Origin of the sequence: Streptomyces sp. WMMC940 (assembly GCF_027460265.1) — a bacterium.
GTDB lineage: Bacteria > Actinomycetota > Actinomycetes > Streptomycetales > Streptomycetaceae > Streptomyces.
Map to the genome: position 1 here is coordinate 4,630,001 of NZ_JAPZBC010000001.1, position 461,373 is coordinate 5,091,373.

367 protein-coding genes, 8 tRNA genes, 2 rRNA genes, 1 other RNA gene, 13 pseudogenes and 1 riboswitch (2 of these 392 only partly in view) are annotated in these 461,373 nt (G+C 71.9%); of the genes and pseudogenes, 217 read left to right on the forward strand and 174 right to left on the reverse strand.

Features of this window, described 5'->3' with window-relative positions; genetic code table 11:
* Window positions 1–2,037: ribosomal RNA gene (locus O7595_RS20370) — 23S ribosomal RNA — on the forward strand (it extends 1,086 nt beyond the left edge of the window).
* Between the two features lie 89 nt (window positions 2,038–2,126).
* Window positions 2,127–2,243: ribosomal RNA gene (gene rrf / locus O7595_RS20375) — 5S ribosomal RNA — on the forward strand.
* Between the two features lie 457 nt (window positions 2,244–2,700).
* Here rrf and O7595_RS20380 read toward each other — a convergent pair.
* Genes O7595_RS20380 through O7595_RS20400 form a run of 5 tightly spaced genes read right to left on the reverse strand, consistent with a single transcriptional unit; the run spans window position 2,701 to window position 8,122 of the window.
* On the reverse strand, window positions 2,701–4,011 hold the full coding sequence (locus tag O7595_RS20380) for a DUF58 domain-containing protein (RefSeq protein ID WP_269730087.1): 1,311 nt from the start codon (window positions 4,009–4,011) through the stop codon (window positions 2,701–2,703).
* A gap of 11 nt (window positions 4,012–4,022) precedes the next feature.
* A complete protein-coding gene (locus O7595_RS20385) occupies window positions 4,023–5,006 on the reverse strand; it encodes an AAA family ATPase (protein WP_269730088.1) in 984 nt (327 codons plus the stop codon).
* Window positions 5,003–6,217, reverse strand: a complete 1,215-nt coding sequence (locus tag O7595_RS20390) for a DUF4350 domain-containing protein (protein ID WP_269730089.1) — start codon at window positions 6,215–6,217, stop codon at window positions 5,003–5,005. The genes O7595_RS20385 and O7595_RS20390 overlap by 4 nt, the downstream gene beginning before the upstream one ends.
* Window positions 6,214–6,903 (reverse strand): DUF4129 domain-containing protein, encoded by a 690-nt coding sequence (locus O7595_RS20395; RefSeq protein ID WP_269730090.1) that lies wholly within the window; start codon window positions 6,901–6,903, stop codon window positions 6,214–6,216. Before O7595_RS20395 ends, O7595_RS20390 begins: the two co-directional genes overlap by 4 nt.
* Before the next feature lie 4 nt (window positions 6,904–6,907).
* Window positions 6,908–8,122, reverse strand: a complete 1,215-nt coding sequence (locus O7595_RS20400) for a DUF7544 domain-containing protein (RefSeq protein WP_269730091.1) — start codon at window positions 8,120–8,122, stop codon at window positions 6,908–6,910.
* A 182-nt stretch (window positions 8,123–8,304) separates the two neighbouring features.
* On the opposite strand from O7595_RS20400, the gene mtnA reads away from it, so the two are divergent.
* The 7 genes from mtnA to O7595_RS20435 all read left to right on the forward strand — a co-directional run bounded on the left by mtnA (window position 8,305) and on the right by O7595_RS20435 (window position 17,053).
* Window positions 8,305–9,489: an S-methyl-5-thioribose-1-phosphate isomerase gene (mtnA, locus tag O7595_RS20405; protein WP_269730092.1), complete on the forward strand. Its 1,185-nt coding sequence runs from the start codon at window positions 8,305–8,307 to the stop codon at window positions 9,487–9,489.
* Between the two features lie 4 nt (window positions 9,490–9,493).
* Complete coding sequence (mtrA, locus tag O7595_RS20410) at window positions 9,494–10,183, forward strand: two-component system response regulator MtrA (RefSeq protein WP_269730093.1); 690 nt, start codon at window positions 9,494–9,496, stop codon at window positions 10,181–10,183.
* 1 nt (window position 10,184) lies between these two features.
* On the forward strand, window positions 10,185–12,227 hold the full coding sequence (gene mtrB / locus O7595_RS20415; protein WP_269730094.1) for an MtrAB system histidine kinase MtrB: 2,043 nt from the start codon (window positions 10,185–10,187) through the stop codon (window positions 12,225–12,227).
* Window positions 12,217–14,055, forward strand: coding sequence for an LpqB family beta-propeller domain-containing protein (locus O7595_RS20420; protein WP_269730095.1), 1,839 nt, complete (start codon window positions 12,217–12,219; stop codon window positions 14,053–14,055). Before mtrB ends, O7595_RS20420 begins: the two co-directional genes overlap by 11 nt.
* A 310-nt stretch (window positions 14,056–14,365) precedes the next feature.
* On the forward strand, window positions 14,366–15,127 hold the full coding sequence (locus tag O7595_RS20425; RefSeq protein ID WP_269730096.1) for a ComF family protein: 762 nt from the start codon (window positions 14,366–14,368) through the stop codon (window positions 15,125–15,127).
* Between the two features lie 304 nt (window positions 15,128–15,431).
* Complete coding sequence (gene hpf / locus O7595_RS20430) at window positions 15,432–16,121, forward strand: ribosome hibernation-promoting factor, HPF/YfiA family (protein WP_332328204.1); 690 nt, start codon at window positions 15,432–15,434, stop codon at window positions 16,119–16,121.
* Between the two features lie 185 nt (window positions 16,122–16,306).
* Window positions 16,307–17,053, forward strand: a complete 747-nt coding sequence (locus O7595_RS20435; RefSeq protein ID WP_138054922.1) for a response regulator — start codon at window positions 16,307–16,309, stop codon at window positions 17,051–17,053.
* A gap of 32 nt (window positions 17,054–17,085) precedes the next feature.
* On the opposite strand, the gene O7595_RS20440 is transcribed toward O7595_RS20435, so the two are convergent.
* Both O7595_RS20440 and O7595_RS20445 read right to left on the reverse strand, forming a co-directional pair.
* Entirely contained in the window at window positions 17,086–18,249 is a 1,164-nt protein-coding gene (locus O7595_RS20440) for a winged helix-turn-helix domain-containing protein (protein ID WP_269730097.1), read from the reverse strand.
* Between the two features lie 127 nt (window positions 18,250–18,376).
* Complete coding sequence (locus tag O7595_RS20445; RefSeq protein WP_269730098.1) at window positions 18,377–18,949, reverse strand: GNAT family N-acetyltransferase; 573 nt, start codon at window positions 18,947–18,949, stop codon at window positions 18,377–18,379.
* A 238-nt stretch (window positions 18,950–19,187) separates the two neighbouring features.
* Here O7595_RS20445 and secA point away from each other — a divergent pair, with 238 nt between their 5' ends.
* Window positions 19,188–22,004 carry a preprotein translocase subunit SecA gene (gene secA / locus O7595_RS20450; protein ID WP_269730099.1) on the forward strand — a complete coding sequence of 939 codons (2,817 nt, stop codon included), beginning with the start codon at window positions 19,188–19,190 and terminating at the stop codon, window positions 22,002–22,004.
* 162 nt (window positions 22,005–22,166) lie between these two features.
* Here secA and O7595_RS20455 read toward each other — a convergent pair whose 3' ends face one another.
* Window positions 22,167–22,655, reverse strand: a complete 489-nt coding sequence (locus O7595_RS20455; RefSeq protein ID WP_443071849.1) for an Rv3235 family protein — start codon at window positions 22,653–22,655, stop codon at window positions 22,167–22,169.
* Window positions 22,656–22,925: 270 nt separating this feature from the next.
* On the opposite strand from O7595_RS20455, the gene O7595_RS20460 reads away from it, so the two are divergent.
* Together O7595_RS20460 and O7595_RS20465 are read left to right on the forward strand one after the other, a co-directional pair.
* Window positions 22,926–23,432, forward strand: a complete 507-nt coding sequence (locus O7595_RS20460) for a DUF6912 family protein (RefSeq protein WP_269730101.1) — start codon at window positions 22,926–22,928, stop codon at window positions 23,430–23,432.
* Between the two features lie 172 nt (window positions 23,433–23,604).
* Complete coding sequence (locus O7595_RS20465) at window positions 23,605–24,267, forward strand: HAD family hydrolase (RefSeq protein ID WP_269730102.1); 663 nt, start codon at window positions 23,605–23,607, stop codon at window positions 24,265–24,267.
* A gap of 299 nt (window positions 24,268–24,566) precedes the next feature.
* On the opposite strand, the gene O7595_RS20470 is transcribed toward O7595_RS20465, so the two are convergent.
* A complete protein-coding gene (locus O7595_RS20470) occupies window positions 24,567–25,133 on the reverse strand; it encodes a DJ-1/PfpI family protein (protein WP_269730103.1) in 567 nt (188 codons plus the stop codon).
* Window positions 25,134–25,613: 480 nt separating this feature from the next.
* Between O7595_RS20470 and O7595_RS20475 the strand changes: the two genes are divergently transcribed.
* Together O7595_RS20475 and O7595_RS20480 are read left to right on the forward strand one after the other, a co-directional pair.
* Window positions 25,614–30,557, forward strand: a complete 4,944-nt coding sequence (locus O7595_RS20475) for an NAD-glutamate dehydrogenase (RefSeq protein WP_269730104.1) — start codon at window positions 25,614–25,616, stop codon at window positions 30,555–30,557.
* Window positions 30,558–30,574: 17 nt separating this feature from the next.
* Window positions 30,575–30,871, forward strand: coding sequence for a hypothetical protein (locus O7595_RS20480; RefSeq protein WP_269730105.1), 297 nt, complete (start codon window positions 30,575–30,577; stop codon window positions 30,869–30,871).
* On the opposite strand, the gene O7595_RS20485 is transcribed toward O7595_RS20480, so the two are convergent.
* Both O7595_RS20485 and O7595_RS20490 read right to left on the reverse strand, forming a co-directional pair.
* Window positions 30,855–31,673 (reverse strand): ABC transporter ATP-binding protein, encoded by an 819-nt coding sequence (locus O7595_RS20485; RefSeq protein WP_443071850.1) that lies wholly within the window; start codon window positions 31,671–31,673, stop codon window positions 30,855–30,857. The genes O7595_RS20480 and O7595_RS20485 overlap by 17 nt on opposite strands.
* 7 nt (window positions 31,674–31,680) lie before the next feature.
* Window positions 31,681–32,595 (reverse strand): ABC transporter permease, encoded by a 915-nt coding sequence (locus O7595_RS20490; RefSeq protein WP_443071676.1) that lies wholly within the window; start codon window positions 32,593–32,595, stop codon window positions 31,681–31,683.
* A gap of 150 nt (window positions 32,596–32,745) precedes the next feature.
* On the opposite strand from O7595_RS20490, the gene O7595_RS20495 reads away from it, so the two are divergent.
* A complete protein-coding gene (locus O7595_RS20495; protein WP_269730106.1) occupies window positions 32,746–33,351 on the forward strand; it encodes a TetR/AcrR family transcriptional regulator in 606 nt (201 codons plus the stop codon).
* Between the two features lie 525 nt (window positions 33,352–33,876).
* Window positions 33,877–35,595, forward strand: coding sequence for a glycosyltransferase (locus O7595_RS20500; RefSeq protein WP_269730107.1), 1,719 nt, complete (start codon window positions 33,877–33,879; stop codon window positions 35,593–35,595).
* Between the two features lie 231 nt (window positions 35,596–35,826).
* Here the strand turns inward: O7595_RS20500 and O7595_RS20505 are convergent, their stop codons facing one another.
* The 5 genes from O7595_RS20505 to O7595_RS20525 all read right to left on the reverse strand — a co-directional run bounded on the left by O7595_RS20505 (window position 35,827) and on the right by O7595_RS20525 (window position 44,681).
* Complete coding sequence (locus O7595_RS20505) at window positions 35,827–36,807, reverse strand: class I SAM-dependent methyltransferase (RefSeq protein WP_269730108.1); 981 nt, start codon at window positions 36,805–36,807, stop codon at window positions 35,827–35,829.
* A gap of 266 nt (window positions 36,808–37,073) precedes the next feature.
* Window positions 37,074–38,006 carry a carbohydrate ABC transporter permease gene (locus tag O7595_RS20510; protein ID WP_269730109.1) on the reverse strand — a complete coding sequence of 311 codons (933 nt, stop codon included), beginning with the start codon at window positions 38,004–38,006 and terminating at the stop codon, window positions 37,074–37,076.
* Window positions 38,003–39,370: a carbohydrate ABC transporter permease gene (locus O7595_RS20515; RefSeq protein ID WP_269730110.1), complete on the reverse strand. Its 1,368-nt coding sequence runs from the start codon at window positions 39,368–39,370 to the stop codon at window positions 38,003–38,005. The genes O7595_RS20510 and O7595_RS20515 overlap by 4 nt, the downstream gene beginning before the upstream one ends.
* Before the next feature lie 7 nt (window positions 39,371–39,377).
* Window positions 39,378–40,760 carry an ABC transporter substrate-binding protein gene (locus O7595_RS20520; protein WP_269730111.1) on the reverse strand — a complete coding sequence of 461 codons (1,383 nt, stop codon included), beginning with the start codon at window positions 40,758–40,760 and terminating at the stop codon, window positions 39,378–39,380.
* Window positions 40,761–40,961: 201 nt separating this feature from the next.
* On the reverse strand, window positions 40,962–44,681 hold the full coding sequence (locus tag O7595_RS20525; RefSeq protein WP_269730112.1) for an FHA domain-containing protein: 3,720 nt from the start codon (window positions 44,679–44,681) through the stop codon (window positions 40,962–40,964).
* Window positions 44,682–45,093: 412 nt separating this feature from the next.
* Between O7595_RS20525 and O7595_RS20530 the strand changes: the two genes are divergently transcribed.
* From O7595_RS20530 to O7595_RS20615, 18 genes are all read left to right on the forward strand, one after another.
* Complete coding sequence (locus O7595_RS20530; RefSeq protein WP_269730113.1) at window positions 45,094–46,806, forward strand: serine/threonine-protein kinase; 1,713 nt, start codon at window positions 45,094–45,096, stop codon at window positions 46,804–46,806.
* 147 nt (window positions 46,807–46,953) lie between these two features.
* The gene (locus O7595_RS20535; RefSeq protein WP_269730114.1) at window positions 46,954–48,189 is read left to right on the forward strand and encodes a serine/threonine-protein kinase; all 1,236 of its coding nucleotides are present in this window, start codon (window positions 46,954–46,956) and stop codon (window positions 48,187–48,189) included.
* A gap of 357 nt (window positions 48,190–48,546) precedes the next feature.
* Window positions 48,547–49,653: a peptide chain release factor 2 gene (gene prfB, locus O7595_RS20540; protein WP_269730115.1), complete on the forward strand. Its 1,107-nt coding sequence runs from the start codon at window positions 48,547–48,549 to the stop codon at window positions 49,651–49,653.
* 1,285 nt (window positions 49,654–50,938) lie between these two features.
* Window positions 50,939–52,396, forward strand: a complete 1,458-nt coding sequence (locus tag O7595_RS20545; protein WP_332328205.1) for a helix-turn-helix transcriptional regulator — start codon at window positions 50,939–50,941, stop codon at window positions 52,394–52,396.
* 200 nt (window positions 52,397–52,596) lie between these two features.
* Complete coding sequence (locus O7595_RS20550) at window positions 52,597–53,961, forward strand: YcaO-like family protein (RefSeq protein WP_269730117.1); 1,365 nt, start codon at window positions 52,597–52,599, stop codon at window positions 53,959–53,961.
* Between the two features lie 12 nt (window positions 53,962–53,973).
* Window positions 53,974–54,633 (forward strand): TOMM precursor leader peptide-binding protein, encoded by a 660-nt coding sequence (locus tag O7595_RS20555; protein ID WP_269730118.1) that lies wholly within the window; start codon window positions 53,974–53,976, stop codon window positions 54,631–54,633.
* Window positions 54,630–56,390 carry a hypothetical protein gene (locus tag O7595_RS20560; RefSeq protein ID WP_269730119.1) on the forward strand — a complete coding sequence of 587 codons (1,761 nt, stop codon included), beginning with the start codon at window positions 54,630–54,632 and terminating at the stop codon, window positions 56,388–56,390. The genes O7595_RS20555 and O7595_RS20560 overlap by 4 nt, the downstream gene beginning before the upstream one ends.
* Window positions 56,381–57,073: a nitroreductase family protein gene (locus O7595_RS20565; RefSeq protein WP_269730120.1), complete on the forward strand. Its 693-nt coding sequence runs from the start codon at window positions 56,381–56,383 to the stop codon at window positions 57,071–57,073. Before O7595_RS20560 ends, O7595_RS20565 begins: the two co-directional genes overlap by 10 nt.
* Entirely contained in the window at window positions 57,073–58,212 is a 1,140-nt protein-coding gene (locus tag O7595_RS20570; protein WP_269730121.1) for a PqqD family protein, read from the forward strand. Before O7595_RS20565 ends, O7595_RS20570 begins: the two co-directional genes overlap by 1 nt.
* On the forward strand, window positions 58,212–60,716 hold the full coding sequence (locus O7595_RS20575; protein WP_269730122.1) for a hypothetical protein: 2,505 nt from the start codon (window positions 58,212–58,214) through the stop codon (window positions 60,714–60,716). The genes O7595_RS20570 and O7595_RS20575 overlap by 1 nt, the downstream gene beginning before the upstream one ends.
* Window positions 60,706–61,686 (forward strand): thiopeptide-type bacteriocin biosynthesis protein, encoded by a 981-nt coding sequence (locus O7595_RS20580; RefSeq protein WP_269730123.1) that lies wholly within the window; start codon window positions 60,706–60,708, stop codon window positions 61,684–61,686. The genes O7595_RS20575 and O7595_RS20580 overlap by 11 nt, the downstream gene beginning before the upstream one ends.
* 85 nt (window positions 61,687–61,771) lie before the next feature.
* Window positions 61,772–61,936 carry a thiocillin family RiPP gene (locus O7595_RS20585; protein WP_269730124.1) on the forward strand — a complete coding sequence of 55 codons (165 nt, stop codon included), beginning with the start codon at window positions 61,772–61,774 and terminating at the stop codon, window positions 61,934–61,936.
* 89 nt (window positions 61,937–62,025) lie between these two features.
* The gene (locus tag O7595_RS20590; protein ID WP_138054946.1) at window positions 62,026–62,184 is read left to right on the forward strand and encodes a thiocillin family RiPP; all 159 of its coding nucleotides are present in this window, start codon (window positions 62,026–62,028) and stop codon (window positions 62,182–62,184) included.
* Window positions 62,185–62,284: 100 nt separating this feature from the next.
* Window positions 62,285–62,464, forward strand: a complete 180-nt coding sequence (locus O7595_RS20595) for a thiocillin family RiPP (protein ID WP_138054947.1) — start codon at window positions 62,285–62,287, stop codon at window positions 62,462–62,464.
* A gap of 127 nt (window positions 62,465–62,591) precedes the next feature.
* Window positions 62,592–62,777, forward strand: a complete 186-nt coding sequence (locus O7595_RS20600) for a thiocillin family RiPP (protein WP_269730125.1) — start codon at window positions 62,592–62,594, stop codon at window positions 62,775–62,777.
* Window positions 62,778–62,992: 215 nt separating this feature from the next.
* A complete protein-coding gene (locus tag O7595_RS20605; protein WP_269730126.1) occupies window positions 62,993–63,169 on the forward strand; it encodes a Scr1 family TA system antitoxin-like transcriptional regulator in 177 nt (58 codons plus the stop codon).
* Window positions 63,156–63,380: a DUF397 domain-containing protein gene (locus O7595_RS20610; RefSeq protein WP_269730127.1), complete on the forward strand. Its 225-nt coding sequence runs from the start codon at window positions 63,156–63,158 to the stop codon at window positions 63,378–63,380. Before O7595_RS20605 ends, O7595_RS20610 begins: the two co-directional genes overlap by 14 nt.
* Window positions 63,381–63,700: 320 nt before the next feature.
* A complete protein-coding gene (locus O7595_RS20615; protein WP_269730128.1) occupies window positions 63,701–64,588 on the forward strand; it encodes a hypothetical protein in 888 nt (295 codons plus the stop codon).
* Window positions 64,589–64,747: 159 nt separating this feature from the next.
* On the opposite strand, the gene O7595_RS20620 is transcribed toward O7595_RS20615, so the two are convergent.
* Window positions 64,748–64,936 carry a hypothetical protein gene (locus tag O7595_RS20620; RefSeq protein WP_269730129.1) on the reverse strand — a complete coding sequence of 63 codons (189 nt, stop codon included), beginning with the start codon at window positions 64,934–64,936 and terminating at the stop codon, window positions 64,748–64,750.
* A 305-nt stretch (window positions 64,937–65,241) separates the two neighbouring features.
* On the opposite strand from O7595_RS20620, the gene ftsE reads away from it, so the two are divergent.
* The 5 genes from ftsE to ssrA all read left to right on the forward strand — a co-directional run bounded on the left by ftsE (window position 65,242) and on the right by ssrA (window position 69,089).
* A complete protein-coding gene (gene ftsE, locus O7595_RS20625; RefSeq protein WP_093660379.1) occupies window positions 65,242–65,931 on the forward strand; it encodes a cell division ATP-binding protein FtsE in 690 nt (229 codons plus the stop codon).
* 41 nt (window positions 65,932–65,972) lie between these two features.
* Entirely contained in the window at window positions 65,973–66,890 is a 918-nt protein-coding gene (gene ftsX, locus O7595_RS20630; protein ID WP_269730130.1) for a permease-like cell division protein FtsX, read from the forward strand.
* 68 nt (window positions 66,891–66,958) lie between these two features.
* Complete coding sequence (locus O7595_RS20635; protein WP_269730132.1) at window positions 66,959–68,128, forward strand: S41 family peptidase; 1,170 nt, start codon at window positions 66,959–66,961, stop codon at window positions 68,126–68,128.
* Between the two features lie 18 nt (window positions 68,129–68,146).
* Window positions 68,147–68,626 carry an SsrA-binding protein SmpB gene (smpB, locus tag O7595_RS20640; RefSeq protein ID WP_269730133.1) on the forward strand — a complete coding sequence of 160 codons (480 nt, stop codon included), beginning with the start codon at window positions 68,147–68,149 and terminating at the stop codon, window positions 68,624–68,626.
* 93 nt (window positions 68,627–68,719) lie between these two features.
* Window positions 68,720–69,089: a transfer-messenger RNA gene (ssrA, locus tag O7595_RS20645) on the forward strand.
* Window positions 69,090–69,148: 59 nt separating this feature from the next.
* Here ssrA and O7595_RS20650 read toward each other — a convergent pair.
* Window positions 69,149–70,408, reverse strand: coding sequence for an MFS transporter (locus O7595_RS20650; protein ID WP_443071677.1), 1,260 nt, complete (start codon window positions 70,406–70,408; stop codon window positions 69,149–69,151).
* Between the two features lie 83 nt (window positions 70,409–70,491).
* On the opposite strand from O7595_RS20650, the gene O7595_RS20655 reads away from it, so the two are divergent.
* The 12 genes from O7595_RS20655 (at window position 70,492) to O7595_RS20710 (ending at window position 85,843) form a co-directional block, all read left to right on the forward strand.
* Window positions 70,492–71,457, forward strand: a complete 966-nt coding sequence (locus O7595_RS20655; protein WP_269730134.1) for a LysR family transcriptional regulator — start codon at window positions 70,492–70,494, stop codon at window positions 71,455–71,457.
* A 235-nt stretch (window positions 71,458–71,692) separates the two neighbouring features.
* Window positions 71,693–72,337, forward strand: a complete 645-nt coding sequence (locus tag O7595_RS20660) for a hypothetical protein (RefSeq protein WP_269730135.1) — start codon at window positions 71,693–71,695, stop codon at window positions 72,335–72,337.
* 75 nt (window positions 72,338–72,412) lie between these two features.
* The gene (locus O7595_RS20665) at window positions 72,413–74,536 is read left to right on the forward strand and encodes a bifunctional polysaccharide deacetylase/glycosyltransferase family 2 protein (RefSeq protein ID WP_269732561.1); all 2,124 of its coding nucleotides are present in this window, start codon (window positions 72,413–72,415) and stop codon (window positions 74,534–74,536) included.
* Window positions 74,533–75,807: an acyltransferase family protein gene (locus O7595_RS20670; RefSeq protein ID WP_269730136.1), complete on the forward strand. Its 1,275-nt coding sequence runs from the start codon at window positions 74,533–74,535 to the stop codon at window positions 75,805–75,807. The genes O7595_RS20665 and O7595_RS20670 overlap by 4 nt, the downstream gene beginning before the upstream one ends.
* Before the next feature lie 107 nt (window positions 75,808–75,914).
* Window positions 75,915–77,267, forward strand: a complete 1,353-nt coding sequence (locus O7595_RS20675; protein ID WP_269730137.1) for a nitrate/nitrite transporter — start codon at window positions 75,915–75,917, stop codon at window positions 77,265–77,267.
* Between the two features lie 75 nt (window positions 77,268–77,342).
* Window positions 77,343–78,497 carry a uroporphyrinogen-III synthase gene (locus tag O7595_RS20680; protein WP_269730138.1) on the forward strand — a complete coding sequence of 385 codons (1,155 nt, stop codon included), beginning with the start codon at window positions 77,343–77,345 and terminating at the stop codon, window positions 78,495–78,497.
* 214 nt (window positions 78,498–78,711) lie between these two features.
* Complete coding sequence (locus O7595_RS20685; RefSeq protein ID WP_269730139.1) at window positions 78,712–79,305, forward strand: CGNR zinc finger domain-containing protein; 594 nt, start codon at window positions 78,712–78,714, stop codon at window positions 79,303–79,305.
* A gap of 184 nt (window positions 79,306–79,489) precedes the next feature.
* Window positions 79,490–80,077, forward strand: coding sequence for a sigma-70 family RNA polymerase sigma factor (locus tag O7595_RS20690; RefSeq protein WP_026165301.1), 588 nt, complete (start codon window positions 79,490–79,492; stop codon window positions 80,075–80,077).
* On the forward strand, window positions 80,074–80,925 hold the full coding sequence (locus tag O7595_RS20695) for an anti-sigma factor family protein (protein ID WP_269730140.1): 852 nt from the start codon (window positions 80,074–80,076) through the stop codon (window positions 80,923–80,925). The genes O7595_RS20690 and O7595_RS20695 overlap by 4 nt, the downstream gene beginning before the upstream one ends.
* A 102-nt stretch (window positions 80,926–81,027) precedes the next feature.
* Window positions 81,028–83,313: a HelD family protein gene (locus O7595_RS20700; RefSeq protein WP_269730141.1), complete on the forward strand. Its 2,286-nt coding sequence runs from the start codon at window positions 81,028–81,030 to the stop codon at window positions 83,311–83,313.
* Between the two features lie 460 nt (window positions 83,314–83,773).
* Window positions 83,774–85,207: an NAD-dependent malic enzyme gene (locus O7595_RS20705; protein WP_269730142.1), complete on the forward strand. Its 1,434-nt coding sequence runs from the start codon at window positions 83,774–83,776 to the stop codon at window positions 85,205–85,207.
* Between the two features lie 354 nt (window positions 85,208–85,561).
* Complete coding sequence (locus O7595_RS20710) at window positions 85,562–85,843, forward strand: HU family DNA-binding protein (RefSeq protein WP_017947975.1); 282 nt, start codon at window positions 85,562–85,564, stop codon at window positions 85,841–85,843.
* Between the two features lie 472 nt (window positions 85,844–86,315).
* Here the strand turns inward: O7595_RS20710 and murA are convergent, their stop codons facing one another.
* Window positions 86,316–87,656 (reverse strand): UDP-N-acetylglucosamine 1-carboxyvinyltransferase, encoded by a 1,341-nt coding sequence (gene murA, locus O7595_RS20715; RefSeq protein WP_269730143.1) that lies wholly within the window; start codon window positions 87,654–87,656, stop codon window positions 86,316–86,318.
* Window positions 87,657–87,943: 287 nt separating this feature from the next.
* Between murA and O7595_RS20720 the strand changes: the two genes are divergently transcribed.
* The 7 genes from O7595_RS20720 (at window position 87,944) to O7595_RS20750 (ending at window position 96,684) form a co-directional block, all read left to right on the forward strand.
* Complete coding sequence (locus O7595_RS20720; protein ID WP_269730144.1) at window positions 87,944–88,504, forward strand: YqgE/AlgH family protein; 561 nt, start codon at window positions 87,944–87,946, stop codon at window positions 88,502–88,504.
* A gap of 30 nt (window positions 88,505–88,534) precedes the next feature.
* Window positions 88,535–88,822 (forward strand): DUF3039 domain-containing protein, encoded by a 288-nt coding sequence (locus tag O7595_RS20725; protein ID WP_138054965.1) that lies wholly within the window; start codon window positions 88,535–88,537, stop codon window positions 88,820–88,822.
* A 402-nt stretch (window positions 88,823–89,224) separates the two neighbouring features.
* Window positions 89,225–89,479, forward strand: a complete 255-nt coding sequence (locus O7595_RS33925; RefSeq protein ID WP_443071678.1) for a hypothetical protein — start codon at window positions 89,225–89,227, stop codon at window positions 89,477–89,479.
* A 105-nt stretch (window positions 89,480–89,584) separates the two neighbouring features.
* Window positions 89,585–91,282, forward strand: a complete 1,698-nt coding sequence (locus O7595_RS20735; protein ID WP_269730145.1) for a beta-N-acetylhexosaminidase — start codon at window positions 89,585–89,587, stop codon at window positions 91,280–91,282.
* Between the two features lie 286 nt (window positions 91,283–91,568).
* A complete protein-coding gene (locus O7595_RS20740; RefSeq protein WP_269730146.1) occupies window positions 91,569–92,447 on the forward strand; it encodes an FAD binding domain-containing protein in 879 nt (292 codons plus the stop codon).
* Complete coding sequence (locus O7595_RS20745) at window positions 92,444–94,384, forward strand: 2Fe-2S iron-sulfur cluster-binding protein (protein WP_269730147.1); 1,941 nt, start codon at window positions 92,444–92,446, stop codon at window positions 94,382–94,384. The genes O7595_RS20740 and O7595_RS20745 overlap by 4 nt, the downstream gene beginning before the upstream one ends.
* On the forward strand, window positions 94,381–96,684 hold the full coding sequence (locus O7595_RS20750; protein ID WP_269730148.1) for a xanthine dehydrogenase family protein molybdopterin-binding subunit: 2,304 nt from the start codon (window positions 94,381–94,383) through the stop codon (window positions 96,682–96,684). Before O7595_RS20745 ends, O7595_RS20750 begins: the two co-directional genes overlap by 4 nt.
* Window positions 96,685–96,825: 141 nt before the next feature.
* Here O7595_RS20750 and O7595_RS20755 read toward each other — a convergent pair whose 3' ends face one another.
* Window positions 96,826–97,209, reverse strand: a complete 384-nt coding sequence (locus tag O7595_RS20755; protein ID WP_269730149.1) for a VOC family protein — start codon at window positions 97,207–97,209, stop codon at window positions 96,826–96,828.
* Window positions 97,210–97,332: 123 nt separating this feature from the next.
* On the opposite strand from O7595_RS20755, the gene O7595_RS20760 reads away from it, so the two are divergent.
* From O7595_RS20760 to O7595_RS20785, 6 genes are all read left to right on the forward strand, one after another.
* Window positions 97,333–98,844: an MFS transporter gene (locus O7595_RS20760; protein WP_269730150.1), complete on the forward strand. Its 1,512-nt coding sequence runs from the start codon at window positions 97,333–97,335 to the stop codon at window positions 98,842–98,844.
* Between the two features lie 272 nt (window positions 98,845–99,116).
* The gene (locus O7595_RS20765) at window positions 99,117–99,317 is read left to right on the forward strand and encodes a hypothetical protein (RefSeq protein ID WP_269730151.1); all 201 of its coding nucleotides are present in this window, start codon (window positions 99,117–99,119) and stop codon (window positions 99,315–99,317) included.
* Window positions 99,314–99,709 (forward strand): type II toxin-antitoxin system death-on-curing family toxin, encoded by a 396-nt coding sequence (locus O7595_RS20770; RefSeq protein ID WP_269730152.1) that lies wholly within the window; start codon window positions 99,314–99,316, stop codon window positions 99,707–99,709. The genes O7595_RS20765 and O7595_RS20770 overlap by 4 nt, the downstream gene beginning before the upstream one ends.
* Before the next feature lie 163 nt (window positions 99,710–99,872).
* On the forward strand, window positions 99,873–101,657 hold the full coding sequence (locus tag O7595_RS20775) for a DEAD/DEAH box helicase (protein ID WP_269730153.1): 1,785 nt from the start codon (window positions 99,873–99,875) through the stop codon (window positions 101,655–101,657).
* A gap of 380 nt (window positions 101,658–102,037) precedes the next feature.
* Window positions 102,038–102,679: an IclR family transcriptional regulator gene (locus O7595_RS20780; protein WP_138054972.1), complete on the forward strand. Its 642-nt coding sequence runs from the start codon at window positions 102,038–102,040 to the stop codon at window positions 102,677–102,679.
* A 130-nt stretch (window positions 102,680–102,809) separates the two neighbouring features.
* Window positions 102,810–103,607 carry a S16 family serine protease gene (locus O7595_RS20785; protein WP_269730154.1) on the forward strand — a complete coding sequence of 266 codons (798 nt, stop codon included), beginning with the start codon at window positions 102,810–102,812 and terminating at the stop codon, window positions 103,605–103,607.
* A gap of 144 nt (window positions 103,608–103,751) precedes the next feature.
* Here O7595_RS20785 and O7595_RS20790 read toward each other — a convergent pair whose 3' ends face one another.
* Window positions 103,752–104,225, reverse strand: a complete 474-nt coding sequence (locus tag O7595_RS20790) for an Lrp/AsnC family transcriptional regulator (protein ID WP_093660443.1) — start codon at window positions 104,223–104,225, stop codon at window positions 103,752–103,754.
* Window positions 104,226–104,347: 122 nt separating this feature from the next.
* Here O7595_RS20790 and hppD point away from each other — a divergent pair, with 122 nt between their 5' ends.
* Window positions 104,348–105,493, forward strand: coding sequence for a 4-hydroxyphenylpyruvate dioxygenase (gene hppD / locus O7595_RS20795; protein WP_269730155.1), 1,146 nt, complete (start codon window positions 104,348–104,350; stop codon window positions 105,491–105,493).
* A gap of 288 nt (window positions 105,494–105,781) precedes the next feature.
* On the opposite strand, the gene O7595_RS20800 is transcribed toward hppD, so the two are convergent.
* Entirely contained in the window at window positions 105,782–107,407 is a 1,626-nt protein-coding gene (locus O7595_RS20800; RefSeq protein WP_269730156.1) for a tetratricopeptide repeat protein, read from the reverse strand.
* A 109-nt stretch (window positions 107,408–107,516) separates the two neighbouring features.
* Between O7595_RS20800 and O7595_RS20805 the strand changes: the two genes are divergently transcribed.
* Window positions 107,517–108,884 (forward strand): FAD-binding oxidoreductase, encoded by a 1,368-nt coding sequence (locus O7595_RS20805; RefSeq protein WP_269730157.1) that lies wholly within the window; start codon window positions 107,517–107,519, stop codon window positions 108,882–108,884.
* Between the two features lie 126 nt (window positions 108,885–109,010).
* Window positions 109,011–109,391 carry a VOC family protein gene (locus O7595_RS20810; protein WP_269730158.1) on the forward strand — a complete coding sequence of 127 codons (381 nt, stop codon included), beginning with the start codon at window positions 109,011–109,013 and terminating at the stop codon, window positions 109,389–109,391.
* A gap of 95 nt (window positions 109,392–109,486) precedes the next feature.
* Here O7595_RS20810 and O7595_RS20815 read toward each other — a convergent pair whose 3' ends face one another.
* A complete protein-coding gene (locus tag O7595_RS20815) occupies window positions 109,487–109,990 on the reverse strand; it encodes an SsgA family sporulation/cell division regulator (protein ID WP_269730159.1) in 504 nt (167 codons plus the stop codon).
* Between the two features lie 274 nt (window positions 109,991–110,264).
* On the opposite strand from O7595_RS20815, the gene O7595_RS20820 reads away from it, so the two are divergent.
* Both O7595_RS20820 and O7595_RS20825 read left to right on the forward strand, forming a co-directional pair.
* Window positions 110,265–111,800 carry an RDD family protein gene (locus tag O7595_RS20820; protein ID WP_269730160.1) on the forward strand — a complete coding sequence of 512 codons (1,536 nt, stop codon included), beginning with the start codon at window positions 110,265–110,267 and terminating at the stop codon, window positions 111,798–111,800.
* A gap of 86 nt (window positions 111,801–111,886) precedes the next feature.
* Window positions 111,887–112,681: an RDD family protein gene (locus O7595_RS20825; RefSeq protein ID WP_269730161.1), complete on the forward strand. Its 795-nt coding sequence runs from the start codon at window positions 111,887–111,889 to the stop codon at window positions 112,679–112,681.
* Here the strand turns inward: O7595_RS20825 and O7595_RS20830 are convergent.
* Window positions 112,667–112,981, reverse strand: coding sequence for a hypothetical protein (locus tag O7595_RS20830; RefSeq protein WP_269730162.1), 315 nt, complete (start codon window positions 112,979–112,981; stop codon window positions 112,667–112,669). The genes O7595_RS20825 and O7595_RS20830 overlap by 15 nt on opposite strands.
* 425 nt (window positions 112,982–113,406) lie before the next feature.
* Between O7595_RS20830 and O7595_RS20835 the strand changes: the two genes are divergently transcribed.
* A complete protein-coding gene (locus O7595_RS20835; protein WP_269730163.1) occupies window positions 113,407–115,839 on the forward strand; it encodes an immune inhibitor A domain-containing protein in 2,433 nt (810 codons plus the stop codon).
* 413 nt (window positions 115,840–116,252) lie between these two features.
* Window positions 116,253–116,567, forward strand: a complete 315-nt coding sequence (locus O7595_RS20840; protein WP_269730164.1) for a hypothetical protein — start codon at window positions 116,253–116,255, stop codon at window positions 116,565–116,567.
* 175 nt (window positions 116,568–116,742) lie between these two features.
* On the opposite strand, the gene O7595_RS20845 is transcribed toward O7595_RS20840, so the two are convergent.
* Window positions 116,743–117,327, reverse strand: coding sequence for an isochorismatase family protein (locus O7595_RS20845; protein WP_269730165.1), 585 nt, complete (start codon window positions 117,325–117,327; stop codon window positions 116,743–116,745).
* Between the two features lie 168 nt (window positions 117,328–117,495).
* A complete protein-coding gene (locus O7595_RS20850) occupies window positions 117,496–118,827 on the reverse strand; it encodes a nicotinate phosphoribosyltransferase (protein ID WP_269730166.1) in 1,332 nt (443 codons plus the stop codon).
* A gap of 92 nt (window positions 118,828–118,919) precedes the next feature.
* Here O7595_RS20850 and clpS point away from each other — a divergent pair, with 92 nt between their 5' ends.
* From clpS to proY, 3 genes and pseudogenes are all read left to right on the forward strand, one after another.
* Window positions 118,920–119,231 (forward strand): ATP-dependent Clp protease adapter ClpS, encoded by a 312-nt coding sequence (gene clpS, locus O7595_RS20855; RefSeq protein WP_026165308.1) that lies wholly within the window; start codon window positions 118,920–118,922, stop codon window positions 119,229–119,231.
* Entirely contained in the window at window positions 119,231–119,827 is a 597-nt protein-coding gene (locus O7595_RS20860; RefSeq protein ID WP_269730167.1) for a DUF2017 domain-containing protein, read from the forward strand. The genes clpS and O7595_RS20860 overlap by 1 nt, the downstream gene beginning before the upstream one ends.
* Window positions 119,828–119,837: 10 nt before the next feature.
* A pseudogene (gene proY, locus O7595_RS20865) lies at window positions 119,838–120,282 on the forward strand (proline-specific permease ProY); the annotation flags it as partial.
* Window positions 120,283–120,439: 157 nt separating this feature from the next.
* On the opposite strand, the gene O7595_RS20870 reads toward proY, so the two are convergent.
* Together O7595_RS20870 and O7595_RS20875 are read right to left on the reverse strand one after the other, a co-directional pair.
* Window positions 120,440–121,129, reverse strand: coding sequence for an LmeA family phospholipid-binding protein (locus O7595_RS20870; protein WP_269730168.1), 690 nt, complete (start codon window positions 121,127–121,129; stop codon window positions 120,440–120,442).
* On the reverse strand, window positions 121,126–123,528 hold the full coding sequence (locus O7595_RS20875) for an MMPL family transporter (RefSeq protein WP_269730169.1): 2,403 nt from the start codon (window positions 123,526–123,528) through the stop codon (window positions 121,126–121,128). Before O7595_RS20875 ends, O7595_RS20870 begins: the two co-directional genes overlap by 4 nt.
* 226 nt (window positions 123,529–123,754) lie before the next feature.
* Here O7595_RS20875 and O7595_RS20880 point away from each other — a divergent pair, with 226 nt between their 5' ends.
* From O7595_RS20880 to O7595_RS20900, 5 genes are all read left to right on the forward strand, one after another.
* A complete protein-coding gene (locus O7595_RS20880) occupies window positions 123,755–124,465 on the forward strand; it encodes a TetR/AcrR family transcriptional regulator (RefSeq protein WP_269730170.1) in 711 nt (236 codons plus the stop codon).
* Window positions 124,466–124,523: 58 nt separating this feature from the next.
* Complete coding sequence (locus O7595_RS20885) at window positions 124,524–124,946, forward strand: M67 family metallopeptidase (protein ID WP_269730171.1); 423 nt, start codon at window positions 124,524–124,526, stop codon at window positions 124,944–124,946.
* 87 nt (window positions 124,947–125,033) lie between these two features.
* A complete protein-coding gene (locus tag O7595_RS20890) occupies window positions 125,034–125,159 on the forward strand; it encodes a putative leader peptide (RefSeq protein WP_269730172.1) in 126 nt (41 codons plus the stop codon).
* Between the two features lie 109 nt (window positions 125,160–125,268).
* Window positions 125,269–125,556, forward strand: a complete 288-nt coding sequence (locus O7595_RS20895) for a MoaD/ThiS family protein (RefSeq protein WP_269730173.1) — start codon at window positions 125,269–125,271, stop codon at window positions 125,554–125,556.
* Between the two features lie 16 nt (window positions 125,557–125,572).
* On the forward strand, window positions 125,573–126,523 hold the full coding sequence (locus O7595_RS20900; protein WP_269730174.1) for a PLP-dependent cysteine synthase family protein: 951 nt from the start codon (window positions 125,573–125,575) through the stop codon (window positions 126,521–126,523).
* 158 nt (window positions 126,524–126,681) lie between these two features.
* Here the strand turns inward: O7595_RS20900 and O7595_RS20905 are convergent, their stop codons facing one another.
* Complete coding sequence (locus O7595_RS20905) at window positions 126,682–127,188, reverse strand: type II toxin-antitoxin system PemK/MazF family toxin (RefSeq protein ID WP_269730175.1); 507 nt, start codon at window positions 127,186–127,188, stop codon at window positions 126,682–126,684.
* 243 nt (window positions 127,189–127,431) lie between these two features.
* On the opposite strand from O7595_RS20905, the gene O7595_RS20910 reads away from it, so the two are divergent.
* The 3 genes from O7595_RS20910 to O7595_RS20920 all read left to right on the forward strand — a co-directional run bounded on the left by O7595_RS20910 (window position 127,432) and on the right by O7595_RS20920 (window position 130,326).
* A complete protein-coding gene (locus O7595_RS20910) occupies window positions 127,432–128,184 on the forward strand; it encodes an MBL fold metallo-hydrolase (protein ID WP_269730176.1) in 753 nt (250 codons plus the stop codon).
* Window positions 128,185–128,312: 128 nt separating this feature from the next.
* Window positions 128,313–129,905 carry an APC family permease gene (locus O7595_RS20915; protein WP_269730177.1) on the forward strand — a complete coding sequence of 531 codons (1,593 nt, stop codon included), beginning with the start codon at window positions 128,313–128,315 and terminating at the stop codon, window positions 129,903–129,905.
* A 1-nt stretch (window position 129,906) separates the two neighbouring features.
* On the forward strand, window positions 129,907–130,326 hold the full coding sequence (locus O7595_RS20920) for a universal stress protein (RefSeq protein WP_269730178.1): 420 nt from the start codon (window positions 129,907–129,909) through the stop codon (window positions 130,324–130,326).
* A gap of 221 nt (window positions 130,327–130,547) precedes the next feature.
* Here the strand turns inward: O7595_RS20920 and O7595_RS20925 are convergent, their stop codons facing one another.
* Window positions 130,548–131,822, reverse strand: a complete 1,275-nt coding sequence (locus tag O7595_RS20925) for a PTS transporter subunit EIIC (RefSeq protein ID WP_269730179.1) — start codon at window positions 131,820–131,822, stop codon at window positions 130,548–130,550.
* Window positions 131,823–132,065: 243 nt separating this feature from the next.
* Window positions 132,066–133,361 carry a PTS transporter subunit EIIC gene (locus O7595_RS20930; protein ID WP_269730180.1) on the reverse strand — a complete coding sequence of 432 codons (1,296 nt, stop codon included), beginning with the start codon at window positions 133,359–133,361 and terminating at the stop codon, window positions 132,066–132,068.
* Between the two features lie 273 nt (window positions 133,362–133,634).
* Here O7595_RS20930 and O7595_RS20935 point away from each other — a divergent pair, with 273 nt between their 5' ends.
* The 4 genes from O7595_RS20935 to rdgB all read left to right on the forward strand — a co-directional run bounded on the left by O7595_RS20935 (window position 133,635) and on the right by rdgB (window position 136,119).
* Entirely contained in the window at window positions 133,635–133,868 is a 234-nt protein-coding gene (locus tag O7595_RS20935; RefSeq protein WP_123187908.1) for a glucose PTS transporter subunit EIIB, read from the forward strand.
* A gap of 220 nt (window positions 133,869–134,088) precedes the next feature.
* The gene (rph, locus tag O7595_RS20940) at window positions 134,089–134,826 is read left to right on the forward strand and encodes a ribonuclease PH (RefSeq protein WP_269730181.1); all 738 of its coding nucleotides are present in this window, start codon (window positions 134,089–134,091) and stop codon (window positions 134,824–134,826) included.
* 239 nt (window positions 134,827–135,065) lie between these two features.
* Complete coding sequence (locus O7595_RS20945) at window positions 135,066–135,443, forward strand: hypothetical protein (RefSeq protein ID WP_269730183.1); 378 nt, start codon at window positions 135,066–135,068, stop codon at window positions 135,441–135,443.
* A 73-nt stretch (window positions 135,444–135,516) separates the two neighbouring features.
* Window positions 135,517–136,119 (forward strand): RdgB/HAM1 family non-canonical purine NTP pyrophosphatase, encoded by a 603-nt coding sequence (rdgB, locus tag O7595_RS20950; RefSeq protein WP_269730184.1) that lies wholly within the window; start codon window positions 135,517–135,519, stop codon window positions 136,117–136,119.
* Between the two features lie 52 nt (window positions 136,120–136,171).
* Here rdgB and O7595_RS20955 read toward each other — a convergent pair.
* The 7 genes from O7595_RS20955 to O7595_RS20985 all read right to left on the reverse strand — a co-directional run bounded on the left by O7595_RS20955 (window position 136,172) and on the right by O7595_RS20985 (window position 141,048).
* Window positions 136,172–136,247 (reverse strand) — tRNA-Leu (locus tag O7595_RS20955).
* A 55-nt stretch (window positions 136,248–136,302) separates the two neighbouring features.
* Window positions 136,303–136,812, reverse strand: coding sequence for an HNH endonuclease signature motif containing protein (locus O7595_RS20960; RefSeq protein ID WP_443071852.1), 510 nt, complete (start codon window positions 136,810–136,812; stop codon window positions 136,303–136,305).
* Between the two features lie 23 nt (window positions 136,813–136,835).
* Complete coding sequence (locus O7595_RS20965; protein WP_269730186.1) at window positions 136,836–137,480, reverse strand: HNH endonuclease; 645 nt, start codon at window positions 137,478–137,480, stop codon at window positions 136,836–136,838.
* 169 nt (window positions 137,481–137,649) lie between these two features.
* On the reverse strand, window positions 137,650–138,357 hold the full coding sequence (locus O7595_RS20970; protein WP_269730187.1) for a DUF1707 SHOCT-like domain-containing protein: 708 nt from the start codon (window positions 138,355–138,357) through the stop codon (window positions 137,650–137,652).
* 26 nt (window positions 138,358–138,383) lie between these two features.
* The gene (locus tag O7595_RS20975; protein WP_269730188.1) at window positions 138,384–139,388 is read right to left on the reverse strand and encodes an ABC transporter ATP-binding protein; all 1,005 of its coding nucleotides are present in this window, start codon (window positions 139,386–139,388) and stop codon (window positions 138,384–138,386) included.
* A 3-nt stretch (window positions 139,389–139,391) separates the two neighbouring features.
* Window positions 139,392–140,195: an ABC transporter permease gene (locus O7595_RS20980; RefSeq protein ID WP_269732562.1), complete on the reverse strand. Its 804-nt coding sequence runs from the start codon at window positions 140,193–140,195 to the stop codon at window positions 139,392–139,394.
* Between the two features lie 52 nt (window positions 140,196–140,247).
* Window positions 140,248–141,048 carry an ABC transporter permease gene (locus O7595_RS20985; RefSeq protein ID WP_269730189.1) on the reverse strand — a complete coding sequence of 267 codons (801 nt, stop codon included), beginning with the start codon at window positions 141,046–141,048 and terminating at the stop codon, window positions 140,248–140,250.
* A gap of 231 nt (window positions 141,049–141,279) precedes the next feature.
* Between O7595_RS20985 and O7595_RS20990 the strand changes: the two genes are divergently transcribed.
* Complete coding sequence (locus O7595_RS20990) at window positions 141,280–143,811, forward strand: transglycosylase domain-containing protein (RefSeq protein ID WP_269730190.1); 2,532 nt, start codon at window positions 141,280–141,282, stop codon at window positions 143,809–143,811.
* A gap of 95 nt (window positions 143,812–143,906) precedes the next feature.
* Here the strand turns inward: O7595_RS20990 and O7595_RS20995 are convergent, their stop codons facing one another.
* The 3 genes from O7595_RS20995 to O7595_RS21005 form a co-directional block, all read right to left on the reverse strand.
* On the reverse strand, window positions 143,907–144,227 hold the full coding sequence (locus tag O7595_RS20995) for a DMT family transporter (protein WP_269730191.1): 321 nt from the start codon (window positions 144,225–144,227) through the stop codon (window positions 143,907–143,909).
* 33 nt (window positions 144,228–144,260) lie between these two features.
* A riboswitch (guanidine-III (ykkC-III) riboswitch) is annotated at window positions 144,261–144,331 on the reverse strand.
* Between the two features lie 133 nt (window positions 144,332–144,464).
* Complete coding sequence (locus O7595_RS21000) at window positions 144,465–144,812, reverse strand: GroES family chaperonin (RefSeq protein WP_017948036.1); 348 nt, start codon at window positions 144,810–144,812, stop codon at window positions 144,465–144,467.
* A gap of 55 nt (window positions 144,813–144,867) precedes the next feature.
* Window positions 144,868–145,188 (reverse strand): DUF3618 domain-containing protein, encoded by a 321-nt coding sequence (locus O7595_RS21005; protein ID WP_269730192.1) that lies wholly within the window; start codon window positions 145,186–145,188, stop codon window positions 144,868–144,870.
* A gap of 127 nt (window positions 145,189–145,315) precedes the next feature.
* Here O7595_RS21005 and bcp point away from each other — a divergent pair, with 127 nt between their 5' ends.
* Window positions 145,316–145,783: a thioredoxin-dependent thiol peroxidase gene (bcp, locus tag O7595_RS21010; protein ID WP_269730193.1), complete on the forward strand. Its 468-nt coding sequence runs from the start codon at window positions 145,316–145,318 to the stop codon at window positions 145,781–145,783.
* Window positions 145,784–146,122: 339 nt separating this feature from the next.
* On the opposite strand, the gene O7595_RS21015 is transcribed toward bcp, so the two are convergent.
* Entirely contained in the window at window positions 146,123–147,427 is a 1,305-nt protein-coding gene (locus O7595_RS21015) for an SGNH/GDSL hydrolase family protein (protein WP_269730194.1), read from the reverse strand.
* Window positions 147,428–147,544: 117 nt separating this feature from the next.
* On the opposite strand from O7595_RS21015, the gene O7595_RS21020 reads away from it, so the two are divergent.
* The 3 genes from O7595_RS21020 to O7595_RS21030 all read left to right on the forward strand — a co-directional run bounded on the left by O7595_RS21020 (window position 147,545) and on the right by O7595_RS21030 (window position 150,549).
* Window positions 147,545–149,218 (forward strand): DUF445 domain-containing protein, encoded by a 1,674-nt coding sequence (locus O7595_RS21020; protein WP_443071681.1) that lies wholly within the window; start codon window positions 147,545–147,547, stop codon window positions 149,216–149,218.
* 560 nt (window positions 149,219–149,778) lie between these two features.
* Window positions 149,779–150,222, forward strand: a complete 444-nt coding sequence (locus O7595_RS21025) for an SRPBCC family protein (RefSeq protein ID WP_269730196.1) — start codon at window positions 149,779–149,781, stop codon at window positions 150,220–150,222.
* 60 nt (window positions 150,223–150,282) lie between these two features.
* A complete protein-coding gene (locus O7595_RS21030) occupies window positions 150,283–150,549 on the forward strand; it encodes a DUF1876 domain-containing protein (protein WP_269730197.1) in 267 nt (88 codons plus the stop codon).
* A gap of 216 nt (window positions 150,550–150,765) precedes the next feature.
* On the opposite strand, the gene O7595_RS21035 is transcribed toward O7595_RS21030, so the two are convergent.
* The 4 genes from O7595_RS21035 to O7595_RS21050 all read right to left on the reverse strand — a co-directional run bounded on the left by O7595_RS21035 (window position 150,766) and on the right by O7595_RS21050 (window position 156,124).
* A complete protein-coding gene (locus O7595_RS21035; RefSeq protein ID WP_269730198.1) occupies window positions 150,766–151,053 on the reverse strand; it encodes an acylphosphatase in 288 nt (95 codons plus the stop codon).
* 112 nt (window positions 151,054–151,165) lie between these two features.
* Window positions 151,166–151,618 (reverse strand): hypothetical protein, encoded by a 453-nt coding sequence (locus O7595_RS21040; protein ID WP_332328208.1) that lies wholly within the window; start codon window positions 151,616–151,618, stop codon window positions 151,166–151,168.
* 304 nt (window positions 151,619–151,922) lie between these two features.
* On the reverse strand, window positions 151,923–155,063 hold the full coding sequence (locus O7595_RS21045) for a DUF3427 domain-containing protein (RefSeq protein ID WP_269730199.1): 3,141 nt from the start codon (window positions 155,061–155,063) through the stop codon (window positions 151,923–151,925).
* A gap of 56 nt (window positions 155,064–155,119) precedes the next feature.
* On the reverse strand, window positions 155,120–156,124 hold the full coding sequence (locus tag O7595_RS21050; RefSeq protein ID WP_269730200.1) for a hypothetical protein: 1,005 nt from the start codon (window positions 156,122–156,124) through the stop codon (window positions 155,120–155,122).
* 117 nt (window positions 156,125–156,241) lie between these two features.
* Here O7595_RS21050 and O7595_RS21055 point away from each other — a divergent pair, with 117 nt between their 5' ends.
* The 4 genes from O7595_RS21055 (at window position 156,242) to O7595_RS21070 (ending at window position 159,462) form a co-directional block, all read left to right on the forward strand.
* Complete coding sequence (locus O7595_RS21055) at window positions 156,242–157,033, forward strand: class E sortase (protein ID WP_269730201.1); 792 nt, start codon at window positions 156,242–156,244, stop codon at window positions 157,031–157,033.
* 232 nt (window positions 157,034–157,265) lie between these two features.
* Complete coding sequence (locus O7595_RS21060; protein ID WP_269730202.1) at window positions 157,266–157,577, forward strand: DUF6412 domain-containing protein; 312 nt, start codon at window positions 157,266–157,268, stop codon at window positions 157,575–157,577.
* A 118-nt stretch (window positions 157,578–157,695) separates the two neighbouring features.
* The gene (locus O7595_RS21065) at window positions 157,696–158,451 is read left to right on the forward strand and encodes a YidC/Oxa1 family membrane protein insertase (protein ID WP_269730203.1); all 756 of its coding nucleotides are present in this window, start codon (window positions 157,696–157,698) and stop codon (window positions 158,449–158,451) included.
* Window positions 158,452–158,601: 150 nt separating this feature from the next.
* Window positions 158,602–159,462 (forward strand): fumarylacetoacetate hydrolase family protein, encoded by an 861-nt coding sequence (locus O7595_RS21070; RefSeq protein ID WP_269730204.1) that lies wholly within the window; start codon window positions 158,602–158,604, stop codon window positions 159,460–159,462.
* A 124-nt stretch (window positions 159,463–159,586) separates the two neighbouring features.
* Here O7595_RS21070 and O7595_RS21075 read toward each other — a convergent pair whose 3' ends face one another.
* Window positions 159,587–160,072 carry a heme-degrading domain-containing protein gene (locus tag O7595_RS21075; protein WP_269730205.1) on the reverse strand — a complete coding sequence of 162 codons (486 nt, stop codon included), beginning with the start codon at window positions 160,070–160,072 and terminating at the stop codon, window positions 159,587–159,589.
* Window positions 160,069–161,193 (reverse strand): Gfo/Idh/MocA family protein, encoded by a 1,125-nt coding sequence (locus O7595_RS21080; RefSeq protein WP_269730206.1) that lies wholly within the window; start codon window positions 161,191–161,193, stop codon window positions 160,069–160,071. The genes O7595_RS21075 and O7595_RS21080 overlap by 4 nt, the downstream gene beginning before the upstream one ends.
* Before the next feature lie 56 nt (window positions 161,194–161,249).
* Between O7595_RS21080 and O7595_RS21085 the strand changes: the two genes are divergently transcribed.
* From O7595_RS21085 to O7595_RS21125, 9 genes and pseudogenes are all read left to right on the forward strand, one after another.
* Complete coding sequence (locus O7595_RS21085) at window positions 161,250–162,446, forward strand: ROK family transcriptional regulator (protein WP_269730207.1); 1,197 nt, start codon at window positions 161,250–161,252, stop codon at window positions 162,444–162,446.
* 550 nt (window positions 162,447–162,996) lie between these two features.
* Complete coding sequence (locus O7595_RS21090; protein WP_269730208.1) at window positions 162,997–163,743, forward strand: hypothetical protein; 747 nt, start codon at window positions 162,997–162,999, stop codon at window positions 163,741–163,743.
* 236 nt (window positions 163,744–163,979) lie between these two features.
* Window positions 163,980–164,060: pseudogene (locus O7595_RS21095) on the forward strand (hypothetical protein); the annotation flags it as partial.
* Between the two features lie 193 nt (window positions 164,061–164,253).
* Window positions 164,254–164,469, forward strand: a pseudogene (locus tag O7595_RS21100) (2-aminoethylphosphonate ABC transporter permease subunit); the annotation flags it as partial.
* 160 nt (window positions 164,470–164,629) lie between these two features.
* Window positions 164,630–166,168, forward strand: a complete 1,539-nt coding sequence (locus tag O7595_RS21105) for an alkaline phosphatase family protein (protein WP_269730209.1) — start codon at window positions 164,630–164,632, stop codon at window positions 166,166–166,168.
* Window positions 166,169–166,256: 88 nt separating this feature from the next.
* On the forward strand, window positions 166,257–167,036 hold the full coding sequence (locus O7595_RS21110) for an HAD-IIA family hydrolase (RefSeq protein ID WP_269730210.1): 780 nt from the start codon (window positions 166,257–166,259) through the stop codon (window positions 167,034–167,036).
* Window positions 167,037–167,141: 105 nt separating this feature from the next.
* The gene (locus tag O7595_RS21115; protein WP_269730211.1) at window positions 167,142–167,888 is read left to right on the forward strand and encodes a hypothetical protein; all 747 of its coding nucleotides are present in this window, start codon (window positions 167,142–167,144) and stop codon (window positions 167,886–167,888) included.
* 6 nt (window positions 167,889–167,894) lie between these two features.
* Window positions 167,895–168,566, forward strand: a complete 672-nt coding sequence (locus O7595_RS21120) for a class F sortase (RefSeq protein WP_269730212.1) — start codon at window positions 167,895–167,897, stop codon at window positions 168,564–168,566.
* Between the two features lie 240 nt (window positions 168,567–168,806).
* Window positions 168,807–169,808 (forward strand): glycoside hydrolase family 6 protein, encoded by a 1,002-nt coding sequence (locus O7595_RS21125; protein WP_269730213.1) that lies wholly within the window; start codon window positions 168,807–168,809, stop codon window positions 169,806–169,808.
* A gap of 74 nt (window positions 169,809–169,882) precedes the next feature.
* On the opposite strand, the gene O7595_RS21130 is transcribed toward O7595_RS21125, so the two are convergent.
* Window positions 169,883–171,835, reverse strand: coding sequence for a kelch motif-containing protein (locus tag O7595_RS21130; RefSeq protein ID WP_269730214.1), 1,953 nt, complete (start codon window positions 171,833–171,835; stop codon window positions 169,883–169,885).
* Complete coding sequence (locus O7595_RS21135) at window positions 171,832–173,772, reverse strand: glycosyltransferase family 2 protein (protein ID WP_269730215.1); 1,941 nt, start codon at window positions 173,770–173,772, stop codon at window positions 171,832–171,834. Before O7595_RS21135 ends, O7595_RS21130 begins: the two co-directional genes overlap by 4 nt.
* A 523-nt stretch (window positions 173,773–174,295) precedes the next feature.
* Here O7595_RS21135 and O7595_RS21140 point away from each other — a divergent pair.
* Complete coding sequence (locus tag O7595_RS21140) at window positions 174,296–174,835, forward strand: helix-turn-helix domain-containing protein (RefSeq protein WP_269730216.1); 540 nt, start codon at window positions 174,296–174,298, stop codon at window positions 174,833–174,835.
* 259 nt (window positions 174,836–175,094) lie between these two features.
* The gene (locus tag O7595_RS21145) at window positions 175,095–175,355 is read left to right on the forward strand and encodes a hypothetical protein (RefSeq protein WP_269730217.1); all 261 of its coding nucleotides are present in this window, start codon (window positions 175,095–175,097) and stop codon (window positions 175,353–175,355) included.
* An 85-nt stretch (window positions 175,356–175,440) separates the two neighbouring features.
* On the opposite strand, the gene O7595_RS21150 is transcribed toward O7595_RS21145, so the two are convergent.
* Both O7595_RS21150 and O7595_RS21155 read right to left on the reverse strand, forming a co-directional pair.
* Window positions 175,441–175,758: a hypothetical protein gene (locus tag O7595_RS21150; protein WP_269730218.1), complete on the reverse strand. Its 318-nt coding sequence runs from the start codon at window positions 175,756–175,758 to the stop codon at window positions 175,441–175,443.
* Window positions 175,759–176,154: 396 nt separating this feature from the next.
* The gene (locus tag O7595_RS21155; RefSeq protein ID WP_269730219.1) at window positions 176,155–176,415 is read right to left on the reverse strand and encodes a hypothetical protein; all 261 of its coding nucleotides are present in this window, start codon (window positions 176,413–176,415) and stop codon (window positions 176,155–176,157) included.
* 353 nt (window positions 176,416–176,768) lie between these two features.
* Between O7595_RS21155 and O7595_RS21160 the strand changes: the two genes are divergently transcribed.
* The 8 genes from O7595_RS21160 to O7595_RS21195 all read left to right on the forward strand — a co-directional run bounded on the left by O7595_RS21160 (window position 176,769) and on the right by O7595_RS21195 (window position 181,171).
* Window positions 176,769–176,978 carry a hypothetical protein gene (locus O7595_RS21160; protein ID WP_269732564.1) on the forward strand — a complete coding sequence of 70 codons (210 nt, stop codon included), beginning with the start codon at window positions 176,769–176,771 and terminating at the stop codon, window positions 176,976–176,978.
* Between the two features lie 30 nt (window positions 176,979–177,008).
* The gene (locus O7595_RS21165) at window positions 177,009–177,224 is read left to right on the forward strand and encodes a hypothetical protein (RefSeq protein ID WP_138055028.1); all 216 of its coding nucleotides are present in this window, start codon (window positions 177,009–177,011) and stop codon (window positions 177,222–177,224) included.
* A 31-nt stretch (window positions 177,225–177,255) separates the two neighbouring features.
* Window positions 177,256–177,471 (forward strand): hypothetical protein, encoded by a 216-nt coding sequence (locus O7595_RS21170; RefSeq protein ID WP_269730220.1) that lies wholly within the window; start codon window positions 177,256–177,258, stop codon window positions 177,469–177,471.
* Window positions 177,472–177,537: 66 nt separating this feature from the next.
* Complete coding sequence (locus tag O7595_RS21175) at window positions 177,538–179,373, forward strand: M50 family metallopeptidase (protein ID WP_269730221.1); 1,836 nt, start codon at window positions 177,538–177,540, stop codon at window positions 179,371–179,373.
* A gap of 79 nt (window positions 179,374–179,452) precedes the next feature.
* The gene (locus O7595_RS21180) at window positions 179,453–180,139 is read left to right on the forward strand and encodes a hypothetical protein (RefSeq protein ID WP_269730222.1); all 687 of its coding nucleotides are present in this window, start codon (window positions 179,453–179,455) and stop codon (window positions 180,137–180,139) included.
* A gap of 150 nt (window positions 180,140–180,289) precedes the next feature.
* On the forward strand, window positions 180,290–180,583 hold the full coding sequence (locus O7595_RS21185) for a transposase (protein WP_269730223.1): 294 nt from the start codon (window positions 180,290–180,292) through the stop codon (window positions 180,581–180,583).
* Window positions 180,583–180,903, forward strand: a complete 321-nt coding sequence (locus O7595_RS21190; RefSeq protein WP_269730224.1) for an IS3 family transposase — start codon at window positions 180,583–180,585, stop codon at window positions 180,901–180,903. Before O7595_RS21185 ends, O7595_RS21190 begins: the two co-directional genes overlap by 1 nt.
* A gap of 19 nt (window positions 180,904–180,922) precedes the next feature.
* The gene (locus O7595_RS21195) at window positions 180,923–181,171 is read left to right on the forward strand and encodes a hypothetical protein (protein ID WP_269730225.1); all 249 of its coding nucleotides are present in this window, start codon (window positions 180,923–180,925) and stop codon (window positions 181,169–181,171) included.
* 31 nt (window positions 181,172–181,202) lie between these two features.
* On the opposite strand, the gene O7595_RS21200 is transcribed toward O7595_RS21195, so the two are convergent.
* Window positions 181,203–181,736, reverse strand: coding sequence for a helix-turn-helix domain-containing protein (locus O7595_RS21200; protein WP_269730226.1), 534 nt, complete (start codon window positions 181,734–181,736; stop codon window positions 181,203–181,205).
* 198 nt (window positions 181,737–181,934) lie between these two features.
* Window positions 181,935–182,011: transfer RNA gene (locus O7595_RS21205), tRNA-Lys, on the reverse strand.
* A gap of 486 nt (window positions 182,012–182,497) precedes the next feature.
* On the opposite strand from O7595_RS21205, the pseudogene O7595_RS33930 reads away from it, so the two are divergent.
* The 5 genes and pseudogenes from O7595_RS33930 to O7595_RS21225 all read left to right on the forward strand — a co-directional run.
* Window positions 182,498–183,538, forward strand: a pseudogene (locus O7595_RS33930) (peptidoglycan-binding protein); the annotation flags it as partial.
* Between the two features lie 318 nt (window positions 183,539–183,856).
* A pseudogene (locus O7595_RS33935) lies at window positions 183,857–184,141 on the forward strand (peptidoglycan-binding protein); the annotation flags it as partial.
* A gap of 44 nt (window positions 184,142–184,185) precedes the next feature.
* Complete coding sequence (locus tag O7595_RS21215; protein WP_443071682.1) at window positions 184,186–186,051, forward strand: SPFH domain-containing protein; 1,866 nt, start codon at window positions 184,186–184,188, stop codon at window positions 186,049–186,051.
* A gap of 129 nt (window positions 186,052–186,180) precedes the next feature.
* Window positions 186,181–186,768, forward strand: coding sequence for a lytic polysaccharide monooxygenase auxiliary activity family 9 protein (locus tag O7595_RS21220; RefSeq protein ID WP_269730228.1), 588 nt, complete (start codon window positions 186,181–186,183; stop codon window positions 186,766–186,768).
* 25 nt (window positions 186,769–186,793) lie between these two features.
* Window positions 186,794–188,479, forward strand: coding sequence for an AMP-binding protein (locus O7595_RS21225; RefSeq protein WP_269730229.1), 1,686 nt, complete (start codon window positions 186,794–186,796; stop codon window positions 188,477–188,479).
* Window positions 188,480–188,773: 294 nt separating this feature from the next.
* On the opposite strand, the pseudogene O7595_RS21230 reads toward O7595_RS21225, so the two are convergent.
* The 7 genes and pseudogenes from O7595_RS21230 to ehuB form a co-directional block, all read right to left on the reverse strand.
* Window positions 188,774–188,869 (reverse strand): annotated as a pseudogene (locus O7595_RS21230) (DUF4031 domain-containing protein); the annotation flags it as partial.
* Between the two features lie 241 nt (window positions 188,870–189,110).
* A tRNA-Lys gene (locus tag O7595_RS21235) sits at window positions 189,111–189,184 on the reverse strand.
* 144 nt (window positions 189,185–189,328) lie between these two features.
* A complete protein-coding gene (locus O7595_RS21240; protein ID WP_269730230.1) occupies window positions 189,329–190,087 on the reverse strand; it encodes an IclR family transcriptional regulator in 759 nt (252 codons plus the stop codon).
* Window positions 190,088–190,254: 167 nt separating this feature from the next.
* Window positions 190,255–191,022, reverse strand: a complete 768-nt coding sequence (gene ehuA / locus O7595_RS21245; RefSeq protein ID WP_269730231.1) for an ectoine/hydroxyectoine ABC transporter ATP-binding protein EhuA — start codon at window positions 191,020–191,022, stop codon at window positions 190,255–190,257.
* Window positions 191,012–191,662 (reverse strand): ectoine/hydroxyectoine ABC transporter permease subunit EhuD, encoded by a 651-nt coding sequence (gene ehuD / locus O7595_RS21250; RefSeq protein WP_269730232.1) that lies wholly within the window; start codon window positions 191,660–191,662, stop codon window positions 191,012–191,014. The genes ehuA and ehuD overlap by 11 nt, the downstream gene beginning before the upstream one ends.
* Window positions 191,659–192,318 carry an ectoine/hydroxyectoine ABC transporter permease subunit EhuC gene (gene ehuC, locus O7595_RS21255; protein ID WP_269730233.1) on the reverse strand — a complete coding sequence of 220 codons (660 nt, stop codon included), beginning with the start codon at window positions 192,316–192,318 and terminating at the stop codon, window positions 191,659–191,661. Before ehuC ends, ehuD begins: the two co-directional genes overlap by 4 nt.
* Window positions 192,315–193,196, reverse strand: coding sequence for an ectoine/hydroxyectoine ABC transporter substrate-binding protein EhuB (gene ehuB / locus O7595_RS21260; protein WP_269730234.1), 882 nt, complete (start codon window positions 193,194–193,196; stop codon window positions 192,315–192,317). The genes ehuC and ehuB overlap by 4 nt, the downstream gene beginning before the upstream one ends.
* Before the next feature lie 42 nt (window positions 193,197–193,238).
* On the opposite strand from ehuB, the gene O7595_RS21265 reads away from it, so the two are divergent.
* Window positions 193,239–193,730 (forward strand): DUF3830 family protein, encoded by a 492-nt coding sequence (locus tag O7595_RS21265; RefSeq protein ID WP_269730235.1) that lies wholly within the window; start codon window positions 193,239–193,241, stop codon window positions 193,728–193,730.
* A gap of 137 nt (window positions 193,731–193,867) precedes the next feature.
* Here the strand turns inward: O7595_RS21265 and O7595_RS21270 are convergent, their stop codons facing one another.
* Complete coding sequence (locus O7595_RS21270; protein ID WP_269730236.1) at window positions 193,868–195,286, reverse strand: amidase; 1,419 nt, start codon at window positions 195,284–195,286, stop codon at window positions 193,868–193,870.
* Complete coding sequence (locus O7595_RS21275; RefSeq protein ID WP_269730237.1) at window positions 195,276–196,229, reverse strand: D-2-hydroxyacid dehydrogenase; 954 nt, start codon at window positions 196,227–196,229, stop codon at window positions 195,276–195,278. The genes O7595_RS21270 and O7595_RS21275 overlap by 11 nt, the downstream gene beginning before the upstream one ends.
* Window positions 196,230–196,328: 99 nt before the next feature.
* On the opposite strand from O7595_RS21275, the gene O7595_RS21280 reads away from it, so the two are divergent.
* The 3 genes from O7595_RS21280 (at window position 196,329) to O7595_RS21290 (ending at window position 199,118) form a co-directional block, all read left to right on the forward strand.
* Entirely contained in the window at window positions 196,329–197,171 is an 843-nt protein-coding gene (locus O7595_RS21280; RefSeq protein ID WP_269730238.1) for a maleate cis-trans isomerase family protein, read from the forward strand.
* The gene (locus O7595_RS21285) at window positions 197,168–197,905 is read left to right on the forward strand and encodes a maleate cis-trans isomerase family protein (RefSeq protein ID WP_269732566.1); all 738 of its coding nucleotides are present in this window, start codon (window positions 197,168–197,170) and stop codon (window positions 197,903–197,905) included. The genes O7595_RS21280 and O7595_RS21285 overlap by 4 nt, the downstream gene beginning before the upstream one ends.
* A gap of 64 nt (window positions 197,906–197,969) precedes the next feature.
* Window positions 197,970–199,118 carry an LLM class flavin-dependent oxidoreductase gene (locus O7595_RS21290; protein WP_269730239.1) on the forward strand — a complete coding sequence of 383 codons (1,149 nt, stop codon included), beginning with the start codon at window positions 197,970–197,972 and terminating at the stop codon, window positions 199,116–199,118.
* Window positions 199,119–199,320: 202 nt separating this feature from the next.
* Here the strand turns inward: O7595_RS21290 and O7595_RS21295 are convergent, their stop codons facing one another.
* Window positions 199,321–201,093, reverse strand: a complete 1,773-nt coding sequence (locus tag O7595_RS21295) for a putative bifunctional diguanylate cyclase/phosphodiesterase (RefSeq protein ID WP_269730240.1) — start codon at window positions 201,091–201,093, stop codon at window positions 199,321–199,323.
* Between the two features lie 372 nt (window positions 201,094–201,465).
* On the opposite strand from O7595_RS21295, the gene O7595_RS21300 reads away from it, so the two are divergent.
* Entirely contained in the window at window positions 201,466–202,752 is a 1,287-nt protein-coding gene (locus tag O7595_RS21300; protein ID WP_269730241.1) for a M6 family metalloprotease domain-containing protein, read from the forward strand.
* Between the two features lie 111 nt (window positions 202,753–202,863).
* Here O7595_RS21300 and O7595_RS21305 read toward each other — a convergent pair.
* The 6 genes from O7595_RS21305 to O7595_RS21330 form a co-directional block, all read right to left on the reverse strand.
* Window positions 202,864–202,937: transfer RNA gene (locus O7595_RS21305), tRNA-Lys, on the reverse strand.
* Entirely contained in the window at window positions 202,928–203,596 is a 669-nt protein-coding gene (locus tag O7595_RS21310; protein ID WP_269730242.1) for a bifunctional DNA primase/polymerase, read from the reverse strand. Before O7595_RS21310 ends, O7595_RS21305 begins: the two co-directional genes overlap by 10 nt.
* A gap of 208 nt (window positions 203,597–203,804) precedes the next feature.
* Window positions 203,805–204,164, reverse strand: coding sequence for a hypothetical protein (locus O7595_RS21315; RefSeq protein WP_269730243.1), 360 nt, complete (start codon window positions 204,162–204,164; stop codon window positions 203,805–203,807).
* Window positions 204,165–204,351: 187 nt separating this feature from the next.
* Complete coding sequence (locus O7595_RS21320) at window positions 204,352–205,686, reverse strand: AAA family ATPase (RefSeq protein ID WP_269732567.1); 1,335 nt, start codon at window positions 205,684–205,686, stop codon at window positions 204,352–204,354.
* A gap of 8 nt (window positions 205,687–205,694) precedes the next feature.
* Window positions 205,695–207,284, reverse strand: coding sequence for a hypothetical protein (locus O7595_RS21325; protein WP_269730244.1), 1,590 nt, complete (start codon window positions 207,282–207,284; stop codon window positions 205,695–205,697).
* 127 nt (window positions 207,285–207,411) lie between these two features.
* Window positions 207,412–208,584 carry a hypothetical protein gene (locus O7595_RS21330; protein ID WP_269730245.1) on the reverse strand — a complete coding sequence of 391 codons (1,173 nt, stop codon included), beginning with the start codon at window positions 208,582–208,584 and terminating at the stop codon, window positions 207,412–207,414.
* Between the two features lie 374 nt (window positions 208,585–208,958).
* Here O7595_RS21330 and O7595_RS21335 point away from each other — a divergent pair, with 374 nt between their 5' ends.
* The gene (locus O7595_RS21335; protein ID WP_269730246.1) at window positions 208,959–209,579 is read left to right on the forward strand and encodes a histidine phosphatase family protein; all 621 of its coding nucleotides are present in this window, start codon (window positions 208,959–208,961) and stop codon (window positions 209,577–209,579) included.
* A 7-nt stretch (window positions 209,580–209,586) separates the two neighbouring features.
* Here O7595_RS21335 and O7595_RS21340 read toward each other — a convergent pair whose 3' ends face one another.
* On the reverse strand, window positions 209,587–210,966 hold the full coding sequence (locus O7595_RS21340; protein WP_269730247.1) for a tetratricopeptide repeat protein: 1,380 nt from the start codon (window positions 210,964–210,966) through the stop codon (window positions 209,587–209,589).
* Between the two features lie 273 nt (window positions 210,967–211,239).
* Here O7595_RS21340 and O7595_RS21345 point away from each other — a divergent pair, with 273 nt between their 5' ends.
* Complete coding sequence (locus O7595_RS21345; protein WP_269732568.1) at window positions 211,240–211,722, forward strand: hypothetical protein; 483 nt, start codon at window positions 211,240–211,242, stop codon at window positions 211,720–211,722.
* A gap of 47 nt (window positions 211,723–211,769) precedes the next feature.
* Here O7595_RS21345 and O7595_RS21350 read toward each other — a convergent pair whose 3' ends face one another.
* Window positions 211,770–212,369, reverse strand: a complete 600-nt coding sequence (locus O7595_RS21350) for an SMI1/KNR4 family protein (RefSeq protein ID WP_269730248.1) — start codon at window positions 212,367–212,369, stop codon at window positions 211,770–211,772.
* Between the two features lie 332 nt (window positions 212,370–212,701).
* Here O7595_RS21350 and O7595_RS21355 point away from each other — a divergent pair, with 332 nt between their 5' ends.
* Window positions 212,702–212,899 (forward strand): helix-turn-helix domain-containing protein, encoded by a 198-nt coding sequence (locus tag O7595_RS21355; RefSeq protein ID WP_269730249.1) that lies wholly within the window; start codon window positions 212,702–212,704, stop codon window positions 212,897–212,899.
* Between the two features lie 68 nt (window positions 212,900–212,967).
* Here O7595_RS21355 and O7595_RS21360 read toward each other — a convergent pair whose 3' ends face one another.
* The 5 genes from O7595_RS21360 to O7595_RS21380 form a co-directional block, all read right to left on the reverse strand.
* Window positions 212,968–213,210, reverse strand: coding sequence for a hypothetical protein (locus O7595_RS21360; protein WP_269730250.1), 243 nt, complete (start codon window positions 213,208–213,210; stop codon window positions 212,968–212,970).
* On the reverse strand, window positions 213,207–214,160 hold the full coding sequence (locus O7595_RS21365; RefSeq protein WP_269730251.1) for a hypothetical protein: 954 nt from the start codon (window positions 214,158–214,160) through the stop codon (window positions 213,207–213,209). Before O7595_RS21365 ends, O7595_RS21360 begins: the two co-directional genes overlap by 4 nt.
* Before the next feature lie 68 nt (window positions 214,161–214,228).
* Window positions 214,229–214,717 carry a hypothetical protein gene (locus O7595_RS21370; protein ID WP_269730252.1) on the reverse strand — a complete coding sequence of 163 codons (489 nt, stop codon included), beginning with the start codon at window positions 214,715–214,717 and terminating at the stop codon, window positions 214,229–214,231.
* Window positions 214,718–214,829: 112 nt separating this feature from the next.
* Window positions 214,830–215,237, reverse strand: coding sequence for a molybdopterin cofactor-binding domain-containing protein (locus tag O7595_RS21375; RefSeq protein ID WP_269730253.1), 408 nt, complete (start codon window positions 215,235–215,237; stop codon window positions 214,830–214,832).
* A gap of 40 nt (window positions 215,238–215,277) precedes the next feature.
* A complete protein-coding gene (locus O7595_RS21380) occupies window positions 215,278–215,436 on the reverse strand; it encodes a hypothetical protein (RefSeq protein WP_269730254.1) in 159 nt (52 codons plus the stop codon).
* Between the two features lie 361 nt (window positions 215,437–215,797).
* Between O7595_RS21380 and O7595_RS21385 the strand changes: the two genes are divergently transcribed.
* On the forward strand, window positions 215,798–216,250 hold the full coding sequence (locus O7595_RS21385; RefSeq protein ID WP_269730255.1) for a hypothetical protein: 453 nt from the start codon (window positions 215,798–215,800) through the stop codon (window positions 216,248–216,250).
* A 433-nt stretch (window positions 216,251–216,683) separates the two neighbouring features.
* Window positions 216,684–217,550: a spermidine synthase gene (locus O7595_RS21390; RefSeq protein WP_269730256.1), complete on the forward strand. Its 867-nt coding sequence runs from the start codon at window positions 216,684–216,686 to the stop codon at window positions 217,548–217,550.
* A gap of 87 nt (window positions 217,551–217,637) precedes the next feature.
* Here the strand turns inward: O7595_RS21390 and O7595_RS21395 are convergent, their stop codons facing one another.
* The gene (locus O7595_RS21395) at window positions 217,638–218,192 is read right to left on the reverse strand and encodes a hypothetical protein (protein ID WP_269732569.1); all 555 of its coding nucleotides are present in this window, start codon (window positions 218,190–218,192) and stop codon (window positions 217,638–217,640) included.
* Window positions 218,193–218,260: 68 nt separating this feature from the next.
* On the opposite strand from O7595_RS21395, the gene O7595_RS21400 reads away from it, so the two are divergent.
* From O7595_RS21400 to O7595_RS21410, 3 genes are all read left to right on the forward strand, one after another.
* Window positions 218,261–218,950 carry a response regulator transcription factor gene (locus O7595_RS21400; protein ID WP_269730257.1) on the forward strand — a complete coding sequence of 230 codons (690 nt, stop codon included), beginning with the start codon at window positions 218,261–218,263 and terminating at the stop codon, window positions 218,948–218,950.
* The gene (locus tag O7595_RS21405; RefSeq protein WP_269730258.1) at window positions 218,947–220,356 is read left to right on the forward strand and encodes a sensor histidine kinase; all 1,410 of its coding nucleotides are present in this window, start codon (window positions 218,947–218,949) and stop codon (window positions 220,354–220,356) included. Before O7595_RS21400 ends, O7595_RS21405 begins: the two co-directional genes overlap by 4 nt.
* A 192-nt stretch (window positions 220,357–220,548) precedes the next feature.
* Window positions 220,549–222,039, forward strand: coding sequence for a glycoside hydrolase family 18 protein (locus tag O7595_RS21410; RefSeq protein WP_269730259.1), 1,491 nt, complete (start codon window positions 220,549–220,551; stop codon window positions 222,037–222,039).
* 137 nt (window positions 222,040–222,176) lie between these two features.
* Here the strand turns inward: O7595_RS21410 and O7595_RS21415 are convergent, their stop codons facing one another.
* From O7595_RS21415 to O7595_RS21430, 4 genes are read right to left on the reverse strand one after another with little or no spacing between them, the layout of a single operon-like run.
* Window positions 222,177–223,583: a glycoside hydrolase family 1 protein gene (locus O7595_RS21415; RefSeq protein ID WP_269730260.1), complete on the reverse strand. Its 1,407-nt coding sequence runs from the start codon at window positions 223,581–223,583 to the stop codon at window positions 222,177–222,179.
* Window positions 223,584–223,626: 43 nt separating this feature from the next.
* A complete protein-coding gene (locus O7595_RS21420) occupies window positions 223,627–224,523 on the reverse strand; it encodes a carbohydrate ABC transporter permease (protein WP_443071685.1) in 897 nt (298 codons plus the stop codon).
* Window positions 224,524–224,532: 9 nt separating this feature from the next.
* A complete protein-coding gene (locus tag O7595_RS21425) occupies window positions 224,533–225,552 on the reverse strand; it encodes a carbohydrate ABC transporter permease (protein ID WP_269730261.1) in 1,020 nt (339 codons plus the stop codon).
* A 17-nt stretch (window positions 225,553–225,569) separates the two neighbouring features.
* Complete coding sequence (locus O7595_RS21430; RefSeq protein WP_269730262.1) at window positions 225,570–226,883, reverse strand: ABC transporter substrate-binding protein; 1,314 nt, start codon at window positions 226,881–226,883, stop codon at window positions 225,570–225,572.
* A gap of 220 nt (window positions 226,884–227,103) precedes the next feature.
* On the opposite strand from O7595_RS21430, the gene O7595_RS21435 reads away from it, so the two are divergent.
* Window positions 227,104–228,201 carry a LacI family DNA-binding transcriptional regulator gene (locus O7595_RS21435; protein WP_269730263.1) on the forward strand — a complete coding sequence of 366 codons (1,098 nt, stop codon included), beginning with the start codon at window positions 227,104–227,106 and terminating at the stop codon, window positions 228,199–228,201.
* 419 nt (window positions 228,202–228,620) lie between these two features.
* On the opposite strand, the gene O7595_RS21440 is transcribed toward O7595_RS21435, so the two are convergent.
* The 5 genes and pseudogenes from O7595_RS21440 to O7595_RS21460 form a co-directional block, all read right to left on the reverse strand.
* Entirely contained in the window at window positions 228,621–228,755 is a 135-nt protein-coding gene (locus tag O7595_RS21440; protein WP_269730264.1) for a hypothetical protein, read from the reverse strand.
* A gap of 606 nt (window positions 228,756–229,361) precedes the next feature.
* Window positions 229,362–229,643: a hypothetical protein gene (locus O7595_RS21445; RefSeq protein WP_269732571.1), complete on the reverse strand. Its 282-nt coding sequence runs from the start codon at window positions 229,641–229,643 to the stop codon at window positions 229,362–229,364.
* Window positions 229,644–229,834: 191 nt separating this feature from the next.
* A complete protein-coding gene (locus tag O7595_RS21450; RefSeq protein ID WP_269730265.1) occupies window positions 229,835–230,029 on the reverse strand; it encodes a hypothetical protein in 195 nt (64 codons plus the stop codon).
* A gap of 77 nt (window positions 230,030–230,106) precedes the next feature.
* A pseudogene (locus O7595_RS21455) lies at window positions 230,107–230,950 on the reverse strand (helix-turn-helix domain-containing protein).
* Window positions 230,947–231,270, reverse strand: a complete 324-nt coding sequence (locus O7595_RS21460; RefSeq protein ID WP_269730266.1) for a DUF6879 family protein — start codon at window positions 231,268–231,270, stop codon at window positions 230,947–230,949. Before O7595_RS21460 ends, O7595_RS21455 begins: the two are co-directional and overlap by 4 nt.
* Before the next feature lie 784 nt (window positions 231,271–232,054).
* Here O7595_RS21460 and O7595_RS21465 point away from each other — a divergent pair.
* Window positions 232,055–233,440 (forward strand): hypothetical protein, encoded by a 1,386-nt coding sequence (locus O7595_RS21465; RefSeq protein ID WP_269730267.1) that lies wholly within the window; start codon window positions 232,055–232,057, stop codon window positions 233,438–233,440.
* 52 nt (window positions 233,441–233,492) lie between these two features.
* Here the strand turns inward: O7595_RS21465 and O7595_RS21470 are convergent, their stop codons facing one another.
* The 5 genes from O7595_RS21470 to O7595_RS21490 form a co-directional block, all read right to left on the reverse strand.
* On the reverse strand, window positions 233,493–234,251 hold the full coding sequence (locus O7595_RS21470; protein WP_269730268.1) for a phage portal protein: 759 nt from the start codon (window positions 234,249–234,251) through the stop codon (window positions 233,493–233,495).
* Window positions 234,139–234,771 (reverse strand): hypothetical protein, encoded by a 633-nt coding sequence (locus tag O7595_RS21475; RefSeq protein ID WP_269730269.1) that lies wholly within the window; start codon window positions 234,769–234,771, stop codon window positions 234,139–234,141. The genes O7595_RS21470 and O7595_RS21475 overlap by 113 nt, the downstream gene beginning before the upstream one ends.
* Window positions 234,772–234,882: 111 nt before the next feature.
* Window positions 234,883–234,955 (reverse strand) — tRNA-His (locus O7595_RS21480).
* 397 nt (window positions 234,956–235,352) lie between these two features.
* On the reverse strand, window positions 235,353–235,958 hold the full coding sequence (gene orn / locus O7595_RS21485; RefSeq protein ID WP_269730270.1) for an oligoribonuclease: 606 nt from the start codon (window positions 235,956–235,958) through the stop codon (window positions 235,353–235,355).
* A gap of 10 nt (window positions 235,959–235,968) precedes the next feature.
* Window positions 235,969–237,165: a helix-turn-helix domain-containing protein gene (locus tag O7595_RS21490; protein ID WP_269730271.1), complete on the reverse strand. Its 1,197-nt coding sequence runs from the start codon at window positions 237,163–237,165 to the stop codon at window positions 235,969–235,971.
* A 1,291-nt stretch (window positions 237,166–238,456) separates the two neighbouring features.
* On the opposite strand from O7595_RS21490, the gene O7595_RS21500 reads away from it, so the two are divergent.
* Both O7595_RS21500 and O7595_RS21505 read left to right on the forward strand, forming a co-directional pair.
* On the forward strand, window positions 238,457–238,978 hold the full coding sequence (locus tag O7595_RS21500) for a universal stress protein (protein WP_269730273.1): 522 nt from the start codon (window positions 238,457–238,459) through the stop codon (window positions 238,976–238,978).
* 177 nt (window positions 238,979–239,155) lie between these two features.
* Complete coding sequence (locus tag O7595_RS21505) at window positions 239,156–239,725, forward strand: GPR1/FUN34/YaaH family transporter (RefSeq protein WP_269730274.1); 570 nt, start codon at window positions 239,156–239,158, stop codon at window positions 239,723–239,725.
* 116 nt (window positions 239,726–239,841) lie between these two features.
* Here O7595_RS21505 and glmS read toward each other — a convergent pair whose 3' ends face one another.
* From glmS to O7595_RS21570, 13 genes are all read right to left on the reverse strand, one after another.
* Window positions 239,842–241,659, reverse strand: a complete 1,818-nt coding sequence (glmS, locus tag O7595_RS21510; RefSeq protein WP_269730275.1) for a glutamine--fructose-6-phosphate transaminase (isomerizing) — start codon at window positions 241,657–241,659, stop codon at window positions 239,842–239,844.
* An 85-nt stretch (window positions 241,660–241,744) separates the two neighbouring features.
* Entirely contained in the window at window positions 241,745–242,020 is a 276-nt protein-coding gene (locus O7595_RS21515; protein ID WP_138055133.1) for a hypothetical protein, read from the reverse strand.
* A gap of 126 nt (window positions 242,021–242,146) precedes the next feature.
* Entirely contained in the window at window positions 242,147–243,010 is an 864-nt protein-coding gene (locus O7595_RS21520) for a DUF4429 domain-containing protein (RefSeq protein ID WP_269730276.1), read from the reverse strand.
* A 148-nt stretch (window positions 243,011–243,158) separates the two neighbouring features.
* Complete coding sequence (locus tag O7595_RS21525) at window positions 243,159–244,940, reverse strand: IucA/IucC family protein (RefSeq protein ID WP_269730277.1); 1,782 nt, start codon at window positions 244,938–244,940, stop codon at window positions 243,159–243,161.
* Window positions 244,937–245,524: a GNAT family N-acetyltransferase gene (locus O7595_RS21530; RefSeq protein ID WP_269730278.1), complete on the reverse strand. Its 588-nt coding sequence runs from the start codon at window positions 245,522–245,524 to the stop codon at window positions 244,937–244,939. The genes O7595_RS21525 and O7595_RS21530 overlap by 4 nt, the downstream gene beginning before the upstream one ends.
* Entirely contained in the window at window positions 245,521–246,801 is a 1,281-nt protein-coding gene (locus O7595_RS21535) for a lysine N(6)-hydroxylase/L-ornithine N(5)-oxygenase family protein (protein ID WP_269730279.1), read from the reverse strand. The genes O7595_RS21530 and O7595_RS21535 overlap by 4 nt, the downstream gene beginning before the upstream one ends.
* Window positions 246,785–248,260, reverse strand: a complete 1,476-nt coding sequence (locus tag O7595_RS21540) for a pyridoxal phosphate-dependent decarboxylase family protein (RefSeq protein ID WP_269730280.1) — start codon at window positions 248,258–248,260, stop codon at window positions 246,785–246,787. The genes O7595_RS21535 and O7595_RS21540 overlap by 17 nt, the downstream gene beginning before the upstream one ends.
* A 248-nt stretch (window positions 248,261–248,508) precedes the next feature.
* On the reverse strand, window positions 248,509–249,357 hold the full coding sequence (locus O7595_RS21545; RefSeq protein WP_269730281.1) for a siderophore-interacting protein: 849 nt from the start codon (window positions 249,355–249,357) through the stop codon (window positions 248,509–248,511).
* A 3-nt stretch (window positions 249,358–249,360) separates the two neighbouring features.
* Entirely contained in the window at window positions 249,361–250,401 is a 1,041-nt protein-coding gene (locus tag O7595_RS21550) for an ABC transporter substrate-binding protein (protein ID WP_269730282.1), read from the reverse strand.
* A gap of 170 nt (window positions 250,402–250,571) precedes the next feature.
* Window positions 250,572–251,738 (reverse strand): acyl-CoA dehydrogenase family protein, encoded by a 1,167-nt coding sequence (locus tag O7595_RS21555; RefSeq protein ID WP_269730283.1) that lies wholly within the window; start codon window positions 251,736–251,738, stop codon window positions 250,572–250,574.
* 2 nt (window positions 251,739–251,740) lie between these two features.
* Window positions 251,741–252,694 (reverse strand): hydroxymethylglutaryl-CoA lyase, encoded by a 954-nt coding sequence (locus O7595_RS21560; RefSeq protein ID WP_269730284.1) that lies wholly within the window; start codon window positions 252,692–252,694, stop codon window positions 251,741–251,743.
* On the reverse strand, window positions 252,691–254,706 hold the full coding sequence (locus O7595_RS21565) for an acetyl-CoA carboxylase biotin carboxylase subunit (RefSeq protein ID WP_269730285.1): 2,016 nt from the start codon (window positions 254,704–254,706) through the stop codon (window positions 252,691–252,693). The genes O7595_RS21560 and O7595_RS21565 overlap by 4 nt, the downstream gene beginning before the upstream one ends.
* A gap of 29 nt (window positions 254,707–254,735) precedes the next feature.
* Window positions 254,736–256,367 (reverse strand): carboxyl transferase domain-containing protein, encoded by a 1,632-nt coding sequence (locus O7595_RS21570; protein WP_269730286.1) that lies wholly within the window; start codon window positions 256,365–256,367, stop codon window positions 254,736–254,738.
* A 99-nt stretch (window positions 256,368–256,466) separates the two neighbouring features.
* Here O7595_RS21570 and O7595_RS21575 point away from each other — a divergent pair, with 99 nt between their 5' ends.
* Window positions 256,467–257,057 carry an SACE_7040 family transcriptional regulator gene (locus O7595_RS21575; RefSeq protein ID WP_269730287.1) on the forward strand — a complete coding sequence of 197 codons (591 nt, stop codon included), beginning with the start codon at window positions 256,467–256,469 and terminating at the stop codon, window positions 257,055–257,057.
* An 89-nt stretch (window positions 257,058–257,146) separates the two neighbouring features.
* A complete protein-coding gene (locus tag O7595_RS21580; RefSeq protein ID WP_269730288.1) occupies window positions 257,147–257,926 on the forward strand; it encodes a phosphatase in 780 nt (259 codons plus the stop codon).
* On the opposite strand, the gene O7595_RS21585 is transcribed toward O7595_RS21580, so the two are convergent.
* Complete coding sequence (locus O7595_RS21585) at window positions 257,862–258,977, reverse strand: cation diffusion facilitator family transporter (protein ID WP_269730289.1); 1,116 nt, start codon at window positions 258,975–258,977, stop codon at window positions 257,862–257,864. The genes O7595_RS21580 and O7595_RS21585 overlap by 65 nt on opposite strands.
* Window positions 258,978–259,250: 273 nt before the next feature.
* On the opposite strand from O7595_RS21585, the gene O7595_RS21590 reads away from it, so the two are divergent.
* Entirely contained in the window at window positions 259,251–259,973 is a 723-nt protein-coding gene (locus O7595_RS21590; RefSeq protein ID WP_269730290.1) for an alpha/beta fold hydrolase, read from the forward strand.
* A 44-nt stretch (window positions 259,974–260,017) separates the two neighbouring features.
* On the opposite strand, the gene tesB is transcribed toward O7595_RS21590, so the two are convergent.
* Both tesB and O7595_RS21600 read right to left on the reverse strand, forming a co-directional pair.
* Window positions 260,018–260,893 (reverse strand): acyl-CoA thioesterase II, encoded by an 876-nt coding sequence (gene tesB / locus O7595_RS21595; RefSeq protein WP_269730291.1) that lies wholly within the window; start codon window positions 260,891–260,893, stop codon window positions 260,018–260,020.
* A gap of 4 nt (window positions 260,894–260,897) precedes the next feature.
* Window positions 260,898–262,055, reverse strand: coding sequence for an acyl-CoA dehydrogenase family protein (locus O7595_RS21600; protein WP_269730292.1), 1,158 nt, complete (start codon window positions 262,053–262,055; stop codon window positions 260,898–260,900).
* A gap of 281 nt (window positions 262,056–262,336) precedes the next feature.
* Between O7595_RS21600 and O7595_RS21605 the strand changes: the two genes are divergently transcribed.
* From O7595_RS21605 to O7595_RS21615, 3 genes are all read left to right on the forward strand, one after another.
* Entirely contained in the window at window positions 262,337–263,602 is a 1,266-nt protein-coding gene (locus O7595_RS21605; RefSeq protein ID WP_269730293.1) for an AAA family ATPase, read from the forward strand.
* On the forward strand, window positions 263,602–264,261 hold the full coding sequence (locus O7595_RS21610; RefSeq protein ID WP_269730294.1) for an RloB family protein: 660 nt from the start codon (window positions 263,602–263,604) through the stop codon (window positions 264,259–264,261). Before O7595_RS21605 ends, O7595_RS21610 begins: the two co-directional genes overlap by 1 nt.
* A 93-nt stretch (window positions 264,262–264,354) precedes the next feature.
* On the forward strand, window positions 264,355–267,723 hold the full coding sequence (locus tag O7595_RS21615; RefSeq protein WP_269730295.1) for an N-6 DNA methylase: 3,369 nt from the start codon (window positions 264,355–264,357) through the stop codon (window positions 267,721–267,723).
* A gap of 14 nt (window positions 267,724–267,737) precedes the next feature.
* On the opposite strand, the gene O7595_RS21620 is transcribed toward O7595_RS21615, so the two are convergent.
* Window positions 267,738–267,959, reverse strand: a complete 222-nt coding sequence (locus O7595_RS21620; RefSeq protein ID WP_269730296.1) for a DUF397 domain-containing protein — start codon at window positions 267,957–267,959, stop codon at window positions 267,738–267,740.
* On the reverse strand, window positions 267,952–268,743 hold the full coding sequence (locus tag O7595_RS21625) for a helix-turn-helix domain-containing protein (protein WP_269730297.1): 792 nt from the start codon (window positions 268,741–268,743) through the stop codon (window positions 267,952–267,954). The genes O7595_RS21620 and O7595_RS21625 overlap by 8 nt, the downstream gene beginning before the upstream one ends.
* Before the next feature lie 482 nt (window positions 268,744–269,225).
* Between O7595_RS21625 and O7595_RS21630 the strand changes: the two genes are divergently transcribed.
* Window positions 269,226–269,537: a hypothetical protein gene (locus tag O7595_RS21630; protein WP_269730298.1), complete on the forward strand. Its 312-nt coding sequence runs from the start codon at window positions 269,226–269,228 to the stop codon at window positions 269,535–269,537.
* Window positions 269,538–269,898: 361 nt separating this feature from the next.
* On the opposite strand, the gene O7595_RS21635 is transcribed toward O7595_RS21630, so the two are convergent.
* The 4 genes from O7595_RS21635 to O7595_RS21650 form a co-directional block, all read right to left on the reverse strand.
* On the reverse strand, window positions 269,899–270,108 hold the full coding sequence (locus O7595_RS21635) for a DUF5988 family protein (protein ID WP_269730299.1): 210 nt from the start codon (window positions 270,106–270,108) through the stop codon (window positions 269,899–269,901).
* 109 nt (window positions 270,109–270,217) lie between these two features.
* The gene (locus tag O7595_RS21640) at window positions 270,218–276,643 is read right to left on the reverse strand and encodes a type I polyketide synthase (RefSeq protein ID WP_269730300.1); all 6,426 of its coding nucleotides are present in this window, start codon (window positions 276,641–276,643) and stop codon (window positions 270,218–270,220) included.
* 69 nt (window positions 276,644–276,712) lie between these two features.
* Window positions 276,713–278,059, reverse strand: a complete 1,347-nt coding sequence (locus O7595_RS21645; RefSeq protein WP_269730301.1) for a beta-ketoacyl synthase N-terminal-like domain-containing protein — start codon at window positions 278,057–278,059, stop codon at window positions 276,713–276,715.
* A gap of 474 nt (window positions 278,060–278,533) precedes the next feature.
* Entirely contained in the window at window positions 278,534–280,093 is a 1,560-nt protein-coding gene (locus O7595_RS21650; RefSeq protein ID WP_269730302.1) for a PucR family transcriptional regulator, read from the reverse strand.
* Window positions 280,094–280,298: 205 nt separating this feature from the next.
* Here O7595_RS21650 and O7595_RS21655 point away from each other — a divergent pair, with 205 nt between their 5' ends.
* From O7595_RS21655 to O7595_RS21685, 7 genes are all read left to right on the forward strand, one after another.
* Window positions 280,299–281,777: a sodium:solute symporter gene (locus O7595_RS21655; RefSeq protein WP_269730303.1), complete on the forward strand. Its 1,479-nt coding sequence runs from the start codon at window positions 280,299–280,301 to the stop codon at window positions 281,775–281,777.
* Between the two features lie 69 nt (window positions 281,778–281,846).
* Window positions 281,847–282,818, forward strand: coding sequence for an agmatinase (speB, locus tag O7595_RS21660; protein ID WP_269730304.1), 972 nt, complete (start codon window positions 281,847–281,849; stop codon window positions 282,816–282,818).
* Window positions 282,815–284,497, forward strand: a complete 1,683-nt coding sequence (locus O7595_RS21665; protein ID WP_269730305.1) for a thiamine pyrophosphate-binding protein — start codon at window positions 282,815–282,817, stop codon at window positions 284,495–284,497. Before speB ends, O7595_RS21665 begins: the two co-directional genes overlap by 4 nt.
* 230 nt (window positions 284,498–284,727) lie before the next feature.
* Window positions 284,728–285,702, forward strand: a complete 975-nt coding sequence (locus O7595_RS21670) for a serine hydrolase (protein ID WP_443071687.1) — start codon at window positions 284,728–284,730, stop codon at window positions 285,700–285,702.
* Window positions 285,703–285,874: 172 nt separating this feature from the next.
* A complete protein-coding gene (locus O7595_RS21675) occupies window positions 285,875–289,699 on the forward strand; it encodes an ABC transporter ATP-binding protein (protein WP_443071688.1) in 3,825 nt (1,274 codons plus the stop codon).
* A gap of 168 nt (window positions 289,700–289,867) precedes the next feature.
* The gene (locus O7595_RS21680; RefSeq protein WP_269730307.1) at window positions 289,868–290,248 is read left to right on the forward strand and encodes a hypothetical protein; all 381 of its coding nucleotides are present in this window, start codon (window positions 289,868–289,870) and stop codon (window positions 290,246–290,248) included.
* 97 nt (window positions 290,249–290,345) lie between these two features.
* Window positions 290,346–291,800 carry a S28 family serine protease gene (locus O7595_RS21685; protein ID WP_269730308.1) on the forward strand — a complete coding sequence of 485 codons (1,455 nt, stop codon included), beginning with the start codon at window positions 290,346–290,348 and terminating at the stop codon, window positions 291,798–291,800.
* 214 nt (window positions 291,801–292,014) lie between these two features.
* On the opposite strand, the gene O7595_RS21690 is transcribed toward O7595_RS21685, so the two are convergent.
* The 6 genes from O7595_RS21690 to O7595_RS21715 all read right to left on the reverse strand — a co-directional run bounded on the left by O7595_RS21690 (window position 292,015) and on the right by O7595_RS21715 (window position 299,011).
* A complete protein-coding gene (locus O7595_RS21690) occupies window positions 292,015–292,626 on the reverse strand; it encodes an LppU/SCO3897 family protein (protein WP_269730309.1) in 612 nt (203 codons plus the stop codon).
* Window positions 292,627–292,741: 115 nt separating this feature from the next.
* Window positions 292,742–294,577: a glycoside hydrolase family 3 protein gene (locus O7595_RS21695; protein ID WP_269730310.1), complete on the reverse strand. Its 1,836-nt coding sequence runs from the start codon at window positions 294,575–294,577 to the stop codon at window positions 292,742–292,744.
* Between the two features lie 482 nt (window positions 294,578–295,059).
* Window positions 295,060–295,521, reverse strand: a complete 462-nt coding sequence (locus O7595_RS21700; RefSeq protein ID WP_269730311.1) for a hypothetical protein — start codon at window positions 295,519–295,521, stop codon at window positions 295,060–295,062.
* A 478-nt stretch (window positions 295,522–295,999) separates the two neighbouring features.
* The gene (locus O7595_RS21705; protein WP_269730312.1) at window positions 296,000–296,782 is read right to left on the reverse strand and encodes a sugar phosphate isomerase/epimerase family protein; all 783 of its coding nucleotides are present in this window, start codon (window positions 296,780–296,782) and stop codon (window positions 296,000–296,002) included.
* Window positions 296,779–297,723 carry a bifunctional helix-turn-helix transcriptional regulator/GNAT family N-acetyltransferase gene (locus O7595_RS21710; protein ID WP_269730313.1) on the reverse strand — a complete coding sequence of 315 codons (945 nt, stop codon included), beginning with the start codon at window positions 297,721–297,723 and terminating at the stop codon, window positions 296,779–296,781. The genes O7595_RS21705 and O7595_RS21710 overlap by 4 nt, the downstream gene beginning before the upstream one ends.
* A gap of 193 nt (window positions 297,724–297,916) precedes the next feature.
* A complete protein-coding gene (locus tag O7595_RS21715) occupies window positions 297,917–299,011 on the reverse strand; it encodes a LacI family DNA-binding transcriptional regulator (protein WP_269730314.1) in 1,095 nt (364 codons plus the stop codon).
* Window positions 299,012–299,149: 138 nt separating this feature from the next.
* Here O7595_RS21715 and O7595_RS21720 point away from each other — a divergent pair, with 138 nt between their 5' ends.
* Together O7595_RS21720 and O7595_RS21725 are read left to right on the forward strand one after the other, a co-directional pair.
* Complete coding sequence (locus tag O7595_RS21720) at window positions 299,150–300,301, forward strand: Gfo/Idh/MocA family protein (RefSeq protein ID WP_269730315.1); 1,152 nt, start codon at window positions 299,150–299,152, stop codon at window positions 300,299–300,301.
* Window positions 300,302–300,311: 10 nt separating this feature from the next.
* Window positions 300,312–300,869 (forward strand): annotated as a pseudogene (locus O7595_RS21725) (sugar phosphate isomerase/epimerase family protein); the annotation flags it as partial.
* A gap of 384 nt (window positions 300,870–301,253) precedes the next feature.
* Here O7595_RS21725 and O7595_RS33675 read toward each other — a convergent pair.
* A pseudogene (locus O7595_RS33675) lies at window positions 301,254–301,745 on the reverse strand (hypothetical protein); the annotation flags it as partial.
* Here O7595_RS33675 and recD2 point away from each other — a divergent pair.
* On the forward strand, window positions 301,744–303,972 hold the full coding sequence (recD2, locus tag O7595_RS21735) for an SF1B family DNA helicase RecD2 (protein WP_269730316.1): 2,229 nt from the start codon (window positions 301,744–301,746) through the stop codon (window positions 303,970–303,972). The pseudogene O7595_RS33675 and the gene recD2 sit on opposite strands and share 2 nt — an antisense overlap.
* A 168-nt stretch (window positions 303,973–304,140) precedes the next feature.
* On the forward strand, window positions 304,141–305,430 hold the full coding sequence (locus tag O7595_RS21740) for a citrate synthase (protein WP_269730317.1): 1,290 nt from the start codon (window positions 304,141–304,143) through the stop codon (window positions 305,428–305,430).
* Window positions 305,431–306,157: 727 nt separating this feature from the next.
* Here O7595_RS21740 and O7595_RS21745 read toward each other — a convergent pair.
* Together O7595_RS21745 and O7595_RS21750 are read right to left on the reverse strand one after the other, a co-directional pair.
* Window positions 306,158–306,469, reverse strand: a complete 312-nt coding sequence (locus O7595_RS21745) for a heavy-metal-associated domain-containing protein (protein WP_269730318.1) — start codon at window positions 306,467–306,469, stop codon at window positions 306,158–306,160.
* 116 nt (window positions 306,470–306,585) lie between these two features.
* The gene (locus O7595_RS21750) at window positions 306,586–307,263 is read right to left on the reverse strand and encodes a TetR/AcrR family transcriptional regulator (protein WP_269730319.1); all 678 of its coding nucleotides are present in this window, start codon (window positions 307,261–307,263) and stop codon (window positions 306,586–306,588) included.
* 165 nt (window positions 307,264–307,428) lie between these two features.
* Here O7595_RS21750 and O7595_RS21755 point away from each other — a divergent pair, with 165 nt between their 5' ends.
* Window positions 307,429–309,771: an MMPL family transporter gene (locus tag O7595_RS21755; protein ID WP_269730320.1), complete on the forward strand. Its 2,343-nt coding sequence runs from the start codon at window positions 307,429–307,431 to the stop codon at window positions 309,769–309,771.
* A gap of 237 nt (window positions 309,772–310,008) precedes the next feature.
* Here the strand turns inward: O7595_RS21755 and O7595_RS21760 are convergent, their stop codons facing one another.
* On the reverse strand, window positions 310,009–310,206 hold the full coding sequence (locus O7595_RS21760; protein ID WP_269730321.1) for a helix-turn-helix transcriptional regulator: 198 nt from the start codon (window positions 310,204–310,206) through the stop codon (window positions 310,009–310,011).
* 229 nt (window positions 310,207–310,435) lie between these two features.
* The gene (locus tag O7595_RS21765) at window positions 310,436–311,347 is read right to left on the reverse strand and encodes a sugar phosphate isomerase/epimerase family protein (protein WP_269730322.1); all 912 of its coding nucleotides are present in this window, start codon (window positions 311,345–311,347) and stop codon (window positions 310,436–310,438) included.
* Between the two features lie 130 nt (window positions 311,348–311,477).
* Here O7595_RS21765 and iolC point away from each other — a divergent pair, with 130 nt between their 5' ends.
* Genes iolC through O7595_RS21790 form a run of 5 tightly spaced genes read left to right on the forward strand, consistent with a single transcriptional unit; the run spans window position 311,478 to window position 317,718 of the window.
* A complete protein-coding gene (iolC, locus tag O7595_RS21770; protein WP_269730323.1) occupies window positions 311,478–312,560 on the forward strand; it encodes a 5-dehydro-2-deoxygluconokinase in 1,083 nt (360 codons plus the stop codon).
* Window positions 312,557–313,447: a Cgl0159 family (beta/alpha)8-fold protein gene (locus O7595_RS21775; protein WP_269730324.1), complete on the forward strand. Its 891-nt coding sequence runs from the start codon at window positions 312,557–312,559 to the stop codon at window positions 313,445–313,447. Before iolC ends, O7595_RS21775 begins: the two co-directional genes overlap by 4 nt.
* Before the next feature lie 16 nt (window positions 313,448–313,463).
* Window positions 313,464–314,288: a 5-deoxy-glucuronate isomerase gene (gene iolB / locus O7595_RS21780; protein WP_269730325.1), complete on the forward strand. Its 825-nt coding sequence runs from the start codon at window positions 313,464–313,466 to the stop codon at window positions 314,286–314,288.
* The gene (gene iolD / locus O7595_RS21785; RefSeq protein WP_269730326.1) at window positions 314,285–316,192 is read left to right on the forward strand and encodes a 3D-(3,5/4)-trihydroxycyclohexane-1,2-dione acylhydrolase (decyclizing); all 1,908 of its coding nucleotides are present in this window, start codon (window positions 314,285–314,287) and stop codon (window positions 316,190–316,192) included. The genes iolB and iolD overlap by 4 nt, the downstream gene beginning before the upstream one ends.
* A 23-nt stretch (window positions 316,193–316,215) precedes the next feature.
* Window positions 316,216–317,718, forward strand: a complete 1,503-nt coding sequence (locus tag O7595_RS21790; protein WP_269730327.1) for a CoA-acylating methylmalonate-semialdehyde dehydrogenase — start codon at window positions 316,216–316,218, stop codon at window positions 317,716–317,718.
* A gap of 523 nt (window positions 317,719–318,241) precedes the next feature.
* Here the strand turns inward: O7595_RS21790 and O7595_RS21795 are convergent.
* Both O7595_RS21795 and O7595_RS21800 read right to left on the reverse strand, forming a co-directional pair.
* The gene (locus O7595_RS21795; RefSeq protein WP_269730328.1) at window positions 318,242–319,711 is read right to left on the reverse strand and encodes an MFS transporter; all 1,470 of its coding nucleotides are present in this window, start codon (window positions 319,709–319,711) and stop codon (window positions 318,242–318,244) included.
* Window positions 319,712–320,293: 582 nt separating this feature from the next.
* Window positions 320,294–321,463 (reverse strand): S8 family peptidase, encoded by a 1,170-nt coding sequence (locus O7595_RS21800; protein WP_269732573.1) that lies wholly within the window; start codon window positions 321,461–321,463, stop codon window positions 320,294–320,296.
* 536 nt (window positions 321,464–321,999) lie between these two features.
* On the opposite strand from O7595_RS21800, the gene O7595_RS21805 reads away from it, so the two are divergent.
* The 4 genes from O7595_RS21805 (at window position 322,000) to O7595_RS21820 (ending at window position 328,093) form a co-directional block, all read left to right on the forward strand.
* A complete protein-coding gene (locus O7595_RS21805) occupies window positions 322,000–324,828 on the forward strand; it encodes an alpha/beta fold hydrolase (protein WP_269730329.1) in 2,829 nt (942 codons plus the stop codon).
* Window positions 324,825–325,718 (forward strand): ABC transporter permease, encoded by an 894-nt coding sequence (locus O7595_RS21810; RefSeq protein ID WP_269730330.1) that lies wholly within the window; start codon window positions 324,825–324,827, stop codon window positions 325,716–325,718. Before O7595_RS21805 ends, O7595_RS21810 begins: the two co-directional genes overlap by 4 nt.
* A 175-nt stretch (window positions 325,719–325,893) precedes the next feature.
* Entirely contained in the window at window positions 325,894–327,501 is a 1,608-nt protein-coding gene (locus O7595_RS21815) for a vWA domain-containing protein (protein ID WP_269730331.1), read from the forward strand.
* 130 nt (window positions 327,502–327,631) lie between these two features.
* Complete coding sequence (locus tag O7595_RS21820) at window positions 327,632–328,093, forward strand: anthrone oxygenase family protein (RefSeq protein ID WP_269732574.1); 462 nt, start codon at window positions 327,632–327,634, stop codon at window positions 328,091–328,093.
* Between the two features lie 55 nt (window positions 328,094–328,148).
* Here the strand turns inward: O7595_RS21820 and O7595_RS21825 are convergent, their stop codons facing one another.
* Complete coding sequence (locus O7595_RS21825; protein ID WP_269730332.1) at window positions 328,149–328,637, reverse strand: hypothetical protein; 489 nt, start codon at window positions 328,635–328,637, stop codon at window positions 328,149–328,151.
* A 496-nt stretch (window positions 328,638–329,133) separates the two neighbouring features.
* On the opposite strand from O7595_RS21825, the gene O7595_RS21830 reads away from it, so the two are divergent.
* The 3 genes from O7595_RS21830 (at window position 329,134) to O7595_RS21840 (ending at window position 332,175) form a co-directional block, all read left to right on the forward strand.
* Window positions 329,134–330,045 carry an alpha/beta hydrolase gene (locus O7595_RS21830; RefSeq protein WP_269730333.1) on the forward strand — a complete coding sequence of 304 codons (912 nt, stop codon included), beginning with the start codon at window positions 329,134–329,136 and terminating at the stop codon, window positions 330,043–330,045.
* 3 nt (window positions 330,046–330,048) lie between these two features.
* On the forward strand, window positions 330,049–331,362 hold the full coding sequence (locus tag O7595_RS21835; RefSeq protein ID WP_269730334.1) for an MFS transporter: 1,314 nt from the start codon (window positions 330,049–330,051) through the stop codon (window positions 331,360–331,362).
* Window positions 331,363–331,662: 300 nt separating this feature from the next.
* Window positions 331,663–332,175 (forward strand): flavoprotein, encoded by a 513-nt coding sequence (locus tag O7595_RS21840; protein ID WP_269732575.1) that lies wholly within the window; start codon window positions 331,663–331,665, stop codon window positions 332,173–332,175.
* 188 nt (window positions 332,176–332,363) lie between these two features.
* On the opposite strand, the gene O7595_RS21845 is transcribed toward O7595_RS21840, so the two are convergent.
* Window positions 332,364–332,436, reverse strand: a tRNA-Arg gene (locus O7595_RS21845).
* 314 nt (window positions 332,437–332,750) lie between these two features.
* Here O7595_RS21845 and O7595_RS21850 point away from each other — a divergent pair.
* From O7595_RS21850 to O7595_RS21880, 7 genes and pseudogenes are all read left to right on the forward strand, one after another.
* On the forward strand, window positions 332,751–334,370 hold the full coding sequence (locus O7595_RS21850; protein WP_269732576.1) for a dynamin family protein: 1,620 nt from the start codon (window positions 332,751–332,753) through the stop codon (window positions 334,368–334,370).
* Window positions 334,367–336,364 (forward strand): GTPase, encoded by a 1,998-nt coding sequence (locus O7595_RS21855; RefSeq protein ID WP_269730335.1) that lies wholly within the window; start codon window positions 334,367–334,369, stop codon window positions 336,362–336,364. The genes O7595_RS21850 and O7595_RS21855 overlap by 4 nt, the downstream gene beginning before the upstream one ends.
* Before the next feature lie 322 nt (window positions 336,365–336,686).
* Window positions 336,687–337,103: pseudogene (locus O7595_RS21860) on the forward strand (single-stranded DNA-binding protein); the annotation flags it as partial.
* 585 nt (window positions 337,104–337,688) lie between these two features.
* On the forward strand, window positions 337,689–339,089 hold the full coding sequence (locus tag O7595_RS21865; protein WP_269730336.1) for a Cys-Gln thioester bond-forming surface protein: 1,401 nt from the start codon (window positions 337,689–337,691) through the stop codon (window positions 339,087–339,089).
* Window positions 339,090–339,686: 597 nt separating this feature from the next.
* The gene (gene ettA / locus O7595_RS21870; RefSeq protein WP_269730337.1) at window positions 339,687–341,351 is read left to right on the forward strand and encodes an energy-dependent translational throttle protein EttA; all 1,665 of its coding nucleotides are present in this window, start codon (window positions 339,687–339,689) and stop codon (window positions 341,349–341,351) included.
* A 12-nt stretch (window positions 341,352–341,363) separates the two neighbouring features.
* A complete protein-coding gene (locus O7595_RS21875) occupies window positions 341,364–341,795 on the forward strand; it encodes an acyl-CoA thioesterase (protein ID WP_269730338.1) in 432 nt (143 codons plus the stop codon).
* Window positions 341,792–342,460, forward strand: coding sequence for a hypothetical protein (locus tag O7595_RS21880; protein WP_269730339.1), 669 nt, complete (start codon window positions 341,792–341,794; stop codon window positions 342,458–342,460). Before O7595_RS21875 ends, O7595_RS21880 begins: the two co-directional genes overlap by 4 nt.
* A 519-nt stretch (window positions 342,461–342,979) precedes the next feature.
* Here O7595_RS21880 and O7595_RS21885 read toward each other — a convergent pair.
* From O7595_RS21885 to O7595_RS21900, 4 genes are all read right to left on the reverse strand, one after another.
* Window positions 342,980–345,181 carry a hypothetical protein gene (locus O7595_RS21885; RefSeq protein ID WP_269730340.1) on the reverse strand — a complete coding sequence of 734 codons (2,202 nt, stop codon included), beginning with the start codon at window positions 345,179–345,181 and terminating at the stop codon, window positions 342,980–342,982.
* Window positions 345,178–345,885 (reverse strand): ABC transporter ATP-binding protein, encoded by a 708-nt coding sequence (locus tag O7595_RS21890; RefSeq protein ID WP_269730341.1) that lies wholly within the window; start codon window positions 345,883–345,885, stop codon window positions 345,178–345,180. Before O7595_RS21890 ends, O7595_RS21885 begins: the two co-directional genes overlap by 4 nt.
* Window positions 345,886–345,887: 2 nt before the next feature.
* Window positions 345,888–346,214: a hypothetical protein gene (locus tag O7595_RS21895; RefSeq protein WP_269730342.1), complete on the reverse strand. Its 327-nt coding sequence runs from the start codon at window positions 346,212–346,214 to the stop codon at window positions 345,888–345,890.
* A gap of 215 nt (window positions 346,215–346,429) precedes the next feature.
* Window positions 346,430–346,834 (reverse strand): globin, encoded by a 405-nt coding sequence (locus O7595_RS21900; protein ID WP_269730343.1) that lies wholly within the window; start codon window positions 346,832–346,834, stop codon window positions 346,430–346,432.
* 129 nt (window positions 346,835–346,963) lie between these two features.
* Here O7595_RS21900 and O7595_RS21905 point away from each other — a divergent pair, with 129 nt between their 5' ends.
* Window positions 346,964–347,971 carry a methyltransferase domain-containing protein gene (locus O7595_RS21905; RefSeq protein WP_269730344.1) on the forward strand — a complete coding sequence of 336 codons (1,008 nt, stop codon included), beginning with the start codon at window positions 346,964–346,966 and terminating at the stop codon, window positions 347,969–347,971.
* An 18-nt stretch (window positions 347,972–347,989) separates the two neighbouring features.
* Here the strand turns inward: O7595_RS21905 and O7595_RS21910 are convergent, their stop codons facing one another.
* The 14 genes and pseudogenes from O7595_RS21910 to O7595_RS21975 all read right to left on the reverse strand — a co-directional run bounded on the left by O7595_RS21910 (window position 347,990) and on the right by O7595_RS21975 (window position 367,702).
* Window positions 347,990–349,219 (reverse strand): FHA domain-containing protein, encoded by a 1,230-nt coding sequence (locus O7595_RS21910; protein ID WP_269730345.1) that lies wholly within the window; start codon window positions 349,217–349,219, stop codon window positions 347,990–347,992.
* 101 nt (window positions 349,220–349,320) lie between these two features.
* A complete protein-coding gene (locus O7595_RS21915; RefSeq protein ID WP_269730346.1) occupies window positions 349,321–350,679 on the reverse strand; it encodes a vWA domain-containing protein in 1,359 nt (452 codons plus the stop codon).
* Window positions 350,680–350,767: 88 nt separating this feature from the next.
* Window positions 350,768–352,225 carry a protein phosphatase 2C domain-containing protein gene (locus O7595_RS21920; RefSeq protein WP_269730347.1) on the reverse strand — a complete coding sequence of 486 codons (1,458 nt, stop codon included), beginning with the start codon at window positions 352,223–352,225 and terminating at the stop codon, window positions 350,768–350,770.
* A gap of 85 nt (window positions 352,226–352,310) precedes the next feature.
* Window positions 352,311–355,193: a tetratricopeptide repeat protein gene (locus O7595_RS21925; RefSeq protein ID WP_443071692.1), complete on the reverse strand. Its 2,883-nt coding sequence runs from the start codon at window positions 355,191–355,193 to the stop codon at window positions 352,311–352,313.
* A 79-nt stretch (window positions 355,194–355,272) separates the two neighbouring features.
* The gene (locus tag O7595_RS21930) at window positions 355,273–356,559 is read right to left on the reverse strand and encodes a hypothetical protein (protein ID WP_269730348.1); all 1,287 of its coding nucleotides are present in this window, start codon (window positions 356,557–356,559) and stop codon (window positions 355,273–355,275) included.
* A gap of 134 nt (window positions 356,560–356,693) precedes the next feature.
* Complete coding sequence (locus tag O7595_RS21935; protein ID WP_269730349.1) at window positions 356,694–357,782, reverse strand: glutamate ABC transporter substrate-binding protein; 1,089 nt, start codon at window positions 357,780–357,782, stop codon at window positions 356,694–356,696.
* Window positions 357,783–357,793: 11 nt separating this feature from the next.
* Window positions 357,794–359,239 carry a hypothetical protein gene (locus O7595_RS21940; RefSeq protein WP_269732578.1) on the reverse strand — a complete coding sequence of 482 codons (1,446 nt, stop codon included), beginning with the start codon at window positions 359,237–359,239 and terminating at the stop codon, window positions 357,794–357,796.
* Window positions 359,240–359,600: 361 nt separating this feature from the next.
* Window positions 359,601–360,596 (reverse strand): annotated as a pseudogene (locus O7595_RS21945) (N-acetylglucosamine kinase); the annotation flags it as partial.
* A 41-nt stretch (window positions 360,597–360,637) separates the two neighbouring features.
* Window positions 360,638–361,945 carry a 6-phospho-beta-glucosidase gene (locus O7595_RS21950; RefSeq protein ID WP_269730350.1) on the reverse strand — a complete coding sequence of 436 codons (1,308 nt, stop codon included), beginning with the start codon at window positions 361,943–361,945 and terminating at the stop codon, window positions 360,638–360,640.
* A gap of 5 nt (window positions 361,946–361,950) precedes the next feature.
* Window positions 361,951–362,239 (reverse strand): annotated as a pseudogene (locus tag O7595_RS21955) (carbohydrate ABC transporter permease); the annotation flags it as partial.
* 156 nt (window positions 362,240–362,395) lie between these two features.
* Window positions 362,396–363,598 carry an ROK family transcriptional regulator gene (locus O7595_RS21960; RefSeq protein ID WP_269730351.1) on the reverse strand — a complete coding sequence of 401 codons (1,203 nt, stop codon included), beginning with the start codon at window positions 363,596–363,598 and terminating at the stop codon, window positions 362,396–362,398.
* 345 nt (window positions 363,599–363,943) lie between these two features.
* Window positions 363,944–365,548 carry a ricin-type beta-trefoil lectin domain protein gene (locus tag O7595_RS21965; RefSeq protein WP_269730352.1) on the reverse strand — a complete coding sequence of 535 codons (1,605 nt, stop codon included), beginning with the start codon at window positions 365,546–365,548 and terminating at the stop codon, window positions 363,944–363,946.
* Window positions 365,549–366,178: 630 nt separating this feature from the next.
* Window positions 366,179–366,460 (reverse strand): hypothetical protein, encoded by a 282-nt coding sequence (locus O7595_RS21970; protein ID WP_269730353.1) that lies wholly within the window; start codon window positions 366,458–366,460, stop codon window positions 366,179–366,181.
* 189 nt (window positions 366,461–366,649) lie between these two features.
* Entirely contained in the window at window positions 366,650–367,702 is a 1,053-nt protein-coding gene (locus tag O7595_RS21975) for a mechanosensitive ion channel family protein (RefSeq protein WP_269730354.1), read from the reverse strand.
* A 245-nt stretch (window positions 367,703–367,947) separates the two neighbouring features.
* Here O7595_RS21975 and O7595_RS21980 point away from each other — a divergent pair, with 245 nt between their 5' ends.
* Entirely contained in the window at window positions 367,948–368,484 is a 537-nt protein-coding gene (locus O7595_RS21980) for an HNH endonuclease (protein ID WP_138055207.1), read from the forward strand.
* 84 nt (window positions 368,485–368,568) lie between these two features.
* Here O7595_RS21980 and O7595_RS21985 read toward each other — a convergent pair whose 3' ends face one another.
* Entirely contained in the window at window positions 368,569–371,493 is a 2,925-nt protein-coding gene (locus tag O7595_RS21985) for a beta-N-acetylglucosaminidase domain-containing protein (protein WP_269730355.1), read from the reverse strand.
* A 265-nt stretch (window positions 371,494–371,758) separates the two neighbouring features.
* Between O7595_RS21985 and O7595_RS21990 the strand changes: the two genes are divergently transcribed.
* From O7595_RS21990 to O7595_RS22005, 4 genes are all read left to right on the forward strand, one after another.
* Window positions 371,759–372,019: a hypothetical protein gene (locus tag O7595_RS21990; RefSeq protein ID WP_269730356.1), complete on the forward strand. Its 261-nt coding sequence runs from the start codon at window positions 371,759–371,761 to the stop codon at window positions 372,017–372,019.
* On the forward strand, window positions 372,020–374,191 hold the full coding sequence (gene malQ / locus O7595_RS21995) for a 4-alpha-glucanotransferase (protein WP_269730357.1): 2,172 nt from the start codon (window positions 372,020–372,022) through the stop codon (window positions 374,189–374,191). It begins immediately after the preceding gene.
* A gap of 20 nt (window positions 374,192–374,211) precedes the next feature.
* The gene (locus O7595_RS22000) at window positions 374,212–374,454 is read left to right on the forward strand and encodes a hypothetical protein (protein ID WP_269730358.1); all 243 of its coding nucleotides are present in this window, start codon (window positions 374,212–374,214) and stop codon (window positions 374,452–374,454) included.
* A gap of 184 nt (window positions 374,455–374,638) precedes the next feature.
* A complete protein-coding gene (locus O7595_RS22005) occupies window positions 374,639–375,370 on the forward strand; it encodes an alpha/beta fold hydrolase (RefSeq protein WP_269730359.1) in 732 nt (243 codons plus the stop codon).
* A 136-nt stretch (window positions 375,371–375,506) separates the two neighbouring features.
* On the opposite strand, the gene O7595_RS22010 is transcribed toward O7595_RS22005, so the two are convergent.
* A complete protein-coding gene (locus O7595_RS22010) occupies window positions 375,507–376,736 on the reverse strand; it encodes a S8 family peptidase (RefSeq protein WP_269730360.1) in 1,230 nt (409 codons plus the stop codon).
* A gap of 684 nt (window positions 376,737–377,420) precedes the next feature.
* Between O7595_RS22010 and O7595_RS22015 the strand changes: the two genes are divergently transcribed.
* Entirely contained in the window at window positions 377,421–378,023 is a 603-nt protein-coding gene (locus tag O7595_RS22015) for a hypothetical protein (RefSeq protein WP_269730361.1), read from the forward strand.
* A gap of 320 nt (window positions 378,024–378,343) precedes the next feature.
* Here O7595_RS22015 and O7595_RS22020 read toward each other — a convergent pair whose 3' ends face one another.
* The 10 genes from O7595_RS22020 to pepN (O7595_RS22065) form a co-directional block, all read right to left on the reverse strand.
* Entirely contained in the window at window positions 378,344–379,156 is an 813-nt protein-coding gene (locus O7595_RS22020) for an alpha/beta fold hydrolase (protein ID WP_269730362.1), read from the reverse strand.
* A 372-nt stretch (window positions 379,157–379,528) separates the two neighbouring features.
* Window positions 379,529–380,158, reverse strand: a complete 630-nt coding sequence (locus O7595_RS22025) for a GTP-binding protein (protein ID WP_269730363.1) — start codon at window positions 380,156–380,158, stop codon at window positions 379,529–379,531.
* Window positions 380,139–380,501 (reverse strand): DUF742 domain-containing protein, encoded by a 363-nt coding sequence (locus O7595_RS22030; RefSeq protein WP_269730364.1) that lies wholly within the window; start codon window positions 380,499–380,501, stop codon window positions 380,139–380,141. Before O7595_RS22030 ends, O7595_RS22025 begins: the two co-directional genes overlap by 20 nt.
* Window positions 380,498–380,905 carry a roadblock/LC7 domain-containing protein gene (locus O7595_RS22035; protein WP_269730365.1) on the reverse strand — a complete coding sequence of 136 codons (408 nt, stop codon included), beginning with the start codon at window positions 380,903–380,905 and terminating at the stop codon, window positions 380,498–380,500. Before O7595_RS22035 ends, O7595_RS22030 begins: the two co-directional genes overlap by 4 nt.
* Window positions 380,902–382,416 carry a sensor histidine kinase gene (locus O7595_RS22040; RefSeq protein WP_269730366.1) on the reverse strand — a complete coding sequence of 505 codons (1,515 nt, stop codon included), beginning with the start codon at window positions 382,414–382,416 and terminating at the stop codon, window positions 380,902–380,904. Before O7595_RS22040 ends, O7595_RS22035 begins: the two co-directional genes overlap by 4 nt.
* Window positions 382,417–382,620: 204 nt before the next feature.
* The gene (gene pepN, locus O7595_RS22045; RefSeq protein ID WP_269730367.1) at window positions 382,621–385,191 is read right to left on the reverse strand and encodes an aminopeptidase N; all 2,571 of its coding nucleotides are present in this window, start codon (window positions 385,189–385,191) and stop codon (window positions 382,621–382,623) included.
* A gap of 211 nt (window positions 385,192–385,402) precedes the next feature.
* Window positions 385,403–386,431: an aspartate-semialdehyde dehydrogenase gene (locus tag O7595_RS22050; RefSeq protein ID WP_269730368.1), complete on the reverse strand. Its 1,029-nt coding sequence runs from the start codon at window positions 386,429–386,431 to the stop codon at window positions 385,403–385,405.
* Window positions 386,432–386,622: 191 nt separating this feature from the next.
* Complete coding sequence (locus O7595_RS22055) at window positions 386,623–389,949, reverse strand: S8 family serine peptidase (RefSeq protein ID WP_269730369.1); 3,327 nt, start codon at window positions 389,947–389,949, stop codon at window positions 386,623–386,625.
* 447 nt (window positions 389,950–390,396) lie between these two features.
* Window positions 390,397–391,404, reverse strand: coding sequence for a hypothetical protein (locus O7595_RS22060; protein ID WP_269730370.1), 1,008 nt, complete (start codon window positions 391,402–391,404; stop codon window positions 390,397–390,399).
* A gap of 170 nt (window positions 391,405–391,574) precedes the next feature.
* Complete coding sequence (gene pepN, locus O7595_RS22065; RefSeq protein WP_269730371.1) at window positions 391,575–394,166, reverse strand: aminopeptidase N; 2,592 nt, start codon at window positions 394,164–394,166, stop codon at window positions 391,575–391,577.
* Window positions 394,167–394,302: 136 nt separating this feature from the next.
* On the opposite strand from pepN (O7595_RS22065), the gene O7595_RS22070 reads away from it, so the two are divergent.
* Window positions 394,303–394,935 (forward strand): DsbA family oxidoreductase, encoded by a 633-nt coding sequence (locus O7595_RS22070; RefSeq protein WP_269730372.1) that lies wholly within the window; start codon window positions 394,303–394,305, stop codon window positions 394,933–394,935.
* Window positions 394,936–395,100: 165 nt separating this feature from the next.
* Here O7595_RS22070 and O7595_RS22075 read toward each other — a convergent pair whose 3' ends face one another.
* The 3 genes from O7595_RS22075 to O7595_RS22085 all read right to left on the reverse strand — a co-directional run bounded on the left by O7595_RS22075 (window position 395,101) and on the right by O7595_RS22085 (window position 399,137).
* The gene (locus tag O7595_RS22075) at window positions 395,101–395,745 is read right to left on the reverse strand and encodes a superoxide dismutase (protein WP_269730373.1); all 645 of its coding nucleotides are present in this window, start codon (window positions 395,743–395,745) and stop codon (window positions 395,101–395,103) included.
* A 401-nt stretch (window positions 395,746–396,146) separates the two neighbouring features.
* Window positions 396,147–397,631, reverse strand: coding sequence for an amino acid permease (locus tag O7595_RS22080; RefSeq protein WP_269730374.1), 1,485 nt, complete (start codon window positions 397,629–397,631; stop codon window positions 396,147–396,149).
* A 111-nt stretch (window positions 397,632–397,742) separates the two neighbouring features.
* Entirely contained in the window at window positions 397,743–399,137 is a 1,395-nt protein-coding gene (locus O7595_RS22085) for an amino acid permease (RefSeq protein ID WP_269730375.1), read from the reverse strand.
* 277 nt (window positions 399,138–399,414) lie between these two features.
* On the opposite strand from O7595_RS22085, the gene O7595_RS22090 reads away from it, so the two are divergent.
* Complete coding sequence (locus O7595_RS22090) at window positions 399,415–400,011, forward strand: biotin transporter BioY (protein ID WP_269730376.1); 597 nt, start codon at window positions 399,415–399,417, stop codon at window positions 400,009–400,011.
* A gap of 188 nt (window positions 400,012–400,199) precedes the next feature.
* Here the strand turns inward: O7595_RS22090 and O7595_RS22095 are convergent, their stop codons facing one another.
* Window positions 400,200–401,675 carry a right-handed parallel beta-helix repeat-containing protein gene (locus tag O7595_RS22095; protein ID WP_269730377.1) on the reverse strand — a complete coding sequence of 492 codons (1,476 nt, stop codon included), beginning with the start codon at window positions 401,673–401,675 and terminating at the stop codon, window positions 400,200–400,202.
* A 1,085-nt stretch (window positions 401,676–402,760) separates the two neighbouring features.
* On the opposite strand from O7595_RS22095, the gene O7595_RS22100 reads away from it, so the two are divergent.
* On the forward strand, window positions 402,761–403,255 hold the full coding sequence (locus O7595_RS22100) for a ribose-5-phosphate isomerase (RefSeq protein WP_269730378.1): 495 nt from the start codon (window positions 402,761–402,763) through the stop codon (window positions 403,253–403,255).
* Complete coding sequence (locus O7595_RS22105; RefSeq protein ID WP_269730379.1) at window positions 403,255–404,073, forward strand: Fpg/Nei family DNA glycosylase; 819 nt, start codon at window positions 403,255–403,257, stop codon at window positions 404,071–404,073. Before O7595_RS22100 ends, O7595_RS22105 begins: the two co-directional genes overlap by 1 nt.
* Window positions 404,074–404,125: 52 nt before the next feature.
* On the opposite strand, the gene O7595_RS22110 is transcribed toward O7595_RS22105, so the two are convergent.
* Complete coding sequence (locus O7595_RS22110; protein WP_269730380.1) at window positions 404,126–405,355, reverse strand: GNAT family N-acetyltransferase; 1,230 nt, start codon at window positions 405,353–405,355, stop codon at window positions 404,126–404,128.
* Between the two features lie 106 nt (window positions 405,356–405,461).
* On the opposite strand from O7595_RS22110, the gene O7595_RS22115 reads away from it, so the two are divergent.
* Complete coding sequence (locus O7595_RS22115) at window positions 405,462–406,604, forward strand: PP2C family protein-serine/threonine phosphatase (RefSeq protein ID WP_269730381.1); 1,143 nt, start codon at window positions 405,462–405,464, stop codon at window positions 406,602–406,604.
* 36 nt (window positions 406,605–406,640) lie between these two features.
* Window positions 406,641–407,090 carry an HD domain-containing protein gene (locus O7595_RS22120; protein ID WP_269730382.1) on the forward strand — a complete coding sequence of 150 codons (450 nt, stop codon included), beginning with the start codon at window positions 406,641–406,643 and terminating at the stop codon, window positions 407,088–407,090.
* On the opposite strand, the gene O7595_RS22125 is transcribed toward O7595_RS22120, so the two are convergent.
* On the reverse strand, window positions 407,038–408,237 hold the full coding sequence (locus O7595_RS22125) for an acyltransferase family protein (protein ID WP_269730383.1): 1,200 nt from the start codon (window positions 408,235–408,237) through the stop codon (window positions 407,038–407,040). The genes O7595_RS22120 and O7595_RS22125 overlap by 53 nt on opposite strands.
* A gap of 403 nt (window positions 408,238–408,640) precedes the next feature.
* Here O7595_RS22125 and O7595_RS22130 point away from each other — a divergent pair, with 403 nt between their 5' ends.
* Window positions 408,641–408,835 carry a hypothetical protein gene (locus O7595_RS22130; protein WP_269730384.1) on the forward strand — a complete coding sequence of 65 codons (195 nt, stop codon included), beginning with the start codon at window positions 408,641–408,643 and terminating at the stop codon, window positions 408,833–408,835.
* 385 nt (window positions 408,836–409,220) lie between these two features.
* Here O7595_RS22130 and O7595_RS22135 read toward each other — a convergent pair.
* Window positions 409,221–409,294 (reverse strand) — tRNA-Gly (locus tag O7595_RS22135).
* A gap of 188 nt (window positions 409,295–409,482) precedes the next feature.
* On the opposite strand from O7595_RS22135, the gene O7595_RS22140 reads away from it, so the two are divergent.
* The 5 genes from O7595_RS22140 (at window position 409,483) to clpX (ending at window position 414,329) form a co-directional block, all read left to right on the forward strand.
* Window positions 409,483–409,559: transfer RNA gene (locus O7595_RS22140), tRNA-Pro, on the forward strand.
* A 193-nt stretch (window positions 409,560–409,752) separates the two neighbouring features.
* Entirely contained in the window at window positions 409,753–411,135 is a 1,383-nt protein-coding gene (gene tig, locus O7595_RS22145; protein ID WP_269730385.1) for a trigger factor, read from the forward strand.
* A gap of 398 nt (window positions 411,136–411,533) precedes the next feature.
* Window positions 411,534–412,139: an ATP-dependent Clp protease proteolytic subunit gene (locus O7595_RS22150; RefSeq protein WP_269732579.1), complete on the forward strand. Its 606-nt coding sequence runs from the start codon at window positions 411,534–411,536 to the stop codon at window positions 412,137–412,139.
* Window positions 412,140–412,224: 85 nt separating this feature from the next.
* Complete coding sequence (locus tag O7595_RS22155) at window positions 412,225–412,908, forward strand: ATP-dependent Clp protease proteolytic subunit (RefSeq protein ID WP_017944895.1); 684 nt, start codon at window positions 412,225–412,227, stop codon at window positions 412,906–412,908.
* A 143-nt stretch (window positions 412,909–413,051) separates the two neighbouring features.
* Window positions 413,052–414,329 carry an ATP-dependent Clp protease ATP-binding subunit ClpX gene (gene clpX / locus O7595_RS22160; RefSeq protein ID WP_017944896.1) on the forward strand — a complete coding sequence of 426 codons (1,278 nt, stop codon included), beginning with the start codon at window positions 413,052–413,054 and terminating at the stop codon, window positions 414,327–414,329.
* A gap of 80 nt (window positions 414,330–414,409) precedes the next feature.
* On the opposite strand, the gene O7595_RS22165 is transcribed toward clpX, so the two are convergent.
* Complete coding sequence (locus tag O7595_RS22165) at window positions 414,410–415,414, reverse strand: hypothetical protein (protein ID WP_269730386.1); 1,005 nt, start codon at window positions 415,412–415,414, stop codon at window positions 414,410–414,412.
* A 138-nt stretch (window positions 415,415–415,552) separates the two neighbouring features.
* On the opposite strand from O7595_RS22165, the gene O7595_RS22170 reads away from it, so the two are divergent.
* The 18 genes and pseudogenes from O7595_RS22170 (at window position 415,553) to galE (ending at window position 443,371) form a co-directional block, all read left to right on the forward strand.
* Entirely contained in the window at window positions 415,553–418,201 is a 2,649-nt protein-coding gene (locus tag O7595_RS22170; RefSeq protein ID WP_269730387.1) for a valine--tRNA ligase, read from the forward strand.
* Between the two features lie 359 nt (window positions 418,202–418,560).
* A pseudogene (gene folC, locus O7595_RS22175) lies at window positions 418,561–420,076 on the forward strand (bifunctional tetrahydrofolate synthase/dihydrofolate synthase).
* A 4-nt stretch (window positions 420,077–420,080) separates the two neighbouring features.
* Window positions 420,081–420,446 carry a DUF4233 domain-containing protein gene (locus O7595_RS22180; RefSeq protein WP_269730388.1) on the forward strand — a complete coding sequence of 122 codons (366 nt, stop codon included), beginning with the start codon at window positions 420,081–420,083 and terminating at the stop codon, window positions 420,444–420,446.
* Window positions 420,447–420,552: 106 nt separating this feature from the next.
* A complete protein-coding gene (gene ndk / locus O7595_RS22185) occupies window positions 420,553–420,963 on the forward strand; it encodes a nucleoside-diphosphate kinase (RefSeq protein ID WP_269730389.1) in 411 nt (136 codons plus the stop codon).
* A 317-nt stretch (window positions 420,964–421,280) separates the two neighbouring features.
* On the forward strand, window positions 421,281–422,300 hold the full coding sequence (locus O7595_RS22190; RefSeq protein WP_017944902.1) for a rod shape-determining protein: 1,020 nt from the start codon (window positions 421,281–421,283) through the stop codon (window positions 422,298–422,300).
* Between the two features lie 141 nt (window positions 422,301–422,441).
* Complete coding sequence (gene mreC / locus O7595_RS22195) at window positions 422,442–423,458, forward strand: rod shape-determining protein MreC (protein ID WP_269730390.1); 1,017 nt, start codon at window positions 422,442–422,444, stop codon at window positions 423,456–423,458.
* A gap of 18 nt (window positions 423,459–423,476) precedes the next feature.
* Complete coding sequence (gene mreD / locus O7595_RS22200) at window positions 423,477–424,142, forward strand: rod shape-determining protein MreD (protein WP_269730391.1); 666 nt, start codon at window positions 423,477–423,479, stop codon at window positions 424,140–424,142.
* Between the two features lie 19 nt (window positions 424,143–424,161).
* Window positions 424,162–426,339 (forward strand): penicillin-binding protein 2, encoded by a 2,178-nt coding sequence (gene mrdA, locus O7595_RS22205; protein WP_269730392.1) that lies wholly within the window; start codon window positions 424,162–424,164, stop codon window positions 426,337–426,339.
* Window positions 426,340–426,342: 3 nt separating this feature from the next.
* On the forward strand, window positions 426,343–427,542 hold the full coding sequence (gene rodA / locus O7595_RS22210) for a rod shape-determining protein RodA (protein WP_269730393.1): 1,200 nt from the start codon (window positions 426,343–426,345) through the stop codon (window positions 427,540–427,542).
* 108 nt (window positions 427,543–427,650) lie between these two features.
* Window positions 427,651–429,351 (forward strand): CYTH and CHAD domain-containing protein, encoded by a 1,701-nt coding sequence (locus O7595_RS22215; RefSeq protein ID WP_269730394.1) that lies wholly within the window; start codon window positions 427,651–427,653, stop codon window positions 429,349–429,351.
* Between the two features lie 80 nt (window positions 429,352–429,431).
* Window positions 429,432–431,357: a TIGR03960 family B12-binding radical SAM protein gene (locus O7595_RS22220; RefSeq protein ID WP_269730395.1), complete on the forward strand. Its 1,926-nt coding sequence runs from the start codon at window positions 429,432–429,434 to the stop codon at window positions 431,355–431,357.
* Between the two features lie 486 nt (window positions 431,358–431,843).
* Window positions 431,844–432,632 carry a TIGR03936 family radical SAM-associated protein gene (locus O7595_RS22225; RefSeq protein ID WP_269730396.1) on the forward strand — a complete coding sequence of 263 codons (789 nt, stop codon included), beginning with the start codon at window positions 431,844–431,846 and terminating at the stop codon, window positions 432,630–432,632.
* 235 nt (window positions 432,633–432,867) lie between these two features.
* Window positions 432,868–436,950 carry an Rne/Rng family ribonuclease gene (locus tag O7595_RS22230; protein ID WP_269730397.1) on the forward strand — a complete coding sequence of 1,361 codons (4,083 nt, stop codon included), beginning with the start codon at window positions 432,868–432,870 and terminating at the stop codon, window positions 436,948–436,950.
* A 333-nt stretch (window positions 436,951–437,283) separates the two neighbouring features.
* Window positions 437,284–438,402, forward strand: coding sequence for a DegT/DnrJ/EryC1/StrS family aminotransferase (locus tag O7595_RS22235; RefSeq protein ID WP_269730398.1), 1,119 nt, complete (start codon window positions 437,284–437,286; stop codon window positions 438,400–438,402).
* Complete coding sequence (locus tag O7595_RS22240; protein WP_269730399.1) at window positions 438,399–439,412, forward strand: Gfo/Idh/MocA family protein; 1,014 nt, start codon at window positions 438,399–438,401, stop codon at window positions 439,410–439,412. Before O7595_RS22235 ends, O7595_RS22240 begins: the two co-directional genes overlap by 4 nt.
* Window positions 439,409–441,040 carry a glycosyltransferase family 2 protein gene (locus O7595_RS22245; RefSeq protein WP_269730400.1) on the forward strand — a complete coding sequence of 544 codons (1,632 nt, stop codon included), beginning with the start codon at window positions 439,409–439,411 and terminating at the stop codon, window positions 441,038–441,040. Before O7595_RS22240 ends, O7595_RS22245 begins: the two co-directional genes overlap by 4 nt.
* Window positions 441,037–442,320: a nucleotide sugar dehydrogenase gene (locus O7595_RS22250; RefSeq protein ID WP_269730401.1), complete on the forward strand. Its 1,284-nt coding sequence runs from the start codon at window positions 441,037–441,039 to the stop codon at window positions 442,318–442,320. Before O7595_RS22245 ends, O7595_RS22250 begins: the two co-directional genes overlap by 4 nt.
* Before the next feature lie 82 nt (window positions 442,321–442,402).
* Window positions 442,403–443,371: a UDP-glucose 4-epimerase GalE gene (gene galE / locus O7595_RS22255; protein ID WP_269730402.1), complete on the forward strand. Its 969-nt coding sequence runs from the start codon at window positions 442,403–442,405 to the stop codon at window positions 443,369–443,371.
* A gap of 120 nt (window positions 443,372–443,491) precedes the next feature.
* Here the strand turns inward: galE and O7595_RS22260 are convergent, their stop codons facing one another.
* The 7 genes from O7595_RS22260 to O7595_RS22290 all read right to left on the reverse strand — a co-directional run bounded on the left by O7595_RS22260 (window position 443,492) and on the right by O7595_RS22290 (window position 454,599).
* Entirely contained in the window at window positions 443,492–445,627 is a 2,136-nt protein-coding gene (locus O7595_RS22260) for a glycosyltransferase family 1 protein (RefSeq protein WP_269730403.1), read from the reverse strand.
* Entirely contained in the window at window positions 445,624–447,042 is a 1,419-nt protein-coding gene (locus O7595_RS22265) for a glycosyltransferase (RefSeq protein WP_269732580.1), read from the reverse strand. Before O7595_RS22265 ends, O7595_RS22260 begins: the two co-directional genes overlap by 4 nt.
* Before the next feature lie 145 nt (window positions 447,043–447,187).
* Window positions 447,188–448,291: a non-hydrolyzing UDP-N-acetylglucosamine 2-epimerase gene (gene wecB, locus O7595_RS22270; protein ID WP_269730404.1), complete on the reverse strand. Its 1,104-nt coding sequence runs from the start codon at window positions 448,289–448,291 to the stop codon at window positions 447,188–447,190.
* 271 nt (window positions 448,292–448,562) lie between these two features.
* Window positions 448,563–450,305 carry a D-glucuronyl C5-epimerase family protein gene (locus O7595_RS22275; protein WP_269730405.1) on the reverse strand — a complete coding sequence of 581 codons (1,743 nt, stop codon included), beginning with the start codon at window positions 450,303–450,305 and terminating at the stop codon, window positions 448,563–448,565.
* Between the two features lie 214 nt (window positions 450,306–450,519).
* Window positions 450,520–451,116: an acyltransferase gene (locus tag O7595_RS22280; protein ID WP_269730406.1), complete on the reverse strand. Its 597-nt coding sequence runs from the start codon at window positions 451,114–451,116 to the stop codon at window positions 450,520–450,522.
* Window positions 451,117–451,251: 135 nt separating this feature from the next.
* Entirely contained in the window at window positions 451,252–452,643 is a 1,392-nt protein-coding gene (locus tag O7595_RS22285; RefSeq protein WP_269730407.1) for a D-glucuronyl C5-epimerase family protein, read from the reverse strand.
* Between the two features lie 84 nt (window positions 452,644–452,727).
* Window positions 452,728–454,599 carry a hypothetical protein gene (locus O7595_RS22290; RefSeq protein WP_269730408.1) on the reverse strand — a complete coding sequence of 624 codons (1,872 nt, stop codon included), beginning with the start codon at window positions 454,597–454,599 and terminating at the stop codon, window positions 452,728–452,730.
* 439 nt (window positions 454,600–455,038) lie between these two features.
* Here O7595_RS22290 and rplU point away from each other — a divergent pair, with 439 nt between their 5' ends.
* The 6 genes from rplU to O7595_RS22320 form a co-directional block, all read left to right on the forward strand.
* Window positions 455,039–455,359: a 50S ribosomal protein L21 gene (gene rplU / locus O7595_RS22295; protein WP_017944922.1), complete on the forward strand. Its 321-nt coding sequence runs from the start codon at window positions 455,039–455,041 to the stop codon at window positions 455,357–455,359.
* A gap of 14 nt (window positions 455,360–455,373) precedes the next feature.
* The gene (gene rpmA, locus O7595_RS22300; RefSeq protein WP_109293632.1) at window positions 455,374–455,628 is read left to right on the forward strand and encodes a 50S ribosomal protein L27; all 255 of its coding nucleotides are present in this window, start codon (window positions 455,374–455,376) and stop codon (window positions 455,626–455,628) included.
* 134 nt (window positions 455,629–455,762) lie between these two features.
* Window positions 455,763–457,199 carry a GTPase ObgE gene (gene obgE / locus O7595_RS22305; RefSeq protein ID WP_269730409.1) on the forward strand — a complete coding sequence of 479 codons (1,437 nt, stop codon included), beginning with the start codon at window positions 455,763–455,765 and terminating at the stop codon, window positions 457,197–457,199.
* Window positions 457,200–457,654: 455 nt separating this feature from the next.
* Window positions 457,655–459,373: a glycosyltransferase family 4 protein gene (locus O7595_RS22310; protein ID WP_269730410.1), complete on the forward strand. Its 1,719-nt coding sequence runs from the start codon at window positions 457,655–457,657 to the stop codon at window positions 459,371–459,373.
* Window positions 459,336–459,722, forward strand: a complete 387-nt coding sequence (locus O7595_RS22315; protein ID WP_269730411.1) for a hypothetical protein — start codon at window positions 459,336–459,338, stop codon at window positions 459,720–459,722. The genes O7595_RS22310 and O7595_RS22315 overlap by 38 nt, the downstream gene beginning before the upstream one ends.
* 193 nt (window positions 459,723–459,915) lie before the next feature.
* Window positions 459,916–461,373: the 5' portion of a bifunctional cytidylyltransferase/SDR family oxidoreductase gene (locus tag O7595_RS22320; protein ID WP_269730412.1), read on the forward strand. It continues 42 nt past the right edge of the window; only the first 1,458 of its 1,500 coding nucleotides appear in the window; the start codon lies at window positions 459,916–459,918; its stop codon lies off the right edge, out of view.

Sequence of the window (461,373 nt, forward strand, 5' to 3'; positions counted from 1 at the left end):
CCCAGAGCATCGACTAAGGCCCCTAAGCGTACGCTAAGTGGGAAAGGATGTGGAGTCGCAGAGACAACCAGGAGGTTGGCTTAGAAGCAGCCACCCTTGAAAGAGTGCGTAATAGCTCACTGGTCAAGTGATTCCGCGCCGACAATGTAGCGGGGCTCAAGCGTACCGCCGAAGTCGTGTCATTGCGATATGTACCCCCAACGGGGATCGTGATGGGTAGGGGAGCGTCGTGTGCCGGGTGAAGCAGCCGTGGAAGCGAGTTGTGGACGGTTCACGAGTGAGAATGCAGGCATGAGTAGCGATACACACGTGGGAAACGTGTGCGCCGATTGACTAAGGGTTCCTGGGTCAAGCTGATCTGCCCAGGGTAAGTCGGGACCTAAGGCGAGGCCGACAGGCGTAGTCGATGGACAACCGGTTGATATTCCGGTACCCGCTTTGAAACGCCCAGTATCGAGCCCATTAATGCTAAGGCCGTGAAGCCGTCGGCTGAGTCTTCGGACGAGGTCGGAGTGGTGGAGCCGCTGACCCAAGGTGGTAGTAGGTAAGTGATGGGGTGACGCAGGAAGGTAGTCCAGCCCGGGCGGTGGTTGTCCCGGGGTAAGGGTGTAGGACGTCGCGTAGGCAAATCCGCGTGACATGTGTCTGAGACCTGATGCCGAGCCGATTGTGGTGAAGTGGATGATCCTATGCTGTCGAGAAAAGCCTCTAGCGAGTTTCATGGCGGCCCGTACCCTAAACCGACTCAGGTGGTCAGGTAGAGAATACCGAGGCGTTCGGGTGAACTATGGTTAAGGAACTCGGCAAAATGCCCCCGTAACTTCGGGAGAAGGGGGGCCACGTCTGGTGATCACTCTTGCAGTGTGAGCTGGGTGTGGCCGCAGAGACCAGCGAGAAGCGACTGTTTACTAAAAACACAGGTCCGTGCGAAGCCGTAAGGCGATGTATACGGACTGACGCCTGCCCGGTGCTGGAACGTTAAGGGGACCGGTTAGCTCCATTTCGGTGGGGCGAAGCTGAGAACTTAAGCGCCAGTAAACGGCGGTGGTAACTATAACCATCCTAAGGTAGCGAAATTCCTTGTCGGGTAAGTTCCGACCTGCACGAATGGCGTAACGACTTCTCGACTGTCTCAACCATAGGCCCGGTGAAATTGCACTACGAGTAAAGATGCTCGTTTCGCGCAGCAGGACGGAAAGACCCCGGGACCTTTACTACAGTTTGATATTGGTGTTCGGTTCGGCTTGTGTAGGATAGGTGGGAGACTGTGAAGCTTGGACGCCAGTTCAGGTGGAGTCGTCGTTGAAATACCACTCTGGTCGTGCTGGATGTCTAACCTGGGTCCGTGATCCGGATCAGGGACAGTGTCTGATGGGTAGTTTAACTGGGGCGGTTGCCTCCCAAAGGGTAACGGAGGCGCCCAAAGGTTCCCTCAGCCTGGTTGGCAATCAGGTGTTGAGTGTAAGTGCACAAGGGAGCTTGACTGTGAGACCGACGGGTCGAGCAGGGACGAAAGTCGGGACTAGTGATCCGGCGGTGGCTTGTGGAAGCGCCGTCGCTCAACGGATAAAAGGTACCCCGGGGATAACAGGCTGATCTTCCCCAAGAGTCCATATCGACGGGATGGTTTGGCACCTCGATGTCGGCTCGTCGCATCCTGGGGCTGGAGTCGGTCCCAAGGGTTGGGCTGTTCGCCCATTAAAGCGGTACGCGAGCTGGGTTTAGAACGTCGTGAGACAGTTCGGTCCCTATCCGCTGTGCGCGTAGGAGTCTTGAGAAGGGCTGTCCCTAGTACGAGAGGACCGGGACGGACGAACCTCTGGTGTGCCAGTTGTCCTGCCAAGGGCATGGCTGGTTGGCTACGTTCGGGAGGGATAACCGCTGAAAGCATCTAAGCGGGAAGCCTGCTTCGAGATGAGGACTCCCACCCACTTGATGGGGTAAGGCTCCCAGTAGACGACTGGGTTGATAGGCCGGATATGGAAGCCAGGTGACTGGTGGAGTTGACCGGTACTAATAGGCCGAGGGCTTGTCCTCAGTTGCTCGCGTCCACTGTGTCAGTTCTGAAGTAACGAACATGCCGGGACCATGTGGATGGTCGGTCGGGTTCGACATCTTCATAGAGTTTCGGTGGTCATAGCGTCAGGGAAACGCCCGGTTACATTCCGAACCCGGAAGCTAAGCCTTTCAGCGCCGATGGTACTGCAGGGGGGACCCTGTGGGAGAGTAGGACACCGCCGAACAAATCTTGAAGCCTCAACCCCCGGGTGAAAACCCGGGGGTTGAGGCTTTTTCGCGTTCCGGGGCTGATCCCGCCTCCGCGGTCCCGGCTCCTTCGAGGACCGGGACAGCGACGTCAACGGAATTTGAACAGGTGATGTCGGTCCAGTTCATGACGCCGCCGCGCGAGGACCCGGGGTCGCAGAGGCTCTTCGATGGTGTCCGGCGTCGGCGTGCACCAGCTGCGCGATCACCGGCACCCGGTGCCCGTCGGCCGAGGCCGGCGGGCACCGGGTGCCGGTAGCGCACCGAGCCGGAGTCCCTGCGACGCACGATGCTGGAACCTCTGCCCCCTCCCGGTCGGTCAGCCTGCGCACACGGACAAGGCCCCAGCCACCGCGCCTTCCGGGATCGGGTCGGACATCACAGCACACTCAACCGCCGCGACCGCGGATCCTGCGCACCTGCGCGGTCAGACCACTAGAGACGTCCCGCTGCCTTGAGCGCCAGGTAGGCGTCGGCCAGAGCCGGTGCGAGGTTCTCCGGAGTGGTGTCGACCACGGTCACGCCGTGGCGCTGGAGTTGTTCCGCCGTGCGGCGGCGCTGCTGCTGGGCCTGGGTGCCGGCGACGGCCTCGTACACCGCGTCCAGGTTGCCGCGCCCGCCCGACATTTTCTCGATGTGCGGATCCGCGACCGAGGCGACCATCACCGTGTGGCGCTGCGTGAGCTGCGGCAGCACCGGCAGGAGGCCCTCTTCGACGGGGGCGGCGTCCAGGCTGGTCAGCAGTACGACGAGAGAGCGCCGGGGGGCGTGCCTGAGTGTCGCCGCGCTGAGGCCACGGGCGTCCGTCTCCACCAACTCAGGTTCCAGGGGTGCCATGGCGTCGACCATGGCCGGCAGGATTTCCCCGGCTGATCTGCCCTGTACCTGGGCGCGGACGCGGCGGTCGTAGGCCAGCAGGTCCACACGGTCACCCGCGCGGGTGGCGAGCGCGGTGAGGAGGAGAGCGGAGTCCATGGCCGCGTCCAGACGAGGGACGTTGCCCACCCTTCCGGCCGCGGTCCGGCCCGTGTCCAGCACGATCAGGATGTGCCGATCCCGTTCCGGCCGCCAGGTGCGGACGGCGACCGTCCTCTGCCGTGCGGTGGCGCGCCAGTCGATGGAGCGGGTGTCGTCCCCCGGGACGTACTCGCGGAGGCTGTCGAACTCGGTGCCCTCCCCGCGGATCAGCACGCTGGTCCGACCGTCGAGTTCGCGGAGGCGGGCCAGTCGGGACGGCAGGTGTTTGCGGCTCGAGAAGGGCGGCAGGACGCGGACCGTCCAGGGCACCCGGTGGTTCGCCTGGCGGGCGGCGAGGCCGAGCGGTCCATAGGAACGGACCGTGACGAGCTCGGCGTGGTGGTCACCGCGGCGGGTGGGGCGGAGGACCGTCGCGAGACGGCGGCGCTCGCCGGCCGGTACGGTCACCGTGTGTCGTGAGGCGGCATGTTCGGTTCCTGGGAGCCAGCTGCTCGGTGGCCAGGCGTCGCGCAGGCGGGCCCGCAGCCGCCGGGAGGAGTCGTTGGTTACCGTGAGCTGCACTTCCGCGCTCTTGCCGAGTCGAACTGACGAATCACCGGTTCGGGTGAACTGGACGGTTCGGACTGGTGCGGCCAAGGCGTAGTCGCACAGAATTGCTACTGAGAGTGGTGCGTTTACGGCCAGCATCCCCGTCCAGCTGGGTTCGAGGAGCCCGACAGGGATGGAGCCGAGAGCGGCGAGGAGTGCCGCTCGTCCGGTGAGGACCATGGCGCACCGCCTCAGCGGGGGACGGGGACGTGGGCGAGGATGGCGGTGATGACCGAGTCCGCCGTGACGCCTTCCATCTCGGCTTCCGGCCGGAGCTGGATGCGATGACGGAGGGTGGGCAGGGCGAGGGCCTTCACGTCGTCGGGGATGACGTAGTCGCGGCCGGTGAGCCAGGCCCAGGCCCGCGCTGTGGAGAGCAGGGCGGTGGCGCCTCGGGGAGAGACGCCGAGGGTGAGTGAGGGGGAGTCTCGGGTGGCACGGCAGATATCGACGACATAGCCCGCGATCTCGGCGGAGACCGAGGTCTTGGCGACGGCCGTTCGGGCGGCTTCCAGGTCGGCGGGGGTGGCGACGGGGCGGAGTCCGGCGGCCTGCAGATCGCGCGGGTTGAAGCCCTCGGCGTGCCTGGCCAGGACGTTGATCTCGTCGTCGCGTGACGGCAGCGGCACGGTCAGCTTCAGCAGAAAGCGGTCGAGCTGTGCTTCGGGCAGGGGGTATGTGCCCTCGTACTCGACCGGGTTCTGAGTCGCGGCCACCAGGAACGGCTCAGGGAGAGGGCGGGGCGTGCCGTCGACGGTGACCTGGCGCTCCTCCATGGCTTCCAGAAGTGATGACTGGGTCTTCGGTGGTGTCCTGTTGATCTCGTCGGCGAGCAGGAGGTTGGTGAAGACCGGACCCGGCTGGAAGGAGAACTCCGCGGTCCGCGTGTCATAGATCAGGGAGCCGGTGACATCACTGGGCATGAGGTCCGGAGTGAACTGGACCCGCTTGGTGTCCAGTTCGAGCGAAGCGGCCAGAGCCCGCACGAGGAGGGTCTTGGCGACGCCGGGCACTCCCTCGAGGAGGACATGGCCACGGCAGAGCAGGGCCACGACCAGTCCGGTGACCGCGGAGTCCTGGCCGACCACGGCCTTCGCGATCTCGGTGCGCAGAGCCTCCAGCGAGGCGCGTGCGTCGTCCGAGTGCTCGGCGGTCTCGGGGGGCGGGGCGCTCATGAAGTGCGTACCTCTCGTTCGAGGGAGTCCAGTTGGTCAGCCAGGCGGATGAGTCCGGCGTCGTCGGCAGGGGCCGGTCCGAAGAGCAGAGTCCGGAGCTCGCGGTCGCTGTCGCGCAGATGTGTCGAGACAGCCGGGAGGAGGAGGTCGGGTGAATGGGCGTCCGCGAGGGTGACGCCCAGGAGGGGGGCGAGCCGGGTCCGGGTGGCCTGGCGGAGGGTGGAGGCGGCGCGGTCGCGGGCGTTCGCCTTGCGGTAGAGACGGGCACGGCCCTCGGTGGACTCGGAGGCACGGACGGCCACGGGCAGCCGTTCGCTGACGAGCGGCCCGAGCCGGCGAGCACGCCAAACGGCGGCGAGCGCGGCGGCGACGGCGAGCTGAAGGGTGGCCCAGAGCCATCCGGAAGGGATGAGCCGGCCGATGCCGGTTTCGCCCTCCCCGCGCCCGTCGCGGGTGCCGTCGTCTCCGGCGGCCGATCCATCGGAGAGGGAAGGGAGGTACCAGACCAGATGAGGGCGGGAACCGAGCAGTTGGAGGGCGAGCGAGGCGTTGCCCTCCTTGCCGAGGCGTTCGTTGTAGAGGATGTCGGGGGCGCCGAGGAGGATGGTGTCGCCGGTTCCGGGAGCGTCGGTCCGGAGCAGCGTCGGCAGTCCGTCGACGAGGTAGCAGGAGTCGCTGCCGAGGGTGTTGTCGGTCGAGTAGCGCTCGCCGCCGAGGTCGGCGCTCCCGGCTCGCCGGGCTGCCGGGAAGGTGCACCGCGGCTCACGCGCGGCGACCGGGGCGGGTGTGTCGGCCGAGGCGCCGGGGGCGAGGGTGCCGACGGAGACGGGGCCGGGGGCGACGAGGACGGAACGGCCGCCGGAGGAGGCCATCGCCATGCGCAGGATGTCCTGTTGACTGCCGCTCAGCAGGTCGGGTCCGGCGACCAGCAGGGTGGTGTCGGGGCCCGTCGCGGCGGTGGCTTCGGCCAGGGTGGTGACCACGCGAGTGGTGACGCCTCGGTCCTTGAGCAGTTCGGCGACGGCGCGGCTGCCGGAGGGGTCGGTGGAGCGCGGGTCGAGGCGGCCGTGGCCGCCGTCGGAGCGGATGACCGCGATGACGAAACCGGCCACGATGAGGACCACGAGCGCGAGCAGGATTCCCCGGCTGCGGATCCAGATCTGGTGGGTGGTCGGGGACACCGCGGTGGTGCCGGTCGTGGCCCCGGTCATCCGGTGCCCCCCCGGACCGTGGCCGTCAGATCCGGCTTGGTGCGCCCCAGTTCGGTGTCGAGGTCCCGCAGACGTGTGTACGCCTGCTGGTCGGCGGTGCGTCCGCCGTATGTGACGTCGTCGAAGGTACGGGACGCCGAGCGCAGCGCGTCGGTGTGGCCGGGCAGAGTGCGTCCGGCTTCCGCGGCGGCCTCGTCGGCGGTACGGCCGGGGCGGGGCTCGAGCAGAGCGCGTTCCTCGAGGGAGCGGACGATGGCGCGCATCCGTTCCTGGACCGCCTGGTTCCAGCGTCCCGCGGCGGCGTGCGTCTCGGCGGTCGCCCGGTGCTCGGCGGCGCTGCGGGGGCGGTCGTCGAAGAGCGCGTCCCCGGTGGTGAGGGTGCGGTGCGGGGTGCCCAGCCGCCACCACAGCGCGGCGATCAGGGCGGCGACGAGAAGGGCGATGACGGCGAGTCCGAGCGGGCCGCCGGGTGAGGCTCCCGCCGCGGTGTCGAGCACGTCGGCGAGCCACTCCCAGAAGCGGTTGAGGGCGCGCTCGACCAGGTTGGGGTCGTTCTCGTGGTACATCGGCTCGGACAGCTCGCGTTCGGCCGCCTCCCTCGCGGGGACGCGAGGGAGCTCCACGGGCACGTCGTCGTCGGCGTGGACCCGAAGCCACGTCCTGGTCGTTCCCCCCGTGACGGACACGGCGTCAGCTCCTGGGGGTGTCGTCGCCCGGTGCAGAGCCGTGGTCGTTGACGCCCGCTGCCCTGGCCAGTTCGAGGTCGAGAGCCTCGCGGCGGATGCGCTGGTCCACGTAGAGGAGCACGGTGACGCCCGCCGAGATCGGATAGGTGATGGACGAGGCGATCACCGCGCCGATGCCGGTGATGATCAGGAAGGGCCAGCCGAACTCCGGTGTACTGCCCGAGAACAGTCCGCTGAGTCCCTCGCCGTCGACGGCGTAGGCGATCAGGCCGAACGGGATGGCGATGATCAAGGACACCAGGAAGGTCAGCAGCATCGTGAGCATCAGGATGCCGAAGACCCGCCACCATGCCCCGCGCACCAGCTTCGCCGAGCGGCGCATCGACTGGACGACCCCCTGCCGTTCCAGCATGAGGGCGGGCGAGGCGAGTGCGAACCGGACCATCAGCCAGACGGCGACGACCGCGCCGGCGATCCCGCCGAGTGCGGCGAGGACGGCGCCGCCCTCGGAGCCGAGGAGCAGGCCCGGCAGCAGTCCCAGGCCGAGCACAGCGGCGGCGATCAGCGGCAGCAGCAGGGTGAGACCGAGGAGTTGGGGCAGTCGCGGTCGCGCCTCGCGCCACGCGTCGGACAGCGTGACGTCGCGGCCCAGCACCGAGCGGCTGATGACCACGGTCAGCAGGGCGGTGGTGAAGAGCGTGGCGATCAGAGTGATCGCCATGACCGGTGCCGTGCCCACGAGCGTCGCGTTGAGCTGGTCCCCCAGCTGGCTCAGGGCTTCCTCCGGAGTGGCGTTCGGATCCACCGCGGGCGGCTGCGGGACGAGATAGCGCTGGACGAGGATGTCGCAGATCTGAGTGATGACGGAGACCGTGATCGTGATGCCCAGGACCGTGCGCCAGTGGGCGCGCAGCGTGGACACCGCGCCGTCGAGGATCTCGCCGACTCCGAGCGGGCGCAGCGGGATCACTCCGGGCTTCGCGGCCGGCGGCTGCCCCCAGCCGCCTCGCTGCGGTGCGCCGCCCCAGCCCGGTCCGCCGGTCTGCGGGGGCACGGGTCCGCCGCCGGGTCCGGTCGGCGGGGCCCACTGGCCCTCGGGCGGCTGCTCCTTGGACCACTTCGAGGAGACGTCGGGAGCGGAGGCGGGGGCGGGCGCTCCGGCACCCCGGTCGTCGGACGGGGAGGATCCGGGCGAGGCCCAGCCCGGAGTGTCGTTCACGGTCGTCCACCTCGTGGATGTGTCGCGGGGCCGGCTCGGCGAGCCGGCTGGGTCACGGCGCCTGCCCGCACGTCTGGGCGGGAGGCTGGCAGCCATCGTGCCACGCACCGGCCGCGGGTGGGCCGGGCAGTGGATCTCGTTCTCTCCTTCATTGTGCGTGCGTCAGCGGGCAGACTGGGCGGATGGCTGATCAGTACGTACAAACCCTCGACGGCGAACAGCCCCCCGGGCTCGACTCGCTGCGTTGGGACGAGCGCCCGGAAGGCCCGGTGCTGGTTCTGCTGGACCAGCGCAGATTGCCGGCCGAAGAGGCCGAGTTGGTGTGCACCGACGTCCCGGCCCTGGTGGAGGCGATCCGGACGCTGGCCGTGCGCGGTGCGCCGCTGCTGGGGATCGCCGGGGCCTACGGGGTCGCGCTGGCCGCGACACGGGGCTATGACGTGGCGGAGGCGGCAGCGCTGCTGGAGGCGGCGCGGCCCACCGCCGTGAACCTCGGCTACGGGGTGCGGCGGGCCGCTGGTGCGTACGAGACGGCGGTCGGCAGGGGCGCGGACGTGGAGCGGGCGGCCGCCGTCGTGCTGGCCGAGGCGCGGCAGCTGCACCGCGAGGACGCCGAGGCGAGCGAGCGGATGGCGCGGCACGGGCTCGCGCTGCTGGACGAGCTGCTGCCCGGCGGCAGCCATCGGATCCTGACCCACTGCAACACCGGGCGGCTGGTCTCCGGCGGTGAGGGCACGGCGTTCGCGGTGGCGCTCGCCGCGCACCGGGCGGGCCGGCTGCGCAGACTGTGGGTGGACGAGACCCGGCCGCTGCTGCAGGGCGCGCGACTGACCGCGTACGAGGCGGCCCGGAACGGCATGGCGTACACCTTGCTCACGGACAACGCGGCCGGATCGCTGTTCGCGGCGGGAGAGGTCGACGCCGTGCTGGTCGGTGCCGACCGGATCGCCGCGGACGGCTCCGTGGCCAACAAGGTGGGCAGCTATCCGCTCGCCGTCCTCGCCCGGTACCACCATGTGCCGTTCATCGTGGTGGCGCCGACCACGACCGTGGATCCGGCGACGCCCGACGGCGCGTCGATCGAGGTGGAGCAGCGGCCCGGGCAGGAGGTGTCGGAGCTGCCCGTGCCGCCCGAGAGGGTGACCGGTGTCACAGGCGTACCCGTGCCGCGCATATCGGAGGCGTCCTCCGGTGCCCTTGGGGTACCGGTCGCACCGGTGGGGACCCAGGCGTACAACCCCGCGTTCGATGTGACGCCGCCGGAACTCATGACCGCGATCGTCACGGAGGAAGGGGTTGTCTCCCCGGTCACCGGGGCCGGGATCGCCGAGCTGTGTTCCAGGTCACGCCAGGTAACGATTAGCTAATGGGATGATGTCGAATATGAAGGGACGCGTCCTTGTCGTCGACGACGACACCGCACTGGCCGAGATGCTCGGCATCGTGCTGCGTGGTGAAGGGTTCGAGCCGTCGTTCGTAGCGGACGGCGACAAGGCACTCGCCGCTTTCCGGGAGACCAAGCCGGACCTCGTGCTGCTCGATCTCATGCTGCCGGGCCGGGACGGCATCGAGGTGTGCCGGCTCATCCGGGCGGAGTCGGGTGTGCCGATCGTCATGCTCACGGCCAAGAGTGACACCGTCGACGTGGTGGTCGGGCTGGAGTCCGGTGCCGACGACTACATCGTCAAGCCGTTCAAGCCGAAGGAGCTGGTGGCCCGTATCCGGGCCAGGCTGCGGAGGTCCGAGGAGCCCGCGCCCGAGCAGCTCGCGATCGGCGACCTGGTCATCGATGTGGCCGGGCACTCCGTGAAGCGCGACGGTCAGTCGATCGCGCTCACCCCGCTCGAGTTCGATCTGCTCGTGGCGCTCGCCCGCAAGCCGTGGCAGGTGTTCACGCGCGAGGTGCTGCTCGAGCAGGTGTGGGGCTACCGTCACGCGGCGGACACCCGTCTGGTGAATGTGCATGTGCAGCGGCTGCGCTCCAAGGTCGAGAAGGACCCGGAGCGGCCGGAGATCGTCGTGACCGTCCGTGGCGTCGGCTACAAGGCCGGACCGAGCTGACATGTCCGTGGGCAGCGCTGCTCCGAAGCCCGGGGGGCCGGGAGTCCGTACGGGGCGGGCTGCCGGGCCCGGGCACGGGTCTTCACGTCTCGGCCGTCTCTTCCCCGGTGGGCGGCTGCTGCCGGACGGGGCACCGGGCGGGCCGGTGCTCCGGCTCGTCGTGCGCTGGATCAGGCGTCCGCTGCTGCCGGCCGTCCGGCTGTGGCGCCGGAACATCCAGCTCCGCGTGGTCGCGGGCACTCTGCTGATGTCGCTGGGCGTCGTGCTGCTGCTCGGCCTCGTCGTCATCGGCCAGGTCCGCAACGGACTCCTGGACGCCAAGGAACAGGCCGCCCTGAGTCAGGCCGCGGGTGGTTTCGCGGCCGCGCAGGAGAAGGCGAGCGGGGCCTCGGCGCTCGACGGCCAGGACGGTGACGCGACCGACGGCAGGCCCAGCCGCAGCTCCGTGAACTGGCGGTCCGAGCTGGTGAAGCAGCTGGCCAGTGGCGGTCAGGGCGCGTACCACGTGGTGGCGCTGAGTCCGGACTCGGACGACGCCGGGACGAGCCGGGCGCCGAGGGCGTCCGGGGACGTGGACGTGACGAGCGTTCCCCAGGCCCTGCGCAACTCGGTCGCGCAGGGGGCGGGCACGTTCCAGACCTACGTCAAGATCAAGTACTCGGTTCCGAAGGAACCCGAGGCCGGCCTGGTCGTCGGCAAGCGGCTCAACGACGTCGCGGGCTATTCGTACGAGCTGTACTACCTCTTCCCGCTCACGCAGGAGGAGGAGTCGCTGAGCCTGGTCAAGGGCACGCTGGCGACCGCGGGGCTGTTCGTGGTGGTCCTGCTCGGGGCGATCGCGTGGCTGGTGGTGCGGCAGGTCGTCACACCCGTCCGGATGGCCGCGGGCATCGCCGAGCGCCTGTCCGCCGGACGGCTCCAGGAGCGTATGAAGGTCACCGGCGAGGACGACATCGCCCGGCTCGGTGAGGCGTTCAACAAGATGGCGCAGAACCTGCAGCACAAGATCCAGCAGTTGGAGGAGCTGTCGCGGATGCAGCGCCGCTTCGTCTCGGACGTGTCGCACGAGCTGCGTACGCCGCTGACGACGGTGCGGATGGCCGCGGACCTCATCCACGAGGCGCGAAGCGACTTCGATCCGGCGACGGCGCGCTCCGCCGAACTGCTGGCCGACCAGCTGGACCGGTTCGAGTCGCTGCTGGCAGACCTGCTGGAGATCAGCAGGTTCGACGCGGGCGCGGCGGCCCTCGAGGCCGAGGCGATAGACCTGCGTGAGGTGGTCCACCGGGTGATCGGCGGCGCCGAGCCGCTGGCGGAGCGCAAGGGCAGCCGGATCCGGATCGTCGGGGACGATCAGCCGGTGGTTGCGGAGGCCGACGCCCGGCGCATCGAGCGTGTGCTGCGCAACCTCGTCGTCAACGCCGTCGAGCACGGCGAGGGCCGCGACGTGGTCGTGCGGATGGCGTCCGCCGGCGGCGCGGTCGCCGTGGCCGTGAGGGACTACGGGGTGGGACTCAAGCCCGGCGAGGCGACCCGGGTGTTCAACCGCTTCTGGCGGGCCGATCCGGCACGGGCGCGCACCACGGGCGGAACCGGCCTGGGTCTGTCCATCGCCGTGGAGGACGCGCGGCTGCACGGCGGCTGGCTGCAGGCATGGGGCGAGCCGGGCGGTGGCTCGCAGTTCAGGCTGACCCTGCCGCGTACGGCGGACGAGCCGCTGCGGGGGTCGCCGATACCGCTGGAGCCCGAGGACTCCCGGCGCGCCCGTGAGCGCGCCGCCGCCGACGCGGCGAACGACCGGGCGCTGCGGCTGTCGACGGTGCCGTCGCAGGCCGGTGGGCACCGTCCGGGCCTGGCGATACCGGGCCGGCCCGCGGTGCCGCCGCACACTCCGCCGTCGGCGGCGGTGGACCCGGCGGCGTTGCCCGGCAGCGGCGCTCGGGTGGTGGCCCGCCCGGCGCCGGAGCGGACGGGTGACGGAGGGACGGCGGAAGCGGTCCCGGGACAGGTTTCCGAGCGGGAGGACACCACTCGTGGGCGCTGAGGGGCGTCGGTACGGCCACGGACGCGCCACACGAGGCACGGCGCTGCTCGTCTGCGCCGGATTCGTGCTGGCCGGTTGCGCGTCGATGCCGGACAGCGGCGACGTGGAGCAGGTGAGGGCCACCCAGGGGCCGGACTCGCAGGTGCGCGTGTACGCCGTCCCGCCCCGCGACGGCGCCAGGCCCCAGGAGATCGTCGACGGCTTCCTGGAGGCCATGACCAGTGACGATCCGAGCTACGCGACGGCCCGGAAGTACCTCACCAAGCGGTGGACCAAGAAGTGGCGGCCCGAGTCGCTCACGACCGTGCTGACCGAGGCCCCCGAGTCGGCGGCCCCGCCCGGCCGTGACGAGGGCGAGGAGCTGACCTACGCGCTGTCGGGCGAGCTGATCGCGACGGTCGACCACCACGAGTACAAGTCGGTCGTGCCCACGCAGTACGGGGGAGCGCTGCGGCTGGTGCGGCAGAACACCCCGGACGGCAAGGGCAAGGAGTGGCGCATCGACGCCGCTCCCCAGGGCCTCGTGCTCGGGGAGAGCGACTTCCTGCGCAATCACCTGTCGGTGAACAAGTACTACTGGGTGTCGGGGCAGAACACGGTGGTCGCGGACCCGGTGTACATCCGCCAGCGGCAGGATCCGGTGACCCGGATGGATCCGGTGACCCAGACGATCTCGGCGCTGTTCGAGGGCCCCGCGCCCTGGCTGGTGCCGGTCGTGGACTCGCCGTTCCCCACGGGCGCGGGTCTGAAGAAGGGCGTCACTTCCCTGACCCCCGACGACCAGGACGAGCTGAAGGTGCCGCTCAACGACAAGGCGTCGAACGTCGGCGGAACGGTGTGCAAGCGGATGGCGACACAGATGCTGCTCACCTTGAGGGAGCTGGCGGCACCCCGCGTCGAGCAGGTGCAGCTCCAGCGGGCCGACGGCTCCCCGCTGTGCGTACTGACGGCCGACCAGGCGGACGCGTACGCCCTGGAGAGGCTCTCGCCCAGCCCCAACGTGTACTTCGTCGACAGCGACCACCGGATGGCCGTGGTGGGGACCAAGCCGAAGAACATAGACAAGACCATGGTCCGAGGGCCGTTCGGCGACGGTCAGCTGAAGATCGGCACGGTCGCCGTGGCACGCAGTCTCCACCGGGCGGCGGCGGTCTCGCAGGACGGCAAGTCCCTGTACGCGGCGTCGATCGTCTCGGACGAGGCCCTGGCAGCTCCGCTGGCCCAGAGCGCCGCTCCCCGGGCCGCGGACCGGCTCTCGGCGCCCAGCTGGGACCGCAACGACCTGTGGGTCGCCGATCGGGACCCCGCCGACCCGCGGCTGCTGCGCTTCGCCGGCGGCAAGGGTCCGGCGCAGAAGGTCACGGTCGACGGACTCGACGGCGCGCGGATCGAGTCGCTGCGGGTGTCGGCCGACGGTGTGCGCATGGCGCTCCTCCTGTCCAAGGACGGCAGGAGCACCCTGGAGATCGGTCGGATCGAGCGGAACACGGACGCAGCGGGAACGACCACGGTGTCCGTGGTGGCGCTGCGGGCGGCGGCGCCGCGGCTGGAGTCGGTGACCGCCCTGTCCTGGGCCGGGCCGAGTCGTCTCGTGGTGGTCGGCAAGGAGGCCGGCGGTGTGCAGCAGGTGCGCTACATCCAGACGGACGGCTCCCTCACACCGGCGGGCGGTCTTCCGGGCCTCAACAAGGTGTCGGCGGTGGCGGCCACGGAGGACGAGGAGCAACTCCTGGTGGCGGTCTCTGACGACGGGCTGGTGCGGCTGATGCCGAACGCCAACTGGCAGACGATGGTCGAGAAGGGGACGTGGCCGGTCTACCCGGGCTGAGCGCCTGAGCTCGTCGGCCTCCTGCGGCGACCGGGCGCGGGCCCCGGCTTCGTCAGGCTGTCCGGCGTGGGCGTGGGTGGGGGCCGGGCCGTGGTCACCGGCCGGTCGCCCGGGCCGTACGGGGCCGGGCCCGTACGGCCCGGAGCGGCGGGCCCCCTGGCCTCGTCGTGGTTCGGCGGGATCGGATTCCCCGCCCTCCCCGTCCCCGGTGGGCCGGTCCCTCCCACTCGGCGCGCCGGTTCTCCACAGGTCGGCCCGGTTGTCCACAGCCCTGGCCCGCCCTTGCCCGCGGCAGGGCACAGTGGAGGCCATGAGGTGGTGGTGGCGCGAGATCTCGGGGCTGGTGCTGCCCGCGGTGTGCGCGGGCTGCGGACATGCCCGTACGGCCCTGTGCGAGGAGTGCGCGGAGCGGCTGGCGGGGCCGCCGGCGCGGGCGCGGCCGTGCCCGGAGCCCTCGGGACTGCCGGTGGTGTTCGCCGCGGCGCGGTACGAGGGCGCGGTGCGGTCCGTGCTGCTGGCCCACAAGGAGCGGGGCGCGCTGGCTCTGGCCCGTCCGCTCGGTGCCGCGCTCGCGAGGGCCGTCCGCGCCGCGTCGCCGCGCGGCGGAGGTGCGCGGGGGCCGCTGCTGCTGGTACCGGTGCCGTCGGCCCGCCGGACGGTGCGGGCACGTGGGCACGACCCGGCACGGCGGATCGCCGTGGCGGCGGCCGTGGCACTGCGGCGCGCGGGGACGTACGCCCGGGCCCTCCCGGCGCTGCGCCAGAGCCGGCGGGTGTCCGACCAGTCGGGTCTCACGGCCCCGGAGCGCCTCGAGAACATCACCGGGGCGCTGGAGGTGGCCCCGTGGGCCGGGCGGGTTCTCGAGGCGCGTGGAGCGGTACTGGTGGACGATGTGATGACCACCGGAGCCTCGCTGGCCGAAGCGGCGCGGGCACTGCGTGCCGCGTTCTCCGGAGACCTTTCCGAATACACCCGAATGAGTGCCGCAGTCATCGCCGCTCCGCCTCTGTCACTCGAAACGAGCCGGCGAAACGAGCCGGAACCGACAGGGGGCTTGCAACGTTGCAGGTAGCGAGAGCAGGAACGGCCACGAATGGACGTACGCGCTGGTAGCGGGTGCCGACAGGGGGCCCGGCGAGCTATGTTCGGTGGTGAGGCACGGTGAGCGCTCTCCTTCAGCGAATACATGGCCGAGTTGCGGTCAGGTGTTCTTGAAGTAACCCAGATCTTTGACATCGGTGGGGTGGCGATCTTGCCCATGGGGGAGGAGGAGGTGAAAGTCGCCAAGTCCGAGGCTCCGGTGCTCACCGGAGCCTGGTGCAAAAGGGAGATGCTCCGCAATTGAACAGCGGAGTGATCCGGGAACGGAGTTCTGCGTGGACATCGTCGTCAAGGGCCGCAAGACCGAGGTGCCCGAGCGGTTCCGCAAGCACGTGGCCGAGAAGCTGAAGCTGGACAAGATCCAGAAGCTCGACGGCAAGGTGATCAGCCTCGACGTCGAGGTGTCCAAGGAGCACAACCCGCGGCAGGCCGACCGTTCCGACCGCGTGGAGATCACACTTCTTTCACGCGGCCCGGTGATCCGGGCGGAAGCAGCGGCAGGCGACCCGTACGCAGCGCTCGACCTGGCCACGGCGAAGCTGGAGGCTCGGCTGCGCAAGCAGCACGACAAGCGCCACACACGCAGGGGCAACGGGCGGCTGTCGGCAGCGGAGGTCGCCGACGTCGTTCCGGGCGTGGCCCAGTTGAACGGGAGCGGCGAACCCGTGACCGCGGAATCGCCGGAAGCCATTCCCACCACCCGGATGGGCTCGCTCGAGGTGCAGGGCGAAGGACCCCTGGTGGTCCGGGAGAAGAACCACGTCGCTGCCCCGATGACGCTCGACCAGGCGCTCTACGAAATGGAGTTGGTCGGGCACGACTTCTATCTCTTCGTCGACTCCGAGACCAAGGAGCCCAGTGTCGTCTACCGGCGGCACGCCTACGACTACGGCGTCATCCACCTGAGGACCGACCCCCTCGCCGGAAGCGAGTCGAGCGGCGCCGGTGGTGCGCTCGGCGGCTGATCCCGTCATGTGACGGTGCCCCTGGGAGCGCCCTGTGCGCCCCCAGGGGCATCCTTGTGCCACCGAGGGATCGCCACACCGGCGCACGGGCATGGAATCATGGCGACCCGAGCCAACCGGTGCGCTGTGGACTGCGGTTGGCGGAACGCAGACCAACGCAGGCCACGGCCTCAGGGGGAGGAACGATGGCGGACAGCTTCGGCCCGGTGCACCAGGCGGGGGACGCCGGTGCCACGGGCGGCGCGGACGGCACACAGGACGTGTCCCGTAAGGAGCCGATCCGGGTGCTCGTCGTGGACGACCACGCCCTCTTCCGCCGGGGACTGGAGATCGTCCTCGCCCAGGAGGAGGACATCCAGGTGGTCGGGGAGGCCGGGGACGGCGCGGAGGCCGTCGACAAGGCCGCCGATCTGCTGCCCGACATCGTCCTCATGGACGTACGGATGCCGAAGCGCGGTGGCATCGAGGCCTGCACCTCCATCAAGGAGGTCGCCCCCAGCGCGAAGATCATCATGCTGACGATCAGCGACGAGGAGGCCGACCTCTATGAGGCGATCAAGGCCGGTGCGACCGGCTACCTCCTCAAGGAGATCTCCACCGACGAGGTGGCCACGGCGATCCGCGCGGTGGCCGACGGGCAGTCGCAGATCAGCCCGTCCATGGCGTCCAAGCTGCTCACCGAGTTCAAGTCGATGATCCAGCGCACCGACGAGCGCCGCCTGGTGCCCGCCCCCCGGCTGACCGACCGGGAGCTGGAGGTCCTCAAGCTGGTGGCGACGGGCATGAACAACCGCGACATCGCCAAGGAGTTGTTCATCTCCGAGAACACGGTGAAGAACCACGTCCGCAACATCCTGGAGAAGCTCCAGCTGCACTCCAGGATGGAAGCGGTGGTCTACGCCATGCGCGAGAAGATCCTCGAGATCCGCTAGAGCGGCCCTCGGAATCCGCAGGCAGCGCCGGCTCAGCCGAGGGCGGCGGCCAGGGGCGCCGCCAACTCCGGGCGGTCGACCCGCTCCACACGGACCGTGTCGCAGCCGACCCACTGAGCCGCCTCCAGCAGCGCCTGAGCCATCGGCCGGACCGCTTTCGGCGTCTCCAGCGAGACCTGCCTGGCGACCAGAGTCGTCCCCTCACGCGCGGGGTCGACCCGCCCCAGCAGCCGCCCGCCGGACAGCAGCGGCATCGCGAAGTAGCCGTGCACCCGCTTCTGCCTCGGGACGTACGCCTCCAGGCGATGGGTGAAGCCGAAGATCCGCTCGGTGCGCGCCCGCTCCCAGATCAGCGAGTCGAACGGCGACAGCAGCGTCGTGCGGTGGCGGCCTCGCGGTTCCGTCGCGAGTGCCTCCGGGTCGGCCCACGCCGGCTTGTCCCAGCCCTCGACACGGACCGGCACGAGTCCGGAGTCCTCGACCACCGCGTCGAACTGCTCGCCCTTCAGCCGGTGGTAGTCGGCGATGTCCGCGCGGGTGCCCACCCCCAGCGACCGTCCCGCCAGCAGCACCAGCCGGCGCAGGCACTCCCGGTCGTCCAGATCGTCGTGGAGGACGGCATCGGGCACGGCCCGCTCGGCGAGGTCGTACACCCGCTTCCAGCCGCGCCGCTCCGTGCACACCACCTCCCCGTACATCAGCGCCCGCTCGACGGCGACCTTGGCCTCCGACCAGTCCCACCACGGGCCGCCGTTCTTCGCTCCGCCCAGTTCGGTGGCGGTCAACGGGCCCTCGTCGCGCAGCTGGTCGACCACCCGCTCGTACGCCCCGTCCGGCAGTTCGTGGTACCACTGCGGACGGGCGCGGTAGGCGCGGCGGCGGAACGCGAAGTGGGGCCACTCCTCGACGGGGAGTATGCAGGCCGCGTGCGACCAGTACTCGAAGGCGTGGCCGTCGGTCCAGTAGGCACGCTCGACGGTCTTGCGGCCGACGGCGCCCAGCCGGGCGTACGGAATCAGCTCGTGCGAGCGCGCCAGCACGGAGATGGTGTCGAGCTGCACGGCGCCCAGGTGGCGCAGGACGCCCCGCACACCGCTCCTGCGGTCGGGGGCGCCGAGGAACCCCTGGGCCCGCAGCGCGATACGGCGGGCCTCATCGGCGGACAGCTCGGCAACTGCGGGCGGCGCGGTGTTCATGCCCCGCACCTTAGAGGGCGCCACCGACAGTCGCCGTGCTCCGCCGGATTCCGGCCAGGCCCCCGCGGAGGCCGACCGGGGCGGCGTCCTGCGCGTCTCAGTGTTTGCGGGCACCCGGTGTCGTACCTCACGCCCTCGCCGGCAGATAGGGGACGGGGCACGGCAGCCCCAGGTCCGAGGGGAGCAGCGAGGCGACCCAGCAGTCCCGCAGGGTGCCGCGGCCGTGGGATCCCGCGCGCTGGACGCCCTCGACGGTGAACCCGGCCTTCTCGGCGACGGCGCGCGAGCCCGTGTTGCCCACCTCGGCGCGCCACTCCAGCCGGGTGCAGTCCAGCCGTGCGAAGGCCCAGCGGGCCATGGCGAGCGTCACCTCGGTCGCGTAGCCACGGCCGCGGTGCTCCTTGGCCGTCCAGAAGCCGATCTCCCAGGAGCCCGAGCGCGGGTGGTGCAGGCTGGTGGAGGCGATCAGGGCGCCGCCTTCGCGTGGACGCACGGACAGGGTGTACTCGCTGTCGTCGCGCCAGCCCGCGGGCACGGTGACCTGGATGAACTCCTCGGCGTGCCGCAGTTCGTACGGCGAGGGGACCGGGATCCAGCGCTGGATGTCGGGGTCCTGACATGCGGCGCGGACCTCTTCGGCGTCACCCGGGGTGAAGGGGCTCAGCCGCAGCCGGTCGGTGGTGAGGGTGATGGGCTCCATGACCAAAATTCTGGTCACTCTCCGTCGGTCGTGCGAACACTTTTCGAGATCAGCGGCACTTTCCGGGTCCCCCGCACGTTCTCCAGACACGCGGCAGCCGTCCCCGGGGCACTGCGGCTCTCCCGGCGTGGCACCGTCCTCGCTTACGATGGCCGATGCGGTGGGGACCACCTGCCGTGCCCGTGCCAGTGTCCATACGACCCAGTGCCAGGCCCGACCGGCAAGGAGACCAACCTCAGTGTCCGTCTTCAACAAGCTCATGCGTGCAGGCGAAGGCAAGATCCTGCGCAAACTGCACCGCATCGCGGACCAGGTCAACTCCATCGAGGAAGACTTCGTCAACCTCTCCGACGCCGAGTTGCGGGCCCTCACCGACGAGTACAAGGAGCGCTTCGCCGACGGCGAGAGCCTGGACGACCTGCTGCCCGAGGCGTTCGCCACCGTCCGTGAGGCCGCCAAGCGCGTTCTCGGCCAGCGTCACTACGACGTCCAGCTGATGGGTGGCGCCGCGCTCCACCTGGGCTACGTCGCGGAGATGAAGACCGGTGAGGGCAAGACCCTCGTCGGTACGCTCCCGGCGTATCTGAACGCGCTGTCCGGCAAGGGCGTGCACCTGATCACGGTCAACGACTACCTGGCCGAGCGCGACTCCGAGATGATGGGCCGCGTGCACCGGTTCCTCGGTCTGAGCGTCGGCTGCATCCTCGCCAACATGACGCCCGCGCAGCGCCGCGAGCAGTACGGGTGCGACATCACGTACGGCACGAACAACGAGTTCGGCTTCGACTACCTCCGCGACAACATGGCCTGGTCCAAGGAGGAGCTCGTCCAGCGCGGACACAACTTCGCGATCGTCGACGAGGTCGACTCCATCCTCGTCGACGAGGCCCGTACGCCGCTGATCATCTCCGGCCCCGCCGACCAGGCCACCAAGTGGTACGGCGACTTCGCCAAGCTGGTGAAGCGCCTGAACCGCGGTGAGCCGGGCAACCCGCTGAAGGGCATCGAGGAGACCGGCGACTACGAGGTCGACGAGAAGAAGCGGACCGTCGGCATCCATGAGTCCGGCGTCTCGAAGGTCGAGGACTGGCTGGGCATCGACAACCTCTACGAGTCGGTGAACACCCCGCTGGTCGGTTACCTGAACAACGCCATCAAGGCCAAGGAACTGTTCAAGAAGGACAAGGACTACGTCGTCATCGACGGCGAAGTCATGATCGTCGACGAGCACACCGGCCGTATCCTCGCCGGCCGCCGCTACAACGAGGGCATGCACCAGGCGATCGAGGCGAAGGAAGGGGTGGACATCAAGGACGAGAACCAGACGCTCGCCACGATCACCCTGCAGAACTTCTTCCTCCTCTACAACAAGCTCTCCGGCATGACCGGTACGGCCATGACCGAGGCAGCCGAGTTCCACCAGATCTACAAGCTGGGCGTCGTGCCGATCCCGACGAACCGGCCCATGGTCCGCAAGGACCAGTCGGACCTGATCTACCGCACCGAGGTGGCCAAGTTCGCCGCCGTGGTGGACGACATCGAGGAGAAGCACCGCAAGGGGCAGCCGATCCTCGTCGGCACCACCTCCGTCGAGAAGTCGGAGTACCTCTCGCAGCAGCTGCTCAAGCGCGGCATCCAGCACGAGGTCCTCAACGCCAAGCACCACGAGCGCGAGGCCGTGATCGTGGCCCAGGCCGGCCGCAAGGGCGCCGTGACGGTCGCCACGAACATGGCCGGCCGCGGTACGGACATCAAGCTCGGCGGCAACCCCGACGATCTCGCCGAGGCGGAGCTGCGCGGGCAGGGCCTGGACCCGGTGGAGCACGTCGAGGAGTGGGCCGCGGCGCTCCCGTCCGCGCTGGAGAAGGCCGAGCTCGAGGTCAAGGAGGAGTTCGAGGAGGTCAAGTCCCTCGGCGGGCTGTACGTCCTCGGCACCGAGCGGCACGAGTCGCGGCGTATCGACAATCAGCTGCGCGGTCGGTCCGGCCGTCAGGGAGACCCGGGCGAGTCCCGCTTCTACCTCTCCCTCGGTGACGACCTGATGCGCCTGTTCAAGGCGCAGATGGTCGAGCGCGTCATGGCCATGGCCAACGTTCCGGACGACGTCCCGATCGAGAACAAGATGGTGACGCGCGCGATCGCGTCCGCCCAGTCCCAGGTCGAGCAGCAGAACTTCGAGACGCGGAAGAACGTCCTGAAGTACGACGACGTGCTCAACCGGCAGCGCAAGGTCATCTACGCCGAGCGCCGCCGCGTGCTGGAGGGCGAGGACCTGCACGAGCAGATCCGCCACTTCATGGACGACACGATCGACGCGTACATCCAGGCCGAGACCGTCGAGGGCTTCGCGGAGGAGTGGGACCTGGACCGGCTGTGGGGCGCCTTCAAGCAGCTCTACCCGGTGAAGGTGACCGTCGAGGAGCTCGAGGACGCCGCGGGCGACCGGGCCGGTGTCACCGCCGAGTTCATCGGCGAGACGATCAAGGACGACATCCACGAGCAGTACGACGAGCGCGAGAAGCAGCTCGGCTCGGACATCATGCGCGAGCTGGAGCGGCGCGTGGTGCTGTCCGTCCTGGACCGCAAGTGGCGCGAGCACCTCTACGAGATGGACTACCTCCAGGAGGGCATCGGCCTGCGCGCGATGGCGCAGAAGGACCCGCTCGTGGAGTACCAGCGCGAGGGCTTCGACATGTTCACCGCGATGATGGACGGCATCAAGGAGGAGTCCGTCGGCTACCTGTTCAACCTGGAGGTCCAGGTCGAGCAGCAGGTCGAGGAGATCCCCGTCCAGGACTCCGCCGAGAGGACCGCGCCGGCGAAGGAGGACGCGGTGCCCGCCGGCGCCGGCCGTCCCGAGATCCGGGCGAAGGGCCTGGACGCCCCGCAGCGTCCGGACCGGCTGCACTTCTCGGCGCCGACGGTCGACGGAGAGGGCGGCATCGTCGAGGGCGACTTCACCAACGGCGACGCGGCCCGTTCCGAGTCGGACGGCATGACGCGCGCGGAGCGCCGCAAGGCGCAGAAGAGCGCGGGACGCCGCCGCAAGAAGTGACACCGCGGGAGTGAAGCCGTGGGGCCGGGCACCGGAGGGTGTCCGGCCCCACGGGCGTTGCCGGGCGTTGTGCCCTGCGGGCGTGGCCCGGCGTCCGGCTTCGGGCGGGCACGGACCGGTGTCCGGGCCTCGCGCGAAGACCGACCAGGAACCCGCCGGCGGTCAGACCCCGGCGGTGAGGCGTTCGCCGCCGAGTTCCACGGCGGCGCAGCGCCAGCGGAGGTCGGGTCCCTGTTCGAGGCGGAAGGCCATGGCACGCACCCGGTCGCCCGTGGTGATCCTGGCGAAGGCCTCGATGACGCCCGGCCGCGGGACGTACTCGTCGCAGTGGCGCAGCACGGGCCGCAGTCCGTTGGTGCTGAGCGGAGCGGCGGGGGCGAGCCGGACGAGCTGTTCGTAGGCGCGGCCGATCGTGTGGCCGAGCATCCAGTGGACGGGCCGGTGGCCGCTGAGGACCGCGAGCAGCCGTTCCGCGAACCAGTAGCGGGGAAGGCGGGAACGGCCACCCGTGGAGGGCCGCGGCCCGGGTGACGCGGGTCGTCGCGGTGCGCGGCGGCCGGGCGCGCGGCTGTCGTGGCGGTTCCCGGGCCTCGTCCCCGTGCCCGTCCTCGTCCCCGGCGTCCCCGGCGTCCCCGGCGAGGTGTGCTGCATGGTGGTCGCCCCTTCGATACTCACAAGTAACTTCTCGGTGGGGATCTTGTACGGGGTGACGGTCGGCGGCCGCAACGACCTCAGCGTCCCCGGGGCGGGCTGCCGAGATTCACCTATCAGGGTGATGGGCGGGTTCCGGGGCCCGGAACGGTGCGGTTCGGAAGTCCTCCCGGTCATCCGAGGTCGACGTCCGGGAGGGGGCGCAGGGCAGCCCGAAGGGGTACTCCGCACGTATCCTTGGGTGCTCACCCGACGACGAAAGCGGCCACCATGCGCGTCTACGTTCCCCTGACCCTCCCCGGTCTCGCACAGGCGCACAAGGCGGGCGAGATCGGGCCCGGGCCGGTGACCGCCTACGCGGTGACGCCCGCCCTGCGCGAGTGGTACGTCTCCGACGACATCGAGGAGTTGGAGTACGCCGCGCTGAACCGTGCCGCGGCGGCGTCGCTGCGATCGCTGGCGGGCGACCCCGGGACGCCGCGCCGCCGGGTGGTCGTGGCCGTCGACGTCCCGGACAACGCCGCGGTCGCGGACCCGGCGGCGGGGCTCGGGTCGGCCTCGCTGGGCGAAGTGCGCATCGCGACCGCGGTGCCGCTGGCGAAGGCGGCGTCGGTGCACGTCGACTCCCAGGACGCGGAGCGGGACGTGGCCGCCGCGGCGGACGCGCTGGGGGCGGCGGACCACGGCGACGACGACGCTCAGTTCATCGTGGACGGAGCGGAGGACCATGAGCTGCTCTGGTACGGGGTGCAGGAGATTCCCGGCCTCGTCCACTGAGGCCGGGCGCGCTCCCGGCGGGGAAGCCGCCGGGACCGTCCCCTGCGTACCGGGCGCCCCCGGTTCGTCCGGCCGTCCTGCCGCGGTACTCGCGGCCGCCTCCGGCGCTTGGGTCCCTCCCGTGCCCGCGCTCGTCGATGGCTGTCGGACCCAGCCGGTACCGTTGCCTGCCATGGGGAAGCACAGCGCGCACGTGGTCTGGGACTGGAACGGCACACTCCTCGACGACATCCACACGGTCATCGAGGCGACGAACGCGTCGTTCGCCGAGATAGGGCTCGGCCCGATCACGCTCGAGCGCTACCGAGAGCTGTACTGCGTGCCGGTGCCCCGGTTCTACGAGCGGCTGATGGGCCGCCTGCCCACGGACGAGGAGTGGGCGGCCATGGACGCGGTCTTCCACAGGCACTACTGGCGGCTGGCCGAGACCTGCCTGCTCACCGTCGGGGCGGCGGAACTGCTCGCCGCCCGCCAGGCGTCGGGTCGTACGCAGTCGCTGCTGTCGCTGGCCCCGCACGAGCACCTGATACCGATCGTGCGGCGCCACGGGATCGAGGAGCACTTCGTGCGGGTCGACGGCCGCGTGGGCGCCTCCCACGCGGGCAAGGCGGAGCACATGGTGAGGCACCTGGCAGCGATGGAGCACGTGCCACCGGAGCGGATCGTGGTCGTCGGCGACGCGGCGGACGACGCGCTCGCGGCGGCGCACGTGGGGGCGAAGGCGGTGCTCTACACCGGGGGCTCGCACAGCAGGGCGAGCCTGCGGGCGGCGGGCGTGCCGGTCGTCGACAGCCTCGCGGAGGCGGTCGAGGTCGCCGAGGAACTGGTGGGGTAGCCGCGGGGTCCTCGGGCCCCCCTCCGGCCGTCCACGCGGCCGCCCCGTACGGCAACCGCACCGGCCCGTAGCGCGGTACCGCATGCGCCGCCGTCCGCGCACCGGCCCGTAGCGCGGTACCGCATGCGCCGCCGTCCGCGCACCGGCCCGTAGCGCGGTACCCCTTGCGCCGTCCCGCGCGCCGCCTCACGCACGCTCCCCGCCCGGAGCCCGCGTCCGCCCCGAGGCGGCACCACCGGGCAGCCGCGGGACCGGGGAGGTTCCGGCACCGTAACCACTGCCCGGTGCCGCGCCGGCCCTCAGCCCAGGGGTGCCTTCGCCCGCAGCACCTGGAGGAACTCGCGCATCCAGGCCGGGTGGTCGGGCCAGGCCCGGGAGGAGACCAGGGTGCCGTCCACGACCGCTTCGGTGTCCTGGAAGGAGGCGCCGGCGGCCTGCATGTCGAGTTCCAGTGCCGGGTAGGCCGTCACCCTGCGGCCCGTGAGGCTGCCCGTGGCCGCCGTCAGCAGCGGGCCGTGGCAGATCTGCGCCACGGGCTTGTCCGCGTCGAAGAAGGACTTGAGGATCTTGCGGAGCTCCGGGTCGTTGCGGAGGTACTCGGGAGCCCGCCCGCCGGGAATGACGATCGCGGCGTAGTCTCCCGGGTCGACCTCCGAGAACGCCAGGTCGGCCGGCCAGGTGTAGCCCGGCTTCTCGGTGTACGTGTCGAAACCGGGTTCGAAGTCGTGGACGACGAACTGGAGCTTCTTGCGTGCCGGGGCCGCGACGTGGACCTCGTACCCCTCCTCGCGCAGTCGCTGGTACGGGTAGAGGACCTCCAGGGACTCGGCTGCGTCGCCGGTGACGATCAGGATCTTCACGCTCATGGCTCATGCTCCCTGTATGGATTTGTCGGCCTTGGGCCCTTCAAGGGTCAACCTGCCCCGCGCGCGGCAGTTTGCCAAGAGGCCGCGTGTCGCTGTCCAGAGTGTCAAACTTCCGGCCCCGCTTTTGTACACATACGGCTCATGACGGGTCGGGGGTGCGGGGCGATAGCCTTGGACGCGTGATCAGCGCGATACGCCGAGGGGGCAGCGAAGCCCCCTGGAGGCACCACCCAGCGGAAGCTGGGGGACCGCGCCCGGTGCGCCACAGCGGCCGGGTGCGAGCTGATCTTCCCCGCGGACCCGAGTTCGTTCGGGACCCGCGTGGTCATCTCCCGGGCCCGACGCCCACATCGGCCGATCACGGTCCGGACATCTCTCATCCCGGCACAGCGCCGACACCGAGCGGAGACCCCGCGTCGTGGCGTCGTGTCATCTTTTCCACCTACGTCACGCAACGGCGCGCGACAGGAGCCAGAGGACATGCAGACCAAGCTGGACGAAGCCAAGGCCGAGCTGCTCGAGAGGGCGGCCCGGGTAGCTGAGCACAGCCCGGGCGGGGGGCAACTTCCGACTGGGTCCGACAGCGGGGAGCGCCCTGACCGGGACCACATCCTCGCGTTCCTCCAGCGCTACTACCTGCACACCGCACCCGAGGACCTCACCGACCGCGACCCCGTCGACGTCTTCGGAGCAGCCGTCTCGCACTACCGCCTCGCGGAGAACCGTCCGCAGGGCACCGCCAACGTCCGGGTGCACACCCCGACCGTCGAGGAGAACGGCTGGACCTCCAGCCACTCGGTCGTCGAGGTCGTCACCGACGACATGCCCTTCCTCGTCGACTCGGTCACCAACGAGCTGTCCCGCCAGGGCCGCGGTATCCATGTGGTGATCCACCCGCAGATCGTGGTCCGCCGCGACGTCACCGGGAAGATGATCGAGGTCCTCAGCGGCGAGCCGACCGGCGCCGCACTGCCGCACGACGCCCTCGTCGAGTCCTGGATCCACGTCGAGATCGACCGGGAGACGGACCGGGCCGACCTGAAGCAGATCACCGCCGACCTGCTGCGCGTCCTGTCCGACGTCCGCGAGGCCGTCGAGGACTGGGAGAAGATGCGGGAGGCGGCGCTGCGGATCTCCGAGGAGCTGCCGCAGGAGCCCATTCCGGGCGATCTGCGCGAGGAGGAGGTCGACGAGGCCCGCGAACTGCTGCGCTGGCTCTCCGACGACCACTTCACGTTCCTCGGCTACCGCGAGTACAACCTGGTGGACGGCGACGCGCTGTCCGCCGTCCCGGGCACCGGCCTCGGCATCCTGCGCTCCGACCCGCACCACACCGGCGACGACGCCCACGGCCACCCCGTGAGTCCTTCGTTCAACCGGCTGCCCGCCGACGCCCGGGCCAAGGCCCGCGAGCACAAGCTGCTGATCCTGACCAAGGCCAACAGCCGGGCCACCGTGCACCGCCCCAGCTACCTCGACTACGTCGGCGTGAAGAAGTTCGACGCCGAGGGCAACGTCATCGGCGAGCGCCGCTTCCTCGGACTGTTCTCGTCGGCCGCGTACACCGAGTCCGTGCGCCGCGTCCCGGTCATCCGCCGCAAGGTGACCGAGGTCCTCGACGGCGCAGGCTTCTCCCCGCACAGCCACGACGGCCGCGACCTGCTGCAGATCCTGGAGACGTACCCGCGCGACGAGCTGTTCCAGACGCCCGTCGACGAGCTGCGCTCCATCGTGACCTCCGTCCTGTACCTGCAGGAGCGCCGCCGGCTGCGGCTCTACCTGCGCCAGGAGGAGTACGGCCGCTACTACTCGGCCCTGGTCTACCTGCCGCGCGACCGTTTCAACACCACCGTCCGCGAGCGGCTGACCGGGATCCTGAAGGAGGATCTCGGCGGCACCAGCGTCGACTTCACCCTCATGAGCACCGAGTCGGTGCTCACCCGGCTCCACTTCGTCGTCCGTGTCCCGTCCGGCACCGAGCTGACCCACCTCACCGACGTCGACAAGGAGCGACTGGAGGCCCGGCTGGCCGAGGCCGCCCGCTCCTGGGCCGACGGCTTCGCCGAGGCGCTCAACGCCGAACTGGGCGAGGAGCGCGCCGCCGAGCTGGCGCGCAAGTACGCCAGCGCCTTCCCCGAGGGCTACAAGGCCGACCACTCGCCGCGCGCCGCCGTCGCCGACCTCGTGCACCTGGAGCAGCTCACCCGGTCCGGCAAGGACTTCTCGCTGTCCCTCTACGAGCCGGTCGGGGCCGCGCCCGGGGAGCGTCGCTTCAAGATCTACCGCTTCGGCGAGCAGGTCTCGCTCTCGTCGGTGCTGCCGGTCCTCAACCGCCTCGGCGTCGAGGTCATCGACGAGCGCCCGTACGAGCTGCGCTGTGCGGACCGCACCCACGGCTGGGTCTACGACTTCGGTCTGCGGATGCCGACCGCGCCGGGCAACGGCGGGGAGTACCTGGGCGACGACGCCCGCGAGCGGTTCCAGGACGCGTTCTCGGCGGTGTGGACCGGTGCCGCCGAGAACGACACGTTCAACTCGCTGGTGCTGCGTGCCGGGCTCACCTGGCGCGAGGCGATGGTGCTGCGCGCATACGCCAAGTACCTGCGCCAGGCCGGGTCCACCTTCAGCCAGGACTACATGGAGGACACGCTCCTCAACAACGTCCACACCACGCGGCTGCTGATCAACCTGTTCGAGGCCCGGATGGCCCCGGACCGCCAGCGGGCCGGCACCGAGCTGACGGACGCCCTGCTGGAGGAGCTGGACGCCGCGCTGGACCAGGTCGCCTCGCTCGACGAGGACCGGATCCTGCGTTCCTTCCTCACCCTGATCAAGGCCACGCTGCGCACCAACTTCTTCCAGGAGGCGGGCGGCGGCACCTGGCACAGCTACGTGTCGATGAAGTTCGACCCGCAGGCCATTCCGGACCTGCCGGCGCCGCGCCCGGCGTACGAGATCTGGGTGTACTCACCGCGCGTCGAGGGCGTGCACCTGCGCTACGGGAAGGTCGCCCGCGGCGGTCTGCGCTGGTCCGACCGGCGTGAGGACTTCCGCACCGAGATCCTCGGCCTGGTCAAGGCGCAGATGGTGAAGAACACCGTCATCGTGCCGGTGGGCGCCAAGGGCGGCTTCGTCGCCAAGCAGCTCCCGGACCCGTCCGTGGACCGCGAGGCGTGGCTGGCGGAGGGCATCGCCTCCTACCGCACGTTCATCTCGGCGCTGCTCGACATCACCGACAACATGGTGGGCGGCGAGGTCGTGCCGCCGCCCGACGTGGTGCGCCACGACGGCGACGACACATATCTGGTCGTCGCGGCCGACAAGGGCACGGCGACGTTCTCCGACATCGCCAACGAGGTCGCGATCGCCTACAACTTCTGGCTCGGCGACGCCTTCGCCTCCGGTGGTTCGGCCGGTTACGACCACAAAGGCATGGGCATCACGGCCCGCGGTGCGTGGGAGTCGGTCAAGCGGCACTTCCGCGAGCTCGGGCACGACACCCAGACCGAGGACTTCACCGTGGTCGGCGTCGGCGACATGTCGGGTGACGTGTTCGGCAACGGCATGCTCCTCTCGGAGCACATCCGGCTGGTCGCGGCCTTCGACCACCGCCACATCTTCATCGACCCCGACCCGGACGCGGCCGTCTCGTACGCCGAGCGCCGCCGGCTGTTCGAGCTGCCCCGCTCCTCGTGGGCGGACTACGACACCGGGCTGCTGTCGCCGGGCGGCGGCATCCACCCCAGGACCGCCAAGTCGATCCCGGTCAACGCGCAGGTCCGCGAGGCCCTCGGTATCGAGCCCGGGGTCACGAAGCTGACGCCGGCCGAGCTGATGAAGGCGATCCTGCAGGCGCCGGTGGACCTGCTGTGGAACGGCGGCATCGGCACGTACGTCAAGGCGTCGGGCGAGTCCAACGCCGACGTCGGCGACAAGGCGAACGACGCCATCCGCGTCAACGGCGAGGACCTGCGGGTCAAGGTCGTCGGCGAGGGCGGCAACCTGGGCCTGACCCAGCTGGGCCGCATCGAGTTCGCACGCGGCGGCGGCCGGGTCAACACCGACGCCATCGACAACAGCGCCGGCGTGGACACCTCCGACCACGAGGTGAACATCAAGATCCTGCTCAACGGCCTCGTCGCCGAGGGCGACATGACCGTGAAGCAGCGCAACAAGCTGCTCGCCGAGATGACCGACGAGGTCGGCGGGCTGGTCCTGCGCAACAACTACGCGCAGAACGTGGCCCTGGCGAACGCCGTCGCCCAGTCGCCGAGCCTGCTCCACGCCCACCAGCGCTTCATGCGCCGGCTGGGCCGGGAGGGCGCGCTGGACCGGGCGCTGGAGTTCCTGCCGAACGACCGGCAGATCCGCGAGCTGCTCAACAACCGGCACGGCCTGTCGCAGCCCGAGCTCGCCGTCCTGCTCGCCTACACCAAGATCACGGTGGCGGAGGAGCTGATCGGCACCTCGCTGCCGGACGACCCGTATCTGCGGGGCCTGCTGCACGCGTACTTCCCCAAGCCGCTGCGGGAGCAGTTCCCCGAGGCGGTCGACGGCCACGCGCTGCGCCGCGAGATCGTCACGACGGTCCTGGTCAACGACACGGTGAACACGGGTGGTTCGACCTTCCTGCACCGGCTGCGCGAGGAGACCGGGGCGTCGGTCGAGGAGATCGTCCGGGCGCAGACCGCGGCCCGCGCGATCTTCGGCCTCGGAGAGGTGTGGGACGCCGTGGAGGCGCTGGACACCAAGGTCGCCGCCGACGTCCAGACCCGGATGCGACTGCACTCGCGCCGTCTCGTCGAGCGCGGCACCCGCTGGCTGCTCGGCAACCGGCCGCAGCCGCTGGAGCTGACGGAGACGATCGACTTCTTCGCGTCGCGCGTCGAGCAGGTCTGGGCCGAGCTGCCGAAGATGCTCAGCGGTGCCGACCTGGAGTGGTACGAGGGGCTGCTGGAGGAGTTCACGGCCGCCGGTGTCCCGGAGGAGCTGGCCACGCGGGTCGCCGGATTCTCCTCCGCCTTCCCGACGCTCGACATCGTGGCCATCGCGGACCGCACGGGCAAGGACCCGCTCGCCGTCGCCGAGGTCTACTACGACCTGGCCGACCGGCTGCGGATCACCGAGCTGATGGACCGGATCATCGAGCTGCCGCGGGCCGACCGCTGGCAGTCCATGGCCCGTGCCTCCATCCGCGAGGACCTGTACGCCGCGCACGCCGCGCTCACCGCGGACGTGCTCGCCGTGGGCAACGGGGCCTCGACGCCGGAGCAGCGCTTCAAGGCGTGGGAGGGGAAGAACGCGTCGATCCTGGGCCGTGCCCGGATGACGCTGGAGGAGATCCAGGGATCGGACACCTTCGACCTGGCGAACCTCTCGGTCGCCATGCGCACGATGCGGCAGCTGCTTCGCACGCCGAGCTGACCGGCTTCGCCGAACGGGTGAAGGGGGCGTCCACCGTCGTGGTGGGCGCCCTCGTCCACGTCACACCGTGGCCGTCCACGGCCTGCGGCGGAGAGCTCCGCGGCGGCGAGGAGCAGGACGTTGCCGGCGAGGACGATCCCGCTGCCGACCGGGGTGACGTCGACGACGTCCTGGTACGGCACCGGGTACGCGAGCGTGCTCGGCGCGGTCGCCGGCAGCAGCAGGAGCGCGACGGGCCGCTGGCCGGTGTGCCGGGAGGCGAGGCAGACCGCGGCCGGGCCGAGCCGGGACTCCTCGCTACTTCTTCCTGGTGAAGGCCTCGTACGCCGCGACGACCTCCTTCGCCGGGCCGTCCATCCGCAACGTCCCGGACTCCAGCCACAGCGCCCGGTCGCAGGTGGTGGTGATCGCGGAGTTGCTGTGGCTGACGAGGAACACCGTGCCGGCCTCCTCGCGCAGCTCGTCGATCCGCTCTCGGCTCCGTCGCTGGAATCCGGCGTCGCCCGTGGCCAGCGCCTCGTCGATCAGCAGTACGTCATGGCTCTTGGCGGCGGCGATGGAGAAGCGCAGCCGGGCGCCCATGCCGGAGGAGTACGTCCGCATCGGCAGCGAGATGAAGTCGCCCTTGTCGTTGATCCCCGAGAAGTCCACGATCTCGTCGTAGCGGGCGTGGACCTCGTCGCGCGTCATGCCCATCGCGAGGCCGCCGAGGACGACGTTGCGCTCACCGGTCAGATCGCCCATCAGGGCCGCGTTGACCCCGAGCAGCGACGGCTGGCCATGGGTGTAGATCCGGCCCCGGGCCGTGGGCAGCAGACCGGCGATCGCCTTGAGCAGGGTGGACTTGCCCGAGCCGTTGGAGCCGATCAGCCCGATCGCCTCGCCCTGGTAGGCGGCGAAGCTGACGCCCTTGACGGCGTGGACCTCACGGCCGCCGTCCCGGCGGGGGCGGCGGGAGAGGATGCGGCTCAGCGCGGCGGTGGCGGCACCGCGGCCGGTCCTCGCGCCGTTGACCCCGTACGTGATGTGGACGTCGTCCACGACGACGGTCGGGGTTCTGCCGGCCCCGGTACCCCCGGCCGGGGTGGTGTCCGCCGGTCCCGCCGGGCGGTCGATCGCTGCCTCAGCCACGGCCGTACTGCTCCTCCGCTTTCCAGAAGTACACGAAGCCGCCCACTCCGAGGAGCACGGCCCAGCCGAGGGCGAGTGCCCAGACGTGCGGCGGCAACTGGGCCTTGGTGTAGCTGTCGATGAGCGCGAAGCGCACGAGGTCGATGTAGACGGCCACGGGGTTGCACCGCAGGGCCAGGACCACCGCCCCGGGCAACTCCATGTGCTTGAGGACGATCGGAATGCTCCACATCACGCCGGACACGTACATCCAGGTGCGCAACAGGAACGGCATCAACTGGGCGATGTCCGGGGTGCGGGCGGCGAGGCGGGCGACGACCATCGCGATACCGGTGCTGAAGACGGCCTGGAGCGCGAGGGCGGGCACGGCCAGCAGCCAGGAGAACGTCGGGAACTCGCCGAAGCACATCAGGATCACGGCCAGGGCGCCCATGGAGAACATCAGCTGCTGGAGCTGTTGCAGGGCGAGCCCGATGGGGAGTGCGGCGCGGGGGAAGTGCAGGGCCCGGACGATGCCGATGTTGCCGGAGATCGCGCGGGTGCCGGCGGTGACGGAGTTGGCCGTGAAGGTCCAGATGAACACGCCCGTCACCAGGAACGGCACGAAGTCCGGGACGTGCTTCGCGGTGTCCATGAGGACGCCGAAGACGAAGTAGTAGACGGTCGCGTTGAGCAGCGGGGTCATCAGCTGCCAGACCTGGCCGAGTCGCGCCTGGCTGTACTGGGCGGTGAGCCGCGCGGTGGCGAAGGCGGTGATGAAGTGTCGCCGGGACCAGAGCTGCGCGATGTACCTGCCGAGCGGCGGCCGGGCGCCGCTCACGGTCAGCCCGTGCCGGGCGGCGAGTTCGCCGAGGGTGGGGGATTCCGCCGGTGGCGCCTGCGGCGGGGTGATCGTCTGGCTGCTCACGCTGGTCACTCGCTCGCTTTCGCCGGGGTCGGAGGCAGGGCACGGCCGAAACGTCAGCGTTGGGACGGACCCGTATCGTCGCTACGGGCGAGACTAGGACGATCGACGTCGCAACGCAACCGTCTCGTCGTCACGGGTATGCTCCTGGGCATGACCACGGACCCCCGCACCCGACGTGCCCCCGCGGGAGCCGCAGTGCTCCGGGAGGACGTGACCGAGGCGATCCGCGCCGCCGTCTTCGAGGAACTGGCCACGGTCGGCTTCGCCCGGATGTCGATCGAGGGCATCGCCCGCCGGGCGGGCGTCGGCAAGACCGCCGTCTACCGGCGCTGGAAGTCCAAGCTCTCCCTCGTCCTCGACCTGGTCTCGGCCTTCGCCGCGCAGGGCCTCCCCGCCCCGGCCACCGGCTCGCTGTACGGGGACGTCCGCGCCCTGCTCGAGGTGGCCTCGCACGCGCTGCGCCACCCCGTCGCCTCCCAGGTCATCCCCGACCTGCTGGTCGAGGCGGCCCGCAACCCGGAGATCGCCGACACCATCAGGGCCGCCCTGTTCGACGGGCGGCAGGGCGTCGCCGCGGTCGTCGTCCGGGACGCGGTGGCCAGGGGCGAGCTCCCGGAGACGGCCGACACCGACCGCGCCTTGGACCTGATCCTCGGCCCGCTGTACTGGCGGCTCGTGGTCGTGCGCGGCGATCTGCCCGAGGGGTACCTGGACGATCTGGCCGCATCGGTGGTCGCGGCTCTCACCCGCGACTGACGCGCGGGGGCGGGTTCGGCGCCCGAGGAGTCGGCCGGGTCCGGCGTATCGGGTACGGCCGGCCGCTGTGGCCGGTCCGGCGCACCGGTGGTGTGTACGCCGCCCGACGGAACGTCCGGCCGCCCGGGGGTCCGTTCCCCGCGCCCGCCGTACCCCGTCCCCGCGCCGTGCCCCGCGTGGCGGGTAGGGCGTCCATCACGAGCGGCCGTGCGCTGATGTCTCCTCCGGCCTGCACGCCGCCCGAGCGCGTCCGGCCGCCGGGGGTCCGTTCGGCGCGCCGTCCTCCGCGTGGCGGGTACGGTGCCTATCACGAGCGGCCGTGCGCTGATGTCTCCTCCTGCCTGCACGCCGCCCGAGCGCGTCCGGCTCGGCGCCTGCGGGGAGCTCGCGTACCTCACCCCGCCGCGCGCCGGAGCACGCGCTCCACCGGGTGGGTGATCGACCCCGCGACGCGTAGCCCCCGCCGGGAGAGGGTCGTTGCTGTGGCGGCGGGCGCGGAGTGCCCGCGGGTGTGGAGGACGCGCCATGAGCTCATCGAGCAACGCAGGCATCCCGGCCGTTCCCGAGGACCCGGACGGTAGGGATGCACCCGAGGTCACCGTCGTCGTCGCGGTCCGGGAGGAAGGCCGTCGGGGTATCGGCCGGTGTCTGGATTCCCTCGCGGGCCAGACCATCGGTGCGACCCGGATCGAGGTACTGGTCGCGGACGGGGCCGAGCGCCCCCCGGACGGTGGGGCACCGCCGTCGCAGGGTGAGCACCCGTTGCCGGCGGGCGGTGTGCACCGGTTGCCGGCGGCGCAGCCGCTGCCGGACGCACCTGCGGCTCCGCCCTCGTCGTGGCCGCCCTCGTCATGGCCGTCGGCGTCGCCGTACGACGTAGGACCGACGTCGTCGAGCGGTCGGCTCCGGGCACCCTCCGATGCCACCCGGTCCCGGTTGCGGACGGAACCCCTCACCGTCGAGCGCACCGGCACCCTCAATCAGGCCCTGGCACGCGCACGCGGGCGCTATCTGTTCTTCCTCGACGCGGGCGACCTCCTCGGCCGGGAAGCCCTCTCCCGGCTGGTCGACGCGGCGGACCGCCACCGATCCGACGTCGTCTGCGCCAGGACCGCGGCCTCGGGCGCGGGCGTGTTCGCCCGTACCCGTCACCGCGTCCCCCTCGACGAGCCCGGGCTGCCGTGGGAGCTGTCCGCCGCCAAGTTGTTCCGCCGCGAGCCGCTGCTGCGCCACGGGCTGCGGTTCGCCGAGGACGTGCCGGCCGGTCTGGCCGAGCAGGCCTTCACCCTCGAAGCGCTCTTCCGGTCGCGCGGTGTCGCCGTGCTGGCCGACTACGACTTCCGCTTCGCCGGTCTCCCGGGTCCGCGCCCCGGTCGCCGCCCCGGCCCCGAGGGACGCCATTCCCGGGCGGCTCTGACCGCCGCCGCCGGGGAGCCGGGCGGCCTGGAGGACCTGCTGCGCGGGACCGCCGCGGCGATGGCCGTCACGGCGCGCTTCACCGGGCCCGGGCCCCTCGGCGAAGGCTTCCACCTGCGGCACTTCGCCCACGAGGGCGACGTGCTGACCGGTCCCGCCTTTCTCAGGGCGCCGGAACCGGTGCGCCGCCGGGTGTTCGCCGGGGTCCGCAGGCTGGTCGCCGACCATCTCGGGGACGCCGTACTGGCCGGACTGCGGCCGGGGCTCAGGCTACGGCTCTCGTACGTGCGCGCCGGTGACGAGGCCGGGCTGGTCTCGGTGCTCCGCTACGAGGCCTCGCACGGCGTACCACCCCTGCGCACCGACCTCGTCTCCGCGGACTGGCGGCGCGCCGGCACCGCCCGTCACACGCTCGTCGTCACCGCCCGTACCCCGCTGCCGCACCTCGGGGCCCTCGGCGTGCGCCCGGTCCGGCTCACCGGCAGCCCGGATGCCGGCCGCGTCCTGCTGCGGCCGGCATCCGACGGAGCCGGTACGGAGATCGAGGTGCGGATCCCCGCCGAGGCATTCCCCCCGGGCCGCACCCGGATCGGGCTGAGCACGGTGCTGCCGGGGACCGGGCACACGGCCGCCGTGGCACCCGGCACCGTGGCCCGGCAGGTCCACGGTCTGCGGGGGATGCGTCCGTACCGGCTGGATGTGTGCCCCGACGGCGCCGACGGACTCGTGGTCGCCGTGGCCCCCGTCGGGCCGCGCCGCGCCGGGCGCTCCCGGGAGTCGCCCTTCCGCCTCGTCGGCCGCTCTCCCGGGCCCGCGCGGTACTCCTGACGCCTCAGGGCGCGGTCGCTCCGCCGTGCCCGCCGTTCCCGTTCGGACGCCTGGACGCCTGGACGCCTGGACGCCTGGACGCCTGGACGCCTGGACGCCTGGACGCCTGGATGCCTGGACGTCCGGGCGCCCGGACACCCAGGAGCGCTCCGTGGACTCGCGGGAGGCGGCGCGGTCGCTCGCTCGGGCCGTCCGGCGCCGGCCGCGGCACGCCCCTGCCCCCGTCCCCGGCTACCCGCTTCGGCGGAGGGTCCGCACCAGCGCGCGGGTCAGCAGCGGGGGCAGCAGGTCGCGGACGAGCCTGCGGACGCGCGACGGTCCGGTCCGGGGGCGTGGCGAGGCGGGAGCCGGGCTCGCAGCCGGTGCGGGCGCCGACCGGTCGGCCCCCGCAGCGTCGGTGACCGACTCCGCCCGGTGGCGCGAGCGCGGATGCTCCGGGGCCTCGGCCCTGCGGCCGTCGATGCGGACCAGCGGAGCGCTGGCGACCTCCTCGACCCCGTGCCAGAGGTCCGTACGGGTCTCCAGCCAGCCGAGCAGTTCCGCGCGTACCTGACCGGGGTCTCCCCAGGTGCCGTACAGCTTGGTCCCGGTGATGCACAGCGGTGTGAGCCCGGCGGTCGCCACCGCACCCCAGACGGCGGCGGCGACCCCGGGGCAGTGCTCGGCCCGGAAGTCGTCGAAGACGACGACGCCCTCGGAGGTGAGGAGCCGTTCGGCGGCCAGGATGTCGCCGTGGACGTGCTCGTACAGGTGTGAGGCGTCGATGTGGACGAAGCGGCAGCTGGCGGCGCGGACCCGGGAGGTGATCACCGAGGTCGGTGCCTGGACGAGGTGCGGCAGCTCGTCGTGGAAGGACAGGTAGTTGGCCTCGAAGGCGCGACGGGTGAGCGTGGCGTACGAGCGGTCCATCTCGGCGCTGTTGGACGCGTCCGGCGCCGGCGAGTCCCAGAGGTCGCAGACCGTGAACTCCTCGCCGGGCCGCAGGTACGAGCCCATGAAGATCGCGCTCTTGCCCAGGTAGGCCCCGAGCTCCAGCAGATCGCCCGCGTGCCCGCGGTCCCGCTGATGGCTCAGGAACCAGTCGAACAGCAGCTGGTCGACCGGCCGGAACCACCCCTTCACATCGTCGAGCCGGGCCGGCCGGGGCAGTTCGTCCCCGGTGGGCGTCGTGGACCGGTCGGGGAACTGCACCTGTGCGCTCGTCTGGGACATGAACGTCTTCTCTCTCGGAACGACGAAGGCTGCCACCCCGGTCCTAGTGCCCGAAGGTGTCGGGGCGTTGGCCGGCAGATGTGGGGCGGGTGGGGCGCGGATGTGGTGCGGGCGGCTCGCGCACCAGCCCGCACACCCGGCCGATACGGCGACCGTGCGTGCGGGCCCGTGGCGGCGGATCCCGTTGTGCACCGTTCCGTGCCACCCGGTGCCACCGGTGCCACCGGTGCCACCGGTGCGGTGCAGTGCGGTGCAGTGCCGTGCGGTCACTTCACCGCGCCCGCCATCACCCCCGAGACGAACTGGCGCTGGAAGGCGAAGAACACCGCGAGTGGAATGAGCATCGACACGAACGCCCCCGGTGCCAGGACGTCGATGTTGTTGCCGAACTGGCGTACCTGCTGCTGGAGCGCCACCGTGATCGGCGGCGACTCGGAGTCGGCGAAGATCAGCGCGACCAGCATGTCGTTCCACACCCAGAGGAACTGGAAGATGCCCAGTGACGCGATGGCCGGCCCGCCGAGCGGTAGGACGACCCGGGTGAACAGCCGGATCTCGCCGGCACCGTCCAGCCGCGCCGCCTCCAGCAGTTCCCTGGGGATCTCGGCGAAGAAGTTCCTCAGCAGGAAGATCGCGAACGGGAGTCCGAAGGCTACGTGGAAGAGCACCACACCCGTCGTCGTCTCGAAGATGCCGATCGTGCCGAACAGCTTCGACACGGGCACGAGCGCCACCTGCACGGGGACGACGAGGAGCCCGACCACGGCGAGGAACCACCAGTCGCGGCCCGGGAAGTCCATCCAGGCGAACGCGTACCCGGCGAGTGACCCGATCACCACCACCAGCACCGTCGCGGGCACGGTGATCGTGATCGTGGAGAGCAGCGAGTCGGTGATCGTCTCGTTCCGCAGCAGCCGCGCGTAGTTCTCGGTGGTCAGTTGCGCCGGCTCCGTGAACACCTCCCACCAGCCGCTCGCGCTGATGTCGGCGGGCGAACGCAACGAGGAGAGCAGCAGTCCCACGGTCGGGAGCAGCCAGAACAGACCCACCAGGACCAGGACGACCCGCAGCACCCCGCCGCCCGTGCGGGCCGCGATGCGGGAGGCGAGCGACGGCCCGGCCCGGACGGGGCCGGTAGGGGCGGCGGGGCCCGCGGAGGGACCGGCGGTTGCGGAGGTGCCCGCGCTGTCGGTGCTCATCGGCGCGACTCCCTTCGGATCCGGCGGATGTTGAAGGCCATCACCGGGATCACCAGCAGCAGGAGCAGTACGGCGATGGCGCTGCCGACGCCCAGGTGCGCGTCCGTGCCGAACGACGAGCGGTACAGCTGGAGCGCCAGTACGTTGGCGTCGTCCTGTGCCGAGCCTGGCGCGATGATGAACACCAGGTCGAAGATCTTCAACACGTTGATCATCAGGGTGACCAGGACGACGGCCAGGACCGGTGCGAGCAGCGGGACGGTCACCCGCCGGAAGACCTGCCACTCGTTGGCACCGTCCACCCGTGCCGCCTCCAGGAGTTCGCGCGGCACCGCCGCCAGCCCCGCGGCGATCAGCACCATGGCGAAGCCAGCCCACATCCAGAGGTAGCTGCCGATGATGGCCGGGGTGACGAGGGAGGGGCCCAGCCAGTCCACGCCGTCGTACGGCTCCCGGAAGTTGCTCCCGGGCAGCCGGAGGACCGCGCCGTCAGCCTCCTTCGGCAGCGAGAACGTACCGTCGGCCGCCGCGTTGGCCGTGGCGACGACCCTGCCGTGCTTGACCGCCTCGATCGCGATGCCCTTCAGGCCCGGTTCCCCGGCGTCGACGGCGTTCACCGTGCCGCCGCCGCCCCGGGTGAAGTCGAGCCAGGCGGTGCCGGTGATCCGGCCGTCGGCCGCGGCCGGTGCCGTCCTCGCGGGCCGGGCGTCGGACGGCAGCCTGTCGGCCGGGACGCCGACCAGCGGCAGCCGCACCGGACTGCCCGCGCGGACCGGCTGCTCGGTGACGAACGCCCCGCCCCCGGCGGGCCTCAGCGGATGGCCGGGTCTCGGGCGGGCCTTGGGGAAGCTCGCCGACTCGGAGAAGGTGTCGTGCACGCCCACCCACACCGCGTTGGCGACACCGCGCTCCGGGTCCTGCTCGTACACCAGCCGGAAGATGATGCCCGCGGCGAGCATCGAGATCGCCATCGGCATGAAGACGACCAGTTTGAACGCCGTGCCCCAGCGGACCCGTTCGGTCAGCACCGCGAACATCAGACCGAGGGCCGTCGCCACGGTCGGCGCCACGACCACCCAGATCGCGTTGTTCTTGACGGCGGTGAGGATGGTGTCGTCGGTGAAGATCTCGACGTAGTTGCCGAGACCGGCGAAGCCGCCGCCGGACCGGTCGAAGAAGGACCGGTACACCGAGTACCCGATCGGGTAGACCACGAGCGCGCCGAGCAGCACCAGCGCGGGCAGCAGGAAGCCGGCCGCGACGAGACCCCTGGTGCCGGTCACGCTCCTGCGCACGCCGCCCCCGGCGGCGGAGGGCGCGGCGGAGCCCTCCGCCTCGCCGGCGGACGTCTCGGGGGACGTCATCGCGGCGTCAGTTCCCGTACGCCTTGGCGGCGTCGGCCTCAAGCCGCGCCTGCGTGCCGGTGACGTCCTTGGGGTTCTTCAGGAAGTCCTGGAGAGCCTTCCACTCGCCCTTGCCGGGCGTTCCGCCGAAGGACTGCGGCATCTGGTCCGACATGTCGAAACGGAAGTCGTCGCCCGCGGCGATGAGCGCCTTGGCGATGTCCCGCTGCACGTCGTTCGGGTACGCCGCCACGTCCAGGGACTTGTTCGGCGAGATGAAGCCGCCGGACCCGGCCCAGATCCTCGCCGCGTCGGGTGAGGCGAGGAACGTCAGCAGCGCCTGGGCGCCCTCGGTGTCCTTCAGCGCCACCGCCGCGTCCCCGCCCGTCACCACCGGGGCCCGGTCGCCGACCGCCGGGAACGGGAACACCTTGGCGTCCGTACCGATCTTCGCGTCGGTCTGCGCGATGTTGACGGTCACGAAGTCACCCTCGAAGACCATCGCGCCCTTGGGCTGGTCGCCGCCGGTGAAGGTCTGGGTGACCGACTTGGGGAACTCCGTCTGCAGCGCGCCGCTCGCCCCGCCCGCGATCAGCTCCGGCTTGCCGAACAGCTGGCCGAGGGTCGTCAGTGCCCGAGCGACGGACGGGTCGGTCCACTTGATCTCGTGCCTGGCCAGCTGGTCGTACTTCTCCGGTCCGGCCTGGGAGAGATAGACGTTCTCGAACCAGTCGGTGAGCGTCCAGCCGTCCGCACCGCCCACCGAGACCGGGGTGACGCCGGACGCGTAGATCGTCTCGGCTGTCTTCAGGAAGTCCTTCCAGGTCTTCGGCACGGAGGCGCCCGCGTTCTCGAAGACCGCGTTGTTGTACCAGACCAGCGACTTGTTGGCGGCCTTGAAGTACACGCCGTACGGAGTGCCGTCCACGGAACCGAGGTCCTGCCAGCCCTTGGCGTAGTTCCTGGCCAGCTCGGCCTTGGCCGCCGGGCCCAGGGGCTTGGCCCACTTCTGGTCCACGGCCTGCTTGACGGCGCCGACCTGGGGCAGCATCGCGACGTCCGGCGGGCTGCCACCGGCGATCTTCGTACCGAGGAAGTTCACGATCGGGTCCTGCGCGGGCACGAAGGTGACCGTCGCCCCGGTGCGTTTCTCGAACTCGTCGAGGACTTTCCTGAAGTTCTCCTGCTCCGGCCCCGTCCAGACCGCCGCCACCTCGATCTTCTGGCCGTCCAGCCTCGGCAGCTCGACGGTCGCCGAGGACTCGGAGCCCGGGGTCGCGTCCGCGCCTCCGTCGCCGTCCGCGCCGCCACCGCCGCAACCGGCCAGGGTGAGCGCGCCCAGTGCGGCCAGGGCCACCACGGCGGAGCTGCGAGTCGTCCGAGCCGTACGAGCTGTGCGAGTTGTGCGCATCACTGCCCCGTCTCTCCCGCGCCTGCGAAGGGGCGCAGCTGTGACGCAGGCCACGCCCGATCCGTCCGTGCGCTCAGGTCTACGCCCGGGGGAGGGGTGAGGCAATACCGCCTCCGCCGTCAACTGGGTGATCGTGATGGGCTCGTGACGTGCTGTCAGGGCTCCTGTGAGGCCCGTGCCCCGCCCGCCGCGGTTCCGGTGTCAGGGGCGGGCGGGTGTCAGCGGCGGGACCGGGGAGGCTTCGACGGAGCGGGCCGCACGGTCCAGGGCGCTGGCGAGCAGGGCCAGGTCCGTGGGCCCGTTGCCCAGTTCGCGCACGGGCCTGCGGGCCGGCGGGTCGCCCATCCGCTCCCAGGCCAGCTCCACGACCGTGGGCCGCAGGGTCGCCGTCCGCGGGATACGGCCCGTCACACGACCGCTCTGGAACGGCGTCACCCCTCCGTCCGGGTGTCCGAGCCTGCCGCGCCCGGGTGCGGGGTCCTCCGGGCCGGGCGCCGCGGGCGGCGTGTCCAGCACCACCCTCAGCCGGGTGCTGCGGGCGAGCTCCGTGTCCGCCGTGCGGTCGGGGCGGGCGGACGTCGCGACCAGATGGACGCCGAGGTGCTGCCCGTCGCGGGCCACCGCTTCCAGCGCCCTGACGACGGAGCCCGCCGCGGGGCGGCCAGGACTGCCGAGAGCGGGGGCGACGAGGGCGTCGTAGTCGTCGACGAGGACGACGAGGCGGGGCAGCGGCCGGGGCGCCCCCGTGCCCGGGGCGTCCGTCCTCGCCCGGCCGCCGGCCGGGCGGAGTCTGAGCGTGCCGCTGGGCGGCGGGTCCAGATCGCCGTGCGCGTCGGCCCCGGGCCCGGACCGGCTCTCCGGGCGGGACTCCGCGGCGCTGGGCGGGCGCTGGCCGACCAGCCGCTCGGAGACCTCGTGGCGCGTGTGCCACTCCTCGAACGCCTCCCGGCCCAGCAGCTCCGCCCGACGCTTGAGCTCCGCGCCGAGCGCCTGGGCGAACTCACGCATCCGCAGGGGGTCGGAGGCGACCAGGTGCTCGGTGACGTGGGGGAGGTCGGTCAGAGCCGCCAGGCCCTCACCGCGCTCGCCTCCCGCGCCGTCCACGAGCAGCAGCCCGAGCCGGTCCGGACGGCCGCCGGCCGCCAGCGAGGCCGCGATCGCGCGGAGCAGTTCCGTACGGCCGCTGCCCGCGGGGCCCTCGATGATCAGGTGCGGGTCCTCCGAGGTGAGGTCGACGGCGACCGGTCCCCCGGGGCCGGCGCCCAGCACGGCCGTACCGGGAGTGGCCGACGCCCAGCGGGCCATCAGCGACGCCGGGGTGGCCCGGGCCAGGCCCAGCTCGTCCAGCAGCCGCGCCGACTGCGGCAGCGGGGCCGCCACCGCCCGGCCGTGCGCCGGGGCCTCCCCCTCGGCCAGCAGCGGCGCCAGGGCACGGCCGAACCGCTCGGCCCATGCCGCCGAGACCGCGTCCACCGTCGCGACCGTGCCGTGGCCCGCGGGATGCCCCCCGGCCGTACGCAGCAGCCGCAGCGCCGTCGCCACATCGCCGCTGAGCAGTCCGACGGCGCCGCACTCCCGGAAGGCCGGCGACGCGGCGCAGGCCTCCTCGTACGTCGCCGCCACCGGGGACAGCGGGGAGGCGGGCGGGGTCTCGGCGAGGCAGACGAGATGGATGCCGGCGGCCGGGCCGCCCCCGGCGAGGCGTGCCGTGGTCTCACGCAGTGCGGCGGAACCGGGGTCGCCGTCGAGCACGACGAGGGTGCGCGGTCCCGTGTGGCGGGTCGCCGCCCGCTCGACCGCCCTGCGGTCCGCGCTCGGCCAGCCGGGACCGAGCGGCCCGCCGTCCAGCCGCCGGGTCAGCTCGGCGGTCCTGGCGTTGGCCTGGTCGCGGTCGTAGGCGAGGAGCAGTCGGCAGTCCTGGCCGTGGCCCGGCCGCAGATGCGGCAGCCAGCCGAGCCAGCCCCACGCCTTTCTGCGCTCCTCCAGCGGTCTGGCGCGGTCGGTGCTGATCAGCACGATCTCCAGCTCGGCGGGCGAGTGGAGGGCGGCGGCCTGGGCGACGACGGAACGGGCGAGCCCCATGAGCCGGGCCCGCGGCCCGGCGAGCCCCAGGGATCCCGCCTCGCGCAGGCCGACGGTGACGGGCACGGCGGGGGTGTCCGCGCGGTCGGCGGTGCCGAGGCGGACGACGAGGGTCTCGGGGTGGCCCGCGTCGCGCTCCCACAGGCGCGGTCCCGGGCCGAGGGCGGTCAGCAGCACGGCGGCGGGATCGGGCCAGATCTCGGCGGTGGGCTCCGCGGCGGGGGACGGGCTCCCGCCACCGCCCGCCTCCCGGGAACCGGGCTCGTCCCGGGCTCCGGCGAGCCGTCGGGCCCAGGCGCCTATCCCGCGTCTGCGCCGCCCGCCGCGCTCGGCGTCCCGGCCCTCGGTGCGGCCCCCGGTGGTCCCGAGGCCGTCCGCGACTCCCGTGCCGTGGGTGGTGGCGCCGTCGGCGGCGGGGGGCCGGCCGGAGGCGTCCTCCGCGCCGTACGGGGCCCGGCCGCGGGGAGCGTCCGTGTGCCGGGGGTCGTGCGTCGGGTCCGTGCCGGGTGCCGTGCGGTGTGCGGGGTCTGTCGCGGCGGTGCCCCGGGTGTCTGTGGGGTGTCCGTCGTGTCCCGTCGGGTCAGCGCCGTGCGGGTCCGGGCCGAACCCGTCCTCCGCGCCGTACGGGGCCCGGCCGCCGACGCCGAAGCCGCCGCTCCCGGCATCGGCCCCGTCGTCCGTGGCCGGACGCCCGCCGTACGGGGAAGTGCCGGCGCGCCCGGGGCCGCGGGCGCCTGCGCCGTCGGCGCCCGGGGCCGCGTGGCCCCGGGCTCCGGTACGGTCCCGCCCGGCGTCCCCGCTGTCCGGGCCGTCCGGACGGGTGACGCCGCTCGCGTACGCGGTGGGCGGGACGCCCGTGGGACGGCGTCCGCCCGGCGCGGTACCGCGCGGGTCCGGGATCGGTGGTCGCCCTCCGGCATCGCCGTGATCGCCCCTGACTCCGGCCGTGGATGCCGGCCCCCGCCCGTGGTCCGGGGCGTCGTCGTCCCGGAGGGAGGCCGGTGCCGAGGCCGTGCCGGGAGCCGCCGCCCGCTGCTCGCGTGCCCGGGCCCAGGACGGGACCCGGTCCGCACGGTCGGCGTCCGGGGCGGGACCCGGTACGGGGCGCCGCACCCGCAGGTGGCCCTCGCCGTCTGGTGCCGTGACGGGACGACGGACTTCGTGGGCCGGGGAGCCCGGGGCCGACGGGCCGGAACCGGAACCCGGGGAAGCCTGCGCCACGGAACCCGTGGAGGCCCGCGCGGCCGCCAGCCGGAGCGTGGACTCGCCGATGCGCAGCAGTGCCCCGGGCCCCAGCCGGACCGGCCGCCGTCCGACCTCCGTGCCGTCCAGCGTCGTGCCGTTCGTGGAGCCGAGGTCCGCGACCGTGACGCCGCCGTCCTCCGTGACCGTGACCTCGCAGTGCAACCGCGAGACGTCCGGGTCGTCCAGCGGTACGTCCGCCTCCGCGGCGCGCCCGATCCGGATGCGCCCCTCGTGCAGCAGATGGACCCCGCCCGCGTCCGGCCCCGCGATCACATGGAGCTGCGTCCGCGCCGCCGCGCCCTCGTGGTCGGCCGCCTCGTCCTCGGCGGGCGCCTGGAGGGACAGCACCGCCCCGTCGACGAGCGGCGGCTCGCCGAGTGCGCACCGCTGGGCGTCGAGGCGTTCCCGGCCCGCATAGAGCACGACCGTCCCGGACGACGGCGCCTCCGGCCCCGACACGGTCGCGGCCAGCGCCGAGGCGACCGCCGCCAGTGCCGTGCCCGCCGGGGCCGTGACGAGCACGTCGCACGCGCGCGCGCCGCCCTGCGAGGACTGGCCGCTGCGCGGCGCGAGGACGGTCAGCCGGATCTGCATCGCCGTCAGCGGTCCCTTCTGCGCGGGGTGCCCGGCAGGGGAGCCGCCCTGTGATTCCCCCCACCCGGCAGGTCGGCACGGACGGGGGCTCTCCCGACCCCACGGCCCCGTGCTGGAGGCATCCTCGCATCCGTCACGGACAACGCGCCCGGGGCCCAACCGTAAGTGATCTTGATTGGTCGGCTCTGGGCCCAAAAGTGCCTGGTTGGGATCGTCTCTGCCGTCCGGCGCACGGCCGTTCGGCAACCATCGGGGCGTTCCGGACGTCTTAACCGCCGATCCGCTGATCACTCCGGTGACCCGATCGGCGGCACTACAGTGGGTCGGACACCCGGACGAAGCCAACCATGGACCGGGGAAGCGGAACCACGAGGAACGACGTTCCACCGACGATCAGCAGGGAGCGCATGACGTGCGGCCGGTAGGGAGCAAATACCTGCTCGAGGAGCCGCTCGGCCGCGGCGCCACGGGCACCGTCTGGCGAGCCCGCCAGCGAGAGACCGCGGGCGCCGAGGCGGCCGTGCCCGGCCAGCCCGGCGAGACCGTCGCGATCAAGGTCCTCAAGGAGGAGCTCGCGAACGACGCCGACGTCGTGATGCGCTTCCTGCGTGAGCGGTCCGTCCTGCTCCGGCTGACGCACCCGAACATCGTGCGCACCCGCGACCTGGTCGTGGAGGGCGACGTCCTGGCCCTGGTCATGGATCTCGTCGACGGTCCGGACCTGCACCGCTACATCCGCGACAACGGGCCGTTCAGCCCGGTCGCGGCCGCCCTGCTCACCGCCCAGATCGCGGACGCGCTCGCCGCCAGCCACGACGACGGCGTGGTCCACCGCGACCTCAAGCCGGCCAACGTGCTGCTGGCGGAACGCAACGGCGAGATGCACCCGATGCTCACCGACTTCGGCATCGCGCGCCTCGCCGACTCCCCGGGCCTGACCCGTACGCACGAGTTCGTCGGCACTCCCGCGTACGTCGCGCCCGAGTCCGCCGAGGGGCGCCCGCAGACCTCCGCCGTGGACGTCTACGGCGCCGGGATCATGCTGTACGAGCTGGTCACCGGCCGTCCGCCGTTCGCCGGCGGCACCGCGCTCGAGGTGCTCCACCGCCACCTCAGCGAGGAGCCCCGGCGCCCCTCCACCGTCCCCGGCCCGCTGTGGACGGTCATCGAGCGCTGTCTGCGCAAGGAGCCGGGCGAGCGGCCGAGCGCCGAGAACCTGGCCCGGGGCCTGCGGGTCGTCGCCGCCGGTATCGGAGTGCACTCCACTCCCGCTCAGATCGAGGCTGCGGAGGGCGTCGGCGCCCTGCTCGCGCCGGACCCGTCGCCGGCCACCGTCCCCGGGATGCCGGGCGCGGCCGACCCCACCCAGGTGCTGCCGAGCAACGCCGCCTCCTACAACCAGGGAGGCGACGGCTCGTACGACCCGAACGCCGCGACCAGCGTGTTCCCGCAGTCGGGCCCCGCCGGTGCCGCGGATCCGACCAGCGTGCTGCCGCGTGGCGCGGCGGGGGACCCGACGGCGATGATGCCGCCCGTGCCCCCGCGCCCCGACGGTCCGCCGCAGTCCGACGGACCGCACCCCTGGCAGTCCCAGCTGCAGGCCGCCCGGGACCGCAACGAGCAGACCCAGGTCCAGTACCTCGACCCGAGCCAGGACCCCCTGCGCCGCCGCCCGCAGCGCCGCCCGGCGCCGCAGCGGCAACAGCCTCAGCCGTACCGGCAGCAGGGCCGGCGGCAGCCGCAGCCACAGCCGTACGCCCCGCCGCAGCAGCAGTACGCGCCGCAGCCCCAGCGCAGGAGCGCGCCGCCGCAGCAGCCACCCCGTCAGGCCCCCCAGCGCCCGCCGCGCGAGCCGCGCCCGCCCCGGCAGCGGAGCGCCAACCCGATGCGCATCCCGGGCCTCGGCTGCCTCAAGGGCTGCCTGTTCACCCTGGTCCTGTTCTTCGTGGCGGGCTGGCTGATCTGGGAGCTGACGCCGCTCCAGGACTGGATCGCCCAGGGCAAGAGCTACTGGCAGGCCATCGGTGACGCCGTGTCGAGCGTTTCGGACTGGATCTCGGAGCTCGGCGGCGGCACGTCCGACCCCGGAACCGGAACCGGAACGGGCGCCGGCGCGGGCCAGTAGGACCGCTGCGCACGATCACTCTGTCGTTATGTCGACTTCTGCGGGGGAAAAAGTCCCGCAGAAGCGACGGTTGGCGCCATCCGGGGCACGAGGCACCCCGACATCCGCGTAGTTTGATGGGCAACGCCAGCCGCTGAGGGAGCAGTCTTGGCACGGAATATCGGCAGCCGGTACACGGCCCATCAGATCCTGGGCCGGGGCAGTGCGGGCACGGTGTGGCTCGGCGAGGGACCCGAGGGCCCCGTCGCCGTCAAGCTGTTGCGCGAGGACCTCGCCTCCGACCAGGAGCTGGTCGGGCGTTTCGTCAGGGAGCGCACGGCACTCCTGGGACTCGACCACCCCCGCGTCGTCGGCGTGCGCGACCTCGTCGTGGACGGCAACGACCTGGCCCTCGTCATGGACCTGGTCCGGGGCACCGACCTGAGGACCAGGCTCGACCGGGAGCGCCGGCTCGCCCCGGCGGCCGCCGTCGCGATCGTCGCGGACGTCGCCGAGGCGCTGGCCGCCGCCCATGCCGCCGGCGTGGTCCACCGCGACGTCAAGCCGGAGAACATCCTGCTGGACATGGAGGGCCGGCTCGGTCCCGGCGGAGCCCACCCCGCCCTGCTCACCGACTTCGGCGTCGCCAAGCTGATCGACACACCGCGCCGCACCAGGGCCACCAAGATCATCGGTACGCCGGACTACCTCGCACCGGAGATCGTCGAGGGCCTTCCGCCACGTGCCGCCGTGGACATCTACGCCCTCGCGACCGTGCTGTACGAGCTGCTCGCCGGCTTCACCCCGTTCGGCGGCGGGCACCCGGGCGCCGTGCTGCGCCGCCACGTCACGGAGACCGTCGTCCCGCTCCCCGGCATTCCGGACGAGCTGTGGCGGCTGATCGTCCAGTGCCTGGCCAAGGCGCCCGCCTCCCGGCTGCGCGCCTCCGAGCTGGCGACGCGGCTGCACGACCTGCTGCCGCTGCTCGCGGGGATGCCCCCGCTCGACGTGGACGAGCCGGACGCCGAGCCCGCGGAACCGTACGAGAACGCCGAGTACGCGGCGCAGCCGGCCGAACCGCGGCGCCGCGGGGCCGTTCCGCTGGTCCGCGGCTCGGCCACCGACTCCAACCGGGACACCCACACCTCCATGCGCGTCCCCGGACCCGACGAGCTGGCGGGGGGTGCCCGCGGCACGGCGCGCGCCCCGCGTACTCCCGGCCAGCGCCGCCCCGGCTCCGCCCGGCACAAGGCGGACGCCGTCCGCAGACGCCGGATCACACTGGGCGTGGCCGGCCTGGTGCTGGCCGCGGCGGCCGGTGTCGGCGGCTGGCTCGCGACGAGCGGGGACGACGCCTCCGCACCCCCCGAGGACTCGAAGCAGTCGGCCCCGACCCTGCCCTAGGTGTTCTGAAAGTCCCGTCTGGGCGGGGGCGGACGACGCTGCATTCGAAACACGCCCCAGGCGTGTGGCGAAGGCCCTCCCGGCCCGCGCGCCCGGCACGCACTCGCCCGTAGCCCTTCGGGCACGGGAGGTGCCCCCACGCTGCGTTGTCGGTGTCGCCCGAGTACGTCCGGAACGAGGATCGTCCTCCGCCTTGCGATCGCACGCACCGGACGCCGCAGGCCCCGTCCCGCGGGCGGACGGAGTCACCTTCGAGGCCCTCGAAGCCCCTCCCCCCGGGGCCGGGGACCGCCGCCGGACCACTGGACGTCCACAGGCGCGACGGGCGTGTCGCGCGATGCCGTTACCCTTGGACGCGTGGCAGTCGTCGATGTATCCGAAGAGCTGAAGTCCCTCTCCTCGACCATGGGGTCGATCGAGGCCGTCCTGGACCTCGACAGGATGAGGGCAGACGTCGCCGTGCTCGAGGAGCAGGCGGCGGCGCCGTCCCTCTGGGACGACCCCGAGGCGGCGCAGAAGATCACCAGCAAGCTCTCGCACCTGCAGGCCGAGGTCCGCAAGGCGGAGGCGCTCCGCGGACGGATCGACGACCTCGAAGTGCTCTTCGAGCTCGCCGAGGCCGAGGACGACCCGGACACCCGGGCGGAGGCCGAGACCGAGCTGGAGGCCGTCCGCAAGGCGCTGGACGAGATGGAGGTCCGCACGCTCCTCTCCGGCGAGTACGACGAGCGTGAGGCGCTGGTCAACATCCGGGCCGAGGCCGGCGGCGTGGACGCCGCCGACTTCGCCGAGCAGCTCCAGCGCATGTACTTGCGCTGGGCCGAGCGCCACGGCTACGGCACGGAGGTCTACGAGACCTCGTACGCGGAGGAGGCCGGCATCAAGTCGACCACCTTCGTCGTGAAGGCGCCGTACGCCTACGGCACGCTGTCGGTGGAGCAGGGCACGCACCGCCTGGTCCGCATCTCCCCGTTCGACAACCAGGGGCGGCGCCAGACGTCCTTCGCGGGCGTCGAGGTCCTGCCGGTCGTCGAGCAGTCGGACCACGTGGAGATCGACGAGTCCGAGCTGCGCGTGGACGTCTACCGCGCCTCCGGTCCCGGTGGCCAGGGAGTCAACACGACCGACTCCGCGGTCCGCATCACCCACATCCCGACCGGCATCGTGGTCTCCTGCCAGAACGAGCGCTCCCAGATCCAGAACAAGGCGAGCGCGATGAACGTCCTCCAGGCGAAGCTCCTCGAGCGCCGCCGGCAGGAGGAGCAGGCCAAGATGGACGCCCTCAAGGGCGACGGCGGCAACTCCTGGGGCAACCAGATGCGGTCGTACGTCCTCCACCCGTACCAGATGGTCAAGGACCTGCGGACGGAGTTCGAGGTCGGCAACCCGCAGTCGGTGCTCGACGGCGAGATCGACGGCTTCCTCGAGGCGGGCATCCGCTGGCGCAAGCAGCAGGAGAAGTAGCGGCCCGGCCGTACACGACGGCCGCGTCCCCACGGGGGCGCGGCCGTTCGCCTTTCCCGTGCCGTCCGGGGCGGGGCGCGCCGGTCGGACGGTTCCCAAAGGCCCCGGAGCGGCGACCGGACGTGGATCTGCCCCAGGCGCGGCAGCCTTCCGGCCACCGGGCGCCTTCGTCGGGAGTTCGTCCTCGGAGCCGGTGGTGACGGCGCCGTCCACTCCGGTCCCACGGGTCCGCGAGATCCGCGCCGGGGCCCGCCCCGGCGGAGCCGCCGCGGCCCATACCGGTGGGCCGCTTGCGCAGGCTCAATTTCTCCTCAAGAAGACGGTGTTCGGCATGCGCCGCCGAACGGTCACGGATAGATTCTCGAATCCGGGCGGAGACTGATTGCGCGACCGCGGGTCCACCGCGCCGGGGCTGCGCGTCCGCTCCCCTCACGCGGATTCACGCGGATTCACGCGGATTCACGCGGAGGTGCTCGGGGCGACCGGCGTCCCCGTGTGGTTCCGCCGGGAGCCGGTGGGGTGTGCGGGCTTCCGCTCCCTTATCCGCCCCGGGTACTCGCCATCACTTATGCGCACTGCAACTGGCCTTTGCCGTACCGCGGTGCGAGTTTCCGCGACGCGCAATGAAAGCCGGATTCGCTCCGGAAGGTCCCCTGGGGCCGCCTGACCTGGTCTGGCAAGCCGTCACATATGGTACCCCATAAGGAATTTGCTGATGCGATCGCCGGAGGGGGGACGGCCCGGTGAACCGAACGGCGCGGTCGCCGACCGGGATCCTGTCGCCCCGGTTGGGGGCCGGATGGTATTGCGCATGCGTCCGAGCGTCCGAGGAATTGATGGATTCACAGGGAATCCATAGCGGTGCCCGTCCATTCAGGGTGAATCGGGCCGCCAGCCGTCCCATGTGGTACACCGCGCTTCCGGCCGGACACGTTCTGTAGTGCATCCGGTCCGGGCCCAAACCGGTTCCAGGGGCGTGGGTGGACGGGAATGCCGTTTACCCCTCGGTTCCATCGGCACAAGAAATAGATGAAACCTAAACCGGTGGAGTGGTTCCTTAAGTGAAGTCTCTCGGCCTGACAAAGAGAAGTTCAGGAAAGGCCGCCGCGGCAGGCGGTTTTGCCTATTCTCGGTACGGCAGCAGCGTCATCGGCAGTCATGCACCTACGGGCGGCCGGAAGCAGCTGACGACGGACGTTCCGCCAAGCACTGCCACTATTTCGCGGGAGAAGCAAGGATGGTCGGGCACAGCGGCAGCGGGCCCTCCGAACAAGGCGCCCATTCCGTGCTCTACACGCGACTCATACCGCCTTTGCTCGGGCCTCTTCTGGACCGCCCCAGACTGTTCCGGACGCTGGACACGGGAGTGACGAGACGGCTCACCCTCGTGGTCGGTCCGCCAGGGGCCGGCAAGAGCGCGCTGCTGGCCTCCTGGGCCAGATCGCTGCCCCTGGGAGAGCCCGCGTGGCTCACTCTCGACGCCGACGACAACCACGCTCCCCGGCTCCTCACCCACCTCGCCGCGGCCCTGGCCCGCGCCGCCGCCACCCGGGGCGGCGAGGGGGAGGGGACGCTCCGCTTCCGCGACGGGGTGGGCGTGCCGACCCTGCTCCACGAGGTCGGTAGGCTCCCGGATCCGCTCGTGCTGGTCGTCGACGCCTTCCACGAGCTGCGGCCCGGGCCGGCGCGCAGCGCCCTGCTGCAGTTCGCTCGCTACGCACCGGGCGGGCTGAGGGTGGTGCTCGCCACCCGGAGGGAGCCGGACCTGCCGCTCCACAAGCTCCGTGCGGGCGGCGAGCTCACCGAGATCAGAGGCGCCGATCTCGCGTTCACCCACGCGGAGACGGCGGAGTTGTTCCGGGCGCAGGGAGCGGAGCCCGGTGGCGACCAGGTCGCCGCCGTGGTCCGCTGCTCGGGCGGCTGGGCCCTGGCGGTCCGCTACGCCTCGGCCAACCCGGTCCGGGGCGACGATCCCGGCTCCTGCCTGGAGGGGTGGTCCCAGGCCATCCGCCACTGCTCCGACTTCCTGCTGTCGGAGCTGCTCGACCCGATGCCCGCGGACGACCAGGACGTGCTGCTGCGCACCAGTCTGCTCGGCGAGTTCAGCGCGTCCCTGGTGCGCGCCCTGACAGGCCGCGCCGACCTCAACCGGGTGCTGCGCCGGCTGTCCACCGAGCACGACCTGTTGGTGCGGGACGACGAGTGGACCTACCGGCTGCCCAATCCGCTGATGCGTGGGGTGCTTTCGCGGGAGCTCACCGAGCGGTACGGCTGGCCCGAGGTGAGCCGGCTGCTGGGCAGGGCGGCCCGCTGGTACGAGGACCTGGGCGCGGCCTCCACGGCCCGGAGGTACGCGGCGGCCGCGCAAGCCTACGGGGCGGGGCCCGCGCCGGCGGGCGGCCTCCTCCTCCCGCCGGGGCCGGGTCGCACCGGTGGGGGAGTGTCCCTCCGGGTGCCCGCGGGTGACGCGGCCCCGTCACCCGCTCCGTCATCCCCCGGGGAGCCGGCGGCACCGGGCCACCGGCCGGCCACCGCAGCCGACTCTCTGACGCGCAGTGAACTCGACGTCCTGAGGCTGCTGCCGCTGGGTCTGACGCTGGACGAGATCGCCGCCCGCCGGCATGTGTCCCTCAACACCGTCAAGACGCAGGTACAGGCCATCTACCGCAAGCTGCAGGTCGGCCGCAGGCGCGACGCGGTCCGGGTCGCCGCGGAGTGCGGTCTGATCGGTCCTCGCGGCTGAGCCGGTACGCCCGCCGTCGCGGCGGGAACCACGCGCCCCGGACCGCCGCGGGCGGTGCCCGGCACGGGGGGTGATACACCGTCACCCTCCCGCCGTCCGGACCGGGAACGCGTTTCACCCCCGGCGCGTGATGCCTCTTCCACCTGTCCACCGGTTGGCTTCAGCCGATCGCTGCGCACGCAGAGGACAGGAGGCAGCCAGTGCTGGATGCACGTGCGAGTGGTGACCGGACCGCCGCTGCGGACCGGGGGGACGGCGCGACGGAGGACGACCTCGCCGGGCTCCGGCGGCTGGAGGCCGTCGTCGGGCCGGCCGGGCGGCCGGTGCGGGGTTCCCAGCTCCTCCCCACCCTGCCGGGCGAGCCCCCCTACTCGGTCTTCGTCTCGTCCATCGGCGACCCCACCGCTCTCTGGTCCGACACCCCCGCCCAGCCCCAGGGCCTGGACGGCGCCGGAGGCGGCACCGACGCCGAGAGGGCCCGGCTGATCAGTGTGGCCGAGGCGCTGGAGCGCTACACCAATTCCTTCTACCAGCCGCATCTGGTGCGCTGGGCGACCGCGGACGAGCTCGGGGACGAGGCGGTCGACCTCGACGCACTCCCACGCTGCTCGGACGCGGAGCTGTCCGACGAGTCGAACTGGCTGATCCGCCCCGACGGGTCGCTGCCGCAGCGCTGGGTGCGCGGCTGGTCGCTCACCCGGAGCCGACCGGTCTGGATCCCCGCGTCCTACGTCTGGCTGTTCACCACGCACGAGGCGATCGGGGAGCGGATCGCCAATCCCATCTCGACCGGCTGCGCGATCCACTCGGATCTGCACCAGGCCTTGGTGAACGGGATCTGCGAAGCGGTCGAACGCGACGCGATCGCCCTGGTGTGGCTTCAGCGCCTCGAGCTGCCGGAGATCGACGTCGCGGACGAGCCGTCCCTGCGGGAACAGCATCGGCGGGCCAGGGACGGCTTCGTGGAGTACCGCTTCTACGACGCCACCACGGACGTGGGCGTGGCCACGGTCTACGCGGTCGTGCTCAGCGACCACAACGACACGCTGGGCCAGCTCGTGATGTGCGCGACCGGGACCGACCCCGCTGAGGTCATCCGCAAGATCTACCGGGAGGCGGCCTCCTCGCGCATCGCCCTTCAGGCCCCGCACTCCGTTCCCGAGGATCCGCGCGACTTCACCAGCGTGCTGCACGGCGCCCTCCACATGGGCCGCCCGGAGCGGCGGGACGCCTTCGGGTTCCTGCTGCGACGGCCGTGCCCCACCCGGGTGCCCGCGGATCTGCCTCGGGCACCGGACGGCCCTCCCGCGCGGCGGCTCGCCTGGCTGGTGGAGCGGCTGGCCGCGGTGGACGCCGAGGTGATCGCCGTGGAGCTGACGACGGAGGAGGCCCGACGGGCCGGACTCCGCTCGGTACGGGTCGTCGTGCCCCAGCTGATGCCGCTGTCCTTCGTGCACCGCAACCGGTACCTGGCCCACCCCCGGCTCTACCGGGCACCGGTCGCGATGGGGCTCACCAGCCACCGGGAGCACGAACTCAACCCCCACCCCCAGCCCTTCGCCTAGGAGAGAACCGCCGTGCCGTTCACCACCGCACCCGCACACGTCCTGTGGACCGGGACGTTCGGCAGGAGGGTCGCCGACCACCTGGCCTCCCTGACCGACTGGCCCTCCGCCACCGCCGACGCCCTGGGGAGCCGGTCCGCCGAGTGGCCCCACACCGCGCTCCGCGTGCTCGCCCTCTGGCGGGACGAACCCCGCCTCCTGGCGGACGTCTCCCGGCTGCACAGCGTGTGCCGCACCACCTGGCTCCCCGTCGTCCAGGAGTTCCCCCTCATCCGGATCGGGCCCCTGATCGTGCCGGGCCAGGGCCCTTGCCACTCCTGCTACACACGACGGCGGGCCCAGCACGACAGGGGACGCGAGGTGTCCAGGGCCCTGCAGGAGTCGCGGGAGGCCGACCCCGGGCACGGGATCGCCGGGTTCACCGACGCTCAGGCCATGATCGCGGCCGGCCTCGCCGTGGATCTCCTCACCCGGTACCGCACCGGGGACGGCGTGGTACCGGGGCAGGTGACCTTCTACAACGTGCTGAGCCGGTCCCTGTTCTCCGACACGGTCATCGGCGTCCACGGCTGTGAGGAGTGCGGGCCGCCGACGGACCCGGACGACGGCTGGCGGCGGCTGGCCGCCGAACTGCCGCTCACCACGGGCACCGTGGCGGGAGGCGGACGGTGAGCACCCTCGTCAGCGTGCCGGGACAGCGCGGTGTCCCCGCAGCCGCCGTCGCCGAGGCCGTGCGCCACGATCCCCAGTTCCGGCTTCCCGTCCGCCCGCAGCTCTGCCGGGGGCTCCACGTGGTCGACACGCCGGACGGCGTGGTCATCGACGGAGGCGCCGAACGCCAGCATCTGCGCGGCTCCTCGGCCGCGGCCCTCCGGCGGAGCCTGCTTCCTCTCCTGGACGGCAGCAGGGATCTCGCCGCGCTGGCCCACGCGACCGGGTGGAGCGACTCGGCCGTCCACCAGGCCGTGGCCACCCTGTACTTCGCCGGGGTGCTGGAGGACGCGGCACAGGCCGTACGGACACCGGAGGGTGACGGGCCGTCGGAGCCGGCCGCGGTCTGGACGTCGCGGACGCTGGACTGCGCCCGTGTGCACCCCCACTCCAGCCGTGCGGCGCTCGCCGCGGCACGGGCCCGGGTGCGGCTGAGCGTACGGGCGTCCTGGCAGCGCCCCCTGCGGGCCGCGCTGGCCGACCTCGGGATCACCGATGTGCTCCCGCTCGCCCCCGGCGAGGGACCACCGGAGGACGCACTGGTCGTCGCCGACCTCGCGGCGCCCCGCGCGACGGTCGACCGGATCGTCGACGAGAGCGCCCGGCGCGGCATCCGGCTGCTGCTGGCGGACGAGCGGGACGGACGCGTCGCCGTGGGCCCGCTGGTGGACCCCTCGGCGACCGCCTGCGCACACTGCGCCCGCACGGCAGTCGAGCTCCGGCCCGGTCCACCCGAGTGGTTCCGCGAGGCGGTCCCCACCCCGGGTGCGGCAACCGCGGCCGGACTGATCGCCGAGGAGCTCCGCGCCCTGCTGCTGCGGGGGGAGCCGGTCCAGTCCCTCGGAGGGCAGCTCGTCGTGGACCTCGCGGACAGGTCCACCACCGCGTACAAACTGACCCCCGAGGCCGGCTGCCGCGCCTGCTACCCGTCCGCCGCGGGCCGTACCGGCCCCCTGCCGGAGGAAGGGCCGTTGCACTACGAGCACGCCGTGGCCTTCCCTCCCCGGCATCTGGTCAACCCCAAGGCACACCAGCACCACTTCCGCCCGGAGAACGTCGAGCTCCAGTTCGAGCGACTGAGGTACCCCAACAATCCGCGGTATCCGCTGCCCGAGGCGTCCCCGGCGGACCTGGAGAAGCTCGCCGCCGGCACGCAGCCACCACCGTGGCCGGACGCACTGGCGGCCGTGATGCGCTTCACCGCGGGGCTGCGCGGCCCCGGCGACGAAGGGGGGCCCGGCGAACCCGGGCGGGTGAACCGATGGGCGCCGACCGGCGGAAACCTGGGCTCGCCCCATGTCTACGCGCTGCTGCGGGGCGTCCCCGGCCTCCCCGACGGCGTCCACTACTACGACGCCGCCGACCATGCGCTCACCGCCATGCACCCCCACACCGACCACCTGGGCACGCTCCTCACGGCACTGGGCGGGGACGCCGCCGACGGCGGGGAGCGGCCCGGCGTGCACCTGGTCCTGGCCTCGGACATCGGCCGCGTCGCCCGGAAGTACGGTCCGTTCGCCTACCGCGTGGGGAACCTCGACACCGGATGCGCACTGGCCCAGCTCGCTCTCACGGCCCGGGCGATCGGGCTGGCACACGGCCTGCTGGACCCCCACCCCCTGCAACGGCACCGGGAGTTCCTCGTGGGTGCCGGCGGTCCCGCGCTCATCACCGCCGCAGTGCGGCTCCAGGACGAAGGGAGCGGCTCGTGCCGCTGATCGACACGGCCGGCCTGACCGAGCAACTGCTGGCCGCACCGCCCACCGCATCCGCATCCTCCGACGTCCGGCCCGGAGCGGCTCCCCCGCTGCCCGGTGACCCGGTCCGTGCGCTGCGCCGCCGCAGAGCACAACGGCACTGGGCGCCCGAACCGCTGGACGGGGACGTCCTCGTCAAGGCCCTCGCGTACGCCTTCGAGCAGGACGGGCGGCTGTGGCGGCCGGCCTTCCCCACGCTGCCGACGCCGGCCGCGACCGTACTGGTGCAGAGACTCCTCGACGTTCCGGAGGGCTGCCACCGCTACGAGCCCGAGGGGCGACGGCTGGTGCCCGAGCCACGTGCCCTGCCGCCGCTCGCGGACCTGGTGCTGCAACTGGAGTTCGCCGAGGCACCGGCCCTGGTGGTGGTGCACGGCGATCTGGCGGCGACACTCGAACGGCATGGTGCGGGGGGCCACCGGCTGCTGTTGGCACGCGGCGCGGCGCTGGCCCATTCCGCATGGCTCGCAGCCCTCTCCCTCGGAGCCGTCGGCTCCGTGTTCGCCGGTGTGCTCGGTGCGGCGGGACGCACCCATCTGGGCCTCGACGGGTCCGGCCGGGCACAGCTCATCGGCCTGGCACTCGGCTCCCCCCGCCGGGTCCGGCCTGCCCCGGCGCCGGGCGACCGGACCGGGGAGTGGTGATGGCCGGCTCATCCGTCCATGTGGCCTCCGGCAGCGCCCGGCCGTCCTGGCTGGACACCGAGCGCCCGGCCATGCGCCCCGACGTCGAGATCACCGAGGGGCTGAACCGGGAACCGCTCGCCTACGACCCGGTCAGCGGCCACTACACCCGGCTGTCCAGGAGCGGGGCCGCGATCCTCACGGCCCTCGACGGTTCCATGACCGGACGGGAGTTCGCCGCCCGGGCCGCGGGCACGGGACGCGGTGACGGCTCCACCGAGCGGGTGGTGCTGGACTTCCTCGGGGAACTGCGCGCCGCCGGACTGCTGACCGTGCCCCCGGCCGGTGGCCGGGAAGCCTCGGCCGTGCGCTTCGCACGCCGCGGCCACATGCCGCGTCTGCCGCTGGTGGGCGCCGGGGTGCGCGTCGTGCTGGACCCGCCCGCCTCGCTGCTCCGCCGCGCACCGCGGCCGTTCGGCGCGCTGTGGATCGCCGCGGCGGTCCTCGCGGTGTGGGGGGCGGGGTCGGTGCTCGCCGCTCCCCTCGCGGCCGGCGGTCCCGAGCTGACCCTCCCGGTGCGGGGCTGGGCGGTCGTCGTCTGCGGCATGCTGCTGCAGACCACCCTGCACGAGCTGGCCCACGGACTGGCCTGCCGCTACTACGGCGTCCCCGTCCGGGAGATCGGCGTCGGCCTCCTCTTCTACCTGGTCCCCGTGGCCTATGTGGACCGCACCGACGCCCACCGGCTCCCCGGACGCGGGCCCCGGGTGGTCATCGCCCTGGCCGGAGTGGCCCAGGACGTGCTGTGGCTGGGCGGCTGGTCGGCGCTGTCGCTGTACGCCGAGGGGCAGTTCGGACAGCTCTGCCTGCTGATGGTCTGGCTGCAGATCGGCCTGCTGCTGGCGAACCTGAACCCGCTGCTCCCCACCGACGGGTACCACGCGCTGGAGTCGGCCATGGGCACACTGAACCTGCGCTCGCGCGCCTTCACCGCACTGCGGTGCCGGGTGCTGCGGCAGCCACCGCCGAGCTGGCTCGCCGTCCGGAGCCGCTCCCGGCAGCTGCACTACCAGGTGTTCGGGCTCGTCTGCCTCGCCTACGCGCTGCTCGTCGCGGTCTTCTGCGTACGCTCGCTGCTCCTGCTGTTCGGGGGCGCGTGATGACGACCTCGACCGGGAGGCAGCCCTCGACCGCGACGCGGTCCCCGTCCTCGGCTCAGCCCCCGACCGCGACGCGAGCCGTGGACGGGCCCGCCGCCGGACATCCCCTGGCCGTGGGCCCGGCCCTGAGCAGGGTCGCCGGACTCCCGGCAGCCGCCGTGGCACCGCTGGCGGCCGAGGAGGTCGCCGAGGTCCTGGACCGGATCGCCGCGGCCCGCCGGGAACTGGCCGCCCTGGCACCGGCGGTGACCGGTCTGCTGCACGACGCCGTGCCGCTGATGCCGACCACCGGCGCACGCCGGTCGGTGCTGCGCTGGCGGAGGGCGGCCCACGCCGGGCGGCCGGACCTGGTGCCGCCGGAACTGCTCGCGCAGGTCCGCGAGGCACTCGCGACGAGGGAGGCGAGGGAGGTCTCGGCACTGGAGCGCTGGGTGGAACGGGCCGGGTCCCTGGCCGAGCTGCGGCAGCTGCTGGGCCGGCGTGCCGGGGCCGCGGAGGCCGCCGAGGAGCGGACCCTGCGCCACCTCATGGGACTGCCCGCCGTGTCGGGCGCGCTGGCACTGGTCTCGCCCGTGTTCTCCCGTCGTGTACGGCAGCCGGGCGGGCGGCCGCTGGACCGGGGGGAGCGCCTGACCGCGTACGGGTACGCCGTACGGTCCGCACTGAAGGCCAGCCCGCTGTCCTCGCTCACCCATGTCTCGGTCCCGGGAGCGGACCACGGCGCCCGGGTCCGGGTCGTCCTGCACCCCCTGGTCGGCCGGGTACTGCTGCGGGCTGCGGCCGTCCGTCACGGGGTGCGCGACCTGGTCCGCTGGCGGGTCAACGGCTCCCTCCGCGTGGCGGACCCCCTCGCCCGGATGAGCGAGCCACGGCAGTCGGTGACCGACGGTTGGGCCTGGTCGGACGACGAGGTCCTCGACGCCACCGGGAGGGAGGACCTGTTCGCCGCCCTCCGGGATCCGGGGAGGCTGCCCGCCGTCCGGCTGGCCCGTTACCTGGAGGCCGGTCTGCTGGACATCGACGACCCCTGCCCGCAGGACGGGCTCCTGGACTGGCTCGCCACGGCACTGGCCGCATCCCGTGACCCGTCGGACCTCCGGGCGGCCGGGCGACTGCGGACCGCCGCGGGCGAGCTGGCGGTCATCGCCGGCGGCGGCCCGGCGGCCCGGGCCGACGCCCTGGTGCGGCTGCGCGAAGCGCTGGAGGACGCCCTCGGGGCGCTCGGCGCCGCCGACGACTGGCCGCTGGACGACGTCACCCTGGTCTACGAGGACCGGGCCGGCACCCTGCCGGCCCGCCCGCTGGACGACGAGCGGGCCGCGTTACTGCGGCGCCATGCCGGGGCCGTGTGCGACAGCCTGCGGGTGTCCCCCGAGTACCAGGCGCTCACCGACGCGTTCGTGGCGCGGTTCGGCCCGGGCGGTGTCTGCGACGACGTGTTCGGCTTCTTCCAGGAGCTGGCCGCGTTCGGAATCCCCGGAGCCCCCGGAGCCCCTTTCGGCCCCGCCCCGGGCACGGCTCGCCCCGCCCGTCCGGGGCGGTCGAGTTGCCTGCCCTCGGTCGCCGTCGTCTTCCAGGACTGCGACGCGGACGGCGACGGCCCGCTCCTCGTCGTCAACCAGGTCTCGTCGGGCGCAGGAGGGCTGGTCGCCCGTTTCCACCGGCTGTACGACTCCGTCGGCGACGCGCCCGGGGCGGGCTTCGCCGAACGGCTCCGCGCCTGGGTGCGCACGCTGCATCCGGACGCCGAGTGCCTGGAGTTCGTCCCGGCCCGCGAGGTCAACCCCCTGCAGGGGGACAGCTGCGGCGTCCTTCCCGCGTCGCTGCACTGGCCCACCGTGCCGCGCCGGTTCGGCCCGGGCGTACCGGTGGAGGAGCTGGTACTGGTGCACGACGGCAGGCGGAACGCCCTGGAACTGCGCCGCCGGAGCGGCACACCGGTGGCCCCCGTCTACCTCGGTACCGTCCCGCGCCATCTGGTGGGCGGAGCGGCCCGGTTCCTGCTCGTCCTCGCGGACCCCTGGTGGCTGCCCCCGGGTCTCGCCGACGGCACGCGCCCCGACGGCCAGCCGGGGGCGGGACGCGGTGCGTCGGCACGGCACGTCGTGGCGGGCGCGGCGGTCCGGCGGGCGCACTGGCGGTGGGAGACGTCCGAGGTACCGCGCCGGGAACCGGGCGAGGAACCGGCGGTCTTCCTGGAACGGGTGGACGCCTGGCGACGCGCCCACGGCATGCCCGCCGAGGTGTACGTCAGGGGTGGGAGCGGCTCCCCGCGGCGCGGGGACAGGGCCCGCAAACCCCTGTGGCTGTCCTTCGCCTCCCCCACGGGTCTGGACCTGCTGGACCGCCTGACCGAACGGCCCGGAACGGTGCTGGTGTTCGCCGAGTGCCTTCCGCGACGCCCCGTCGGGGAGGGACCCGACGCCCATGTGGTCGAGCACTGCGTGCACTTCGCCCGCCCGGTGCGGGACACGGAACCGGAGCGGTGCCGAGATGGCCGCTGAGGAATGGCTCTACGCCCGTGTCCACCACACCGGACACCAGGACGGCGAACTCCTGCTGACCGACCTGGTCCCGAGCTGGGTCGAGGCAGCCGAGCACGCGGGCGTCCGGCGGTGGTTCTTCCTCCGCTACGCCGATGCGAGCGGCCCGCATCTGCGGGTGCGCTTCCGCGGCACTCCCGACGCGCTCGACGGCTGCTGGGAGGCCGGCCGCGCCCTGTGGAGGGAGCACGTCCGTCCGCCTGACCGGGGGGAGGTCCACCGGCTGCACCCGCTGGCGGAGGAGGGGCTGCCCGGTAGCGGCAGCCGCCGGCTCAGCCTGGGCCTCTACGGCCGGGAGCACCACTACTACGGATCACCTCCGGCCGTCGACATCGCCGAGGAGGTCTTCCAGGCCAGCAGCGAGCTGTGCCTGGACGCGGTCCGGGCGACCGGGGCGGACCGTACGGCCAGGGCGCATCTCGCGGTGCGGGTGATGCGGTCCTGCCTGGGCTCGCTGGGGCGGCGCCAGCGCGAGCGGGTCTGGCGGCTGCACTGGGGCCACTGGACCGGCGTCCTCGCCGGGGACCCGGCCTCGCTCCGGGAGACGGAGCGGATCGCCGAACGATGGCCGGCGGATCCACGACCGCCCGCCGGTGCCGGGCCCGCCTCCGCCAGGGCCGCCGCCGGTGCCGCCGTCGCGTTGCCGGTCGCCTCCTCTGGCGATGCCAAGTCCCTTTCCGCGCTTCCCGCCGCCGCCGACGCGCTGGGCCGCGACCTCGCGGACGGCGTGCGGCGTGCCTTGGCCGTCGACCCCGCCGCCGTCGCCTCGCGGCTGCTGCTGATGCAGCTGCACATGACGCTCAACCGGCTCGGCTTCCTCCCCCTCGAAGAGGCCGTGCTCGGGCGGGTGGCGGCGCGGGCGGAGCGTTCCGCTTCCCCCTCGCCCCCTCCGGCGCTTCCCGGTGCGTCCCCCGGCACCAACGCCCCTTAGCGGGCCCCGAGACCCGGCGCACGACAGGGCGCCGTGGCGGCCCCGTCCGGGGCCGCAGCGTGAAGATCACGAAAGGAACAGCGTGATGAGCGAACTCGATCTGCGCATCGAGCACGAGGACCCCGAGATCGAGGTGCTCCCCGACACCCGTTCCGCGGGCTCCTGCGCCGGTTGCGCCAGCACGGCAGGGTCCTTCTCCTGCCCGGCGGGCTCCATCGGCAGTGTCGGCTCGGCCAGCAGCGCCGGCTGACACGGATCGCCCGCGTCGGGTCCGCACGGACCCCACCGCGGCTCCGGAGCCCCGGAGCCGCGCCACCCTCGACACGACAGGAGACCGCAATGAACGACCTCGACCTGCGTCTGGACCAGGAGATGCCCGAACTGGAGGTGCTCCCCGAGGAGTACTCGGCCGGGAACGTGTCCTGCGCCGCCACCGTCGGCTCCGGTTCCTGCCCGGCCATGACCTGGGGGACCGCGAGCACCCTGAGCTCCAAGTAGCCCGCCCCACCACGGCGGGCCGGATCACGGGATCCCGGTCCGCCCCCAGCAGACGAGCCGGCGGACACGCCGGTCACACGAGCAACGAGCAAGGAGACGCATGGACAGGTTGCCCGACACCGACGTACTGGAACTCGTGCTGGAGCGTGAACTCCCCGAGCTGGAGGTGCTGCCGGCCGGGTACGCCCCAGGCAGCACCCTCGGCAGCGCGGGAAGCATCAGTTGCGCGTCCTGCCCCGCCGCCTCGATCAGCAGCGCGTCGACCGCCAGCAGCCACTGAGCGAGCCGACGGCACGGCGACGGACCGGGGCCGCTCGCCGCCCCGACGAGCAGCGGCGGTTCCGAGACCCGCCACCGTCGGCCTCCGCCGGCGGACACCCACACGGAACTTCTTACAGGAGGAGAACATGAACGACATCACCCCGACTTCCGCCCCGGTACTCGACCTGCGCCTCGATCAGGAGGCGCCGGAACTGGAGGTGCTGCCGGCGGCCCACTCGCCCGGCAGCACCGTCGGCTGCGCCGCAACCGGCAGCTCCATCTCCACGCCGTCGGGATGCTTCAGCAGCGCGGGCACGGCGAGCAGCGTGTGAGCGCGTGCCATCCCGCGGGCCGCTGACGGACGGCCGGTGAACGGGCCCGCGCCCGGCACCTGAGTACGTCCCGGCCGCCGGGGCGGCCGACCCGGCCCTCATGGGCACGGGCCGGCCGCCCCTCCCGGGCTCCGCTGCCGATGCGGGGGACCCACGGCCGGCCCGGCGCGCGCCACGCTCCCCGCCATCGCGCCGGGCCGGTCTCCGCCTCTTCCGTGCCTCCTGTTGCCTACGTCGAAGCTCTGAAGACGGGCCGGGTACTCGAAGTTCCGTCCGTGGTGCGCGAGTGCCAGGCGGTCTACGATCACGCCTTGGGGGACGCGCTCTCGCACCGCGAGTCCCTGGCTCTGATCAGGTCCGTCGCGGAGGAGTACGAGCATGCGCAGCAATGAGCAGGTCGTCCCCGACCCCGCCCTCATGTGGCGCAAGTCCAGCCACAGCGGCGGCAGCAGCGGCGACTGCCTCGAGGTCAACGACTCCTGCGCCGCCCGCGTCCCCGTCCGGGACAGCAAGAACCCGGACGGCCCCGCCGTCGTGTTCGGCCCGTTGGCCTGGACGGCCTTCGTCGGCTCTCTCAAGGCGCGCCTGATCGACCCTGTGTGACCGCGGTTGTCGTTGCTGTGATTCGCGGGCGGGAAGCGGAAAGCCGCTGGTGCCTCGCTTTGTCGACAAGGGAACTGGCCTCAGGCGGGCGGTAGTTCCTGTCTTACGTCACAGTTATACGCCCCGCCTCGGTCAACTGGCCCTATTTCGGGCATCGCACGCGCAATGAAACTTGACGCGTCCGCGGAAACTGGGAAGGCTGGCGCGCGGCATGCGTACCTGTGGGGCGGGTGTGAGCGGGGAAGCGGAAGCGCAGCCCTGAGCGGTCACCGCCCCTGACGCTGCACTACAAACGAATCAGCTACTGGGGGTAGCAACAGATGACCAAGAAGACGCGGGTTCGCGTCGCGCGGATAGCCGCCGGCGCGGTGATCGCCGCCGGTGCTTCCCTGACCGCCGCGGGCGCGGCGCAGGCCCTCGGCGTCGGTGACCTGACCGCAAGCGCCGAGGTGACGCAGGAGGGTGCTGAGATCGGTCTCGGTATCCGTGACGGCGAGGACGTCGGCGGCACTCTCGGTGGAGTTGACGCTGGTGTCGAGGGTGGCACCACTGACGGTGGCACGACCGATGGTGGTACGACCGACGGTGGTACGACCGACGGTGGTACGACCGATGGTGGCACGACCGACGGTGGCACGACCGACGGCGGCACCACTGACGGCGGCACCACTGACGGTGGTACGACCGACGGTGGCGTGACCATCGGCGGCGCGATCGACGGTGGTACGACCGACGGCGGGACCACTGACGGTGGTACGACCGACGGTGGTAACGCCAACTCCGGCGGCAACGCCAACTCGGGCGGCAACGCCAACTCGGGCGGCAACGGCAACTCCGGCGGCAACGCCACCGGCGGTGACCAGGGCGGTTCCACCGAGGGCTCCGCGACGACCGGCGGTTCTTCCGCCTCCGGCGGTTCTTCCACCTCCGGCGGTTCTTCCACCACCGGCGGTTCCGCCGCGACCGGTGGCGGCGACGGCGGCTCCGACGGTTGCACCGTGAGCGTCGAGGGTGCGGAGTGCGCCGACAACACCGACACCGACTCCGCCGGCTCCCAGCCGGTCGAGCAGGGTGAGGCCAAGGAGGAGCTGGCCGAGACCGGCGCCGCCGAGACCACGTTCCTGCTGGTCGGTGCCGCGACGATGATCGCCGGTGGCATCGGCTTCCGCATGCTGCCCCGCCTCGTCAGTGGCCGGGCCGCGGTCTGATCGGGCCGCCCCTGTTCCACGCGATCGGGTGTGACGCACGGTAGTGATTCGTCACAGCTTGCGACAGGGGCCCGGAGAGTCGACGGACTCTCCGGGCCCCTGTGCGTTTCTGTCTGTTCCCGTGCGGTTTCGGTGCCTGGTCCGGCTTCGGTCGGCCCGTCAGGCCGTCTGGTGCGCCAGGAGTGCAAGCGCCGCCACGAGGACCACCAGCAGCGCCACCAGCGCCGCAGGGTTCAGGCCCGCGAAGGGGCCCTGCTGCAGGCGCTCGCGACTGGCCCGGCAGACGGGGCAGCGGCCCTCCGCGACGGGCGCGGCGCAGTTGGCGCACACCAGTCGGTCGTAGGTCATGCGCTCTCCTCCTCCCGCGCGGCGGAGCCGCCGGCGGAGTCCGTTCTTCCGGCGTTCCTCGGTGGTTCTCCGCGTGTCTCTCCGCGCAACGCTCCGGGAACCGCATCCGTTCCCGGTACCACTGTGCCAGCTCGCGAGCGATTCGGCGCGCCCCGTCGGGTTACACCCGTTCCGGGAGGCTTGGGTGCGCGGCAAGCGAGGGGTGTCTATCCGACAAATCGCGCAACTCCGGGCGGTGACTGCACGCGCCATCCTCGTTCGCGTATGGTCACGCACACATACTCCCGGCCGACCGTGGTGCACTCGTGATCCGATTCGACAACGTCTCCAAGAGCTATCCCAAGCAGAACCGACCAGCCCTGCGCGACGTCTCCCTGGAGATCGAGAAGGGGGAGTTCGTCTTCCTCGTGGGCTCGTCCGGTTCCGGCAAGTCGACCTTCCTGCGGCTGATCCTCCGCGAGGAGCGCACCAGCCACGGCCAGGTGCACGTCCTCGGAAAGGACCTCGCGCGCCTGTCCAACTGGAAGGTGCCCCACATGCGCCGGCAGCTCGGCACCGTCTTCCAGGACTTCCGTCTGCTGCCGAACAAGACCGTCGCCGAGAACGTGGCCTTCGCGCAGGAGGTCATCGGCAAGCCGCGCGGTGAGATCCGCAAGGCCGTTCCCCAGGTCCTCGACCTGGTCGGTCTCGGCGGCAAGGAGGACCGGATGCCCGGTGAGCTCTCCGGTGGTGAGCAGCAGCGCGTGGCGATCGCCCGGGCCTTCGTCAACCGCCCCATGCTGCTGATCGCGGACGAGCCGACCGGCAATCTCGACCCCCAGACCTCCGTCGGCATCATGAAGCTGCTGGACCGGATCAACAGGACCGGCACCACGGTGGTGATGGCGACCCACGACCAGAACATCGTCGACCAGATGCGCAAGCGCGTCATCGAGCTCGAACAGGGCAGGCTCGTACGCGACCAGGCGCGCGGTGTCTACGGCTACCAGCACTGAGCAGGTACTGAGCAGGTAGAGGAAAGGCTGAAACACTCGCCATGCGCGCCCAGTTCGTACTGTCGGAGATCGGCGTCGGTCTCCGCCGCAATCTGACGATGACCTTCGCGGTGATCGTCTCCGTGGCCCTGTCGCTCGCCCTCTTCGGTGGCGCCCTGCTCATGCGTGAACAGGTCAGCACCATGAAGGACTTCTGGTACGACAAGGTCAACGTCTCCATCTACCTCTGCAACAAGAACGACGCGGAGACGGACGAGAAGTGCTCGAAGGGTGCCGTCACCGCCGAGCAGCGGGACCAGATCAAGTCCGACCTCGAAGAGATGAACATCGTCGAGGAGGTCCACCACGAGTCCGCCGACGAGGCCTACAAGCACTACCGCGAGCAGTACAGCGACACGGCCATCGCCACCGTCATCACGCCGGACCAGATGCAGGAGTCGTTCCGGGTCAAGCTGAAGGACCCGGAGAAGTACAAGGTCGTGGCGACCGCCTTCGCCGGCCGTGACGGCGTCCAGTCCATCCAGGACCAGCGCGGCATCCTGGAGAACCTCTTCAACATGATGCGGGGCATGAACGTCGCCGCCCTCTTCATCATGGGACTGATGCTGGTCATCGCGCTGATGCTGATCGTCAACACCGTGCGGGTGTCGGCGTTCAGCCGCCGGCGTGAGACGGGGATCATGCGTCTCGTGGGAGCGTCCAGCTTCTACATCCAGATGCCGTTCATCATGGAGGCCGCCTTCGCCGGCCTGCTCGGCGGTCTGGTCGCCTGCGTGATGCTCCTGGTCGGCCGGTACTTCCTCATCGACGGCGGGCTGGCCCTCTCCGAGAAGATGCCGCTGGTCAACTTCATCGGCTGGGACGCCGTGATAGCGGTACTGCCGCTCGTCCTCGTGATCGGGCTTCTGATGCCCTCCATGGCCGCTTTCATCGCGTTGCGCAAGTACCTGAAGGTGTGACGAGCGCCCCGGGCGCCGTACGGGTCAACGACCCTACGGCGCCCTTCGCTTGTCCTAGAGTGGGCGCCATGTTGGGCCCCGGATCACCCAAGGTGCCCCGTGGCCTGCGCCACGGGGCGGTCCTGACGCTGGTGTTCGCCGGCGCCCTCGTCACCGGTTCCGCGACGGGGCTGCTGCCCATCGATGACGTCGAGCCGCCGGAGCCCCGCGTGCGGGCCGCCGCCGCCACGGTCGACCGCGACGAGATCGCGCGGGCCGCCGCCGAGGCCGCCGCGGACGGCAAGTCCGGCGCCAAGGCGGCGGAAGAGGTAGTGAGCCGCAGCGGGGACCGCTGGGGCGCGGTGTACGACAAGGGCGAGTACGAGGAGTTCGCGCGCGCCCTCGACGGCTCGTACACCGGCGTCGGCCTGTGGGCCAGGCGCGGCGCCGACGGCCGGGTCGAGGTCGCCCGCCTGCAGCGCGGCGGTCCCGCCGAGAGGGCCGGCGTCCGCGTCGGCGACCAGCTGCGCACGGTCGACGGCGCCCGGATAGACGGCCGGCCCGTCAGCGAGGTCGTCCGGCTGCTGCGCGGTGACGGCAAGAGCGCCGGCGCCGGCTCGTCCGTCGTGCTCGGTCTCCAGCGCGGTGACCGCACCTGGGACCGGACGCTGCAGCGGGCCCGGCTCGCCACCGAGGCGGTCACCGTCCGCAGGCTGGGCGGCGAGGCCGTGCTGATCAAGGTCGCGGCCTTCACCAAGGGCACCGGGGAGCGGGTGCGGCAGGCGGTGGATTCGGCTCCCGAGGGCGCCGGGGTCCTGCTGGACCTGCGGGGCAACGGCGGCGGGCTGGTCTCCGAGGCCGTCACTGCGGCGTCCGCCTTCCTGGACGGCGGGCTGGTCGCCACGTACGACGTGCGCGGTGAGCAGAAGGCCCTCTACGCCCGGCCCGGGGGGGACACCGGGCGGCCCGTCGTCGCCCTCGTGGACGGCGGCACGATGAGCGCGGCCGAGCTGGTCACGGGCGCCCTCAAGGACCGGGGCCGCGCCGTCACCGTGGGCGCCCGCACCTTCGGCAAGGGGTCGGTGCAGATGCCGGAGCGACTGCCCGACGGCTCCGTCGCGGAGCTCACCGTCGGTCACTACCGCACCCCGTCCGGTCACGACGTCGACGGCCGGGGCATCACCCCGGACCTGGCCGTGAGCGAGCGGGCCGAGGAGCGGGCGCAGACGGTATTGAGTGGCCTCGGGGCGGGGTCGTAGTGCGAAAATGACCGCACTATGGCTAAGGAAAAAGGGCGCAAGCTGATCGCGCAGAACAAGAAGGCGCGGCACGACTACCACATCCTCGACACCTACGAGTGCGGTCTCGTGCTGATGGGTACCGAGGTGAAGTCGCTGCGTCAGGGGCGTGCCTCGCTGGCGGACGGGTTCGTCCAGATCGACGACCACGAGGCGTGGCTGCACAACGTCCACGTGCCGGAGTACAGCCAGGGCACCTGGACCAACCACAGCGCCCGGCGGAAGCGGAAGCTGCTGCTGCACCGGGTGGAGATCGACAAGCTGGAGTCGAAGTCCCAGGAGACGGGTCACACGATCGTCCCGCTCGCCCTGTACTTCAAGGACGGCCGGGCCAAGGTCGAGATCGCCCTCGCGAAGGGCAAGAAGGAGTACGACAAGCGGCAGACCCTGCGGGAGAAGCAGGACCGCCGCGAGGCCGACCGGGCGATGTCCGCGGCGCGCCGGCGGCAGCGGGCCTGAGCCGGACGCGCGGAATACGCTGGCACGGTCGTGCGTTGGTCACGTACGATGGCTCCTGCCCTCCTCGAGGGGGCAGGTTTGAAAAATCAACATGGGGATGATCGGTTTCGACAGCGGCTGTCGAAGCAGGGGAAGCGTGTCGAGGAAGCGGCAATGATCTCGTAAACCATATGTCGCAACCAATAATCGCCAACACCAAGCGCGATTCCTTCGCCCTCGCTGCCTGAGTAGCGACTCGCGAAGTGTCAGCCCGGGGCTGTTCCCGACCCGGATCCTGGCATCAGCTAGGGAACTAAACCTCTAGGCCCGGTCACGGGGTGTAGAGGGAAAACAAACAGTGGCTGAGCCCGTCGGAGACTTGTCCGCGTGATCTCCGGGGCCGAGAAAATCGCAGCGGACTGCACACGGAGAAGCCCTGATTCCGCACCGTTGGACGCGGGTTCGATTCCCGCCATCTCCACCAGTGGAACATCCGGGGGCTCGCCCCCGGACACCGCACCCCATGTGGGCGAGGCCCGGCTGTCACGACAGCCGGGCCTTCGTCATGCGGGCCGGCAGCAGCGCCAGCGCCAGTGCCAGGGCGGCCGCAGTGACGGGGATCGCGTAGCCGTGGACGGCGCCCACGTGCTCCACCGTCCAGCCCCCCGCCGCCGAACCGGCCGCGATCCCGCCGAGCAGCGCCGTCACGGCCAGGGTCATGCCCTCGTTCAGCTGCCCCGCCGGGGTGATGCGCTGGATCGTGGTCATGCCGGTCACCATGGTCGGCGCCGTCGCCATGCCGGCGAGCAGAAGCGCGCCCGCCAGCGCGAGCAGGGAGCCCGTGCCGGCCGCCGCGAGCAGCGGCAGCGCCATGAGGAGCGTCATCGCGGCCAGCCAGGTCCGCAGCCGGGCCGTACGGCGGACCCGGCCGTGGACGAGGCCCGCGAGGAACGAGCCGGCGGCCTGGAGGGCCAGCACCGCACCCGCCGCCGGACCGTCCACGAAGGCGATCGTGACGACCTCCATCGAGCCGAAGACGGCTCCCGTGGCGAGGAAGACGGCGAGCATCGGCGCCATGCCGGGCGTGCGCAGCGGGGAGCGGGGCTTCACGCTCCTGTCCGACACGGGTGGCTCGGTGGACCGCTGGGCCGCGAACAGGACCACGCCCGTCAGCAGCAGCCCCGCGCCGACCAGGGTCCCGGCCTCAGGGAAGAGCCCAGCGCAGAGCCAGGCGGCGAGCACCGGACCGAGCATGAAGCACAGCTCGTCGGCGGCCTGCTCGAAGGAGTTCGCGGTGTGCCGGGCGGCCGGGTCGCCCTTCAGCAGGTGGGCCCAGCGGGCCCGGGACATCCCGCCGGTGTTGGGCGTCGTGGCGGTCGCGGCGTGTGCGACGAAGAGCGTCCAGTCGGGGGCTCCGTGACGGACGCACAGCACCAGGGCGAGCGAGCCGAGCACGGCCAGCACGGTGGCGGGGACGGCGACGCGGGCCTGGCCGTACCGGTCGACCAGCCGTGCCGTCCACGGGGCGACGAGCGCGGTCGCGGCCAGGCCGGTCGCCGTGACGGCGCCGGCGAGGGCGTACGAGCCGCGCTGCCCGGCGATCATGATCACGGCGCTGACGCCGAACATGCCCATGGGCAGCCGGGCGAGGAGGTTCCCGGCGGTGAAGGCCCGGGCCCCGGGCACGGCGAAGAGCCGGCGGTACGGGCCCGGTGGACGGGAGCGTCCGGGCTCCCCGCCCCGGGACGCCAGGACCAGGGTCCCGCCGGACGTGGTCATCTGCGGTGAGGTCGACTGCGGCATGGCTCAAGGTTCGCGACGAGGTCCCCCGGTGGTCCAACACCTGTTCGGGGCCCATTGACGCACTCCTGTTGTAAGTTCTCGGGGTGTCCCAGGACCTCGAACCCCGTCTGCTCCGCGCCTTCCTCGCGGTCGCCGCCGAACTGCACTTCACCCGGGCCGCCGCCCGGCTGTACGTCGCCCAGCAGGCGCTCAGCCGCGACATCCGGCGGCTGGAGCGGGCGGTGGGCTCCGAGTTGTTCGTCCGGACCACCCGGCAGGTGCGGCTCACGGCCGAGGGCGAGCGGCTGCTGCCCTACGCACGGCGGGTGCTGGACGCCCACGACGCCCTGGCCTCCGCCTTCGCCGATACAGAGCGCCCGCTGCTCGTCGACGTGGGCGCCCCGGTGGGGACGGCCCACCGGCTGCTCGGCGAGGCCCGCGGTGCGGCCCCCGGCCTGGAGTTCGTGGCCCGCTACCTCAGCGGGCTCACCGGCGCCGCCGCGGAGATCGTCGCCGGCCGGCTCGACGTCTCCTTCGGCAGGATCGCCGGGATCGACGCGGCGCTGCGCTCCGAACTGGCCCACGAGCCGGTGCGCTACGAGCGGATGGCCGTACTGCTCCACGACGCCCATCCGCTCGCGGCGCTCGACGCGGTGCCGGTGGACGCCCTGGCCGGGGAGACCCTGTACGCCGGCGCGGGCAACGCGGCCACCGCGGAGTGGACCGACCTCGCCGCCCGGCTCTTCGCCGGCCGCGGAATACGCATGGCCGCCCCCTTCCCCGAGATAGCCGGGCCGGAGGAGTTCGTGCGGGTGGTGCGCAAGCACGGCTGGTCGGTGCTGGCGAGCACCGAGTTCCTCCCGGTGCCGGGCATGGTCGTGCGGCCGCTCGTCGACCCCGTGCCGCTGTCGCCGGTCTCGCTGGTCCGGCGGCGCGGTCTGAGCCACCCCGGCCTCGGCGTCCTGCGTTCCGTCGCGGCCGAAATCGCCGCGTCGGAAGGGTGGCTGGACGTGCCGCCGGACGGCTGGCTGCCGGACGGCGACCGGGCCGCTATGGCGCGGAACACCTGACTCCGCGGCCCGGCCGTCAGCCGCGTGCGCTACATTCGTGGTCCGGGTGCAACGTGGTAGGGGGTGCTCGGCCCGGGTTTAGGGGGCCCGGTCCGACGGCAGGCGTCCGGTTCCGCCGGCGCTCCCACCTCTCCGTTCAGTGGGGGAAGAGCGTACAGCAGTGGAAAACAGGCCAGAAAAGTCCCGAATAGGGCACAGTCATGACCCCAATGAGGTCACGATCCAGATCGACAGCGTGGAGTTCAGGAACCTCCAGGCTGCCCGGATGAACCCCGGGACCCCTCAAGAAGACGCCGACGGGCCCGTGTTCGTCGACGAGAGCGGCCGTCGCAGCAAGAAGTTCCGTCGCATCGGATGGGTGCTGGCGCTCGTCTGCGCCGGCTATGCCGTAACCCTCGTGGTCGCCCTCATCGGCGGCAACTCCAACGCGCCGTCGCTCCTCATCCCCGGGCCGGCGGACGACAAGGCGGACACCGCCGAGGAGACCCCGGGGCCCTCCGAGGCCCCGTCGGCCCCAGCCGGTGCCGAGGTCGTCGCGGGCGTCCCCTCGCCCTCCGGCAGCCCGGCCGACGTGCCGCGGCAGCCCGCCGGGTCCGCCGGCGAGCCGGGCGGCGACCGGAGCGGCAGCCCGTCGGGCGCCTCCGGCAGCGGCGCGGCCACCACCGGCGGCGCCGGCACCGGCGGGGCGACGACCGACCCGAAGCCCACCGTGTCCACGGCACCGGGCGGCACGGGAGGCGCCGGGAACACCGGCGGCACGGGCGGCGAGGAGCCGCCGCCGGACCCGGTCGACCCCACACCCAGCGAGACCGCGACGGAAGAACCCACCGGCGAGCCGGTGGCACAGGGCCAGCAGCTGGCCGGGGAAGGTGCCGGCTAGATGACCGCCTCCAGCAGACGGGCCGTCCGGCGCAAGAAGAGTGCCAGGCGGTCCGCCGCTCGGCGCAGGCTTCCCATGCGCTATCTGCTGCCCTCGCTCTTCCTCGTCGCGCTCCTCGCGATGCTCATGCTGCGCGGCTATGTGCACAGCGAGATCCTCGCCGACCACCGTGTGCGCCCCCCGGCCTCCAACGGCCAGGTGCCCCAGCAGATACTGAACGGCGGGCCCGTCATCGACGCCCGAACCCCCGGCGAGCCCAAGGCGCTCAGCGTCCCGGACAAGAACCTGGTGCTGACCTTCGACGACGGGCCCGACCCGGTGTGGACGCCGAAGGTCCTCGACAAGCTGAAGCAGTACGACGCCCATGCGGTGTTCTTCGTGACCGGCACGATGGCCTCCCGCCATCCGGAACTGGTGCAGAGGATGGTCGCGGAGGGCCACGAACTCGGCCTGCACACCTTCAACCACCCCGATCTGGCGCTCCAGACGCAGAGCCGGATCGACTGGGAGCTCTCGCAGAACCAGCTGGCGCTCGCGGGCGCCGCCGGTATCCGCACCTCGCTGTTCCGGCCCCCGTACTCGTCCTTCTCGGCCGCCCTGGACGACAAGTCCTGGCCGGTCACCGAGTACATCGGCAGCCGCGGCTACATCACCGCGTTCAACGACACGGACAGCGAGGACTGGAAGCGCCCGGGCGTCGAGGCGATCATCAAGCGCGCCACTCCCGAGGGCACCAAGGGCTCCATCGTGCTGATGCACGACTCCGGCGGTGACCGCTCCCAGACCGTGGCCGCCCTCAGCCGCTTCCTGCCCGACATGGAGGAGCGCGGCTACCGGTTCGCGAACCTCACCGAGGCACTCGGCGCGCCCAGCGCCCACACGCCGGTCAGCGGACCGGAGCTGTGGAAGGGCAAGGCGTGGGTCGGCGCCGTCGCCGTCTCCGAGAGGACCACCTCGGCACTGACCGTCGGCCTCGCCGTGATCGGTGTGCTGGTCTTCCTCCGCTTCGGCCTGATGCTGCTGCTCTCCTTCGGCCACGCCCGCAAGGTGCGCCGCCGCCGCTTCCGATGGGGTCCGGCCGTCACCGAACCCGTGACGGTGCTGGTCCCCGCGTACAACGAGAAGGAGTGCATCGAGAACACGGTGCGCTCGCTGATGGAGAGCGACCACCCGATCGAGGTCATCGTCATCGACGACGGCTCGTCGGACGGGACCGCCGACATCGTCGACGACATGTGGCTGCCCAATGTCCGGGTCGTGCGCCAGGCCAACGCGGGCAAGCCGGAAGCCCTCAACAACGGCATCCGCAACGCCCGCCACGACATCATCGTGATGATGGACGGGGACACGGTCTTCGAGCCGTCCACCGTCCGCGAACTGGTCCAGCCCTTCGGCGATCCGCGCGTCGGCGCCGTCGCGGGCAACGCCAAGGTCGGTAACCGGGACAGCCTGATCGGTGCCTGGCAGCACATCGAGTACGTCATGGGCTTCAACCTGGACCGCCGCATGTACGACGTGCTGCGGTGCATGCCCACGATCCCAGGCGCGGTCGGCGCCTTCCGCCGCCAGGCCCTGGAGCGGGTCGGCGGCATGAGCGACGACACCCTCGCCGAGGACACCGACATCACCATGGCCATCCACCGCGACGGCTGGCGCGTGGTGTACGCGGAGCGGGCCCGCGCCTGGACCGAGGCGCCGGAGTCCGTGCAGCAGCTGTGGTCCCAGCGCTACCGCTGGTCGTACGGCACGATGCAGGCGATCTGGAAGCACCGCCGCTCCGTGATCGAGAGCGGTCCCTCCGGCCGCTTCGGCCGGGTCGGCCTGCCGCTCGTCTCGCTGTTCATGGTGCTGTTCCCACTGCTCGCCCCGCTGATCGACGTCTTCCTGCTCTACGGGCTCGTCTTCGGCCCCACGCAGAAGACGGTCGTCGCCTGGCTCGGCGTCCTCGCCATCCAGGCCGTGTGCGCCGCCTACGCGTTCCGGCTCGACAAGGAACGCATGGTGCATCTGATCTCCCTGCCCCTCCAGCAACTCCTGTACCGGCAGCTCATGTACGTGGTGCTGCTCCAGTCCTGGATCACCGCCCTCACCGGCGGCCGCCTCCGCTGGCAGAAGCTGCGGCGCACCGGAGTGGTGGAGGCGCCGGGTTCGATTCCGACCCAGCGCCAGGGCAGTGACGAGCGGAGGCCCGTCGGATGACCTCGCCCCCGCTCGACCTGGGCGACACCCCTCCGGCCGGGGCACGGCACCGGGCCGGCGCGACCGCGCTCGCGGCCCCTCAGACCGCGCCCTCCGCCGCTCCGAAGCGGCCGGGCCGGGACCGCTACCTCGACCTGCTGCGCTCCATCGCCCTGGTTCGCGTGATCGTGTACCACATCTTCGGCTGGGCCTGGCTGACGGTGCTCTTCCCGTCGATGGGCGTGATGTTCGCGCTCGCCGGCTCGCTGATGGCGCGCTCGCTGGCGCGGCCCGCCTGGGGCGTCATCCGGGGCCGTGTCCGGCGGCTGCTGCCGCCGATGTGGGCGTTCTCGGCCTTCGTCCTGCCCGTGATCTTCTACTTCGGCTGGAAGCCGGTGAAGGAGGAGGGGATCTGGTGGTTCGTCAAACTGGCCTGGTACATCGTCCCGGTCGGCGCGCCGCCGTACCCCTGGCACAGCGGTGACGCCTCGGGCCTGCTCGAGGACACCTGGGCGGTCCAGGCTGCGGGTCCGCTCTGGTACATCCGCGCCTATCTGTGGTTCGTGATCGCCTCGCCGCTGCTGCTGTGGGCCTTCCGCAGGCTGCCGTGGGCGACGCTCCTCGCCCCGCTCGCGCTCACGGCGGTCGTCGGCTCCGGGTTGTTCAAGATCCCCGGCGAGACGGGCAACGCCATCACCGACTTCGCCACCTACGGATCCTGCTGGGTGCTCGGCTTCGCCCACCAGGAGGGCATGTTCGAGAAGCTCCCGCGGTACGTCTTCGTGTCCGCTTCCTCGCTGATCATGGCCTTCGGCCTGTGGTGGGCGTCGTGGCATCTGGGCCCGGACGGCTGGGACCTCAACGACATCCCGCTCGCCCAGGCCACCTGGTCGTTCGGTTTCTGTGTGATCCTGCTCGCGTACTCCCCCTCCTGGCAGCGGCTCCCGGGGAGGCTCGCGCACTTCGACGGCCTGATCACCCTGTCCAACAACCGGGCCGTGACGATCTACCTCTGGCACAACCTGCTGATCATGGCGACGATCCCGGTCATCGATCTGCTCTGGAGGATCCCGGGCGTCTGGCCGACGTACTCGGGCTATCTGGAGCGGGCGTACCCGGTCCTCATGCTGATCGTCGTCTTCCCGCTCATCGGGTTGATGATCATGGCCGTGGGTTGGCTGGAGGACGTCGCCGCCAAGCGCCGCCCCCGACTGTGGCCGAACGGCGCGACGCGGGAGAAGGCGCCGAGGGGGAGGGCCGTCCGCGGACGGGGGCGCTCACACCGCGTCTGAGCACCTGGTGAGAGCAAGGTTCCACCGCGGTCATCTCGCGCCACGGAGCTGAAACCCGCCGTGCCTAGCGTCGGGTCCACTACCCGGAGCATCAGTGGAGGCACGCCATGGCCGGCAGGTGGATCGAGCAGTGGGACCCGGAGGACGAGACGTTCTGGGAGGCGGAAGGCAAGCACATCGCCAAGCGGAACCTGATCTTCTCGGTGATCTCCGAGCACATCGGATTCTCCGTGTGGAGCATGTTCTCGGTGATGGCCCTCTTCATGGGGCCCCAGTACGGCATCGACCCGGCGGGGAAGTTCTTCCTGGTCGCCGTCGCCTCTCTGGTCGGCGCGGCACTGCGGGTGCCCTACGGGTTCGCGGTCGCCCGGTTCGGCGGCCGGAACTGGACGATCCTCAGTGCCGGCATGCTGCTGGTGCCGACCGTCGCCCTGTTCGCCGTCATGGAACCGGGAACGTCGTACACCACCTTCATGGTGGTCGCGATCCTCACCGGCGTCGGCGGGGCGAACTTCGCCTCCTCCATGACCAACATCAACAGTTTCTATCCGCTGCGCCTCAAGGGCTGGGCGCTCGGTATGAACGCGGGCGGCGGCAACATCGGCGTGGCCGTGGTGCAGCTGCTCGGTCTGCTGGTCATCGCGACCGCCGGAGCCACCCAGCCGCGGCTGCTGGTGGGCCTCTACATTCCGCTGATCATCATGGCCACCGTGCTCAGCGCCACGTACATGAACAACCTCGGTCCGGTGAAGAACGACTCCGGCGCCGCCAAGGAGGCCGTCAGGGACAACCACACCTGGATCATGTCCTTCCTCTACATCGGCACCTTCGGCTCCTTCATCGGCTACAGCTTCGCCTTCGGACTCGTCCTGCAGAACCAGTTCGGCCGTACCCCGCTGCAGGCCGCCTCGCTCACCTTCGTCGGCCCGCTGCTCGGTTCGCTCATCCGTCCCGTCGGCGGCCATCTCGCCGACCGGCTCGGCGGGGCGAGGGTGACCCTGTGGAACTTCGCCCTCATGACCGCCGCGGTCGGCGTGGTGGTGGCCGCCTCCGTGCAGAAGTCGCTGACCCTGTTCATCGCCGGATTCATCGTCCTGTTCATCCTCACCGGCATCGGCAACGGGTCGACGTACAAGATGATTCCCGGCATCTACCGGGCCAAGGCGCAGGCCAAGGGCCTCTTGGGCGAGGAGGCCCAGATCTACGCCCGACGGCTGTCGGGAGCGACCATGGCCCTGATCGGCGCGGTCGGTGCCTTCGGCGGGCTCGGCATCAACCTCGCCCTTCGGCAGTCCTTCCTCACCTCGGGCAGCGGGACGAGCGCCTTCGTGGTCTTCCTCGGCTACTACGTGCTGTGCTTCGCGGTCACCTGGGCGGTATACCTTCGCAGGCCCGCACGGACCGTCGCACCGGCCACGACGACCGAGAAGAAGCCGCAGCTCAGCTACGCCGAGGTGTGAGCAGGAGTGCCTCGTAACCACGGGGAAACGCAGCCGAACCGAGCCTGTCACGCTTCCTTGCCAGGCTCGGTCGGCATGTACCACGAACAGCACGCCGCCGCCGCGGTCGCCCCGCTCTCGGGCTTCACGGTCGGGGTCACCGCGGCCAGGCGCGCGGACGAACTGGGCGCGCTGCTGCAGCGCCGCGGGGCCACGGTGCTGCACGCACCCGCCCTGCGGATCGTGCCGCTCGCGGACGACGGCGAGTTGCTCGCCGCCACCAAGGAACTCATCGACAACGCCCCGGACGTGGTGGTCGCCACCACGGCGATCGGATTCCGGGGCTGGGTGGAGGCCGCCGACGGCTGGGGCTTCGGCGAGGAACTGCTCGCCTGCCTGCGCGGCGTCGAGCTCCTCGCCCGCGGCCCGAAGGTGAAGGGCGCGATCCGGGCGGCCGGGCTGACGGAGGAGTGGTCGCCCACGTCCGAGTCGATGGCCGAGGTGCTGGACCGGCTCCTCGACGAAGGCGTCGCGGACCGCCGGGTGGCGCTGCAGCTGCACGGCGAACCGCTTCCGGGATTCGTCGAGGCGCTGCGGGCCGGGGGCGCCGAGGTCGTCGTCGTCCCCGTCTACCGGTGGATGCCCCCGGAGGACCTCGCTCCGCTGGACCGGCTGCTCGACGCGACGGTGGGGCGGTCCCTGGACGCGGTGACGTTCACCAGCGCCCCCGCCGCGGCATCGCTGTTCTCCCGCGCCGAGGACCGCGGAGTGCTGCCGGAGCTGCTCGACGCCCTCGCCCACGACGTGCTGCCGGCCTGCGTGGGACCGGTCACGGCCCTTCCGCTCCAGGCGCGGGGGCTGGACACGGTTCAGCCCGACCGCTTCCGGCTGGGCCCGCTCGTCCAACTGCTCTGCCTCGAACTTCCCTCGCGGGCCCGGACCTTGCCGGTGGCCGGCCGCCAGGTCGAGATCCGCGGTCATGCCGTCCTCGTCGACGGCGTCGTACGGCCGGTGCCGCCGGCCGGGATGTCGCTGCTCAACGCCCTGGCCCGCCGCCCCGGCTGGGTCGTCTCCCGCGCGGAACTGCTGCGTGCCCTGCCCGGCGCCGGCCGTGACGAGCACGCCGTGGAGACGGCGATGGCCCGTCTCCGCACGGCCCTCGGCGTCCCCAACCTCATCCAGACCGTGGTGAAGCGGGGCTACCGGCTGGCACTCGACCCGGCGGTCGACACCAAGTACGCGGACGCCTGAGGGGGCGCGGGGCGCCAACGCCGGCCCCCGCGGGCCCGGTGACGGCACCTCGCGGCGACGGCGCCGCCGACGCCCGCGCGGTGAACACCCCCGGAGGTGTCCCGTCGTCCCGCGTGGGATCGGGGCGCGCCCGGCCGCCCGACGCCCCGGGCTCGTACCCGGGGTTCGTTCCCGGGGGGTTCCCGGGGCGGGCTCGCAGAGGCACCCTGAGTCCATGGGCATCGGCTCGTACGACGGGCGGTTCGACTCCGGGCGCGTCTGCCTGGACCTCGTGGCGGCGGGGCCGGAGGACCCCGGAAGGCTCGGGCGGTGGCTCATGGCGGCCGGACTGCTGCCGCCGGGCACTCCGCTGGGCGCGGTGACCGCGCGGTGGGTGCCCCCGTTCCGCGAACTCCGCGCCTGTGTGGAGGGCTTGGTGGACGCCCAGATCGACCATCGTCCGGGCGTACCCGCTCCCGGGCGCCACGGCGTTCCGGACGGCGCCCTCGTACGGCTCAACGCGTTCGCCTCCGCCTCCGCCCCGCCCGCCGTCACGGCCGTGCGCGACGACGAGGGCGAACTCGTCCGGGCCCCGCTCGCCCGCCCCGAATGCGCCGCGCTGCTCGCCGCCGTCGCCCGCGACGCGGTGGACCTGCTCACCGATCCCGTGGCCCGCGCCAGGCTCCGCCGCTGCGAGGGCGACGGCTGCCGCCGTGTGTATCTCGACACATCCCGGGGCCGGCGTCGTCGTTGGTGCTCCAGCGAGGTGTGCGGCAATCGGGAGCGCGTGGCGCGGCACCGGCGTCGTGCGGCGCTCTCCAGGGCCTGACAGGAGATCATTTCGCGGCGCTATGACCGGTATCGCCGACCGGATCGGCGGGCAACCGGGCGTCACGCCGAAAAATCTTGGAAGTTTTTCCCGGACGCGTTGAGTCGATCGGCGGCCCCCTCCGTAGTGATGGACGACAGACAAGCAGTCAGACATCAGACAGGGTCTCGACCGGGAGGTTCAGGTGCGCAAGGATGCCGCCGTGGCCGATGACCGTTCAGGCAGGGCCCGGCATCGCGCCGACTCGTCGCGCACCAGCACATCCGTCCCTGACGAGGAGCTGATGCGCGTGCTGTATCAGGAGCACGCCGGACCTCTCCTCGCCTATGTGCTCCGCCTCGTGGCCGGCGACCGCCAGCGTGCCGAGGACGTGGTACAGGAGACGCTCATCCGTGCCTGGAAGAACGCCGGTCAGCTCAATCGGGCCACCGGCTCTGTCCGACCCTGGCTGGTGACGGTCGCAAGGCGTATCGTCATCGACGGTCACCGCAGCCGGCAGGCCCGGCCGCAGGAGGTCGATCCGTCGCCGCTGGAGGTCATGCCCGCGGAGGACGAGATCGACAAGGCGTTGTGGCTGATGACGCTATCCGATGCGCTCGATGATTTGACCCCTGCTCACAGGGAAGTACTCGTCGAGACGTATTTCAAAGGGCGTACGGTCAATGAGGCGGCCGAGAAGCTCGGCATACCCAGCGGGACCGTGCGGTCCCGTGTGTTCTACGCACTGCGTTCCATGAAGCTCGCTCTGGAGGAGAGGGGGGTCACGGCATGAACAGGCAGGACCAGTTCGGGCATTTCGGACAGTCCGAAGAGGGGTCGGTCCACGAGACGGCCGGGGCGTACGTCCTCGGCATCCTCGACGACGCGGAAGCCACCGCGTTCGAGGCGCATCTGGCCGGCTGCGACATCTGTGCCGCCCACCTCGAGGAGTTCGCGGGCATGGAGCCGATGCTGGCGATGCTCGCCGAGGCCCCGGCGCAGCCGGCCGTGCCCCGGCAACCCACCGCGCTGCCCTTCGACAGCAGGATCATGCAGCCGCCGCCCCGGCCCACCGCCACGGTCCCGACGGCGCCGAGCCCGCAGCTGCTGGACCGGCTCGTGGACGAGGTCGCGGTCAAGCGCTCCCGGAAGCGCCGTCGCAGCATGTACATGATCGCGGCTTCGGCCGTGCTGATCCTGGGCGGTCCCGCGGTCGCGGTGGTCGTCACCCAGGACGACGCCACGGCGGGCAACGTCGCGGCGCCGCACCCGACCAGCCCCGCGGAGGACGAGTTCTTCGCCGGCATGGCGGAGAAGGTCGAGGCGACGGACGCGGTCACCAAGGTCACCGCCACCGTCGGCCTGGAGGAGAAGGGCTGGGGCACCCACGCGGTCCTGGAGCTCAAGAACGTCAAGGGCCCCCAGAAGTGCAGCCTCATCGCCGTCTCCAGGAGCGGTGAGGAGGAGGTCGTGACCTCCTGGTCCGTCCCCGAGCGCGGGTACGGCATCGCCGACAGCACGAACAAAGAGGCCAAGAAGCCCCTGTACATCCACGGCGGCGCCGCGATGGACCGCAACGAGATCGATCACTTCGAGGTCCGCACCTTCGACGGGAAGCGCCTGGTGGAGGTCGGCGCCTGAACCACGGACACCCGGACCACGACAGCGGACCTTCCGCCTGACATAACGGCCCCCTTCGCGTACGGTTGACGGCTGCCCAGTGCACGTCAGAAGGGGGCCACGGTGGCCGCGCAGGAAGCCGCTGTCGACTCGGTCCGGGACCGCGAGATCCTTGTCGAACAGGACCATCTGGACCAGGTGTACCGCCGCCTCGAGGAGAAGATCCACGAGGCGGAGTTCCTGATGGACGACGCCGCCAAACGCGGCCAGGTCGGCACCCCCGGCGCGCTCGCCGAGCGGGACGCCCAGGTGTTCCGGGCCGGGATCCACCTCAACCGGCTCAACAGCGAGTTCGAGGACTTCCTCTTCGGCCGGATCGACCTGCTGCGCGGCAAGGACGGCAAGAAGGGGCCCGACGGGGCGTACACCTCCGTCGAGCCGGCCGAGGACGCCGTGCGGGCGGACGGTACGGGGCAGTACGCCGACATCGCCGAGACGCTGCACATCGGCCGGATCGGCGTGCTCGACAGCGACTACGCGCCCCTGGTCATCGACTGGCGCGCCCCGGCCGCGGCGCCCTTCTACCGCTCCACCCCCGTCGACCCCGGCCGTGTCGTGCGCCGTCGCGTCATCCGTTCCAAGGGCCGCCGCGTCCTCGGCGTCGAGGACGACCTGATGCGCCCAGAGCTGACCGCACGCCTCGGCGGCGCCGAACTGCCCGTCGTCGGCGACGGCGCCCTGATGGCCGCGCTCGGCCAGGCCCGCACCCACACCATGCGGGACATCGTGTCCTCCATCCAGGCCGAGCAGGACCTGGTGATCAGGGCGCCCGCCGCCTCGGTCACGGAGGTCTCCGGCGGCCCGGGCACCGGGAAGACGGCCGTCGCGCTCCACCGGGCCGCGTACCTGCTCTACCAGGACCGACGCCGGTACGCGGGCGGCATCCTGGTGGTCTCCCCGACCCCGCTGCTGGTCGCCTACACCGAGGGCGTGCTGCCCTCGCTGGGCGAGGAGGGGCAGGTCGCGATCCGGGCGGTCGGCTCCCTGGTGGACGGGGCCGAGGCCACCACGTACGACGATCCGGCCGTCGCCCGCGTCAAAGGCTCGCTGCGGATGCTGAAGGTGCTGCGCAAGGCGGCCCGCGGCGCCCTGGAGCTCGGCGAGACACCCGACCGGCTGCGGGTGGTGGCCTTCGGCCGCCGGCTGGAGCTGGAGTCCGACGAGCTCCAGCGCATCCGCCACAACACGCTGGGCGGCACCGCGCCGGTCAACCTGCTGCGGCCGCGGGCCCGGCGACTGCTCCTGGACGCCCTGTACGCGAAGTCGGGCGCGGCCGGCCGGCACACCGACCCGGAGCTGGCCGCCGAGCTGCGCTCCTCCTTCGACGACGACGTCACCTCGGAGGACTCCTTCATCGACTTCCTCGATGCCTGGTGGCCCGAGCTGACGCCGCTCGGGGTGCTCGCGGCGATGGCCGACGAGCGCCGGCTAGGCCGCTGGTCACGAAGGGTCCTCAACCCCGGCGAGGTGCGAAGACTCGCCCGCAGCCTGAGACGCGACGGCCTGTCCGCGCACGACGTCGCGGCCCTCGACGAACTCCAGGCGATCCTCGGCACCCCGGTCCGCCCGAGGAAGAAGCGCGAGGCCGATCCGCTGGACCAGCTCACCGGACTGGAGGAGCTGATGCCGCAGCGCGAGGAGTCCCAGCGCGAGCGGGCCGAGCGGCTGGCTGCGGAACGCACCGAGTACGCCCACGTCATCGTGGACGAGGCGCAGGACCTCACGCCCATGCAGTGGCGGATGGTCGGCCGCCGCGGCCGGCACGCCACCTGGACGATCGTGGGCGATCCCGCCCAGTCGTCCTGGTCGGACCCGGACGAGGCCGCCGAGGCCCGCGACGACGCCCTCGGCACCCGCCCGCGCCGGCGCTTCGAACTCACCGTGAACTACCGCAACCCCTTGGAGGTCGCCGAGCTCGCCGCCCGGGTGCTGACGCTGGCCATGCCGGGAATGGTGGCGCCCCGCGCCGTCCGCTCGACGGGCCTGCGGCCCCGGTTCGCGGTGGCGCGCGACGACCTGGAGCGGACCGTCCGGCTGGAGACCCAGCGACTCCTGGACGAGGTGGACGGCACCGTCGGCGTCGTGGTCGCGATGGACCGGCGCGCGGAGGCCACCCGCTGGCTCGACGGTCTCGGCGACCGCGCGGTCGCCCTCGGTTCGCTCGAGGCGAAGGGGCTGGAGTACGACGCGACGGTGGTCGTCTCGCCCGCGGAGATCGCCGACGAGTCGCCGGCCGGCCTGCGGGTGCTGTACGTGGCGCTGACCCGCGCCACCCAGCAGCTCACCGTGGTCTCGGGCCGGCGCGACGAGCCGGACGCGGACGGGGTCCCGGATCTGCTGAGGGACTGAGGGCCCGCCCGGACCTGCCGGGGGACGTCCCGCACGCCCCCCGTCCTGTTGGCGGACCGCGGGCCGGACGGGGCGGACGGCCGAACGGGGGTCAACTCGCGGAGCGGGGAATCACCTTCTGGGACTCTTTGTTAGCCTGTGTGTGGCACCGGCTCGATCCAAGCCCCCGGGCCCAACCTTCGTCCCTCAGAGGGACCACTTGCCGCGAGGCGAGCATGGCGGGTCGGTGTCACCAGAGCATCGGGAAGAGGAGGTCCGCGTCACCACGGTGACGCGGACCTCTTCCGTTTCCCCGTTCTTCTGCCGCTCCATTGCTTCTCGTATGGTGGAAGAAATTTTCCAAAACCAAAACGACCAGTATTACCTGCTACTGGCAGGTAGGTGCGACCATCGGATGGCTCCGCCCGGTCACCACCGGGCGGTGCGGCAACGAAGCTAGGGAAAGCAGAGGAACTCGGCCATGGCAACGGCGCCCAGCGTCTCGTACTCGATGACGGTCCGGCTGGAGGTGCCCGCGAGCGGAACCGCGGTCTCGCAGCTCACCACCGCCGTGGAGTCCTCCGGCGGCTCGGTCACCGGTCTCGACGTCACCGCGTCCGGCCACGAGAAGCTCCGGATCGACGTCACCATCGCGGCGACCTCCACGACGCACGCGGACGAGATCGTCGAGAAGCTGAACGGCATCGAGGGCGTCACCCTCGGCAAGGTGTCCGACCGGACCTTCCTCATGCACCTCGGCGGCAAGATCGAGATGCAGTCCAAGCACCCCATCCGCAACCGTGACGACCTCTCCATGGTCTACACCCCGGGCGTGGCCCGCGTGTGCATGGCCATCGCCGAGAACCCCGAGGACGCCCGCCGCCTCACCATCAAGCGCAACTCCGTCGCCGTCGTGACGGACGGCTCCGCCGTGCTCGGCCTCGGCAACATCGGCCCGAAGGCCGCCCTGCCCGTCATGGAGGGCAAGGCGGCCCTCTTCAAGCGCTTCGCCGGCATCGACGCCTGGCCGATCTGCCTGGACACCCAGGACACCGACGCCATCGTCGAGATCGTCAAGGCCATCGCCCCGGGCTTCGCCGGCATCAACCTGGAGGACATCTCCGCGCCCCGCTGCTTCGAGATCGAGGCACGGCTGCGCGAGGCCCTCGACATCCCGGTCTTCCACGACGACCAGCACGGCACCGCGATCGTCGTGCTCGCCGCCCTCACCAACGCACTGCGCGTGGTGGGCAAGGCGGTTGGGGACGTCCGGGTCGTGATGTCCGGCGCCGGAGCGGCCGGTACGGCCATCCTGAAGCTGCTCATCGCGGCGGGCGTGAAGCACGCCGTCGTCGCCGACATCCACGGCGTCGTGCACGCCGGCCGCGAGGACCTCGTGGACGCCGCCCCCGGGTCGGCGCTGCGCTGGATCGCCGACAACACCAACCCCGAGGGCGTCACCGGCACGCTGAGGGAAGCGGTGCGCGGCGCCGACGTGTTCATCGGCGTCTCCGCCCCGAACGTGCTGGGCGCGGAGGACGTCGCGCGGATGGCGGACGGCGCGATCGTGTTCGCGCTCGCGAACCCCGACCCCGAGGTGGACCCGGCAATCGCCCGGCAGACCGCGGCAGTTGTGGCCACCGGCCGCAGCGACTTCCCGAACCAGATCAACAACGTGCTGGTGTTCCCGGGTGTCTTCCGCGGCCTCCTGGACGCGCAGTCGCGCACCGTCAACACGGAGATGATGCTCGCCGCGGCCACGGCGCTGGCGGACGTCGTCACCGAGGACGAGCTCAACCCGAACTACATCATCCCGTCCGTCTTCAACGACAAGGTCGCCGGCGCCGTCGCCGGGGCCGTCCGGGACGCCGCGAGGGCGGCGGGCGCGGCTGTGACGGGCCCCACCCCGTCCTGAGTCCGGCGCGTCGCGAGTCGCGGGCCCGGAAAACCGCCCTTAGGGTGGCGGACCATGGGCCCGCTACGGGCCGCACGACTTCGGAGGATCCGTCCTCCGGAGGCTCCTTCGGACCGTTCCGGCTCCGTGGAGTCCGCAGGGAGTCGACGGAACGTCACCGGAACGAGCCAGTGGCGCTTTTCGTGTGACTCCGGAGGGTGCCGGATTGGCTTTCCCGCCGCTGGTGGGGGCAGGATGCTCAATTGGGCGCGAGGGTCTGACAGCAGACCCGGGTCCGGGGAACTGTCCGAGGGCCCTGGCAGCATCGGCTTCGATCTCACGCCTCACAGGCAAGAAGAACACGGGAGTAAGAACATGAACCGCAGTGAGCTGGTGGCCGCGCTGGCCGACCGTGCCGAGGTGACCCGCAAGGACGCCGACGCTGTGCTGGCCGCCTTCGCCGAGGTCGTCGGCGAGATCGTCGCCAAGGGCGACGAGAAGGTCACCATCCCCGGTTTCCTGACCTTCGAGCGCACCCACCGTGCCGCTCGCACCGCTCGTAACCCGCAGACCGGCGACCCGATCCAGATCCCGGCCGGCTACAGCGTGAAGGTCTCCGCGGGCTCCAAGCTCAAGGAAGCCGCGAAGGGCAAGTAAGCCCCAGAGCGCGAGGGCGGCCACTTCCCGTCGGGGGGTGGCCGCCTTCGCGCTGTCCGAGGCCGCGACGGGCCGCGGCGCCCCGGTCGGGACCCCGCGCACGCCTGGGCCGCCGAGGAGGCCGCCTCAGGGAGGCGTGCGTTGCCCACCGGGGCGTCGGGGCGGGGCGCACGGGACCGTGGGCGGCCCCGCCGCGCCGCCGCGCGCGGCCTTCGGCGCGAGTGCGGCCGTGCCGCCCGAGCGCGGCGCCCGGCCGTGGGCGCCCGGCGTCGGCGGTGCGGGGAGGTGTCTGCCTGCGGCCGTGGTGCGTGCCTGCGGTGCACGGGGGACGGGCGCCTGTACGCGGTCGGGTCGGAGGCGAGGTGCCCGCGGTCGCGCGGGGACGGCGCACCCGCCCCCGTCGCGTACGGGAACGCACCGAGCGCCGGCGGGCCGCGGGGCGCCCGGACCGGCGCTCGGAGAGACGGGTGGGTCAGACGACCGCGCCGCGCGGAAGCTCGACCTTCGCGCCGAGCTCGACGAGCTTCTCCATGAAGTTCTCGTAGCCGCGGTTGATGAGGTCGATCCCGTGCACCCGGGACGTCCCCTGCGCCGCCAGCGCCGCGATCAGGTACGAGAAGCCGCCGCGCAGGTCGGGGATCACCAGATCCGAGCCCTGGAGCTTCGTCGGGCCGGACACGACCGCCGAGTGCAGGAAGTTGCGCTGGCCGAAGCGGCAGTCCGAGCCGCCCAGGCACTCCCGGTACAGCTGGATGTGCGCACCCATCTGGTTGAGCGCCGAGGTGAAGCCGAGCCGTGACTCGTACACCGTCTCGTGCACGATCGACAGGCCCGCAGCCTGCGTGAGCGCCACCACCAGGGGCTGCTGCCAGTCCGTCTGGAAGCCGGGGTGCACGTCGGTCTCCAGGGCGATCGCGTTGAGGGAGCCGCCCGGGTGCCAGAAGCGGATGCCCTCGTCGTCGATCTCGAAGGCGCCGCCGACCTTCCGGTAGGTGTTGAGGAAGGTCATCATCGAGCGCTGCTGCGCGCCGCGCACGTAGATGTTGCCCTCGGTCGCCAGCGCCGCCGAGGCCCAGGACGCCGCCTCCAGCCGGTCCGGGAGCGCCCGGTGGGTGTAGCCGCCGAGGCGGTCCACACCGGTGATCCGGATGGTCCGGTCGGTGTCCATGGAAATGATCGCGCCCATTTTCTGCAGGACGCAGATCAGGTCCTCGATCTCCGGCTCCACCGCCGCGTTCGACAGCTCCGTGACGCCCTCCGCCAGCACCGCGGTCAACAGCACCTGCTCGGTGGAGCCGACCGACGGATACGGCAGTCGGATCTTGCATCCGCGAAGCCGCTGCGGGGCCTCCAGGTACTGCCCGTCCGCCCGCTTCTCGATCTTCGCACCGAACTGCCGCAGCACGTCGAAGTGGAAGTCGATCGGCCGGCCGCCGATGTCGCAGCCGCCCAGCCCCGGGATGAAGGCGTGCCCGAGCCGGTGCAGCAGCGGGCCGCAGAACAGGATCGGAATGCGCGATGAACCGGCGTGGGCGTCGATGTCCGCGACGTTGGCGCTCTCGACGTGTGTCGGGTCGAGCACCAGTTCGCCGGGCTCGTCCCCGGGGCGCACCGTCACCCCGTGCAGCTGCAGCAGACCGCGGACGACCCGTACGTCGCGGATGTCGGGCACGTTGCGCAGCCGGCTCGGCTCGCTGCCGAGCAGCGCGGCGACCATAGCCTTCGGCACCAGGTTCTTGGCGCCGCGGACGCGGATCTCGCCCTCCAGCGGGGTTCCGCCGTGGACAAGCAGTACATCGTCTGTGCCGGTCATGAATCTCGCGTTCCGGAGGGTCCTCCCAGTGGAGCCGGGGAGGAGTTCGGGCAGGGGCCAGAGAAAAGGTTAAGGCCCTCCTACCCCTGTCTCGTAAGGCCAAGGGCACACCACAGGTGTAATGAATTCGGCACAATACGTTCTGTTTCGTTGCGCCTCCGGAGGGTCACCATCCGCTTTCTTCGGCGGGCGCGCCCTCCCGCTGCCGCGGTGCGCCCTGAGCTGCGTCGGCCCGGACCGGGACGCCCGCTCCCCGCGGAGGGCGAAGATGCGGGATCATGTCTCCCATGACCGAGGTGTCCTCCCTCACAGGGCGGCTGCTCGTCGCCACTCCGGCCCTCGCGGACCCGAACTTCGACCGCGCGGTGGTGCTCCTGCTCGACCATGACGAGGAAGGATCCCTCGGCGTGGTCCTCAACCGGCCCACCCCCGTCGGCGTCGGCGACATCCTGGAGCCCTGGGCAGGTCTGGCCGGTGAGCCCGGCGTGGTCTTCCAGGGCGGTCCCGTCTCCCTCGACTCGGCGCTCGGCCTCGCCGTCATCCCCGGTGACGAGGGGCCGCTCGGATGGCGCAGGGTCCACGGGGCGATCGGCCTCGTCGACCTGGAGGCCCCGCCGGAGCTGCTCGCCTCCTCGCTGGGCTCGCTGCGGATCTTCGCGGGCTACGCGGGCTGGGGGCCGGGTCAGCTGGAGGACGAGCTGGGCGAGGGTGCCTGGTACGTCGTGGAGTCCGAGCCCGGTGACGTCTCCTCCCCGCGGCCGGAGTCGCTGTGGCGGTCCGTGCTGCGGCGGCAGCGCAACGAACTCGCGATGGTGGCCACCTATCCGGACGACCCGTCGCTGAACTGAATCCGCGCGGCTTGAGTACCCTTGGCAGCTATGAGCACTCTCGAGCCCGAGCGCGGGGCAGGTACGGGCACCCTCGTGGAGCCGACACCCCAGGTGTCGCACGGCGACGGCGACCACGAGCGCTTCGCCCATTACGTCCAGAAGGACAAGATCATGGCGAGTGCCCTCGACGGCACTCCCGTGGTGGCACTGTGCGGCAAGGTCTGGGTTCCGGGGCGCGACCCCAAGAAGTACCCGGTGTGCCCGATGTGCAAGGAGATCTACGAGTCCATGGGCTCCGGTGGGGACAAGGACAAGGGCGGCAAGGACAAGAAGTAGCCGGGCGGCCGGTCCGCCGGCCGCCGGACCTTCCTTCCGGCTCGGGGACGGCCCCCGGGACGCACCGGCGTGGTGCGTCCCGGGGGCCGTTCGTGTTGCCCGGCGCCCGCGCGGTGTCTCCCCGGCCCCCGCACGTCGGTGCGCCGCTGCCCGTACGCGTCCCGTCGCACGGTGTGCGCCGCCGGTCGCGGAGTGGTAGATCGGCGACAAGCCGAAGGAGCAGGTCGTCGACGCGGCGATTGCGTCGTTCCGGGCCAGGCCGCGAGGGTCCGGAGGTGGCGGTCGAGTACATACCCACCGGTACGCGCGCCCAGCGGATCAAGGCGGCCCTCAACGACCCGGGGAGCGCGCCCGATCTGGTCGGGCACGGCAACACGGACTCGGCCGGATACGTCGGGGACGGTGGACTCCCCGACGTCACCGAGGAGTTCGGCCCGGGCGGAGGCGACGGACGCCGGCCCCACCGCCATGGAGTCGGTGACGGCGATCGGCGGCGACTCCAACCGTGCGGCCGTCGGGGTGGGCGAGGTGAAGGGCGAGTGCGCGGTCGTCCCGCAGCCCGGTGTCAACGCGGGCTCGATCGCCGGGCCTTCGCGGGCCGCCGACATCGGTGCAACGGGGAGCAGTTCGCACCGTACGCTTCGGTGGACCTCATGAAGTCGCCGGCCGGCAAGGAGATCCGGGGAAGGCCGTTCGGCGCGATCGTACTCGTGCAACGGCGTCCGGTCCCCGGGTCGGGCGGCGCCGTGAAGGACTGAGGGCATGAGCGAGCGTTCCCGTTTCCCCGAGCCCCGGCTGGAACTGATTCCGGCTCCGGTACGGGTGTCCGCCTCGCTGCCGGGCGGTGGCACCGGGTGCGTCATCGACGCGGAGACCGGGTTCGAGGCGCACCCCGGCACCGAGCGGGTCGCCGGGTGGCTGCGTGCGACCGTCGGTGCGGCCACCGGCCACCCGTTCCCGCCGCACACGGGCAGCGGCAACCGTGTCCTGCTGCGCGTCGTCCCCTGGCTCGCCGAAGAACTCGGCAGCCCCGAGGCGTACCGCTTCACGGCGGACGGTCTCGTGGTCGCCATCGACGGAGCGAGCGAGGCGGGGGTGTTCTGGGGGGCCCAGACGTTCCGCCAGTTGCTCGGCCCGGACGCCTTCCGGCGTGCTCCCGTGACCGGGAGGCGGGAGTGGGAGGTGCCCGCCGTCACCATCCACGACGCACCGCGCTTCCGCTGGCGCGGTCTGATGCTCGACGTGGCCCGGCACTTCCGCCCCAAAGAGGACGTCCTGCGGATGCTGGACCTGCTCGCGGCCCACAAGCTCAACACGTTCCACTTCCATCTCACCGACGACCAGGGCTGGCGCATCGAGATCAGGCGCCGTCCGCGCCTCACCGGGGTCGGCGCCTGGCGTTCCCGCACGAAGTGGGGACACCGCGCGTCCGCGCTCTGGGACGAGACACCGCACGGCGGTTACTACTCCCAGGACGACATCCGCGAGATCGTCGCCTACGCCGCCGAGCGCCACATCACGGTCGTTCCGGAGATCGACGTCCCCGGCCACTCGCAGGCCGCCGTCGCCGCGTACCCGGAGCTCGGCAACACCGACGTCGTCGACACCACCGCTCTGTCCGTGTGGGACAGCTGGGGCGTCAGCCCGAACGTCCTCGCCCCCACCGAGACCACCCTCCGCTTCTACGAAGGGGTCTTCGAGGAGGTCCTGGAGCTCTTCCCCGCCTCCGTCTCCCCGTTCGTCCACATCGGGGGCGACGAGTGCCCCAGGGACCAGTGGCAGGCGTCCCCGGCCGCCCGGGCCCGCATGGCGGAGCTGGGCCTCGCGGGCGAGGACGAACTCCAGTCCTGGTTCGTCCGGCACTTCGACCGCTGGCTCGCCGACCGCGGCCGCCGGCTCGTCGGCTGGGACGAGATCCTGGAGGGCGGGACCGCGGAACGGGGCCTCACCCCGGGCGCCGTGGTGTCCTCCTGGCGCGGCTACGCGGGCGGGATCGCCGCCGCACACGCGGGCCACGACGTGGTCATGTGCCCCGAGCAGCAGGTGTATCTCGACCACCGGCAGGCCGCCGGGGAGGACGAGCCGATGCCCATCGGGTACGTGCGCACGCTGGAGGACGTCTTCCGCTTCGAGCCGGTTCCGCCGGAGCTCGCCGGGACGCCCGGGACCGCTCGGGTCCTCGGCGCCCAGGCCAACGTCTGGACCGAGGTGATGCAGGACCGTTCACGCGTCGACTACCAGGTCTTCCCGCGCCTCGCGGCCTTCGCGGAGGTCGTCTGGTCCGACCTGCCCGTCCCCGCCGACCGGGACTTCGCGGACTTCGAGCGGCGCATGTCCGTCCACTACGCCCGGCTTGACGCGCTCGGCGTCGACTACCGGCCGCCCGGGGGCCCGTTGCCGTGGCAGACGCGACCGGGTGTGCTCGGACGCCCGATCGAGGGGGCGCCCCCAAACGTGTGAGCCCTGTCCCAACGGGGTGTTCCGGATACGGCTCCCTGGGACCGTGGAGGTCCACGGGGAAAAGTCGTACAAGGGACGCCTTGGACCGGCAATCCGCTTGTGACGGCAATGCCGTATCAATTCGGGCATTTTCCCAAGTAAGGGAAATCCGGGACGGATGCATCCTTCGCGGACCCCCGCGCCGGACCGCTCGGAAGATGTGCCAGAGTTGCCACGTCCGGGCTGTGAGCACGTACGGTACGGCAACACAGGCGGACAGCCGGGACACCGGGAAGGGGCAGCTGGGTTGACCACGCACGCACCGCAGGCGGCGCAGTCCGTGACACTGCCGGCCTCGCTCGACGAGGCCGTGGCGGCGCTCACCGCCATGCCCGCCGCCGTGCCGGTCGCAGGCGGCACGGATCTGATGGCTGCCGTCAACAAGGGCCGGCTCAGGCCCGCGGGCCTCGTCGGGCTCGGCCGCATCAACGAGATCCGCGGCTGGCAGTACCAGGACGGCCACGCCCTGCTCGGCGCCGGACTCACCCACTCCCGGATGGGCCGGCCCGACTTCGCCGCGCTCATCCCGGCGCTCGCCGCCTCCGCCCGGGCCGCCGGACCCCCGCAGATCCGCAACGCGGGCACCCTCGGCGGCAACATCGCGACCGCCGCTCCCACCGGCGACACGCTGCCGGTGCTGGCCGCCCTGGAGGCGGACCTGGTCATCGCGGGGCAGGGCGGGGCGACCCGCGAGGTCCCCGTCTCCCATCTGCTGGCCGGCCGCGAAATGCTCGGCCCCGCCGAGCTGATCGGCTTCGTGCGGGTTCCGCTCCTGCACGCGCCGCAGGTGTTCCTCAAGGCCACCGGGCGCACCGGCCCCGGCCGGGCCACGGCTTCCGTCGCCGTCGTCCTCGACCCGGCGCGGCGCGGGGTGCGCTGCGCGGTCGGGGCGATCGCCCCGATGCCGCTGCGCCCGCTGGAGGCGGAGCGCTGGATCGCCTCGCTGATCGACTGGGACGGCGAGCGCGGACTCGCCCCCGAGGCGCTGGCCGCGTTCGGCGAGTACGTGGCGGCCGCCTGCATCCCGGACCAGGAGGGCGACGAGCAACTGCCGCCCGCGGTCCTGCACCTGCGGCGCGTGGTCGCCGCGCTGGCCCGACGAGCGCTGGGGAGGGCACTGTCGTGAGCTCCGAGGAGAACGAGTCCCGGGACGCCGCCCCGCACGGCGGCGGCTGGCAGCCGATCCCGCAGGGCGGCGAGTACGACGTCGAGGCCACCGCCTTCGTCCGACTGCCGCCCGAGGACATGCTCGACGCGCCGCTCGCCGCTCCCGGTCACGGCTACGTGCCCCCGCAGATCCCGCCCGTGAACCAGGACGACCCGTCCGGCCCCGGTGGCGCGGGCGGCTGGACCGTACCGCAGCAGGCGTCGGACGGCGAGCGGCCGCACCACTGGACGGCACCGGAGGCGGGGCGGCCCCCGGGCTCCTACGACCCGTACGCCGGGCAGCAGCCGTACGCCGGTCCCGGCCCACAGGACGGACCGGATCCCCGGGGCGACCGCGAGCCGCACGACGCGTACGGCCCGCAGGGCGTGCGGGGCGGTCAGGACGCGTACGGCGCGCAGGACCCGCACGGCACTCCCCGGGCATACGGCGCACAGGATCCCTACGGCGAGGACGAGCCGCACGGCTCAGGAGGTCCGTACGGCGAGGACGAGCCGCACGCCGGGCACGGCCGGCAGGGCGGCGGGGACCCGCGTGGCGCGCAGGCCGCCCACGACCCGCACGTCACGGGTCAGTGGACGTTCCCGGAAGTGGAGCGGCCGTCGTCCGGCCCGACCGCGGCGCCCGCCGCAGGAGACCTCACCGGCCAGTGGACCATCCCGGTCGCCCAGGGGGACATCCCGGAGGAATCGGGCGAGTTCACGACGTCCGCGCTGGCCGCCCAGTGGGGCGGTCGCACCCCGCCGGCCACCCTGCCGGGCGGAGCGCCCGCCCCGTGGGCCACCACACCCGACGGCGGCACCCCGGCCGAAGGCACCCCCGTCGGCGGTACACCCGCCGCCGGCACGCCGGTACCCGGAGCCGGCCACCCCGCCACCCTCCCCGGCGGGGCACCCGCCCCCTGGGCGACCGAGGCGTACCCCGCCCGCGAGGAGCAGGCCGGCCCCGCCGCCGAACCCCACGCCGGGCAGCCCTCCGGGCCCTCCGACGAGCGGCACGGCAGGCGAGACGACGAGACGCACCCGGGGGCCGGGGGCGACGCGTCCGATGCCGTGGCCGACCCGGAGCGGAGCGCGGGGGACGCCGAGGACCGCTCCCAAGCCGGCACCACCGAAGCCGGCACCATCGAAGCCGGTCGGGCCGAGGGCTCCGAGGGCCACGGAGCCCCGGAGTCCGAGACGGCCCCGCAGGACCCGTCCGGAACGCCCGAGGCCGAGGGCACCGCCGCCCCGGACGCCTCCGGTGCCGAGGAGGAGCTCGCGACCACCCCTGCTGCGACGGCGAACGACGAGCACCCGCACACCTCGTACCTCCTGCGCGTGAACGGCGCCGACCGGCCCGTCACCGACGCGTGGATCGGCGAGTCCCTGCTCTACGTGCTGCGTGAGCGCCTCGGGCTCGCGGGTGCCAAGGACGGCTGCTCGCAGGGCGAGTGCGGCGCCTGCAACGTCCAGGTCGACGGCCGGCTCGTGGCCTCCTGCCTGGTGCCCGCGGCGACCGCGGCCGGCTCCGAGGTCCGCACCGTCGAGGGCCTGGCCGCCGACGGAGAGCCCTCCGACGTCCAGCGGGCCCTCGCCGCCTGCGGAGCCGTCCAGTGCGGCTTCTGCATCCCGGGCATGGCCATGACCGTGCACGACCTGCTGGAGGGCAACCACGCCCCCACGGAACTCGAAACCCGCCAGGCCCTCTCCGGAAACCTCTGCCGCTGCTCCGGCTACCGGGGCGTCCTCGACGCCGTACGCGAGGTGGTCGCCGGACGCGAGGCGAGCGCCGCCGCGGCCGCCGAAGCAGGCGACGAGGCCCACGCAGGGACCCAGGAGGGGGCCCGCATCCCGCACCAGGCGCCCCCGGGCGCCGGTAGTGTGCAGCCCCACCCGCACGACGGAGGCATGGTGTGAGCAACGACGCGGCGATCGCGGCCCCGGCGGTCGACGGCCCCGAGCAGGAGCCGCCCGCTCACGGCCTCGGTGCCTCCCTCCCGCAGGCGGACGCCCGCGCCAAGACCGAGGGCACCTTCCCGTACGCCTCGGACCTGTGGGCCGAGGGACTGCTCTGGGCGGCGATCCTGCGCTCCCCGCACCCCCACGCCCGGATCACCGCCGTCGACACCTCCGCCGCCGCCGTGATGCCGGGCGTGCGGGCCGTCGTCACCCACAGCGACGTGCCCGGCGACGCCGCCTACGGACGCGGGGTCGCCGACCGGCCCGTCTTCGCCTCCGACGTCGTCCGCCACCACGGGGAGGCCATCGCCGCGGTCGCCGCGGACCACCCCGACACGGCCCGGCTCGCCGCCGCGGCCATCACCGTCGAGTACGAGGTCCTCGAACCGGTCACCGACCCCGAGAAGGCGTTCGCCGCCGAGCCGCTGCATCCCGACGGCAACCTCATCCGCCACATCCCGCTGAGCTACGGCGACCCGGACGTCAACGGAGAGGTCGTCGTCGAGGGGCTCTACCGCATCGGCCGCCAGGACCCCGCCCCCATCGGGGCCGAGGCCGGCCTCGCCGTGCCGCGCCCCGACGGCGGTGTCGAGCTGTACACCGCCTCCACCGACCCGCACACCGACCGCGACCTCGCGGCCGCCTGCTTCGGCCTGGACAAGGAGCGGGTGAAGGTCGTCGTCACCGGCGTGCCCGGCGCGACCGGTGACCGGGAGGACCCGGGCTTCCAGATCCCGCTCGGGCTGCTCGCCCTGCGCACCGGCTGCCCGGTCAAACTCGCCGCCACCCGCGAGGAGTCCTTCCTCGGCCACGCCCACCGCCATCCCACACTGCTGCGCTACCGCCACCACGCCGACGCCGACGGCAAGCTGCTGAAGGTCGAGGCGCAGATCCTGCTGGACGCGGGCGCGTACGCCGAGGCCTCCTCCGAGTCCCTCGCCGCCGCCGTCGCCTTCGCCTGCGGCCCGTACGTCGTGCCGCACGCCTTCATCGAGGGCTGGGCCGTCCGCACCAACAACCCGCCCTCCGGCCATGTGCGCGGAGAGGGCGCGCTGCAGGTCTGCGCCGCGTACGAGGCCCAGATGGACAAGCTGGCCGCGAAGCTCGGCCAGGACCCGGTCGAGGTCCGGCTCCGCAACGTGCTCGCCACCGGCGACATCCTGCCCACCGGCCAGACCGTCACCTGCCCCGCGCCGGTCGCCGAACTGCTGCAGGCCGTCCGCGACTTCCCGCTCCCGCCGCTTCCCAAGGACACCCCCGAGGAGGCCTGGCTGCTGCCCGGCGGACCCGAGGGCGCGGGCGAACCCGGCGCGGTGCGGCGCGGCGTCGGCTACGCGCTCGGCATGGTCCACATGCTCGGCGCGGAAGGCACCGACGAGGTGTCCACGGCCACGGTGAAGGTCCAGGACGGCGTGGCCACGGTGATCTGCGCGGCCGTCGAGACCGGGCAGGGCTTCTCGACCCTCGCCCGCCAGATCGTGCAGGAGACGCTCGGCATCGAGGAGGTGCACGTCGCCTCCGTCGACACCGACCAGCCCCCGGCGGGCCCGGCCGCCCACGGGCGGCACACCTGGGTCTCCGGCGGCGCGGTCGAGCGCGCCGCCAAGATGGTCCGTACGCAGCTGCTGCAGCCGCTGGCCCACAAGTTCGGCATGTCCACCGAGCTGCTGCAGATCACCGACGGCAAGATCACCTCGTACGACGGCGTCCTGTCCACGACGGTCACCGAGGCCATGGACGGCAAGGAGCTCTGGGCCACCGCCCAGTGCCGCCCGCACCCCACCGAGCCCCTCGACGACCACGGCCAGGGCGACGCGTTCGTCGGTCTCGCCTTCTGCGCGATCCGCGCGGTCGTCGACGTCGACATCGAACTCGGGTCGGTGCGCGTCGTGGAGATGGCCGTCGCCCAGGACGTGGGCCGCATCCTCAACCCCGCCCAGCTCGCCACCCGGATCGAGGCGGGCGTCACCCAGGGCGTCGGTGCCGCACTCACCGAGAACCTCCGTACCGCCCGCGGCCTGGTCCGCCACCCCGACCTCACGGGCTACGCCCTGCCGACGGCACTCGACGCCCCCGACGTCCGCATCGTCAAACTCGTCGAGGAACGCGACGTGGTGGCTCCCTTCGGCGCGAAGGCGGCCAGTGCCGTCCCGGTCGTCACCTCCCCGGCCGCCGTCGCCTCCGCCGTCCGTGCGGCCACGGGCCGCCCGGTCAACCGACTCCCGATCCGGCCGCAGGCGGCGGTGGCCACGCCGTAGCGGACCGGGCCTCCCCGTACGGCACGCCGCGACCACGCACGGGTTCGGGCACTGACGCCGACGGGACCCCGGCCCCACGCGAACGGCCGGGCGGCCTGGCACCGGCACTCGCGTGGCCGGAGCGGCTCGAGGTCGACGTGATCAGAGGGGATGCAACCGGCCGCGCAGGAGGCAGAACTCGTTGCCTTCCGGGTCGGCCAGTACGTGCCAGTTCTCGTCGCCGGTCTGGCCGACGTCGGCGCGTCTGGCACCGAGAGCGAGCAGCCTCTCCAACTCGGCTTCCTGGTCGCGATCGGTGGGGTTGACGTCGATGTGCAGTCGGAGCTTCCCGGTCCGCGGGGCGCCGCCGGGGCTGAGGACGAGGGTGGGCTGCGGTCCCCCGAAGCCGGCGTCGGGCGGACCGATCTCGATGCTTCCGTCGTCCTCCCGGCCGAGTTCGACGTAACCGAGGACCTGGCTCCAGAACACGGCCAGCCGGTCCGGATCGGCGCAGTCGATGACCAGTTCACTGATGCGACATGCCATGGCCGTCAGTGTACGTAGGCAGGGGGAGAGCCTCACGGGGCCACAGCACTAGGACCGACGACCGAGCCGAACCCCGCCCCACGACAGGGGCCACCCGAAGCCATGCCCCTTACGCTTGAGCGCATGACAGCCCTCGAACCAGGTGACGCGGCCGGGACCGGTGACGCGGCGCTCAAGGAGGCCGGAGACGGCCGCGGCGGGACCGCGACGGCGAGCGGGACCGCGACCGACGCCGGGGGTGTGCTCGGGCGCAGTCTGCGTGCCCTCAGCGTCGGCATCGTGTCCGTCGTCCTGCTGATCGCGTTCGAGGCGACCGCCGTCGGCACGGCCATGCCCGTGGCCGCGCGGGAGCTGGACGGCGTCCCGCTGTACGCGTTCGCCTTCTCCGCGTACTTCACGACCAGCCTGTTCGGCATGGTGCTTTCGGGGCAGTGGGCCGACCGCAGGGGCCCCCTCGGGCCGCTGACCGCCGGGATCACCGCCTTCGCCCTGGGGCTCGTGCTGTCCGGTACGGCCTCCACGATGTGGTACTTCATCGCCGGCCGGGCCGTCCAGGGGCTCGGCGGCGGTCTGGTGATCGTCGCGCTGTACGTCGTCGTCGGCCGGGCCTATCCGGAGCACCTGCGTCCGACGATCATGGCCGCGTTCGCCGCGAGCTGGGTGATCCCCTCCGTCGTCGGACCGCTCGCGGCCGGGACGGTCACCGAACACCTCGGCTGGCGCTGGGTCTTCGTCGGTATCCCCGCTCTCGTCGTCGTCCCGCTCGCGCTCGCCCTGCCCGCGATACGGCGGCGGGCGTCGGGGCCGGTGGACCCGGAGGCGCCCGTTCCGGCGCTGGACCGGCGCAGGATCAGGCTGGCGTTCGGGATCTCCCTCGGCGCGGGAGTGCTCCAGTACGCCGCACAGGACCTGCGGTGGTTCTCACTGGCCCCGGCCGCGGCGGGCGCCGCGCTGCTCGTGCCGGCCGCGCTCGGGCTGCTGCCGCGCGGCACGTTCCGCTCGGCGCGCGGGTTGCCGTCGGTGGTGCTGCTGCGCGGCGTGGCCGCCGGGTCGTTCATCGCTGCGGAGTCCTTCGTACCGCTGATGCTGGTGACCCAGCGCGGGCTGTCGCCGACGCTGGCGGGACTGTCGCTCGCGGTGGGCGGGGCGACATGGGCACTGGGCTCGTTCGTCCAGTCCCGGCCTCGCCTGGAGCCGTACCGGGAACGACTGACCGTCACCGGCATGGTGCTCGTCGCGGCGGCGATCGCGACCGCGCCGAGCGTGCTGGTCCCCTCCGTGCCGGTGTGGGTCGTCGGGGTCGCCTGGGGATGGGGCTGCTTCGGCATGGGCCTGGTCATCTCCTCCACCAGCGTGCTGCTGCTGAAGCTGTCGCCGCCCGCGGAGGCCGGTACCAACTCCGCCGCGCTCCAGATCTCCGACGGACTGTCGAACGTCCTCCTGCTGGCCGCGGGCGGCGCCGCCTTCGCCGCCCTGGGTGGGGGAGCGGCGGGCGGCCACGGTGCGGTCGCGGCGGCGGGGGCGGGGAGCATCGCCCACCCGGCCGCCTTCGCGGCCGTGTTCCTGCCCATGGCGGCGGTCGCACTGCTCGGCGCCTGGGTCGCCACACGGCTGCACGAGCGCCGCGCCGGCTGATGCCGGGTCCGCCCGGTCGGGGCCCGGTTCGGACCGTTCCGTTGCGCCGTGCGCGGCCCGGGGCCGCGCCCGCCCCCGGAGGGCCGTCGGCCATCGCCCCGTCCGGTGCGGAGCACCGGCCTCGATCCGGGGCCGCCCGGGTACCGGACGTACGGCGGACGTCCGGCGGACGTCGACCGGAGGTGAAGCGTGACGGACGGCGTACCGTTCGAGGCCGCCGGACGCCCGGAATTCACCGCGCGGCCGGAAGCGGCCGCGCTTAGCATCGGGCCATGCACGAGCTCACGATCATCCTCACCGACGCGGAACGCGACGAACTGCACGACCTCGCCGACGCCCAGGGCCGGAACCCGGAGGAGCTCGCGCACGACGCGGTGCACCACTATCTGCGGGCGCAGAGCGAGCGGCTGGCCGCACTGGCCGGGCGACTGGCCCAGCAGCACGCGGGCCTGCTGAGGAGGCTCGGCGAATGACCCATCAGACCACGACCCAGACGCGCCACCTCACCGTGAGCGAGGTGACCGCGATCGCCCGGTTCGCCTTCGGTGGCCACCCGCCGGAGCTCCGCGCCGGCAGCCTCCTGGAGTCCGCCGTGCACCGGCCGCGCTCCCGGATGTACGGGGCGGCCGCGTACCCGGATCTCTGGGAGCAGGCCGGCGCACTGCTGCACGCGATCGCCTCGAACCACCCCTTCGTCGACGGCAACAAGCGCACGGCGTGGCTGTCGACGGCGGTGTTCCTCGCCCTGAACGGCGCCGACCCCGTCAACGTCGACCAGGACCGGGCGTACGACCTGGTCGTCTCCGTCGCGGCCGGTGAGATGACCGATCCGGCCCTGATCGGGGCCGTACTGCGCACCCTCTGAAGGGCGGTGGGCGGACGGTTCCGGTCGCACGGACCCGCGGTCTGTGAGGCGGGTCTCACCACGTCGCCTCCCGGCCGGGTGAGGGCCTCCCGGGAGTGGCCGCACCGGTAGGGTGGCCCGGTTGTCGTACGTAACGCCGTAGCCCTGCCTCGAACCGGAGACCGTGTCTACTACCGCCTCCCACCACCTCTCACCCGCCTTTCCCGGCCGTGCCCCCTGGGGTACGGCCAGCAAGTTGCGCGCCTGGCAGCAGGGCGCCATGGAGAGGTACGTCCAGGAACAGCCCCGTGACTTCCTCGCGGTGGCGACGCCCGGCGCCGGCAAGACGACGTTCGCGCTCACCCTCGCCTCCTGGCTGCTGCACCACCACGTCGTGCAGCAGATCACCGTGGTCGCGCCGACCGAGCATCTGAAGAAGCAGTGGGCGGCCGCGGCCGCGCGCATAGGCATCAAGCTCGACCCGGACTACAGCGCCGGGCCGCTGAGCAAGGAGTACGACGGGGTCGCCGTCACCTACGCCGGTGTCGGGGTGCGCCCGATGCTGCACCGCAATCGCAGTGAGCAGCGCAAGACCCTCGTCATCCTCGACGAGATCCACCACGCCGGTGACTCCAAGTCGTGGGGTGAGGCGTGCCTGGAGGCGTTCGAACCGGCCACCCGCCGCCTCGCCCTCACCGGTACGCCCTTCCGTTCCGACACCAACCCCATCCCCTTCGTCACGTACGAGGAGGGCAACGACGGCATCCGCCGCTCCGCCGCGGACTACACCTACGGCTACGGCAACGCCCTCGCCGACGGCGTCGTCCGTCCCGTGATCTTCCTGTCCTACAGCGGCAACATGCGCTGGCGCACCAAGGCCGGTGACGAGGTCGCGGCCCGGCTGGGCGAGCCGATGACCAAGGACGCCGTATCGCAGGCCTGGCGCACCGCGCTCGATCCGCGCGGCGACTGGATGCCGAACGTGCTGCGCGCCGCCGACCAGCGGCTGAGCGAGGTCAGAAAGGCCATCCCGGACGCGGGCGGTCTCGTCATCGCCTCCGACCAGGACTCGGCGCGCGCCTACGCCAAGCTCATCCGGGAGATCACCGGTACGAAGGCGACCGTCGTGCTGTCCGACGACGCGGGCGCGTCGCAGCGCATCGACGAGTTCAGCGACAACCAGGACCGCTGGATGGTCGCCGTCCGGATGGTGTCCGAGGGCGTCGACGTCCCCCGGCTCGCGGTCGGCGTGTACGCCACCACCATCTCCACACCCCTCTTCTTCGCCCAGGCCGTCGGCCGTTTCGTCCGGTCGCGGCGGCGCGGCGAGACGGCGTCGGTGTTCCTGCCGACGATCCCGATGCTGCTGAGCTTCGCCAATGAGATGGAGGTCGAGCGGGACCACGCGCTCGACCGGCCGAAGAAGGAGGGGGAGGAGGACCCCTACGCCGAGTCCGAGCAGGAGATGGACGAGGCGAACAAGCAGCAGGACGAGGACACCGGCGAACAGGACATGCTGCCCTTCGAGGCGCTGGAGTCCGACGCAGTATTCGACCGGGTGATGTACAACGGCGCCGAATTCGGGATGCAGGCCCACCCGGGCAGCGACGAGGAGCAGGACTACCTGGGCATTCCGGGGCTGCTGGAGCCGGATCAGGTGCAACTGCTGCTGCAGAAGCGGCAGGCGCGCCAGATCGCGCACAGCCGCAAGAAGCCGGACGCGGAGGCGGATCTGCTCGAACTGCCCGCGGAACGCCGGCCGGTGGTCTCGCACAAGGAACTGCTGGAGTTGCGGAAGCAGCTGAACACGATGGTGGGCGCGTACGTCCATCAGAGCGGCAAGCCGCACGGGGTGATCCACACCGAGCTGCGGAGGGTGTGCGGGGGGCCGCCGAGCGCGGAGGCGACGGCGGGGCAGATCCGGGAACGGATCAAGAAGGTGCAGGAGTGGGCCACGCGTATGCGCTGAGCGTACGCAGGAGCCGACGCCCGTGCGGTGGGCGTAAGGAGGGACGGTGCCGAGCACGTCGTCGGGGCGGGCAGTGCCCGTGCCGAGAACCCTCTTCGGCGGAGGCCGAAGAGGGAGTATCCCGTGAAGTCGCTGGTCGTCCCGACTTGCCCGTCGATGGAGGGCGGCACGAACCTTCGACGCCCGGATTCTGGACGAGGTCTTCCGCTGAGCGAACCGGCTCGCTACTGTCCCCGCAAATGAAACGCCCCGTGGCAGCGCCGCCGCGGAGCGCAGCCGGTGTGCCATGGCCTGCCGGCGGCCTCTCCGTGCGTCGCCGATGGGACCGGTGCCGCTGGCCGTGAGAGCGTCGCCGCACTCATCTCGAAGGAGAGGGCGTCGTGACCGCGGAGACCTCCCAGACGCTCGACAGAGGACTGCGCGTCCTCAAACTGCTCGCCGACACCGACCACGGGCTGACCGTGACCGAACTGTCCAACCGGCTCGGCGTCAACAGGACCGTCGTCTACCGTCTGCTCGCCACGCTCGAGCAGCACGCCCTGGTCCGCCGCGACTTGGGCGGCCGGGCCCGCGTGGGGCTGGGTGTGCTCCGCCTCGGCCGCCAGGTGCACCCGCTGGTACGGGAGGCCGCGCTGCCCGCGCTGCGCTCGCTCGCCGAGGACATCGGCGCGACCGCCCATCTCACGCTGGTCGACGGGGCGGAGGCGCTCGCGGTGGCGGTCGTCGAACCGACGTGGACGGACTACCACGTGGCGTACCGGGCCGGGTTCCGTCACCCGCTGGACCGGGGAGCCGCGGGCAAGGCGATCCTCGCCGCCCGCCAGGGAGGTCTCACCGAGCCCGCGTACACCCTCACGCACGGCGAACTGGAGGCGGGTGCGAGCGGAGCCGCCGCGGCACTCGTCGGGGTGACCGGTATAGAGGGCAGCGTCGGCGTCGTCATGCTGGCGGACTCGGTCCCCGAACGCGTGGGCCCGCGAGTGGTGGACGCCGCGCGCGAGGTCGCGGACGCGCTGCGCTGAGCGCCGGGCTGCCGCAGCCGTCGGGCCGCTCAGCCGCCTCCGCTCACCCGGGCGCGGGCACAGGCGCGGCCCGGTCGGGCCGGTTGCGGCCCCGGTCCGGGTGCGCCGGGCGGACCGATACATTGACAGCGTGTTCTCTCGCCTCTCGCGTCTCTCCCGTCCCCGGGCCCTCGCCGTCTGCGCCGTGCCCGTCGCCGCGCTGCTCGCGGTGGCGGCGTTCGCGCCCCTGCCGTTCACCGTGGCCCAGCCCGGCCAGACCACGAACGTGCTGGGGTTCGACCGGGGCAAGCCGGTGATCACGATCACCGGAGCCCCCGTGCGGCAGACGCAGGGACAGCTGCGGATGACGACCATCGTGGCGACCGGGCCCTCGGTCGACGTCGATCTCGGCGACGTGGCGGACGCGTGGATCCGCAAGGACCGGGCCGTGCTGCCGCACGACTCCGTCTACCCCTCCGGGCGGTCCGACGAGGAGATCGAGAAGCACAACACCGCCGAGATGCGGAAGTCCCAGAACAGCGCGGTGGACGCGGCCCTGGGCTACCTCGAGGAGGACCCGGCGAAGGTGAAGGTCACCCTGCATCTCGCCGATGTCGGCGGCCCGAGCGCGGGGCTGCTCTTCTCCCTCGGCATCGTGGACAAGCTCGCGGGCGACGGCACGGGCGGCGATCTCACCGGCGGCCGGAACATCGCGGGCACGGGCACGATCGACGCCGACGGCAAGGTCGGTGCGGTCGGCGGGGTGGCCCTGAAGACCCAGGCCGCGGCGCGTGACGGCGCCACCGTGTTCCTCGTCCCGAAGGCGGAGTGCGCCATCGCGCAGGAGCAGTTGCCCGAGGGCATGACGCTGGTTCCCGTCACCGAGCTGACCGACGCGGTGTCGTCGCTCAAGGCGCTGCAGAAGGGCGGCGACGTCCCCAAGTGCTGACGGGCCGGTGGCGCGACGTCCCGCCCCGAGCCGCTCTTGCCTCCGGTGCCGGCAGTCGGGTCCGCCCCGTCGCATCACGCCCGCCCCGCGTCCGGTGCCGGCGGTCGGGCCGGGCCCCGGCGCCCGGGTATCTCCTCACCGGCCTCAGCGGGCGTCCTCCGCGGCCTGCTCCACCAGCGGGATGATCCGCAGCGGCACCGGGTTCTCCATCACGATCGCCGTGGACGCCCGCACGATTCCCTCGAACCCGACGACGCGGTCGATCACCCGCTGGAGGTCCGCGTTGGACCGGGCGACCAGCCGGCACAGCATGTCGCCGTGACCGGTGGTCGTGTGCAGCTCCAGCACCTCGGGAACCGTGGCGAGGTGTGCCCGTACGTCGGCCCCCTGCCCCTGCTTGATCTCCAGGGTCGCGAACGCGGTCACCGGATAGCCCAGGGCGGACGGGTCGACGTCCGGGCCGAAACCGCGGATGACCCCGTGCGACTGGAGCCGGTCCAGCCGCGCCTGGACGGTGCCGCGGGCGACCCCGAGCCGGCGGGAAGCCTCCAGGACCCCGATCCTGGGCTCCCGTGCGAGCAGCACGATGAGCCTGCCGTCCAGATGATCGATCGCCACACCAGCCTCCCGAGTGGTCATCCTGTACAGGTCGCCCGAACAAATCGGACCTCGACCAAGCATATTGCCCAACAGATACACAAACTATTGCGCAGCTTGTGGATCGGCGGGAGTCTGCCGCCATGACTGAGACCCTGGATCACACCCCTGACACCGGCAGGCAGGCCGACCCCTTCCCGGTGAAGGGAATGGACGCGGTCGTGTTCGCCGTCGGCAACGCCAAGCAGGCCGCCCACTACTACTCCACGGCCTTCGGCATGAAGCTGGTCGCCTACGCGGGGCCGGAGACCGGCAGCCGGGAGACCGCCTCCTACGTCCTGACCAACGGCTCCGCCCGCTTCGTGTTCACCTCCGTCATCAAGGCGTCCACCGACTGGGGCCGCTTCCTCGCCGAGCACGTCGCCGAGCACGGTGACGGCGTCGTCGACCTGGCCATCGAGGTGCCGGACGCCCGTGCCGCCTACGCCTACGCCACCGAGCACGGCGCCCGCGGCATCCAGGAGCCCTACGAGCTCAAGGACGAGCACGGCACGGTCGTCCTCGCCGCCATCGCCACGTACGGCAGGACCCGCCACACCCTCGTGGAGCGCTCCGGCTACAACGGCCCGTACCTGCCTGGCTTCTCGGCCGCCGACCCGATCGTCGAGCCTCCGGCCAAGCGGACCTTCCAGGCCATCGACCACTGCGTGGGCAACGTCGAGCTCGGCAGGATGAACGAGTGGGTGGCCTTCTACAACAAGGTCATGGGCTTCACCAACATGAAGGAGTTCGTCGGCGACGACATCGCGACCGAGTACTCGGCGCTGATGTCCAAGGTCGTCGCGGACGGCACGCTGAAGGTGAAGTTCCCGATCAACGAGCCCGCGATCGCGAAGAAGAAGTCGCAGATCGACGAGTACCTCGAGTTCTACGGCGGGGCCGGTGTCCAGCACATCGCGCTCGCCACGAACGACATCGTCTCCACCGTGCGGGCGATGCGGGCGGCCGGGGTGCGGTTCCTGGACACGCCCGACTCGTACTACGACACCCTCGGCGAGTGGGTCGGCGACACCCGGGTGCCGATCGACACCCTTCGCGAGCTGAAGATCCTCGCGGACCGCGACGAGGACGGCTACCTGCTCCAGATCTTCACCAAGCCCGTGCAGGACCGGCCGACGGTCTTCTTCGAACTCATCGAACGACACGGTTCGATGGGCTTCGGCAAGGGCAACTTCAAGGCGCTCTTCGAGGCGATCGAGCGCGAGCAGGAGAAGCGCGGAAACCTCTGAGCCCGTACGGAGTCCGGCTGCGTCCCCGCGGCCCCACGGAACCTGACCCCGTGGGGCCGCGCGGCGTCCGCCACGGGGCGTGCGCCCGCCCGCACGTCCCACCTCGACGAGCCGCTCTCGCCCGCCTGGTCCCACGGAACGCCCTGATCGGCACGGCGGTGCTCTGAGCCCGCGCCGGGTCGCGGCCCCCGCGGGCAGGCGTCCGTCGGTCCGACCGCGGGCGCTCCCGGGGGCCGTTTCCCGTGGCGAGCGGGCCCGGCACGCGACCGCCGGGCACCGGCCGAAGCGTCAGGTCCCGGACGGTTGGCCCCCATGGGGCTCCCGGGGACTCCCGGACCGCCGATTCTCACGATCGCGCGGATCACCCGGATCACGGGTGTCGCTCTCGCGAGGCCCGGCGGACCGGGAGTCGCGCGGCTCGCCGGAGGCGTCCCCGCCCGGGCTGCGGGCCGGGCCCTCCTCGCGATCCTCCGGCGCCCCCTCGTCCTCCGGCGGCAGATCCTCGTCCGTCGTCCACGGCTCGCCCTCGACGTCGACGGGGCCGCCCGGAGGGGGATTGCCCAGGACCGAGACGGCGCGCTTCGCACGCGGCACCAGGAGCGGCGAGAAGTACGGGTTGAGGCGCAGCGCCTCCCTCAGGTGCCGGCGGGCCGGTCCGTCCTGGCCGAGTGCGCGCTCGATCTCGCCCCGGTGGTACAGGGACAGCGCGCTGCGCAGCCCGGGCGTCGTCGCACGCTTCAGGTACTTCAGCCCCTCCTGCGCCCGCCCCGCCCGGTACAGCGCCCAGCCCAGCGCGTCCGATACCTGCGCGCTGCGGTGCCCCCGCTTCCACTCCTGCGCGAGGCGCTGCACCGCCGCCTTCGCCAGTCCGTGGTCCGCCTCGTACCGCGCCAGCGTCAGCTCCTCGCTCACCCCGTACTTCCGGGCCTTCGCGGCCAGCCGGCGCACCTTCTCGTAGTGGGCCCGTGCCTCCCCGGCCATGCCCAGCGACTCGTACAGCTCACCCGCCTGCAGCGCGTACTCCGGCATCGGCGCCCGTTCGATGGCCGCCCGGTAGTCCCGCAGCGCGTCGTCCTTGCGGCCGAGCGCCGCCGAGGCCCGTCCCCGCCCCGCGAGAGACGGATGGTGGCCGGGTTCCAACTGGAGCGCGGTGTCGAAGTACGCCGCCGCCTGCTTGGGCTCGCCACGCTGCCAGGCCAGCTCACCGAGCCGGTGCAGCGCCGCGGCCCGCTCCGCCTTGCGGCCCGCCCGGGACGACGCCTCGTCCGCCAGCGCCTCGGCATCCTCGTACCTGCCGTTGTCGCGGTGCACCTGGGAAGCCCGCATCAGGGTCTGCACGGTGCGGGGGCGCAGCTCCTCCAGGGTGTGCAGGGCCTTCGCGGCCGCCCCGTACGAGCCGAGCCCGCTGTACGCGTCGATCAGCACCGGATACGCCGTCCACTGCTCCGGCGACCGCGCCCGGACGCTCTCGGCCCAGCGTCGGGCCGTGGCGAAGTCCCGCCGGGCGTTCGCCAGCGCCGCCATCCCCAGCTGGGCGTCGGCGTTGCCCTTCTCGCCCGGCAGCGCCTCCAGCGAACGCCGCAGGGCCTTCTCCGCCCGGCGGAAGTCCGTACGGTCGCCCAGCAGGGCGCCCTGCGCCAGGTAGGCCGAGCCGAGCACCGCCCACGACAGGTGGTCGCCGGGATTCCCGGCCAGCCGGTGCTCCTGCCCCGCGATCAGCGCCGACAACTCGGCCGCCGACAGGGTCGCCCCGGGGCCCTCCGCCAGCACGGTCCGGGCCGCGGGACCCGGTGCGGGCAGCGGCGGCCCGTCGCCCCGGCCGGGGCCGAGGACCACGATTCCGGTGGCGACCGCCCCGGCGGCCAGCGAGGCGATCACGGCATTCCTGGCAAGTGGCGCGTATCGCTTCTTCATGGCGATCACTGTGCGCCACCCTCCGGTCCCGTACGAAGTGCCCACCCGGCGGAGCGACGCGGATCGCAGACGGGTTCACACCGATGGCCCCCGGTGCGAATCTGGGATCATGGACGATCTCCTCTCCCGGCTCGGCGAGAACCTCCCGCCCGAAGCCCTGATCACCGATCCCGACGTCACGGCCTCGTACCGCAACGACATGGCGAGCTTCTGCGACGCGGGCACCCCGGCCGTCGTGGTACTGCCGCGCACGGTCGAGCAGGTCCAGCACATCATGCGCACGGCAACCGAACTGCGCGTTCCCGTCGTACCCCAGGGGGCCCGGACCGGCCTGTCCGGCGCCGCCAACGCCTCCGACGGCTGCATCGTCCTCTCCCTCGTCAAAATGGACCGCATCCTGGAGATCAGCCCGGTCGACCGGATCGCCGTCGTGGAGCCCGGTGTCGTCAACGCCGTGCTGTCACGGGCCGTCGGCGAGCACGGGCTGTACTACCCGCCGGATCCGTCCAGCTGGGAGACGTGCACCATCGGCGGCAACATCGGTACCGCGTCCGGCGGACTGTGCTGTGTGAAGTACGGCGTCACCGCCGAGTACGTCCTCGGCCTCGAGGTCGTCCTGGCCGACGGCCGGCTCCTCACCACCGGCCGCCGCACGGCCAAGGGCGTCGCCGGCTACGACCTGACCCGGCTCTTCGTCGGTTCGGAGGGGAGCCTCGGCATCGTTGTCAAAGCCGTGCTCGCGCTCCGGCCGAAGCCGCCCCAGCAGCTCGTCCTCGCGGCGGAGTTCCCCTCGGCCGCCAGCGCGTGCGACGCCGTCTGCGCGATCATGGAGAGGGGCCACACGCCCTCGCTGCTGGAGATCATGGACCGCACGACCATCCGGGCCGTCAACGCGATGGCGCAGATGGGCCTTCCGGACACCACCGAGGCGCTGCTCCTCGCCGCCTTCGACACCCCCGACCCCGGACCCGACCTCGCCGCCGTCGGGGAGCTGTGCGCCGCGGCGGGCGCCACTCAGGTCGTCCCCGCCGAGGACGCGGCCGAATCGGAGCTGCTGCTCCAGGCGCGCCGGCTGTCGCTGACCGCGCTGGAGGCCGTCAGGACCGCGACGATGATCGACGACGTCTGCGTACCGCGCTCCCGGCTCGCCGCGATGATCGACGGCACCGCGGCCATCGCGGAGAAGTACGACCTCACCATCGGCCTCTGCGCCCATGCGGGCGACGGCAACACCCACCCCGTCGTCTGCTTCGACCACCGCGATCCCGGCGAATCCGCCCGCGCCCGCGAGTCGTTCGACGAGATCATGGCCCTCGGCCTGGAGCTCGGCGGCACGATCACCGGCGAACACGGCGTGGGCGTCCTGAAGAAGGAATGGCTGGCCCGCGAACTCGGCCCGGTCGGAATCGAGTTGCAGCAGGCCGTCAAGAAGGCCTTCGACCCGCTGGGCATCCTCAACCCCGGCAAGTTGTTCTAGTCGTTGCGGTGCCCGATGCGGGACAGCCCCTAGGTCCGAAGGACCACGAGGACCGGGACCGGAGCCGGATGGAAGGGGCGCCGCTCCCCGCATAGCGTGAGCGGACCGGATGAAGAAGGAGGAGCCGTGCCCGCACGTCTTGACCACACCATCGTCCGCAGCCGCGACCGCTTCGCCGCGGCCCGTTTCCTCACGGAGCTGATCGACGCGCCGGAGCCCGAGCCCTTCGGCCCGTTCGCCGGCGTACCGCTCGCCAACGGCGTCACCCTCGACTACCTCGACGAGCAGCCGGACGCCGGTATCGTCTCGCAGCACCTCGCCTTCCTCGTCACCGACGAGGAGTTCGACGAGATCCTCGACCGGATCAAGGAGCGCGAGATCCCGTACTGGGCCGACCCGGCGCACGCCGAACCGCAGCGGATCAACCACAACTTCGGCGGCCGCGGGGTCTACATCGACGACCCCGACGGCCATTCCCTCGAGTTCATCACCCACACCTACGTCTAGCGGCACCCGCACCCGCGTCCAGCGACAGGGTCCGCCCCGCCTCCGGGGCCCGGCACTCCGGACACCGTCGGCCGCCCGTCCCGACGCCACGCCGGCTACGCCTCACCGTCCTTCGGCTCCTCCGAGGGACGGGGGCCGTCGCCGCCGAGGGCGGGGGAGGGGCCGCGGCCGTGGAGGCCGTCGGCCGGGGCCGGAGCGAGCAGTTCCGCAAGCTCGGCATCGAACCCGAGGTGCTCGGGCTCCGTCCCCGGCGGAACGACTCGCAGAGTCCGCTCCAGCCACGCCGACACCTGCGCGGAGGGGGCCTCCAGCAGGGCCTCGCCGTCGGGCGAACGCAGTGCTATGTGGATGACGCTCCGCCCGCCGTCCCTCGTGGGCCAGACCCGGACGTCGCCCTCGCCGCACGCCCGGAAGACCCCCTCCACCATGAGTTCACGGGCGAACGTCCAGTGCACGGGATGCTCGGACCCGATGTGGAAGGTGATGTGCACGGCATACGCGTCATCTCCCCGGTAGGTGAGCCTGGCCGGCACGGGGACACTGCGCTCCGGCGACAGGACCAGCTTGAGCTCCAGCTCTCGTTCCACCACGGTGTGCATGAGACTGCGACTTCCTTTCCTGGTACGAGGCCCTGGAGCGGGCCACGCAGGGAGAGAGCGCCATCCCCGCCGACTATTACGCGACTTCCACCCCCAACTTCTCAGTGACTCGGCACGCGGTCGCGGCAGTGCGGCACAGCGGTACCGGAAAGTGGGCCTTACGCCGGGACGGGCCCAGCACGACGCGGCGGTCTGATAGATGTGGACCCTTGAATCGACCCCCTCGACCCCCTCGACGCCCTCGACGTCCTCCAGGAGATACGGGACCACGGTGATGAGCGCCCCCACCCCGGCAACCGGCGACGGCAGCCCCACGCCTGGCTACTACCCCGATCCGTCCATCCCGGGATACGTCCGGTACTGGAACGGCACGGCGTGGGTGCCGGGCACGAGCCGGCCGGCGCCCAAGGACGGCGAGACGATGCCGGCGTCACCGCCTTCGGCACACGCGACCTCCGCGCCGCCCCCGGCTGCGGTGCCGCCCGCCCCGTCCGCGCCGGTGGTCGAGGAGACGGGACCCGTCTTCCTGGACGAGGACCCGGATCCGTCCGCCGGCGGCCGCCCGGATCCGTCCGCCGCCTGGCAGGCCGACGCCTCGCGCCAGACGGGCTTCGGCGGCGACCGCGACCGCCGGGTCTCCTGGGGCTCCGCCTCCCAGGACCCGCGCGCCGGAGGTCTGCCGGGCTCCGGCGCGGACGCCTCGGCACCGGTCGCCGGCCAGGCCTGGGACAGGCCGGAGGCCACGGTCCAGGACCCCCGGGCGGGAGGCGCGGCGGGAGCGGGCACGGGCGACGGTGGGGGACCCTCCGGCGTCCGGTTCGACCGGGCGGCCGGCAGGCCGGCCCTCGACGACGACCCGGAGCCGGCGGGCGCCGGCCCGGACCCGACCGGTGGCGCCCTGCCCGGTGTGCGCAGTGTCGGCGGGCCCGCCGAGGAACCGGAGCGGCCGGTGTCCGACGGCACCGTCACGACCCGCCCCGCCCAGCGTCCGCAGCACGGCACGCCGACCGCCGAGGGCACGATGTCGATCCGTACGATGACGCCCTCCCCGCAGCAGCCCGCGCGGCCGGGGACGGCACAGGCAAAGGCCCCCGCCCAGGCGCCGGCGCAGCCGCAGGTGCCGGCCCAGCAGCCGGCGCCGACGCCCCCCGCCCAGCAGCCGCAGGAGCCGCAGCAGCCGCCCGTGTCCGCGGGGTCGGGCGGTGGGTCCGCATCCTGGGCGCAGCAGGTCCACCGGCTGGCGCAGACGCCCGAGGAGGAACCGCCGGTCGTTCCCTGGAAGCCTCCGGTGAGCGATCCGTTCCTGCTGGCCGCCCAGGCCCAGGCCTCGGCCCGGCCCGCGAAGCTCGGCCGGCGTTTCGCTGCCCGGCTGATCGACACCGCCGTCCTCGGCGCGCTCGTGGCCGCCGCTTCGTACCCGTTCGTCTCCGCGGCGCTCGCGCACGTCGACGAGAAGATCCAGGCGGCGAAGCTGTCCGGGGAGACGGTCACCGTCTGGCTGATCGACGGTACGACCGCCTTCCACCTCGGGCTCTCGCTCATCACGATGCTCGTGCTCGGCACGCTCTACGAGGCACTGCCGACCTCCAGGTGGGGGCGTACGCTCGGCAAGCGGCTGCTGGGGCTCCAGGTGCGGGACATCGAGTCGCACGAGCCGCCGTCGTTCGTGGCGGCCCTGCTGCGCTGGCTGGTGCACGGTGTCCTGGGCGTGCTCGTCGTCGGCGTCCTCAACGTGCTGTGGTGCGTGTTCGACCGGCCGTGGCGGCAGTGCTGGCACGACAAGGCGGCGCACACGTTCGTGGCCGGCTGACGGCCCGTTGGTCCCGTTGGCCCTGCCGTCCCCCGAACGGCTCGTGAGCCGTTGCGGGGCCCGGTGGGGCGGGGTGCACTGCCCCCATGAGCAACGACCGGCCGTCCGGCCCGCCGCCCGAGGACGATCCGTTCCGCAAGAGGCCACAGGAGCCGCAGGAGCCCACGCCCCCGGGCGGGCAACCGCCCCCCGGTGGCCCTCCGCCGAGCGAGGGGCCCTACGGTGCGCCGCCGCCCGGTGGCGGCGGTCCCTACGGCACCCCGCCGCCCGGTGGCGGCCCGCACGGAGCCCCGCCTCCCGGCGGTCCTCCGCCGCCCGGTGCCGGCTCCCCCTACGGTGCCCCGCCGCCGCCGTACGATCCGCAGGCCTACGGGGGCGATCCCTACGGAGGGGGCGATCCGCTGCACGGAATGCCCCCGCTGGCCGACTCCGGCAAGCGCATCCTCGCGCGCGTCATCGACTGGCTGATCGTCGCCATCCCGCTGCTGATCATCGGAATCCCGTTCGGTATCTACGACAGGGTCGCGTCCGGGGACGGCTTCGACGAGTGGGTGGCGAGCAGCAGCACCGGCGGGCATTGGGTGTTCCAGCTGATCTCGATCATCGCCTACGTCGGCTACGACACCCTGATGGTGCGCAGCTCGGGCCAGACCCTGGGCAAGAAGCTCATGAACATGCGCGTGGCGATGCTCAACGACGGGAGCACGCCCGACACCGGCTCCTCCCTGACGCGCGCCGTGGTGCTCTGGCTGCCGCAGCTGATCTGCTGCCCGTGTCTGTGGCCGCTGATCCTGCTGATCCTCATCCTGGTGGACAAGCCGTACAAGCAGGGCCTGCACGACAAGGCCGCCAAGACGGTGGTGGTGTCAACGGCGTCCTGAGTGCTGCCCGACGCGATATCGGTCCGAGGTGTGGGCGACCTGCACCCGGGCGGAGGGCTCCGAGGGGAGGGAGTGGTCCTCGACGGCGGCCGCACGGCCTCGACCGGCCGTGCGCGCCGCCTTCGTCCTGTCCGGCACCGGCAGGCTCACGGCGACCAGCAGGCCCAGGGCGAGGGCGGTGACCCCGACGACGGCGACCCCGAGCGCCGTCGTCGCACGGGAGATCAGAAGCATGGCGACGGTCGAGACGACGACGGTGGCCGAACCGTAGGCGAGCTGTGCGGCAGTCGGACGCGGCATGACGGTTTCCGTCCCTCGAAGGCATCGATGTCGGTGGCGTGTCGCAGCGGTCGCCCTGTCCGGCGGCCCTACGAGGGTGGATGCCCGAGGGGGACCAGCAGTAAGCGTGACCTAACCCACGGTACCGGTGCACTGGGGGCGCATCGAGTCACGTGTCCCACGAACCGGCCGTGCGGGTGCGCCTGTTGACCGGAGGACGGGTCGCGAGCGGGGTGCCGCGGCGGACCCGCCGTGAACGCGCGTAGCGCGTCCGCTATCCGGAACTGCGCTACTGCATAGTGCAGTTGGTCTGTCCAAGTCAAGGTCTGTTTTTTCTCCGTCAACTCCGGTCGAATGTCGTCACTTGTGACGCGCTGCCGCGAGCGGATCCACCCCACATTCCTTGGACCCGCGGTACGCCGGCGCGCGGGGGAGGACACCTTCAAGTGACAGGCAAGCGACGGGCGATCAGAGCGTCCGCGGTGCTCGTGGCACTGGCCACGACAGGGGCAACGGCCGCGACACTCACCACCGCCCAGGCAGAGAACAGGCCCTCCGGGGCCCCCGGGGTCGAGCGCCACGATCCGGCGCCCGGCTCCGACCACAACAAGGCCCAGAAGGGCCACGTGGACCACGATCTCGAGGGTCCGTTCAGCAAGCAGCAGGAGCAGCAGCGCCAGGCGGCCCTGGAGCAGGTCATATCCGGGGACGCGACCGTGCAGAAGCGCGGCGCGTCCAAGGTCGTGAAGCTCGACGCCAAGAAGTACGTCGAGCTCGGCCGGGAGAAGACCGACAAGATCTTCACGATCCTCGTGGAGTTCGGCGACAAGGTCGACGACACCACGATGTTCGACCCGGACGGCGACGGTCCCAAGCCGCCCGTAAAGAAGTACGGCGGCACCCCCGGTCCGCTGCACAACAAGATCGCGCAGCCGGACCGCAAGGTGGACAACTCGACCGCCTGGCAGAAGGACTACAACCGGCAGCACTTCCAGGACCTGTACTTCGGCGAGGGCAAGGACAAGAAGGGGAAGTCCAAGCAGTCGCTGAAGACCTACTACGAGCGCACCTCCTCCGGCCGGTACTCGGTCGAGGGCACCGTCTCGGACTGGGTCAAGGTCGACTGGAACGAGGCCCGCTACGGCTCCAACTACTGCGGCCAGTCCAACTGCAACAACGTGTGGGACGCGGTCCGTGACGGCGTCACCGCCTGGACCGCCGACCAGAAGGCCAAGGGCCGTACCGACGCCCAGATCAAGGCGGACCTGGCGCAGTACGACCAGTGGGACCGCTACGACTTCGACGGCGACGGCGACTTCAACGAGGCCGACGGCTACATCGACCACTTCCAGATCGTCCACGCGGGCGAGGACGAGTCGGCCGGTGGCGGCGCCGAGGGTGCGAACGCCCTGTGGGCCCACCGCTGGTACGCCTACGGCACCGACGCCGGCAAGACCGGCCCGGCGAACAACAAGGCCGGCGGCACCCAGATCGGCACCACCGGGATCTGGGTCGGCGACTACACCATGCAGCCGGAGAACGGCGGCCTCGGCGTCTTCGCCCACGAGTACGGTCACGACCTCGGTCTCCCCGACCTGTACGACACCTCCGGAGGCGGCGAGAACTCCACCGGCTTCTGGTCCCTGATGTCGTCCGGCTCCTGGCTCGGCACCGGCCAGGACACCATCGGCGACCTGCCCGGCGACATGACCGCCTGGGACAAGCTGCAGCTCGGCTGGCTCAACTACACGAAGGCCAAGGCGGCGACGAAGTCCAAGCACAAGCTGGGTGTGGCGGAGTACAACACCAAGAACCCGCAGGCCCTCGTCGTCGAGCTGCCGAAGAAGAAGGTCACCACCAGTATCGTGAAGCCCGCCGAGGGCTCCATGCAGTGGTGGAGCGACATGGGTGACGACCTCAAGAACACCCTCACCCGCTCCGTAGACCTCACCGGCAAGTCCACGGCGTCCCTGGAGCTCACCGGCTGGTGGGACATCGAGGCCGACTACGACTACCTCTACACCGAGGTGTCGACGGACGGCGGCGCCAACTGGACCGCCGTGGACGGCACCGCCGACGGCGCGCCGATCACCCGTGACGCCTCCGACGCACCCGCGCTGACCGGCCCGTCGGGCGCGCACAAGAAGCTCGTCTACTCGCTGGACGCGTACGCCGGCAAGAAGGTCGACGTCCGCTTCCGCTACCAGACGGACGGCGGCGTGGCGGGCAAGGGCTTCGCGGCGGACGCCATCGTGGTCTCCGCCGACGGCGCCCCGGTCTTCAGCGACAACGCCGAGACCGAGGCGGCCGGCTGGACCGCCAAGGGCTTCTCCCGCATCGGTGAGTCCTTCACGGACGAGTACGAGCAGTACTACCTCGCCGAGAACCGCCAGTACGTCTCGTACGACCAGACCCTCAAGGTCGGTCCGTACAACTTCGGCTTCAAGGCGCCGAAGGACGGCTGGGTGGAGCACTACCCGTACCAGAACGGCCTGCTCATCTGGCTGTGGGACACCTCGCAGAAGGACAACAACACCAGCCAGCACCCGGGCAAGGGGCTGATCCTTCCGGTCGACGCCAACCCCAAGGCCCTCAAGTGGGCCGACGGCACGCTGATGCGCAACCGCATCCAGTCGTTCGACTCGACCTTCAGCAGGTTCCGCTCGGACGCCTTCACCCTGCACAAGGCGGACGTCCCCGCGCGGATCGCCGCCCACAAGGGCAATCCGGTCTTCGACGACCGCAAGGGTGTCTACTGGTTCGAGGAGAACCCCACCGCCGGTGTTCAGGTCCCGGACACCAACACCAGGATCTCGATCGTCAAGGAGCCGAGGAACGGCCAGACGATCACGGTCAAGGTCGGTCCTTCGGTCAAGTAGGACGTAGCACCGCACAGGAGCGGGGTGTCCGCGCGCTCGTCGCGCGGGCACCCCGCTCCGTCGTGTCCGCTCCTGGTGTCCGCTCCGTCGTACCCGGCATCCCGCTCCGTCGTGCGGGCGCGCGCCGCCGGAGCGGCCCGCCGTCCGTGACGATCACCCGTTGGGGGACGGATTCCGGTCGTTCGCAGACCGGGTTGCGCCAGGGCGTCCGTTTGTTGACGCTCGGGCGACTCCCAGGATGGGCGAGATGTCCGCAAGGGGCGCCAAGCGGAATGTCCCCTCGCTGATCCGTCAGTAAAGTCGCAGGTCAGAGCGTGATCGTCCATTGCCCTCTAGCGGGCGGCGGCCGATCGTGTTTAGGTGCGTCTGACGAAGTTCTTATTGACAGCGAGCTCACGGGGGAGTGATGCGGCGTGCCCGGCGGAGGTTTCTGCAAGCTGCCAGGAGGCAGTGTCGTGGTCGCGATAGGCCTGCCCGACCCGGCAGGCGGCGGCCGTACGGTGCGTGTGCTGGTGCACGCGGCGAACCGTGCGCGCGCCCTGACGCGGCTGCGGAACCTGGGGCTGCGGGCGGTGTATCTGCGCGGTAACGCGGAGCCACCGACGCCGGACGAGGTCACGGCGGTGCTGCACCATCCGGACGGACTGCTCTGGCGCACCCACGAGCCGCTCAGCCAGGAGCTCTGGCACCCCATCCGGGCCCTGCTGCGCCCCGCGCGCGGCGCGTAGGGGCCGTTCACCGCGCCGGAGCGGGCGAGGACCGGCGGCCGGCCGCAGACCTCCAGCGTGCCGCAGGCCGGCGGGCGTCCCGGCGCGGACGCGCCGGAGCGGGCGCCGGGGCGGGCGCCGGGGCGTGGGAGGCCGGGCCCGCCGCGGCGGCTCGGGGCGCGCTCCGGCGTGTCCGTCAGACCACCGGCTTGCCGGAGAGCTCCACGCCCGCCTGCCGCATCTGCTCCAGGGCCCGGTCGGTCGTCTCCTCGGAGACTCCGGCCGTGAGGTCGAGCAGCACATGCGTGCGAAAGCCCTCGCCTACGGCGTCCAGCGAGGTGGCACGCACACAGTGGTCGGTGGCGATGCCCACGACGTCGACCTCGGTCACGTCGCGGGAGCGCAGCCACTCGGCCAGCGTCACGCCGTTCTCGTCGGTGCCCTCGAAGCCGCTGTACGCCGCCTCGTAGGCGCCCTTGTCGAAGACCGCCTCGACGGAACCGCAGGCGACCGCGGGTGCGAAGTTCGGGTGGAAGCCCACGCCCTCCGTCCCGGCGACGCAGTGCGCCGGCCAGGAGTCCACGTAGTCCGGCCGCTCGGAGAAGTGGTCGCCCGGGTCGATGTGGTGGTCGCGGGTGGCCACCACATGGCGGTAGCCGGGCTGGGACTGGCCGATGTAGTCGGTGATGGCGGCGGCGACGTCCGCGCCCCCGGACACCGCGAGGCTGCCCCCCTCGCAGAAGTCGTTCTGAACGTCGACGACGATCAATGCGCGGTGCATGGCGGGTGTCCTTCGGTGGATGCGGCGGTCGGGCGGGGGTCGGTCTCGGGCGGGGGTCGGTCGGGCGGCGACGTTTCGAGGGTAGAGACTCCAACCGCCTTGCGGGAGAGGGCCTTTGCCTGCTAACGGCGCTGCCTTCGTCTCTCGGTCACCTGGTGTCCATCCGGTTCACATGAGGTACTCCGTGGGGATCACCGGCTCACCGCGGGACAGCTGCGTCGCGGAGATCGGCAGCGCAGCGCGCGCCGCGACGTGCCGTTCGCGGGCCGCGTCCAGGGGCTCACGGGCGACGACCTCACCGCCCTTGACCAGCTGCGTCAGCAGCTGCCGGTCCACGAGGTGCTCCGGGACCGGGCCGGTGCCGAGCACCTCGGCCTCGGCGACGCCCTGCTCGTCGCGCCGGCGGGCGGCCCACTTGCGCCCGCCCACGGACAGCTTCCCGCCCGTCGACTTCTTCGCCACCGGCACCAGCGGCGCGTCCGGGGCGGCCGACTCGGCGCGGGCGACCAGCTTGTAGACCATGGAGCAGGTCGGCCGGCCGCTGCCGGTGACCAGTTGCGTGCCCACGCCGTAGGCGTCCACGGGTGCGGCGGCCAGCGACGCGATCGCGTACTCGTCCAGGTCGGACGTCACGACGATCTTCGTGTCGCGGGCGCCGAGGCCGTCGAGCTGCCGGCGCACCCGATGGGCGACCATCAGCAGGTCCCCGGAGTCGATGCGCACGGCTCCGAGGTCGGTGCCGGCGATCTCCACGGCCGTACGGACGGCCTCGGTGACGTCGTACGTGTCGACGAGCAGGGTCGTGCCGCGCCCGAGCGAGTCGACCTGGGCCCGGAAGGCGTCCCGCTCGGTGTCATGCAGAAGGGTGAACGCGTGGGCGCTGGTACCCACCGTGGGGATGCCGTACCGGAAGCCCGCCGCGAGGTCCGAGGTGGAGTGGAAGCCCCCGACGTACGCCGCTCGCGCCGCGGCGACGGCGGCGAGCTCGTGGGTGCGCCGGGCGCCCATCTCGATGAGCCGGCGGCCCGCGGCGGCCGCCGACATCCGGGAGGCGGCGGCCGCGATCGCCGAGTCGTGGTTGAGGACCGACAGGATCACGGTCTCCAGCAGCACGCACTCCGCGAAGGAGCCCTCCACGCGCAGGACCGGCGAGCCGGGGAAGTAGACCTCGCCCTCCGGGTAGCCGTGGATGTCACCTCCGAAGCGGTAGTCGGCCAGCCACCGGAGCGTCGGTTCGTCCACGATGCCGTGGTCCCCGAGATAGCCGAGCACGTCCTCGTCGAAGCGGAAGTTCTCCACGGCGTCCAGGACGCGGCCGGTGCCGGCGACGACGCCGTAGCGGCGGCCCTCGGGCAGCCGGCGGGTGAAGACCTCGAAGACCGACCGGCGGTCCGCGGTCCCCGCCTTCAGGGCCGCCTGCAGCATCGTGAACTCGTACTGGTCGGTGAAGAGCGCGGTCGACGGCACGGAGACCGGCAGACCCAGATCCGCAGTGTTCATACGTGCGATGCTAGCGCAGATTTCGTCAGAGTGACGAGATGTCGCCGAATCGGCCGGGGGCGTTTGTGCGACCGGGCCTCCCGGGTGGCAGCATGGGTGGAGTGACTGTGCCCCTAGAGATCGAGCAGACCCAGTCGGCCGAGGAGACGTTCGCCGTACCCGAACCCGACGTTCCCTGGGTGACGATCGTCCACAACGATCCGGTCAATCTGATGAGCTACGTCACCTACGTATTCCAGGCGTACTTCGGCTACTCCAAGGACAAGGCCCACAAGCTGATGCTCGACGTCCATCACAAGGGACGCGCCGTCGTCTCCAGCGGCACCCGCGAGGAAATGGAGCGCGACGTGCAGGCGATGCACGGCTACGGACTGTGGGCGACCCTCTCCCAGGAACGTCAGTGATGGCAGGTCAGTTCGAGGCACTGCCGGGCGGCGGCGCGGCCGTCGCGCTCGACGAGGTCGAGATCTCCATCCTCCGCTCCCTCGCGGTCCAGCTCCTGGAGCTGATCGGTCCCGGCGACCAGCCCGCCGAGGACGCGGACCCGCTCGCCGCGCTGTTCGCGGAGGGGCCGAGCGAGCCGCCGTCCGACCCCGCGCTCGCGCGGCTCTTCCCGGACGCCTACGCCAAACCCGAGACCGAACAGCGTGAGGACGAGGAACTCCGCGAGTTCTCGGCCGAGTTCCGCCGCTTCACGGAGAACGACCTGCGCGCCCGCAAGCGCGACGACGCCCTCGCCGTCGTCCGCAACCTCGACGCGCTCACCGCGACGGGCGAGGGCGGGGCCATCCTCAAGCTCACCGCCGAGGACTCGCTGCACTGGCTCGGGGCGCTCAACGACCTGCGGCTGACCATCGGCACCCGGCTCGAGGTCACCGACGACGACGAGAGCGGCGACCTGTACCGGCTGCCCGACTCCGACCCGCGCAAGCCCATGGTGATGGCGTACCTCTGGCTCGGGGCGCTCCAGGAGACGCTGGTCGAGACGCTGATGCCGTAGCCGTAGCCGTGCCCCGCAGGGCTTCGGCCGTCGGAACGCCCGCAAGACCCCGGCCGTGGGCATCGCCGTCTCCGTCGCGCTCAGGGGCATCAGCGTCGTCCTCGACCACGTCGTCCCGGAGAAGGCGTTCGGCTACGTCGTCCCGGTGGCCACCGCCGCCGGTGACCGGACGTGGATGATGATCCTCGTCGGCCACCTCCGCTACCGCCGCGCGGTCGACGTCGGCCGTCTGCCCGCCTCGTCCTACCCGGCCCCCGGCGGCGCCGGGTTCAGCTGGGGCGCCCTGATCTTCCTGATCGCCGTGACCGACATGACCGCCTACGACAGGGACTCCAGGGTCCCTCGTCGCGGGAGCGGTCTGGGGCATCGGTCTGGCCGTCGGCTGGGCGGTCCTCAAGAAGCGCGACCCGCAGCCGACCGAGCGCACCGCCGCGGACGCGGACGCCGCGAAGTAGCGGCATGCTCCCTCCGCACCGCTCGTCGGGTCGTGCCGGGCGGCATCCGCCCGGCACGACCCGACGCCGTTCGCGGACGCCGACGAGCGGCACGGGCGCGACCGGCCTCGTGGGGGCGTGGCCGACCACCCCCGACTGCCCACGGCCGGCCGCGGGTTCACGCGAGCCGGACGTCGTTCCCCCGCGCGTGCAGCGTCACCCCGGCCTCGCCGACCGACACCCGCGTCGGTGCGAGGCCCGCGGGCAGCTCCGGTACGACGAGCTCCCTGCCGGCGAAGGCCGCCGAGATCCGGGGGCCGGCCGGGTCGACCGGACGGCCCGCGAACGACGCCGCGACGGGCACGACGGTGATCGTGCGCCCGGTCAGCCGCGGCTCGGCCACCACGGTCAACGGAAGGCCCAGGACCTCGCGGTCCACACGCAGCCGGCCGTCCCCGTCCGCCGAGAGCGTGGCGCCCGCCCCGAGACCCGTGCCCAGGGAATCGAACGGCGCGGTGAAGCGGGCGTCCGCGGACGCGGCCGTGTACCCGTCACCCGTCTCGGTGACCTCGCGCAGCTCCACCGACGCCCGCACCGCCCGGCCCTCCTTGGTCACGGCGTCCGCCCGCACGGCGACCTCCGGAAAGGTCCCCCGTGCCGCGCTCAGCAGAAAGGGGAAACCGCCGATGCTGACCCGCGGGGCGCCGACCAGCGCCTCCTGCCGTGCGGCGATCCGCTCCGCGAGTCGCTTCTCGGCCGCGGCCGCGGAGAGGCGGTCGACGGCCGGCAGCGCCACGAGCAGCACCGCCGTCACGAGGGCCGTCCACAGCAGAAGCCGCCGCCGGCTGTTCGCCGGGCGCCGCGTCATGACGCGCTCCGGGCGTCCACGCGGGGTGTGCCGTCGGCGGGGGCGGATGGCGGCGGCACGGTCTCGACGTGACCGTCGTCCTCGACCGCCAGCCGCGGCAGCAGCCGGTCCAGGGCGTCGGGCAGCCACCAGTTCGCCCGGCCGAGCAGCACCATCGTGGACGGTACGAGCACGCCGCGCACGACGGTGGCGTCGAGCGCGACCGCCGTGGCCAGACCGATGCCGAACATCTTCACGACGGGGTCGTCGGACAGCAGATAGCCGAGGAAGACGCTGACCATGATCAGCGCCGCGGAGGTGATGATCCGGCCCGTGCCGGAGAGCCCGGAGATCACCGCGCCCCGGTTGTCCCCGTCGCGCAGATAGGCGGCGCGCACGGCACTCAGCAGGAAGACCTCGTAGTCCATCGCCAGTCCGAACAGCACGGCGAACATCAGCAGCGGGACGTACCCCGGGATCGGCACCGGACCTTCGAGCCCGACCAGCGTCGCGCCCCACCCCCACTGGAAGACCGCGGTGAGCACGCCGTAGGCCGCGGCGACCGAGACCAGGTTCATCAGCGCGGCCTTCACCGCGACCACCGGGGAGCGGAAGGCCACGAGCAGGAGCAGCGCGGCGACGGCGAGCACGAAGCCGACGACCAGCGGCATTCGCGCGGTCAGCCGTTCGTTCAGATCGGCCTGGGCGGCCGTGGCCCCGCCCACATGGGTCACCAGCCCGGTGTCCCCGGTCGCACCGGGCAGGATCTCGTCGCGGAGCCGGTGCACCAGGGCGACCGTGTCCGGGTCGGCCGGCGCGGTGGTGGGCGTGACCTGCCAGCGCACCCGAGTGGCGCTCGCGTCCAGTTGGGCGGGCCCGACGGAGGCGACACCGTCGGTCGCGCGCAGGGCGGCGGACACGGCCGTGATCCGGGCGTCGCCGGGGCCGGAGGCGGGCGAGGGCAGTGAGGACACGACCTGGAGCGGCCCGTTGGCGCCCGGACCGTAGGCAGCGGCCATCCGGTCGTACGCGGTACGGCTCGCCGTGCCGACGGCCTTGTCGCCCGCGTCCAGCTGACCGAACGTCAACTGGCCTGCCGGGGCGGCGAGTACGCCGGTCAGGACCAACGCGCCCAGCAGGCAGCGCCACGGCCGGGACGCGACGAACGCGGCGATCCGGCCCCAGCCGGCCGGAGCGCCCGCGGCGCCGGGGTGCGCCTCCGCCGGCCGCGAGTGGGCCGCGTGGGTTTCGGGGTGCTCCCCGTCGGGCCCGGCCGCGGGGGCGTCGGTTCGTTCCTCGCCGGCCCCGCGGCCCGCTGGACGCTCCTCCCGAGCGTCGCGCTCCGTCCGGACGGCTCCGTCCTCCCGCGCGTTCCGCTCCTCCCGCACCCGGCGTGCCTTCCGTCCGTTCCGGGCCCGGGGGGTGAGACGAGGGCCGAGCAGCGACAGCACGGCGGGCAGCAGGGTGAGCGTCGCCGCCATGGCGACCAGCACGGCGATGCCCGGCGCGAGCGCCAGCGCGTGCAGCAGGGGAAGCCCGCCCAGCGCGAGCCCGGCGAGCGCGGCGACGACCGCACTGCCCGCGAACACGACTGCCTTGCCGGAGCCGGCCGTGGTGCGCGCCGCCGCGTCCTCGACGCCCACCCCGGCCGCGAGCAGCTCCCGGAACCGGGTCAGGCAGAAGAGCGTGTAGTCGATGCCGACTCCGAGGCCGATCATCGCCGCGATGGTCGCCCCGGAGGACGGCATGTCCATCAGGTGGCCGGCCAGGCCGATCAGACAGAGGGACGCGGCCAGCCCGACCGCTCCCGTGAGCAGGGGGACCCCGGCCGCGACCAGGCTCCCGAACCCCAGCGCGAGGACGACGAACGCGGCCGCGAGGCCGATGATCTCGCTGTGGCCGGTGGAGCCCTTGTCCGCCGCGGCTGCGAGGTCGCCGCCGGGCGTCACCTCTATCCCCGCACGGGCCGCGGGCGCGGCGGCGTCCGTGACGGCGCGGGTGGTCTCCGGGGTGATGTCCCGGCCGCCGACGTCGAGTTCGACCGTCAGCCGGCCCGTGCGGCCGTCGGCGGCGAGACCGCCGCCGGCCGGTTCGTACGGGGTGGTCACGGCCACGACGTGGTCGACGCCCTCGATGGCCCGCGCCGCCTCCTCGACGGCTCTGCGCTGCGCGGAGGAGGTGAGCGGCGCGGCGTCGGCCGGTGCGTACAGGACGACGGGCTGCCGGCCCGAGGCCGCGTCGGCGAAGGCCCCGGCCGCGTCGCGCGCCGCCTGGCTGTCGCTGCCCGGGATGGTCACGGCCTCACTGGTGACCCTTCCGAAGGTGCCGACGGCGGACGCCAGGGCGATGAGCAGCAGCAGCCAGGCGGCCACGGTCCGTTTCGGTCTGCGGGCGCACCAGCGCCCTGTGGCCAGGAGCATGAGGAAGCCGTCCCTCTCGTGCGGCGGGCCGGTGGGGCCCTCTCGTGCGGCGGCCCGGGATGGGCTCGCATTTATTGCACTCGGTGTGCAAGCGGCACGGTTGCATCGCGAGTGCAACAATGTCAACGCAGGGATGGGAGGAACTGAGGTGAACCAGTCGGACCGGCGGGCGCCGGATCGCGCCCGGGCAAGTGGGGGCGCGCGCCCAGGGACCGGCGGCGGACCGGTGCGGGACGGTCGCACCGAGCGCGGCCGCCGGACCCGGGAGAAGATCGCCGACGCGATGCTCTCGCTGCTCGACGACGGGGAGACGCAGTTCCCCGCGGACCGGGTGGCCGAGCGGGCCGGAGTGTCGCGGCGCCTGGTGTTCCACCACTTCGCCGACATGGGTCAGCTCCAGGACACCGCCATCGCCCGGCGGCTCGAGCAGCTGGCCGCGCGGATCGGGCCCCTGCCGGCCGAGGGGCCGAGGGAGGTGAGGGTGGCCGCGCTCGTCGAGCAGCGCGCACGGATCCTGGAGTGGGTCACACCGGCACGGCTGACGATGATGCGGCTGGAGAACCCGTCCGAGCGGGTCGGGTTCGCCACCCGCCAGGTGCTCGACTTCGCCCGCAGCCGGCTGACCGAGGTCTTCGCCGAGGAACTGGACCGACTGCCCGGGGACCGCCGGGCGGACCTGCTCAACGGCCTGGACGCGGTGACCACATGGGGTGCCTGGTACCACTGGCGCAGCGGCGGGCTCGACCCGGACGCCGCCCGCCGCACGATGGGGGCCACGGTGCACGCGCTGCTCGCCGTGACCGACCGCACACCCGGGCCGGACCGGCCCGGCCCGGCGGGCGCCGTGACCGGCCGCGCGCCCGCACCCGGCCCGGCGGCGGACGACGGTCCGTCCCCGCCCCCCGCCGAGGCCCCGCTCCCGCCCCCAGCCCCCTGATCTCACTCACCGGTCCCCGGATCTCAGATCCGGGGACCGTCCGCCTATTCTCGTCCTCATGCTGACCATCACCCAGGCCCTCTACGACCGGATCGTCGCCCACGCCCGCGAGGACCACCCCGACGAGGCGTGCGGCGTGGTCGCCGGGCCCGCCGGGAAGGGGCGGCCCGAGCGCTTCGTCCCCATGCTCAACGCCGCCCGTTCGCCCACGTTCTACGAGTTCGACTCGTCGGACCTGCTGAAGCTCTACCGGGAGATGGACGACCGGGACGAGGAGCCGGTGGTCATCTACCACTCCCACACGGCGACCGAGGCGTACCCGTCCCGCACGGACATCTCGTACGCCAACGAGCCCGGCGCCCACTACGTGCTCGTCTCCACGGCGGACACCGACGACGCCGGCCCGTTCCAGTTCCGCTCCTTCCGGATCCTCGACGGCGAGGTCACCGAGGAGGAGGTCCGGGTCGTCGAGGAGTACTGAGGTCCAAATTCCACCAGGCGAACAGATCAGGTCCATGATGCGAGATCACATACCGGGGGCCGGATCGGGAATCGTTACGATGAGCGCATGGTTTCCCACGACGTGAGCGAGAAGACGCCGGGCACGCCGCTGCTCGTGGCGCGACTGCACGTCGACCTGTGCCGCCTGGCCAGCGCCATCTGTACGCGCTGCGCGGACAGCCGTACGGCCTGAGCCCACGGCCCACGAACGCAGCAGCAGCCTGCACCAGCCCCTGCGCGGGGGCCCAGCCGCGCGCCCTTACGCAACGCCCCTTACGCCCCTCCCGACAGGAGCCCATGCCATGGCCATCGAGGTCCGCATCCCGACCATCCTCCGCACCTACACCGACGGCGCCAAGGCCGTCGAGGGCAGCGGGGACACGCTCGCCGAGCTGTTCGCCGACCTCGAGACCCGGCACCCCGGAATCCAGGCCCGGATCGTGGACGAGGCGAACGGCCAGCAACTGCGCCGATTCGTGAACGTCTACCTGAACGACGAGGACGTCCGCTTCCTCGACGGCATCTCCACCAAGCTGTCCGACGGCGACAGCGTGACGATCCTGCCGGCCGTCGCCGGCGGTATGGCCTGATCGGCCGGATCACCCCATGCGCTACGACTCCCCGCTCGCCGCGGTCGGCAACACCCCGCTCGTCCGGCTGCCCCGGCTGTCCCCGTCCGGGGACGTCCGCATCTGGGCCAAGCTGGAGGACCGCAACCCGACCGGCTCGGTCAAGGACCGCCCCGCGCTCCACATGATCGAACAGGCCGAGAAGGACGGCCGCCTCACGCCCGGCTGCACGATCCTGGAGCCGACCAGCGGGAACACCGGCATCTCGCTGGCGATGGCGGCCAGGCTCAAGGGCTACCGGATCGTCTGCGTCATGCCGGAGAACACGAGCGAGGAGCGCCGGCAGCTCCTCGCGATGTGGGGCGCCGAGATCATCTCGTCGCCCGCGGCGGGCGGCTCCAACACGGCCGTGCGCGTGGCCAAGGAGCTCGCCGCGCAGAATCCGTCGTGGGTGATGCTCTACCAGTACGGCAACCCGGACAACGCGGGTGCCCACTACGCCACCACCGGCCCGGAGATCCTCGCCGACCTCCCGTCCATCACCCACTTCGTCGCGGGCCTCGGCACGACCGGCACCCTCATGGGCGTCGGCCGCTTCCTGCGCGAGCACAAGCCCGATGTGAAGATCGTCGCCGCGGAGCCCCGGTACGACGACCTGGTCTACGGCCTGCGCAACCTCGACGAGGGGTTCGTCCCCGAGCTGTACGACGCGTCCGTCCTCACCACCCGCTTCTCGGTCGGCTCGGCCGACGCCGTCGCCCGCACCCGTGAGCTCCTCCAGCAGGAGGGCATCTTCGCCGGGGTCTCCACCGGGGCGGCGCTGCACGCGGCCATCGGTGCGGGCCGGAAGGCGCAGAAGGCGGGGGAGTCCGCGGATATCGTCTTCATCGTGGCCGACGGCGGCTGGAAGTACCTCTCCACCGGCGTCTACACGGCCCCGACGACCCAGGCGGCGGTGGAAAGCCTCCAGGGCCAGCTCTGGGCCTGACGCCGCGGACCGTCGGGTAGCGCCTCCCCGCGCCGTCGGGCACCCGCCCGGGCGCGCGGAGGGCTCGGGCGCGTTCCCGGACGGCGCGGGGAGGCTCTACCCGCACGTGCCCGGGAGCCGCCCCCGACCCGTCGAGGCTTCCAGGTGCCCGGACGGCGTCACAGGTGGCGCAGCTGGTCCCACAGCAGCGGGTCCACCACACCCACCCGCCGGCGGAAGTCCCGTACCCGGACCTCGCGCAGTTCGTCCGTCTCCAGGAAGCTGGGGCGCCCGTGCCCGTCGCCGACCGTGCCCGGCGGGAGCGGGATCACGCCCGGACGCTCGTCGTGATAGCGACTGGTGATCTTGGCGACGCGTGCCGCGCCGCCGTGCACGGCGAGGACCAGGCAGGGCCGGTCCTTGGATCCGGGCCCGTCCTCGAACGGGACGTCCGCCCACCAGATCTCCCCCGGCTGCGGCCGCCGCTCCGGCCCCGGACGCGCGGCACCCTCCGCCGGCCTGCCGGGACGTCCGCCAGGGGCACGCCCCCGCGGCCTCGTCGGCGCCCTGCCGGGTGGTCTTCCGCCGGGCCTCCCCGCCCGGCCGCCCGGCCTCACCCGCGTCACGGCCGCCAACAGCGCGACCGCCACCACCGCGCCCAGCGCGAGCCACCACGACGTGTCCATACCCCAGACGGTACCGGCGCGCATCCCGGGCCGCGCGCGTCGCGCGCCCGCCGTCACGCGTCGTCCTATCCGGTGACAGGGCAGGTGAGTTCCCCCACAACGGGTACGTGCGAAGGAGCGCCCGGCCCTTTCGCGCCTTACGCTCGACGCACCGCACGACCTCCCCCTGCGCACGCCTCGGCACCCCGCCACCCGCCCACGTTCCCCGTCCACCGGACGACCGTCCACGGAGGTTCAAGCTCCATGAAGCTCACCGTCGTCGGCTGCTCAGGGTCGTTCCCGTCCGCGGAATCGGCCTGCTCGAGCTACCTCGTAGAGGCCGACGGCTTCCGGCTGCTCCTCGACATGGGCAACGGCGCCCTCGGTGAGCTGCAGCGCCACATCGGTCTCTACGACCTCGACGCCGTCTTCCTGAGCCATCTGCACGCGGACCACTGCATCGACATGTGCGCGTACTTCGTGGCCCGCTACTACCGCCACGACGGCGGCCGCTGCGACGCCATCCCGGTGTACGCGCCGGAGGGCGCGGAGCAGCGGCTCACCACCGCGTACGCCGACACCCCCTCCGACAAGTCGATGAGCGAGGTCTTCGACTTCCACACCCTCAAGCCGGGCGTCTTCGAGATCGGGCCGTTCTCCGTGCGCACCGAGAAGGTCGCGCACCCCGTCGACACCTTCGCCATCCGGATCGAACACGGCGGCCGCTCCCTGACGTACTCCGGCGACACGGGCGTCTGCGACCCCCTGGTCGACCTCGCCGACGGCACGGACCTCTTTCTCTGCGAGGCCGCCTTCACCCACGGCAAGGAGGACATCCCGGACCTCCACCTCAACGGCCGCGAGGCAGGCGCCCACGCCGCCCGCGCGCGGGTCGGGCGCCTCGTGCTCACCCACATCCCGCCGTGGACGGACGCGGAGCGCAACCTCGCGGACGCGCGGGAGGTCTTCCGGGGCCCCGTGGAACTGGCGGCCCCGGGCGTGGTCTACGAGCTGTGAGGCGGGTCGGGCCGCGGGGCGCGTCTCCGCCCCGCGGCCCGACCCGGAGATCCACTCCGCAGGCCGGGAGCGACACCTCCCGTTAAACTCGCAGAGAAGCGACACATCGTCCTGATCTGCGAGGAAACATGGCCGATGACGTCAAGGACACCTTGCCTCCGCCGCCCAGCTCGCACAGCCGGGAAGGGCCCGGAGAGCTGAAGCACAACGCGATCGGCTTCCTCGACGCGCTCGTCATCGGCATCAACTCGACCTCGCCCGCGTACTCGCTGGCCGCGGTCATCGGCTCGGTGGTGGCGCTCGTCGGCGTCTACGCGCCCGGTGTGGTGCTCGCCTCCTTCGTGCCGATGCTGCTGATCGCATCGGCCTTCTTCTACCTCAACCGGGTCGACCAGGACTGCGGCACGACCTTCTCCTGGGTCACCCGCGCCATGGGTCCCTGGGCCGGCTGGTTCGGCGGCTGGGCGATCATGATGACCGGAGTGCTCGTCGTCGGTTCGCTCGCCGACGTGGCCGTCGGCTTCGGGCTGCTCACCGTGGGACTCGACAGCTGGGCGGCCAACGACCTCGTACGCCAGCTGCTCGCCGTGCTGCTCATCCTCGTCATGACCGCCATCTGCGTCATCGGCACCGAGGCCTCGGCACACGTCCAGAACGTGCTCATCCTCGCCCAGGTGGCGTCGCTCCTCGCGTTCGCCGTCGTGGCCGTCTACCGCGTGTACGCGGGCACCAGCTCGCTCGGCGCCGTCGAACCGCAGATCACCTGGCTGGATCCCTTCGCGGCGGGCGGTGCCGCACTGACCGCCGGTCTGCTGCTCGGCGTCTTCATGTACTGGGGCTGGGAGTCGGCGGTCAACCTCACCGAGGAGGTCAAGAACTCCGCCAGCGCCCCCGGACGGGCCGGCATCTGGTCGACGGTCATCCTGCTGGGCACGTACCTCTCGGTCACCATCGCGGTCGTCGCCTTCGCCGGCCCCGCCTACCTCGCCGAGAACGCCGCCGAGGAGGAGTTCATCTTCGCCTCCCTCGCCCGGCAGGTCCTGGGTGGCTGGGACTGGCTCGTCCTGCTGGCCGTCTCCACGTCCGCGCTCGCCTCGACCCAGACGACGATCATCCCGGCATCCCGGACGGGGCTCTCCATGGCCCGGCGCGGCGCTCTGCCCGCCGCCCTCGCCAGGATCCACCCCCGCTTCCGCACACCCCACGTCAGCACCTGGGCCGTCGCGGCCGTCGCCATCGTCTGGTACCTCGTCGTCAGCCAGATCAGCGAGAACGCCCTGCTCGACTCGCTCACGGCCCTCTCGCTGCTCATCGCGTTCTACTACGCCCTCACCGGCATCGCCTGCGCCGTCTACTACCGCCGCCATCTCACCGAGAGCGTGCGCAACTTCCTGCTCATCGGCCTCGGACCGGTGATCGGTGCCGTGCTACTGCTGTGGCTGCTGGTGGAGTCCGTCATCGACATGTCCGACCCGGCCAACTCCTACAGCGGGGTCTCGTGGTTCGGGCTCGGCCCGCCGCTCGTCATCGGCATCTTCATCGTCGTGGCGGGACTGTTGATCATGTTTGCCCGCCGGCTGACGAGCGACCGCTTCTGGCACGAGCGCCCGAGCGTCTGCGACCCCGACCTCGCACGCGGAACCACCGGCATCGGCACGGGTACCGGAAAGGGCAGCGGCGGCGGCAGCGGCGGCGGGCGGAACGGATCCGGAGGGCCGTGAGATGCCCGTCGTCCTCGGATACGACGAGTCGCCCGGCTCCGTGCGGGCGCTGCGGGTGGCCATCGAGGTGGCCGCCGCCTTCGGCGAGCCGCTCGTCCTGGTCTTCGGCGCGGCGCCCCCGGGCACGCTCGGCGAGGAGTACCGGACCCATCTGGAGGCCATTCGCCAGTCCGGCCGGACCGCCCTCGCCCACGCGGTCGCCGCGGCCGACGCCGCGGGCGTACCCACGGCGGTCGAGATCCTGGACCAGGGACCGGCGGAGGCGCTGCTCGACGCGGCCGACCGCCACGACGCCCGCGTCATCGTCGTCGGCAGCTACGGCGAGAGTCCCCTGCGGGGCGCCCTCCTGGGCTCGACCCCGCACAAGCTGCTCCACATCTCGCGGGTCCCGGTGCTGTGCGTACCGGCCGCGGAGGCCTGAGCGAGCGGACGAGCGCGCGGACCGGGGCGGGAGAGGTGGGCCGGCGCCGGGGCGGGCACGGAGCACACGGGCGAGCGCCCACGCTCAACGCCCACGGTCCTCACAACTCCCACAGATCGCGGGTGCTGCGAGGACCGTGAGAGCCCAAGGGGAGTGGGGCCCGCGTGCGTCCCGGCCGCGACCGCCAGGTGGACCCGGCAGCCACGGGGCGGTCGAGACCGCTACTTGGCCTCGGCCTTTTCGAGTTCGGCCAGTTCCTCGTCGGACTCGCGGCCCGGCGTCGGGAGGTTGAACCTGGTGATCGCGAAGCGGAAGACCACGTAGTAGACGACCGCGAAGCACAGGCCGATCGGGATGATCAGCCATGGGTTCGTCGCCTTGTTCCAGCCCAGCCCGAGGTCGATCAGGCCGGCGGAGAAGGTGAAGCCGGCATGGACGCCGAACGCCCAGGTCACGGCCATCGAGACGGCGGTGAGGACCGCGTGGATCGCGTAGAGCAGCGGCGCGATGAACATGAACGAGAACTCGATCGGCTCGGTCACGCCGGTGACGAACGACGTCAGGGCGAGCGACAGCATCATGCCGGTGACGGCCTTGCGGCGCTCCGGGCGGGCCGAGTGCGCGATGGCCAGGGCGGCGGCCGGGAGACCGAACATCATGATCGGGAAGAAGCCCGTCATGAACAGACCGGCCTCCGGGTCGCCGGCGAAGAAGCGGTGCAGGTCGCCATGGACGACCTCGCCGGCGGCGTTCGTGAAGTCGCCGATCTGGAACCAGGCGACGGTGTTCACGAACTGGTGCATACCGATCGGGATCAGTGCACGGTTGATCAGGCCGAACAGTCCGGCGCCGCCGGCGCCCAGACCCGTCATCCACTCGCCGAAGTCCGAGATGACGTTGCCGACCGGCTCCCAGACGAGCCCGAAGAAGACGCCGACGACGACGCCGACGAAGGCCATGATGATCGGTACGAGGCGGCGGCCGTTGAAGAACCCGAGCCAGTCCACCAGCCTCGTGCGGTGGAAGCGCTGCCACAGGACCGCGGACAGCAGACCCATGACGATGCCGCCGAGGACGCCGGGGTTGTTGTACGTCGCGGCGACGTCGACGCCCTTGTTGGCCGTGGTGTTGACCACGGCCTCGGTCACCGGGAACGCGGTGAGGACGTTCTTGTAGACGAGGAAGCCGACGAGGGCCGCGAGCGCGGTGGACCCGTCCGACTTCTTCGCGAAACCGATCGCCACGCCTATGCAGAACAGCAGGGGCAGGTTGGCGAAGACGGCGTCGCCGGCGGTCGCGAACACCGAGGCGACCTTGTCCCAGCCGAGGCCGTCCTTGCCGAACACGTCGGGCTGGCCGAGGCGCAGCAGGATGCCCGCCGCCGGCAGCACGGCGATGGGCAGCTGCAGGCTGCGGCCCACCTTCTGCAAGCCCTGGAACAGGCCGGAGCCCCATTTCTTGGCGGGTGGCGCCGTGTCGACGGTGGCCGTGGTCACAACTTCCTCCAGTGGGCAGGGCGCCGCCCGGCACCGGGAGAAGAAGGGGACGGCGGCGACTCGGGAAATGGCGGTGGTATGGACCGCATGGTCTACACCAGTCAGAGGTGTAGACCAGTTGTAGCACGTGAGGGAAAGATAAGGAACCTGCGATTCCCGAGGGTTCGGTCATACGCCGAGAGCCCTCGCCGCCGCCCCTGCCGGCGCCCATGGGTGCCGCTCGCGGTCATGCGCCGGCTCCCGCTACTTGGTGACCTCGCGCTCCATCTCGTCGCCGATCTCGTCCGGCTCGCGCCCCGGCGTCCTGATGTCGAACCTGGTGATCGCGAAGCGGAAGATCGCGTAGTACACCGCCGCGAAGCCCAGGCCGATCGGGACGATCAGCCACGGTTTCGTCGCCAGGCCCCAGTTGATCACGTAGTCGATGAAGCCCGCCGAGAAGGAGAAGCCGTCCTTGACGCCCAGGGCCCAGGTGACGGCCATCGAGACGCCCGTGAGCACCGCGTGGATCGCGTACAGCACCGGCGCGACGAACATGAACGAGTACTCCAGCGGCTCCGTGATGCCCGTGACGAACGACGTCAGCGCCGCCGACATCATCAGCCCGCCCACCTCGGCCCGCCGGTGCGGCTTCGCGCAGTGCGTGATCGCCAGTGCCGCCGCCGGCAGGGCGAACATCATGATCGGGAAGAAGCCCGTGGTGAACAGGCCCGCGTTCGGGTCCCCGTTCAGGAACATATTGATGTCGCCGTGCACCACCGTGCCGTCGGGCTTGGTGTACGAGCCGAACTGGAACCACAGCGGTACGTTCAGGAACTGGTGCAACCCCACCACGAGCAGCGCGCGGTTCGCCACGCCGAAGATGCCGGCGCCCCACGAGCCCAGGTCCTGCAGCCAGTTGCTGAAGCCCTCCAGTGCTCCGCCGACCGGCGGCCAGACCCACAGGCACAGCGCCGCGAACGCGATCGCGACGAACGACATGATGATCGGCACGAGCCGGCGCCCGTTGAAGAAGCCGAGCCAGTCCACCAGCTTGGTGCGGTGGTAGCGCTGCCAGATGTAGGCGGTCATCAGGCCCATCACGATCCCGCCGAAGACGCCCGGGTTCTGGTACGTGAAGGCCGTGACCGAACCGTCCACGGCCCGGCAGCCGGTGGCCACCGGGGTCGCGGGGTCGATGCACTCCTCGGGGAACTCCCGGATCACGCCGTAGTACACGAGGAAACCCGCCACCGCGGCCAGCGCCGTCGAGCCGTCCGCCTTCTTCGCCATGCCGATGGCGACACCCACGCAGAAGAGCATCGGCAGTCCCAGGCCCGAGTCCAGCAGTGCGCCGCCGGCCCCGTCCATCACCTTGGCGAGATTCGTCCAGCCGAGACCCTGATCGCCGAAGACGTCCGGCTGGCCGAGGCGGTTGAGGATGCCGGCCGCGGGCAGCACGGCGATGGGGAGCTGCAGGCTGCGCCCCATCTTCTGGAGCCCCTGGAACGACCTGTGCCGCCACGTCCGCCGCGGTACGGCCGCGCTCTCGGTGCTCATCGGCGTCCTCCCGGAAGTCGCCTGGTTTGGCAGGTGTTGCAGACTGGTGTAGACCAGTTCTCGTACGGCTCCGGTCCGGCCCCGGGTTCTCCCGCGGCCCGATCGAGGTCCGTGGCGGAAGCGGGTCACCGGTGATCGTCATCATTCGACAGGTGGCGGTCACTCGCCCATGAAGATGGGCCAACCGTGCATTACCGTGACGAAACGGACCGATGGTGGGCCGAGGCAGCGCTGAGCGCCCCGAACGGGCCTCTCGAACGCAGGGAGAAAGACATGGCCAGCAAGGCTGAGAAGATCGTCGCCGGGCTCGGCGGTATCGACAACATCGAAGAGGTCGAGGGCTGCATCACCCGCCTCCGCACCGAGGTCGTGGACCCGGGCAAGGTCGACGAGGCCGCGCTGAAGGCCGCCGGCGCCCACGGCGTCGTCAAGATGGGTACCGCCATCCAGGTCGTCATCGGCACCGACGCCGACCCCATCGCCGCGGACATCGAAGACATGATGTGACCCCCGCGCGAGCCGCCTCCCCACTCACCCGCGCGAGACCGCACCGCTGACGGCGCACCCCGGTCCACCCCGCCTCCGCACCGGGCCACCCCGTCCCCGCACCGGTCCGATCCGGTCCGTTCCGGTCCGCCCCCGGTCCGCCCCCGGCGCGGTCTCACCCATGAGGGGTCCGTTCTCCACCGGAACGGGCCCCTCACGCGCGTACGGATAGGCTCACCACATGTCTCGTATCGACGGCCGCACCCCCGAACAGCTCCGCCCCGTCACCATCGAACGCGGATGGAGCAAGCACGCTGAGGGCTCCGTCCTCATCGCCTTCGGCGACACCAAGGTCTTCTGCACCGCCTCCGTCACCGAAGGCGTCCCCCGCTGGCGCAAGGGCAGCGGCGAAGGCTGGGTCACCGCCGAGTACTCCATGCTGCCGCGCTCCACCAACACCCGCGGCGACCGCGAGTCCGTCCGCGGCAAGATCGGCGGCCGCACCCACGAGATCTCCCGCCTCATCGGCCGTTCCCTGCGCGCCGTCATCGACTACAAGGCCCTCGGCGAGAACACCATCGTCCTCGACTGCGACGTCCTCCAGGCCGACGGCGGCACCCGCACCACCGCCATCACCGGCGCCTACGTGGCCCTCGCCGACGCCGTCTCCTGGGCCCAGGCGCACAAGCTCGTCAAAGCCGGGCGCAAGCCGCTCACCGGAACCGTCGCCGCCGTCTCCGTCGGCATCGTCGACGGCACGCCCCTGCTGGACCTCTGCTACGAGGAGGACGTCCGCGCCGAGACCGACATGAACGTCGTCTGCACCGGCGACGGCCGCTTCGTCGAGGTCCAGGGCACCGCCGAGGCCGAGCCGTTCGACCGCAAGGAGCTCAACGCGCTCCTCGACCTCGCCACCGGCGGCTGCGCCGACCTCGCCGCACTCCAGACCGCCGCCCTCGCCACCACGATCGGCCAGTGAGCACGGCTCTGGGCGAGCGACCCCACGCCCCCGGGGCGGTGACCCGGAGTGTCGCCCGGACGAAGGACACCGGGCGTCCCCCGCCGGCCACCCGAGCCGCTCCTCGGCCGGCGCCCCGGGCAGGGCGCCCCTCCGGAGAGTAAAGAAGCAACCAAGAACGCCACTGCCGGCGTCACAGCAGGTACGGGCGTACGGGCCGAACCGTACGCCCGTCCGGGAACCAGGGGAGGGACTGCACCATGCGCAGCCGCCGTATCGCACTCGCCGTCGTCACCGCCGTCGCGCTCACCGGAGTCGTCGGCTGCGGTGCCGTCGACAAGGCTCTCGACTGCGTCAGGACCGCCGACGCCATAGCCACCAGCGTCGACAGGCTCTCCCAGGCCGTCTCCACCGCCTCCGAGGACCCGACACAGCTGACCGAAGCCCTCAACGACATCGACAGGGAACTCGGCAACCTCAAGGACACCACCGACAACGCCGACCTTTCCAAGGCCGTCGACGCCCTCTCCAAGGGAGTCGAGAACGTCCGCACGTCCGTGGAGAACGGCGACGCCACCCCGGACATCACGCCGGTCACCGACGCCGCCACCGAACTCGGCAAGGTCTGCACCTCCTGAACCCCTGCCCGCCGGGCGCCGTGCACCCCACCCGCGGCGCCCGCGCCGTCACCGCCGCGGAGATACTGGGCTCATGACCCGCCTGATCCTCGCCACCCGCAACCCCGGAAAGATCACCGAGCTCCGCGCGATCCTCGCCGACGCCGGACTCGGCCACCAACTCGTCGGCGCCGACGCCTACCCCGACCTCCCCGACGTCAAGGAAACCGGCGTCACCTTCGCCGAGAACGCCCTGCTCAAGGCGCACGCCCTGGCCCAGGCCACCGGCCTCCCCGCCGTCGCCGACGACTCCGGCCTCTGCGTAGACGTCCTCGGCGGCGCCCCGGGCATCTTCTCCGCCCGCTGGTCCGGCACCCACGGCGACGACACGGCCAACCTCGAACTGCTGCTCGCGCAGCTCTCCGACATCACCGAGGAGCACCGCGCCGCCCACTTCGCCTGCGCGGCCGCCCTCGCCCTCCCCGACGGCACGGAACGCGTGGTCGAGGGCCGCCTGCGCGGTACCCTGCGCCACGCCCCGGCCGGCACGAACGGCTTCGGCTACGACCCGGTGCTCCAGCCGGACGGCGAGACGCGGACGTGCGCGCAGCTGAGCCCCGAGGAGAAGAACGCGATCAGCCACCGGGGGAAGGCGTTCCGGGCGCTGGTGCCGGTGGTGCGGGAGCTGCTGGGCTGAGGTGCACGCAATGAAGGCTCGGCTCGCTTCCCGCGAGCCGAGCCTTCGGTCATGGTGCGCCCGGTCGGATTCGAACCGACAAACACGACCACCTAAAGATCGCCGCTCAGCCCTTGGCGTACGGGCGCCCGTTTCCGCGCCCACTGTACTGGGCGCGGTCGGTGTCCGGTGCGGAGAGGGTTCTCAGTCGCCGCGCCGACTGCCGCCCCGGCACCATGTGGCCGTGGTCGCGTGGCAGTTGGGGCACAGCAGACGCAGGTTCCCGGCGCGGTCGTCCAGCCGGTCGCCGTTGATGTGGTCGACTTCGAGGGTCATGGGCCGCCCGAGCCATTCGGGCCCGGTCCCGCAGTCGGCGCATGCCTCGGGCAGGCCTGTCTCCCGGAGCGCGCGCCGCAGGTGCGCCGTTCTGGCGCGCCGCCCCGTTTCCCTCTTCACCAGGATGTCCGCGGCGCGCCGTGCCGGGACGGTCCCGGGCCTGCCCTTCATGTGCGCCTGGCCGAGGAAGTGGGCGGTACTGAGAGCGTCGTCGGCGATCCACCGCTTCAGGTTCGTGCGCTGACTGGTGTTGTCGGGCCGCGGCAGCCGCCGCAGCACTTCGGCGAGTGAGTACGAGGAGCTGACGGCCGCGGCCAGTTCTGTGGCTGTCGGCCGGTCGTCCGCCTTTCGGTAGGCCCGTCGCGGCGGACCCGACATGCCGGTGCCGCCGGGTGTCCGACTCACGACGGCCTCCGGCGCCGGGCTTTGGCACGTCCCCGGTAGGTGTCCGTCGCCGAGTGGCAGTTGGGACAGAGCAGGCGCAGGTTCCCCGGTCGGTTGTCGCGCCAGTTGCCGTCGATGTGATCGACCTCCAGCGGCAGCGGACGGCCACGCCACTCGGGCCCGGTCCCGCACAGCGCGCACTGCTCCGGTACGCCCGTCTCGACCAGGGCACGTCGCAGGCGGCGACCGGGGGTCCGCCGGGATTCCGCTCGGGGTTGTTCCACGAGGAGTCCACCGTTCGCCGCCCGGCCCCGGCCCGTGACCGCCCGCGACGGCGCCACGAAATGCGAGGTGTCGATGGCGTAGGCGCGGATACGCCTGCTGATGTTCGTGTGGTGTCCGCCGACCACGTCCAGGCCGAGTCGGCACAGGACCTCGGTCACACTGGTCGACGCCGCGACCACGGGTTCGAGGACGTCCTTCGTCCACCGTGCTCCCTCGCGATCGAAGTGCGAGGTGTCCACGCCCATCCGCTTCATCCGCTCGTGGACGTACCGCCGCGAAGCCGCCCCCGCCCCCAGCTTCCCCAGCGCCTCCGACAACGTCCGCGACGTGCTCGCCGCCTCCGAAAGGCGTTCGCGTGTGTACGGGCTCACCGGCATGCGTTGCGTCCCCCTCCGTACCGGCCGCGTGTTCGCGTCCTCGCACGGAGTAACGAACCGATCGTCGGATGGTCACGCGCGGCCCGTCCCCCGAAGGCCGGCGCCGGCCCCCGCTCGGAGGGCCGTCCCCCCGCCCGTGGGGCCGCCCGCCCCCCGGAGGCGGGCACGGCTACTCCAGCTCGCCCCGTGCCCCGCCGTCCTCGCGCTTGTCGAGGCGTTCCCGACGGCGGGCCTCCTTCAGGCGCTGCTTGTCCGCCTTGCGGAGCTTGCGTTCGACGCCGACGCCCCCCATGAGGGCGAAGCCGGTGACGGTCACACGGGGTGAGCCGGGGGCGATGTCGTCCGGGTCGCCGCCGGAACCGGCCTCGCCGAAGCCGCCCATGAAGCCGAAGCCCCTGACGTCGACGTACATGTCCGGCGGCACGGTCACCTGGATGCCGCCCATGACGGTGAAACAGCGGATGACGACGTCCCGGTCCTCGAAGTCGGCGTCCCGCAGGTCGATCTCGCCGCCTCCCTGCAGGACGACGGCGGTGAACCTGCGGGCGACGGTCCAGGTGCCCTTGCGGCCGAAGCCGCTCCAGAACGCGAACGCGCCCCTGGAGGTGGGAGGGTGGCCGGTGCGCCGGGTGTAGTCCACGGTGCCGGTTGCGGGAGCCGGCGCGGCGGCGAGGGGTGCCGGGGCTCCGCCCGGGGCCGGGAGGTCCCGTACGAGGGGCTCCAGCTCCCCGTGCGTACGTGCCTTGTAGGCGGCGTCGAGCCGTTCCTCGAATTCGTCCATGTCGAGGCGGCCCTCGGCGACGGCGTCCCGCAGCCGTTCGGCGATCCGCTCCCGCTCGGCGTCGGAGGCCCGCATGTCCGGAAGGTCGCTCGTCATGCGTTCAGCCTAGTCAATCGGGGCGCTCACGGCGCCGTCGAACGCTCCGCGTACATCCTCGCGATCACCGACTCGATGTCGGGCTCCCGCACCGACAGGTCCACCAGCGGGTAGTCGGCGGCGAGGGCGGCGACGATCGGTGCCGCCGACGCCGAGGCGGGGAAGGCGAGCCACTGGCGCGGGCCCTCGACCCGTACCGGCCGTGCGCCCGCGACCTCGATGGGCGGGAGCCGGCGTTCGAGGTCCACGACGAGGGTGCGTTCGCCCGGCGCGACCTCGTGGAGTCCGGCGAGGCTGCCGTCGTAGACGAGCCGGCCGTGGTCGATGACCATGACGCGCTTGCACAGTTGCTCGATGTCGGTGAGGTCGTGGGTGGTGAGGAGGACGGTCGTGGCGCGTTCGGCGTTGAGGTCGCGCAGGAACTCGCGCACCTTGGCCTTGGAGACGACGTCGAGGCCGATGGTGGGTTCGTCGAGGTAGAGCACCTCGGGGTCGTGCAGCAGGGCCGCGGCGATGTCTCCGCGCATGCGTTGTCCGAGGGAGAGCTGCCGCACGGGTACGTCCAGCAGGGCGCCGAGGTCGAGTAGTTCGACGCAGCGCTCCAGGTTCCGCCGGTAGCGGGCGTCCGGGATCCGGTACATGCGGTGCACCAGGCGGTACGAGTCGATGAGCGGCAGGTCCCACCAGAGTGTCGTGCGCTGCCCGAAGACCACGCCGATGCGCCGGGCGAGCCGGGTGCGTTCGCGTGACGGGTCGATCCCGGCGACGCGCAGCCGTCCGCCGCTGGGGGTCAGAATGCCCGTCAGCATCTTGATGGTGGTGGACTTCCCGGCGCCGTTGGGTCCGATGTAGCCGACCATCTCGCCGCGCGGCACGGTGAAGCTGATGCCGTCGACGGCGCACACCCGTGTCCTCTCCCGGCGCAGCAGGCCCGATCGACGGCGTACGTCGAAGGCCTTCTCCACGCCTTCCAGTTCGATCAGGCCGCCGGTCCCGACGGCTTCCTGGGTGCGGATTGCTTCCTCGGACACGGTTCAGCTCCCGGTGCTGCGGTACGTACGGAGACCCGCCCGCCACGCGGCCGCGGCGAGCGCGCAGCACGCGGCGGCGACGAGCGGTGGTGCGAGGGCGAGCCAGGGGGGCAGGTCGAGCGGATAGGGCTGCCCGAGGACGTAGAGCGCGGGCAGCCAGTTGACGAAGGCGAGGGGTACGACGAAGGTGACGCCCCGCACGAGGTCCTTCGCGAAGACGGTGGGCGGGTACTGGAGCAGGGTGTTGCCGCCGTAGGTGAAGGAGTTCTGCACTTCGGCGGCGTCCTGGGCGACGAACTGGAAGGCCGCGCCGGCGACGAACACGGCGGCGAAGATCGCCGCCCCGCTGAGCAGCATCATCGGCACCATGGCGGCCTTGAGCGGGGTCCAGGCGATGTCGAGGGCGAGGAGTGCGTAGCCGAGGACCAGCAGACCCTGGGTGATGCGGCCGAGGCGGCGGAGGGCGAAGCGGTCGGCGGCGACCTGGGCGAGTACGGGGGCGGGCCGCACGAGGAGGGTGTCGAGCGTGCCGTCGCGCACGCGTCGTCCGAGCCGGTCCATGGAGCCCATCGCGAGGTCGGCGAGGCCGAAGGCGGTTCCGGCCGATCCGTAGAGGAGGGCGATCTCCGGCAGGCTGTACCCGGCGAGGGTGTCGACGTGCGCGAACATCAGCAGGATGACGACGAAGTCGAAGGACGTGGCGGCGAGGTTGGCGAGCGCGGTCATGGCGAAGGACGCGCGGTAGGTCATGGTGGAGCGCATCCACATGGCCGCGATGAGTCCGTAGGTGCGCAGTCCGGACCGCAGGGTGCACGGGTGTTCGACGGCCTGTGGGTGTCCGCCGGAGGGCCGTGGTTGTTCAGCCACCCTGGACGACCACCCTTCTCGTGGCCGCCGACTGGAGGAGCCGGCCGGCGGTCAGGAGGGCGGCCGCCCAGCCCAGCTGGAAGGCGTAGGCGTGGACGAGACCCCAGCCCGTGCGTTTGCCGAGGAGGACGTCGGCGGGGATCTGGAGCAGCGAGGACCAGGGCAGGAGCCGGGCGAGTTCGCCGAGGGCGCCGGGGAAGAGGGTGAGCGGCAGCAGCATGCCGGAGAAGAACAGGCCGGCCAGCCAGGTGACCTGGAGGACGCCGGCGCCGTCCATCAGCCAGAACGCCGACAGGGCCGCGAGGTAGCGGAGGGCGAAGCTGACGACGACGCCGAGGAGCACGGCGGTGAGGAAGGCCAGCCAGGGCAGCGGGGACGCGGGCAGGGCGAGGTCGAAGGCGAGGGCGCCGAGCAGCAGGGGGACGACGCCGCGGCCGAGGAGGTGGAAGGCCGCGCGGCCCAGGTCTCCGGCGAGCCACCACAGTTGGAGGTCGGCGGGGCGGTAGAGGTCGATGGCGATGTCGCCGGTGCGGATGCGTTCGATGAGTTCGTCCTCGAAGCCGCCGCCCATCATGGCGCAGGTCGTCAGGAGGGCCTGGCCCAGCCACACGAAGGTGACGGCCTGGGAGAGGTCGTAGCCGCCGAGCCGTGGGCGTTCGTCCCAGAGGGCGATATAGGTGTAGGCCATGATGAAGCCGAAGACGGTGTTGGTGAAGACGCCTGCCGCCGTCGCCACCCGGTATGTCGCATAGCGCCGGAAGCCACCGGCCGCGACGACCGCGTAGAGCCGCACCGGACAGCCTCCTTCGGTGGAATCGTCGCAAGGACTCCGCGTCCGGCACGGACGCGCCAAAGCGCATGACCCTAGCCCAGCGGAACCGGCCGCCGCGACCGTATTCCGGGCGGCGGTCCGGGGGTCAAGGGGGTGGGAAGTGCAGTATGGGCACACAGCGAATCGCCCGAAATGTCAGCTTCCGTCCCGGAGGTGTTCCTCCGGGCAGGGGCCCGAGGAGTCTCCACGGACATGAGTCACGAGCCACAGCAGCGGCGGGACCCGGGGGATCCGACCGCCGTCGGCCGCCCGGTGCCCGGCGCGTCGCCCGAAGGGGTCGGGGAGGGACGGGACGGCGGGACCGGCCGGGAGGGCCCGGACGTGCGCGCGGACCGGGAGGGCGGGCAGGACGGCGCGGAGCCGCCGGCCGCCGACGCCCGTCGGGGCCGCAGCCGGACCCGCCCCCGGCGCACCGGTCTGCGGCGTGCCGTCCCCACCTGGCGGACGGTCCTCGGCGGGTGCCTGCTCTTCGCGCTCCTGCTCATCGGTGGTTTCGTCACCGGCTACCTGCTGGTCGGTATCCCGCCGGCCAATTCCGCGGCCACGGCACAGTCGAACGTGTACCTCTACAAGGACGGCACGCAGATCGCCCGCGACGGCGAGGTCAACCGGCAGAGCGTCCGGCTCTCCCAGGTCCCCCTCTCCGTTCAGCGCGCGGTGCTCGCCGCCGAGGATCGCGACTTCTACTCCGAACGGGCAGTCGACCCCCAGGCGATGGTCCGTGCCGCGTGGAACACCGTCACCGGCAAGGGGAAGCAGTCCGGCTCCACCATCACCCAGCAGTACGTCAAGAACTACTACCTGGGCCAGGAGCGGACGATCACCCGCAAGGTGAAGGAGTTCTTCATCGCGATCAAGCTCGACCGGGAGGAGAGCAAGGCCGACATCCTGGAGGGCTACCTCAACACCAGCTACTTCGGCCGCAACGCGTACGGCATCCAGGCCGCCGCCCACGCCTACTACGGCAAGGACATCGGTGCTGTCGACACCGCCGAGGGCGCCTACCTCGCCTCGCTGCTCAACGCGCCCAGCGCGTACGACGTGGCCGCCCATCCCGAGAACCGGCCCCGGGTGCTGGCCCGCTGGAACTACACGCTCGACGGCATGGTGACGGAGAAATGGCTGCCCCTCTCCGACCGGGCCACCATGATCTTCCCGATGCCGCAGACGGCGGGCCCCGCCACGGGGCTCTCCGGACAGCGCGGCTATGTCGTCCAGGCCGTCGAGGACTGGATCACCGGCAACGGGATCGTCGACGAGAAGACCCTGGCGCGCGGCGGCTACCGCATCACCACCACCCTGGAGCGGAAGAAGCAGGACGCCTTCGTCGCCGCCGTCGACCGGCACGTGATGTCCCGGCGCGATCCCGGCCGTGCCGCCGACCGCAACGTCCGCGTCGGCGGGGCGTCGATCGACCCCGCGAGCGGCAAGGTCGTCGCCATGTACGGCGGCATCGACTACACCAAGCAGTACGTCAACAACGCCACCCGCCGCGACTACCAGGTCGGTTCGACGTTCAAGCCGTTCGTCCTCGCCGCGGCCGTCGAGAACGGCTCCATGACCCAGGACGGTCGGCGGATCACCCCCGACACGCTCTACGACGGCACGGACCGGCGCCAGGTGCAGGGCCGCCACGGCCCGACCGGCTACGCGCCGGAGAACGAGGACAACGTCTCCTACGGCCCGCTGAGCCTGCGGATGGCCACGGACCACTCGGTCAACTCGGTGTACGCGCAGCTCGCCCAGGACGTCGGACCGCGCAGGGTGCGGGACACCGCCATCGCCCTCGGCGTCCCGGAGACCACCCCGGACCTGACCGCGACCCCGTCCATCGCGCTCGGTGTGGCCACCGCGAGCGTCCTGGACATGGCCGAGGCGTACGCGACGCTCGCCAACCACGGCCGGCACGGCACGTACACGCTGGTCGAGCGCGTCACGAAGGACGGCGTGGAACTGGACCTGCCCACCGCGCCGGCCAGACAGGCCATCAGCCGCGAGGCGGCGGACACCACGACGTCCGTGCTGATGGGCGTGGTGCGGCAGGGGTCGGGCACGGCGGCGCTGTCCTCCGGACGGCCCGCGGCGGGCAAGACGGGCACGGCGGAGGGCGACAGGGCCGCCTGGTTCGCCGGCTACACCCCCGATCTGGCGACCGTCGTCGCCGTCATGGGCCAGGATCCCGACACCGGTGCCCAGAAGTCGCTCTACGGGGCGCTGGGCCTGCCGCGGATCAACGGCGGCGGGGCGCCCGCGGCGATCTGGGGCGAGTTCACGGCGGCCGCGCTGGCCGGCCGCGAGGCGGTGGACTTCGACCTCACGGTCGCCGAGGGCGCGGAGGAGGAGTTCTTCCCGTTCGACGAACCGGGCCTGCCCGGCGACGACCCCTTCGGGCCGGTCGGGAACGAGGACCGCACCGACGACCGCCGGTCCGCCACCGGCACGCCGCCCCCGGCGGACTGGCCGGACACCGGCGATGCCGCGGACGGCGTGATCCCGCGCGACGGCGGCACTCCGCCGGCGGGCGGAACCACGGGCGGCCGCCCGCCCACGGCGGGCCGGGGCACCGGCGGCCCGGCGACCGGTGGGCCTGGCGGCGGCATCGGCCAGGGCGGCGGGGGGCAGGGCGGGGCCGGCCGGGGCACCACCGGCGGCGGGGGCGACGGCGGCGGCCCGCAGGGGACGGGCGGCACCGAGGGCTGGGGCCTGTTCCCCGACCGGCCGTGAGCCGTGCCGGCGTGGGCCGACCGGCTGTGGGCCGTGTCGGCTTTGGGCCCGGCCGCGGCCGGGAAGGCCGGTGAGCCGAGCCGCCGTGAAGGGGATCAGTGGCCCGAGGTCGCCTTCAGGCCGACCACGGCGACGAGGAGCAGGACGACGAAGAAGATCCGGGCGGCGGTCGCCGGTTCACCGAGGACGGCCATCCCCACGATCGCGGCACCGGCCGCCCCTGTGCCGACCCAGACGCCGTACGCGGTGCCGATGGGCAGGGTTCTGGCGGCGTGGGACAGCAGCAGCATGCTGGCGACGATCCCGGCGGCGGTGAACACGCTCGGCCAGAGTCGGGTGAAACCCTCCGTGAACTTCATGCCGATCGACCAGCCGACCTCGAGGAGGCCGGCGAGAAAGAGCAGGACCCAGGCCATGACAGGCACCTCCGAGACGCGGACTTCTTGTGGGGTGCGTCGTCTTTGCCTGCCCGGTACGGCGCGTCTCGTCGGGTCGACCCCACCGTAGCAAAGGGCATGAGGAAGGCCTGGTGACGGTGTCACCAGGCCTCTTCCCCGCCCGTGCGGGTACCGCCGCGCCCAGGGCCGCGCGGTTCGTCCGGGCGTGCGCCGGGCAGCGCGTACCGGCACCGGGCCGGGCGGCGGCGCGGACCGCTACAGGTACAGCCCGGTCGAGTCTTCGGCGCCCTCGAAGCGGTCCGCGGCGACGGCGTGCAGATCGCGCTCGCGCATCAGTACGTACGCCACGCCGCGCACCTCGACCTCCGCGCGGTCCTCCGGGTCGTACAGCACGCGGTCGCCGGCCTCGACCGTACGGACGTTCTGCCCGACGGCGACCACTTCCGCCCAGGCCAGACGCCGGCCGACCGCCGCGGTCGCCGGGATCAGGATGCCGCCGCCGGACCGCCGCTCGCCCTCGGGGGCGTCCGACCGGACCAGCACCCGGTCGTGCAGCATCTTGATGGGCAGCTTGTCGTGCTTGTCGAGGGTGTTGTCGCTCACGACACCGAACCTACCTGCCGAACGCCGGTCGGGCCGCCTCCGGGGTGGAGCGGGGTCACGCCTTCCGCTTCCTGGCGGCCAGGGCCAGCAGACCGACCAGGCCCACGACGGCCAGCGCCACCGGCACCGCGCGCTCCAGCCTGGGCGCGCCGTCCGGGTGCACGAACCGGTTCTTCACGTCGATCACCAGGCGATTCGCGGCCACGAAAGCCCGCCCGGCGGTCTGGTCCACGGTCGAGGCGACCTTGGCCTTCGCGTCCCCGATGATCGTCTTCGGGTGCATCCGCACCCCGATCTCGTCGAGCGTCTCGGCGAGCTGCTCGCGCCGGCGGACGATGTCCGCCTCGATCTGCGCAGGGGTCCTGGCGTCCGACACCGCGCCGCCTCCGTCGTCGTTTCCGGTAGTCCTTCCTCGACAGTCTGTCAGCTCGACGCCGACCGCACCCAACGGCACCCCTATTACGCTCGGTGCCGTACGCCCACATCCCTGAGGAGAACCGAGAATGAGCGAGCGACTCCAGCCCGGCGACACCGCCCCGGACTTCGCCCTGCCCGATGCGGACGGCAACGAGGTCTCGCTCGCCGACCACAAGGGCCGCAAGGTCATCGTGTACTTCTACCCGGCGGCCCTGACCCCGGGCTGCACCAAGCAGGCCTGCGACTTCACCGACAACCTGGACCTGCTGGCGGGCGCCGGCTACGACGTGATCGGCGTCTCCCCGGACAAGCCGGAGAAGCTCGCGAAGTTCCGGGAGAAGGAAGAGCTCAAGGTCACGCTCGTCGGCGACCCGTCGAAGGCGGTCCTGGAGGCGTACGGCGCGTTCGGCGAGAAGAAGCTCTACGGCAAGACGGTGACGGGGGTCATCCGGTCGACGGTCGTCGTGGACGAGGACGGCAAGGTCGAGCGGGCGCTCTACAACGTGAAGGCCACCGGCCACGTCGCGAAGATCATCAAGGACCTGGGCCTCTGACGTCCCGCCGCCGGCCGGAGTCCCCTCCCACGCCGGACCCCGGCCGGCGGCTCCCGGCCCGCTGCCCCGGACAGGTGCGGCGGTTCGCCCCCTCCGGGTCGAGAAGACCCTCTCCGTGCACCTCCCGACGCGGAAGGGACCGCCGTGGAGCGCGCCGGACGGAGGGGACAGGCGCCGGGACGCTCGCTGGACCGCCCTCGCACCGGGCGGGACCGAGTCGGCCGCGGACCCCTTGCGGGGCAGGAGGCCGGGCCGGACTCCGAGCGGCGAGCCGAGGCGGCTCCGGCCCGGGCCCGCGACGTACGGCCCGGGGGTCCTGCCGCGGCGCCCCGCCCCGCGTCAGAGGCGGGCCGCCGCCCGTTCGCCTATCAGCGCGGAGAGGTCCACGCTGCGTGCCATCCGCGCGTACCCCGCGTCGTTGGGGTGCAGATGGTCCCCGGAGTCGTACGCCGGGTGCAGCCGCTCCGGGGCGTAGGGATCCCTCAGGGCGCGGTCGAAGTCGACGACGGCGTCGAAGACCGTGCCCGCGCGGACGGCCTCGTTGATCTCCTGCCGGGCGGCCTCCAGAGCCGGGCTGTGGCGGGGGTGCCCCTCGAACGGCATGAGCGTCGCCCCGACCACCCGCAGTCCGCGCGCCCGCGCCCGGTCCGCGAGGCTCCGCAGCCCGGCCGTGACCCGCGCCGGGTCCGCCGTGCCGGCCGGGCGGAGGAGGTCGTTGACGCCCAGGGCGATCACGACGACCCGGGCGCCCGGCCGGTCGAGCACGTCACGGTCGAGACGGGACAGGCCGCTCGGGCCGATGCCGTCCTGGAGGAGCCGGTTGCCGCTGATGCCCTGGTTGACGACGCCGTATCCCCAGCGGCCCGAGCGGAGCCGGTCGGCCAGGTGGTCGGTCCAGCGGCGGTCGGTGTCGGGCGTGGAGCCCGCTCCGTCGGTGAGCGAGTCGCCGAGGGCGACCACGGTGCCGCGCGCGGCCGGATTGCGGACGTCGACGGCCGTCAGGTGGTGCCAGGAGGAGGTGCGCAGGGTGTAGCGCGCCGCGCCGGTGTCGCGGGTGCGGTCGCCCTGGGCCAGGTACGAGGTCTGGCGCGCCCGCGCGTGCAGGGTGACCGTGCCCCCGCCGGGCGCCGGGACGAAGAGGGAGACGAGCAGATGCCCGTCCTCGGGGACGGCGAGGAGGGCCGGGTCGCCGACGACGTGCCCGCCCGGGGGCACCGTGACGGACCGGCGCCCGTCGAAGAGCACCGGCCGCAGGCTGCCGGGGACGGCTGCCGCGCCCCCGGCGGCGACCGCGATGGAGGCGCGGCCTATGTGCAGGGGCTCGGTCCCGTAGAGGTTCGACAGGGTGATCCTGGCCTCGCTGCCGCCCAGGCTGGTGTGGACGACGTTCCGTACGGAGTGCCCGCCGGCGGGGGCGACTCCGGCCTTCCCGGGCGCGGCGGACCAGGTCCCGGTCCAGCCGCCCGTGCCCACGGCCTGCGCCGTCGTGTTGCCGGGCCGGCCGCCGGTTCCGGTGCCGGGAGCGGCCTGCCGCCGGTGGTCCGGACCGACGAGGGAGAAGGTGCTGATGATCGCGCCGGAGATCAGCAGGGTCAGGGCGACGAGTGCGGCGAACAGGCCGTACCCGGCCCGCTGGGTTTTCATGAGCACATCATCCGATATGGCCGTGGGAACTCGACGTGCGCCCCGGGAGTACCACAGGTAGGGAGAAGGCGTACGGCCGTTGGGTAGGAGCGTCGCGTACGCGGACGGGTGGAGTCGATGAAGCGAACTGAACGACCTGAGCGCGAGGATCCGGCCGCCGGCCGTCCGGGCCCAACTCCGGGCGCGCCCGACGGGTACGGCCGGGCAGCCGGCGCCCCCGCGCCGCCGTCGGCGGGCGGCGGCGCGGACGGTGCCGGGCCCGCTCACGGCCGCTCCGGGGGCGGCGCCGACGGACGCGAGGTGGCGCTGGGCCGATCGGGTGACGACGGGCGCGACGGGGGCGGCCGTGACGACGCCGACGGTGCGGGACGCCGCCCCGAGGCGACCGGCGAGGCGGTGCGCGACGGGTCCCGGCCGGGACCCCGTGGCGGCAGCGGCGCCGGACCGGGATCCGACGAGCCGGGCGGGGGCGGCCGGTCCGGGTCCGCGACCGGGCGTGCCCGTCAGCCGCGACCGGCACCGCTCGCCTCCTTCGCGTACACCGCCGCCGACGAGGAGAAACGCCGCGGAGTACGCCGGATGAAGGCCACGGCCACGGGTCTGCTGCTCCTGGTGGCGGTGATCTTCACGCTCGCCACCTGGGCCAGGAACTCCGGCATCGAGGGCTGGCCCGGCTATGTGGCCGCGGCGGCCGAGGCCGGGATGGTCGGCGCCCTGGCCGACTGGTTCGCGGTCACCGCACTGTTCCGGCACCCCCTGGGCATCCCCATCCCGCACACCGCGATCATCCCCAACAAGAAGGACCAGCTCGGCGCCTCCCTCGGGAACTTCGTCGGGGAGAACTTCCTCTCCGAGGACGTCGTACGGGCCAGGCTGCGCGGCCTCTCCCTCGGCGGCCGGCTCGGCGCCTGGCTCGCCGAACCCGCACACGCCGACCGCGTCACCGCCGAACTGTCCACCGCCCTGCGCGGCGCGCTCGCCGTCCTGCGGGACTCCGACGTCCAGGCCGTCGTCGGCGAGGCCATCACCCGCCGCGCGGAGACCGTCGAGATCGCGCCGGGCATCGGCAAGACCCTCGACAAGATCGTCGCCGACGGTGCCCACCACCGCGCCGTGGATCTGGTCTGCGCCCGCGCCCAGAACTGGCTGACCACCCACGGCGATTCCGTGATGGACGCCGTCCAGGGCGGAGCCCCGGGCTGGACGCCCCGCTTCGTCGACCGGAAGGTCGGCGAGCGGGTCTACAAGGAGCTGGTCCGGTTCGTCACCGAGATGCGTGACGCCCCCGACCACCCCGCGCGTGCCGCGATCGACCGGTTCCTCGCCGACTTCGCCTCCGACCTCCAGGCGGACACGGACACCCGCACCCGGGTGGAGCGCATGAAGTCCGACATGCTCTCCCGCCCCGAGGTGCAGGACATCATCGCGTCGGCATGGGCGTCCGTGCGCGCCATGATCATTTCCGCGGCCGAGGACGATCGCAGCGAACTGCGGCTGAGGGCCCGTGCCTCCCTGATGTCCCTCGGCGCACGACTGGCCACGGACGGCAGGCTTCAGCGCAAGCTGGAGGGCTGGATCGAGAACGCCGCGGTGTACGTGGTGACGACGTACCGCGAGGAGATCACGTCCCTGATCAGCGACACGGTCGCGAGCTGGGACGCCGAGCACACCTCGCGCAAGATCGAGGCGCACATCGGTCGTGACCTGCAGTTCATCCGGATCAACGGCACGGTCGTCGGTGCGCTGGCCGGTCTGTTGATCTACACGGTGGCGCACGCGCTCGGCGGCTGAGCCGGCGCCGGGCCGACCGCGGGCAAGGGGCCGGCGTGGGCCGGCGCCGAGCGGGAGTGCGGCGGGGAGCCGCGGGCAGAGCCGGGAGCGCCCGGGAAAGCGCTGGGTGCGCGACCGGACTCTGTCCGCCGGTTGCGCACCCAGCCACCATGGGGGAGTTGCCCTTGAGTACGGACGCGCCGCCGTCCCCGTTCAATGTCCTTCGGGGCCGCTTCCGGCCATGTCTGCCGGGCCGTTCTCGGACTGTCCTCACGTCCGGCCGCCGACGGCCGGTCGATCCGTTCCGTCGGCACTCGAGCCCGAGGGCTGGTCGCCAGGGATGGCGCGACAGGCCCAGATCGAGAGACTTCGCCGCCTTGCGCCGGGCCGTGCCGCCGGGCCCGGACGAGGACCGGCGGACGCGCCGCCCGCCGAATGTCGAAGACCCCGTTCCCCACCGGCCGGTTGGCCGCTCACGGGCCGGCGGGGGGAGAGGCCCCCTGCGGCCCGCGCACCGCGTCGGATCCGTTGCGGTGAGGCGCCACGGAACGCACCCTGGAGGGAGAGGCAGGGAGACCGTCATGCCCACTCTCGAAGAACAGATCGACATCACGGCGCCCGGTGACGTGGTCTGGAACCACCTGCACCAGGTCGAGGACTATCCGCAGTTCGTAGGAGGCGTACGGGAGGCCCGGCGCGAGGGAGCCTCCGGCGTCCACATGGACGTGGAGACCGCGGCGGGGCGGGCCTTCGGGCTCGACGCCGCCACGGACGATCTCCGTCCGAATCAGACGATGACCTGGAGGACGACGGAGACCCCGCACCTCAGCGGCTCCGTCTCGCTCCTCCCGATCGACGCGACCCACACGAGGATGCAGCTACGCATGGAGTACGACCCCGCGGAGGCGCACGACGCGTTCGGGGGGCCCCGGGGATTTGCCCAGTCGTCCGCGATCGAGAGGACCGTCCGGGCGGACCTCCACCAGTTCAAGGATCTGGTGGAACGGGCACACCCCCGCACCTGACCAGCACAGTGCCCCGCGGTGGACGGGGCCGACGGAACCGTACGGCGAAGGTGACCCGTCATGACGACGCAGCACTGGAACATCGACCTGTCGTTCGAGGAGGACGGGACGCGGACGGCCTGCAAGGCCTCTCTCAGCGGCCCCAACGCTCCCGGCGTCGAGGGCAGGGGCATAGCGCGACGCAATCCGGACGACAGCCCGGACGCGAAGATAGGCGAGGAACTGGCGGCGGCCCGCGCCTGCTCCGAACTGGCTCATGAACTCGTCGGCCGTGCCGCTGCCGACGTCGAGAGCCACACCCACCGGCCGGCGAACATCGGCATGTGACGGCGGGCGATCCGCACCGGTCCCGCAGGCCGGTGGCGGGCCGACACCACGCGCCGGTGGCCGGGGAGTCCTGCCGGCCACCGGCGCACGACACGGCGTGACCGCCGGGTACGCGTCCGCCTCGCACCGGCCCCGCGAGGTCCAGTCCCCGGGCCCCGCGAGGTCCAGTTCCCGGGATCGGGCACGCCGGGCCCGGCAGCGGCCCCGGCGGGAGGGTCAGGCGCCGCCGCTGGGGCTGTGCCGCACCTCGAACCCCATGAGCCCCTCGGATTCCTCGTCGCTCACCTCCACCGCGCGCACATCGGCGGACGGCGGCCCTACTCGTGCCCACCGCACGAGCGTCGCGACGGCGTCGGGACCGCCCTCGAACACTGCCTCGACCCGTCCGTCGGTGAGGTTCCGCACCCAGCCGGCCACCCCGTGCTCCTCGGCGACCCGCCTGCACGTGTCCCGGTAGAAGACGCCCTGGACCAATCCGGAGACCACTACGCGCTTTCGCACCATGACTCCGGATCGTACGAGCCGGTGGGCCCCGCGCCCGGCGGCGACGCGTCGCGCGCGGCGGCACGGATACGCCCTCGCGGTCAGGCCCGTCGGGAACGGACCCCGGTGACCGTCAGGCCCACAGCTTGTACGTCACCTCGGGCGGCAGGTGCTCGGGCCTGCTACCGGGGAAACTGAGGTGGAGCTGCCCGTACCGCTGCTGATCGGGGTTCTTCTCCCACGCCTCCGGGCGCTCGAACCTGACGTTCACGGGGTACGAGTGGAATGTGCCCGCGGCGCAGTAGGGCTTGCAGTCGTTCACCACGTTCAGCCCCGTGGCCACGGCGGACGTCGGACCCCACGACGACCACTTGAGCTCGGTCAGCCCACTGTTGCCGTCACCGCAGGCGATCAGGAACTCGCTCGGGCGCACCTGCGCCTTCATGAAGCAGTCCACCACCACGACCTCGTCACCGGGCTGTGCCGCCACGGAGGGGGACGCCGAGGCGGTCGCAGGTACAAGGCCTACTGCGAGCGACATCGCGGCGAACATCATGGCCGCGGTCCTCAGCTTGTGTGTCTGCATGTGTGCTCCCAGCCGTCTCTCCCCGAGCCACCCGGCCCACCGTCCCCACGCACCCCTACCGCCCAGGGCGGCCCCGTACCCCACGGCGCATCCCGACAGGCGCTCCCGACCTCCTTCGAACGGTGCTTCTGTATCGACGCTACGACCGCGCCGGGGGACCCACCACTTACAGGGGTAACAACCGCACGGAGCGGAACGCGCGCCCGGCCACTCTTGGCTGGTCGAGGGGCGGGGAGACGCCAGGAGGCGCCGGCTGCCGTGAGCGACTGCTGAGTGCGCCTGTGTGCGCTGAGTCGGCCGGAGGTCAGTTCGCGGCGATGGCCGAGTAGGTCCAGACGTCGGCAGGCATCTGACGCTGAAGCCTCCACGTGATGCCCATCGGCTTGCTTCCCTTGTGCGTCACGTAGTCCGCGGGGCCGAGGAGCAGCCAGGGCTGGGGTCCGCCGATGTCCGTCTTCTTGTAGCGGCGGACGAAGAGGAGGACGTGGCTTCCCAGCTCCTTGTGCGTCCTATAGCGAATGCCGGTGGGGGAGGTGTCCGAGGTCTGGTTCTGGGACTCCCAGTGGAAAAGGGACTCGTTCAGGGCGTAGTCCCGGTAGCGGGTCCGGGGGGAGAAGTCCTTCTCGTCCTTTTCCAGCGTGATCAGTAGAGCGTCGGTTCGTGTGCTCTCGCACCACTTGACGCCCTCACGGAAGTGGCCTGGCATGAAACCGCCTATATGGGACTGGCCCAGGGCAGGGAGGATCTCCTCGCGGCTGTAGGAAGCGTGCACCGTGAGGGGGACGCCGCCAAGGTCGCCGAGGAGGGGGATGGGGACGTGGTCCGCCTGGTCGAGGACGTAGGCCAGGACCTGGCGGAGTTCGCTTCGGAAGTCATGGCGGGGACCCAGCGAGTCGAAGGCCTCCTGGTACGTGCGGAAGCCTCCGAGGGGCCAGAGCGAGAAGAAGAGCATGCGTGCGTATGCCTGGCCGAGGCCATCAAGCTCGTCGTACCGGGGGGCGTCGTCCTCGAGGAGGCTCGTATACGCCGCGACGCGGTGTGGGTCGTCGATGTGAAGGAAGGCGGGCACTCTTCTGAGAAGTGCGTCCTCCCCCTCGGCCGCAGGCGTGGAGAGCAGGTCGGCGCGGCGCAGGAGGCCGGTCCAGGAGTTTCCGCTACCTCTGTAGAGCTCCTTGACGTCCCGGCCGCTCTCCTTGAGGTAGCCGGAGAGGCGAGGCTCCGCGTGCTGTCTGACCTCCCGTGCCAGTTGTGTGACGTTGATGCTGATCTGGCTGCGGATGTTGCCGATGACGGTGTTCTTGGCCTTGGGCTCAAGAATGATCTGGCAGCCGGAGGGAAGGGTCGGGAAATCGCGCTCGATACCGGCCAGTAGGCGGCCGCGCGTCAGATTGGTCAGCGCCTGGAACTGCTGCTCGAAGCGGAACTCCTTGCGGTGCTGGCCGATGAAGTCGAGAACGGTCAGCACGGCTTTGCTCTCGGTTCGGCGCAGTCCCCGCCCGAGCTGCTGCAGAAACACGGTTGCGCTTGATGTGGGGCGCAAGAGCAGGAGCGTGTCGACGTCCGGGATGTCCAGGCCCTCGTTGAAGAGGTCGACCGAGAAGATGACCTGCAACTCTCCGGACTTCAGTGAGTCCAGCGCGGCCTTTCGGTCCCTTCGGGGGGACTCGCCCGACAGCGCCACGGCTTTGAGGCCGGCGTGCGAGAAGACGTCGGCCATGAAGCGGGCGTGGGAGACCGACACGCAGAACCCCAGGGCACGCATGGACGCCGGGTCCGAGACTTTGTCCATGACGGCCCGTACCACGAGGCGTGCTCTAGCGTCGTCACCGGTGAAGAGGGTGCTCAGCTCCGATAGGTCGTACGAGCCGCGCTTCCACGCAACGGCGCTCAAATCGGTGTTGTCGGTCACGCCGAAGTAGTGGAACGGGCTCAGCAGTTCATTCTCCAGCGCCTCCCACAGCCTCATCTCCGCCGCGATGCGGCCGTTGAAGAACTCGTCCTGGACGTTGCGTCCGTCCATCCGCTCCGGCGTCGCGGTCAAGCCGAGCAGTTGGCGAGGAGTGAAGTAGTCGATGATCTTCCGATAGGTCGAAGACACCCCGTGGTGGAACTCGTCGATGACGATGACGTCGAAGTGGTCCGGTGGGAAGCGCTCGAGACGCCGGGTGCTGAGGGACTGAACGCTGGCGAAGACGTGGTTCCAATCGCTGGGAACGAGGTTGCTGTGCAGTTCCTCCCCGAAGTTCGCATCGACGAGTACGTCCTGGTACGTGCGGAGCGACTGCCGGAGGATCTCCTGGCGATGAGCGACGAAGAGAAGTCGCAGATCTGGTCCGTACTTCTCCCGTAGGCGCTTGAAGTCCAGGGCGGCCATGACCGTCTTGCCGGTGCCGGTCGCGGCGACCAAGAGGTTGCGGTCGCGTCCGTGGAGTTCACGCTCCACTTCAAGGCGTTCCAGCATGTCCCGTTGGTGTGGGTAGGGGCGTACCTCCAGCCCGGAGAGTGTGAGATGGCGGTCCTCGGCGCTGCGGGTTCGGCGGCCCGCCTGCAGGAGCGCGTCGTCGAGACGCGTGGCGTCCCGCACGGGGTCGTACGGCTCGAATGCCGGATCGCTCCAGTAGGAGTCGAAGGTCGCCTCGAACTTGCGCAGCACGTCCGGGGTGGCGACGGAGGAGAGGCGGACGTTCCACTCCAGTCCGTCGAGGAGCGCGGCCTTCGACAAGTTGGAACTGCCCACGTATGCCGTGTCGTAGCCGCTGTTCCGGCGGAAGAGCCAGGCCTTGGCATGGAGGCGGGTGGAGCGCAGCTCGTAGTTGACCTTGATCTGGGCGCTGAATTTCTGAACCAGTCTGTCCAGAGCGCGCCGTTCGGTGGCACCGATGTAGGTGGTCGTGAGGACGCGAATGGGCACGCTGCGAGCGTGAGCGGCTTCCAGGGACCGCTCGATGACGCGAAGTCCGTGCCACTTCACGAAGGCGCAGAGCAGGTCGACGCTGTCAGCCGTCGCCAGTTCGGCCCGCAACTCGAAACCGAGGCTCGGGTCCTCGGGGGAGTTGGTGATGAGTGCCGTGTCGGACAGGGGCGTCGCCGGGCGGATGGCGTACACGCCCTCGGCTTCCTTCTCGGCGACTGCGAGCAACTGTCTGGGGCCTTCGGCGATGAGGTCGACCCACTCACGAGCCCCGTCCACGGTGTTCATGGCTTCGAGGATGTGGTTCGCCGCGTGCACCCGGTCTGCTGCGGGCAGCCGTTCCAGCACCAGCCTGGTCGTCTCCGCCACATGACGAGCGATCACGTGGGGCGATGATTCGGGCCCCACGAGGTCGTCGATCGCGTGCCACTGGCCGTCCGCTCCCAGATCCTTGAGCCGGTTCTCCAGTCGCAAAGTGATCAACTGCTCGTAGAGCCCGGCAACTGGCGGCCCGGCGTTCACCGGCCTCGTCATCTGATTCCCTCCCCTGTGACCCCCTTCCCGGAGATACCACCGACCACCGACAGGGATCAGGGCCTGGCCAACCCGTGGCACCCCCCGTAGGCCGCCCTCGACCCGCACCAGCACAGTGCCCCCTTCGTCGGGGGCCATGGCGTCGCCTTGCCGCGGGCCGCCAGTGTCGTGGCGTACTGGGGGAGGAGCGAGGCGTCCGCGGGGGAGGTGGCCTCCGAAGCGGCGAAGGCCTCGTAGGAGGGGACCGTGCCCGTGACGATGCCGAGGTTGCCCGTGCCCGTCGCCGCGAGGTCGCGGAGGGCGGACTCGATGGCGGTGAGATGGGCGTCGTGGGTCGGGTACTCCGAGGCCAGCGAGGGGTACGTGCCGAGGAGTTCGGTCAGCTCCGGGGCCGGCCAGTGGAGGACCGCGACCGGGAAGGGGCGGGACAGCGCGGCCCGGTAGGTGCCCAGCTCGGAGCGGAGACGGTCGATCTCGGCGCGGAGCTCCGCGGGGTCCGAGGAGCCGAGGGCCCACAGGCGCTTGGGGTCGTGGAGTTCGTCCAGGGGGACGGCCGCCGCGTGGAGGCGGTCGGCGAGGGTGTCCCAGTCGTCGTGCGGCAGCGCCAGGAGGCGGCGCACGCGGTGGCGGCCCGTCAGGAGGGACTGGGTCGAGTAGGAGGTCTCCTCGTCCGGGGCGATGAGCCGGGTGACCGCCTCGGTGAAGGTGGAGTGGGCCGCGTCGAGTTCGTCGTGGGCCTCCAGCGTCTCGGCGATGATCTCCCACGGTGCCGCGTCGTCCGGGGCCGCCGTGCGGATGCCGTCGATGAGCGTGCGTGCCTCCGCCTCGTGGCCGTACTCCCACAGGTTGGCCGCCTGGAGCGCCTTGATCAGGTGCGAGTCGTCCGGATCGTCGGCGAGGAGGCTGTCGTACAGGCCGCTCGCGCGGGCCCGGTCGCCGGAGAGCTCCAGATGTGCCGCGGCCTGGAGCAGCAGCGGTTCACGGTCCTCCGGGTACTGCTCCGCTGTGCGCAGCAGGCGCTCGGCTTCGGCGGTGTGGTCGGCAGGAGTGTCGGGGCGCATGCAGCACACCGTACTGCTGTACGGGGCCTCGCAGGGGCCTGGTGACTTGGAGGGGCCGCCCCTATCGTGCGCCCCGTGCGGGAGCGGAGGCCGCGGCGGGGAGCCGGGCGGACACCTGTGGTCGTACAGGGGCGGCGGACCCGGTCGGGCCGGGCGGGCGCCCGGGGCGGGCTCGCCCGCGCGCTCTGGGCCGGTGCCGAGATCACCGTGACCCTGGGCGTCGTGGTGCTCCTGCTCGTCGCGCACCAGCTCTGGTGGACCAACCGGCAGGCCAAGGAGGGCGCCGCACGGCAGGTCGAGGCCCTGGAGCGGGAGTGGGTACGGACGCCCGGGCCGGATGCCGGGGCCGGGTCGGGCGACGGCACCGGCCCGGACGCCGGTGCGGGGCAGGCCGCCCCGGACCGGGGTGCACCGGGCCCCGGCGGTGGGAGGGGCTCCCGGGAGGCCGCGCCCGGCCGGGACCAGGCGTACGCCGTGCTGCGCATCCCGCGGCTCGGTGTCGTCGCGCCCGTCGCGCGGGGGGTCGCCAGGCGGGGTGTGCTGGACAAGGGGTACGTCGGGCACTATCCGCGGACGGCGCAGCCGGGGCAGGCGGGCAACTTCGCGGTCGCGGGGCACCGCAACTCCCATGGCGAGCCGTTCCGGTACATCAACCGGCTGCGCAAGGGCGACCGGATCGAGGTGGAGACCCGCACGGGCGTCTTCACCTATGTGGTGGACCAGCAACTGCCCCGGACGTCCGCGCGCGACGGCGGGGTGATCGCGGCCGTGCCGCGGAGTGCGGTCCGGCCCGGTTACGGGTACGGCGAGCCCGGCCGTTACGTGACGCTGACGACGTGCACGCCCGAGTACACGTCCGAGTACCGGCTGGTGGTGTGGGGAAAGCTCGCCGCGACGCGGCCCCGGTGATCCACGCGCCGTGTCGCGCGACCCGGGCCCGGCCGGCCGTGGTGCTCGCGGAGGCCCGCCCGTCGCCGGACGCCGGTCCTCCCGCGGGCCGGGTGCGAGGTGCGTCGCCGAGGTTTTCCACAGGGAACCCGGAGGGCATTCCGCTCGTGTATAACGAATGGAGGTTCGTATCACTCGTACGGCAGCACGGCCACCGCTGCGAGCGGGGCGGGGAAGCAAGGGAGGGGCACGCATGGCCGGTCAGACCTGGCGTGTGCTGAGGCCGCTCGCGCTGCTGCTCTTCATCCTCGTCGAGGTCTTCGTCGCCGGGGGCATCGGACTCTCCACCGCCGTGGCCCTCGCCGCCACCGCGGCGGCCGGTGCCGCGCTGGTCGCCTGTGCGCTGATCCTCTCGCGGGCGGTTCCGCGGGTGCCGGGCACCCGCATACGTACCGCGCTGCGTGATCGCGAGCAGCGCACGGCGTTCCTGCCGCAGCGCGATCCCGACTCCGCGGGCCGCTGCCGGCCCAGGGCTCCCGGTCGTCCCTCGACGACGGCCGCGTAGGGACGCCACCCCCCTCACCTTTCTCACACGCGTGCCCCTTCGGGGTCGTGTGTCCCTTCGCGGGTCGTCATGCCGACATATCCGTTCGTTCCGGCACGACGAGACCCGGAGGGCCTCCATGTCCGCACTCCTGTCCCTGTTCGCTTCCCTGGTCGGTCTGCTCGCCGACCTGGTCCAGCCGCTGTTCCACACTTCCGCCACCGCCGCGGCGATCGTCCTGTTCACCGCGCTGGTTCGGCTGGCCGTCCATCCGCTGTCCCGCGCGGCGGCGCGGGGGCAGAAGGAACGGGCCCGGCTCGCGCCGCAGATGGCCGAGCTGCGCAGGAAGCACGGAAAGGATCCGGAGCGGCTGCAGCGTGCCGTCCTGGAACTGCATACGAGGGAGAAGGTCTCGCCGCTGGCGGGCTGTCTGCCCGGGCTGCTGCAGCTGCCCGCGTTCTTCCTCATGTACCAGCTGTTCTCCAGCTCCCGGATCGGCGGAGAGGCGAACGAACTGCTCGGGCACGGCCTGTTCGGTGCCGAGCTGGGCGGTCGGTGGGCCGACGCGCTCGCGCAGGGCGGGGTGTTCGGGCCGGCCGGGTCGGTGTACCTCGCGGTGTTCGGGATCGTCGCCGTCGTGGCCACGTTCACGTACGCGCGGACCAGGCGGCAGTCGGCGGCCGCCGGCCCGGCCCGGCCGGAGCAGGTGCTGCCGGGGATGGGCGCGATGACGAAGGTGCTGCCGCTGATGTCGTTCGCGACGCTGATCACCGTCGCCGTGGTGCCGCTGGCGGCGGCACTCTACGTGGTGACAAGCATGACGTGGAGTGCGGTGGAGAGGGCGTTCCTGTACCGGGACGCCCCGGCTGCCGGTGCGCTGACTACCGTCGGGTAACGGTCCAGGTTGTGAACAGGGTCTTGCAGGCTGTCCCGGACTCTTGGAGGATCAGCCAAACCTCCGATGAGCCGCACATTCCCCTCCGCCGCACGCGGGGACTCCTCAAGCGGGGCCACCTCGACGCCAGGGACCACAGGGAGAACAGAGATGAAGCTGCTGCGTGTCGGTGAAGCGGGTTTTGAACGGCCCGCGCTGCTCGACCGGGACGGGACGACCCTGCGGGACCTGTCGGGACTGGTGCCGGACATCGACGGGGCGCTGCTCGCCGACGAGGACGCGCTCGGCCGGATCAGGTCGGCCGCGGAGGCCGGGGAGCTCCCGGTGCTCGACGCCGCCGGGGAGCGGATCGGCGCGCCGGTCGCCCGTGTCGGCAAGGTCGTGTGCATCGGGCTGAACTACCACGACCACGCGGCGGAGACCGGCGCTGCGCCCCCGGCCGAGCCCGTCGTCTTCCTCAAGGCGTCGGACACGGTCGTCGGTCCCGACGACACCGTCCTCGTGCCGCGCAACAGCGAGAAGACGGACTGGGAGGTGGAGCTCGCGGTGGTCGTCGGGCGTACCGCGCGCCGTCTGGAGTCCGACGAGGAGGCGCTGGCGCACATCGCCGGGTACGCCGTCGCGCACGACGTATCGGAGCGGGAGTTCCAGATCGAGCGCGGCGGCACCTGGGACAAGGGCAAGAACTGCGAGACGTTCAACCCGCTGGGGCCCTGGCTGGTGACCCGGGACGAGGTGCCGGACCCGCAGGCGCTGTCCCTGAGGCTCTGGGTCAACGGTGAGCTGAAGCAGAACGGCTCCACCGCCGACCAGATCTTCCCGGTCGCCGAAGTGGTCCGGTACGTCAGCCAGTTCATGACCCTGTACCCGGGGGACGTCGTCAACACCGGTACGCCCGCCGGTGTGGCGATGGGGCAGCCGGAGCCCAAGCCGTATCTGCGGGCCGGTGATGTCGTCGAGTTGGAGATCGAAGGGCTCGGACGCCAGCGCCAGGTGCTGAAGGACGCTTAGGCCGCACGGTCGGGGAGCCGTGGGGAGGCGCCGCACGGGCAGGGGCGAGGAGGAGGGGAAGAGCGGGGCGAGGAGGAGAAGGGTCGCGGAGGGGGTGCGGGGGATTCACCCCCTCCGCGGGTCCTCAGGAGGCGAGGAGGCGCTCCAGCGCCTCCACCACCATTGCGTGGTCCTCGACCTGCGGAAGGCCGGAGACCGTGACCGTGCCGATGACGCCGGCGCCCTCGACGCGGACCGGGAACGATCCGCCGTGCGCCGCGTACCGGTCGGGATCGAGCCGGGAGGACTCCTCGAATGTCGTGCCCTTGGCGCGGAACCTGCTGCCGACGAGGAGCGAGCTCTCGCCGTAGCGCTCGACGACCCGCCGCTTGCGGTCGATCCAGGCGTCGTTGTCCGCCGACGACCCGGGGAGAGCACAGTGGAAGAGCTGCTGGCCGCCGCGACGGATGTCGATCGCGACCGGCGCCTGCCGCTCGCGCGCCAGGTCGGCCAGCGCCGAGCCGAGGGCCCAGGCGTCGTCGTGGGTGAACCGGCGCAGCGTCAGACGCTCTTCCTGCGCCTCGAGCACGGCTATCCCGGGGAAGCCGGGCTGTGCGCCGCCGCCGCTCATGCGCCGAGCTCCACGGTGACGCCGTCGCGGGCGGAGCGGCGGGCCGCCTCCAGGACGTCGAGGGCGTCGGCCGCCTCGTACGCGGTGACCGGCGGGGCCGTGCCGTCGCGCAGGGCCGCGGCGACACCGGCGTAGTACGCCGGGTAGTCGCCGGGCAGGGTCTCGACGGGGTGTCCGCCACCCGTCAGCGGCGACTCGCCGGAGCCCACGCGCCCCCACAGCTCCTGCGGCTCCCGGCCCCACGGCCGGTCCGGTTCCGGCCGTTCGCCGTCGCGCAGCGCGGCCTCCTGCGGGTCCAGGCCGTACTTCACATAGCCGGCGGCCGAGCCCAGGACCCGGAAGCGCGGGCCGAGCTGGGCGGTCGTGGCGCTCACGTAGAGGTGCGAGCGGACGCCGCCGGCGTGTGTGACGGCGATGAACGTGTCGTCGTCGGTCTCGGCGCCCGGGCGGCGTACGTCGGACTCCGCGTACACCCGCACCGCCGGACCGAAGAGGGCGAGGGCTTGGTCGACGACGTGGCTGCCCAGGTCGTACAGGAGGCCGCCGATCTCCTCGGGGGCGCCCGACTCGCGCCAGCCGCCCTTGAGTTGCGGGCGCCAGCGCTCGAACCGGGACTCGAAGCGCTGGACCTCGCCGAGCCCGCCGTCCTCGATCAGACGGCGGAGGGTGAGGAAGTCGTTGTCCCAGCGGCGGTTCTGGAAGACGGAGAGCAACAGGCCGTGCTTCTCCGCGAGGCCGGCGAGCGCCCGGGCCTCGGCGGCGGTCCCGGCGATCGGCTTGTCCACGACGACGGGGAGCCCGGCCTCGAGGGCGGCGGTGGCGACCGGGACGTGCGTCTTGTTGGGAGACGCGATGACGACCAGATCGAGTTCGTCCGCGCGCTCCCACAGCTCGTCGGCCGTGGCCGCGAAGCACACGTCGGGGAACTCGGCACGGGCCTGCTCCCGGCGCTCCTCGCTCGACGTCACGATCGTGTCGAGGGCGAGGCCCTCGGTGGCCGCGATGAGCGGGGCGTGGAAGACGGAACCCGCCAGGCCGTAGCCGACGAGTCCGACACGGAAGGGCGTCCCGGCCGGGGTGGGATTCCCGGTCGCGGCGCCGGTGCCAGTGCTGCCAGTCATGGGCCCCACTTAAGCAACGCTGTTGCCAAAGCGCAAGCGCACCGCACAATGGCGGGGTGAAGTGGAGCAACGCGGGTGCGAATCTTCCGGTGCTGCGCAGCCACAACGCGGCGCTGGTACTGGATCTGCTGAGGGCGGCCGACGAGGACGGGATCAGCCGGCTGGAGCTGGCCGAGCGCACCGGACTCACGCCCCAGGCCGTCAGCAAGATCACGGCGAGGCTGCGGGCGGACGGGCTGGCGACCGAGGCGGGCCGTCGTGCGTCCACCGGAGGCAAGCCCCGTACGGTCCTGCGCCTCGTCCCGTCCGCCGCGCACGCCGTGGGGCTCCACCTGGACCGCGACGAGCTGACGGCCGTCCTCGTCGACCTCGCAGGCACGGTGGTCGCGTCCCGCACCCGGGCGCTGGACCTCGGCGGCGCGGTGCCCGACGTCCTCTCGGCGGCGACGGGCGAGGTACGGGCGCTGCAGGCGGGCGCGCCGGAACGGCTACTCGGCGTCGGGGTCGGCATGCCGGGGCCGCTGGACCACTGGAGCGGGGTCCCGGGCCGGGTGACCGGTGCACCGGGGTGGGCGGGCGTCCCGCTCCGCGACGAACTCGCGGAGCGGCTCGGCCTGCCGGTCGTCCTGGACAAGGACACCAACGCGGCCGCACTGGCACTCGTGTTGCGGGGGCGGCCGGAGGGGGGGTCCGAAGGCTACGGTCCGGTGACCGGGCCGACGGACGGGGGCCCCGTCCCCTCCGCTTCCGCCACGCCCTCCGCCTTCGCTTCCGCCTCCTCCGCCGCGCCTGGGTCGTTCGCCTATCTCCACCTCGGTACGGGACTGGGCGCCGGGCTCGTGATCGGCGGTGTGGTGCATCGGGGGGCGCGCACCGGCGCCGGCGAGTTCGGGCACCAGGTCGTGCGGCTCGACGGCCCGGTCTGCCCCTGCGGCAACCGCGGCTGCATCGAGGCCCTGTGCCTCGCGGCCGTCGCCCGCGGAGACCTCGGCGAAGCGGCCCGGATCCTGGGCACCGGGGCGGCCAACCTCGTACGGCTGCTCGACGTCGACCAGGTGCTGCTCGGCGGGCGTACGGTCCTCGCCGACGCGGAGACGTTCGTCCGGGGCGTCCGCTCGGTGGTCGGCGACGGCGCCGTGCACGTCGCGCTGGCCGAGACCGGTGCCCACCCCGTGGCGGAGGGGGCGGCACAGCTCGTGCTGGCCCCGCTGTTCGGTCGTATGGAGGCGACGGGTTCCGCCAACCGGGCGTAATGGTGTGATTTTCAGGTCGCGGGGTGGCGTCGGTACCCGGCGGGTGGGCGCGCGCGTGGCAGCGTCGCTGCCGACGCCGCCCACGCCCGCGATCTGCTGAGGTTCCCCATGCGCCTGCGCACCGCCCTCGCCGCCGGAGCCGTCACGGCCGCCCTCGTCCCCGTCGTCCTGGCGGCACCGGCCCCCGCGCACGCCCCGCAGACCCCGCGGCCCGTACCGCCGGCGCCGGGTACGGCCGCACCGCTTCCCGCGCCGCCCAGCACGGGCGCTCCTCAGTCCGTACCGCCCCGCACCGGCCGGCAGCAACCCACCCCGCCGCAGTCCGCTCCCGCCGTCCGGCGTACCCCGCCCCGGCGCCTCCCGCCCCAGCCCGTGCCGCCCCCGTCCACCGTGCCGCAGCCCCTCGTGCCCCAGCCCCCGGCACCCCAGCAGCCCGCGGTACCCCAATCGGCGGCACCCGTGCCACCGGTCCCGCAGCCCGCCGTCCCCCAGTCCGCCCTCCCGCAGCCCAACGCGCCTCAGTCCGCTGCGCCTCAGTCCGGTGCGCCGAATGCCGCGTCGCCCGCGGCACCCGGCGGAGCGCCCCTCCAGCAGCAGCCGTCCTGCGGCGATCTCAACGCGGTCGAGTTCCCGGTCGCCACCCGCATCGTGCGGGGGCCCGGAGGAGTACCGGGCCGGCGGCGGCGCCCACGAGTTCTCCGTCGAACTGTCCAACACCACGGCCCAGCCGTGCCTGAACATCCACCCCGTGGTCGTCCTCGCCGGGCAGGGCCGGGCCATCCCGCCGGACCGGGTCCGGCTGGAGTTCTACGACGGCGCCGCGCAGATGTGGCGGCCCGTCACCATCGAGAAGACGGACCAGGGCGAGGCCGTCGGCGCCTTCGGAGCGGGCTCGGGCGGCTTCGCGGGCCTGTCGCTGCCGGCCGGCGGCACGTTCTCCGTACGGGTGCGGCTCGCCTTCCCCGACCGCACCACACCCCCCGACGCAGTCGTCGCGAACGCCGCGGTCGTCCAGCGCCGGGGGGCGGACGGGGACTGGGTGGGGGAGTCCAACGACTACCGCTTCGTCATCGTCGCGCCCGAGCCCACCGGGCGGCCCTCGGAGTCCGCCGCCGAACCGGAGGCGACCCGGACCCGCGCCCCCGGTTCCGGCGACGACGGCACCGCCCGGCGGGACGCGCACGAACTCGCAGCGACCGGTACCCGTCCCTGGCACTCGGTGGGTATGGCCACGGCCGGTGGTGTCCTCCTGGCCGGAGCGGTGGTGCTGCTCATGCTGAGGCGCCGGTCCCGCTGAGGGCTTGCAGGGAACGGACGTGTCGCATCCGTGCAAGCCCTCGGGCGCCGGCGTGCCGCGGCCGGGACCGGCTCCGTCACCCACCTGCCCGCGCCCGTCCGTTCGGCGAGCCGTTCACCCGCGTCTGGCGACATCCCGGCGTGGACCGTTCACCGGTCCGTCGCCGACCGGCCCCCGGCGGGTCTCTCGTGGGTCTCGGGGAAGGCCCCAACGCGCTGCGCGGGCGCATCGCCGAGGTGCAGTGGCGCGGGGCGACGCACCGTCCGTACGTGGACGCCGACGGGCACCGCGGCAAGGCCGATCCGCGCGAGCTGCGCCGGCCGCCGTCCCTCGGCGACGACATGACCCTGCACTTCGCCCCGCAGGACGCCGTGCTGCCGGCCGCGGGGGTGGCCGGCGCCCAGGGCCCCGGCGCTCCCCGGCCACCACCGGAGTGCCGACCCGACGGTCGAGCGGCCGCGGGGAGCGCCCGTGCGGCAGCCTGCCCGCCGCCGGACGGGACCGGCCGGGCCGCTGCTCGCCGAGTACTCGCAGCTCGACACGGCCCGGTTGGAGGTGGCCTCGTCGCTGGGCGCGCGGCCCGCCCGCATCGTCCGGAAGGTGATCCTCCCCGAGGCGCTGCCCGCGCTCGCGGCCGTCGGCGGCCTCGTCCTCGTCATGTGCCCCAGTGAGTTCGGCATCGTCTTTTTCACCGGGGTCAAGGGCGTCGCGACGCTCCCGGAACTCGCCCCGTTCCGACCCCCCAAGCCAAGAGCTCGCCCTACGCACCTGGTGACCCGCGAACGGTCGCGGAAGGATAGCGGGCACGGACCAACGCCCCCGCCCCGCGGGGGCGTTGGACTGGGCGCGACTTCCATCACGTCACCCACACCCGACGGAGGACCCGATGCCGACCCGCGGCATACCCCGCCGATCCGTACTCGCCGCCGGCGCCGCGACCGCCGCGACCGCCGCGGCGCTGACCAACGCCCCCGCGGCCCTGGCGGCCGCCCGGCCCCTCCCCGACGGCACCAGCAGGGACAAGGTGCTCGTCGTCGGGATGGACGGGCTCCGCCACGACCGGATCGACGCCGCCGACGCCCCCCACCTCAAGTCGATGATGGCGAACGGGACCTACGGGACGTCCCTGCTCTACTCCCGCCCCATGGCCGCGACGTCCTCCGGTCCCGGCTGGTCCACGATCTCCACCGGAGTCTGGCCCGACAAGCACGGCGTCAGGGACAACACCTTCATCGGCAAGAACTACGGCAGGTACCCCGGGTTCCTGGCCCGGCTCGCCCAGGTGCGGCCCGAACTGTCCACGTACGCCGCCGTCGACTGGAAGCCCCTGGACACCCAGGGCACCGTCACGCCCGGCGCCGACGTCAGGCTGGTACTCGACGGCGACAGGGACGGCTACCCGGGCCACGACGCCACCATCGCGAACGACACCGAGTCGATCCTGCGCGACCAGAACCCTGATGTGCTCTTCGTGTACTTCGGCAACACCGACGTCGTCGCGCACGGCTCCGGCACCGGCCGGAAGTACCTCGACGCCATCGCCGTCCAGGACGCGCATCTCGGGAGGCTGCTCGCCGCGATCAAGGCCCGGCCCACGTACCCGGCCGAGCGATGGACGGTCATCGTCGCCACCGACCACGGGCACATCGACGCGGGCGGCCACGGAGGCAGCTCCATCGAGGAGCGGCGGACCTTCGTCCTGGCCCAGGGGCCGGGCATCCCCGCCGGAGCCCGGCCCATCGACACCCGCCTCGTCGATGTCGCCGCCACCGTCTTCGGACAGCTCGGCATCACCCCCGACCCGGCCTGGGGCCTCGACGGCAAGCCCGTCCAGGAGCGCACCGGGGACCCCTTCGACACACTCCAGCCCTCGCTGACCGGCCGGGTGGACGAGACGGGCATCCCGGCCTCCGTCCTGGGCTTCACGCACACCGCCCCCGGCGGCTGGTCCGTGATCAACAACGCGATGGGCACCGGCGGAGTCGGCGAGTGGCGCGGCTGGGCCTTCGCGACCGACGAGTTCTGGTCCCGCACGCACCGTGACCAGTGGCGGGAGCTGAACGTGCGGTCGCGCGGCGTCTTCGCCGTGGCGGACTCCGACGAGTGGGACGACAGGGCGAACTCGGGCGGGTACGACTCCACGCTCGTCACCCCCGCGTACGACGTGAGCGGCCGCGGTACCGTGCGGCTCGACTTCACGACCCTCTACCGCCAGGAGGGCGGCCAGACCGCCCGGATCCTGGCCTCCTTCAACGGCGGGACGCCGACCGTGGTCAGGAGCTACACCTCGGACGTGGTGTCGCAGCCGCAGTCCGTGTCGGTCCCCGTCCCGGCCGGCGTCTCCAACGTGAGCTTCCGCTTCCACTACACCGGGGCGAACAACTGGTACTGGGTGATCGACGGGGTCAGGGTCACGGCTTCCTGACTAGGCTGGGGGGCGCCGGTACATCGTCGTGGCGGCGCCCCGTCAGCACACCGCACATCGCACTACGCGTACGGCAGGAGTCCGCTTCATGGCAGAGCGCAAGCCGATCGAATCCTGGCTCACCGACATGGACGGTGTCCTCATCCACGAGGGCGTGCCGATCCCGGGCGCCGACTCCTTCATCAAGAAGCTCCGGGAGAGCGAGAAACCGTTCCTCGTCCTCACCAACAACTCCATCTACACCCCGCGTGACCTGCATGCCCGGCTGGCGCGGATGGGTCTGGACGTGCCGATCGAGAACATCTGGACGTCCGCGCTGGCCACCGCCAAGTTCCTGGACGACCAGCGCCCCGGCGGTACGGCGTACGCCATCGGCGAGGCGGGGCTGACCACCGCCCTGCACGAGATCGGGTACGTCCTCACCGACCAGGATCCCGACTACGTGGTCCTCGGCGAGACCCGCACGTACAGCTTCGAGGCGCTGACGAAGGCGATCCGGCTGATCAACGGCGGAGCCCGCTTCATCAGCACCAACCCGGACGAGACCGGGCCGTCCGCCGAGGGCCCGCTCCCCGCGACCGGATCGGTCGCCGCGCTGATCACCAAGGCCACGGGCAAGGACCCGTACTTCGTGGGCAAGCCGAATCCGCTGATGATGCGGGCGGGTCTGAACGCCATCGGGGCCCACTCCGAGTCCAGCGCGATGATCGGCGACCGGATGGACACCGATGTGCTCGCGGGGCTCGAGGCGGGTATGGAGACCTTCCTCGTGCTGACCGGTCTGACGGCGCCCGCGGACATCGACCGCCACCCCTTCAGGCCCTCCAAGGTGGTCGACTCCATCGCGGACCTCGTGGACCGGATCTGACCCGGTCGGAGGCCCGGACGGCCTCGTCGCAGTGACCCGTCCGGGTCTCCTGGAGATGCGGAACTGGGCGGAACGCGTGAATCTCTTTACACCAGGAGGTTCACAATGCGTTCAGTTCCGATTGCTCTCCGTGTCGTAGGGGCGGCCGCCGGCTTCCTGATTCTGGCGCCCGTCCCGGGGACCGCGCACGCGGAGGAAGGCGCCCGGCTCACGGACACGGTCCACCCCGTCAGAGCGGAACCCGGGAGCGAGGTGCAGGACGGCCGGGAGAGCGGTGCCGTGGACCGGCTCCAGATCGTCACGCTCACGCCGCCCTCCCGCTTCGAGCCCGACGACAAACAGGGCGAGGAGGAGAACGGCAAGAAGGACCGTGAGGGCCAGGAGGGGCAGAAGGACAACGGGTCCCAGGACGGCAAGAAGGACGAGGGGTCTCGCGACGGCAGTAAGGACGAGGGGTCCCAGGAGGGGAAGAAGGACGACGGGAAGAAGGACGACGGGAAGAAGGACGAGGGGTCTCGCGACGGCAGGAAGGACGACGGGTCCCAGGACGGCAAGAAGGACGACGGGTCCCGGGATCGCGGGGACGGCTCCGACGACGGCTCCGACGAGGAGGACGGCCCGGAGGACCTGGTCGGGGCTCCCGACCCGGCCGAGAGCCCCGTCGCGCCCGTCCGCGCCGGCGGCGGCGGCGCCGCGGACCGGCTGGCCGCGCAGAGCGCCAAGTCCGCCGAATCCCAGGGCCCCGGCACGCCGCACACGGTGATCGGGCTGCTCCTGGTCGGAGCGGCGGCCGTCGCCGTGGCCTTCCGCAGCGCCCGCCGCCGGCGCGTCGGCTCCCCGGACCGGGACTGACCCGCCGTGCCCTCCGGAGACGAGGCGCCTCCGGGCAGCGGGCGGCTGCTCACCGGCGTGGCCTGGGCGATCCTGCTGATGGGCCTGTGGCTCTGGGGCCGTGAGGCCAGCGACGGTGCCGGGGGCTCCTCGGCCCCCACCACGGGGGACGTGGCGGCGGTGGGCCGTCCGCTCGGCGTACCGCTGCCGCCCGCCCGGGAGCCGCTGGCACCCGCCGGACCCACCAAGGTGGACATTCCTTCGCTAGGGGTCTCGGCCCCCGTCGTCGCCCGCGGCCTGGACAACACGGGCGCGGTCGAACCGCCGCCGTTCGCCACCCCGGACGCCGTCGGCTGGTTCGGCACCGGGACCCGGCCCGGTGCCGAGGGCGCGGCGCTGTTCGTCGGCCACGTCGACACCAGGACCGAGCCGGCGGTCTTCTACGGCCTCAGCGCGGCCCGCCCCGGCGAGACGGTCAAGGTGACCCGGACCGACGGCTCGGTCGCCGTCTTCACCATCGAGGACGTCCAGGTCGTCAGCCGGGACCGGTTCGACGCCCGCAAGGTGTACGGGGCGCACCACCCGGGCCGGGCCGAACTCCGGCTCATCACCTGCGGTGGCACCTACGACAGGAAGACCGCTTCGTACACGGCGAACGTCGTGGTGTCCGCCTACCTCACGGACGCGCGCGGCGTCTGAGGCCCGCCGGAGTCGGTGTTCGGGCCCGCCGGGACCGCGCCGCAGGTCGTGGGCGGGGCCCTCACCCACGAGAGCGCATCGGCCGTCCTCGGCCGCGGACGGCCGGGAGGCAGCCGCGGCCGCGGTTGCCTCGTGGCCCGCGGACCGCGTGTGTCAGGATGGATCCGGCCGGGCTCGTTCCGGCAGCGGGGCGCCTGGGGGGTGGCCCGGCACGTACCACGGTGCACCAAGGGGGAGTGGATGTACGGCAGTCGAGTCGGGCGCGCCCGATGGACGGCGGCCGCGATGGGGGCCGTCCTGCTGGTGGCGGGATGTTCCTCCTCGGACGGCGACGGCGACAAGCCCGCGGCCCAGCAGCCCAAGGCGACGGATCCGTACTGGGTGAACCCCGAGGGAAACGCGGCGAAGCAGGTGGCCTCGTACCTCGACGACGGTGACAGCGCGAGCGCCGAGCTGATCAAGAAGATCGCGGCCCAGCCGATGGGCGAGTGGATCGGCCCCGACGACCCGGAGGGCGAGGCGCGGAAGTACACGAAGGCCGCCGCGAAGGCGGACCGCGACGCCCTTCTGGTCCTCTACAACATCCCGCACCGTGACTGCGGCCAGTTCTCCAAGGGCGGTGCCTCGGACGGCGACGCCTACCGCGCCTGGGTCGACAAGGTCGCCAAGGGCATCGGCGACCGCCGGGCCACCGTCGTCCTCGAACCGGACGCCGTGCTGCACCTGGTGGACGGCTGCACCCCGAAGGAGTACCACCAGGAGCGGTACGACCTGCTGAAGGGGGCCATCGAACGGCTCGGGCGACTCCCCGCGACCAAGGTCTACCTGGACGCGGGCAACGCGGGCTGGGCGGACCCGGGCTCCCTCCCGGATCCGCTGCGCCGGGCCGGCATCGACCAGGCCGACGGCTTCGCGGTCAACGTCTCCAACTTCCAGACGACCGAGGCCAGCAAGGACTTCGGCCGCAAGCTGTCCGCCATGGTCGGTGGGAAGCACTTCGTGATCGACACCAGCCGCAACGGCAACGGGCCGTACACCCAGGGCGATCCGAAGGAGAACTGGTGCAACCCGCCGGGCCGTGCCCTCGGCGAGAAGCCCACGACGAAGACCGGTGATCCGCTCGTCGACGCCTATCTGTGGGTGAAGCGGCCGGGCGAGTCCGACGGTGACTGCAAGGGTGGTCCCAAGGCCGGTGACTGGTACCCGGAGTACGCACTCGAACTGGCCCGCAACACCGAGTAGCCGCACACACGACGGCGAAGGGGGCTCCCGCTGCGGGAGCCCCCTTCGCCGTCGTGCCCGTTCGTCGTCCCGGTCTAAGGGACCTCGACCCAGACGGCCTCCGACGGGGTGCCCTCTCCGTCCGTCACGAACAGCATGTACCAGCCGGACGGGACCAGGGAGCGGTTCTTCGGCACGGTGACCTCGAAACCGCCCGCCGTCCTCGTCATCTCCAGCGCGATGGACCGCTGGTCGACATCGGTCACATGCGTCACCGCGCTGGGCCGCATCAGCTTCGCCGATTTCAGCTTCGCCGCGTCCGCGCTCTTGAACGTCGCCGAGCCGCCACGCGCGATCTTCTTCGGGCCGGCGCCGATCTCGGGCCGGGAGCCCCGGAAGAGATAGGGCGGGGTGTAGATCTCGATCCGCTGCTCGAACACGCCGGGCTTGGTGTTGGCGTCGTCGCCGAAGAGCGAGTCGGAGCCGAAGATCATGACCCGGCCGTCGGGCAGCAGCACCGAACCCGAGTGGTAGTTGCGGCCGACCCGGGGGTCGGCGACACGTGTGTACTCGCCCGTCTTCGGGTCGTAGGTGCGCGCCTCCAGGACGTTGGAGCCGCTGCGGCCCCGGTAGTCCTCGGAGCCGCCGGTGACCAGGACGCTGTCGTCCGGCATCAGCGAGGCGCTCGGGTAGCGCGTGCCCTTGTCGAGGGAGGCGCCGTCCTTGAAGCGGGGCTGCGGGTCCTTCAGATCGACCAGCCGGGACTTCTCGCTGGACTTCTCGGACTCGCCGACCCCGCCGCCGCCGATGACCATGAACCGCTGGTCCTGGGCCGGCGGCAGCATCACGGTCGCCGAGGTCTCCATCAGGTCCGGGTCGCTCAGCCCGGGCACCTTGGTGAACTTGTTGGTGTCCAGGTCCCAGATCCCGGGGTCACGGCCGACGTCCGCGGGACCGTATCCGGCGTTGGAGCCGGAGTAGAAGAGCTTCCCGTTGTCCATCAGGAAGATCGCCGGGTAGGTCGGGAAACGCCGCTCGAAGCCGGTGTACTGCCACTTCTTCGTCTTCGGGTCGTAGATCTCGTCCTTGCCCGGGACGATCTGGCCGATCTCGTCCAGGCCGGACAGGGACAGGACCTTGCCGTCCTCGAGCGTGGTGAGCGTGGGATACCAGCGAGCCTCGTTCATCGGGTCGACGGTGATGTACTTCTCCGCGACCGGGTCGAACTCGAAGGCCTCCTTGATGCCCTGGAAGTCCTTCTTGTCGAGGGCGAGCTTCTGTGCGATGCCGTAGACGTTCCGGTTGTCCGAGCCCTTGAGGCCGTGCACCCGGTAGTTGTCCTCGGTACCGGTCTCGTACGACTTCCCGGACTTCGCGGCCTCGACGTAGATCCGGCCGAGTCCCGCCTCGGTGCGCAGGAAGCGCCCGGTCGCCTTGTCGAAGACCTTCTTCGCCTTCTCGACGAGGACCGGGTCCTTGGAGACGAACGTCTTGCCGTTCTTCTTGCCGGTGAACTTGGTGCCCGCGGGCAGGGTGATCGGCTTGTCCGGGTCCTCGTTGTGGACGATCATCAGGCCGCCGGCCTTGGTGACGTCCCCCTGGAGCTTCTCGTACCGCTTGGTACCGCCCGCGACCAGCAGCTTGCCGTCGGGCAACTGGGTGTGCCCGGCGCAGAACATGTCCTTGGGCGTGGGTATGTGCTTGAAGTCGTTCGTCTTCGGGTCCCAGAGCACGGACTCGAACTTCTTGGCGTCGAAGTTCTTCTGGTTGTTGCCGGAGCCCGCGATCAGCAGCACCTTGCCGGTGTGGAGCAGGGCCGCGTGGATCGTGTTGATCTTGTACTTCTCCGGGACGTCGAGGAAGTCCCAGTGGCCGTTGGCGGCCTTGTACTCGGGCCGGTTGATCTTGTACTCGTGGTACTGCTCCGAGCCGTACCGGTACATCGCCGGTCCGTTGAAACCGGCGATCGCCGCCACGACCGCCGCGCCGATCAGGATCCGCCGGGCCCGGTTCTTGCGGTGGTTCGGCCGGACGGGAAGTGTGCTCATTTCTTACGTCCCCCAAGGGCGATCTGCATGGTCTGGTCCGCGGGGGCCCACTGGGGCTGCTGCTCGTGGGCGGCCGGCGACACGGCTTCGGAGGCCCCGCCATCCGTCCCCGGCTTCGCACGGCGCCGCCCCCTCCGCTTCTTCTTCTCCTCGCGGATCCCGTACCGCCAGGCGAAGATGGGCGCCGCCGTGATCAGCAGGGCCAGGCCGGCCCAGGTGATCATCGCCGGGTGGTCGTGCCCGAACCAGAACGAGGAGACGAGCGAGCCGCCGAAGATCAGGATGAAGAAGAGGTGGATCCGGAACGTGCCGAAGAGCGTGTCCGGGCTGGAGGAGTCGCCCTTGGGCGTGACCACGAACTTGCTCTTGCGCCGCAGCGCGGCGTCCATCAGGGAGCGTGCGTAGATCGGCGCGGAGAGGGCGGACATCACCATGCCGGCCAGACCGCCGGAGCCCTCGGGCTCGTGGGGCGACACGTTGTGGCGGCGGTTCCAGATGTAGAGGCCGATCTGCAGGGCCGAGGCGTTGCCGTACAGCATCATCCAGATGGCCGGGTCGATCTGCACGCCCGAGGCGCCCATGCCCAGGAACAGCGCACAGCTGAGGGCCGCCAGGATCCAGTTGAGGGCCGACATCGGGTAGAAGATGATCATCATGGTGTAGTTGAAGAGCTTGCCGGCCGGCAGTGTGCCGAAGCCCTTCCAGTACTGCTTGAGGATCGTCTCGTACGTGCCGCGGGACCAGCGCAGCTGCTGGGTGAAGAAGTCGGTCCAGGCGGACGGGCCCTCACCGACGGCCAGGACGTCCGGGGTGTAGACGGACCGCCACTTGTTGCCGGTCCCCGGGTTCTTGGCCCGGTGCATCTCGAAGCCGGTGGCCATGTCCTCGGTGATCGAGTCGTACAGGCCACCGATCTGCTTGATGGCGCTGATGCGCACGGCGTTGGAGGTGCCGACGAACATGGGGGCGCCGTAGCGGTTGCCGGCGCGCTGGATCAGGGCGTGGAAGAGGAACTGCTGGGATTCCGCGGCCTTGGTGACGAAGGTGTCGTAGTTGCCGTAGACCTGCGGGCCGATGACGAAGCCGACGTCCGGGTCGCGGAAGTACCCGAGCATCCGCTCCAGGTAGTTCGGCAGCGGTATGTGGTCGGTGTCGACGGAGGCGAAGAAGTCGTAGTCGCCGCCGTGCGCCTCGAGCCAGGCGTTGTAGTTGCCGTGCTTGGTCTTGGCCCGGTGGGCGCCTTTCTCCTGGTTCCACTTGGCTATGCCCTTGCGGGAGAAGTGGTGGACGCCGAGCCGTGCGCAGACCTCCTTGACGGCCGGGTCGTCGCCCTCGTCGAGCAGCCACACGTGCATCAGCCCGCGGTGCCGGATCTTCACGGCCGCCTCGAGCGTCTTCGTGACCATCTCCAGGGGTTCCTTGCCCGGCACGAAGGAGGTGAGGAAGGCGACGCGGGTGCCGGACTCCGGCACGACGGGTATCGGGTCGCGGGCGACGAGTGTCGCGTGCGCGTTCGACAGGACGTTCATCGTGCGGAAGAGCTCGATCAGGCCGATCGAGACGAGCATGACGACGTCGAGCCACAGCAGCAGCTCGTCGTTCAGGTTGGGGTCGCGCTCCGTCCAGTGCTGCGGCTGCATCAGCCAGGCGAACAGGCCCAGCGAGACCAGCGGCGCGGCCCCGAGGAGCAGAGCGGCCCGGACGCGGTGCGGCTCCTGCGACAGCAACGAGCGGTACTGCACCTTGTACGGTCTCGACGGGTCCGGCTGGGTCAGGGGACCGGCCAGCCGGCTGTAGTGCTCGTAGTCGTACCTCGGCAGCGCCTTCTTGGGGCGCAACCGATGGCCTCCCGTCCTGAGCTGCGGGGGAACCCGAAGCTGCGTGGTCCGGGAAGGGTCGTCGTCCTGCTGCCGGGCGCCGTTCGGCGTCGACGTCATCTTTCATCCCCCCGCACGCCTGCTGGCTGCGTGATCGTTCGGTCGTGTCCGGACCGGGGCTCCCCTTGGCCAGCCGGTACCGGACGCATCAGTGGCAGGCCACCGTATCCGTAGACATAAGACGATGGTCTTCCGGTTGCATGATGCCCGTCTCCGCGTTCGTCCGTGAACGGGACCCCCACACCGGGCCAGTAGCGACGGGAGAATCCCCTCGAATCACCCCAAGTCGCAACTGTTTGAGCCCGCTGACCCCTTGGGGTCGCGGACTCTCAGGACAGGGTCCCGGAGCGGGGGACGTGATCGCAAGCGGATCCGGAGCCGCCGGGAGGCGCGCTGTCCGGGTTCCTCCGCACCGCTCCGCATCGGGGTGGAGGGTGGGTGTGAGGGTGGGAGGCGCGGAGCGCGTCCAATCTCTCTGGATGGGCTGTCCGATCAGGTTGGACGTCGGGCTTTCCGGTGCCTCCCCGCACGGTCGTTGACGGCGGTTTGGTCAACCGGCGTCCCAGCGGGAAGAATCCACCGCGTGGCCAACGCACTGCAGGAATTGGTGAAGAGCCGGCTGGAGCAGCAGGGCTGGTCCTACGGCGACGTGGCCCGGCGCGGGGGCGTCCCGCGTTCCACCGTGCACCACCTGGCCACCGCCGAACGCGTCACCCGCATGCCGCAGCAGGCCACGCTCGAGGGCCTGGCCAGAGGACTGGAACTGCCCCTGGACTCCGTCCGCAGGGCCGCGGCCGAAGCCTGCGGGATCCACCTGTACTTCGAGGAGACCCCCGGCACACCCGCCGACCCCGAGGTCGCCACCCTCATCGCCAGCGTCCAGCAACTCTCCCCGGCCGACCGCCGCCACGTCACCGCACTCGTCGAATCCCTCCTGCGCAACACCCACCGACCCGACACCGGCGCAGACACCCACACCCACCCCGGCACCGGCACAGACACCCACACCCACCCCGGCGCCGGCACCGGCACAGACACCGGCTCAGGACCCCGCACGGGCCACGACACCGGCACCCACCCCGGCACCCACCAGAGCACGGACCCCCACCCCGCCACCGACTGAACCGGGCCCCGACGACATCCGGCCGGGCCGCAGGCGTCGACGGGCCGGATCGCGGTTTCCGGTGCGCGCCGGCGAGGTGCGGGCGGACGTGCCGTTTCGATGGGGGATCGGAGACTTCGGGCCGGTAGTGCGCATGGCGCATCCGTTTGATGCATTTGCTGGCGAAGTATCAGATAGCCCGGAAATGCGGGCGATTGGGGGTCTATTCTCGCCCCGCGGGGCGGGTGAACCCCCCGAAGCCTCCGGGAGAGGGGTGGACGTGCTTGTCGTTCCAGGAGCGCTCGCGACCGCCGTCGTCCGTGACAGGACGGGAGAGCCGGTGGTGCTGCTGTCCGGTGAACTCCCCTCCGCCCTCACCGCGTCCGGTGTGGACGAGTTGCTCAACCTGGCCGCCGCCGTACTCGGGACGGAGGAACTGGAACTCTTCGGGCGCTGCCTCGCGGCACTCCGTTGCGGCGAGATGCTCCGGGAAACCCGTATCGAGGTCAGCGGAGCCGTACTGACCATCTACCGCGACTGACCCGCGAACGGCAGCAGGCTCCCGGGAGCCGTCTCCGGGAGCCCACGCCGACCGCCCGTCGGTTCGGGCGGCGCATCAGGCCGGATCAGAACCGGCGACCGCAATCCCAGCCGTGTCCGGCGTGGTTGCGGTACCACCCGTAGGCGTCGTACCGGTGCGCCCTGTGTGCGGGGCGGCGTTCCCACAGGCGACGGCAGTCGCGGTCCCACCGGTTCCGGTGGCGGTCCCGGACATGGTGCCTGACGTACCGCTGACCGAGGTCGGTGCAGCGCTCCACGCCGCGGAACTGCTGTGCGGCGACGGGCGAATGGGCCGGCGCGGCGATGGCCGTGCCCGTCAGGGGAATGGCGGCCGCGGTCGCGGTCAGGACCGCCGTCGCAAGGAGGCGTGCGAATGTTCTCACCGTTTTTCTCCTGGTTCGAGGGATTTCTGGTGGCCCTCCGGACCATACGCGGATCCAGTAACGGGATTCATTCGTGCATGCGAGCGGAGAGGTCTTGTCGGCGCATTGCCGACCCTGTTCCGAAAGCCGGGGAAACCGGGCCTGAGCTTTGCTTGGTGAGGGTTTCGCGAAATATGGCGGCGGTGTCTGAGAACACTCGCGAGGGTGACTCAACTGCGGCGTTTCGCACGGGTTTTGGGTGCGGGTACATAACGGCGCAAATTGCAACTCGGCTGCACCGGGTCCTGGGTTGAATAATTCCTGCGGCCCGTTGCGGCCGGAATCGGGAGCTGCCGGAATGCTCCGCCGTCGCACGGAAATCCGCCCCGAGTTGCGTGCAGTCGCTGCCCCCGTCGCTCAGCTGCGGTAGATGGTCAGTACGGCTCCGCTGACCTCGATACGGGTTTCCCGGAGCATCTCGCCGCAACGGAGTGCCGCGAGGCAGCGCCCGAAGAGTTCCAGTTCCTCCGCCCCGAGTACGGCGGCGGCCAGGTTGAGCAACTCGTCCACACCGGACGCGGTGAGGGCGGAGGGGAGTTCACCGGACAGCAGCACCACCGGCTCTCCCGTCCTGTCACGGACGACGGCGGTCGCGGACGCCATGGGGACGACAAGCATGTGCACCCCTCTCGCGGAGGTTTCGGGCGGTTCACCCGTCTTGAGGCACGAGAGGATAGCCATCAGGAGTCATGTCGTTGCCGGTGGGAATCGGCCGGATTGAGCCGATCGGGTGAGGCTCCCCACGGGCCGGCATCGGCTCCGTCCCCGCCCGTCACCTCTCCTGCCTGCGGTTTTGGTGGGCATGGGCGGTCTTCGCCATGGCGGGCGGGATGTTCCGGTCCCTTGTCGGTGGCTCCGCGGAGTCCTACTGTCCAATCTCGTCAGACAGATCGTCCGGCATGGATGGACGCGTTCGGGAACGGGCGCAGTCCGCCCATGCCCTTCGCGCAAAGGACCCACCCATGCTTGGCATGCGAGAACTGGACGCCGAGGCCGCCGCGGAGCTGCTGCCCGGGCGTGAGGCCCTGGGCCGGCTGCGGTTCAACTTCGTCAGGACCACGAGCGTGAGCGAGCGCATCGCCTACGTCGACGCCCACAACGAGTCGCTCGCGGCCAACGTCTGTTCGCCGGACGCCGTCGCGGCCTCCGAGGCGACCCAGTCCATCAGCGTCCGCCAGTAGCGGCACTTCCTTCCCAGAGGGGTTTCCACCATGAACGTCGAAGAGCTCGAGGCCGAGGCCGCCGCCGAACTGCTGCCCGGGCGCGAGGCCCTGGGCCGGCTGCGGTTCAACTTCGTCAGGACCACCAACGTGAGCGAGCGCATCGCGTACGTCAGCGCCCACAACGAGTCGCTCGCGACCAACATCAACTCCCCGTACGCCGTCGCGGCCTCGTCCGCCGCCCAGTCCATCAGCGTCAGCCAGTAGCCGGCGCTTCCTCCCGAGAGGGGTTTCCACCATGAACGAAGACCAGCTCAACGCCGAGGCCGCCGCCGAACTGCTGCCCGGGCGCGAGGCCCTGGGCCGGCTGCGGTTCAACTTCGTCAGGACCACCAACGTGAGCGAGCGCATCGCCTACGTCAGCGCCCACAACGAGTCGCTCGCCGCCAACATCGACTCCCCGGACGCCGTCGCGGCCTCCGAGGCGACCCAGTCCATCTCGATCAGCCAGTAACGATCCCGGTCGTGTGCGGGCCGCGTTCTTGGGGGCGCGGCCCGCACCGGGAGGAAGAGCAGGACGGTGACCAAAAGCCAGAAGGTCCACCCTGGTCCCGTGGGGGCGGCGGCCTGCGACGCGGGCGACGTGGCTCACCCGTACGAATACACGGAGACGCTGTTCCCCGTTCCGCGTCTCGGTGCGGGACTCCAGTTTCTCGGCGAGTACCAGGGGTCCGGCTTCACGGACCGCAAGTACCTGGTCCGCCGAGGGGACGGGCAGGTGGTCCAGCTCTCCCGGTTGCTCTACCTGGTCGCCGAATCCATCGACGGCGTACGCGACACCGAGACCGTCTCGCACCGGGTCAGCGGGCGCTACGGACGGGAGATCAGCGCCGACAACATCGAGTACCTCGTCGAGCAGAAGCTCGAACCGCTCGGCATCACCGTCCCCTTCGGACAGGAGGGCGACCAGGTCGCCGGCCCCACCACCGACCTCCTCCTGGTCCTCAAGGGCCACCGGGTGATCTTCCGCGAGCGGCAGGTGGCCCGTATCGCCGCGGCGCTCGCCTGGCTGCACCGGCCACCGGTCGTGGTCCTGGTGCTGTCCGCGGCGCTCTGCGTGGACGTCTGGCTGTTCGCCGTCCACGGAGCGATCGCGCCGGTGCTGCAGGTGCTGGAACAGCCTGTGCTGATGCTCGCCGTCTTCGCACTGATCGTGGCATCGCTGGTCTTCCACGAGTTCGGCCACGCCTCGGCGTGCAGGTACGGCGGCGCGCGCCCCGGGAGCATCGGCTGCGGCCTCTTCCTCATCTGGCCCTCGATGTACACCGAAGTCACCGATGTCTACCGCATCGGGCGGGCCGGCCGGATCCGGACCGACCTGGGCGGGATCTACTTCAACGTGGTCTTCGTGCTGGGGCTCGCCCTGGCGTACGTCCTCACGGGCCAGCCCCTCTTCCTCGCCGCGATCTACCTCGTGCACTTCGAAATCCTGGAGCAGCTGCTGCCGGTGGTCCGGCTGGACGGCTACTACATCCTCGGGGACCTCGCGGGAATCCCCGACCTCTTCGGGAAGATCAAGCCCATTCTGCGCTCCATGCTGCCGGGACGTCCGCCGTCCCCGGAGGTGGCCGGGCTGAAGCGGCCCGCGAGGATCATGGTCACCGCATGGGTGGTGACCATGGTGCCGCTGATCGCCGCCGAACTCGGCTACGTGCTGTGGAACCTCCCCCGCCTGCTCACCACGAGCCTGCGCTCACTGGCGGAACAGGTGGCGGGGACCTGGTCCGCCTTCGCCGACGGCCAGTTCTCCGCCGGTCTCGTCGGGGTCGTCGGTAGCTTCATGCTCATCTGCCCCCTGGCCGGCGCGACCTACCTCGCCGTACGGCTGGTGGGCCGGCTCGTGAAGGTCATCGCCCGGGCCACGGAGGGCAACGCCCGGCTGCGGGTGGCCGTCTGGGGCGGGGTGCTGGTGGGATCGGGCGCGCTCTGCGCGGCGTGGCTGACCGGTATGACCCCGGAGCCGTTGCCGCGCCAGCCGCCCATCGCCCCCATCCTCCAGCCCGGTGTTCCCACGGTCCGCCCGACGGCCGCGGCCCCCGGCGCGGAACGGCCCATCCCCGCCACCCCGGACCCGACCCGTCTCACCGACCCACCGCCCGAGGCCCCCGCACCCGCGGCGACTTCCGGCGCCACCCCCGCCGGCCTGACCGCCACCAAGAGCGGCTCCCCGTCCGCGAGCCCCGTCACGGACGCGCCGACACCAGGGCCGACGAGCCCGACGCCGAGTCCGAGCCGTACTTCGGCGTCGCCTTCGGCCGACCCGAGCGCCTCGCCGACGCCGAGCACCACGCCGTCCGGATCCCCTTCGCCCTCGGTGACCCCCTCGGAGTCGCAGAGCGCGACCGAGGAGCCGTAGTCCGGATCGCCCCCCATCCACCTCTCCGGCCCCGACAGCCCCCTCCCGATTCCCCGTACGTCCGCAAAGGAGCATCCCGATGACGCACCGAAAACCACGCACCGGCCACGGCGGCCGCAGAGCCGCACGGTTCGGCATGCTCGTCGCCGCCTGTACGGCCGGCTTCGCCACGGCGAGCCCTGCCGGGGCGGCATCGTACGTGTCGACCGGCAACCGCCATGTCGGTGTCGCGGTGGACGAAGCGCACGCGAACGCCGGACCCAGGCACCGTTACGACTACGACGACGAGTTCGCGGTCCATGAGCTCGGAACGCGCCTCGGCGTCGGCGCGCGCAACAGGGCGGTCGCCCGTTCCGCGGGCTGCACGCTCGACAACCCGTGCCGCTCGGTCGCCCTGTCCTTCCAGGTCGTCACCGTCACCGGCACGATCACGCGGCTCAACGCGGCGAACACCAGCCGTGCGGTCAACGACCACTGCGACGGCTGCCAGACGTTCGCGGGGGCCTACCAGTTCATCGTCTCCACCCCGCACTCGTTCACGCTGAGCCGCCCGGTCAGGAACGAACTCGCCCGGCTCGAAAGGCGACTGGCCGAACTGGAGCGCAGCCGCGAGCCGATCAGCACCGTCAGGACCCGTGCCGACTCCCTGGCCGCCGAGGTCGTGAGCCTGCTCAGGGGAGCGGTGGCGGCCGCGCCCCGCGGCGAGGCCGTCGACCCGCTGCAGAGCTTCCGGCCCACCGTCACCCTGCGGCGCCACATCGACTAGGGCGTGTCCCGACGGGGCGGACGTCGGCCGATGCGGCGCCAGGCCGCCCGGACGCCGCTCCGCGCCGAGCCCCACCCGCCTCCCGGCTCGGGGACCCCTCCCCGAGCCGGTAGGTGGACCCGTCTCCAGTCCTCCGGAGGACCACCATCCATGAGTTACCCACCCGAGGTGCGCCGTCAGGCCCTCGACCTGCTGGCCGTGGGCGAGCCCGTGAAGAAGGTCGCGGTCGACCTCGGCCTCAGCGAGCGGACGCTCTACCAGTGGCGGCGCAGATACCTGCCGCAACTGCGGCACCAGCGGTACTTCCCCGACGCGGGGACGGAACTCACGGCCGCGCGCAGACGCATCACGGAACTGGAGACCGAGGTCGCCGTCCTCCGGCGCGCGACCGAGCTGCTGCGGGACGCGATGTCCCCAAAAGACGATTCGAGGCAGTACGCGTGATGGCTCACGAGGGCTTGCCCGTGCGGATCGCCACGAGCGTCCTGGGGGTGACCGAGTCCGGGTACTTCACCTGGCGTTCCCGTCCTCCCTCCGCACGTTCCGTCCGTCACTCCTGGCTCACCGAAGTCATCTCCGCCATCCACGCCGCTTCGCACGGGACCTATGGATACCGGCGCATCCACGACGAACTGACTTCGCGCCACGGCATCGCGGTCAGCCACGGCACGGTTCAGCTCCTGATGCGCCGCGCCGGTCTCCAGGGTCTCTCCGCCGGCGAACGGCGCCGTACCCGGCCGACGCCAAAGAGGTCGCCGGCCTGAACGAGAGAGCGATCCGACCATGAGCATGGAATACCCGTCGTTCCCGACTCCGCCGCTGCCCATCTCCACGTATCTGCGCCCCCAACTGCGGGCGGGGGAGGACCTGCCGGCGACCCAGGCGCACCAGGTGATGCTGCACTGCGCCCTGGACGCGGCATGCGTCCCCGTGCGGCTGACCGACACCCGTGCCGTCGCCCGGATCGCCGAACTCGACTTCCCCACGGTGAACGCCGTGATCGGCTGGCTGCGGACGCTGAGCGAGCGTTGAGCGCGGCGGCCGGATGTCGTCGGGGCCCGGTTCAGTCGGTGGCGGGGTGGGGGTCCGTGCTCTGGTGGGTGCCGGGGTGGGTGCCGGTGTCGTGGCCCGTGCGGGGTCCTGAGCCGGTGTCTGTGCCGGTGCCGGCGCCGGGGTGGGTGTCGGTGTCTGTGCCGGGGTGGGTGTGGGTGTCTGCGCCGGTGTCGGGTCGGCGGGTGTTGCGCAGGAGGGATTCGACGAGTGCGGTGACGTGGCGGCGGTCGGCCGGGGAGAGCTGCTGGACGCTGGCGATGAGGGTGGCGACCTCGGGGTCGGCGGGTGTGCCGGGGGTCTCCTCGAAGTACAGGTGGATCCCGCAGGCTTCGGCCGCGGCCCTGCGGACGGAGTCCAGGGGCAGTTCCAGTCCTCTGGCCAGGCCCTCGAGCGTGGCCTGCTGCGGCATGCGGGTGACGCGTTCGGCGGTGGCCAGGTGGTGCACGGTGGAACGCGGGACGCCCCCGCGCCGGGCCACGTCGCCGTAGGACCAGCCCTGCTGCTCCAGCCGGCTCTTCACCAATTCCTGCAGTGCGTTGGCCACGCGGTGGATTCTTCCTGCCGTGGGACGGGGTGACGCGTACGGGTGAGTCCGAGTGTATGCCGCAGGTGGGACGTCCTTCTCCTGCCGCCCGCCGTCCGGGGGTCTCCCGGCGACGCCCCCGGCGCCGGGCGGGCTTTCGCGCGTATGCGAAAGGGCGCCCTCGGAGGCCGAGGACGCCCGGATCAACGAACTGATCGCTGGTGCGCCGCCAGGGACTCGAACCCCGGACCCGCTGATTAAGAGTCAGCTGCTCTAACCAACTGAGCTAGCGGCGCCTGCTGACCCGGAGAACTCTACCGGACCCCCTGGGATGCTCCTGACCATTTCCTTGCGCGTTCCGGCCTGTCGGATGGTCGTTTTTTCGCTTTGCTCCGTCAAAATGCGATTTGTCATGACGGAAGAGCGTGGTGGATCTGAAGGGGCAAGGGATGACCGTTCCGGTGTTCGAGGAGTACGAGCCGGCCGGAGACTGCGTCTGCCCCGGCTGCGCCCAGCAGCGGCGGGAACGGGCCCGTGCCCTGCCGGTGCGTGCCGGAGGTCACCCGGCCGCGCACGGCGCCCGCCGCGCTCTCGTACTGGTCACCGCGGCGGGAGCGGTACTCAGCGGCGGGAGCGCGGGGGCCCTGGCCGATCCCGGAGCGGGGCGCTCCCCGGTGCCCGAGCCGGAGGCGGCGGCACCCCGGACCGCGCGGACCGGGGTGCCTGCCGCCGAGGCGGACACGGCGGCGCCACGCCGACCGGTCGGGGCACGGGCGGTCGGGGTGCGGGCGGCCCGGGCGCACCCCGTTCGGGCCGGGCGTGCCGGACTGGGGCACAACCGGCCGGAACGCGACCCGCTCCCCGTCCCCGCCCCGGCCCGGGTGCGGGCGGAGCGCGCAGGAACGGACGATCCCCCGGTGGGCCCCGGCGGCGCGGACCGCTCCCGTGGCGATCGTGTCCTGGCGGTGGATCCCGCACGGCCCGGGCGCGAACCCCGCCCCGACCCGGAGACCCCGCAGGGCGGCCAGGAACCGCTGCACGGCGGCCCGATCGCCGGCCCCGCCGGGACGGCCGGTCTGCGCAAGATGGCCCGTGCCGACATCATGAACCGGGCGAAGCGCTGGGTGAACGCCAAGGTCCCGTACTCCATGAGCCGGTACTGGGCGGACGGCTACCGGCAGGACTGCTCCGGCTACGTCTCCATGGCCTGGCACCTCGCGGGCAACGAATGGACGGGCAGCCTGGCCCAGTTCGGCACGCGCATCGAACGCAAGGACCTGCAGCCCGGCGACATCCTGCTCTTCCACAATCCGAGCGATCCGTCCAAGGGCTCCCACGTCACGATCTTCGGCGGCTGGGCGGACAGCACCCGTACGAAGTACATCGCGTACGAACAGGCCAGGCCGCACACCCGCAGACAGACCACGCCCCTGGCCTACTGGAGCAACTCCGACCAGTACGTGGCCTACCGCTACAAAGGGCTGAAGGGCGTGGGCACCGCCGACGGGACGATCGCGGGGATCGGAGAGATCGGGTTCCCCGGGGTGGGGGTCTTCGCGCCCGGCGAGGACAACGCGTACGTCGCCCGGCTCGCGAGGCTGCTGGCGGAGCGGGGTTTCGGAAGCAACGACACGACCGGTCCGGGGTCGCGCTGGGGGGAGGCGCACCGGCGCGCCACCCAGGCGTTCCAGCACGCCCAGGGCTGGAGGGGTACGGAGGCGGACGGGGTGCCGGGACCGGACACCTGGCGCCTGCTGGTGAACGGCACGGGCAGGAAGGCGGCGCCCGGCGCGGCCGTGGCCGTGCCGAACGGGCCCGGACGACAGACGGGTGCGGTGACCGGGGCATCCGCGCCTGCAGCGGGCCCGACCGCGACCGGTCCGGAACAGGTGCCGTCGTCCGCCGCGCGGCCCCCCGCCGGGGCGGGTGCCACGGCGGCGGGGTCCGATTCCGCGGGGGCCCGGCAGGCGGCGCCCGTGCCCGCCCCGGCCCCGGTGGCCGGGACCGCGTCCGGCGGTCGTGCCGCGGCTGCTCCGGCCCGGCCTGGTTCCGCCGTCCGGTCCGTCCCCGCCGGACCCCGCAGGCCACCTTCCGCAGCGGCCGCCCCCCGCCGGCCGGGCGCCGCGACGGCGACTCCGGCCGGTTCCCGGAAGCCGGCGCCCGGAGCCGCCGCCTCCGCGCCGGGTTTCCCGGGCCACGGACACTTCCGCCCCGGCGGCTCCGGCAGCTCCGGAAGGCATCTGGACACTCTCCGCCGGCAGCTGGTGAAGCGGGGCTTCGCCAGGCACTACTCCACCCGCCCCGGCCCGCGCTGGGGCGACGCGGACCGTCGCAGCGTCGAGGAGTTCCAGCGTGCGCAGGGCTGGCACGGCGCGGCGGCCGACGGCTACCCCGGCCCCGAGACCTGGCGGCGACTCTTCTCATGATCCACAACTCCGATGTGCACCGAACCCGCGAGGAGGCGACCGCGGTGACCCCGACGACCCCCTACTCCGAGGACCCTCCGGGTCCCTCCCTCCCGCTCGGCCGGCTGACCTCCGCGTCGGTCGCCGTCCACAGCGCGGGGCTGCCCGTCAGGGGCAGCACTGCCTCCGGCGGGCCCGAGCCCGAGGCCACGTCCGGCCCGGAGGCGCCGACGGCGTTCGGCCACGGCCGGGACGTGCGCGGCACCCCCGCCGTGCAGGGCATTCCGGATCCGTATGACGCCGGTGCGGTGCTCGGCGGCCGGGACGTGCGCGGCACCCCCGACGCGCACGGCACCGCCGGGCGTGGTGGCGCGCCCGCGGAGGCCGGACTGCCCGCCCCCGCCCAGGAGCTCCCTTCGGGGGGCGGGTCCGGGGCGGGTTCCGGAACCGCCTTCCCGCCCGGGCCCGGCGGCACTGCGAACGGCGCCACCGACGCCCGCTCCCACCCGGGCGTCCTGTCCGAGGCGGGCGCCCCGTCCGAGGAGGGCGGGACGAAGCCCGGTGGCGCGCGGGACACCACGCCCGCGACCGAGCGCGCCGAGCGGCAGTTCAGCGGGGCCGGCGGTCGCCGGACTGTCGTCATCGGCACCGATACGACCGGCGCCATCCCCGTCCACCTGCTCTACCGGGACGCCGTCGCGTCCGCCGGAGCGACCACCCGGGGCCCGGCGGGGGAGGCGGCCGCGGACCCGCGGACGGAGCCGGCCACCGGTGCGGACGCCACCCGCCCGCTCAACGGGACGTCCGCCAGCAAGGGGCCGGACGGCGGCGCACAGCCCAAGGACCGCTGGAGCGCCTTCGGCGTGAACGGGCTGACCAAGGACGTCGACGGCGACAGCGGCCCCGACACCATCGCCATGCCCCCGGTGGCGTCCGCCACCGGACGGCGGTCCACACCGGGCGCCGGCCAGGCCACCCGCCGGCCGGCACCCCCTCCGGACCCCCGGCTGATCGAGCGGCCCGGCCCGGTCCTGCCCGGCTGGGCGGCTCTGCTCGCCGGGGTCGTCTCCCTCGTCGCCTGCGCGGCCGTGCTGCACTGGGCGGGAGCCTTCCCGCCCGAGGTGACGACGCTCTTCGGAGTGGGCGAACGGCCCTACGGCGGTCTCGGGTTCGTGCACTGGGGCGTGCTCGCCGTGTCCCTGACGGTCGCGCTGTTCTCTCTCGGCGGGCTCGCGCGCGGCCGGGTCGGCCACGCCTGGGTGCTGACGCTGTACGGGGAGTACCGCGGCAGTGTCCGCCGCAGCGGTCTCATGTGGGTGAGCCCGCTGCTGCTCCGCCGCCGGGTGGACGTACGGTTGCGGCACTGGCGCAGCGAGCCCATGCCGTCGGTCGACGCCGACGGCACCGCGCTCGAGGCCGTCGTCCTCGTCGTGTGGCGGGTCCGGGACACGGCCCGCGCCGTGCTCGGGGTCGCGAACCACGAGTCGTACCTGAGGGAGCAGGTGGAGGCGGCACTGGCACGGGTGCTGTCCCAGATCCCGGCCGACGCCTCGGCGCCGGCCGCCGGCGGCGGTCCCGCGCTCGAACTCCGTCCGACGCTCCGCAACGCCGAGGCCGTCGGCGACGCCCTGACGAAGACGCTCGCGGCGGAGTGCGCCCCCATCGGGATCGACGTCTTCTCGGCGCAGCCGACGCGCATCGAGTACGCGCCCGAGGTGGCCGCGGCGATGCGCCGCCGTCGGGTCGCCGCCCTGGAGGCCGAGCGCCGCGACACCGTGTTGAGCTCGGTGGTCGACGCGGTGGACGACACGGTGCAACGGCTCACGATGCGTGGGCTGGTGGAGTTCGACGACTACGAGCGCAAGGCCCTCGTCCGCGACCTGACCGTGGCGTTCTGCACGGCGAGGACCGGCGGTGCGGAGACCCCGTGATTGGTCTGGACATGTTCAAAGTTCGTCAATAATCTGAGACTTGGTCTAGACCGGAATCCGCACGACCGCACAAGCGCAGCTGCACGGCACGGCTCACAGAACTCCCCCACGTTCTCCAGGAGCGACAGCATGCGAAAGCGAATAGGCGCGGCCGTCGTCGGGCTCGCGGTGGCGGGGACGACCCTGCTCGCCACCGGGAGCGCCGGCAGCCACGGTTACACCGACTCTCCGATCAGTCGTCAGAAGCTCTGTGCCAACGGCACCGTGGGCAACTGCGGCGAGATCCAGTGGGAGCCCCAGAGCGTCGAGGGGCCCAAGGGCTTCCCCGGCGCGGGTCCGGCGGACGGGAAGATCTGCGCCGGTGGCAACAGCCGCTTCGCGCAGCTCGACGACCCGCGCGGCGGTGCCTGGCCCACCACCCGGGTCTCGTCGGGGCAGAGCCACACCTTCCGGTGGCAGTTCACCGCCATGCACGCCACGACCGACTTCAAGTACTACATCACCAGGAACGGCTGGAACCCCGGCCGGCCGCTCACCAGGGCCGCGCTCGATCCGCAGCCCTTCCTGACCATCCCGTACAACGGCCAGCGCCCCCCGGGGACGCTCAGTCACTCGGGCACGCTGCCGTCGAAGTCGGGCCGTCATCTGATCCTGGCGGTGTGGACCATCGCCGACACCTCGAACGCGTTCTACGCCTGCTCGGACGTTCAATTCTGACGCAACGTCAGCTACCGTGCGCGCCATGGGCGTCACGGGGAGTGGTACGACCGTCGCGGAGCTGGTACGGCGCCAGTGGGGCGATCACCGGGTGGGGCTGGTCCACGAGGACCTCGTGCTCAGCCACCACCAGGTCGCCTCCGGTGCCGCCGCACGGGCCGCACTGCTCACGGAGTTGCTGCCCCGGGGAGCAGAGCCGCACCTCGGGGTCCTGCTCGACAACACGCACGAGTTCCCGCTCTGGATCGGCGCGGCAGCCCTCACCGGGGCCGCCGTCGCCGGCATCAACCCGACCCGCCGGGGCGCGGAGCTGGCCCGCGACATCCTGCACACCGACTGCCGGGTGCTGGTCACCGAGCGCGCGTACCTTCCCCTGCTCGACGGTCTCGAACTGCCGGGCGTGCGCGTGCTGGTGACCGACGACGCCGCGTACGCCGCGCTCCTCGCCCCCTGCGAGGATGCCGGTCCCGCCGACATCGACCCCCTGCCGGGGCGCACCGTGCGGCCCGGCAGCCGGCTGCTGCTGTACTTCACCTCCGGCTCGACGGGCGCGCCCAAGGCCGCGATCTGCAGTCAGGGTCGGCTCGCCGCCGCCGGGGCCTCCCTCGTCTCGCGCTTCGGGGTGCGCCGGGACGACGTCCACTACGTCTGCATGCCGATGTTCCACGGCAACGCGGTGATCGCCGCCTGGGCGCCCGCACTGGTGGCCGGTGCGACGGTGGCTCTGCGGCGCCGCTTCTCCGCGTCGTGCTTCCTCTCCGACGTACGGTCCTACGGAGCCACGTACTTCACCTATGTGGGCCGGGCCGTGCAGTACCTGCTCGCCACTCCCGAGCGCGAGGACGACCGCGACCACTCGCTCCGGCTCGGCTTCGGCACCGAGGCGGGGGCCGTCGACGCGGAGCGCTTCGAGGCGCGGTTCGGCGTTCGGCTCGTCGAGGGCTACGGCTCCTCCGAGGGCGGCGCCGCCGTCCAGCGCACCTCCGGCACTCCGCGCGGCGCGATCGGCCGGGCCGCGCGCGGGGACGACCTCGCCGTGGTCGACCCGTGCAGCGGCGAGGAGCGCGAGCCGGCCCGCTTCTCCCCGGGGGGCGTGCTGCTGAACGGCGACCGGGCGATAGGCGAACTGGTCAACCGCGGCCGCAGCCCCTTCGAGGGCTACTGGCGCAACGCCGAGGCGGAGGCGGAACGGCTGCGGGGAGGCTGGTACTGGAGCGGCGACCTCTTCTACCGCGACGCCGAGGGCTTCCTGTACTTCGCCGGCCGCGGTGAGGACCGTCTGCGCGTCGACAGCGAGAACCTCGCCGCCGCGCTCATCGAGAGCATCCTCGCCCGCTGGGAACCCGCCGTGGGCGTCGCGGTGTACGCCGTCCCCGATCCGGTCGCCGGCGACCAGGTGATGTGCGCCCTGGCCCTCCGCGACGGGGGGTCCTTCGACCCCGCGGCGTTCACCGGCTTCCTCGCCGCCCAGCCCGACCTGGGGACGAAGATGCCGCCCCGCTTCGTCCGCGTCGTCCCGCGCCTCCCGGTCACCGCCACCAACAAGATCCACCGTGTCGCCCTGCGCCGGGAGGGGTTCCTCCGGGGCCCGGACCCCGTCTGGTGGCGGGAGCCCGGCACGGACGGCTACCGCCCGCTGACGGCGGCCGACGCCGCCCGGCTGTGCCGCGCCTACGAACGTCAGGGTCGGACCGGGCTCTTGGGCCGGTGAGCCAGGCCCCCGTTCCGGCGGACGGGGTTTCCCCGGTGCGACAGTGGCGGGGCGGGGGCCTCGGGTCCGCGGCCGGCCGACGGGCGTGCGGTGGTCCTGCGGTGGGTCCGGTCGCGCCGGGCGCGCACCGGGTGGCGGACGGGCTCCGCTCCGGGCCGGCGAGACCCCGGTCCGGGTGCGGAGACCTCGCTCGGGGCGACGGAATCCGGTCCCGGTCCCGGCCCCGCCCGCTGGGCGCTGCGCGACGCACAGAGGCGGCGCGGGAGGGTCGCCACGCCGTCCCGTCCCGCCGGCCTACAGCCCGCCGCCGTGCTTCCGCCGCAGTCCCGCCTCCGTGAGCCGCCGGACCAGTTCCTTCGGCCCGATCGCGACGGCGCCGGCGCGCACGGCGGGTGAACGTGATGGATGTCACCCCCGAAGCGTGCCGTTCCTGCCTGCGAGGACCGGGAGGGGGCGTATGTCCGTGGCCGGAACGGTGGAGCGGATCCGGGCGCGGGTCGTCCGGCCGGGTCGTCCCCCGGTGGCCGTGCGATTGCGCCGCGACGGCTGCCTCCGGCTCCTGCGGGGAGGCACCGGGGCTCCGGGAAACCACGAGGGGCCCTCGCAGTTGCGAGGGCCCCTCGTGAGGTTGTGCGCCGCCAGGGACTCGAACCCCGGACCCGCTGATTAAGAGTCAGCTGCTCTAACCAACTGAGCTAGCGGCGCGGGCTGCCGTTCTCGCCGCTCTCGGCGGCTGACGACAGAAGTAATACTACCCGGTCCGCAGGGGTGCTCCCGACCACCGGGCGCGGGCCGCCGGGTGCCGGCGTCACGGTCGCGGGGCCTCGGGGGTTTCGCGGACCCGGCCGGTCACAGGGCCAGTGACAGCACCACCGGAGCCGCCCGACGGTTCAGGGTGTCGGCCGCGGCGCGAAGTCGGTGGGCGTGCTCGATCGGGAGCGAGAGCGCCAGGCAGCCGACGGAGGAGCCGGCCGTCAGCGGCACCGCCGCGCAGACCGTGCCCACCGCGTACTCCTGGAGGTCCAGCACCGGGACCGTGGGCGGCTGGGCGTCCAGCTTGGAGAAGAGGATCTTCTCGTTGGTGATCGTCCGGGAGGTGAGCCGGGCGATCTTGTGCCGTGCGAGATGGTCGCGGCGGCCGTTCTGGTCGAGCTGGGTCAGCAGGCACTTGCCGACCGCGCTGGCGTGTGCCGCCGAGCGGAAGTCGACCCACTCGTTGACCTTGGGGGTGCCGGGGCCGTCGGCGAACTGGGTGATCTTGACCTCGCCGTCGATGTACCGGCTGATGTAGACCGCCGCGCCGACCGAGTCGCGCAGTTCGCTCAGCGTCTCCTGGAGCTTGCGCTCCAGGGCTTCCCGCCGGGTGACGCCGGAACCCAGCAGGACCAGGGAGTCGCCGATCACATACGCCCCGTCCGCGACCTGCTCCACGTAGCCCTCGCGGCGGAGCATCAGCAGCAGGGAGGTGAGGTGGCCGGTCGGCAGTCCGGTCTCGCGCGCGATCTGGACATCGGTCACACCGCCACTGTGCCTGGAGACCGTCTCCAGGACACGCAGTGCGTACTGCACCGAGTGGAACGGCGCGGTCGGCTCGGGCTTCAGCGCCACGGTTTCCCCCTACCAGGTTGTGACCGCAAGCTTCCGTACCACGATAGCGGCCAAGAACCGTTTAGTGGGCGGCTGTTGGCGAGAAATGTAGGGCGCCCCAGGCTCATATCCTGGGGCGCACGACTTTGGCATATGCCAGAGTCACGAGTGGTGCATGGAGGGAGAGGTCAGAGCACCGCCCCGAGAAACTCACGAGTACGGTCCTGCTCGGGTTCCGAGAAGATTTTCTCCGGGGATCCGGACTCGATCACCTTCCCGGCGTCGAACATCAGGACCTCGTCGGAGATGTCCCGGGCGAAGTTCATCTCATGGGTGACGCAGAGCATCGTGATGTCGGTGGTGCGGGCGATGTCCCTGAGGACGTCGAGCACTCCCGCGACCAGCTCCGGGTCGAGCGCCGAGGTCACCTCGTCCAGCAGCAGCACCTGCGGCCGCATCGCGAGCGCCCGGGCGATGGCCACCCGCTGCTGCTGGCCGCCCGACAGCTGGGAGGGCCGCGCGTCGACGCGGTCGGCGAGGCCGACCAGGTCCAGCAGCTCGCGGGCGCGTTCCTCGGCCTCGTCCTTGGAGAGCCCGAGCACCCGCACCGGGGCCTCGGTGATGTTCCGCAGCACGGTCATGTTGGGGAAGAGGTTGAACTGCTGGAAGACCATGCCGATCTTCTTGCGGACCTCTCTGCGTTCCTTCTCGCCGGCCGGGAACAGCCGGCCGCCGTTGACGTCGATCGTGCCCGAGTCGGGACGCGCCAGTGTCATCAGCAGCCGCAGGATGGTGGTCTTCCCGGACCCGGAGGGCCCGATCAGCGTGACGTGCTTGCCGGGGCGGACCGAGAAGCACAGGTCGTCCAGGACGGTGTTGTCCCCGAAGCGCTTGGTGACGTTCGTGAAACGGATGAGCTCGTCGTTCTGCTTGGTGAGGTCGGTGTCAGCGGGCAAGGCGGCGCTCCAGGGTCCGTACGAGCAGGGATGCCGGGTAGGCGATGAGGATGAAGGCGATGCCGACGACCGTCAGCGGCTCCGTGTACTGGAAGGTCGCCGCGCTCTCCAGCCGGGACTGCTGGAGCATCTCCAGCACGCTGATCCCGGCGAGGAGCGGAGTGTCCTTGAGCATCGCGATGACGTAGTTGCCGAGGGCGGGCGCGATCCGGCGGACCGCCTGCGGCAGGATCACGGCGGACCAGGTCCGGTGGGCCGGCAGGCTCAGGGCCGTCGCCGCCTCCCACTGTCCGGCCGGTACGGCGTCGATGCCGGCCCGGTAGACCTGCGCGGTGTACGTCGAGTAGTGCAGGCCGATCGCGATCGTGCCCGTGGTGAGCGCGGAGAACTGCACCCCCCACTCCGGCAGCACGAAGAACAGGAAGAACAGCTGCACCAGTAGCGGGGTGTTGCGGATGAACTCGGTGACCATCCCCACCGGCCAGCGCACGATGCGCGAGCCGGAGCGCAGTCCCAGCGCCCAGACCAGGCCGAGCGTGAAGGACAGCAGCGAGCCCAGCACCAGGATCTGCAGCGTGACGAGCACGCCCTCCCAGAAACGCGGCATGAAGTCCGCGACCGCGGACCAGTCCCAGGTCACTTGACCACCACCCCCAGGTTCGCCTTGGTCTTCCGTTCCAGGGCCTTCATCGAGCGGGTGATGAGGAACGCGAGCACGAAGTAGATCAGCAGCGTGACCGTGTAGATCTGCGCGCTCTCCTGGGTCGCCAGCCGCACCAGGTAGGCCGCGAACGACACGTCGCCCACACCCAGCAGTGAGACCAGTGCCGTGCCCTTCAGCAGCTCGACCGCCAGGTTGCAGAAGGACGGGATCATCTCGGGCACGGCCTGCGGCAGCAGGATCAGCCGCATCCGCTGCCAGGGCGTGAAGCTCAGCGCGACGCCGGCCTCCCGCTGGGCCGGCGTGACGGCGTTCAGCGCGCCGCGCACGATCTCCGCGCCGTACGCGCCGTAGGACAGGCCGAGGGCGAGCACGGCCGCCCACATGGGCACCAACTGCCACCCCAGCAGCGGCGGGAGGACGAAGAACAGCCAGAACATCAGGACCAGTGCCGAGGTCCCGCGGAACACCTCGGTGTAGAAGGCCGCGACGAAGCGGACCGCCTTGGAGCGATGAGTTCTGGCCATACCGACACCGAACGCGACGGCGGTGGCCAGCGCGGCGCTGTAGAGGGTGAGCTGGACGGTGATCCAGATCCCCGGAAGCACCCAGTTCTGCCAGAGTCCGGAGGTCATCGGCACAGCTCCTTCGCCGTGAGCTCGGTCATCTCGGCCTTGGTGAAGCCGAACCGGCTCAGGATGCGGAAGAGTTCGCCGCTCTTCTTCATCTTGTGGATCTCGGCGTTGAAGGCGTCCCGAAGCTCGGTGTCGGTCGGCCGGAAGGCGAAACCCCCGCCGTCGATCTTCTTCTTGCCGTCGACGATCGCCGCGAACGGCTTCGTCGCCTCGGCCTTCCTGCTCTTGCGGACCACTTCGCGGGTCGTGAGCGCGGTCCCGGCGAAGACGTCGACGCGCCCGGACTCGACGGCGTTCAGTCCGGCCACCTGGTCCTGGAGGATGACGATGTCCTTCTCGGGGTACCCGGCCGCCACGGCGTAGCCGATCTCGGCGTATCCGGTGCCCGTTGCGAACTTCGCCTTGGTCCGCACGACATCCTCGTAATTGTGCAGGTTCTTCGGATTCCCCTTGCGCACGATGAAGGAGTCGAGCATCTGGTATTCGGGATCGGAGAAGATGACCTGCGCGCAGCGTTCCTTGTTGATGTACATTCCGGCTGAAACGACATCGAACTGCTGTGAATTGAGGCCGGGGATGAGTGAGGCGAAGTCGGTCGCCACCGGCTGCACGTTCGCCACCCCGAGCCGCTTGAAGACCGCCTTCGCCAGTTCCGGGGCCTCCCCGGTGAACTCGCCCTGTTCGTCTATGTATCCGTACGGCACCTCGCCCGCGATGCCGAGCCGCACCGTGCCCTGGGATCTCAGTCTGGCCAGGCTGTTGCCGGAGGGGACCCGTGCGCAACCCGTCGCACCGGCGACGCCGGCCGCACCGAGTGCGCCGGCGGTCCCCAGGAGCAGGCTGCGCCTGCGTATCGGATGTCTGGTGTCTGGAGCCATGGCGGCGCGGCTACCCGGCCCCGGGCGGGGTATGCGTCAGCAATGGCCGATCGATTCATCGAAGTCTCGCTCACCAAGCGCGGAGTGCACTGCACCGCGCGGCTCCTGGACGACCGGGCGCCGCTGACCTGCCAGGCCGTGTGGGACGCGCTGCCGCTCGGCGGCGACGTGTACCACGCGAAGTACGCACGCAACGAGATCTACGCCCTGTTCCCCGCCTTCGCCGACCGGGAGCCACCGCTGGAGAACCCGACGGTGACCCCGATCCCGGGCGACCTCTGCTACTTCACCTTCAGCGGTACGGAACTGGGGACCGCCGCGTACGGCTACGACCGGGACCTGTCCCGGCCGGTGACCGTCGACCTCGCGCTCTTCTACGAACGCAACAACCTGCTGCTCAACGGCGACACCGGCTGGGTGCCGGGCATCGTGTGGGGCCAGGTGGTCGAGGGCCTCGACCGGATGGCCGACGCCTGCCAGGACCTGTGGCGCGCCGGGGCACTCGGCGAGACGCTGTCGTTCCGCCGCGCCTGACCGGGCCGGGCCCCGGCCCCGGAGGGCCGGGGCGCCCGCTTCCCGGAGCCGCGCCGGGCGTCGCGACGGGGCGAACGCCGCCCGGCACGGCACCGGGGGCTTGCGGACCGAACGCCACCTCGACGGTCTGCAAACCCTCAGCCGGCGGCGGGCGGTGCCGGCAGCGCCGCCGCGCCCGACGCATAGAGGGCGTGCGCCGCGCGCAGGACCAGGGCGTCCGCGTGGCGGGGGCCGACCAACTGGACGCCTACCGGCAGCCCGTCCTCGTCCACCCCGCACGGCACCGTCGCCGCCGGCTGCTGGGTGAGGTTGAACGGGTACGTGAACGGGGTCCACCCCGTCCAGCGCCGGTGCCCGGAGCCCCTCGGCACTTCCACGCCCGCCTCGAAGGCGGTGATCGGCAGCGTCGGTGTGATCAGCAGGTCGTACGCGGTGTGGAACCGCCCGAGCCGGCGTCCGAGCTCCATCCGGGCGTCCACGGCGGCGAGGTAGTCGAGGGCCGAGGCCCGCTCGCCCTCCGCGCAGATCTCCCGCAGCCCCGGGTCCAGCAGTTCCCGCTGCTCCCGGCCGAAGCGCTGCACCACGCGTGCCGCACCGGTGAACCACAGGGTGTGGAAGGCCTCCACCGGGTCGGTGATGTCCGGGTCCGCCTCCTCGACCCAGGCGCCCAGCCCGGCCAGCCGCTCCACCGCCCCGCGCACCGCCGAGGCGACGGCCGGGCGGACCGCCACCTGACCGCCGAAGGACGGCGAGTACGCGACCCGCAGCCCCTTCACTCCTTCGGCGAGGCCCTCGCCCGTACTCGGTGCGGGCGCCAGTTGGGACCAGTCCCGCCAGTCGGGGCCGCTCAGCGCGTCCAGCAGCAGTGCCGCGTCCGCCGCGTCCCTGGTCATCGGCCCGGCATGGGCCAGCGTGCCGAACGGACTCGACGGATAGAGCGGGATCCGGCCGTACGTCGGCTTCAGCCCGAAGATCCCGCAGAACGACGCCGGGATGCGGACCGATCCGCCGCCGTCCGTGCCGATCGACAGCGGGGCCGCGCCCAGCGCCACGGCCGCCGCGCTCCCGCCGCTGGATCCGCCGGCCGTGCGGGAGACGTCGTACGGATTGCGGGTGACCCCGGTCAGCGGGGAGTCCGTGACGCCCTTCCAGCCGAACTCCGGCGTCGTCGTCTTGCCGAGGAGCACCGCTCCCTGCTCGCGCAGCCGTGCCACGGCAGGGGCGTCCTCGTCCCAGGCCGGGCCGTCCGGGCGCACCGTCCTGGAGCCCCGGAGCGTCGGCCCGCCCGCCTGCAGCAGGATGTCCTTGACCGTGACCGGTACGCCGTCGAGGGGGCCCAGCGGCTCCTTCCTCCGGCGGCGCTCGGTGGCCGCCTCCGCCTGCGCCAGCGCGCGATCGCCGTCGATCCGGACGAACGCGTTCGTGCGGCGCTGCGCCGCCTCGGCCCGGTCGAGGACCGCCCGGACCGCCTCCAGCGGGGAGAAGTCGCCGCGCTCGTAGCCGGCGATGAGGTGACGTGCGGTCAGGGCACTCAGGTCGTTCGGCTCAGGAGTCATGGGAGGGGACGTACCCACGTTTCTTGTCGACCACGTTCGGCAGCGGCTTTCCGGCCGACCAGAGGTCGAACAGTTCGACGAACTGCTCGCCCAGCCGATCGCGCCAGCCGACGGTGTCCCCGCTCATGTGCGGCGAGACGATCAACCCCGGCACGTCCCACAGCCGGCTGTCAGGTGTCAGCGGCTCCTCCTCGAAGACGTCCAGGGCGGCGCCCGCGATCCTCCGCCCGGTCAGCGCCGGGACCAGGTCGTCCTCCACCACCAGCGCGCCCCGTCCGACGTTGACGAAGCGGGCCGAGGGGCGCATCAGCGAGAACCGCCGGGCGTCGAACATGCCCCGGGTGGCCTCCGTCAGCGGGGCCGCGCACACGATCCAGTCGGCGCGTGCGAGAAGCCCGTCCAGCTCCTCGGAGCCGTGCACCCCGGGGCGGGCCGTGCGTCCGGTGACGGCGACGTCGAGGCCCAGCGCCCGCAGCGTGCGTGCGATCGCCAGTCCGATCGGGCCGGCACCGACCACGACCGCCCGGCCGCCCGCCACCGGCAGTGACTCGCGGTGCCGCCACCGCCGCTGCCGCTGGAGCTCCAGGGTCCCCGGCAGGTCCTTGGCCATCGTGAGCACCAGGGCGGCCACGTACTCGGCGATGGGCTGCTCGAAGATCCCGCGGGCGTTGGTCAGGACCGTGTCGGAGGCCGAGAACTCGGGGCAGAGCAGCCGGTCGACACCGGCGCTCGGGGTGTGCACCCAGCGGGGCCGCGGGCCGCCCCCGGGCCAGGCCAGCCGCACCGCGTCGGAGGTGAAGTCCCACACCAGGAGGGCGTCGGCCCCGGGCAGTTCGGCGGCGAGGGAGCCGGCGTCCGCGTACCGGACGTCGGCGCGTCCGGCGAGACTGCCGAGCCGCGGCGGAGGGTCTGCTTCCAGTACGAGGAGAACCGGTACGGACATCGCGCGGAAACCGTTTCTGAACGTCTGACATGTACGGATTGACCCACGCTCGCACTCGAACCTACCGTCGTCAACAAGACGTGAATGAGGGGGCCTGCGATGGATGTGTCCCTCGAAGTTTCGTTTCTGGGCGGTCCCGACCCGCAGCGCGGGATCGGTGTGGTCGCCCCGTTCGACTTCGCACTCGACCGGGAGCTGTGGCGCTGGGTGCCCGACGGCGTCTCGCTGCGTCTGACCAGGACCCCGTTCGTGCCGGTCGAGGTCTCGCTCGACCTCGCGCGCATCGTCAGTGAGCACGAGACCCTGCGCGAGGCGGTCCGGGCACTGGCCGCCTCCGAGCCCGAGGTCGTCGCCTACGCCTGCACCAGCGGCAGTTTCGTCGGCGGTGTGGCGGGCGAGCGGGCGATGTGCGAGGCGATGACCACGGCGGGGGAGGTCGCCTCGGTGACCACCTCGGGCGCGCTGCTGGAAGCCCTGGAGGAGCTGGGCGCCCGCCGGATCGCCGTCGTCACGCCGTACACGGAGTCGGTGACCCGTTCGCTGGAGGACTACCTGGCCGAGGGCGGGGTATCGGTCACGGGCCGCGCCTTCCTCGGACTGACCCGGCACATCTGGAGGGTGCCGTACCGGTCGGTGGTGGACATGGCACGCCAGGCGGTGGTGGGTGCGGCGGACGCCCTCTTCATCAGCTGCACGAACCTGCCGACGTACGACGCGATACCCCAGCTGGAGGCGGAGCTGCGCATGCCGGTGCTCTCGGCGAACCAGGTCACGATGTGGGCGGCGCTGCGCAGGATCGGCGTGTACGCCGTCGGTCCCTACCAGGCCCTGCTGATGCGGACCGCCGGTCCGCACGAGGAGCCGCCGCCCCCGCCGGCCCCGCCCGTGCCGCCGGTCGTGCCACCCGTCGCCCAGCCGGAGGAACAGGAAGGATGGACATGACGACCGTCGGACTCCTCTACCCCGGGCACTCCGCCGAGGACGACTACCCCAGGATCGCGGTCCTGCTCGGAAGCGACATCAGGCTGCCCGTCTTCCACACCGACATCGGCGAGGACGCGCACCGGGAGGACGCGCTGATCGAGATGGGGGCCGCGGACCGGCTGGCGGCAGGGGTGGAGGAACTGCGGCTGGCCGGCGCGGAGTCCCTGGTGTGGGCCTGTACGAGCGGCAGCTTCGTCCGGGGCCGGGACGGCGCCCAGCAGCAGATCCGCGAGCTGGCGCAGGCCGCCGGGCTGCCGGCGTCGAGCACGTCGTTCGCCTTCGTCCACGCCGCTCAGGCGCTGGGCGTCGGCCGGGTGGCGGTCGCGGCCACCTACCCGGACGACGTGACCGGGCTCTTCGAGAAGTTCCTGGAGTCGTCGGGCATCGGGGTGGTCGCGGCCCGGGCGAGCGGGATCGTCACGGCCGCCGAGGTCGGCACCTGGGAGCGCGAGCAGGTGCTGGAGCTGGCCCGGTCCGGGGACGACCCGAGGGCGGAGGCGGTGCTCATGCCGGACACCGCGCTGCACACCGCCGCCCACCTCAAGGAGCTGGAGGAGACCCTCGGCAAGCCGGTCCTCACGGCGAATCAGGTGACCGTGTGGGAGGGCCTGCGGCTGGCCGGGCGGAGGGCGTGGGCGGACGGCCTGGGGGCCCTGTTCGCCCGCCCGGACCACTGGCCGGAGGAGGAGTAGCTCCGCCCCGTCGGGGCGAGGGGGCCGGAATAAACGGAGATGCCCTCCTGTTAGTGGCTCGGACATGCACGACAACGCAGGAGGCACCTCAGTGGACACACCGGCCCCAGCGCGCGCGGCCGACGAGATCCGGGCAACGGCGCAGGGCGGCGCGCCCGTGCCGCTCTCGGTACTGGACCTGGTCACCGTGGGCAGCGGCAGTACCGCCGGCCAGGCGCTGCGCACCAGCGTGGACCTCGCCCGGCTCGCCGAACGGCGCGGCTACCACCGGCACTGGGTCGCCGAGCACCACTCGATGCCCGGCGTCGCCTCGTCCTCCCCGGCTGTGATCCTCGCCCACCTCGCCGCCCACACCGAGCGCATCCGCCTCGGCTCAGGCGGCGTCATGCTGCCCAACCACGCTCCTCTGGTGATCGCCGAACAGTTCGGCACACTCGAGGCGCTGGCGCCGGGCCGGGTCGACCTGGGCCTCGGCCGCGCGCCGGGGACCGACGGCGCCACCGCCGCCGCGCTGCGCCGCGCCGACGGGCTGGGGTCGGAGGCCGGGGGAGAGGGCGCCGACGACTTCCCGCAGCAGCTCGCCGAGCTGACGCGCTTCCTGGACGACGACTTCCCGGACGGCCACCCGTACGCCCGGATCCACGCCGTCCCCGGCCCGGTCCAGGCCACCGCCCCCGGCGGGGTCCAGTCCGCCGCCCGGCCCCCCGTCTGGCTGCTGGGCTCCTCCGGTTTCAGCGCCCGGCTCGCCGGAGTGCTCGGGCTGCCGTTCGCCTTCGCCCACCACTTCTCGGCGCGGAACACCGTCCCGGCGCTCGACCTCTACCGGGACTCCTTCCGCCCGTCGAAGGTCCTGGACGCCCCCTACGCACTGATCGGCGTGGCGGCGCTCGCCTCGGACGACGCCCGCGAGGCACGGCGCCAGGTGATGACCGGAGTGCTCTCGATGCTGCGGCTGCGCACGGGCCGGCCGGGGCTGATCCCGGCGCCCGAGGAGGCCGAGGCGTACGACTTCGGCCCGATGGAGCGGGAGTTCGTGGAAGGCCGACTGGCCGACGTCGTCCACGGCACGCCCGACGAGGTGCGCGCCGGCCTGGACGCGCTCCAGAAGCGCACGGGCGCGGACGAGCTGATGATCACGACCAACGCCCACGGCGGGGAGGCCAGGCTGCGCTCCTACGAGCTGATCGCGGACGCGTACGGCCTGCCCGGGTAGACCCGGGCGTCGGGTGCGGTCCCTGCCCGGACGGCCTGCCGCGGGTTCCCGACGGCGGCATCGAACGCCTGTCGACACGGTCCTCGGCGGCTGAGTGGAGGGGCCGGATCGGTCTGGTCCTCGATCCGGTCAGGCCGTTGGCGCGGTGCTCGCGGCGGCTCCTCCACGGGCGTCCGCGTCGACGGGGGAGCCCTGCCGGGGATCAGACCGCGAGCGGACTGATCCCGATCATCCCGGCGATCCGGTCCGGCGCCACCGCGCGCGAGTACAGCCAGCCCTGGCCGGTGTCGCAGCCGATGCGGCGTAGCCGTTCCGCCTGGCCCGCCGTCTCGACGCACTCGGCGGTGACGGTGAGACCGAGCCGGTGGGCGAGCTCGACCATCGCCTCGACGATCGTCTCGTCCGCCGGGTTCGGATGCGTGCCGTCGTCATAGCGGAAGCCGCGCACGAACGAGCCGTCGAGCTTCAGTACCGACACCGGAAGACGGCTCAGATAGGCCAGGTTCGAGTAGCCCGTCCCGAAGTCGTCGATCGCGATCCGCACGCCCATGTCGCTCAGCGCCTGGAGTACCTGCAGCGGCCGCCCGGCCGAGCCCATGACCGCGGACTCGGTGAGCTCCAGCTGCAGCAGATGGGGTGCGAGGCCCGTCTCGTCGAGGATCCCGCCCACATCGGCGACCAGGTCGGAGTCCCACAGCTGGCGCACGGCGACGTTGACGCTGACGAAGAGCGGCGGTTCCGCCGGGTGCTCGAGTTCCCACCGGCGGGCCTGCCGGCACGCGGTGCGCAGGATCCAGCGGCCCAGCTGGACGATCGACCCGTCCTCCTCGGCAATTCCGATGAACCGATTCGGCGCGAGCGTGCCGAACTGCGGGTGCCTCCAGCGCACCAGGGCCTCCACACCCCGGACCGCTCCGTCCGCCATGCACACCAGCGGTTGGTACTCCAGCGTGAACTCCCCGCGCTCCACCGCCGGTCTGAGCGACGAGGACAGGGCCTGACGGGTCATCCGGTGCGCGTTGCGCTCGGGATCGAAGAACGTCCAGCGGGCCTTGCCGTCCGCCTTCGCCCAGTACAGCGTCGTGTCAGCGTCCTGCATCAGCCCGGTGGCGGTGGTGCCGTCGGCCGCGCGCTCCACCACCCCGATGGACGCGGACACCGACAGCCGTTGCCCCGACAGGTCGAACGGCTGCTGGAGCGCGGCCAGGACGGACCGGGCCAGATCGGCGAGCTGCTCCGTGCCGGTGGAGTCCTCGACCAGGATCGCGAACTCGTCGCCGCCGAGCCGGGCCACGAGAGGGGAGCCGCCGCGCGACTCGGCGTCCCGGTCCGCGCACTCGGTCAGCCGGGACGCCACCGCCGTGAGCAGCCGGTCGCCCACCCGGTGGCCGAGGGTGTCGTTGACCGCCTTGAAGCCGTCGAGGTCGAGGTAGCACAGCCCGATCCGACCCGTGCCGCCGTGCTCGTACGACGAGGTGTCGAGGGCGCTGCTGAGCCGCTCGAAGAACAGGGTGCGGTTGGGCAGCCGGGTCACCGGGTCGTGCATCTGGAGATGGCGCAGCCGTGCCTGGAGTTCACGGCGGTCGCTGATGTCCGCGACCGAGAGCAGCACACGCCGCCCGCCACCGGGGACGGGCGTGACGGTGACCTCGGCCCAGACGGGGTGGCCGTCCGCGTGTTTGAGGCGGCGGGTGCAGCGGAAGCACGAGCTCCGCCCGTTCAGCACCTCGCCGTAGGCGAGCAGGGAGCGGCCGTCGGAGGCGAGGTCGACGAGATCGGCGGCGGGCCGGGAGCGGAGGGCGTCCGGTTCGGCGCCGAGGAGGGCGGCGAGCGCGTCGTTCGCGGATACGACGAGGCCCTCGTGGTCGACGAGGGCCATGGCGAGCCGGGAGGCGTTGAACGCGGCACGGTAGTCGGCGTGTTGCGTATCGGCCCCCACACCGCGGACCGGCCCGGCGGGGCCGGGAGGGGGCATCGGGATCTCACCCTCCGTGACGGGTGGATGGTCGCTCCCGGGTGCCGCGACGGTCGCGCTTCCCCGTCCTTCCGTGTGTCCGCTCACCGCTCGCTCCCGCAGTGCAGTCGTGTCGTTCAGGCCAGGCCAAGGCCGGAATCTCAGGAAAGTGTGCCGATCATAGAGGCTGGCCGGGTGGGCGTTCCAGCTTTCGGACGGTGATCAGGAGCACCGGAAGGTCCGGACCGATCGTTTCTGCGCGGGTGAGGACCGGGCCAGGGCTCTCGTGATCGGTTGTGACTTTCTGTGTATCGCCGGGGTGTCGTGGTCTGCTCACCCGACCGGTGCAGCGGAACAGTGCGAATCATCATAAAAGCCCACAAGCTGGGTTGGATGTCCCGCATTCCGCAGCCGGAGGTCCACGTGGAGGGTCAGCAGACGCTCGAGGATCCACCCGAGGGAGTGCAGCGGCCGACCCTGCGAGCCGGCGCCGCTGTGTTCACCTCCCTGGTGGCCCTCGTCGCGACCACCCTCGCGGCCGGTCCCGCCTCGGCCGCGACCTCTCCGCACCCCTGCGCCCTGCCACGGACCGCGGCACACCACTCGCTGGGACTGGACAGCTGGAACTCCGACTACCCGCGGCCCGACCGTGCCGTCGACGCCGTCATGGTCTTCCTGTCCTTCCCGGACTCCACCCCCCTCACGACGCCGGACGACCTGGTCGCCGACCACTTCCCCGCGACCGGCGACTTCTTCCGCAACGCCTCGTACGGGAAGTTCCTGTTGCGGCCCCACCCCGTGCGCCAATGGATCCGGATGCCGAAGGCGTCGACCGAGTACCGCATGAAGCGGGACTGGGACGCCGGGCGGCGTGCCGCGTACCTGCGGGACGCGGTCTCCGTCGCGGATCCGCTCGTGGACTTCTCCCGCTACGACGTCATCTACCTGGTCGCCGACCCGGACGCCCCCGGAGTGGACTCCGACGCGACGAAGGTGGTCAATTTCGAGCAGGCCACAAAGGCCGACGGAACCGAGTTGAAGCGGGCCGTCACCGTGTTCGAGCGGCATCCGCCCGACCGCCATGTCCTGGCGCACGAGACCGGGCACGTCTTCGACCTCCCGGACCTCTACCACCGGCCCACGGACGGCAAGGGCGACTGGGACACCCATGTGGGGGACTGGGACGTGATGGGCAGCCAGTTCGGCCTCGCCCCGGAGTTCCTCGGCTGGCACAAGTGGAAGCTGGGATGGCTGGACCGGAACCAGGTCCGGTGCGTCACCGGACCCGCCGACCGGGTCCTCACCCTGGAGCCCCTCGCGGCCGCTCCCACGCCCGGACGTCCCGCGGGAACCCGGCTCGCGGTCGTCAGGACCGGGCAGAACAGTGCGCTCGCCATCGAGGCGCGCGGAGCGACGGGCAACGACCGGGACACCTGCAAGGAGGGCGTACTGCTCTACCGGGTGCGGAACGAGGAGGCCTCCGGTGCGGGACCCGTCGAGGTGATCGACACCCATCCGAAGAGCGGGGCGTGCTGGGACCGCTCGGTCTACCCGCAGCTGGCGGACGCCCCGCTCGGCGTGGGGGAGACCTACACCGTCCCGGGTGAGCGGGTCCGTGTCGAGGTGGCGGACCGTACCCGCACGGGGGCGTGGACGGTCAAGATCACGACGGTGCGGTGAGCGAATGCCGTCGGGCCCGACGAGGAAGGCCCCCCGCTTCCGCGAGGGGCCTTCCTCGTCGGGCCCGACGAGGAAGGCCCCCCGCTTCCGCGAGGGGCCTTGCTCCGTCTGTGCGCCGCCAGGGACTCGAACCCCGGACCCGCTGATTAAGAGTCAGCTGCTCTAACCAACTGAGCTAGCGGCGCCTGCTGACGTCGTAGACCTTAGCACCCTGATCGGCGGGAGGAAAAATCGATATACGCACCGTCGCGGCGGAGGTCGTACGGGCCGCCCGCACACAGGCCCAGAGCAGCACCTCCGGCCCGGGGAGCCAGGGGTGCCGGGTGTCGGGGGCGACCACCCAGCGCGGCCCGGCCCCGCCTGCGGGCACCGGGGCGAGCGGCGGCGCCGTGATCGCGTCACCCGTGCCGTGGCAGATCAGGGGCGGCACCGAACCGCCCCACTCCTCCCATTCCAGCAGGCTCGGCAGGCGCTGGGCCGTGCCCGGCGCGACGAACAGCAGCATCCGGCCCCTGTGGTGTGCGACCGGCCCGGAGCCCGGGCCCTCCGACCACAGCCGGTCGAGCATCCGGCGCCCGAACATCGACGGCACGTTCACCACGTCGAAGACGCCCCCGCCGCACGACACGACGAACGGCGCGGAGGGCCGTGACTCCCAGAGCGCCAGCGCGGACCGCGGATGCGTGCTCGCGGACGCGAGCCAGTCCGCGCCGGGCGCGGTGATCTGGGCCGTCTGATGCCGACCGTCCTCTCGGAGGAAGGCGAAGATGTCCCGCCGGCGCTCGTCGTGAAGGGCGGGACTGCACGGTGCGGCGCCGACGTCGTCTCGCGGCCGAGTACTCATGAAGACTACGTGTACGCGGAGTTATCGCTCGGTTTCCGCGAGTTGCGGAAACCTGGGACAGGGAGCGGGGGGAGGGGTATCTTGCCCCCCGGCATCCTCCCTCGTCATATGCGACCGGCACCCGGGAGGCGGGCGCGGTCCCTGGCCCGGGACGTCCACCGCGAGCCGGCCAAGCCGTGCGGACTGGGCGAGCCGTCCCGGGGCGGCCTCAGGACCGGGACGCCGGCCGGGCGTCGGGCCCCCGGAGCAGGTCCCGGCCGAAGTCGATCATGCGCTTGGCGTAGTCCTCGCTCCACTCCGCCCGACGTGCGATCTCCTCCGCCGTCAGCCGGTCGAAGCGGCGCGGATCGGCGAGCTGCGCGGCCGCGACCGCCTGGTACTCCAGGGCGCGGTCCGTCGCCGCCTGGAACGCCTGTGTGAGCTCCGTCGCACGTGAGAGCAGTTCCCGGGGATCCTCGATCGACTCCAGATCGAAGAAGTGCTCCGGGTCGGAGGCGACCTCCGCGGGCTCGAAAAGCAGCGGTGAAGGCCGCACCCGCCGCTCGCTCCGCCCCGACGACTCCGCCATGCGCGTCTCCTTCTCGTGGTTCCGGACCACCCCTATTGTCCCGCCCCGCACAAGAGGGCCCCGACTCGCGGACCCGATCCGGCGGCCCCGCCCCGGGGGAGCGGGGCCGGGCCCACTGCGCCACCCGGGACCGGGGGCGGGGCCGAGTCCACCACCGCACGCACGACGAGGACCCGGGCCGAGTCCATTACGGCGTCCAGGTGACCCGGTGCTCCTCCAGGTGGGAGAGCACCGCGTGGTTCGCCTCCCAGCCGTCCGGGAACTTGACCGTGACGCCGAGCTGCACCGGCTCCGTGGACGGGTGCTCGTCCAGGAGCTCGGTGACACCCGCCCGGCACACCACGACGCAGGCATGGCGGTGGCGGGAGGCCAGTACACAGAGGCGGCCCGTCTCGAGATGGAACGCCGTCGCGTCCGGGCGGCCCGAGAGGGGGTGGAGCACGACCGTGACATCGAACTCCCGGCCCTGGAGCCGGTTGGCCGTGTCCACCGTCACCCCCGACACCCCCAGCTCCGCGAGGACCGCCCTGACGGCAGCGGCCTGGTCGCGGTGGGCCGTGCCGACGGCGACCCGGTCCGCGGTGAGCGGCACCGGGTCCGGGGAGCGCTCGGAGACCGAAGCGCCTCCGCGGTCCAGCAGCCGCCGGACCACGAGGGCCACGGCCCGTACCGCCTCAGGGTCGGTGCGCGGTGTGTGCCGGGCGGGCAGCTCGAGCAGGCCCCAGCCGGACTCGGCCGCCTCGTCCAGCACCCGGTCCGGGCCGGAGCCGTTCGACGCGACCCCGAACGCCAGCCGGCGGTCGCCCGGTCCCGTACCGCTGCGGAAGGGCGTGTACGGGTAGAACGCGCCGGAGACCAGGGGCGCGGCCGACGCCGGAAGCCGCCAGGAAACGGGCAGCCGGTGCTGCGGCAGCTCCGGATTGTGGGCGAGCAGCGTGGACACCGCGCTCGCCGACGGGTCGTAGGACAGCCCGGCCCACTGCTCGGCACCGACCACGGAGAACGGATCGAGCTGCCCCGGGTCCCCGACGAACAGCGCCCTCTCGAACAGCCCCGCCACGGCGAGCAGCGCGTCCGACCGCATCTGGTACGCCTCGTCCACGATCGCGTGCCGCCATGGTTCGACGTCCTTGACGTGCGCCCACTTCGCTGCGGTCGAGACCACCACGTCCAGCCCGGCGAGATCGCCCGCCTTCGCCGACTTCCGTACGTTCGGCAGCTCGTCGAGCGCCCTGTCGTACGGGTCGGGGTCGTTGCTGTGCAGCCGGCCGACGGGCAGCTCCGGCTCCTTCTCCGTGAGCCGCACCACCAGATCGTCGACCTGGGCGTTGGTCTGCGCCACGACCATCAAAGGGCGTCCGGCCGCGGCGAGTTCCCGTGCCGCCCGCACCACGAGCGTCGATTTCCCGGCGCCCGGAGGGGAGTCCACGACGACGCCCCGGGCGTCTCCGTGGAGGGTGTCCTCCAGGATGGCGGCGGTGGCGCGGGCCGCCTCCGAGCCCGGGTCGAACAGCGGGGTCACGGTCCCCGTCACAGCAGGTCCTCCGGGGGCACGGCGTCGGGGCTCTCGGCGGTGTCGGTACGCGGCGGGCCGCCGTGGGTCCACGGCGTGTCCTCCGGTTCGGGCAGCTTCGGCCCGCCGCGCTGGTCGTGCTCGAACAGCGTCCAGGCGACGGATTCGCCCGCCTCCGGCACGGACCCCTGCGCCGGATCCCTGGAGCGGCCCATCCGGTCCAGCAGACGCAGGACGATCGCGCCGTCCTGCTCGTACCGCACGAACTCGGCGGACTGCGGCCTGCCGTCCAGCGAGCGGTACGCCTTCACACCGGCACCCAGATGCGGACCGTCGTCCGTACGCACCGTCAGCAGCGGCCGGGGCGACGGACGCTTCGACTCGGACCAGGCCATGGCCACATCGCTGACCACGCCGACGAACGCCTCGCCCGCGAGCCGCCGCGCCGCCAGCACCAGCGGATCGTCCAGCGCCTCCTGGGCCTCCAGTTGCGCCTGGGCGGTCTCGCGCGCGGACAGCTTCCGCGCGGCGGTGACCGCGTCGTCCCTGCGCGGCTGAGGGGGCTCACCGGCCCGCACCCGGTCGCGGTGACCCGTGAACGACCAGCGGTCGCGGGTCCACCGGTCGGCGACGTGCGGTCCCTCCGGCAGCTCCCGGAGCAGGTCGATGCCGGCCCACACCGCGTCCCACGTGGGGCGCAGCACCCCCTCGAGCAGGCCGCGGATCTCCCGCTCGGCGGAGGTGAGCCGGGCCAGTTGCTCCTCGGCCGCGGCGCCGTCCTCGGCCGCGGCGAGCAACTGGCGGGCCCGGTCGTACCGCTCCATCGCGGGCGCGAGGAGCCTGTTGTCGAACGCCGGGTCCGTGGCGGGCCCGGCCGGGGGGCACACCAACTGGCCCTCGCGGTCGCGTGCCACCTCGGCCCGGAGCGCCGCCTCGGCGCCGGAGTGCCCCTCCGGCGGCGCGATCCAGGCGAGCAGCGCACCGAGGTGCTGGTCCTCCAGGTGGGACTGCCCGGTCGCCCAGTGCCGGCCCAGCAGATCCGTCATCGCGAGCAGCAGCGACGAGCCGGGCACCCGTGCCCGCTCGCCGTAGTGCGTCAGCCAGCGCCCGAGGAGCGGCACGCGCGGGGGCGCCGGGTAGGGGGCGTCGGGGTCCTGCTCGGCGGTCCGCCGGAACCGCATCGACCGCCCGAGGAGGCGAACGAAGTCGACTCCGGGCCTGCTCGGCACGATGAGCTGCGGCGCGTCCGCGCACAGCTCCACCTCGACCTTGACCCGTCTGCCGGTTTCCGGGTCCGTCTCGCTCCGTTCGGCGGGCTCCACGTCGCCGGCGTATCCGTCGATGTACGGAAGCAGCGTCTCCGCCAGCTCGGCGAGGAAGGCGAACCGCAGCTCACGGTCCCTGGGCTGGGCGACGGCGAGCAGTCGCGGCGCGTCCCGGTCGGTCCCCACGAGCGCCCCGAGCGGGGCGCCGGCCTCGCCCGCCGTGGTGAGGGGGACGAACACCATCGGGCGCGGCGAGAGGTGCCGGTGCCGCACGGTGGCGAGCGGCTGCGCCCGCCCGCTCTCGACGGCCTCCAGCCGGGCGAGCGTACTGATCAGCGACATTCCGGCCTCCCCCCGGTCTCCGTCGAGGGGCCCGATCCCGCACCGGCGCCCGCCGTGCGCGGCTCCCGCGCGGGCCTCGGCAGCCCCCCCGCGAGGTTCAGCGGACCGCGGGCCGCGCCGTGCGCCGTCACGCCGCCCCCCGACCCGAGTCGGCCGTGTCCTCGCCCGGTGCCTGCGCGCCGAGCGCACTCGCGCCGAGGGCCTCCGTGCGCAGCCGCGCGGCGCGGCGCAGCGCCACGACCGCCGGGTCCGCCGGGTCGCCGGATTCGCCGCGGGCCGCGGAGAGGACCTCGGCGACCGAGGTCAGCCCGCCCAGCTCGCCCCGTACGGCCCGGCCCAGGGACTCGACCGCGCCGGCGGAACGGGCCCGCTCCCGGCAGTGGAGCGCGAGTTCGCAGGCGGACAGGCATTCCGGGGCGTAGGTGGAGGGGACCGACTCGACCGCCGAGGCCAGCTCGCCGGACGAGCGGGACTCCAGGTCGAAGCCGACCCCGTCCGGCAGCGCCGAGGCGATCTCCTCGATCCGGGTCAGCCGCGCCAGCTGCCGCCGGGTGACGGAGAGCTGCTTGCGCACGTCGACGGCCGACGCGGTCGGCAGGTTGGAGAAGTCCTTGGGGCACACCAGCAGTACGGAGTGGTCCACGGACGCGTCCTTCGTCAGCGCCGCGACCCGCTCCAGTGCCAGTACGTACACCGCGGCCTGGCGGGCCGCCGCGCCGACCTTCGACGGGTCGGCGGAGCCGTCGACCATCGGGAAGGACTTGATCTCGACGACGGTCCACCGGCCGTCGGGGTGCACGACGACCGCGTCCGGCTCGAGGAACGCCGGTGAGCCCGCGACCTCCAGTGCCAGCATCGGGTGGTCCAGCAGCGTCCATGCCCCGGCTGCGGTGGCCTCCCGCAGGGCGAGTGCGGTGCGCGCCGCGCGGCCCTCCGGACCGGCCGCCGTCAGATCGGGGACGAGCGCCCCGTGCGGATCGGCCACCCCGAGCAGTCCGAGAAGTTCCGTGCCGCCGTCGGCCTTGACCCTGGCCTCGAACGCGTTTCCCCGCATGAAGGCGAACTGGGACTGGCCGAAGGTGGCGGGCGAGCCCAGCGCCCGGGCGAGCGCCGCCTTGTCCACTCCCGCACCGTCCAGCAGCGCACGCCGCTTGCAACCGGGGTTCGCGGCAAGGGCGGCCAGCGCCCGGGCGTCGAGCGGATGCGGCGCGGTGGACGGCCCGCGCAGCTCCGCCAGTCGCTGCCGGAGTGCTGTCGCCGACGCGTGGGGGAGAGGTCCGCTGTCGAGGGATGTGCTCACCCGCGGAAGTCTCGCATCCGCCACCGACAACGGGGGAGCGGTTCCCGGAGACGGCGCCCCGCACGCCGTCGCGCGACCCGGTCCGTACGCCGGTCCGTGTCCGGGCCGGCAGGTCCTCGGGCCCGGACCCGGATGCGTTTTCGTGCCCTGCTCCGTACGCCCTCGCGCCACCGGGCCGGCAGCGCTCACCCGCCGGGTGCCGTCGCGGCGGCCGCCGCGGACCGTGCCGCGCAGGCCGTCGTTCAACGCACGGTGTACGGGAAGGCCCCCCACCGCCGTCCGGGAGGGTTTCTCCCGCCGTAGGGGAAGGCCCCTCCCGGGCGGCCCCGCCCCACCGCCGGGCGCCCGCCGGGGCCGCCGGGGATGATGGACCCATGGCACCTCGCATACTCCTGGCCCGGCACGGCCAGACCGAATGGTCCCTGCTCGGCCGGCACACCGGCCGGACGGACATCCCCCTCCTCGACGAGGGCCGCCGCACGGCGAAGCTCCTCGGCGAGCGGCTGCACAGGTCCCCCTGGGACGGCCTACCGGACGTCGAGGTCCGCACGAGCCCGCTTTCCCGCGCCCGTGAGACCTGCGACCTCGCCGGATTCGGCGACCGCGCGCAGGACTGGGACGCGCTGATGGAGTGGGACTACGGCGCCTACGAGGGCAGGACTCAGGCCGAGATCCAGGAGACGGACCCCGACTGGTTCATCTGGCGCGACGGCGTTCCCGTCGGGGTGCCCGGAGCACCCTCGCGGGGGGAGACCCTCGCCGAGCTCTCCGACCGCGCCGACGGGGTCATCGAGTACGTGCGCTCGGCCGACCGCGATGTGCTGGCCTTCGCGCACGGCCACATCCTGCGGGTCCTGTGCGCCCGCTGGATCGGCGAGGACGTCTCCTTCGCCGCCCGCATCAAGCTGAGTCCGGCCAGTCTCTCGGTGCTCGGCTGGGCCTACGGCGCCCCGGCGGTCGACCGCTGGAACGACACCGGGCACCTCGGCACCTGAGCCCCGATCAGAGCCGGGCCACGGCCTCGGCCGTGGCGTGGCGGTCCAGGAACGCGGCCACCCCGGCCGTGCTCCGGCGCGGCCCGAGCACCCGCGCCGTGTCGGCGAGCATCGCGCGGATGCGGGTGGACTCGACATCGCCCTCCAGGGCGTCGAGCACCCGCTCGCCGACCGCGGCGGCCTCGGCGGGCGCGTCGGCGCGGGCGAGGTCCGCGGCGAGCTGGGTCCGGTAGAGGGCGAGGTTGCGGGCGAAGTGCGGGTCCTGCAGCGCGGCCGCGCGGTGCGCGTGACGGGCGGCGCGGGGCCACTCACCGAGCGCCGACCAGCACTGGGCCTCCAGGGCCTGGAGTTCCGGCTCGCCGAAGAACGACATCCACTCAGGGTCCGTGTCCGAGGGCCCGCGGCCGAAGAGCGTATGGGCGCGGGACAGCGCGCGCTCGCAGCCGGCGCGGTCGCCGAGACCGGCCCAGGCACCCGCCTCCCGCAGGGTGAGCAGGGCCAGCAGCCGGTCCGAGCCGAGCCGTCCCGCCGCCCGCTGCCCGGCCTGCGCGGCCCGCACCGCCTCCCGGTGCCGTCCTGCGTCCCGCGCGAGGAAGGAAGTGTTGCAGAAGGCGTGCGCCTCCAGTGCCGCGTCGCCGGCGACACGCGCGGTCGCCAGGGCCTCCGCGTAGTGGGAGCGGGCGTCGTCCAGCCGGCCCGAGTCATGGGCCAGCCAGCCGACGGAGATGGCGAGTTCGCCCGCGCCCGCGGCCAACCGGTCCGCTGTCGAGCCGCGCGTGGTGGCACCGGCGTCGAGCAGCGCGTAGGCGGCGCGCAGCGGCTGCGCGGCCCGCTTGTAGAGCCCGTCCGCGCCGTGGCGGTCGTCGAGCAGCCGGATCTGCCGCACCGCGGCCTCGACGGCATTCACCTCGGACGCGCCGACCCGCTGCCGGGGAAGGTCGGAACGCAGGGCCTCGGTGCCGGGCAGGGGGCCGAACCCCAGGGACGCGGCCGCCACGGTGACGGTGCCGCCGGTCATGAACGCGCGACGCAGCACGTCGCTCTCCTCGTTGCTGTAGGTGCTGTTGGTGCCGTTGCTGCTGTAGTACGGGTCCGAGGGCCGTGGCGTTCGTCCGCGGGCCGCGCGGCCCCGTACCGCCTCGCGGGCGGAGAACCCCAGATCCGCCGGAGTCAGGCCCGGGAACATATGGAGGAAGACCCGTTCGTAGGCGTAGTTGGGGCAGCGGATCTCGCCCGCCTCGACCCGCCCGATGTAGCGGGCGTCACACGCGACCTGTTCGCCGATCTCCCGCGCCGCGCGCCGGACGAGCGCGGCGAACTCGCCGGGCGAGCGCTGTCCGCGCAACTGCCGGAACTTGAGGTTGGGAACTGCCCGTGACGGTGCCATGGCCGAGCCCTCTCCTGTGCCACGTCCGGAGCCCTCCCGGTCCGTTCGGATGTGGGACGCCTGGCTCCGGCGGAGGAAGAACGTACCGGCTGTGAGGGGTCGGCCACGCAGCGTTTGCCTACAAACGGGATATCTCACCCACGATCTGCCATGAACTGCCACCCTTTGCGGCGGCGTGCCGCCGTAGCCCTTGACGCCGACGGGCGTTTAACCATGCGGGGACGCGGTACGTGCCCCTGCTCGGCGAGGAGGGTTCCCTTGTTGGAGGTTGGCGTGGAGACCAGCGGCGGCTCACGGACGAGTGCCCAGCACCTGCCCACCCAGGAGTGCAGCGTGGCACCGGGCCCGGCCGCACCGGCACCCGGCGGAGCCGTCGAGCCCTGCGACCTGGTGACGGTGCCCGCCCGGCAGGGTCTCGAGGCGGTGGACATCCTGCGCCGGGGCGGCGCCCCCGTCGTCGGGCCCGTGCTCCATGACGGCAGCTGCGACACCCTGGGCTTCCTGGTGCCGCCAGGCACGGCGGCCGGCTGGGACATGCCGGGCAGTGCGTGCACGGAGACCTCGGGCCGGGGCATCCGGATCCCCGGCGCCTCGGCGGGTTGCCCGGTGGGCCCGGCCTCCGAGCCCTCGATGGCGGGCTCGAACTGGCTGCTGCCGCCCGGCGGCACCGACCAGGCTCCGCTCACCGATCCGGTGATGCTGCGCGAGGCCCTGGGCGAGGCGGCCCGCATGATCGAGGCCGCGGACAGCATCTGAGCGGTCATCTCGGTTGGGGCCGTGCCCTGCCGGGGGGTGCCGACGCCTCACATGCCGCGATCTGGGCCGTACCAAGGGTCGGGACGTTCGTCGGCAGACATCGGGAGGTGCTGCAGTTTCACCGGGCCTGGATTGAAAGCCGAGCTGTTGGGGCCGGTCATGTCCTCACCGATCAGGTAGCGATAGAGCCATTCGGTGAAGCTCATGCGGTGCTCTGCCCAGGTTTCGTCGTAGTTGACCACGAGCCTGTTGGCATCGGCGGCTGCGTCAAGGAAGATCGTCTCTCCTCGATCGGTGCTCGCGATCGGCCATAGGCCGTTGCGGGTGCCGAAGCTCAACTCCCCGAGTCCGAGGAGTTGTCGGGGGTCCTCGTCCGCGTCGAGGTCGAGTTCGTCCCAGGGCACCTCTGACCACGCCCGGATGGTGTCCCGTATCCACTGGACCAGGTTCCAGCGCTCGGTCGCGGGGTGGGACAAGTACAGGTGGCCGTTGAGTTGGATCGGGGCGTATGCGTCGACGATCACCTGGTAGTCGGGTGGCAGCCGTATGCCGAGACCGGCGTGGAGGCGGTGCCATGCCGACGGCTCTGCATAGCGGTTCTGGGCCGGTCCGAGCATCGCCATGGTGGCAGTCAGGTAGTCGGTCAAGCGATACCTCGATGGTATGGATGGACGCTGGGCAACAGGCCGGCGCCGGGCCACCCGGCGCCCGCAATCGAGCCCGGACACCGAAACGGTACGCCGACGAAACCGACGGACCCTCACGGGGTGTCCGTCATACGGGTCGAGCGGCTTGAGGACGGCACCCGCCGGGTGCATCTGGCCACGGCGGAGGAAACGGCTCGCGCCTGCCCGGAGTGCGGGGCCTTCGCCTGGTAGGTGAAGGGCACAGCCCGGACCCGTCCTCGGGATCTTCCCTACGGGGAGCGCGGGCTGGTGCTGTTGTGGCACAAGCGCCGCTGGTGGTACCGCGAGCCGAAGTGCCCGAGGAAGTCGTCTACCGAGAGCGTCGCCCAGATATACCGGCCGGGGCGCGGATCACCGCCCGGCTGCGCCAGGCGGCCGGGCGCCGGCTGCGCGATGCCGGCTTGGTCATCCAGGCCGCCCGCGACCTGCATCTGGCCTGGCCGACGGTGATGGGTGCCTTCCGCATATCGGCGCACGCCTTCATGGCGTGAGCCGCCAAGTGGTCGATGACCAACCGCCGCAGACCACCGGGGCAGGAGAGGAGAGTCCTTCGCCGGGCTCAGTGTTCCTTCGCGTACGTCACGATCCACGCGACTGTGAGCGTCACTCCGAGCACACCCGCCGCGAAGAATCCGAGGACCGGCAGGATTCCGGATCCCTCGAGCAGTCTTCTGACGGCGCCCGCGAAGCCGACCACCGAGGCGCCGATTCCGAGGAGGAATGTGCGATGCCCTCTGGGTTTCAGCCAGTTGGAGGAGAAAGGTCCGCGGTATGAGGTGGGTTTGTTGCTCGCGTGCTTCATTTGTTGTACTCCACCCGGGGCGGTGCATCGGGGGCGAGAATCTTTTCGTCGCCCGGCTCCTTGTTTGATCCCGGCGGGGTGTAATAGAAGTCGACCACGGTGGCCACGACCGCTACCGGTGCGCCGAATACCTTGCCGCCGAACTTGCCCAGTATGTTCACCGCGGACGGTTTACGGTGCAGCCCGCCGCCGCCGATGTTCTTCTCCAGGCCGCCGGCGACCAGGCCGGCAGATGCCGAGGGCGCACCACCCATGAAGTACTTCCAGCCCTTGTCCATGTCACCGCGCAGGAAGTACTCGCCACTGTTCATCCACGAGCGGTAGCTGAGGAATTCGGCCACCGGCTTGATGGTGCCGCTGCCCCACTTTGGCTCGGGCTGGTGCTGCAACTCGTCCAGCCTCATTTGCGCTTCGTTGGCCGCGCCCGCCGCCGCGTCCTTCAGTGAGCCGTAGTGCAGGCTGTTGAATTCGCGGCTGTCCTTGGTGAGGTTCGCCAGGCCCCAGGCACAGGCCGCGTCCGCGTCCACCGCGCGCTGGAGCACGGCCTCCATCCGTTTGAGGAGCGCCTCGGCCGCGCCTTCGTCGGCGTCGGAGTCCTCCCGGTAGCCGACGGCGCCATCGGGGGCGATGGTGAGGCCCTTGGGCGGGTTCTCGTAGATCGCCTTCAGGTCGGCCTTGGCCTTGGTGAACGTGCTGTGGGCGTCCTTGAGCAGATTGAGGATGCTCTCGGCTTGCGTCACCGCGTCCTGGAACTCGTACGCCGTCCTCGTCACGAACGGCTTGGTGACGTTGGCGTTCTTGCCCTTCCAGGCCGTCCCCTGTGCGTAGGTGCCCATATCCCCGGCGCCCTTGGCGAGTTCCTTGAGCTTCTTGAGCATGGCGACCCAGTCGTCGATCGCCTCGTCGAGCGGCTTCGTCTTCAGATTGAGAAGCTGCTGGAACACCAGCATGGGTACCTCGCCTAGCGACTAGAACCTGTACGCGGGTGGGGGGAAGGGGGGCCGGGGAGTGTGGGGGATCACATGATCGGGCCCTGCGGCTTCGTCACCGAAGGTGCGCCGGAGTCGGCGGGCCTCTCCTCGGGCACGTCGTAGTACTTGGAGATCTTTGACGCGCCGACCTGAGCGGCGACCCACTCGTCGTCCTTCTTCTTCGACGCCTTGGTGAAATCAAGATGGTTGGAGATGTGTGCGCAAGCGTCGAGCAGCGTCCCGACCTGCTTCTCCCACACCTTGGCCGCATCGGTCAGCGCCTTGCCGGTCTCGAAACCGTCTGCCGTCAGGCTCGTACCGGCGGCCTTGCTCGTGGTCTGGGCGTGTTTCCCGTCGGCATTCAGGTTGTTGTGCAGCAGATAGGCAGAGTGGCCGATCTTGCCCAGCTCGTCGTCGTAGATGACGAGGTCGCCGTCGGACGGTGAAGGGTGCGGGTCCATCGTCGGCGCACCGTTCAGCTGCATACGGGCAGCGGCCGCCGCCTTGAGACCGGCCCACTCTTCTTCGAAAGACATGACCCTCCTGGCGACAGGATGTGACGTGCAAGATCCGATTATTGACCGATCTTGCCGCACGTCGCATCCAGCAACCCGCGTCATATCCTCAGAAGTTGGATATATCAATCCGTCACAAGTCAGTGACAGCGACCGCCGCCTGCGGCCGGATGGGCAGCCGGTTGACCGGCCTGCCCGTGGCCGCGCGCACCGCGGAGGCCACCGCCGCCGGGGACGTCACCACCGGCACCGCACCCGCGGCCTTCGCCCCGAAGGGCGCGACGACATCCCGCTCCTCCACCAGTTTCACGATGCGGATGTCCGGGGCGTCCAGGAATGTGGGGAGGGCGTACCCGGTGAGGTCCGGGTGGCGGAGCAGGCCTCGGGTGGTGCGGAAGTTCTCCGTCAGGGCCGTGCCGACGCCCTGGGGGATGCCCGCCTCGATGCGGTGGCCAGTTGGGCCGGATTCAGGACGCGGCCCATGTCCTGCCACCGCCATCTCGACCACGCGGATGGAGCCGATTTCGATGTCGACGTCCACAACCGCGCGGATCGCTCAGAAGGCCAGGCCCACGAAAGCGTCACCCTGGCCCGCCTCGTCCAGTGGCTCCGTGGGGCGGGGCGGCCTGGGCCGTCGCCCACAGTTCCTTGCCGTCCATCGCCTCGGTGACCGTCGTGGAGAGCACGCCGTCGTGCGAGGTGATCTTGCCGTCGGTGATCTGGAGAAGCTCCGTGGACATACCTCACTTGTGGGCCAGGGGTGGAGGAGCCGGGTACGGACCATCTTGGCGGCCCGCTCGACCGCGCCGCCCGAGACCCAGGTGTGGCGGCCGTGGGCCGCCGGGCCCGCCGCGGGCTGGTCGGTGTCGACCGAGACCACTCGGACCGTTGGGGATCTACGGCAGTTTCCGTAGTTGGGGCGTGACCGCCGTCCTCCCTGCTTTCGGGAAATCATCGTTGACCGACAGTCGTAGATCATGGAAGAGTCGTGTCCGCACAGCGGCCAAAAGCCTCAAGTGTGCAAGGGGAATTGGCCCGTCCGAATGGGGATGTGAGTCCGTACTCCTTGCTCGATTCACGCCGTCTGGGGGAAACAGAACCATGCGTATCTTCAAGAAGAGCACACTCACGAGCGTCGTCGGACTGACGACCACAGCCGTCGCAGCGCTCGTCCTTGCCGTACCGGGGACGGCACAGGCAGCGCCCAGCGCTTACTGGAAGGTTGACTGCGACAAGTCGGCCGCCACCAACGACCCTGGCGCCCACGACCTTCTTGCCACCATTTGGCGGTCGAACGACGCCACCAAGGGCGCTCGCGCGTCCTTCAAGGCAAGCAGTGAGACGCTGAGCATCAGCAACTGGTCGAGGGCCATGATGGGCTACAAGCTCCAGTGGACGACGGCAAACGGCTCTCGTATCGAGAGGACCTGGGAATTCGACCTCGGCTCCGGTAATTCGAAGACCGTGGACTTCGATATTCCGGAAGGGCGTACCGTTTACCTGTCGGTCGGGACCCCCGGTGGTAGCACGGCCCACTGTTCGGGTAAGGCGTAATGCCTCAGCGGTGCCGCTTCGCGGCCAGGTGACTGAGGCAGATGCCGACGTGAGGCTCTGATCCTCGAACCCGGCTGTGACGCGATTGCGGTCATCGAATTCCTGTGGGTCAGGGAGGGAGATCCTTTCTGGCCCACAGGCGTTCTCTCATGCCTCCATCCCGCCCACCGCCTCTCGGCCGCATGACGCGCCGGGGACGCGGGTGGGGTGCGTGGGGCAGCCGGGCGTGCCCCGGGCGTCGGGAGGCCGCGGGCGGTGCGCCCGGGGACGCCGCACGCGCCCGATCGGTGCCAGGACGGCGTTCGTCATCCCTCTCGCCGCCGCCTCCGGCACCCCGGACCGCGCTCTCCGGCCGGCCCCGGGCGGGGGGCCGTCGGGGCGCCGTCCGTGACCGGCGTACGCGGTCGCACCGGCGCCCGCCGATAATGGCCGGGTGGCGAGAAACAGACAGCGCGGTCGGTCGGAGGTGGCGGAAGGGGTCGTCGAGTCCGTGGACGGAGGGCTCGCCGAACTGGTACCCGACCGCGACCGGCCCCACGGCTGGACGCTGCTGATCGACGGAGCGCCCCAGTCCCACGTCGATCTGGACGATCCCGCGCTGCTGACCTTCGAGTACCAGCGCCGTCTCGGGCACGTCATCGATCTCGCCGCGCCCGCCGGCCGGTCGCTGCACGCCGTCCACCTCGGCGGTGGCGCCTTCACCCTCGCGCGGTACCTCGCGGCGACCCGTCCGCGCTCCACCCAGCAGATCGTCGAGGTGGACGAACGCCTCGTCCGCCTCGTCCGCGACCGGCTCCCGCTCGACCCGGGCGCCCGGATACGGGTCCGCTCCGTCGACGCCCGCGCCGGACTCGGCAAGCTCCGCGACGGCTGGGCCGACCTCGTCATCGCCGACGTCTTCAGCGGTGCGCGCACCCCGGCGCACCTGACCAGCACCGAATTCCTCGCGGAGGTGCGGCGGGTCCTGAAGCCCGGCGGGACCTACGCCGCCAACCTCGCGGACGGCCCGCCGCTCGCCCATCTGCGTGGGCAGATCGCCACCGCGGCGACCGTCTTCCCCGAACTCGCCCTCGCCGCCGACCCGACCGTGCTGCGCGGTCGGCGCTTCGGCAACGCCGTGCTGGTGGGCTCGGACCGGCCGCTGCCCGTCGCCGAACTGACCCGCAGGGTGGCGAGCGACCCGCACGCCGGACGGCTCGAACACGGCAAGGCGCTCAAGGACTTCACCGGCGGCGCGGTCGCCGTGACCGACGCGGCGGCCAGACCCTCTCCGGCGCCGCCTTCCTCGGTCTTCCGCTGAGGGCCGGCCGCCGTCGCCGAGGCACCCCTGCCGTGCCGGGGGCCCGGGGCTCCGGGGGCGCAGAACCTCAGGGTTCTCCAGTGGTCCTCAGCGTTCCTCGATCTCCACGCGCGGCGCCGTGTCGTGCCAGGTGCAGAAGACGTCGATCTCCCGGCCGTTCAGCGAGAACGTCACCCGGATATAGGTCGGCTGCTTCCAGATCTGCATCGTCCAACTGCCCGACGGGGTCGCCGAGACCAGCTCGGCCGAGCTGGGCCCGATGTCGAACGCGACCCGACCGCCCTCGACCGTGTAGCTCTTCACATTGCCCGAAGGCGGTGGCGACCAGGGGCTCTTGCCCGTGCCGGGCGGCGCCTGCGGCTTCTCGGCAGGCGGAGTCGCCGCCGGAGAACCGCCGCCTCTCCCCGGCTCGTCGCCCGACGACGGAGCCGGAGCCGGAGTGCCGGGGTCCCGCGTCGGGGACGAACGGGTCGGGGAAGGCTGCGGCGTGCGGGCGTCCGCCGTGATGGGCAGGGCCCGCGGCCGGTCGTACGCCGTGCCCGCCATCACGGTGTGCACACCCCACCACGAGAGCGTGACCGCCGCGCCCGTGGCGAGCGACCACGCCACGGCGTGTACGAGTCCTCTCCGCATCCGGGCCATACTGCACCACGCCCGCAGTCCCTGTCCCACGGGGACTCCGTTACTCCGGATGGCGTACGGTGCCGCCCATGGCAAGTGTGCTCGTGGTCGAGGACGACCAGTTCGTGCGATCCGCCCTCATCAGGCACTTGACCGAGGCCTCCCACACCGTCAGGAGCGTCGGGACCGCCCTGGAGGCGCTGCGCGAAGTGGCCCATTTCCGCTTCGACGTGGTGATTCTCGACCTCGGACTCCCTGATCTCGACGGGGCCGAGGCGCTGAAGATGCTGCGCGGAATCACCGACGTACCCGTGATCATCGCGACCGCGCGGGACGACGAGACGGAGATCGTGCGGCTCCTCAACGACGGCGCGGACGACTACCTCACCAAGCCGTTCTCGGTGGAACACCTGTCGGCGCGGATGTCGGCCGTGCTGCGCCGGTCGCGCACCGCCGCGGACGAGGCCCCGCCCAGCAGGGTCATCCGGGTCGGCGGGCTGTGCATCGACCCGCTCCGCCGCCAGGCGGAACTGGACGGCGACCGACTCGATCTGACCCGGCGCGAGTTCGATCTGCTCGCCTTCCTCGCCGGGCGTCCGGGTGTCGTCGTACCCCGTAAGGAGCTCCTCGCCGAGGTGTGGCAACAGTCCTACGGGGACGACCAGACCATCGACGTGCATCTGTCCTGGCTGCGGCGGAAGCTGGGTGAGACCGCCGCGCGCCCCCGCTATCTGCACACCCTCCGCGGTGTCGGGGTGAAACTGGAGCCGCCGAGATGAGATGGGCCCTGGTCAGGGTCTCCCTGGCGGTCACCACCATGGTCGTGCTGGCCTTCGCCGTACCGCTCGGGCTCGTCATCGAGGAGATGGCCAGGGACCGGGCGTTCTCCAACGCCGAGCGGCAGGCCGCCGCGATCGGACCGACGCTGTCCATCACCACCGACCGGCGCCAGCTGGAGCGCGCCGTCGCCTCCACGCAGGCCGGTGCGGCGGGGCGGATGGCCGTGCACGTGCCCGCCTCGGACGAGACCGGTGGCCAGGAGTTGGAGATCGGCACCCGGCGGGCCGCGGTCAAGGACCTCGCCACCACGCAGCGCATCGGCCGCGCGTCCATCACGGAGGTCACGGACGGCTCCGCGCTGCTCCAGCCCACCGCGCTCAGCTCGGGGAAGATCGCGATCGTCGAGGTGTACGTACCGGAGGACGAGGTCGGCAAGGGTGTGACCACGGCCTGGCTGGTGCTCGCGGGCGTCGGTGCGGCGCTGGTCGTCGGCTCCGTCGCCGTCGCCGACCGGCTGGGTGTACGGATGGTGCGCCCCGCCCAGCGGCTCGCGGGCGCCGCGCACGACCTCGGCGAAGGGCGTCTGGGAGCACGGGTACCGGAAGAAGGGCCCACCGAACTACGCTCCGCCGCAGTCGCGTTCAACTCCATGGCCGACCAGGTCGTCCAGCTGCTCGCCAATGAACGCGAGTTGGCCGCCGATCTGTCGCACCGGCTGCGCACCCCGCTGACCGTGCTCCGGCTCAACGCGGCGTCACTGGGCACGAGCACGGCGGCCGACCAGACCCGGGCCGCGGTCGAGCAGTTGGAACGCGAGGTCGACACGATCATCCGTACGGCGCGCGAGGCCAAGCCGCAGACCCAGGCGACCGGGCCGGGCGCGGGCTGCGACGTCTCCGAAGTCGTGCGGGAGCGCATGGAGTTCTGGTCGGCGCTCGCAGAGGACGAGGGACGCAAGGTCCGCCTCGCCGGCGTGGACCGGCCGGTGCGCATCCCCGTGGCCAGGCCCGAACTCGCCGCCGCCCTGGACGCGCTGCTCGGCAACGTCTTCCGTCACACGCCGGAGGGCACGGCCTTCTCGGTGGACGTGCACAACGGCGAGGACGCCGTGATCGTGCTCGTCTCGGACGCCGGCCCGGGAATAGCCGACCCGGAGGCGGCCCTGAGCCGCGGCAACAGCGGGGCCAGGGACGGCTCCACGGGGCTCGGCCTGGACATCGTGCGGAGGGTCGCCGAGTCGACCGGCGGCGATGTGCGCATCGGGCACTCGGTGCTGGGCGGTACGGAGGTCCGCATCTGGATCGGGCTCGCCGGGGCCTCGCAGCGTCCGCAGGGCCGGCTCGGCCACCGCACCAAGCGGCGCAGGAGGGGCGGGTCCGGGAGCCGCAGGGGCGCGGAGGTCTGACACCGGAGGGGAAGGGAGCGCGGACCCCCTGCGCAGGGCGTGGGCACTGCGAGGGATTAACCGCCTCCGATGCCGTCCTTAAGCGCACCCTAAGAACCACAACGGCCGTCCGGATGGGGAGCTTTGTCCGTTCCGGGACCGCTAGCGTGCTGCCGCACCCCCACTTCCGTCACGCAGAGGCAGGCACACGCGATGGGCACCAGCACGCACCGGCACAGGGCGAGCGGCAGAACGAGGACGATCGGTGCGGTCGTGGCCGCCGCGCTCGTCGGCGGTGCGGCGTTCGCGTTCTCCGGGACGGCGCAGGCGGCCGCGGTGGGCGCCACGTACACCAGGACCAGCTCCTGGGCCGGCGGCTACACCGGGCAGTACGTCATCACCAACGACACCGGCGAGGCCCGGTCCGGCTGGACGCTCGAGTTCGACCTTCCCGCCGGCACGCGCATCGGCTCCCTCTGGAACGGCGACCACACCGTCAGCGGACGGCACGTCACCGTGAAGCCGGCGAGCTGGAACAAGCGGCTCGCGCCGGGCGCGTCCGTCACCGTCGGCTTCGTCACCTCCGCGAGCGGCGAGGCGGGCGACCCGTCCGGCTGCCTCATCGACGAAGTGGCCTGTTCGCCCGACGCGGGCGTCCCGCCCACGCCCGGCGGGCGGCCGACCGGGCAACCCACGCCGTCCCCCACGGCGACCGGCACGACGGAGCCTCCGGCCCCCACCGCGACGGCCCCGCAGTCGCCCACCGTCACACCGACGGCCACGGTCACCGCCACGCCCCCGACCGGCGGCAGCGGAGGGAGGTTCGCCCCCTACATCGACACGTCCCTGTTCCCGGCGTACGACATGCTCGACACGGCGGCCAGGACCGGGGTGAAGGACTTCACGCTCGCCTTCGTGACCGCCGGTGGCGGCTGCACCCCGCTGTGGGGCGGCGTCACCGACCTCGCGAACGACAGGGTCGCGGCCCAGATCACCGCGCTGCGCGCCGAGGGCGGCGACGTCCGGGTCTCCTTCGGCGGCGCGGCCGGCCGTGAGCTCGCCCTCAACTGCACGTCCCCCGGCGACCTCGCGGCGGCGTACGGCAAGGTCGTGGACCGGTACGGTCTCACCAAGGTCGACTTCGACATCGAGGGTGCCGCGCTGCCCGACGCGGCCGCCAACACCCGCCGGTCGCAGGCCATCGCCCAGCTCCAGAAGAAGCACCCGGGGCTGGACGTCTCCTTCACCCTCCCCGTCATGCCCGAGGGGCTCACCCAGCCCGGGGTCGACCTGCTCGCCGACGCCAGGAGGAACGGCGTGCGGATCGACGCGGTCAACATCATGGCGATGGACTACGGGCCCGCCTACAGCGGCGACATGGGCACCTACGCGATCCAGGCGGCCACCGCCACCCAGGCGCAGATCAAGGGCGTCCTCGGTCTCTCCGACGCCGCCGCGTGGAAGACCGTCGCGGTCACCCCGATGATCGGGGTCAACGACGTCACCACCGAGATCTTCACGGTCGACGACGCGACGCAGCTGGTCGGCTTCGCGCGGTCGAAGGGGATCGGGTGGCTGGCCATGTGGTCCTCGACCCGCGACAGGCAGTGCCCGGGCGGGGTGAAGAACTCCGCCGACGCGACCTGCAGTTCGATCCTCCAGGAGCCGCTGGCGTTCACGAAGGCGTTCGCCGCCTACGAGTAGCCGCCCGCCCCGTGGCCGCCGGCCGCCGGTGGAGCCCCCTCCCGCACCACCGGTGGCCGGCGGCCACCACACCCCCATGCGGCGCGCCCCGGCCGGTGACCCCCCACCCGGCCGGGGCGCGCGTCCGCCGCAGCGGGTCAGCAGTCGGGGAGCACCCCCGTCCGTGCCAGCTCGCCGTACCAGTGGGCGCTGGACTTCGGGATGCGGGCCTGGGTGTCGTAGTCGACGTACACCGCGCCGAAGCGCTTCCCGTAGCCGTACGCCCACTCGAAGTTGTCCAGCAGGGACCACAGGAAGTAGCCCCGGACGTCCGCGCCGTCCGCCATCGCGCGGTGCACGGCGGAGAGATGGCCGTGGAGGTAGCGGATCCGCTCGGGATCGTGGACGGTTCCGTCGGCGCCCGGCTTGTCGGGGTACGCGGCGCCGTTCTCGGTGACGACGAGCGGCAGCCCCGGGGCTTCCCGGGAGTAGCGCATCAGCAGTTCGTGGAGGCCCGTCGGGTCCACCGGCCAGCCCATGTCCGTGACGTCGCCCGGCGCCCGGTGGAAGCAGACCGCGTCGGCGCCCGGCCAGGGGGAGTGCGCGCCGCCGCCGTGGCCGTCGTTCCGCTCCGGCGGGACGTCACTGTCAGTGGCACCGGATACAACGGACGGTGAGTAGTAGTTGATGCCCAGTGAGTCGAGGGGGTGCCGGATGACGGCCAGGTCGTCACCGTGGACGAAGGACCAGTCCGTGAGGCGTTCCGTGTCCACGAGGAGGTCCGCGGGGTACGCGCCGTGCAGCAACGGGTCGGTGAAGACACGGTTGGCCAGCGCGTCGATCCTGCGCCGCGCGTCCAGATCGGCCTCCGTGTCGCTCCTGGCCCTGACCGCGCTCGGGTTGATGCTCACGGACACCTGGCCGCGGGCGGGCAGAGCCGTGCGCAGCGCCTGGGCTGCCAGCCCGTGGCCCAGGTTCAGATGGTGCGCGGCACGGAGCGAGGCCACGGGATCCGTGCGACCCGGCGCGTGCACCCCCGAGGCGTATCCCAGGAAGGCGCTGCACCAGGGCTCGTTGAGCGTGGTCCAGCGCTCCACCCGGTCGCCCAGCGCGTCGGCGACGATACGGGCGTAGTCGGCGAAGCGGTGCGCCGTGTCCCGTTCGGGCCAGCCGCCGGCCGTCTCCAGCTCCTGCGGCAGGTCCCAGTGGTAGAGCGTCAGCACGGGCGTGATCCCGTGGTCCAGCAGATCGTCGACGAGCGCCCGGTAGAAGTCGAGACCGCGCTGGACGGCCGGGCCGCGGCCCGTGGGCTGGACCCGCGGCCAGGAGACCGAGAAGCGGTAGGCGTTGACGCCCATCCCGGACATGAGCCGGACGTCGTCCGCGCGGCGGTGGAAGTGGTCCACGGCCACGTCGCCGGTGTCCCCGTTCTCCACCTTGCCGGGCGTATGGCTGAAGGTGTCCCAGATCGACGGCGTACGGCCGCCCTCCCGCGCGGCGCCCTCGATCTGGTAGGCGGCGGTGGCGGTGCCCCACAGGAAGCCGGGCGGAAAGCTGACGGACATGGAGGAGCTCCCGAAGTGTGGAGGAGGAAGGAAGTGGACGGTGTCAGCCCTTGACCGCGCCCTGCATGATGCCGCCGACGATCTGCCTGCCGAAGAGCACGAAGGCGAGCAGCAGCGGCAGCGTGCCCAGCAGTGCGCCGGCCATGATCACAGACTGGTCCGGGATGTAGCCGCGCCCCAGCCCGGTGAGCGCCACCTGGACCGTCGGGCTGCCGTTCTGCGTCAGCGCGATGATCGGCCAGAAGAAGTCGTTCCACGCCATCACGAAGGTGAGCATGCCGAGGACCGCCATCGCGGGCCGGGCGGCCGGGAAGACCACGTGCCACACCACGCGCCAGCTGCTCGCCCCGTCCACCCGGGCCGCCTCGATCAGCTCCGTCGGCAGCGCCTCGCTCAGGTACTGCCGCATGAAGAACACGCCGAAGGCGCTGACGAGCGTGGGGAGGATGACGGACTGCAGCCGGTCGGTCCAGGACAGCTCCGCGATCAGCATGTACAGCGGGACGACGCCGAGCTGCGGCGGGACCATCATCGTGCCGATCACCAGCAGCATCAGGGCGTTCTTGAACCGGAAGCGGAGTTTGGCGAAGGCGAAGCCGGCGAGGGTCGAGAAGACCACGGTGCCCGCCGCGACGGACCCCGCCACGACCGTGGTGTTGAGCAGCGCCGTGCCCATGTTGGCGTCGGTCCAGGCGATTTCGAGGTTCCTGAACAGGTTGCCGCCGAACCAGAAGGGCGGGGGCGTCTGCGCGAGCCGGGTGTTGTTGCGGGAAGCCGCGATCGCCGTCCACACCAGGGGGAAGAGCGAGCCCAGGGTGAACACGATCAGTACGGCATGGGTGATGCGCCCGCCGTGCAGGTGCCTGCCGGCGCGGGCCCGCGGGCGCCCGGGGGTGGTGGCGGGCCCGGTGGCGGCCCGCTCATGAGTGGTCGTCAGCACGTCATCCCCCTAGGCGCTCTCGCGGAGCCGGCGGACGAGCAGCCAGTTCACCGCGCCGATCAGCAGCAGGATCAGGAACATCGTCCAGGCGATCGCCGACGCCCGGCCGAGATGGAGGTTCACCCAGCCCTGCTCGTACAGATAGAGCCCGAGCGTCTGGAACTGGTGGTCGGAGCCGCCCGTGGCCCCGGCGCCGCCGTTGAACAGCAGCGGCTCGCCGAAGAGCTGGGTCGCGCCGATCGTCGACACGACACACGTGAAGAGGATCGTCGGCCGCAGCGACGGGACGGTCACATGGACGAACTGCTGCCGGCGGGAGGCCCCGTCGAGCGCCGCGGACTCGTACAGGTCGTTCGGGATCGCCTGCATCGCCGCCAGGTAGATGAGCGCGTTGTAGCCGGTCCAGCGCCAGATGACGATCGTGGAGACCGCGATCTGCGAGGTCCACTCGCCGTTCTGCCAGTCGACCGGGTCGATCCCGGCCAGCCCCAGCGCCCAGTTGATCATCCCGTAGTCCCGGCCGAACATCAGGACGAAGACGAGCGTGGCCGCCGCGACGGACGTGGCGTACGGGGTGAGCGCCGCGACCCGGAAGAACATCGAGCCGCGCAGCCTGTAGTTGAGCAGATGCGCGATGACCAGGGCGATCAGCAGTTGCGGAACCGTGGAGATGATCCCGATGGTGAACGTGTTCTTCAGCGCGTTCCAGAAGAACTCGTCCTCGAGCAGCCGCGCGAAGTTCCGCAGGCCCACCCACTCCATGTCCGTCGGGGCCGTCAGCTCCACCCGGTGCAGCGACGCCCAGCCGGTGTAGAGCAGGGGAAAGAGCCCGAAGGCCGCGAAGAACAGGAAGAAGGGGGCGACGAACGCGTACGGGCTCCACCGCACATCCCGCCGGTACCAGCGGCTGCGCCGCTCCCGGCGCCGCCCGGCCGCGGCGGTCTCACGGTCGGGGGGCCGCCGCGCCGGGGCCGCGCCCTCCTCCCGGGAGGGCGCGGTGGCAGCCGGGTCACCGGCCGTGCCGGTCACGGGAGTCACCGGTCCGGTCACTGGTCGAGCGCGTTGTCGATGGCCTTCACGGCGGCGTCCCAGCCTTCCTTGGACGACCGGCCCTTCTGGTCGACCTGGAGCATGCCGACGTCGGCCAGGTTCTGGGCGATCACCAGGTCCTTCGGGCCGATGATCGTGACCGGGATGCCTTCGGCGGCCCGGGAGAAGATCTCGCCGATCGGCGCGCCCCCGAAGTAGTCGTGCTCGGCGCCGGACACGACGGGCAGCGAGTACGCGGCCTTGGCGCTCGGGAAGCTGCCGCGCTTCTCGAAGAGCTTCGCCTGCTGCTCGGGTGCGGTCAGCCAGGCCGCGAGCTTCGCCGCCTCGGTCTTGTTCGTGCCCGCCTCGGGGACGATCAGGAACGAGCCGCCCCAGTTGCTGGGCTTCGGCGCGGACGCGACGTCCCACTTGTCCTTTCCGGCCGCGCCGCCCTTGTCCTGGATGTAGCCGAGCATCCACGCCGGGCAGGAGACCGTGGCGAACGCGCCGTTGGCGTAGCCCTGGTCCCAGGCGGGCGTGAACTGCTGGAGCCTGCCCGTCAGTCCCTCGGTGGCGAAGGCGGCGGCGATGTCCCAGGCCTCCTTCACGGCCGGGTTTGTCTTGTACACGACCTCGCCGTTGGCGTCGTAGAACCGTTCGGCGCTGCTGCCGGTGATCGCGGCCATGACCCCGGAGGCGGAGTCCACGAAGGCGGTGCCCTCGGGAGCCTTGGCCTTGAACTGCTTGCCGGCGGCCAGGTACTTGTTCCAGTCGCCGGCCCAGAGCTTGCCGACGGCCTCGCGGTCCGTCGGGAGACCGGCCTTGGCGAAGAGGTCCTTGCGGTAGCAGATGCCCTGGGGGCCGATGTCCGTGCCGAGTCCGACGGTCTTCCCGTCCTTGGACGTGCCCTGTGCCCACTTCCACGGCAGGAAGGCGTCCTTGCTGACGCCTTCGGTCTTGCCGAGGTCGACGAGTTTGTCCGCCTGGGTGGCCGTGATCTCGGCGATGTTGTTGACCTCGACGGCCTGGATGTCGGCCAGCCCGCTGCCGCTCCCCAGATGGGTGAGCAGTTGCGGGTAGTAGTTCTCGTTCCGCTCGATCGAGGTCTGCTTGATCTCGATGTCCTTGTGGAGCTTCATGTATTCGTCGTAGAGCCCGGCCTCCTTGAGGCCGAAGGCCCCGAAGACCCCTACGGTGATCGTGGTCTTGCCCTTGCCGCCGCCCCCGCCGTTCGCGGAGCTGCCGCCGGGTTCCTCGCCGTCCTCGGCACAGCCGGCCAGCAGCCCGGCGCCGAGCGCCGCGACGACCGCCAGGATTACGGTCCTGCGCATTGCGTCCTCCTAGTGCCCTGACGTGCCGACCCCCGGCCAACTCTCACGGTGTGCCCATCGGTTGAAGCTGCGGCTCGGGCGGGGAACGTGCGGGTTCTGAATGGGACAGGTAGTGTGGGAGCGCTCCCATAGGTGATGGCTTGAAGGGTCGCGGCTCCCCGCGGGGGTGTCAAGGCTCCCGGCGCGTAATGTTCCGGGGCAGGAGGACGGGAGGCGGATCATGGTGGATCGCCGGAATGCCGATTTCCCCGTGGGGGGCGCTGCGCGCGCCGCGTCCCACGGAGGGGCGAGGGCTTCGGGCCGCAGCGGGGGCAGACCGACGCTCGAGGAGGTCGCCGCACGGGCCGGCGTCGGCCGCGGCACCGTCTCCCGGGTGATCAACGGGTCGCCCCGGGTGAGCGAGGCGACCCGCGCCGCCGTCGAGGCGGCCGTCGCCGAACTCGGTTACGTTCCCAACCGCGCCGCCCGCTCACTCGCCGCCAACCGCAACGACGCCATCGCGCTCGTCGTCCCCGAGCCCGAGGCCCGGTTCTTCGCGGAGCCGTACTTCTCCGACATCGTGCGCGGTGTCGGCGCGGCTCTCGCCGACACCGACATGCAACTGCTCCTCACCTTCGCGGGTTCGGACCGCGAACGCCGGAGACTGGCCGACTACCTCGCGGCCGGCCGGGTGGACGGTGTGCTGCTGGTGTCGGTGCACGCCGACGACCCGCTGCCCGATCTGCTGGAACAACTGGGGATCCCGGCCGTCATCAGTGGCCGCCGCTCGGCCTGCGACCCCCTCGCCGCGGTCGACTCCGACAACACCGGGGGCGCCCGCGCGGCCGTCGCCCATCTGCTGTCCCGCGGGCGCCGGAACATCGCGACGATCACGGGGCGGCTCGACGTCTACGGTGCCCAGTGCCGTCTCGACGGATACCGGGCCGCCCTCGCGGAGTCGGGTGCCACGGCCGACGAGCGGCTGGTGGCGCCGGCCGACTTCACCGAGGAGGGAGGGCGGCTGGCCATGCGCGCGCTGCTCGACCGGCGCCCTTCGCTGGACGCGGTCTTCGCCGCCTCCGACGTCATGGCCGCCGGCGCCCGCCAGGTGCTGCGCGAGGCGGGTCGGAGCATCCCCGACGACGTGGCCCTGGTCGGCTTCGACGACTCCGCGGTAGCCCGCCACATGGACCCGGCCCTCACCAGCGTCCGCCAGCCGATCGAGGAGATGGGCCGCACCATGGCCGGCCTCCTCCTCCGCGAGATCGCCGACCGCAGCGGCCCGGACCGGCCGAGGATCATCCTGCCGACGGAGCTGGTGGTCAGGGACTCGTCCTGACGGCGGATCCGACGGCCCGGACTCCCCTCGGCCCGGGCCGAGGACCGCGCGTCACAAGCCGGCGCATGACGAAGGGCCGATCCACGCTCCTTGGGTTCCGGGAGTCGTTGCAACACCCCAGTTCAAGGGGTGCGATGGACTTCGCGACCCGAGCGGACCGGACTCCGCAGGGTCCCAGGAAACCGTCCGGGGAGCGGGAGGCATATTCCCGGCTCGTGCAGTGGGATACAGCAGCACCGCAGCGTGCCGGATCGACCGCCCTGATGGTTCCCACAGGCGTGCCTTCTCTGGCTATTCGTGCGGATGGGGGTGCCCGCCCCTGCACTCGATCTGTCCAGGACGGGGGACAGGGGGCGGGCGGCTCTTCTGCTGCCGGCCGCGTTCGCCGGCGGCAGAAGGGGGCTCATGGGGCGCCGCCGTCAGGACGTCGTCGTCGAGGGGCGCCGAAGGTTCTCGTAGTGGTCGCACAGGGACCGCACGGAGATCGCGAGCTTCCGGGCGTGCCGGTACGCGGCGTCGGAGCCGAATCCCCGGGGGTGTACAACCGACGCCATGCCTCATCGATGCCGACCTGGGCGACCCCGGCCGGGACGTCGCCCACCGGCTGTGCGTTGATGAGGGTCTGAATCGCGGGCGCCAGCTGGCGCACGTTGCCGGCGTACGCCCGGTAGTCGCACGTGGATGATGGATTTGCACGGCGAGGGACAACCAGGCCATCGCACGGCCACGTAGGGCCACGCGACGGCCACGGCCGGGGGCGCGGGCGATGACACCTCAGACTGGCGGCATGGGCCGCAACGACGCCTTGAGAGCCGCACGGCTCCGTCGCGGTTGGCGAACGGTCGAGCAGGCCGCCGCCGGGCTGACCGAGCACGGGCAGCAGCCGCTCGACGACCGGCACTTCACCGTGTCCCCGCGGACGTGGCGGAGGTGGGAGGGTGCCCGGCCCGGGTGGCCGTCGGAAGAGACCGCGATCGTGGTGCACGATGCGCTCGGCGGTGGCCCGAAGATCTGGGGTTCACCACACCGCCGGGATGGATCCGGCCGGAGCACCACGAAGAGGCCGCCAGGAGGGTCCATCCGTCGCACGGGGGCTGTAGGAGAGGCCCTGCCAGCATGCGCAAAGGACGGGGGAAGGCCGGCCGGGCGGTCCATCGGGATCACACCGGCGGTGTACCCGGTGGTGACGGAGCAGGCCCACCCGGCGGCAACGGCGGTCCAGGGTTCGGCGGCGTCTGCGGCGACCCGGGCCCGCGGTGCCTCGCCTCGCCCCGACGTATCGTCGACCACGTCAGGCGGTAGATCCCCAGAGGGGGGAAGAGGTCCACACGCGCTGGGCAGTTCGCATCAGCACAGGCCCCGCAGCGAGCGAGGCTCGTCGCGAGACTCTTGGTCGTGGCCAGCTCCTGCCAGCACGCCTGGCACACGGGCTGTCTCGGCATGCCCTCGGGAGCCTGTAATGCAATGGTCACGTGCTCCGGCCCGCGATTGGGCCATGACTGCTGGGATGCCCAGTCGCGGTGCTCGCCGTCGTGGCCCGGATCCTCGGTGCACCGGTCCCAGGTACCGGGCTTTCGGACCCAGCAGTAGCAAGGGATCACCGTGCGTTCCGGCGTGTTGTACGGCGCCGTCTTCACGACGCTTCCAGTCGGGTCGGGAGCCGACGCTGGTCGCGGCACGGCGCGCAGGCGTACAGCGGTACTGGCGGGCCGGACTGGCGCTCGACGACGTCGACAAGGCGAGCCGATCCGGAGGGCCCTTTGTGCCAGTGGCAGTAGTCGTGCGTACCCGCGTGTTCGCCCGCGGCCGGCTGGATTCCCGTCTCCATGACCAGGACCGTAGAAATCGAGGCCCTGCTGGGTCGTGGCGATTGCGCGGGCCGCTCAGCGGCTTGTCAGCAGTTGCTCACGCGGGCGATAGGCGTGCGCGGGCCCGGGCAATCAGGCGGTGCGCTCGTGCCCCGTACTCCGCGCCTTCACTGAGGCGGTCCCACACCCGGCCGTACAGGGAGAGATCGTCAGCCGAGTCGTACTGGAGCTCCGTGTTGATGGTCTCGACGATGACGCGCTCCTCGTCGAAGATCCAAAACCCGTGCTGCGGGGTCAACGCCATCCGGGCACCGAGCGGGACGATCCCAAGCTCCACGGTGCTCATGCCGATCAGCCCGACGAGCCGATCCAGTTGGCCGACCATGACATCGTGGGGGCAGATCAGCGCGTGGAGGGCGCCCGCCCTCCCACACGAGCACGCGGAACATCTTGCCCGCCTCGTACAGAACCTCTTGGCGGCGCATGCGCCCGGCAACGGCCTCGTCGGTGTCACGGGGGGAGCCCATCAGGACGGCGTTCTGCAGCAGCACGTGCCGGGCGTAGTCGGGCGTCTGGAACAAGCCCGGGATGACGGTGGCCTCGCCGCGGGCGGTCGCCGTCTGCCGGTACTCCACGACGCAGCGGTCCTGGACCGGCCGGTGTCCGGTGGCGAGTTGGCGGCGCCACGAACGCTGCTGGGACTCGAGCCTCCGAAGGCGGCCCTTCAAATCGGCGGCGTGTTCGGGCGCGCCCGCAGCCGCGGCCCAGGCCTCGAGGTCGGCCTCCGTCGCTGTCTGCTTCCCGTGCTCCAGGCGGGACACCTTCGAGGGCTGCCAGCCGAGCCGTTCGGCGAAGTCCTTTCCGTTGAGGCCGGTCTCGGCGCGCAGCTCGCGCAGCCGCGCACCGAGGGCGACCCGTGCGGTCTGGTAGTCCGTGGTCACACAGACGAACGTACCTGTGCCCAGACCTCAGCAGTAGGGACTGCCAGGGGCCAGGCGGCGTCTCGGGCTCGGCAGGCGGCGAGCACCTGGGCCTGGTCCTCGACGAGCTCGACGCCGACCGTGGTGTCCGTGTCGTCGATGTGCATGCGGACCAAGGTCCGGGAGTCGAACAGCCAGAAGTCGAAGTCCGGCAGGGCGAGGCGTACGGCTTCCGCTCGGGGCAGGACACGGATGTCCTCGCCCGCGGCGACGTTGCCGGCCGCGGTGGCCATGAGGAACCGCTGCCCGTCTGTGGGCGGCTCGTCGATGATCCGCACCATGCACAGCTATCGGTCGGGTGAGCGCCGCGGCGATCGCTCCGAGGACCGCGGATACGCCGGCCACGACCCACCCGGCCTGTGCCTCCGTGAGGCCGATGTTGAACGTCACCAGTAGGCCGAGGACGGCCGACAGGGTGTTGAGCCAGAGTGCGGGTTCCCGCCCGAGGATCGTGCGCATGGGTGTGTGGTCCCTTCGTAGGGCTCGGCCGCGGTGCGCCCGCGCAGGTGGACCGTTCGGGTGGTAGGACGCCGCTACGGTGACGCAGGCGGTGGTGGCGGTGGCGACAGCAGCTTCTCGGCCTACGGCGGCGCCACGTTCGGGGACGGGGGCCAGAGCGGAAACGGCATGGTCGTGATGACGGTCCACTGAGATCCGAGCGCGGGCGGTGGGACTGACGGACGTACCTCGGTGCGGCCGTCGCGATCCGGCACTGTCTGCCTCGCCGGGTTGCGCCAGCCGGGGTCGTGGTCGGGTCGGTGCCGGGGTTCAGCCGGTCGACCGGGCACGGCTGCGGCCGGCCGCGTTCCTGACACCTGACCGGTTCGGGTTCCACCTCTCCGTACCTTGATCACAAAGAGTGCAGGATTACTTGCTGTCGGTTATTGGAGTGGGTCGCGCCCACGCGCAGCGGGGCGGAGCCACAACGATCGGATCGGAGGAACTGCCGTGTTCAGACGTCCCGCACAGGAAGAACGCACTTCGGGGCCGAGGTCGGGCCCAGGCCGCGCCGGCTTCGGCACTCGTGAACGGCGGCGGGGTGCAGGGGTGGTGGCAGGGCTGTGCATGGCACTGTCCGGTGCCGCTCTGACGCCGGCGACCGCCGCGCCGTCCGAGACCGCTCGGGTGCGGGCGCAAGCGGTGTCGCAGACCTTCAACTTCACCGGCGCATCGCAGTCCTTCATGGTCCCGGCGAACGCGGTAGTGACGATCACTGCGGACGGCGCCGGTGGCGCTGACAACTCCGGCACCACGTGCAGCTCGCCTGGTACGGGCGGGACCGGGGCGCGTGTCGTCACCACACTGCCCATCACGACCATGGCCACGACCTACACCATCAATGTGGGCGGGACCGGCGGCAAGGGCTGCAACGTCGGCGGCGGGGCGGGAGGTGCCGGCGGGTTCAACGGCGGCGGCTCGGGCGGAAGCTCGCAGCGCGACTTCATGAACGGTCCGGGTGGAGGTGGAGCGTCCAGCGTCAGCGCGAACAGCACCCTGCTCGTGGTGGCGGGTGGAGGAGGCGCCGCCCACGGAGGCTCGGTCTCCAACCAGGCGGGCGGGGGCAACGGTGGCACGCCGGACGCAGGCGCCGGTGGCGACGGAGCATCCGTGGGCGGTTCGCCGGGGTCCGGCGGGGATGGTGGGAGCACCACCACCAGCACACCGGGTGCCGGCGGCGCGCCCGGCGTCGCCCCACCCTGTGTGGCCACGGCGGGCGGGAACGGCACCGGCTTCTCCGGTGCCACGGTCGGCACCGGCGGTGCGGGCGGCGACAACTCCGGCGCCTGCGGGACCTTCCCCGGTGCCGGTGGAGGCGGCGGCGGTGGCTACTTCGCCGGCGGTGGTGGCGGCGCGGCCGCCACCACCGGGGCTGGTGCTGACGGTGGAGGTGGCGGCGGCGGAAGCAGTTTCGCCATCCCGACAGGCACCGGAACCACTTACAGCACCTCGCCGCTCGGAACGGCCAACAACAACGGCGAGGTGACCATCTCCTACGAGGTGGTCACACCCCCACCGTCCCTGACCATCACCAAGCGCCACCGTGGGAAGTTCGACCAGGGGAAGTTCGACCACGGGAAGTCCCACCGGAGCAAGCGTGCGGTCTTCACCATCACCGTCGGCAATGACGGGCAAGGCCCGACCGACGGCACCCCGGTCATGGTGCAGGACACCCTCCCTCCGGGGCTCACCGCACTCCGCCTTACCGGTCCCGGATGGTCGTGCGTCCCGTCGACCCTCACCTGCACCCGCAGCGACGTCCTGGAGCCCGGTCGGAGCTACCCACCCATCACCCTCACGGTCCGCGTCTCCTGCGGCGCCCCTGCCCGGATCACCAACACCGCCACCGTCACCGGCGGCGGCGACCCCGCCACCCACACTGCCACCAGCACCATCAGGAGGGGCGAACACTGCAAGCCGCACCGTCCTTACGCGATGCGGTTCGACAGCTGACGCTGTGCGGGCCGCCGTTCATCGGGCCTGGGCGTCCGCCGTTCCGCGGCGTTCACGCGGTTGCGCGTTCCACCCGGGAAGAAGCGGGATCCACCTGAGGACGTGCGGCCCGCGGAACGGCACGTGGCCCTGTACGTGAGCTCGGAAGCGAGTGACAGGGCAAGGCGAGCTCGATCGGTCGAGTGGGTGAGACGCCGGCTGCCGCGGAGCTGACCGCGGGAGCCCGACGAATCTCTCCACTCGGCCGGTTGGACGGTTCCTCCAGCGCACGCACCTCGTTGATCGTTGCCCAGTTGCTTCCGAGGGCCGAGGCGTGCGCGAGGTACCGCTGCATGGTGTTCGTCTCCAGCAGCGCGTCGCGATTGAGCTTCACGTACTGGGGCCGCGGCAGGAACTGGGACAGGAACCTCTCGGTGCGGCGGCCCCACTTGCCAACCGCGTACTTCAGCAGGCTGATGTCCCGGTCAACGATGTGCGAGTAGGTCATCGATCCGGAGCCGTAGCCGAGGATCTCCGCGATGCCCGGGCCGAAGATGCGAGCGCACTCCGCCTGGCTGTACTTCTGGGTCTCCAGGAACTGGCTCTCCTCGGGTGCGATCTGCAGGGGCTTGTAGTCCCAGCCCTTGCCGTATACCACCGGCTCCCGGGTGCCGCGCAGCGCCGCCAGGAACTTCTGCTTCACCTTGGCGGCCTGGTCCTCATCGAGGTTCGACTCGGAGTTGACCAGCAGCGCGTTCGGGTGCGCGCCGTCCTGGAACCGCTGGAGCCCGAACTTGGTCGACGTCAGGGACAGCCCGATGGTGGACGCCACCAGCTGGATCGGGGGCCGACGGGCTTGGAAAGCTGATCGGCCAGGCCGGGCCACTTGGCCTTGGGCACGTTCGGGTCCGCGGGCGGCGGTCCGCAAGGAGATCTGGATCCAACGCGGCGCCGGAGAAGCCACCGTCCTGGGTGATGTTGCACACGGTCGGCGGGTACTCGTGGCCGGCGGCGTCGGTGTGCTTGAGGAGGGAGAGGTGGATGCGGATCTCGCGGTGGTAGTCCTCGCGGGTCCGCTCGTCGATCCCGGTGAGGCGGCCGACGTAGCGGGTGGCGTAGGTCAACCACGGGATGTCGCCGGGGATCGGTGCTTCCTTGACGAAGCCTTGGCCCTTGACCCAGCCGGGCGGCCATCTGTTGTCGTGGGCTTCGACGAGCCGCTGGAACTTCTCGGCTGCGTCCTGGTCGCCGAACTTCTCGTCCTGCCACGATCCGCCGCGTCCGCCTTCGAGCCAGCGGACTTGGTAGGTGGCGGTGCCGTCCTTCTTCTCGCGCTTCCTGATGCTCGCCATGGCGGGGGACTGTACGCAGGTCGGGAGCGGGGCGTTTGGCCACCCTTTGGCCAAAAACGAAACAAGATCAGCCGGTGGCCTGTTTTCCCAGGTCACCGGCTGATCATTCAGGGTGAGTGACGGGACTCGAACCCGCGGCATCCTGGACCACAACCAGGTGCTCTACCAGCTGAGCTACACCCACCATGACCGGTCGTTCTCCCGACCGGCCGAGAAAAAGTGTACAGGGTCCGGGAGGGTGCTCGCGCCCGTGTTTACGTCGGCCCGGCGTGCGCCCCGCGTGCGCGGCGGGACGGACCGCGGGGCACGCTGCCGAAACCGGGTCCGGCTCGGGTGCCGCACGGGCGCCCCGCCCGCGGCGGCTGCGGTCATGTGCCCCGCGCACGGCCACCGAGCGGTCCGTGCCGCGCGGGGCGTGGGAGTCCTGGACGGCCGGGCCCGGCCGGACCCCGCGCGGACACCCGGGTGGCCGGACCGGGAAGCCGGGTGGGAGCGGTGGTGGGGACGCCCCGTCACCCGACCCCGGACACGCCCGCGCCGGGCGGGCAGCGGTCGCTGCTCCGCCCGGCGCGCGTGCGGGCCTACTGCGCCGCGGGCACCACGTGGCGCGCCGCGATCGTCTTCGCCGTGTCCGAGTCCGGGCCCGGATGGGGGACGAAGATCGCCTCGCGGTAGTAGCGCAGCTCGGCGATCGACTCGCGGATGTCGGCGAGGGCCCGGTGGTTGCCGTTCTTCTCCGGACTGTTGAAGTACGCCCTCGGGTACCAGCGCCGGGCCAGCTCCTTGACCGAGGAGACATCGACGATCCGGTAGTGGAGGTACTCCTCCACCTTCGGCATGTCGCGGAGCAGGAAGCCGCGGTCGGTTCCGACCGAGTTCCCGCACAGCGGCGCCTTGCCCGGCTCCTTGACGTGCTCACGCACGTACGCGAGGACCTGCTCCTCGGCGTCGGCCAGGGTCGTGCCGGCCGCGAGTTCGTCGAGGAGGCCCGAGGCGGTGTGCATCTGCCGCACCACCTCGGGCATGGTCTCCAGCGCCGCGTCCGGCGGGCGGATCACGATGTCCACCCCTTCACCGAGCACGTTCAGTTCCGAGTCGGTGACCAGCGCGGCCACCTCGATGAGTGCGTCGTCGGCCAGCGAGAGCCCGGTCATCTCGCAGTCGATCCACACCATGCGATCGTTCATGCGTCCTACCTTATGGTGCACTCCGCTGGCCGGGGAGCGCCGGGCGCCCGGGGGCGTAGGCGTCCGAGCCGGGCCTGCCCGGGTCCGGGGAACCGTGGGAGGCACCCGTGGCGGCCGGTGGCCTCCTCGTGTGCCCCGCGGACGCCTGGGCCGGCACGACCTGCTCGGACGCCCCGGACCCCACCGGATCGCCCTGTGGCCGCCTCGCCCGGTAGGCGGCCCGGTACGCGGCCGGGGAGGAGCCGAGCTGGCGGCGGAAGTGCCCGCGCAGCGCCACCGGGGAGCGGAAGCCGCACCGGCCCGCGACCTCGTCGACCGAGTAGTCGGAGGTCTCGAGCAGCCGCTGCGCCTGCAGCACCCGCTGGGTGATCAGCCACTGCAGGGGAGCGCTTCCGGTGAGCGAGCGGAACCTGCGGTCGAAGGTCCGTCTGCTCATGTACGCACGGGCCGCCAGGGTCTCCACGTCGAACTGCTCGTGGAGGTGCTCCAGCGCCCAGGCCACGACCTCGGCGAGCGGGTCGGAGCCGATCTCCTCGGGTAAAGACCTGTCGAGATAGCGCTCCTGCCCGCCACTGCGCCGCGGCGGGACGACCAGCCGGCGGGCCAGTGCCCCGGCCGCCTCCGCGCCGTGGTCGGTCCGCACGATGTGCAGACAGAGGTCGATGCCGGCCGCGGTGCCGGCGGAGGTGAGGACGTCGCCGTCGTCGACGAACAGCTCCCGCGGGTCCACGTGGACCGACGGATAGCGTTTGGCGAGCGTCGGCGCGTACATCCAGTGCGTGGTCGCCGGGCGGCCGTCCAGCAGCCCCGCGGCGGCCAGTACGAACGCCCCGGTGCACAACCCCACGATGCGGGCGCCCTCCTCGTGGGCCCGGCGCAGGGCCTCGAGCGCCTCCGGTGGCGGTGGCGAGGTGATGGACCGCCAGGCCGGCACGACGACCGTGCCCGCTCTGCCGATCGCCTCCAGCCCGTAGGGCGCGGTGAGTTCGAGTCCCCCCGTGGTCCGCAGGGGGCCCTCCTCACCGGCACATACGAGCAGCCGGTAGCGGGGAACTCCGGCATCCTGGCGGTCGATTCCGAACACCGAGAGCGGAATGGAACTCTCGAAGATGGGACCGCCGCTGAACAGCAGCACCGCGACGACCTCTCGGCGGCGGCGCCCGGACAGCTTCCTTACGGCCTCCGGCGCGGCGGAGTCCTGACTCATGACGCTAAGCCCCCCTCGGTGTTCGCGTCTCCCCGTTCCTGTCGGGCCTGTCGCTCCTGCACGTTTCCCCTCGGTTTTGCACGAGTCCCCAGCCTTCGATACTCATGATCGAATCTACTGCGTCCCGTGGTGCCGGCGTGACAAGTTCCAGAACCGGCACATTGTCGACAAGGCAACTTGGCGCGAAGCATTCGATCACGAAGCGTTGCATCCGGAGGCCGCGCAGGGAAGTGCGCGGCGCATGCATGGCCCATCCCCGTAGGGTGCGTGCGGCGCGTGCGGTCCTTTCCTCCCTGGTGGCACGGGGGTTGACGGGCCATTTCTCCAAGGAACGCCCGAGCAGGCGAAGTTGGCTGAAAACATACGGGTGCGCGTGTGCGAATCCGTCAGCTCCGTGGAGCACGCCGTGCCCGACGGCCGCCGCCCCGGCGCCCTCGCGTTCCCGCGACGCGCCGCGGCGGCCGCTCGGACCGGCGCATCAGCGTGCGGCAGGCGCCGGTCACGGCGGCCAGGCCCGCCGCGACCGCGGCCGCGCCGCCGACGGATGTGCCGTACGCCACCAGGACGACCGGGACGACGGCGCAGCCGAAAGTTGCCCATCGAACCACTTCGCCCGCAGCGTCGCCCGCCGGGGTGCGGGCGGCTGGGCTCCCGGGCGTTCCGGGGCCCTCTCCGGTGGAGCGGGTGGCGGAGTCGGCGCGTACGGCGGTTCGGCGGTTCCTCCCGGAAGCCGGCGGCGCGCCCGGTGCCGGCACCGCCGCCGGACGTGCGGCCGTCGTCCGCGGCGCCCTGCGGCGGCCCCGTGGGGGAGTCCGGCCGGGTGCCGGGGCGGAGGTGCGGGCGGCCGGGGATGCGGGCACGGGAACTCCTCGGGGCGGAGGTCGGCGGGGACGGGGCGGAGTCGTCTCGCCGGTGGGGCGACGGGAGACCAACGAGGAGCGGAGCCCTCCGGTCACTGCCGCGCCTCCCCGTTCCCCGGCGGTCCTCCGGGTCCTTCCGCTCCGCCCCCCACGCCCCGGCTCCCGCCCTGAACAGGCGGGTCGCGGACGGCTCCGGCGGGCGTTCCGGGCGAAGCCTGTACGGTGCAGACGCCATTGCCATACGGAGCGTGCTCGTGCATGCTCCCTGGGGCGCGTGCTCCGTCGGCTCGCCGGGAGCAGAACCCCGAGCTCTGGGCAGGCGAGGAGTGGCGCCGTACCCTTGGGGGTATGGGGTTGGGAAGTTGATTCCCGGACAGAGCTCCGCTGCCAACCGTCGCCCTCCCATGAGGATCTGAACGCCGAGACAACCGATGGCCGGTCACGAAATTCCCGAACCCGCGGACCGCAAGCAGGTCGCCGACCCCGTGTCGGAGCTGCAGGCGGCGGAACAGTCGCGCGATTCCTGCGATCCCGCCTTCCGGCACGGAGTCGTGGTCGGCTTCGACGGATCGACATCGAGCGAGCGGGCGCTGGCGTACGCGATCGGGATGGCCAGTCGCTCCGGTTCGGGCCTCATCATCGTGCATGTCGCCAACCGCCTTCCCACCACGGTGTGGGCGGGCTGCGAGCCGCCGGTCTTCGTCGACGTCCCGGACCACCGGACCGAGGTGCTGGGGCTCGAACTCGCCTGTGCCGACTACCTCTCCGAGGTTCCTTGGATCCTCGTCGAGCGCGGCGGCGACATCTGCCACGAGCTCGAGGAGGTCGGCCGGGAGTATTCGGCCGACGCCATCGTGGTCGGTTCCACCCATGGCATCGTGGGGCGCATTTTCGGCTCGGTCTCGGGGCGGTTGGCCCGCCGTGCGCAGCGGCCCGTCATCGTCATCCCGTAGCCACCAAGAGGCCCCACCAGCCCCTTCCGCACCATCGTTCTCGCAGGTCGGCGCGCGTTTGGTAACTTTTTGACGACCGTCACGGCTACTCGGCCGTACGGGGTGGATTGTGCGCTTGTGAAGGGTAGATAAGGGTGGCTGGGAATCAGCACCAAGCGCGCACGAAGGGAGCCCGCCGTGGACAAGGACGTCTCCGCGGGAAGCGCCACGACAACCACTCTCGGCCACCTCGCACTGGGCCTGACGCTGCTGGCCTTCGGAATCGGCAACACCGGTGTGATCGACAATGTCGCGGCGTCCGACGCCGCAGCCCTCGCGACCTGGGTGGGCGGGGTCGCACTGTTCGTCGTCGGGTTGCTCGAGTTCCGCGCGGGCAACGGCGGTACGGGTACGGCCTTCGCCGGCCTCGGCGCCCTCTGGTTCACCTGGGGGACCGGCACCGGCGCGGAGGTCTCGGCGGAGGCCGCCGGGCTGTTCATGCTCCTGTTCGCGCTCCTGGCGCTCACGCTCACCGCGGGAGCGTCCGGCAGCGGGATCCTCGGCCAGGGCGTGTACGGGCTGCTGTGCGTGTCCATGCTGCTCCTCGCGATCGCCTCGTTCGCGGGGAACGACGGACTGGCGAAGGCCGGCGGCTGGGCCGCCGCGGTCGCGGGTCTCGTGGCCTGGTACGGCGCCACCGCGGCGCTGGCGCACTGGCCCACCTTCTCCGGGCGTGCCGCAGGCCGGGGTGTGACGGCCACCGGCTGAGCGGCGGGCCGCCGGCGTGAGCCGTCTCGACGCCGGAGGCGAAAGGGGCGACCCCCTTGCGGCACTGGTGGCGTGCGCAAGGGGGTCGCCGTCCGTAGGAACGCGGCCGTACGGGACTACTCCACGGTGACCGACTTGGCCAGGTTGCGCGGCTTGTCGATGTCCCGGCCGAGGGCCAGGGCCGTGTGGTAGGCGAGGAGCTGGAGCGGGATGCCCATGAGGATCGGGTCCAGCTCGTCCTCGTTCTTGGGCACCAGGATCGTGTGGTCGGCCTTCTCCTGCTCCTGGTGGGCGACCGCGAGGATCCGGCCGCTGCGGGCCTTGATCTCCTCCAGTGCGGCGCGGTTCTTCTCCAGTAGCTCGTCGTCCGGGACGATCGCGACCGTAGGCAGCGCCGGCTCGATCAGCGCCAGCGGGCCGTGCTTCAGTTCGGAGGCCGGGTAGGCCTCGGCGTGGATGTAGGAGATCTCCTTGAGCTTCAGCGAGGCCTCGAGCGCCACCGGGTAGCCGCGGACCCGGCCGATGAACATCATCGACTTGGCGTCGGCGTACTCGGCGGCCAGCTTCTCGATCTCGTCCTCGGACTCGAGGATCTCGGAGATCTGGGCGGGCAGCCTGCGCAGACCCTCGATGATCCGCTTGCCGTCGGCGACGGACAGGTCGCGGATGCGGCCGAGGTGCAGCGCGAGCAGCGCGAACGCGACCACCGTGTTGGTGAAGCACTTGGTGGAGACGACGCAGACCTCGGGGCCGGCGTGCACGTACACGCCGCCGTCCGTCTCGCGGGCGATCGCGGAGCCGACCACGTTCACCACACCGAGGACGCGGGCGCCCTTGCGCTTGAGCTCCTGGACGGCCGCGAGCACGTCGTAGGTCTCACCGGACTGGGAGACGGCGATGTAGAGCGTGTCCGGGTCCACCACCGGGTTGCGGTAGCGGAACTCGGAGGCCGGCTCGGAGTCGGCGGGGATCCGGGCCAGGGACTCGATGAGTCCGGCGCCGATCAGGCCCGCGTGGTACGAGGTGCCGCAGCCGAGGATCTTGACGCGGCGGATACCGCGGGCCTCGCGGGCGTCCAGGTTCAGACCGCCCAGGTGCACCGTGGAGAACCGGTCGTCGATGCGGCCGCGCAGCACGCGGTCCACGGCGTCCGGCTGCTCGGAGATCTCCTTGTGCATGTAGGTGTCGTGGCCGCCCATGTCGTACGAGGCGGCCTCCCACTCGACGGTCTCGGGGGTGGCGGTGGTCCGCGTGCCCGTGGTCGTGTAGGTGCGGAAGTCGTCGGCCTTCAGGGTGGCCATCTCGCCGTCGTTGAGGGTGACCACCTGGCGGGTGTGGGCGATCAGCGCGGCGACGTCGGAGGCGACGAGCATCTCCTTCTCGCCGATGCCGAGGATGACGGGGGAGCCGTTGCGCGCGACCACGATGCGGTCGTTGAAGTCGGCGTGCATCACGGCGATGCCGTAGGTGCCCTCGATGACCTTGACCGCCTCGCGGACCTTCTCCTCCAGGGTCTCGGCCTGGGAGCGGGCGATCAGATGGGTGATCACCTCGGTGTCGGTCTCGGAGGCGAAGACGACGCCGTCGGCCTCCAGCTTGGCGCGCAGCTCGTCGGCGTTGTCGACGATGCCGTTGTGGACGACGGCGACCTTGTTCTCGGGGTCCAGGTGCGGGTGCGAGTTGATGTCGCTCGGGGCGCCGTGGGTGGCCCAGCGGGTGTGGGCGATGCCGGTGGTGCCGGTGAAGCGCTTGGGGACGCGGGCCTCCAGGTCACGGACGCGGCCCTTGGCCTTGACCATCTTCAGGCCGGTGCTCTTGGGGCTGGTGATCACCATGCCCGCGGAGTCGTAGCCCCGGTACTCCAGCCGCGCCAGGCCCTCCAGCAGCAGCGGCGCGACGTCGCGCTTCCCGATGTAACCGACGATTCCGCACATAGAGTCTCTGCCCCTCCAACGACGTTCCTGTGTGTGCCCGGCCGCGCCGCACGGTGTGCGCGGTGCACGCGGCCCCCGTGGCGGCTCAGCCGTAGACGATGCGGCGCAGCTGCCTGAGCGAGAGGTCCGGGGGAGCCACCGCTCGGTGCGGCAGCTCGGCCGCGATCCGCTCGAAGATCTCCGTGTTCACGCCCCCGCCGGCCTGCAGCTCCCGGTGGCGGCGGCGCACGAACTCCTCGGTCGTCTCGTCGAAGAACGCCAGCACGTCCAGCACCACCCGGGCCGCCTCACCGCGCTGGAGCGCGGTGCTGCGCACCAGATGGTCGATGAGGTCGTCATGCGACGTGCGGCGATCGAGCACCCGTAGATATTGGGGTGTCCTCGGCCTCGAACGCAAGATTTCTGCCCGATTTCGGGCAGAAGCCTGCGTGATCATGGTTACAGTCGCTATTTATGCCCGCTTTACGCGGTGCGCTCCCCGGACCGCTCACATGCGCTTGAGGACGGCCTGCTTGGCCGTGGAGAACTCCTCGTCGGTCAGTATCCCCGCCCGGTGCAGTTCGCCGAGCTCCCGCAGCCGCCGCAGCAGCACGTCGTGATCTTCCGCCGCCGGAGCGGCGGACGGCAGTTCCCCGGGCGTCCTCGGCGGGGCGCTCGGGTGCGGGAGCCGGGCGGTCACGGCGGCGGCGACCAGGACGGCGGTGTACTCCTTGCGCGACAGTCCCCACAGGTCGAGCGCGTACGGGTCGTGCTTGGCGGGCCGCTGGGCGGGTCGGCCGTTCAGCAGAAAACGCAGATAGCCGTTCTCCAGGCCGATCGCCGGCAGCCAGCGCACGCCGCTCACCTCGGAGAGCGGGAACGTGCTCGCCCCGGACGAGGCCTTGGACTCCTCCGCCTTCCAGTTCCACGTGAGGCGGATCGTGTCCCCGTCGAAGGAGGCCGTGCCGTCGCCCCCGCCGCCCGAGACCGGCACCGCCGGGCCCGGCAGCAGGAAGCGGTCCACCGGTCCGTCCGGGACCTGGTCCAGCAGCAGGGCGTTGCGCAGTTCGTCCACGAAGTACTCGGCCACACCGCTGCGGTCGTTCTCCACCGGCAGCCGGTAGGGGTCGCCGCTCTCCGGCAGCCGTCCGTCGGCGGCCAGCAGCAGCGGATCGCTGCCGTCCCGCAGCTTCAGGCGCAGCCGCCCGCCGCGGCGTCCGGGCTCGAACGCGACACCGGCCAACGCCTCCAGCGGGACGGCGAGTTCACCGAGCGCCTGCCGCAGGGGGTGCGTCTTGCCGGTGCCGGGGACGATGCGCACGGTCCGCCCGTCGAAGGTCCAGGTGCCGTCCTTCTGGATGATTTCCGCCATTGTGGGATTGTCGCACCACGGGCCGAGGGGTCGGAGGCGGCGCGACGGAGCGGCCGACGGCCCGCACACGGGCGGGCGCAAGGAGAGCGGGCGCCCGGCGGAGGACCGTACTCCGCCGGGCGCCCGCCCGGTCCGCGGCCCGTGCGGGCTACCGGAACCGCGCGATCGGGTTCTCCAGGTCACCCACCAGCTGGAGGGCGCCCGACGGGTCGGCCAGGTCCACCATCTGCTTGTTGTCCCGCAGTTGGAGCCGGTTGAGGCAGGACAGCGCGAACTCCGGGGCGAACATGTCGTACTGGGCGAACCTCTCCCGCAGGTGCGGCATGGACTCCTGGTAGCCGGTGACGCACTCGGCGACCGTCCGCCAGAACGCGTCCTCGTCCAGCACGCCCTCCGTGACCAGCGCGGCGGCGAGGAACCGGAAGAAGCAGTCGAAGACGTCCGTGAAGACCGACAGCAGCTTCATGTCCTCGGGGACCTCGGCGCGGACCCGCTCGACCGCCGGCGGCAGGACCGCGTCCGGGTCCATCACGCAGATCTCCTCGGCGATGTCCTTGAAGATCGCCCGCCGCACCGCGCCGTCCTCGCCGAGCACCAGGATGACGTTCTCCCCGTGCGGCATGTAGACGAGGTCGTACGCGTAGAAGCAGTGCAGCACCGGCAGCAGGTAGGCGTCCAGGTAGCGGCGCAGCCACACCTCGGGCGCCAGTCCCGACTCGGTGATCAGCGCACCGGCGAAGGACTTCCCGGAGCGGTCGGTGTGCACCAGCGAGGCCATCGTCGCCAGCCGCTCCCCGTTCTCCAGGGTGCCCACCGGGCTCTCGCGCCAGAGCGCGGCCAGCATCTTGCGGTAGGGGGAGAAGCGGTCCGTCGCGGCCTCGTACTCCAGGTGCCGGTACCCGACCGCGGCCCGCTCGCGGATGATCGAGAAGCGCGCCGCCGTCAGTACGTCGTCGCTCGCGATCAGCCCGGCCAGCCAGTCGTTGATGGCCGGCGTGGCCTCCATGTACGCGGCGGACAGGCCCCGCATGAAGCCCATGTTGATGACGGACATCGCCGTCTTCACATAGTGCTTGGCGGGGTCGCTGGTGTTGAAGAAGGTGCGGATCGACTGCTGCGCCAGGTACTCGTCGTCGCCCTCGCCGAGCGGCACCAGACGCTGCCGGGCCACCTCGGCGGCGAAGGTGACGGAGAGCTTGTTCCACCACTGCCAGGGGTGGACGGGCATCAGCAGGTAGTCCGCCGGGTCCAGCCCGAGGCCGCGCAGCCTGGCGTCGAACCGGTCGAGCGTCCCCTGGCCCAGCTCGGCCCGCATCAGGTTCTCGTAGCCGAGGTCCGTGCAGGAGGTGAACGCGGCACGCGAGCGGTGCGCGGCCACCCACAGCAGGCGGACCGGGGCCGCGGCCTCCGGCGCGTACCGGTGGTACTCGTGGATGCCGAAGCCGAGCCGTCCGTTGTTGGCGACGAAACAGGGGTGGCCCTCGGTCATCCCGGTCTCGATGTCCTGGAACCCGGCGCGGCTGAGTTCGGCCGCGGACACCTCGGGCTTGCTGAGTTTGTACGCCGTGCCGGACAGGGTGGAGGAGATCTCCTCCAGGTACACCGGAAGGATCTCGTCGGACAGGCCGAGTGCGCCCCGCAGCTCGGTGATGAACTCCAGTGCGTCCAGCGGGAGTTCGGCACCGTCGCGGTGACGGGTCACGGAGTCCGCATCCACCTGCCAGTGATCGAGCGCCAGCCGCCCGGCGGCGAACCGGTACTCGGTCCTGCCGTCGTCGCTGAGCACCGCCCAGCGGCCGTCCGCGAGGTCCTTCGGCGCGAGCAGCCGCTCGTGGGAGAACTCGGCGAGACCCTTGCGGACCAGCAGCCGGTTGGCCTCGGCCCACAGCTCGGGGGTGAGGTGGGAGACGCTGTCGATCGCCGTGCTCATCCCGGCACCTCCGCATCGCCGACGGCCGCCTCGAACTGCTCACGCGTGCAGAAGCTCAGCAGCGCCGTCTTCTCGGGTTTCCGTATCTCGCGCTCGGGCACGAAGCCGACGGCCGCGTTGAGCGCGTGCACGGCCTTGTTGCCGACGTCCGGCTCGACGACGACCCGGCGGGTCGCCGGGTCGGCGAACAGCTCCCGCATCACGGCGGTGATCACGGCCCGGGTGAAGCCGTGGACCGGGGTGTCGGTCGGGGCGACCAGGAAGTGCATGCCCACGTCTCCGGGCTCGGGCTCGTAGAGACCGACCAACTCCACATGACGAGGGTCGTAGCGCTCCATCAGGAAGGCCGGCTCGCCGTCGTGCAGCCCGATGAAGGCGTCGTGGTGCTCGTGCGCGGCGATCCTCATGTACTCGCGCTCCACGTCCTCCAGCCTGGCGTCCTGCATCATCCAGAAGGCGGCCTTGGGGTCGGTGACCCAGCGGTGCAGCAGCTCCGCGTCGCTCGGGGTCTCCCCACCGGAGGCAGGGGAAGGGTCGAGGGGACGGACGGAGAACGTCCCCAGGGCTGGGGCGGTGGTGCTCATACGGCGAACTCCTGGAATGCGATGGTCTTCTCCACGGGGTAGTGCTCACTGCCGAGCATCTCGGCGATGATGTACGCATTGCGGTACGCGCCCATGCCCAGGTCGGGCGAGGTGATGGAGTGCGTGTGCACCCCCGCGTTCTGCAGGAAGACCCCGCGCCCCGTGGTGTCGATCGAGTAGTTGCGGGCGACGTCGAAGCGGCCCCGGCCGTCCCGGCGCAGCCGGTCGAGCACGGGCTCCAGGAACGCGGGGGTGACGTACTTGTAGCCCGTGGCGAGGACCAGGCCCTCGGTCCGGATCTCGAAGTCCTTCTCCTGCTCCTCCTGGCGCAGCCCCAGGGTGTAGGCGCCGTTCTCGTAGGAGGCCGTGCACAGGGCGGTGTTGGTGAGCAGACGGGTCGGCACCGGGCCGCCGAGGTTCTTCCGGTATAGCAGGTCGAAGATCTCGTTGATGAGCTCGCCGTCGATGCCCTTGAAGAGGTTCTTCTGCTGCGTCTCGAGCCGGTAGCGGGTGGCCTCCGGCAGCGCGTGGAAGTAGTCCACGTACTCCGGGGAGGTCATCTCCAGGGTCAGCTTGGTGTACTCCAGCGGGAAGAACCGCGGGGAGCGGGTGACCCAGTTGAGGCGGTAGCCGTGCACGTCGATCTCGGAGAGGAGGTCGTAGTAGATCTCCGCGGCGCTCTGGCCGCTGCCGACGAGAGTGATCGACTCCTTCTTCTGCAACTCCTCCTTGGCCTGGAGGTAGCGCGAGTTGTGGATGAAGTCGCCGCCGAGGCCCCGGCAGGACTCCGGGACGTAGGGTGGGGTGCCGGTGCCCAGGACGAGTCTGCGCGCGCGGAACGTCTCGCCGTCGGCGGTGCGTACGGCGTAGACCTCGTCCTCCGCCTCGAACTCGACCCGGGTCACCGTGGTGCCGAAGCGGATGCTGCTCAGCTTGGCGGCGGCCCAGCGGCAGTAGTCGTTGTACTCGGTCCGCAGCGGGTAGAAGTTCTCGCGGATGTAGAACGAGTAGAGCCGGCCCTTCTCCTTCAGGTAGTTGAGGAAGGAGTACGGCGACGTCGGATCGGCGAGCGTGACCAGGTCCGACATGAACGGGGTCTGCAGATGGGCGCCGTCGAGGAACATGCCCGAGTGCCACTCGAAGTCCGGCTTGGACTCGAGGAAGAGACCGTTCAGCTCGTCGACCGGCTCGGTCAGGCAGGCGAGGCCGAGGTTGAACGGACCGAGTCCGATACCGATGAAATCGTGGATGTCACGGTGCTCAGGAGGCGTGGACAAGGTTCTCTCCAAGGTACTGCTCGGCGTGGCCGGCTATGAGGTCGAGGACGGCGGCGATGTCGGCCACGGTCGTCTCGGGGTTCAGCAGGGTGAATTTCAGGTACTGGCGGCCGTCGACCTTGGTCCCGGCCACGACGGCCTCCCCGGAGGCGAACAGGGCCTTGCGGGCGTACAGATTGGCGCGGTCGATCTCCGCGGCGGAGGTGACGCCCTCCGGGACGCAGCGGAAGACCAGGGTGGACAGCCGGGGCTCGACGACGACGTCGTAGCGGGGGTCGGCGGCGAGCAGCCGCCAGCCCTCGGACGCGAGGTCGCACACCTCGTCGAAGAGCTGTCCGACGCCGTCCGCGCCCATGACGCGCAGGGTCATCCACAGCTTGAGGGCGTCGAAGCGGCGGGTGGTCTGGAGGGACTTGTCCACCTGGTTGGGGATCCTCCCCCGTGGCCCCGCGGGCACGGGAGGTGCCCCCCCCTCCACGGTCGGCGCGGGGTTGAGGTAGTCCGCGTGGTAGGTGGCGTGCCGCAGAGTGGCGCCGTCCCGCACCAGCAGCGCGGAGGAACTCACCGGCTGGAAGAAGGACTTGTGGTAGTCGACGGTCACAGAGTCGGCGTGCTGGACGCCCTCCAGGAGCCCGCGGCGCGTCGGCGAGGCGAGCAGCCCGCAGCCGTAAGCGGCGTCGACGTGCATCCAGACGCCGTACTCCTCGCACAGCGCTGCGATCTCGGGCAGCGGGTCGATGGAGCCGAAGTCCGTGGTGCCGGCGGTGGCGACGACCGCCATCGGTACCAGTCCGGCGCGCCGGCACTTCTCCAGTTCGGCGGCGAGGGCCACGGTCTGCATGCGCCGGTCGCGGTCGACGGGCACGGACACGACGGCGTCCCGGCCGAGGCCGAGGAGGTTCGCGGACTTCTGGACGCTGAAGTGGCTGCACTCGGAGGACAGGACGCGCAGCTTCGACAGGTCGTCCGTCTTGGTCTCCTCGCGGGCGAGCAGCATCGCCTGGAGGTTGGACTGGGTGCCGCCGCTGGTGAAGACGCCGTCGGCGGCGGGGCCGAGGCCGATCCGGTGGGTGGTCCAGTCGATGAGCTTGCGCTCGATCAGCGTGCCGCCGGCGCTCTGGTCCCAGGTGTCCAGCGAGGAGTTGACGGCGGAGAGGACGGCCTCGCCCAGCACAGCGGGTATCACGACCGGGCAGTTGAGGTGGCCGAGGTAGCGCGGGTGGTGGAAGTAGACCGCGTCGCGCAGGTACACCCGCTCCAGCTCGTCCAGTGCGGCGGAGGAGTCGCCGAGCGGCTGGTCGAGGTCGACGGCGGCGATCGTCGGGGCCAGTTCGTCCGGGGTGACTCCCGTGAACGGGCGCCTTGTCGTGGCGAGTTTGTTCGCCACCCGCTCGACTCCTTCGGTCACTGAGCTGCGGTAGAGCTCCGCCGTTGTGTCGTTGAGCAGGTGCGAGCGCATGGTGGGGGTCCTCCCGGTGCGGGGACGTGACGGGGCCGCCCCCTGGGGCAGGAGCGGACGGTGGGACGGCTGGGACTTAGGTTAGCCTAACCTGAATTCTTGATTCCGTCCGCCCCTACTCCACGGAAAGGGCCGCGAGTTGGCTCACATCCGGCCGGCCGTCCCGGAGGAGCGCACGGCGACGCGGCCCCGTCGGGGCGTCGACGGGGCCGCGGCCAACGGTGTGGGGCGGGACGGAAGGCCCGGGCCTACGCGTCGTCGTCGGGCGACTCGCGCAGGGCGTCCTCACTGAGGCCCTTGCGCCAGTAGCCGACGAAGGTGACGCGGCGGCGGTCGAGTCCGCGCTCGTTCACGAGATGGCGGCGCAGCGCCTTGACGGAGCCCGACTCGCCCGCGATCCAGGCGTACGGGGCGGAGCCGGCGAACTCGGCGGCGCGCAGCGCCTCGACGGCCGGTGGCGCGCCCTCGTCCCGCACCAGCCAGGTGACGGTGGCGTCGGCCGCGGTCTCCGGCTCGCTCCGGTCACCGGTGTGCGGGACCTCGATCCAGACCTGCGCGCGGATCCCGGCGGGCAGCCACTCCAGGATCGCCGAGGCGGCGGGCAGCGCGGTCTCGTCCGCCCAGATCACCACCGAGTCGGCGTCCTCGGGCAGCCGGAAGCGCACCGCGGTGTTGTCGGCGAGCGCGGGCCCGAGGATCGTCACCCGGTCACCGACGGAGGCTTTCTGCGCCCAGCGGCAGGCCGGGCCGCCGTGCTCGTGGACGGCGAAGTCGATGTCCAGCTCGCCGTGTTCACCGGCGTCGGGGCGTTGCTCGCGAACCGTGTACGAGCGCATAACGGCCCGCTCGTCGTCCGGCAGGGCCCGCCAGGCGCCGAGCCGCGCGTACATGTCCTCCTCGCCGGGGAGCGGGATGACGGGTTCCTCCTGTCCCGGGTGCGGCAGGAAGAGCGAGAGCGACTGGTCGCGGCCGCCGGAGGCGAACCCTTCGAGGGCTTTGCCCCCGAAGGTGACCCGGATCAGCGACGGGCCGAGCCGCCGCGTCCGCACGACCTGGAGAGGGAAGAAACGGAACGGGGCGGCTGCGGCCGTCGGCATGGGTCAGGCGACCTTCTTCGCGTTCTCGATGGCCTTGGCCAGGTCATCGAGGATCGGCGTGCACTTCTCGTACGAGTAGATCGGCTCGGTCACGCGCGGGACGACCTGTCCGGCCTTGACGGCGGGCAGCTGGGCCCAGGTCGGCTTGGACTTCAGGGTCTCGGGCTGGAGCGCCGAGGCGCGGTTGTCCATCATGATGATGTCGGCCTTGTACTTGTCGACGTTCTCCCAGCTGAGGCCCTCGAACCAGCCGCCGGCGTCGAGCTTGTCGGGCGTCACGAAGTTGACGCCGAGCTCCTTGAAGTAGAGCGTGTCGGTCGGCCGGGCCGGGGTGGAGACGTAGAACAGGTCGGCGCTCGCCGAGCCGATCAGCACCTTGATCTCGGGCTTGGCCTTCGCGGCGGCGCGCAGCCGGGCGGCGGCCTTCTCGAAGGCGGCCTTGGCGTCCGAGACCTTCTTGGTCCTGACGTCGGCGCCCAGGGACTCGGCCAGCTCGACGTGGCGCTGGAGGACCTTCGGCATCGAGTGGTCGGAGGCCCACAGGGCGACGCTCGGGGCCAGCTTCAGGATCTTGTCCTTGGACTGGTCCGGCACGTACCAGAGGGCGTCCTTCTCCCACATGTCGGTGATGAGCACGTCCGGCGCCAGGGCCGCGTACTGCTCGACGTTGAACTCCCCCCAGACGTTGCCGAGGACCTCGACCTTGTCGATGTCGAGGTCGCCCGCCTGGACGTCCGGCGTCTTGGTGCCCTTGGCCTTGTCCTCGACGTAGGTGGGGCCGAAGACGCCCTTCACCTCGATGCCGAAGTCGTGGAGCGCGGCCGCCATGCCGGTGAAGGCGACGATGTTCTTCGGCGTGGCCTTGGTCTCGGCGACCTGGCCTCGGTCGTCCTTGAACTGCCAGGGGCCGGACTTCTTCGCGTCCGGGGCCGACTCGCCCTTGTCCTCGGAGCCGCAGGCGGAGAGGGCGGCGGTGAGGCCGAGAGCGCCGCCCGCGGCGAGCAGACCGCGACGGGTGAGTTGGGAAGCGCGGGCATGGGGCATGAAGGGTTCGCTTTCGGTGCGTGCCGGTGGGGGCGGCCTCGAGCAAAGTCGAAGGTAGGTTAGCCTAACCTCAGATCTTGTCGAGAGGTCGCCCCCACGTGACGCTGATCACCGCGCCGCGAGCAGGGCCCGCGACGGCGGGCAGGGCACCGCCGGACGGCCCGTGGGGCCTACGACTGCAGCCCCAACTCGCGGGCGACCAGCATGCGCTGCACCTCGCTCGTACCCTCGCCGATCTCCAGGATCTTGGAGTCGCGCCACATACGGGCCACCGGGTACTCGTTCATGAAGCCGTACCCGCCGTGGATCTGCGTGGCGTCACGGGCGTTGTCGACGGCCACCGTCGAGGAGTACAGCTTCGCCAGCGCCGCCTCCTTCTTGAACGGCTCGCCGAGGACGAGCCGCGACGCCGCGTCCCGCCAGCCGATCCGGGCCATGTGCGCCCGCATCTCCATGTCGGCGATCTTGAACTGGATGGCCTGGTTGTCGCCGATCGGGCGGCCGAAGGCGTGGCGCTCCCTGGCGTACTTCACGGACTCGTCGACACAGCCCTGCGCCAGACCCGTGGCGAGCGCGGCGATGGCGATCCGGCCCTCGTCGAGGATGCGCAGGAACTGGGCGTAGCCCCGGCCCTCTTCGCCCAGCAGGTTCGCGAAGGGGACGCGGACGTCGGAGAACGACAGCTCACGGGTGTCCGAGGCGTTCCACCCGACCTTCGAGTACGGGGCGGCGACGGTGAAGCCGGGCGTGCCCGACGGGACGATGATGGAGGAGATCAGCGGCTTGCCCGTGTCCGTGCGGCCGGTGACGGCGGTGACCGTGACCAGGCCCGTGATGTCGGTGCCGGAGTTGGTGATGAAGCACTTGGAGCCGTTGATCACCCACTCGCCGGTCGACTCGTCGCGCACGGCCGTGGTCTTCGTGCCGCCCGCGTCCGAGCCGGCGTCCGGCTCGGTCAGCCCGAAGGCGCCGAGGATCTCACCGGAGCAGAGCCGGGGCAGCCACTCCCGCTTCTGCTCCTCGGTGCCGAACCGGAAGACCGGCATGGCACCGAGCGAGACCCCGGCCTCCAGGGTGATGGCGACGGAGGAGTCGACGCGGGCCAGCTCCTCCAGGGCGATGCCGAGGGCGAGGTAGTCCCCGCCCATCCCGCCGTACTCCTCGGGGAAGGGCAGGCCGAACAGGCCCATCCGGCCCATCTCGCGGACGATCTCGTACGGGAACTCGTGCCGCTCGTAGAAGTCGCCGATCTTGGGGGCGACGACGTCGTGGGCGAACTCCTCGACGGTGCGGCGCAGTTCCTCGTGCTCGGGGGCGAGGCGGTGGTCGAGCGACATGGCTAGGACTCCTTGTGGGAAGCCGTGCCCGCGAGGGCGCGAACGGTGCGTGAAGGGCTGGGACGGCCCAGCCGCTCGGCCATCCACACGCTCGTGGCGGTGAGCCGGCCGAGGTCGACCCCGGTCTCGATGCCGAGGCCGTGGAGCATCCACACGAGGTCTTCGGTGGCGAGGTTCCCGGTGGCGCTCTTCGCGTACGGGCAGCCGCCGAGGCCGCCCGAGGAGGCGTCGACGGTGGTGACGCCGTGCTGGAGCGCCGCGAGGGTGTTGGCCAGTGCCTGGCCGTAGGTGTCGTGGAAGTGCACCCCGATGGCGTTGGTGGGCACACCCTCCTCGTTCAACCGGGCCAGCAGCGCCTGGACGTGGCCCGGGGTGGCCACGCCGATGGTGTCGCCGAGGCTCAGCTCGTCGCAGCCCAGGTCCATCAGCCGCCGGGCCACGCGGACGACCTGGTGGACGGGAACCGCGCCCTCCCACGGGTCGCCGAAGCACATCGAGAGATAACCGCGGACATGGACCTTGTCCGCCTTCGCCCGGGCCACCACGGGCTCGAACATGGCCAGTGACTCCTCGACCGTGCGGTTGAGGTTGCGCGCCGCGAAGGTCTCCGTCGCCGACGCGAAGACGGCGATCCGCCGCGCGCCCAGGGCGAGGGCACGGTCGAGCCCGCGCTCGTTCGGCACGAGGACCGGCAGGGCCACGCCCCCGATGTCCGCGAGCCGCGGGAACAGGTCCTCGGCGTCCGCCAGTTGGGGAACCCACTTGGGATGGACGAAGCTGGTCGCCTCGACCGTCGTCAGTCCGGCCCCGGCGAGACGGTGGACGAACTCCGCCTTCACCTCGGTCGGGACGACCTCCTTCTCGTTCTGCAGCCCGTCACGGGGCCCGACCTCGTGGATCCGCACCCGGGGCGGCAGACCGGTGACGGGCACCTCCATCGGCAGTCCCTCGGTCATGCCGTGTCCTCCTTGCCCTCGTCGTGCGGGGCGACGACGGCCAGGACCTGGTCCATGACGACGGTCGTCCCCGGGGCGACGTCCAGTTCGGTGACGGTCCCGGCGTGCGGGGCGGAGATGACGTGCTCCATCTTCATCGCCTCCACGACGAGCAGGCTCTGGCCCGCGTCGACCTCGTCCCCGACCGCCACCTTCACGACCGTGACGGTGCCGGGCATCGGCGCGGCGAGCGTGTCGGCGCCCTGCCGGGCCGCCCCGCTCAGGCTCGCGGCGACCGGGTCGTGGTCCTGGACGTACCAGGAGTCGCCCTCCCGGCCGAGCCAGGTCCCGCCGGGAGCGGTGGCGTGGTGGAAGGTGTGGGTGAGGCCGTCGGTCTCGACCGTGACCGTCGCCGCGCCCGCGGCCGGGGCGGTGTCCTTCGCGCGCCGGACGTGCCGGACGGGCAGCCCGTCCAGCACGGCCTCGGAGCCGCGCAGCCGGACCTCCACCGGGTCGTGGCCCGGCACCCGGAAGTGGTGGACGGTCCAGGCGCGTTCACCGCCGAGACGCCAGCCGCCGGGGACGGAGAACGGGTCCGTCCAGCCGGACGCGTCCACCGGCGCGGGCGCCTCCCGCAGCAGCGCGGCGGCGGCGTACACCTCCGCCGGGACCTCGCCGTCGACGAGGGAGTCCGCCTCCCGCTCGACGAGGCCCGTGTCCAGGTCTCCCGCCACCACCTCGGGGTGGTCGAGCAGCCGGCGCAGGAATCCCGCGTTCGTCGGCACGCCCAGGGTGACGTTGTCCGCCAGGGCCGCACGCAGCTTGCGCAGCGCGGTCGCGCGGTCGGGGCCGTACGCGATGACCTTCGACAGCATCGGGTCGTAGAGGCTGGAGACCTCCGTGCCCTCGCTGAGACCCGAGTCGGTGCGCACCCCGTCGCCCCGGGGCTCGCTCAGGGCGAGGACCGTGCCGCCCGACGGCAGGAAGCCGCGGGCGGGGTCCTCCGCGCAGACGCGGGCCTCGACCGCGTGGCCGGTGAGCTCGATGTCCTTCTGGCCGAAGGGCAGTTCCTCGCCCGCGGCCACCCGCAGCTGCCACTCCACCAGGTCCAGGCCGGTGATGAGCTCGGTCACCGGGTGCTCGACCTGGAGCCGGGTGTTCATCTCCATGAAGTAGTACGAGGACGGGTCGCCGCCGGGGACGATGAACTCGACCGTGCCCGCGCCCCGGTAGCCGCAGGACCGGGCCGCCTGGACCGCTGCCTCGCCCATCGCCGCGCGGATCTCCTCGTCCAGCAGGACGGAGGGCGCCTCCTCGATGATCTTCTGGTGGCGGCGCTGGAGGGAGCACTCGCGCTCGCCGAGGTGCACCACGTTGCCGTGGCCGTCCGCGAGGACCTGGATCTCGATGTGGCGGGGACGGTCGATCCACCGCTCCACCAGCAGGGTGTCGTCGCCGAACGACGCGCGTGCCTCCCGCCGGGCGGCCGCGATCTCCTCCAGCAGGGCCGACTCCACTCGGGTCAGCCGCATGCCCTTGCCGCCGCCGCCCGCCGAGGGCTTCAGCAGGACCGGCATGCCGATCTCCCGGGCGGCCTCGGCGAGTTGGTCGTCGGTGAGCCCCGAGCCGGAGGAACCCGGTACGACCGGGACCCCGGCCGCCCGCACGGTCTCCTTGGCGCGGATCTTGTCGCCCATCAGGGAGATGGCGTCGGCGGGGGGCCCGATGAACACCAGGCCCGCCTCCTCGCAGGCGCGCGCGAACCCCGCGTTCTCCGCGAGGAAGCCGTAGCCCGGGTGGACCGCCTGGGCACCGGACCGGCGGGCCGCCTCCAGCAGCCGCTCCACGGAGAGATAGCTCTCGGCGGCGGGCGCCGGGCCGAGCCGGACGGCGGTGTCCGCCTCGCGGACGTGCCGGGCGTCGGCGTCGGCGTCGCTGAACACGGCGACCGAGCGGACACCGAGGGCGCGCAGCGTACGGATGACGCGGACCGCGATCTCGCCTCGGTTGGCAACCAGAACGGTGTCGAACATCCGCTGTCCTTCGAACGTCACAGTGGTCCTCACATCCGGAATACGCCGAAGCCGGGCGCCGAGGCGTCCCTCTCGGGCAGCGGGGCGTTGGCACAGGCGGTCAGGGCGAGCCCCAGTACCTGCCGGGTCTCCAGCGGGTCGATCACCCCGTCGTCCCACAGCCGGGCCGTGGCGTAGTACGCGTTGCCCTGCTGCTCGTACTGGGCGCGGATCGGGTCCTTGAACGCCTCCTCCGCATCGGCGGGCCACTCCTCGCCGCGCGCCTCCAACTGGTCCCGCTTGACGGTGGCCAGCACGGACGCGGCCTGCTCGCCCCCCATCACCGAGATCTTGGCGTTGGGCCACATCCACAGGAAGCGGGGTGAATAGGCGCGACCGCACATGGAGTAGTTGCCCGCGCCGTACGAGCCGCCGACGACGACGGTCAGCTTCGGCACCCGGGTGCAGGCCACGGCCGTGACCATCTTGGCGCCGTGCTTGGCGATGCCGCCCGCCTCGTAGTCCTTGCCCACCATGAAGCCGGAGATGTTCTGCAGGAACAGCAGGGGGATGCCCCGCTGGTCGCACAGCTCGATGAAATGGGCGCCCTTCTGGGCCGATTCGGCGAACAGGATGCCGTTGTTGGCCACGATGCCGACCGGGTGGCCGTGGATCCGGGCGAAGCCGGTGACCAGCGTCGTGCCGAACTCCGCCTTGAACTCGGCGAAGCGGGAGCCGTCCGTGATGCGGGCGATGATCTCCCGGACGTCGTACGGGGTGCGGGAGTCCACCGGCACCGCCCCGTACAGCCCGAACGGGTCCGCCTTGGGCTCCTCGACGGGCTCCACCGACCAGGGGAGCGGCCCGCGCCCGGGGAGGGTGGACACGATGTTCCGCACGATCCTCAGCGCGTGCGCGTCGTTCTCCGCGAGGTGGTCCGTGACGCCGGAGACCCGGGAGTGGACCTCGCCGCCGCCCAGCTCCTCGGCCGTGACGACCTCACCGGTCGCGGCCTTCACCAGCGGCGGGCCGCCGAGGAAGATCGTGCCCTGGTTCCGCACGATCACGGCCTCGTCGCTCATCGCGGGGACGTACGCGCCGCCGGCCGTGCAGGAGCCGAGCACCGCCGCGATCTGCGGGACGCGCGCCGCGGAGAGCCTCGCCTGGTTGTAGAAGATCCGGCCGAAGTGCTCGCGGTCGGGGAAGACCTCGTCCTGCATCGGCAGGAAGGCGCCGCCCGAGTCGACCAGGTAGACGCACGGCAGCCGGTTCTCCAGGGCCACCTCCTGGGCGCGCAGGTGCTTCTTCACCGTCATCGGGTAGTAGGTGCCGCCCTTGACCGTGGCGTCGTTGGCGACGACGACGACCTCGCGGCCGCCGACCCGGCCGATGCCGGCGATCACCCCGGCCGCCGGGGCCTGCCCGTCGTACATGCCGTCGGCCGCGAGGGGCGCCAGCTCCAGGAAGGGCGAGCCCTGGTCCAGGAGCGTGTCCACCCGGTCGCGCGGCAGCAGCTTCCCGCGCGCGGTGTGGCGCGCCCGGGCCTTCTCCCCGCCGCCGAGCCGGGCCGCCGCCAGCTTCGCGCGCAGGGTGTCGGCCAGGGCGTGGTGCGCCGCCTCGTTGGCCTGCCAGGCGTCCGAGGCGGGATCTTCCGCACTCGTCAGCACAGGTGCTTGCCGCATCGTGTCGTGCCCCCTGTCAGAGCATCGTTCGTGTTAATGGGCGTTAACCCACGCCGTCCAGGTTAACGATCGCTAACAGCCTTGTCTAGAATCAGTGGCATGAGCACCAGGACCGACGCTCCGACCCGTCGCGAGCAGATCCTCAAGGAGGCCGCGCGCCTCTTCGCCGAGCGCGGCTTCCACGGCGTCGGAGTCGACGAGATAGGCGCCGCCGTCGGTATCAGCGGCCCCGGGCTGTACCGCCACTTCCCCGGCAAGGACGCGATGCTCGCCGAGCTGCTGGTCGGCATCTCCGGCCGGCTCCTGGACGGCGGCAGGCGTCGGGTCGCCGAGGCGGACGGCGCCCCCGAGCAGGTGCTCTCCTCGCTCATCGACGGGCACATCGACTTCGCCCTCGACGACCGCCCGCTGATCACCCTCCACGACCGGGAGCTGGACCGGCTGCGGGACAGCGACCGCAAGCTGGTCCGCCAGCTCCAGCGCCAGTACGTCGAACTGTGGGTGGACGTGGTCCGCAAGCTGCACCCGGGGACCGGCGAGGGCCAGGTCCGGGCGGCCGTCCACGCCGTCTTCGGCCTGCTGAACTCCACCCCGCACCTGGGCTCGTACGGCAACGGGCTGCCGGGCCGCGCGGCCATGGAGGACCTGCTGCGCAAGCTCGCCCACGGGGCGCTCGCATCGTTGTCGTAGGGGATGGCCCCCGGCGGCCGGCGGCGTCCCGGGTGTCCGGCCATCGGGACGCCGGGCACGCTCCGCACACCTGGCGGCACAATGGGCGCATGCCGATACCGAACCGCGCCGCCCTCGTCGACCATCTCGTCCGCACGCGTATCGCCGGAGACGTCGCCACCCCGCGCGACAACAACCTCTCCCACTACCGCAAGCTCGCCAACGGGGACCGCCACTACTGGCTGGGCCTCGAGCTCGGCGACCGCTGGAGCGACGAGCAGGACGTCCTGGCCGTCATGGCCGAGCGCTGCGGCGTCAACGACGACCCGCAGTACCGGTACGGCCAGGACACCATCGACCCCGAGCTGACCGTCGACGCCCTGGACCGGATGGCGGCCCGGCTGAAGCAGGCCGCCGCCGGACGGGAGTCGGTCCTCTTCGCCACCGGCCACCCCGGCGGGCTGCTCGACGTCCACCGGCAGATCGCCGACGCGCTCAGATCCACGGGCTGCGAGATCGTCCGGATCCCCTCCGGGCTCAGCGCGGACGAGGGCATGGTCCACCAGTTCGCCGACGTGGCCGTGCTGGAGCGCGGCGCGACCCTGTGGCACACCCATTCCCCCGCGCCGATGGCCGCGATCCTGGACGGGCTGGAGCGGGACGGACGGGCCCGGCCCGACCTGGTCGTCGCCGACCACGGATGGGCGGGCTGCGCGGGACAGCGGGGCGTCGACGCGGTCGGCTTCGCCGACTGCAACGACCCGGCCCTGTTCATCGGCGAGGCGGAGGGCACGGTCCGGGTGACGGTCCCGCTGGACGACCATGTCACGGACCCGCGCTTCTACGACCCGATGACGGCGTACCTCCTGGACGCGGCCGGTCTCCTCTGAGCCCCGGCGGTTCCCCGGCCGAGGCCGGCCGCACCTGGTGCACGGCCGGCGTCGGATCGAGGTACACCCGGCGGATCGCCGGGAAGCGCTGGCGCAGCTGCTCCTCGGCGTCCTCGCACGCCCACTCCACCTGCTCCGCCGAGGCGACGTCCCGGAAGTTCACCTTGGCCGCGATCAGGATCTCCGCCGGCCCCTGGACCAGGGTCGTCAGCTCCAGTACTTCCACGATGTGCGGGACCGTGAGCAGTTCCTCGTGCACGGCCCTCCGCATCCGGGGCGGCAGCGGCCGGCCGATGAGCAACTGGGCGTTGCTGCGGCCCAGCACCCAGGCCACGTACACCAGCAGCAGGCCGATGAGGACCGAGGCGATCCCGTCCCAGACCGAGGAGCCGGTGAGCTGGGCGCCGGCCAGTCCGCCCGCCGCGAGCAGCAGCCCGCTCAGCGCGGCGGAGTCCTCCATGACCACGGCCTTGACCGCCGTGTCGGGGGTGTAGCGCAGATAGCGGCGCGCGGGCGTGCCGAAGCGGGCCGCCTCGCCGCGGATCTGACGGACACCGGTCCGCAGCGAGTAGCCCTCCAGCACGGCGGCGACGGCCAGGACGACGTACGAGGGCAGCGGATTGCCGAGCTTCCCGCCCTGTACGAGGGTGTGGACGCCGTCGTAGACGGAGAAGACCGCGCCGCCGACGAAGGTGGCGACGGACGCCAGCATCGCCCAGATGTAGCGCTCGGGGCCGTAGCCCAGCGGATGCTCCTCGTCGGCGGGCTTGGCGCTCCGCCGCAGAGCGGTCAGCAGCAGCACCTCGGTCACGGTGTCGGCGACCGAATGGGCGGCCTCGGAGAGCATCGCGCTCGATCCGCTGATGACGCCCGCGACGGCCTTGGCGACGGCGATGCCGAGGTTGGCGAGCGCCGCCACGATCACGGTGAGGGTGCTCTCCGGCGCCTTGACCGGTTCGATCCGCTCGGGCGCGGGCACGGGGGCGTCGGCCGGCCCGCCGGGCACGCGCGGTGTCCCCGACGGGTCGCCGGTGATCTCGTCGCTCGCCATGAGGGGAGCGTATGTCCGTTATGACCCCCTCGCTCGGGCGCGGCGCCGCACCCCGGAGTGCCATCCGCGCATTCGGGTGCGGCCCGCCGGGTGCGGTCCCGAGGAGCCGCTCCGCGATCGCCGCCGCTGCCGCCCGGTGCCAGACTGACGACGAACCTCTTCGTTCGCGGGCCTGCCGCCGCGGTCGCCCGGCGGGCCGCGGCGGCAGAAGGCCGGGCCGGTGCGCTCCGGCGCCGCGGGCGCGCACTCCGACGATCGGCAGGCGGTGAGGCGTTGGCCGACTATCTCCTGGTCCACGGGGCCATGCACGGCGGGTGGTGCTGGCGCCGGGTGCGCGATCTGCTGGCGGCCCGCGGCCACCGGGTGCTCACACCGAGCCTCACCGGCCAGGGGGAGCGCCACCGCCAGCTCACCCCGGAGGTCGGTGTCGCCACCCATGTCGAGGACCTGGCGGCGCTTCTCTGGTACGAGGACGTCACCGACGTCCGCCTGGTGCTCCACAGCTACGCGGGGATCCTGGCCGGACCACTGGCCGAGCGCGCCGGCGAGCGGCTGGCCTCGGTCGTCTGCCTCGGGGCGTTCCTCGTGCGGCCCGGCCAGTGCCTGCTGGACGTCGAACCGCCCGACGTGGCCCGGCGCTACCGCGAGCAGGTCGCCGGGTCGGGTGACGGCTGGTACCTGCCCGCCGACGCCTCGTTCCTCGCGCAGTGGGGCGTCCGGGACCCGGAGCTGAGCGGCTGGGTGGGGCCCCGCCTCACGGACTTCCCCTTCCGCTGCCAGACGGACCCCGTGCACTTCGACCCCGGCCCGCTCGACGCCCTGCGCCGGGTGTGGGTGCGGCACACGGAACCGTTTCTGCCGAACCTTCAGCCGTCCCTCGACCTGGCCCGCTCCGGCGGCTGGGAGCTCCGGACGATCCCGTGCGGGCACGACATGATGCTGGAGGCGCCCGAGGCGACGGCCCGTCTGCTGGAGGACGTCGCGGGCGGGGACTGAACGGGGCCGTACGCGACGGGCGTCGCCGGCGGTCTCGGACGCGGTCAGTCGTGCGGGACGCGGACGACGCCCTCCTGGATCACCGAGATCGCCAGCCGCCCGTCCTGGGTGTAGATGCGGGCCTGGCCGAGGCCGCGGCCACCGTGCGCGCTCGGCGACTCCTGGTCGTACAGGAGCCACTCGTCGGCGCGGAACGGGCGGTGGAACCACATGGCGTGGTCCAGCGAGGCCCCGACCACGTCCCCGACCGCCCAGCCGCCGCGCCCGTGGGCCAGCAGCACCGAGTCGAGCAGCGTCATGTCGGAGACGTACGTGGCGAGGCATACGTGCAGCAGCGGGTCGTCCGAGAGCTTGCCGTTGGTGCGGAACCACACCTGTGAGTGCGGCTCACGCCGCTCACCGATGCTCGCGTAGGGGGGCCGGCCGACGTACCGGATGTCGACCGCGGCACGGGCCTCGAGCATGCGCCGCACGATCTCCGGGTGAAGGGTGTTCCCCGCGTACTGGGGCAGCCGCTCGGCGGCGGTCGGCAGGCTCTCCGGGTCCGGCGCGTCGGGCATCACCGCCTGGTGGTCCAGCCCGTCCTCCCAGGCCTGGAAGGACGCCGAGAGGTGGAAGATCGGCTGGCCGTGCTGGACGGCGACGACCCGCCGGGTGGTGAAGGACCGGCCGTCGCGGATGCGGTCGACGGTGTAGACGATCGGCGCGCCCGGGTCGCCCATGCGCAGGAAGTACGCGTGCAGGGAGTGCGCCGCACGGTCCTCGGGCACGGTGCGGCCCGCGGCGACGAGCGCCTGGGCCGCGACCTGTCCGCCGAAGACGCGGGGCACGATCGTGGGACGCGAGTGGCCGCGGAAGATGTCCTGCTCGATCCGCTCGAGGTCGAGCAGATCGAGCAGGTCGTCGAGAGCCTCGCTCACAGGGTCAGAGACCCATCGACTTGGCGATGATCGACTTCATGACCTCGCTGGTGCCGCCGTAGATCCGGTTGACGCGGTTGTCGGCGTAGAGGCGGGCGATCGGGTACTCGTTCATATAGCCGTAGCCGCCGTGCAGCTGGAGGCAGCGGTCGATGACGCGGTGGGCGACCTCGGTGCAGAAGAGCTTCGCGGAGGCGGCCTCGGCCGGGGTCAGCTCGCCCGCGTCCAGCGCCTCCAGGGCGCGGTCGGCGACGGCCTCGGCGGCGTCCACCTCGGCCTGGCAGGCGGCCAGTTCGAACTTCGTGTTCTGGAAGGACGCGACCGTCTTGCCGAAGACCGTGCGGTCCTGCGTGTACTCCTTGGCGAACCGGATCGCGGCCTTGGCCTGCGCGTAGGCGCCGAAGGCGATGCCCCAGCGCTCCGACGGCAGATTCTGGCCGAGGTAGTGGAAGCCCTTGTTCTCCTCGCCCAGCAGGTCCTCGACCGGGACCTTGACGTCGACGAACGCCAGCTCGGCGGTGTCGGAGGTGCGCAGGCCCAGCTTGTCCAGCTTGCGGCCGATGGAGTAGCCCTCGGACTTGGTGTCCACCGCGAAGAGGGAGATGCCGAAGCGGCGGTCGTCCTCGCGCGGGGCGGAGGTGCGGGCGCAGACGATCACGCGGTCGGCGTGGACACCGCCGGTGATGAACGTCTTGGCGCCGTTGAGGACGTAGTGGGTGCCGTCCTCCGACAGCTTGGCCGTGGTCTTCATGCCCGCGACGTCCGAGCCGGTGCCCGGCTCGGTCATCGCCAGCGCCCACATCTCCTCGCCGGTGACGAACTTCGTCAGGTAGCGCTTCTTCTGCTCGTCGCCGGCGAGCATCTTGATGTACGGCAGGGCGAGCAGTACGTGCACGCCGGAACCGCCGAAGTTGACGCCCGCACGCGCGGTCTCCTCGTAGAGGACGGCCTCGAACTTGTGGGTGTCCAGACCCGCGCCGCCGAACTCCTCGGGCACGTTGATGCCGAATATGCCGAGCTCACCGAGCTTGTAGTAGAAGTCGCGCGGCGCCTGGCCGGCGGCGAACCACTCGTCGTAGACGGGGACGACCTCGGCCTCGATGAAGGCACGGACGGTCTCCCGGAACGCTTCGTGGTCCTCGTTGAATACGGTCCGGCGCACGGACGCCTCCTCGGCACGGTGTCGGGTGACTGGCTGGGCACAGACGAGCACACAGAGCTGTCTAAGCGCTTGCTCAGATTAAGTTACCCGGCGGTTGTTGAAACTGTCCAGAGTGATGAGGGGCACGTGCGGGGCGGCGGCCGGATGTGACGACGGCCCCGTCACACGACGGGGCCGGGGTGGAGCCCATTCGCTGCCCTGGTGGCCGGGGAGGGTGGACGGGCGCCGGATCGAGCCGCTGTCCTTCGCGACCACTACTCTGGCGGCGGAGAGGGGTCGGCATGCTGTTGAGATTCCGCACAGCGAACGTGCGGTCACTGCGCGACGAGCAAGAGCTGACGTTCGTCGTGCCCGAAGACGACCCGGGCGCCTCCGCACGCTCGGTGAGGCTCGCGGGTGAGCAGTCACTCGCCGTGCTTCCACTGATCGGCATCTTCGGAGCCAATGCCTCCGGAAAGTCGAACGTGCTGGCCGCGATGACGGACATGCGTGCCGCCGTCATGAACTCGTACGCACGGTGGGCGGCCTTCGACGGGACCGCGCGCATTCCCTTCGTCCTGGACGGCAAGGACGGGCAGGAGTCGGCCAGCTTCTTCGAGGTGGACCTCGTCCTGAACGGCGTGCGCTGGACGTACGGCTTCGAGCTCGGGGCGGAGCGCGTCGAGGCCGAGTGGCTGCACAGCTATCCCCGGGGCCATCGGCAGGTGTGGCTGGACCGCGACGCCGCCCGCGCCAAGGCCTACGACTGGCCGGGAAACCGTGTGAAGGACCGAGCAGGACTCGAGCGGCGCACCCGGCCCAACGCCCTGCTGCTGTCCACGGCCGGCACGGACAACCATCCGCAGCTGACCCCGCTCTTCCACTGGTTCCGCCGCAACCTTTGGCTGATCAACCCTGAGGACGAGCGCGAGCAGCGCGAGGCCTTCACGACGCGGGAGTTGACCGGCAGCCGCGCGCGCCGCATCAACGAACTGCTGCGGGTCGCGGACCTCGGAATCACCGGTGCGGAGATCGTCCAGGAGGGCCGGGGGCCTGCAACGGTCAAGCTCACCCACCGCTCCGCCGCAGGAGACGTGGCCTTCGACTGGACTCAGGAGTCCTTCGGCACCCGCTCCTGGTTCGCTCTGCTCGGTCCCCTGCTCCTCGCCCTCGACGAGGGCGCCGTCCTGCTCGTCGACGAACTGGACGCCAGCCTGCACCCGCGCTTCGCCGCGGAGGTCGTCCGGCTGTTCCACGACCCGCAGGCGAATCCACGGGGGGCACAGCTCGTCTTCACCTCGCACGACCCCTCCGTGCTCAGCACCCCGAGCGGCGGCCGGCTGTTGGAGCCCGGACAGGTATGGCTGACGGAGAAGGACAAGGAAGGCGCGACGGACCTGTACCCGCTGACGGCGGCGTCCCCGGGGGAGGACGAGGACCTGATGAAGTCCTACCTGGCGGGTGCCTTCGGTGCGGTGCCCTCTCTTCTGGAGGGTCAGATCGCGCGGCGGCTGCTGGCGGCGAACGAACGGGAACGCGAGTACGAGGCGGAGCGGAGCGGTAGCTGATGGCGCGCACGAGGGGGAAGGACTCGCTGGGCCCTGCGAAGAAGGGCGAGCGACGTCGGAAAGTCGTGCACGTCTTCACCGAGGGCAGGGTGACCGAACCCGAGTACATCAAGATCGTCCGGGAGCGGGCGGGTACGAACGGCATCGAGGTCCGTATCGCCAACCAATCGGCCCCTGGTTCGCAGCGCAAGCCGATCAAGCTCGTCGAGGCGGCGGTGCGGCTGATCCGCGAGGAGACGCGAGCGGCCAAACACAGCGGCCTGGAGAAGAAGTACTGGCCTGCGGTCTGGTGCCTGTTCGACCGCGATCAGCACGATCACATCGACGCGGCGCTGAAGGAGGCCCGTGAAGCCGGCGTCGAGGTTGCTTTCTCGCACCCGTGCTTCGAGGTGTGGAGACTGCTCCACCACAAGTCGGTGACCGGCACCTTCGGCGGCGTCTGTGACATGGCGGCGGACAGGCTGCCGTTCGCGGGCAGCGCGGCGAACATCAAGACGGTGCTGCCGGAGCAGATCCCGTCGGACAGCTTCGCCGAGGCGAAGAAGCGGGCGCGGAAGATGAACGAGGCGCATGCGGAGCATGTGCCGAAGAGCCTGCGCGATCCGTACACGGATGTGTTCGAGTTCGTCGAGAAGGGGCTCGGGATCACCGCGTACTGACGGAAGCGGGCCGAATTCGGGCGATCGTTTTCACCCCGGCCCGGGATCGCCGTAGGGTTCCTACGTCATATCGGGTCGTAGGAAGACGGGTTCGTGGCCAAGCTCACGCTCGCGCAGTTGGAGCGCCATCTCTTCGCCGCCGCGGACATCCTCCGCGGCACGATGGACGCCTCCGAGTACAAGGACTACATCTTCGGTCTGCTGTTCCTGAAGCGGGCCAACGACGAGTTCGAGGCGGCACGCGAGCGGATCAGAGAGCAGGCGGAGAACGAGCTGGGCCTGGCTGGGGAGCTGTTGGACAGCTTCCTGGAGGACGCGGCCCCCTACAGCGACCGCGGTGTCCTCTTCGTCCCCAGGAACGCCCGCTGGAAGTGGATCTCGTCCGGCACCCACAACATCAACGAGGAGCGGCTGCGGCCCGCGCTCCAGGCCCTTGAGGGGCAGAACGCCAAGCTCAAGGGACTGTTCGACCAGCTCGACTTCAACCGCATCGGGGGCTCAGGTGCCGCCGCGGGTGCGGCGAAGCTCGCCGACCAGAGACTGAAGCTGCTGATCGCGCACTTCGGGCGGGTCCGGCTGAGGACGGAGGACTTCGAGTTCCCCGACCTGATCGGTGCCGCCTACGAGTACCTGATCAAGGAGTTCGCGGACTCGGCCGGCCGCAAGGGCGGCGAGTTCTACACCCCGCGTGCGGTCGTCCGCATGATGGTCGAACTGCTGGACCCCCGAGACGGCACGCGCATCTACGACCCGTGCGTCGGATCGGGTGGCATGCTCATCCACGCCAAGGAATACGTGGAAGAGCGCGGCGGGGACGCCACGGACATGTACTTCGCCGGCCAGGACGCCAACAGCGGTTCCTGGATCATGTCCACGATGAATATGGTGCTCCACGGCGTCAGCACCCGCTTCGACCTGCGGACCGGTGACACGCTGTCCGAGCCGGCGCACACGCCGAGGTCGGATGCCGACCGGTTCGACGGGGTGCTGAGCAATCCGCCGTTCTCGATGGACTACTCGCTCACCGACTTCCCGCACAGGGCGGAGCGGGCGAAGTACGGCGAGACGAGCGAACGCGGCAAGGCCGACCTGATGTTCCTCCAGCACATGCTCTGGATGACCAAGCGGGAGGGGCGCGGCGGCATGGTCATCACGGTCATGCCGCACGGCGTGCTGTTCCGGGGCGGCGGTGAGCGGGACATCCGGTCCGAGCTGATCGAGCAGGACGCGATCGAGGCGGTCATCGGCCTCGCCCCGAACCTCTTCTACGGCACCGGCATCCCCGCCTGCATCCTGGTGCTCCGCCCGCCGGGCAGGAAGGACCCGAAGCGGGAGGGCCGGGTCCTCTTCATCAACGCGGACCGCGAGTTCCACTCGGAGCGGGCGCAGAACGTGCTGCTGCCCGAGCACGCGGAGAAGATCGTCACCACGTTCCGGGAGTACGAGGACGTGCCCGGCTTCGCGCGCGTGGTCGAGCGCGAGGAGCTGCGGGAGAACGACTACAACCTCAACATCCGCCGCTACGTGGACAACACGCCCCCGCCGGAGCCGCAGGACGTGCGGGCGCACCTGGTGGGCGGGATGCCGCGGGCGGAGGTCGAGGCGAAGAAGGAACTGCTCGACGCGTACGAGATCGGGCTGGAGGACCTCTTCGCCGAGCGCGAGCCGGTGGACCCGGCGTATCTGGACTTCCTCCCGGAGTGCGAGCGCCCGGACGCGGCCCGGCTCGCGGAGCTGGCGCGCCCCCGCGAGGACGCGCTGCGGGCGGCCTTCGCCAAGTGGTGGGAGGAGGAGGCCCGTCATCTGGAGGCGGTGGCCGCCACGCCCGAGCGGCTCGCGGAGCTGACGGCCTCGGAGCGCAAGGCGGCGCTGATGGCCGTACGGGGGTCGCTGATCGGGTCGTTCGTGGAGCGGCTGGGCGGTATCGGCCTGCTCGACCGGTACGCGCTGGCGGGCGCGGTCGCGGGCTGGTGGTACGAGGCCAAGTACGACCTGCTGGCGTTGTCGGAGAACGGCTTCGCGGGGGTGCTGGACGGCTGGGTCGAGAATGTCGAGACGCTGCTCGCGCCGGAGCAGGACCCGAAGACGAAGAAGCTGCGCAAGCGCACGGCTGCGGAGCGGCGCCAGGCGTACGACCACAAGGTGGTCGCGGCGATCGCGCCGGAATTCTTGACGGAGCTGGCGGAGGCGGATGCGCGCAAGGCCGAGCTCGACGCGCGTTGGAAGGAGCTCAACGCGGAGCCGGAGCCGTCGGAGGACGGTGAGACTGAGGGTGACGAGGACGCTGTCACACGGGGTCAGGTTGAGCTGAGCGCGGAGCAGCTGGCGGAGCTGGCGTACGTGAAGAAGGAGCGTACGAAGGCCGCGGCGCGCATCAAGAAGCTTGAGGCGGAGTTCTGGTTCACGCCGTGGCCGGACCCGACGAAGCTGGCGGAGGACCCGCCAAGGCTGGTCGCCGCCCGGAAGCGGTTCGCGGAGGACCCGGAGGGGGAGCGCCGGGTCGTCATAGAGGTTGTGCGACAAGAGCTGAGCAAAAGAGTCGACGACCTCACACAGGGTCGACGCCAGGAACTTGTGCGGTCTTATGGAAATTGGCAGAAGAAGTATGGACTCTCCTTCGAGGAGATCGAGCAGCAGCTGAACGGAACGGCAGCAGGGGCCATCGCGAACAATCCCTGGTCCCAGCAGAGTGCCTGGTATTCGATGTCGAACCACGTGGGGATGGATGCCGATCGTAATGCCGTCGCCGACCTCCTTCACTCACTGATTGATGCCGAGAAGGACGTTGAAGGGGTCCTAGCCAAACTGGACATTGATGAACTGCTCTTGCTGCTCCCGATGGTTGACCTCGGTGCGGCGAGCCGGGTCCAGCGACGTCCGCTGCGCGAACTGGTCTCCTTGGCGAGGGCTGGAGGCGTCTACCAGTCGGGGAGCCGGTCCGGAGTGCCTGTCATTCGGCCATCCGGCCTGACCGATCGTGAACTGAGGTCGGCCGGACTCCAGCCTCCCATGGATGGACTCTCAGCCAATCCAGAGCACCGTGAGGCGATGGTGAGCCCTGAGGACGTCCTGCTCGCTGCCGTCGACCCAGAAGGGCGGAAGTTCCGTGCTTCGGTATGGCGGGGGCAGCGGGAGCAGGCGACGTACAGTAGCAGCGTCGTATGCCTCAGGCCCGATGTCAGGCGCCTCGTCCCAGACTATCTCGTGGCGTGGTTGATGCTTCCGACGTCCCAGAAGCGAATCTACGAGGTGGCACGGTCCGCAGACAGTGTGCGTGTCATGCATCCGAGCCGACTGCTCGACGTCGAAATAGAACTGCCGAGCATGGATGAACAGAAGGCCTTCGTTCAACGCCTCACCAGGCTGACCTCGAAAAAGCGGGTGCGCCGTGCCCAGCTCGCGAAACTTCACCGCGTGAAGGAGACCCTGATGAGTAACCTTACGCACTCGGAGAATGAATGACCGCGTTCGGGATCTCAGGCGGTCAGCTCTCCGTTCTTGACGGCTGTGACGAACGAGGACCAAGTGCCTGAGGGAAAGACCAGCGCGGGACCGTGTGGGGTCTTGGAGTCGCGGACCGGGACGCCTGACGGGTGGCCGTCCAGCACCTCGACGCAGCTGCCGGCGTCGGACCCGCTGTGGGAGGACTTGCGCCAGCCGGTCAGCCGGGACGCGTCCGGGATGGTGCGCTTAGCCATGCTTGTGGTCCTTCGCTGCTGCTTTCATAAGGGCGAGCGACTCCTTCAACGGCAGTGCGTCGCTCAGGGCAAGATCGTAGGCACCTTGCAGCTGTTCGACCAGGGCTGGGGCGTCGTGCACCCTGCCAATGTGTAGGCCCTCCGTATAGGCGACCGGTGGCTGGTCTTCGAACCACATCAGCGTCAGCATGCTCTGCAGCAACGGGTGGTGCCCAAGCGACAGCGGCAGGACGTGTACGCGTACGCGCTTGCACTCTGCCAAGTGCATGAGGTGGGTGATCTGCTCCGCCATCACCTCAGCGCTGCCGATCGGACGCCGGAGCACTGCTTCGTCGATTAGCGCCCACACTACGGGCGTCACGGGGTTGGCCAGGATCCTCCCTCGCTCCAGGCGTGTGACAACGGTCCTGTCACATTCCTCTTCACTTCTGGGAGGGAAGGCAGAACCGAGAACCGCACGTGCGTAGCGCTCCGTCTGGAGGATGCCCGGTACGAAGGAGAGGGCGAACTCTCTGATGTTTGTCGCTTGTTGTTCGAGATGGAGCGCTGCAGCGAAGCGATCGGCGACCGCCACGTCCTCCTGCGGCAGGAAGCTGCTCAGTACATCCCCCGTGTCCAGCGCCCGGTCCAGCCTCCTCGCGTCCTCCTTCGACGGGATGCGGCGGCCCGCCTCGATGTGGGCGATGTGCGAGCGGGTCATGATCGCGGCATCCGCCAGCTCCTGCTGTGTGAGGCCGGTGGCTTCGCGTTGGGCCTTCAGCCACTCCCCGTAGGTGTTGCTCATCGTCAACTCCCTTGCGACAAACGCTCTGTCACACCGAACCCCCTGGTCAGGGTAGCCCGACCAGTCCCAGGGTGTGAGTGAATCGCTACAGAGCGGGTTCACCGGGCGGGATCGCCCGGGAGAGCCGCAGGCGCAGACCCCCGCGACCGCGGTGAACGGTCCGGGGGCGTGGCCCTCAACTAACCAGGAGTTGACGACGTGTTGCACTGTATCGCCCGACTGATCGACCCGCTCCGGAGGCTCCCGTGGCCTCCGCCAGCCGTAGACCACTGCCCCGCGCCCCGGCCGCCGCGTCCGCCCCGCCCCACCCGAGCCCCCGCCCCGTACTACCGAGGGGAGGACAGCCCCCTCGTCCGCCCCTATCTCCTCGCACACGAGCGCCGCGAGGCCGAGGCCCGCCGCCAGAGGGCGCGTCGCCCCCTCCGGCTCGCGGTCCACCGCGTCGACATCGGCCCGCGCGTCATCCATGTACGGGAGGCGGCGTGAGCCGTCACACCACGGAGGTTCTTCGCCTGCTCCCCTGGACCGGGGCCGAGGGCAAGCCCTGCTACCTCATCGGCGACGGCGACGGCCATGTCTCACGGCTCGCCGACAACATCGAAAGCCTGCAGCTCGGCATGGCCGCCGATCTCCTCGATCACACCGACGACCTGCTGAGCGACCGCTCCGCCACCCCCGAACAGCTCCGCTATGTCATCGCCCGCCTTGCGGAGTCCCTGCGCGACGTGCACCGCATCGCGCGGAGTCGGGGTGCCCGGCACACCGTTCCCAGCCGCGCCGACCACCCCGAATAGCAGGCGGCCCAAGCTTGTGTGCGACGTAGAGAAGTGCTGAGAAATAATTGCGTGGACAACGAAACGGCATCCCGGGTCGCGGTTGAGTACTTCATGAGTCGAGTCCCGGAGGCGGAGTCCTGGAAGGTGCAAGGGCCCGTGGAGGGGGAAAGTGCCACAGAGTGGGTGTTCCTTTTCCGGGCGCGGGGGTCGGGTCCCGATGGGGAACTTCGAGTGACGGTCCACAAAGAGACCGGTGAGTGTGCCCTGACCTGGCCCTCTGAATGAGCGCACCGCTCCGCGCGGTGTACTGGCGATAAGGGCCGCCCGGCATATCCAGGGCCGACATGGGGGAGTGGGGCACTTCCGCACGGGCCGGCGGTCACTCCGCGATGTACGTGCGGTAGACCCAGCGGTAGACCGGCAGGCGTTCGCCGTGCAGGGTGCGGTGGCGCTGCGCGAACTCGAAGTGCTCGTAGGCGTTGTGGCGCGGGATCTTGATCGGCTCCGAGCACCCGCCGGAGGGCAGGGGCCAGACCTGGGGCAGGTCGTCGGGACCGCCTTCGAGGAGCACGAGGTTCGAGGGGCTCATGGTTCGTCTCCGTCGGCCTTGCACGGGTGGGTTGGGCTGAGGAGGGGAGGGAGCGGTGCCGGGTTGCGTGTGCGAGCCCCGGCGGGCCGGACCCGCCCCTCCTCACGGCTCAGGACTCCGCGTGGTCCTCGAGCGTGAGGCCCATGTGGCCGGCCAGTCCCACGGCGAGGGCCGCGAGTGTCGGGTGCTGGTAGACGAAGTTGCCGGCGATCTTGATGCCGAGTCCCGCTTCGAGGCGGGTCCGCAGCTCCAGCGAGAGCAGCGAGTCGAATCCGAGGGACTTGAGAGGGGTCTGGGGGTCGAGGACGGCGCCCTCGCCGAGCCGGAGCACCGCGCGTATGTGGCCGGCGAGGTACTCCTCCAACTCGGCGCGGCGGGCGAGTCCCGGGGGGAGCGAGGCGAGCCTGCCGCGGATGTCGGGGGCGGTCCCCGGCTCGGCCTGCGCGGCCCGGTCCTCGGTGAGCAGGCCGAACAGCGAGGACCGCAGGACCGCCGGGAGGATCCAGGTACCGGGCTCACCGGGGATGACGCCGGTCCGGGTGCGTCGGTGCACGAGCAGGGTGCCGAGCGCCTGGAGCCCGTTCTGCGTGGGGATGGTCCGGTAACCGCGGTCGGCGAAGTCGACCGCGGCTCCCGTCTCACCCCAAGGGCCCCAGTTGACGGCCAGCGTCGGCAGGCCGCGTCCGGTGCGCCAGGCGGCGAACCCGTCGAGCCAGGAATTGGCGGCGGCGTATGCCCCCTGCCCCGGGTTGCCCAGCAGGGACGCCATCGACGAGTAGACGACGAACCAGTCGGGGGTGTGACCGGCGGTGGCTTCGTGCAGCCGCCACGCTCCCACCGCCTTGGGGCGCCAGACCGCCGTCAGCTGGTCGTCGGAGATGTTGGTGATCACGGCGTCGTCGAGCACCATCGCGGCGTGCACCAGGCCCCGCAACGGCAGTCCGCCCTCGGTGGCGGCGGCCACGAGGCGTTCGGCCGTACCCGGCTCGGCGATGTCGCCGAGGACGGTGGTGATCCGTGTGCCGGCTGCCCGCAGCTCGTCCAGGACCGCCGAGGTGGATCGCGGCCCCGCCGAGCGGCCGTTGAGGACCACGTGGCCGGCGCCCTGCGCCGCGAGCCAGCGGGCCGTCTCCAGGCCCACACCCCGCAGCCCTCCGGTGACGACGTAGGAGCCGTCGGAGCGGACCGGGGACGGCTCCCGGTCGGTGCGTGCGAGGGTCTCGCCCCGCTCCGGGACGGTCAGGACGATCTTGCCGATGTGGCCGGCACCGGCCATCAGGCGGAACGCCTCCGTGGACCGGTGCAGGGGATACGTCCGGTGGGGCAGGGGGGCGAGCCGTCCCGAGGAGATCTCGGCGAGCACCTCGCGGACCACGGCGGCGAACACCTCGGGCCTCTCACGCTGCAGCTGGATGAGGTCGACGGTGCTGAGGGTGATGTTGTTGCGGAACGGACCGAGCCCGACGGGGGCGTCGGCGAGGATGTCCCGCACACCGAGCTCGACGAACCGGCCGAAGGGCCGCAGGGCTTCGAGTCCCGCGCGGATCCCCGGCCCCGACAGCGAGTTCAGGACGACGTCCACGCCTTCGCCGCCGGTCGCCGCGCGCGTCTCCGTGCCGAAGCCGGTCGATCGGGAGTCCATGACGTGTTCGATCCCCATGTCGCGCAGATGCGCGCGCTTCTCGGGCGAGCCCGCCGTGGCCAGGATCTCGGCGCCCGTCATACGGGCGACGGCGACGGCCGCCAATCCGGTTCCGCCGGTCGCGGAGTGGATGAGGACCCGTTCGCCCGCGGTGAGCCCGGCGACGCGGCGCAGCGCGTACCAGGCGGTGGCGTAGGCGGCAGGCAGCGCCGCCGCGGCGGTCGGGCCGAGTCCGGCCGGCACGGGGGCGATCGATTGTTCGGGCACGGTGACGAAGGAACCGAAGGCGCCGCCCCGGAGATCGACGGCGAGGACCTCGTCGCCGGGGCGGACGGTTCGCACGTCCGGCCCCACCGCGGTGACCGTCCCCGCGCATTCGAAGCCGATGCGGTTCCTCGCCTCGTCGTCGACGGCCAGCAGCCCCATCGCCGTCAGGACGTCGCGGAAGTTGACGGCTGCGGCCGCGACCCTCACCTCCACCTCCCCGGCTCGTGGAGGCGTCCTGCCCCCGGCGGCCAGTTCGAGGCCGTCCAGGTCGCCGAAGCGGCCGACGCGCAGGCGGAAGCGGTCCGTGCCGTAGCGGACGGTCCGCGTGGTCGCCAGGGTGCGTTCGGCCTCGGTGAGCGGTGCGTACTCCAGCCGGGCGACGTGGCGGCAGCCGCTGCGCAGGGCGACCTCGTCCTCCGGGCCCGCTTCGAGCAGTTCGGCCGCCACGTCGTGCAGTGTGGTGTCCCCCGGATCGGCGTCGAGATGGGTCGCGCGCAACTCCGGGTGTTCGTAGGCGAGCACGCGTACCACCCCGCGAAGGGCGCACTGCGCGGGGTCGCCCGACTCCGCGGCCCGCACGGTCTGGGCCCCGCGGGTGACGACGAACAGCCGCGGCGGGCCCGTGAGGTCGGCCAGCACCGCCTGGACCGTGCCGAGGAGCCGGCGCGTGCGGAGCAGCCCCTGCACGGCGGGTTCCGGGCTGTCGGCGAGGGGTGGGCAGAGCACCACCACGGCGTCGGGTTCCGCCGCACGCCCGGTCGGCGTCTCGGCCCATGCCCCGGACAGCGCGTGGCTGAAGGGCCCGAGGACGCCGTCACCGACGTCACCGCCGTCACCCCCGTCGCCGAGACTCCCGTCGCCGGGCGGGACGTCGAACACGCGGGCCCTCGCCCCCGCGGTGCGGAGCCGGTCGGCCAGCTCCGATGCGGAGCCGTCGCCTTCTCCGACGACGAGCCAGTTCCCCGGCGCGGGGGAGGCCGTGACCGCCTCCGTTCGGGGAGCGGCGTGCCACCGGGGCTCCAGGAACCAGTGGTCGACACGTCCCGTCTCCCCCGTCCCGGGCGGCCGGTGGCGTAAGAGCCGTAACCCCTCGACCGCCACTACGGGCCGGCCCGCCTGGTCGAGAAGGTGGAGGTCTCCGGTGACACCGTTGTCGTCGTCCTGCGTGACGCGGCCGAGGCAGTAGACGGCTGTCGCCGGGTCGTCGAGGATGCGCAGCGACTCTGCCCCCACGGGGAGGGCGAGTCCCGGATCGCGGTCCTGGAGCAGTCCGGCCACAAGGGTCTGGGCGCAGCAGTCGACGAGAACGGGGTGGACGCGCAGTCGGTGCGGCGTGCGTGTCGCGGGCGTGGGCACGGCGACGCGGGCCCAGCTGCTCCTGCCGTCGGCCGATGTCCTGAGGCTCGTGATGCCGGTGAAGGCGGGCCCGTGCTCGATGCCCCGGGCCCGCATACCCGTGTAGAGGGAGGCGGGGTCGATCACGACGGGATGCTGTTCGGGCAGCTTCGTGAGCGGCGGAACCCGGGGTGGTGGTGTGGGGCCGGGGCGGTGCAGCTCGGCGGTGGCAAGGAGCGTCCAGGTGCCCTCCTCACCACGTGCGTGGATCTCGCAGCGCGCGCGGCCCGTTCCGGTCGCCGTCGCGCTGGTGACCAGCTCGGTGTGCGGGTCGAGCCGCAGCAGTTCCAGGAAGCGGATGCCGGTGACGTGGACGTCCGGCTCTGGTGCGTCGAACATCTCGCAGGCCGCCGTCGCGGCGATGGCGCAGTAACCGGCGCCGGGGAAGACGGGATTTCCGCGGACCTTGTGGTCGGTCAGCCAGGGGACGGCTTCGGTGCCCGCGTCCGCCTGCCAGAAGTGGTGGACGCTCTCTCCGGGGACCTCGGAGTGGGTGCCGGGCAGCGCTGCCGCCACCGGGGAGGCCGCAGTGGTGGTCGCGGAGGTACCTGCCGCGGCCGGGTCGTGCACCCAGTGGGGTTGCCGGTCGAAGGTGAGGCCCGGCGCGTCGCAGAGGTCGCCCCCCGCGTAGAGGACGGACCAGTCGACCTTGACGCCGGTGCAGTGCAGGGCGGCGAGCTGGGTGCGGAAGGTGGCCGTCTCGTCCTCGTCCCGCCGGAGGGTGGGCAGGACGACGGGGTCGAGCAGGCTGCCCGGCAGGCTCTCGGTGACCGAGCGGGTGACGACGGGGTGGGGGGACACCTCGACGTAGACGCGGTGCCGGTCGGCGCCGGCCGCGGCGATGGCGGAGGCGAACTGCACCGGGCGACGCAGGTTCGCGCACCAGTAGGCGGCGTCGAACGCCGGCGCGCGGCGGTGGTCCTTGTGGACCGTCGAGTAGAAGGGGACGCGGGGCCGCTGCGGCGTCAGACCGCGCAGCGACCTCCAGAGGTCGGGGAGCAGCGGGTCCACCTGGGGGGAGTGCGATGCCACGTCCACGGCGACGACATGGGCGGGAACGCCCCGTGCTTCCCAGGCGGCGACCAGCTCCGCGATCTCGCGCGGGCCGCCGGCGACGACCGTGGACCGGGGAGCCCCGAGGACGGCCACGCAGACCGCCCCGCTCACCCCTGCCCGGTGCAGTTCCCGCTGGACCGACCGCGGGTCCAGGCTCACCGTCGCCATGGCGCCGGAGCCCGCGATGCGCGCCAGCAGCGAGGAACGACGGCACACGACCTTCACCCCGTCCGCGAGGGTGAGTCCTCCGGCCGCCACCGCGGCCGCCACCTCTCCCATGGAGTGGCCCACGACGGCCGCTGGCTCGACCCCGTACGCCCGCCAGAGGGCGGCGAGCGACGTCTGCATGGCGAAGAGCAGGGGCTGCACCTGCGCCGGGCCGGTGGCCGTCGCGCTCCCCGACACCGCGTCGAGGACCGAGAAACCCGCCTCGGCCGCGATCAGCGCGTCCGCCTCCGCCAGCGCTGCGGCGAAGGCCGGTTCCCGCTCCAGCAGCCCACGCCCCATCGCGGACCACTGCGAGCCGTGCCCGGAGAACACCCACACCGGTCGGCGGGAGACCCGGGCGGGGGCGGTTCCCGTCACCACGTGGGGCTGGGCATGACCGGCTGCGAAGCTCCTCAGGGAGCGGACCAGGGCGTCGTGCGAGGAGGCCACCACGCCGAGACGGCCGCGTCCGGCGGACCGCCTCAGCGCGAGGGTGTGAGCGATGTCGCCCAGCGGTACGTCCCCCGCGGCCTGCTCGACCCAGTCGGCGAGCCGTTGCGCCGCCGAGGGGAGGACCCCGGGTGACCCGGCGGGCACGAGGAAGACGTCTGCAGCCGGTGCCCCGGGACGACGCGGGGCGCGAGAGCGTCGAGGGCCGGGCTCCGGGGCCTGCTCGAGTACGACATGGGCGTTGGTGCCGGAGTATCCGAAGGAGGAGACCGCGGCGAGCCGGGAGCCGCCGACGGGCCAGTTCGTCGGCGCCGTGGGAACGAAGAAGCGTGTGCCCTCGGCTGAGACCGCGGGATTCCACCTGGTGAAGTGCAGGTTGGGCGGCACCGCTCCGTGCCGGAGGCACAGGACGGCCTTGATGAGGCCGACGATGCCGGACGCCGGCTCCAGGTGCCCCACGTTGGTCTTCACGGATCCGAGGGCGCACCTGCCGCGCCCCGTGCCGTAGACACGGGACAGGCTGGAGAACTCGATCGGATCGCCCACCGGCGTGCCTGTCCCGTGGGTCTCGACCATCCCGAGGTCCCGGGGGTCGACACCGGCGCGTTCCAGGGTCCGGCGGAACAGGACGGCCTGGGCGTCCGCGGAAGGCGCGGCCAGCCCGTCGGAGTTGCCGTCCTGGTTCACGGCCGAGCCGCGTATCACCGCCAGTATTCGGTCCTCGTCCCGCCGGGCGTCCTCCAGGCGCTTGAGAACGACGACTCCGCACCCCTCGCCGCGCACGAAACCGTCGGCGGCGGCGTCGAAGGTGTGGCAGCGGCCGGTCGCCGAGAGCATGCCCATCCGCGCGAAGGACCTCGTCGTGCGGGAGCCGAGCAGGAGGTTGACGCCTCCGGCGAGAGCGAGCCGGCACTCGCCCTCCGCCAGTGCCCGACAGGCGAGGTGCAGTGCCACGAGTGAGGAGGAGCAGGCGGTGTCGAGGGCGATGCTCGGTCCGTGCAGTCCCATGAGGTAGGAGATGCGGCCCGCCGCGACGCAGTGGCCGTTGGTCAGGAGGGAGCCCTCGACTTCCAGGGGCTGACCGGCCAGACCCTCGTAGAACTCGTTGTAGCTGATGCCCACGTAGACGCCCGTGGTGCTCCCGGCGAGCTGCTCGGGCGGCAGCCCGGCGTGTTCCAGTGCCTCGCTGGACACCTCGAGCAGGAGGCGGTGCTGGGGGTCCAGCACATCGGCCTCGCGGCCGGAGACGCCGAAGAAGCCGGCGTCGAAGCCGGCCACGTCGCGGAGGTAGCCCGCCTGCCGGGCAACCGGTCCCGCGGAGTCGACGCCGGCCGGGAGGCGTTCCGGTCCCCGCTGCCGTGCGCGTGCGGCGGAGGGCGCTCCGACGGCGTCCCGTCCGTCGGTCAGCAGCCGCCACAAGGCGGCCGGGGAATCGGCGTCGCCGGGAAGCCGGCACCCCAGTCCGACGACGGCGATCCGCTCGTACCCTCCGTTGCCGGCGTGCCTGTGCTCGACCATGTGGGCCTCCCTGGTCCCGTCGGTGACGGGTTCGGATTGACGTGCGACGGGAGTGGTGGCGCCTGGTGCTCAGTGCGACGAGGGGGCCTCGGCACGTCCGAGCAGCATGGCGCTCTTCACACCGCCGATCTGATACGTGAAGTTCAGTGCGTACTCGAAGGCGAGGGGGCGCGTGCTCGTGCCGGGCACGGGGTCGAACACCAGACCCTCGGCCGGTTCCTCGCAGTTGGCGGTGGGGCAGACCTGGCCGCGTTCCATCATCAGGAGGGTCAGCGCCGCGCCGAGGCAGCCGGCGGGGGCACCGTTGTGTCCGAAGCAGCCTTCCTGGGAGGTCATCAGCAGGTCCGCCGCGGCCGGCCCGTACAACTGCCGGACGGCGTTCACCTCGAAGGCCGTGACGAGGGCGTCGCCGTCGCTGCCACCGTGGACGTAGGGGATCTGCTCGATCGACCAGCGGTCCCCCAGACAGGCGCGGACGGCGGCCACCAGACCCGAGCCGCTCTCGTCGCTCGTCAGCGGATTGGCCAGTCCGTCGCGTGTCGTGGCCTGGCTCAGGATCCGGCCGTATGCGTGCGCCCCCCGCCGCTCGGCGTGCTCGCGGCTCTCCAGGACGAGTGTCGCCGAACCCTCGCCGTAGTTCACGCAGTCCGCGCGACGGTCGTACGGGCGCATCAGACGGTCGAAGGAGGGCAGGAGGGCGGGCTTGCCGGCCGCCCGCCGGGAGGCGTCGGCCTCCTGGGCGATGCGCAGGAGGACCTGGGCGTTGCGGACCAGCTCCACGTCGAAGACATCGACGCCGGTCACCACCGCGAGGTCCACCACGCCGGCGGCGATCATGCCGCGCGCGTGACCGAGTTGTACCGCGGAGGACGCGCACCCGCAGGAGACGGTGTAGCACGGTCCGGTGGAGCGGGTCACCGCACTCTGCACCAAGGCGACGTCGGAGGGGGTGACCGCGAGCTCCGTCCCGATGAACAGGTCCATCGCGCCCAGCGGGCCGATCACCGCGGGGTCGGCCTGCATGACCGCCTGATAGCTGGCGACCTGGGCGTCCACCCCTCCCCGGCCGGCCAGAATCGCGGCCCCGGCCAAGTCGCCCGCATCCAGGTCCAGTCCGGCGTCCAGAGCGGCCTCGGCCAGCGACACCAGGCCGAATCGGTGCGCGGAGGTGAAATGGCGGGAGAAGACCCCGGGGAGCTCGGGAAAGCGCTCCTGGAACGCCGCTTCGGAAAGGCGTACCGGACCGTGGTGGACACCGTCGTGCAGGAGGCAGGTCCGACCGTGGGCGGCGACGTCCCACACCTCGTGCGCGGTGAAAACGGGATGCTCGTCTCCCGGCAGGCAGAATCCCATTCCGGTGACGACGGTCTCCCGGTCTCCCGGGAATTCCCGCGCTGCCGTCGCCCGACCGCTCATGGCGCACCTCCGGATGGATCGAGGGGCGGCACGGTGAATCCACGCCGCTGCAGAGCTGGGCCGGGACGTGATCGAGAAGGTCATTCAGGGGGTTGAGCCGGATCGGCAATCAGCCCGAGGCGCGCTCGAATCAGCGGTCGATTGCGTCGGGGCGTGATATTCGGGGCAGCCGATCCGTGCCATGACGATCTTTGGGAACCGCCCGGCGGTTCTCCCTGATGGAGCCACATTCAGGGTAGGGGTGTAACGGTGAGTTACCCACCCTTCGGTATCCCGGCGCTCGAAGCGCGGGATACCGGAGTTCGTGCGCCTATATTCCACCGGCGTATGCCCAGGGGTAAATCAGACAACGATGTCAGATAAATCCGATAAGCAGATCATAAGGATTTTTTGTTCGGCTTCCTTCAGCTTCCCCTCGGCCTTCCCTCGGCCTTCTCCCGGTCCTGCCTCGGCCTTCCTCCGGCCGTGACGAAGTCAGCTGTACCGCAACGCGAACCACAGCTCCATTCGTACGTCCGCGTCGTCCAGGTCCGCGCCCAGCAGCGAGCCGCACCGCGCGATGCGCTGGCGGACGGTGTTGCGGTGGACCCCGAGGGCCACCGCCGTACGGTCCCAACTGCCGTGGAGGGAGAGCCAGACCCGCAGTGTCTCGGTGAGTGCGGGGGAGCCGGCGACCGGCGCGAGCAGGGTGCGCGCGTGGACGGCCGCCTCGTCGGGCGCGACCAGCTCGCCGAGGCCCGCCTCGCGCTGGCGGGCGAGCGGGACGCGGTTGGCCTCCGCGCGGCGCAGGGCGCGGGCGGCCGCGGTGTCGGCGGTGCCCAGCTCCTCCGCCGTGGCCGGGGCGCTCACGCCCAGGGTCCAGCCCGGCTGCGCCTCGACGCGCCGGTCACCGGAGAGCAGGACCCGTACGGTCTCCCCGTCCGTGTCCACCAGTGTGCTGCCCAGAGCCGCGCCGAGGGCCGAGGCGGCGATCCGGTCCGGCTGCCCCGGCCGTGTCCCGTGCACCACCGTCCAGGGGCCGGGTCCGAGGTCCCGGGCGACCTCCGCGGGCGTGCCGCCGAGCAGCAGCCTCACCAGTGCGGTGGTCCGCCCGCTCGCGTCGGCTCCCCGGTGCGGCGCGGTGAGCAGGGACAGCAGGACGACGGCGACCCCGGCGACGGTGTGCCCGCCCGGTTCGCGCCCCTCGGCGGCGACTCCGAGGACCAGGCCCTCACCGCCGCCGAGCGCGTAGGCCGCGAGGTGCGTCTCGCCGACGGTGTCGGTCGCCGACGAGGGTGCCCGGCGCGCGGCGCCCGGCGTGCCGGGTTCCGTCCGGGCGGCGGCAGCCCGGACGGCCGGGGGAGTGGCCGCTTCCTCGGCGGGCTCCTGGTCCTCGGGTTCCGGGCTCACCACCCGCGCCAGCCGCCCCAGGGCCTCGCGTGCCTCCCGGGTCGGTGCCCGTCCGGCCACGTGCAGGGCCGAGCCGTCCGGCGCCAGCAGCACCGCCCAGCCGCCGAGGCGGGAGGCCAGCTGCTGCAGCACCGCCGGCACCGGGTCGGGGCGGGCCGCCGCGCCGGCGAGACCCTGCTGGGCCTCGCTCACCCGGCGCACCTCCCGGAGCCGGGCCTGCGCCATCAGGCCCCAGACGGCGCGGGCGATCGCGGTGAACGGGGTCTGCGGCGGCACCTCGAGCAGCGGTAGCCGGTGGCGCTCGCACGCCGCGACCAGCGCCTCCGGGACGGTGTCGTACACCGGAGCCACCCCGAAGCCGATCGCCGCGCCACCCGCCTCGACGACCCGCGCCGCGTACATCTCCGGGTCCTCCAGCAGGACCCCGGCCGTCAACAGCAGCTCACCGCCCAGGAGGTAGGGGTACGGGTCGGCCATCTCCGAGGTGTGCACCCACTGGATGCGGACGCTGTCCGCGCCATCCGGCTCGGGGGCGCCCGCGACGAGCCGTAGCCCGAGCTCCTCCCGGGCCAGCAGTGCGGCCAGTGGTACGGGCGGGGTCGGCGGGGCTGAAGGGGCGGCCTGGGGGGCGGTGGGGTCCGGCATGGTGGACGTTCCATCCCTGATCGTCTTCGAGAATGGAGGAAACGTACACTTCATCGTCGCTTTTCGGCCACCTATCGTCGAGTCGTCCAGCGGCCGCGGGTACGGGCGGATGTCCCCGCGGAGCAGCCGCTGCGTCTCCGTGCACTTCTGCACGACCTGCACTTCTGCACGACACGCCACCGAGGTGAGAGCGAAGGAGGGCCCCATGGCCGTCGACTACGCAGTGATCGTCGTCTATCTGGCCGGCATGCTGGCCATGGGCTGGTGGGGGATGCGCCGCGCCAGGTCCAAGAGCGAGTTCCTGGTGGCCGGCCGCCGACTCGGACCCTCGATGTACTCCGGCACCATGGCCGCGATCGTCCTCGGCGGCGCGTCCACCATCGGCGGCGTGGGCCTCGGTTACAAGTACGGCCTCTCCGGCGCCTGGATGGTCTTCACCATCGGCCTCGGGCTCCTGGCCCTGTCGATCTTCTTCTCCGCCCGTATCGCCCGGCTGAAGGTCTACACCGTCTCCGAGATGCTCGACCTGCGCTACGGCGGCCGGGCCGGACTCATCACCGGTGTGGTCATGTGGGCCTACACGCTGATGCTCGCGGTCACCTCGACCATCGCCTACGCCACGATCTTCGACGTCCTCTTCGACATGAACCGGACCGTCGCGATCGTCCTCGGCGGCTCGATCGTCGTCGCCTACTCCACGCTCGGCGGCATGTGGTCGATCACCCTCACCGACATGGTGCAGTTCGTCGTGAAGACGATCGGCGTGCTGCTCCTGCTGCTGCCCGTCGCCGTCGTCAAGGCCGGCGGCTTCGCCGAGATGAAGGCCCAGCTGCCCACCGAGTACTTCGCCCCGTTCGGCATCGGTGGCGAGACGATCTTCACCTACGTGCTCATCTACACGTTCGGCATGCTCATCGGCCAGGACATCTGGCAGCGCGTCTTCACCGCCCGCGACGACAAGGTCGCCCGCTGGGGCGGCACGGTCGCCGGCACGTACTGTCTCGCCTACGCCCTCGCCGGCGCCGTCATCGGCACCGCGGCCAAGGTGCTCTACCCGAACCTCGCCAACGCCGACGACGCCTTTGCCACGATCGTCAAGGACGAACTCCCGCTGGGCGTGCGCGGACTGGTCCTGGCCGCCGCCCTCGCCGCCGTGATGTCCACCTCCTCCGGCGCCCTGATCGCCTGCGCGACCGTCGCCAACAACGACATCTGGCGGCGTCTGCGAGGTGCCGTCACGCGGCGGGCGGACGGCGAACCGCACGACGAGGTCAAGGGCAACCGGATGTTCATCCTGGTGATGGGCGTCGCCGTGATCGGTATCGCCATCGCCCTCAACAACGTGGTCGAGGCCCTGACGGTCGCCTACAACCTGCTCGTCGGCGGACTGCTGGTGCCGATCCTCGGCGGACTGCTGTGGAAGCGCGGCACGGTCCACGGCGCCCTCTCCTCCGTCGTCGTCGGCGGACTGGCCGTCATCGCCCTGATGGGGAAGTTCGGCATCCTCGCCAACGAGCCCATCTACTACGGCCTGCTCGCCTCCCTCGTGACGTACGTCGTCGTCTCGCTGGCGACCAGGCCCACCGACGAGGCGGTCCTGGCCAACTGGCGCGAGCGCCTCGCGGGCCGCGACCCCGAGGCCGAGCAGCGGACCGCACCGGAGTCGGTCCCGGCCACCCCGTGAACCCGGTTACAGTCAAACGACTGCAAACCGACGGATAAGCAGAAAAGCGCAGGAAGAAGAGGCATGGTCATGAGCAGCAACGAGACGCCGCGCGGCCCCATCGACTCGTCCCGCATCCCGCGGTACGCCGGACCCGCGACGTTCGCCCGGCTGCCCCGGCTCGACGAGGTCGGCAGCACCGATGTCGCCGTCGTCGGCGTGCCCTTCGACGCCGGGGTGTCCTACCGACCCGGCGCGCGCTTCGGCGGCAACGCGATCCGCGAGGCGTCGAGGCTCCTGCGGCCGTACAACCCGGCCCAGGACGCCTCGCCCTTCGCGCTCGCCCAGGTGGCGGACGCGGGCGACATCGCCGCCAACCCGTTCAACATCAACGAGGCCGTCGAGACCATCGAGGCCGCCGCCGACGACCTCCTCGGCACCGGCGCCCGCATGATGACCCTCGGCGGCGACCACACCATCGCGCTGCCGCTGCTGCGCTCGGTCGCCAAGAAGCACGGCCCCGTGGCGCTGCTGCACTTCGACGCCCACCTGGACACCTGGGACACCTACTTCGGCGCCGAATACACCCACGGCACCCCGTTCCGCCGCGCCGTCGAGGAGGGCATCCTCGACACCGAGGCCCTCTCCCACGTCGGCATCCGCGGCCCGCTCTACGGCAAGCAGGACCTGACCGACGACGAGAAGATGGGCTTCGGCATCGTCACCTCCTCCGACGTCTACCGCCGCGGCGCCGACGAGGTCGCCGACCAGCTGCGCCAGCGCATCGGCGACCGCCCCCTCTACATCTCCATCGACATCGACTGCCTCGACCCGGCGCACGCCCCCGGCACCGGCACCCCCGAGGCCGGCGGCATGACCTCCCGCGAACTGCTGGAGATCCTGCGCGGGCTCGCCTCCTGCAACCTGGTCTCCGCCGACGTCGTCGAGGTCGCCCCGGCCTACGACCATGCCGAGATCACCTCGGTCGCCGCCTCCCACACCGCGTACGAGCTCACCACGATCATGACCCGCCAGATCGCCGCGTCGAGGAACGACAAGTGACCCACGACCACGACCTCGTGCTGCGCCCCACGGCGCGGCAGGTCGCCGCCGCGCTCAACCCGCCGGCCGGCCGCAACGGCGGGGACCTCGTCGTCGAGGCCCTGGCCGGGCTGGGCGCCACCACGGTCTTCGGACTGCCCGGCCAGCACGCCCTCGGCATGTTCGACGCGCTGCGCCGCTCCGACCTGGAGTACGTCGGACTGCGTGTGGAGAACAACGCGGGCTTCGCCGCCGACGCCCACGGCCGGATCACCGGGCAGGCCACCCCGCTGCTGCTCTCCACCGGACCCGGCGCGCTCACCTCGCTGGCCGCCCTCCAGGAGGCCGCCGCGGCCAGCGCACCCGTCCTCGCGATCTCCAGCCAGGTGCCGAGCCCGGGCATCGGCGGCGGCCGGCACGGCTATCTGCACGAACTGCGCGACCAGAAGGCGTCCTTCCGGGATGTCGTGAAGTCCGTGCACACGGTGCGTACCGCCTCCCAGATCCCCTCGGCGATCGCCGCCGCCTGGGAGTCCGCGCTGACCGCCCCGCACGGGCCGGTCTGGGTGGAGATCCCCCAGGACGTGCTGCTCGCCGGGACGACCCTGCCGGTCGTCACGTCCCTGGACGCCACCCCGCACGACCTCGTGCCCCGCCCGGAACTCACCGCCGTCGCCGCGCACCTGCTCCAGAACGCCGAACGCCCCGCGATCATCGCGGGCGGCGGTGTCGTACGCTCCGACGCCTCAGGCAAGCTGCTCGCGCTCGCCGAGAAGCTGGACGCGCCCGTCGTGACCACCTTCGGCGGCAAGGGGGCCTTCCCCTGGGAGCACCCGCTGTCGATGCAGTCCTGGCTGGAGGACCGGCATACCACCGACCTCCTGGAGGACGCCGACGTCCTGCTCGTCGTCGGCTCCGGCCTCGGTGAACTCTCCTCGAACTACCACACGTTCGCGCCGCGCGGCCGGGTGGTCCAGATCGAGGCCGACCTCGGCAAGCTGGAGTCCAACCACCCCGGGCTCGGGATCCACGCCGACGCCCGGATCGCGCTCACCGCGCTGCTGGAGACGGTGGAGGAACGCCGTGACCCGTCGGCCGCCGAGCGGGTCTCCGCGCTGCTGGCGAAGGTCCGGGAGCGGATCGCCGGCCAGGAGCTGACCCTGGAGCAGGAGGTGCTCGCCGCGGTCCGCGAGGCCCTGCCGGACGACTCCCCGAGCTTCTGGGACATGACGATCCTGGCCTACTGGGCCTGGTCCGCCTTCGACGCCCGCCGGCCGAACACCATGCACTCGGCGCAGGGGGCCGGCGGCCTCGGGTACGGCTTCCCGGCCGCCCTCGGCGCGGCCGCCGCGGACCGCACCAGGCCGGTGCTCGCGGTCTCCGGCGACGGCGGCGCGATGTACTCGATCGCGGAGCTTGCCTCGGCGAAGCAGTACGAGCTGCCGGTGACCTGGCTGATCGTCGACGACGGCGGCTACGGCATCCTGCGCGAGTACATGACGGACGCCTTCGGCGAGGCCACCGCGACCGAACTGTCCCGCCCGGACTTCGTGGCGCTCGCCGAGTCCTTCGGCGTACCGGCCGTGCGCACCACCACGCAGTCGCTCCGCGAGGACCTCGCCAAGGCCCTCGCGCAGCCCGGCCCCTCGGTGGTCGTGCTGCCCGCGGTGCTCAGGATGTTCGCGCCGACGCATCTGTAGGAGGGCGCTCCGGGCGCTCCTCGTGGGCGGGCACGGGACGACGCGGCGCGCGTCCGCTCGCACTCGAGGGCGCGGCGGCGCACCCGGTCCACCCCAGGGGTGGACTCGCGCCCCCTTCAGCGTCTCTTCCGTCGCCTTCCCGTGCTCGAGGTCCCTCCGTCGGTCCGTTTCCCCGGCCGCAGCCGCCGTCTCCCGTACAACCTTTCGGAGGCTGCGGAGTCATGTGAGTCGTGAAGAGACACTCCGTACCCCGCCGCCGCAGAAGTGGGGCCCTCTGCGCGGCAGCCGCTCTCGGTGTCCTCGTGCCGGTGACCGTCGGCGCCACCCAGAGCACGGCGGGCGCGGCCACCCCCGCCGTGGCCTGCACCTCGCAGAAGGCCGGACTCGCGGCGAAGCTCGTCAAGGACATCACCGCCGCCCTCGAGGGACGTGCGTCCACGACCGCGGTGCTCGTCAACGACCGGGTCACCAGGACCAGTTGCGTGCTCCGCCCCGACCAGAGGTTCGACTCCGCAAGCGTCGTCAAGACGACCGTCCTCGCGACCCTGCTCTGGGACGCGCAGAAGACAGGCCGGCAGCTCACCGCCACGGAGAAGTCACGCGCCACGGCGATGATCACCAAGTCGGACAACGACGCCACCAGCGCCCTGTGGCGCCAGCTCGGCCTGACCAAGATCAAGGGCTTCCTCGCCGCCTCCGGCATGACCAAGACCGTGCCCGGCGCCAACGGCTACTGGGGGCTCACCCAGATCACCGCCCGTGACCAACAGAGACTGCTCGCGATCCTGACGGCCAGGAACACCGTCCTCACCGACGTCTCGCGCGGTTACGCGCTGCAGCTGATGCACGCCGTCGTGCCGGACCAGCGCTGGGGCACACCCGCCGGCGCCCCCTCCACGGCGAAGATCCACGTCAAGAACGGCTGGCTCCCGCGGGCCACGCAGGGCTGGCGCGTCCACTCGATCGGGGCCTTCACCGGCTCGGCGCACAACTACCAGCTCACCGTGCTGACCCACGACAACAAGACCATGAACGACGGCATCGCCACCATCCAGGCCGTCGCGCGCGCCGTCCACAGGGATCTCAACCCGACGGCTCCGGCACGGCTCGGCTATGTGCCGACGGACACCCCGCAGGAGTCGGTACCGGCTGTCCCGGGACGCGCGGCCCAGGACGCGGTGTCCGCGAACCCGGCGCTCCGGTAGCGGGACGGGCCCCCTCCACGCGGGAGAACGGGCCCGCGCCCGCACCCACGCGGGCGCGGACGCCCGTCGAGCCGCGTGCTCATGAACCCGTGGCCCATGAGCACGCGCGCCGGGAACGGTCCCTGGTCCTAGGACCAGGGACCGTTCTTTCACCGGGCCGCGTCGCGGCGGGATGAAATCGGGCCCGGCCCGCGTTGGTGCCTTCCGGCAGATCAGGACGACGGGGAGGCAGCTGGTGACGGCGGCGGCAGAGCGATCGTGGGCACGGAGACTGACCGGTTACGCATGGCGCTACCGGCGGAACGTCGTGCTGGCGCTGGGCTCGTCACTGGCCGGCATGGCGGTGATGGCCATCGTCCCGCTGATCACCAAGGTCGTGATCGACGACGTCATCGGGGACCACTCACGTTCACTGGGCGTCTGGACCGGACTGCTGATCGCCGCGGCGCTGGTGGTCTACGCCCTCACCTACGTCCGCCGCTACTACGGCGGCAGGCTCGCCCTCGACGTCCAGCACGACCTGCGCACCGACATGTTCCGGACGATCAGCCGGCTCGACGGACGCCGCCAGGACGAGCTGTCCACCGGCCAGGTCGTCGGCCGTGCCACCAGCGACCTCCAGCTCATCCAGGGCCTGCTCTTCATGCTCCCGATGACCATCGGGAACTTCGTGCTCTTCTTCGTCTCCCTCGGCGTCATGGCATGGCTGTCGCCGCCTCTCACCCTGGTCGCGCTGGCCGTCGCCCCGGCTCTCTGGTTCATCGCCAGACGCAGTCGGCTCAAGCTCCACCCCGCCACCTGGTACGCGCAGCAGCAGGCCGCCGCGGTCGCCGGGGTCGTCGACGGTGCTGTCTCCGGGGTCCGGGTCGTCAAGGGTTTCGGCCAGGAGGACCAGGAGACCGGCAAGCTCAGGGACGTCAGCCGCAGGCTCTTCGCCGGCAGGCTGCGCACGGTCAGGCTGAACGCCGTCTACACCCCGGCCCTGCAGGCCGTGCCCGCACTCGGGCAGGTGGCGATGCTGGCGGTCGGCGGCTGGCTGGCCACGCGCGGGCAGATCACCCTCGGGACCTTCGTCGCCTTCTCCACCTACCTCGCGCAGCTCGTCGGACCCGTGCGGATGCTCGCCATGGTCCTGACCGTGGGCCAGCAGGCGCGGGCCGGAGTCGAGCGCGTCCTGGAGCTGATCGACACCGAGCCGGCGATCAAGGACGGCACCAAGGAACTCCCGCCCGACGCCCCGGCGACCGTCGAGTTCGACGACGTCGGCTTCTCCTACGGGGAAGGGGAGGGCGCCCGGCCCGTCCTCGACGGCTTCTCCCTGGAGATCCGGTCCGGCGAGACCGTCGCCGTCGTCGGTTCCTCGGGCAGCGGCAAGTCCACGGTCTCTCTGCTGCTGCCGCGCTTCTACGACGTCACGCACGGCGCGGTCCTCGTCGGCGGCCACGACGTCCGCGAGCTCACCCTGGAGTCGCTGCGGGCCGCCGTCGGACTCGTACCGGAGGACAGCTTCCTCTTCTCCGACACCGTCCGTTCCAATATCGCCTTCGGAAGGCCGGACGCGACGGACGAGGAGATCGCCCAGGCCGCGCGGACGGCCCAGGCGGACCGTTTCATCGGCGAGCTGCCGCACGGCTACGACACCAAGGTCGGCGAGCAGGGTCTGACCCTCTCCGGCGGCCAGCGTCAGCGGATCGCCCTCGCCCGCGCGATCCTCACCGACCCCCGGCTGCTGCTGCTCGACGACGCCACCTCCGCCGTGGACGCCCGGGTCGAGCACGAGATCCACGAGGCGCTGCGCGGGGTGATGGCCGGGCGCACCACCCTGCTGATCGCCCACCGCAGGTCCACCCTCGGCCTCGCCGACCGCATCGCCGTCCTCGACGGAGGCCGGCTCGCCGACATCGGAACCCACGAGGAGCTGCAGGAACGATCCGCGCTGTACCGGCGGCTGCTCACCGACCCCGACGAGCTGGGCGGGGTCTCCCCGGGCCACACCCCGCCCGTCGAGATCCCGGAGGACCGCACCCTCCGCGCCGAGATGGACGCCGAGTTCGACGCCGAGCGCGGCATCACGCCCCCGCTCTGGGTGCGCAAGGAAGAGGAGGAAGAGGACCAGGCGGCCGGCGCGACGCCCGAACTCCTCGCCCAGGTCGCGGCGCTGCCTGCCGCCGACGACATCCCGCAGGTCGACGAAGTCCGGGCGGTGACCCCCGAGGACAGCTACGACCTGCGCAGACTGCTGCGCGGCTTCGGACTGCCGCTGCTCTTCAGCCTGCTGCTGGTGGCGCTCGAGGCGGGCATGGGCCTGCTGCTGCCGGTGCTGATCCGGCACGGCATCGACGACGGTGTCGAGCAGGCCGTGATGACCGCGGTCTGGGTCGCCTCCGCCCTGGCCCTGCTGACGGTGCTCGTGCAGTGGGTCGGCCAGATCGGCGCCACACGGATGACGGGACGTACGGGCGAGCGCATCCTCTACGCCCTGCGACTCAAGATCTTCGCCCAGCTCCAGCGGCTCGGCCTCGACTACTACGAGCGCGAGCTCACCGGCCGCATCATGACCCGCATGACCACGGACGTGGACGCGCTCTCGACGTTCCTGCAGACCGGTCTGGTCACCGCGTTCGTCTCCGTCGTCACCTTCTTCGGCATCATGGTCGCCCTGGTCGCGCTCGACCTCCAGCTGGCCCTGGTGGTCTTTGCGACGCTGCCCGTCCTCGTCGTCGGCACGTACTTCTTCCGCCGGCAGTCGGTGAAGGCGTACGAGCTGGCGCGGGAGCGGATCAGCGTCGTCAACGCCGACCTCCAGGAATCGGTGAGCGGACTGCGCATCCTGCAGGCGTTCCGGCGCGAGCGGTCCGGCAACCGGCGGTTCGCCGAGCGCAGCGAGAGCTACCGCGAGGCGCGGGTGCGCGGGCAGTGGCTGATCTCCGTGTACTTCCCCTTCGTGCAGTTGCTGTCCTCCGTCGCCGTGGCGGCCGTGCTGATCGTGGGTGCGGGCCGGATCGAGGCGGGCACGCTCACCACGGGAGCTCTGGTCGCCTATCTGCTCTACATCGACCTCTTCTTCGCCCCGGTGCAGCAGCTGTCCCAGGTCTTCGACGGCTACCAGCAGGCCACCGTGTCGCTCGGCCGGATCCAGGAGCTGCTGCGGGAGCCGACGTCGACGAAGCAGCCCCGCGAGCCCCTGGACGTGCCGTCGCTCCGCGGTGACATCGCCTTCGAGGACGTTTCCTTCGCGTACGCCGGCGACAGCGACGCCGGCGCCGGGGGCGGGGGCGGGGGCGGGGGCGCGGAGGCGGCGCTCAGCGGCGTCGACCTGCGGATCCCGGCCGGTCAGACGGTCGCCTTCGTCGGCGAGACGGGCGCGGGCAAGTCGACGCTGGTGAAGCTGGTGGCGCGGTTCTACGACCCGACGAGCGGACGCGTCACCGTCGACGGCACCGATCTGCGGGACCTGGACCTCACCTCCTACCGGCACCGGCTCGGCGTCGTGCCCCAGGAGGCGTACCTCTTCTCCGGCACGGTCCGTGACGCAATCGCCTACGGGAGGCCGGGGGCGAGCGACGCGGAGGTGGAGGCCGCGGCCCGTGCCGTGGGTGCCCACGACATGATCGCCACCCTGGAGGGCGGCTACCTCCACGAGGTCGCCGAGCGCGGCCGCAATCTCTCCGCCGGCCAGCGCCAGCTCATCGCCCTGGCCCGGGCCGAACTGGTCGATCCGGACGTGCTGCTGCTCGACGAGGCGACGGCGGCGCTCGACCTGGCGACCGAGGCGCAGGTCAACCAGGCCACCGACCGGCTCACCGGCCGCCGCACCACGCTGGTCGTCGCACACCGTCTCACCACCGCCGCCCGCGCGGACCGGGTGGTCGTCATGGCGCACGGCCGGGTGGTCGAGGACGGCACGCACGACCGACTGCTCGCGCGGGGAGGGCGCTACGCCGAGCTGTGGCGGACCTTCATCGGCGAGGAGGAGCCCGCACCGGCCCGGTCCTGAGCGGACGCGGGGGCCGGCGTCGATCGGTCTGGGGGGCTTTGGGTGGGTGCGTGCCCGGATCCGGCCCGCCCGAGCGACGGTTCCCGCCCTTCCGGGGTCCGGACGGCAACCGTCCGGACCCCTGCTGCGTCGTACGTCAGTACGGCTTGGTGCGGGAGGGGAGAAAGCGTGTTCGGGAAGCTGTTGAGGCATGTACTCGCCGTGCTCACGGTCGTCGGTGCCCTCGCCTTGCCCGGACCGGGGGTCCAGCGGGCGGAGGCCGCATCCGTCTGCTCCGGCCGTCCCGTGAAGGCGGTCGGGTTCACCACGGGAGAACTGCGCATCTTCAAGAAACGGAATCTGGTCTGCGCCCTCACCGTCGCCAAACGGCCCGGCGCCGCGCGGGCGATGTCGGTGTCCCTCCAGCCGCGCGGCGGGCGCGCCGTCGTGGACAAGGGGCGGTTCACCCGGCAGGCGGGGCCCGTCACCGTGCACGCCCTCAACCGCTGCGTCCGGGTGTCCGGTGCGGTCGCCGGAAAGCGCGCCTCGACCGGCTGGATCCTGTGCTGAGGGTGCGGTTCCGCACTCTCGTTCAACTCGCCCTGGCCATAAGCGCATTGCCCCGCTAGGTTCGCCGCGACCGCTGTGAACCAAGGGGAGTGCGTGCATGCGGAAAACACTGAGATGGCTGCTGTCGCTCGTGGTACTCATGGGTGGCGCGGGGACGACGGCGAGCGCGGCCACCGCCGCCGAACCCGCCATCGGCTCACCCACCGCGTCCAAGGGCGTCACGCCCCAGGACATCAAGGGCCGGATCCTCGCGATTCCCGGGATGAGCCTGATCGAGGAGAAGCCGTACCCCGGCTACCGCTACTTCGTCCTCGACTACACCCAGCCGGTCGACCACCGGCGCCCGTCCAAGGGCACGTTCAAGCAGCGCATCACCGTGCTGCACAAGGACACGACCCGGCCGACCGTCTTCCACACCAGCGGCTACCACGTCGGTACGACCCCGCGCCGGCGTGAGCCCACCCAGATCGTCGACGGCAACCAGGTCGACCTGGAGTACCGGTTCTTCAGCCCGTCGCGGCCCGACCCGGCCGACTGGTCCAAGCTCGACATCTGGCAGGCCGCCAGCGACCAGCACCGTGTCTTCACCGCGCTGAAGAAGATCTACGGCAAGAAGTGGATCGCCACGGGCGGCTCGAAGGGCGGCATGACCGCCACGTACTACGAGCGCTTCTACCCGCGGGACATGGACGGTGTCGTCGCCTACGTCGCACCGAACGACGTGAACAACAACGAGGACTCCGCCTACGACCGGTTCTTCGAGAAGGTCGGCACCGCCGAGTGCCGCGACAAGCTGAACGCGGTGCAGCGCGAGGCACTCGTCCGCCGTGACTCACTGGAGGCGCTGTACGTCAAGTACGCGGCCGACAACGGTCACACCTTCAAGACGATCGGCTCGCTCGACAAGGCATTCGAGGCCGTCGTCCTCGACTACGCCTGGGCCTTCTGGCAGTACAGCCTGGTGAGCGACTGCGCGTCGGTCCCCGTCGCGGCGACCGCCTCGGACCAGGAGATCTGGGACAGCGTCGACGCCATCTCCGGCTTCTCCTTCTACACCGACCAGGGCCTGGAGCCGTACACGCCGTACTACCACCAGGCGGGCACCGAACTCGGCGCGCCGGCCATCGAACTGCGCCACCTCAAGGGCCTGAGCCGCTACGGCTACCAGGCACCGCGCAACTTCGTGCCGCGGGAGATCCCCATGCGCTTCAAGCCGTGGGTGATGGACGACGTGGACAGGTGGGTCCGTCACCACGCGCGGCAGATGCTGTTCGTCTACGGCGAGAACGACCCCTGGGGTGCCGAACCGTTTCGACTGGGCAAGGGCGCGCGTGACAGCCATGTCTTCACCGCTCCCGGTGCCAACCACGGTGCCAACGTCGCCGGTCTGAAGGCGGACCAGCGGGCGAAGGCCACCGCCCGGATCCTGGAGTGGGCGGGCGTCGCCCCGGCCGCCGTCCAGGAGGACCCGGCCAAGGCGAAGAGGCTGACGAAGCCGGACACGAAGCTCGACAAGCAGGACATCGAGCGGGAGCCGATGCTGCGTCCGTGACCGTGACCGTGACCGTGACGGATGCCGGTTGTGGGAACGGTCGGCCATCGGATATCGGTGGTTGCTGATCGGTGACCGTGGCCGGGAACCTGGCGACTGGCGAACTGGTGATGTCGGCTGGTGGCGGTGGCCGCTCTGGCGAACGGCGAACGGCGAACGGCGAACGGCGAACGGCGGGCTGTGTCCCGTCGCGGACGACCCGCGATGCGCGGTGTCAGAGGCGGCGGGCACAGCCCACCGGTTTGCGGCCGGCGGGCAGTTCCACGAACAGATCCGTCGACGGCGGGCACTGGGAACGTCCGTCCACGGCCGACGCCACCCTGAACTCGGGCCGGTGCTCACCGGATCCGTCGCAGGCGGTCTCCTTCACCTGGCCCTGGCGCGAGGTGTGGAGGCAGTCGCCGACGACCGTGTGCGGTCCGCCCCCGCCCCCGGGATCGCCGGGATGCGGCGGCTCCAGATTGCGCATGCAGGCGTAACCCCGCGGCACCGAACCGTCGCCGTCCTCGTCGAGCGCCGGCCGGTGCTCCGAGATGTGCAGCACGAAGTCGGTCGTGTCCGGGCAGTCCGGTGTGTCCGTCCGCCGTCCGTCGTGACGGGCGATCACGCGCGCCGCCGCCTTCTCGCTGGTGCAGGGCACTTCACGGACATCCGCGCGGCCCGGGCCGCTGCAGCTCCCGGGCCCGAGGTACAGCGGTCCGTGTGCGGACGGCGCCGAGCTCTCGCGCGGCGTCTGTGGGCCATCGCCCCCGGCGCCTGCCGGTCCAGGTCGGCAGCAGACGAGCACCGCGCAGACCACCCCCACCCAAAGACGCCGTACGTGCATGGATCCCCCTGCTTGCCCGCTCCAGCGTGGCCCGCCGGTGCGGGCGCACGCCAGGGGAGCAGGGGGGCTTTTCACAGCGTGGGGGGTGTGCGCCGGTAGCGCGGCCTACGCCGCGCTACTCCCGATATCTCAGGCCGTGTCCGACCGGGTACAGCACCTGCGTCGGGTCGTCGGCTCGCTGCACCGGTACGGGAAGGCGGCCTTCGGGCTCGGCCCGGCCCGCGATCACCCTTACCGCCGCCCGTAGTTCGACGTCGGTCCAGCTGTAGGTCGCGAGCGAGGCCGCGAAGCCGGTGCCCGTCAACTGCGCGATGTCGTACGGGTTCCGGATGGCGACCGTGACCACCGGGACACCCGTGGCCACCAACCGGGAGACGAGGGTCCGTTGCGGACTGGTCGCCGAGACGTTGTACGTACCGACGACCACGACGTCCTTCCCGGCCGCCGCGGCCACCGCTTCCTCGATCCTCGCGGCCGTGGGGGTGATGCCGGTGGACAGCGCCGTCGCGGTGAAGCCCAGTTCGGTGAAGCCCTTTGTGAGCGTGGCGGTCGGGGGCCCGGTCGTCCCGGACGGGGAGGCCGGATCCGCGCCGACCACGAGCACATCGCGGTGTCTGCGGCGGGACAGCGGCAGCAGACCTGCCGGATCGGCGAGCAGTGTGGTGGTGCCCTGGGCGATCCGGTCGGCGGCGGCCAGATGGGATCGCTTGCCCACGGTGCGGTCCACGCCCTGGCGGGTGACGAACGGCTGCCGGAAGAGGCCCAGTTCGTCCTTCAGCAGCAGAATGCGCAGGATCGATTCCTCGATGCGCTGCTCGGTCAGCTCACCGCTCCGCACGGCCTCCAGGACGGCGTTCCAGGCGACGCCCAGGTCCGGCGGGTTGAGCAACTGGTCGCAGCCGGCCTTCAGGGCGAGCACCGGAACCCGGTCGTCGCCGTACTTCTGCCGTACGCCCGCCATGTCGAGCGCGTCGGTGACGACGACCCCGTCATACCCGAGTTCCTCGCGCAGTATCCCCGTGAGGATGGGGCGGGACAGCGTCGCCGGGTCCTCGCTCGGGTCGAGCGCCGGGACGACGATGTGCGCCGTCATGATCGAGCGGATGCCCGCGGCGATCGCCGCCCGGAACGGCGGAGCGTCCAGCTCGCTCCACTCCTCGCGGGTGTGGTGGATCGTCGGCAGCGAGTAGTGGCTGTCGGACACGGTGTCCCCGTGCCCCGGGAAGTGCTTGGACGTCGCGGCGATGCCCGCGCCCTGGTAGCCCCGCACCTGTGAGGCGACCAGCCCCGACACGGCCCGGGGGTCGGAGCCGAACGACCGCACGCCGATGACCGGGTTGGCCGGATTGACGTTGACGTCGGCGACCGGCGCGTAGTTTTGCCGGATGCCCATCGCGGCGAGTTCGGTGCCGGCGATCCGGGCGGCCTTCCGGGCGTCGGAACGGGAACCGCCCGCCCCCAGTGCCATCGCGCCCGGCACGAGCGTGGCGGGCTTGCCGACCCGGGCGACGATGCCGTGCTCCTGGTCCGTGGAGATCAGCAGCGGAACGGGGGTGGGCTGGGCGAGTCCCGCCCGCTGGATGCCGTTGGACAGCTCGGCGATCTGCTGCGGGTCACGGGTGTTGTGGGCCCAGACGAAGTAGATGATGCCGCCGACGTGGTAGCGCTCGATCAGTTCGGCGGCCGAACGGACCCCGATCTCCCTGAGGTTGGCGTCGATGTCGACCTGGTCGGGTGCGTTGGCGGAGTGCCCGTACACCCGCATCACGAAGAGCTGTCCGACCTTCTCCTCAAGGCTCATCCGGGAGATGAGCCGCTGGAGACGGGCGCGAGTGGGGCCGCGGTCGGCTGAGCCCGCGTGTGCGGGGCCGGAGGCGAGGGCTGCGGCCGCGGCACCTACGGCGGTGGCGGCGAGAACGGAACGTCTGGACGGCGCGGTCCGGTCGGGCACTGGTGCTCCTTCCCTGAAGGAAACTTCCAAGGGTCACGGATATCCGGAAAGTAACTGCCAGTCAAGGGAATCGGCCGGACGGGCGCACGGCCGCGGCGGCAGCCGAGTCGCGACGGTTCAGCGAGGCGTGGAGGAGGGAGCGCGCGGATCAGCGGGCGTGGACAAGCGGGCGCGTGGACAAGAGGGACCGCCACCGGAGCTGGGAGGGGGCGCACCGGTGGCGGCGTGCCGCAGGCCGCAGGCGGCCAGGGAGGGAGTCAGCGATCGCAGCCAGCAACGAGGGCCGACGACGCCGCTCTGCGGTGACTCGTCCGCGGCACGGCACTTGGACGCCTGGTTCCCGTCGTGGGTTCCCCGCGCTCCGAGATTTCCTGGTTGCGTCGTGGGGGCGGGGTGACCGTGTGCCGAGCGGGTCGGGGCGGTCACGACCCGGGGCGGACCTGCGGCGCCGACCCGGTGTCGGGTGGCGGGCGATCACGGACTCAGCGCCACTCCTGCACGTCCACGACCGTGCCCGCCGTCAGATCCGGATGCCCCCAGAAGTCGCCGACCTGCGTGGCGACGACGAGCACCGGGCGCCCCTGGGCGTCCAGGTGCGCCGTGAAGAACCCGAAGACCCATGACGGCTCGGCGACCAGATCCCGCGGAGGCGCCAACCGGACCAGCTCCGTCCCGTCCGCCTCGTACACGACCGCGTTGTCCGTGGGCGTGTACGGGGTGTCGTCCAGCGCCTCGACGACGATCACCCGGCCGTCCCACGCCACTGCCGCCTGGGTCGGTCCCGCGAAGTCCTTCTGCACGATCCCGCCGCCATGCGTCCAGCGGACGACGCGATCACCGTGGCTCCAGCCGGTGACGACCGGGTCCCGGCCGTTCCGGGCACGAGCGTTCGCGGCCTGGGGGTCCGCGGCCCGGGCGTTCGGGTCCTGAGGGTTCCGGCTCATGGGCGGTCTCCATGGGCTTCACGCGGTTGCCGATGAACTTCAGCCTACTGCGGGCGGCCCGTCCGGCGATCTCCACCGGTTCCGGCGGCCACCGTGTGCCGGCCGGTCTTTCGCCGTCCTGGTCCGGCACGGGTCAGCCCCGACCCCCGTCTGCCACCCGGGTGGGACCCGGTCCTGCCCTGCACCCGTCCGCCGGCCATGCCTGGGTCCTGCCTGGGTTCGGTCCCGGGTCCCGCGTCGGTGAGCCCCTGCCCTGCGCTCTTTCGGTGCTTCCGTCCCGTCCGGCTCTTCCGTCCCGTCCGACTCTCCCGTCCCGGCGTCCGGCATCGTCTCGGCGTCCCGGCCGCCCCGCATCGCTCAGGCCCCGGTCCCGCATGGGGCCCCGGACCTGCCGGCCCGGCATGGGCAGGCAGGCCTCCCTGAGCCTGCTCTGGCCCGGGGCGTGGCCAGGGCCGCGCACGTCGCCGGACCGGAGGGTTCAGGAGCGCACCAGCGACTCGAGGTGCTCCCGCCCCGCCGCGAGTATCCCCGGCAACTCGGCCGTGCCCGGGTGCCAGCGCCTCTCGTACTCCCAGCACACCCAGCCGTCGCCGTCCGCGAGCGCCAGGCACTCACCGAGGGGCAGGACCCCGGCGCCCAGCGGCAGCGGCGTGAGGTCCTCCGCCGAGGCGACGTCCTTGACCTGGACGCAGCCCAGATAGGGCCCGAGCGCCGCCCGGGTCGTGACGGGCGGTTCCTCCTCCAGCCATGGGTGCAGCACATCCCACAGCGCTCCCACGTGCTTGTGCCCGACCTGGCCCACGATGCGGGAGACCGCGATGCCCGTGCGATGCGAGTCATGGGTTTCCAGCAGGACCCGCACACCCGCGTCGGCGGCGGTCTCGGCCGCCGCGGCGAGCCGCCTGGCCGCCGCCGCATCGGCGGTCTCCTGGGGCTGGTCGCCGCCCCCGGGGAAGACCCGGACGAAGGGAGCCCCCAAATCCTTTGCCAGCAAGACCAGTTCTGTCAGCTCCTCGCGAATCGCCGCCTCGTCGCCCGCAGCCGCGACCTGGGCGTAGCCGGCGACCGTCACGATCTCCACGCCCGCCCGGGCGAACTCGTCCACGACCGCGGCCCGTTCGCGTATCCCCATGGCCAGGTTGACCGGCTCCTCGGGGTGGGTGCGCAGCTCCACTCCCTGCCAGCCCGCCGAGGCCGCCAGGGAGGCCACCTCCGGGACGGGCATGCCGGGAACGCCGAGGGTCGAGAAGGCGAATCTCACGTGGGCGATCCTTCCTGGAGGGGCAACCGCCAGTCCTGGCCGACCAGGTCGGCGCCGTATGAGCGGTGCGGCTTCTCCGCGACGAGTGTGAATCCCGCGCGCTGGTAGATGCTCCGGGCGGCCGTCAGGACGTCATTGGTCCAGAGCACCAGTTCCCGGTATCCCACTTCCCGGGCGAAATCCACGACCGCGCCCACCAGCCGCTCCCCGAGGCGGTGGCCGCGCGCCTCGGGCTCGACCAGCAGCAGCCTCAGCCGGGCGGTGGACGGGGCCTCGTCCCGTACGCACATCACGGAACCGACCGGGCGGCCGTCCAGCTCGGCTATCCACACCCGTTCGAGGTGGGGATCGTGGTCCTGGGCGAAGTCCGCGACGATCCGGGCGACCAGCCCTTCGAAGTCCGCGTTCCAACCGTACTCCGCCGCGTAGAGCGCGCCGTGCCGCTGGACGATCCAGCCCAGCTCCCCGGGCACCGGGTCGCGCAGCACCGGCCCCTCGCCACGCCCCTGCCGGTCCGGCCGGACCTCGCCCAGTATGTCGCGCACCGTGCGCATGGCCTCGGTCAGCCGGGGCTGCTCCACGGCCGGAACATCGGCCAGCAGCCTGCCCACGGCCTCCCGGGAGCGCTCGTCCAGCAGGGCCGTCGCCTCTCGCCCGCGTGGTGTCAGCGTTATGCGCTGCCGCCGCGAGTCCTCCTCCGACGGGGCCCGCTCGACCAGGCCGTCACGCTCGAACTTGCCGAGCAGCCGACTCAGATAGCCCGCGTCCAGGGACAGCTCCAGCCGGAGGTCGGCGGCGTCGGTCCGCGGGGCGTGGGCCAGCTCGTACAGCACCCGCGACTCGGTGAGCGTGTACGGCGTGTAGAGGTGCTTGCTGTAGTCGAGCGCGCCGATGAGGTTGGTGTAGAAGCGGTTGAAGGCGCGAATCTCCTGGACGGCCATGACCGAACCCCCGACCTTTCCTTTGACTGAGTCAAGGCTAGGTTCGGGCAATGACGCCCGGCAAGGCCTGTGGACAACTCCCGCCGCCTCCGCCGCGCCTACCCTTCCGCACCGGGGCCGCAGGGCGCGACGAGCCCCACGCGCCGGGCCTCCTCCTGGCGTACCGCCGCCTGCCCTTCGGGTCGTGCTCCCGTCAGTCCTTGCGCGGCGGCGCCGTCGACGTCCGCGCCATCAGTTCCGCGCCGATCGTCGCGATGCCGCCCGGCGGCGGAGCCTCCCTGCCCATGGCGAGACGGCCCGCGCGCACCCCTGCCTCGTGCAGCGGCAGCCGTACCGTCGTCAGTGCCGGCACCGCGTCCACCGAGAACGGCAGGTCGTCGAATCCGGCCACCGAGACGTCCTCCGGGATGCGCAGGCCCAGGTCGCGCAACGCCGCGCAGGCACCCAGTGCCACCGTGTCGTTGGCCGCGACGATCGCCGTCAGACCGGGATCACGGCGCAGCAGTTCCAGCGTGGCGTCGTAGCCCGAGCGCCGGTCGTACAGGCCGTGGATCGTCAACCGCTCCTGATCCTCCGGCACGGATCCGGCCGCCCCCGCGCCCCCGGCGTAGGCCGCCGTCGCCGCTTCCAGCGCCGCGCGATGGCCTTCGAGCCGGTGCCGTGTGGTGGTGCGCCCGGTGGGGCCCGCGACATACCCGATCCGCCGGTGCCCAAGGCCGATCAGGTGCTCCGTGAGCCGTCGCCCGCCGCCCCGGTTGTCGAAGGCGAGCGTGGCGGTGACGGCGCCCCCGGAGACGGGTGGGCGGCCGCAGAGCACGACCGTCGTCCCCGCGTCCGCGAGCCTCCCGAGCTTGGCCGCCATGGCGGTGAGGTGGTCCGGGTCCTCCGGTGCCCCGCCCGTGAGGACCACCGCGGCCGCCCGCTGCCGCTGCAGCAGTGTCAGGTAGGTCAGTTCGCGTTCCGGGGAGCCGCCCGTGTTGCACACCACTGCCAGTTTCTCGCCGCCCGCCCGGCCCGAGGCGCCCTCGCCGATCGCGGTCTGTGCGGCGCCGGCCAGGATCCCGAAGAACGGGTCGGCGATGTCGTTGACGAGGATCCCGACCAGGTCGGAGGTGGCCGCCGCGAGTGAGCTGGCCGGCCCGTTGAGGACGTAGTCGAGCTCGTCCACCGCCCGCAGTACCCGTTCCCGGGTCGAGGCGGCGACCGGGTAGTTGCCGTTGAGGACCCGGGAGACGGTCGCCGGGGAGACCCGGGCGCGAGCCGCCACATCAGCCAGCGTGACTGTCATCGCTTTCCTCCGAGGGGGATCCGGCCGGGCCCTTGTCCGGGTTGCTGTCCGCAGGCTAGCGTCATCACTGGTAGAAAGCGCTTGCTATGACCATTTCGCCGCCGTTTCGAGCAATCGGGGAGACATGGAGGCACCTTCGTGACACGCAGGACGGTGCGGATCGCCATGAACGGCGTCACGGGGCGGATGGGGTACCGGCAGCACCTCGTGCGCTCCCTCCTCGCGATACGCGAACAGGGCGGGCTCGGCATCGGCGACGGTGCGGTCCTCTGGCCCGAGCCCGTCCTGGTCGGCCGTCGTGAACACGCCCTGCGCGAGATCGCCGACCGCCACGGCCTGACCGAGTGGTCGACGGACCTCGACGCGGTGCTCGCCGACGGGACGGTGGACGTCTACTTCGACGCGCAGGTCACCTCGGCCCGGGTCGACGCGATCAAGAAGGCGATCGCGGCCGGCAAGCACGTGTACACCGAGAAGCCCACCGCGTCCGATACCGGCGCAGCCCTCGAACTGGCACGTCTCGCACTGGCCGCCGGCATCCGGCACGGCGTCGTCCAGGACAAGATCTTCCTGCCGGGCCTGCTGAAGCTGAAGCGCCTCGTGGAAGGCGGCTTCTTCGGAGAGATCCTCTCCGTGCGGGGGGAGTTCGGCTACTGGGTCTTCGAGGGCGACTGGCAGGACGCCCAGCGCCCCTCCTGGAACTACCGCTCCGAGGACGGCGGCGGCATCGTCGTCGACATGTTCCCGCACTGGGAGTACGTGCTGCACGAGCTCCTCGGCCGGGTGACGAGCGTCCAGGCGCATGTCGCCACGCACGTCCCGCAGCGCTGGGACGAGCGGGGCAAACCGTACGAGGCGACGGCCGAGGACGCGGCGTACGCCGTGTTCGGGCTGGCGAACGGTGTCGTCGCCCAGATCAACTCCTCCTGGGCGGTCCGCGTGCACCGCGACGAACTGGTCGAGTTCCAGGTGGACGGTACGCACGGATCGGCGGTCGCGGGGCTGCGCCGCTGCCGCGTCCAGCACCGCAGCGCCACGCCGAGGCCCGTCTGGAACCCGGACCTGCCCGCCACGGAGCCCTTCCGCGAGCAGTGGCAGGACGTCCCGGACAACGCCGAGTTCGACAACGGGTTCAAGGCCCAGTGGCAGCTGTTCCTCAGGCACGTCGCCCTGGGCGAGCCCCACCACTGGGACCTGATGGCCGGTGCCCGCGGGGTGCAGCTCGCCGAGCTTGGACTCGAGTCCTCCGCGGAGGGGCGACGTCTCGACGTTCCGGAGCTGACGCTGTGACGGTCCGGCTGCCGCCGCGGACGGCACGGACACGCTCGTCCTGGTCTCGGGCGGCCTGCCGTCCGGCAGCCGGGACCTGCCCGGTGCCCGGGAGCGCGTCGCGGAGGGGATCGGGGTCCTCGCCCCGTATGCGCGGGAACGCGGTGTGCGTCCCGCGATCGAGCCGCTGCACCCGATGTTCGCCGCGGACCGCTGTGCCGTCTCGACGCTCGGACATGCGCTCGACATCGCCGAGCGGTTCCCGGCCGAGGAGGTGGGCGTCGTGGACACCTACCACGTCTGGTGGGACGACCGGGCGCCCGCCGACGTGGCGCGGGCCGGCGCCGAGGGGCGGATCCGCTCCTTCCAGCTGGCCGACTGGGTCACCCCGCTGCCGGCCGGGGTCCTCAACGGACGCGGACAACTCGGTGACGGCGCGGTCGATCTGCGCGCCTGGCGCGAACGGGTCGACGCGGCGGGCTATGCGGGACCGGTCGAGGCGGAGCTCTTCAACGAGGGGCTGTGGGAGCGGGACGGTGTCGAGGTCCTGGCGGAGACGGCGATGCGGTACGTACGCCACGTGCTGTAGTGCGGTCTCTTCCTCCTGTCCGGGTGCCGGCCGTGCCGCGCCCGGGGAGACGCCCTGTTCGCCGGAAGGGGCGTCAGGGCTTCTCGGGGCCCCGCCCGGCAGATCGCCGAGAACGTCGCCGACGCCGACCCCCGAGGCTCCCGGCGCACCGGGAGCGGTCCCGGTCGACCGGCGGTTCGCCGCGCGCCGGGTGAGGACGGTCGGCACGACCGGGATCAGCAGCTCGAAGGCCTTGCCGACGGTGGCCACGGGAACGCCGGTCCGCTTGGCCACCGCCGCGGCCGCGGGCCTGGCCAGCCGGGCCGGCACACCGGCCATGAGGCCGCCGCCGAGCCCGCCGCCCAGCGTGACGACGCCCTGGAGGGGAGGCTCGGTCAGTTCTCCGAGGGCGTCGCGTACTTCACCGGCCTGATCGGGTGTCTCCGCGGCGTCCTTCAGCTCGCCCGAGAGCGTGGACACCGAAGTGCCCACGACGGCCGCGGCCGCGGTGGTGTCGGTGCCGAGCGCGTCCGCGACCTCCTGGAGCCGGTGGTCCCCGAGCTCGGCCAGGACGTCCTGTTGAAATGACTCGTCACTCATGCCGGAGACGCTAGGTCTCCCTCCATGCGTCGGCATTTCGAGATTCCGGAAGAACAACTGCCCGCAATCGTGCAACCCTTCCGGCGTGACGCGGGTCGTACTGGGCGTCAGGGCTCCTGGGGAGGGATTCCGGGGGGATTCGGAGGGGCTCTGAGGGTGGGGGAACGAGGGGCCCGGTCGCTCGACCGGGCCCCCTATGCCCCGGGCGGTTGGCCTCATCCCGTTCCGAGAGCGCCGGCCGCCGGGTTCTCCACAGGCCGGGCACGTTGTCCGAGCCGGGCGGTAGCGTCGTCGCATGTCCAATCTGGCAGTGCTCGAAGGGGTCCTGGAGCGGATCACCTACGCCAACGAGGAGAACGGGTACACGGTCGCCCGGGTCGACACCGGACGCGGCAGCTCCGACCTCCTCACGGTGGTCGGCTCGCTCCTCGGCGCGCAGCCGGGTGAATCGCTGCGGATGGAGGGCCGCTGGGGCTCCCACCCGCAGTACGGCAAGCAGTTCACCGTCGAGAACTACACCACCGTCCTGCCCGCCACCGTCCAGGGCATCCGGCGCTACCTCGGCTCCGGCCTCATCAAGGGCATCGGGCCCCGCATCGCCGAGCGCATCGTCGACCACTTCGGCGCCGGCACCCTCGACGTCATCGAGCAGGAGCCCGGCAGGCTCGTCGAGGTCCCCGGCCTCGGCCCCAAACGCACCAAGATGATCGGCGTCGCCTGGGAGGAGCAGAAGGCCATCAAGGAAGTCATGGTCTTCCTCCAGGGGGTCGGCGTCTCCACGTCCATCGCCGTGCGGATCTACAAGAAGTACGGGGACGCGTCGATCTCCGTCGTCAAGAACCAGCCCTACCGGCTCGCGGCGGACGTCTGGGGCATCGGCTTCCTCACCGCCGACCGGATCGCCCAGGCGGTGGGCATACCCCACGACAGCCCCGACCGGGTCAAGGCCGGCCTGCAGTACGCCCTGTCCCAGTCCACGGACCAAGGGCACTGCTACCTCCCGGAGGAGAGGCTCATCGCCGATTCGGTGAAGCTCCTCCAGGTGGACACGGGACTGGTGATCGACTGCCTCGCCGAGCTGGCGGCCGAGGAGGAAGGAGTGGTCCGGGAACAGGTCCCTTCGCCCGAGGGCGGGGACCCGGTCACCGCGGTGTACCTCGTGCCCTTCCATCGCGCCGAGCTGTCCCTCGCCGCCCAGCTGACCCGGCTGCTGCGCACGGACGAGGACCGTATGCCGGCCTTCCGGGACGTGGCCTGGGACAAGGCACTGGCCTGGCTCGCCGGGCGTACGGGCGCGGAGCTGGCGCCCGAGCAGGAGCAGGCGGTCCGGCTCGCCCTCACCCGGAAGGTGGCCGTCCTGACCGGCGGCCCCGGCTGCGGCAAGTCGTTCACGGTCCGTTCGATCGTCGAGCTCGCCCGCGCCAGGAAGGCCAAGGTGGTCCTCGCCGCACCCACGGGAAGGGCGGCCAAGCGGCTCGCAGAGCTGACCGGCGCCGAGGCGTCCACCGTCCACCGGCTCCTGGAGCTCAGGCCGGGCGGAGACGCGGCCTACGACAGGGACCGGCCGCTCGACGCCGATCTCGTGGTGGTCGACGAGGCCTCCATGCTGGACCTGCTGCTGGCCAACAAGCTCGTGAAGGCCGTGGCGCCGGGCGCTCATCTGCTGCTGGTCGGCGACGTGGACCAGCTCCCGAGCGTCGGCGCCGGGGAGGTCCTCAGCGATCTGCTCGCGGACGGCAGTCCGGTCCCGTCCGTCCGGCTCACCCGCATTTTCCGGCAGGCCCAGCAGTCGGGCGTGGTCACCAACGCCCACCGGATAAACTCCGGCGCCCAGCCCGTCACCCAGGGGCTGAGCGACTTCTTCCTCTTCGTCGAGGACGACACCGAGGAGGCGGGCCGGCTCACCGTCGACGTCGCCGCCCGGCGGGTCCCCGCCCGTTTCGGGCTGGACCCCCGGCGCGATGTGCAGGTCCTGGCGCCCATGCACCGGGGCCCCGCCGGCGCGGGCACCCTGAACGGTCTCCTGCAGCAGGCGATCACCCCCGCCCGCCCCGATGTGCCCGAGAAGCGGTTCGGCGGCCGGGTCTTCCGCGTCGGCGACAAGGTCACTCAGGTTCGCAACAATTACGAGAAGGGGGAAAACGGAGTCTTCAACGGCACGGTCGGCGTGGTGACCTCGCTCAATCCGGTGGATCAGCGGCTGACGGTGCTGACGGACGAGGACGAGGAGGTGCCGTACGACTTCGACGAGCTGGACGAGCTCGCCCACGCGTACGCCGTCACGATCCACCGCTCCCAGGGCAGCGAGTATCCGGCGGTGGTGATTCCGGTCACCACCGGGGCCTGGATGATGCTCCAGCGGAACCTGCTCTACACGGCCGTCACCCGTGCGAGGAAGCTCGTCGTGCTCGTCGGCTCCCGCAAGGCGATAGGGCAGGCGGTCCGCACCGTCTCGGCAGGGAGGCGCTTTACCGCACTCGACCACAGGCTGACAGGTGGAGGGTTCGTGGGAAAGATCACCTAGCACTTCCGGAACCGGGGCGAAGGGGGCAGGATGAGCAGGCTGGGCGGCACTGAGTGCCGCTGACCGGCCGAATGGTCGACCCCGAGTGCACTCTCCTCAGCCAAATGGGGGATGGTAGAGACAGTCAGGGCACCTCGAAGAAGAGGCACTACGTCGGTGAGGGATGACGTGAGCGACAACTCTGTAGTACTGCGGTACGCGGACGGTGAATACACCTACCCGGTGGTCGAGAGCACCGTCGGCGACAAGGGCTTCGACATCGGGAAGCTCCGGGCGCAGACCGGTCTGGTGACCCTGGACAGCGGTTACGGCAACACGGCCGCCTATAAATCCGCGATCACCTACCTCGACGGCGAGCAGGGCATCCTGCGCTACCGCGGCTACCCGATCGAGCAGCTGGCCGAGCGCTCCAGCTTCCTCGAGGTGGCCTACCTGCTGATCAACGGTGAGCTGCCGACCGTCGACCAGCTGGCGGCGTTCCGGGGCGAGATCACCCAGCACACGCTGCTGCACGAGGACGTCAAGCGGTTCTTCGACGGCTTCCCGCGCGACGCCCACCCGATGGCCATGCTCTCGTCCGTGGTCAGCGCGCTGTCGACCTTCTACCAGGACAGCCACAACCCGTTCGACGAGAAGCAGCGCCACCTCTCCACCATCCGGCTTCTGGCCAAGCTCCCGACGATCGCCGCCTACGCGTACAAGAAGTCGATCGGTCACCCGTTCGTCTACCCGCGCAATGACCTCGGCTACGTCGAGAACTTCCTGCGGATGACCTTCTCGGTCCCGGCGCAGGAGTACGAGCTGGACCCGGTCGTCGTGGCCGCACTCGACAAGCTGCTCATCCTGCACGCGGACCACGAGCAGAACTGCTCGACGTCCACCGTGCGTCTGGTGGGCTCCTCGCAGGCGAACATGTTCGCCTCCATCTCCGCCGGCATCTCCGCCCTGTGGGGCCCGCTGCACGGTGGCGCCAACCAGTCCGTGCTGGAGATGCTGGAGGGCATCGCGGCCACCGGTGGCGACGTCGACACCTTCATCCGCAAGGTGAAGAACAAGGAGGACGGCGTCCGCCTGATGGGCTTCGGTCACCGGGTCTACAAGAACTTCGACCCCCGCGCCAAGATCATCAAGGCTGCCGCCCACGATGTGCTCTCCGCCCTGGGCAAGTCCGACGAGCTGCTGGACATCGCCCTGAAGCTGGAGGAGCACGCGCTGTCCGACGACTACTTCGTCGAGCGCAAGCTGTACCCGAACGTGGACTTCTACACCGGTCTGATCTACCGGGCCATGGGCTTCCCGACCGAGATGTTCACCGTGCTCTTCGCCCTCGGCCGCCTTCCGGGCTGGATCGCCCAGTGGCACGAGATGATCAAGGAGCCGGGTTCCCGCATCGGTCGCCCGCGCCAGATCTACACCGGCGAGGTCCTGCGCGACTTCGTCCCGGTCGAGGCCCGCTGAGGCCTGCTCGGCAGGTCCGTCGCGCCCCGGTGCGACCGAGTCCCTCACGCAGAGAAGCGCCCCGCTGCCGATCCCCCCACGGGTCGGCAAGCGGGGCGCTTCCCATATCCCCGGTGCGGATTCCCCCCACGGGATCCGGCCGGGCGTCTGCTGGTGTCCAGCAGAAGCTCTTCGCGACGCGGTCTGCCGGGGTACGCATCTACGGGAGGGCCGCTCAAAGCTCCCCGGTCGTACGTGCCCCGGCCAACGCTTGCCTGGGACGTCCCCCAAGACATCCCATGAGCGTCCCCCAAGACGCTCTGGCATTGCCCACTTAGACTCGCGAAGAGCCCGAATGGTTACCCATAAATATCTGTGATCTGGGTCTCTTTGTGAAGGTCCTGTGTACCACGTGAAGGATCGCAGATGCAGCCTCACGCTGACCACGGAAACGGATGAGTAGGTCTGGCAATTCCCGAGACCGGGATTCGGCGGGCCCCGGACGGCCGGCGCAGCGTCGCCGGAGGCCCGGCAGGGGCCGCGTGGGCGGGCTGGGCCCGGCAGGGCTCCCTCGCGGGGGCGAGGGGCCGGGTCGCGGCCGGTGGGGGGCAGGGCCGCCTTTGATGTGCCGGAAAAGGCGAAGCCGCCCCGGGTGGAGGTTCGGGGCGGCAGGGGGTGGTCGAGGATTCCCCGGCGGGGCCGGTGCCGGCCGAGGGGATGAGGTGTTCGGCCGGGCCGTGCGGGGACGTCAGGCCTCGCCGACGAGCTCGTAGCCCGCTTCGTCGACCGCGGCGCGGACGGCCGCCTCCTCGAGCGGCCCGGTCGAGACCACGGTGACCCGTCCGGTCGCGGCGACGGCCGTGACGGACGTGACGCCGGCGATCGCGGAGATCTCCTCGGACACGGCGCCCTCGCAGTGGCCGCACGTCATGCCCTTCACCAGGTAGACCGAGGTGCTGCCGCTCGGCTCGGTGCCCGCCGTGCTGCCGTGGCAGGAACTCGTGGGTGAGCAGCAGGAGCCGGTGGCCTCGATGGTGCCGGTGGTCGTCTCGGCGGTCATGGCGTTCTCCTCTGTGCGGGTGGGTCGCTTCGCGGTCACTTCGTCAGGCGAAGGCGTGGTGCGTCAGGGGTCGCGGGAGTGCGCGACTCCCCGACACCCGATCCCATTTTATACCCCTAGGGGGTATCAATGCGAGTGTCCTCCGGCTGTGGGGCGGTGTCGACGAGCGGCTGGAGGTAGCGGTGCACCATGGTCTTCAGCTCGGTCCTGTATGCGTCGCGCTGTGCTCCCTCGTGGGCGAGGATCAGCTCCAGTCCCGCCTTGACCACGGAGAACGTCATGTTCGCGACACGGCTGAGCTCGGCGGGTCCGGCGTCCGGGAGGAAGTCGCCGAGGATCTGCTCGACGCGCTCGAGCAGCGCCGAGTGCACGGCGTCGTGCTCCTCCGTGATCCGGCCGGGGATCTCGGAACCGTGCATGAGGACGGCGAAGGCGGGGTTCTCGCAGTTGAACTCGATCAGTGGATCGAGGACCGAGTCGAGCAGTTCGTCGAGCGGGAGGCTCGGGTCGAGGCTGTCGAACGCGGCGCCGTGGGTTTCGCGCCAGCGCTCCATCAGTCGACCGCCCAGCTCGACGGCGATGGCCTCCTTGTTCGGGAAGAACTGGTACAGCGTGCCCGGTGAGACGCCTGCCTCGCGGGCGATGGCGTTGGTGCTCGCGGCGGTGTAGCCGCTGCGGCAGAACACCCCGGCGGCGGCTTCCAGGAGCTGTGCGATCCGGCGCTCGCCCCGCGCCTGGCGGCGGCGCGGCTGCGCGGACCCGACGTGTTCCCCGGCGTCCGGTGCCTCTGGCATGTGAACCACCAATCCCCAGTCCTCCGGGCTCGGTTGACAAACGCGAGTGTGCGCTCGCATTCTTGTGGAACGCGAGCGATGACTCGTGTTTGCCAGTCTATGGCAATGGCCGACCCGTGCTGCCTCCCGCGCGGCACCGGTCTCGGGGGAGGGGAACGCCACCCGATGTCCGACGTCAACCACGAGCCGCGCCCGGGCGGCTGGACCCGCTTCGTCACCGCGCGACCACGTCTGTCGCTGCTCCTCGCCCTCGTCGTCACCGCCCTCGCCGTCTTCGCGGGCGGCGGGGTCGCCGACCGGATGGGCAGCGGGGGGTGGGAGGACCCCGACGCGCAGTCGACCTATGCGACCGAAGCCCTCGACCGCGAGTTCCCCGCCGCGCGGCCCAATCTGCTTCTCCTCGTCGGCACCGGTCCCGAGGGTGTGGACGATCCGTCCGTCGCCGCCGAGGCCGAGCGGCTGACCGAGCGTCTGACGGGTGAGGAGGGCGTGACGGGCGTCAGCTCCTACTGGCGGACCAAGTCCCCCGCCCTGCGCGCCGAGGACGGACGTGAGGCACTCGTCGCCGCCCGGATCGAAGGCGACGAGAAGACGGCCGCGGGGGTGCTGGAGCGCATCGCGCCCGAATACCGGGGCACGCACGGGCCGGTGCAGGTCTCCGTCGGCGGGCCGGTCGCGGTCATGCACGACATGGAGACGATCATCCAGGAGGACCTTCTGCGTGCCGAGCTGATCGCGCTGCCGGTGACGCTGGTCCTGCTCGTGATGGTCTTCGGCAGCGCGGTCGCGGCCCTGTTGCCGCTGGGCATCGGCATCGTCGCCATCCTGGGGACGAACGCCGTGCTTCGCGGACTGACCGAGTTCACCGACGTCTCGGTCTTCGCGCAGAACCTCACCACGGCCCTCGGCCTCGGACTCGCCATCGACTACGCCCTGTTCATCGTGCGCCGCTTCCGGGAGGAACTGGCTGCCGGGGCGCAGAGCCGGAAGGCCATCGCGATCACCGTCCGCACCGCCGGCCGTACGGTGCTCTTCTCGGCGCTCACGGTGGCCGTGTCACTGGCCGCGATGCTGGTCTTCCCGCAGTACTTCCTGCGGTCGTTCGCCTACGCGGGGATCGCCGTGGTCCTGTTGGCCGCCGCGGCCGCGCTCGTGCTGCTCCCCGCTGCACTGATGCTCCTCGGCGACCGCGTGAACGCATACGACCTGCGGAAGCCGTTCCGTCGCGGTCGCCCGCAGGGGGCGGGAGAGGCCGGGCTGCCGCACTCCGAAACGAGCTCGGCGGCGGACGCCGACGGGGTGCGCTGGGCCCGGCTGGTGCGCCTGGTGATGCGCCGGGCACCCGTCTTCGCGGTGGCCACCACCGCCGGGCTGGTGCTGCTCGGACTGCCCTTCCTGGGGGTGCGGTTCGGGCCGGCGGACGACCGCCAGCTCCCATCCGGCGCGGAGTCGCATGTCGTGCAGCAGCACATCCGGGACGGATTCCCCGGAAGCCCGGGTGGTGGCCTCGACGTCTTCGCGGAGGGCCCTGCCACCCCCGCGGAGTACGCCGGATACCGCGAGCGCGTCGAGGCCCTTCCTGGCGTACTGCGTGTCGACGGACCGCTGGTCTCCGGTGAGCACGCGGTGTTCACGGTGCTGCCGGAGGAGGAGGCCGTCGGCGAGGAGTCCCAGCGGCTGGTCCGCGATCTCCGCGCGGAGTCCGCCCCGTTCGAGACCTCCGTGACCGGCGCGGCGGCGATGCTCGTCGACTCCAAGGACGCGATCGGTGAACGGCTGCCATGGGCCGCGGCGATCATCGCCGTCGTCACCCTCCTGCTCGTCTTCCTACTCACCGGCAGCGTGCTGATCCCACTTCAGGCCGTGGTGCTCAACGGGCTCAGTCTCACAGCGATGTTCGGGGCCGTGGTCTGGGTCTTCCAGGAGGGGCATCTCTCCGGCCCGCTCTCCTTCACCGCCACGGGCGCGATAGAGACGACGCTTCCCGTGCTGATGTTCTGCGTCGCCTTCGGGCTCTCCATGGACTACGGCGTGTTCCTGCTCTCCCGTATCAAGGAGGAGTACGACCGCACCGGCGACCACGAGCACGCCGTGGCTTTCGGGCTGCGCCGCACGGGAGGACTGATCACCGCAGCGGCCGTGATCCTCGCGGTGGTGATGGTCGCGATCGGCACCTCGCGGGTGAGCAACACCAAGATGCTCGGCCTCGGCATCGCCCTCGCCGTGCTCATGGACGCCATGGTGGTGCGCAGCCTGCTGGTCCCCTCGGTGATGAAGCTGACGGGCAGGGCCACCTGGTGGGCCCCGACCCCGTTGCGGGCGCTCCATGCGAGGTTCGGCCTCAGCGAGGGCGGGATATCCGGGCCCGTCCCGGCGGACTCCTTCGCCCAGGAGCGCGACGCCGAGGAGCGGGGCGGGCTCTCCCCGACTGACGGGGGCGGCACCGCCGACGGGGAGGACGACCGCCACGGCGACCGTGACCGCGACGACGTCCCTGTGGGCGGTTAGGTTCGAGCCGGGCCCGGTGGCAGTGCCGGCGGCACATGAGCGGGTGGCGCACGAGCCGACGGGCCTGAGCCGGAGCGAGTGAGGGGGCGCAGGACCACCTTCGTTCCGGTGAGGTCGGCTCGACGGAGAATCCGCCGGTCGTCGCTCGGTCACCGGAGGACGCTCGGAAGGGCGTGGTGCGAGGGGTGAGCAATGTGCCCGTCGGGCCCCGCACACGGGGATGCGGGGCCCCGGGTCTCAGTTCCTGCGCCCCCTGTTGCCGGGGCGGTTGGCCACCCAGACGCGGATCGTGTCGGCGTACCAGTAGGGCTTGCCCGACTCCACATGGTCCGGTGGGGGCAGGAGGCCGTGCTTGCGGTACGAACGGACCGTGTCCGGCTGCACCTTGATGTGCGCGGCGATGTCCTTGTAGGACCAGAGTCTTCTGTCCGTCATCTGTGGCACCTCCCTGTACGTGCCGCAGCGGCGGCCGGGGGAGCCGTCGGGGGAGCTGCGGCGCGGGCACTGGCGATCACTCGGCCTGTGCCCGTTGAACGACGCAGAGTGACGACAGGGGAGGGGTTGTCGAGGTCCTGTGACGCAAGGCCCGCGTAACGGAGACATGTGTGACGAACCGGGGACTGTTGTGACATGACGGAGGTGAAGAGGCGGAGGGAACAGGGGTTCAGGCGCCGCAGGACCGGAGGAAGCGCCGGGTGCGTTCGGCGATGGGGAACGGCTTCTCCGGCGGGCAGGGGTACATGTCCTGCTCGACGATGGCGAAGAGCTCGGCGTCGAGACGCTGGGCCGCGGCCAGTACCGGCTCCAGCGCCGGCACTCCGGCCGGCGGTTCGCACATGACCCCGCGCGCCACCGCGGGACCGAACGGCACCTCGTTCGCGACGACTTCGGCGAGGATCTCGGGGTCCACCTGCTTGAGGTGGAGGTAGCCGATCCGCTCGCCGTAGGTCTCGATGAGCTTGACGCTGTCGCCGCCGCAGTAGGCGTAGTGGCCCGTGTCCAGGCAGAGCGAGACCAGGTCGGCGTCGGTCGCGTCGAGGAAGCGGCTGACGTTCTCCTCGCTGTCGATGTGGGTGTCCGCGTGGGGGTGGACCACGATCCTCAGTCCGAAGCGGTCTCCCACCTCCTGCCCCAGGCGTTCGGTCTGGGTGGTGAGGTGGTGCCATTGTTCGGGCGTGAGGGTCCGGTCCTCCAGTACCTCGCCGGTCCTGTCGTCGCGCCAGAAGGACGGGATGACGACGAGGTGGTCCGCGCCCATGGCGCGGGTGAGGGCGGCGATGCCGGCGACATGGGACCAGGTCTTCTCCCAGACGGCCGGGCCGTGATGCAGTCCGGTGAAGACGGTGCCGGCCGAGACCTTCAGCCCGCGGGACGAGGTCTCCTCGGTGAGCCGCGCGGGGTCGGTGGGGAGGTAGCCGTACGGGCCGAGTTCGATCCATTCGTATCCGGCCCGTGCCACCTCGTCGAGGAAACGCCGCCAGGGGACTTGACGGGGATCGTCGGGGAACCACACGCCCCAGGAGTCAGGGGCCGACCCGATCCGGATGCGGTTGAACGAGGCTGCGGAGGAGGTCATGGCGGCCAGCTTTCCGGCCGCCGGAGAAAGGTGTCAAGCTTTCGTCCGAATGTAAGGACAAAATGTTGACAGTGCTCAGGGAAGCGGGCTAGACCAGGGGACAGCCGGGCGTGGAACCGAAGGGACACGTATGCCTCAGCCGTACGACGTCATCACGATGGGCCGGATCGGAGTGGACCTCTATCCCCTTCGGTCCGGGGTCCCGCTGGCGCAGGTCGACACCTTCGGGAAGTTCCTCGGGGGCTCCGCCGCGAACGTGGCGGTCGCCGCGGCCCGCCTCGGCCGGCGCGCCGCTGTCGTCACCCGTACCGGCCAGGACGCCTTCGGGGACTATCTCCATCAGGCGCTCCGGGAGTTCCGGGTCGACGACCGCTGGGTGACCGCGGTGCCGGGGCTGCCGACCCCCGTGACGTTCTGCGAGATCTTCCCGCCGGACGACTTCCCCCTGTACTTCTACCGGCAGCCCAAGGCACCCGACCTCGAACTGCGCGCCGACGAGCTGGACATGGACGCCATCGGTGCGGCGCGGGTCTTCTGGGTGACCGGCACCGGCCTGTGCGCGCAGCCCAGCAGGGAGGCCACGCTCGCCGCGCTCGAGCACCGGGCGAAGTCCGGGACGACCGTCTTCGACCTGGACTGGCGGCCCATGTTCTGGGACAGCCCCACCGCTACGGCGGCGGACGGGGCCCGGCCGTACTACGCGAAGGCGCTCGCCCGCGCCACCGTCGCCGTGGGCAATCTCGAGGAGTGCGAGATCGCCACCGGGGAGCGCGAACCGTACGCCGCCGCCCGTGCGCTGCTCGCCGGCGGGGTCGAGTTGGCCGTGGTCAAACAGGGCCCCAAGGGCGTGCTGGCCGTGCACGACGACGGCACGGTCGCGGAAGGGCCGCCGGTGAAGGTCGACGTCGTCAACGGACTCGGCGCGGGCGACGCGTTCGGTGGGGCGATGGTCCACGGACTCCTCGCCGGCTGGGAGTTGGAGCGGGTGATGCGGTTCGCCAACGCCGCGGGGGCGATCGTCGCCGCCCGCCTCGCCTGTTCGTCGGCCATGCCCTACGCCGCGGAGGTGGACGCCCTTCTCGACGGCCACGCACCGGCTCCCGAGGCGGCCCCCGGCCCCGGGGCGGATCCCGGGCCCGGGGCGGATCCCGGGCCCCGGCCCGGCACGGACGGCGGTCCCGGAACCGCGGCGGCGCCCGGGGCGGCGTCGTGACCCGCGTCGCCCTCAGCGACCTCGTCAGGATCAGGGTCCGCCACCCGGAGGCCGTGGCCGAGGCGGCGGCCCGCCGCCGACGGCGGGCCCTCGTCGGCAGCAGCGGCCGACTGATGATCGTCGCGGCCGACCACCCCGCCCGCGGCGCGCTCGCCGTCGGCGACCAGCGGTACGCGATGGCCAACCGGCTGGGGCTCCTGGAGCGTCTGTGCACCGCGCTCGAACGCCCCGGCGTGGACGGCGTTCTCGCCACCGCCGACATCCTGGAGGACCTCCTCCTGCTCGGGGCACTCGACGACAAGGTCGTCATGGGATCGATGAACCGCGGCGGTCTCGCCGGGGCCGCCTTCGAGCTGGACGACAGGTTCACCGGCTACCGCGCCGAGGACCTGGCGCGCCTCGGCTTCGACGCGGGCAAGCTGCTCCTCCGCATCGACTACGACGACCCCGGCTCCCTCGCCACCCTGCACTCCACCGCGCGCGCCATCGACGAGATGGCCGCCCGCCGGCTGCCGGTCTTCGTCGAGCCGTTCATATGCCGCCGCGTCGACGGGGTGCTGCGCAACGATCTCTCCGCCGAGGCGGTCACCCGTTCCATAGCCATTGCCTCCGGCCTCGCCGGCACCTCGGCGTACACCTGGCTGAAGGTCCCCGTCACGGAGAACCCGGACGACATGGCACGGGTGATGGAGACCTCGACGCTCCCCGCTGTGCTGCTCGGCGGCGACGTGGGCGACACCGCGGGCGGGCAGGCGGCGGCGTACGAGAAATGGCGCGGAGCGCTGCAGCTCCCCACGGTCCAGGGACTGGTGGTGGGCCGTTCACTGCTCTATCCGGTCGACGGCGACGTTCCGGCGGCGGTCGACACGGCCGTGGGCCTGCTCTAGGGGGTACGGAGAACTCATGGATCACAGGGACACACCAGAACGGCATCTGCGGGCCGGGACCGCGGCCGGCGGGCCGTACACGCTCGACATCGATCCCGGGAGCGCCGGCTGGGGGTACTCCGCGCTGCGGATCCTGGAGCTGGCCCCCGGTGCCTCCCACCTGCTGGAGACCGGCGACAGCGAGTGGATCGTGCTGCCGCTGGTGGGCGGGTGCTCGGTGCGGACCGAGGGCACGACCATGGAACTGCGGGGCAGAGAGAACGTGTTCGCCGGAGTCACCGACTTCGCGTACGTCCCGCGCGACGCCCGGGCACTGATCGCCTCCGGCGCGGGAGGCCGCTTCGCCCTGGCAGGAGCGAGGTGCGAGCGACGACTCCCCGCTCGCCGCGGCCCCGCGCCGGAGGTCCCGGTCGAGGACCGCGGTTCGGGCACCTGCGCCCGCCGTGTGCACAACTTCGCCGCCGCCGGCACCTTCGACTGCGACCGCCTCATCGCCGTCGAGGTGCTGACCCCGGGAGGCAACTGGTCCTCGTACCCGCCGCACAAGCACGACGAGCACCGTCCCGGCGAGGAGACGGAACTCGAGGAGATCTACTACTTCGAGATCGAGGGCGAGCACGGCTTCGGCTACCAGCGGATCTCGCCGTCCCGTCCCGGGGGCACGGATCTGCTCGCCGAGGTCCGCAGCGGTGACGCCGTCCTCGTCCCGGACGGCTGGCACGGCCCCTCCATCGCCGCTCCCGGCCACGGCATGTACTACCTGAACGTCATGGCCGGCCCCGGGCCGGAGCGCGCCTGGCGGATCTGCTTCCACCCCGACCACACGGAGGGCTACCGATGAGCGGACCGAGGCTGACCGTCGCCCAGGCGCTGGTGCGGTTCCTGGCCCGCCAGCACACCGAGCGCGACGGCCGCAGGCAGCGGCTCGTGGGAGCCATGTGGGGCATCTTCGGCCACGGCAACGTGGCCGGAATCGGCCAGGCCCTCCTCGAGTCCGAGGACCTGCCCTTCGTCCAGGGGCGCAACGAGCAGGCGATGGTGCACGCGGCCGTCGGTCACGCCCGCCAGTCCAACCGCCTGTCCACGCACGCAGTCACGACCTCCATCGGCCCGGGCGCCACCAACCTCGTGACCGGGGCCGCTCTCGCCACCGTCAACCGGCTGCCGGTCCTGCTCCTCCCCGGCGACACCTTCGCGACCCGCCCCGCAGACCCCGTCCTCCAGCAGCTGGAGGTCCCGTACGCGGGCGATGTGTCGGTCAACGACTGCCTCCGCCCGGTGTCGGCCTACTTCGACCGGATCACCCGTCCCGAGGCGCTGATCCCGGCGGCGCTCGCCGCGGCGCGGGTCCTCACCGACCCGGCTGCGACCGGAGCGGTCACGCTCGCGCTGCCCCAGGACGTGCAGGCGGAGGCGTACGACTGGCCGGAGGAGTTCTTCGCCGAGCGCGTCTGGCACGTGCGTCGGCCTCAGCCGGATCCGGAGGAGCTCTCCGCGGCGGTCCGCGCCGTACGGTCCGCGCGGCGGCCCCTGGTCGTCGCGGGCGGGGGAGTGCACCACAGCAGGGCGGAGGGTGCCCTGCGGACCTTCGCCGAGGCCACCGGGATCCCCGTCGCCTCGACACAGGCCGGGAAGGGCTCACTCCCGTACGACCACCCGGCGGACGTCGGCGGCATCGGCCACACCGGCACCGCCGTCGCCGACGAACTCGCGGGGACGGCCGACCTGGTCATCGGTGTCGGCACCCGCTACACCGACTTCACGACCGCCTCGGCGACACTCTTCGGCCGCCCCGGTGTCCGCTTCCTCAACCTCAACATCACCGGCTTCGACGCCCACAAGCTCGCCGCGCTCCCGCTCGTCGCGGACGCCAGAACCGGACTGGAGGCCCTGACCGAGGCTCTGCGCGGACACCATGTCGAACACGGCTACGAGACGGAGTACGCGGACGGCAAGGAGCGCTGGGAGCGTCGGGTCGGCGCCGCGTACGAGGCGCCCGACGAGGACGGCCGCCCCACCCAGACCCAGGTCCTCGGCGCCCTCGACGGCCTGGTCACCGGTGACGACATCGTGATCAACGCGGCCGGCTCGCTCCCGGGCGACCTCCACAAACTGTGGCGGACGCGCTCCCGCGACCAGTACCACGTGGAGTACGGCTACTCGTGCATGGGTTACGAGATCCCGGCGGCCATCGGGGTGGCGATGGCCGCTCCCGGGCGGCCCGTGTGGGCACTCGTCGGAGACGGGACGTATCTGATGAATCCCACCGAAATCGTCACAGCGGTCCAGGAGAACGTCCCGATCAAGGTGGTCGTCCTGCAGAACCACGGGTACGCGTCGATCGGCGGACTCTCCGAGGCGGTCGGCTCCGAGCGGTTCGGCACCGCCTACCGCCACCGGGAGCCGGGGGCGTCGCAGGCCGGCGGGTCGGGAGGGCCCGGGGGAGGCGCGTACACGGGAGAGCCCCTCCCGGTCGACCTCGCCGCCAACGCCGCCTCCCTCGGGATGCGGGTCATCCGCGCCAGGACTGTGCGTGACCTGCGCGAAGCCCTTGCCGAGGCCCGTGCGGCGGACCGCCCCACATGTGTCTACGTCGAGACCGAAACGGCAGACACTGTGTCGGGCGCACCCCCGGCACAGGCGTGGTGGGATGTTCCTGTGGCCGAGACCGCGACCCGGCCGTCGGCGGTCAAGGCCCGGGAGGAGTACGACCGGCAGGTCGCAGCCCGGCGCCGCCATCTCTGAGGGACCCGAAGGAGCTTTCCGTCATGACGAAGACCGTCAACCACTGGATCGGTGGCAAGACCGTCGAGGGCGCGTCCGGCACCTGGGGACCGGTCACCGACCCGGCGACCGGTGCCGTGACCACGCGGGTCGCGCTCGCGTCCGTCGACGAGGTCGACAGCGCCGTCGCCTCGGCCAAGGCCGCCTTCGAGACCTGGGGCACCTCCTCCCTGGCCCAGCGGACCTCGATCCTCTTCCGCTTCCGCGCGCTGCTCGACGCCAACCGCGACGCGATCGCCGAGCTGATCACCGCGGAGCACGGCAAGGTCCACTCGGACGCGCTCGGCGAGGTGGCCCGTGGTCTCGAGATCGTCGACCTGGCCTGCGGTATCACCACCCAGCTCAAGGGGGAGCTGTCGACCCAGGTCTCGAACCGGGTTGACGTGGCGGCGATCCGCCAGCCCGTGGGTGTCGTGGTCGGCATCACGCCCTTCAACTTCCCCGCGATGGTGCCGATGTGGATGTTCCCGCTCGCCATCGCCTGCGGCAACACCTTCGTCCTCAAGCCCAGTGAGAAGGACCCGTCCCCGGCGCTGAAGATCGCCGAGCTGCTTGCCGAGGCGGGTCTGCCGGACGGAGTCTTCAACGTCGTCCAGGGCGACAAGGCGGCCGTCGACCGGCTCCTGGAGCATCCGGACGTCTCGGCGATCTCCTTCGTCGGCTCCACACCGATCGCCCGTCACATCCACACCACCGCCTCGGCGAACGGCAAGCGCGTACAGGCGCTCGGCGGTGCCAAGAACCACATGCTCGTCCTGCCGGACGCCGACCTGGACGCGGCCGCCGACGCCGCCGTGTCGGCCGCCTACGGCTCCGCGGGCGAGCGCTGCATGGCGATCTCCGCGGTCGTGGCCGTCGGCGCGGTCGGCGACGAGCTCGTCGACAAGATCCGCGAGCGGGCCGAGAAGATCAAGATCGGCCCGGGCAACGACCCGACGTCGGAGATGGGTCCGCTGATCACCAAGGCGCACCGTGACAAGGTCGCCTCGTACGTCCACGGCGCCGCGGGTCAGGGTGCCGAGGTCGTCCTCGACGGCACGGGCCACACCGTCGACGGCTACGAGGACGGGCACTGGATCGGGCTGTCGCTCCTGGACAAGGTGTCCACCGACTCCGACGCGTACCGGGACGAGATCTTCGGCCCCGTCCTGTGCGTGCTGCGCGCCGACACCTACGAGGAGGGCCTCGCGCTCATCAACGCCTCGCCGTTCGGCAACGGCACGGCGATCTTCACCCGCGACGGCGGCGCCGCCCGGCGCTTCCAGTTGGAGGTGCAGGCGGGCATGGTCGGCGTGAACGTGCCGATCCCGGTCCCGGTGGGCTACCACTCGTTCGGCGGCTGGAAGGACTCGCTCTTCGGCGACCTGCACGTCTACGGCAACGACGGCGTGCAGTTCTACACCCGCGGCAAGGTCGTCACGACCCGCTGGCCGGACCCCTCCGAGCCCCACGGCGGCGTCGACCTCGGCTTCCCGCGCAACCACTGACGGCCCGCGCCGAACCTCGGCGCCATCCGGCCCGTGACGCCACGCGGCCCGTGCGGAACCCTCACCCGTGCGGGCCGCCTGCGGCGTCACGGGCCGGATGGCTTTCGGCGGGCCCGCGCGGGGGTTCGCCTGCGTGGAAGCGGACTTCGCGCGTCCAGCGTTCCGAAGGCGCCCGGGGGAAACCATGGGCGTTGCCTCGGCTCGCAGGTGCCGTTCGAGCGCCATGACCCATCCGCGCACCGGATACGGGCACCTCACACCGAGACCATGTGCACCGTCCACCAGGCGTACCGCCCCTGCGATCGGCGTGCCCGCCGCACGGGAGACCGGTCCCCGGCCCCGCCTGGAAGCGGGATCGGAGGACGAGCGTCGCCCCGCCGCGTTCGTAGGGTGCCCCCATGAGGCCTTCCTCGACATGCCCGTCGACGCCGGACTCCGACCGGCAGGGCGTGCCGGGGTGCCGATCGCCTCGCGGCGGGCCGGACGGTTGAGGGGCCGCCCTCGCAGCAACCGCGGCACGACCTCACACGCGGGGCCCGCGACCGTGCTCCGACGGCGTCACGCGGGCGGCTACGAGGCCCAGGGCGGCCGCGGCGACGGCGCTGCCGATCGCGATCCACCGGAGTACGCCGTCGATCGCCTCGGCAAGACCGACACTGCTGGTGCGGACTTCGATCAGGGTCGCGCCGGCGGCCACACACATGCCGGCGACCCCGATGACGATGGCGAGTTCCACGCCGGAGGCCTGACCGGCCCGTTCGGAGGGGACGACGGCCTGGGTGCCGCTGCTTCCCATCGTCCACCCCATGCCGTATCCGAATCCGGTCAGCGCGAGACCGGGAACGTAGGACCGGAAGCCGCCGCCGAGCGACACGAGGAAGAGGCCGAGCGCCCCGACCAGGGTCATGACGCCCATCGTCCGCGGCACGTCGAAGCGCTCGCCGAGCCGCCCGGAGAGCGGCGCCGCCACGCCCGCGGCGACGGATGCGGCCAAGAAGATCATTCCGGCCGCGAGCGGCGTGTGCCCGGCGGCCTGCTGCAGATAGATCGTGACGCCGTACATGGCCAGGACGAAGGAGATGTTCGCGACGGTCGCCATCAGCGTGATGACCACGAAGGGCTTGTTGCGGAAGAGGTCGAGCGCGACCAGCGGCCAGCGCGCCACCCGCTCCCGCAGTACGAACCCGGCCAGGAGCAGCACCCCGGTCGCCGCGACACCCACCGTGACTCCGGCGGGCCAGGCTCGCAGACGGTCCACCGTGAGCGTCACGAGAGCGATGCCCAGGGTCACCATGACCAGGCCCGGCAGGTCGATCGAGCGGGGCACCGTGGTGTCACGCGACTCGCGTACCCCGGCGACGACCACCGCGATGGCCGCAGCACCCACGGGGACGTTGACGAAGAGCACCACTCGCCAGCTCAGCAGCTCCGTCACCCCGCCGCCGAACACGGGACCGAGGGCGAGGGCCAGGGCCCCCACTCCGTAGGCGTTCCCGATGGCCCGCATCGTCCGGTCGGGTGGATAGGCGTCGGTGATCACGGCGATGGCGAGCGGGAACAGCACCCCCGCTCCGGTGCCTTGGGCGATCCGCATCACGATCACGGCTTCGGGGGTGGAGGCGAGACCGGCACCGAGTGAGCACAGGGAGAAGACGACGAGGCCGATGATCAGCATCCGCCTGCGGCCGACGATGTCCCCGAGTCTGCCGCCCGGGATCAGTGCGGCGGCCAGCGCCAGCATGTAGCCGCTGATCACCCATTGGAGGTCCGTGGTGGTCGTGCCCAGGTCCGAGGCCATCTGGGGCAGGGCCAGGTTCAGCGCCAGGAAGTCGAGCTGCACGACGAAGATGCACAGCGAGGAGGCGATCAGCGTCAGCCTGGGACGCGATGGCCGGGAGCCGGATTCGTGCGGGTGCGGGGCGGTCTTGCCGGTACGACGCTTCCCGTGCGGCTGACCGGAGTCCATGGCGTTCTCCCGTGCGGCTGTGAACACGGGCCAGCCGGGTACGGGCGAAGACGGCTGGTCCGATTGACCCGTGTCGTGGAGTGTTCACTATGCAAGACACGGGTGGTGTTCGGCCGTATTTGCTCCGCATTTCGGAGAATGCCGCGTACTTCGCGCATGTGTTGGTGTGCCGCTCCGGCCGTCCGGGGTCGGACCGGAAGCCGTGCGAGGGGTGGAAGGCCCCCGGCCGAGGCGGCCGTGAGCGTCGCTCGCCGCGGATCACGCCGTCGTTCCCCCGGCCGACGTTCCGCTGCGGTCGGAGGCCCTGCCGTATCGCTCGCTGCGACCGGGACGCGCCGGGAAGGTGTCGGCCCGGTTCGCGGACGAGCGGACCGGGCGCATCGACGGCGTGACCACGCTCGCGCACGAGTGCCACGCCCGGGTGGCCGCGGGGATCTCGAAGCCGTACGACGGCTGATGCCCGAGGAGCGGGCCCACCCCGGAGGGGAGGGGCTCCTCGGGCATCTCACGGCCGCTGCTCCGGCACGGCCCGAGCCGTCGCCGTAGCGGCGGGGACCGCCCTGGTCGGGATGCCGGACGGGGCCGTTGGTCCCGGCCGGGCCGCCGGGATCAGAACAGCGAGTGCAGCAGCTTGTTCGGGGACCCCGAGCGCGGATCCGTGACCTTGCCGCTGGTCGCGTTGTTCACGAGGGCGTCGCGGACCTGTGCCGGGGACGCCGTGGGGTTGTTCGCCAAGTGGAGCGCGGCGACACCCGCGGTGTGCGGGGTGGCCATCGACGTACCGGAGATGGTGTTCGTCGCGCTGTCGCTGTCCTTCCACGCGGAGGTGATGTCCACGCCGGGGGCGAACAGGTCGAGGCACGACCCGTAGTTGGAGAACGAAGCCCGCCGGTCCGTCCTGTCCGTCGCGCCGACCGTGATGGCCTCGGGGACGCGGGCGGGCGAGTAGTTGCACGCGTTCACGGGGATGCCGATGAGGATGCCGTTGCCCGCCGCGATCGAGTAGCTGACACCCGAGGCGATGGACCGCTTCACCGCGTTGTCCAGGGCGGCGCTGGCGCTGCCACCGAGGCTCATGTTGGCCACGGCCGGCTTGGACGCGTTCGCCGTCACCCAGTCGACGCCCGCGATGACGCCCGCGGTCGTACCGGAGCCGTCGCAGCCCAGGACGCGCACCGCGATCAGGCTGACGCCCTTGGCGACCCCGTACGTCCTGCCGCCCACGGTGCCGGCGACATGCGTGCCGTGGCCCTGGCAGTCCTGGCCGTTCCGGCCGTCGCCGACGGTGTCCGTGCCGACGCTCGCCCGGCCGCCGAACTCGCCGTGCGAGGTGCGGATGCCGGTGTCGATGATGTACGCGCTCACGTTCGCCGCCGTCGCGTTGTACGTGTACGTCGACGACAGCGGCAGACCGCGCTGGTCCACGCGGTCCAGGCCCCAGGTCGCGTTCGGCTGGGTCTCGTTGAGGCGGATGACGCTGTTCTGCTCCACGTACGCGACCCGCGGGTCGCCGGCGACCCTTTCGGCCTCGGCCTTGGACATGGAGGCGGAGAAGCCGTTCAGCGCCGACCGGAAGACGTGCTTGGGGGTCACATCCTCGTCGGCGGCGAATTCGGAGACGCGTGTGCTGCCGTCCTTCAGGACGACGATCCAGCTGTTCTGTACGGCGGTTGCAGTGGGGGCGAGACGGAGATCGCCGAGCGGCGCACTGTGCGCTGTGGGGGTGACGGCGAACTGGAGACCGGCCGCGACGACGGCTGCGGAGAGCAGCGCGCCCATGCGTATGGAGCGGCGGGCAGTGAATCTCATCTCGTGCACCTGACCTCTCTCTTTGATCGGAACACGACAAGCATCCGCGCGGCGGTGCGGATGCCGGCACAGCGTCTCGTGAGGTGGTGCGGCACACAAGGGGTTGTTACCGATGGGTTGGAGCAAAAGCCCTGGTGGCATGGGCAATTTGGCGGACATCGGCGACATCTGCACGGCGCACACGGGCATGTGCGGCCCCATCACGTACCGGGATGAAACAGTCGGAAGTGGCATGCCGTGAAGTGCCGGTCGAAGACGGCGAATCCACTCCGCTCAGGACGTCCCCGGGCCCCGGCTGGAGACCGCCCGGCTCGTTGCGCCCACCTGGTGCGTGGCGTTCAGCGCCCCGGCACGCACGCGCGCCGGGGCCGTTCGCACACCCGCCCCCGGGTTCCGCGTACCGCGGCTGGTGTACGGCGGGGGCGGCCGGTACTACCGGAGGAGGTCATGGAGTTCCGACCGGCGGCAGCGGCAGCCGGGCCGGCCGTCCGCTTATGGTTTCGGGCATGAGGATCCGACTCCCCGGACGAGCCGTGCTGACCCGGCGCCGAGGCCGATGGCTCGCGGCCGTCGCCGCCTTCGCCGTGCTCGCGGGTGCGGGCACCTGGACAGCCGCGGCCTCGGACGACGAGCCCGCCGTGCACCGCGAGGACCGGGTGCTGACCGTGCCGGGCGCGAGGATCGACACCTCGTACTTCACCTCCGGGGGCGGCCGCAGGCCCGCGGTGCTGATCGGACACGGCTTCGGCAGCAGCAAGGACTCCGTACGGCAGCAGGCGGAGGCGCTGGCGAGGGACGGCTACGCCGTCATGACCTGGTCCGCGCGCGGCTTCGGCAAGTCCACCGGCGTTATCGGGCTCAACGACCCCGAGCACGAGGTCAAGGACGTCTCACGACTGATCGACTGGCTCGCCGGGCGACCGGAGGTGGAGCTGGACGCCGAGGGCGACCCCCGCGTCGGGGTCACCGGGGTGTCCTACGGAGGCGCCGTCGCCCTGCTCGCGGCGGGCCACGACCGCAGGGTCGACGCCATCGCTCCGCAGATCACGTACTGGAACCTCGCCGACGCGCTCTTTCCGGACGGCGTCTTCAAGAAGCTCTGGGCGGGCATGTTCTTCACGGCCGGTTCGGCCGGCGGGTCGGGGCTCGTTCCCGACGCCGGCGAACAGCCCGCGGATCCCGCCGGGGCCGGAGCGGGCAACGGCAGGGCCCAGGACGGCGAAGCCGGCACGGGTGCGGGCACCGGAGCGCCGACGCGGCCCGGCGCCACGGGCCGTGACGACGGCCGCGCCTCAGCCGGGCGGTCCGCCGCGGCCTGCGGACGTTTCGCGCCCGCCCTGTGCGCCATGTACGAGCGAGTCGCGACCAGCGGCAGGCCCGACGCCGAGGCCCGGACTCTGCTGGAGGCCCGCAGTCCGTCCGCGGTGGCCGACCGGATCAAGGTCCCCGCGCTCATCGTCCAGGGACAGTCCGACTCGCTCTTCCCGCTCTCCCACGCCGACGCCATGGCCGAGGCGATCGCCGGCAACGGCGCGCCCGTCGCCGTCGACTGGATCGCCGGCGGACACGACGGCGGCGACCTGGAGACGGCACGGGTCCACGGACGGATCTCCGCCTGGTTCGACCGCTACCTGAACGGCGACAAGGCCGTCCACACCGGCCCCGTGTTCCGCGTCAGCCGAACCGGCGGCGTCGACTCCACCGACGGACGGGCGACCCTGCGCGGAGCCGCGGCCGATGCGTACCCGGGCCTGGGAGCGGGACGCCGCGAGTTCGGACTGGTCGGCGGGACGCAGACCTTCCGGAACCCCGCGGGGGCCAACCCGCCGGGGATCTCCACGGTGCCCGGACTGGGCGGTGGGCTCTCGCGGTTCTCCTCGCTCGGCGTCGGCCTCTCGCTCGACTTCCCCGGACAGCACGCCCGCTTCGACTCGGCGCCGCTCGACCGCCGTACCCGGATCACCGGCTCGCCCACCGTCCGGGTGAAGGTCGGCTCGGACAGCGGGGAAGCGGTCCTCTTCGGCAAGGTCTACGACGTCGGCCCGGACGGCCGGCAGCAGGTGCTCCCCGCTCAGCTCGTCGCCCCGGTCCGGATCGAGGACGCCGAGGCCGGCCGGACCGTCGAACTGACGCTCCCCGCGGTGGACCACGAGGTCGAGGCCGGCCACCGCCTCCGGCTCGTGCTCGCGGCCACCGACCTCGCCCACGCCTCACCCGCCGCCCCGGCGGCGTACTCCGTCACCCCCGCCGGGCCCCTGAGCGTGCCCACCGCACCCGGAGTCACCACTCAGGCGGCCGGTACGCCCTGGTGGGTGTGGGGCCTCCCCGCGGCGGGCGCGTCGATCGCGGCGGTTCTGCTGCTCACCGCGCACCGCCGGACCACGGCGCCCGCCCCCGACCCCGGACTCGCCGACGTACCGCTGCAGATCACCGCACTCACCAAGCGGTACGCCGGGTCGTCCGACCGGTACGCGGTGCGGGACCTCTCCTTCCGCGTCGAGAAGGGCCAGGTGCTCGGGCTCCTCGGCCCGAACGGCGCCGGAAAGACCACCACGCTCCGCATGCTGATGGGACTCATCACCCCCGACGACGGCGAGATCAGGGTCTTCGGACACGCCGTCAGGCCCGGGGCTCCCGTCCTCTCCCGGGTCGGCGCCTTCGTCGAGGGCGCGGGCTTCCTGCCGCATCTGTCCGGCCGGGAGAACCTGGAGCTGTACTGGCGGGCCACCGGCCGCCCCGCCGAGGACTCCCACGTGGAGGAGGCCCTGGAGATCGCGGGCCTCGGCGACGCCCTCGCCCGCGCGGTCCGCACCTACTCGCAGGGCATGCGGCAGCGCCTCGCCATCGCGCAGGCCATGCTCGGACTGCCGGATCTGCTCATCCTGGACGAACCCACCAACGGACTGGACCCGCCGCAGATCCGCGAGATGCGGGACGTGATGATCCGGTACGCGGCCGGAGGCCGGACCGTCATCGTCTCCAGCCACCTCCTCTCGGAGGTCGAGCAGTCCTGCACGCATCTCGTCGTCATGGACCGCGGCCGCCTGGTGCAGGCGGGCCCCGTCGCCGACATCACCGGCGCCGGCGACACCCTGCTGGTGACGACGGCCGAGGAACCGTCGGCACCGCTCGTGGAGAAGATCGCCGCACTGCCGGGGGTCGGATCCGCCGTCCGCGCCGACGGAGGCGGCGGCGTGCTGGTCCGCCTCGACGGTGCGAGCGCCGCAGCCCTGGTCGCCGAACTCGTCCGGCTGGACGTGCCGGTGACCGGAGTCGGGCCGCACCGTCGACTGGAGGACGCGTTCCTCACCCTGATCGGAGGAGCATCCGCATGAGCACCACCCCCGTGCGGCCCGGCACCCGCGCGGCGAGCGTGCCGACCGCGCCCGGCTACCGGGCACGGCGCACCCTGCCGCTGCGCGTCGAAGCGGTGCGTCAGCTGAAGCGGCGGCGGACGCTCGTGATGGGCGCGATCCTGGCGGCGCTGCCGTTCGTGCTGATCGTGGCCTTCGCGATCGGCGGCTCACCCGACGAGCGCGGCGACGGCGGCGGCCGGATCAACCTGATGGACACGGCGACCGCTTCGGGCGCCAACTTCGCGGCCACCTGCCTGTTCGTGTCGGCAGGGTTCCTGCTGGTGGTGCCGGTCGCGCTGTTCTGCGGCGACACCGTGGCGTCCGAGGCGAGCTGGTCGTCCCTGCGGTATCTGCTGGCGGCTCCCGTCCCCCGGTCCCGGCTGCTGTGGTCGAAACTGGCGGTCGCGCTGGGGTTCAGTGCGGCGGCCATGCTTCTGCTGCCGTTGGTCGGTCTGGCGGTGGGGACCGTGGCGTACGGCTGGGGGCCCCTGCGGCTGCCGACCGGCGGATCGCTGGCGACGGCCGACACGCTGCCCAGGCTCGCGCTGGTCGTCGCGTACATCTTCGTCTCCCAACTGGTCACCGCCGGACTCGCGTTCTGGCTGTCCACCAAGACCGACGCACCGCTGGGAGCGGTCGGTGGCGCGGTCGGGCTGACGATCATCGGGAACGTCCTGGACGCCGTGACGGCGCTCGGTTCGTGGCGCGACTTCCTGCCGGCGCACTGGCAGTTCGCCTGGGCGGACGCCCTCCAGCCCCAGCTCGAATGGGGCGGGATGCTGAAGGGCACGGCGGTCTCCGTGACCTTCGCCGTGGTGCTGATCGCCCTCGCCTTCCGCGGGTTCGCCCGCAAGGACATCGTGTCCTGAGCGGCCCGGCCGCCCGTTCCGTGCGGGGCGGGACGCCCTGTGCGTCCACCGCGGCAACCGTCCGACCACGGGCGGCCGTTGCCGCATCGAGACCCATCCGCAACGCGTTCGTCTGATCCGTCGGACCGCCCCGGACGTCACATTCACAAGTGCCGACGATTTCAGGGGGCGGAGCATGACGGCCTGGACGAGGACGCGACCGACGGAATCTTCGACGGAGTCAGGGGCACCTGCCCGTACCACGAGGGCGGCACTGGCGGCGCTTCTCGCCGGGGCCGTGCTGCTGACCGGGTGCGGCGCGGGGGCGCAGGCCGACCGCTCCTCGGCGGACGGCGGCCGGTACGGCGCGGACGGCGTTCCGGCGCCGATGGCACCCGACGGCGGCGGTCGTGCCGCCGAGGGCGACCGGGACGCCGGGGCGGACGGAACGCAGGGCGGGGAGAAGCGCGACGCGGTCCCCGCGCCGGACCTCGTGTCCACCTTCGCCCTGGACGTGGACACGGCCTCCTACGGCTACGCCCGCCGGGCCCTCGCCGGCGGCCGGCTGCCGGAACCCGGCTCGGTGCGGCCCGAGGAGTTCGTCAACAGCTTCCGCCAGGACTATCCGCGGCCCGAAGGCGACGGTTTCTCGGTGACCGTGGACGGTGCGCGGGTGGAGAGCGGGGAGGGCGGGGACTGGTCGCTGATGCGGGTCGGACTGGCCACGCGCCCGTCGAGCAGGACCGCCGAGCGGCCCCCGGCCGCGCTGACGTTCGTCGTCGACATCTCCGGGTCGATGGCCGAGCCGGGCCGGCTCGACCTGGTCAAGGAATCCCTGGGCATCCTCACCGACCAGCTCCGCGACGACGACTCCATCGCCCTGGTGACCTTCAGCGACGAGGCGGAGACCCGGCTTCCGATGACCCGCCTCGACGGCAACCGCGACCGGGTCCACGAGGTCGTCGCCACCCTGGAGCCGACCGACTCCACCAATGTGGAAGCGGGCGTCAGCACCGGTTACGACGTCGCCGTCGAGGGCCGCAGGCGCGGCGCCAACAACCGCGTCGTGCTCCTCTCCGACGCGCTCGCCAACACCGGCGAGACCGAGGCGGACGCCATCCTGGAGCGGATCGCGAGGGCCCGGAAGGAGTTCGGCATCACGCTCTTCGGCGTCGGGGTCGGCAGCGAGTACGGCGACCAGCTCATGGAGCGCCTCACCAACCGCGGTGACGGACACACGACGTACGTCTCCACCCCCGCCCAGGCCCGGAAGGTCTTCGTCGACCAGCTCCCCGCCCACCTGGAACTGCGCGCCCGTGACGCCAAGGCACAGGTCGCCTTCGACCCCGGGGCGGTCCGGGAGTTCCGCCTCGTCGGATACGAGAACCGGCACGTCGAGAACGAGGACTTCCGCGACGACCGGGTGGACGGTGGCGAGGTCGGCCCCGGCCACGCGGTCACGGCGCTGTACGCGGTGCGGCTGAAGGAAGGCGCCTCCGGTCGCGTCGCCACGGCGACCGTACGCTGGCTCGACCCGCGCACCCGGGCGCCGCACGAGGCGACAGGCACCGTCGAGGCGGCCGGACTCACCGGCGATCTGTGGTCGCGCGGCACCCCGCCACGCCTCCAGGTCAGCGCCGCGGCCGCGTACTTCGCCCAGCGGCTGCGGGGTGCGGAGACCCCCGGCGCGCCCCGGCTGGGTGTCCTTGCGGAACGCGTGGCAGGACTGGCGAGCCGCACGGAGGACGCCTCCGTGCGCCGGCTCGCCGAGTCGATCCGCAGCGCGGACGAGTTGCTGGGCTGAGGACTGGCAGGCGCGGGGCCGGACCGGGTGGCGAAGGTCACCCGGTCCGGCCCGCCGGCTGTCGCCGCTCGCCTCCCCCGACCCCACAAGTGGGCTGCGGCGCATGGTCGTTCGGGTCATGATGAGCACCATGGCCGACCTGCTGCTCGCCCTAGCCGTCATCGCGACCGGTCTGTACGCGGGCTTCATGCTGATCTTCCAGACGGGTGTCATGCCCGCCCTCGCCAGGCTCCCCGACGACCGCTTCGTGCCCGCGATGCGGCGCATCAACGAGGAGGTGCCGCGGCCGGTGTTCCTGGTGGTGTTCCTGGCCGTCGTCGTGTTCCCGGCCGCCGCCCTCGCCGTGCCGGGCGAGGACGGCTCGGCCACCCGGATGTGGCTGGTGCTGACGGCGCTCGTGTGCGCCGCGCTGAACCACCTGGTGACCATCGCCGGGAACATCCCGCTGAACAACGCGCTGGCCTCCTCGGGATCGTCGCCGGACTCCGAGGTCCGCGCCGCCTTCGAGAGCAGGTGGAACCGCCACCACCGGATCCGTACCGCCCTGATCCTCGGCGCGTTCGTCCTCCTCGTCGGCGCGACGCTGGTCTGACGCGAATCCGACGGTGAGACCCGGCCCGGCACCCCGACGCCACCGCGGCCGCCACTCAGCGGCCGGGCAGTGCCTCCCCGCACCGGCTGCAGTACCGGGCGCCGGACTCCGCCGCCAGGCGCCCGCACCCCGGACAGACCCGGTCCAGCAGACAGGCGGCGTCGCCGCCCTCGGACGGCGTCGCCGTCCTGATGGCGAGTCCGGGGCGCCTGCGGTGAACGCTCAGCTGCACCAGGCCGCCGGGCCCCGCGCGGAGCGCCCGCCGGCTGCCGCGCGGCAACCAGACCACCGAGCCCGCGACCACGTCCTGCGGCCTGCCTTCCAGTTCGAGCACTCCGTCACCGGCGGCCACGTACAGCAGCACATCCAGGTCGGGTTCCACATGCCCGGCGATCCGGCCACCGGCGGGCAGCCGCACCAGGTTCGCGTCGAGCTGCCGTGACTCCTCCGCCAGACGCCACAGTGCGCCGGCCCGGTCCGGTGGCAGATCGCCGGTCAGCTCGGTCAGCAGTGCGAGCACGCCTGGCCGGGGAGTGGGCGCCATGTGTCGTTCCTCCTGCGCTCGTGTCCCCACCGGATCCTTCCGGACCCCAAAGCCCGGAATGGTACCCCGTGTTGCGCGTCCGCCCGAGCCGAACAAGCCATGTGTGCCGACCGCCGGAGGGGCCCCGCGGGAGGGCGCCCGCCCGGCCCGCACTGCGCCGGGCGGGTGAGCCGCCCCGCCGTGGCCGTGCCGTGGTGACGCCGCCCTGAACGGGGATGCGCATACGGTCGTCCCGTGTTCTACTCCGTCCGCCCCGACACCGGGGCCCCGAGCCCCGGCACGGATCCGTGCCGGGACGCGGCGACCCGTACCGGGCGCCGGCCGCGGATCGCCTCCGGGCCGGACCGCGGATCCGAGCCGGGAGACCCCTGGGACCCGGGCCCGCGCCCACGGCGGAGCCGGCCCGCCACGACGGGTGAGCCCGCCGCGCAGCGTCACGTGAGGCACCGGGCACGCCCGACTCCCCGTCCGTACGCCGACCATCCGAGGAGCAGTCATGTCCCGTCCCCTCCACTCCCGAGGAGTGCGGCGCATCACCCTGGACGCCGACGGCCTGCCGCTCTCCGCCCTGCTGGCCGTCCCCGCGGGCACACCGCGCGCCACCGTCGTCGCCCTGCACGGCGGGGGCATGAACGCCGGCTACTTCGACGGCCAGGCGGACCCGGACCTGTCCCTGCTCACCCTCGGCGCCCGCCTCGGCTACACCGTCCTCGCGCTGGACCGCCCCGGCTACGGAGCCTCCGCCGAACGGCTGCCCGAGGGCCAGACCCTCGCCGAGCAGGCCGCGACGCTGAGCGCCGCCCTGCACGGCTTCACCTCCGTCCACCCGCACGGCGCGGGCCTGTTCCTGCTCGCGCACTCCTACGGCGGCAAGCTCGCGCTGACGGCGGCCGCGCGGGCCGTCCACGACCGGCTGCTCGGCCTGGACGTCTCCGGCTGCGGCCACCGCTACGACGTCGCCCCGGAGGAACTGCCCGACGAGGGGGCCCACGGAAGCCGCAGGCTGAACTGGGGACCGCTCAGCCTGTACCCGCCGGAGACCTTCACCACCGCGGCCTCGGTCGTGGCCGGGATGCCGGTCCGGGAGCGCACGGAAGCGGCGCGCTGGCCCGAGGAGTTCCCCGCCGTCGCCGCCGACGTACGCGTACCCGTCCGGTTGACGTTCGCCGAGTTCGAGGCCTGGTGGCGCCATGACGACGAGGCGGTGTCCGAGCTGACCGCACAGCTCGCCGCGCCGCGGATCGTGGTGGACCGGCTGCCGGGCGCGGGGCACAACATCAGCCTCGGGTGGGCGGCGCGCGCCTACCATCTGCGGGCGCTGGGCTTCCTGGAGGAGTGCCTGCAGTCCGCAGGCGGCGGCCGGGACGCGTCCGGCAGGCCGCCCGAGCCGCACGCGGCGGCGGTCTGATCGGTGACGGGCCCGTTCCGGTCGCTGGCGGTACGCAACTTCCGGCTCTTCACGGTCGGCCAGGTCGTGTCGGTGGCCGGCACCTGGATGATGATCGTCGCCCAGGACTGGCTGGTTCTCGCCCTGACGGACGACTCCGCCGGTGCGCTCGGGATGGTGACGGCCCTGCAGTTCGCCCCGCTGCTCCTCCTCACCCTCTTCGGCGGTCGCCTGGCGGACCGCCACGACAAGCGGTTGCTGCTGACGGTGGCCAACGCGCTCTCGGCGGTCCTCGCCCTGCTGCTCGCCGCACTCGTGCTGGGCGGGGAGGTGCGCCTGTGGCACATCGGCCTGTTCGCACTGGCGCTCGGCGTCGTCAACGCGGTCGAGGTGCCCGCCCGGGTCTCGTTCGTCAGCGAGATGGTCGGCGCGGAACTGCTGCCGAACGCCTCGGCCCTGAGCGCCGCCTATTTCAGCACCGCCCGGGTCGTCGGGCCGGCCCTGGCCGGAGTGATGATCGCCGCCCTGGGGACGGGCTGGGTGATGCTGCTCAACGCGGCGAGCTATCTGGCGACGGTGGTGGCGCTGCGCATGATGCGCCCGCAGGAACTGCACCGCGGCGCCCCGGAGACCCGGGCGAGGATCGTCGACGGGCTGCGTCATGTGCTGGTCCGGCCGGACCTGGTGCTGCCGCTGGCGCTGCTCGCGGTCGTCGGACTGTGCGGGCTGAACTTCCAGTTGACCCTCCCGCTGCTGGCGAAGACCGTCTTCGGCGCGGACGCGGATGCCTTCGGGCTGCTGACCACGGCGTTCGCCGCCGGCTCGCTCGCGGCGGCGCTCGCCACCACCGCGCGCCGAGACCGTCCGTCGGGCCGGACGGTGGTCGTGTCGGCGCTTCTGTTCGGCGCGCTGGAGACGGTGGCCGGATGGTCGCCGGGTTTCGTGGCCGCCATGGTGCTGCTCGCGCTCACCGGTTTCGCCTCGATCTACTTCGTGCAGGCGGCGAACCACCGCATCCAGCTGGGCAGCGATCCGCGCTACCGCGGCCGGGTCATGGCGCTCTACACCCTGATCGTCCAGGGGTCCACCCCACTGGGCGCACTGGGTACCGGCTGGCTGGCCGAGCGCTTCGGCGCGCGCTCGGGGCTGGTCGTGGGCGGCCTCGTGTCACTGGCCGCCGCGATCGCGGCACTGCTGGTGGAGCGCGCGACGGCGCGGGAGGCAGCGGCGGGGGCGCAAGCGGACCGGACCGGAGCGGCGGGTGCGGCACCTCCGTCGCCGGAATCACCGGAGGCGGCCGAGCCTCCTGGCCCGAGGGAGCGGGACAGGACGGTCTGACCCTCCGGCGTGCTGGGCAGGTGCCCGGCCGCCGGGCACCGTCCGCCGAGCGCGGCGGGCGGGGTCCCGCCCGGGGCCTCCGTCCCGGGCGGACGGATCCACATCCCCCTCCGTGCGGGAGTGGCCGTGCGGCGCCGCCCGTACGCATACCCTGCCTTCAGCGCACCGCCTCAGCAGCCGACCGGGGGACCCCACGTGAGCGACCAGCCGAACCGGCGCGAGCCCGTGCCGTCCACCTCCGCCTGCCGCCCCCGGCAACCCGCGGGCCTCGGGCAGCGCGGCTCGGGCGGAAAGCCGTTCCTGTACGTCGTCGTCTGCGCCGCGGGAATCGCGGGGGGCGTCGGCAAGCTCATCACGGCGGCACAGGAGCGGAACTGGGACGTCGGGGTAGTCGCCACTCCCCAGGGCCTGGACTTCATCGACCGGAACGCCGTCGAGACCCGGACCGGCCACCCGATCCGCTCGGCCTGGCGGCGGCCCGGCGACCCCCGCCCGCTGCCTCCCCCGGACGCGATAGCGGTTGCCCCGGCCACCTTCAACACCATCAACAAGTGGGCGGCCGGGATCTCCGACACCCTGGCGCTGGGCATCCTGTGCGAGGCGTACGGCTCGGGCGTCCCGATCGCCGTGCTGCCGTGCCTGAACGCGGCCCAGGCGGCTCATCCCGCCTACCGGCAGAGCCTGGAGCGGCTGCGGGGGATGGGCGTGCTGATCGGTTCCCACGAGCCGTCCGCGCGGCCCGAGACGGGCGGTGCCGACGTGTTCCGCTGGGAGGAGGCGCTCGAACTGCTCACGCCGAAGCCTGCTCCCTGAACGCGGACCATGCGCTCGCGCCGCGAAGTGGCCGCCTTGGAAGGGCAACGCGCCCCCGGCGGCATCCCGGGGTGGAGCGCGCCCGGTGGCCCGGCGCTTACGCGTCCACTACCACCCGCCCGCTAGGGTGCCTCTGACCAGCAAGAAGGCCCTCCCAGTGGGAGGGCCTGCGGGCCGTGCACGCTGTGCGCCCCCGGCAGGACTCGAACCTGCGGCCAAGCGCTTAGAAGGCGCCTGCTCTATCCACTGAGCTACGGGGGCCCGATGTGGCCTCGGTGGCCTGGAGCCCCTGGTGGGTCGGCCGTGACCTTGCCGGGACAAGGATAGGGCTCCGATCGCCCTGCCCCGGATGCTTCACCTGCGTGGCACGATGTGGAGGTTCAGTGAAGCGAACCGATAATCGCAGGCAGATGCGATTCTTGCAGCGCTTTTTTCACGTCACACCTCGGGTGTTGTGCACTCGTTATGCCTGCGCCCCACTCGTCCCTTCTGTCCCGTCCGTCTGATCGGCGCGCAGGGGGGCTCATACGCTTCAAAAAACCTCCAAAATTGGGCATTCTTCGCATGTGGTGACCATGGAAGTACGGCCTCAGCTCATCGACGCACTCTCCGCCCTGCGCGACCGAGTCGCAGCCGTGCGTCTTCCACTCCCCCTTCCAGGTGCTCCGCGGGCGCGGCAGACGAGAGCCGAGCTGCTCGCGCAGCTCGACGACTATCTGGTGCCCCGGCTGAAGGACCCCGACGCGCCGCTGCTCGCGGTGGTCGGCGGTTCGACGGGAGCCGGCAAGTCCACCCTGGTCAACTCCCTTGTCGGGCGGCGGGTGACCGAGGCGGGGGTATTGCGGCCGACGACGCGCACGCCCGTGCTCGTGTGCCACCCGGACGATCGCCACTGGTTCGCAGACATGCGCGTACTGCCGAACTTCACCCGCGTATGGCTGCCGCAGCAGGACGAGACGGAGCAGTCGCCCGGAACCGCGCGCGGCAGGACGAAGACCAAGGGCAAGCCCGAGGAGAGGGCACTGAGGGTCGAGACCGCGGCGTCGCTGCCGCCCGGGCTGGCCCTGCTCGACGCGCCCGACATCGACTCCCTCGTCGTCGAGAACCGGATCATGGCGTCCGAGCTGATCTGCGCCGCCGACGTATGGATCATGGTCACCACGGCCTCCCGGTACGCGGACGCGGTCCCCTGGCATCTGCTCCGCACGGCCAAGGAGTACGACGCCATGCTCGTGACGGTGCTCGACCGGGTGCCGCACCAGGTGATCAACGAGGTGTCCCGGCAGTACGCGGCACTGCTCACCAAGGCCGGGCTCGGGCACGTACCGCGCTTCACGATCCCGGAGCTGCCCGAGTCCGCGGGTGGCGGCCGGGGGCTGCTCCCGGACACCGCCGTCGCCGCGCTCCGCGACTGGCTGGCGCACCGGGCCCTGGATCCCGCCGCGCGCCAGCAGACGGTCGTCCGTACCGCCGCCGGGGTCATCGATTCGCTGAACGCCCGGATGCCGGAGCTCGCGGGGGCCGTGGCCGCCCAGTACGCGGCCGCCGTGCGTCTCTCCGCGGCGGTCGAGGAGGCGTACGGCGTCGAGACCGAGCGGGTGCGCGAGCAGGTCCGGCGCGGATCCGTCCTCGCCGGTGACGCGCGCACCCGATGGCGGGGTTGGCCACGCGACAGTTCGGCCTGCGAACTCCTCGACGCGCTGGCGGAGAGCCTGACAGCCCTGCTGCAGTGTGCGGTCGCCGCCGCCGACGAGCGGCTCCAGGAGGCATGGAGGCGCGAACCGGCCGGCCCCGCGCTCGCCCGGCACTCACGGGCCGACGGGGAGACGCCCGAGCGCATCGGCATGGCCGTGCGGCGCTGGCGGCGCGTCATCGAGGAACTCGCCGAGGAGGAGGCCCGCGCGATGGAACGCTCCGCCGCACCCGACTCCGAGACGGTCGCCGCGCTGCTCGCCACCGCGCTGCTCGGCGGTCGGCGGGCCAGGGCCGCCGGGGAGCTGCTGGCGGAGCGGATGGGTGCCCAGGGCGCGCTCAGGCTGCGCGACAGGGGCGGGGAGCTGGTGACCACGTACATCGAACGTGTCATGAACGAGGAGCGCGACCGGCGCCTCGCGCCGCTCGACTCCCTCGAACTGTGCCCGGAGCCGCAGGCCGAGCTGATCGCCGCGCTGTCCGTACTGCAGAAGGAGAGGTGACCGCGGTGACGGCAGTCACTGGTGAGACCGAGGACCGCCGCTCGTCGGGCGGAGCCGGGAGCGGGTCCGGGAACGCGTCCGGAGCGCAGGACGAGCCAGGGGCCAGAGGTGATGCCGCGGCCGGGGCGGCCCCGGGGCGCCGTGGCCGCCCCGGCGAGGAGGCCCGTCCCGAGGATGAAGACCCGTCCGCCGGAGGCGGCGAGCGGGCGCGGGTCGACGGGGCCGAGGGCGCCACGGACCCCGCGTCGCGCGCCGAGGGGAAGCGCGAGGGCGGCCCGGAGGCCGGCGCTCCCGAGGAAGGCGACGGAGAGCGATGGGACGACGGCCTGATCGCCCGCAGGGCCGTCGACCCGACCGATCCCGCAGGTGACCACGGCTCGCTCGTCGGCGGCGAAGGGCACGTCCCCATCGGCGGCCCGTACGCCGCCCCGCTGCGCGGCAGGCTGGACGCGCTCCGTGAACTCGTCGGGCTCTCCCGCACCCGCCTCGACGACGAGGCCCTGGCGGAGGCGGGCCGCGTGCTCGACGAGGCGGCGGCGCGGCAGCAGTTGTCGGCGCGGCACACCGTCGTCGCCATCGCGGGCGCCACCGGCAGCGGTAAGTCGACCCTCTTCAACGCCCTGGCCGGGGTGCCGATTTCGGAGACCGGGCTGCGTCGGCCGACGACGTCCGCACCGATCTCGCTCAGCTGGTCCGAAGGCGCCGCCGGGCTTCTCGACCGGCTCGCCATCCCGCCCCGGCTGCGTCGCAGGCCGCTCGCGGGCGGAAGCGGCGACGAGGCGCTCCAGGGCCTCGTCCTGGTGGATCTTCCCGACCACGACTCGGCGATGACGGTGCACCGGGAACAGGTGGACCGGGTCCTCAAGCTCGTCGACGCGGTCATCTGGGTCGTCGACCCGGAGAAGTACGCGGACGCGGCGCTCCACGAGCGCTATCTGCGGCCGCTCGCGGGGCACGCCGAGATCACCTTCGTCGTCCTCAACCAGATCGACCGGCTGCCGGGCGATGCCGCCGACCAAGTGCTGGACGACCTGCGCAGACTGCTCGACGAGGACGGGATGGCGGTCGGTGAGCACGGCGAGCCGGGCGCCACCGTGCTCGCGCTGTCGGCTCTCACCGGTGAGGGCGTCGGTGAGCTGCGAGAACTGCTCGGCCGACTCGTCCAGGAGAAGTCCGCCGCGGCTCGCCGCGTCTCCGCCGACATCGACGCGGCGACCGGTCGGCTGCGGTCCATGTACGTCGCCGACGGGCGGCCGGGTCTCAGCGAGCGGGCCCGGGACGACTTCACCGCCCGGCTGGCGAACGCGGTCGGCGCCACCGCCGTCGGCGAGGAGGCCGAACGCCGGTGGCGCAGGAACGCCGGGAGGGCCTGCGGGACGCCGTGGCTCCGGCTGTGGCGTTGGTACGAACGCGTCCGCATGCCCGGCGGGGGGCTGCCCCAGCCCAAGCAGCCGGCGGAGGAGGAGCTCACGGCCCGTCAGCGCGTCGAGCAGGCGGTGCGGACGGTGGCCGACGACGCTGCCCACGGGCTGCCGGCCCCGTGGGCGCAGGCGGTGCGCGAGGCGGCGGTGCGCGGTGCGGAGGGGCTTCCGGAGGAGCTCGACGACCTGGCCGCCGAACTGGGCACGCCCAGCGGCCGTCTGCCGCGTCCGGCGTGGTGGCCTGCGGCGGTGTTCGTTCAGGTGTGCATGACGCTGCTGCAGGTCTTCGGCGGGCTGTGGCTGGTGGGCCAGATCATCGGGGTGCTGGAGCCGGGACTGCTCCCGCCGGTTCTGGTGATGCTCGCCGGGATCATCGGCGGGCCGCTGGTGGAGTGGGCGTGTGCGGCGGCCGCGAAGGGGCCCGCGAGACGGTACGGGCAGGACGCGGAACGGCGCTTGCGGGAGGCGGCGGCGGCGTGCGGCAGGGCGAAGGTGCTCGATCCGATCGCCGCGGAACTGCTCCGCTACCGGGAGGTGCGGGAGCAGTACGGGGTGGTGTCGTTCAGACGCTGAGCGGGTCTTGGGCCGTCGCGTGCGGAGGTCGGCTGCCGCACGGCGGCGGGCGCCGCTTCCGCGACGGGGCGACGTACCGGTGGCGGTCCGCGCAGGGCCGGCGGAGACGGTTCCGGAGCGACCGGGACACGGCCGGGGCAGCCGGGGAGCGGCCGTCGGACGGCCGTTCAGGAGCACCCCGTCACCCGGGAGGGCGGCGGGGTTCTCCACAGTCGGGTCCGTGTCCACAGGCGCCAGCGGGAATGCGCCCGGCGGCGCAGCATGGATCCGTCGGCGCAGCGGCGCGGACTCCGGAAGCGGACAACGAGGCAGGGGGATCGTCATGAGTGACGTGATGGTGACGCTGGTGGGGAATGTCGCGACGGCCGTGGACTACCGGGAGTCGGCAGCCGGGGGCAGGGCTCGCTTCCGGTTCGCCGTACCCTCGCGGCGGTGGGACCGTCAGCGGGACGGCTGGACCGACGGACCCACGAGCTTCTACACGGTGTGGGCCTGGCGTGCGCTGGGTGCCAATCTCGCGGCGTCGGTCGCGGTGGGCGAACCGCTCGTCGTGCACGGGCGTCTGAGGGTGCGCGAGGAGGAGTGGGAGGGCAAGCTCAGGACGTCGGTCGACGTCGACGCCGTGGCGGCCGGGCACGACCTGACGCGAGGGACGTCGGCATTCCGCCGTGTGACGAGTACGGACGCACAGCTGACGGATCGTCGTGCAGTAGCGTCGGGCGGCACGGCTCCGCCTCCCGTCATGCCGTCAGGAGCACCACTGCGTCCGACGCCATGGGCGCCACCGGCGAACCCGACCGTGCCCGGGCCCTCGGAGGTCCCGGTCGTGGGCGCTCAGCACGCGTCGGCCGTCCCGTCGATGCCACCGGCAGCGGGCGGGGCGACCGAGGCGGACCCGTTCAGCTCGGGCATGTCCGGCTCGGTGGGCCGGACTCGCGCCCCGTCCCTTGCTGCTTCGGCGACGGCGACGGTGACCGGGGGCATGCGGAGTGCCGAGGCGGCCGGGGGCCATACCGCATCTGCTCGTTCCGGCCCGGCATGTGCTCCGGGAACCGGAACCACGCCCGGAGCCCGCGGCTCGACTGCGGCCGATGTCCCCTGACCGCCCCGAGCGGGCATTGCGGAGATTTGTCGACAGCCGAACGGGGGATGCGCCGACGGCGATAACGATTCCGATTCGGAATGGTTATCTGACGGTATGACGGGGGACCGAGTCGCACCACGTCCTTAGGATTCCTCAGTACTCACGGGGCACTTGAGTCTGCCGGCGAGGCAATCCCCCCACGCACCCCACGCGAAAGGGCCTCGCCCGAAGGGGAATTCTGTGTTTACTGCGCTCTCTGTACGCGGGCGGGGCGCCGCCCGGCTCGCCGTGACGGCCCTGGTGTCGGGCCTGTTCGCGGCCGGCGCCCTGGCCTTCGCCGGACCGGCCGCGGCCGAGGACATCCCCCAGCACCAGGGTGGGGTGTCCGCGACGCTGGACGGCCTGACCACCTTCGACCGAGCCGTCCTGCACGACGGCGGACAGCGCCACGAACTCTCTGCCGGACTGTTCGAGATGACCGTCGACGGTGGGGGCAGACTCAAGACCTACTGCATCGACATACACAACCCGACGCAGGAGCAGGCGAAGTACCTGGAGACCCCCTGGGACCAGACCTCGCTCGGCGCCAACAGTGGTGCCGGGAGGATCCGGTGGATCCTGCAGCACTCCTATCCGCAGGTCGACGACCTCATGGCACTGGCCGAACGGGCGGGCACGGGACCGCTCACCGAGCGGACCGCGGCAGCCGGAACACAGGTGGCGATCTGGCGGTACTCGGACGGCGCCGAGGTCGAGGCGCTCGACCCCGCGGCGGAACAACTCGCCGACTGGCTGGAGAAGAAGGCCAAGAACGTCGAGGAGCCCCGTGCCTCGCTGAGCCTGGAGCCGAACGCGGTCTCGGGGAAGGCCGGCGGCCGGCTCGGGCCCATCACGGTCCGCACCGACGCCGACCGGGTGACCGTGACACCGCCCGCGGACTCCGCGGCCAGCGGCGTCATCGTGACGGATGAGGCCGGCAAACCCGTCACCACCGCGGTCGACGGCAGCAGGCTGTACGTCGACGTGCCGGCCGGTGCCACCGACGGCACGGCCGCTCTGAGCCTGCAGGCCACCACCAATGTGCCGGTGGGGCGGGCGTTCTCCGCGGTGACCAAGAGCCAGACGCAGATCCTGGCCGGCTCCAGCCGTTCCACCGTCTCCGCGAGGGCCACCGCCACCTGGGCCACGAAGGGACCGATACCCGCGCTCACCGCGAAGAAGAACTGCGCCGGGGGCGGAATCGACATCACCGCCACCAACAGGGGCGACGAGAAGTTCACCTTCGAGCTGCTGGGGCTCCAGCACGCGATAGCACCCGGTGAGTCCCGCACCGTGACCGTCCCCGTGCCCGAGGACCAGGCCTACGACTTCACGATCACGGGGCCGGGCGGCTTCTCGAGGAACTTCAAGGGCGTGCTGGACTGCAGGACCACCGGCAGCGCCGGTCCCGTCACGGACGAGCCGGAGCCTCGACCCAGCGCGGCCTCGGCAGGCGGCACGGCCGTCGACGAGAACCTGGCGGCGACCGGCGCCTCCGGCGCCACCCCGATCATCGCGGGCGTGGCCATCGGGCTCGTGGTCATCGGCGGCGCCGCGGTCCTCTTCGTACGCAGGAAGAAGGCCCCCTCCGCGGAGGATTGAGCGTCCGACGGCACGCGTCCGGCGGAAGGTCCTGACGGCACCGACGGTTCGGGCGCCCCGGTTCCGGGGCGGTGCCCCTCCGTGACGAGGGCGGGGCACTCCCCGCCGGTGGTCTGCGAGGACTCGCGGCCGTCATGCACGCGGCACCGTCCGGCCCGGGGGCCGCACCGGGGAGCGAGCAGCTCGCCGCCGAAGGACAGCGACCCTCGGGGGCGCTCTGGCGTCACCCGCTGAGATCAACAGCACCGGACACCGGCGACCGCACCCGTCCCGGCGCGGATCCAATCCGGGCCCCGCACTCCACGCGTGCACCGGCGTGGCTGGTGGATGCGATCCGGGTCACCGTGCAGCCGCCGGGCGGATGAGGCAAGTCGCCGAGACCGCAGTGGCCGGGTACTCGCCCTTGCTCAGGGCCGGCTGAGGCCGGTCAGGGCGCTGGTTGGGGGCCGATGGCGACGATCGGTGATGGACCGACCACGCGGGTCATGGGCGAAGGGGCAGGTCAGAGGCGCTTGGTCGGACGGGTTTCGTTCCCGGGGTGGCGGTCAGGCAAGATGGGGTGTATCTGCCCACTCACTGATTGCCGGACGGTTTCTCTTGGCTGAGTACATCTACACCATGCGCAAGACGCGCAAGGCGCACGGCGACAAGGTGATCCTTGACGACGTCACGCTGAGCTTCCTGCCCGGTGCGAAGATCGGTGTGGTCGGCCCGAACGGCGCCGGTAAGTCGACCGTGCTGAAGATCATGGCCGGTCTTGAGCAGCCCTCCAACGGTGACGCCTTCCTCTCGCCCGGTTACAGCGTCGGCATCCTTCTGCAGGAGCCCCCGCTCGACGAGAGCAAGACGGTCCTGGAGAACGTCCAGGACGGTGTCTCGGAGGTCAAGGGCAAGCTCGACCGGTTCAACGAGATCGCCGAGCTGATGGCCACCGACTACTCCGACGCGCTGATGGAGGAGATGGGCAAGCTCCAGGAGGACCTGGACCACGCCAACGCCTGGGACCTCGACGCGCAGCTGGAGCAGGCCATGGACGCGCTGGGCTGCCCGCCCGGCGACTGGCCGGTCACCAACCTCTCCGGTGGCGAGAAGCGCCGCGTCGCACTCTGCAAGCTGCTGCTGGAGTCTCCCGACCTGCTGCTTCTCGACGAGCCCACCAACCACCTGGACGCCGAGTCCGTCCAGTGGCTGGAGCAGCACCTCGCCAAGTACGCCGGCACCGTCGTCGCCATCACCCACGACCGGTACTTCCTGGACAACGTGGCTCAGTGGATCCTCGAGCTGGACCGCGGCCGTGCTCACCCGTACGAGGGCAACTACTCCACGTACCTGGAGAACAAGTCCGCACGTCTCAAGGTCGAGGGCCAGAAGGACGCCAAGCGCCAGAAGCGCCTCAAGGAAGAGCTGGAGTGGGTCCGCTCCAACGCCAAGGGCCGCCAGGCCAAGTCCAAGGCGCGACTCGCCCGCTACGAGGAGATGGCCGCCGAGGCGGAGAAGACCCGGAAGCTCGACTTCGAGGAGATCCAGATCCCGCCGGGCCCGCGACTGGGCAACGTCGTCGTCGAGGTCGAGAACCTCAACAAGGCCTTCGGCGAGAAGGTCCTCATCGACGACCTGAGCTTCACCCTGCCGCGCAACGGCATCGTCGGTGTCATCGGCCCGAACGGCGCCGGCAAGACCACGCTGTTCAAGATGCTCCAGGGCCTGGAGAAGCCGGACTCCGGCCAGATCAAGGTCGGCGACACCGTCAAGATCAGCTATGTCGATCAGAGCCGCGAGAACATCGACCCCAAGAAGACGCTGTGGGCCGTCGTCTCGGACGAGCTGGACTACATCAACGTCGGCCAGGTCGAGATGCCCTCCCGCGCGTACGTCTCGGCGTTCGGCTTCAAGGGCCCGGACCAGCAGAAGCCGGCCGGCGTGCTGTCCGGCGGTGAGCGCAACCGCCTCAACCTGGCGCTCACCCTGAAGCAGGGCGGCAACCTGCTGCTCCTCGACGAGCCGACCAACGACCTCGACGTCGAGACGCTCTCCTCGCTGGAGAACGCCCTGCTCGACTTCCCGGGCTGCGCCGTGGTCGTCTCCCACGACCGCTGGTTCCTCGACCGGGTCGCCACGCACATCCTGGCGTACGAGGGCGACTCGAAGTGGTTCTGGTTCGAGGGCAACTTCGAGTCCTACGAGAAGAACAAGATCGAGCGGCTCGGCCCGGACGCGGCTCGCCCGCACCGTGCCACCTACAAGAAGCTCACCCGGGGCTGAGGCAGGCAGCAAGTGGCTCGGCACATCTACAGTTGTCCCCTGCGCTGGTCGGACATGGACGCCTTCGGGCACGTCAACAACGTGGTCTTCCTCCGCTACTTGGAGGAGGCCCGCATCGACTTCATGTTCCGGCTGGCACCGGGGAACGGCTCCCCGTCGTTCTCCGGCGGGTCCGTCGTGGCCCGTCATGAGATCGACTACGTACGCCCGCTCGTGCACCGCCACGAACCGGTGACCGTCGAGTCCTGGGTGACGAAGGTCGGCGCGGCGTCGCTCACGATCGCCTACGAGATCAAGGACCCGGACCAGGTGTACGTCCGGGCCTCGACCGTCGTCGTCCCGTACGACCTGGCGGCCGGGCGTCCGCGCCGTATCACCGCCGAGGAGAAGTCCTTCCTCCAGGAGTACCTGGACGAAGGCGTGAAGGACGCGCTCGCGGCATGACTGCACCCGTGCAGACCCTTCGGCTGGCCGATGTCCGGGAGGCGGCGGACCTCGCCGCCTTCCTCGGGCGGCTGATCCACTACGACCGCGCCGCCGCCGTGCGGCTGCAGGCCGGCGGGGGAGCGCTCGCCGTTTTCGGCCGGCCGCCGTCGTTCGAGGTCCTGGCGATCCGGACGGCGCGGCTGGCGGAACCGGTCGAGCTGGACACGACCGTGTCCGCGGGTGAACTGCTGGAGTCCGTCGAGGGCTCGGCGCTCGCCGTACCGCCCGCCGTCACGGGTCCGCCGTGGGCGGGGGTGCTGCCTCCCCGCGGAGGCTGGCGAGAGCTCCCGGGGCTGCCCGAAGTCGACCGGATGCGGGGCGCGGTGGCCGCCGCGGTCGCCGAATTCCGTTCACGGGACGAGGCGTTGCCCGTCGAGCGGCGCACCCGCGCCGAGCGCGACCGGATCGGCCGCGAGATCTGGTCCCGGACCCTCGACGAGACGGGCCTGCCACTGCGGGCCGTGCACGCCGCCCAGTCCCTGGGCTTTCTGCGCCCCACTCCGGACGGAGTCCCGGGCGCCGCGCTCCTGACCTCCGGCGGCTGGCTCCGGCTGCGCTCGCCGTTCGGCTCGGTCGCGGTACGCAGGGCGGGGCTCGGCGCGCTGAACGTCACTCCCGCCTGACCCGGAGAACCCCCGGACCGGTTCCGGGCCGTGCCCCGCCGGGTTCCGGGCAACGCCCCGAAGTGGCCGCGGCCCGCCCCGGCCCGGCCTGCGCCTGGCGCACGCGTCCGTGGCCCGTGGTCCCGTGTGCCCCGCCGGGTTCCGGGCCACCCCCGAACCGTCCGGCCACGTCCCGAACGTCCGGCCACCCCCAACCGTCCGGCCACCCCCAACCGTCCGGCCACCCCCAACCGTCCGGCCACCCCCGAACCGTCCGGCCACGCCTTGCCCCGGCCCGGCCAGGACCCCGGCCCGGCCCGGATCTTGACCGGCCCGCGCCCGGCGCACGCGTCCGTGGCCCGACGTCTGCCAGCCTCCGGCAGCGGTCCGTCGTGCCTCCCGTATTCGTCAGCCGTCCCGCTTCGGACCCGGTCCCGCACCGCCCCCGTCCCGGCCGATCGACCCACCCGGTCCCGCCCGGCTGTATGCCCGCTCCGTCGTCCCCGCACCGGGATCCGATCCGCTCCCGTCCGGCCCCGGTCAGTCGCCGCGCGGCACCCAGCGGTGGGTGAACCGGCTCGACAGCAGGCCGCCGGCCACGGTCGCCCCCGTGCAGAGCACCACGGCCGTCACCAGCCCGCCGGCGAGCAGCGGGAGCGGGGAGTCGCCCGACGGGGCCAGGAACGCGAGGTTGACCGCTCCGAGCAGCCCGGCGAACGCCGTCGCCAGTGCCAGGGCACAGGCCGTGGGCACGCCCATGCCCCACCACGCGGTCCGCAGATGGAACCGTACGCCCGAGGTGTAGCCGGCCAGCGGGCGCAGTTCGTCCGCCCGGTCGAGATAGGCGTGCAGCAGCCCCGCGGCACCGGTGAGCGCGAGGAGAACGAAGCCGGGTGCGGCGATCAGGACGACCCAGCCGGCGATACGTGCGCGGGCTGTCGCGCCGATGACGTACTCGTCGCCCGGCACCACCACCGACGGAGCGGCGAGCGTCGCGAAGGCCGCCCGGCTGACGTGTTCCCGGCCGTCGGCCCTACGGGTCAGCACGACGTAGTCGCCCTTCCCGCCCGTCAGCCGGGCTCGTGACGCCTCCGACCGCACGTTCACCTCGCCGGAGCTCATCCAGCGCAGCGCCTCGGTGCGGGCGGTGCGCTCGCGGAACACCCGCACGGCCGGGGCCGGCTCGGCGCCTGGGCAGACGGACAGGGGAGCCAGCGCCGCCAGATCGCGACAGTGTCCCATGAGCACCGGTGGGGCGCCCTCCCCGCCCGGTGCCAGGCGCAGCACACGGTCCCCGGCTCCGAGGGCCGACAGGAACCTCGCCCGCGCCTTCTCGTCGCCGGCCCCCTCGGAGACATGGAGCAGCTTTCCGTCCAGTCGCCGGGCGAGTGACGTGGCGTGGCGGGCTTCGGACGTCAACTCCGTGATCAGGACCTGGACCTGGGTCAGCAGGCCCAGGAGCACGGCGAGCGAGGCGCAGGAGCGGGCGATGACCGCGGGATGGGCCGCTGCCCAGCGCCCTCCGATCAGCCGGGCGGCGTCTCCCCGTCCGCGTACGGTCAGCCGTACGGCCGCCCGGGCCGCGGCCCGTCCCAGCAGCGGCGGAAGCCCGGCCATGGCGAGGACCAGGCCGAGAATGAAGATCCGGACCCCCGTCTGATGCCCGATCACCGCGCCCCACAGGGCCAGGAGCGTGCCGAGGCCGCAGAGACGTCCGGGCCAGGCGGACGGCCGGTCCCGTCCCGGCCGTGGCCGGTTTCCCCCGGCGGGACGGACGCGCAGGTGGAGTGCCGCGAACGACAGGCACAGGGCCGCCAGGACCGGCAGCAGGGCGAGCGGGAACCACAGGCGCAGCGGGGCGAGATCGGCTGCCGCGATCGCGTGACCGGTGACGGGCAGCCGTACGCCGGTCAGGGTCACGGCCATCAGGGGTACGGCCGCCGCCGCGGTGCCCAGCGCCAGGGGGCGCAGGCACTCGCCCACGGCGATCCGTGCGCGTACGGACCGCCCGGCGCCGATGGCGTGCAGGACGGCGAGCCGCCGGTCGCGCTGTCGGGCGCCGAGACGGGAGGCGGTGACGAGCAGGACCGCGACGGGAAGCCCGAGCAGGGGAGCGATCAGCAACCGGACGTCGGACTCCGCGCGGTCGAAGGTCTGGCTGGCGAAGTCGGACGCATCCGGGAGCGGTGTGCCGTAGCCGACGATGCCGGAGATGCCTCCGGGGCCGGGGGAGAGCGCGGTCCCGGGTGGCGGCCTCCGGTACACGAGGAACTCGGAGGGCTCGGCGAGTCCGTCCGCGGCGATGGTTCCGGCCTGCTTCCCGTAGCGCGTGGACGCCGCCGGCAGGGCTTCCAGCAGGGCGGGGGAGACGAACGCCTCGCCCGGTTCCGGCCGGCGCGGCAGGCCCGGTGGCAGCGGGGCGTCCGCGACGAGGGGTTCGATCGTGACGACGGAGAAGCTCCTGTCGCCGACGACGTCGCGGCTGTCCCACCACCGCGCTGTGGGGAGTGTGCCGGGCTCGGCCGCGGCGCGTAACGGGTGGCGGGCCGACGTCCGCAGGTCGCGGCCGTCGTACGCGGCGTCGGTGACCTGCAGTCCCCAGACCAGCAGGGTGGCGCCCATCGCGGCGAGCACCAGGCAGAGCGCCTGGAGGACGTGGCGCGGATCCCGGCGCACCGGGGACAGCCGGCGTCCCAGGGCGAGCAACTGGGCCGTGGCGCCTCGCCGGGTGGTCCGCGTCATGCCCCCGCCGTCGTCGTGTCGTGCGCGGTGCCGGGTGCGGAGTCGCGCAGCGTGCCCTCGCGCAGGGTCAGCAGACGGTCCGCGCGGTGGGCGACCACCGGATTGTGGGTCACCAGGACCAGCGCGCAGCCGTACCGGGCGGGTAGCCGGAACAGCATGTCGCAGACGTCCTCGGTGGTGCGTTCGTCCAGGGAGCCGGTCGGTTCGTCGGCGAGGACCAGCGGTGGTCGTGTGGACAGGGCCCGGGCCACCGCGACGCGCTGGCGCTCCCCGCCCGACAGCACGCTCGCGGGCGAGTCCGCGACCTCTCCGACGCCGAGCTCACCGAGGAGGGTCTCGGCGGTGCCGTAGGCGTCGCGCCGCCTCCTGCCGGCGATCAGCAGGGGGAGCGCCGCGTTCTCGACCGCGCTCAACTCCGGTAGCAGTTCGCCGAACTGGTGGACGAAGCCGATGGTGCGCAGACGCCACGCCGCGGCCCGCCCGGGCCGCAGCGCGGAGATGTCCGTGCCGTCCACCCTGATGGTCCCGGCCTGCGGGGTGTGCAACCCGGCGAGGCACGACAGCAGCGTGGTCTTGCCGCTGCCGCTCGGCCCCATGACGGAAAGGGACGTCCCCGCCCGGGCGCTCAGGTCCGCATCGCGCAGCAGCGTGCGCCTGCCGATCGCGCAGGTGAGGCCGCGGACCTCCAGAGTGGGCGCGGCCATGGCTACGGGTGCTGCTTCCAGGCGGAGCAGGCGTCGGGGAACACCGGGATGTTCTCGCACGCCTGGATCCGGTGGACGGGGTACGTGCCGGTCGTCGAGGTCCTGCAGTACCCGTCCCTCTCCTCCACCCGGGCGACCGTGTCGGGGACGGTGCGCTTGAAGTTCGCGTAGACGTTGAAGCCGTCGACCTCCCGGTCGCAGACTCCCGCGGCCTTGTGGTTGTAGGTGATGAACCCGAAGTCGTCGCCCTGGTACACGTAGAAGTTGTCGCCGTACGCCGCGCGCGCTCCCAGCAACGCCGTCGTCGTGCCGATCAGTACCGCGCCCACTCGCAAGGTTCCCCGACGCACGTCGAAGCCTCCACAGGAAGAGGGCACCCGCCGGATGCGGATGCCCGTTCGATGTGTTGCGGCTGTGAACTTATGGGGTGTGTGCGGTGAGCGGGTACGGGCCGGGACCGAGACGGCCGGAAGTCGGCGAGCTGTGGCCTGAAGTGACCGGACGGTGACGCTTCGTGCGGGAGGCCCGGGGGTCGGTCCGAGCGTCAGCCCGCCGTGTTCACCATCGAGGCGGCGGCGTACGTGAGGTAGTTCCAGAGCTGACGCTCGTGCTCCTCGGAGAGGCCGAGTTCGTCGACCGCGACCCGCATGTGCCTGAGCCAGGCGTCGTGCGCGGCCCTGTCGACGGTGAACGGGGCGTGGCGCATGCGCAGTCGGGGGTGACCGCGGTTGTCGCTGTAGGTGCGGGGGCCGCCCCAGTACTGCATCAGGAAGAGCGTGAGGCGCTCCTCGGCCGGGCCCAGGTCCTCCTCCGGGTACATCGGCCGCAGCAGGGGGTCCCCGGCGACGCCCTCGTAGAAACGCCGCACGAGGCGGCGGAAGGTCTCCTCGCCGCCCACCTGCTCGTAGAAGGTCTGCTCCTGAAGTGTGCCCCGCGGAATCTCGTTCACCGCTCCATGGTCTCAGACGGGCCGGACGAGGACGCGGGGCCCAGGAACCCCGGACCGAAGTGCACTCCGGTCCGGAAGTCCCCGTCCGGGGTGCTCGCCTCCCGTACCGGCCCGCAGGACAGTGGAGGCATGGGTGCGGACCGGGACGCGCGCACGGTACGGGACCCCTACGCCGGGCCCGCCGCCGAGGTGCGCGCGGCGCTGGTGCGGAGGATCGCCGCGGCCGGCGCGCTGCGGGACCCGGCCTGGCGTGCGGCTTTCGCGGAGGTTCCGCGCCATCTGTTCGTGCCGTACTACTACGTGTCGACCTTCGCCGGGTACGAGCGGCTCTGGTCGGGCGACTCCGAGCCGGACCGCCGCGAGCGCTGGCTGAGGGGCGCGTACTCCGACGGCCCGCTCGCCACCCGCGTCCGCGACGGCGAACTCGTCTCCTCCAGCAGCCAGCCGTCCCTGATGGCGCGGATGCTGGAGGCGCTGGAGGTGGAGGACGGGCACCGCGTGCTGGAGATCGGCGCGGGCACCGGTTACAACGCGGCACTGCTGGCGCACCGGCTGGGGGACCCGCTGGTGACGACCGTCGACCTGGACCCGGAGATCGCCGAGGCCGCGCGCCGCCATCTCGCGGCCGCCGGCCACCACCCGGCCGTGATCACCGGTGACGGTGCGCGCGGCTGCCCGGGGCGCGCCCCGTTCGACCGCATCATCGCCACCTGCGCCCTTCCGTCGGTACCGCGGGCCTGGCTCGAGCAGTGCGTGCCGGGTGGACTGCTCCTCGCCCCGCTCGCCAACGGGCTGGTCGCGCTGCGGGTGCGTGACGAAGGCCGCGCGGAGGGGCGCTTCCTGCACACGCCCGCGTACTTCGTCCCGCTGCGCGGAGGCGGGCCGGTGAGGACATCGGTCCCGCATGTGGGCGGGTTGCCGAGGCGCGTGGCGGAGAGCGAGCAGTTCCGCTTCCTGCTCACGCTGACCGCGGGCGTGCTGGATCCGCACGAAGCGCTCTCGCTCTGGCAGCGCGAAGGCCGGCCGGAGCGGGAGCGCTTCGGGGTCACCGTCAGCGGAGACAGCCAGTGGGCGTGGCTGGACGACCCCGAGGGCCCGTACGCCTGGACCCTGGGCGCGACCGGCCCCGACCGGTGAACGCCGTCGTGAGCGCCGTCAGCCCCGACGGATGGTGATCGTCGTCCAGGCGCCCACGTGCACCCGGTCGCCGTCCCGCAGGGGGACGGGGACGTAGGGCTGGATGGGGTCCTCGGCGCCGTTCACCGTCGTGCCGTTCGTGGAGTTCTGGTCGACGACGGCCCAGGAGCCGTCGGGCTGCTGGACCAGCACGGCGTGCTGGTGCGAGACGCCCGGGTCCTCCGGCGGCACCGACAGGTCGATGTCGGGCGACTCGCCGGTGGAGTGCCGGCGGCGGCCGATGGTCACCTCGTTGCCCGAGAGCGCGAGCTGCTGCTCCGGTGAGTACGCGGGCAGGTTCAGCCCGGCGGCCTCGGGGCCGCTGCGCTGCATCATCGCCATGAAGTACTCGCGGTCGGGCGCGATGACCGCGGTCCAGCCCGCGGGCTCGTACGGTACCTGCTGCGGAGGGGGCGCCGGGTGCTGCTGTCCGGGATGGTGCGGAGCGTGCTGCTGCGAGGGCGGGGAGATCATCCAGTCGTCGTCACCGCCGCCCTGCGGCCGCTGCGGCGGGGCCGGAACGGCCTGCGGGAAGCCGGGAGGGGCGGGCGGGCCGGCGGGGAACCCCTGCTGCTGCGGAGGCGGGGCCGGCCTGCTGAACTCGGGCGGCCCCGGGGGCCGGTGCCGCCCGGGCGACTCGGAGACGTCCGAGGAGCCGGACGTGCCCGGCTGGGGGAACGGCGGCGGGGCCGGCGGTCCGGCCTGTGGCGGCCGGGGTGCCGGGGGTTCGCCGCCGATCGGCTCGGCGGGCCGGTTCATCTGCGAGGGCCGCGAGCTCTGGTAGTCGAACGGGTCCGGTGGGCGCGGCGGCTGCTGGGCCTGGAAGCCGGGCGGCAGGTTCAGACCGGGCGGCGGCCCGCCGGGCCCGCCGGGTCCGCCCGGGCCGCCGGGTCCCCCTCGGTGGGGCGGGGCCACGGGGGTGTACGACGTCGCCGTGTTCGTGAGGAAGTTCCAGCGGCACTCCTCGCAGAAGGGTGCCATCGGCTCGCGGGGTGTACGGCACTGCGGGCACAGCTCCGCCTGGGCCGTGGCGTTCGGGTCGCCCGGCCCCGGGTAGCCGTAGCCCGGCGCGGGCGGCGGCGAAGGAGCCGGCGGGGGAGGAGGCGGCGGAACCGCGCCCGCCGGAGCCCCCGCCCCGGCCATGCGATGGCCGCAGACCTCGCACCAGTCGTCGGAACCCGACTGGTGTCCGTTCGGGCAGGTCGGCATGTCGGCGCTTCCCCCTCTCCTCCGTCCGGCCGGCGAGCCGGACACCTTTTGCTCTTCGTCGTTTCTCGACCGCTGTCGGCTGGTCCGTGTTCGCCGCGTGTCTACTTCTTCACGCGAACTGTCTTCGTGGAGCGCGTTTCGAGTGTCATCTCGTCCGCTTCCGTGACCCTTGCCTTCAGCCGCACAGTACCCGTCGCCGCGTCGACGACGTCCACCACCTTCGCCAGCAGCTTTGCGGTGTCCTCGTTGCCGGAGGCCGCCGCGAGCATGACGGCGCGGCCGAGTTTCGCGGTGGCGTTGTCGAAATCTCCCGACTTGCGGGCATCCAGTCCCTGTTGAATGACCTCCGCCAATTCGGCCTGGCCGGTGTAGTGCGCGACCTGGGGACTGATGGAGGTCGAAGCCGCCACGTCGTCGGTCCACACCGCCCGCACGAGCCCCTGGGCGAGGGGTCGCGGGGTGCCGTCGGCCGGATCCGGAATGATCAGGGAGGCCCGTGCCGCCAGCATCTCCCGGCCGACGCCCGCCTCCGGCACCCGCACGCACACGTGGTAGTCGCGGGACTCGTCGCCCCACGAACCCGTCGGATAGTCCCCGGCGCGCGGCCCCGCGTCCGTGCGCCGGCCGGTCAGGTCCTCGACCGTGGGTGCCACCTGCTTGACGAACACGATCTCAGCGCCGACGGGCGTCCAGAGCCGCAGTGCCACGTCCGCGACCTCCTTGCCCATCGCGTTCTCCATCATCCGCGTGAAGTCGGCGGCGAGCCCCGACGGGTCCGCGACGATGTCGGCCGTGCCGAGCAGCGCGGAGGCGATGCCGGTGACCTCCTTGACCTCCCAGTCCGTGCCCACGCCGCGCGCGTCGCAGGTGAACCGACCCGCGCAGGCGTCCAGCGCGGCCCTCAGCTCCTCCGGCGCCTCGTGCTCGTTGCGCCCGTCGGTGAGCAGGATGCCGTGCCGGATGGACACGTCGGCGTCGCCGAGCAGCCGGTCGGCCAGCCTCAGCCAGGTGCCGATCGCGGTTCCGCCGCCGGCGCTCAGTCTGCGCAGCGCCTCCTTGGCCTCGGCCCGTGTCGTCGCGTCGGCGGTCGCCAGCCGCCCGCCGCCCGGGTACACCTCGGCGGCCACGTGTGTGCCCGAGACCACGGCGAAGGCCGTGCCGTCGCGCAGGGTGTCGATCGCCGCGACCGTGGCGTCGCGCGCGTTGCGCATCTTCGTGGCCGGATAGTCCATGGAACCCGAGCAGTCGACCATCACGACCACGGCGGCTTCCGTCCGCCGCCCGGGTATGGACGAAGGGGAAGCGGAAGCTCCGGCGATGGGAAGGCCACCGCTCGTACCGCCGCCGGTGGAGGTGACCGTCACGATCGCGTTGACCTCGCGCCCGCCCTCGGGCAGGAACTCGTTCTGGTACACCTCGACGGAGAACCGCGGCACGTTCGACTTGGAGAAATTGGCCATCTGAACTGGCTCCTCGAGGCTCAGCTGGGCAGACAGACAGGGTGAAAGGGTGCCGAACGGACGCAGGGGCGAGGGGATATGGCCTTGTTCAGGCCGATCCTGCCCCCTGTCGCGGCACGGCGAACGGGAGCAGGGCCACTGTTACGTTGTCGTGGCCCCCGCCGTCGAGCGCATGGCCGACGAGGACCTGCGCCCCGTGGAGCGGACGGCCCGCCGCGTCGGGTGGCAGGACCTGTGCCATCTCCTCCGGCGCCTCCGCGTAGTTCCACAGCCCGTCCGTGCAGACCACCACCACACCGGGGCGGTCCGGCTTGAACGAGGCGGTGTGCGGTTCCAGTTCGTAGGCGTCCGCGCCGAGCCACCCGGTGATCGCGTGCGCGCGCTCGTCCGCGTAGGCCTCTGCCTCGCTCATCAGACCGGCGGAGACCATCTGGGCCGCCCAGGAGTCGTCCTCGGTGAGCCGCGCGGGCGGGCCGCTGCGGTCGTCGGGGACCCAGTACGCCCGGCTGTCGCCGACCCAGCCGACCACGAGCAGTTCGCCGGCGGCGACGGCGCCCACCAGCGTGCACGCCGGAGCGTTCTGATGGCGGTGCGGGTCGTGCTCCATGGCCGCGCCGGGCTCCGCCGCCAGGGAGTTGACAGCGGAGGCGGCGGCCAGGATCGCCTCGTGCATGGCCTGCTGCGGATGCGTGCCCCGGGGCAGCGATGCCAGCAGGTGCTCGTTGGCCGAACTCGCCGCGGCCGAGGACGCGTCGTCGGGCCGGGTGGCCGAGGACACGCCGTCGCAGACGATCGCGATCACAGCCGGGGAGCCGTCGGGCAGGGCCGTGGACGACACCGCGAACGAGTCCTCGTTGCGGTGGTGCCGCAGCCCCCGGTCGCTGACCGCGGCCACCGAACCCAGCTCCTGCTCCATGTGGTCGCGCTCGCGCGGCTGGGCGTGCCCGCAGTTCTCGCAGTAGCCGTCGTGGTCCACATGCCCCGCACGGCACGCGACGCAGAGCTTCACGCCGGGCGGGGGCACGGCGGAGTGCCCGCCGGAGTGCCCGGCGGCGCGGGGGTCGGGCGCGGTCGGCTCGAAGTCCCCGGAGCCGGAGCCGGAGCCGGGGCTGAGCGGTGCGGGGCCCGGACCGGCGGCCGGGGACGCCCCTGGGGCGGCGGCGACTGCTCCGCCCGGCGCGGCCGGCCCGAACCGCGCGGCGGTGCCGGCTTCCTGTGCGGCCGGGCGTGCCGGTGCGACGGCCGGTGCGGCCTCCGGGCCGTCGAAGCGGACCGGCGTCGCGGGCAGTTCACGGCCGCCCGAGTCCGTACCCGGCACCTCACCGGGCCGCTGCGGCGTCCCCGGCCGGCCGGAGTCGTCCGCCCCGGGAGCCTCGGGCCAGTGCACGTGCGCACCCGTCGCGACCGTGGGGCCGTCCCGCGGCGGCTCGGGTACGGCCGACAGGTCGTACCCGCACGCTCCGCAGAACAGATCGCCGGATTCGAGTGGTTCCTCGCATCCAGGGCACTTCGACCGGGCCGCCTGTTGGGGCATCTGCGGCGTCATTCGCTCTCACCTCGCCTTGATGTGCCGGGCGCGCCTCGGTCCTTCCGCCGGAGGTCCGGGGACCTGTCCCCGCGACAGCACAGCATCACACCCACGTCCGGGGGCGGTAGCGGTTGGCCCGCTCCACCAGTTCGATGCGCTCCTCGCCGTTCGTCGCGAGCCGGGCGAGCACCCGGAACGAGCGTTCAAGGCCGAACCGCAGTCCGCGTTCGTCCAGTTCGCTGCCGAGCAGGACAGTTCTCGCCGGCCGGGCGCCGGCACTGCCGGAGAGTACCCAGTCCAGCGCCGTACCCAGAACCTCCGTCGACAGGCGCTCGCGGCGCAGGGCGTCCAGTCCGAGCCGTTCGAGTGCGGTGACCTGGTCGGCGGCGGCCGTCAGGTCGTCGATGAGCGGGTCCTGCACGGCGCGCCGCCGCAGCCGTGCCCGTACCGCAGCGACCCGGGCGGCCGTGTAGTGGATCGACGCCTCCGGGACGGAGTCCAGCGTGCGGACGGCCGCGGCACGGTCGCCGGCCGCGAGCTGCACCCTGGCGAGGCCGAACGCGGAGCTCACATGACTCGGATCGGTGGCCCACACCAGGCGGTAGTACTCGGCGGCGTTGTCCAGCTGGCCCAGCACCTCGGCGCAGACGGCGAGCGCCAGCTTGGGGGCGGCCTCGCCCGGGAACGCGTCGTAGACAGCGTCGAAGGACAGTGCGGCCGTCTCGTCGTCGCCGGTGACGAGCGAGGCGACGCCCCGGTACCAGACGACCCGCCAGTCGTCGGGGTGCCGGGCCTCGAGATCGGCCAGCGAGTTCGTCGCGGAGGTGAGCTCCCCCGTCTCCAGCCGCGCCCGGAGTTCGCGCAGTCGCAGCTCCACCGAGCTCGTGGGCGCGCCGTGCAGTGCGGCGATCAGCTCTGCGGGCGCGGAGGCCATCAGACCGGCGAGGAACCCCGCGTTGGGGTCGTCGGGGTCGACGCGGGGGACCGGCAGTGCCAGTGCGGTCGCGCGGACGTCGAGGTCCGCGAGGTGCGGCAGCGGGGCGGACGCCCGCTGACCGGGCCGTGCGGACGGTGCCGCCTGCGGGGGGACACCGGCCGGGATGGGCGGGTGGGGACGTGGGCCGGCCGGGCCGGTGTGCCCGGGGAGGCCCGCCGTTGCCGCGCCGGCGGCACCCGGTACGGCGGCGGCGTACGGATGGGGCCCGGGCGCCTGGACGGGTACCCGTCCGTCGGGCGCGGCCGACTGCCCAGCCGCCCCGCCGAAAGGCCCGGGTGCCTGCGGGGCGTTGGCCGCGGGGGGTGTGCCGCGGCCGCGGCGAGTGGGCCGCCGGGCGCCCAGCACCGAGACCTCGCCGTGGAGCTCCGCGAACAGCTCCGTGTCCGTGACGCGCAGCTCCGGGCCGAACAGGGTCGACAGCGAGGGGCGCGGTCGTCCCGTCTGGAGCGCCACGACCTCTCTGAGCACACCCGTCAGCTGGTCCGCCATTTCCTGCGCGGAGGCGAACCGGCGGGCCGGGTCGGGGTCGGTCGCGCGGACGAGGAGCCGGTAGAACGACTCGTACGTCCGGAACACCTCGATGTTGTCCGGGTCCGGGAGGGAGTCCACGAACACGTTCGTGTAGCCCTGGAAGTCGAACGTCAACACCGCGAGGGTGCGTGCCACCGTATAGAGGTCCGACGCGACGGACGGTCCGGCCTCGGCGACCTCCGGCGCCTGGTAGCCGACCGTGCCGTAGATCGCCGACTCGTCGTCGTCCATCCGCCGCACGGCGCCCATGTCGATCAGCTTGAGCTGGTCCTCGGTCTGGATGGCGTTGTCGACCTTGAAGTCGCAGTACAGCAGGTTCCGGCTGTGCAGGTGGCCGAGCGCCTCCAGAGCCTCGATCCCGTAGGCGCACGCCTGCTCGACCGGCAGCGGGTCGCGCCTTCCGTCGGGTGCGCGCCGCTCGTTGGCGATCTCCTTGAGGGACTTGCCGCCGACGTACTCCATGACGATGTAGCCGTCCATGGAGCCGGTCCGCTGGTCCAGGTGCTCGACGAAGTTGTAGATGCGGACGATGTTGGAGTGCTCGATCTCCGCGAGGAAACGGCGCTCCGAGATCGCCGCCGCCATCGCGTCCTGGTCGCCCGTGTCCAGCAGGCCCTTGAGGACGACCCAGCGGTCGGACACCGCCCGGTCGATGGCGAGATAGATCCAGCCGAGGCCGCCGTGCGCCAGACAGCCCATCACCTCGTACTGCCCGTGCACGACGTCCCCCTCGCGCAGCTTCGGCACGAACGAGTAAGGGTGGCCGCACTTGGTGCAGAAGCCCTCCGTGCGGCCCGCGCGGTCGCCGCGGGCGCGGCCCACCGGCGATCCGCAGTCACTGCGGCTGCAGAATCGCTTCCGCTCGGGGACCTCGGGCTCCGCCATGGCCGCGGAACGCGGGTCCGGGCGCGGTACGTCCGGAACCGAGACCAGCCCGGCTCCGAGCCTGTTGCGGCCCGAGGAGGAGGCCGAGGACCCCGAACTGCGGACCGACACCGAGCGGCCCGAGCCGCTCCCCGACAGCGATCGGGAAAGGCGGCCCGAGACCGACCGCCGTGACGTCGAGGAGCGCGACGACCGGGACGACCGGGAGCCCGACGCCGAGCTCCGGGGCTCCGAACGGCTGTTCCCGCTCCGGCCGCTACCGCCGCTCCGCCCGCCTCCCGTGATGCCGGTGGGCGGCGACGACAGCGCGCCGTTCCTCGCGACGACCGGGGCGAGTCCGCAGGTGTCGCAGTACAGCTCGCCGTCGCCGACGTCCTCGTACGCGCCCTCGCAGCCGGGGCGCTGGCATGCGCTCGCCGCCGTGCCGGGGGCTCCGCCGCTCGTGGTCGGAGGCGTGCCGCGCCGCCCGGCCTCGGGGGCGAGTCCGCAGGTGTCGCAGTACAGCTCGCCGTCGCCGACGTCCTCGTACGCGCCCTCGCAGCCCGGGCGGCTGCACTTCGTCAGATCACTCACGGCTCCCCCTGCCTGCTCGCCGGCCCCGTCGCCGGTGCCGCGGACGGGAGCCGCGGGGCGACGGTGACCTGTGCGCGGATCACGATTCCCCCTGCCGGCCGAAGCCGTCCACGGTGCCCGACTGCCGGGGCACCAGGACCTCGGCCGCGGCCCGCTGGTAGCGCAGGACCGCCTGCTCGGCGGCGCGCAGATCGCACGGAGCGCTCCACAGCATCCGGCGCGCCGCGTCGTACCGCTCGATCAGCAGCGGGTCCTCGGCCATGCCGTGCCGCGCGACCTTCGCCTTGTACGCGTCGAGCCGGCCGCGCAACTCCGCACGGACCGCGAGCGGAGCGGTCACGGCCGTCAACGACTCGCGTGCCCGCATCAGTTCGTCCTCGGCATCCCGCTCCAGGGACTCGAGCAGCGGGGACAGCCGGTGCCACTGGGCGTGCCTGCGGTACTCCGCTGCGGTGGCCAGCCGCTCCTGCAGCACGGTCGGCGGGCCGCTGACCGCGGGGACCTCGGACGCCGCGATCTTGGCCAGCACCTCACCCCGCGCGGCACGCGCCTCCGTGAGCGTGCGGTCCGCGCGCGAGAGCACGTCCCGCAGCCGCAGCAGCCGGGTCTCCGAGTCCTGCCGCACCGCGAGGACCGCCTCGATCTCACGCCGGACGTCCTCCAGCGAACGCGCGGCGCGGTCGTAGCGTCCCGTGTCGGGCCGGCCGCCGCCCGGCGCCGAACTCGCCGTCGCCGGCGACCAGAACGCCAGCGGGTCCGACACCACCTGAGCCCGGAGCGCGGACAGTTCGTGGGTGATCGACTCCAGCTCGTCGCCCGCCGGGTGCTCGCCCGGCCGCACGCCCACCGAGTGGGCCAGCGAACGGGTGCGTTGCAACTCCGCGGCGAGGAGGTCGATCCGCGCGGGCAGGGCCGACCAGACCGTGTCGGCGGCCACCACCACGTCCAGGGAGCGGGCGTACAGCGTGTTCATCCGGCTGACCAGGCCCTCCAGCGTGAAGCGCTCGGAGAGCTTGGCCGGGCCGGTCACCGACGGCGCGGGATGGGCCGCGGAGCTCGCGACGGTGACGCCGGCGCCGCGCAACCGGTCCGTGAGCGCCACCAGGTCGTCCCGGCTCGGCCAGCGGCGCCGCGCCCGCAGTTCGCGCGCCGAGCGCAGCGCTCCCGCGTACGCGTCGAAGTAGCCCCACAGCAGGGTGATCGCCTGCTCGGTGGAGGCCCAGCGGTCCTTGGTGACACCCGTCAGCTCCGCACCCTCCAGGAGCCTGCGGCCCGCGTGGTCCTGGAGGGCGAGGAGCGAGGTCTCGATCGCCTCGTGCTCCTCCCCGAGCCGCGCCAGCGCACGGTCCACCTCGTCCCGGTCCATTACCGGCCCGGGGGGTCCCGCGACGCCCATCGATCACCTCTCCGCTCGTGTACTCGGATCCACCGCCGGACGTCCCGGCCGGCCCGGCTTTCCCGCCGGGTGGCCCGCTTCCGCCGGCTGTCTTCCCAACGGTCTCAATTGTCCCGGTACTTCGGCGCCGGGGGACCCGGTATTCCGGGCAGGTCCTTCTGCAGCCACTTGGCGTACGCCTGCGTCCAGGGGCCCGTCCGGTACTCCTCCAGCACCTTGTTGACCCTGCGGACCAGGTCGTCCCTGCCCAGTCTGGTGGCCACGCCGTAGTACTCGGTGGTGAAGGGCCTGTCGCCTTTGAGTTCGACGGATGGGTCCTGTGCCGCCTGTCCCGCGGCGAGGGCCGCGTCCGTCACGACCGCGTCCACCTCGCCGAGCTGGAGCCGGACCAGGCAGTCCAGTTGGTTGGGGACCGTGAGCCTGTCCCGGTCGCCGGGGCCCTCCTCGTCCTCGTCCCTGAAGACCGCTCCGTGCGGGTCCTTCTCCAGCGCGTCGTACGCCGTCGAGCCCTCGGCCGAGCACACCCGCCGGCCCTTGAGGGACCCGTCGAAGCCGGTGATCGCCGACTGCCGGGGGGCGAGCACCTGCTGGCCGGTCTGGAAGTAGGCCGTGGAGAACGCGACCTGCTTGATCCGGGCGCAGTTGATGGTCATCGTCCGTACGACGAGGTCCACCGTGCCGTTGTTGAGCGCCGTGATCCGCTGGTTGGTCGGGACAGCCCGGAAGATGATCTTCTCGGGATCGCCCAGGATGTCCCGTGCGATCGCCCGGGCCAGATCGATGTCGAAGCCCTCCAGGCGGCCGTCCGCCCGCCGGTAGCCCCAGCGGTAGCTGTTCTGGTCGACGCCGACGATCAGCTTGCCGCGCTGCTTGATCTCCCCGATCGCCGGGCCGTCCGCCGAGGACGGCCGCAGGGACGCCTCCGGGCTCGTGCAGTCGTCCGCCTTCGCGGGCGGTACCGCCGCCGGATCGGCACCCGGGGTCACCCCGGACGGCGGTCCCCCGTGCGAGAGCGGCACCAGGGTGAGGGCGGCGGTCAGCGCACAGGCCGCCGCCATCCCGGCGACGCCGCCCCAGCCGCGCAGCCGGCCCGCGAGGCGCCCCCGCCGGAGCGGAAGGCGCTGCCGGGCATCCGCGGCGGTCCCGGCCCGCGGTGTCACGTCCGGTGCCCCGTCCGGCATCGAGTCAGCCATCCCTCCCCCTCTCACCGGTACTCCGAAAGCCTGCGGCCGACGCCCAGGACGGCGCCGGCCGCCGCGAGGACGGCCAGTACGGCCGCGCCGACCGGCAGACCGGCCAGCGCCGCCCGGCCACCCTCGGCGGACTCGGTGAACTCGGCCTGCTCGTGGGCCAGTGCCTTCTCCAGCGCGGCGTCCACGCGGTCGAAGCACTGGCCCGTGGAGCCCTCGCTGCCGATCACCTTGGCCAGCGCGCCGTCGTAGTCGCCCGCCCTGTCCGTCTCACCCGCGTCCTGGTGCCGGTTCTTCCACTCCGACGCCGCCGAGACCGCGTCGGCGACCGGCGTACGGCCCTCGCCGTCGTCGGCGAGTCGCCCGGCGCGGTCGAGCGAGGCGGTGAGACTGCCCATGCCCGCCGTGTAGTCCGTCTCGTACTTGTCGCTCTTGCCGTCCGCGGTGAGCACCGCACCGCGCGCGACGAGGGTCAGGTTCTCGTTGGCCCGGGCCTTGAGGCTGCTGATCCGGGCGTCGTTGAGGACCTTCAACGACTCCTGCCCCTTGGCCCGGGCCTCGTCGAGCCCAGCCCTGGCGACGGCGTGCCCGATTCCCAGCCAGAGCAGCACCACCGTGGATGCGGCGGTGGCCGCGAGCAGCCCGTGGTTGAACACCCGGTTCGTACGCCGGTAGTTGCGGCGCTGCGCCCAGACCAGTCCGCCGAGCGCCACCACTCCCAGCCCCAGCGACAGGAAGGGCCACGGCCGGGCGTCACCGTGGTCGTCTTCGAGCCGGGCCGTCTCCTCCTCGTACAACTTCTGTGCCGCGGGGAGCAGTTCCGTGGTCATCAGCTGGTTCGCGTAGCGCAGATAGGCGCCGCCGAGGGGGAGGCCCTGGCGGTTGTTGGCCCGGGCCCGCTCGACCAGTCCCGTGTAGCGGGGGAGCTGTTCGTTCAGCGTGGCGATCCAGCGGCGCGAGTCCGTCGAACCGTCCGTGTTCCCGGCGGCCTTCACCAGCAGCCGTGAGGCGCTGGCGATGTCCGCGCGGTAGCGCTCCCGCACCGCCTCGGGCTCCTGCGCGCCGGCCAGGAAGCCGCTCGCGGCGGCCGTGTCGGCGTCGGCGAGCGAGCGGTAGATGCTGGCCGCGTCCGCGCTGAGCGGCTGGCTGCGGTTGACCACGGCGTCGGCCGACGAGGCGCGGTCGGTGATCTCGAGGGCCGTCACGGCGCCGAACGCCACGACCAGCGCGGCCAGTACGGCGCCGATGATCCGCAGCCGGCCCGGCTCCGTCGTCGCGGCGGCGCGCAACCGCTCCGTCGTCTCCGCCCAGGCGCTGCGCCGCGCGGGCGGCCCCGGCGGCTGCCCCGGCGGCGGCGCCGACCGGTCGGCGGAGGGGCCCGACCCCGGGCCGAGCGGTGGTCCCGGCTGTGCCGGGACGTGCGGCACCGGTGGTGCGGGCGGGCCTGCCGCGCTCGGCATCTGTGTCACTTGACCTCCCCCTCGGTCACTGACGGCATCCCACCTCCCGCGGGCGAGGGAGGACGGCTTCCGGCCAGAAGTATGGCCGCGGGGGCGGACATTCCACACCCAGGATTCACTGGATCTTGTGTCATCCCGCGTGTCGCGTCAATGCCGCCCCCTGTTCAGCGCCCCGTCCGTGAGTACGCCTTCAGCGTCCCTCTCATGAGTACGTCGCCGACGGCGGATCGGTTCCGCCCGGTGGGCCGGCCGCGTCGGCGTGCGTGGGGTGTGACCGCGTGCGTTCCCTTCTTCCGCGGGCCGCCGGCGCACGCCCCGGCTCGTGGCCGGACGTCCACTCCCGGGGGAACGCCCGGCCCTCGTACCGTGACCGCAGCCGGGCCTGTGCCCAGGACGGTGCGCCGAGGTGGTCGAGTCCCAGCAGCGCCGCGCCGAGGACGGGCGGTGCGGTCACCACGGAGAGGACGGCCTTCGGCGCCCGGGCGGCGAGCGACTCGGCGATGCCGCCGTCGAGCCGGGGGTGCCGCGCCGCCAGCACACCGCCGCCGAGCACCACCGGGACCTCCTCTTCCAGCAGCCCGAGCCGGCCGAGCGCCACCGTGGCCATCAGGACGACCTCGTGGGCGAGCCGGTCGACGATCGCGCAGGCGACGGCGTCTCCGGCGGCCGCCGTCGAGAACAGGACCGGGGCGAGCTCGTGCCGCCGGCCGGCCGCGATCCGCCTCAGATGCAGTGCCTCGATGAGCGCGTACATCGACGGCAGCCCGAAGTGCCCGGGCAGCGTCCGGACGAGTTCGGTCGGCTCCCCACGCCCGTCCTCGGCCCGCGCGGCGAACCACAGGGCCTCCTCCGCGAGGCCCGAGCCCCCTCCCCAGTCCCCCGAGATCCGGCCGATGGCCGGGAAGCGCGCGGTGCGGCCGTCCGGCGCCACGCCCACGCAGTTGATGCCGGCGCCGCAGACGACGGCGACGCCCCTGGGCTCGTCGGTCCCGGCCCGCAGGATCGCGAAGGTGTCGTTGTGGACCTCGCCCGTCCCGCCCCAGGGGCGGGCTCGTACCGCCGCAGTCAACTCGGCCTCCTCGACGGGGAGATCGGCGTTGGCCAGACAGGCGGAGACATGGGCGACGGATCGGATCCCGGCGGCGGCGAGGGCCTGCCGAACCGTGCCGTCCAGTGCGTCCAGCGCCGCCGCGACCCCCACCCGCGGCGGCTGGAACCCGCCGCCGCGGGCCGTGGCCAGGACCGAGCCCTGCGCGTCGACCACCGCCACGTCGGTCTTGCTGTTGCCGGCGTCGACTGCGAGGACGGCGGCCGGGGGACCGCCCGCCGCGGAGCCGCGGGCTGCCGGGTCGTTCACGCCCGGGTCGTTCACGCCCGGGTCGTGCGCGCCCGGGTCGTTCACGCCCACGGAAGGTGCTCCCGGTTGTGGGCGACCAGCCGCTCGGTGAGCGCCTCGGCGTGTTCGTACTGGCCGATCAGGGGGTGGGCCAGCAGCGCCTTGAACACCCGGTCGCGGCCGCCGCGCAGGGCCGCCTCCAGTGCCAGCTCCTCGTAGGCCGTGACGTTCGCGATCAGCCCGCCGCACAGAGGCCCGACGTCCGGTAGCGGCAGCGGAGCCGCGCCCTTGGTGCCGACGGTGGCCTGCACCTCGACGACGGCGTCGTCGGGGAGGAACGGCAGGGTGCCGTTGTTGTACGTGTTGACCACCTGGTGGGGGCTGCCCGTTCCCCCGAGGAGCGACGCGACGAGGTCGACGGCGGCCTCCGAGTAGTAGGCGCCTCCCCGCTGGGCGAGCAGTGCGGGCTTCTCGTCCAGCGAGGGGTCGCCGTACATCTCCAGGAGCCGCTGCTCCATCGCCGCGACCTGGGCGGCCCGGGACGGCTTGGTCCGCATCTCCCGGACGACCGCGTCGTGCGCGTAGAAGTAGCGCAGGTAGTACGACGGGACCACGCCGAGGCGGTCCAGGACCTGCCGCGGGAGCCGCAGGTCCCCGGCGATGGCGTCGCCGTGCTCGGTGAGCAGCCGCGGCAGCACGTTCTCGCCCCCCGGACCGCCCAGCCGCACACCCGTTTCCCAGGTGAGGTGGTTGAGGCCCACATGGTCCAGGTGGACGTCGCCCGGGGAGACGTCCAGCAGCGCGGCGAACTTCCGCTGCAGGCCGATCGCCACGTTGCACAGCCCGACCGCCCGGTGGCCGGCCCGGAGGAGGGCGCGGGTCACGATCCCGACCGGGTTGGTGAAGTCGACGATCCACGCGTCGGGTGCGGCGCGCCGCACCCGTTCGGCGATGTCCAGCACCACCGGGACGGTGCGCAGCGCCTTGGCCAGGCCGCCGGCGCCGGTCGTCTCCTGTCCGACGCAGCCGCACTCCAGTGGCCAGGTCTCGTCCTTCTCCCGCGCGGCCTGGCCGCCGACGCGCAGCTGCAGCAGCACGGCGTCGGCGCCCGCCACGCCCGCGTCCAGGTCGGAGCTGGTCGTGATGCTCCCAGGGTGGCCCTGCCGGGCGAAGATCCGGCGGGCGAGGCCGCCGACCAGGTCCAGCCGTCGGGCGGCCGGGTCGATCAGCACCAGCTCGCCGATCGGCAGGGTATCCCTCAACCGGGCGAATCCGTCGATCAGTTCGGGCGTGTAGGTGGACCCGCCACCCACGACCGCGATCTTCGCCCGCCGGGGGTTCGGGGGGTGTCCCCCGCTGGATTGCCGCATGCGTGTCAGCCCTTCACTCCGTTTGGTGCGACTCCCTCGACGAAGGTCTTCCGTGCGAGGAGGAACACGGCGATCACCGGTGCCGTGATCATCACGGTCGCGGCCCTCGTCGGGTTCCGGTCCGTCTGGTGCGCGCCCTTGAAGGACTCCGATCCGTGGGAGGGCGTCCGGGGCGGGGTTCTCCGAGGCGTGGATCCGCGGGCCGGAGCAGGCCTTCCAGCAGGAGGAGGAGTGGAACAGCGCCACCGCGGCGCTCGCCGGCCCCGCCATCGGCAGCACGATCCGCACCGTCGTGCCGGCGAGGCGGTCGCGGCGAGGGCCACGGCCGTGGAGCGGAGTCTTACGGGCAGCACCACGGTGTCTCCCTGGGGGTGGGGGCGGACGGGTCGGGGATGCGTGGAGTGCGGGATGCGGGTTCGTGACGCGGGGGTGCGGTTCTCGGGTCGCGGTTCAGCGGGAGGTGTCGAAGACCTCCTCGCGGGTGGCGGCCAGGGCGCTCTCCAGGGCCCCGCGCAGCACCGGGTGCTCCTGTACGGCACCGATGGCGAGCCGGGGTCCGGACGGGGCCAGCTCGGCGAGTTCCGACCGGACCCGCTCGCGCAGAGGTTCCCCGCCGGCCGCGACGAGCGGTCCGGAGAGGACGACGAGTCCGGGGTCGAGGACGGCGACCAGGGAGGCGAGGCCGGTGGCGAGCGCGGTCGCGAAGGTGTCCAGGAGGACGCGGTACGGCCCCTGTCCGGCAGCCGCGGCCCGCGCCAGCAGGCCGGCCGCCACCTCGTGGTGCGGGCCCTGCGGGACGTCGGCGATGCCCAGTTCGCGGGCCAGCCGGGGCACGGTCCGGGCACCGGCCAGCTCCTGGAAGCCGCCGCTGCCGGCCTCGGAGACCTGCCGCACGAGCGGAGTGCCGGGCACCGGCAGGAAGCCGATCTCGCCCGCGCCGCCGGTGAATCCGCGATACAGCCGGCCGCCGATGACGAGCGCGGCTCCGAGCCCCTCCTCGTTCCACAGCAGTACGAAGTCGTCCTGGCCGTGGGCGGCTCCGAGCCGCTGCTCGGCCACGGCGACCAGATTGACGTCGTTCTCGTACTCGACCGGCATGGGCAGCGCGGCCGCCAGTTCGGCGAGCAGCGTGGGGGAGTGCCAGCCGGGCAGGTGGGAGGCGTACCGCAGGCGCCCCGTGGCGGGGTCGAAGGCGCCCGGGGTGCCCACGACCAGGCGGTGTACGTCGCCCCGGGTGATCCCGGCGGCCTTCACCGCGCCGTCCAGTGCCTCGGCGACCTGTCCTACGACGCTCCCCGACCGCCGCCCTCGGGTCTCGGTGACGTGCTCGCCGACGATCGCGCCGGTGATGTCGGCGACGGCCGCGCGGACGCGCCGGCGGGTCACGTCGAGGCCGGCGGCGAAGGCGGTGCGGGCGTTGATCGCGTACAGCTGGGCGTTCGGCCCCGGACCGCCCTGGGTGGTGCCGGTGGCGACGACCAGCCCGGCGGCCTCCAGTCGGGCCAGCAACTGGGACGCGGTGGGTTTGGACAGGCCGGTCAGCCTGCCGATCCGGGTGCGTGAGAGCGGGCCGTGCTCCAGCAGCAGGTCGAGCGCCGCCCGGTCGTTCATGGCGCGGAGCACACGGGGGGTCCCGGGGGTGGTACCGGCCACGAGGCACCTCACTTTCCTGCGCGAACCGTTAGGAAACCTTCCTGTCTACTCGGAAACCTAGGTCGCCGTCATGGGCTCGTCAATACCCGGTGACCTCCGGCGGGTGCGGTATGCGGAAGGGCGTTCCTCACCCGCCGTTCCTCCGCGGCCCCCACCGATCCGCTCCCCGACGCGTGAGCGGGTCAGGGGGGTGGGGGCGGCACCGGACCCCCGGCGCGCGCCAGGGGACTCACCACCCCCCGGCGCGCGACGAGGGCGTGTTGCGCTGCTGACCTGTGTGGAACGGTCTCCGCTGGTTGCGTGCTCTCGACGTCGGCCCGGTGTCCGGGGCGCGGCGCCCGGGCGTCATGGCCCGTCCGTCGCCCCGCCCCGCGTGGCCGACGCGAGGGACTCCACGGTCCAGCGCTGGTCGCTCCGGTCGTCCACGGAGCGGAGTTCCAGAGGGACGGGGCTCTCCACCCATTCCGGATCGGGGACGAGCGCGACCGTCGGGGCGGACTTCGGCCGGATCGCGCCCGCGGGTTCGACGAGGAAGGCCATCTTGTCCAGCTTCTCCGGGTTGTCCGAGGAGCACGGTCGGATGCCGACCCCCGCTCCGTCCCCGTCCGCCTTCAGGCAGAACGTGGGGTCGTCGCGGTTGTGAAGCCGTCCCTGCGCGTCCAGGGCCCACTGCTGAGTGAGGGCCTGGGTGCACGGGGCCGCCACCGCGCCGCCGCGCTTGGTGAGCACCCCGTCCTCGATGTCCATGCACAGCCCGCTGCCCTTGTGCACGATCCGTCCGTAGTCGAGGTCGCCGGGCGGAACCGTGCTCCCCGCCCCCGGCTGTGTGGGGCCGGTTGCGGCGTTGCTCGGGGCTGCTGCCGAAGCGGACGGGCGGCCCTCGCCGCGGTCGGCACCCGTCTCCTCCCCGGAGTGACGCGCGGCGATGAGCAGAAGGGGAACCGAGACGGCGGCCACCGCGGCGACGGCACCGGCAACGCGCGCCCCGCGCCTCGGCGGGCGCCGTGCGTGGGCGGCACCGTGCGCCGGGCCGGGGTGTTCCCCCGCGTACCCGGATTCCGCCCCGCCACTGGGCGGCGGGGCGGAATCCGACGTGTGCCGCCCCTGGACGACGGCGGACGCGTACGCCGCTCCGTCCCGGTCGAGCAGCCCGTCGGCCAGCGCCGTGCGGAGGTCGTCGGAGAGCAGGATCAGTTGCGTCAGCAGTCCCTCGCACGCGAGGCATGTGTCGAGGTGAAGGGCGAGGTCGCCGCAGTGCGGACTGTCGTCCGCGACCGCCGCGGCCTCGACGAGGCGCCGGAAGCCGTTGCAGCGGGTGTCCCCGGCGCGCTCCGCATGCGCCTGGAGGAAGGCGTCGCGCAGGGTCTTCCGGGCCTTGGCCCGGAGGGCGGGGACGACGTCCGGTGCCACCCCGACGTAGGTCGCGACCCTCTCGTCCGGCTCCTGGTCCACGAGCGAGTACCACAGGACGCCCCTGGCGACCTCGGGAAGGGCGAAGAAGCCGTTGCGGAGCGTCTGCTTCTCCCACGACTCCGCCGGCGTGCCGTCAGGTCGTCCGCCGCCGCCCTCGCCGTGGTCGTCCGCCCAGGTGAGGAAGGAGGGCCTGAGCAGGGCCCGTCTGCCGGTCCGGGCCCAGCTTCGGGCTGTGTGGTGCACGTGCGTCAGGACGAAGTGGCGCCAGGTGCCGAAGGGGTCGATACCCGAGCGGGCTGCCTCGGCCGCCCGCTCCAGCGCCTCGTGTGCCAGCCGGTCGGCGGCCGTCCGGCCCCGGGTGCACAGCTGCGCGCAGATGACCGCGTACGAGAGGTGACGCTGCTTCAGTTCGTCCTCGGGGCTGTGGCCGGCTGCGCCGCGTGAGCGGATGCGCTCGGCGAGTTCCGTGTCCGTCGGCTCCGCGCGGCCACCGCCCCAGGACACCGTTGTCGAACCGACCTTCTGCAGCCTCGGCATCGGGCCCCTCACTTGCTGCGCCGCTCCGCGTCCGATGTGCTTCGGACGCCGCAGAGGGGCGGTCGTTACGGGGGAACGGTCTGGTCCCGCTCAACTCCTGGACCCCGTAATGCGGTTGGGAGGCCTTTATGATGAAGGACCGGGCTCGCCGGCGGAAGGTGTTTCCGCTGGTAAGTTCCCTGTGCGGCGTGGAATGTGCGTGATGTCCGGGGATCTCAACGGCGGCCCGGGGCGCTCGCTCGGTCCGGTGCGGTCTGCCGGTCCCACCCGGTCCCCGCACGGCTCGTCCACACCCTTCCAGATCTTGATCACAGGGGACGGAAGGGCGGATCTCCCGAACGGAGAGTGCGATCCGCCGCAGCGGGCCGTTCGTGACGGTGCCCGCTCACCTTCGAGTCGGCTCGCCCCGCACAGCCGGTCGGGCACCCGATGCGGCGCGGCGTGCTCGCAGGCGTCTTCGCACCCAGTCACCGGTCTCCCCGACGAATCCGAGGAGAGCGGCGGAGGCGGCACACGCCGTCGGGGAGGCGGGCCGGCCGATGGCCCAGCCGATGAGCCACAGGCCCAGGGCGAACAGCAGCCACCACGCGATGAGGGATCCGCCGAGCCGCCACCGGCGGGAGCGGCCGCTCATCGGGCGGTGGCCCCGGCGTCCCGGGTGGTGAAGGCCACCGTCGTGCATTCCGCGACGGCCGGTGCGCCGCCGAGGGCCGTGGCGGGCCCGGCCGCGGCGGGGCGGGGTGTCGCGTCCACCGGTGCGACCTCGTAGCGGGTCAGGGGCGCCCTCCCCCGGGGATGCGTCGGCGCCGGGAGGGCGACCTGCCGCCGGGGTGCCCGGCCCGTGGGCGGAGCCACGCCGGTGGGCAGGAGCGTGAGGGTGAGGACGGCCAGGCCGGTCCACTGCCAGATCACAGGTCGTCGGTTCCCATCGCAGAGAGGCCAGGCCGATTCCGGCCGTCCTCGGTGGCGAGCAGGATACGGCAGGCCCCGCTCCTCCGGCGGGCCCGATGCCCGGAGCAAGGGGCCCTCCCCGCGGAAGCGGTGCCAGCGGGAGCGGGAGCCGCGCCTCGTGGTGCCGGAGCGCCCGCTCCGGCCGTGGCGCTACTTCGACAGGGGCGCCGAAGGCGTGATCGGGGACGCCGCCACCGACTGCGGCGACGTGGCGGAGGCGTACGCGGACGGGGCCGCCACGCCCGCCGTCGGGTCGCTCGTCTGCTCCCCGTCGGCCTGCTGCGGCAGTCCGCCGACGATCCGGACACCGGCCTCGTCGAAGGTGCGCTTGATGCGCCAGCGCAGCTCGCGCTCCACGCCGAGCGCCTTGCCCGGCATCGTCTTCGCGGCGACGGAGACCGTCATCCGGTCGATCAGCACCTCGCTCAGGCCGAGGACCTCGACCGGGCCCCACAGCCGCTCGTTCCACGGCTCTTCCTTGGCCATCGCCGTCGCCGCCTCCTCGATGAGTTCGCGCACCCGGCCCAGGTCCTCGGCCGGCCGCACGTTCACCTCCACGGAGGCGGTCGACCAGCCCTGGCTCAGATTGCCGATCCGCTTCACCTCGCCGTTGCGGACGTACCAGATCTCGCCGTTGTCGCCGCGCAGCTTCGTCACGCGCAGGCCGACCTCGATCACCTCGCCCGAGGCGACCCCTGCGTCGATCGTGTCGCCGACGCCGTACTGGTCCTCGAGGATCATGAAGACGCCGGAGAGGAAGTCGGTGACCAGGTTCCGCGCGCCGAAGCCCAAGGCCACGCCCGCGACACCCGCGGAGGCGAGCAGTGGGGCCAGGTTGATGTTGAGGGCGCCGAGGATCATCAGACCCGCCGTGCCGAGGATCACGAACGAGGCGACCGACCGCAGCACCGAACCGATCGCCTCGGAGCGCTGTCTGCGCCGCTCGGCGTTGACCAGCAGTCCGCCGAGTGCCGTGCCCTCCATGGCCTGGGCGCTGCGGTTCATCCGTTCGATGAACTTGGTGAGCGCGCGGCGGACGGCGGTGCGCAGCATGATCGCGATCACGAGGATGAGCAGGATCCGCAGGCCCACGTTCAACCAGGTGGACCAGTTCTGCTCCACCCATCCGGCGGCTTCGTTCGCCCGGTCCGCGGCCTCGTCGAGACTGACGGGCGGCGCGGACGGATCGACGGCCAGGAACACTGCGGAACCTCCGTGTGTGCGATCGGCGGACCATCCACACTATCGGGGCATACGACGTGCCTCCGGCGTTCTCCACAAGGGAGAGACGAGCCTCACCCGGGGAACCTCCCGGTGTGGCCGAGCGCACACAGAATCCCTCCGGCCCGTTACGGGTACGTAGTGGCGCTTCGACCAGGCATGAGGAGAGACTGAGTACAGATCGTCCCGGCGCGAGCCACGCGCCGCCGGCGTACAAGGAGGCATCCGTGCCGCATGTCCTGGTCCTCAACGCGTCGTACGAGCCGCTCGGCGTCGTACCGCTCCGCCGCGCGCTCGTCCTCGTCCTCGAGAACAAGGCCGTCTGCCTCGAGGAGTCCGGCGCCTTCATGCACAGCGCGACCCGGGTGATCCCCGCGCCCAGCGTGGTCCGGCTCAAGCGTTTCGTCCGGGTCCCCTACCGGGGGCCCGTTCCTCTGACCCGCCGTGCGCTGTTCGCCCGCGACGGGGGCCGCTGCATGTACTGCGGTGGCGTCGCAACCAGCGTCGACCACGTCATTCCGCGCAGTCGCGGCGGTCAGCACGTCTGGGACAACGTGGTTGCGGCGTGCCGCCACTGCAACCACGTCAAGGCCGACCGGCACCTGCGCGAGCTGGGCTGGCGGCTGCGGCACCAACCCGCCCCGCCGAGCGGCCTCGCCTGGCGCATCATCGGCACCGGGCACAGGGACCCGCGCTGGCTGCCATACCTGCAGCCATACGGCGCGGACGACGCCATGGCCCGGATCGACGGCATATCCGCCTGAAGGTCCGGGCCACTGTCGTGCGCGCGCTCCGGGCCGCCGGGCGTGCGCCCGTCCGCGCCCGACGCCGACACGGACGCGCGCCGATCAGGGCGTGCCGCCGCCCTGCTCCGACACCGCGTACGCCTCCACCGACCACAGCGAGTAACCGAAGCGGGTCGCCCGCCCGTCGCCCTGGACCCGGACGAAACGGGTTCCCGGCGCGTCCATCCGGACCGACTCCCGGCCGCCCCTGCCGTCGCGGACGGTCGCGGCGGTGCGCCAGGTGCGCCCGTCGGCCGAGACCTGGATGCGGTACCTCGCCGCATGGGCGTCCTGCCAGTGCAGCACCACCTGGCCCAGCCGGGCCGGCCGGGCCAGCTCCGCCTGCCACCAGGCGCCGTCCTCCGCGGGGGAGGACCAGCGGGTGCCGGGGTCGCCGTCGGCCGCCGCGGCGGCCGGGAAGTCCGGCGTCTCGTCCCCCGAGGACGACGCCACCGCCGTGCGGAACAGATCGGGGCCGCCGGTCGCCGGATAGGCCCGCACGGTCAGCGTGCTCTCCTCCCCGCCGAAGGCGAACGGCACCTGGTACTCGCCCGCCGGAGTCCCCGGGGGGACCGTCACCTCGACGGGCACGGTCGTCCGCCTGCCGCGCGGTGCCCGCACCTCCTTCGGCACGGCCACGGTGATGCCCTTCGGGGCCTTGGCGGTGAGCGCGCCGCGCACCTCGTCCGGCCGCTGAGCGGCGACGAACGCCTCGGTGCGCTGCGGGCCGCCGCCGATCGGCGCGTCCAGCTCGTCCCTGCCGAGGGCCAGCCGGGCCCGGGGCTCGTCGGCGAACCACGGCACGAGCGCGTGCACCGCGGGCGCCTGCGGTGCCCCGGTGATCCTGAGGGCGTCCGCACGCAGCCCCTGCAGACGGCTCTGGGTCCAGCCGGACGGGGCGAGCCCGCCGAGCGGCCGCCAGCCCTGGCCCGGCACGTGCGCCTCCAGCGTGCCCGTGGCGCCGTCCGCGCCCGGTTCGGTCATCGCCGTCACGGCTTCCACGGGCCGGGCCCGGTCCAGCCGCACCGTGTACGCGTCGCCGGTGCGGGTCACCGGGCCGGGCCGGCGGTCCGCGCCCGTCCACACCGCCGACTCCTTCGCCACCCGGGTGAGGAAGGGATCGAGCACGCCCTTGCCGACGGTCACCCTGCCCGTGCCGATCTGCGAGCGCACGGGGGCGAGCGCCAGCGACGCCCGCCAGGCGGCTTCGCCGTCGCCGCGCGCCTGGGCCTGAAGCATGTCGACGGCGAGTTCCCCGGCGGTGCCGTAGCGCGCCAGCTGGTCCAGCCACGGTCCCACCTCGGAGTCCAGCGGGGCCAGCCGCTCCGGGGCCTCCCGCATCACCGTGAAGGCCGACCGCAGCCGACGCGCCGCCTCGTCCCTGGCCTTGGCGTCGGTCGTGGTCCGCGAGCGCCAGAACTCGGCCAGCAGGGGCTGGAGATACGCCGATTCGGTGGGGCTGAGGACGGACGAGGAGTGGTTCCCGGCGAGCGCGCCGAGCGCCTCCCTCGTCCGAGGATCGCCGCCGGCGAGGTCGTCCAGCGCCGCACGCCAGGACTCCTGGGGCCGGTAACCCTTGGGGTTCCAGGCGTAGTCGGCCGCCGTGAACAGCGGGATCCGGGAAGCGGTCGCCTGCTCCATGGCGTTGACGAGCACCGCGGCCGAACCGGACGCCACGGCCGGCTCGCGTCCCGTGTAGGGCCCGAGGAAGATGCGGCCCTGCGCGTAGTCGTTGACGGGGTAGTTGTCCATCGTGACCATCGGGTGTCGGAAGACCTCACGGGCTCCGGCCAGTTCCCGTCCGGTGATGGTGCGGGGCACGACCCCGACCCCCGTCCAGGCGACCTGGACGCCGGGGTCCAGCAGCGAGGCGAGCGCGGTGCGGTACTCGGTCGCGCCGTCCTGGTAGAACTCCGTCGGCATCACCGTCAGCGGTTCCGAGCCGGGGTGGCGGTCGGCGAGGTGCCCGGCGATCTCCCCGGCGAGCCGTGCGTGCGCCCTGGCCGCGGCCTCCGGGCCGGAACCGAAGGCGTCGGGGTCCCGGTCGCAGTGCCACTCGCTGTAGCTGACGTCCTGGAACTGCAGCTGGAAGGCGCGTACCCCGAGCGCCCACATCGCGTCGATCTTGCGCTTGAGCGCTTTCACGTCGTCGTCCGAGGCCAGGCACATCGACTGGGCGGGGGCGACGGCCCAGGCGAGCGTCACATGGTTGCGCCGGGCCCGCTCGGCCAGCTCGCGGAACTCGGCGCGCTGGGCGGCGGGGTACGGGTCGCGCCAGCGGGTCTGCCGGAACGGGTCGTCGCCCGGCGCGTGGAGATAGCGGTTCTGCTTGGTGCGGCCCATGAAGTCGAGCTGCTCCAGGCGCTGTCGATGGCTCCACGGGCGGCCGTAGAAGCCCTCGGTCACTCCGCGTACGGCCGTGCCGGGCCAGTCCCGCACCGCCACACCGGGCACCGTGCGGTCCCCGACGAGCTGCCGCAGCGTCTGTGCCCCGTGGAAGAGCCCGTCCGCTCCCACTCCGTCCACGGCGACGGTGTGGCGTCCGTCCACCCGGCCGGTGCCGATCCGGTAGCCGCCCGCGGGCAGATCGGCGCGTTCCGGCACGCGCAGGGCGCGCAGCGCGTCGAGTGCTCCCGATCCGCCGAGAAGGAGCACCGTCCCGCGGCCGGGCAGCTCCGTGTGGACGGTCCGCACGCCCGCGGCGCGCAGCGCCTCGCGCACGGTCCCTACGGCATGGGGGTCGGCGTCCGGGGCCGCGAGGAGCGTCACGTCCTCGCCCAGCGGCACCGCCGGGCCCGTGGTCCTGAGCACCTGGGGCCGGGGCCAGACCGGGGGCACCGGTCCGGCGGCCTTCCGGTCGGGGGCGGCCGTGCTGGCGGAGCCCGGTACGTCCGGGGCGGCGGCGGCCCCGGGGGCCGTCCCGAGCAGTCCGCCGATCACGGCGACGGCGACGGCGGTGGCCGTCTGCTTCCTGTGCCCGAACCGCACGTCCGGTCTCCCCTCGACTCCCCGTGCCCCACGGTGCCCCACGAAACGGGTTCGAGCCCACCATCGCTGCGGTGAAGGTGTCAATGCGACTGACGGTTGTGTCGTATTTGCCCATCGACGCGCGAGAGTCGCGACCGGCCGGATCAACTCCCATGCGTGGAGCAGAATGTGACACGGAACACGTTGACGAGAGGTGTACGTCTGCGGCCGCGCCCACTGGGTAGGGCTGCCCATGTCCTGTTGCCCCACCGTGAGGAGGCCCTCCGTGGCCGCACCCGCACAGCTTCTGCTCCCCGCCCTGTCCAAACCGGTGCCCGGCCCGCTCACCAGCGAGCCGCCGCTGACCTCCGTACCGCCCCTGACCAGCGAGCCTCCGCTCGCAGACGCCGGTCCGCTCACGAGCGAGCCCCCGCTCGCGGCCGCCCTGCCGCTGACCAGTGAGCCTCCCCTCGTCGACGCCGCCCCCCTCACCAGCGAACCCACCGCCACCGGCGACGCCGGAGGCTCGGAGTCCCCAGGAGTCTGAATGGGCCTGGCCCGGCTCGCCGCGCTGCACGGTGTCGCCACCACGTACTCGCCCTCGGCAGGCGTCAGCGTCCCCGTCCCCGACTCCACGGTCGTCGCGGTGCTCGCCGCCCTCGGCGTGGACGCGGCCACGCCGGACGCGGTCCGCGCGGCCCTCGCGGCAGCCGAGTCCGCCGCAGGGGAGCGGCTGCTCCCGCCGACCGTGGTGGCGTGGCTCCCCGTCACCGGGCCGCCCCCCGTCGCAGTCCCGCCCGGCGCCCGGGTGCGCGTCGACCTGGAGGACGGCGGCCTGCTGGAATGGCGCGAACTCGTCCCCCAGGCGCCCGCGCCGGGCACCGCCGGTACACCGTCCGGCGAGCGGCCCGCTGCCGGAGGCGGCTCCTCCGCCGCGCACGGCTGGGCGGAACTGCCCACCGGGGTGCACCGGCTGACCGTGCGCACGAGCGGCGGGCGCACCGGCAGCGCGGTGCTCGTCGTCGCCCCCGAGGCCGTGGGCCGGCCCGCCGGACGGGTCCACGGCTTCCTGGTCCAGCTCTACTCGCTGCTTTCCGGCCGCTCCTGGGGCATGGGCGACCTCGGGGACCTCGCGGAGCTGGCGTCCTGGGCGGGCCGCGCCCTCGGATGCGGGTTCGTGCAGGTCAACCCGCTGCACGCGGCCGTGCCCGGCACGCCGACCGATCCGTCCCCGTACCGCCCCTCCTCGCGCCGGTTCCCCGACCCCGTGCATCTGCGGATCGAGGACATCCCCGAGTACGCGTACGTCACCGGCCAGGACCGGTTCCGGCTGGACGCGCTCCTGGAGAAGGCCGCCGAACTGCGCGCCTCCGTCCTGGAGAAGGGCGCGCTGATCGACCGCGACGCCGTGTGGCGGCTCAAGCACCGGGCACTGGAGCTGGTCCTGCGGGTCCCCCTCGGACCCGGCCGCTGGGCCGCGTACTGCGCCTTCCTGGCCGAGCGGGGCCGGGCGCTGGACGACCACGCCACCTGGTGCGCCCTCGCCGAGGTCCATGGCTCGGACTGGCACGCCTGGCCCGAGGGCCTGCGCGATCCGCGCTCCCCGGAGACGGCCCGCGCCCGCGGGGACCTCATGGACCGCGTCGACTTCCACTGCCGGCTCGCCTGGCTGACCGACGAGCAGCTGGCCGCGGCCGCGGCGGCGGCCCGGGACGCCGGGATGGCCGTCGGGGTCGTGCACGACCTCGCGGTCGGCGTGCACCCCGGCGGCGCGGACGCCTGGGCCCAGCAGGACGCCTTCGCCCCGGGCATGTCGGTGGGCGCCCCGCCCGACGCGTTCAACGCCCGGGGCCAGGACTGGGGTCTTCCTCCGTGGCGGCCCGACGTCCTCGCCGCCTCCGGTTACGCCCCCTACCGGGGGCTGGTGCGCGGACTCCTGCGGCACGCCGGCGCGCTGCGGCTCGACCACGTCATGGGCCTGTTCCGGCTCTGGTGGGTCCCCGTCGGGGCCGAGCCCACCGAGGGCACGTACGTCCGCTACGACGCCGAGGCGATGCTCGCCGTCCTCGTCCTGGAGGCCCACCGCGCCGGGGCGGTCGTCATAGGGGAGGACCTCGGCACCGTCGAGCCCGGGGTCCGCGAGGCCCTCTCGCGCAGGGGCGTGCTCGGCACGTCCGTCCTCTGGTTCGAACGCGACTGGGCCGGCAGCGGCCGGCCGCTGCCGGCGGAGCACTGGCGCGAGGGCTGCGTGGCCACGGCCACGACCCACGACCTGCCGTCCACCGCGGCCCGCCTCACGGGCGAGCACGTGGCGCTGCGCCACCGGCTGGGCCTGCTCACCCGGCCGCTGGACCAGGAACGCACGCGGGACTCCGCCGAGGTGGCCGAATGGCGCGCCTGTCTGACCCGGCTCGGTCTGCTTCCCGAGGGCACCCACGACGAGGAGGGCGAGATCCGCGCCGTGTACCGGTTCCTGCTGCGCACCCCGGCCCGCATGGTCGGGGTCTGGCTGCCCGACGCCGTCGGGGACCGCCGGCCGCAGAACCTGCCCGGCACCTGGGACCAGTACCCGAACTGGCGGCTGCCCGTCGCGGACGCCGCCGGCCGCCCGATGACCCTGGACGACCTGGCCGCCTCGCCGAGGCTGCACGCGCTCATGGAGGTGTTCCGGCCGGGGGCCGCTCCCCGTACGGGCACCCCGGACGCGCGGCCGTCCTAGCCGTTCGCTACGTTTGCACCGTGGACAAGAAGAACGCCCTGCGCGCCGGCGCCGTCGCGGCCGGTACGACGCTGATGATGCTGCTCATGTCGTCCCCCGCGCTCGCGCTGACCCGCGACGACGGCGACGACCCGGGTACCGGCCTGAGCGTGGCCGAGACGCTCGGTCTGTTCGTCGTGGCGCCGATCGCGCTGTTCGTACTGATCGCGGGCCTGGTGATGGTCCTCGACAAGTCCGACAGGCCCAGGAGGAAGCAGGCCTGACCCCTGACGCGAGGCCCGGGACACCGGGCGGGCGTCGCGCAGCCGGCGCCGCGCCGCGGACCTCCGAGGGCGCCGCACGGTACGCGCACCGTGCGGCGCCCTCGTCCGTGCACCGGCGTGTCGTGGCCGGTCGGACGCGGCGGCGTGGGAGCCTGCCGGGGGATTGCGCCATACGGGGGGCCTGATGACGCCGGCGAACGCACCGTCCATCGTCTTTGTGCACGGAACACGCTTCAGCGCGGGTCAGTGGAGCCCGCAGCTGGCCGCGCTCGGGGAGGAGTTCCCGGTCGCGGCCGTCGACCTGCCCGGCCACGGCGCGCGCGGCGGCGAGCCCTGGAGCCTGAGCGCCGCGACGGAGGTCATCGCCGGCGCGGTCGACTCGCTGGATCGCGGGCCGGCCGTGGTCGTCGGGCACTCCCTCGGCGGGTACGCCTCCCTGGAATTCGCGCGCCGCCGCCCGGAGCTGCTGCGCGGGCTGGTCCTCGCGGGGGCCAGCGCCTCGACGCGCGGCCCCTGGGCGGCGCCGTACCGCTTCGTCGCCGGGCTGGTCCCGCGCCTTCCTGCGGACCGGCTGGCCCGGTGGAACGACCGGATGCTGCGGCGGCTCTACCCGCCCCGGGTGGTGGAGGCGACCATCCGCTCCGGTTACGCGTTCCACACCCTGCCCGACGCGTGGGGCGAGGTGCTGGGCCGCTTCGACGCGGGCGCGATGCGCCATGTGGCGGCCCCGGTGCTGATCCTCAACGGAGAGAAGGACACCGTCTTCCGGTCCGGCGAGCGGGACTTCGCCCGCGCCCATCCCGACGCGCGCGTCGAGCTGGTCCCCCGGGCCCGCCATCTGGCGAACTTCGACGACCCGGCGGCCTTCAGCGACGCAGTCCGCCGCTTCGCGCGGCAGCTCGCGGCCGGCGGCTGAGGGGCCGCCGACGCCCTGCCGGAGCGGCGGCTTCGGCAGGGCCGCGCCGGGCAGGGCCGTGGGGCCGACGGTACGCAGCCGTCGGCCCCGTGTCCCTGCGCCCCGCGCCCCCGCGCGGTCCGCGCCGGGGACGGAGTCACAGTCCGCCGGTGAACAGCAGCCGGTTCGGCGATCCCCGGGTGATGCTCTTCACGACGTTCTTCGTGGACTGGGCGACGAGCCAGTCCGCGACCTCCTGGGGGCCGGCCGCGGGGTGGGCCGCCTTGTAGAGCGCGGCGACGCCGGCCACGTGCGGGGCGGACATCGACGTGCCGTTCATCGTCGTGGTGCCACCGCCCATCCGCGCGGACCTGATGTCGCTGCCCGGTGCGTAGAGTCTGAGGCACTGCCCGTAGTTGCTGTAGTCCGTCTCGGTGTCCCCCGTGTCGGTCGCACCGACCGCGAGGGCGTTCGGCGCGCTCGCGGGCGAGACGCCGCAGGCGTCCTCCGCGGAGTTCCCGGCCGCGACGACGGGCAGCACGCCGCTGTCGAAGACGGCCTTGGCGGCGGCGTTGGCGGAGGGGGACGTGGAGCCACCGAGGGAGGCGTTCAGCACGGCGGGCTGCCGGGCGTTCTTCGCCACCCAGTCGAGGCCGGCGATGATCCTGGACCAGGCGCCCTCGCCCTCGCAGTTGAGCACGCGCACGCTGACCAGGCGGGCCTCGGGCGCGACTCCGTGGATCGCCCCCGCGGCCGTCCCCGCGACATGGGTGCCGTGGCCATCGCAGTCCTGGCCGCGGCGGCCGTCGCCGACGGCGTCGAACCCGAGGGCGGCACGGCCGCCGAACTCGATGTGGTCGTAGTCGATCCCGGTGTCGACGACGTAGACCGTGACGCCCTTGCCCGTGGAGGCCGCGGTGAACTGCCCGTCCAGCGGCAGGGCCCGCTGGTCCGCCCGGTCGAGCCCCCAACTCGCTGCCTGCCTGCGGAGGGCGGCGGCACCGCGCGGGTCCGGGAGCCGGTCCAGGGACGGGACCCGCGGACCCTCGGGGAGCCGGCGCGCGGACACCCGCGCGTCCTCCTCCACGGCCGCGACGCCGGGCGCGAGCCGCATGGTCTCCAGCTGGTTCGCGTTCAGCGTCGCGGAGAATCCGCGCATGGCACGGTTGTACGTGTACCTGCGCTTCACGCCCGCGTCCCGGGCGACCGCGACAGGGTCGGCGCCCTCGCGCAGAGCGACGATGTAGCTGCCCTTCACCGGCTCGGCCGACCGGTACAGCGGGGCGGGGGTCGGCCCTTCCGTATCGGCCTGCGCGGTCACCCCGGGGGCGGCGGCGGACACGGCGAGCAGCAGAGCGGCGGCCGCGCGGCGCGCGAACAGTCGCATGGATACTCCCATCCGATCGACGTTGATCAAGTCACCGTTTTTTCGACCCGGCCGCGCCGCCGCTTGAGCCCTTGTCAGCCGATCGCCCGGACGTGGGCGCGGATCTCCCCCGACTGCTGCCACTCACCCGGGGGCGGGGCGCCCACCCGGGTGACGGCCCGTCCGGGCGGGGTGTCCCGCGTGGACGGCGATGGCGGGGGCGGTCCCGGTCCGAGCGGGCCGAGTGCGCGATCGCCGGCCTGCCGCGCGTCTCAGCCGTACGCCTCGTGCCGCACACGTGGTCCCCGGGACCGTACGGACGGCACGTCCCTGCCGTTCGCCCCCTGCCGGTTCGTCCTCTCCGGTCGTGTCCGCCCGGTCGCGCCCGAGGCCCGTCGAGGTACGCCGGAAGGTCCGTCGAAGGGTCCGTCCACGGTTGTTCGTGTTTGGTGCGGTTACCGGAAAGTTCGGTTTCGCAATCAACTACAACTTTGCTTGTTCTTGGTGGGGTTGGCGTGGCTATTGGGACAATCTCGCGTTCACAGGCGGTGATTGCGGCTTGGTCAGGGCGCCCGAGTCCCGGGCGTGGCAGCGCAGTTCACCGACTCCCCACACAGCGTGAAAGGCACCAGCATGACGATGAGTCACGCCCTGAGCCGGGGCGTCCGGGCACTCGCCGTTGCGACGGCAACCTGTGGAGTCCTCGTGGCGGCCACCTCCACGGCGGCCGCGGACGACGGGCCCACCCGCGAACTCCTCAGGACCGACTGCGAGTCGGGCGTGGGCAAGTGCAGCTTCAACGACCCGACGCTCGGCAAGGCGTACCTCGGAGAGTTCCGCCAGGTCTCCGACTCGCTCTTCAACTGCAGTACGTCCCCCGCCACCCAGTCGATGACGTGGACCGACTCGGTCGGTTCCACGGACTCGGTGGGCGTCTCGGTCACGGCCGGCGGGAACATCGCGGGCATAGTGGACCTGAGCGTGACGGCCAGCTACGACCACAGCTGGACCAGCACACACACGGAGAGCAGCTCGCTGAACATGACGGTGCGGCCGGGAGAGGTCGGCTGGATCTCCCGGGCCCAGGTGATGCAGCGGGTCTCCGGCACCTGGCAGACCCACTACGACAGTCCCAAGTGGGGCCACTACTACTGGTTCTGGGGCGACACCATCACCGGCCCGGCCAAGAACGGCACGGACGGCAAGAGCAACGCGGTGGTCGTCAAGAGCCGCAAGATGACCGCGGCGGAGAAGAACTCCTGCTGGGCGGGCTCGAAGGCGGGCCGGGCGTTCGTCAAGCAGCACTGACGCATCGGGTACGGCCTTGAGCGCGGGGCCGGCACCTCCGGGTGCCGGCCCCGCGCGATCGTGGGTTTCACGATCCCGCCGACGGGCGCGGCGTCTCGGGGGACGCCGCCGGCGGACCGGCGGGCCGTGGCGGAAAGCGGTGGTTCAGTCGGCCACCGCCTCCAGGAAGTACTCGTGGGTCCCGAGGTCGAACTCTCCTTGGCGCTGTGAGTCCCCGCGACGCCGAAGGCGCGCTCGTCGACGTCGACGTCCTTGCCATCGGGACCGGGTGCCTTGTGCACGTCGGGCCGCTGCCCGTCCCTCCGAGCGGCCGGGCCCGCTCATCCGCCCGCGAGCGCTTTCCGCAGGACGTCCGCGAACTCCCCGGGCCGCCCGAGGAATCCGCCGTGGTCGCCCGGGAACTCGACCGGCAGGACGCCCAGGCGTTCGGCCAGGGCCGTCGAGGTCCGGTACGTGACCAGGCCGCCCGAGTCGGCGCCGATGCCCACGACGACCCGCACGGGACCGGACTCCAGCGCCGCGAGATCGGGCCGGTACAGGGCCGTGTGACGCAGCTCGTGGGCGAAGAAGCGGACGCTGTTGGCCAGGTCCCGCTCCGAGGGCTCGCCCTGCGGAGGGCTGGGGGCCTCGTCCCCGCCGAGGTCGAAGCCCGCGTTGGCCATGAACTTCGTCCAGGCCGCGCCCACGCCGTCCCGGTGGAAGGTCTCGATGAGGTCGTCGGTCGCGGCGCGCTGCTCGGCGGCGTCGGGAAGGAGCTCCAGCAGGGGCGGTTCGTGCGCCACGAGCGTCCGCACCCGGCCGGGGTGCCGGGTGGCCAGCGCGAGCCCCGTGACCGCACCACCGCTGCTGCCGAAGACGTCCGCGACCTCGGCGCCGAGCGCGTCCAGGATCGCGGCGACGTCGTCCGCCCGCAGCTCGGGGGTCGAGTCCTGCCCGGGGTCGTCGAGGCGGCTCCGGGAGATGCCGCGCGGGTCGTGGGTGACCACGGTGCGGTCCCCCGCGAGGGCGTGGGCGAGGGGCGCGAACTCCCCGGCGTCCATGGGCGCCCCCATGACCACGACCAGCGGCCCCGAGCCGCGGATCTCGTAGTACAGGCGCCCGCCGGGGACGTCGAGGGTGTGGGTGGTGGTCATGTCCGGTCGTCCTCCCTGAAGCCGTGCGGCCGCGGTCGCGGTGCCAGGGGTATGACTCCCGAGGCCGGGAGAACTCATCGCCGCGGGCGGGGCGGACCCCGGCCCGGGGGCAGGGCGCCCGCGGGACGGTATCCGTCGACGGGGGCAGGGCGCCGCGCCCCCGGCGGACGAGCGTACGGCGGGTCGGTTGGGCCGATACGCGCGGGAGGGCGCCCGGTCCGATGGGTCATCGCTCCCGTCCGCAACACCACCCGGTCCGTACGGCTCAGGGGCGTACCGTCGGGGCCGTACTCACGGCTGCGGCCCCCGCTGTCGGGTCGTCGCGCCGCCAAGGGCCCCACCGCACCGCTCCCGCCGTCGCCGGCGGTCTGCTCAGGACGCCTCCTGCGTCATCGCGAGACTCTGCAGGTACCGCATCAGCGTCATCAGCACGTCCCTGCTCGACGACCGCTGCCGGGCGTCGCACGGCACGATCGGCACCGAGTCCGGCAGGTCGAGTGCGCCGCGCAGTTCCTCGATCGGGTACTCGGGCGCGTCCGGGAAGGAGTTGACGGCCACGACGAACGGCACGGCCCGCTCCTCCAGCCGGCCGATGACGTCGAAGCTGACCTCCAGCCGCCGGGTGTCCACCAGGACCACCGCGCCCAGCGCCCCCTCGAACAGCCCGCGCCACAGGAACCAGAAGCGCTCCTGCCCCGGCGTGCCGAACAGGTACAGCACCAGTTCCTCGTTGACGCTGATGCGCCCGAAGTCCATGGCCACGGTCGTGGAGGTCTTGCCGCCGATGCCCGAGGTGTCGTCGATTCCGACTCCTGCCTGGGTCATCGTCTCCTCGGTGGTCAGCGGCCGGATCTCGCTGACGGATCCGACCAGCGTCGTCTTGCCGACCCCGAAGCCGCCGACGATCACCACCTTGACGGCGGTCGCGGCCGTCTCGGGCAGTGCGTCCTCGCTCCGCGGCCCGATCGTCGGCGCCGACTGCTCAGAGCTTTTGAAGTCCATCGATCACTGCCTCAATCAAAGCGCGGTCGGGGAGTCTGGCGGGTGGGACGGGCGCGCGGGCGACCACCCGGTTGTCGGCGAGGAGGTCGCCGAGAAGGACGGTGACGACACTGACCGGAAGCCCCGTGTACGCGGAGACCTCCGCGACCGACAGCGGCGACTGGCACAGCTCGAGGATCGCCGCGTGCTCCGGCTGCTGACCGGGCTTCGGCCGGGACCTGGCCACGATCAGCGTGACCAGGTCCAGTTCGACGGGGGCGGACGTGCTGCTGCGGCCGCCCGTGATGACGTAGAGCCGCTCGGGACTGGCCTCCTCCCAGTTCCCGCCGCCCGGGTTGCTCACCTGGCCACACCGTCCTGGCGAGGCGGGCTGCTGAGGTGGTCCCCGATCCGCAGCACCAGGTCGCGCATCCGCTGGCCCATGAGCCCGGCGTCCACGCCCTCGTCGGCGAGCACGGCGAGGAAGGCTCCGGCGCCCGCGGCCATGAGATAGAAGAAGCCGCCGTCCATCTCGATCACGACGAGCCTCATCCGGCCCTCGCTGCGCGGGAGTTCCGAGCCCACCGCGGCGGCGAGCGACTGGAGCCCGGCGCACGCGGCGGCGAGCCGGTCCGCGGTGTCGGTGTCGGTGCCGTACTGGGCCATGCGCAGACCGTCGGCGGAGAGCACGACCACGTGCCTGGTCTGCGGCACGCCTTCCGCGAGGTCCTTGAGCATCCAGTCCATATTGGCCTGCTGCTGAATCATGGCTGCGTGTTCCCCTTGCTGGCGTCGGTGGGCTCCCCGGACAGACCGCTCTGGAAGGCGGCCAGCCACATTCCGGGCTGCACCTGCGGAGTGGGCTCCTGCTCCGGAGCCGCGTTCGGCGTGGACGACGCCGGCGTGGTGGGTGCGGCGGGCGCGACGGCGGGTGTCTTGCGGCGCCGCTGGGGCAGGCCGTTCGGGGCCCGCTCGACCACCACCGGGTCCGGCTCGGAGGCCACCGGACCGGTGGCGGGGCGCCGCGGGACGGGAACCTGGGTGGCCGAGGCCACCGGGGGGACCGCGGCCGCCTGGGGCGCCGGCGCTGCCTGGACCGCCTCGGGCGGGAGCGTCGTCCGGGGGACGGACGCGGCCCCGATGCCGTGGGCGAGACCGGTCGCGGTCGCGGTCGTGGTGATCAGGTCCTGCGGTACGACGAGGACCGCGCGGACACCGCCGTACGCGGACGGCCGCAGCGACACCTGGAAGCCGTACGCCTGCGCCAGCCGCCCGACCACGGCGAGGCCGAGACGGGGTGTCTCGCCGAGGTCGTTGAGGTCGATGCCCTGCTGGGCCTGGCGCAACATCCGCTCCGCCCGCTTGCGGGCCTCCTCGCTCATGCTGACGCCGCCGTCCTCGATCTCGACGGCGATGCCCGACTGGACGTCGACGGCCGTCAGATGGACCTTGGTCTGCGGCGGGGAGTAGCGGGTCGCGTTGTCGAGGAGTTCGGCCAGCGCGTGGATGAGCGGCTCGACGGCCGGGCCGGTGACGGCCACCTCGGAGACGGAGTGCAGTTCGACGCGCTGGTAGTCGATGATCCGCGACATGGCGCCGCGCATCACGCTGTACAGGGGCACGGCCCGGCTCCACTGGCGGCCGGGCCTGGTGCCGCCGAGCACGGCGATGGAGTCGGCGAGGCGGCCGATCAGCGCGGTGCCGTGGTCGAGGCGGAGCAGATCGCCGAAGACGTCCGGGGACTTGCCGTGCCGGTCCTCCATCTCCCGCAGCTCCTGGGCCTGCTGGTGGACGATGGCCTGCACCCGGCGTGCGATGTTCACGAAGGCGCGCTGCGCGGACTCGCGCAGGTCCTCCTCCGCGACGACGGCGTCGACGACGGTGCGGACGACGGCCTGGTGGGCCTCCGGGGCGTTGAGCGAGGCGAGCACGTCCTCCGGGAACTCGCCCCTGCGGAGCCGTTCCACGACTTCCGGCAGCAGGGTGCCGGCGAGGTGCGCCGTCTGGGAGGCCTGGTGGGCCAGTACGGAGTCGCGCTCCGCGACGGCGCGCCGCAGCGAGTCGATCACCCTGCCGCGGCGGGCGGCCTCGGCGCCGACGGCGGCGACCAGGACGGCGGCGACGGCGCCGATGACCGCGACGGGGACACGGGCCGGAGCGGGGACCAGCATCACCGTGACCACGGTGGCGACGACTGTCAGCGCGGCGGGCAGCAGCCACCCGAAAGCGGCCGCGGATCGCGGGCTTCCACTTCCGGGCGACGATTCCTCACGGATCATCAGCACCCTTAAAAATCATCTGAACGGAAACGATCATATGGCGACGGTGAGGGAGCATAGTCGTTTCAGAGCACGGCTGTTGACGCCGGGTCACACTTCGGACACAGCCTTGTTGGGGCTTGTCGGACATGCGCAAGGGCGCCCCGGACCCGATGGCTCCGGGGCGCCCTCCCATGCGCCGTACGAGGCTCGCGGCCCCGCAGGTCAGGACGCTGCCGCGTCCGCAGCGCGGGCCTTCAGCGCCCGCTCGACACCCGCGCGGGACTCGAGGACGAGTCGCCGCAGCGCCGCGTTCGGAGCGGCTGAATCCAGCCATGCGTCCGTCGCCTCGAGCGTCTCCGCCGACACCTGGAGCGCCGGGTAGAGACCCACGGCGATCTGCTGGGCGACCTCATGGGAACGCGACTCCCACACTCCCTTGACCGCCGCGAAGTACTTCTCCGTGTACGGGGCGAGCAGCTCGCGCTGGTCGGTCTGGACGAAGCCGCCGATGACCGCCTCCTGCACCGCGTTCGGCAGCGTGCCGGACTCGACGACCGACTCCCAGGCCTCGGCCTTGGCCTCCGGCGTCGGACGGGCCGCCCGGGCCGTCGCCGCGTGCCGCTCACCGGCGGCCGTGCGGTCCCGCTCCAGCTCGGCCGCGATCTCCTCCTCGTCGTAGACCCCGGTGGCCGCCAGCCGCTCCAGGAACGCCCAGCGCAGCTCCGTGTCCACGGCCAGTCCCTCGATCGAGTCCCGGCCCTCCAGCAGGGCCTGCAGCAGGTCCAGCTGCTGCGGGGTGCGCGCGGTCGCCGCGAACGCCCGCGCCCACGCCAGCTGGTGGTCGCTGCCGGCCTCCGACGAGCGCAGGTGCGCCAGCGTGGCGTCCGTCCACTGCGTCAGCCCCGTCTCGCGCCACTCCGGCGCCGCGTACAGGTCCAGGGCGAGCTTCACCTGTCGGTGCAGCGACTGCACCACGCCGATGTCCGACTCCTTGCCGATGCCCGACAGCACCAGCGACAGGTAGTCGCGGGTCGGCAGCTCCCCGTCGCGGGTCATGTCCCACGCGGAGGCCCAGCACAGGGCCCTGGGCAGCGAGTCGGTGAAGTCGCCCAGATGCTCGGTGACGGTCCTGAGCGACTCCTCGTCGAGACGGACCTTGGCGTACGTGAGGTCGTCGTCGTTGAGCAGCACGACCGCCGGTCGGCGCTTGCCCACGAGCTCCCGCACCGCCGTGAACTCGCCGTCGACGTCCAGCTCCACGCGGTCCGTGCGCGCGAGCTTCCCGGCCTCGTCCAGGTCGTAGAAGCCGATCGCGATGCGGTGCGGGCGCAGCACGGGCTCGCCCTTCGCACCCGGCGGCAGCGCCGGGGCCTCCTGCTTGACCGCGAACGAGGTGATCGTCCCGGCCGCGTCGGTGTCGATCACCGGCCGCAGGACGTTGATCCCCGCGGTCTCCAGCCAGGCCCGGGACCAGGTCTTGAGATCGCGGCCGCTGGTCTCCTCCAGCGCCGACAGCAGATCCGTCAGCCGGGTGTTCCCGAAGGCGTGCCGCTTGAAGTACGCCTGTACGCCGCGGAAGAACTCGTCCATGCCGACGTAGGCGACGAGCTGCTTCAGCACCGAGGCGCCCTTGGCGTAGGTGATGCCGTCGAAGTTGACGAGCACGTCGTCCAGGTCGCTGATCTCGGCCATGATCGGGTGGGTGGACGGCAGCTGGTCCTGCCGGTACGCCCAGGTCTTCATCGAGTTGGCGAACGTCGTCCACGCCTGCGGCCACTTCGAGCCGGGCGCGTACGCCTGGCAGGCGATCGAGGTGTAGGTGGCGAACGACTCGTTCAGCCACAGGTCGTTCCACCACTCCATGGTGACCAGATCGCCGAACCACATGTGCGCCAGTTCGTGCAGGATGGTCTCGGCGCGCGTCTCGTACGCCGCGTCGGTCACCTTCGAGCGGAACACGTACTGGTCGCGGATGGTCACCGCGCCCGCGTTCTCCATCGCGCCCGCGTTGAACTCCGGCACGAAGAGCTGGTCGTACTTCGCGAACGGGTAGGCGTAGTCGAACTTCTCCTGGAACCAGTCGAAGCCCTGCCGGGTGACCTCGAAGACCGCGTCCGCGTCCAGGAACTCGGCGAGCGACGGACGGCAGTAGATGCCGAGCGGCACGCTCTGCCCGTCCTTCTCGTAGGAGCTGTGCACGGAGTGGTACGGACCGACGATCAGTGCGGTGATGTACGTGGAGATCCGCGGGGTCGGCTCGAAGTGCCAGACGTTGTCCTTGGGCTCCGGCGTCGGCGAGTTGGAGACCACGGTCCAGCCCTCGGGCGCCTTCACGGTGAACCGGAAGGTGGCCTTCAGATCCGGCTGCTCGAAGTTCGCGAACACCCGGCGGGCGTCCGGGACCTCGAACTGGGTGTAGAGGTAGGTCTGCTGGTCCACCGGGTCGACGAACCGGTGAAGCCCCTCGCCCGTGTTGGTGTACGCGCAGTCCGCGACGACCGTCAGCTCGTTCGGGCCCTCGTGCAGATGACGCAGCGCGATCCGCGAGTCCCTGAAGACCGCGGCCACGTCCTGCGGGTGGCCGTTCAGCACGACCTCGTGCACCGCGGGCGCCACCAGGTCGATGAAGGTCTCCGCGCCGTGCTCCGCGGAGTCGAAGCGCACGGTGGTCACGGACCGGTAGGTACCGCCCTCCTGCGCCCCGGTGAGATCGAGGTCGATCTCGTACGAGTCAACGGTGAGAAGGCGCGCCCGCGCCTGTGCCTCTTCGCGGGTCAGGTTTGTGCCAGGCACCCGGTCATCTCCTCGCTTCTGCGTCCTCGGTATGTGACGTTTCGGCCCATCCTTCCACGGGCCCCCCGCGGCCCGCCCGTCCCCCGGTCGGACTCCCCCGCGGGGCCCTTCCGGTGCCCCTCCGCCGGACCACCGGGCCGGCCCCGCACGACGACGGGGCGGGGTCCCGTGCGCTCGGCACGCGACCCCGCCCCGCGGTGCGGCGGGCGGATCAGCCCTTGAGCTCGTCGGCCACCAGCTCGGCGATCTGGACCGCGTTCAGCGCGGCACCCTTGCGCAGGTTGTCGTTCGACACGAACAGGGCGAGACCGTTCTCCACGGTCTCGTCGACCCGGATGCGGCCCACGTACGAGGCGTCCTTGCCCGCGGCCTGCAGCGGGGTCGGGATGTCCGAGAGCTCGACGCCCTCCGCGCCCGCCAGCAGCTCGTAGGCCCGCTCCACGCTCAGCGGACGCTCGAAGCGTGCGTTGACCTGCAGCGAGTGCCCGGAGAAGACGGGGACGCGGACGCAGGTGCCGGAGACCTTGAGCTCCGGGATCTCCAGGATCTTGCGGGACTCGTGGCGGAGCTTCTGCTCCTCGTCGGTCTCGTGGGAGCCGTCGTCGACGATCGAACCGGCCAGCGGGAGCACGTTGAAGGCGATGGGGCGCCGGTAGACGCCCGGCTCCGGGTACACGACGGCCTCGCCGTCGTGCGTCAGCTCGGCGGCCCGCTCGGCGACGGCCTTCACCTGGCCGTCGAGCTCGGCGACACCGGCCAGGCCCGAGCCGGAGACGGCCTGGTAGGTGGTGGCGACGAGCGAGGCGAGCCCGGCCTCCCGGTGGAGCGGCTTCAGCACGGGCATCGCGGCCATGGTCGTGCAGTTCGGGTTGGCGATGATCCCCTTCGGGCGGTCCTTGACCGCGTGCGGGTTCACCTCGGAGACGACGAGCGGTACCTCGGGGTCCCGGCGCCAGGCGGAGGAGTTGTCGATCACGACGGCACCCTGGGAGGCGACCTTCTCGGCGAGTGCCCGGGAGGTCGCTCCGCCGGCCGAGAAGAGCACGATGTCCAGGCCGGAGTAGTCGGCGGTGGCGGCGTCCTCGACGGTGATCTCCCGGCCCTGCCACTCGATCGTGGACCCCGCGGACCTGGCGGACGCGAACAGCCGCAGCTCGTCGGCCGGGAACTTCCGCTCGGCGAGGATCTTGCGCATGACCGTGCCGACCTGCCCGGTGGCTCCGACGATTCCGACCTTCACGGGGACTCCTCCGTACGCTTGTGCAGCCTGCATGGCCTGGGTGTCTTCCATGATGCGTCTGTCCACGGCCGTTTTGTCCAATCCATTGTCCGAGGGGCGGGACGCATGGCCTTCCTCACACCCGAGGGGGCCCGCACGCACGGAGGGCGGGCGTCCCGCCGGACGCCCGCCCTCGTGACCAGGTCATTCCGTTACGGAACGACCTTCTCGATCACCACGCTGCCGGTGCCCGCGGCGGTGCCGCGCGCGTTCAGCAGCCGGACCTCGCCGAAGAACCGGCGGCCCTCCGGCGCGGGGCCGCCCACCAGCACCTCGGCGGAGACCTGCGCACTCGCGCCGTTGGCCAGCGAGACGCTCTTCGACCCGTCGACCTTCACGGTGCCGAGTGCCGAGGAGAAGTACACGTCCTTGTAGTCGTACGTGGTGCCGCCGGGCGCCACCGCGTAGCCGTCGACGAGGATCGTGTACGTACCGGCGGCCGGGTTGGTCAGGGACACCGACTCCTCGGAGTCGCCGTCCGCGGACTGGCCGACGAGCCTGCCGTCCTTGAGGACCGCGAGGTCCAGGTCGGCGCCCTTGTCGGAGGTGTTCCCGATGACGACGTCCAGCCGCTCGACGCCCGCGCCGATCGTGACCGTGGACACCTGGCGCTCGTCCTGCGCGATGGCCGGCGTCGCCGTCTTCGCGGAGCCGAGCGAGCCGCCCTGCAGCTTGCCCTCCAGCGCGGCCGCGTCGTTGGTGACCGTCCAGTCGACCGTGGCGGGCGTGCCGACCGCGGCCTCCGGGAGGGTCTTCACCGCCGGGTCGAAGGTGGCGCCGAGCAGGGTGACGTCCAGCTTGTACGGGTTGTCCAGCGCCGGGGACGTACGGCGCGACTCGACCTCGATCTCCCAGACGCCCGGCTGCGGGTTCGCGTAGGAGCGCACGTCCGGGCGGCAGGTGTTGGCCGGGTTGTCGTAGTTCGCGTAGCAGACGGTGGACGCGGTGCTCTCGAAGGCCACGCCGTACGGGTGGACCGAGATGAACCGGGTCTGGCTGCCCGCGGCGAGACCGCCGAGCGCGACCTCCAGCGTCCTGGCGCCCTGCGGCACCGTGACGAAGTAGGACTTGGCGCTGTTGCGCTGCACCGACCCCTTGGCGGAGTAGGAGAAGCCGGGCTTCACCAGCTCGTTCGAGGCGACCACGGTGGTGAGGATCTGCTTGTCGACGCCTTCGGTGCGCTCGTCGTCCACTTCCAGGATGGCGCTGTGCACGCCGGTGGAAGCGGCCTTGGCCTGCACCTTGACGGTGACCGGCTTGTTCAGCGGCAGGTCCACCTCGTCGTCGCCGAGGATACGGAACGTGCCGTCGTTGTTACGGAAGTCGAGCTCGTGCTCGACCGGCCGGTTCGGGCCGCTCGTGCGCGTGATGGTGACGTCGTACGTCTTGCGCTGGCCGGGCTTCAGCCCGCCCTCGCGGTCGTAGATGCCGGCTCCGAAGCCCGCCTCCGGCTTCAGCAGGTGGTCGAGCGCGGTGTCGACCGGTGCCTTCACCGAGTACGCGTGGGCGGTGGCGCCGTCCCGGATGGACTCCCAGGCCTCCTCGACGTCGATCAGGCCCGCGCCCTGCTCGTGCGCCTTCACTCCGGGGATGCGCTTGGCGGTGCTGGTCAGCGCGGTCCGCAGGGTGAGCGGGGAGAGCTTGATGTGGCGCTGCTTGGCGGCGGAGATGAGCAGCGCGCTCGCGCCCGCGGCCTGCGGCGAGGACATCGACGTGCCGTTCAGCATGCCGTAGCCCGCGGGCAGGCTGTAGCCGGCCTCGGCCACCGGAGCGCCCGCCTGCCAGGTCGGGATCGTGTTGACCGCCGAGCCGGGAGCGGAGATCGTCGGCGTGAAGCCGCCGTTCTCCGTCGGGCCGCGGGAGGAGAAGTTGAACATGCTGTACCGCTTCTTGACCTGCGAGCCGTAGTTGGCGGCCCAGGTGCTGCGGGAGATCGCCGCGCCGACCGAGACGACCTTGTTCGCCAGGCCCGGGTCGCCGATCGTGTTCACGCCGGGGCCCGAGTTGCCGGCCGAGATGACCAGTTGGACGCCGTAGGTGTCGATCAGGCGGTTGTAGAGGAGGGCGCGCGCGTTGTCCGCGTCGTCGCCGCGGTCGCTGTCGTCGTAGTTCAGCGCGGGCAGACCGCCGATGGACATGTTGACGATGTCCACGCCGCGGTTGACGACCAGGTCACGCATGCCCTCGAGCAGCGCGATGTTGGTGCAGCCGCCGCTCCAGGTGCAGGCACGCGAGGAGACCAGCTTGGCGCCGGGCGCCGCACCGTTCATCCGGCCGCCGAAGAGGCCGTTGGCGGCGGCGATGCCGGCCACGTGGGTGCCGTGCGAGCCCTCGACGACGCCGATGTTGACGTAGTCGGCGAACTTCCCGGCCTCGAACTCGACGTCCTTGCGGATCTCCACCACGAACGGGATGCGCTCGGCGATCTCGGTGGCGGGGTCGTCGGTACCGAAGTACCCGACCTGGTGGCCGTTCCTGTACGGCTTCATCGCGACGTCGTTGGTGAAGTCGGAGTCGTCGTTCAGGTCGACGCGGACGGTGCCGGCGGCGGCGTCGTACAGCACGCCCCACTTGTCGGTGGTGTCGCCGTCGCGGTTCAGGTCTCCGGCCATGTCGCCGCCGAGGGTGGCCCGCTCCTCGAAGACGCTGAACCGGTGCTCGCCGGCCGGTGCCTTCCAGCTGCGGTCGCCCACGGTGAACACGGGGCCGGTCACCCCGGTGTCCATCCGCCGCCAGGTGCCGTCGCCGTCCCTCGCCGGGTCGGTCGCGGTCACCCAGTCGACGATCTTGCGCTCGCCGGTGGTGGTCTTCTGCAGGGCCGGGTGGCCCAGGTCGATCCCGGAGTCGAGGATGCCGATGGTCACACCGCGGCCGTCGGCCCGCCGGTGGTCCTCGACGAACTCCACCGCGCCCGTCTCGTGGGACGGGTTGTACGGGTTCTTCGCGGGGGTCTTCCTGCCCGGCGCCGGGTACGTGGCCGACTTCGAGGCGGAAGCGGTACCCCTGGCGCCCGCGTCCGGCCTCGGATCGTCCAGCTTGATCTCGCGCTGGAGGTCCATGCCCTGGACCGTGGCGAGTTCTCCGGCCTTGCCGAGGGCGCTCTTCGCCCTGGCGGTGGGGAGCGTGACCCGGACGTAGCCGAGCTTGTCGTCCTTCTGGCCGACGACGGCGCCGGGAACGGCGTCCAGCTGGCCGGCGACCTGCTCGGTCCGGCCGGGAACGGTTGCGACCATCACGGTGACGGTCTTCTGGCCCTTCGCCTCGGCTTCGGCGAGGAGTTGGGCGTCCGCCTGGCCGAGCTTGTCGGCGGGCGTCTCGGCGGTCTTGACCGGGCCGCCCGCCGGGTCGTCCACCGAGGTGGCGGCGAAGGCGGGGGCGGCGCCGGTGGCCACCAGCGCGGCCACGAGGCCTGCGGCGGCGGCTATCCGGGCCACGCGTCTTGGCCCGGATATGGAGCCCTGGGACTCGAGGGTTGTCATCAGCATCCCTGTTATGTGAAAGAAGGGTCCGGAATGCGGTACCGGATGACCGCTCAGCCTTTCGCAAGTGACAGGGGTTTGTGGAGAGTTGACAGAGGCGGGATGCGGTGATGGCGGACATCCGCCACTGGCGGAACATGCGCCATGGGGGGCGAAGGGGTGGATAGCTCACCTATCCGCCCGTCAGGTCGTTCAATAATGGACGGTTTTTCCGTATCGGCCGTCGGATCCCGCGTCGGCCGTCGGATTCGGCGCCGATGTGTCCAGGGCGCGGGGCAGGGCCTGCGGCGCCCGGTGCGTGCGATCGCAAGGCGGAGGATCATCCTCGTACCGGACGTACCTGGATGACCCCCGCAACGCCGCGTGGGGGCACCTCCCTTGCCCGAAGGACTACGGGGAGTGCGTGCCAGGCGTCGCGGGCCAGGAGGGACTTGCGCAACACTCCCTCTAGCGGGGGAGCACGACGACATACGGCGTCGGCTCCCGGTCCGAGGCGGCCATCAGAGCCGTACGGAGGACCATCGCCTGCTGCACGGGGACGTCCCGCAGCTTCCCGGGGCCGATCCGTACGACGGTGATCCCGAGCCGCTCCAACTGCTCGCGCCGACGGCTGGACGCGGACCACTCCGGGTCCGCGTCCGGCCCGTCCGGGACGGCCGCGGGGCGCGGGGCGCGGGTGTCCAGTTCGACGGCGACGGCCTCCTCGGGCCAGTACGCGTCCACGCTGCCCAGCTGAGGGCCGCCCGGCAGACGCAGATCCACGTTCCACACCGGTTCGGGAAGTCCGTACAGCCGTACGAGGTCGTAGAGGCGGCCCTCCGCGACCGTACGCCCCTCGGCGAGGAGGAAGTCGACGGCGTTTACGACGTGGGGGCGGGACAGCAGCCGCGATCGCGTCAGCTCGGCCACCACGGCGCCCGGTTCGCAGTGGCCGGAGCGCACGGCCTCGGTCAGCAGTCGGCGCACCGCCCCCGGGTCGGTCAGCCGTGCGACGGCGTCGGCCAGCGCACGCGCCACGGGGGCGACGGGCAGTCCCGTCACCACGTCCGGCCTCGGCATCGCGTGGGTGCGGATCAGTCGTGCGCAGCCGGCCGAGCGCAGTCGCCGGGTGCGCGGTACGAGCACGTCGATGCGCTCCAGCGCCATCAGGGACGGCGCGGAGGCGAACCGGTGCAGCGCGAGCGCCGCCAGCCCCGTCACCATGACCTCGCCCTCGTCGGGGCGGCCGGCGTACGTCACCGCGGCGTGCAGCCGCTCCTCGCTGGTGGGCGTCCCCGGGTGCAGCAGGAAAACACCGGGCAGGAGCTGCTGCCAGGGACCGCCCGGGCCGCATCGCTCGGCGACGCGCTCGGCGGCCACGCCCCGGGCGCGCAGCTGCGCGGCCGACAGCACGCGCCGCCGCACATCGGAGAGGTCGCTCGACGGGCGGGGGGACAGAGGCGTGTTGTGGTTCATGACCCGCCAATTCCCGCGCGGACGAGGGCCCCTAACCGCTGTTACACAGCCGTCGACAATTCCGGACATCCCCGTCCTAAAGTACGGACGTTCGAATGCCGATCAGTTCTGCCGATCGGGCGTCCCCGCCGGCTCCTGGGCCCGGCGGGGGGAGCCGGTGTCAGCGGCCGTCAGCGGCCGGCGGCCGCCGCGTCGCAGGACTGGGCCCGCAACGCGCGGGCGAGGTCGTCCCGGGACTCGAGCACCAGCCGGCGCAGCGCCGGGGGCGCGTCCGTGTGGGAGCCGAGCCACGCGTCAGTCGCCCGGAGTGTGGCCTCGTCGTCCTGGAGGTCGGGGAAGAGTCCGCGGACCACGTCCATGCCGATCTGGATCGACCGCTCCGCCCAGACCCGTTCGATCGCCGCGAAGTACTTCTCGGCGTACGGCGCGAGCAGTTCTCGCTGCGACGCCTGGGCGAAGCCCGAAATCGTCGCCTCCACCAGCGCGTTGGACAGCGCGTCCGACTCCACGACCTGCGCCCACGCCTGGTCCTTGACCGCGGCGGAGGGCCGCGCGGCCAGGCAGCGCACCTGGTGGCGCTTGCCGGACGCGGTGTCGTCGCGGGCCAGCTCGGCGGCGATCGCGGTCTCGTCGGCCACCCCGTGTGAGGCCAGCGGCTCCAGGAACGCCCAGCGCAGCTCCTGGTCCACGTCGAGTCCGTCGATCTCGGCGCTCCCCTCCAACAGGCCCTGGAGCAGCTGGAGATCCGCGTCCGTGGCGGCCACGGACGCGAAGAACCGTGCCCAGGTCAGCTGGTGCTGGCTGCCCGGCTCCGCGAGGCGCAGCTCCCGCAGCGCGCCCTCCGACAGCCGCCGGCCGCCCTCCTCTCGCCACTCGGGCGCCGCGTAGTGGACGAGGGCGGTGCGCGCCCAGGCGTGCACCATCTGCAGTACGCCGATGTCCGACTCCCGTCCGGCGAAGTCCAGGACGATCCCGGCGAAGTCCCGCGCGGGCATCAGGGCGTCCCGTGTCAGGTTCCACAGCGCCGACCAGCACACCGCCCGTGCCAGCGGGTCGGTGACCGAGCCGAGGTGGCCGCGCAGCGTCTCCAGGGAGCCCTCGTCGAACCGGACCTTGCAGTAGGTGAGGTCGTCGTCGTTGACGAGCACCAGCGCCGGACGTTCCCGGCCGGCCAGCTCCTCCACGACCGTCCTGGTCCCGGTGACGTCCACCTCGGCGCGGGCGTAACGCACCAGCTCGGCGCCCTCGTGCCGGTACAGGCCGACGGCCACCCGGTGCGGCCGCGCCGGGGACGGGGCGGCGGACGCGGTCCCGTCGTCCTGCACGACCGCCAGCTCGGTGATCCGGCCGCCCGCGTCACAGGTGAGCCGGGGCGTCAGCGTGTTGACCCCCGAGGTCTCCAGCCAGGAGCGCGACCACGCCTTCATGTCCCGGCCGGAGGTCTCCTCCAGCACCGACAGCAGGTCGTCGAGACGGGTGTTGCCGTAGGCGTGGCGCTTGAAGTAGCGCCGCGCGCCCTCCAGGAACGCGTCGGGTCCCACGTACGCCACGAGCTGCTTCAGGACCGAGGCGCCCTTGGCGTAGGTGATCCCGTCGAAGTTGAGCTTGGCGTCCTCCAGGTCGTGGATGTCCGCGGTGACGGGGTGCGTGGACGGCAGCTGGTCGGCCCGGTACGCCCACGCCTTGCGGTTGTTGGCGAACGTCACCCAGCCGTTGTCGAAGCGGGTCGCCTCGACCAGCGAGAACGCCCCCATGAAGTCGGCGAAGGACTCCTTCAGCCACAGGTCGTCCCACCACTGCATGGTGACCAGGTCGCCGAACCACATGTGCGCCATCTCGTGCAGGATGACGTTCGCCCGGCGCTCGAAGGACGCCTGCGTCACCTTGCCCCGGAAGACGAACTCCTCCCGGAAGGTCACACAGCCGGGGTTCTCCATCGCGCCGATGTTGTACTCGGGCACGAACGCCTGGTCGTACTTCCCGAAGGGGTACGGGTAGTCGAAGTGGTCGTGGAAGAAGTCCAGGCCCTGTTTGGTGACCAGGAAGATGTCGTCCGCGTCGAAGTGCTTGGCCAGCCCCTTGCGGCACATGGCGCCGAGCGGGATCTCCAACGTCCGCCCGTCGTCGAGGGTGCGGGTGTAGAGGTCGGACTCGTAGTGGTAGGGACCGGCGACGACGGCCGTGATGTAGGTGGAGATCGGCTTGGTCTCCGCGAACCGCCAGGTCCCGCCCTCGCGGGACTCCACCGCGCCGTTGCTCCAGACCGTCCAGTCCTCGGGCGCGGCCACCTCGAATCGGAACGGTGCCTTCAGGTCCGGCTGCTCGAAGTCGGCGAAGACCCGTCGGGCGTCGGCGGGCTCGTACTGCGTGTACAGATAGACCTCGCCGTCCTCCGGATCGACGAACCGGTGCATCCCCTCGCCGGTCCGGCTGTACGCGCACTGCGCGTCCACCACCAGGACGTTCTCGGCCTGCAGGCCGCCCAGGGCGATCCTGGAGCCGTCGAAGACCTCGGCCGGGTCGAGCTCGCGGCCGTTGAGCGTCACCGCGTTCACCGAAGGGGCGACGAGGTCGGCGAAGGTGCTGTCGCCCGCGCCGGTGCGCCGGAACCTGATCGTGGTGACCGAGCGGAACGTCCGCGGCTGTGCCTCCTCGCCCACCGCGGTCGCGGACCGCAGGTCGAGGAAGACCTCGTACCCGTCGACCGACAGCAGCTCGGCCCGGGTGCGGGCCTCGTCGCGGGACAGATTCTCTCCGGGCACGTCCACTCCTTCGTGTCTCGTTCGGACAGGACCGATCCTCGCACGCGCTCGTGACCGGGGGCATCGGGGAATGCGGTCGGCGAGCGCCGGTGTTCAGTCCCCGGAGCGCGCGCCCATCACGAGTACGAGGAGTGACATGTCCGACGACAGGACCCCCGCCGACTTCTGGTTCGACCCGCTGTGCCCCTGGGCCTGGATGACCTCCCGCTGGATGCTCGAGGTGGAGAAGGTACGGCCGGTGGAGGTGCGCTGGCACGTCATGAGCCTGGCGGTGCTCAACGAGGACCGGCTGGACGAGCTTCCCGAGGAGTACCGGGAGGCGATGCGGAACGCCTGGGGTCCCGTGCGCGTCGTGATCGCCGCCCAGCAGAAGTTCGGCGACGAGGTCGTCGGCCCCCTCTACACCGCCCTCGGCACCCGGATCCACAACGAGGGCCGCGGGATCACGCCCGAGGTGGTCCTGGAGGCACTGGAGGCCGTCGGCCTCCCGGCCGTGCTCGCGGACTACGCCGGTTCGGACGCCTACGACGCCGAGCTGCGCGCCTCCCACGAAGAGGGCATCTCCAAGGTCGGCCAGGACGTCGGCACGCCCGTGATCGCGGTGCCCGGGTCGGACGGCGAGCAGATCGCGTTCTTCGGCCCGGTCGTCACGCCGGCGCCCAAGGGCGAGGAGGCGGCCAGGCTGTGGGACGGCACGCTGATGGTGGCGTCGATCCCGGGCTTCTACGAGATCAAGCGCACCCGGACGAAGGGTCCCGACTTCTCCTGACGCGCCCGCCGCCCGGCCGGAAACGGAAGGACCCCCGCGAGTCACTCCCCAGAGCCCTGCCCGGGAGGTGCCCCATTCGCGGGGGTCCTTCTTCTTTCCGCCTGCCGGTGAAGGTTGAGAAGACGATCACGAGCAGGACGACCTACGGCCGTGACGGGGCCCGGGTCACGGGGTGATCAGCGGGGTGCGGTCCTTGGCCTCGGCGTAGCGCTTCGCCACGTCCTGCCAGTTGACGACGCCCCACATGGCGTCGATGAAGTCCACCTTCTGGTTCTTGTACTGCAGATAGAAGGCGTGCTCCCAGGCGTCGAAGACCAGGATCGGCACCGAGCCCTGGCCGACGTTGCCCTGGTGGTCGTAGACCTGCTCGACGATCAGCCGGCCGCTGACCGGCTCGTAGGCGAGCACGCCCCAGCCCGAGCCCTGGGTGGTCGCGGCGGCCTTCGACAGCTGGGTGCGGAACTTGGCGAAGGAGCCGAAGGAGTCGGTGATCGCATCCGCCAGCTCGCCGACGCCGTCCGCGGCGAGCGGCTCGCCGCCGCCGCCCTCCTTGGGCGCGGTCATGTTGTGCCAGTAGATGCTGTGCAGGATGTGGCCGGAGAGGTGGAACGCGAGGTTCTTCTCCAGGCCGTTGATCGAGCCCCAGGCTTCCTTGTCGCGCGCCTCGGCCAGCTGCTCGAGGGTGTCGTTGGCGCCCTTGACGTAGGCGGCGTGGTGCTTGTCGTGGTGCAACTCGATGATCTCCGGGTTGATCACCGGCTCCAGCGCCGCGTAGTCGTACGGGAGTTCAGGAAGCGTGTACATGGCCATGTCCGAGCCCTCCGACTGCTTATTGCAACATGTTCGCAACTGCAGGCTAGCAGCAAGAGGGGTCGGAACCTGATCAGCCCTTCGACCTGGTGCGCGTCGGGCGTCGTGGCGGGGCGAACGTTCCCTGATGTGGCACCGGCGCCGGGCGCCGCAGGGGATCGCGGCCAGGCCGGAGAAGTCGGTGACGACGGCGTCGACACCGAGGGCGAAGTGCCGTGCCGTACTCCGCGAAGGCGTCGCCGAAGGCCACCGGATCGTTTCCCGGCGCACGTCCGCCGTACGCGCCCGCGGTCGCCCTCCCCCTTCGCACGCGCCAGGACCCCCGGCCCTTCCGGGCCGGGGGTCCTGGGCGCGAACGGCTCGCGCCGGCACCTGCCTTGCGGTCCTGCCGGGCTGACGCCCTACTTCTTGGCGGCCTCCGCGGCGGGCACCGCGTCCCGCTCGGCGGTCCCGGCGGCGGCGCCGCTCCCGCTCGTCGCGCCGATCTCGTGCTCGGCCCTGCGCCTGCGCTGGACCACCGCGCCGGAGGCGGCAAGCACCAGCGTCATCAGACCGGTCGCCATCAGCTGGTCACGGGTGTCGGGCTGGCGCAGCATCAGGACGAAGATGGCGAGCATGCCCGCGATGGCGACCCAGGTCAGCACCGGGAACAGCCACATCCGCACCACGAGCTTCTCGGGGGCGTCGCGCTCCGTGCGGCGCCGCAGCACCAGCTGGGAGACCGCGATGAACAGCCAGACGACGAGGATGACCGCGCCGATCATGTTCAGCAGCCACGGGAAGACGTCGTCCGGACGCCAGTAGCTGAGCAGCACGCACAGGAAGCCGAAGACGGAGGAGACCAGCACCGCGATCCTCGGCACCCCGCCCGAGACGCGGCCGATCGCCTTCGGGCCCTGGCCCCGCGCGACCAGGGAGTACGCCATGCGGGAGGCGCCGTAGATGTTGGCGTTCATCGCGGACAGCAGCGCCACCAGCACGACGATCTGCATCACGAGACCGGCGCCGGGGATGTCCAGGTGGTTCAGCGCGGTGACGTACGGGCCCTTGTCGGGGTTGGCGACGTCCGGGTCGTCCCACGGCACCAGCGTGACGATGACCGCCATGGAGCCGATGTAGAAGAGCGCGATGCGCCACATCGCGGTGCGCACGGCCCGGGCGACACCCTGGACCGGATGCTCGGACTCGGCCGCCGCGATGGTCACCGTCTCCAGGCCGCCGTACGCGAAGACCGACGCGAGCAGACCGATGACCAGCCCCTCCGCCCCGTGCGGCAGGAACCCCCCGTCGCCCGTGAGGTTGGCGGTGCCGGGCGCTTCCGTCCCGGGCAGCACACCGAGGATGGCCAGGCCGCCGAGGACCAGGAAGAGAGTGATCGCGCCGACCTTGAGCGCGGCGAACCAGAACTCGAACTCGCCGAAGTTGCGCACCGCCGCCAGGTTGGTGCCGCAGAACACCAGCATGAACAGCGCGACCCAGGCCCACTCCGGGGTACCGGGCAGCCAGCCGCTGACGATCTTCGCCGCGCCGATGCCCTCCAGGCCGACCGCGACGGACAGCAGCACCCAGAACGACCAGCCCGCGGTGAAGCCCGCCCAGGGGCCCAGGGCCCGCTCGGCGTGCACGGAGAAGGAGCCGGAGGCCGGGTTCGCCGCGGACATCTCGCCGAGCATGCGCATCACCAGCATGACGAGCAGGCCGGACGCGGCGTAGGCGATGACGATGGACGGGCCGGCGGCGGCGATACCGGCACCGGAGCCGACGAAGAGGCCGGCGCCGATCACACCGCCGAGGGCGATCATCGACAGATGGCGCTGCTTGAGGCCGTGGGCGAGCGACGAGCCGGCTTGGGTGCCGGCGGGTGCGGGCGCCGAGGTCCGAGACATGGGCGTGCCTGTTCATGAGCGGATGGGGAGTGGCCCACAGTCTGGGGCGCGTACCGCTCACCGAGCATCGATGACCGCTATACGGACAGGATGCTCACACATTGTGAAGAACTAGGCACGCTTCGCCCGCATGTCGCGCAACTCCCGGAGTCCCGCCGCCAGCAGCACCAGCGCCGTCGCCGCGGCCGACCACAGCACCTGGGGCCGGGCGGCCCCGTCTCCGAGCATCAGCACGAGCACGGCCACGATCCCGGCGAGCGCCACCCAGGTCAGCCACGGGAAGCACCACATCCGCAACGTCAGCTTCTCCGGGGCCTCGCGCTCGATCCGGCGGCGCAGCCGCAGCTCCGACACGGCGATCAGGCCCCATACGAACAGCAGCACCGCGCCGACCGCGTTCAGCATGTAGAGGAACACGGTGTCCGGCCACTTCAGATTGAGCAGGACCGACACGAAACCGAACGCGACGGACGCGAACACCGCCCGGCGCGGCACCCCGCCGCCGGAGACCCTGAGCAGCCCCGCCGGCGCCTCGCCCCGCTCGGCCAGCGAGAACACCATCCGCGACGAGCCGTAGAGATTGGCGTTGAGGGCGGACAGCAGCGCCACGAACACCACGACGTTCATGATCTGCCCGGCCCCCGGCACCCCGACCGCGTCCAGGACCGCGACGTACGGGCTCTGCCCGGGCTGCATCGCCGTCCACGGCAGCACGGTCACGATGACCAGCATCGAGCCGACGTAGAAGAGGAGGATGCGCCACACCGCGCTGCGCACCGCGCGTCCGACCGCCCGCGCCGGATCGTCGGACTCCGCCGCCGCGATCGTCACGACCTCCAGCCCGCCGAAGGCGAAGACCACGGCGAGGACCCCGGCGACGACGCCCGCCCACCCGTTGGGCAGCAGGCCGCCTTCCCCGGTGAGATTCGCCAGGCCCACCGGCTGCGTGTCCGGCAGCAGGCCGAAGACCGCCAGGGAGCCGAGGACCAGGAACAGCACGATCGCGCCGACCTTGAGCGCCGCGAACCAGAACTCGAACTCGCCGAAGTTCTTCACGGCCGCCAGATTGGCCACAGTGAAGACCACCATGAAGATCAGTACCCAGGTCCACTGCGGCACGCCCGGCACCCAGCCGTTGGCGATCGTCGCCGCGCCGGTCGCCTCCACGGCGAGCACGACCACGAGCAGGAACCAGTAGAGCCAGCCGACCGTGAATCCCGCCCAGCGGCCGAGGGCCCGCTCGGCGTGCACGGAGAACGCGCCGGACGCGGGCATCGCCGCGGACATCTCGCCGAGCATCCGCATCACCAGCATGGCCAGCGCGCCGGCGAGGAGGTACGAGACCACGATGCCGGGGCCGGCGAGCGCGATGCCCGCACCGGAACCGACGAACAGCCCCGCCCCGATCACCCCGCCCAGTCCGAGCATCGTCAGATGGCGCTGCTTCAGCCCGTGGGAGAGGGGTTCGGCCTCGGCGACCAGTGGGCGGGGCGGTGCTTCGTGCATGTGCTGGGGACTCTCGGCTGCGCTGGGTTTTGGCAAGAACCTACAGTCTTCCCGAGCGTCGCCCGCTTCACCAAAACGGCGTCGCTGGTCCACCACCTCAGTGACGAGCATCACGCGCCTCCGGCGCTTGCCTTCCTCCTTTTGTGTGAACTCCACCATGCGGCCTCCTCGGCCTTTGTCATCGGCCGACGGTGATCGATCGTTCACCGCTGGGCTAACGTCGCCATGTCCACAACCACGTCATCACCCACTACGCGCCCTCGCACCCGGAGTACCGATGAGCACTGCTGCCGCTTCCGCCCCCCGCCCGGGGCTGGTCCTCGCCGATCTGCTGCCCGCCTCGCGCGCCAAGTCCGCGGTGGACGCGGCCCTGGTCGTCGGCGGCGCCGCGCTCACCGGTGTCGCCGCGCAGATCTCCGTCGCCGTGCCGGGCTCCCCGGTCCCGGTCACGGGCCAGACCTTCGCCGCCCTGCTCGTCGGCACCGCGCTCGGCGCGCGCCGCGGTTTCCTCTCGCTCGCCCTGTACGCCCTCGCCGGAATGGCGGGCATGCCGTGGTTCGCCGAGGCGTCCTCCGGCTGGACCATGCCGTCCCTCGGCTACATCCTCGGCATGCTGGTCGCCGCCACCGCGGTCGGTGCCCTCGCCCGGCGTGGCGCGGACCGCTCCGTCCTGCGCACCGCGGGCGCGATGGTGCTCGGCTCCGCGATCATCTACGCGGTCGGCGTGCCCTACCTGGCGCTCGCCACCGGAATGACGCTGCCCCAGGCCGTGGCGGCCGGCCTCACCCCGTTCCTGATCGGCGACGCGCTCAAGGCCGCGCTCGCGATGGGCGCGCTGCCCGCCGCCTGGAAGTTCGTCGGCCGCCGGGGCTGATGCCGTGGTTCCACCGGATGCGGTCTCGCCGGGGCGTGAGTCCAGGACCGGCCCGAGGGGCCGGGACGTGGAAGTACACCCCGGCGGGCGTTTCCTGCGTCCCCTCGATCCGGGTCCTGGGGTGTATGGGTCCGCCCCCGGCTGGGGGCCGGGGGCGGGTGGTGGGCTGTCTCGGGTGTGAGGGTGTGTCAGCCGAAGCAGCTGGGGACGGGATTCGGGCTGCCGGTGCAGTTGGTGGGGACGTTGTCGATGATGCGGACCTTGCCGTTGGCGGTGACGATGCCGCTGTTGTGGATGCCGCCGGCGGGCGCGTCGGACAGGTTCTTCTTCACCGTGGTGTCGGTGAGGTTGACGGTGGTGCCGTCCTCGACGAAAAGACCGCCGCCTCGCCTACCGTCGCCAGGGGCCTGATTGCCGGCGATCTTCGTGCCGCGGATCGCGACCTCCGAGCCGGCCTCCCCGGTCGCGATGCCGCCGCCGTCCCCGTCGACAGCGGTGTTGCCGGTGATCTCACTGTCCTCGATCACGGCGTCGTCGTCGAGGATGATGCCTCCACCGTTCTCATCGCCGATCACGGCGTTGCCTTTGATGACGCTGTTGCGTACGTGGAGCCCGCCGTTCTCGTGGTCGATGCCTCCACCGTTGCCGTCGTCGACGTTGTTGCTGATGGTGGTCCTGTCGATCTCTGTCAGACCTGCCTGGTTCTCCACGCCGGAGCCGAAGTTGTGGCTGATCAGGCTGTTACCGATCTTGGTGGTCCCGCCGTCGTTCGAGACGGTTCCGTCGCCCTCGGCAGTGTTGCCGGTGATCTTGGTGTCGGTGATCTGCAGCTTGCCCGAGGCGTTGAAGATGGCGCTGCCGAACTCTGCGGAGTTGCGGGTGAGGACGCTGTTGCGGAGGGTGGTGATGCCCGCGTTGAAGACGGCGCCGCCGTTGTCGAGGCCGATGTCCGCCACGGAGTTGTCGGTGAACGTGACACCGTCGGTGTCGAGTCGTCCTGCGGCGTTGACGTTGATGGCTCCGCCGTCGCCGTCCGGCTTGCCGCGGGTGAGGGTGAGGCCGCGGAGTCTGAGGTCGCCGCCGGCTGAGACCTGGAAGATGCGGAACTGGTCGGCGTTGGCGGCGCGGGCGATGGTGGCGCCGTTGCCGTGGATGGTGATGGGCTGGACGATTCGGGGCAGGCCGTTGCCGTCCTGGTTGGCGGTCAGGGTGTAGGTGCAGTCCTTGGCCAGGTGGAGGGTGCCGCCGGTGTTCTCGTTGAGCTCGACGAGTTCCGCGATCAACTTGTTCGGGTCGCATGCGACGGACTGCTTGTCGAGCCTCTCGCTTCCCGTGTCCTCGGCGTCCCTCTTGTCGTGCTCCTCGCCGTCCTCGTTGCTCCCCTTGTCGCGGTGCCCGCGCTCGCCCTTGTCCCCCCTGTCGTCGCGGTCATGGTCCTTGGAGTGGTCCTGGTCGTCCTCGGGCATGCCGTCGCGGACGGGGGCCGTGGCGGGCTTCGCGTCGGAGGCCCCGGCGTCCGGCGTGCCTCCATGGATCGTGGCACTCGTCACGGTGATGACACCGGCCGCGGCGAGAACCGCGACCTTCCAGTGACGGCTCAGCGCCTCACTCATCGAACGATGCAGGGCGCCCGTCCCCGCTCTCGTGTCCTCTGCCTCAGACATCCGATGTCGCTCTCCCTTTGTGTGACGAACCATCACGTACCTGCCCGCAAGGGGTGAAGTGCGGCCCATCGAACCATGAGAAAAGGCGTAAATCAGACAATATGACTCTTATGGGAGTGTCGGCCCGGCCTGTTGCTTCCAGCCCGTCCCCGGCTGGTCGTACCCCTTCATCGCCGCCCGGACCCGAGCCGCACCTTCTCGTGCCGGTTCCCGGGGTGCCGTCCGGTTCGGGCTCCCGTCGACGCGGCGGGGGTGACCGCCGCCACCTGTGCCACTCGGTGGAAGACGTCCACGAGGGGTGGTGGCGTCCGGGCGATCCGGGCATCCTCGTCGTCCGCGATGCCGGCTGCGACGCCCCGCGCCCGGCCCACGGCTGTTCTGCGTCCCGATGAGCTCCCGCCGACGTGCTCGGACGGCTGTGCTTGCGGCGGGGGATGCGCCGCCCCGCTCCGTGCGTGACCGCACTCTCGCAGGGTGGCCGGATTCCTGGGTAAGGCCCGGAGTTCCTCCTGGCCAGGCTGGGGTGCCGGGGGTGATTGCGGCGGCCGCGGTGCAGGCCGCCGAACGGCGAGGGCCGGCCGCCACGGCCGGGGCCGGATCCCCCTTGTCTGCGGCGCCGCTCCACCCGGATCGGCCGGCATGGTGAACTCCACCTCATCAAGGGCACGTTGATCCGTCTCGGAGTCGACCACCCGTCCGGTGACGCCACCCCGGTGCAGGTGTGTCCGAGGTCCCTGACCCGGTGAGCACCTTCGTCGTTCGTGGTACGGACCCCGGCGACGAGTGGTTCGGCGGGTCGGGGCCCCGGCCGGGCCGCTGGATCCGGCGAGGGATCCGGCGAGTTCCTCGCGCAGCCGCAGCCGCAGCCGCAGCCGCAGCCGCAGCCGGGACGTCACGCGTGCCAGGGCGGACCGGCGGCGTCGGGCACGCGAGAACCGTTGAACCGTAGGTAAGCACGACCTGCCTGCGGATCGTGATGACGGGCACGCCGCTGCGTCACTCTCCGTGGCTGGTCGGTCATCCGACAGTGCCGTCGCCGGACCCCGCTGACGGCTGCCGCGCCTCGCGCGTGCCACACTCGGACCATGCGCGTGTACCTCGGCTCCGACCATGCCGGCTTCGAACTCAAGAACCACCTCGTCGAGTGGCTCAGGGCCCACGGCCACGAGCCCGTCGACTGCGGCCCCCACATCTACGACGCCCAGGACGACTACCCGCCGTTCTGCCTGCGCGCCGCCGAGCGGACTGTCGCCGACCCCGGCAGCCTCGGCATCGTGATCGGCGGCTCCGGCAACGGCGAGCAGATCGCCGCGAACAAGGTCAGGGGCGTCCGGGCCGCGCTGGCCTGGAGCGTGCAGACCGCCGCCCTTGGGCGTGAGCACAACAACGCCAACGTCGTCGCGGTCGGTGCCAGGATGCACACGACCGACGAAGCCACCACCTTCGTCGAGGTCTTCCTCAAGACCCCGTACTCGGGCGAGGAGCGTCACACCCGCCGCATCGAGATGCTCGAGCGGTACGAGGCCACCGGCGAGCTCCCCCCGATCCCGGCCCACCACCCCCAGGAGCCGACCGCCTGATGCCCGAAGGGCACACCATCCATCGACTGGCCGCCGACTACCGGGAACGGTTCGGCGGCCGGTCCGTGCGGGTCACCAGCCCGCAGGGCAAGTTCGCCGACTCCGCGGCGCTGCTCGACGGCACCGCCCTGGAGCGCACCGAGGCCCACGGCAAGCACCTCTTCCTCGGCTTCGGCGGCTCCGACGGCGGTGAGTGGATCCACATCCACCTCGGCCTGTTCGGCAAGGTGGACTTCGGCGACGCGCCCGCGCCGCCGCCCACCGACACCGTGCGCCTGCGGCTCGCGAACGCCGGGTCGTACGTCGATCTGCGGGGCCCCACGGCCTGCGCCCTGATCACGGACTGCGAGAAGGCCGCGATACACGCGCGGCTGGGCCCCGACCCGCTCCGGCCCGACGACGGTCCCGAGCGAGCCTGGGCGAGGATCTCCCGCTCCCGCACGACGATCGCCGCCCTGCTCATGGACCAGAACGTCGTCGCGGGCGTCGGCAACGTCTACCGCGCGGAAGTGCTCTTCCGGCACGGCATCGATCCGTACCGCGCGGGCAGGGATCTCACCGAGCGGGAATGGCACGCCCTCTGGGGGGACCTGGTCGGCCTGATGCGCGAGGGCGTACGGAACAACCGCATCGACACCGTCCGTCCGGAGCACATGCCGGAGGCGATGGGCCGGCCGCCGCGCGTCGACGACCACGGCGGCGAGGTCTACGTCTACCGCCGGGCACAGCTGCCCTGCCACATCTGTGGCGGCGAGATCCGCACCGCCGGTCTCGCCGCCCGCAATCTCTTCTGGTGCCCCGGCTGCCAGCCCGCCTAGTGCCACATCGCCGCGGTCGACCGGGAGGGTCCCGACGTCCCTGGCATCGGACCTAGAAGCCGTGCGGCAGCCACGGCGCCACGTCGGACGCGAAGGCCGTCGATGCCTCCGCCAGCGCGCCACCGCGCAGTTCGCGCACCCGGCCCGCCCCCGCCAGCGACGAAAGCGTCACCCCGCCCAGATAGGCGGCGCCCAACTCCCGCACGTTCAGGGACAGATCGGCCGGGCCTGCCGTACGCTCGCACGACGCCCCCTTGGCGTCCCCCGAGAGGCGCCAACGGCCCCCGTTCCAGGGGCAGAACGCGTCCTCGACCTCGAGGACCACGTCCACCGGCGTCCGGTACGTCCGCGCCTCCAGTGCCGCGCCCACGTCGACCAGCCGCGCGTGCAGCGAGTCCCGCACCCGGACACCGCAGCGCCGGACGTCCGAGACGAGATGCAGCAGCGGGTCGTCCACCGGCCGGTTTCGCGCCCGGATCCGCGACGTCAGGTCGACGCCGAAGAGGAAGCGCCACAGCGCCGCGTACGCAGCCGGGTCCAGCGCGTCGATGTCCCGCAGCAGGAGCGAGCCGTTCGGCCCCGAGGCGTCCCACTCAGGCTTGTTGTGGAAGCGGACGTAGCCCACGACCTCGCCGTCCCGTTCGGCGAGGACGCACTGCATCGCCGAGGCGCCCTCGCGTTGGGCGGGCGGGTCGAGCAGCGGAAGCCGCTCCCAGCCAGGGGTGCGCGCGAGCATCCCGGGCCGTGAGCCGAGCGTGCTCCGGTACAGCGCCTCGCACGCCTCCGCCGACTCCGCGGCGGGGGCGAACCGCAGCCGCACGTCGTCCGTCCCGGGCGGCGCGGTGATCCGCGCACGCACGGTGTCGATCTCCAGATTCAGCTGGTGGGTCGCGATGCCGTATCCGAACCGGCCGTAGATCTCCGGCTCGGAAGCCGTCAGCAGGGCCAGTGGCTCACCCAGCGCACGGACGTCGTCGAGCTGGCGCCGCATCATCGACGTGAGCACCCCGCGTCGCCGGTGGGTGGCGGCCACACTCACCATCGTGACCCCGGCGGCGGGAACGAACGCGCCGCCCGGGACCGACACCCGGAAGGAGAACGCCCCGGCCGTGCCGACCCAGTCTCCGCCGTCCAGTACGCCGAGCGAACGCTCGCACTCCGTGAGTTCGTTCCAGAGCTCGCGTTCCGACGGGGACTCCGGGACGCCGCCGAAGGCGAGCTCCAGCTTCCCGTACCACCGGTCCCACTCCTCGCGACGGAGTACCCGCAGTTCAGTCGTCATGCGCCATGCCTACCAGGGCACCGCGTCCGGTCGCGACCCGATTTCGAACGCAATGTCATGGGGTCCCCCTCCACGCCGGACGAGGGTGTGGATAGGGTCGCCGACGATGGCACGTGGCGCTGCGGACTCGTACACGGCCCGGATGCGCAAAGCGACGCACCGGGCCCGCACGACGCTGCGCAGGTCCGGGGTCGACTACTTCCGCGGCGACGGCTCCGACTGGATCGCGCTGGCCGGGCTCCTGCTGACCGTCCCGGCGATCGCCTGGGGAACCATCCTCATGCCGGTCTGGTGCACGCCGGCCGCCCTCGTCCTGCCGATCGTCGCGGGCGGACTGCTGCTGCGGCCCGCGAGCCTGCTCGGGCTCTACGCGGCCGCGGCCCTGGCGCTGATCGTCGAGTCACTCGTACTCGGCCCCTACACGGAAGGGCCGGCCCGGGTCACCCCGGGGACGGTGCTGGTGGTGGCGGCCTGCGGACTCTTCGGTCTGCTCATCGCCCAGTTCCGCGCCCGCGTCGGGGTGCCCTGGCGGCGGGGCGGCACGATGCTCTTCGACCTGCGCGAACGGATCCGGGTACAGAGCGCCCTGCCGCGCCTGCCGCAGGGCTGGCACCGCGAGATGGCCCTCCGCCCGGCCGGCGGCCAGTCGTTCTCCGGGGACTTCGTCGTCGCCGCCCGCACCAACGGCGGCCGCACCCTCGAAGTCGTCCTCACCGACGTCTCCGGCAAGGGCATGGACGCCGCGTCGCGCGCCCTGCTGCTGTCCGGCGCCTTCGGCGGGCTCCTCGGTTCCCTCCCACCGCACGGCTTCCTCCCCGCCGCCAACGGCTATCTCCTGCGCCAGGACTGGGACGAGGGCTTCGCGACCTCCGTCCACCTCGTGCTCGACCTGGACTCCGGTGACTACGAACTGCTCTCCGCCGGCCATCTGCCCGCACTCCAGCTCCACGCGGGCACCGGCCGCTGGGAGGAGCAGGCAGCGGAGGGCCCGCTGCTCGGAGTGTACGAGGGCGCCCAGTTCGACCCGGTCAAGGGCACTCTGCGCCCCGGCGACGTGCTGATGCTCTTCACCGACGGCCTCGTCGAGGCGAACGACCGGGACATCGCCGAGGGCATGGACCGGCTCACCGGCGAGGCCGACCGCTATGTGGCGACGGGTTTCGAGGGGGCCGCCTGGCACCTCATCGAGGCCGTGGCGAAGGACGTCAACGACGACCGGGCCCTGCTGCTGATCCGCCGGGAACCGTGACCCCGCGGCCGGCGGGGCGCCCGTAGAGTCGGGCGCATGCCCAATCTCACGCTCGACCAGGTCGAGGCGATCGCCCGGGACGCCCATGCGCACCAGACCGACAAGGCAGGACGGCCCTACACCGAGCACATCCGGGCGGTGGCGGAGGGAGTGAGGACGCGGGGCGGCACCGACGAGCAGATCGCCGCCGCCTGGCTGCACGACGCGATCGAGGACGACGCGCTGTCGCGCGAATGGCTGGCCGCGGCGGAACTCCCGCAACAGGTCAAGGACTTGGTGGACGCCATGACCAAGCGCCCGGGGGAGGACGCCGAGTCGTACGCCCGGCGCATCCTCGCCACACCGGGCGCCCGACTCGTCAAGGAGGCCGACCTCGCCCACAACGCCGATCCGGACCGGCTCGCCCTGCTCGACGAACCGACCCGGGCCCGGCTCAGCGCGAAGTACGCGGCGATGAGGCGGCTGCTCGGCCTGACAGCCGGGTGACGTCCCGCCGGAACGCCCACGACAGTTCGGGCTCGGTCGCGAACCGCAGCGCACGCCGCACCGGCGGGGTGCAGAACAGCGTCACCGCCGCGGCCGTGGCGAGCGTGACCGCGACCGCCCCGGCCGGCTCCGCCAGCCACGGGTACTGCGCCACCAGCCCCAGGTAGTCCAGGGACTTCACCAGGAAGCCGTGGAGCAGGTAGCCGCAGATGGTGCCCGCGCCCAGCACGGTGAACCACGTCCTGCGACGCGGTACCCAGGCGAGGAAGGCGGCCGTCAGCAGCAGCGCGCAGCCGAACAGCCCGAAGGTCATCAGCGGCCCCGCCCACCACGGCGCGTCCAGCTCCTCGGCGCTGGTGGAGCGGTAGAACCAGCCCATCCGCACGTCCGGCGCCACCCAGTAGGTGAACACCGCCGCGGCCGCGACCACCGGGAGCGCCAGCAGCCGCACCTCCCGGCGCCGCAGCATCTGGAAGTGCTCCGGCCGCATCGACAGACCCAGCACGAAGAAGGGCAGGAACTGCAGGATGCGCTGGAGGTCGAGGTCCTGGCCGATGCCCGGGGTGAGTGAGCCGAGCGACGCGATGACCAGGGCCACCGCCAGCGGATACTTGATCGAACGCCACAGCGGCGTCGACAGCCGCCACACGAAGAGCGCGATCAGGAACCACGTGAGGTACAGCGGGTCGGTCAGGCTGAAGGGGTACTGGGGGTCGTCGTCCGCCCACCGCTTGAAGAGGGTGTAGGCGACCTCGAAGACGAAGAACGGCACCACGACACCGCTGACCAGCCGCTTCAGCTGGTCGGGGCGGGCCTGGAAACTCCGCGAGAAGTAGCCGGAGATGATGATGAACGCCGGCATGTGGAAGGTGTAGACGAACATGTACGCCGCCCTGGTGGCGCGGCTGCCGTCCATCACCGGCTCCCAGGCGTGCGCCACCGCCACCAGCACGATGGCGAGGTACTTGGCGTTGTCGAAGTAGGCGTCGCGTCTCTTGACCGGCGCCGCCTGAGCCTCCTGCGCCACCGGAGCCGGTGGGGCGGGCGGTGTCGCTTCGGCCGTCGCTGTCCTCCCGGGGAGGGGCTCCGGCTCACGGTGGGCGTCGGGGACGCGGTCCCTCTGCAATCCATTCGGAGCGTGGAACATTCGAGGCACCTTAACCGGGTCCAATGGAATTCGTAAAACCCACCGGGAAGATCTCCTGTATTCGTCACCGACACGACCATCAAACGTCCGATATGCCCCAATTAATCCTGCTTAAACGGGGTGAAACGTCGCAGCCCAAGGCATCGGTGAATTTCCTCACCGGTATTGTCCGAATTTCCTGTGACCCGCATGTGTGCATTTCGCACCGCCCGGGTAGCGGTAAGCGGTGACGCGCCGCCGCCCATCCGTCGGCGCATCGTGATGTGATCTGATCCATGTGCCGATGGTCCATCAGGCGGTCACCGCCGCCCGGCTGTTGGTGGCACGATGGTGGGGCGGGGGTGTGTGCGGGGCCGTATGCCCCCCGGTGGGCAAGGCGGACCGACCGAGGGTGTGATCAGTTGTGGCCATTTCACTGTCTGTGGTGCTGCTGTTGGCGATCATCCTCGTGGTGATGATCCGTGGCGGTTCGATCAAGGCCGGGCCCGCGATAGTCGCGGCGCTCTTCGGCTTCTTCCTCGCCTCGACCGGTATTGCGCCGTCGATCAACAACTTTCTGAACTCGCTCGCGGATTCGATCAACGCGATCAGATTCTGAACGCATCTCACTCGTCTTCTTCCGTCGATCGCCCCCGGCTCCGCACCGGGCCCGGACGACGGTCGGGGGCGGTGCGGAGCCGGGGGCGTACTCGCGGAGCACGTCAGGGTGCCGGGAACGCGTCGGGGTCGGACCGGAAGACATCTTCCGGTCCGGCCCGAGTCGAGTGGAGCGGGCGACGGAAGCCCACGCCCGGACCCCGCGTCCGGCCCGCGGAGCTAGCCGCTGGAGGACTTCCTCGGCGGCCTGCGGCGGCGGAAATCCGGCTCGCGTGCGAGAGCCGCGGCTGAACGGGCGCGCGAGGAACGCGCGGACCCGGCCAGGGGCCGGGAGACGCCTCAGGGCCAGGCCGAGGATTCCTCCTCCGACCTGGCCCTGAGCCATCTGGAGCGGGCGACGGGAATCGAACCCGCGTAGCTAGTTTGGAAGACTAGGGCTCTACCATTGAGCTACGCCCGCAAGCGCCGCGCCGCAGGTCGTGGTGGCCGCGGCACGAAGAGCATCGTAGCGGGTCCCCGGCGTCCGTCGCACACCCATTGCCCGCGGCCGTGCCCCCGCCGCCCCGAACGGCACCGTGCGCCCCGGGAACCCGCGGGAAAAGGGGGCTGACCACCGCCTGGGGGCATGTACCCTACGTGTCGCACCGACGGGGTGTGGCGCAGCTTGGTAGCGCGTCCGCTTTGGGAGCGGAAGGCCGTGGGTTCAAATCCCGCCACCCCGACCAACATCGCGATCACGCCTGGGCCAAGATCGCATTGTGGGGCTGATCCCGCTTGCGGTTACTATGCAATCTGTGTGCCCGTGTGTCTGACCGAGCGTCCGAAGCGCCGGGCCCGATCCGCTGCGCCGCCGCCGGACGACACTCCGTGGTGGGCCCAGCAGAACCCCAGAATTCAGCCATCAAGGAGACCGAAACCGTGAAGAGCGCCGTGGAGACCCTGAACCCGACCCGGGTTCGGCTCACTGTCGAGGTGCCCTTCGAGGAGCTCAAGGACAGCCTCGACGCGGCGTACAAGAAGATCAACCAGCAGGTCACGGTCAAGGGCTTCCGCAAGGGCAAGGTCCCGGCGCGCGTCATCGACCAGCGGTTCGGCCGCGGCGCGGTGCTGGAGGAGGCCGTCAACGACGCGCTCCCGAAGTTCTACACCGAGGCGGTCAACGAGGCGGAGATCAACCCGCTCGGCCAGCCCGAGGTCGACATCACCGAGCTGAAGGACGGCGAGACGCTGAACTTCACCGCCGAGGTCGACGTCCGCCCGGCCATCGAGATCCCGGACTTCTCCGGCATCGAGGTCGAGGTCGACGCCGTCGAGGTCTCCGACGAGGACGTCGAGAAGTCCGTCGACCAGCTGCGTACCCGCTTCGCCTCCACCTCCCCGGTCGAGCGCGCCGCCGCCGACGGTGACGTCGTGACGATCGACCTCGAGGCCAAGGTCGACGGTGAGGTCCTCGCGGACGGCGTCGCCGACGGCGTGCAGTACACGATCGGATCCGGAGAGCTCCTCGACGGCATCGACGAGGCCGTGACCGGCCTGGAGGCCGGCGGCGAGGCCACCTTCGCCTCGCAGCTGAAGGGCGGCTCCGCCGAGGGCAAGGACGCCGAGATCACCGTCAAGGTGACCCAGGTCGCCGCGCGCGAGCTCCCCGAGCTGGACGACGAGTTCGCCCAGATGGCCAGCGAGTTCGACACCCTCGAGGAGCTGAAGGCCGACAGCCGCAAGCGCCTGGAGAACATGAAGCAGTACGACCAGGCCACCCAGGCCCAGGAGCGCGTGCTCGAGAAGCTCCTGGAGCTGGTCGAGGTCCCGGTCCCCGAGAAGCTCCTCGAGGACGAGATCCGCACCCGCAAGCACAACCTGGAGCACCACCAGCTCGGCCAGATGGGACTCGACCTCGCCAAGTACCTGGAAATCCAGGGCAAGACCGAGGAGGAGTTCGACGCCGAGACCAAGGAGCAGGCGGTCAAGGGCATCAAGACCCAGTTCGTCCTCGACGAGCTGGTCTCCAGGGAGAAGCTCAACGTCAGCCAGGAGGAGCTCACCGAGCACCTCATGCGCCGCGCCGCCTCCTCCGGCATGTCCCCGGACCAGTTCGCCCAGGCCGTCGTCGAGGGCGGCCAGGTGCCGATGCTCGTGGGCGAGGTCGCCCGCGGCAAGGCTCTCGCCACCGTCGTCGAGGCCTCGACGGTCAAGGACACCAACGGCGAGGTCGTCGACATGAGCGACGACGAGGACGAGGTCGAGGAGGCCACCGAGGTCGCCGCCGCGGCCACCGGTGACGAGGAGAAGTCCGGGGCCTGAGCCTGGACTCCCGCCGGGACACGGGCGCGCCGAGCCGCGCCGCCCGCCCCTGGCGCCGATCCGTACGACGGGCCCGGAGCCGCGCACGCGCGCGCCCGGGCCCGTCGCCGTCCCCGGCAGCGCCACAGCCACCCTCGGGGAGGCGCGGGGACGAGCAGGCGCGGACCGTGCCGGCCGCACACCCGCGGGGCGTATTCATACCGGCGCGCGCCCCCTAGCTTGCGCTGCCAGCGAACAGTTCGGGAACCGGGATGGCGCCCGCCCACCAGCGCGTTAGGGTCCATGAATACGAGGGCAGGGGACTACCCGCCCGCGGGGATCGCCCCGCCCCCAGGTTCCAAGACGCTGAGACGGCCGCAGCCGTCAGAGACGAGCAGGTGGATTACGTGACGATTCTGATGCCTAACGCCGCCGGTGAGCCGTCCATCGGTGGAGGCCTCGGCGACCAGGTCTACAGCCGGCTGCTCGGCGAGCGCATCATCTTCCTGGGTCAGCAGGTGGACGACGACATCGCCAACAAGATCACGGCCCAGCTCCTTCTCCTGGCCGCCGATCCGGAGAAGGACATCTACCTCTACATCAACAGCCCCGGTGGCTCGGTGACGGCCGGCATGGCCATCTACGACACCATGCAGTACATCCCGAACGACGTCGTCACCATCGGCATGGGCATGGCCGCCTCCATGGGCCAGTTCCTGCTCACCGGCGGCACCGCCGGCAAGCGCTTCGCCCTGCCGCACACCGACATCCTGATGCACCAGGGCTCGGCCGGCATCGGCGGCACGGCCTCGGACATCAAGATCCAGGCCGAGTACCTGCTGCGCACCAAGCAGCGCATGGCCGAGATCACCGCCCGCCACTCCGGCCAGACCGTCGAGACGATCATCCGCGACGGCGACCGCGACCGCTGGTTCACGGCCGAGGAGGCCAAGGACTACGGGCTCATCGACGAGATCATCTCCGCCGCTTCGGGCGTTCCCGGCGGCGGCGGCACCGGCGCCTGAGTCCGGCCGCCGGGGGCCCGTGCCCCCGGCCCCGGGCCGCGCCCCGGCCGCCCCCCGAAGCCCCAGCCCACCGAACGCCACCAGGATGGTGAACACGACCATGAACCAGTTCCCCGCAGCCTCCGCGAGCGGCCTCTACACCGGCCCGCAGGTGGACAACCGCTATGTCGTCCCCCGCTTCGTCGAGCGCACCTCCCAGGGCGTGCGCGAGTACGACCCGTACGCGAAGCTCTTCGAGGAGCGCGTGATCTTCCTCGGGGTCCAGATCGACGACGCCTCCGCCAACGACGTCATGGCGCAGCTGCTGTGCCTGGAGTCCATGGACCCGGACCGCGACATCTCCATCTACATCAACAGCCCCGGTGGCTCCTTCACCGCGCTGACCGCCATCTACGACACGATGCAGTTCGTGAAGCCGGACATCCAGACGGTCTGCATGGGCCAGGCGGCGTCCGCCGCGGCCGTGCTGCTGGCCGCCGGCACCCCCGGCAAGCGGATGGCCCTGCCGCACGCCCGTGTGCTGATCCACCAGCCGTCGTCGCAGACGGGCCGCGAGCAGCTCTCGGACCTGGAGATCGCGGCCAACGAGATCCTGCGCATGCGCGAGCAGCTCGAGGAGATGCTGGCCAAGCACTCCTCCACGCCGATCGAGAAGGTGCGCGAGGACATCGAGCGCGACAAGATCCTCACGGCCGAGGACGCGCTCGCGTACGGCCTGGTCGACCAGATCGTGTCGACCCGCAAGAGCGCGGCCGCAGCGGCCGCCTGACGCCGAACCTGCCCTTGGCGCGGTACACGTCAATGTGAACCGCGCCAAGGGGGGCCCGAACCGGGGGCCCGGCAAGGTACCGTCGGATATGAGGCACCAGGAGCCGCTGAACCAAGCGCTCCCAGGCGAAGGGGAAGCACCTCGTGGCACGCATCGGTGATGGCGGCGACCTGCTCAAGTGCTCGTTCTGCGGAAAGAGCCAGAAGCAGGTGAAGAAGCTCATCGCAGGCCCCGGGGTGTACATCTGCGACGAGTGCATCGACCTCTGCAACGAGATCATCGAGGAGGAGCTCGCCGAGACCTCCGAGGTGCGGTGGGAGGAACTCCCCAAGCCCCGCGAGATCTACGAGTTCCTCGAGGGTTACGTCGTCGGGCAGGAGCCCGCGAAGAAGGCCCTCTCGGTCGCGGTGTACAACCACTACAAGCGCGTCCAGGCCGGCGAGAACGGTCAGGGCCGGGACGACGCCATCGAACTCGCGAAGTCCAACATCCTGCTGCTGGGTCCCACGGGCTCGGGCAAGACGCTGCTCGCCCAGACCCTGGCGCGGATGCTCAACGTCCCGTTCGCCATCGCCGACGCCACGGCGCTGACGGAGGCCGGGTACGTGGGCGAGGACGTCGAGAACATCCTGCTGAAGCTGATCCAGGCGGCCGACTACGACGTCAAGAAGGCCGAGACCGGGATCATCTACATCGACGAGATCGACAAGGTCGCCCGTAAGAGCGAAAACCCGTCGATCACCCGGGACGTGTCGGGCGAGGGCGTCCAGCAGGCCCTGCTGAAGATCCTGGAGGGCACGACGGCCTCCGTACCGCCGCAGGGTGGACGGAAGCACCCGCACCAGGAGTTCATCCAGATCGACACGACGAACGTGCTGTTCATCGTGGGCGGCGCCTTCGCCGGCCTGGAGAAGATCATCGAGTCCCGCGCCGGTGCGAAGGGCATCGGCTTCGGTGCCACGATCCGCTCCAAGCGCGAGATCGACGCCAGCGACCAGTTCCAGGAGGTCATGCCCGAGGACCTGGTGAAGTTCGGGATGATCCCCGAGTTCATCGGCCGTCTCCCGGTCATCACCTCGGTCCACAACCTGGACCGCGAGGCCCTGCTGAAGATCCTGGTCGAGCCGCGCAACGCGCTGGTGAAGCAGTACCAGCGCCTCTTCGAACTCGACGGCGTGGAGCTGGACTTCGACCGCCCGGCCCTCGAGGCCATCGCCGACCAGGCCATCCTCCGCGGCACGGGCGCGCGCGGACTGCGCGCCATCATGGAGGAGGTCCTGATGTCGGTGATGTACGAGGTGCCGTCCCGCAAGGACGTCGCCCGCGTCGTGATCACCGCGGACGTCGTCCACAACAACGTCAACCCGACGCTGGTGCCGCGGATCGTGAAGAACGACGGCCGCCACGAGAAGTCGGCGTAGCCGACACGCACACACGAAGGGCGCCTGCCCGGTTCCTCCGAACCGGGCAGGCGCCCTTGTGCGTTGCCCGTTGCAGGGGATCAGACCTTGCTGCGGGAGCCGTTGTACAGCTTCGCGGTGAGGTCGGCGACCTCGTTCTGCGGCACGGCCTTGCCCCCGGCGCCCAGGATCTGCGACAGATCGATGACGTTCACGCCGGCGATCGTGCTGAAGTCCGCCCACGCGCACATGGGCACCTCGAACGTCTTGGCGCCGACGCCCGCCGACGACGTGTCGCCGGTGGGGGTGAGCCTGGCGGTCCGGCACTTCATGAGGGCGCCTTCGAACCCCGCCGGTTCCACGGCGGAGGGTTCGCCGACGAACTCGACCTTCACGTCGTCGGATCCGTCCTCGTCACCCTCCTCCAGCTTCTTGAACCAGCCGTCCAGGGCCTTCTCCGGGTCGTCGATCTCGCCCCAGAGACCGGTCAGGCTCATCGCCTTGCCCTTCATCGGCTGGCCGGGGTCACCGGCCTTGTAGCTGGCGCCCGCCTGCTGGGCGTCCTTGATGCCGAGGAGCGTCTCGGCCTCCGCCTTCTCCTTCGCGGAGAGCTTCTCCGGGCTGTCCTTGTCCTTCTTGAACTCGCCGACCGACGCCGCCGGCGTCAGCTTGTAGCCCTTGGTGTCGGCCGCGACGTCCGAACCGCCCGCGCCCGACGTGAACCACCAAACACCTCCCGCGATCACCGCGAGTGCCACGACGACACCACCGATGACCAGGCCGTTCTTCTTGCCGCCCGGCTGGGACGGCGGCGGGGGCGGGTAGGCGCCGGGGCCCGCGCCGTACGGGGGATGACCTCCTGGGCCCTGCGGCCCCGGAGGTGCCCCCAGGGGCGGCTGGCCGTACGGCCCGGGCTGCGGGGCCTGGGGGTAGCCGTAGCCGGGCTGCTGCGGGGGGACACCCTGCGGAGTCTGCTGGGGGTAGCCGTACCCGGGCTGCGGGGCTCCCCCCGGGCCCTGCGGCGGCTGGCCGTAAGGACCCGGCTGGCCGTACGGGCCGGGCTGCGGGGGCTGACCGCCGTACGGGCCCGGCTGGTTGTAGCTCATTTCTGGGTTCCCCTCCAGATGCTCAATGCGTTCCGAACATCCTGGCGGAATCCCACCGGCCCCATGGCACCGGGACCCACACCGTTACCGAACATTCCCGTTTCAGAACGGGACCGTGACACCTCTAAACTGTGGCCCGTGACCGAGAACACTCAGCAGCAGCCAGCCAGCCCCCCCGAACTGCCGACCCAGTACGCGCCGGCCGAGGTAGAGGGGAAGCTGTACGAGCGCTGGGTAGAGCGCGGTTACTTCGAGGCGGACGCGAAGAGCGACAAGCCTCCGTACACCATCGTCATCCCACCGCCGAACGTCACGGGCAGCCTCCACCTGGGCCACGCCTTCGAGCACACGCTGATCGACGCCCTCACCCGCCGCAAGCGCATGCAGGGCTTCGAGACGCTGTGGCAGCCCGGCATGGACCACGCCGGCATCGCCACGCAGAACGTCGTCGAGCGCGAGCTCGCCAAGGAGGGCAAGTCCCGGCACGACCTCGGCCGCGAGGCGTTCGTCGAGCGCGTCTGGCAGTGGAAGGGCGAGTCCGGCGGGCAGATCTCCGGCCAGATGAGGCGCCTCGGCGACGGCGTCGCCTGGTCCCGTGAGCGCTTCACCATGGACGAGGGGCTGTCCCGGGCCGTCCAGACCATCTTCAAGCGGCTCCACGACGACGAGCTGGTCTACCGCGCCGAGCGCATCATCAACTGGTGCCCCCGCTGTCTGACGGCCATCTCCGACATCGAGGTGGAGTACCAGGACGACGACGGCGAGCTGGTCTCGATCCGGTACGGCGAGGGCGACGAGTCCATCGTCGTCGCGACCACCCGCGCCGAGACGATGCTCGGGGACACCGCCGTCGCGGTCCACCCCGAGGACGAGCGCTACAGGCACCTCGTCGGCCGCGAGATCGAACTGCCGCTCACCGGCCGCCGCATCCCCGTCGTCGCCGACGAGCACGTCGACCCGGAGTTCGGCACCGGCGCGGTCAAGGTGACGCCCGCCCACGACCCGAACGACTTCGAGATCGGCCGGCGCCACGACCTGCCGAACCTCGCGGTCATGGACGAGCGCGCGGTCATCACCGCACACGGACCCTTCCAGGGCCTGGACCGCCTGGAGGCCCGCTCCGCCATCGTCGGCGCACTGCGCGCCGAGGGCCGGATCGTCGCGGAGAAGCGCCCGTACGTCCACTCCGTCGGCCACTGCTCGCGCTGCAAGACCACCATCGAGCCGCGGCTGTCCATGCAGTGGTGGGTCAAGGTCGGCCCGCTGGCGAAGGCCGCCGGGGACGCCGTCCGCGACGGCAGGGTCAGGATCCACCCGCAGGAGATGGAGAAGCGGTACTTCGACTGGGTCGACAACCTCCACGACTGGTGCATCTCGCGCCAGCTGTGGTGGGGCCACCGCATCCCGGTCTGGTACGGCCCGGACGGCGAGGTCGTCTGTGTCGGCCCCGACGAGGAGCCCCCGTCCGGCGAGGGCTGGCACCAGGAGACCGACGTCCTCGACACCTGGTTCTCCTCCGGCCTGTGGCCCTTCTCCACGCTGGGCTGGCCGGAGCGGACCGAGAGCCTCGCGAAGTTCTACCCGAACTCCGTCCTGGTCACCGGCTACGACATCCTCTTCTTCTGGGTCGCCCGGATGATGATGTTCGGCCTCTACGCGATGGACGGCACCCCGCCGTTCCACACCATCGCCCTGCACGGCATGGTCCGCGACCAGTTCGGCAAGAAGATGTCGAAGTCCTTCGGCAACGCGGTCAACCCGCTGGACTGGATGGACAAGTACGGCTCCGACGCGCTGCGTTTCACGCTGGCGCGCGGCGCCAACCCCGGTGTCGACGTCCCGATCGGCGAGGACTGGGTCCAGGGCTCGCGCAACTTCGCCAACAAGATCTGGAACGCGACCCGTTTCGCGCTGATGAACGGCGCCACGGTCGAGGGCCCGATGCCGGCGTCCGAGCAGATGTCGGCGACGGACCGCTGGATCCTCTCGCGGTTGAACTCGGTGGTCGCAGAGGTCGACGCGTACTACGAGGACTACCAGTTCGCGAAGCTGTCGGACACCCTCTTCCACTTCGCCTGGGACGAGGTCTTCGACTGGTACGTCGAGCTCTCCAAGACCACGTTCATGGGCGGCGGCGAGCCCGCGAAGGTCTCCGCCCGCGTTCTGGGCGAGGTCCTCGACGTGACGCTGCGCCTGCTGCACCCGGTGGTGCCGTTCGTCACCGAGACGCTGTGGACGACGCTCACGGGCGGCGAGTCGGTCGTCGTCGCCGACTGGCCCGGGGCCGTGTCCGTTCCCGGCGCCGAGGCCCCGGGCGGCTTCCGCGACGTCGCCGCCGAGCGGGAGATCGAGCTCGTCCAGCGCGTCGTCACCGAGGTCCGCCGGTTCCGCTCCGACCAGGGTCTGCAGCCCGGCCAGAAGGTCCCGGCCCGGCTGGCGCTCGACGGCACCGCACTCGCCCCGCACGAGGGCGCGATCCGGCAGCTGCTCCGGCTGCAGCCGGAGGGCGACTCCTTCCACGCCACGGCCACGCTCCCGGTCGCGGGCGCCGAGGTCGCGCTGGACCTGTCCGGCGTGATCGACGTGGACGCGGAGCGCAAACGCCTCGCCAAGGACCTCGCCGCCGCCGAGAAGGAGAAGGCGCAGGCCACCGCGAAGCTCGGCAACGAGGCGTTCCTCGCCAAGGCGCCGGACAACGTCGTGGACAAGATCCGCGGCCGGCTGGCCAAGGCCGAGGACGACATCGAGCGCATCGGAGCCCAGCTGGCGAACCTGCCGCAGGGCTGAACCGCCGAAACGCACGAGGCCCCCGGCGTCAGCCGGACCGTACCCGGAATCGGGGGCCTCGGCGTCGGGGCCCACACCGCCGCGGACCTTGGACGGATGGAGGGCTTGTCGCACCTGTTCGCCGTCCCGGCCCCGCCGCGCAGCCTGGCGCCTCCGAACGAGCGGCCGCAGACGCCGTTCACTCGGGGCGGCCGTAGAACCCGGGTCCGGGACGCGGATCCGCGCGGGACGCCCGCACCGCGTGCGGGCGCCGCGCCGACGGGGCCGGTGGCGCGCGGCGGGAAGGGCAGGCGGGCGCCCGGCCCGCACGGGCCGGGCCCTGGGTCCCGGTGTCGGCGGCGCTCCGTAGACTGTCAGGCGTGAGCGACCAGCAGCCAGAGCCCTTCGACGAAGCCGGCGACGAGTTCGACGCGATCGTCGACGCCGAGACCGACCGCGACCCCGATCTGGCGGTGATCGAGGCTGGCAGCCGTACGCTGCGCACCCAGGCCGGGCTGCCGCAGGGAGAGCAGGTGCCGAGGCGGCCCGCCGACCCGGAGGTGGACAAGGCGCTCCGCGAGGTCGAGCAGGAGCTCTCGGGTCGCTGGGGCGAGACCAAGCTGGAGCCCTCCGTCAGCCGGATCACCGCGCTGATGGACGTGCTGGGCGAGCCGCAGCGCGCGTATCCGTCGATCCACATCACGGGCACCAACGGCAAGACGTCCACGGCGCGCATGATCGAGGCGCTGCTCGGCGCCTTCGAGCTGCGCACCGGACGGTACACCTCGCCCCACGTCCAGTCGGTCACCGAGCGGATCAGCCTGGACGGCGCCCCGATCGACGCCGAGCGCTTCATCGCCACGTACCGGGACGTCAAGCCTTACGTGGACATGGTCGACGCCGCGCAGGAGTACCGTCTCTCCTTCTTCGAGGTGCTCACCGGCATGGCGTACGCCGCGTTCGCCGACGCGCCGGTGGACGTGGCGGTCGTCGAGGTCGGCATGGGCGGCAGCTGGGACGCGACGAACGTCATCGACGGTTCCGTCGCCGTGGTCACCCCCATAGACCTGGACCACACGGACCGGCTCGGCGCCACACCGGCCGCGATCGCCGGCGAGAAGGCGGGGATCATCAAGCAGGGCGCGACGGTCATCCTGGCGCAGCAGCCCGTGGACGCCGCGCAGGTGATGCTGAAGCGGGCCGTCGAGGTGGATGCCACGGTGGCCCGTGAGGGCATGGAGTTCGGTGTCGCGTCGCGGGAGGTCGCGGTCGGCGGGCAGCTGCTGACGCTGCGCGGTCTCGGCGGCGAGTACGAGGAGATCTTCCTGCCGCTGCACGGCGCCCACCAGGCGCACAACGCGGCGGTGGCGCTGGCCGCGGTGGAGGCGTTCTTCGGCATCGGCGCGGAGCACGCGCGGACGCTGGACGCGGAGACCGTCCGGTCCGCGTTCGCCTCCGTGGTGTCGCCGGGCCGGCTGGAGGTCGTGCGCCGCAGCCCGACCGTCGTCCTGGACGCCGCGCACAACCCGGCGGGCGCGCGGGGCCGCCGCCGAGGGCATCACGGAGTCGTTCGGTTTCTCGCGGCTGGTCGGCGTGGTGGGCGCGAGCGCCGACAAGGACGTGAAGGCGGTCCTGGAGGCCTTCGAACCGATCTTCACCGAGATCGTCGTCACGCGGAACTCCAGCCACCGGGCGATGGACGCCGACGAGCTGGCGGCGATCGCCGTGGAGGTGTTCGGGGACGAGCGGGTGGTCGTGGAGCCGCGGCTCGACGACGCGCTGGAAGCGGCGATCACCCTCGCCGAGGAGGAGGCGGAGTACTCGGGCGCGGGGGTCCTGGTGACCGGCTCCGTGATCACGGTCGGCGAGGCCCGGCTGCTGCTGGGAAGGGACTGAGGCCATGCGTACGCTCTGCGCGTCCACACTGATCGGCGAGTTCTTCGTGATCGGTTTCGCCGGTCTGGTGGCGATGAAGGACCCGGATCTGTCCCTGGCCGCCGTGTGGACGGTGAGCGGCGTCGCGATGGTGCTGTCGCTGCTGCTGTGCGGGACGGTCACCCGCCCCGGTGGGGTGCAGCTCGGCTGGGCGCTGCAGATCGGCCTGGTCGCCAGTGGCTTCGTGGTTCCGATGATGTTCGCCCTGGGTGCGGTCTTCGCAGGCCTGTGGTGGGCCTCGGTGCACTACGGCCGCAAGGTGGACGAGGCCAAGGCCCGCTGGGCGGAACAGCAGGCCGGGGCGGGTTCGGCAGAGCCTGACGCTGTGTGACGGGTGCCTGAGGGGGCCCTGTAGCCTCTGAGGCACCAGCCAGACCGTTCATCCTCCGGACTCCCTCATCCAGGAAATCCCGGGACCCGCACTCGAAGGAGCCCCAGTGAGCCAGCGCACGCTCGTTCTGCTCAAGCCCGACGCCGTACGCCGCGGCCTGATCGGCGAGATCATCGGCCGTATCGAGCGGAAGGCGGGCTGGCAGATCACCGCGCTGGAGCTGCGCGAGCTGGACCAGGACACCCTGGAGCAGCACTACGGCGAGCACCGGGGCAAGCCGTTCTACGAGCCGCTGGTCGCCTTCATGTCCTCCGGTCCGGTCGTCGCCCTGGTCGTCGAGGGCGAGCGGGTCATCGAGGGCGTGCGTGCCCTGGCCGGTCCGACCGACCCGATCGCGGCCGCGCCCGGTTCCATCCGCGGCGACTACGGCACGATCGTCCGGGAGAACCTGATCCACGCCTCGGATTCCGAGGAGTCCGCCGCCCGTGAGCTGAAGATCTTCTTCCCGGGACGCTGAGGCCCGCCTCGTCCCCCGGTTCACCGCCGGGTTCTCGCTGACCGGCAGTCAGCCGTACAGCGCCCGGACCCTGGGGCGACCGAAGGAATTTCGGTCGCCCTTCGGCATACGTGGCGCGATACAGGGAACGCATCGCTCCGACTCGTCGTCACCCTTATTGAGGCGGGGCCCAGCGCGCGGAGTCGGCGCAGGCGGCACTACGATGGAAGCCTTCACGCCACAGCACCCGCGCATCACCCTCCTCGCCTGCCTGAAAAGCCATCAAAGCTCGATTTGGGAAGGCCCGACGCATCCTCATGGGACACAAGGGGAACTCTATGTCGTTCATCGGCCGTGACATGGCTGTCGACCTCGGGACCGCCAACACGCTGGTGTACGTCAGGGGTCGGGGGATCGTCCTCAACGAGCCGTCCGTGGTCGCCATCAACACCAACACCGGCGGCATCCTCGCCGTGGGGGCCGAGGCCAAGAAGATGATCGGGCGCACGCCCGGCAACATCGTCGCGGTCCGCCCGCTGAAGGACGGCGTGATCGCCGACTTCGAGATCACCGAGCGGATGCTCCGCTACTTCATCCTCAAGATCCACAAGCGCCGGTGGGCGGCCCGTCCCCGCATCGTGGTCTGCGTGCCCTCCGGCATCACCGGAGTCGAGCGCCGCGCGGTGATCGAGGCCTCCACCCAGGCCGGTGCCCGGCAGGTGCACATCATCGAGGAGCCGATGGCGGCCGCGATCGGCGCGGGCCTCCCGGTCCACGAGGCCACCGGCAACATGGTGGTGGACATCGGCGGCGGCACCACCGAGGTCGCCGTGATCTCCCTCGGAGGAATCGTCACGGCACAGTCCATCCGGGTGGCCGGGGACGAGCTGGACAACGCGATCATCCAGCACGTCAAGAAGGAGTACAGCCTCCTCCTGGGTGAGCGGACCGCGGAGAGCATCAAGATCACCATCGGTTCGGCGTTCGACCTGGACAAGGACGAGCACACCGAGATCCGCGGCCGCGACCTGGTCTCCGGTCTGCCCAAGACCGTCGTCATCTCCGCGGCCGAGGTCCGCAAGGCCATCGAGGAGCCGGTCAACGCGATCGTCGACGCCGTGAAGACCACGCTCGACAAGTGCCCGCCGGAGCTGTCCGGCGACGTCATGGACCGCGGCATCGTCCTCACCGGCGGCGGCGCGCTGCTGCGCGGTCTCGACGAGCGGCTGCGCAGCGAGACGGGCATGCCCATCCACATCGCCGAGGACCCGCTGGACTCGGTGGCCCTCGGCTCGGGCAAGTGCGTCGAGGAGTTCGAGGCGCTCCAGCAGGTGCTGGACGCCCAGCCCCGCCGCTAGCGCGGGACCCACGATCGGCCGTTCGGGTCAGGCGGACCCGTTCGGCCGGTCGTTCGTACAACAGCACACGGCACGACGAACACAACACGCACCACAGAGCTCGGCATTCACATTCCGACGAGGAAGGCACGGCCGCCGCACGTGAGGGACACGAAAGAGAGCCGGCTGCTCCTGGTCCTGCTGATCGCCATCGCGTTCGCACTGATCACGGTGGACATCCGCGGCGGCGAGGAGTCACCGGTCGACGGCGCCCGGCAGGCCGCCGCCGCCGTCTTCGGACCGGTCGAGAACGGCGTGGCCTCCGCCGTCGATCCCGTGGGCAATGCCATAGGAGCGATCCGCGACTCGGGCGAGCGGCACGACCGCATCTCCGTCCTCGAGCGCGAGAACGCCGCCCTCAAGGCGAGACTCGGCAGCGACGACCGCAACCGCAGCAGGGTCCGCCAGCTCGACAGCATGCTGAAGAAGGCGGCCAACGGGCAGTACGGCATCAAGGGCGCCGAGGTCATCGCCATAGGAGCCGCCCAGGGCTTCTCCTGGACGGTCACCATCGACGCCGGCTCCGCGGACGGCATCCAGCGCGACATGACCGTCCTCAACGGCGACGGCCTCGTCGGCCGGGTGACCACCGTCGGCCCCAACACCGCGACCGTGCTCCTCGCCAACGACCCGGACTTCACCGTCGGCACCCGGATGGAGCGGACCGACGAACTGGGCTTCGCCACCGGCCAGGGCGACCGGCCGCTGTCCGTGCAACTGCTCAACGGCAAGGCGAAGGTGCGCAAGGGCGACCGGCTGGTCACCTTCGGCTCGCAGGCCGACAAGCCCTTCGTGCCCGGCGTGCCGGTGGGCGAGGTCGTCCGCGTCGATCCCTCCGGCGGCGCCCTGACCCGCAACGTCTTCGTGCGGCCGTACGCCGCCTTCACCAAGCTCGACATCGTCGGGGTGGTCGTCCAGGCACCCCGCACCGACCCGCGCGACATGGTCCTGCCTCCCAAGCCCAAGCCGACTCCCACGCCGACGGTGACCGTCACGGTCACCCCCTCCGCCGACGGCGACACCCGGGCACGGAGCCAGGGCTCGGAGGAGCGGGACCCGGGCGGGGCAACCCCGCAGGCCGACAGCACCGAGGCCGTCACCGGCCGCGACGACGAGTAGCAGGAGGAGCTGAACACCATGCGCTTCAACCGGACGCTCCTCTCCGCGACGCTCGTCGTGGTGGCGCTCGTCGTCCAGGTCACCGTCCTCGCCCGGCTCCAGCTCCCCGGAGCCGTCCCCGATCTGCTGCTGCTCACCGTCGTCGCGCTCGCGCTCGTCTACGGCCACACCAGTGGCGCCCTCATCGGCTTCGGCGCGGGACTCCTCGCCGACCTCGCCCCGCCCGCCGACCACGCCGCCGGGCGCTACGCCCTCGTGCTCTGCGCCATCGGCTACCTCGTCGGACTGGCCCGGCCCGAGAACGGCCGGCTGACCTCCGCCACCGGCCCGATGGTCGTGGTCGTGGCGGCGGCCGTCGGGTCGACCCTGCTGTACGCCGGCGTCGGCGCGCTCGTCGGCGACACCGCCGCGCGCCATGTCGGCCTCGGCTCACTGCTGTTCACGGCGGCCCTGTACGACCTGCTCCTCGCGCCGTTCACCGTGCCGCTGATCATGGCGCTCGCCAGACGCGCCGAGAACGATCCGCTCGCCGAGTCCCCGGCCGGCACCAGCGACGTCTCCAGCGGCTGGGCCACCTCCGGTACGGGACTGCGCATCGGCCGCCAGCGCGGCGGGCTGCGGATCAAGGCGGCCAGGACGCGGGCCTCCCGCGCCGGCCGCATCAGGGGAGTCAAGCGACTGTGACCGAGGGGGTATCGGCAGCGTGAGCAACATTCCCGAGACCGGACGGACCCCCCGCGTCCAGATCCGGCTCATCGTCATCCAGGTCCTCGTCTTCTCCCTGTTCGCCACGCTCGGCGGGCGCCTCTGGTACCTGCAGATCCGCAACGGCGACGAGTACACGAACGAGGCCAGGAGCAACCACGTCCAGCAGGTCGTCCAGCCCGCCGTCCGCGGCTCGATCCTGGACGCCAGGGGCGTGCCCCTGGCCGACAACGAGACCCGGCTCGTCGTCTCCGCGTCCCGCACCGACCTGATGAAGATGAAGGACGACGGCAAGGGGGTGCTCACCCGGCTCGCGGCCGTCCTCGGCATGAAGCCGAAGGACGTCATGGACAAGGTCCGGCTCTGCGACGCCGAGACCCCCCAGCCGTGCTGGAACGGCTCCCCGTACCAGCCCATCCCCGTCACCGACGAGGCCACCACCCAGCAGGCCCTGCAGATCCGCGAACGCGCCGAGGACTTCCCCGGCATCACCGCGGAGCCGATGGCCGTGCGCCGTTACGTCGCGCCCGGCAAGGCCAACACCGCTCAGGTCCTCGGCTACCTCTCGCCCGTCACCGACGAGGAGATCGAGAAGGCCAAGGACACCGACTCGCCGTTCCTGCGCTCCGACCAGGTCGGCCGCTCCGGACTCGAGCGCACGTACGACAAGGACCTGCGCGGCAAGGCCGGCGTCACCCGCTACGAGGTCGACAAGCTCGGCCGGGTCATCGGCCTGGCCCAGGCCGACAAGGCCGAGCCCGGCGCCAACGTCGTCACCTCCATCGACGCCCGCGTCCAGGCGGTCGCCGAGTGGGAGCTCAACAACGCGATGAAGGAAGCCCGCAAGGTCTTCGACGACAACACCGGCACCAACTACAAGGCCGACTCGGGCGCCGTCGTCGTCATGGAGGCCAAGACCGGCCGCGTGGTCGCCATGGCCTCGCTGCCCACCTACGACCCGAACGCCTGGGTCGGCGGCATCTCCGCCAAGGACTACGCGAGGCTCACCGGCAAGAAGTCCAACTTCCCGCTGCTGAACCGGGCGATCCAGGGCCAGGCCGCCCCCGGCTCCATCTTCAAGGTCATCCCCACCACGGCGGCGGTCAACGCCGGCTACGACTTCAACGGCCGCTACCCCTGTCCCAGCTCCTACTCCATCGGCAACCAGGTCTTCAAGAACTTCGAGTCCCAGGGACACGGCAGCATCACCCTCGGCCAGGCCCTCGAGGTCTCCTGCGACACCGTCTACTACGCCCTCTCCCACCAGCAGTGGAAGAAGGACGGCGGCCTCAAGCCGAAGAAGAACCCGGCGGACTGGTTCTACAAGACGGCCCACCAGTTCGGCCTCGGCGCCGAGACCGGCATCGACCTCCCCAACGAGGTCACCGGCCGCGTCCCCGACCGCCGCTGGAAGCAGAAGTTCTGGGAGGCCAACAAGGACTACTGGTGCAAGATCGGCAAGAAGGGCGGCGACTACATCCAGCAGCTCTCGTACGAGAACTGCCTGGAAGGCAATCTGATGCGCGCCGGTGACTCCGTGAACTACTCCATCGGCCAGGGCGACACCCTCGTCACCCCGATCCAGATGGCCACCATCTACGCGGCGATCTCCAACGGCGGCACCATGTGGAACCCGACCGTCGGCAAGGCGGTCGTCAGTGCCGACGGCAAGAGCGTCCGCGAGATCAAGCCCAAGTCCCACGGCAAGCTGCCCATGAACGCCAAGACGCGCAAGCTGATGAACGAGGCACTCGCGGGAGTCGCCACCCGCGGTACCGCCGCCTGGCGGTTCGGCGGCTGGCCGCAGGACAAGATCCCGATGCACGCCAAGACCGGCACGGCCGAGGTCCACGGAAAGCAGACGACGTCCTGGTTCGCCACGTACACCAAGGACTACTCGATCGTCATGACCATCTCCCAGGGAGGCACCGGCTCCGGCGCCTCCGGCCCCGCCGTGCGCAACATCTACAACGCGCTCTACGGGCTGGACATGGAGGGCAACCAGGACCTCAAGAAGGCCCTGCTGCCGCAGCCCCAGAAGGCGCTCCCGAAGATCCAGCCCGACGGCTCCATCGACGCGCCGAAGATCACGCCGTACGTGCCGGCCAAGCCCGAGTCCGAAGAAGAGGACACCGCCCTCGCCGGCCCGCCCGCGGCCACCGGACGGAGGGACTGAAGCATGGCCGGACCCCATGGCTTCTCGGTCTCGCGCTACGCACCGGAGCGCGGTGGCCTCGCCAAGCTCCTCGCCCGCGACTCGATGGTCCGCCGGCTCGACTGGCCCATGCTCGCCTCGGCGCTCGCCCTGTCGCTGCTCGGCTCCCTGCTCGTCTGGTCCGCGACCCGCAACCGCACCGAGCTCAACCACGGCGACCCGTACTACTTCTTCCTGCGCCACCTGCTCAACACCGGCATCGGGCTCGCCCTGATGGTCGGCACCGTCTGGCTCGGGCACCGCACCCTGCGTGGTGCCGTGCCCGTGCTGTACGGCATCTCCCTGGTGCTGGTCGCACTGGTGCTCACCCCGCTCGGCGCGACCATCAACGGCGCCCACGCCTGGATCGTGCTCGGCGGGGGCTTCTCCCTCCAGCCCTCCGAGTTCGTGAAGATCACGATCATCCTGGGGATGGCGATACTGCTGGCGACCCAGGTCGACGCCGGCGACCAGCTCCATCCCGACCACCGGACCGTCGCCAAGTCACTTGGCCTGGCGGTCCTCCCCATGATCATCGTGATGCTGATGCCGGACCTCGGCTCGGTCATGGTGATGGTGGTGATCGTCCTCGGCGTGCTGCTCGCCTCCGGCGCCTCCAACCGCTGGATCTTCGGACTGATCGGCGCGGGCATCGGCGGCGCCGTCCTCGTCACCGTGCTCGGCCTGCTCGACGAGTACCAGATCAACCGCTTCGCGGCGTTCGCCAACCCCGAACTCGACCCGGCCGGCGTCGGTTACAACACCAACCAGGCACGCATCGCCATCGGCTCCGGCGGGCTGCTCGGCACGGGCCTGTTCAAGGGCTCCCAGACCACCGGCCAGTTCGTGCCCGAACAGCAGACCGACTTCGTCTTCACCGTCGCCGGCGAGGAGCTCGGCTTCGTCGGAGCGGGCCTCATCATCGTCCTGCTCGGCGTCGTCCTGTGGCGCGCCTGCCGCATCGCCCGCGACACCACCGAGCTGTACGGCACGATCGTCGCCGCCGGGATCATCGCCTGGTTCGCGTTCCAGTCCTTCGAGAACATCGGCATGACCCTCGGCATCATGCCCGTGGCCGGACTGCCGCTGCCGTTCGTCTCCTACGGCGGATCGTCGATGTTCGCGGTGTGGGTGGCCGTCGGACTCCTGCAGTCCATCAAGGTGCAACGCCCGATGTCCGCCTGAGTTCCTCCGCCCCTCCCGGTCCACCGCACCGACCGCACCGGCGGCCGTACCTCACGACCCACGGCCGCCGGGACGACTAGATGAATACCCGGCGGATAGATTCAACTCATGGCGGAGACGAAGCGGGAAATCGAGCGGAAGTACGAAGCCACATCCGAGACCGAGGTCCCGGACCTCACCGGCGCGGCCGGGATCGCGGACGTCGTCGAGAAGGGCGTGACCGAGCTCGACGCCGTCTACTACGACACCCCCGGCCTGCGGCTGGCCGCCGACAGGATCACGCTGCGCCGCCGCACCGGCGGCGCCGACGAGGGCTGGCATCTGAAGTTCCCCGTCGCCACCGGCATCCGCGAGGAGATCCACGCACCCCTCCGCGACTCGCTGCCGCGCACCCTCGCCGGACTCGTCCGCTCCCGCACCCGGGACACCCCCCTCGTCGCCGTCGTACGTCTGCGGTCCTCCCGAGACGTACGCCACCTCGTCGACGACCGGGGCAGGCTCCTCGCCGAGCTCTCCCTCGACACCGTGCACGCGGAACGCCTCACACCCGGCAACGGCACCGCAGGATGGACCGAGATCGAGGTCGAACTGGCCGACGACGCCGACCCCGCCCTCCTGGACCGCGTCGAGAAGCGCCTCCGCAAGGCCGGCATCAAGCCCGCGTCCGCCCCGTCCAAGCTGGCCAGGGCCCTCGCCGACACGGAACCCGACCCGGCCGCGGCCACCGGCGCCAAGGCCGCCTCGGCGGCCGCCCGGCAGGCGGTCACCGCCGCGGAAAGCCGCGACGGCACCGACGCCGCCCACCCCGAGGAACTGGCGTCGTCGCGCCACGCCGACGCGTTCGCCCCCGAAGGAGGCGAACGCGCCCCCAAGGCCCCCGAGGCCGCCAGGAGCGTCCGCCACCGGGGCGCACGGCTGGGGCCCGCGCACGCCGGCGAACACGTCCTCGCCTACCTGCGCGAACAGCGCGACGCCCTCGTCGCCCTCGACCCGGCCGTACGCCGCGACCTCCCCGACGCGGTGCACCAGATGCGGGTCGCCACCCGCCGTATGCGCAGCGCCTTCAAGACCTTCCGGAAGATCATCGACCGGACCGTCACCGACCCGGTCGGGGAGGAGCTGAAATGGCTGGCAGGCGAACTGGGCGCCGCCCGCGACCAGGAGGTCATGGCCGAGCGGCTGCGTGACCGCATCGACGCACTGCCCCGTCAGCTGCTCCTCGGCCCCGTCCGCAGCAGGCTCCGGATCTGGGCCACCGCCCACCGCGCCGACGCCCGCCGCCGTTCCGTCGCCGTGCTCGACACCGAGCGCTACCTCACCCTCCTCGACACCCTCGACGCACTCCTCGACGAACCACCGTTGCTCCCCACCGCCACGGCGAAGCCAGCGGCCGCACTTCCCAAGGCGGTGCTCAAGGACTACGACCGGCTCGCCGGCCGTGTCGAGCGCGCCCTCGGTCTCCCCGCCGGCCACGACCGCGACCTCGCCATGCACGACGCCCGCAAGGCCGCCAAGCGGGCCCGCTACGCGGCCGAGGCCGTCACGCCCGCCCTGGGCAAGTCCGCCAAGAGGTTCGCCAAGCGCATGAAGGCCGTCCAGACCGTCCTCGGCGACCACCAGGACAGCGTCGTCACCCGCGAGACCCTCCGCGACCTCGCCGTCCAGTCCCACGCGGCCGGCGAGTCCGCGTTCACCTGGGGACTGCTGTTCGGACGGGAGGAGGCCGCGGCCGCCGACCGGGAGCGTGAACTGCCGGAAGTCTGGGAGGAGGCCGCCCGGCCCGAGCTCCGCGCGGCGCTCAAGGGCTGACCGCGCCCCGGACGGCCCGGGGCCGCCCTCCGGTCGGGTTACGCTTGAGAGTCGCCCCTGCCCGTCCACGAAGGTTCCTGATGTCTGCCGAGTCGGTCTTCCCACAGCTCGAAGCTCTGCTCCCGCATGTGCAGAAGCCCATCCAGTACGTCGGTGGTGAGCTGAACTCCACGGTCAAGCCGTGGGAGAGCTGCGATGTGCGCTGGGCGCTGATGTACCCGGACGCCTACGAGGTCGGACTGCCCAATCAGGGCGTCATGATCCTCTACGAGGTACTCAACGAGCGCGCGGGCGTTCTCGCCGAGCGCACCTACAGCGTCTGGCCGGACCTCGAGGAGCTGATGCGCGAGCACGGCGTCCCCCAGTTCACGGTCGACAGCCACCGCCCGGTCAAGGCCTTCGACGTCCTCGGTCTGAGCTTCTCCACGGAGCTCGGCTACACCAACATGCTCACGGCCCTCGACCTCTCCGGCATCCCGCTGGAGGCCAAGGACCGCACGATCGACGACCCGATCGTCCTCGCCGGCGGGCACGCGGCCTTCAACCCCGAGCCGATCGCGGACTTCATCGACTGCGCCGTGATCGGCGACGGCGAGCAGGCCGTCCTGCAGATCACCGACATCATCCGGGACTGGAAGGCCGAGGGGCGCCCCGGCGGCCGCGAGGAACTGCTGTTCCGACTGGCCAGGACCGGCGGCGTCTACGTCCCGGGCTTCTACGACGTCGAGTACCTCCCCGACGGCCGCATCGGCCGCGTCGTGCCCAACAAGTCCGGCGTGCCGTGGCGCGTGTCCAAGCACACCGTCATGGACCTCGACGAGTGGCCCTACCCCAAGCAGCCGCTCGTCCCGCTCGCCGAGACCGTCCACGAGCGCATGTCCGTCGAGATCTTCCGCGGCTGCACCCGCGGCTGCCGCTTCTGCCAGGCCGGCATGATCACGCGCCCCGTCCGGGAGCGGAGCATCACCGGCATCGGCGAGATGGTCGACAAGGGCCTCAAGGCGACCGGCTTCGAGGAGGTCGGCCTGCTGTCGCTGTCCTCCGCCGACCACAGCGAGATCGGCGACATCGCCAAGGGCCTCGCGGACCGGTACGAGGAGGACAAGATCGGTCTGTCCCTCCCCTCGACCCGCGTCGACGCGTTCAACGTCGACCTGGCCAACGAGCTGACCCGCAACGGCCGCCGCTCCGGTCTGACGTTCGCCCCCGAGGGCGGCTCCGAGCGCATGCGCAAGGTCATCAACAAGATGGTGTCGGAGGAGGACCTGATCCGCACCGTCGCCACCGCCTACGGCAACGGCTGGCGCCAGGTGAAGCTGTACTTCATGTGCGGCCTGCCCACCGAGACCGACGAGGACGTGCTGCAGATCGGCGACATGGCGGTCAACGTCATCGCCAAGGGCCGCGAGGTCTCCGGTTCCAACGACATCCGCTGCACGGTGTCCATCGGCGGCTTCGTGCCCAAGCCGCACACGCCCTTCCAGTGGGCCCCCCAGCTCTCCGCAGAGGAGACCGACGCCCGCCTGGAGAAGCTCCGCGACAAGATCCGCGGCGACAAGAAGTACGGCCGCTCCATCGGCTTCCGCTACCACGACGGCAAGCCCGGAATCGTCGAGGGCCTCCTCTCCCGCGGCGACCGGCGCGTCGGTGCCGTGATCCGCGCCGTCTACGAGGACGGCGGACGCTTCGACGGCTGGCGCGAGCACTTCTCCTACGACCGCTGGATGGAGTGCGCGGGCAAGACGCTCCCCGAGTTCGGCGTGGACGTCGACTGGTACACGACCCGCGAGCGCGCCTACGAGGAGGTCCTGCCCTGGGACCACCTGGACTCCGGTCTCGACAAGGACTGGCTCTGGGAGGACTGGCAGGACGCGCTGGACGAGACGGAGGTCGAGGACTGCCGCTGGACGCCGTGCTTCGACTGCGGGGTGTGTCCTCAGATGGACACGGCCATACAAATCGGGCCCACCGGCAAGAAGCTGCTGCCGCTGACCGTGGTCAAGTAGCACCGCTGTGACAGCCCGGCCCGGGGAGAACCCCGGGCCGGGCTGTCGCGTCCCCTCGGCCGTGGGTCCGACGAGGCGCGAGCAGCACGCCGAGGCCGGTCCGGCCGTGCCGCTCAGGATCCGGTGCGATCGTGGTACGCGAACGCCGTGGCCCCGGCGAGGCGGGCGGCCACGGAGGCCGGGAGCGCCGTACGCCGGGCACGCCGTGACGCCCGGCGTACCGGGGGGGGCGGGCCCGCGAGGCCCGGGCCGTGGGAACCCGCACCCGTCCGGGCGCGTAACCTGGGTGGTGCGCAACACACACCGACTGTCCCCGGCGCGGCGCCCGGGCCCGAGACCTCCCCGCGCAAGCGGGGGTGAACCGGGCGGGCCGCCCTCAAGGGGTCCGAAGGCCACAAAGGGCGGCGCAGGAAGGCGACCGCCCCGCACCGAGGAGAAGAACCACTGGGCAAGCGACAGCCCGAAGGCCCGCCGCCCGCACCCGCGGTGCAGCGCATCCGACTGCGCTACACCAAGCGCGGCCGCCTCCGGTTCACCAGCCACCGCGACTTCCAGCGCGCCTTCGAGCGTGCGCTGCGCCGCGCCGAGGTGCCGATGGCGTACTCGGCGGGCTTCACCCCGCACCCGAAGGTGTCGTACGCCAACGCCGCCCCCACGGGTACGGGGTCCGAGGCCGAGTACCTCGAGATCGCGCTGACCGATCACCGTGATCCGGCGAAGCTGCGTGAGCTCCTCGACGAGTCGCTGCCCGCCGGGCTCGACATCGTCGATGCCGTCGAGGCCCGGACGTCCGGGTTGGCCGACCGGCTGACGGCGTCCGTGTGGGAGCTGCGGCTGGACGGTGTCGCGGTGGAGGAGGCCGAGAAGGCGGTCGCCGCGTTCCTCGCGGCGGACGTCGTCGAGGTCCGCCGCAAGACGAAGAACGGGATGCGGACCTTCGACGCCCGTGGTGCGGTGGCCGACCTCCAGGCGAGTTGTCCACAGCCTGATAGGCCCGTGGACGGGCCCTGTGCGATACTGCGGCTGGTTGTTCGGCACGTGACACCTGCCGTGCGACCCGACGACGTCCTGTCCGGTCTCCGAGCTGTGGCCGACCTGGCGCCGCCGGTCCCCGCAGCGGTGACCAGGCTGGCGCAGGGGCTCTTCGACGAGGAGTCCGGCACGGTGACCGACCCGCTCGCGCCCGACCGCGAGGCAGTCACGGCCGCCCCGGCCGATCGCTCAGGGGTCGCCGGAGCCGCCGCGACGGCGCCCGCTGGTACCGGTTCCGCGTAGGGGCAGTCGTTGTAGCGCCGCCCTCGTACTCGGGAGCCACCTGGGTCGGGCAGCGCAATGACCAGGAGACTTTCGCCAGGCCGTGCGTACATCGCGTACGGAACCGGCGAGCCAGACATACAGCTCCCGTGCGGCGCCCGCGCCCCGGACGGAGGCCCCGCACTCATCACGCGGGACGTGCCACCGGACCGGATCGAGGCTCGGCGCCCGGGGGCGTGACGGGAGAACCGCCCGCATGCTCGAACCGAAGGACCCCGGAATGACCGGGGACACCGAAGAGAACGACAACTCCACCCCCAGTGACACGCTGCCCCCGCGCCGCCGTCGTGCCGCGTCGCGGCCGGCGGGCCCGCCCGTGGGTTCCGCGCAGGTCGAGACCGTCGCGGATGTGACCGCGTCCCTCTCGGACGCCATACCGTCCGCGGAGGACGGGGCCGCCGTGGAGGCGCCCGCGCCGCGTACCCGCCGCCGGGCGACGCGCAAGGCCACCGCGCCCGCCGGTTCACCGGCCCCCGCCGAGGCTCCCGAGGCCGCCGCTTCCGTACCGGAGCCGGCCGCCCGGGCCGAGGAATCCGCCGCTGCCGCCGAGGCCGCCGTGGAGGCGCCCGCGCCGCGTACCCGCCGCCGGGCGACGCGCAAGGCCACCGCGCCCGCCGGTTCACCGGCCCCCGCCGAGGTCGTCGCAGAGCCCGCTTCCGCCGAGGCGCCCGCGACCTCGCCTGCTCCGGCGCGCACGGCCGAGGCCGTGGCCGCCGACGAAGACATCGAGGAAGGTGCCGTGAGCGAGACCGCCGCGGAAATCGGGCCCGCCGAGGCCGCCGCCGAGGCGCCCGCGCGCCGTACCCGCCGCCGGGCGACCGCCCCCGCGGGCGCGCCGGAGCAGGGCGAGACCGCCGCCGGTGCCGTCGAGGCGCCGGCTGCCGAGGAGAGCGCGGAGGAGGCGCCGCGCGCTCGTACGCGTCGTCGTGCCACGCGCCGGGCGACCGCCGCCGCGGGCGCGCCGGAGCAGGGCGAGACCGCCGCCGGTGCCGTGGAGGCGCCGGCTGCGGAGGAGAGCGCGGAGGAGGCGCCGCGCGCCGGTACGCGTCGTCGTGCCACGCGTCGGGCGACGGCTCCGGCCGGTGCGCCGGAGCAGGTGGAGGCCGCCGCTGAGGACACGTCGGTGGCGGGCGAGGGCCTGCCCGAGGACGCCGTCGCGCGCATCACCGCCGACGAGGCCGAGCTGGAGGCCGCCGAGAAGGCCGCTTCCCGAGGCCGGGGGCGCCGCCGGGCCACCGCCGCGCAGTCCGCCGCCGAGCCCGCGAAGGACGAGCCCGCGAAGCCCGCGAAGGGCGAGAAGCGCGAGGAGAAGGCTGAGTCGGCCGCCCGCGGGCGGCGGTCCGGCAGGCCCGCAGTGCCGGTGTTCCAGGCGCCGGTCTTCACCGAGCCGGTGTTCCAGACCCCGGAGACGGCCGCGGCCGCTGCCGCCGCCGAGGCCGCCGCCTCCGACGAGGACGAGCAGGAGACCGCCGAGGCTCCGGCCGCCGAGACCGCCCCGCGCCGCCGCCGTCGCCGTCGGGGCGAGTCCCCGCTCGCCGTCGAGACCATGGAGACCGAGCCCGCCGACGAAGCCGAGGTCGAGGCCGAGGAGCCGGCAGCCGAGGACACCGAGGACACCGAGGAGTCCGACGACTACGAGGGCCGTCCCTCCCGCCGTCGCCGCCGTGGCGGCCGTCGCCGTCGCCGCGGCGAGTCCGCCGAGGCCGCCGAGTCCGGGACCGACGAGGAGCCGGAGGCCGAGGAGGGGGAGTCCGGGGCCGACGAGGAGCCGGAGGCCGAGGGCGACGAGGACGAGCAGGACGCCGCAACCCCGTCCGCCGCCGGCACCAGCAGCAGCCGTCGTCGCCGCCGTCGCCGCCGTCGCAGCGGTGAGACCGCCGAGACCGAGCCCTCCAGCGACGAGCCGGAGCGCACGGTCGTGAAGATCCGTGAGCCGCGTCCCAAGGCGGAGCCGGCCGACGAGGTGCAGTCGATCAAGGGCTCCACCCGGCTGGAGGCGAAGAAGCAGCGCCGCCGTGAGGGCCGCGAGCAGGGCCGCCGCCGGGTGCCGATCATCACCGAGGCGGAGTTCCTGGCGCGCCGCGAGGCCGTCGAGCGCGTGATGGTCGTCCGGCAGCACGGGGACCGCACCCAGATCGGCGTACTCGAGGACAACGTGCTCGTCGAGCACTACGTCAACAAGGAGCAGTCGACGTCGTACGTCGGCAACGTCTACCTGGGCAAGGTGCAGAACGTCCTGCCGTCGATGGAGGCCGCCTTCGTCGACATCGGCAAGGGCCGCAACGCGGTCCTGTACGCGGGCGAGGTGAACTTCGAGGCGCTCGGCCTCGCCAACGGTCCGCGTCGCATCGAGACCGCGCTGAAGTCCGGCCAGTCGGTTCTGGTGCAGGTCACCAAGGACCCGATCGGCCACAAGGGCGCCCGGCTGACCAGCCAGGTCTCCCTCCCCGGCCGGTACCTGGTGTACGTGCCCGAGGGCTCGATGACGGGCATCAGCCGTAAGCTCCCCGACACCGAGCGGGCCCGGCTGAAGACCATCCTCAAGAAGATCGTTCCCGAGGACGCGGGCGTCATCGTGCGCACCGCCGCGGAGGGCGCCAGCGAGGACGAGCTGCGCCGTGACGTCGAGCGGCTGCAGGCCCAGTGGGAGGAGATCCGGAAGAAGGCGAAGAGCGGCAACGCCCCGACCCTTCTCTACGGTGAGCCGGACATGACGGTCCGGGTCGTCCGCGACATCTTCAACGAGGACTTCTCCAAGGTCGTCGTGAGCGGCGACGAGGCGTGGGAGACCATCCACGGCTATGTGTCGCACGTGGCGCCCGACCTGGCGGACCGGCTGCAGCGCTGGACCAGCGAGACCGACGTCTTCGCGGTGCACCGGATCGACGAGCAGCTGATGAAGGCGTTGGACCGGAAGGTCTGGCTGCCGTCCGGCGGCTCGCTGGTGATCGACAAGACCGAGGCGATGGTCGTGGTCGACGTCAACACCGGCAAGTTCACCGGCCAGGGTGGCAACCTCGAGGAGACCGTCACCAGGAACAACCTGGAGGCGGCCGAGGAGATCGTGCGCCAGCTGCGGCTGCGGGACCTCGGCGGCATCGTCGTCATCGACTTCATCGACATGGTGCTGGAGTCCAACCGAGACCTGGTGCTGCGGCGCCTGCTGGAGTGCCTGGGCCGGGACCGCACCAAGCACCAGGTGGCCGAGGTGACCTCGCTGGGCCTGGTGCAGATGACCCGCAAGCGGGTGGGCCAGGGGCTCCTGGAGTCGTTCTCCGAGAGCTGCGTGCACTGCAACGGCCGCGGTGTGATCGTCCACATGGAGCAGCCGTCGGCCGTCGGCGGCGGTGGCGGCAAGCGGAAGAAGCGCGGCCGCGGTGGCGCCGAGCACGTCCACGAGCACGAGGTGGTCGTCGAGGCGCCGGGCGCCGAGGCCCCGCCGAGCGAGGCCGAGGAGGCCGAGACCGAGGCCGAGGTCGCGGCGGAGGCCGCGGCGCCGTCGGCCCTGCCTGAACCCGCCTTCGCCCCCGACGAGGAGCTGTACGGCAGCGCCGCCGAGGCCGAGGCCGCCGCGTCCCGCCGTGGCCGCCGGCGGGCGTCCCGCAAGGCGACGGCCCCGGCCGGCGCGCCGAAGCAGGCCGAGCCGGTCGAGGCCGGGGTGAGGCCGGCCGAGCCGGTCCGGGACGAGGAGACCGCCGCGGCGGCCCCCGCCCCGGCGGGTGAGCCCGAGGCCGCGCCCGCCCCGGTGGAGGAGCCCGCCCCCGCGGGCCGTTCCCGCCGCCGGGCCACCCGCAAGGCGTCGGCTCCGGCCGGTTCCCCGAAGGGCAGCGAGGCCGCCGAGATCGTGACCGAGGCAGCCGAGGCCCCGGCCCCCGCAGAGACGCCTGCCGACCGGGCTCCGGAGGCGCCGGCCGAGGAGGCCCCCCTCGCTGCTCCGCCGCGTGCCCGTCGCCGGGTGACCCGCAAGGTCACCGCCCCGGCCGGCTCGCCGTCCGGTGCGGACGACTCCGCGGTCGTGGTGGTGGCCTCCCCGGAGCCCGAGGCGGAGGCCGTCTCGGCACCCGGGGAGGAGCCGGCGGAGGTCCCGGCCAAGAAGGCGGCCCGCAAGACCGCCAAGAAGGCCACGGCGAAGAAGGCCGCCACGAAGAAGACGGCGGCCAAGAAGACCACCGCGGCGAAGAAGACGACCGCCAAGAAGGCGACCAAATCGGCCGCCAAGAAGACCGCCGCCGCGGAGCAGCAGAGCCTGCCGACCGTGACGGCATCGGCGGAAAGCTGAACAATCCATGGCTGGTGGTTGAACGTTCGTGTCCCGCCCCTGCGGACTCAGGGGCGGGACACGTCATTTGTTTCGCAATTGATGCCTGGGCCTGTTAACGGCCCAGAAATTGCCTGGGAAATCCCTGATAATGTGACGGCGGTCGCTGCCGTGCCGAGGACCCACCCGGAGACTACGGTCGGTGACCGGCCCGGTTAAGGGACAGACCGGTCCCAGCATTCCTCGGTAGGGCGTCGGCCATCACGCCGGAGGGGTTCGCGCGGCCCGAAGACGCCCCGCAGACCCCGGACCTCTGCCACAAAGAGCTCTCGCGGTGTTCAAGGAGGACGTCCAATGCCGAGCAGCAACGCGCAGCCCATCCCCGCTGCCCGCCCGGTCATCGGTGAAGAAGAGATCGAAGCAGCCGTACGCGTACTGCGCAGCGGCCGGGTGGTCCAGGGCCCCGAGGTGGCCGCGTTCGAGGAGGGCTTCTCGGAGCTCGTGGCCGGCCGCCACTGCGTCGCCGTCAACTCCGGCACCTCCGCCCTGCACCTCCTTCTGATGGCTCTCGGCGTCGGCCCGGGTGACGAGGTGATCGTCCCGTCGTTCTCGTTCGCCGCCTCGGCGAACTCGGTCCGCCTGGTCGGCGCCGACGTCGTCTTCGCCGACATCGACCCGGACACGTACTGCCTCTCCCCGGCCGCCGTCGAGGCCGCGATCACCCCGCGGACGGCCGCGATCATGCCGGTGCACCTGTACGGCCACCCGGCCGCGATGGACCAGATCATGGCCATCGCCGACAAGCACAAGCTGGCCGTCGTCGAGGACGCCTGCCAGGCGCACGCGGCCGCGCTGAACGGCACCCCGGTCGGCGCCTTCGGCTCCGGCGGCACGTTCAGCTTCTACCCGACCAAGAACATGCACAGCCTCGAGGGCGGCATGATCTCCACGGGCGACGCCCAGGTCGCCCGCACCCTGCGCCTGCTGCGCAACCAGGGCATGGAGCAGCGCTACGCGAACGAGATCGTCGGCGCCAACATGCGCATGACCGACGTCTCCGCCGCCGTCGGCCGCGTCCAGCTCGCGAAGCTGCCCGGCTGGACCGAGCAGCGCATCGCCAACGCCGCGTACCTCTCCGAGCACATCACCGCCTCGAACGTGGTGACCCCGGTCGTCGCCGAGGGCGCGCGCCACATCTACCACCAGTACACGGTCCGGGTCCGCGGGGACCGCGACGCCGCCATGGCGAAGCTCACCGAGGCCGGTATCGGCAACGCCGTCTACTACCCGACCCCCATCCACCGGCTGAAGCCGTACTGGGAGCCGGACCAGAAGGCCGGCCGTGACTGGGACCTGCCCGAGACCGAGCGGGCGGCCGCAGAGGTCGTCTCGCTGCCCGTCCACCCCTCGCTCACCGAGGGCGACCTCGAGCGCATCGTCACCGCCGTGAACGCTCTGGGAGAGAACCTGTGACTGCCGCTGCTCTGCGGGCCGGCCTGATCGGCCTGGGGTCCATGGGACGCCACCACGCCCGCGTACTGGCCGGGCTCGACGGCGTCGACCTCGTCGCCGTCGTCGACCCCATGGGGGACAAGAACGGCTGGGCGCAGGGCGCCCCCGTGCTGTCCACCGTCGACGAGCTGATCGCGCTCGGCATCGACTACGCCGTCGTGGCCTGCCCGACCGCGCTGCACGAGGAAGTCGGCCTGAAGCTGGCCGGGGCCGGCGTCGGCGCGCTGATCGAGAAGCCGGTCGCGGACACCGTCGAGGGTGCCCGCCGGCTGGTCGAGGCCTTCGAGTCGCGCGGCCTGGCCGCCGGTGTGGGCCACATCGAGCGCTGCAACCCGGCGCTGCGCAGCCTGCGGTCCCGTCTGGAGGCCGGCGAGCTCGGTGACGTCTTCCAGGTCGTCACCCGCCGCCAGGGCCCCTTCCCGCACCGCATCGCGGACGTCGGCGTGGTCAAGGACCTCGCCACCCACGACATCGACCTGACGGCCTGGGTCACCGGCCAGCAGTACACGTCGATCGCCGCGCACACCGTCTCCAAGTCGGGCCGCCCGCACGAGGACATGGTCTCGGCCGTCGGCAAGCTCTCCGACGGCACGATGGTCAGTCACCTCGTCAACTGGCTGAGCCCGCTCAAGGAGCGTTTCACCTCGGTCACCGGCGAGCGCGGCTGCTTCATCGCCGACACCCTCACCGCGGACCTGACCTTCTACTCGAACGCCGCCGTGGCCACCGAGTGGGAGGCCCTGCAGGCCTTCCGGGGCGTCTCCGAGGGCGACATGATCCGCTACGCGATCCCGAAGCGCGAGCCGCTCCTCGTCGAGCACGAGCTCTTCCGGGACGCGGTGCTCGGCAAGTCCCAGGACATCTGCACGCTGCGCCAGGGCCTGCGTACCGTCGAGGTCGCCGCCGCCGTCATCGACTCCGCCAGGAGCGGTGCCACCGTGCAGCTGAACCCGGAGGGCGTGGCCAGTTGACCACCCCTGACGTCACCGTCGTCGTGGCCGTCTACAACACGATGCCGTACCTCACCGAGTGCCTGGAGTCGCTGGTGAACCAGAGCATCGGGGTGGACCGCCTGGAGGTCGTGGCCGTCGACGACGGCTCGACCGACGACAGCGGCCGGGAGCTGGACCGTTTCGCGGAGCGGTACCCCGGCACCGTGAAGGTGATCCACCAGGCCAACTCCGGTGGCCCGGCCGCGCCCAGCAACCGTGCCCTGGAGGTGGCCACCGGCCGTTACGTGTACTTCATCGGTTCCGACGACCACCTCGGCAGGGACGCGCTGAAGCGCATGGTGGCCTGTGCCGACGAGCACGGTTCCGACGTCGTCGTCGGCAAGATGGTCGGCACGAACGGGCGTTACGTCCACCAGGCGCTCTACAAGAAGAGCGACCCGGACGTCAGCCTGTACGACTCGGCGCTGCCGTTCACGCTGGCCAACACCAAGCTGTTCCGGCGCGACCTGGTCGAGCAGCACAAGCTGCGCTTCCCCGAGGACCTGCCGGTCGGCAGCGACCAGCCGTTCACGATCGAGGCGTGCGTCCGGGCGCGGAAGATCTCCGTCCTCGCCGACTACACGTACTACTACGCGGTCAAGCGCGGGGACGCCAGTAACATCACGTACCGCGCGAACCATCTGGCGAGGCTGCGCTGCACCGCCGAGATCATGAAGTTCACGGCCGGGCTCATCGAGGCGGGCCCCCGGCGTGACGCGGTGTTCAAGCGCCACTTCACCTGGGAGCTCGCGAAGCTGATCCAGGACGACTTCCCGGCCCTCGACAGGGAGACGCAGATCCAGGTCTGCGCCGGCGTCGCCGCCCTCGCCGACGACTACTTCACAGAGCCGCTCCGCGACTCGATGGACGTCAAGCGCCGGGTGCGGATCGCGCTGGCCCAGCGCGGGGCCGTCACCGAGCTGATCCGTGCCATCGAGGAGGAGGCCGCCCGGGGAGCGCCTCCGCTGCTGCTGGAGCACGGCCGGGCGTTTCTGCGCTACCCCGGGTTCCGCGACCCGGCACTCGGCCTGCCCGACCGGCTGTACGAGGTCATCGGCGAGCCCGTGCCCAGGCAGCTCGCCGCCGGTACCGGGCTGGTCTCGGCGTGGTGGGAGCAGCAGGGCCAGGAGCTGGCCGTGGCCCTCTCGGTCCGCGTCCCCGTCACGGGTGAGACGGACCACGCCGTCATCCGCCTCGCCGACAAGGCGATGCCGAAGAGCGCCGACAAGCCGGGTGCCCGCAGGCTGCCCGTCGGCACCGGACTCCCCGCTCCGGCGGGGGAGCTGAGCCGCACCACCACCGACGACGGCACGGGGACGGTGCTCACCGCCCGCATCCCGATCAGGCCCGTCAGGGCCAAGCTCGGCGTCCGCGCCTATCTGGACGTGGCAGGCTCGACGTACGAGGTCCCGGTGCGGACCCTGGACCGGCCCCTGCCCCTGGCACGGCGCTGGCGCGAGAAGGTCCCGTACCGTGTCTCCGCGAACGCCAACGCCAAGGGACGGCTCGTCATCACCACGGCTCCGCTGTGGGAGCCCTCGTCGTCCGGCGAGCGCAGCCGGCTGCGTCACCTGATGTCCCGTGTGAAGAGGAAACTGACCCGATGAATATCTGTGTAGTCGCGCTCGGCAAGATCGGGCTTCCGCTCGCCGTGCAGTTCGCCGCCAAGGGCCACAAGGTCATCGGCGCCGACGTCAACGAGAAGGTCGTCGAGCTGGTCAACGCCGGCACCGAGCCCTTCCCCGGCGAGCACGACCTGGACGTCAAGCTGAAGCAGGCCGTCGACGCCGGACTGCTGTCCGCCACCACCGACACCGCCGCTGCCGTCGCGCAGTCCGAGGCCGTCGTGGTCGTCGTCCCGCTGTTCGTGGACGCCGAGGGCACCCCGGACTTCGGCTGGATGGACGCCGCCACCGAGGCCATCGCGAAGGGCCTCAAGCCCGGCACGCTCGTCTCGTACGAGACGACCCTGCCGGTCGGTACCACCCGTACTCGCTGGGCGCCGATGCTGGAGCAGGGCTCGGGCCTCACCGCGGGCAAGGACTTCCACCTGGTGTTCTCGCCGGAGCGCGTGCTCACCGGCCGGGTCTTCGCCGACCTGCGCCGCTACCCCAAGCTCGTCGGCGGCGTCGACGAGGCGTCCACCGGGCGCGGTGTGGAGTTCTACGAGCAGGTCCTGGACTTCGACGAGCGCGACGACCTCCCGCAGCCGAACGGCGTGTGGGACCTGGGCACCGCCGAGGCCTCCGAGCTCGCGAAGCTCGCCGAGACCACCTACCGCGACGTCAACATCGGTCTGGCCAACCAGTTCGCCCGGTTCGCCGACAAGAACGGCATCGACGTCAAGAAGGTCATCGAGGCCTGCAACTCGCAGCCCTACAGCCACATCCACCAGCCGGGCATCGCCGTCGGCGGCCACTGCATCCCGATCTACCCGCGGATGTACCTGTGGAACGACCCGGAGGCGACCGTCGTGCGCTCGGCCCGCGAGGCCAACGCCGCCATGCCGGAGTACGCCGTCGACCTGCTGGCCGCCGCCTACGGCGACCTGAGGGACGTCAACGTGCTCGTGCTCGGCGCCGCCTACCGCGGTGGCGTCAAGGAGACCGCCTTCTCCGGCGTCTTCGGCACCGTCGAGGCCCTCAAGGCCCGTGGCGCGGTGCCGTTCGTCTCCGACCCGATGTACACCGCGGAGGAGCTGTCCGCGCACGGACTCACCCCGCACCAGGGCGAGAAGGTCACCGCCGCGGTCCTCCAGGCCGACCACGCCGAGTACCGCGAGCTGGCCGCCTCCGACCTGCCGGACGTCACCGTCCTGGTCGACGGCCGTCGCACCACCGACCCGGCCCGCTGGCAGGGCGTCCGCCGCGTCGTCATCGGCGGCTGACGGACGGCCCGCTCCGTACGCGACGACATCCGGCCCTGCCCCGCGCACCCGTGGGGCAGGGCCCGCCTGCAGGAAGGTTCCCATGACCTGGTTGATCACCGGTGGCGCCGGCTTCATCGGATCGCACGTGGTGAAGGCGATGACGGAGGGCGGCGAGCGCGTCGTCGTCCTCGACGACCTGAGCACGGGCCGCGCCGAGCGGCTGCCCTCCGGGGTACCGCTGGAGATCGGTACCGTCCTCGACCGCGACGCCGTCGACCGCGTCCTGCGCGACCACGCCGTCACCGGCATCGTGCACATCGCGGGCAAGAAGCAGGTGGCCGAGTCGGTCGCGAAGCCGCTCCACTACTACCGGGAGAACGTGGAGGGCATGCGGGTCCTCCTCGACGCGGCGGTCGCCGCCGGGGTGGGCCGCTTCCTGTTCTCGTCCTCCGCGGCCGTCTACGGCATGCCCGACGTCGACCTCGTCACCGAGGACACGCCGTGCGCGCCCATCAACCCGTACGGCGAGACGAAGCTCGCCGGTGAGTGGCTGGTCACGGCCGTCGGCAGGGTCCACCCCGTCGCAACCGCCTCGCTGCGCTACTTCAACGTCGCCGGCGCGGCCACGCCCGAGCTCGGCGACGACGGCGTCTTCAACCTCGTCCCGATGGTGTTCGAGCGGCTCACGTCCGGCGAAGCGCCGCGGATCTTCGGTGACGACTACCCGACGCCGGACGGCACCTGCATCCGCGACTACATCCACGTCGAGGACATCGCCTCCGCCCATGTCGCTGCGGCACGCCGGCTCGCCGCCGACCCGGACGCCCGGCTGATCCTCAACATCGGCCGCGGCGAGGGCGTCTCGGTCGCCGACATGGTGGGGATCATCCAGGACGTCACCGGTCTCGAGGGCGTCAAGCCCGAGGTCACGGACCGCCGGCCGGGCGACCCCGCCCGGGTCGTCGCCTCGGCCGACCGCATCCGCGAGGAGCTGGGCTGGAGCGCGCACCACGAGGTTCGGGAGATGGTCGAGTCGGCGTGGGCGGGCTGGCAGCTGCGCCACCCCTAGCCGCGTGCGGCGGGCGGGCAGCGCTGCCGAAGGCACGCGGGCGGCACGCCGGCGAGGAGCACGAGGGCGAAGGGAAGGGCCCCGGGACGAGTCCCGGGGCCCTTCCTCGATTCGCTCTCTCTACCGGTCCTCGAGGAACAGCTTCTCGAAGTGCTTGCGTACCACGGGCCAGTCCCACGCGGACAGCGCGTGCTCGGCCGCCAGCTTGCCCGCGTTCCGCCACGCCTCCTCGGTGGCCGTGGCCTCCAGGATCCGCCTCGCGGCCTCCTCGGGGGAGCCGACGACCCAGCCCTCGGGGTAGAGGGTCCTGGCGCTGTTGGGCTTGCCGGCGTAGAACGGCCAGTCGCGGACGACCGGGACGGCGGCGCTCGCCGCGCCCTCCATCAGGCCCACGTGGCAGCCCTCGCGGACCGAGGAACTGATGATGGTGCCGATCTCCTGGAGCTTGGACGGAACGTCGTCCGTCGGGCCCAGCCGGACCACGGCGCCCGACTCCTCCAGAGGAGCCAGCTCCTTCTCGAACTCGCGGCGGTACTCGCGCGTCGCCCGGCTCGTCTTCGGGTCCATGTCCCCGCCGACCAGGATCAGCCGGTAGCGCTCGTCGTGGCGGCGCACCCGCTCCAGTACGTCCACGGCCCACTTCGGGTCCTTGGCGACCTGGCTTATCCCGATCAGACCCAGGTTGAACCGGGCCTCGGCGGGCTTCGGCCGGGCGAAGCCGGACAGGTCCATCGCGTTGTCGACGATGTGGAAGCGAGGTGCCCGGTCGCCGCGCAGCTGCGGGACCAGCGACACGGCCAGGTCCTTCACGTGCGGGGCGACGAAGACGAGGTCGTCGATCCGCGAGAAGTCCGTCATGTGCGGCCAGCGCGTGAACGCCTCGTAGCTGTGCAACCGGACCACGATCCGGGTGTCGCCCGGGTCGATGGTGGTGAGCATCCCCGCGGGGCCCACCGACCAGTCCAGGAAGACCGTGTCGGCCCAGTCGAGGTACGGGCGGAACAGCCGCTCCACCTCTTCCTGGTAGTCGCTGGTGCCGCCGGACAGCCGGTCCTCCAGCATCCGCCGGCCCGCCCAGGCGATCCGCTTCAGGTGCTTCGACGCGGCCAGGTCCAGGAACCGCAGCTCGACGCCGGGGTGGTCGCCGAAGTGGTCCAGGACGTGGTGCAGGAAGTTGTCGTTGGCGCTGGTGGTGACCAGCAGCCGCAGCGGACGGTCCGTGGGCGCCTTCCTGTACGGCGTCCTCCGGCCCTGCGGGCGGCTCAGCGCCTGCATCGCCTTGGAGCGGTACAGCGGGGCGACGAAGCCCTCCGCGTCCTTCGCCAGCGGCGAGGACAGCTGGTCGATGTGCAGCACCCGGTGGAAGCCCAGGAACAGCGCACGGTCCAGCGCCGTGGCCGCCTGCTCCGTGCGGCCGGCGGTGAACTCCCGGTCCGCGAAGGCGAGCTGGGCCGCAACCGCCTTGCCGAGATGACGCGGGCTGAGGCCCTTGGTGATCTCCTTCATCACGCCCTCGTCGAGGAGCTGCGCCTTGAGCCCGAGGTCCGGGATCTTCGACGCGGCATCGGCGAGCGCTATGGCGGCGCCGCTCGTACGGCCCGCCCACTGCATGCCCTCCGCGACATAGCGGGAGGTCGCGGCACGCACCCTGGTCGGCACACCGGGGGCGGTGACGGCGGTGCGCCACAGCCGGGCACCGACGGTGGAGCGCATCACGGGACGAGCCGTCGCGGTACGCATCACCGCGGCCGGCAGCCCGTCCACGGACCGGCGGACATCGCGGGCGACGGCGTCCAGCGGCGGGATGACCGAACGGCGCTGCACGCTGCCGCCCTGGGACGTCAGGCCCTCGACGGCCTTCAGGCCGGGCGCGAGCCCGAACATGGCGGCGGCGCTGCGGTTGTACTGGGCCAGCCGCCACACGGTGTACACGGCGCCCGGGTCGAGAGCGACCATGACGTCGGCCTTGCGGGCGCGCTCGCGCAGCCACGAGTCGCGCTTGGACTGCATCCACACCCGCATGCCCAGCGGGGACGTGCGCGCCTTGCGCCGCAGGGCCTGGCTGCGGTGCGCGACGCTCCGCGGCAGCTGGTGCAGCCCGGTCAGCTCCAGCGCGGCGACCTCCTCGGCGGAGGACTCCAGGTGGAACGTGGCCGCGAGGTGCACCCGCGCGCCCAGGGCGTTGAACTTGCGCACCGAGTCGGCGAGCACGCCGAACTGCGGCTTGGCAGCGGCGACGAACAGGACTTCGGTCACGGGGTGGGTCCTCCGGCGACGGTCGACTTCTCGGCGAGGGGCGCCACGTCCCCGGTGCCCGGCGCGGCGGCCGGGGTGCCGGCGGGCTCGACGTCCCGCGCGCCCGGTGCGGCGTACTTCGCCGTGAAGTCCTCGACGAGGTTCTTCACGGCCACGGTCATCAGCGCCTCACGGGTGAACTGGTCCGCGTGGGCCATGGCCTCGGCGTGCACCTCGTCGCTGGTCTCCACCGCCATGTGGGCGGCCCGGACGAACGACTCGGTCAGGCCCTCCTCGTCGATGCCGACGGCCCCCGTCCACAGCGGGTGCCCGCTCAGCACGTTCGACGCGTCGTGCTCCACGACGTGTGCCGACACGATCGGCAGACCGGTGGCCATGTACTCGTACACCTTGCCGGAGGTGACGTAGCGGCCGCCGATCAGGATCAGCACCATGGCGTCCCAGCCGGAGTAGATCGACGCGACCTCGGCCTTGGCCGCGGGGCCGCCGAAGTGGACGCCGTCGGCCTCGGCCTGCTTGAGGATCTCGGTGTGCCGGTTGGCCTCCCGGCCGGCACCGTTGCCGATGTGACCACGCACCTCGAAGCGGGCGTTGGCCAGCAGTGGCTCCTTCTCCCGCGCCGCCTTCCAGGCGTTCAGCACCGTCTCCAGGTGCTGCGGGGTGAAGTTGACCGTGCCGAGGTAGCCGAAGACCAGCCCGGACTCGGGGTCCGGGGCGTGGGCGCGGCCCGGGGAGCTGTCGGCGTCGTAGCCGTTGCGCACGACGTGGACGCGGTCGGCGAAGTCGGGGTAGCGCTTGCGGTAGTGGTCGGCGATGGGGTCGTTGACCACCCACAGGGAGAGGGCCTCGTCGAGGATCCTCCGCTCCCAGCGGCCCTCCTCGGAGTCGGGCCCGAAGGCCTCGACGCCCTCGATGACGTCGATGGACCAGCCGTCGCGGAAGTCCACCGCGTACGGGACCCGCTTCTCCTCCCACAGCTTCCAGGCCGCGGCGAGGTTCACGTACGGCACACAGCTGGCGAGCAGCAGATCGGCCGGGTGCTCCTCGTGGATGCGCAGGACCGCCTGCTCCAGGTCGGTGCGCCACTCCCCGAAGTTGGGCTCGGGGAACGGCTTCATCTGGCGGCGGCGGAGCTTGGCGACCCAGCCGTTGGGGTTGAGCGCGCGGGCCTCGTCGTAGAGGCGGATGTCCGTCTCGAGATCCTCGCGCGCCAGGGGCAGCTCGACGATCTTGACCTTGGGGTCGACCTGGTCCAGCAGGGTGAGGTCGACGCCTGAGTCCCGCTCCCAGGACTCCTGGGCGACGTTGACGACGGTCACGTCCCAGCCCACGTTGATGAACTGGTTCGCGGTCTCGCGCATGCGGTAGGCCGAGCTCTTGGCGGCCGGCGGGAACCCGATGGCGAGGTAGATCACATGAGGCCGCTTGCCTTCGGCGGGCAGCCCGGACCCGGGAGACGCTGACATAGTCGGTGACGCTAGCACGGTGACATGTACGGATTCGGGCCACCTGGTCGCCGCGTCGCCCGTCGCGGGCGCGCGGCGCGGGGCCTCTTCTCCGTCACGCGTGCCGGCTGCCCCCCTTCCACTCTTCCATGATCCGGACAACGTTCTGGGCGGCCCGGCCGTCGCCGTAAGGGGCGCCGGGGTCGGCGGTCGGCACGGCGCGGGTCACCGTCGCGGCCCACTCCTCGGGGGAGAGGGCGTGCGGGTCGGGAACAAGGACGTTCCAGCCCGTCTCGACGGTTTCCACCCACTCGGTCTCGGGGCGGACCGTGGTGCAGATGCGCTCCAGCAGGAAGGCCTCCTTCTGCAGACCGCCGGAGTCCGTGACCACACCGGTGGAAGCGAGCACGGCGGCGACCAGACCCGCGTACGGCAGCGGCCGGCCGACGTGCACGCTGCCCTGGGCCAGGTTGATGCCGTGCGCCTCGGCGCGGGCGACCAGACGCGGGTGGGCGAGCAGCGCCACGGGGACCGGCAGCTTCGCCATCGACTCCAGGATGGCGGAGAGCCGCTCGGGGTCGTCCGTGTTGTCCGGGCGGTGCAGCGTCGCCAGCAGGAACGGCTGCGACGGGTCGATGCCCTCGGGCAGCGCCGGAGCGGGGTGCTCGCCGGCCCGCACGGCGTCCCGGATCCGCAGGCAGATGTCGACCATGACGTCGCCGGCGAGCCGGGCCCGGTCGGCGAGGCCCTCGCCCGCGAGGTGGCGCATGGCCTCCTCGGTCGGGGCGAGCAGCAGGTCGGCGCAGTGGTCGGTGAGGACGCGGTTGTGCTCCTCCGGCATCCGCCGGTTGAAGGAGCGCAGGCCCGCCTCGAGGTGCGCCACCGGGAGGTGCATCTTCACGGCCGAGAGCGCGCCGGCGATCGTGCTGTTGGTGTCGCCGTACACGAGGACCCAGTCCGGCTTCTCGCGTTCCAGGACCGGGTCCAGGGCGGAGAGCACGGAACCCGTCTGCACACCGTGGCTGCCGGAGCCCACGCCGAGGTGCACGTCGGGGTCCGGGATGCCCAGGCCGTCGAAGAAGACGTCGGAGAGGTCGGCGTCGTAGTGCTGCCCGGTGTGCACGATGAAGTGCTCGTGCTCGGTCTCCGCGAACGCCGCCGCGATGGGGGCGAGCTTCACCAATTGCGGACGGGCTCCGACGATGCTGATGACTTTCACTGAGCACTCTTCTTCTTGGTCAGGGCGTGGGCAGGCGTGTCACGGTCTCACACTGCTCGTAATGGTAGGCAATCAGGACACTGACCAGGCCCAGGGCCGTGGGACCGCACCGGGCGGAGGCCGTGTGCATGCAAAGGTCAGAACGCCCCCGGCGATCATCGAAGCGACCGCATAACGATTTCGTGAAGCGTGTGCGTAATTCAGGCGAAAACGGGTCACCCGGGACCGTCCGCTCCGGCGGCCGGTCCCGGGCGGCCGGGCGGAGCGGCGCTCAGTGTCCGTCGGTGACGACGTCCCCGGCGTACACCCAGTAGCCCTTGAGGGCCCCGGAGGAGATCCGGCACATCGGTCGGCCGTTCACGACCGACCGCCGGTCGAAAGGTGCTCCGGAGGGTTTGTCGAACGTCACGGTCCGGGTGGCGGTGACACCGCGGTCCCGGCCGTAGCGGTGGCAGGTCACCTTGCCGCCCGCGGGGAAGGACAGCGTCCGGCCGGGCCGGTACTCGGTGGCGAGGTACTCCCCGAGCAGGTAGCACCTGGGGTAGGACTCGCCGGCCCACCAGCCGGCGTAGGGGCCCGAGTCGATCCGGTAGGCCACCCCGCGTTCCTTGATCCGGCGGCGGCGGTTCGCGGTGGCCCGGCTGGTGCGGGGCAGGCTGACGGTCCTGCGCGCGAGTTCGGCGTCACCCTTCGACGCGACGAAGTCGCCCTCCGTGTCGGTGTCGTAGCGGTACAGCGTGTGCGTGCCGGCCGCGAGGACGACGGGCGAGCCCTCCGGCAGGAAGCCCGACGGGTGGTCGTCCGTGAGCAGATCGCTCATGTGGGCGAAGCGCGGACTGCCGGTCTGCCAGTGCAGCTGCCGGTACAGATCGATGTGGTGCTGGTGGTACGAGGGCGTCGGAATCCGGTGCGTCAGGCAGTAGTACGAGGCCCAGCGCGGGTTGCGCAGGGTGGGGAAGTAGTGGTCGACCGTGGAGCACGCCCCGTCGTACAGGCGGGCCGCCAGCGCGTTGCCCGTCATCCGGGCGTAGTCCCACAGCCCGAACATGGCGAAGATCATGCCGTTGTACGTGCGGTCCGACGTGCCGGGCGCGTCGACCGGGTACTCCTGGATCCACAGATAGCCCGCGGCGTCCTTGTTCACCACCCACGGGTCGCCGTCGTCCCCGCGCAGCAGCGATGCGAACGCCCCGTCGGCGGCGGTCCGGTACAGCGCGCGCTCCTCCGGCGTGACCCCGTCGAGCAGGGACAGCTGCACGAAGAGGCTGATCGCCTCGCCCTGCGCCATCCCCGAGTACCAGGGGGCCCGGTAGGAGATGCCGCTGTGGGTGCCGTGCGTGAAGTCGAACGGGTACGGGAAGTACCACGCCCCCCTCGCCTCGACCCGGGTGTCGATCAGGCGTTTCGCCTGGGCCTTGGCGCGCCTCAGGTACAGCGCCCGGCGGTCCGGGTCCTCGGCGGTGCGGTACGCGGCGGCACAGCCGAGGCCGAACTGGATCTGGGTGACGGGCTGGTCGTACCCCGGGGCCGACCTGTTCGGGCGGTACATGATGACCCCGTCGCGGTCGAGATAGGTGTGCGTGGTGTCCGGCGTGACGCCGGACCAGGGCGTCGGCCGGTTGCGCCAGGGCCGCATCCGCTCCGGTGGATCCACCGCGCTGTATCCGCTGCTGTGGAAGGTGAACGGGAGGGCGTCGGGGACCGCGGCGCGTACGGCCGCCCGGACGGGCGGGCCGTCCGCACGGGGGACGCGGACGGAGGGCGCGGGGGGAGTCACCTTTCCTCCCGAGAGCTGGTCGGGCAGGGGCGGGAGCGGCGGGAGCGTCGCCTTGGGGAGGGGCTGCGCCGGGGAGACGGCACCCGGGGCGGCCTGCGCCGCGTTCGCCCCGGCGCCGGCTCCCGTGAGGGCGACGCCGAGCGCGGTGCCGCCGGTGAGCCGGATGAACCGCCTGCGGTCCAGTGTGGAACCTTCCGGTGCGGAACGGTCCCGTCGGGTGCTGCCGCTCTCGGCCATGCCTGAAGCCCCCAGGGGAAGATCGGCGATGGCTGCGGATCCTATGGGGACATTCCGGGCGGAAGTCATGACAGACACGCGAAAGCCGGGAGGCCGACTCGATCGGATGGCCGAGCCGGTCTCCCGGCGGTCACGCGGTTGCCGAGCGACGCGTCGCGCCGCCCCGGCCCGCGGGGGTGCACGCGGGGGCGGAGAGGCCCCGGACGGGCTCCGGTCAGCGCTCGGTGAGCACGCCGTCCTTCTCCTCGTACAGGGCGCCGGTCTGCGGGCACTCCCACACGCCCGGCTCGCCCTCGCGCTCGGTCAGCCGCACACCGGCCCGGCCGACCCAGCCGATCCGCCGCGCCGGAACTCCGACGACCAGGGCGAAGTCCGGCACGTCCTTCGTCACCACGGCACCGGCGGCGACCATCGACCAGCGGCCGATGCGGACGGGAGCGACACACACCGAACGCGCGCCGATCGAGGCACCGTCGGCGATCTCCACACCGACGGCCTCCCAGTCGCCGCCGCGCTTCTGCTTGCCCTCGGGGTCGACGGAACGCGGGTTGTGGTCGTTGGTGAGCACCACGGCGGGACCGATGAAGACGCCGTCACCCAGCTCGGCCGGCTCGTACACCAGCGCGTAGTTCTGCAGCTTGCAGTTGTCGCCCATGCGCACGCCGGTGCCGACGTAAGCACCCCGGCCGATCACACAGCCCTCGCCGAGGCGGGCGCCCTCGCGGATCTGCGCGAGATCCCACACGCTGCTGCCGGCGCCGATCTCGGCGGTCTCGTCGACCTGGGCGCTGGGCTGGACCCTGTAGTTCACTTCACTGCCTTCCGGTGTCTGGCTTCCGGCCGAGCATACGGGCCGCCCGCCCCGGACGTGCGGCCGAGGCGGGCGGCCCGCCTCGGCCGCTCACGCGACCCGCGACGGCAGGTGAAGGCGCCCTCCGGAGCGGTGTCAGGCGCCGTCGGCGATCACCTGGTTCGCGGGCACCCAGTAACCGGCGAGCTCGCCCGCGGAGATGCGGCACATCGCCCGGCCGTTCACGATCGACCTCCGGTCGAAGGCCGCGGTGGTGGCCGTGGCGTACTTCAGGTTCCGGGTCGTGCCCACGGCGCCGTTGGTGCCGAACCTGTACGCCACGATGTCCGTGTTCGTGCGGAACGTGAGCGTGCGCTGCACCCGGTAGTCGGTCGGGAGGTACTCACCGCGCAGGAAGACGTTCGGGAACGCCTCGCCGATCCAGTAGCCCTTGTACGCTCCGGCGCTGATCTGGTACCAGATGCCCGCGCCCTTGATCCGTCGCCGCATGCTCACCGGGGCGCCGGTGGCCTTGGCGAAGGTGACCTTCTTCGTGGACAGGACCTTGTCCGGCGCGGCCAGGTTCTTGTCGTAGGACCCGTCCGGCTTGGCGGCGATCTTGTAGAGCGTGTGCGTGCCCTTGGCGATGGCGATCGCCGCGCCGGCGGGCAGGACGTACGGCGGGAAGTCGTCGATCAGCAGGTCCATCTGGTTGGCGAAGACGACGCTGTTCGTCTGCCAGTGGAGCTGGCGCCACAGGACGATGTGGTGCGGGTGGTACGAGTCCGTCGTGATCCGGTGGGTCTGGCAGTAGTAGGAGATCCCGCGGGTGTTGCGCAGCAGCGGGAAGTGCCGCGCCATGGTGGTGCACGCGCCGTCGTACAGCTGGGCGGCGAGCTCGTTGCCGGTCGCCTGGTAGTAGTCCCAGAGCCCGAACATCGCGAAGACCATGCCGTTGTAGGTGTAGTCACCCGTGCCGGCGGCCTTGAAGGGGTACTCCTGGATCCACAGGTAGCCCGCGCGGTCCTTGTTCACGCACCACGGCACGCCGTTGTCGCCCCGGAGCAGCGAGGAGAAGGCGCCGTGGGCGGCGGTCATGTAGAGGGTGCGCTCGGCCTCGGTGACCCCGTCGAGCTGGGCGAGCTGCACGAAGAGGCTGATCGCCTCGCCCTGGGCCATGCCCGAGTACCACGGTGCCTTGTAGTCGACTCCGCCGTGCACCTCGTGCCTGAAGTCGAACCCGTACGGGAAGTACCAGGCGCCGCGTGCCTCCACGCGCTTCTCGATCAGGCGATCGGCCTGGGCCTTGGCGCGCTGGAGGAAGACCGCCTTGCGGGCCGGGTCGTTCTCGACGCGATAGCTGGTGATGCAGCCGAGGCCGAACTGGACCTGGCCGACCGGGTGGTCGTAGCCCACGCTCCCGTTGTTCGGGTGGTACAGGTAGGCGCCCTTGGCGTTCAGCCGGTACAGGCCCGTGGGGGTCCTGTTCTCCCAGCTGACCGGCCTGTTCCGCCATGGACGCAGCGCCTCCGGCAGGTCCTGCACCATCGTGAAGCCGTTCCGCTTGAAAGTGGCCGCGCAAGCCGAGGAGTTCGGGGATCTTCGGACAACTGGTCGAGGGCGGTGGCGGCTTCAGCCGCCGCGCTGCCTCGCCGCCGCCACGATCTGCGCCCCGAAGACCAGCGCCAGCAGGGAGAACAGGACGGAGCGCAGCGGGCCGACGCCGGGGGACCACCAGGCCCAGGCCGCGGCCGGGGCGAACAGGGTCAGGGCGAGCAGACGCGGCAGCCACCAACGCTTCGGACGTGGCGGCGGAGCGGCGCCCGGGGACCGGACCAGCAGGCGTTCCGGGTCGTTCGCGAGGGTGTCGCGCATCCCGGAGAGGAGACCGCGGCGCTCCAGCAGCCCGGTTCCGGGCACACCCGCGAGCGGGTCGGCGAGTCGGCCGAAGCCGGCCGGCAGCGGGGGCAGGCCGAGGGCGGTGACGAGGTCCGCCTGGCGGCGCGCCGGGGCGGTCGAGGAACGCAGCAGCCCGGTGAGCGGCCGGGGGTCGGACAACCCGAACACCCGGGCGAGCACCTCGGCCGTGGCGGACGCGGCCGCGTGGTCGGTGACCGGGGCGGACGGGTCCCAGGTGTGGGACGCGGCCTTCCTGCCCCGGTGCAGCAGCGTGAACCCGGCGAGGTCCCCGGTCCGCCGCAGCACCAGCGTGGGCCACTTCTCACCGGTGGTGAAGGTGCCGGCGGCGCCGGTGAGGCTGTCCTCCCCGCCGATCAGGGCCGCCCGCCGCCCGGCCGGCTCGTCCGGCGCCGGTGCCACATAGCTCGCCGAGCCGCCCGCCGGGGCGATCCGCAGCGGCACCCCGCACATCAGTGCGGCCGACGCGACCCGCGCGGGCGGGGCCGCGGCTATCGCCAGCAGATGGACGGCGAAACGTCCGGGGGGCCTTTCGCGGCTCCGGGGCATCGACTCCGGCGGTCGGGAGAAGAGGGGAGTGGATCCCGCGATACGCATGCGCACCCCGGTGCGGAACTCCAGGAACTCCCGCCTCGGCTCCCCGAAGTGTCTCCAGGGGTGCGAGCGGGCCTGCTCGCCGATCGCCCTGAACACGTCGAGCGCCTCGTCGAAGCGCCGGGACCGGACCAGCATGAGCGCCAGCTCGTTGCGGAAACCGGCCGCCTCGGGGTCACCGTGCCCGTAGAAGGAGGAGAGGCCGAGCGCCCGGTCCACGGCCGCGTCGATCCGGGAGCGGTCGACCGGCCCCCGGCCGCCGGCACCGGCGACGACGTCGTACTCGATCGCGGCGGCCAGCGGCAGGGCGTGGAGCTTCGAACCCGGCAGGGCACGGGCGGCGGCGCGCTCGGCGAAGTCGAACATCTCCTCGTGCGAGCCGTGCCACCTCGCGCACAGGTACTGCAGCGCGGCGGCGTGGCAGCCGTGGTGGTGCGGGGCGCGCGCGGTGGCCTCCGCCCAGTAGGCGTCGAAGACCTCGCGCGGTGCCCGGGCGCCCGTGGCGTGGGCGAGGGCGATCCGCCACGGGACCGGGTCGTCGGGATTGAGCTCGGCCGCCGAGCCGAGCACCGGGACCGCGTCCCCCAGCAGCGCGAAGAACGCCCGGAGCCGGTCGGGCGACATCTGCCGGGCCCCGACGCCGGCGCGGACCGACCACGCCCTGCGCAGGGAGAGGTCGGCCCTGACCAGCGTCGCGTCCGGGTCCTCCGGCGCCTCGCCGAGCCAGCCGTCCAGCCACCCGGGGCTGTGGACGGCGGCGTCGGCGAACTCGCCGACGTAATGGCTGCGCCGTTCCCACTCGGCGCCGAGCCGGGTCGCGGCCAGCAGTTCGCGGGCCGGTCCGTGGTCCCCCGCGGTCGCCGCGGACACGGCGTCGCCCAGCGGAGCGGGCCGCGCGTCGAGGACCACCGCCTCGTCGGGCGGCAGATCGGCGCCGACGGCGGGGCCGTGCCGGAGCAACCGGGGCATGGTGAGGAAGGAGCGCAGGAGCACGAGCGCACATTCAACAACCTCACCGGCCCGGGCGGCCAGAGGCTGCCGGACCGGGGAGCGGGGTCGGGCGCGGGCCTGCCTGCGGGAGGCGGCGTTCCGGGGGAGCGCCGAGGGTGCGTCCGGGACGGCACGGGAAACGCCGCGAAGTCGGTCGGCGCACGGCTGATGACACAGCCCCTCACAGAGCCCGCCGTGCGGCCCGTGGCGGCGCGCGTGACCGGTTCCCCGCGGCCCCGTGGCCTCCCTGGGGCTGGTTTGACCCCCTGCGGCCCTGCCCGTAACCTTGACCGTCGGCGTGTTTCCATACGCCAGCTTCTGAGCACCTCCCTCCGGGTCCGTGACCCGGAGAGGCCGTCCATCCCTTGCGGACTGTCCGGGCCCCGGCCCGTGCGGGCGGCTGGCATCAGGGGTTCCCGTTACGAGCGAGAGAGAGATCCGCGTGTACGCCATCGTGCGCAGCGGTGGTCGCCAGCACAAGGTTGCTGTCGGCGACATCGTTGAGGTTGACAAGATTTCCACTGCCAAGGTCGGCGACACGGTCGAGCTCTCGACCCTGCTCGTTGTCGACGGCGACGCCGTGACCAGCGACCCGTGGGTGCTGGCCGGGATCAAGGTCCAGGCCGAGGTCGTGGACCACCACAAGGGCGCCAAGATCGACATCCTGCGCTACAAGAACAAGACCGGCTACCGCCGTCGTCAGGGCCACCGCCAGCAGTACACGGCGATCAAGGTCACGGCGATCCCCACGGCTGCGAAGTAAGGGACTGAGGAGAGATGGCACACAAGAAGGGCGCATCGTCCACCCGGAACGGTCGCGACTCCAACGCTCAGCGGCTCGGCGTGAAGCGCTTCGGCGGTCAGGTCGTCAACGCCGGTGAGATCCTGGTCCGTCAGCGCGGCACGCACTTCCACCCGGGCGCGGGCGTCGGCCGCGGCGGCGACGACACGCTGTTCGCGCTGCAGGCCGGTGCCGTGGAGTTCGGCACCTTCCGCGGCCGCAAGGTCGTGAACATCGTTCCGGTCGCCTGACCGGAGTTCTTGCGAGGGCGGACCACTTCCCCGGGCGGGAAGCAGGTCCGCCCTTCGCTTGTTGACAGACAGACATGTCCGCACGGATCGCCGTGCTCCGCACTTCGCCACTTTCGTACTGGAGGCACAGGACCATGACCACCTTCGTGGACCGCGTCGAGCTGCACATCGCCGCGGGTAACGGAGGCCACGGCTGCGCCTCCGTACACCGTGAGAAGTTCAAGCCCCTCGGCGGGCCGGACGGCGGCAACGGCGGACGCGGCGGTGACGTCATCCTGACCGTCGACCAGTCCGTCACGACCCTGCTCGAGTACCACCACTCGCCGCACCGCAAGGCGACCAACGGCAAGCCCGGTGAAGGCGGCAACCGCTCCGGCAAGGACGGCCAGGACCTCGTGCTGACGGTGCCCGACGGCACCGTCGTCCTCGACAAGCGGGGCAATGTGCTGGCCGACCTGATCGGGCACGGCACGACGTACGTGGCCGCCGAGGGCGGTCGCGGCGGTCTCGGCAACGCGGCGCTCGCCTCGGCCCGCCGCAAGGCGCCCGGCTTCGCCCTGCTCGGCGAGCCCGGCCGGTCCGGCGACATCGTCCTGGAGCTCAAGACGGTCGCGGACGTGGCACTCGTCGGCTACCCGAGCGCCGGAAAGTCCTCGCTGATCTCGGTGCTGTCCGCCGCCAAGCCGAAGATCGCGGACTACCCCTTCACCACGCTCGTGCCGAACCTCGGCGTCGTCACCGCCGGCTCGACCGTCTACACCATCGCGGACGTGCCGGGCCTGATCCCCGGCGCCAGCCAGGGCCGCGGCCTGGGCCTGGAGTTCCTGCGCCACGTCGAGCGCTGCTCGGTGCTGGTGCACGTGCTGGACACGGCGACGCTGGAGTCCGACCGCGACCCGGTCTCCGACCTCGACGTCATCGAGGAGGAGCTGCGGCACTACGGCGGTCTGGACGACCGTCCGCGGGTCGTCGTGCTGAACAAGGTCGACATCCCCGACGGCAAGGACCTCGCGGAGATGATCCGGCCCGACCTCGAGGAGCGCGGCTACCGGGTTCTCGAGGTGTCCGCGGTCGCCCGCACCGGGCTGAAGGAGCTGTCCTTCGCCCTGGCCGACATCGTCGCGAAGGCGCGTGCGGCCAAGCCGAAGGAGGAGGCGACCCGCATCGTCATCCGCCCGAAGGCGGTCGACGACACCGGCTTCACCGTCACGCAGGAGGAGGACGGTCTCTTCCGCGTACGCGGCGACAAGCCCGAACGCTGGGTCCGCCAGACCGACTTCAACAACGACGAGGCGGTGGGTTACCTCGCGGACCGGCTGAGCCGCCTCGGCGTCGAGGAAGAGCTGATGAAGGCCGGTGCCCGTGCCGGTGACGGTGTGGCGATCGGCCCCGAGGACGACGCCGTCGTCTTCGACTGGGAGCCCACGATGATGGCGGGCGCGGAAATGCTCGGGCGCCGCGGCGAGGACCACCGCTTCGAGGCTCCGCGCCCCGCTGCGCAGCGCCGCAAGGACCGCCAGGCGGAGCGCGACGAGGCCACGCGCGAGTACGACGACTTCGAGCCGTTCTGATCCGAGCCGTTCTCATCCGGGTCGCGCTGATCGGGACCGTTCCGAGCCGGTCCGATCCGGGCGTCGCTCCGTTCTGAGGCCTTCTGATCGGAGCCGTTCCGATTCGACGCGTGGCGTCGGCCGGGGCCGGGGGCAGCTGCCCCCGGCCCCGGCCCGCTTTCGGGCCCGGCCCGATCCGTCGGCGCGGACCCGGCCACCGCGGTCCTCTCGGCGCGCACGAGCGGGCCACCGGCGCATCCGGAGCCGGCCCCGTGATGCACCCCCGCGACCGTCCACCTCAGGCCCGCGTCCGCGTCCTGGGCCGTTCCGTGGCGCCGTGCCGACATGCCCCGCGGAGGGGGGAGATGTCCCCTCCGTTCAGATCCGTGCGGTGGCGCAACCTCCTCCCCGATATCACCGTCTTGTTCGCGGGGGTGGGGCAGCAAGGTGCCCCAGCACGGTCGAACGGAGCGTTGATGAAGGTCTCCTTCCTCATCCACACCATCTACGGCATCGGCGGCACCATCCGCACCACGCTCAATCTCGCGGAGGAGCTCGCCGGACGCCACGAGGTGGAGATCGTCTCCGTGTTCCGGCACCGGGACGAGCCGCTCTTCGCGATCGACCCGCGGATCACCGTCGTCCCCCTGGTGGACACCCGGCCCTCGTCCCCCGGCAACGAGACCCAGCACCCCCTCGCGCTGCAGCCCGCCGAGCGCATTCCCGCCCACGAGGCGCGGTTCGGGGAGTACAGCAGGCTCACCGACCAGCGTGTGTGCGAGCACTACGCCGTGTCCGACGCGGACGTGGTCATCGGCACCCGCCCCGGACTCGTCGCGTATGTCGCCCAGTTCGCGCCCGCACGCGCCGTGCTCATCGGGCAGGAGCACATGACGCACCATCACCACAAGCCCGAGCTGCGCGCCGAGATGCGCCGGCACCTCGCAGCACTCGACGCGTTCGTGGCCGTCTCCGAGGGCGACGCCGCCGTGTGGCGGGAGCGGATGCCGCTGCCGGACACGCGGGTGCTGGCCATACCGAACAGCGTCCCCGAGCCCACGGTGCCCGTCTCCGACCTCGGTGGGACGACCGTCGTCGCCGCCGGCCGCCTCGCCGCGGAGAAGCAGTACGACGTCCTGATCGAGGCCTTCGCCGAGGTCGTGGCCGTGCGTCCGGAGTGGACCCTGCGCATCTGCGGCTGGGGCAAGCAGAAGGAACGCCTCCGCAGGCGCATCGACGAGCTCGGCCTCTACAACAGCGTCCATCTGATGGGGCCCCGCTCGCCCATCGAGCCGGAGTGGGTGAAGGGCGCCATCGCCGTATCCACGTCGCGCCACGAGTCCTTCGGCATGACGCTCGTGGAGGCGATGCGGTGCGGACTGCCCGTCGTCAGCACCGACTGCGACTACGGCCCGCGCGAGATCGTCGCGGACGGCGTCGACGGCCTGCTCGTCCCCGTCGGCGACCGCAGCGCCGTCGCCGCCGCCCTCCTCCGTCTCATCGACGACGAGCCGCTGCGCCGCCGTATGGGCTCAGCGGCCCGGTCCCACGCCCGCCGCTTCGACCCGGGCCCGGTCGCGAAGCAGTACGAGGAACTGTTCGCGGACCTCGGCGCGGGCACCCGTGCGCACACCGGGGGGCCCGCACCCGCCGTACCGGGGGACGACCGGACGGCCGCCTGCCCGCTCGTGGACTGTGTCGCCGAGGAGAACGGCGATGTGACGGCGACTCTGCTCGGCGAGCGCGCCGGGCGACCGGATCTCGTCTGCGTCCATCCCGACGCCGCCGTCCCCGACCGGGTCTTCCCCTTCGACGCGTCCGGCCGTGCCGTGATCCCCGTCGACGCCGGCCCTCGCCGAGGGCGTCTGGACGTGCCACATCGCCCCGCCGCCGGACGGCACGGTGCAGGAGGACGCCTCGGGCCGTCCCCGGCTCGTCGCCCGGGCCGTCGACCAGCGCGGAGCGATGCGGGCCGCCGAACGGGTCCGGCCGGGGGAGCCCGTGCGCACCCTGGTCCCCTACGTGCGGCACGGCGGACTCGCCCTGCGCTCCTGGGTGCGCCAGGCCCACGCCGAGTCCGGCGAGATCACCGTCGGCTCCCGCGGTATCACCGTGTCCGGGCGGCTGCTCGGCCAGGTGCGGCCGGTCGGGGACCCGGTGCTCCTGCTGCGCCGCCGCGGAGCGGACGCCCGTGAACTGGAGTTCCCCGGTACCCGCGTGGGGGCCGACGGGTTCCGCTGTACGATCCCGCTCGCCGCGCCGGTCGCCGTGCACGCCTCGGCCCACGACGTCTGGGACCTCTGGCTGCTCCCCGCACCGGGGGCCGCGCCGGTCCGGATCGGCCGGGTGCTCGACGACGTGGTGGAGAAGGGGAGCGTCTTCCCCTATCCCTCCGTCGACGTGCTCAGGAAGCGTCCGCTGGCACGGGTGCGTGCGCTCGTGGACGGGCTGCTTTCCCGGGCTCGCGCGCAGGTCACGGTGAAGATGTTCTTCAGCGCGGGAAACGAACTCGTGCTCAATGTCATCGATAAAACGATGAAGTAACGCTGCGCCACAGCCTTGGCCTGTGGTATCTGTCACCTCTTCTTCCGGTTCGCCCCCCCGCAAGCCCCTCTGACCGCAGGGTGAACAGGGGGTTTCCGGGCGGTGTGGACACCTTGAGGACCGCCTTGCGGGACGGTCACGCAGAGTGCGACCATCACACCGTCCCCAGTCATCGCAAGGTAGAGGTTCGTCTGTGTCCGTGCCGCACGAAGCCAAGCCCCGCACCACAGCAGTCGTGCTCGCCGGTGGTACCGGCCAGCGCGTGGGGCTCGCGATCCCCAAGCAGCTGCTGAAGATCGCCGGCAAGGCCGTCATCGAGCACACGCTGTCGATCTTCGAGCAGGCCGAGGCGATCGACGATGTGATCGTGCTGATGGCGCCGGGTTTCGTGCCCGACGTGGAGAGGATCATCGCGAAGGCCGGGCTGACCAAGGTCCGCCGCGTGATCGAGGGCGGCGCGACCCGGAACGAGACCACCGAGCGTGCGATCGAGGCCCTCAGCGAGGGTCTCGCGGAGGGCGAGGACGCCAATGTCCTCTTCCATGACGCGGTGCGTCCGCTTCTGTCACAGCGAGTGATCGCGGACTGCGTCAGCGCCCTCGACCGCTACCAGGCCGTCGACGTCGCCATCCCCTCCGCCGACACCATCATCGTGACCCGCACCCACGGCGAGGACGGCGAGTTCATCACCGACGTGCCGGACCGTTCGCGGCTGCGCCGGGGCCAGACGCCGCAGGCGTTCAAGCTCTCCACGATCCGCCGGGCGTACGAGATCGCCGCGGGTGACCCGAACTTCCAGGCGACCGACGACTGCAGCGTCGTGCTCAAGTACCTCCCGGACGTGCCGATCTACGTCGTCGCGGGTGACGAGTACAACATGAAGGTGACGCAGCCGGTCGACGTCTTCATCGCCGACAAGCTGTTCCAGCTCGCCTCCACCGCCGCGCCGCGCCAGGCCGACGAGGCCGCTTACCGCGAGCTGCTGGCCGGCAGGACCCTGGTCGTCTTCGGTGGTTCGTACGGCATCGGTGCGGACATCGCGGCCCTCGCCGAGGAGTACGGTGCGAAGGTCTACGCGCTGGGCCGCTCCACCACCGGCACCCATGTGGAGAACCCGGAGCACGTGGACGACGCCCTCTCCAAGGCGTACGCGGAGACCGGGCGCGTGGACTACGTCATCAACACCGCGGGCGTGCTGCGCATCGGCAAGCTCGCCGAGACCGACAACGCGACCATTCAGGAAGCGCTGAACGTCAATTACCTGGCACCCGTCCAGATTGCCCGTGCCTCTTACAAGTATTTGGCGGAGTCCAAGGGGCAACTGCTCCTCTACACCTCTTCCAGCTACACCCGGGGCCGCGCTGAATACAGCCTTTACTCGTCGACCAAGGCGGCTATGGTGAATCTCACCCAGGCCCTCTCCGACGAATGGGCGGCCGACGGAATCCGGGTGAATTGCGTCAATCCCGAGCGCACGGCCACGCCGATGCGCACCAAGGCGTTCGGCCAGGAGCCGGCCGGCTCGCTGCTGTCCTCCGAGGCCGTTGCCCGGACCTCGCTGGACGTGCTGCTCTCCGAGCTGACCGGCCATGTCATCGACGTACGCCAGCAGGACCCCACCCGTGGGGCGAGCGAGGCCTCCGGGTTCGAG

What these genes read in the sequence shown, in the direction of transcription:
- O7595_RS20380 (WP_269730087.1), bottom strand. Translation starts at nt 4,011, where the DNA reads ATGGTCCTCACCGGACGAGCGGCACTCCTCGCCGCTCTCGGCTCCATC.
- O7595_RS20385 (WP_269730088.1), bottom strand. Translation starts at nt 5,006, where the DNA reads ATGAGCGCCCCGCCCCCCGAGACCGCCGAGCACTCGGACGACGCACGC.
- O7595_RS20390 (WP_269730089.1), bottom strand. Translation starts at nt 6,217, where the DNA reads ATGACCGGGGCCACGACCGGCACCACCGCGGTGTCCCCGACCACCCAC.
- mtnA (WP_269730092.1), top strand. Translation starts at nt 8,305, where the DNA reads ATGGCTGATCAGTACGTACAAACCCTCGACGGCGAACAGCCCCCCGGG.
- mtrA (WP_269730093.1), top strand. Translation starts at nt 9,494, where the DNA reads ATGATGTCGAATATGAAGGGACGCGTCCTTGTCGTCGACGACGACACC.
- mtrB (WP_269730094.1), top strand. Translation starts at nt 10,185, where the DNA reads ATGTCCGTGGGCAGCGCTGCTCCGAAGCCCGGGGGGCCGGGAGTCCGT.
- O7595_RS20425 (WP_269730096.1), top strand. Translation starts at nt 14,366, where the DNA reads ATGAGGTGGTGGTGGCGCGAGATCTCGGGGCTGGTGCTGCCCGCGGTG.
- O7595_RS20435 (WP_138054922.1), top strand. Translation starts at nt 16,307, where the DNA reads ATGGCGGACAGCTTCGGCCCGGTGCACCAGGCGGGGGACGCCGGTGCC.
- O7595_RS20440 (WP_269730097.1), bottom strand. Translation starts at nt 18,249, where the DNA reads ATGAACACCGCGCCGCCCGCAGTTGCCGAGCTGTCCGCCGATGAGGCC.
- O7595_RS20445 (WP_269730098.1), bottom strand. Translation starts at nt 18,949, where the DNA reads ATGGAGCCCATCACCCTCACCACCGACCGGCTGCGGCTGAGCCCCTTC.
- O7595_RS20455 (WP_443071849.1), bottom strand. Translation starts at nt 22,655, where the DNA reads ATGCAGCACACCTCGCCGGGGACGCCGGGGACGCCGGGGACGAGGACG.
- O7595_RS20460 (WP_269730101.1), top strand. Translation starts at nt 22,926, where the DNA reads ATGCGCGTCTACGTTCCCCTGACCCTCCCCGGTCTCGCACAGGCGCAC.
- O7595_RS20465 (WP_269730102.1), top strand. Translation starts at nt 23,605, where the DNA reads ATGGGGAAGCACAGCGCGCACGTGGTCTGGGACTGGAACGGCACACTC.
- O7595_RS20470 (WP_269730103.1), bottom strand. Translation starts at nt 25,133, where the DNA reads ATGAGCGTGAAGATCCTGATCGTCACCGGCGACGCAGCCGAGTCCCTG.
- O7595_RS20475 (WP_269730104.1), top strand. Translation starts at nt 25,614, where the DNA reads ATGCAGACCAAGCTGGACGAAGCCAAGGCCGAGCTGCTCGAGAGGGCG.
- O7595_RS20495 (WP_269730106.1), top strand. Translation starts at nt 32,746, where the DNA reads ATGACCACGGACCCCCGCACCCGACGTGCCCCCGCGGGAGCCGCAGTG.
- O7595_RS20500 (WP_269730107.1), top strand. Translation starts at nt 33,877, where the DNA reads ATGAGCTCATCGAGCAACGCAGGCATCCCGGCCGTTCCCGAGGACCCG.
- O7595_RS20505 (WP_269730108.1), bottom strand. Translation starts at nt 36,807, where the DNA reads ATGTCCCAGACGAGCGCACAGGTGCAGTTCCCCGACCGGTCCACGACG.
- O7595_RS20510 (WP_269730109.1), bottom strand. Translation starts at nt 38,006, where the DNA reads ATGAGCACCGACAGCGCGGGCACCTCCGCAACCGCCGGTCCCTCCGCG.
- O7595_RS20515 (WP_269730110.1), bottom strand. Translation starts at nt 39,370, where the DNA reads ATGACGTCCCCCGAGACGTCCGCCGGCGAGGCGGAGGGCTCCGCCGCG.
- O7595_RS20520 (WP_269730111.1), bottom strand. Translation starts at nt 40,760, where the DNA reads ATGCGCACAACTCGCACAGCTCGTACGGCTCGGACGACTCGCAGCTCC.
- O7595_RS20525 (WP_269730112.1), bottom strand. Translation starts at nt 44,681, where the DNA reads ATGCAGATCCGGCTGACCGTCCTCGCGCCGCGCAGCGGCCAGTCCTCG.
- O7595_RS20570 (WP_269730121.1), top strand. Translation starts at nt 57,073, where the DNA reads ATGGCCGGCTCATCCGTCCATGTGGCCTCCGGCAGCGCCCGGCCGTCC.
- O7595_RS20575 (WP_269730122.1), top strand. Translation starts at nt 58,212, where the DNA reads ATGACGACCTCGACCGGGAGGCAGCCCTCGACCGCGACGCGGTCCCCG.
- O7595_RS20580 (WP_269730123.1), top strand. Translation starts at nt 60,706, where the DNA reads ATGGCCGCTGAGGAATGGCTCTACGCCCGTGTCCACCACACCGGACAC.
- O7595_RS20585 (WP_269730124.1), top strand. Translation starts at nt 61,772, where the DNA reads ATGAGCGAACTCGATCTGCGCATCGAGCACGAGGACCCCGAGATCGAG.
- O7595_RS20590 (WP_138054946.1), top strand. Translation starts at nt 62,026, where the DNA reads ATGAACGACCTCGACCTGCGTCTGGACCAGGAGATGCCCGAACTGGAG.
- O7595_RS20595 (WP_138054947.1), top strand. Translation starts at nt 62,285, where the DNA reads ATGGACAGGTTGCCCGACACCGACGTACTGGAACTCGTGCTGGAGCGT.
- O7595_RS20600 (WP_269730125.1), top strand. Translation starts at nt 62,592, where the DNA reads ATGAACGACATCACCCCGACTTCCGCCCCGGTACTCGACCTGCGCCTC.
- O7595_RS20610 (WP_269730127.1), top strand. Translation starts at nt 63,156, where the DNA reads ATGCGCAGCAATGAGCAGGTCGTCCCCGACCCCGCCCTCATGTGGCGC.
- O7595_RS20615 (WP_269730128.1), top strand. Translation starts at nt 63,701, where the DNA reads ATGACCAAGAAGACGCGGGTTCGCGTCGCGCGGATAGCCGCCGGCGCG.
- O7595_RS20620 (WP_269730129.1), bottom strand. Translation starts at nt 64,936, where the DNA reads ATGACCTACGACCGACTGGTGTGCGCCAACTGCGCCGCGCCCGTCGCG.
- ftsX (WP_269730130.1), top strand. Translation starts at nt 65,973, where the DNA reads ATGCGCGCCCAGTTCGTACTGTCGGAGATCGGCGTCGGTCTCCGCCGC.
- O7595_RS20635 (WP_269730132.1), top strand. Translation starts at nt 66,959, where the DNA reads ATGTTGGGCCCCGGATCACCCAAGGTGCCCCGTGGCCTGCGCCACGGG.
- smpB (WP_269730133.1), top strand. Translation starts at nt 68,147, where the DNA reads ATGGCTAAGGAAAAAGGGCGCAAGCTGATCGCGCAGAACAAGAAGGCG.
- O7595_RS20650 (WP_443071677.1), bottom strand. Translation starts at nt 70,408, where the DNA reads ATGCCGCAGTCGACCTCACCGCAGATGACCACGTCCGGCGGGACCCTG.
- O7595_RS20665 (WP_269732561.1), top strand. Translation starts at nt 72,413, where the DNA reads ATGCGCTATCTGCTGCCCTCGCTCTTCCTCGTCGCGCTCCTCGCGATG.
- O7595_RS20670 (WP_269730136.1), top strand. Translation starts at nt 74,533, where the DNA reads ATGACCTCGCCCCCGCTCGACCTGGGCGACACCCCTCCGGCCGGGGCA.
- O7595_RS20675 (WP_269730137.1), top strand. Translation starts at nt 75,915, where the DNA reads ATGGCCGGCAGGTGGATCGAGCAGTGGGACCCGGAGGACGAGACGTTC.
- O7595_RS20680 (WP_269730138.1), top strand. Translation starts at nt 77,343, where the DNA reads ATGTACCACGAACAGCACGCCGCCGCCGCGGTCGCCCCGCTCTCGGGC.
- O7595_RS20685 (WP_269730139.1), top strand. Translation starts at nt 78,712, where the DNA reads ATGGGCATCGGCTCGTACGACGGGCGGTTCGACTCCGGGCGCGTCTGC.
- O7595_RS20695 (WP_269730140.1), top strand. Translation starts at nt 80,074, where the DNA reads ATGAACAGGCAGGACCAGTTCGGGCATTTCGGACAGTCCGAAGAGGGG.
- O7595_RS20705 (WP_269730142.1), top strand. Translation starts at nt 83,774, where the DNA reads ATGGCAACGGCGCCCAGCGTCTCGTACTCGATGACGGTCCGGCTGGAG.
- O7595_RS20710 (WP_017947975.1), top strand. Translation starts at nt 85,562, where the DNA reads ATGAACCGCAGTGAGCTGGTGGCCGCGCTGGCCGACCGTGCCGAGGTG.
- murA (WP_269730143.1), bottom strand. Translation starts at nt 87,656, where the DNA reads ATGACCGGCACAGACGATGTACTGCTTGTCCACGGCGGAACCCCGCTG.
- O7595_RS20720 (WP_269730144.1), top strand. Translation starts at nt 87,944, where the DNA reads ATGACCGAGGTGTCCTCCCTCACAGGGCGGCTGCTCGTCGCCACTCCG.
- O7595_RS20725 (WP_138054965.1), top strand. Translation starts at nt 88,535, where the DNA reads ATGAGCACTCTCGAGCCCGAGCGCGGGGCAGGTACGGGCACCCTCGTG.
- O7595_RS20735 (WP_269730145.1), top strand. Translation starts at nt 89,585, where the DNA reads ATGAGCGAGCGTTCCCGTTTCCCCGAGCCCCGGCTGGAACTGATTCCG.
- O7595_RS20755 (WP_269730149.1), bottom strand. Translation starts at nt 97,209, where the DNA reads ATGGCATGTCGCATCAGTGAACTGGTCATCGACTGCGCCGATCCGGAC.
- O7595_RS20760 (WP_269730150.1), top strand. Translation starts at nt 97,333, where the DNA reads ATGACAGCCCTCGAACCAGGTGACGCGGCCGGGACCGGTGACGCGGCG.
- O7595_RS20765 (WP_269730151.1), top strand. Translation starts at nt 99,117, where the DNA reads ATGCACGAGCTCACGATCATCCTCACCGACGCGGAACGCGACGAACTG.
- O7595_RS20770 (WP_269730152.1), top strand. Translation starts at nt 99,314, where the DNA reads ATGACCCATCAGACCACGACCCAGACGCGCCACCTCACCGTGAGCGAG.
- hppD (WP_269730155.1), top strand. Translation starts at nt 104,348, where the DNA reads ATGACTGAGACCCTGGATCACACCCCTGACACCGGCAGGCAGGCCGAC.
- O7595_RS20800 (WP_269730156.1), bottom strand. Translation starts at nt 107,407, where the DNA reads ATGAAGAAGCGATACGCGCCACTTGCCAGGAATGCCGTGATCGCCTCG.
- O7595_RS20805 (WP_269730157.1), top strand. Translation starts at nt 107,517, where the DNA reads ATGGACGATCTCCTCTCCCGGCTCGGCGAGAACCTCCCGCCCGAAGCC.
- O7595_RS20815 (WP_269730159.1), bottom strand. Translation starts at nt 109,990, where the DNA reads ATGCACACCGTGGTGGAACGAGAGCTGGAGCTCAAGCTGGTCCTGTCG.
- O7595_RS20820 (WP_269730160.1), top strand. Translation starts at nt 110,265, where the DNA reads ATGAGCGCCCCCACCCCGGCAACCGGCGACGGCAGCCCCACGCCTGGC.
- O7595_RS20825 (WP_269730161.1), top strand. Translation starts at nt 111,887, where the DNA reads ATGAGCAACGACCGGCCGTCCGGCCCGCCGCCCGAGGACGATCCGTTC.
- O7595_RS20830 (WP_269730162.1), bottom strand. Translation starts at nt 112,981, where the DNA reads ATGCCGCGTCCGACTGCCGCACAGCTCGCCTACGGTTCGGCCACCGTC.
- O7595_RS20845 (WP_269730165.1), bottom strand. Translation starts at nt 117,327, where the DNA reads ATGCACCGCGCATTGATCGTCGTCGACGTTCAGAACGACTTCTGCGAG.
- O7595_RS20850 (WP_269730166.1), bottom strand. Translation starts at nt 118,827, where the DNA reads ATGAACACTGCGGATCTGGGTCTGCCGGTCTCCGTGCCGTCGACCGCG.
- clpS (WP_026165308.1), top strand. Translation starts at nt 118,920, where the DNA reads ATGGGTGGAGTGACTGTGCCCCTAGAGATCGAGCAGACCCAGTCGGCC.
- O7595_RS20860 (WP_269730167.1), top strand. Translation starts at nt 119,231, where the DNA reads ATGGCAGGTCAGTTCGAGGCACTGCCGGGCGGCGGCGCGGCCGTCGCG.
- O7595_RS20870 (WP_269730168.1), bottom strand. Translation starts at nt 121,129, where the DNA reads ATGACGCGGCGCCCGGCGAACAGCCGGCGGCGGCTTCTGCTGTGGACG.
- O7595_RS20875 (WP_269730169.1), bottom strand. Translation starts at nt 123,528, where the DNA reads ATGCTCCTGGCCACAGGGCGCTGGTGCGCCCGCAGACCGAAACGGACC.
- O7595_RS20885 (WP_269730171.1), top strand. Translation starts at nt 124,524, where the DNA reads ATGCTGACCATCACCCAGGCCCTCTACGACCGGATCGTCGCCCACGCC.
- O7595_RS20890 (WP_269730172.1), top strand. Translation starts at nt 125,034, where the DNA reads ATGGTTTCCCACGACGTGAGCGAGAAGACGCCGGGCACGCCGCTGCTC.
- O7595_RS20895 (WP_269730173.1), top strand. Translation starts at nt 125,269, where the DNA reads ATGGCCATCGAGGTCCGCATCCCGACCATCCTCCGCACCTACACCGAC.
- O7595_RS20900 (WP_269730174.1), top strand. Translation starts at nt 125,573, where the DNA reads ATGCGCTACGACTCCCCGCTCGCCGCGGTCGGCAACACCCCGCTCGTC.
- O7595_RS20905 (WP_269730175.1), bottom strand. Translation starts at nt 127,188, where the DNA reads ATGGACACGTCGTGGTGGCTCGCGCTGGGCGCGGTGGTGGCGGTCGCG.
- O7595_RS20910 (WP_269730176.1), top strand. Translation starts at nt 127,432, where the DNA reads ATGAAGCTCACCGTCGTCGGCTGCTCAGGGTCGTTCCCGTCCGCGGAA.
- O7595_RS20915 (WP_269730177.1), top strand. Translation starts at nt 128,313, where the DNA reads ATGGCCGATGACGTCAAGGACACCTTGCCTCCGCCGCCCAGCTCGCAC.
- O7595_RS20920 (WP_269730178.1), top strand. Translation starts at nt 129,907, where the DNA reads ATGCCCGTCGTCCTCGGATACGACGAGTCGCCCGGCTCCGTGCGGGCG.
- O7595_RS20930 (WP_269730180.1), bottom strand. Translation starts at nt 133,361, where the DNA reads ATGAGCACCGAGAGCGCGGCCGTACCGCGGCGGACGTGGCGGCACAGG.
- O7595_RS20935 (WP_123187908.1), top strand. Translation starts at nt 133,635, where the DNA reads ATGGCCAGCAAGGCTGAGAAGATCGTCGCCGGGCTCGGCGGTATCGAC.
- rph (WP_269730181.1), top strand. Translation starts at nt 134,089, where the DNA reads ATGTCTCGTATCGACGGCCGCACCCCCGAACAGCTCCGCCCCGTCACC.
- O7595_RS20945 (WP_269730183.1), top strand. Translation starts at nt 135,066, where the DNA reads ATGCGCAGCCGCCGTATCGCACTCGCCGTCGTCACCGCCGTCGCGCTC.
- rdgB (WP_269730184.1), top strand. Translation starts at nt 135,517, where the DNA reads ATGACCCGCCTGATCCTCGCCACCCGCAACCCCGGAAAGATCACCGAG.
- O7595_RS20960 (WP_443071852.1), bottom strand. Translation starts at nt 136,812, where the DNA reads ATGTCGGGTCCGCCGCGACGGGCCTACCGAAAGGCGGACGACCGGCCG.
- O7595_RS20965 (WP_269730186.1), bottom strand. Translation starts at nt 137,480, where the DNA reads ATGCCGGTGAGCCCGTACACACGCGAACGCCTTTCGGAGGCGGCGAGC.
- O7595_RS20970 (WP_269730187.1), bottom strand. Translation starts at nt 138,357, where the DNA reads ATGACGAGCGACCTTCCGGACATGCGGGCCTCCGACGCCGAGCGGGAG.
- O7595_RS20990 (WP_269730190.1), top strand. Translation starts at nt 141,280, where the DNA reads ATGAGTCACGAGCCACAGCAGCGGCGGGACCCGGGGGATCCGACCGCC.
- O7595_RS20995 (WP_269730191.1), bottom strand. Translation starts at nt 144,227, where the DNA reads ATGGCCTGGGTCCTGCTCTTTCTCGCCGGCCTCCTCGAGGTCGGCTGG.
- bcp (WP_269730193.1), top strand. Translation starts at nt 145,316, where the DNA reads ATGAGCGAGCGACTCCAGCCCGGCGACACCGCCCCGGACTTCGCCCTG.
- O7595_RS21015 (WP_269730194.1), bottom strand. Translation starts at nt 147,427, where the DNA reads ATGAAAACCCAGCGGGCCGGGTACGGCCTGTTCGCCGCACTCGTCGCC.
- O7595_RS21020 (WP_443071681.1), top strand. Translation starts at nt 147,545, where the DNA reads ATGAAGCGAACTGAACGACCTGAGCGCGAGGATCCGGCCGCCGGCCGT.
- O7595_RS21025 (WP_269730196.1), top strand. Translation starts at nt 149,779, where the DNA reads ATGCCCACTCTCGAAGAACAGATCGACATCACGGCGCCCGGTGACGTG.
- O7595_RS21030 (WP_269730197.1), top strand. Translation starts at nt 150,283, where the DNA reads ATGACGACGCAGCACTGGAACATCGACCTGTCGTTCGAGGAGGACGGG.
- O7595_RS21035 (WP_269730198.1), bottom strand. Translation starts at nt 151,053, where the DNA reads ATGGTGCGAAAGCGCGTAGTGGTCTCCGGATTGGTCCAGGGCGTCTTC.
- O7595_RS21040 (WP_332328208.1), bottom strand. Translation starts at nt 151,618, where the DNA reads ATGCAGACACACAAGCTGAGGACCGCGGCCATGATGTTCGCCGCGATG.
- O7595_RS21045 (WP_269730199.1), bottom strand. Translation starts at nt 155,063, where the DNA reads ATGACGAGGCCGGTGAACGCCGGGCCGCCAGTTGCCGGGCTCTACGAG.
- O7595_RS21050 (WP_269730200.1), bottom strand. Translation starts at nt 156,124, where the DNA reads ATGCGCCCCGACACTCCTGCCGACCACACCGCCGAAGCCGAGCGCCTG.
- O7595_RS21060 (WP_269730202.1), top strand. Translation starts at nt 157,266, where the DNA reads ATGGCCGGTCAGACCTGGCGTGTGCTGAGGCCGCTCGCGCTGCTGCTC.
- O7595_RS21065 (WP_269730203.1), top strand. Translation starts at nt 157,696, where the DNA reads ATGTCCGCACTCCTGTCCCTGTTCGCTTCCCTGGTCGGTCTGCTCGCC.
- O7595_RS21070 (WP_269730204.1), top strand. Translation starts at nt 158,602, where the DNA reads ATGAAGCTGCTGCGTGTCGGTGAAGCGGGTTTTGAACGGCCCGCGCTG.
- O7595_RS21075 (WP_269730205.1), bottom strand. Translation starts at nt 160,072, where the DNA reads ATGAGCGGCGGCGGCGCACAGCCCGGCTTCCCCGGGATAGCCGTGCTC.
- O7595_RS21080 (WP_269730206.1), bottom strand. Translation starts at nt 161,193, where the DNA reads ATGACTGGCAGCACTGGCACCGGCGCCGCGACCGGGAATCCCACCCCG.
- O7595_RS21090 (WP_269730208.1), top strand. Translation starts at nt 162,997, where the DNA reads ATGCCGCGTCGCCCGCGGCACCCGGCGGAGCGCCCCTCCAGCAGCAGC.
- O7595_RS21105 (WP_269730209.1), top strand. Translation starts at nt 164,630, where the DNA reads ATGCCGACCCGCGGCATACCCCGCCGATCCGTACTCGCCGCCGGCGCC.
- O7595_RS21110 (WP_269730210.1), top strand. Translation starts at nt 166,257, where the DNA reads ATGGCAGAGCGCAAGCCGATCGAATCCTGGCTCACCGACATGGACGGT.
- O7595_RS21115 (WP_269730211.1), top strand. Translation starts at nt 167,142, where the DNA reads ATGCGTTCAGTTCCGATTGCTCTCCGTGTCGTAGGGGCGGCCGCCGGC.
- O7595_RS21125 (WP_269730213.1), top strand. Translation starts at nt 168,807, where the DNA reads ATGTACGGCAGTCGAGTCGGGCGCGCCCGATGGACGGCGGCCGCGATG.
- O7595_RS21130 (WP_269730214.1), bottom strand. Translation starts at nt 171,835, where the DNA reads ATGAGCACACTTCCCGTCCGGCCGAACCACCGCAAGAACCGGGCCCGG.
- O7595_RS21135 (WP_269730215.1), bottom strand. Translation starts at nt 173,772, where the DNA reads ATGACGTCGACGCCGAACGGCGCCCGGCAGCAGGACGACGACCCTTCC.
- O7595_RS21155 (WP_269730219.1), bottom strand. Translation starts at nt 176,415, where the DNA reads ATGCTTGTCGTCCCCATGGCGTCCGCGACCGCCGTCGTCCGTGACAGG.
- O7595_RS21160 (WP_269732564.1), top strand. Translation starts at nt 176,769, where the DNA reads ATGCGAGAACTGGACGCCGAGGCCGCCGCGGAGCTGCTGCCCGGGCGT.
- O7595_RS21165 (WP_138055028.1), top strand. Translation starts at nt 177,009, where the DNA reads ATGAACGTCGAAGAGCTCGAGGCCGAGGCCGCCGCCGAACTGCTGCCC.
- O7595_RS21170 (WP_269730220.1), top strand. Translation starts at nt 177,256, where the DNA reads ATGAACGAAGACCAGCTCAACGCCGAGGCCGCCGCCGAACTGCTGCCC.
- O7595_RS21180 (WP_269730222.1), top strand. Translation starts at nt 179,453, where the DNA reads ATGACGCACCGAAAACCACGCACCGGCCACGGCGGCCGCAGAGCCGCA.
- O7595_RS21185 (WP_269730223.1), top strand. Translation starts at nt 180,290, where the DNA reads ATGAGTTACCCACCCGAGGTGCGCCGTCAGGCCCTCGACCTGCTGGCC.
- O7595_RS21190 (WP_269730224.1), top strand. Translation starts at nt 180,583, where the DNA reads ATGGCTCACGAGGGCTTGCCCGTGCGGATCGCCACGAGCGTCCTGGGG.
- O7595_RS21195 (WP_269730225.1), top strand. Translation starts at nt 180,923, where the DNA reads ATGAGCATGGAATACCCGTCGTTCCCGACTCCGCCGCTGCCCATCTCC.
- O7595_RS21220 (WP_269730228.1), top strand. Translation starts at nt 186,181, where the DNA reads ATGCGAAAGCGAATAGGCGCGGCCGTCGTCGGGCTCGCGGTGGCGGGG.
- O7595_RS21225 (WP_269730229.1), top strand. Translation starts at nt 186,794, where the DNA reads ATGGGCGTCACGGGGAGTGGTACGACCGTCGCGGAGCTGGTACGGCGC.
- ehuC (WP_269730233.1), bottom strand. Translation starts at nt 192,318, where the DNA reads ATGACCTCCGGACTCTGGCAGAACTGGGTGCTTCCGGGGATCTGGATC.
- ehuB (WP_269730234.1), bottom strand. Translation starts at nt 193,196, where the DNA reads ATGGCTCCAGACACCAGACATCCGATACGCAGGCGCAGCCTGCTCCTG.
- O7595_RS21265 (WP_269730235.1), top strand. Translation starts at nt 193,239, where the DNA reads ATGGCCGATCGATTCATCGAAGTCTCGCTCACCAAGCGCGGAGTGCAC.
- O7595_RS21270 (WP_269730236.1), bottom strand. Translation starts at nt 195,286, where the DNA reads ATGACTCCTGAGCCGAACGACCTGAGTGCCCTGACCGCACGTCACCTC.
- O7595_RS21275 (WP_269730237.1), bottom strand. Translation starts at nt 196,229, where the DNA reads ATGTCCGTACCGGTTCTCCTCGTACTGGAAGCAGACCCTCCGCCGCGG.
- O7595_RS21280 (WP_269730238.1), top strand. Translation starts at nt 196,329, where the DNA reads ATGGATGTGTCCCTCGAAGTTTCGTTTCTGGGCGGTCCCGACCCGCAG.
- O7595_RS21285 (WP_269732566.1), top strand. Translation starts at nt 197,168, where the DNA reads ATGACGACCGTCGGACTCCTCTACCCCGGGCACTCCGCCGAGGACGAC.
- O7595_RS21290 (WP_269730239.1), top strand. Translation starts at nt 197,970, where the DNA reads ATGCACGACAACGCAGGAGGCACCTCAGTGGACACACCGGCCCCAGCG.
- O7595_RS21295 (WP_269730240.1), bottom strand. Translation starts at nt 201,093, where the DNA reads ATGCCCCCTCCCGGCCCCGCCGGGCCGGTCCGCGGTGTGGGGGCCGAT.
- O7595_RS21300 (WP_269730241.1), top strand. Translation starts at nt 201,466, where the DNA reads ATGTCCCGCATTCCGCAGCCGGAGGTCCACGTGGAGGGTCAGCAGACG.
- O7595_RS21310 (WP_269730242.1), bottom strand. Translation starts at nt 203,596, where the DNA reads ATGAGTACTCGGCCGCGAGACGACGTCGGCGCCGCACCGTGCAGTCCC.
- O7595_RS21315 (WP_269730243.1), bottom strand. Translation starts at nt 204,164, where the DNA reads ATGGCGGAGTCGTCGGGGCGGAGCGAGCGGCGGGTGCGGCCTTCACCG.
- O7595_RS21325 (WP_269730244.1), bottom strand. Translation starts at nt 207,284, where the DNA reads ATGTCGCTGATCAGTACGCTCGCCCGGCTGGAGGCCGTCGAGAGCGGG.
- O7595_RS21335 (WP_269730246.1), top strand. Translation starts at nt 208,959, where the DNA reads ATGGCACCTCGCATACTCCTGGCCCGGCACGGCCAGACCGAATGGTCC.
- O7595_RS21340 (WP_269730247.1), bottom strand. Translation starts at nt 210,966, where the DNA reads ATGGCACCGTCACGGGCAGTTCCCAACCTCAAGTTCCGGCAGTTGCGC.
- O7595_RS21360 (WP_269730250.1), bottom strand. Translation starts at nt 213,210, where the DNA reads ATGAAGCACGCGAGCAACAAACCCACCTCATACCGCGGACCTTTCTCC.
- O7595_RS21365 (WP_269730251.1), bottom strand. Translation starts at nt 214,160, where the DNA reads ATGCTGGTGTTCCAGCAGCTTCTCAATCTGAAGACGAAGCCGCTCGAC.
- O7595_RS21370 (WP_269730252.1), bottom strand. Translation starts at nt 214,717, where the DNA reads ATGTCTTTCGAAGAAGAGTGGGCCGGTCTCAAGGCGGCGGCCGCTGCC.
- O7595_RS21380 (WP_269730254.1), bottom strand. Translation starts at nt 215,436, where the DNA reads ATGTCCACGGAGCTTCTCCAGATCACCGACGGCAAGATCACCTCGCAC.
- O7595_RS21385 (WP_269730255.1), top strand. Translation starts at nt 215,798, where the DNA reads ATGCGTATCTTCAAGAAGAGCACACTCACGAGCGTCGTCGGACTGACG.
- O7595_RS21395 (WP_269732569.1), bottom strand. Translation starts at nt 218,192, where the DNA reads ATGGCCCGGATGCGGAGAGGACTCGTACACGCCGTGGCGTGGTCGCTC.
- O7595_RS21400 (WP_269730257.1), top strand. Translation starts at nt 218,261, where the DNA reads ATGGCAAGTGTGCTCGTGGTCGAGGACGACCAGTTCGTGCGATCCGCC.
- O7595_RS21405 (WP_269730258.1), top strand. Translation starts at nt 218,947, where the DNA reads ATGAGATGGGCCCTGGTCAGGGTCTCCCTGGCGGTCACCACCATGGTC.
- O7595_RS21410 (WP_269730259.1), top strand. Translation starts at nt 220,549, where the DNA reads ATGGGCACCAGCACGCACCGGCACAGGGCGAGCGGCAGAACGAGGACG.
- O7595_RS21415 (WP_269730260.1), bottom strand. Translation starts at nt 223,583, where the DNA reads ATGTCCGTCAGCTTTCCGCCCGGCTTCCTGTGGGGCACCGCCACCGCC.
- O7595_RS21430 (WP_269730262.1), bottom strand. Translation starts at nt 226,883, where the DNA reads ATGCGCAGGACCGTAATCCTGGCGGTCGTCGCGGCGCTCGGCGCCGGG.
- O7595_RS21435 (WP_269730263.1), top strand. Translation starts at nt 227,104, where the DNA reads ATGGTGGATCGCCGGAATGCCGATTTCCCCGTGGGGGGCGCTGCGCGC.
- O7595_RS21440 (WP_269730264.1), bottom strand. Translation starts at nt 228,755, where the DNA reads ATGGCGTCGGTTGTACACCCCCGGGGATTCGGCTCCGACGCCGCGTAC.
- O7595_RS21445 (WP_269732571.1), bottom strand. Translation starts at nt 229,643, where the DNA reads ATGCCGAGACAGCCCGTGTGCCAGGCGTGCTGGCAGGAGCTGGCCACG.
- O7595_RS21450 (WP_269730265.1), bottom strand. Translation starts at nt 230,029, where the DNA reads ATGGAGACGGGAATCCAGCCGGCCGCGGGCGAACACGCGGGTACGCAC.
- O7595_RS21460 (WP_269730266.1), bottom strand. Translation starts at nt 231,270, where the DNA reads ATGGTGCGGATCATCGACGAGCCGCCCACAGACGGGCAGCGGTTCCTC.
- O7595_RS21465 (WP_269730267.1), top strand. Translation starts at nt 232,055, where the DNA reads ATGGCACTGTCCGGTGCCGCTCTGACGCCGGCGACCGCCGCGCCGTCC.
- O7595_RS21475 (WP_269730269.1), bottom strand. Translation starts at nt 234,771, where the DNA reads ATGGCGAGCATCAGGAAGCGCGAGAAGAAGGACGGCACCGCCACCTAC.
- orn (WP_269730270.1), bottom strand. Translation starts at nt 235,958, where the DNA reads ATGAACGATCGCATGGTGTGGATCGACTGCGAGATGACCGGGCTCTCG.
- O7595_RS21490 (WP_269730271.1), bottom strand. Translation starts at nt 237,165, where the DNA reads ATGAGTCAGGACTCCGCCGCGCCGGAGGCCGTAAGGAAGCTGTCCGGG.
- O7595_RS21500 (WP_269730273.1), top strand. Translation starts at nt 238,457, where the DNA reads ATGGCCGGTCACGAAATTCCCGAACCCGCGGACCGCAAGCAGGTCGCC.
- glmS (WP_269730275.1), bottom strand. Translation starts at nt 241,659, where the DNA reads ATGTGCGGAATCGTCGGTTACATCGGGAAGCGCGACGTCGCGCCGCTG.
- O7595_RS21520 (WP_269730276.1), bottom strand. Translation starts at nt 243,010, where the DNA reads ATGGCGGAAATCATCCAGAAGGACGGCACCTGGACCTTCGACGGGCGG.
- O7595_RS21525 (WP_269730277.1), bottom strand. Translation starts at nt 244,940, where the DNA reads ATGAGCACGGCGATCGACAGCGTCTCCCACCTCACCCCCGAGCTGTGG.
- O7595_RS21530 (WP_269730278.1), bottom strand. Translation starts at nt 245,524, where the DNA reads ATGAGCACCACCGCCCCAGCCCTGGGGACGTTCTCCGTCCGTCCCCTC.
- O7595_RS21540 (WP_269730280.1), bottom strand. Translation starts at nt 248,260, where the DNA reads ATGCGCTCGCACCTGCTCAACGACACAACGGCGGAGCTCTACCGCAGC.
- O7595_RS21545 (WP_269730281.1), bottom strand. Translation starts at nt 249,357, where the DNA reads ATGCCGACGGCCGCAGCCGCCCCGTTCCGTTTCTTCCCTCTCCAGGTC.
- O7595_RS21550 (WP_269730282.1), bottom strand. Translation starts at nt 250,401, where the DNA reads ATGCCCCATGCCCGCGCTTCCCAACTCACCCGTCGCGGTCTGCTCGCC.
- O7595_RS21555 (WP_269730283.1), bottom strand. Translation starts at nt 251,738, where the DNA reads ATGTCGCTCGACCACCGCCTCGCCCCCGAGCACGAGGAACTGCGCCGC.
- O7595_RS21560 (WP_269730284.1), bottom strand. Translation starts at nt 252,694, where the DNA reads ATGACCGAGGGACTGCCGATGGAGGTGCCCGTCACCGGTCTGCCGCCC.
- O7595_RS21565 (WP_269730285.1), bottom strand. Translation starts at nt 254,706, where the DNA reads ATGTTCGACACCGTTCTGGTTGCCAACCGAGGCGAGATCGCGGTCCGC.
- O7595_RS21570 (WP_269730286.1), bottom strand. Translation starts at nt 256,367, where the DNA reads ATGCGGCAAGCACCTGTGCTGACGAGTGCGGAAGATCCCGCCTCGGAC.
- O7595_RS21575 (WP_269730287.1), top strand. Translation starts at nt 256,467, where the DNA reads ATGAGCACCAGGACCGACGCTCCGACCCGTCGCGAGCAGATCCTCAAG.
- O7595_RS21580 (WP_269730288.1), top strand. Translation starts at nt 257,147, where the DNA reads ATGCCGATACCGAACCGCGCCGCCCTCGTCGACCATCTCGTCCGCACG.
- O7595_RS21585 (WP_269730289.1), bottom strand. Translation starts at nt 258,977, where the DNA reads ATGGCGAGCGACGAGATCACCGGCGACCCGTCGGGGACACCGCGCGTG.
- O7595_RS21605 (WP_269730293.1), top strand. Translation starts at nt 262,337, where the DNA reads ATGCTGTTGAGATTCCGCACAGCGAACGTGCGGTCACTGCGCGACGAG.
- O7595_RS21610 (WP_269730294.1), top strand. Translation starts at nt 263,602, where the DNA reads ATGGCGCGCACGAGGGGGAAGGACTCGCTGGGCCCTGCGAAGAAGGGC.
- O7595_RS21620 (WP_269730296.1), bottom strand. Translation starts at nt 267,959, where the DNA reads ATGGCTAAGCGCACCATCCCGGACGCGTCCCGGCTGACCGGCTGGCGC.
- O7595_RS21625 (WP_269730297.1), bottom strand. Translation starts at nt 268,743, where the DNA reads ATGAGCAACACCTACGGGGAGTGGCTGAAGGCCCAACGCGAAGCCACC.
- O7595_RS21635 (WP_269730299.1), bottom strand. Translation starts at nt 270,108, where the DNA reads ATGAGCCCCTCGAACCTCGTGCTCCTCGAAGGCGGTCCCGACGACCTG.
- O7595_RS21640 (WP_269730300.1), bottom strand. Translation starts at nt 276,643, where the DNA reads ATGGTCGAGCACAGGCACGCCGGCAACGGAGGGTACGAGCGGATCGCC.
- O7595_RS21645 (WP_269730301.1), bottom strand. Translation starts at nt 278,059, where the DNA reads ATGAGCGGTCGGGCGACGGCAGCGCGGGAATTCCCGGGAGACCGGGAG.
- O7595_RS21650 (WP_269730302.1), bottom strand. Translation starts at nt 280,093, where the DNA reads ATGCCGGACCCCACCGCCCCCCAGGCCGCCCCTTCAGCCCCGCCGACC.
- O7595_RS21655 (WP_269730303.1), top strand. Translation starts at nt 280,299, where the DNA reads ATGGCCGTCGACTACGCAGTGATCGTCGTCTATCTGGCCGGCATGCTG.
- speB (WP_269730304.1), top strand. Translation starts at nt 281,847, where the DNA reads ATGAGCAGCAACGAGACGCCGCGCGGCCCCATCGACTCGTCCCGCATC.
- O7595_RS21675 (WP_443071688.1), top strand. Translation starts at nt 285,875, where the DNA reads ATGAAATCGGGCCCGGCCCGCGTTGGTGCCTTCCGGCAGATCAGGACG.
- O7595_RS21685 (WP_269730308.1), top strand. Translation starts at nt 290,346, where the DNA reads ATGCGGAAAACACTGAGATGGCTGCTGTCGCTCGTGGTACTCATGGGT.
- O7595_RS21690 (WP_269730309.1), bottom strand. Translation starts at nt 292,626, where the DNA reads ATGCACGTACGGCGTCTTTGGGTGGGGGTGGTCTGCGCGGTGCTCGTC.
- O7595_RS21700 (WP_269730311.1), bottom strand. Translation starts at nt 295,521, where the DNA reads ATGAGCCGGAACCCTCAGGACCCGAACGCCCGGGCCGCGGACCCCCAG.
- O7595_RS21710 (WP_269730313.1), bottom strand. Translation starts at nt 297,723, where the DNA reads ATGGCCGTCCAGGAGATTCGCGCCTTCAACCGCTTCTACACCAACCTC.
- O7595_RS21715 (WP_269730314.1), bottom strand. Translation starts at nt 299,011, where the DNA reads ATGACAGTCACGCTGGCTGATGTGGCGGCTCGCGCCCGGGTCTCCCCG.
- recD2 (WP_269730316.1), top strand. Translation starts at nt 301,744, where the DNA reads ATGTCCAATCTGGCAGTGCTCGAAGGGGTCCTGGAGCGGATCACCTAC.
- O7595_RS21745 (WP_269730318.1), bottom strand. Translation starts at nt 306,469, where the DNA reads ATGACCGCCGAGACGACCACCGGCACCATCGAGGCCACCGGCTCCTGC.
- O7595_RS21750 (WP_269730319.1), bottom strand. Translation starts at nt 307,263, where the DNA reads ATGCCAGAGGCACCGGACGCCGGGGAACACGTCGGGTCCGCGCAGCCG.
- O7595_RS21755 (WP_269730320.1), top strand. Translation starts at nt 307,429, where the DNA reads ATGTCCGACGTCAACCACGAGCCGCGCCCGGGCGGCTGGACCCGCTTC.
- O7595_RS21760 (WP_269730321.1), bottom strand. Translation starts at nt 310,206, where the DNA reads ATGACGGACAGAAGACTCTGGTCCTACAAGGACATCGCCGCGCACATC.
- O7595_RS21765 (WP_269730322.1), bottom strand. Translation starts at nt 311,347, where the DNA reads ATGACCTCCTCCGCAGCCTCGTTCAACCGCATCCGGATCGGGTCGGCC.
- iolC (WP_269730323.1), top strand. Translation starts at nt 311,478, where the DNA reads ATGCCTCAGCCGTACGACGTCATCACGATGGGCCGGATCGGAGTGGAC.
- iolB (WP_269730325.1), top strand. Translation starts at nt 313,464, where the DNA reads ATGGATCACAGGGACACACCAGAACGGCATCTGCGGGCCGGGACCGCG.
- iolD (WP_269730326.1), top strand. Translation starts at nt 314,285, where the DNA reads ATGAGCGGACCGAGGCTGACCGTCGCCCAGGCGCTGGTGCGGTTCCTG.
- O7595_RS21790 (WP_269730327.1), top strand. Translation starts at nt 316,216, where the DNA reads ATGACGAAGACCGTCAACCACTGGATCGGTGGCAAGACCGTCGAGGGC.
- O7595_RS21800 (WP_269732573.1), bottom strand. Translation starts at nt 321,463, where the DNA reads ATGGGCGCGCTGCTCTCCGCAGCCGTCGTCGCGGCCGGTCTCCAGTTC.
- O7595_RS21805 (WP_269730329.1), top strand. Translation starts at nt 322,000, where the DNA reads ATGAGGATCCGACTCCCCGGACGAGCCGTGCTGACCCGGCGCCGAGGC.
- O7595_RS21810 (WP_269730330.1), top strand. Translation starts at nt 324,825, where the DNA reads ATGAGCACCACCCCCGTGCGGCCCGGCACCCGCGCGGCGAGCGTGCCG.
- O7595_RS21815 (WP_269730331.1), top strand. Translation starts at nt 325,894, where the DNA reads ATGACGGCCTGGACGAGGACGCGACCGACGGAATCTTCGACGGAGTCA.
- O7595_RS21820 (WP_269732574.1), top strand. Translation starts at nt 327,632, where the DNA reads ATGGCCGACCTGCTGCTCGCCCTAGCCGTCATCGCGACCGGTCTGTAC.
- O7595_RS21825 (WP_269730332.1), bottom strand. Translation starts at nt 328,637, where the DNA reads ATGGCGCCCACTCCCCGGCCAGGCGTGCTCGCACTGCTGACCGAGCTG.
- O7595_RS21830 (WP_269730333.1), top strand. Translation starts at nt 329,134, where the DNA reads ATGTCCCGTCCCCTCCACTCCCGAGGAGTGCGGCGCATCACCCTGGAC.
- O7595_RS21850 (WP_269732576.1), top strand. Translation starts at nt 332,751, where the DNA reads ATGGAAGTACGGCCTCAGCTCATCGACGCACTCTCCGCCCTGCGCGAC.
- O7595_RS21880 (WP_269730339.1), top strand. Translation starts at nt 341,792, where the DNA reads ATGACTGCACCCGTGCAGACCCTTCGGCTGGCCGATGTCCGGGAGGCG.
- O7595_RS21885 (WP_269730340.1), bottom strand. Translation starts at nt 345,181, where the DNA reads ATGACGCGGACCACCCGGCGAGGCGCCACGGCCCAGTTGCTCGCCCTG.
- O7595_RS21890 (WP_269730341.1), bottom strand. Translation starts at nt 345,885, where the DNA reads ATGGCCGCGCCCACTCTGGAGGTCCGCGGCCTCACCTGCGCGATCGGC.
- O7595_RS21905 (WP_269730344.1), top strand. Translation starts at nt 346,964, where the DNA reads ATGGGTGCGGACCGGGACGCGCGCACGGTACGGGACCCCTACGCCGGG.
- O7595_RS21910 (WP_269730345.1), bottom strand. Translation starts at nt 349,219, where the DNA reads ATGCCGACCTGCCCGAACGGACACCAGTCGGGTTCCGACGACTGGTGC.
- O7595_RS21915 (WP_269730346.1), bottom strand. Translation starts at nt 350,679, where the DNA reads ATGGCCAATTTCTCCAAGTCGAACGTGCCGCGGTTCTCCGTCGAGGTG.
- O7595_RS21920 (WP_269730347.1), bottom strand. Translation starts at nt 352,225, where the DNA reads ATGACGCCGCAGATGCCCCAACAGGCGGCCCGGTCGAAGTGCCCTGGA.
- O7595_RS21930 (WP_269730348.1), bottom strand. Translation starts at nt 356,559, where the DNA reads ATGGACCGGGACGAGGTGGACCGTGCGCTGGCGCGGCTCGGGGAGGAG.
- O7595_RS21935 (WP_269730349.1), bottom strand. Translation starts at nt 357,782, where the DNA reads ATGGCTGACTCGATGCCGGACGGGGCACCGGACGTGACACCGCGGGCC.
- O7595_RS21940 (WP_269732578.1), bottom strand. Translation starts at nt 359,239, where the DNA reads ATGCCGAGCGCGGCAGGCCCGCCCGCACCACCGGTGCCGCACGTCCCG.
- O7595_RS21950 (WP_269730350.1), bottom strand. Translation starts at nt 361,945, where the DNA reads ATGCGGCAATCCAGCGGGGGACACCCCCCGAACCCCCGGCGGGCGAAG.
- O7595_RS21965 (WP_269730352.1), bottom strand. Translation starts at nt 365,548, where the DNA reads ATGCCGAGGCTGCAGAAGGTCGGTTCGACAACGGTGTCCTGGGGCGGT.
- malQ (WP_269730357.1), top strand. Translation starts at nt 372,020, where the DNA reads ATGGGCCTGGCCCGGCTCGCCGCGCTGCACGGTGTCGCCACCACGTAC.
- O7595_RS22005 (WP_269730359.1), top strand. Translation starts at nt 374,639, where the DNA reads ATGACGCCGGCGAACGCACCGTCCATCGTCTTTGTGCACGGAACACGC.
- O7595_RS22010 (WP_269730360.1), bottom strand. Translation starts at nt 376,736, where the DNA reads ATGCGACTGTTCGCGCGCCGCGCGGCCGCCGCTCTGCTGCTCGCCGTG.
- O7595_RS22020 (WP_269730362.1), bottom strand. Translation starts at nt 379,156, where the DNA reads ATGACCACCACCCACACCCTCGACGTCCCCGGCGGGCGCCTGTACTAC.
- O7595_RS22025 (WP_269730363.1), bottom strand. Translation starts at nt 380,158, where the DNA reads ATGGACTTCAAAAGCTCTGAGCAGTCGGCGCCGACGATCGGGCCGCGG.
- O7595_RS22035 (WP_269730365.1), bottom strand. Translation starts at nt 380,905, where the DNA reads ATGATTCAGCAGCAGGCCAATATGGACTGGATGCTCAAGGACCTCGCG.
- O7595_RS22040 (WP_269730366.1), bottom strand. Translation starts at nt 382,416, where the DNA reads ATGATCCGTGAGGAATCGTCGCCCGGAAGTGGAAGCCCGCGATCCGCG.
- O7595_RS22055 (WP_269730369.1), bottom strand. Translation starts at nt 389,949, where the DNA reads ATGACAACCCTCGAGTCCCAGGGCTCCATATCCGGGCCAAGACGCGTG.
- O7595_RS22060 (WP_269730370.1), bottom strand. Translation starts at nt 391,404, where the DNA reads ATGAACCACAACACGCCTCTGTCCCCCCGCCCGTCGAGCGACCTCTCC.
- O7595_RS22070 (WP_269730372.1), top strand. Translation starts at nt 394,303, where the DNA reads ATGTCCGACGACAGGACCCCCGCCGACTTCTGGTTCGACCCGCTGTGC.
- O7595_RS22075 (WP_269730373.1), bottom strand. Translation starts at nt 395,745, where the DNA reads ATGGCCATGTACACGCTTCCTGAACTCCCGTACGACTACGCGGCGCTG.
- O7595_RS22080 (WP_269730374.1), bottom strand. Translation starts at nt 397,631, where the DNA reads ATGTCTCGGACCTCGGCGCCCGCACCCGCCGGCACCCAAGCCGGCTCG.
- O7595_RS22085 (WP_269730375.1), bottom strand. Translation starts at nt 399,137, where the DNA reads ATGCACGAAGCACCGCCCCGCCCACTGGTCGCCGAGGCCGAACCCCTC.
- O7595_RS22090 (WP_269730376.1), top strand. Translation starts at nt 399,415, where the DNA reads ATGAGCACTGCTGCCGCTTCCGCCCCCCGCCCGGGGCTGGTCCTCGCC.
- O7595_RS22095 (WP_269730377.1), bottom strand. Translation starts at nt 401,675, where the DNA reads ATGTCTGAGGCAGAGGACACGAGAGCGGGGACGGGCGCCCTGCATCGT.
- O7595_RS22100 (WP_269730378.1), top strand. Translation starts at nt 402,761, where the DNA reads ATGCGCGTGTACCTCGGCTCCGACCATGCCGGCTTCGAACTCAAGAAC.
- O7595_RS22105 (WP_269730379.1), top strand. Translation starts at nt 403,255, where the DNA reads ATGCCCGAAGGGCACACCATCCATCGACTGGCCGCCGACTACCGGGAA.
- O7595_RS22110 (WP_269730380.1), bottom strand. Translation starts at nt 405,355, where the DNA reads ATGACGACTGAACTGCGGGTACTCCGTCGCGAGGAGTGGGACCGGTGG.
- O7595_RS22115 (WP_269730381.1), top strand. Translation starts at nt 405,462, where the DNA reads ATGGCACGTGGCGCTGCGGACTCGTACACGGCCCGGATGCGCAAAGCG.
- O7595_RS22120 (WP_269730382.1), top strand. Translation starts at nt 406,641, where the DNA reads ATGCCCAATCTCACGCTCGACCAGGTCGAGGCGATCGCCCGGGACGCC.
- O7595_RS22125 (WP_269730383.1), bottom strand. Translation starts at nt 408,237, where the DNA reads ATGTTCCACGCTCCGAATGGATTGCAGAGGGACCGCGTCCCCGACGCC.
- O7595_RS22150 (WP_269732579.1), top strand. Translation starts at nt 411,534, where the DNA reads ATGCCTAACGCCGCCGGTGAGCCGTCCATCGGTGGAGGCCTCGGCGAC.
- O7595_RS22155 (WP_017944895.1), top strand. Translation starts at nt 412,225, where the DNA reads ATGGTGAACACGACCATGAACCAGTTCCCCGCAGCCTCCGCGAGCGGC.
- O7595_RS22165 (WP_269730386.1), bottom strand. Translation starts at nt 415,414, where the DNA reads ATGAGCTACAACCAGCCGGGCCCGTACGGCGGTCAGCCCCCGCAGCCC.
- O7595_RS22180 (WP_269730388.1), top strand. Translation starts at nt 420,081, where the DNA reads ATGCGTACGCTCTGCGCGTCCACACTGATCGGCGAGTTCTTCGTGATC.
- O7595_RS22190 (WP_017944902.1), top strand. Translation starts at nt 421,281, where the DNA reads ATGTCGTTCATCGGCCGTGACATGGCTGTCGACCTCGGGACCGCCAAC.
- mreD (WP_269730391.1), top strand. Translation starts at nt 423,477, where the DNA reads ATGCGCTTCAACCGGACGCTCCTCTCCGCGACGCTCGTCGTGGTGGCG.
- rodA (WP_269730393.1), top strand. Translation starts at nt 426,343, where the DNA reads ATGGCCGGACCCCATGGCTTCTCGGTCTCGCGCTACGCACCGGAGCGC.
- O7595_RS22215 (WP_269730394.1), top strand. Translation starts at nt 427,651, where the DNA reads ATGGCGGAGACGAAGCGGGAAATCGAGCGGAAGTACGAAGCCACATCC.
- O7595_RS22220 (WP_269730395.1), top strand. Translation starts at nt 429,432, where the DNA reads ATGTCTGCCGAGTCGGTCTTCCCACAGCTCGAAGCTCTGCTCCCGCAT.
- O7595_RS22230 (WP_269730397.1), top strand. Translation starts at nt 432,868, where the DNA reads ATGCTCGAACCGAAGGACCCCGGAATGACCGGGGACACCGAAGAGAAC.
- O7595_RS22235 (WP_269730398.1), top strand. Translation starts at nt 437,284, where the DNA reads ATGCCGAGCAGCAACGCGCAGCCCATCCCCGCTGCCCGCCCGGTCATC.
- O7595_RS22250 (WP_269730401.1), top strand. Translation starts at nt 441,037, where the DNA reads ATGAATATCTGTGTAGTCGCGCTCGGCAAGATCGGGCTTCCGCTCGCC.
- galE (WP_269730402.1), top strand. Translation starts at nt 442,403, where the DNA reads ATGACCTGGTTGATCACCGGTGGCGCCGGCTTCATCGGATCGCACGTG.
- O7595_RS22275 (WP_269730405.1), bottom strand. Translation starts at nt 450,305, where the DNA reads ATGGCCGAGAGCGGCAGCACCCGACGGGACCGTTCCGCACCGGAAGGT.
- O7595_RS22285 (WP_269730407.1), bottom strand. Translation starts at nt 452,643, where the DNA reads ATGGTGCAGGACCTGCCGGAGGCGCTGCGTCCATGGCGGAACAGGCCG.
- rpmA (WP_109293632.1), top strand. Translation starts at nt 455,374, where the DNA reads ATGGCACACAAGAAGGGCGCATCGTCCACCCGGAACGGTCGCGACTCC.
- obgE (WP_269730409.1), top strand. Translation starts at nt 455,763, where the DNA reads ATGACCACCTTCGTGGACCGCGTCGAGCTGCACATCGCCGCGGGTAAC.
- O7595_RS22310 (WP_269730410.1), top strand. Translation starts at nt 457,655, where the DNA reads ATGAAGGTCTCCTTCCTCATCCACACCATCTACGGCATCGGCGGCACC.